This is a genomic window from Actinoallomurus iriomotensis, from assembly GCF_030269445.1.
In the GTDB taxonomy this organism is placed as follows: domain Bacteria; phylum Actinomycetota; class Actinomycetes; order Streptosporangiales; family Streptosporangiaceae; genus Actinoallomurus; species Actinoallomurus iriomotensis.
The window spans coordinates 1,391,194-1,848,803 of the sequence record NZ_BSTJ01000001.1 but is presented as its reverse complement, the minus strand read 5'-3'; the positions used below and the strand labels follow the sequence as shown (position 1 = coordinate 1,848,803).

436 protein-coding genes and 3 tRNA genes (1 of these 439 running past the window's edge) are annotated in these 457,610 nt (G+C 71.2%); 257 read left to right on the top strand and 182 right to left on the bottom strand.

The genetic code is table 11. The features are described 5' to 3' along the window. The 3 genes from QSK37_RS08790 to QSK37_RS08780 all read left to right on the top strand — a co-directional run. Positions 1-182, top strand: the final stretch of a protein-coding gene (locus QSK37_RS08790) for an ATP-grasp domain-containing protein (RefSeq protein WP_285618819.1). 1,078 nt of this gene lie to the left of the window's left edge; only the last 182 of its 1,260 coding nucleotides appear in the window; its start codon lies beyond the left edge, outside the window; the stop codon is at positions 180-182. A 26-nt stretch (positions 183-208) separates the two neighbouring features. After that, positions 209-1,498: an ATP-grasp domain-containing protein gene (locus QSK37_RS08785; RefSeq protein ID WP_285618818.1), complete on the top strand. Its 1,290-nt coding sequence runs from the start codon at positions 209-211 to the stop codon at positions 1,496-1,498. A 118-nt stretch (positions 1,499-1,616) separates the two neighbouring features. Beyond that, entirely contained in the window at positions 1,617-2,246 is a 630-nt protein-coding gene (locus tag QSK37_RS08780) for a nuclear transport factor 2 family protein (protein ID WP_285618816.1), read from the top strand. Positions 2,247-2,255: 9 nt separating this feature from the next. Here QSK37_RS08780 and QSK37_RS08775 read toward each other — a convergent pair whose 3' ends face one another. Further along, on the bottom strand, positions 2,256-4,976 hold the full coding sequence (locus tag QSK37_RS08775) for a DEAD/DEAH box helicase family protein (RefSeq protein WP_285618815.1): 2,721 nt from the start codon (positions 4,974-4,976) through the stop codon (positions 2,256-2,258). 233 nt (positions 4,977-5,209) lie between these two features. Here QSK37_RS08775 and QSK37_RS08770 point away from each other — a divergent pair, with 233 nt between their 5' ends. From QSK37_RS08770 to QSK37_RS08760, 3 genes are all read left to right on the top strand, one after another. Next, on the top strand, positions 5,210-6,757 hold the full coding sequence (locus QSK37_RS08770) for an LCP family glycopolymer transferase (protein ID WP_285618814.1): 1,548 nt from the start codon (positions 5,210-5,212) through the stop codon (positions 6,755-6,757). Positions 6,758-6,971: 214 nt separating this feature from the next. Next, positions 6,972-8,489, top strand: coding sequence for an LCP family protein (locus tag QSK37_RS08765; RefSeq protein WP_285618812.1), 1,518 nt, complete (start codon positions 6,972-6,974; stop codon positions 8,487-8,489). 81 nt (positions 8,490-8,570) lie between these two features. Beyond that, positions 8,571-9,869: a sensor histidine kinase gene (locus QSK37_RS08760; protein ID WP_285618811.1), complete on the top strand. Its 1,299-nt coding sequence runs from the start codon at positions 8,571-8,573 to the stop codon at positions 9,867-9,869. Positions 9,870-9,876: 7 nt separating this feature from the next. On the opposite strand, the gene QSK37_RS08755 is transcribed toward QSK37_RS08760, so the two are convergent. After that, positions 9,877-10,545: a response regulator transcription factor gene (locus tag QSK37_RS08755; protein WP_432705546.1), complete on the bottom strand. Its 669-nt coding sequence runs from the start codon at positions 10,543-10,545 to the stop codon at positions 9,877-9,879. Between the two features lie 119 nt (positions 10,546-10,664). On the opposite strand from QSK37_RS08755, the gene QSK37_RS08750 reads away from it, so the two are divergent. Next, the gene (locus tag QSK37_RS08750) at positions 10,665-13,487 is read left to right on the top strand and encodes a bifunctional glycosyltransferase/CDP-glycerol:glycerophosphate glycerophosphotransferase (RefSeq protein WP_285568865.1); all 2,823 of its coding nucleotides are present in this window, start codon (positions 10,665-10,667) and stop codon (positions 13,485-13,487) included. Further along, complete coding sequence (locus QSK37_RS08745) at positions 13,480-14,586, top strand: glycosyltransferase (RefSeq protein ID WP_285568868.1); 1,107 nt, start codon at positions 13,480-13,482, stop codon at positions 14,584-14,586. Before QSK37_RS08750 ends, QSK37_RS08745 begins: the two co-directional genes overlap by 8 nt. Here QSK37_RS08745 and QSK37_RS08740 read toward each other — a convergent pair whose 3' ends face one another. Beyond that, positions 14,587-14,988: a luciferase domain-containing protein gene (locus QSK37_RS08740; protein ID WP_285618809.1), complete on the bottom strand. Its 402-nt coding sequence runs from the start codon at positions 14,986-14,988 to the stop codon at positions 14,587-14,589. Positions 14,989-15,147: 159 nt separating this feature from the next. Here QSK37_RS08740 and QSK37_RS08735 point away from each other — a divergent pair, with 159 nt between their 5' ends. Both QSK37_RS08735 and QSK37_RS08730 read left to right on the top strand, forming a co-directional pair. Further along, positions 15,148-16,062: a threonine/serine dehydratase gene (locus tag QSK37_RS08735; protein ID WP_285618807.1), complete on the top strand. Its 915-nt coding sequence runs from the start codon at positions 15,148-15,150 to the stop codon at positions 16,060-16,062. A 100-nt stretch (positions 16,063-16,162) separates the two neighbouring features. After that, positions 16,163-16,768 carry a Uma2 family endonuclease gene (locus QSK37_RS08730; protein WP_285618806.1) on the top strand — a complete coding sequence of 202 codons (606 nt, stop codon included), beginning with the start codon at positions 16,163-16,165 and terminating at the stop codon, positions 16,766-16,768. Here QSK37_RS08730 and QSK37_RS08725 read toward each other — a convergent pair. Next, positions 16,765-17,745, bottom strand: coding sequence for a magnesium transporter CorA family protein (locus QSK37_RS08725; protein ID WP_285618805.1), 981 nt, complete (start codon positions 17,743-17,745; stop codon positions 16,765-16,767). The genes QSK37_RS08730 and QSK37_RS08725 overlap by 4 nt on opposite strands. Beyond that, positions 17,736-19,241: a dolichyl-phosphate-mannose--protein mannosyltransferase gene (locus tag QSK37_RS08720; protein ID WP_349497948.1), complete on the bottom strand. Its 1,506-nt coding sequence runs from the start codon at positions 19,239-19,241 to the stop codon at positions 17,736-17,738. The genes QSK37_RS08725 and QSK37_RS08720 overlap by 10 nt, the downstream gene beginning before the upstream one ends. Positions 19,242-19,420: 179 nt before the next feature. Here QSK37_RS08720 and rsmI point away from each other — a divergent pair, with 179 nt between their 5' ends. Next, on the top strand, positions 19,421-20,275 hold the full coding sequence (rsmI, locus tag QSK37_RS08715; RefSeq protein WP_432705537.1) for a 16S rRNA (cytidine(1402)-2'-O)-methyltransferase: 855 nt from the start codon (positions 19,421-19,423) through the stop codon (positions 20,273-20,275). Between the two features lie 112 nt (positions 20,276-20,387). After that, the gene (locus tag QSK37_RS08710) at positions 20,388-20,687 is read left to right on the top strand and encodes a hypothetical protein (RefSeq protein WP_285568882.1); all 300 of its coding nucleotides are present in this window, start codon (positions 20,388-20,390) and stop codon (positions 20,685-20,687) included. Positions 20,688-20,695: 8 nt separating this feature from the next. Here the strand turns inward: QSK37_RS08710 and QSK37_RS08705 are convergent, their stop codons facing one another. Then, positions 20,696-22,285: a glycosyltransferase family protein gene (locus QSK37_RS08705; protein ID WP_285618800.1), complete on the bottom strand. Its 1,590-nt coding sequence runs from the start codon at positions 22,283-22,285 to the stop codon at positions 20,696-20,698. A 373-nt stretch (positions 22,286-22,658) separates the two neighbouring features. Here QSK37_RS08705 and QSK37_RS08700 point away from each other — a divergent pair, with 373 nt between their 5' ends. The 6 genes from QSK37_RS08700 (at position 22,659) to QSK37_RS08675 (ending at position 29,593) form a co-directional block, all read left to right on the top strand. Continuing rightward, on the top strand, positions 22,659-23,930 hold the full coding sequence (locus tag QSK37_RS08700) for a glycosyltransferase family 2 protein (RefSeq protein WP_432705536.1): 1,272 nt from the start codon (positions 22,659-22,661) through the stop codon (positions 23,928-23,930). Between the two features lie 134 nt (positions 23,931-24,064). Then, positions 24,065-24,604 carry an RNA polymerase sigma factor gene (locus QSK37_RS08695; protein ID WP_285618798.1) on the top strand — a complete coding sequence of 180 codons (540 nt, stop codon included), beginning with the start codon at positions 24,065-24,067 and terminating at the stop codon, positions 24,602-24,604. Next, positions 24,601-25,815: a hypothetical protein gene (locus QSK37_RS08690; protein WP_285618797.1), complete on the top strand. Its 1,215-nt coding sequence runs from the start codon at positions 24,601-24,603 to the stop codon at positions 25,813-25,815. The genes QSK37_RS08695 and QSK37_RS08690 overlap by 4 nt, the downstream gene beginning before the upstream one ends. 223 nt (positions 25,816-26,038) lie before the next feature. Next, a complete protein-coding gene (locus QSK37_RS08685; RefSeq protein ID WP_432705535.1) occupies positions 26,039-26,926 on the top strand; it encodes a CDP-alcohol phosphatidyltransferase family protein in 888 nt (295 codons plus the stop codon). Positions 26,927-26,997: 71 nt separating this feature from the next. Beyond that, on the top strand, positions 26,998-28,791 hold the full coding sequence (gene metG / locus QSK37_RS08680; RefSeq protein ID WP_285618795.1) for a methionine--tRNA ligase: 1,794 nt from the start codon (positions 26,998-27,000) through the stop codon (positions 28,789-28,791). After that, the gene (locus QSK37_RS08675; protein ID WP_285618793.1) at positions 28,778-29,593 is read left to right on the top strand and encodes a TatD family hydrolase; all 816 of its coding nucleotides are present in this window, start codon (positions 28,778-28,780) and stop codon (positions 29,591-29,593) included. The genes metG and QSK37_RS08675 overlap by 14 nt, the downstream gene beginning before the upstream one ends. On the opposite strand, the gene QSK37_RS08670 is transcribed toward QSK37_RS08675, so the two are convergent. From QSK37_RS08670 to QSK37_RS08660, 3 genes are all read right to left on the bottom strand, one after another. Next, complete coding sequence (locus QSK37_RS08670; RefSeq protein ID WP_285618792.1) at positions 29,556-30,188, bottom strand: hypothetical protein; 633 nt, start codon at positions 30,186-30,188, stop codon at positions 29,556-29,558. The two genes, QSK37_RS08675 and QSK37_RS08670, sit on opposite strands and share 38 nt — an antisense overlap. 86 nt (positions 30,189-30,274) lie before the next feature. Beyond that, positions 30,275-31,318 carry a hypothetical protein gene (locus tag QSK37_RS08665; RefSeq protein WP_285618791.1) on the bottom strand — a complete coding sequence of 348 codons (1,044 nt, stop codon included), beginning with the start codon at positions 31,316-31,318 and terminating at the stop codon, positions 30,275-30,277. Continuing rightward, positions 31,282-31,710: a sigma factor gene (locus QSK37_RS08660; RefSeq protein ID WP_285618790.1), complete on the bottom strand. Its 429-nt coding sequence runs from the start codon at positions 31,708-31,710 to the stop codon at positions 31,282-31,284. The genes QSK37_RS08665 and QSK37_RS08660 overlap by 37 nt, the downstream gene beginning before the upstream one ends. Positions 31,711-31,776: 66 nt before the next feature. Here QSK37_RS08660 and rsmA point away from each other — a divergent pair, with 66 nt between their 5' ends. From rsmA to QSK37_RS08590, 14 genes are all read left to right on the top strand, one after another. Beyond that, complete coding sequence (gene rsmA, locus QSK37_RS08655) at positions 31,777-32,634, top strand: 16S rRNA (adenine(1518)-N(6)/adenine(1519)-N(6))-dimethyltransferase RsmA (protein WP_285618789.1); 858 nt, start codon at positions 31,777-31,779, stop codon at positions 32,632-32,634. Between the two features lie 2 nt (positions 32,635-32,636). Next, complete coding sequence (locus QSK37_RS08650; protein WP_432705534.1) at positions 32,637-33,521, top strand: 4-(cytidine 5'-diphospho)-2-C-methyl-D-erythritol kinase; 885 nt, start codon at positions 32,637-32,639, stop codon at positions 33,519-33,521. Positions 33,522-33,654: 133 nt separating this feature from the next. Beyond that, a complete protein-coding gene (locus QSK37_RS08645) occupies positions 33,655-34,209 on the top strand; it encodes a hypothetical protein (RefSeq protein ID WP_285618787.1) in 555 nt (184 codons plus the stop codon). A 322-nt stretch (positions 34,210-34,531) separates the two neighbouring features. Next, positions 34,532-35,005: a hypothetical protein gene (locus QSK37_RS08640; RefSeq protein ID WP_285618786.1), complete on the top strand. Its 474-nt coding sequence runs from the start codon at positions 34,532-34,534 to the stop codon at positions 35,003-35,005. A 1-nt stretch (position 35,006) separates the two neighbouring features. Next, on the top strand, positions 35,007-36,272 hold the full coding sequence (locus QSK37_RS08635; protein ID WP_285618785.1) for a hypothetical protein: 1,266 nt from the start codon (positions 35,007-35,009) through the stop codon (positions 36,270-36,272). Then, positions 36,269-37,471, top strand: coding sequence for a S8 family serine peptidase (locus tag QSK37_RS08630; RefSeq protein WP_285618783.1), 1,203 nt, complete (start codon positions 36,269-36,271; stop codon positions 37,469-37,471). The genes QSK37_RS08635 and QSK37_RS08630 overlap by 4 nt, the downstream gene beginning before the upstream one ends. 13 nt (positions 37,472-37,484) lie before the next feature. Then, positions 37,485-37,748 carry a YbaB/EbfC family nucleoid-associated protein gene (locus QSK37_RS08625; RefSeq protein WP_285618782.1) on the top strand — a complete coding sequence of 88 codons (264 nt, stop codon included), beginning with the start codon at positions 37,485-37,487 and terminating at the stop codon, positions 37,746-37,748. Positions 37,749-37,750: 2 nt separating this feature from the next. After that, positions 37,751-38,089, top strand: a complete 339-nt coding sequence (locus QSK37_RS08620; RefSeq protein WP_285618780.1) for a YbaB/EbfC family nucleoid-associated protein — start codon at positions 37,751-37,753, stop codon at positions 38,087-38,089. 23 nt (positions 38,090-38,112) lie between these two features. Next, entirely contained in the window at positions 38,113-38,445 is a 333-nt protein-coding gene (locus QSK37_RS08615) for a hypothetical protein (RefSeq protein WP_285618779.1), read from the top strand. A gap of 27 nt (positions 38,446-38,472) precedes the next feature. Continuing rightward, entirely contained in the window at positions 38,473-39,156 is a 684-nt protein-coding gene (locus tag QSK37_RS08610; RefSeq protein WP_285618778.1) for a hypothetical protein, read from the top strand. 22 nt (positions 39,157-39,178) lie between these two features. After that, entirely contained in the window at positions 39,179-39,742 is a 564-nt protein-coding gene (locus tag QSK37_RS08605; protein WP_285618777.1) for a hypothetical protein, read from the top strand. Between the two features lie 83 nt (positions 39,743-39,825). After that, the gene (locus QSK37_RS08600) at positions 39,826-41,568 is read left to right on the top strand and encodes an ABC-F family ATP-binding cassette domain-containing protein (RefSeq protein WP_285618776.1); all 1,743 of its coding nucleotides are present in this window, start codon (positions 39,826-39,828) and stop codon (positions 41,566-41,568) included. Positions 41,569-41,690: 122 nt separating this feature from the next. Continuing rightward, positions 41,691-42,806: an amidase gene (locus tag QSK37_RS08595; protein ID WP_285618774.1), complete on the top strand. Its 1,116-nt coding sequence runs from the start codon at positions 41,691-41,693 to the stop codon at positions 42,804-42,806. Between the two features lie 73 nt (positions 42,807-42,879). After that, positions 42,880-43,413 carry a DUF488 domain-containing protein gene (locus QSK37_RS08590; protein ID WP_285618772.1) on the top strand — a complete coding sequence of 178 codons (534 nt, stop codon included), beginning with the start codon at positions 42,880-42,882 and terminating at the stop codon, positions 43,411-43,413. Between the two features lie 115 nt (positions 43,414-43,528). Here the strand turns inward: QSK37_RS08590 and QSK37_RS08585 are convergent, their stop codons facing one another. After that, complete coding sequence (locus QSK37_RS08585; RefSeq protein WP_285618770.1) at positions 43,529-45,928, bottom strand: WD40 repeat domain-containing protein; 2,400 nt, start codon at positions 45,926-45,928, stop codon at positions 43,529-43,531. Between the two features lie 51 nt (positions 45,929-45,979). Beyond that, entirely contained in the window at positions 45,980-46,480 is a 501-nt protein-coding gene (locus tag QSK37_RS08580) for a MarR family winged helix-turn-helix transcriptional regulator (RefSeq protein WP_285571257.1), read from the bottom strand. A 57-nt stretch (positions 46,481-46,537) separates the two neighbouring features. Between QSK37_RS08580 and QSK37_RS08575 the strand changes: the two genes are divergently transcribed. Together QSK37_RS08575 and QSK37_RS08570 are read left to right on the top strand one after the other, a co-directional pair. Beyond that, positions 46,538-47,377: a trans-aconitate 2-methyltransferase gene (locus QSK37_RS08575; protein ID WP_285618769.1), complete on the top strand. Its 840-nt coding sequence runs from the start codon at positions 46,538-46,540 to the stop codon at positions 47,375-47,377. Positions 47,378-47,459: 82 nt separating this feature from the next. Then, positions 47,460-47,888, top strand: coding sequence for a VOC family protein (locus tag QSK37_RS08570; protein ID WP_285618767.1), 429 nt, complete (start codon positions 47,460-47,462; stop codon positions 47,886-47,888). On the opposite strand, the gene QSK37_RS08565 is transcribed toward QSK37_RS08570, so the two are convergent. The 3 genes from QSK37_RS08565 to QSK37_RS08555 form a co-directional block, all read right to left on the bottom strand. Then, on the bottom strand, positions 47,805-48,098 hold the full coding sequence (locus QSK37_RS08565; protein WP_285618765.1) for a hypothetical protein: 294 nt from the start codon (positions 48,096-48,098) through the stop codon (positions 47,805-47,807). The two genes, QSK37_RS08570 and QSK37_RS08565, sit on opposite strands and share 84 nt — an antisense overlap. Positions 48,099-48,168: 70 nt before the next feature. Then, positions 48,169-48,915, bottom strand: a complete 747-nt coding sequence (locus QSK37_RS08560; RefSeq protein ID WP_285618764.1) for a TetR/AcrR family transcriptional regulator — start codon at positions 48,913-48,915, stop codon at positions 48,169-48,171. Between the two features lie 181 nt (positions 48,916-49,096). Then, positions 49,097-50,050: an acyl-CoA desaturase gene (locus tag QSK37_RS08555; protein WP_285618762.1), complete on the bottom strand. Its 954-nt coding sequence runs from the start codon at positions 50,048-50,050 to the stop codon at positions 49,097-49,099. Between the two features lie 242 nt (positions 50,051-50,292). Here QSK37_RS08555 and QSK37_RS08550 point away from each other — a divergent pair. The 9 genes from QSK37_RS08550 (at position 50,293) to cysN (ending at position 59,149) form a co-directional block, all read left to right on the top strand. After that, a tRNA-Gln gene (locus QSK37_RS08550) sits at positions 50,293-50,364 on the top strand. 233 nt (positions 50,365-50,597) lie between these two features. Beyond that, positions 50,598-52,043 (top strand): bifunctional UDP-N-acetylglucosamine diphosphorylase/glucosamine-1-phosphate N-acetyltransferase GlmU, encoded by a 1,446-nt coding sequence (gene glmU, locus QSK37_RS08545; protein ID WP_285618761.1) that lies wholly within the window; start codon positions 50,598-50,600, stop codon positions 52,041-52,043. A 4-nt stretch (positions 52,044-52,047) separates the two neighbouring features. Then, a complete protein-coding gene (locus QSK37_RS08540) occupies positions 52,048-53,028 on the top strand; it encodes a ribose-phosphate diphosphokinase (protein WP_285571239.1) in 981 nt (326 codons plus the stop codon). A gap of 180 nt (positions 53,029-53,208) precedes the next feature. Next, entirely contained in the window at positions 53,209-53,850 is a 642-nt protein-coding gene (locus QSK37_RS08535) for a 50S ribosomal protein L25/general stress protein Ctc (protein ID WP_285618759.1), read from the top strand. Positions 53,851-53,918: 68 nt separating this feature from the next. Next, positions 53,919-54,500, top strand: coding sequence for an aminoacyl-tRNA hydrolase (gene pth, locus QSK37_RS08530; protein ID WP_285571233.1), 582 nt, complete (start codon positions 53,919-53,921; stop codon positions 54,498-54,500). Positions 54,501-54,660: 160 nt separating this feature from the next. Next, positions 54,661-56,139: a sugar transferase gene (locus QSK37_RS08525; protein ID WP_285618757.1), complete on the top strand. Its 1,479-nt coding sequence runs from the start codon at positions 54,661-54,663 to the stop codon at positions 56,137-56,139. A gap of 15 nt (positions 56,140-56,154) precedes the next feature. Then, positions 56,155-56,922, top strand: a complete 768-nt coding sequence (locus QSK37_RS08520; protein ID WP_285618755.1) for a 3'(2'),5'-bisphosphate nucleotidase CysQ — start codon at positions 56,155-56,157, stop codon at positions 56,920-56,922. Between the two features lie 26 nt (positions 56,923-56,948). Continuing rightward, complete coding sequence (gene cysD / locus QSK37_RS08515; RefSeq protein ID WP_285571225.1) at positions 56,949-57,878, top strand: sulfate adenylyltransferase subunit CysD; 930 nt, start codon at positions 56,949-56,951, stop codon at positions 57,876-57,878. Positions 57,879-57,880: 2 nt separating this feature from the next. Continuing rightward, on the top strand, positions 57,881-59,149 hold the full coding sequence (gene cysN / locus QSK37_RS08510; protein WP_285618753.1) for a sulfate adenylyltransferase subunit CysN: 1,269 nt from the start codon (positions 57,881-57,883) through the stop codon (positions 59,147-59,149). Here cysN and QSK37_RS08505 read toward each other — a convergent pair. The 4 genes from QSK37_RS08505 to QSK37_RS08490 all read right to left on the bottom strand — a co-directional run bounded on the left by QSK37_RS08505 (position 59,133) and on the right by QSK37_RS08490 (position 61,332). After that, on the bottom strand, positions 59,133-59,339 hold the full coding sequence (locus QSK37_RS08505) for a hypothetical protein (protein WP_285618751.1): 207 nt from the start codon (positions 59,337-59,339) through the stop codon (positions 59,133-59,135). The genes cysN and QSK37_RS08505 overlap by 17 nt on opposite strands. Positions 59,340-59,401: 62 nt before the next feature. Next, positions 59,402-59,863: a PPOX class F420-dependent oxidoreductase gene (locus QSK37_RS08500; protein ID WP_285618748.1), complete on the bottom strand. Its 462-nt coding sequence runs from the start codon at positions 59,861-59,863 to the stop codon at positions 59,402-59,404. A 6-nt stretch (positions 59,864-59,869) separates the two neighbouring features. Further along, positions 59,870-61,168, bottom strand: a complete 1,299-nt coding sequence (locus QSK37_RS08495) for an MFS transporter (protein WP_285618746.1) — start codon at positions 61,166-61,168, stop codon at positions 59,870-59,872. After that, positions 61,165-61,332, bottom strand: a complete 168-nt coding sequence (locus QSK37_RS08490; protein WP_285618744.1) for a hypothetical protein — start codon at positions 61,330-61,332, stop codon at positions 61,165-61,167. Before QSK37_RS08490 ends, QSK37_RS08495 begins: the two co-directional genes overlap by 4 nt. Positions 61,333-61,388: 56 nt before the next feature. Here QSK37_RS08490 and QSK37_RS08485 point away from each other — a divergent pair, with 56 nt between their 5' ends. After that, on the top strand, positions 61,389-62,366 hold the full coding sequence (locus QSK37_RS08485) for an ArsR/SmtB family transcription factor (protein WP_285618743.1): 978 nt from the start codon (positions 61,389-61,391) through the stop codon (positions 62,364-62,366). Between the two features lie 27 nt (positions 62,367-62,393). On the opposite strand, the gene QSK37_RS08480 is transcribed toward QSK37_RS08485, so the two are convergent. The 6 genes from QSK37_RS08480 to QSK37_RS08455 all read right to left on the bottom strand — a co-directional run bounded on the left by QSK37_RS08480 (position 62,394) and on the right by QSK37_RS08455 (position 70,179). After that, the gene (locus QSK37_RS08480) at positions 62,394-63,596 is read right to left on the bottom strand and encodes an epoxide hydrolase family protein (RefSeq protein ID WP_285618741.1); all 1,203 of its coding nucleotides are present in this window, start codon (positions 63,594-63,596) and stop codon (positions 62,394-62,396) included. 198 nt (positions 63,597-63,794) lie between these two features. Beyond that, positions 63,795-64,493, bottom strand: a complete 699-nt coding sequence (locus QSK37_RS08475) for a hypothetical protein (RefSeq protein WP_285571214.1) — start codon at positions 64,491-64,493, stop codon at positions 63,795-63,797. A gap of 68 nt (positions 64,494-64,561) precedes the next feature. Continuing rightward, entirely contained in the window at positions 64,562-65,680 is a 1,119-nt protein-coding gene (locus QSK37_RS08470) for a glycoside hydrolase family 26 protein (RefSeq protein WP_285618739.1), read from the bottom strand. Continuing rightward, a complete protein-coding gene (locus QSK37_RS08465; protein WP_285618737.1) occupies positions 65,677-66,984 on the bottom strand; it encodes a ParB N-terminal domain-containing protein in 1,308 nt (435 codons plus the stop codon). The genes QSK37_RS08470 and QSK37_RS08465 overlap by 4 nt, the downstream gene beginning before the upstream one ends. After that, entirely contained in the window at positions 66,977-68,485 is a 1,509-nt protein-coding gene (locus QSK37_RS08460) for an oligosaccharide flippase family protein (RefSeq protein WP_285618735.1), read from the bottom strand. The genes QSK37_RS08465 and QSK37_RS08460 overlap by 8 nt, the downstream gene beginning before the upstream one ends. After that, a complete protein-coding gene (locus tag QSK37_RS08455; RefSeq protein ID WP_285618734.1) occupies positions 68,482-70,179 on the bottom strand; it encodes a tyrosine-protein kinase domain-containing protein in 1,698 nt (565 codons plus the stop codon). Before QSK37_RS08455 ends, QSK37_RS08460 begins: the two co-directional genes overlap by 4 nt. Positions 70,180-70,330: 151 nt before the next feature. Here QSK37_RS08455 and pssD point away from each other — a divergent pair, with 151 nt between their 5' ends. Continuing rightward, positions 70,331-70,795 carry a PssD/Cps14F family polysaccharide biosynthesis glycosyltransferase gene (gene pssD / locus QSK37_RS08450; RefSeq protein WP_285618733.1) on the top strand — a complete coding sequence of 155 codons (465 nt, stop codon included), beginning with the start codon at positions 70,331-70,333 and terminating at the stop codon, positions 70,793-70,795. Then, entirely contained in the window at positions 70,792-71,295 is a 504-nt protein-coding gene (locus tag QSK37_RS08445; RefSeq protein WP_285571200.1) for a glycosyltransferase, read from the top strand. Before pssD ends, QSK37_RS08445 begins: the two co-directional genes overlap by 4 nt. Before the next feature lie 4 nt (positions 71,296-71,299). On the opposite strand, the gene QSK37_RS08440 is transcribed toward QSK37_RS08445, so the two are convergent. The 6 genes from QSK37_RS08440 to QSK37_RS08415 form a co-directional block, all read right to left on the bottom strand. Next, on the bottom strand, positions 71,300-72,217 hold the full coding sequence (locus QSK37_RS08440; RefSeq protein WP_285618731.1) for a glycosyltransferase family 2 protein: 918 nt from the start codon (positions 72,215-72,217) through the stop codon (positions 71,300-71,302). Then, a complete protein-coding gene (locus tag QSK37_RS08435; protein WP_285618730.1) occupies positions 72,214-73,635 on the bottom strand; it encodes a Wzz/FepE/Etk N-terminal domain-containing protein in 1,422 nt (473 codons plus the stop codon). Before QSK37_RS08435 ends, QSK37_RS08440 begins: the two co-directional genes overlap by 4 nt. After that, positions 73,623-74,465, bottom strand: a complete 843-nt coding sequence (locus tag QSK37_RS08430) for a sulfotransferase domain-containing protein (protein WP_285618728.1) — start codon at positions 74,463-74,465, stop codon at positions 73,623-73,625. The genes QSK37_RS08435 and QSK37_RS08430 overlap by 13 nt, the downstream gene beginning before the upstream one ends. Further along, positions 74,462-75,601 carry a protein kinase family protein gene (locus tag QSK37_RS08425; protein WP_285618726.1) on the bottom strand — a complete coding sequence of 380 codons (1,140 nt, stop codon included), beginning with the start codon at positions 75,599-75,601 and terminating at the stop codon, positions 74,462-74,464. The genes QSK37_RS08430 and QSK37_RS08425 overlap by 4 nt, the downstream gene beginning before the upstream one ends. Before the next feature lie 13 nt (positions 75,602-75,614). Beyond that, positions 75,615-76,973 (bottom strand): hypothetical protein, encoded by a 1,359-nt coding sequence (locus QSK37_RS08420; RefSeq protein WP_285618724.1) that lies wholly within the window; start codon positions 76,971-76,973, stop codon positions 75,615-75,617. Between the two features lie 63 nt (positions 76,974-77,036). Continuing rightward, positions 77,037-78,128 carry a glycosyl hydrolase gene (locus QSK37_RS08415; protein ID WP_285618722.1) on the bottom strand — a complete coding sequence of 364 codons (1,092 nt, stop codon included), beginning with the start codon at positions 78,126-78,128 and terminating at the stop codon, positions 77,037-77,039. Positions 78,129-78,301: 173 nt separating this feature from the next. Between QSK37_RS08415 and QSK37_RS08410 the strand changes: the two genes are divergently transcribed. The 3 genes from QSK37_RS08410 to QSK37_RS08400 all read left to right on the top strand — a co-directional run bounded on the left by QSK37_RS08410 (position 78,302) and on the right by QSK37_RS08400 (position 82,969). Continuing rightward, positions 78,302-81,106 (top strand): PKD domain-containing protein, encoded by a 2,805-nt coding sequence (locus QSK37_RS08410; RefSeq protein WP_285618720.1) that lies wholly within the window; start codon positions 78,302-78,304, stop codon positions 81,104-81,106. Positions 81,107-81,320: 214 nt separating this feature from the next. Next, the gene (locus QSK37_RS08405; protein ID WP_285618719.1) at positions 81,321-81,902 is read left to right on the top strand and encodes an RNA polymerase sigma factor; all 582 of its coding nucleotides are present in this window, start codon (positions 81,321-81,323) and stop codon (positions 81,900-81,902) included. Between the two features lie 11 nt (positions 81,903-81,913). Continuing rightward, positions 81,914-82,969, top strand: coding sequence for a CU044_5270 family protein (locus QSK37_RS08400; RefSeq protein ID WP_285618718.1), 1,056 nt, complete (start codon positions 81,914-81,916; stop codon positions 82,967-82,969). 77 nt (positions 82,970-83,046) lie between these two features. On the opposite strand, the gene QSK37_RS08395 is transcribed toward QSK37_RS08400, so the two are convergent. The 4 genes from QSK37_RS08395 to QSK37_RS08380 all read right to left on the bottom strand — a co-directional run bounded on the left by QSK37_RS08395 (position 83,047) and on the right by QSK37_RS08380 (position 87,820). Next, the gene (locus QSK37_RS08395; protein WP_285618716.1) at positions 83,047-84,207 is read right to left on the bottom strand and encodes a hypothetical protein; all 1,161 of its coding nucleotides are present in this window, start codon (positions 84,205-84,207) and stop codon (positions 83,047-83,049) included. Positions 84,208-84,486: 279 nt separating this feature from the next. Beyond that, positions 84,487-85,428 carry a sulfite exporter TauE/SafE family protein gene (locus QSK37_RS08390; RefSeq protein ID WP_285618715.1) on the bottom strand — a complete coding sequence of 314 codons (942 nt, stop codon included), beginning with the start codon at positions 85,426-85,428 and terminating at the stop codon, positions 84,487-84,489. Between the two features lie 105 nt (positions 85,429-85,533). Further along, complete coding sequence (gene cysC, locus QSK37_RS08385) at positions 85,534-87,054, bottom strand: adenylyl-sulfate kinase (protein WP_285618714.1); 1,521 nt, start codon at positions 87,052-87,054, stop codon at positions 85,534-85,536. 61 nt (positions 87,055-87,115) lie between these two features. Then, positions 87,116-87,820: a class I SAM-dependent methyltransferase gene (locus QSK37_RS08380; RefSeq protein WP_285618713.1), complete on the bottom strand. Its 705-nt coding sequence runs from the start codon at positions 87,818-87,820 to the stop codon at positions 87,116-87,118. Between the two features lie 183 nt (positions 87,821-88,003). On the opposite strand from QSK37_RS08380, the gene mfd reads away from it, so the two are divergent. From mfd to QSK37_RS08360, 4 genes are all read left to right on the top strand, one after another. Beyond that, positions 88,004-91,570: a transcription-repair coupling factor gene (mfd, locus tag QSK37_RS08375; RefSeq protein WP_285618711.1), complete on the top strand. Its 3,567-nt coding sequence runs from the start codon at positions 88,004-88,006 to the stop codon at positions 91,568-91,570. A 38-nt stretch (positions 91,571-91,608) separates the two neighbouring features. Continuing rightward, the gene (locus tag QSK37_RS08370) at positions 91,609-92,328 is read left to right on the top strand and encodes a SurA N-terminal domain-containing protein (protein ID WP_285618709.1); all 720 of its coding nucleotides are present in this window, start codon (positions 91,609-91,611) and stop codon (positions 92,326-92,328) included. Further along, positions 92,316-93,251: a nucleoside triphosphate pyrophosphohydrolase gene (locus tag QSK37_RS08365; protein ID WP_285618707.1), complete on the top strand. Its 936-nt coding sequence runs from the start codon at positions 92,316-92,318 to the stop codon at positions 93,249-93,251. The genes QSK37_RS08370 and QSK37_RS08365 overlap by 13 nt, the downstream gene beginning before the upstream one ends. A 64-nt stretch (positions 93,252-93,315) precedes the next feature. Continuing rightward, positions 93,316-93,522: a DUF4287 domain-containing protein gene (locus QSK37_RS08360; protein WP_285618706.1), complete on the top strand. Its 207-nt coding sequence runs from the start codon at positions 93,316-93,318 to the stop codon at positions 93,520-93,522. 3 nt (positions 93,523-93,525) lie between these two features. On the opposite strand, the gene QSK37_RS08355 is transcribed toward QSK37_RS08360, so the two are convergent. Next, a complete protein-coding gene (locus QSK37_RS08355) occupies positions 93,526-94,086 on the bottom strand; it encodes a GNAT family N-acetyltransferase (RefSeq protein ID WP_285618704.1) in 561 nt (186 codons plus the stop codon). A 109-nt stretch (positions 94,087-94,195) separates the two neighbouring features. Here QSK37_RS08355 and QSK37_RS08350 point away from each other — a divergent pair, with 109 nt between their 5' ends. From QSK37_RS08350 to QSK37_RS08295, 12 genes are all read left to right on the top strand, one after another. Continuing rightward, positions 94,196-96,406 carry a transglycosylase domain-containing protein gene (locus QSK37_RS08350; protein WP_285618702.1) on the top strand — a complete coding sequence of 737 codons (2,211 nt, stop codon included), beginning with the start codon at positions 94,196-94,198 and terminating at the stop codon, positions 96,404-96,406. A 126-nt stretch (positions 96,407-96,532) separates the two neighbouring features. Next, positions 96,533-98,974 carry a transglycosylase domain-containing protein gene (locus tag QSK37_RS08345; protein WP_285618699.1) on the top strand — a complete coding sequence of 814 codons (2,442 nt, stop codon included), beginning with the start codon at positions 96,533-96,535 and terminating at the stop codon, positions 98,972-98,974. Positions 98,975-99,171: 197 nt separating this feature from the next. Then, positions 99,172-100,185, top strand: coding sequence for a sulfate ABC transporter substrate-binding protein (locus QSK37_RS08340; protein ID WP_285618697.1), 1,014 nt, complete (start codon positions 99,172-99,174; stop codon positions 100,183-100,185). Positions 100,186-100,189: 4 nt separating this feature from the next. After that, a complete protein-coding gene (cysT, locus tag QSK37_RS08335; RefSeq protein WP_285618695.1) occupies positions 100,190-101,053 on the top strand; it encodes a sulfate ABC transporter permease subunit CysT in 864 nt (287 codons plus the stop codon). Next, positions 101,046-101,867: a sulfate ABC transporter permease subunit gene (locus QSK37_RS08330; protein ID WP_285618693.1), complete on the top strand. Its 822-nt coding sequence runs from the start codon at positions 101,046-101,048 to the stop codon at positions 101,865-101,867. The genes cysT and QSK37_RS08330 overlap by 8 nt, the downstream gene beginning before the upstream one ends. Continuing rightward, positions 101,867-102,826 carry a sulfate/molybdate ABC transporter ATP-binding protein gene (locus tag QSK37_RS08325; protein WP_285618691.1) on the top strand — a complete coding sequence of 320 codons (960 nt, stop codon included), beginning with the start codon at positions 101,867-101,869 and terminating at the stop codon, positions 102,824-102,826. The genes QSK37_RS08330 and QSK37_RS08325 overlap by 1 nt, the downstream gene beginning before the upstream one ends. Before the next feature lie 5 nt (positions 102,827-102,831). Next, a complete protein-coding gene (locus QSK37_RS08320) occupies positions 102,832-103,263 on the top strand; it encodes an RrF2 family transcriptional regulator (RefSeq protein ID WP_285618689.1) in 432 nt (143 codons plus the stop codon). A 112-nt stretch (positions 103,264-103,375) separates the two neighbouring features. Then, on the top strand, positions 103,376-104,656 hold the full coding sequence (gene eno / locus QSK37_RS08315) for a phosphopyruvate hydratase (protein WP_285618687.1): 1,281 nt from the start codon (positions 103,376-103,378) through the stop codon (positions 104,654-104,656). Between the two features lie 6 nt (positions 104,657-104,662). Further along, positions 104,663-105,094 (top strand): FtsB family cell division protein, encoded by a 432-nt coding sequence (locus QSK37_RS08310; RefSeq protein WP_285571135.1) that lies wholly within the window; start codon positions 104,663-104,665, stop codon positions 105,092-105,094. An 84-nt stretch (positions 105,095-105,178) separates the two neighbouring features. Beyond that, entirely contained in the window at positions 105,179-105,778 is a 600-nt protein-coding gene (locus QSK37_RS08305) for a DUF501 domain-containing protein (protein ID WP_285618686.1), read from the top strand. Continuing rightward, positions 105,775-106,806, top strand: coding sequence for a Ppx/GppA phosphatase family protein (locus QSK37_RS08300; protein ID WP_285618684.1), 1,032 nt, complete (start codon positions 105,775-105,777; stop codon positions 106,804-106,806). Before QSK37_RS08305 ends, QSK37_RS08300 begins: the two co-directional genes overlap by 4 nt. 84 nt (positions 106,807-106,890) lie before the next feature. After that, a complete protein-coding gene (locus tag QSK37_RS08295) occupies positions 106,891-107,649 on the top strand; it encodes a uracil-DNA glycosylase (protein WP_285618683.1) in 759 nt (252 codons plus the stop codon). Positions 107,650-107,673: 24 nt separating this feature from the next. On the opposite strand, the gene QSK37_RS08290 is transcribed toward QSK37_RS08295, so the two are convergent. Continuing rightward, positions 107,674-108,357: a cysteine hydrolase family protein gene (locus tag QSK37_RS08290; RefSeq protein WP_285618681.1), complete on the bottom strand. Its 684-nt coding sequence runs from the start codon at positions 108,355-108,357 to the stop codon at positions 107,674-107,676. A 269-nt stretch (positions 108,358-108,626) separates the two neighbouring features. Between QSK37_RS08290 and QSK37_RS08285 the strand changes: the two genes are divergently transcribed. From QSK37_RS08285 to QSK37_RS08275, 3 genes are all read left to right on the top strand, one after another. After that, positions 108,627-109,955 (top strand): NAD(P)/FAD-dependent oxidoreductase, encoded by a 1,329-nt coding sequence (locus QSK37_RS08285; protein ID WP_285618680.1) that lies wholly within the window; start codon positions 108,627-108,629, stop codon positions 109,953-109,955. Between the two features lie 97 nt (positions 109,956-110,052). Next, positions 110,053-110,127: transfer RNA gene (locus QSK37_RS08280), tRNA-Leu, on the top strand. Between the two features lie 164 nt (positions 110,128-110,291). Next, on the top strand, positions 110,292-111,068 hold the full coding sequence (locus tag QSK37_RS08275; protein ID WP_285618678.1) for a Bax inhibitor-1/YccA family protein: 777 nt from the start codon (positions 110,292-110,294) through the stop codon (positions 111,066-111,068). 28 nt (positions 111,069-111,096) lie between these two features. Here the strand turns inward: QSK37_RS08275 and QSK37_RS08270 are convergent, their stop codons facing one another. After that, positions 111,097-111,699, bottom strand: coding sequence for a TetR/AcrR family transcriptional regulator (locus QSK37_RS08270; RefSeq protein ID WP_285618677.1), 603 nt, complete (start codon positions 111,697-111,699; stop codon positions 111,097-111,099). Between the two features lie 74 nt (positions 111,700-111,773). Here QSK37_RS08270 and QSK37_RS08265 point away from each other — a divergent pair, with 74 nt between their 5' ends. Beyond that, the gene (locus QSK37_RS08265; RefSeq protein ID WP_285618675.1) at positions 111,774-112,631 is read left to right on the top strand and encodes a class I SAM-dependent methyltransferase; all 858 of its coding nucleotides are present in this window, start codon (positions 111,774-111,776) and stop codon (positions 112,629-112,631) included. Between the two features lie 182 nt (positions 112,632-112,813). Here QSK37_RS08265 and QSK37_RS08260 read toward each other — a convergent pair whose 3' ends face one another. From QSK37_RS08260 to QSK37_RS08245, 4 genes are all read right to left on the bottom strand, one after another. Further along, positions 112,814-113,224, bottom strand: coding sequence for a PPOX class F420-dependent oxidoreductase (locus QSK37_RS08260; RefSeq protein WP_285618674.1), 411 nt, complete (start codon positions 113,222-113,224; stop codon positions 112,814-112,816). Positions 113,225-113,232: 8 nt separating this feature from the next. After that, a complete protein-coding gene (locus QSK37_RS08255) occupies positions 113,233-113,460 on the bottom strand; it encodes a DUF4287 domain-containing protein (RefSeq protein WP_285571113.1) in 228 nt (75 codons plus the stop codon). A gap of 235 nt (positions 113,461-113,695) precedes the next feature. Beyond that, complete coding sequence (locus tag QSK37_RS08250) at positions 113,696-114,916, bottom strand: acetyl-CoA C-acetyltransferase (protein ID WP_285618673.1); 1,221 nt, start codon at positions 114,914-114,916, stop codon at positions 113,696-113,698. Between the two features lie 102 nt (positions 114,917-115,018). Beyond that, the gene (locus QSK37_RS08245) at positions 115,019-116,368 is read right to left on the bottom strand and encodes an outer membrane protein assembly factor BamB family protein (RefSeq protein WP_285618671.1); all 1,350 of its coding nucleotides are present in this window, start codon (positions 116,366-116,368) and stop codon (positions 115,019-115,021) included. Positions 116,369-116,501: 133 nt separating this feature from the next. Here QSK37_RS08245 and QSK37_RS08240 point away from each other — a divergent pair, with 133 nt between their 5' ends. Then, positions 116,502-117,872 (top strand): cystathionine beta-synthase, encoded by a 1,371-nt coding sequence (locus QSK37_RS08240; RefSeq protein WP_285618670.1) that lies wholly within the window; start codon positions 116,502-116,504, stop codon positions 117,870-117,872. A gap of 159 nt (positions 117,873-118,031) precedes the next feature. Here QSK37_RS08240 and QSK37_RS08235 read toward each other — a convergent pair whose 3' ends face one another. Next, on the bottom strand, positions 118,032-120,188 hold the full coding sequence (locus QSK37_RS08235; RefSeq protein WP_285618669.1) for an MMPL family transporter: 2,157 nt from the start codon (positions 120,186-120,188) through the stop codon (positions 118,032-118,034). Between the two features lie 176 nt (positions 120,189-120,364). On the opposite strand from QSK37_RS08235, the gene QSK37_RS08230 reads away from it, so the two are divergent. Beyond that, a complete protein-coding gene (locus QSK37_RS08230; protein WP_285618668.1) occupies positions 120,365-121,519 on the top strand; it encodes a cystathionine gamma-synthase in 1,155 nt (384 codons plus the stop codon). An 87-nt stretch (positions 121,520-121,606) separates the two neighbouring features. Here QSK37_RS08230 and QSK37_RS08225 read toward each other — a convergent pair whose 3' ends face one another. Then, positions 121,607-122,371 (bottom strand): SDR family oxidoreductase, encoded by a 765-nt coding sequence (locus QSK37_RS08225; RefSeq protein ID WP_285618667.1) that lies wholly within the window; start codon positions 122,369-122,371, stop codon positions 121,607-121,609. Positions 122,372-122,438: 67 nt separating this feature from the next. On the opposite strand from QSK37_RS08225, the gene QSK37_RS08220 reads away from it, so the two are divergent. Together QSK37_RS08220 and QSK37_RS08215 are read left to right on the top strand one after the other, a co-directional pair. Next, a complete protein-coding gene (locus QSK37_RS08220; RefSeq protein WP_285618666.1) occupies positions 122,439-123,098 on the top strand; it encodes a TetR/AcrR family transcriptional regulator in 660 nt (219 codons plus the stop codon). Positions 123,099-123,226: 128 nt separating this feature from the next. Next, positions 123,227-124,486, top strand: coding sequence for a hypothetical protein (locus QSK37_RS08215; protein ID WP_285618665.1), 1,260 nt, complete (start codon positions 123,227-123,229; stop codon positions 124,484-124,486). Here QSK37_RS08215 and QSK37_RS08210 read toward each other — a convergent pair. Continuing rightward, positions 124,483-125,310 (bottom strand): MFS transporter, encoded by an 828-nt coding sequence (locus tag QSK37_RS08210; RefSeq protein WP_349497947.1) that lies wholly within the window; start codon positions 125,308-125,310, stop codon positions 124,483-124,485. The two genes, QSK37_RS08215 and QSK37_RS08210, sit on opposite strands and share 4 nt — an antisense overlap. Then, positions 125,246-125,578, bottom strand: coding sequence for an MFS transporter (locus QSK37_RS51425; RefSeq protein WP_349497946.1), 333 nt, complete (start codon positions 125,576-125,578; stop codon positions 125,246-125,248). The genes QSK37_RS08210 and QSK37_RS51425 overlap by 65 nt, the downstream gene beginning before the upstream one ends. A 143-nt stretch (positions 125,579-125,721) precedes the next feature. Between QSK37_RS51425 and QSK37_RS08205 the strand changes: the two genes are divergently transcribed. Continuing rightward, positions 125,722-126,636: a LysR family transcriptional regulator gene (locus tag QSK37_RS08205; protein WP_285618661.1), complete on the top strand. Its 915-nt coding sequence runs from the start codon at positions 125,722-125,724 to the stop codon at positions 126,634-126,636. Here the strand turns inward: QSK37_RS08205 and QSK37_RS08200 are convergent. The 4 genes from QSK37_RS08200 to QSK37_RS08185 all read right to left on the bottom strand — a co-directional run bounded on the left by QSK37_RS08200 (position 126,620) and on the right by QSK37_RS08185 (position 129,589). Continuing rightward, the gene (locus tag QSK37_RS08200; protein WP_285618659.1) at positions 126,620-127,225 is read right to left on the bottom strand and encodes a hypothetical protein; all 606 of its coding nucleotides are present in this window, start codon (positions 127,223-127,225) and stop codon (positions 126,620-126,622) included. The genes QSK37_RS08205 and QSK37_RS08200 overlap by 17 nt on opposite strands. A 48-nt stretch (positions 127,226-127,273) precedes the next feature. Further along, positions 127,274-128,434: a methyltransferase domain-containing protein gene (locus QSK37_RS08195; RefSeq protein WP_285618658.1), complete on the bottom strand. Its 1,161-nt coding sequence runs from the start codon at positions 128,432-128,434 to the stop codon at positions 127,274-127,276. Positions 128,435-128,768: 334 nt separating this feature from the next. Next, the gene (locus QSK37_RS08190; protein ID WP_285618656.1) at positions 128,769-128,864 is read right to left on the bottom strand and encodes a DUF397 domain-containing protein; all 96 of its coding nucleotides are present in this window, start codon (positions 128,862-128,864) and stop codon (positions 128,769-128,771) included. Next, positions 128,855-129,589 (bottom strand): helix-turn-helix domain-containing protein, encoded by a 735-nt coding sequence (locus QSK37_RS08185; protein ID WP_285618654.1) that lies wholly within the window; start codon positions 129,587-129,589, stop codon positions 128,855-128,857. Before QSK37_RS08185 ends, QSK37_RS08190 begins: the two co-directional genes overlap by 10 nt. A gap of 304 nt (positions 129,590-129,893) precedes the next feature. Here QSK37_RS08185 and QSK37_RS08180 point away from each other — a divergent pair, with 304 nt between their 5' ends. From QSK37_RS08180 to QSK37_RS51420, 4 genes are read left to right on the top strand one after another with little or no spacing between them, the layout of a single operon-like run. Further along, entirely contained in the window at positions 129,894-130,115 is a 222-nt protein-coding gene (locus tag QSK37_RS08180) for a hypothetical protein (protein WP_285618652.1), read from the top strand. After that, positions 130,112-130,330: a hypothetical protein gene (locus tag QSK37_RS08175; RefSeq protein ID WP_285618651.1), complete on the top strand. Its 219-nt coding sequence runs from the start codon at positions 130,112-130,114 to the stop codon at positions 130,328-130,330. Before QSK37_RS08180 ends, QSK37_RS08175 begins: the two co-directional genes overlap by 4 nt. Then, positions 130,320-130,652, top strand: coding sequence for a hypothetical protein (locus QSK37_RS08170; protein WP_285618649.1), 333 nt, complete (start codon positions 130,320-130,322; stop codon positions 130,650-130,652). Before QSK37_RS08175 ends, QSK37_RS08170 begins: the two co-directional genes overlap by 11 nt. Next, the gene (locus QSK37_RS51420; RefSeq protein ID WP_349497945.1) at positions 130,649-131,032 is read left to right on the top strand and encodes a MerR family DNA-binding transcriptional regulator; all 384 of its coding nucleotides are present in this window, start codon (positions 130,649-130,651) and stop codon (positions 131,030-131,032) included. The genes QSK37_RS08170 and QSK37_RS51420 overlap by 4 nt, the downstream gene beginning before the upstream one ends. A 179-nt stretch (positions 131,033-131,211) precedes the next feature. On the opposite strand, the gene QSK37_RS08160 is transcribed toward QSK37_RS51420, so the two are convergent. Beyond that, complete coding sequence (locus QSK37_RS08160) at positions 131,212-131,340, bottom strand: hypothetical protein (protein WP_285618647.1); 129 nt, start codon at positions 131,338-131,340, stop codon at positions 131,212-131,214. Positions 131,341-131,863: 523 nt separating this feature from the next. Here QSK37_RS08160 and QSK37_RS08155 point away from each other — a divergent pair. Further along, positions 131,864-133,093 (top strand): hypothetical protein, encoded by a 1,230-nt coding sequence (locus tag QSK37_RS08155; RefSeq protein ID WP_285618646.1) that lies wholly within the window; start codon positions 131,864-131,866, stop codon positions 133,091-133,093. A gap of 12 nt (positions 133,094-133,105) precedes the next feature. Continuing rightward, a complete protein-coding gene (locus QSK37_RS08150) occupies positions 133,106-135,211 on the top strand; it encodes a tetratricopeptide repeat protein (protein WP_285618644.1) in 2,106 nt (701 codons plus the stop codon). Positions 135,212-135,275: 64 nt separating this feature from the next. On the opposite strand, the gene QSK37_RS08145 is transcribed toward QSK37_RS08150, so the two are convergent. The 3 genes from QSK37_RS08145 to QSK37_RS08135 all read right to left on the bottom strand — a co-directional run bounded on the left by QSK37_RS08145 (position 135,276) and on the right by QSK37_RS08135 (position 138,942). Continuing rightward, positions 135,276-135,551, bottom strand: a complete 276-nt coding sequence (locus tag QSK37_RS08145) for a hypothetical protein (protein ID WP_285618642.1) — start codon at positions 135,549-135,551, stop codon at positions 135,276-135,278. Between the two features lie 69 nt (positions 135,552-135,620). Continuing rightward, a complete protein-coding gene (locus QSK37_RS08140; RefSeq protein WP_285618640.1) occupies positions 135,621-137,588 on the bottom strand; it encodes a vWA domain-containing protein in 1,968 nt (655 codons plus the stop codon). A gap of 31 nt (positions 137,589-137,619) precedes the next feature. Then, positions 137,620-138,942, bottom strand: coding sequence for a sigma 54-interacting transcriptional regulator (locus QSK37_RS08135; protein WP_432705533.1), 1,323 nt, complete (start codon positions 138,940-138,942; stop codon positions 137,620-137,622). 374 nt (positions 138,943-139,316) lie between these two features. Here QSK37_RS08135 and QSK37_RS08130 point away from each other — a divergent pair, with 374 nt between their 5' ends. The 4 genes from QSK37_RS08130 (at position 139,317) to ilvA (ending at position 144,795) form a co-directional block, all read left to right on the top strand. Beyond that, positions 139,317-140,504, top strand: a complete 1,188-nt coding sequence (locus tag QSK37_RS08130) for an FIST signal transduction protein (RefSeq protein WP_285618638.1) — start codon at positions 139,317-139,319, stop codon at positions 140,502-140,504. Positions 140,505-140,591: 87 nt separating this feature from the next. Beyond that, positions 140,592-141,539 carry an ROK family protein gene (locus tag QSK37_RS08125; protein WP_285618636.1) on the top strand — a complete coding sequence of 316 codons (948 nt, stop codon included), beginning with the start codon at positions 140,592-140,594 and terminating at the stop codon, positions 141,537-141,539. A 156-nt stretch (positions 141,540-141,695) separates the two neighbouring features. Beyond that, positions 141,696-143,522 carry a stealth family protein gene (locus tag QSK37_RS08120; protein ID WP_285618635.1) on the top strand — a complete coding sequence of 609 codons (1,827 nt, stop codon included), beginning with the start codon at positions 141,696-141,698 and terminating at the stop codon, positions 143,520-143,522. A 61-nt stretch (positions 143,523-143,583) separates the two neighbouring features. After that, complete coding sequence (ilvA, locus tag QSK37_RS08115) at positions 143,584-144,795, top strand: threonine ammonia-lyase (RefSeq protein ID WP_285618633.1); 1,212 nt, start codon at positions 143,584-143,586, stop codon at positions 144,793-144,795. Between the two features lie 46 nt (positions 144,796-144,841). On the opposite strand, the gene QSK37_RS08110 is transcribed toward ilvA, so the two are convergent. Together QSK37_RS08110 and QSK37_RS08105 are read right to left on the bottom strand one after the other, a co-directional pair. Then, complete coding sequence (locus QSK37_RS08110; RefSeq protein WP_285618631.1) at positions 144,842-145,432, bottom strand: alpha/beta hydrolase; 591 nt, start codon at positions 145,430-145,432, stop codon at positions 144,842-144,844. Between the two features lie 276 nt (positions 145,433-145,708). Further along, positions 145,709-146,200 carry an Lrp/AsnC family transcriptional regulator gene (locus QSK37_RS08105; protein ID WP_285618630.1) on the bottom strand — a complete coding sequence of 164 codons (492 nt, stop codon included), beginning with the start codon at positions 146,198-146,200 and terminating at the stop codon, positions 145,709-145,711. Positions 146,201-146,304: 104 nt separating this feature from the next. On the opposite strand from QSK37_RS08105, the gene QSK37_RS08100 reads away from it, so the two are divergent. Then, positions 146,305-147,474: an MFS transporter gene (locus QSK37_RS08100; protein ID WP_285618628.1), complete on the top strand. Its 1,170-nt coding sequence runs from the start codon at positions 146,305-146,307 to the stop codon at positions 147,472-147,474. Between the two features lie 69 nt (positions 147,475-147,543). On the opposite strand, the gene QSK37_RS08095 is transcribed toward QSK37_RS08100, so the two are convergent. The 4 genes from QSK37_RS08095 to QSK37_RS08080 all read right to left on the bottom strand — a co-directional run bounded on the left by QSK37_RS08095 (position 147,544) and on the right by QSK37_RS08080 (position 151,889). Further along, complete coding sequence (locus tag QSK37_RS08095) at positions 147,544-147,777, bottom strand: hypothetical protein (RefSeq protein WP_285571025.1); 234 nt, start codon at positions 147,775-147,777, stop codon at positions 147,544-147,546. A gap of 130 nt (positions 147,778-147,907) precedes the next feature. Further along, positions 147,908-149,335 (bottom strand): M1 family metallopeptidase, encoded by a 1,428-nt coding sequence (locus QSK37_RS08090; RefSeq protein ID WP_285618627.1) that lies wholly within the window; start codon positions 149,333-149,335, stop codon positions 147,908-147,910. Positions 149,336-149,443: 108 nt separating this feature from the next. Next, positions 149,444-150,856: a M1 family metallopeptidase gene (locus QSK37_RS08085; protein ID WP_285618626.1), complete on the bottom strand. Its 1,413-nt coding sequence runs from the start codon at positions 150,854-150,856 to the stop codon at positions 149,444-149,446. Positions 150,857-151,073: 217 nt separating this feature from the next. After that, positions 151,074-151,889, bottom strand: coding sequence for an SDR family NAD(P)-dependent oxidoreductase (locus QSK37_RS08080; protein WP_285618625.1), 816 nt, complete (start codon positions 151,887-151,889; stop codon positions 151,074-151,076). Between the two features lie 112 nt (positions 151,890-152,001). On the opposite strand from QSK37_RS08080, the gene QSK37_RS08075 reads away from it, so the two are divergent. Then, positions 152,002-152,607 carry a TetR/AcrR family transcriptional regulator gene (locus QSK37_RS08075; protein WP_285618624.1) on the top strand — a complete coding sequence of 202 codons (606 nt, stop codon included), beginning with the start codon at positions 152,002-152,004 and terminating at the stop codon, positions 152,605-152,607. A gap of 42 nt (positions 152,608-152,649) precedes the next feature. Here QSK37_RS08075 and hppD read toward each other — a convergent pair whose 3' ends face one another. Further along, the gene (gene hppD, locus QSK37_RS08070; protein ID WP_285618623.1) at positions 152,650-153,792 is read right to left on the bottom strand and encodes a 4-hydroxyphenylpyruvate dioxygenase; all 1,143 of its coding nucleotides are present in this window, start codon (positions 153,790-153,792) and stop codon (positions 152,650-152,652) included. Between the two features lie 158 nt (positions 153,793-153,950). On the opposite strand from hppD, the gene QSK37_RS08065 reads away from it, so the two are divergent. Then, positions 153,951-154,418, top strand: a complete 468-nt coding sequence (locus QSK37_RS08065; RefSeq protein WP_285571013.1) for an Lrp/AsnC family transcriptional regulator — start codon at positions 153,951-153,953, stop codon at positions 154,416-154,418. Between the two features lie 15 nt (positions 154,419-154,433). Here QSK37_RS08065 and greA read toward each other — a convergent pair whose 3' ends face one another. Beyond that, positions 154,434-154,934, bottom strand: a complete 501-nt coding sequence (greA, locus tag QSK37_RS08060; protein ID WP_285571010.1) for a transcription elongation factor GreA — start codon at positions 154,932-154,934, stop codon at positions 154,434-154,436. Between the two features lie 133 nt (positions 154,935-155,067). Next, the gene (locus tag QSK37_RS08055; RefSeq protein ID WP_285618620.1) at positions 155,068-155,433 is read right to left on the bottom strand and encodes a DUF4307 domain-containing protein; all 366 of its coding nucleotides are present in this window, start codon (positions 155,431-155,433) and stop codon (positions 155,068-155,070) included. A 156-nt stretch (positions 155,434-155,589) separates the two neighbouring features. Between QSK37_RS08055 and mca the strand changes: the two genes are divergently transcribed. After that, entirely contained in the window at positions 155,590-156,456 is an 867-nt protein-coding gene (mca, locus tag QSK37_RS08050) for a mycothiol conjugate amidase Mca (protein ID WP_285618903.1), read from the top strand. Further along, positions 156,456-156,722, top strand: coding sequence for a hypothetical protein (locus tag QSK37_RS08045; protein WP_285618618.1), 267 nt, complete (start codon positions 156,456-156,458; stop codon positions 156,720-156,722). The genes mca and QSK37_RS08045 overlap by 1 nt, the downstream gene beginning before the upstream one ends. On the opposite strand, the gene QSK37_RS08040 is transcribed toward QSK37_RS08045, so the two are convergent. Then, positions 156,676-157,467 carry a phosphatase PAP2 family protein gene (locus QSK37_RS08040; RefSeq protein WP_285618616.1) on the bottom strand — a complete coding sequence of 264 codons (792 nt, stop codon included), beginning with the start codon at positions 157,465-157,467 and terminating at the stop codon, positions 156,676-156,678. The two genes, QSK37_RS08045 and QSK37_RS08040, sit on opposite strands and share 47 nt — an antisense overlap. A 268-nt stretch (positions 157,468-157,735) precedes the next feature. Here QSK37_RS08040 and QSK37_RS08035 point away from each other — a divergent pair, with 268 nt between their 5' ends. From QSK37_RS08035 to QSK37_RS08025, 3 genes are all read left to right on the top strand, one after another. After that, positions 157,736-158,431 (top strand): response regulator transcription factor, encoded by a 696-nt coding sequence (locus tag QSK37_RS08035; RefSeq protein WP_285570999.1) that lies wholly within the window; start codon positions 157,736-157,738, stop codon positions 158,429-158,431. Further along, entirely contained in the window at positions 158,431-159,912 is a 1,482-nt protein-coding gene (locus tag QSK37_RS08030; RefSeq protein ID WP_285618614.1) for a sensor histidine kinase, read from the top strand. The genes QSK37_RS08035 and QSK37_RS08030 overlap by 1 nt, the downstream gene beginning before the upstream one ends. A 120-nt stretch (positions 159,913-160,032) precedes the next feature. Continuing rightward, the gene (locus QSK37_RS08025; protein ID WP_285618613.1) at positions 160,033-161,565 is read left to right on the top strand and encodes a S1C family serine protease; all 1,533 of its coding nucleotides are present in this window, start codon (positions 160,033-160,035) and stop codon (positions 161,563-161,565) included. A gap of 414 nt (positions 161,566-161,979) precedes the next feature. Here the strand turns inward: QSK37_RS08025 and QSK37_RS08020 are convergent, their stop codons facing one another. Beyond that, on the bottom strand, positions 161,980-163,398 hold the full coding sequence (locus QSK37_RS08020; RefSeq protein WP_285618612.1) for an efflux RND transporter periplasmic adaptor subunit: 1,419 nt from the start codon (positions 163,396-163,398) through the stop codon (positions 161,980-161,982). Between the two features lie 237 nt (positions 163,399-163,635). On the opposite strand from QSK37_RS08020, the gene QSK37_RS08015 reads away from it, so the two are divergent. From QSK37_RS08015 to QSK37_RS08000, 4 genes are all read left to right on the top strand, one after another. Beyond that, positions 163,636-164,829, top strand: a complete 1,194-nt coding sequence (locus QSK37_RS08015) for an efflux RND transporter periplasmic adaptor subunit (protein WP_285618611.1) — start codon at positions 163,636-163,638, stop codon at positions 164,827-164,829. Further along, complete coding sequence (locus tag QSK37_RS08010; protein WP_285618610.1) at positions 164,826-165,548, top strand: ABC transporter ATP-binding protein; 723 nt, start codon at positions 164,826-164,828, stop codon at positions 165,546-165,548. Before QSK37_RS08015 ends, QSK37_RS08010 begins: the two co-directional genes overlap by 4 nt. A gap of 84 nt (positions 165,549-165,632) precedes the next feature. Next, positions 165,633-166,925: an ABC transporter permease gene (locus QSK37_RS08005; protein ID WP_285618609.1), complete on the top strand. Its 1,293-nt coding sequence runs from the start codon at positions 165,633-165,635 to the stop codon at positions 166,923-166,925. Between the two features lie 9 nt (positions 166,926-166,934). Next, complete coding sequence (locus QSK37_RS08000; RefSeq protein WP_285618608.1) at positions 166,935-167,555, top strand: hypothetical protein; 621 nt, start codon at positions 166,935-166,937, stop codon at positions 167,553-167,555. 373 nt (positions 167,556-167,928) lie between these two features. On the opposite strand, the gene QSK37_RS07995 is transcribed toward QSK37_RS08000, so the two are convergent. Both QSK37_RS07995 and QSK37_RS07990 read right to left on the bottom strand, forming a co-directional pair. Further along, a complete protein-coding gene (locus QSK37_RS07995; protein ID WP_285618606.1) occupies positions 167,929-168,624 on the bottom strand; it encodes a permease prefix domain 1-containing protein in 696 nt (231 codons plus the stop codon). Further along, a complete protein-coding gene (locus tag QSK37_RS07990; protein WP_285570971.1) occupies positions 168,621-168,959 on the bottom strand; it encodes a PadR family transcriptional regulator in 339 nt (112 codons plus the stop codon). Before QSK37_RS07990 ends, QSK37_RS07995 begins: the two co-directional genes overlap by 4 nt. A gap of 61 nt (positions 168,960-169,020) precedes the next feature. Between QSK37_RS07990 and QSK37_RS07985 the strand changes: the two genes are divergently transcribed. Continuing rightward, positions 169,021-169,431, top strand: a complete 411-nt coding sequence (locus QSK37_RS07985; protein ID WP_285618604.1) for a DoxX family protein — start codon at positions 169,021-169,023, stop codon at positions 169,429-169,431. Positions 169,432-169,652: 221 nt separating this feature from the next. Here QSK37_RS07985 and QSK37_RS07980 read toward each other — a convergent pair whose 3' ends face one another. Both QSK37_RS07980 and QSK37_RS07975 read right to left on the bottom strand, forming a co-directional pair. Next, positions 169,653-170,183 carry a hypothetical protein gene (locus QSK37_RS07980; RefSeq protein ID WP_285618602.1) on the bottom strand — a complete coding sequence of 177 codons (531 nt, stop codon included), beginning with the start codon at positions 170,181-170,183 and terminating at the stop codon, positions 169,653-169,655. An 80-nt stretch (positions 170,184-170,263) separates the two neighbouring features. After that, complete coding sequence (locus tag QSK37_RS07975; protein WP_285618601.1) at positions 170,264-170,617, bottom strand: hypothetical protein; 354 nt, start codon at positions 170,615-170,617, stop codon at positions 170,264-170,266. A gap of 179 nt (positions 170,618-170,796) precedes the next feature. On the opposite strand from QSK37_RS07975, the gene QSK37_RS07970 reads away from it, so the two are divergent. The 9 genes from QSK37_RS07970 (at position 170,797) to QSK37_RS07930 (ending at position 181,478) form a co-directional block, all read left to right on the top strand. Next, positions 170,797-172,779, top strand: a complete 1,983-nt coding sequence (locus QSK37_RS07970; RefSeq protein ID WP_285618599.1) for a thioredoxin domain-containing protein — start codon at positions 170,797-170,799, stop codon at positions 172,777-172,779. A 246-nt stretch (positions 172,780-173,025) separates the two neighbouring features. Continuing rightward, complete coding sequence (locus QSK37_RS07965) at positions 173,026-174,195, top strand: C40 family peptidase (protein WP_285618598.1); 1,170 nt, start codon at positions 173,026-173,028, stop codon at positions 174,193-174,195. A gap of 308 nt (positions 174,196-174,503) precedes the next feature. Further along, complete coding sequence (locus tag QSK37_RS07960; RefSeq protein ID WP_285618594.1) at positions 174,504-175,025, top strand: hypothetical protein; 522 nt, start codon at positions 174,504-174,506, stop codon at positions 175,023-175,025. Positions 175,026-175,247: 222 nt separating this feature from the next. After that, positions 175,248-176,783, top strand: a complete 1,536-nt coding sequence (locus tag QSK37_RS07955) for a phosphoenolpyruvate carboxykinase (protein WP_285618593.1) — start codon at positions 175,248-175,250, stop codon at positions 176,781-176,783. 218 nt (positions 176,784-177,001) lie between these two features. After that, positions 177,002-177,763, top strand: a complete 762-nt coding sequence (locus tag QSK37_RS07950; RefSeq protein ID WP_285618592.1) for an isoprenyl transferase — start codon at positions 177,002-177,004, stop codon at positions 177,761-177,763. 162 nt (positions 177,764-177,925) lie between these two features. Then, entirely contained in the window at positions 177,926-179,233 is a 1,308-nt protein-coding gene (gene phoH2, locus QSK37_RS07945) for an RNA 5'-3' helicase PhoH2 (protein ID WP_285570944.1), read from the top strand. Between the two features lie 420 nt (positions 179,234-179,653). Further along, entirely contained in the window at positions 179,654-180,706 is a 1,053-nt protein-coding gene (locus QSK37_RS07940; RefSeq protein WP_285618590.1) for an aggregation-promoting factor C-terminal-like domain-containing protein, read from the top strand. A gap of 14 nt (positions 180,707-180,720) precedes the next feature. Further along, a complete protein-coding gene (locus QSK37_RS07935) occupies positions 180,721-180,957 on the top strand; it encodes a hypothetical protein (RefSeq protein WP_285618589.1) in 237 nt (78 codons plus the stop codon). A 65-nt stretch (positions 180,958-181,022) separates the two neighbouring features. After that, positions 181,023-181,478, top strand: a complete 456-nt coding sequence (locus tag QSK37_RS07930; protein ID WP_285618588.1) for an aggregation-promoting factor C-terminal-like domain-containing protein — start codon at positions 181,023-181,025, stop codon at positions 181,476-181,478. A gap of 12 nt (positions 181,479-181,490) precedes the next feature. Here the strand turns inward: QSK37_RS07930 and QSK37_RS07925 are convergent, their stop codons facing one another. Next, on the bottom strand, positions 181,491-182,891 hold the full coding sequence (locus QSK37_RS07925) for a class II fumarate hydratase (RefSeq protein ID WP_285618587.1): 1,401 nt from the start codon (positions 182,889-182,891) through the stop codon (positions 181,491-181,493). Positions 182,892-182,929: 38 nt separating this feature from the next. Beyond that, positions 182,930-184,384 (bottom strand): MocR-like pyridoxine biosynthesis transcription factor PdxR, encoded by a 1,455-nt coding sequence (pdxR, locus tag QSK37_RS07920; RefSeq protein WP_285618586.1) that lies wholly within the window; start codon positions 184,382-184,384, stop codon positions 182,930-182,932. A 67-nt stretch (positions 184,385-184,451) separates the two neighbouring features. On the opposite strand from pdxR, the gene QSK37_RS07915 reads away from it, so the two are divergent. Both QSK37_RS07915 and QSK37_RS07910 read left to right on the top strand, forming a co-directional pair. Then, positions 184,452-185,462: a DMT family transporter gene (locus QSK37_RS07915; RefSeq protein ID WP_285618584.1), complete on the top strand. Its 1,011-nt coding sequence runs from the start codon at positions 184,452-184,454 to the stop codon at positions 185,460-185,462. A gap of 142 nt (positions 185,463-185,604) precedes the next feature. Then, a complete protein-coding gene (locus QSK37_RS07910) occupies positions 185,605-187,245 on the top strand; it encodes a fumarate hydratase (RefSeq protein ID WP_285618582.1) in 1,641 nt (546 codons plus the stop codon). 20 nt (positions 187,246-187,265) lie between these two features. Here the strand turns inward: QSK37_RS07910 and QSK37_RS07905 are convergent, their stop codons facing one another. Beyond that, positions 187,266-188,558, bottom strand: coding sequence for a serine/threonine-protein kinase (locus QSK37_RS07905; protein WP_285618579.1), 1,293 nt, complete (start codon positions 188,556-188,558; stop codon positions 187,266-187,268). Between the two features lie 119 nt (positions 188,559-188,677). Between QSK37_RS07905 and QSK37_RS07900 the strand changes: the two genes are divergently transcribed. Together QSK37_RS07900 and QSK37_RS07895 are read left to right on the top strand one after the other, a co-directional pair. After that, the gene (locus QSK37_RS07900; protein ID WP_285618578.1) at positions 188,678-190,096 is read left to right on the top strand and encodes a serine/threonine-protein kinase; all 1,419 of its coding nucleotides are present in this window, start codon (positions 188,678-188,680) and stop codon (positions 190,094-190,096) included. A gap of 144 nt (positions 190,097-190,240) precedes the next feature. Continuing rightward, the gene (locus QSK37_RS07895) at positions 190,241-190,486 is read left to right on the top strand and encodes a hypothetical protein (protein WP_285570917.1); all 246 of its coding nucleotides are present in this window, start codon (positions 190,241-190,243) and stop codon (positions 190,484-190,486) included. Between the two features lie 33 nt (positions 190,487-190,519). Here QSK37_RS07895 and QSK37_RS07890 read toward each other — a convergent pair whose 3' ends face one another. The 3 genes from QSK37_RS07890 to QSK37_RS07880 form a co-directional block, all read right to left on the bottom strand. Further along, positions 190,520-191,731 carry an MFS transporter gene (locus tag QSK37_RS07890; protein WP_285618575.1) on the bottom strand — a complete coding sequence of 404 codons (1,212 nt, stop codon included), beginning with the start codon at positions 191,729-191,731 and terminating at the stop codon, positions 190,520-190,522. An 82-nt stretch (positions 191,732-191,813) separates the two neighbouring features. Beyond that, on the bottom strand, positions 191,814-192,593 hold the full coding sequence (locus tag QSK37_RS07885; protein WP_285570911.1) for an ABC transporter permease: 780 nt from the start codon (positions 192,591-192,593) through the stop codon (positions 191,814-191,816). Beyond that, positions 192,586-193,509, bottom strand: a complete 924-nt coding sequence (locus QSK37_RS07880) for an ABC transporter ATP-binding protein (protein WP_285618573.1) — start codon at positions 193,507-193,509, stop codon at positions 192,586-192,588. The genes QSK37_RS07885 and QSK37_RS07880 overlap by 8 nt, the downstream gene beginning before the upstream one ends. 55 nt (positions 193,510-193,564) lie before the next feature. Here QSK37_RS07880 and QSK37_RS07875 point away from each other — a divergent pair, with 55 nt between their 5' ends. The 4 genes from QSK37_RS07875 (at position 193,565) to QSK37_RS07860 (ending at position 197,599) form a co-directional block, all read left to right on the top strand. After that, positions 193,565-194,170, top strand: coding sequence for a DUF1707 SHOCT-like domain-containing protein (locus QSK37_RS07875; protein WP_285618571.1), 606 nt, complete (start codon positions 193,565-193,567; stop codon positions 194,168-194,170). A 330-nt stretch (positions 194,171-194,500) separates the two neighbouring features. Beyond that, a complete protein-coding gene (locus QSK37_RS07870; RefSeq protein ID WP_285570903.1) occupies positions 194,501-195,757 on the top strand; it encodes an extracellular solute-binding protein in 1,257 nt (418 codons plus the stop codon). Between the two features lie 10 nt (positions 195,758-195,767). After that, complete coding sequence (locus tag QSK37_RS07865) at positions 195,768-196,724, top strand: carbohydrate ABC transporter permease (RefSeq protein ID WP_285618569.1); 957 nt, start codon at positions 195,768-195,770, stop codon at positions 196,722-196,724. After that, positions 196,721-197,599, top strand: a complete 879-nt coding sequence (locus tag QSK37_RS07860) for a carbohydrate ABC transporter permease (RefSeq protein ID WP_285618568.1) — start codon at positions 196,721-196,723, stop codon at positions 197,597-197,599. The genes QSK37_RS07865 and QSK37_RS07860 overlap by 4 nt, the downstream gene beginning before the upstream one ends. 66 nt (positions 197,600-197,665) lie before the next feature. Here QSK37_RS07860 and glpX read toward each other — a convergent pair whose 3' ends face one another. Further along, the gene (gene glpX / locus QSK37_RS07855) at positions 197,666-198,700 is read right to left on the bottom strand and encodes a class II fructose-bisphosphatase (protein ID WP_285570896.1); all 1,035 of its coding nucleotides are present in this window, start codon (positions 198,698-198,700) and stop codon (positions 197,666-197,668) included. Positions 198,701-199,094: 394 nt separating this feature from the next. Between glpX and QSK37_RS07850 the strand changes: the two genes are divergently transcribed. Then, complete coding sequence (locus tag QSK37_RS07850) at positions 199,095-199,706, top strand: TetR/AcrR family transcriptional regulator (protein WP_285570894.1); 612 nt, start codon at positions 199,095-199,097, stop codon at positions 199,704-199,706. Continuing rightward, complete coding sequence (locus QSK37_RS07845; protein ID WP_285618566.1) at positions 199,690-200,367, top strand: DUF4245 domain-containing protein; 678 nt, start codon at positions 199,690-199,692, stop codon at positions 200,365-200,367. The genes QSK37_RS07850 and QSK37_RS07845 overlap by 17 nt, the downstream gene beginning before the upstream one ends. Before the next feature lie 16 nt (positions 200,368-200,383). Here QSK37_RS07845 and QSK37_RS07840 read toward each other — a convergent pair whose 3' ends face one another. The 3 genes from QSK37_RS07840 to xseA all read right to left on the bottom strand — a co-directional run bounded on the left by QSK37_RS07840 (position 200,384) and on the right by xseA (position 202,682). Continuing rightward, positions 200,384-200,623, bottom strand: a complete 240-nt coding sequence (locus QSK37_RS07840; protein ID WP_285618564.1) for an exodeoxyribonuclease VII small subunit — start codon at positions 200,621-200,623, stop codon at positions 200,384-200,386. A 47-nt stretch (positions 200,624-200,670) separates the two neighbouring features. Continuing rightward, the gene (locus QSK37_RS07835) at positions 200,671-201,354 is read right to left on the bottom strand and encodes a hypothetical protein (protein ID WP_285618563.1); all 684 of its coding nucleotides are present in this window, start codon (positions 201,352-201,354) and stop codon (positions 200,671-200,673) included. 113 nt (positions 201,355-201,467) lie between these two features. Continuing rightward, positions 201,468-202,682, bottom strand: coding sequence for an exodeoxyribonuclease VII large subunit (gene xseA / locus QSK37_RS07830; RefSeq protein ID WP_285618562.1), 1,215 nt, complete (start codon positions 202,680-202,682; stop codon positions 201,468-201,470). 158 nt (positions 202,683-202,840) lie between these two features. On the opposite strand from xseA, the gene QSK37_RS07825 reads away from it, so the two are divergent. Beyond that, positions 202,841-203,263, top strand: coding sequence for a MarR family winged helix-turn-helix transcriptional regulator (locus tag QSK37_RS07825; RefSeq protein WP_285618560.1), 423 nt, complete (start codon positions 202,841-202,843; stop codon positions 203,261-203,263). 126 nt (positions 203,264-203,389) lie between these two features. On the opposite strand, the gene QSK37_RS07820 is transcribed toward QSK37_RS07825, so the two are convergent. Continuing rightward, positions 203,390-204,142: a DUF8129 domain-containing protein gene (locus QSK37_RS07820; protein ID WP_285618558.1), complete on the bottom strand. Its 753-nt coding sequence runs from the start codon at positions 204,140-204,142 to the stop codon at positions 203,390-203,392. Between the two features lie 159 nt (positions 204,143-204,301). Here QSK37_RS07820 and QSK37_RS07815 point away from each other — a divergent pair, with 159 nt between their 5' ends. Continuing rightward, complete coding sequence (locus QSK37_RS07815) at positions 204,302-205,249, top strand: 4-hydroxy-3-methylbut-2-enyl diphosphate reductase (protein ID WP_285618557.1); 948 nt, start codon at positions 204,302-204,304, stop codon at positions 205,247-205,249. A 5-nt stretch (positions 205,250-205,254) separates the two neighbouring features. On the opposite strand, the gene QSK37_RS07810 is transcribed toward QSK37_RS07815, so the two are convergent. Next, positions 205,255-205,803: a DUF6542 domain-containing protein gene (locus QSK37_RS07810; RefSeq protein ID WP_285618555.1), complete on the bottom strand. Its 549-nt coding sequence runs from the start codon at positions 205,801-205,803 to the stop codon at positions 205,255-205,257. A gap of 112 nt (positions 205,804-205,915) precedes the next feature. Beyond that, positions 205,916-207,130 carry a DNA recombination protein RmuC gene (locus tag QSK37_RS07805; protein ID WP_285618553.1) on the bottom strand — a complete coding sequence of 405 codons (1,215 nt, stop codon included), beginning with the start codon at positions 207,128-207,130 and terminating at the stop codon, positions 205,916-205,918. Between the two features lie 228 nt (positions 207,131-207,358). Between QSK37_RS07805 and QSK37_RS07800 the strand changes: the two genes are divergently transcribed. The 12 genes from QSK37_RS07800 (at position 207,359) to QSK37_RS07745 (ending at position 222,142) form a co-directional block, all read left to right on the top strand. Next, complete coding sequence (locus QSK37_RS07800) at positions 207,359-207,937, top strand: hypothetical protein (protein WP_285618551.1); 579 nt, start codon at positions 207,359-207,361, stop codon at positions 207,935-207,937. 316 nt (positions 207,938-208,253) lie between these two features. After that, positions 208,254-208,784 (top strand): hypothetical protein, encoded by a 531-nt coding sequence (locus tag QSK37_RS07795; protein WP_285618549.1) that lies wholly within the window; start codon positions 208,254-208,256, stop codon positions 208,782-208,784. A gap of 36 nt (positions 208,785-208,820) precedes the next feature. Beyond that, the gene (gene ychF, locus QSK37_RS07790) at positions 208,821-209,900 is read left to right on the top strand and encodes a redox-regulated ATPase YchF (protein WP_285618547.1); all 1,080 of its coding nucleotides are present in this window, start codon (positions 208,821-208,823) and stop codon (positions 209,898-209,900) included. 190 nt (positions 209,901-210,090) lie between these two features. Next, entirely contained in the window at positions 210,091-211,098 is a 1,008-nt protein-coding gene (locus QSK37_RS07785; RefSeq protein WP_285618546.1) for a conjugal transfer protein, read from the top strand. Positions 211,099-211,171: 73 nt separating this feature from the next. Then, on the top strand, positions 211,172-211,444 hold the full coding sequence (locus tag QSK37_RS07780) for a hypothetical protein (RefSeq protein WP_432705532.1): 273 nt from the start codon (positions 211,172-211,174) through the stop codon (positions 211,442-211,444). A gap of 61 nt (positions 211,445-211,505) precedes the next feature. After that, positions 211,506-214,691, top strand: coding sequence for a TcpE family conjugal transfer membrane protein (locus QSK37_RS07775; protein ID WP_285618544.1), 3,186 nt, complete (start codon positions 211,506-211,508; stop codon positions 214,689-214,691). Between the two features lie 82 nt (positions 214,692-214,773). Next, positions 214,774-217,302, top strand: coding sequence for an ATP-binding protein (locus QSK37_RS07770; RefSeq protein WP_285618542.1), 2,529 nt, complete (start codon positions 214,774-214,776; stop codon positions 217,300-217,302). 86 nt (positions 217,303-217,388) lie between these two features. Beyond that, positions 217,389-219,632, top strand: coding sequence for a type IV secretion system protein (locus QSK37_RS07765; RefSeq protein ID WP_285618541.1), 2,244 nt, complete (start codon positions 217,389-217,391; stop codon positions 219,630-219,632). A gap of 7 nt (positions 219,633-219,639) precedes the next feature. Continuing rightward, positions 219,640-220,266: a hypothetical protein gene (locus QSK37_RS07760; RefSeq protein WP_285618540.1), complete on the top strand. Its 627-nt coding sequence runs from the start codon at positions 219,640-219,642 to the stop codon at positions 220,264-220,266. 166 nt (positions 220,267-220,432) lie between these two features. After that, positions 220,433-221,419: a C40 family peptidase gene (locus QSK37_RS07755; protein ID WP_285618539.1), complete on the top strand. Its 987-nt coding sequence runs from the start codon at positions 220,433-220,435 to the stop codon at positions 221,417-221,419. 34 nt (positions 221,420-221,453) lie between these two features. Continuing rightward, on the top strand, positions 221,454-221,846 hold the full coding sequence (locus tag QSK37_RS07750; protein WP_285618538.1) for a (deoxy)nucleoside triphosphate pyrophosphohydrolase: 393 nt from the start codon (positions 221,454-221,456) through the stop codon (positions 221,844-221,846). Beyond that, on the top strand, positions 221,843-222,142 hold the full coding sequence (locus QSK37_RS07745; protein WP_285618537.1) for an MTH1187 family thiamine-binding protein: 300 nt from the start codon (positions 221,843-221,845) through the stop codon (positions 222,140-222,142). Before QSK37_RS07750 ends, QSK37_RS07745 begins: the two co-directional genes overlap by 4 nt. Here QSK37_RS07745 and QSK37_RS07740 read toward each other — a convergent pair. Beyond that, on the bottom strand, positions 222,137-224,059 hold the full coding sequence (locus QSK37_RS07740) for a serine/threonine-protein kinase (protein ID WP_285618536.1): 1,923 nt from the start codon (positions 224,057-224,059) through the stop codon (positions 222,137-222,139). The genes QSK37_RS07745 and QSK37_RS07740 overlap by 6 nt on opposite strands. A gap of 270 nt (positions 224,060-224,329) precedes the next feature. Between QSK37_RS07740 and typA the strand changes: the two genes are divergently transcribed. Further along, positions 224,330-226,186, top strand: coding sequence for a translational GTPase TypA (gene typA / locus QSK37_RS07735; protein WP_285618535.1), 1,857 nt, complete (start codon positions 224,330-224,332; stop codon positions 226,184-226,186). 16 nt (positions 226,187-226,202) lie between these two features. On the opposite strand, the gene QSK37_RS07730 is transcribed toward typA, so the two are convergent. The 3 genes from QSK37_RS07730 to QSK37_RS07720 form a co-directional block, all read right to left on the bottom strand. Continuing rightward, positions 226,203-227,429, bottom strand: a complete 1,227-nt coding sequence (locus QSK37_RS07730) for a response regulator receiver protein (protein WP_285618534.1) — start codon at positions 227,427-227,429, stop codon at positions 226,203-226,205. Beyond that, positions 227,426-229,780: a protein kinase domain-containing protein gene (locus QSK37_RS07725; RefSeq protein ID WP_285618533.1), complete on the bottom strand. Its 2,355-nt coding sequence runs from the start codon at positions 229,778-229,780 to the stop codon at positions 227,426-227,428. Before QSK37_RS07725 ends, QSK37_RS07730 begins: the two co-directional genes overlap by 4 nt. Before the next feature lie 70 nt (positions 229,781-229,850). Further along, positions 229,851-230,390 (bottom strand): DUF4282 domain-containing protein, encoded by a 540-nt coding sequence (locus tag QSK37_RS07720; protein ID WP_285618532.1) that lies wholly within the window; start codon positions 230,388-230,390, stop codon positions 229,851-229,853. A gap of 312 nt (positions 230,391-230,702) precedes the next feature. Here QSK37_RS07720 and QSK37_RS07715 point away from each other — a divergent pair, with 312 nt between their 5' ends. The 3 genes from QSK37_RS07715 (at position 230,703) to QSK37_RS07705 (ending at position 233,660) form a co-directional block, all read left to right on the top strand. Beyond that, complete coding sequence (locus tag QSK37_RS07715) at positions 230,703-230,909, top strand: hypothetical protein (protein ID WP_285618531.1); 207 nt, start codon at positions 230,703-230,705, stop codon at positions 230,907-230,909. Continuing rightward, the gene (locus QSK37_RS07710; protein ID WP_285618530.1) at positions 230,906-233,044 is read left to right on the top strand and encodes a hypothetical protein; all 2,139 of its coding nucleotides are present in this window, start codon (positions 230,906-230,908) and stop codon (positions 233,042-233,044) included. Before QSK37_RS07715 ends, QSK37_RS07710 begins: the two co-directional genes overlap by 4 nt. A 139-nt stretch (positions 233,045-233,183) precedes the next feature. Next, positions 233,184-233,660 (top strand): hypothetical protein, encoded by a 477-nt coding sequence (locus tag QSK37_RS07705; protein ID WP_285618529.1) that lies wholly within the window; start codon positions 233,184-233,186, stop codon positions 233,658-233,660. 165 nt (positions 233,661-233,825) lie between these two features. Here QSK37_RS07705 and QSK37_RS07700 read toward each other — a convergent pair whose 3' ends face one another. From QSK37_RS07700 to QSK37_RS07690, 3 genes are read right to left on the bottom strand one after another with little or no spacing between them, the layout of a single operon-like run. Beyond that, a complete protein-coding gene (locus QSK37_RS07700) occupies positions 233,826-234,602 on the bottom strand; it encodes a succinate dehydrogenase/fumarate reductase iron-sulfur subunit (RefSeq protein ID WP_285570798.1) in 777 nt (258 codons plus the stop codon). Position 234,603: 1 nt separating this feature from the next. After that, the gene (locus QSK37_RS07695; protein WP_285618528.1) at positions 234,604-236,481 is read right to left on the bottom strand and encodes a fumarate reductase/succinate dehydrogenase flavoprotein subunit; all 1,878 of its coding nucleotides are present in this window, start codon (positions 236,479-236,481) and stop codon (positions 234,604-234,606) included. Positions 236,482-236,494: 13 nt separating this feature from the next. Then, on the bottom strand, positions 236,495-237,325 hold the full coding sequence (locus QSK37_RS07690) for a hypothetical protein (protein ID WP_285570795.1): 831 nt from the start codon (positions 237,323-237,325) through the stop codon (positions 236,495-236,497). A gap of 333 nt (positions 237,326-237,658) precedes the next feature. On the opposite strand from QSK37_RS07690, the gene QSK37_RS07685 reads away from it, so the two are divergent. Next, complete coding sequence (locus tag QSK37_RS07685) at positions 237,659-238,210, top strand: hypothetical protein (RefSeq protein WP_285618527.1); 552 nt, start codon at positions 237,659-237,661, stop codon at positions 238,208-238,210. Here the strand turns inward: QSK37_RS07685 and QSK37_RS07680 are convergent. After that, the gene (locus QSK37_RS07680; RefSeq protein WP_285618526.1) at positions 238,197-239,138 is read right to left on the bottom strand and encodes a LysR family transcriptional regulator; all 942 of its coding nucleotides are present in this window, start codon (positions 239,136-239,138) and stop codon (positions 238,197-238,199) included. The genes QSK37_RS07685 and QSK37_RS07680 overlap by 14 nt on opposite strands. Positions 239,139-239,217: 79 nt before the next feature. Here QSK37_RS07680 and QSK37_RS07675 point away from each other — a divergent pair, with 79 nt between their 5' ends. The 10 genes from QSK37_RS07675 (at position 239,218) to QSK37_RS07630 (ending at position 252,139) form a co-directional block, all read left to right on the top strand. Beyond that, positions 239,218-239,955 carry a succinate dehydrogenase cytochrome b subunit gene (locus tag QSK37_RS07675; protein ID WP_285618525.1) on the top strand — a complete coding sequence of 246 codons (738 nt, stop codon included), beginning with the start codon at positions 239,218-239,220 and terminating at the stop codon, positions 239,953-239,955. Positions 239,956-240,018: 63 nt separating this feature from the next. Beyond that, positions 240,019-241,959: a fumarate reductase/succinate dehydrogenase flavoprotein subunit gene (locus QSK37_RS07670; protein ID WP_285618523.1), complete on the top strand. Its 1,941-nt coding sequence runs from the start codon at positions 240,019-240,021 to the stop codon at positions 241,957-241,959. Then, positions 241,956-242,702 (top strand): succinate dehydrogenase/fumarate reductase iron-sulfur subunit, encoded by a 747-nt coding sequence (locus tag QSK37_RS07665; RefSeq protein WP_285570786.1) that lies wholly within the window; start codon positions 241,956-241,958, stop codon positions 242,700-242,702. Before QSK37_RS07670 ends, QSK37_RS07665 begins: the two co-directional genes overlap by 4 nt. Positions 242,703-242,912: 210 nt before the next feature. Continuing rightward, a complete protein-coding gene (locus QSK37_RS07660; protein ID WP_285618521.1) occupies positions 242,913-244,493 on the top strand; it encodes a peptide ABC transporter substrate-binding protein in 1,581 nt (526 codons plus the stop codon). A 1-nt stretch (position 244,494) separates the two neighbouring features. Further along, on the top strand, positions 244,495-245,421 hold the full coding sequence (locus QSK37_RS07655) for an ABC transporter permease (protein WP_285618519.1): 927 nt from the start codon (positions 244,495-244,497) through the stop codon (positions 245,419-245,421). Next, complete coding sequence (locus QSK37_RS07650; RefSeq protein WP_285618517.1) at positions 245,414-246,334, top strand: ABC transporter permease; 921 nt, start codon at positions 245,414-245,416, stop codon at positions 246,332-246,334. The genes QSK37_RS07655 and QSK37_RS07650 overlap by 8 nt, the downstream gene beginning before the upstream one ends. Further along, on the top strand, positions 246,331-247,383 hold the full coding sequence (locus tag QSK37_RS07645) for an ABC transporter ATP-binding protein (protein ID WP_285618515.1): 1,053 nt from the start codon (positions 246,331-246,333) through the stop codon (positions 247,381-247,383). Before QSK37_RS07650 ends, QSK37_RS07645 begins: the two co-directional genes overlap by 4 nt. After that, positions 247,373-248,362: an ABC transporter ATP-binding protein gene (locus QSK37_RS07640; RefSeq protein ID WP_285618514.1), complete on the top strand. Its 990-nt coding sequence runs from the start codon at positions 247,373-247,375 to the stop codon at positions 248,360-248,362. Before QSK37_RS07645 ends, QSK37_RS07640 begins: the two co-directional genes overlap by 11 nt. A gap of 73 nt (positions 248,363-248,435) precedes the next feature. Further along, on the top strand, positions 248,436-250,124 hold the full coding sequence (locus QSK37_RS07635) for an ABC transporter ATP-binding protein (protein WP_285618513.1): 1,689 nt from the start codon (positions 248,436-248,438) through the stop codon (positions 250,122-250,124). A gap of 200 nt (positions 250,125-250,324) precedes the next feature. Next, positions 250,325-252,139, top strand: a complete 1,815-nt coding sequence (locus QSK37_RS07630; RefSeq protein ID WP_285618512.1) for an ABC transporter ATP-binding protein — start codon at positions 250,325-250,327, stop codon at positions 252,137-252,139. Positions 252,140-252,162: 23 nt separating this feature from the next. Here the strand turns inward: QSK37_RS07630 and QSK37_RS07625 are convergent, their stop codons facing one another. The 3 genes from QSK37_RS07625 to QSK37_RS07615 form a co-directional block, all read right to left on the bottom strand. Then, positions 252,163-252,741 carry a hypothetical protein gene (locus QSK37_RS07625; protein WP_285618511.1) on the bottom strand — a complete coding sequence of 193 codons (579 nt, stop codon included), beginning with the start codon at positions 252,739-252,741 and terminating at the stop codon, positions 252,163-252,165. Positions 252,742-252,803: 62 nt separating this feature from the next. Continuing rightward, positions 252,804-253,373, bottom strand: coding sequence for an arsenate reductase/protein-tyrosine-phosphatase family protein (locus QSK37_RS07620; RefSeq protein WP_285618510.1), 570 nt, complete (start codon positions 253,371-253,373; stop codon positions 252,804-252,806). A gap of 305 nt (positions 253,374-253,678) precedes the next feature. Continuing rightward, the gene (locus QSK37_RS07615; RefSeq protein WP_285618509.1) at positions 253,679-255,763 is read right to left on the bottom strand and encodes a S9 family peptidase; all 2,085 of its coding nucleotides are present in this window, start codon (positions 255,761-255,763) and stop codon (positions 253,679-253,681) included. Between the two features lie 102 nt (positions 255,764-255,865). On the opposite strand from QSK37_RS07615, the gene QSK37_RS07610 reads away from it, so the two are divergent. The 4 genes from QSK37_RS07610 to QSK37_RS07595 all read left to right on the top strand — a co-directional run bounded on the left by QSK37_RS07610 (position 255,866) and on the right by QSK37_RS07595 (position 259,147). After that, complete coding sequence (locus QSK37_RS07610) at positions 255,866-257,248, top strand: serine/threonine-protein kinase (protein ID WP_285618508.1); 1,383 nt, start codon at positions 255,866-255,868, stop codon at positions 257,246-257,248. A 28-nt stretch (positions 257,249-257,276) separates the two neighbouring features. Then, positions 257,277-258,125, top strand: a complete 849-nt coding sequence (gene mshB, locus QSK37_RS07605) for an N-acetyl-1-D-myo-inositol-2-amino-2-deoxy-alpha-D-glucopyranoside deacetylase (protein ID WP_285618506.1) — start codon at positions 257,277-257,279, stop codon at positions 258,123-258,125. Positions 258,126-258,131: 6 nt separating this feature from the next. Further along, positions 258,132-258,569, top strand: a complete 438-nt coding sequence (locus QSK37_RS07600) for a DUF6113 family protein (protein ID WP_285618505.1) — start codon at positions 258,132-258,134, stop codon at positions 258,567-258,569. 71 nt (positions 258,570-258,640) lie between these two features. After that, positions 258,641-259,147, top strand: coding sequence for a flavin reductase family protein (locus QSK37_RS07595; protein WP_285618504.1), 507 nt, complete (start codon positions 258,641-258,643; stop codon positions 259,145-259,147). Here QSK37_RS07595 and QSK37_RS07590 read toward each other — a convergent pair whose 3' ends face one another. The 4 genes from QSK37_RS07590 to ddaH all read right to left on the bottom strand — a co-directional run bounded on the left by QSK37_RS07590 (position 259,148) and on the right by ddaH (position 263,617). Continuing rightward, positions 259,148-260,758: an MFS transporter gene (locus QSK37_RS07590; protein ID WP_285618503.1), complete on the bottom strand. Its 1,611-nt coding sequence runs from the start codon at positions 260,756-260,758 to the stop codon at positions 259,148-259,150. Then, positions 260,755-261,345: a PadR family transcriptional regulator gene (locus QSK37_RS07585; RefSeq protein ID WP_285570754.1), complete on the bottom strand. Its 591-nt coding sequence runs from the start codon at positions 261,343-261,345 to the stop codon at positions 260,755-260,757. The genes QSK37_RS07590 and QSK37_RS07585 overlap by 4 nt, the downstream gene beginning before the upstream one ends. A 138-nt stretch (positions 261,346-261,483) precedes the next feature. After that, positions 261,484-262,677, bottom strand: a complete 1,194-nt coding sequence (gene rocD, locus QSK37_RS07580) for an ornithine--oxo-acid transaminase (protein WP_285570747.1) — start codon at positions 262,675-262,677, stop codon at positions 261,484-261,486. Between the two features lie 64 nt (positions 262,678-262,741). After that, positions 262,742-263,617 carry a dimethylargininase gene (ddaH, locus tag QSK37_RS07575; RefSeq protein WP_285618502.1) on the bottom strand — a complete coding sequence of 292 codons (876 nt, stop codon included), beginning with the start codon at positions 263,615-263,617 and terminating at the stop codon, positions 262,742-262,744. Between the two features lie 113 nt (positions 263,618-263,730). Here ddaH and QSK37_RS07570 point away from each other — a divergent pair, with 113 nt between their 5' ends. Next, positions 263,731-264,186: an Lrp/AsnC family transcriptional regulator gene (locus tag QSK37_RS07570; RefSeq protein WP_285570742.1), complete on the top strand. Its 456-nt coding sequence runs from the start codon at positions 263,731-263,733 to the stop codon at positions 264,184-264,186. 15 nt (positions 264,187-264,201) lie between these two features. Here QSK37_RS07570 and QSK37_RS07565 read toward each other — a convergent pair whose 3' ends face one another. The 5 genes from QSK37_RS07565 to QSK37_RS07545 all read right to left on the bottom strand — a co-directional run bounded on the left by QSK37_RS07565 (position 264,202) and on the right by QSK37_RS07545 (position 268,691). Continuing rightward, positions 264,202-265,878, bottom strand: coding sequence for a serine/threonine-protein kinase (locus tag QSK37_RS07565; RefSeq protein ID WP_285618501.1), 1,677 nt, complete (start codon positions 265,876-265,878; stop codon positions 264,202-264,204). After that, positions 265,875-266,609, bottom strand: a complete 735-nt coding sequence (locus QSK37_RS07560) for a hypothetical protein (RefSeq protein ID WP_285618500.1) — start codon at positions 266,607-266,609, stop codon at positions 265,875-265,877. Before QSK37_RS07560 ends, QSK37_RS07565 begins: the two co-directional genes overlap by 4 nt. After that, on the bottom strand, positions 266,603-267,193 hold the full coding sequence (locus tag QSK37_RS07555) for a hypothetical protein (protein WP_285618498.1): 591 nt from the start codon (positions 267,191-267,193) through the stop codon (positions 266,603-266,605). Before QSK37_RS07555 ends, QSK37_RS07560 begins: the two co-directional genes overlap by 7 nt. Positions 267,194-267,306: 113 nt before the next feature. After that, positions 267,307-267,927 (bottom strand): cysteine--tRNA ligase, encoded by a 621-nt coding sequence (locus QSK37_RS07550; protein WP_285618496.1) that lies wholly within the window; start codon positions 267,925-267,927, stop codon positions 267,307-267,309. A 14-nt stretch (positions 267,928-267,941) separates the two neighbouring features. Beyond that, positions 267,942-268,691 carry a class I SAM-dependent methyltransferase gene (locus QSK37_RS07545; protein WP_285570730.1) on the bottom strand — a complete coding sequence of 250 codons (750 nt, stop codon included), beginning with the start codon at positions 268,689-268,691 and terminating at the stop codon, positions 267,942-267,944. Positions 268,692-268,925: 234 nt separating this feature from the next. Here QSK37_RS07545 and QSK37_RS07540 point away from each other — a divergent pair, with 234 nt between their 5' ends. The 4 genes from QSK37_RS07540 to QSK37_RS07525 all read left to right on the top strand — a co-directional run bounded on the left by QSK37_RS07540 (position 268,926) and on the right by QSK37_RS07525 (position 273,273). Next, the gene (locus QSK37_RS07540) at positions 268,926-269,852 is read left to right on the top strand and encodes a hypothetical protein (protein WP_285618495.1); all 927 of its coding nucleotides are present in this window, start codon (positions 268,926-268,928) and stop codon (positions 269,850-269,852) included. A 50-nt stretch (positions 269,853-269,902) separates the two neighbouring features. Next, a complete protein-coding gene (locus tag QSK37_RS07535) occupies positions 269,903-270,859 on the top strand; it encodes a hypothetical protein (protein ID WP_285618493.1) in 957 nt (318 codons plus the stop codon). Between the two features lie 501 nt (positions 270,860-271,360). After that, entirely contained in the window at positions 271,361-271,675 is a 315-nt protein-coding gene (locus QSK37_RS07530) for a hypothetical protein (RefSeq protein WP_285618491.1), read from the top strand. A 701-nt stretch (positions 271,676-272,376) separates the two neighbouring features. Beyond that, complete coding sequence (locus QSK37_RS07525) at positions 272,377-273,273, top strand: enoyl-CoA hydratase-related protein (RefSeq protein WP_285618489.1); 897 nt, start codon at positions 272,377-272,379, stop codon at positions 273,271-273,273. Between the two features lie 77 nt (positions 273,274-273,350). Here the strand turns inward: QSK37_RS07525 and QSK37_RS51415 are convergent, their stop codons facing one another. Beyond that, on the bottom strand, positions 273,351-273,575 hold the full coding sequence (locus QSK37_RS51415; protein WP_432705531.1) for a putative acetyltransferase: 225 nt from the start codon (positions 273,573-273,575) through the stop codon (positions 273,351-273,353). A 136-nt stretch (positions 273,576-273,711) separates the two neighbouring features. Here QSK37_RS51415 and fdxA point away from each other — a divergent pair, with 136 nt between their 5' ends. The 4 genes from fdxA to QSK37_RS07500 all read left to right on the top strand — a co-directional run bounded on the left by fdxA (position 273,712) and on the right by QSK37_RS07500 (position 277,408). Beyond that, complete coding sequence (fdxA, locus tag QSK37_RS07515; protein ID WP_285618487.1) at positions 273,712-274,038, top strand: ferredoxin; 327 nt, start codon at positions 273,712-273,714, stop codon at positions 274,036-274,038. A gap of 104 nt (positions 274,039-274,142) precedes the next feature. Beyond that, positions 274,143-275,228: a succinyldiaminopimelate transaminase gene (gene dapC / locus QSK37_RS07510; RefSeq protein WP_432705530.1), complete on the top strand. Its 1,086-nt coding sequence runs from the start codon at positions 274,143-274,145 to the stop codon at positions 275,226-275,228. 131 nt (positions 275,229-275,359) lie between these two features. Beyond that, positions 275,360-276,502 (top strand): acyl-CoA dehydrogenase family protein, encoded by a 1,143-nt coding sequence (locus QSK37_RS07505; protein WP_285570718.1) that lies wholly within the window; start codon positions 275,360-275,362, stop codon positions 276,500-276,502. A 318-nt stretch (positions 276,503-276,820) separates the two neighbouring features. Further along, positions 276,821-277,408, top strand: a complete 588-nt coding sequence (locus tag QSK37_RS07500) for a hypothetical protein (RefSeq protein ID WP_285618486.1) — start codon at positions 276,821-276,823, stop codon at positions 277,406-277,408. A 99-nt stretch (positions 277,409-277,507) separates the two neighbouring features. Here the strand turns inward: QSK37_RS07500 and QSK37_RS07495 are convergent, their stop codons facing one another. Next, positions 277,508-278,332, bottom strand: a complete 825-nt coding sequence (locus QSK37_RS07495; RefSeq protein ID WP_285618484.1) for a hypothetical protein — start codon at positions 278,330-278,332, stop codon at positions 277,508-277,510. A gap of 69 nt (positions 278,333-278,401) precedes the next feature. Here QSK37_RS07495 and QSK37_RS07490 point away from each other — a divergent pair, with 69 nt between their 5' ends. Further along, positions 278,402-279,238: a 2,3,4,5-tetrahydropyridine-2,6-dicarboxylate N-succinyltransferase gene (locus tag QSK37_RS07490; protein WP_285570710.1), complete on the top strand. Its 837-nt coding sequence runs from the start codon at positions 278,402-278,404 to the stop codon at positions 279,236-279,238. Between the two features lie 59 nt (positions 279,239-279,297). On the opposite strand, the gene QSK37_RS07485 is transcribed toward QSK37_RS07490, so the two are convergent. The 3 genes from QSK37_RS07485 to QSK37_RS07475 form a co-directional block, all read right to left on the bottom strand. Continuing rightward, positions 279,298-280,023, bottom strand: a complete 726-nt coding sequence (locus tag QSK37_RS07485; RefSeq protein WP_285618481.1) for a GH25 family lysozyme — start codon at positions 280,021-280,023, stop codon at positions 279,298-279,300. Between the two features lie 81 nt (positions 280,024-280,104). Continuing rightward, the gene (locus QSK37_RS07480) at positions 280,105-280,926 is read right to left on the bottom strand and encodes a lysozyme (protein WP_285570704.1); all 822 of its coding nucleotides are present in this window, start codon (positions 280,924-280,926) and stop codon (positions 280,105-280,107) included. Positions 280,927-280,975: 49 nt separating this feature from the next. Further along, positions 280,976-281,749 carry a peptidoglycan recognition protein family protein gene (locus QSK37_RS07475; protein WP_285618479.1) on the bottom strand — a complete coding sequence of 258 codons (774 nt, stop codon included), beginning with the start codon at positions 281,747-281,749 and terminating at the stop codon, positions 280,976-280,978. 214 nt (positions 281,750-281,963) lie between these two features. On the opposite strand from QSK37_RS07475, the gene dapE reads away from it, so the two are divergent. The 7 genes from dapE (at position 281,964) to QSK37_RS07440 (ending at position 286,736) form a co-directional block, all read left to right on the top strand. Next, the gene (gene dapE, locus QSK37_RS07470) at positions 281,964-283,025 is read left to right on the top strand and encodes a succinyl-diaminopimelate desuccinylase (protein WP_285618478.1); all 1,062 of its coding nucleotides are present in this window, start codon (positions 281,964-281,966) and stop codon (positions 283,023-283,025) included. Positions 283,026-283,044: 19 nt separating this feature from the next. Then, positions 283,045-283,446: a MerR family transcriptional regulator gene (locus QSK37_RS07465; RefSeq protein WP_285618476.1), complete on the top strand. Its 402-nt coding sequence runs from the start codon at positions 283,045-283,047 to the stop codon at positions 283,444-283,446. Between the two features lie 124 nt (positions 283,447-283,570). Further along, a complete protein-coding gene (locus tag QSK37_RS07460) occupies positions 283,571-284,377 on the top strand; it encodes an LOG family protein (RefSeq protein WP_285618475.1) in 807 nt (268 codons plus the stop codon). Continuing rightward, positions 284,377-284,958, top strand: coding sequence for an LOG family protein (locus tag QSK37_RS07455; protein WP_285618473.1), 582 nt, complete (start codon positions 284,377-284,379; stop codon positions 284,956-284,958). The genes QSK37_RS07460 and QSK37_RS07455 overlap by 1 nt, the downstream gene beginning before the upstream one ends. 70 nt (positions 284,959-285,028) lie before the next feature. After that, positions 285,029-285,739 carry a hypothetical protein gene (locus QSK37_RS07450; protein ID WP_285618471.1) on the top strand — a complete coding sequence of 237 codons (711 nt, stop codon included), beginning with the start codon at positions 285,029-285,031 and terminating at the stop codon, positions 285,737-285,739. Continuing rightward, positions 285,736-286,164 carry an SRPBCC family protein gene (locus QSK37_RS07445; RefSeq protein ID WP_285618469.1) on the top strand — a complete coding sequence of 143 codons (429 nt, stop codon included), beginning with the start codon at positions 285,736-285,738 and terminating at the stop codon, positions 286,162-286,164. The genes QSK37_RS07450 and QSK37_RS07445 overlap by 4 nt, the downstream gene beginning before the upstream one ends. Next, positions 286,161-286,736 (top strand): DNA-3-methyladenine glycosylase I, encoded by a 576-nt coding sequence (locus QSK37_RS07440; protein WP_285618467.1) that lies wholly within the window; start codon positions 286,161-286,163, stop codon positions 286,734-286,736. The genes QSK37_RS07445 and QSK37_RS07440 overlap by 4 nt, the downstream gene beginning before the upstream one ends. Before the next feature lie 4 nt (positions 286,737-286,740). On the opposite strand, the gene QSK37_RS51640 is transcribed toward QSK37_RS07440, so the two are convergent. The 4 genes from QSK37_RS51640 to QSK37_RS07425 form a co-directional block, all read right to left on the bottom strand. Further along, entirely contained in the window at positions 286,741-286,923 is a 183-nt protein-coding gene (locus QSK37_RS51640) for a DUF397 domain-containing protein (RefSeq protein WP_432705529.1), read from the bottom strand. Between the two features lie 570 nt (positions 286,924-287,493). After that, positions 287,494-287,886, bottom strand: coding sequence for a hypothetical protein (locus QSK37_RS07435; protein WP_285618466.1), 393 nt, complete (start codon positions 287,884-287,886; stop codon positions 287,494-287,496). A gap of 107 nt (positions 287,887-287,993) precedes the next feature. Then, positions 287,994-288,779 (bottom strand): enoyl-CoA hydratase-related protein, encoded by a 786-nt coding sequence (locus tag QSK37_RS07430; RefSeq protein ID WP_285618464.1) that lies wholly within the window; start codon positions 288,777-288,779, stop codon positions 287,994-287,996. 30 nt (positions 288,780-288,809) lie between these two features. Further along, the gene (locus QSK37_RS07425; RefSeq protein ID WP_285618462.1) at positions 288,810-289,589 is read right to left on the bottom strand and encodes a PaaX family transcriptional regulator; all 780 of its coding nucleotides are present in this window, start codon (positions 289,587-289,589) and stop codon (positions 288,810-288,812) included. Between the two features lie 158 nt (positions 289,590-289,747). Between QSK37_RS07425 and QSK37_RS07420 the strand changes: the two genes are divergently transcribed. Further along, complete coding sequence (locus QSK37_RS07420) at positions 289,748-289,915, top strand: DUF3117 domain-containing protein (protein WP_141954058.1); 168 nt, start codon at positions 289,748-289,750, stop codon at positions 289,913-289,915. A gap of 111 nt (positions 289,916-290,026) precedes the next feature. Next, positions 290,027-291,499: a leucyl aminopeptidase gene (locus QSK37_RS07415; RefSeq protein WP_285618460.1), complete on the top strand. Its 1,473-nt coding sequence runs from the start codon at positions 290,027-290,029 to the stop codon at positions 291,497-291,499. A 7-nt stretch (positions 291,500-291,506) separates the two neighbouring features. Here the strand turns inward: QSK37_RS07415 and QSK37_RS07410 are convergent, their stop codons facing one another. Together QSK37_RS07410 and QSK37_RS07405 are read right to left on the bottom strand one after the other, a co-directional pair. After that, positions 291,507-292,076, bottom strand: coding sequence for a hypothetical protein (locus QSK37_RS07410; protein ID WP_285618458.1), 570 nt, complete (start codon positions 292,074-292,076; stop codon positions 291,507-291,509). After that, on the bottom strand, positions 292,073-292,696 hold the full coding sequence (locus tag QSK37_RS07405; RefSeq protein ID WP_285570661.1) for an O-methyltransferase: 624 nt from the start codon (positions 292,694-292,696) through the stop codon (positions 292,073-292,075). Before QSK37_RS07405 ends, QSK37_RS07410 begins: the two co-directional genes overlap by 4 nt. 139 nt (positions 292,697-292,835) lie before the next feature. Between QSK37_RS07405 and sigE the strand changes: the two genes are divergently transcribed. The 5 genes from sigE (at position 292,836) to QSK37_RS07380 (ending at position 297,476) form a co-directional block, all read left to right on the top strand. Then, complete coding sequence (gene sigE, locus QSK37_RS07400) at positions 292,836-293,429, top strand: RNA polymerase sigma factor SigE (protein ID WP_285618456.1); 594 nt, start codon at positions 292,836-292,838, stop codon at positions 293,427-293,429. Between the two features lie 271 nt (positions 293,430-293,700). Then, the gene (locus tag QSK37_RS07395; protein ID WP_285618454.1) at positions 293,701-294,252 is read left to right on the top strand and encodes an anti-sigma factor family protein; all 552 of its coding nucleotides are present in this window, start codon (positions 293,701-293,703) and stop codon (positions 294,250-294,252) included. Then, entirely contained in the window at positions 294,249-295,319 is a 1,071-nt protein-coding gene (locus tag QSK37_RS07390) for a sigma-E factor regulatory protein RseB domain-containing protein (protein WP_285618452.1), read from the top strand. Before QSK37_RS07395 ends, QSK37_RS07390 begins: the two co-directional genes overlap by 4 nt. A gap of 171 nt (positions 295,320-295,490) precedes the next feature. Further along, the gene (locus QSK37_RS07385) at positions 295,491-297,053 is read left to right on the top strand and encodes a S1C family serine protease (protein ID WP_285618451.1); all 1,563 of its coding nucleotides are present in this window, start codon (positions 295,491-295,493) and stop codon (positions 297,051-297,053) included. A gap of 93 nt (positions 297,054-297,146) precedes the next feature. Continuing rightward, positions 297,147-297,476 carry a sec-independent translocase gene (locus tag QSK37_RS07380; RefSeq protein ID WP_285570649.1) on the top strand — a complete coding sequence of 110 codons (330 nt, stop codon included), beginning with the start codon at positions 297,147-297,149 and terminating at the stop codon, positions 297,474-297,476. A 7-nt stretch (positions 297,477-297,483) separates the two neighbouring features. On the opposite strand, the gene QSK37_RS07375 is transcribed toward QSK37_RS07380, so the two are convergent. The 4 genes from QSK37_RS07375 to QSK37_RS07360 are packed head-to-tail and all read right to left on the bottom strand — an operon-like array spanning position 297,484 to position 301,411. Further along, entirely contained in the window at positions 297,484-298,287 is an 804-nt protein-coding gene (locus tag QSK37_RS07375) for a glycoside hydrolase family 16 protein (RefSeq protein ID WP_285618449.1), read from the bottom strand. Positions 298,288-298,344: 57 nt separating this feature from the next. Further along, positions 298,345-299,481 carry an Mrp/NBP35 family ATP-binding protein gene (locus QSK37_RS07370; protein ID WP_285618447.1) on the bottom strand — a complete coding sequence of 379 codons (1,137 nt, stop codon included), beginning with the start codon at positions 299,479-299,481 and terminating at the stop codon, positions 298,345-298,347. A gap of 56 nt (positions 299,482-299,537) precedes the next feature. Then, on the bottom strand, positions 299,538-300,056 hold the full coding sequence (locus QSK37_RS07365) for a DUF1003 domain-containing protein (protein WP_285618445.1): 519 nt from the start codon (positions 300,054-300,056) through the stop codon (positions 299,538-299,540). Between the two features lie 2 nt (positions 300,057-300,058). Then, positions 300,059-301,411 carry a magnesium transporter MgtE N-terminal domain-containing protein gene (locus QSK37_RS07360; RefSeq protein ID WP_285618444.1) on the bottom strand — a complete coding sequence of 451 codons (1,353 nt, stop codon included), beginning with the start codon at positions 301,409-301,411 and terminating at the stop codon, positions 300,059-300,061. Between the two features lie 74 nt (positions 301,412-301,485). Between QSK37_RS07360 and QSK37_RS07355 the strand changes: the two genes are divergently transcribed. After that, complete coding sequence (locus QSK37_RS07355) at positions 301,486-302,418, top strand: RNA polymerase sigma-70 factor (protein ID WP_432705528.1); 933 nt, start codon at positions 301,486-301,488, stop codon at positions 302,416-302,418. Here the strand turns inward: QSK37_RS07355 and QSK37_RS07350 are convergent. Then, positions 302,415-302,933 carry a hypothetical protein gene (locus QSK37_RS07350; protein ID WP_285618439.1) on the bottom strand — a complete coding sequence of 173 codons (519 nt, stop codon included), beginning with the start codon at positions 302,931-302,933 and terminating at the stop codon, positions 302,415-302,417. The two genes, QSK37_RS07355 and QSK37_RS07350, sit on opposite strands and share 4 nt — an antisense overlap. A 36-nt stretch (positions 302,934-302,969) precedes the next feature. Between QSK37_RS07350 and QSK37_RS07345 the strand changes: the two genes are divergently transcribed. From QSK37_RS07345 to QSK37_RS07335, 3 genes are all read left to right on the top strand, one after another. Further along, positions 302,970-303,908, top strand: a complete 939-nt coding sequence (locus tag QSK37_RS07345; protein ID WP_285618437.1) for an HpcH/HpaI aldolase/citrate lyase family protein — start codon at positions 302,970-302,972, stop codon at positions 303,906-303,908. A 62-nt stretch (positions 303,909-303,970) separates the two neighbouring features. After that, positions 303,971-304,588, top strand: a complete 618-nt coding sequence (locus tag QSK37_RS07340) for a DUF6758 family protein (protein ID WP_285618435.1) — start codon at positions 303,971-303,973, stop codon at positions 304,586-304,588. 4 nt (positions 304,589-304,592) lie between these two features. Beyond that, positions 304,593-305,438: a PHP domain-containing protein gene (locus tag QSK37_RS07335; protein WP_285618433.1), complete on the top strand. Its 846-nt coding sequence runs from the start codon at positions 304,593-304,595 to the stop codon at positions 305,436-305,438. Here the strand turns inward: QSK37_RS07335 and QSK37_RS07330 are convergent. Continuing rightward, positions 305,431-306,048, bottom strand: a complete 618-nt coding sequence (locus QSK37_RS07330) for a LysE family translocator (RefSeq protein WP_285618431.1) — start codon at positions 306,046-306,048, stop codon at positions 305,431-305,433. The genes QSK37_RS07335 and QSK37_RS07330 overlap by 8 nt on opposite strands. 147 nt (positions 306,049-306,195) lie before the next feature. Between QSK37_RS07330 and QSK37_RS07325 the strand changes: the two genes are divergently transcribed. The 4 genes from QSK37_RS07325 to QSK37_RS07310 all read left to right on the top strand — a co-directional run bounded on the left by QSK37_RS07325 (position 306,196) and on the right by QSK37_RS07310 (position 310,078). Beyond that, positions 306,196-306,867 carry an O-methyltransferase gene (locus QSK37_RS07325; protein WP_285618429.1) on the top strand — a complete coding sequence of 224 codons (672 nt, stop codon included), beginning with the start codon at positions 306,196-306,198 and terminating at the stop codon, positions 306,865-306,867. Between the two features lie 91 nt (positions 306,868-306,958). Next, positions 306,959-308,443: a protein kinase domain-containing protein gene (locus tag QSK37_RS07320; RefSeq protein ID WP_285618427.1), complete on the top strand. Its 1,485-nt coding sequence runs from the start codon at positions 306,959-306,961 to the stop codon at positions 308,441-308,443. A 50-nt stretch (positions 308,444-308,493) separates the two neighbouring features. After that, positions 308,494-309,189 carry an MBL fold metallo-hydrolase gene (locus tag QSK37_RS07315; RefSeq protein WP_285618426.1) on the top strand — a complete coding sequence of 232 codons (696 nt, stop codon included), beginning with the start codon at positions 308,494-308,496 and terminating at the stop codon, positions 309,187-309,189. Between the two features lie 13 nt (positions 309,190-309,202). Next, positions 309,203-310,078 (top strand): RecB family exonuclease, encoded by an 876-nt coding sequence (locus QSK37_RS07310; protein WP_285570613.1) that lies wholly within the window; start codon positions 309,203-309,205, stop codon positions 310,076-310,078. Positions 310,079-310,379: 301 nt separating this feature from the next. Here the strand turns inward: QSK37_RS07310 and QSK37_RS07305 are convergent, their stop codons facing one another. Further along, positions 310,380-311,279, bottom strand: a complete 900-nt coding sequence (locus tag QSK37_RS07305; RefSeq protein ID WP_285618425.1) for an oxygenase MpaB family protein — start codon at positions 311,277-311,279, stop codon at positions 310,380-310,382. Positions 311,280-311,348: 69 nt separating this feature from the next. Further along, complete coding sequence (locus QSK37_RS07300; protein WP_285570607.1) at positions 311,349-312,218, bottom strand: alpha/beta fold hydrolase; 870 nt, start codon at positions 312,216-312,218, stop codon at positions 311,349-311,351. Positions 312,219-312,308: 90 nt separating this feature from the next. Here QSK37_RS07300 and QSK37_RS07295 point away from each other — a divergent pair, with 90 nt between their 5' ends. Further along, positions 312,309-313,016: a glycerophosphodiester phosphodiesterase gene (locus QSK37_RS07295; protein ID WP_285618424.1), complete on the top strand. Its 708-nt coding sequence runs from the start codon at positions 312,309-312,311 to the stop codon at positions 313,014-313,016. A gap of 183 nt (positions 313,017-313,199) precedes the next feature. On the opposite strand, the gene QSK37_RS07290 is transcribed toward QSK37_RS07295, so the two are convergent. The 8 genes from QSK37_RS07290 to ligD (QSK37_RS07255) all read right to left on the bottom strand — a co-directional run bounded on the left by QSK37_RS07290 (position 313,200) and on the right by ligD (QSK37_RS07255) (position 320,770). After that, positions 313,200-314,855: a DEAD/DEAH box helicase gene (locus QSK37_RS07290; RefSeq protein WP_432705527.1), complete on the bottom strand. Its 1,656-nt coding sequence runs from the start codon at positions 314,853-314,855 to the stop codon at positions 313,200-313,202. Between the two features lie 803 nt (positions 314,856-315,658). Next, positions 315,659-315,916 carry a GlsB/YeaQ/YmgE family stress response membrane protein gene (locus QSK37_RS07285; protein ID WP_285618423.1) on the bottom strand — a complete coding sequence of 86 codons (258 nt, stop codon included), beginning with the start codon at positions 315,914-315,916 and terminating at the stop codon, positions 315,659-315,661. Between the two features lie 96 nt (positions 315,917-316,012). Continuing rightward, on the bottom strand, positions 316,013-316,237 hold the full coding sequence (locus QSK37_RS07280) for a DUF3107 domain-containing protein (RefSeq protein ID WP_285618422.1): 225 nt from the start codon (positions 316,235-316,237) through the stop codon (positions 316,013-316,015). Between the two features lie 126 nt (positions 316,238-316,363). Further along, entirely contained in the window at positions 316,364-316,984 is a 621-nt protein-coding gene (locus QSK37_RS07275) for a TetR/AcrR family transcriptional regulator (RefSeq protein WP_285570596.1), read from the bottom strand. A 96-nt stretch (positions 316,985-317,080) separates the two neighbouring features. Further along, positions 317,081-317,350 (bottom strand): hypothetical protein, encoded by a 270-nt coding sequence (locus QSK37_RS07270; protein WP_285618421.1) that lies wholly within the window; start codon positions 317,348-317,350, stop codon positions 317,081-317,083. A 17-nt stretch (positions 317,351-317,367) separates the two neighbouring features. Continuing rightward, the gene (locus tag QSK37_RS07265) at positions 317,368-318,708 is read right to left on the bottom strand and encodes a dihydrolipoyl dehydrogenase family protein (RefSeq protein WP_285618420.1); all 1,341 of its coding nucleotides are present in this window, start codon (positions 318,706-318,708) and stop codon (positions 317,368-317,370) included. A gap of 130 nt (positions 318,709-318,838) precedes the next feature. Beyond that, positions 318,839-319,732 carry a non-homologous end-joining DNA ligase gene (gene ligD / locus QSK37_RS07260; protein WP_285618419.1) on the bottom strand — a complete coding sequence of 298 codons (894 nt, stop codon included), beginning with the start codon at positions 319,730-319,732 and terminating at the stop codon, positions 318,839-318,841. Positions 319,733-319,801: 69 nt separating this feature from the next. Continuing rightward, a complete protein-coding gene (gene ligD / locus QSK37_RS07255) occupies positions 319,802-320,770 on the bottom strand; it encodes a non-homologous end-joining DNA ligase (protein ID WP_285618418.1) in 969 nt (322 codons plus the stop codon). A gap of 185 nt (positions 320,771-320,955) precedes the next feature. Between ligD (QSK37_RS07255) and ku the strand changes: the two genes are divergently transcribed. The 3 genes from ku (at position 320,956) to QSK37_RS07240 (ending at position 324,582) form a co-directional block, all read left to right on the top strand. Beyond that, positions 320,956-321,903 (top strand): non-homologous end joining protein Ku, encoded by a 948-nt coding sequence (gene ku / locus QSK37_RS07250; RefSeq protein WP_285618417.1) that lies wholly within the window; start codon positions 320,956-320,958, stop codon positions 321,901-321,903. A gap of 193 nt (positions 321,904-322,096) precedes the next feature. Then, complete coding sequence (locus QSK37_RS07245; RefSeq protein WP_285618415.1) at positions 322,097-323,542, top strand: DEAD/DEAH box helicase; 1,446 nt, start codon at positions 322,097-322,099, stop codon at positions 323,540-323,542. A 122-nt stretch (positions 323,543-323,664) separates the two neighbouring features. Beyond that, positions 323,665-324,582, top strand: a complete 918-nt coding sequence (locus QSK37_RS07240) for an alpha/beta fold hydrolase (protein WP_285618413.1) — start codon at positions 323,665-323,667, stop codon at positions 324,580-324,582. A gap of 82 nt (positions 324,583-324,664) precedes the next feature. Here the strand turns inward: QSK37_RS07240 and QSK37_RS07235 are convergent, their stop codons facing one another. Beyond that, positions 324,665-324,859 carry a CsbD family protein gene (locus tag QSK37_RS07235; protein WP_285618412.1) on the bottom strand — a complete coding sequence of 65 codons (195 nt, stop codon included), beginning with the start codon at positions 324,857-324,859 and terminating at the stop codon, positions 324,665-324,667. Between the two features lie 209 nt (positions 324,860-325,068). Between QSK37_RS07235 and moeZ the strand changes: the two genes are divergently transcribed. From moeZ to QSK37_RS07215, 4 genes are all read left to right on the top strand, one after another. Further along, a complete protein-coding gene (gene moeZ, locus QSK37_RS07230; protein ID WP_285618411.1) occupies positions 325,069-326,247 on the top strand; it encodes an adenylyltransferase/sulfurtransferase MoeZ in 1,179 nt (392 codons plus the stop codon). Positions 326,248-326,513: 266 nt separating this feature from the next. Then, on the top strand, positions 326,514-327,347 hold the full coding sequence (locus tag QSK37_RS07225; RefSeq protein WP_285618410.1) for a hypothetical protein: 834 nt from the start codon (positions 326,514-326,516) through the stop codon (positions 327,345-327,347). Further along, the gene (locus QSK37_RS07220; protein ID WP_285618409.1) at positions 327,335-328,606 is read left to right on the top strand and encodes a S8 family serine peptidase; all 1,272 of its coding nucleotides are present in this window, start codon (positions 327,335-327,337) and stop codon (positions 328,604-328,606) included. The genes QSK37_RS07225 and QSK37_RS07220 overlap by 13 nt, the downstream gene beginning before the upstream one ends. Before the next feature lie 4 nt (positions 328,607-328,610). Continuing rightward, a complete protein-coding gene (locus QSK37_RS07215) occupies positions 328,611-328,922 on the top strand; it encodes an MGMT family protein (protein ID WP_285618408.1) in 312 nt (103 codons plus the stop codon). Between the two features lie 4 nt (positions 328,923-328,926). Here the strand turns inward: QSK37_RS07215 and QSK37_RS07210 are convergent, their stop codons facing one another. Then, positions 328,927-329,412: a VOC family protein gene (locus tag QSK37_RS07210; RefSeq protein ID WP_285570562.1), complete on the bottom strand. Its 486-nt coding sequence runs from the start codon at positions 329,410-329,412 to the stop codon at positions 328,927-328,929. A gap of 191 nt (positions 329,413-329,603) precedes the next feature. Here QSK37_RS07210 and QSK37_RS07205 point away from each other — a divergent pair, with 191 nt between their 5' ends. From QSK37_RS07205 to QSK37_RS07195, 3 genes are read left to right on the top strand one after another with little or no spacing between them, the layout of a single operon-like run. Beyond that, complete coding sequence (locus QSK37_RS07205; RefSeq protein WP_285618407.1) at positions 329,604-332,753, top strand: ATP-dependent helicase; 3,150 nt, start codon at positions 329,604-329,606, stop codon at positions 332,751-332,753. Continuing rightward, positions 332,750-336,070 carry an ATP-dependent helicase gene (locus tag QSK37_RS07200; protein WP_285618406.1) on the top strand — a complete coding sequence of 1,107 codons (3,321 nt, stop codon included), beginning with the start codon at positions 332,750-332,752 and terminating at the stop codon, positions 336,068-336,070. The genes QSK37_RS07205 and QSK37_RS07200 overlap by 4 nt, the downstream gene beginning before the upstream one ends. Positions 336,071-336,097: 27 nt before the next feature. Then, positions 336,098-336,562 carry an HIT family protein gene (locus QSK37_RS07195; RefSeq protein ID WP_285618405.1) on the top strand — a complete coding sequence of 155 codons (465 nt, stop codon included), beginning with the start codon at positions 336,098-336,100 and terminating at the stop codon, positions 336,560-336,562. 18 nt (positions 336,563-336,580) lie between these two features. On the opposite strand, the gene QSK37_RS07190 is transcribed toward QSK37_RS07195, so the two are convergent. The 5 genes from QSK37_RS07190 to QSK37_RS07170 are packed head-to-tail and all read right to left on the bottom strand — an operon-like array spanning position 336,581 to position 342,876. Further along, complete coding sequence (locus tag QSK37_RS07190; RefSeq protein WP_285618404.1) at positions 336,581-337,444, bottom strand: endo alpha-1,4 polygalactosaminidase; 864 nt, start codon at positions 337,442-337,444, stop codon at positions 336,581-336,583. A 26-nt stretch (positions 337,445-337,470) separates the two neighbouring features. Further along, on the bottom strand, positions 337,471-338,583 hold the full coding sequence (locus QSK37_RS07185; protein WP_285618403.1) for an alanine racemase: 1,113 nt from the start codon (positions 338,581-338,583) through the stop codon (positions 337,471-337,473). Beyond that, a complete protein-coding gene (locus QSK37_RS07180) occupies positions 338,583-340,214 on the bottom strand; it encodes an IucA/IucC family protein (protein WP_285618402.1) in 1,632 nt (543 codons plus the stop codon). The genes QSK37_RS07185 and QSK37_RS07180 overlap by 1 nt, the downstream gene beginning before the upstream one ends. Beyond that, the gene (locus tag QSK37_RS07175) at positions 340,211-341,767 is read right to left on the bottom strand and encodes an IucA/IucC family protein (protein ID WP_285618401.1); all 1,557 of its coding nucleotides are present in this window, start codon (positions 341,765-341,767) and stop codon (positions 340,211-340,213) included. Before QSK37_RS07175 ends, QSK37_RS07180 begins: the two co-directional genes overlap by 4 nt. Beyond that, positions 341,764-342,876: an ATP-grasp domain-containing protein gene (locus QSK37_RS07170; protein WP_285618400.1), complete on the bottom strand. Its 1,113-nt coding sequence runs from the start codon at positions 342,874-342,876 to the stop codon at positions 341,764-341,766. The genes QSK37_RS07175 and QSK37_RS07170 overlap by 4 nt, the downstream gene beginning before the upstream one ends. Positions 342,877-343,002: 126 nt before the next feature. Between QSK37_RS07170 and QSK37_RS07165 the strand changes: the two genes are divergently transcribed. After that, positions 343,003-343,794 carry an ABC transporter ATP-binding protein gene (locus QSK37_RS07165; protein WP_285570536.1) on the top strand — a complete coding sequence of 264 codons (792 nt, stop codon included), beginning with the start codon at positions 343,003-343,005 and terminating at the stop codon, positions 343,792-343,794. Beyond that, positions 343,794-344,414, top strand: coding sequence for an HD domain-containing protein (locus tag QSK37_RS07160; RefSeq protein ID WP_285618398.1), 621 nt, complete (start codon positions 343,794-343,796; stop codon positions 344,412-344,414). The genes QSK37_RS07165 and QSK37_RS07160 overlap by 1 nt, the downstream gene beginning before the upstream one ends. Here the strand turns inward: QSK37_RS07160 and QSK37_RS07155 are convergent. Next, on the bottom strand, positions 344,368-344,637 hold the full coding sequence (locus QSK37_RS07155; RefSeq protein WP_285570531.1) for a DUF4031 domain-containing protein: 270 nt from the start codon (positions 344,635-344,637) through the stop codon (positions 344,368-344,370). The genes QSK37_RS07160 and QSK37_RS07155 overlap by 47 nt on opposite strands. Before the next feature lie 46 nt (positions 344,638-344,683). Between QSK37_RS07155 and QSK37_RS07150 the strand changes: the two genes are divergently transcribed. Both QSK37_RS07150 and nudC read left to right on the top strand, forming a co-directional pair. After that, the gene (locus tag QSK37_RS07150; RefSeq protein ID WP_285618397.1) at positions 344,684-346,087 is read left to right on the top strand and encodes a dipeptidase; all 1,404 of its coding nucleotides are present in this window, start codon (positions 344,684-344,686) and stop codon (positions 346,085-346,087) included. Then, positions 346,087-346,980 carry an NAD(+) diphosphatase gene (gene nudC / locus QSK37_RS07145; RefSeq protein ID WP_285618898.1) on the top strand — a complete coding sequence of 298 codons (894 nt, stop codon included), beginning with the start codon at positions 346,087-346,089 and terminating at the stop codon, positions 346,978-346,980. The genes QSK37_RS07150 and nudC overlap by 1 nt, the downstream gene beginning before the upstream one ends. 298 nt (positions 346,981-347,278) lie before the next feature. Here the strand turns inward: nudC and QSK37_RS07140 are convergent, their stop codons facing one another. Beyond that, positions 347,279-347,476 carry a DUF5999 family protein gene (locus QSK37_RS07140; protein WP_285618396.1) on the bottom strand — a complete coding sequence of 66 codons (198 nt, stop codon included), beginning with the start codon at positions 347,474-347,476 and terminating at the stop codon, positions 347,279-347,281. A gap of 270 nt (positions 347,477-347,746) precedes the next feature. Here QSK37_RS07140 and QSK37_RS07135 point away from each other — a divergent pair, with 270 nt between their 5' ends. After that, a complete protein-coding gene (locus QSK37_RS07135) occupies positions 347,747-348,130 on the top strand; it encodes a response regulator (RefSeq protein ID WP_285618395.1) in 384 nt (127 codons plus the stop codon). Positions 348,131-348,156: 26 nt separating this feature from the next. On the opposite strand, the gene QSK37_RS07130 is transcribed toward QSK37_RS07135, so the two are convergent. Next, entirely contained in the window at positions 348,157-348,816 is a 660-nt protein-coding gene (locus QSK37_RS07130; RefSeq protein ID WP_285570517.1) for a response regulator transcription factor, read from the bottom strand. 82 nt (positions 348,817-348,898) lie between these two features. On the opposite strand from QSK37_RS07130, the gene QSK37_RS07125 reads away from it, so the two are divergent. Then, entirely contained in the window at positions 348,899-350,875 is a 1,977-nt protein-coding gene (locus QSK37_RS07125; protein ID WP_285618394.1) for a CHASE3 domain-containing protein, read from the top strand. Between the two features lie 51 nt (positions 350,876-350,926). Further along, positions 350,927-352,669, top strand: coding sequence for a pyruvate dehydrogenase (locus tag QSK37_RS07120; protein WP_285618392.1), 1,743 nt, complete (start codon positions 350,927-350,929; stop codon positions 352,667-352,669). A gap of 175 nt (positions 352,670-352,844) precedes the next feature. On the opposite strand, the gene lanKC is transcribed toward QSK37_RS07120, so the two are convergent. Together lanKC and QSK37_RS07110 are read right to left on the bottom strand one after the other, a co-directional pair. Then, positions 352,845-355,412: a class III lanthionine synthetase LanKC gene (gene lanKC / locus QSK37_RS07115; RefSeq protein WP_285618391.1), complete on the bottom strand. Its 2,568-nt coding sequence runs from the start codon at positions 355,410-355,412 to the stop codon at positions 352,845-352,847. A gap of 15 nt (positions 355,413-355,427) precedes the next feature. Beyond that, on the bottom strand, positions 355,428-355,697 hold the full coding sequence (locus QSK37_RS07110; protein ID WP_285618390.1) for a hypothetical protein: 270 nt from the start codon (positions 355,695-355,697) through the stop codon (positions 355,428-355,430). Positions 355,698-356,240: 543 nt separating this feature from the next. On the opposite strand from QSK37_RS07110, the gene QSK37_RS07105 reads away from it, so the two are divergent. From QSK37_RS07105 to ptsP, 8 genes are all read left to right on the top strand, one after another. After that, positions 356,241-356,522 (top strand): FHA domain-containing protein, encoded by a 282-nt coding sequence (locus QSK37_RS07105; protein ID WP_285570498.1) that lies wholly within the window; start codon positions 356,241-356,243, stop codon positions 356,520-356,522. A 468-nt stretch (positions 356,523-356,990) separates the two neighbouring features. Then, positions 356,991-357,992: a 1-phosphofructokinase gene (pfkB, locus tag QSK37_RS07100; RefSeq protein WP_285618389.1), complete on the top strand. Its 1,002-nt coding sequence runs from the start codon at positions 356,991-356,993 to the stop codon at positions 357,990-357,992. A gap of 29 nt (positions 357,993-358,021) precedes the next feature. After that, complete coding sequence (gene mtlA, locus QSK37_RS07095) at positions 358,022-359,194, top strand: mannitol-specific PTS transporter subunit IIC (protein WP_285618387.1); 1,173 nt, start codon at positions 358,022-358,024, stop codon at positions 359,192-359,194. A 7-nt stretch (positions 359,195-359,201) separates the two neighbouring features. Continuing rightward, positions 359,202-359,501 (top strand): PTS sugar transporter subunit IIBC family protein, encoded by a 300-nt coding sequence (locus QSK37_RS07090; RefSeq protein ID WP_285618385.1) that lies wholly within the window; start codon positions 359,202-359,204, stop codon positions 359,499-359,501. Next, positions 359,494-359,940: a PTS mannitol transporter subunit IIA gene (locus tag QSK37_RS07085; protein ID WP_285570491.1), complete on the top strand. Its 447-nt coding sequence runs from the start codon at positions 359,494-359,496 to the stop codon at positions 359,938-359,940. Before QSK37_RS07090 ends, QSK37_RS07085 begins: the two co-directional genes overlap by 8 nt. After that, the gene (locus QSK37_RS07080) at positions 359,937-360,971 is read left to right on the top strand and encodes a zinc-dependent dehydrogenase (RefSeq protein WP_285570489.1); all 1,035 of its coding nucleotides are present in this window, start codon (positions 359,937-359,939) and stop codon (positions 360,969-360,971) included. The genes QSK37_RS07085 and QSK37_RS07080 overlap by 4 nt, the downstream gene beginning before the upstream one ends. A 13-nt stretch (positions 360,972-360,984) precedes the next feature. Then, positions 360,985-361,269 (top strand): HPr family phosphocarrier protein, encoded by a 285-nt coding sequence (locus QSK37_RS07075; RefSeq protein ID WP_285570487.1) that lies wholly within the window; start codon positions 360,985-360,987, stop codon positions 361,267-361,269. Beyond that, positions 361,262-362,911, top strand: coding sequence for a phosphoenolpyruvate--protein phosphotransferase (gene ptsP / locus QSK37_RS07070; RefSeq protein WP_285618384.1), 1,650 nt, complete (start codon positions 361,262-361,264; stop codon positions 362,909-362,911). The genes QSK37_RS07075 and ptsP overlap by 8 nt, the downstream gene beginning before the upstream one ends. 54 nt (positions 362,912-362,965) lie before the next feature. Here the strand turns inward: ptsP and QSK37_RS07065 are convergent, their stop codons facing one another. Further along, complete coding sequence (locus QSK37_RS07065) at positions 362,966-363,727, bottom strand: DeoR/GlpR family DNA-binding transcription regulator (protein WP_285570478.1); 762 nt, start codon at positions 363,725-363,727, stop codon at positions 362,966-362,968. A 505-nt stretch (positions 363,728-364,232) separates the two neighbouring features. On the opposite strand from QSK37_RS07065, the gene QSK37_RS07060 reads away from it, so the two are divergent. From QSK37_RS07060 to QSK37_RS07045, 4 genes are all read left to right on the top strand, one after another. Next, entirely contained in the window at positions 364,233-366,119 is a 1,887-nt protein-coding gene (locus tag QSK37_RS07060) for a ricin-type beta-trefoil lectin domain protein (RefSeq protein WP_285618383.1), read from the top strand. 32 nt (positions 366,120-366,151) lie between these two features. Next, positions 366,152-367,585: a ricin-type beta-trefoil lectin domain protein gene (locus QSK37_RS07055; protein WP_285618381.1), complete on the top strand. Its 1,434-nt coding sequence runs from the start codon at positions 366,152-366,154 to the stop codon at positions 367,583-367,585. Positions 367,586-367,616: 31 nt separating this feature from the next. Beyond that, on the top strand, positions 367,617-368,879 hold the full coding sequence (locus tag QSK37_RS07050; protein WP_285618380.1) for an RICIN domain-containing protein: 1,263 nt from the start codon (positions 367,617-367,619) through the stop codon (positions 368,877-368,879). A 138-nt stretch (positions 368,880-369,017) separates the two neighbouring features. Further along, entirely contained in the window at positions 369,018-369,992 is a 975-nt protein-coding gene (locus QSK37_RS07045) for a quinone oxidoreductase family protein (RefSeq protein WP_285618379.1), read from the top strand. Here QSK37_RS07045 and QSK37_RS07040 read toward each other — a convergent pair whose 3' ends face one another. From QSK37_RS07040 to QSK37_RS07030, 3 genes are all read right to left on the bottom strand, one after another. Beyond that, positions 369,993-371,831, bottom strand: a complete 1,839-nt coding sequence (locus QSK37_RS07040) for a DUF4118 domain-containing protein (protein WP_285618378.1) — start codon at positions 371,829-371,831, stop codon at positions 369,993-369,995. It abuts the gene before it with no gap. Between the two features lie 74 nt (positions 371,832-371,905). Continuing rightward, entirely contained in the window at positions 371,906-373,744 is a 1,839-nt protein-coding gene (locus tag QSK37_RS07035) for a DUF4118 domain-containing protein (protein WP_285618377.1), read from the bottom strand. A 108-nt stretch (positions 373,745-373,852) separates the two neighbouring features. Then, positions 373,853-374,116, bottom strand: coding sequence for a mycoredoxin (locus QSK37_RS07030; protein WP_285570459.1), 264 nt, complete (start codon positions 374,114-374,116; stop codon positions 373,853-373,855). A 152-nt stretch (positions 374,117-374,268) separates the two neighbouring features. On the opposite strand from QSK37_RS07030, the gene QSK37_RS07025 reads away from it, so the two are divergent. The 7 genes from QSK37_RS07025 to QSK37_RS06995 all read left to right on the top strand — a co-directional run bounded on the left by QSK37_RS07025 (position 374,269) and on the right by QSK37_RS06995 (position 379,591). Next, on the top strand, positions 374,269-376,353 hold the full coding sequence (locus tag QSK37_RS07025; protein ID WP_285618376.1) for an ATP-dependent DNA helicase UvrD2: 2,085 nt from the start codon (positions 374,269-374,271) through the stop codon (positions 376,351-376,353). Positions 376,354-376,381: 28 nt separating this feature from the next. Further along, positions 376,382-377,242, top strand: a complete 861-nt coding sequence (tesB, locus tag QSK37_RS07020; protein WP_285618375.1) for an acyl-CoA thioesterase II — start codon at positions 376,382-376,384, stop codon at positions 377,240-377,242. A gap of 122 nt (positions 377,243-377,364) precedes the next feature. Continuing rightward, on the top strand, positions 377,365-378,204 hold the full coding sequence (locus QSK37_RS07015; protein WP_285618374.1) for a TrmH family RNA methyltransferase: 840 nt from the start codon (positions 377,365-377,367) through the stop codon (positions 378,202-378,204). A 121-nt stretch (positions 378,205-378,325) separates the two neighbouring features. Continuing rightward, on the top strand, positions 378,326-378,583 hold the full coding sequence (locus QSK37_RS07010) for a hypothetical protein (protein WP_285618373.1): 258 nt from the start codon (positions 378,326-378,328) through the stop codon (positions 378,581-378,583). A gap of 110 nt (positions 378,584-378,693) precedes the next feature. Next, positions 378,694-378,963 (top strand): WhiB family transcriptional regulator, encoded by a 270-nt coding sequence (locus QSK37_RS07005; RefSeq protein WP_285571363.1) that lies wholly within the window; start codon positions 378,694-378,696, stop codon positions 378,961-378,963. Beyond that, positions 378,960-379,169 carry a hypothetical protein gene (locus QSK37_RS07000; RefSeq protein ID WP_285570442.1) on the top strand — a complete coding sequence of 70 codons (210 nt, stop codon included), beginning with the start codon at positions 378,960-378,962 and terminating at the stop codon, positions 379,167-379,169. The genes QSK37_RS07005 and QSK37_RS07000 overlap by 4 nt, the downstream gene beginning before the upstream one ends. Before the next feature lie 269 nt (positions 379,170-379,438). Beyond that, positions 379,439-379,591 (top strand): hypothetical protein, encoded by a 153-nt coding sequence (locus QSK37_RS06995; protein WP_285570439.1) that lies wholly within the window; start codon positions 379,439-379,441, stop codon positions 379,589-379,591. A gap of 3 nt (positions 379,592-379,594) precedes the next feature. Here QSK37_RS06995 and QSK37_RS06990 read toward each other — a convergent pair whose 3' ends face one another. Further along, a complete protein-coding gene (locus QSK37_RS06990; protein ID WP_285618372.1) occupies positions 379,595-380,944 on the bottom strand; it encodes an ABC1 kinase family protein in 1,350 nt (449 codons plus the stop codon). Positions 380,945-381,283: 339 nt separating this feature from the next. Between QSK37_RS06990 and QSK37_RS06985 the strand changes: the two genes are divergently transcribed. From QSK37_RS06985 to QSK37_RS06915, 15 genes are all read left to right on the top strand, one after another. Beyond that, positions 381,284-382,072 carry an enoyl-CoA hydratase/isomerase family protein gene (locus QSK37_RS06985; protein ID WP_285618371.1) on the top strand — a complete coding sequence of 263 codons (789 nt, stop codon included), beginning with the start codon at positions 381,284-381,286 and terminating at the stop codon, positions 382,070-382,072. Positions 382,073-382,387: 315 nt separating this feature from the next. After that, positions 382,388-382,918: a M48 metallopeptidase family protein gene (locus tag QSK37_RS06980; RefSeq protein WP_285570430.1), complete on the top strand. Its 531-nt coding sequence runs from the start codon at positions 382,388-382,390 to the stop codon at positions 382,916-382,918. Next, complete coding sequence (locus tag QSK37_RS06975) at positions 382,915-383,505, top strand: DUF2064 domain-containing protein (protein ID WP_285618370.1); 591 nt, start codon at positions 382,915-382,917, stop codon at positions 383,503-383,505. Before QSK37_RS06980 ends, QSK37_RS06975 begins: the two co-directional genes overlap by 4 nt. A 1,331-nt stretch (positions 383,506-384,836) precedes the next feature. Then, positions 384,837-385,835: a LacI family DNA-binding transcriptional regulator gene (locus tag QSK37_RS06970; protein WP_285618369.1), complete on the top strand. Its 999-nt coding sequence runs from the start codon at positions 384,837-384,839 to the stop codon at positions 385,833-385,835. A 7-nt stretch (positions 385,836-385,842) separates the two neighbouring features. After that, entirely contained in the window at positions 385,843-387,039 is a 1,197-nt protein-coding gene (locus QSK37_RS06965) for an extracellular solute-binding protein (RefSeq protein WP_285618368.1), read from the top strand. Positions 387,040-387,239: 200 nt separating this feature from the next. Beyond that, complete coding sequence (locus QSK37_RS06960; RefSeq protein WP_285618367.1) at positions 387,240-388,325, top strand: ABC transporter ATP-binding protein; 1,086 nt, start codon at positions 387,240-387,242, stop codon at positions 388,323-388,325. Beyond that, positions 388,326-389,258 (top strand): ABC transporter permease, encoded by a 933-nt coding sequence (locus QSK37_RS06955; protein WP_285570416.1) that lies wholly within the window; start codon positions 388,326-388,328, stop codon positions 389,256-389,258. It begins immediately after the preceding gene. Positions 389,259-389,286: 28 nt separating this feature from the next. After that, positions 389,287-390,138 carry an ABC transporter permease gene (locus tag QSK37_RS06950; protein WP_285618366.1) on the top strand — a complete coding sequence of 284 codons (852 nt, stop codon included), beginning with the start codon at positions 389,287-389,289 and terminating at the stop codon, positions 390,136-390,138. Next, entirely contained in the window at positions 390,135-390,875 is a 741-nt protein-coding gene (gene iolB / locus QSK37_RS06945; protein ID WP_285570410.1) for a 5-deoxy-glucuronate isomerase, read from the top strand. The genes QSK37_RS06950 and iolB overlap by 4 nt, the downstream gene beginning before the upstream one ends. 7 nt (positions 390,876-390,882) lie before the next feature. Next, positions 390,883-392,094, top strand: a complete 1,212-nt coding sequence (manD, locus tag QSK37_RS06940) for a D-mannonate dehydratase ManD (protein WP_285618365.1) — start codon at positions 390,883-390,885, stop codon at positions 392,092-392,094. Further along, positions 392,084-393,523: a UxaA family hydrolase gene (locus tag QSK37_RS06935; RefSeq protein WP_285618364.1), complete on the top strand. Its 1,440-nt coding sequence runs from the start codon at positions 392,084-392,086 to the stop codon at positions 393,521-393,523. The genes manD and QSK37_RS06935 overlap by 11 nt, the downstream gene beginning before the upstream one ends. 12 nt (positions 393,524-393,535) lie before the next feature. Beyond that, positions 393,536-394,852: a mannitol dehydrogenase family protein gene (locus tag QSK37_RS06930; RefSeq protein WP_285618363.1), complete on the top strand. Its 1,317-nt coding sequence runs from the start codon at positions 393,536-393,538 to the stop codon at positions 394,850-394,852. Positions 394,853-394,896: 44 nt separating this feature from the next. Continuing rightward, positions 394,897-395,688, top strand: coding sequence for an SDR family oxidoreductase (locus QSK37_RS06925; protein ID WP_285618362.1), 792 nt, complete (start codon positions 394,897-394,899; stop codon positions 395,686-395,688). A 10-nt stretch (positions 395,689-395,698) separates the two neighbouring features. Further along, positions 395,699-396,757, top strand: a complete 1,059-nt coding sequence (locus tag QSK37_RS06920) for an NAD(P)H-dependent amine dehydrogenase family protein (protein ID WP_285618360.1) — start codon at positions 395,699-395,701, stop codon at positions 396,755-396,757. A 97-nt stretch (positions 396,758-396,854) separates the two neighbouring features. Beyond that, positions 396,855-397,691 (top strand): SAM-dependent methyltransferase, encoded by an 837-nt coding sequence (locus QSK37_RS06915; RefSeq protein ID WP_285618358.1) that lies wholly within the window; start codon positions 396,855-396,857, stop codon positions 397,689-397,691. On the opposite strand, the gene QSK37_RS06910 is transcribed toward QSK37_RS06915, so the two are convergent. Both QSK37_RS06910 and QSK37_RS06905 read right to left on the bottom strand, forming a co-directional pair. Beyond that, a complete protein-coding gene (locus QSK37_RS06910; protein WP_285618356.1) occupies positions 397,692-398,246 on the bottom strand; it encodes an NUDIX hydrolase in 555 nt (184 codons plus the stop codon). After that, the gene (locus tag QSK37_RS06905) at positions 398,243-399,541 is read right to left on the bottom strand and encodes a zinc-dependent metalloprotease (RefSeq protein WP_285570387.1); all 1,299 of its coding nucleotides are present in this window, start codon (positions 399,539-399,541) and stop codon (positions 398,243-398,245) included. The genes QSK37_RS06910 and QSK37_RS06905 overlap by 4 nt, the downstream gene beginning before the upstream one ends. Before the next feature lie 138 nt (positions 399,542-399,679). Between QSK37_RS06905 and QSK37_RS06900 the strand changes: the two genes are divergently transcribed. From QSK37_RS06900 to QSK37_RS06885, 4 genes are all read left to right on the top strand, one after another. Next, positions 399,680-400,765, top strand: coding sequence for an NAD-dependent epimerase/dehydratase family protein (locus QSK37_RS06900; RefSeq protein WP_285570384.1), 1,086 nt, complete (start codon positions 399,680-399,682; stop codon positions 400,763-400,765). A 134-nt stretch (positions 400,766-400,899) separates the two neighbouring features. Then, entirely contained in the window at positions 400,900-401,322 is a 423-nt protein-coding gene (locus QSK37_RS06895) for a molybdenum cofactor biosynthesis protein MoaE (protein ID WP_285618355.1), read from the top strand. A 59-nt stretch (positions 401,323-401,381) separates the two neighbouring features. Continuing rightward, complete coding sequence (locus QSK37_RS06890) at positions 401,382-401,573, top strand: hypothetical protein (RefSeq protein WP_285570378.1); 192 nt, start codon at positions 401,382-401,384, stop codon at positions 401,571-401,573. 9 nt (positions 401,574-401,582) lie between these two features. Further along, the gene (locus tag QSK37_RS06885; protein WP_285570375.1) at positions 401,583-402,641 is read left to right on the top strand and encodes a YlbL family protein; all 1,059 of its coding nucleotides are present in this window, start codon (positions 401,583-401,585) and stop codon (positions 402,639-402,641) included. Here QSK37_RS06885 and QSK37_RS06880 read toward each other — a convergent pair whose 3' ends face one another. Next, the gene (locus tag QSK37_RS06880; RefSeq protein ID WP_285570372.1) at positions 402,642-403,142 is read right to left on the bottom strand and encodes a PPA1309 family protein; all 501 of its coding nucleotides are present in this window, start codon (positions 403,140-403,142) and stop codon (positions 402,642-402,644) included. A gap of 157 nt (positions 403,143-403,299) precedes the next feature. Here QSK37_RS06880 and QSK37_RS06875 point away from each other — a divergent pair, with 157 nt between their 5' ends. Next, positions 403,300-406,179, top strand: a complete 2,880-nt coding sequence (locus QSK37_RS06875) for a UPF0182 family membrane protein (RefSeq protein WP_285618352.1) — start codon at positions 403,300-403,302, stop codon at positions 406,177-406,179. A gap of 54 nt (positions 406,180-406,233) precedes the next feature. Further along, a tRNA-Met gene (locus QSK37_RS06870) sits at positions 406,234-406,307 on the top strand. A gap of 1,535 nt (positions 406,308-407,842) precedes the next feature. On the opposite strand, the gene QSK37_RS06865 is transcribed toward QSK37_RS06870, so the two are convergent. Next, a complete protein-coding gene (locus tag QSK37_RS06865; protein ID WP_285618350.1) occupies positions 407,843-408,751 on the bottom strand; it encodes a sulfotransferase family protein in 909 nt (302 codons plus the stop codon). Between the two features lie 183 nt (positions 408,752-408,934). Here QSK37_RS06865 and QSK37_RS06860 point away from each other — a divergent pair, with 183 nt between their 5' ends. Continuing rightward, entirely contained in the window at positions 408,935-410,146 is a 1,212-nt protein-coding gene (locus QSK37_RS06860; protein ID WP_285618348.1) for an MFS transporter, read from the top strand. A gap of 40 nt (positions 410,147-410,186) precedes the next feature. Here the strand turns inward: QSK37_RS06860 and QSK37_RS06855 are convergent, their stop codons facing one another. The 4 genes from QSK37_RS06855 to aroA form a co-directional block, all read right to left on the bottom strand. Continuing rightward, the gene (locus tag QSK37_RS06855; RefSeq protein WP_285570360.1) at positions 410,187-410,372 is read right to left on the bottom strand and encodes a hypothetical protein; all 186 of its coding nucleotides are present in this window, start codon (positions 410,370-410,372) and stop codon (positions 410,187-410,189) included. Positions 410,373-410,466: 94 nt separating this feature from the next. Continuing rightward, positions 410,467-411,270 carry a histidinol-phosphatase gene (gene hisN / locus QSK37_RS06850; protein WP_285618347.1) on the bottom strand — a complete coding sequence of 268 codons (804 nt, stop codon included), beginning with the start codon at positions 411,268-411,270 and terminating at the stop codon, positions 410,467-410,469. Positions 411,271-411,544: 274 nt separating this feature from the next. Then, on the bottom strand, positions 411,545-412,531 hold the full coding sequence (rsgA, locus tag QSK37_RS06845; protein WP_285618346.1) for a ribosome small subunit-dependent GTPase A: 987 nt from the start codon (positions 412,529-412,531) through the stop codon (positions 411,545-411,547). 2 nt (positions 412,532-412,533) lie between these two features. Next, positions 412,534-413,784, bottom strand: a complete 1,251-nt coding sequence (aroA, locus tag QSK37_RS06840) for a 3-phosphoshikimate 1-carboxyvinyltransferase (RefSeq protein WP_285618345.1) — start codon at positions 413,782-413,784, stop codon at positions 412,534-412,536. Positions 413,785-413,972: 188 nt separating this feature from the next. Here aroA and QSK37_RS06835 point away from each other — a divergent pair, with 188 nt between their 5' ends. Beyond that, entirely contained in the window at positions 413,973-414,647 is a 675-nt protein-coding gene (locus tag QSK37_RS06835) for an ATP-binding cassette domain-containing protein (protein WP_285618341.1), read from the top strand. Positions 414,648-415,232: 585 nt separating this feature from the next. On the opposite strand, the gene QSK37_RS06830 is transcribed toward QSK37_RS06835, so the two are convergent. Next, on the bottom strand, positions 415,233-415,790 hold the full coding sequence (locus tag QSK37_RS06830; protein WP_285618339.1) for a DoxX family protein: 558 nt from the start codon (positions 415,788-415,790) through the stop codon (positions 415,233-415,235). Positions 415,791-415,868: 78 nt separating this feature from the next. On the opposite strand from QSK37_RS06830, the gene QSK37_RS06825 reads away from it, so the two are divergent. Together QSK37_RS06825 and QSK37_RS06820 are read left to right on the top strand one after the other, a co-directional pair. After that, positions 415,869-416,927: an SOS response-associated peptidase gene (locus QSK37_RS06825; protein ID WP_285618337.1), complete on the top strand. Its 1,059-nt coding sequence runs from the start codon at positions 415,869-415,871 to the stop codon at positions 416,925-416,927. Positions 416,928-416,946: 19 nt separating this feature from the next. Continuing rightward, positions 416,947-417,279 carry a TraR/DksA family transcriptional regulator gene (locus QSK37_RS06820; RefSeq protein WP_285618336.1) on the top strand — a complete coding sequence of 111 codons (333 nt, stop codon included), beginning with the start codon at positions 416,947-416,949 and terminating at the stop codon, positions 417,277-417,279. On the opposite strand, the gene QSK37_RS06815 is transcribed toward QSK37_RS06820, so the two are convergent. Continuing rightward, positions 417,276-418,055, bottom strand: coding sequence for a methyltransferase domain-containing protein (locus QSK37_RS06815; RefSeq protein ID WP_285570338.1), 780 nt, complete (start codon positions 418,053-418,055; stop codon positions 417,276-417,278). The genes QSK37_RS06820 and QSK37_RS06815 overlap by 4 nt on opposite strands. Before the next feature lie 258 nt (positions 418,056-418,313). Between QSK37_RS06815 and QSK37_RS06810 the strand changes: the two genes are divergently transcribed. From QSK37_RS06810 to QSK37_RS06785, 6 genes are all read left to right on the top strand, one after another. Beyond that, positions 418,314-418,934, top strand: a complete 621-nt coding sequence (locus tag QSK37_RS06810; RefSeq protein WP_285570335.1) for a sigma-70 family RNA polymerase sigma factor — start codon at positions 418,314-418,316, stop codon at positions 418,932-418,934. A 37-nt stretch (positions 418,935-418,971) separates the two neighbouring features. Further along, positions 418,972-419,238 (top strand): mycothiol system anti-sigma-R factor, encoded by a 267-nt coding sequence (gene rsrA, locus QSK37_RS06805; RefSeq protein ID WP_285570332.1) that lies wholly within the window; start codon positions 418,972-418,974, stop codon positions 419,236-419,238. A 252-nt stretch (positions 419,239-419,490) separates the two neighbouring features. Next, on the top strand, positions 419,491-420,831 hold the full coding sequence (locus QSK37_RS06800) for an HD-GYP domain-containing protein (protein WP_285570329.1): 1,341 nt from the start codon (positions 419,491-419,493) through the stop codon (positions 420,829-420,831). Positions 420,832-421,184: 353 nt separating this feature from the next. Beyond that, positions 421,185-422,450, top strand: coding sequence for an HD-GYP domain-containing protein (locus tag QSK37_RS06795; protein WP_285618335.1), 1,266 nt, complete (start codon positions 421,185-421,187; stop codon positions 422,448-422,450). A 92-nt stretch (positions 422,451-422,542) separates the two neighbouring features. After that, positions 422,543-423,871 (top strand): acetyl-CoA carboxylase biotin carboxylase subunit, encoded by a 1,329-nt coding sequence (locus tag QSK37_RS06790; protein WP_285618333.1) that lies wholly within the window; start codon positions 422,543-422,545, stop codon positions 423,869-423,871. A gap of 72 nt (positions 423,872-423,943) precedes the next feature. Continuing rightward, positions 423,944-424,156, top strand: coding sequence for a biotin/lipoyl-binding carrier protein (locus tag QSK37_RS06785; RefSeq protein ID WP_285570319.1), 213 nt, complete (start codon positions 423,944-423,946; stop codon positions 424,154-424,156). A 63-nt stretch (positions 424,157-424,219) separates the two neighbouring features. Here the strand turns inward: QSK37_RS06785 and bsaP are convergent, their stop codons facing one another. The 9 genes from bsaP to QSK37_RS06740 form a co-directional block, all read right to left on the bottom strand. Then, positions 424,220-424,405 carry a biotin synthase auxiliary protein BsaP gene (bsaP, locus tag QSK37_RS06780; protein ID WP_285618331.1) on the bottom strand — a complete coding sequence of 62 codons (186 nt, stop codon included), beginning with the start codon at positions 424,403-424,405 and terminating at the stop codon, positions 424,220-424,222. A 47-nt stretch (positions 424,406-424,452) separates the two neighbouring features. Continuing rightward, on the bottom strand, positions 424,453-424,989 hold the full coding sequence (locus tag QSK37_RS06775; protein ID WP_285618329.1) for a GNAT family N-acetyltransferase: 537 nt from the start codon (positions 424,987-424,989) through the stop codon (positions 424,453-424,455). A gap of 74 nt (positions 424,990-425,063) precedes the next feature. After that, positions 425,064-426,683: a monocarboxylate uptake permease MctP gene (gene mctP, locus QSK37_RS06770; RefSeq protein ID WP_285618327.1), complete on the bottom strand. Its 1,620-nt coding sequence runs from the start codon at positions 426,681-426,683 to the stop codon at positions 425,064-425,066. After that, positions 426,684-426,929 carry a DUF3311 domain-containing protein gene (locus QSK37_RS06765; protein WP_285570307.1) on the bottom strand — a complete coding sequence of 82 codons (246 nt, stop codon included), beginning with the start codon at positions 426,927-426,929 and terminating at the stop codon, positions 426,684-426,686. Positions 426,930-427,010: 81 nt separating this feature from the next. After that, positions 427,011-427,766, bottom strand: a complete 756-nt coding sequence (locus QSK37_RS06760) for a hypothetical protein (protein ID WP_285618325.1) — start codon at positions 427,764-427,766, stop codon at positions 427,011-427,013. A 46-nt stretch (positions 427,767-427,812) separates the two neighbouring features. Beyond that, positions 427,813-428,817: a biotin synthase BioB gene (gene bioB / locus QSK37_RS06755; protein WP_285618323.1), complete on the bottom strand. Its 1,005-nt coding sequence runs from the start codon at positions 428,815-428,817 to the stop codon at positions 427,813-427,815. 64 nt (positions 428,818-428,881) lie between these two features. Next, positions 428,882-429,637 carry a dethiobiotin synthase gene (gene bioD / locus QSK37_RS06750; RefSeq protein WP_285618321.1) on the bottom strand — a complete coding sequence of 252 codons (756 nt, stop codon included), beginning with the start codon at positions 429,635-429,637 and terminating at the stop codon, positions 428,882-428,884. 83 nt (positions 429,638-429,720) lie between these two features. Next, positions 429,721-430,473 (bottom strand): GntR family transcriptional regulator, encoded by a 753-nt coding sequence (locus QSK37_RS06745; RefSeq protein ID WP_285618320.1) that lies wholly within the window; start codon positions 430,471-430,473, stop codon positions 429,721-429,723. A 15-nt stretch (positions 430,474-430,488) separates the two neighbouring features. Next, positions 430,489-431,655 (bottom strand): 8-amino-7-oxononanoate synthase, encoded by a 1,167-nt coding sequence (locus tag QSK37_RS06740; protein ID WP_349497944.1) that lies wholly within the window; start codon positions 431,653-431,655, stop codon positions 430,489-430,491. A 39-nt stretch (positions 431,656-431,694) separates the two neighbouring features. Between QSK37_RS06740 and QSK37_RS06735 the strand changes: the two genes are divergently transcribed. Further along, complete coding sequence (locus tag QSK37_RS06735) at positions 431,695-433,176, top strand: sensor histidine kinase (RefSeq protein WP_285618318.1); 1,482 nt, start codon at positions 431,695-431,697, stop codon at positions 433,174-433,176. Between the two features lie 232 nt (positions 433,177-433,408). Here the strand turns inward: QSK37_RS06735 and QSK37_RS06730 are convergent, their stop codons facing one another. Beyond that, positions 433,409-433,663 (bottom strand): WhiB family transcriptional regulator, encoded by a 255-nt coding sequence (locus QSK37_RS06730; protein WP_285570288.1) that lies wholly within the window; start codon positions 433,661-433,663, stop codon positions 433,409-433,411. A gap of 253 nt (positions 433,664-433,916) precedes the next feature. Further along, positions 433,917-434,843, bottom strand: a complete 927-nt coding sequence (locus QSK37_RS06725; protein WP_285570285.1) for a diacylglycerol/lipid kinase family protein — start codon at positions 434,841-434,843, stop codon at positions 433,917-433,919. Between the two features lie 87 nt (positions 434,844-434,930). Between QSK37_RS06725 and QSK37_RS06720 the strand changes: the two genes are divergently transcribed. Further along, positions 434,931-435,308, top strand: coding sequence for a hypothetical protein (locus tag QSK37_RS06720; protein WP_285618316.1), 378 nt, complete (start codon positions 434,931-434,933; stop codon positions 435,306-435,308). A 66-nt stretch (positions 435,309-435,374) separates the two neighbouring features. On the opposite strand, the gene QSK37_RS06715 is transcribed toward QSK37_RS06720, so the two are convergent. From QSK37_RS06715 to sodN, 3 genes are all read right to left on the bottom strand, one after another. Then, a complete protein-coding gene (locus tag QSK37_RS06715; RefSeq protein WP_285618315.1) occupies positions 435,375-436,175 on the bottom strand; it encodes an RNA polymerase sigma factor SigF in 801 nt (266 codons plus the stop codon). Positions 436,176-436,290: 115 nt separating this feature from the next. Continuing rightward, a complete protein-coding gene (locus tag QSK37_RS06710) occupies positions 436,291-436,710 on the bottom strand; it encodes an ATP-binding protein (protein ID WP_285618314.1) in 420 nt (139 codons plus the stop codon). Positions 436,711-437,002: 292 nt separating this feature from the next. Further along, positions 437,003-437,404, bottom strand: a complete 402-nt coding sequence (gene sodN, locus QSK37_RS06705) for a superoxide dismutase, Ni (RefSeq protein WP_285570274.1) — start codon at positions 437,402-437,404, stop codon at positions 437,003-437,005. Positions 437,405-437,497: 93 nt separating this feature from the next. On the opposite strand from sodN, the gene sodX reads away from it, so the two are divergent. After that, positions 437,498-437,809 (top strand): nickel-type superoxide dismutase maturation protease, encoded by a 312-nt coding sequence (sodX, locus tag QSK37_RS06700; RefSeq protein ID WP_285618313.1) that lies wholly within the window; start codon positions 437,498-437,500, stop codon positions 437,807-437,809. Here sodX and QSK37_RS06695 read toward each other — a convergent pair. The 5 genes from QSK37_RS06695 to QSK37_RS06675 all read right to left on the bottom strand — a co-directional run bounded on the left by QSK37_RS06695 (position 437,770) and on the right by QSK37_RS06675 (position 442,121). Further along, positions 437,770-438,327 (bottom strand): CGNR zinc finger domain-containing protein, encoded by a 558-nt coding sequence (locus tag QSK37_RS06695; RefSeq protein WP_285618311.1) that lies wholly within the window; start codon positions 438,325-438,327, stop codon positions 437,770-437,772. The two genes, sodX and QSK37_RS06695, sit on opposite strands and share 40 nt — an antisense overlap. A 195-nt stretch (positions 438,328-438,522) precedes the next feature. Continuing rightward, the gene (locus QSK37_RS06690) at positions 438,523-439,287 is read right to left on the bottom strand and encodes an amino acid ABC transporter ATP-binding protein (RefSeq protein WP_285618310.1); all 765 of its coding nucleotides are present in this window, start codon (positions 439,285-439,287) and stop codon (positions 438,523-438,525) included. Beyond that, positions 439,284-440,243 carry an amino acid ABC transporter permease gene (locus tag QSK37_RS06685; protein ID WP_285618309.1) on the bottom strand — a complete coding sequence of 320 codons (960 nt, stop codon included), beginning with the start codon at positions 440,241-440,243 and terminating at the stop codon, positions 439,284-439,286. Before QSK37_RS06685 ends, QSK37_RS06690 begins: the two co-directional genes overlap by 4 nt. A gap of 7 nt (positions 440,244-440,250) precedes the next feature. Next, a complete protein-coding gene (locus tag QSK37_RS06680; RefSeq protein WP_285570260.1) occupies positions 440,251-441,150 on the bottom strand; it encodes an ABC transporter substrate-binding protein in 900 nt (299 codons plus the stop codon). Between the two features lie 116 nt (positions 441,151-441,266). After that, the gene (locus tag QSK37_RS06675) at positions 441,267-442,121 is read right to left on the bottom strand and encodes an ABC transporter substrate-binding protein (RefSeq protein ID WP_285618308.1); all 855 of its coding nucleotides are present in this window, start codon (positions 442,119-442,121) and stop codon (positions 441,267-441,269) included. A gap of 448 nt (positions 442,122-442,569) precedes the next feature. On the opposite strand from QSK37_RS06675, the gene QSK37_RS06670 reads away from it, so the two are divergent. From QSK37_RS06670 to QSK37_RS06655, 4 genes are all read left to right on the top strand, one after another. Continuing rightward, positions 442,570-443,676 carry an NAD(P)-dependent malic enzyme gene (locus QSK37_RS06670; RefSeq protein ID WP_349497943.1) on the top strand — a complete coding sequence of 369 codons (1,107 nt, stop codon included), beginning with the start codon at positions 442,570-442,572 and terminating at the stop codon, positions 443,674-443,676. Between the two features lie 112 nt (positions 443,677-443,788). Next, positions 443,789-444,070: a hypothetical protein gene (locus QSK37_RS06665; RefSeq protein WP_285618307.1), complete on the top strand. Its 282-nt coding sequence runs from the start codon at positions 443,789-443,791 to the stop codon at positions 444,068-444,070. Further along, complete coding sequence (locus tag QSK37_RS06660) at positions 444,057-444,485, top strand: type II toxin-antitoxin system VapC family toxin (protein ID WP_285618306.1); 429 nt, start codon at positions 444,057-444,059, stop codon at positions 444,483-444,485. Before QSK37_RS06665 ends, QSK37_RS06660 begins: the two co-directional genes overlap by 14 nt. 45 nt (positions 444,486-444,530) lie before the next feature. After that, positions 444,531-445,499, top strand: a complete 969-nt coding sequence (locus tag QSK37_RS06655; RefSeq protein ID WP_285618302.1) for a zinc-binding dehydrogenase — start codon at positions 444,531-444,533, stop codon at positions 445,497-445,499. A 56-nt stretch (positions 445,500-445,555) separates the two neighbouring features. Here the strand turns inward: QSK37_RS06655 and QSK37_RS06650 are convergent, their stop codons facing one another. The 6 genes from QSK37_RS06650 to QSK37_RS06625 form a co-directional block, all read right to left on the bottom strand. Next, complete coding sequence (locus QSK37_RS06650) at positions 445,556-447,226, bottom strand: outer membrane protein assembly factor BamB family protein (protein ID WP_285618300.1); 1,671 nt, start codon at positions 447,224-447,226, stop codon at positions 445,556-445,558. Between the two features lie 264 nt (positions 447,227-447,490). Next, on the bottom strand, positions 447,491-448,210 hold the full coding sequence (locus QSK37_RS06645) for a PadR family transcriptional regulator (RefSeq protein ID WP_285570246.1): 720 nt from the start codon (positions 448,208-448,210) through the stop codon (positions 447,491-447,493). Then, entirely contained in the window at positions 448,207-449,034 is an 828-nt protein-coding gene (locus QSK37_RS06640; RefSeq protein ID WP_285618299.1) for a DUF4097 family beta strand repeat-containing protein, read from the bottom strand. Before QSK37_RS06640 ends, QSK37_RS06645 begins: the two co-directional genes overlap by 4 nt. A 155-nt stretch (positions 449,035-449,189) precedes the next feature. Beyond that, on the bottom strand, positions 449,190-449,369 hold the full coding sequence (locus QSK37_RS06635; RefSeq protein WP_285570241.1) for a DUF6104 family protein: 180 nt from the start codon (positions 449,367-449,369) through the stop codon (positions 449,190-449,192). Between the two features lie 375 nt (positions 449,370-449,744). Continuing rightward, entirely contained in the window at positions 449,745-453,443 is a 3,699-nt protein-coding gene (locus QSK37_RS06630; protein ID WP_285618298.1) for a multifunctional oxoglutarate decarboxylase/oxoglutarate dehydrogenase thiamine pyrophosphate-binding subunit/dihydrolipoyllysine-residue succinyltransferase subunit, read from the bottom strand. A 304-nt stretch (positions 453,444-453,747) separates the two neighbouring features. Next, positions 453,748-454,290, bottom strand: coding sequence for a hypothetical protein (locus tag QSK37_RS06625; protein WP_285618297.1), 543 nt, complete (start codon positions 454,288-454,290; stop codon positions 453,748-453,750). A 380-nt stretch (positions 454,291-454,670) separates the two neighbouring features. Between QSK37_RS06625 and QSK37_RS06620 the strand changes: the two genes are divergently transcribed. Beyond that, positions 454,671-455,609, top strand: a complete 939-nt coding sequence (locus QSK37_RS06620; protein ID WP_285618296.1) for a GlxA family transcriptional regulator — start codon at positions 454,671-454,673, stop codon at positions 455,607-455,609. A 6-nt stretch (positions 455,610-455,615) separates the two neighbouring features. On the opposite strand, the gene QSK37_RS06615 is transcribed toward QSK37_RS06620, so the two are convergent. Both QSK37_RS06615 and QSK37_RS06610 read right to left on the bottom strand, forming a co-directional pair. Next, complete coding sequence (locus QSK37_RS06615; RefSeq protein WP_285618295.1) at positions 455,616-456,641, bottom strand: serpin family protein; 1,026 nt, start codon at positions 456,639-456,641, stop codon at positions 455,616-455,618. Positions 456,642-456,672: 31 nt separating this feature from the next. Then, positions 456,673-457,572 (bottom strand): glutathione S-transferase family protein, encoded by a 900-nt coding sequence (locus QSK37_RS06610; RefSeq protein ID WP_285618294.1) that lies wholly within the window; start codon positions 457,570-457,572, stop codon positions 456,673-456,675. Positions 457,573-457,610 lie beyond the last annotated feature (38 nt).

Genomic DNA, 457,610 nt, shown 5'->3' with positions numbered 1-457,610 from the left:
GCTACCACTCGCCGGTGCACGTCGTGCGCACCGGTGACCACGTGGACGCGAGCACCGACCTGCTCGCCAGCATGACCATGGGCTACATCATCCTCGCGCACGAGAGCAGCGAACAGATCCACGCCGACCGCGAGGCCATCCGGAAGATCGAGAAGGACCTGATCGTCACCCCGGACGCCTGACCACCCCCGACGACGAGGAGCCACGGATGGTCACCGAGAAGTACCTGGACGCCTGCGCGGCGGACGCGGGCCTGCGCGAGGTCATGACGAAGGCCGAGTTCCCCGAGGCGTTGTACGCGGCCTGGGGCAAGTACTTCCTGCCGCGTCCGCTGTTCTGCGCGGAGGACCGGATCCGTCGCGCCGCCGCCGACGTCGCCGGACTGTTCGACCTGATGGTGTCGCTGCCGGACCGGCTCTTCGGCGGCGACGTGCGCGCGTACTGCGCCGCGATCGGCGCCGACGAGCGGCGCACCGGCCTGATGACGCGGTTCACCGGCGAGCAGCCTCTGTACGGCCGGGCCGACCTCTACGACGACGGCACGGACTTCCGGCTGCTGGAGTTCAACGTCGGCAGCGAGCTCGGCGGGGTCGACGTCAGCGAGATCAACCGGTCACTGCTCGCCATGGAGCCGTTCGCCGAGTTCGCGGCCGAACACGGCCTGACGCACGTCGACACCCCGGCGGCCATGGCCCGGCAGTTCGCCGAGGCCACGGGGAAGGAGTCGCCGGTCGTCGCCTCGGTGGAGGCCGTCGGCGGCATGTCGGCCTACTACGAGTCCCTCCACCGCTCCTTCCAGGAGACCATGCGGCGGTACGGCGTCGAGACGGTGTACGGAGAACTCGACGACGTGCGGGTCGAGGGCGGCCGGGTGTACCTCCGGGACCGGCCGGTCGACCTGCTGCTGCGCTACTTCTCGGTCAACCAGGTGGCGCGCGACCCGCGCAACGACGAGTACGTCGAACTGGTCACCCGCGCGCACGAGAAGGGCGAGGTCGTGCTCTGGCTGCCCCTGAACAGCGCGCTGCTGTCATTCAAGACCTGCCTGCCGCTCGTCTCCGACCCCGACTTCCGCGCGGACCTGTCGGTGGAGGAGAACGCGCTGATCGACCGCATCCTGCCCTGGACGCGGACCCTCACCCCGGAGCTGGCCGACCTCGTACGCGCCGAACGCGAGCAGATGATCCTCAAGCCGTTCGCGGGCCTGGCGGGCCAGGGCATCCGCGTCGGCTGGGAGCAGACCGACCGGGAGTGGGCCGAGACGGTCGCCGCCTGCCAGGGCGGAGACCACATCGTGCAGCGTCGCGTCGACCCGATCCCGGAACCGGTCCTGAACCCCGAGACCGGCGAGGTCGAGAACTGGCGGGCCGTCTGGGGGATCTTCGCCTTCCCCGCCGGGTACGGCGGCGTGCTCTGCCGCGCCGTGCCGCCCGGATCGGGCTCCGTCGTCAACCTGGGCAGCAAGGGAGCCAAGGTGGCCTCGGCGTTCCACTACTGACCACTCTGAGGCGGCGGCCCCGGGTCCGTCTCCGCAGATGCGGCACGGCCTGCAATTGACTCCATGACGGAACTATTTAGCGTGGAGGTAATTGCAAGCTGACGCGAGGGGCGTAGCCATGCGATCCGAATCCGTGTGGTCGGACATGGTGGCCATCCAGGACCTGGTCTGCCGCGAGCGGTACTGGCGCGACCGCGGCGAGTGGGACGCCATGCGGTCGGCGTTCACCGACGACGCCCGGCTCCGGGTGACCTGGTTCGAAGGGTCGATCGACGACTATGTCGAGAGCTCCCGGACCCGGGACTGGGACCCCTCCGCGTCGTCCACGCACCGGCTCTCGCCGAGTGTGGTCACCGTGCACGGGGACCGGGCGCTTGCGGAGACCCCGGCGCTGGTGGAGCTGCGGATCGAGGCCGCCGGCATGTGGGTCGACGCGGTCATCAGCGTGCGCCTGCTGTCCCGCGTCGTGCGGACGCGGCAGGGGTGGAAGCTGGCGAGCATGGACGCGATCTACGAGAAGGACGTGATCAGGCCGGTGTTCCCCGCCGACCGCCTGGCCATCTCCGCGGAGGACACCGCCGCGTATCGGCGCTCCTACCAGTTCCTCGCCTACGGCGGGAACGGGCGCCTGCCCGACGACGTCCCCGGCGACGACAGGCCCGAGCTCGTCGCCGCCCTCTACGCCGCCGCCCGCGCATGGCTGCGTCCGGACGAACGGCGGGCGGCGGGCGGTCCCGCCCACGGGTGACGCGCTCGCTCAGTCCCAGGCCACGCGCAGCACGGTCGTGGCCGACAGCGGGTCCTCACCCCGATGGGTGGCGAGGACGCCCTCTCCCTCCGGAGTGTTGGCGTAGACCGGCTCGCCGGCCGAGATCCAGGTGTTCCACGCCCGTGCGAAGGCGGTGGCGCGGCCCCGGTTCTGGCCCAGGACGGCCGGCACCGCGTGGTAGACGACGCCGTCCGCTCGCGCGGCGCCCGCCAGCCACTCCTGTACCGGAGCGGAGCGCAGGACGTACCTCGGCATGACGTAGCGCGGCGCGGCGATGGGGGAGAGCACCTCGTCCAGGGCGAGCGCGAAGCGTTCGGAGGTCACCGTGTCGACGTCGGCGAGCGACAGCCGGTAGGACCCGTCCGGCTCGACCCGCGCGACGACGCCCTCGGCCCCGCGGCGGGAGAGGCCCGTGGCGAGCAGTCCGTCCGCCACGGCGCAGGCGAACCGCAGCAGCGGAGGATCGCCCGCGGCCTCTTCCAGCAGGCGTTCCGCCCGGCGTAGCGCACGGGCACGGCGCACGCCCAGGAACGTTCCGGTCGCCAGCAGGGGGAGGCCGAGCAGCACGGCGACCCAGGTCAGTACGGTCAGCAGCAGGAGCGTCGCGCCGCCGCCCGCGAGGGCGAGCGCCGTCGCGGCACTCACCGGGCGGGCCGGGGCCGGGACCGCGCACGCCGCCGCGGGCACGACCGGCGGCGGCTCCGGACGTGCCGCCTCTTCCTCTCGTACCGGCGCGCCCGCCGTACGGGCCGCGCGCACCCGCAGGGTGTGCACGAGTTCGTCACGGAACCCGGTGCCGAGCCGCCAGGCCTCGCGGGTCGCCTCGCGCGCCGAGGCCCGCGCGAGCATGGCGGCGTTCACCGCGTCGAGCTCACCCGGCGCCGGCGGGGCGTACGGGGAGAACACCGCGTCGACGTGCGCCACCCCGGACACGATCTCCCCGTCCGGTGCGGCGGCCAGGTAGCCGCGGTGCTTGCGGACGAACCGCTGCCAGTCCGCCGCGCCCTTCGGGTGGCCGTCGGCGACGCAGACGACGGTCCAGACGTTGGCCACCTTCTCCGGCCAGGACGGATCGAGCCGCAGGGCGCGCCCGCGCGTCTGCACCACCGAGGTCGTGGTGGTGGCGGAGGTCAGGTCGATGAGCGCGTTGACCCCGCGGGCGTCCCAGCCCTCGCCGAGCAGAGCGCGCGTGCCGACGAGGATCCGGCAGTGCCCCTCCTCGAAGAACGCGGTGACCAGGCGCACCCAGGTGCGGGCCGACCAGGAGCCCCCGATGACGCACACGCCGCCGTCCTCGGTGAGCGACAGGTCCGGCCGGTCCGCCCAGGCGAGGAACGCCCGCGCCGTGGCCGGTCCGGCGGCGACCGTACGGCCGGTCACGAGCATCGGGCCGAGCGGGGCGGTGCGTTCGTCGGCCACCAGGTTGCCGAGCACGAGCCAGGCCGAGCCCGCCTCCGCCTCCAGCACCCCGCGCAGCCGGGCGGGCAGCCGCGCCCCGGCGCGCTCGTGGTCGCACAGGACGAGCGCGCGCAGGCGTTCGCCGAGCGCGGCGCCCTCGGCGGCGGCGATCTCCACGGTTGCGTACGTCTTGGCGGCGCTGCGCGCCAGCACCCGGTCCACCGGCGACCACGCGGCCCGTACGCCCCGTCGGGTCAGCGTGTACCCGACCGAGGGGAGCGCCCGCCGGATCGCCTCCACCGTGTCCGCGCCGGGCGCGGCGCGCGTCACGTAGTCGTCCAGCAGTGCCACCCAGTCGTCGGCGGACGGCACGTGCCGGTGCTCCTCGCGCATCCGTGCGCCGGGTGGCAGGCCGAGCAGCCCCGCATGGTGCATGCGCAGCGCGGCGGCCGCGAGCCGCGGCTCGTCCTTTTCGGTACGCGTCCAGGGCACCGCGTGCGTGTTCGCGGTGAACCGGGCGTCCAGCCAGGTCAGGAAGCCGGTCGAGGTGACCAGGTCGGTCGTCAGCTCGGCGAAGCGCTCGGCCTCGCCCGCGATGTGGTCCGCCTCGACCGCGGTGGGCGGGGTGAGCCAGGCCAGCTCGGCGAACGGCGCGAGGTGGCCCTCGCGGACGAGCGCCGGGATGGACGCGCCGAGGATCGGCGTGCCGAACAGCGTGTCGACCAGCGCGGCCTCGGCGGGGGACAGCGACTCCGGCGGGGTCCCGGTCAGGCCGAGGACCATCGCGTCGGGCAGGCGTTCGAGGACCTCGGCGACGAGACGGCCCCAGACGTCGAGCAGGTGGTGACACTCGTCGAGCACCAGGGTGAGCGGCCCGGCGCCGGCCAGCCGCTCGATGAGCTCACGGCCGTTGGCGTGCAGCCGCCGCATCGGGCCGCGGGCGCGGCCCTCGTCGTCGGTCTCGGCGTCCGGGTCGAAGATGGCCAGCGACTGGTAGGTGAGCACGGTGACATCCGCGCCGAGGGACCGGTCCGCGCCCGCCGTCGCGGTCGCGGGGGTGAACCGCCGCCAGTGCGCGAGCCACTGGTACTGGATCGCGGTGTTGGGGACCAGCACGACGACCTTGCGCGCCAGGCGCCGCGCGGCCTCCAGACCGATGAGCGTCTTGCCCGCTCCCGGCGGCAGCACGGCCCACGCGCGCCGGCGTCCGCCGGCCCAGGCCGCGTCGAGCCGGTCGAGCGCCGTCGCCTGGTAGGGCCGGAGGGTTCCGGGCCAGTGCGTACGGGAGAAGCCGGCGGTCACCCGCGTCATGATGGCAGTCCGCGGCGGACCGCGCCCTCGCCCGCAGGGATCCCAAAAAGTGACGAAAACAATTGCGGATCGTCGTAACACCTTGGCATTCGCCGAGGATGTGCGCATCGGCGTAGATCAGCCGCTAGGGTCACCGTTCGTGTTGCCTCGTTCACTTCGCAATCTGCACGGGGCTTTTACGCGTCTCGTACAGGTTGAGACCTATGGTCCCGGTCTGGGACAGAGGAGTGCATATGGGGCGAGTCGGTTCCCCCGCCGACGATGACGTGGACGGCGCGTCCGGGGACGAGCGGGAGGGCTCCGTCTGGCATGCCCTGGGGCTGACGATCGCCTCCGCCGTCGTCTGGGGCGTGGCCCACCTGGCGACGGGGCGACGCGTCGTGGGTTCGCTCCTCATGGCGCTCCTCGCGCTCGTCATCGGCGGCGCCGTCATCGTCGTGCTGGACTTCCGCGACGAACTCAAGCAGGTCGCGGTCCAGGGCGACTGGCTGGCCGGGATCATCGGGGGCATCCTCCTGCTCGCGCTCGTGTGGTCGGCCGTGGTCGTCCGCTCGTACCTGATCGTGCGGCCGCGCGGCCTGTCGGTGTTGCCGCGGGTGCTCGCGGGCGGCGTGGTGGTCGTCCTCGTCATCGGCGTCTGCACGCCGCTCGTCTGGGCGGCCCGCGACACCTACACCCTGCGCGACACCATCCACACGATCTTCCATGCCGACCAGGCGAAGCCGCCGGTCGTCAAGAACGTCGCCGATCCGTGGAAGGACAAGCCGCGCGTCAACATCCTGCTGATCGGCGGGGACGGCGCGGGCGACCGCGTCGGCGTGCGGACCGACAGCATGACCGTCGCGAGCATCGACACCCACACGGGTGACACCGTGCTGTTCAGCCTGCCCCGCAACCTGCAGTACTTCCCGGTGGTCCCCCGGCTGCGCAAGCGGTGGCCGAGCGGGTTCACCGGGGTGTCGGCCGGCGACGAGGGGCTGCTGAACGAGCTGTACCAGGACGCCGAGGACGACAAGTCGATGATGCCCGGCTACGCCAAGGGCCGCCGTGGCCCCGCGCTGGTCAGCGAGGAGATCTCCTACCTCATCGGGCAGCCGATCGACTACTACGTCCTGGTCAACCTGTTCGGGTTCGCCGACATCATCGACGCGATGGGCGGCGTCAAGGTGCACATCGGTCAGGACATCCCGTACGGCGGGCCGGAGGACGGCAGCGCGCCGACCGGTGTGCTGAAGGCCGGCGACCGGAGGCTCAACGGCAAGCAGGCCCTGTGGTTCGGACGGTCGCGCACCATGAGCAGCGACTTCGTCCGCATGGGCCGGCAGAAGTGCCTGATGAAGGACGTCGCCGAGCAGGCCGACCCGCAGCGGGTGCTGACCAAGTTCCAGAAGCTCGCCGAGGCGGCGAAGAAGACGATCTCCACGGACATACCGGCGGAGATGCTGCCCGCGCTCGTCCGCCTGTCCGGGACCATGAAGCAGGGCGCGCAGATCACCAGCCTGATGTACGTGCCGCCGCAGTTCCAGAACGTGCGGCCGGACGTGCGCGTGATGCGCCAGGCCGCGGCCAAGGCGATCGCCGAGAGCGAGGAGGCGCGGCGCACGTCTTCCGCCTCTCCTTCCGCCACCCCCGGCGCCACCGCCGACCCGAGCACGAGCGCCGACCCGAGCACGAGCGCCGACCCGAGCGTGAGCGCGGACCCGAGCACGAGCCCGAGCGCCTCGAAGAGCTCCGGACGGCACAAGAGCAAGGCCGTCTCGTTGACGACGGCGTGCGGCTGAGGCAGGCGTAACCGACCATGCGTACGGCGTCGAACGTGGTGAGCGGGCCTTACCGGGCAATCGCGGCAGGTGTGGTCATACGTACGGTACGATCCATCAAACCTCGCCAAGTGTTACTGAATGCTTCCATTCAATCACTTTGCCTTTCGCACGGTGTTGCATCGCGCGCTCATCACAATTGTGACCGGCCACGAGCAGAGGATCAGGAGACTTCATGGCACCGCGGCAGTACGGAGGACGGGCGGTGAACGGCCGTGAGCCGATCCCGGTCGCCGGCCTCTGGCGCGCCCTGGGACTCACTGTCGCCTCGGCCGTCGTCTGGGGCATCGCGCACATCTGGGCGGGCCGCCGCGCCACGGGCTTCACTCTCATGGGACTGCTCGCGGCCCTCATCTTCAGCGCGGCGACGGTCGGGCTTGCCTTCCAGGACAAGCTCAAGGAGATGGTGGTCCAGGACACCTGGCTGAACGTCATCATCGCGGGCATCATCGTGCTCGCGATCGCGTGGGCGGTGATCGTGATCCGCTCGTTCCAGGTGGTGCGGCCCCCGGGGCTGCCGACCGCGATGCGGATCACCTCCGGCGCCCTCGTCGTGATCATGGCGCTGATGGTCTGCACGCCGCTGGTGTACGCGGCGAACGCGACGTACGTGCTGCGCGACACCCTGTCGAGCATCTTCGCCGGCGACGGCAACACCGCCGTCAACGCGTCCGACCCCTGGAAGAACAAGCCGCGCATCAACGTGCTGCTGCTCGGCGGTGACGGCGGCGCCGACCGTACCGGCATCCGCACCGACAGCATGACGGTCGCGAGCATCGACACCAAGACCGGCAACACCGTGCTGCTCAGCCTGCCGCGCAGCCTGCAGAAGTTCCCCGTGCCGCCGAAGATGCGGAAGCTGTGGCCCTACGGCTACACCGGCGACGCCGCGAACCCCCAGCACCCCGGCGGCGAGGGCCTGCTGAACGAGCTGTACATCCAGGGCGAGCGGCATCCCGAGCTGGAGCCCGGATACAAGAGGGGTCAGCGCGGCCCGCACCTGGTCGGGGACGCCATCGGCTACCTCACCGGCCTGAAGATCGACTACTACGTGCTCGTCAACCTCAACGGGTTCAAGGACATCGTCGACGCCATGGGCGGCGTGACCGTGCACGTCGAGAAGCGCCTGCCGATCGGCGGTGAGATCGTGAACGGCGTCCAGACGAAGCCGCCGACGGGCTGGCTCTCAGCCGGTACGCACCACCTCAACGGCAACCTGGCCCTGTGGTACGGCCGCTCCCGCGACGCGGACGACGACTTCCACCGCATGGACCGGCAGAAGTGCCTGATGAAGGACATCGCGGACCAGGCCGACCCGCAGAAGGTCGTCGCCAACTTCCAGAAGCTGGCCAATGCCGCCAAGAACACCATCTCCACCAACATTCCCGCGGCGCTCCTGCCCGCACTGGTGAAGCTGTCCGGCACGGTCAAGAAGGGCGCCGACATCCAGAGCATGCCCTACAACCCGGGCAAGGTCGCCGGGTTCCACGTCTACGAGCCGAGCCTGACGGTCATGCGCCAGGCGGCCGCGAAGGCCATCGCCAACAGCACGAAACCCGCGACGGCGGCGCCGGCGAGCACTCCGAGCGCGAGCACGTCCACGAAGGCCAGGCGTGCCGGCGCGAACGCCTCGCCCTCGGCCAAGTCGTCCTCCTCCGGGGGCGCGACGTCGCTGAAGAACGTCTGCGGCTGACGCACCGGTCCCCGGCTCCTCTGAGACGGCCCCTGCCGCAGAGTGGCAGGGGCACCGCCGGACCGGGGGCAGAATGACCGGATGACCGGAAACCCCCCGGCGGAGGGCCGTCCCCTGCGGCGCCGTGTGCTGGTCGCGATCGTCGGCGTCGCCGCGGCGGCGGTCGTGCTGTTCGCGCTCCCGCTCGCGGTGGTGCTCCAGCGGCTGTACCGCGACGAGGCGGTCGTCTCGCTCGAACGCGACGCCACGCGCATCTCGGCCGAGGTTCCCGACTCCATCGCGCGCGACCCCCGGCCGGTGCCGATCGTGACCCGCATGTCCCGGCGCCTGACCGTCGGCGTCTACACCCTGGACGGACGGCGCGTCACCGGCCGCGGGCCCGACTACTCGCCCGTCGCCGGGAACGCGGACGACGGCCACGTCCACGAAGCGGTCGAGCACGGGCTGCTGACGGTGTCCGCGCCGGTGCCCTCCGACGAGTCCATCGTCGCGGTGATCCGGGTCGCGACGCCGTACGACCGCATCTCGGCGCGGGTGGAGCGGGCGTGGCTGCTGATGGCGGCGCTGGCGATCCTCGTGGTCGGGCTGGCGGCCGTGGTGGCGCGGCGGCAGGCGGTGCGCCTCGCCGCGCCGCTCGAACGCCTCACCAGAGACGCGCAGGCCCTGGGCAGCGGCGACTTCTCCATCCGGGCCAGGACGGTCGGCGTACGGGAGGCCGACGCCGCGAGTCGCGCCCTGGAGGCGACCGCCCGGCGGCTCGGCGACGTGCTGGACCGTGAGCGCGCCTTCAGCGCGCACGTCTCCCACCAGCTCCGCACCCCGCTGACCGGCCTGCTCCTCGGGCTGGAGGCGGGACTGGCCGAGGACGATCCGCACGCGGTGATCCGTACCGCCCTGGATCGCGGCGAGCACCTGCAGGAGATCATCGAGGACCTGGTGCGGCTGTCGCGCGGTAGCGCGGGCGACCACGGCGTGCTGGACGTGCGGGCCCTGCTCGATGAGGTCCGGACCCGTACGGACGTGACCGTGCGAGTGCCGGACGAGTTGCCGGAGGTGCGGGCCTCACTCGCGGCCGTACGGCAGATCCTGCGGGTCCTGCTGGACAACGCCGTCACGCACGGCCGGCCGCCGATCACGGTGTCCGCGACCGACCTGGGCTCCGGTCTGGCGATCGACGTCACCGACGACGGCCCGGGGGTGCCCGACGGCGTCGACGTCTTCCGCGCGCCGGCCGACGGGCACGGCATCGGGCTCGCGCTTGCCCGTTCCTTGGCCGAAGCGGAGGGCGGCCGCCTCATCCTGCGACGTTCTTCGCCCCCCACATTTAGCTTGCTTTTGCCTGCGGGTGGATACGGTAGCCGCCATCAGTCACCGTCCTGACCGCTCATCACTCCCCGTCCGCGTCGCGTTCGTACCGGTAGCCGCGCCCGCGGAGAGTCGTGATGGTCGCGTACGACCCGAGCTTCCGGCGGAGGGTGGAGACGTGCACGTCGAGGGTCTTGGTCGGGCCGAACCAGTTCTCGTCCCAGACCTCGTCCATGAGCTGTTCGCGGGTGACCACCTCGCCCGCGCGCGTCACCAGGGCCGCCAGCAGGTCGAACTCCTTCGGCCGCAGGAGCACCTCGGCTCCGGCGGCGTGCACCCGGCGTGCGGGCAGGTCCACGCGGACCTGACCCACCGAGACGACCGAGTCGCCCGGCACCGCGCTCTGCCGGCGCAGGTGGGCGCGGATCCGCGCGACCAGCTCGGTGAGCCGGAACGGCTTGGTGAGGTAGTCGTCGGCTCCGGCGTCGAGGGCGACCACGACCTCGAACTCCTCCGTACGGGCGGTGAGCACGACGATCACGGTCTGCGGCAGGTCGGCGCGCAGCCGGCGGCACAGCTCGACGCCTTCGATGTCCGGCAGCCCGAGATCGAGCAGGATGAGATCCGGCGGATGGGCGAGAGCGTCGGCGACGGAGGCCCGGCCGCTCGTGGCGAGCGCGGCGTCGTAGCCGCTCGCGGAAAGGGCCTTGAGCAACTCGGCCCCGATGACGGAGTCGTCCTCGACGATCAGGATGCGTTCACGCGGCACATCTCAGATCCTAAGGATCCCCCCAAGTCGATCATTCGTTAGCCGGTTACGACGTGTCCGCGGAATGTGTTCATTCTCTTGGAGTTCGAGGGGTTTCCTTCATGACAGACGTCAGCGTGATCGTCATCGTCTACAACGATGCCGATCGGCTGCCGGCCGCCGTGCGCTCCGCGCTCGGCCAGTCTCACCGTGACGTCGAGGTGGTGATAGTCAACGACGCCAGCACCGACGGGACCGCCGCGGTCGCCGACGAGCTGGCGATGGCCGAGGACCGGGTCCGCGTGATCCACCGGGCGGAGAACTCCGGTGGCTGCGGGCAGCCGCGCAACGACGGGATCGCCGCGGCGCGCGGCACGTACCTGATGTTCCTCGACAGCGACGACACGCTCGATCGGCACGCCTGCCGCAACCTGGTCGCCGCCGCCGAGGAGCACGAGGCCGAGCTCGTCTCCGGCTGCTGCTGGCGCGTCTATCCCGACAAGGACGAGGAACGCGTCTGGTACCGCGGCGTCTACCGCGAGCGCGGCGTGTACGCCTCGGTGCGGGAGTACCCCGAGCTGCTCTACGACACCCTGTCCACGAACAAGCTCTACCGGCGCGACTTCCTCGACCGCGAGGGCCTGCGGTTCGTCGAACGCCTGCACTATGAGGACCTGCTGTTCAGCACGCAGGCGTACCTGGCCGCGCGGAAGATCGCCATCATCCCGCACCGCGTCTACAACTGGATGATCTACGAGAAGGCCGAGACCCTCTCGATCACCAACCAGCGGGCCGAGCTGCGGAACTTCTCCGACCGGCTGGAGATCTTCCGGCGCATCGACGCGGTCTATGCGCGGTACGGCGCCGACGATCTCAAGCTGTCCAAGGACGTGAAGTTCCTCAACCACGACCTGCTGCTGTACGTCCGGGGTCTGCGCAGCCGCGACGACGACTACCGCGAGGCGTTCCTCGCCCTGGCCCGCGAGTACATGGCCACGATCGACCCGCGCGCGTACGACGAGGCCCACGAGCTCCAGGCGATCATCGGCTTCATGGTCGCCCAGGGCGACTACGAGGGCGCGGTGAGCGCCGCGGACTACGTCGGCAAGGGCAAGACCGGCAAGCCACGGCTGACCGCGCCGCTGGTCGAGCGCGACGGGCGGATCTACTGGTCCGGCGACCACCTCGACACCGAACAGGGCCGCCGGATCCTCGACGTCACCGAGCTCGGCATCCACTCGCTGCCCCTCAAGTCGCTGAACCCCGGCGGAAGCGTCACCGAGATGGTGCGCGACGGGCGCGTGCTCCGGCTCGCCGGAGACGTCGTCAACCCGCTGGACCGGATCGGCGCCGGCGTCCCGCTCAGCGCACGGCTGGAGTTCCGCGACCGCAGCCGGACCGGCCGGTTCTTCGCCGTGCCGGCCGAGGTGACGCACGCGGACGGGCGGCTGCGCTGGACGGCCGAGGTCCTGCCGGGCCGCGACGTGCGGCCGCTCGGCTTCCTCGACCAGAGCTGGGGCCTGCGCCTGCGGCTCGAGGCCGGCGACGAGGAGCTGTTCATCCGGCTGTTCGCGAACCAGCCGATGGAGATGTCGGTGCCGGTACGGCCGCGCCTGACCCGCCTCGCCGGCGACCACTTCGAGGCGTACATCCCGGAGAACGGGGAGATGGCCTTCCGTCTCGTCGCGTACGGGTGGGCCGGCCGCGTCACGCTCGCGACGCTGCGCAGGTTCGCCGCCACCGGGCGCGGGCGCCGGTGGTGGACCGCGCTGCTGCGCGCCGAACGACGGTGGCGTGACGTCTTCACCCGCCGGAAGACGAAGATCGCCGTCTACAACCGGCTGTTCGTCCGGCTGCCGATCCGGCGCGACACGATCGTGTTCGAGAGCCACCTCGGCAAGCAGTACTCCGACAACCCCAAGTACATCTACGAAGAGCTGCGCAGGTCCGGGGGGAAGCACACCGCGATCTGGTCGTACGCCAAGAGCCCGGCGGGCTTCCCCAAGGACGCGAGGCTCGTGCGCCGCGGGTCCTGGCAGTACTACCTGGCGCTCGCGCGGGCCGGCTACTGGGTGGACAACCAGGGCTTCCCGCAGGACGCCGCGAAACGGCCGCAGACGACCTACATCCAGACCTGGCACGGCTCGGCGTACAAGCGGATGGGGTTCGACGACCCGGAGCTCAAGCGCGGCAGCAAGGCCAGGCGGTCGCGCTTCCAGCGGACGATCGACCGTTACGACGCCTTCCTGATCCGCTCCGAGCACGACGCGCGGACCCTCGCCAAGGGCCTCGGCGTGCGCGCCGAGCTGATCCGCAGCGGCTACCCCCGCAACGACGCCCTGGTGAACGGCGGCGACACGGCCAAGCTGGCCGAACAGCTGAAGCTGACCGGCGACGAGCGCACGGTCGTGCTGTACGCGCCGACGTTCCGCGCCGGGGCGAACGGCAAGGCGCAGAAGAAGTTCGAGATGCCGTTCGACCTGGAGGAGTTCGCCGAGGAGCTCGGCGAGACCCACGTGCTCCTGGTCCGCCCGCACTACCTCAACACCGCGGTCGTGCCGCCGAGCCTGCGCGGCGTGGTCCGCGACGTCGGCGCGGTGCACGACGTCACGTCGCTGCTGCTGCTCTCCGACGCGCTCGTCACCGACTATTCGTCGCTGATGTTCGACTACGCCCTGCTCGATCGCCCCACAGTGTTCTTCGCCCCCGACCTCGAGGACTACGTCCGGTCCCGCGGCACCTACTTCGACCTGCGCAAAGAGGGTCCTGGACCGGTGCTGAGCGAGCCTGACGAGCTGTTCGCCGCGCTCGCCGACCTGCCCGGCCTCACCACCCGGTACGCCAAGAAAAGGCGTGAATTTCTCGAAAAGTACGGGGAATACGACCGGGGTACCGCCGCCAAGCAGGTCGTCGACCGCTTCTTCACGGGGGATTCCAATGCGTGACATCTTCATCGTCTGCAACAACCACGAAGAACTCGGCGGCCTGCAACGATGGGTCCACCACGTCGGCGGGCTGTTCGCCGCCCGCGGTCACCGGGTGCACGTGATCGGCGTGACGCACGCCGCCGAGCCGCACGACTACGGGCGCGACCTGCCGTACGAGCTGAGCGTCCTGCACGACACCCCGCCGCCGTCCCGCAGCGGGGGGCGGCTGCGCGCGATGCGCCGCCGCTCGGTGCAGCGGCGCGGCGCGGCCAGGCTGAGCCGCCTCTTCCGCGCCGCCCGGCCGGGCGGCGTCATCATCGCCGCGCAGGTGTGGGCGATGGAATGGGTCGCGCTCGCCGACACGGCCGGGATGCCGGTCATCGGCATGAGCCACGAGTCCTACCAGGCGACCAAGGCCTCCTCGCGGTACCAGCGGGTGAAACGCCACTTCGCCGACGTGAACCGGTTCCTCGTGCTCAGCACCGAGGACGCCGACTCCTGGGCCCGCGACCACATGTCCAACGCCGACTTCATGCCCAACCCGCTCCACGTCGTCCCGTCCACCCTGCCGGACCTGTCGCGGCCCGTGGTCGAACTGCTCGGCCGCCTGTCCTTCGAGAAGGGGCAGGACATGATGCTGGAGGCGTGGGCGGAGGTGACCCGGAGCTTCCCGAACTGGCGACTGCGCCTGTACGGCTCCGGTCCCGACGAGGAGGTTCTGCGCCACCAGGCGTCGGACCTCGGCGTCGATGAGACGGTGGAGTTCGCCGGGGCGACCGCCGACGTCGAGGGCGCCCTGAACGAAGCGTCGATCTTCGCGCTGTCCTCACGCATGGAGGGCTTCCCGATGTCGGTGATGGAGGCGATGGCCTACGGCCTGCCGACCGTGGCGTTCGACTGCGCGCCGGGCGTCCGCGAACTCATCACGCATGAGTCGGACGGGCTGCTCGTACGGCCGGGAAACACGACGGAGTTCGCCGAACAGCTCGCCCGCCTGATGAGCGACGAGGATCTGCGCGCCAAGCTCGGCCGTCAGGCCCGCACCTCGGTGCGGCGGTTCTCCGCCGACATGGTCACCGACCGCTGGGAGCGCATGTTCGAGCTGGTCGACCGCTGATCAGCCCCAGGGCGCGCGCAGCCGGGGCCGCGGGCGGGTGCGTTCCCACGTGCAGGGGCGGGCCGGCACCGGCTCCTCGGCCGCGCGGATCGCCAGACTCATCAGGCTGATCAGGATGGCGCCCGCCGTGTCGGTGTCGAGCAGCACGGTCACCCAGTCGTCGCCGGGCCGTACGACGACCTGACCGCTGTCGACCAGCACGGTGTCCAGGCGCTCGACGAAGCCGCGGGACAGGCGGAGATCGGCCTCCTCGCCCGTGTGCAGGTGGAGGATCTCGCCGCCGCGGAAGTTGAAGCTCCGCCCGGTGCCGCAGGAGGGGCGACCGGCCGACAGCCCGGGCCAGGTCGCCAGTTGAGCGGCCACTCTCTCGGCCGCGCTGCGGGTCTTCGCTGGGCCCCTCACGGCACCAGCATCCCGTGTCGCGCTGTTTCTTCATAAGAGCCCGCATCCCAATTGTTATGAGCGGACTTGGCCATTTTTCGTCTCCTGGTAACCGCGCCGACGACCGTACGTGGACGGTCGTCCGAAAAGCGGCCCTACGCGGACCGGTACGGTGGATGGGTGATCTCTCGTGGTGACGTGGAGGCGGCCCGGACCCGAATCGACTCGCGGGTGCTGCGGACCCCCGTACTCCGGCTCGACCGGCTGTGGCTGAAGCTCGAACAGCTCCAGCACACCGGTTCGTTCAAGGCGCGCGGCGCCTTCAACCGGGTTCTCGCGGCGGCCGAGACGGACGACCTCCCGGAGGCGGGAGTGATCGCCGCGTCCGGCGGCAACGCGGGCCTGGCCTTCGCGTACGCCGCCCGCGAGCTGGGCGCGCGTGCGGAGGTGTTCGTCCCGGAGACCGCGCCCCCGGTGAAGGTCGCCCGGCTGCGCGCGCTCGGCGCCTCCGTACGCCAGGTCGGCAGCGAGTACGCCGAGGCGTACGAGGCCGCGACGAAGCGCGCGGCCGACACGGGCGCCCTGTTCGGCCACCCGTACGACCAGCCGGAGGTCTGCGCGGGCCAGGGCACACTGGCGCTGGAGCTGGAGGAACAGACGGGCGGCGTCGACACGGTGCTGGTCTCGGTCGGCGGAGGCGGGCTGATGGCCGGCATCGCGGCGGCGCTGGAGGGCCGGTCACGCGTGGTCGCGGTGGAGCCGGAGGCCTGCCCGTCGTTCCACGCCGCACTGGCGGCGGGCCGCCCGGTCGACGCGCCGGTGTCGGGCGTGGCCGCCGACTCCCTGGGCGCCCGCCGCGTGGGCGACATCCCGTACGCGGTCGCCCGCCGCACGGCCGTGGAGTCGATCCTGGTGAGCGACGCCGATGTGATCGCCGCCCGCCGCGCCCTGTGGCAGGACCACCACATCGTGGTCGAGCACGGCACCGCCGCCGCCTACGCCGCCCTCCTGACCGGCGCCTACACCCCGTCCACCGACGAGACCGTCGCCGTCATCTGCTGCGGCGCCAACACCGACCCCGCCGATCTCACCTGACCGTGGTCACGATTGGTCGAAGGCCGTTCACTGTGGGTAGAACTTGATAGCGTGATGATTGCGTAAAGCAGACGAAGGTGGTCTCCGTGGAGGAGAGCTGATGGCGGCGGCGCCTATGCCCGAGATGCCCGCAACACCAAAGAAGCGTCCGTGGTTCGTGCCGCCGGTGGAAGCCTTCACGGCGGAGGATCTCGATCACATTCCGGAATTGCCCCGTCACACAGAGCTAATCGATGGCAGCCTTGTCTTTGGGAGCCCCCAGGCCAACTTCCACACGATGGCGATCTCTCTGCTGGAGACCACGCTTCGCCGGCTCGTCCCCGAGCATCTGCGAGTGCGTCGGGAGATGACCATCACGCTGGGGAAACGTCAACGCCCTGAGCCGGATCTGGTCGTGGTCAGGACCGAGGAGGCCCTCGACACGACGAAGACCAGTTTTCAACCCTCCGACGTCGTGCTCGCGGTCGAGGTGGTCTCGCCGGACTCGGAGGTCAGGGATCGGGAGCGGAAACCGCAGCTCTACGCGGCTGCCGCGATAGCCCACTTTTGGAGGGTGGAGAACACGGAGGGACGGCCGACCATCTACGTGTACGAGTTGGACCCCGCCACTCGGTCGTACTCACTCACCGGCATTCACCACGACCTGCTGAAGCTCACGGTCCCGTTCGACATTGATATCGATCTCACGCAGATGAACCGGATCTAGAGCCAGTCGCGCTTTTTAAAGATGGTGTACAGGGCTACGGCGGTGACGATGAGGATGGCGAGGCTGACCACGAAGCCCCACTGTTTGTCGTAGCCCGGGAACGGGACGTTCTGGCCGTAGAAGCCCGTCACGGCCGTGGGGACCGCGATGACGGCGGCCCAGCCCGTCAGCTTCTTCATCACCTGGTTCAGATGGTTGCCCTGCAGCGCGATGCGGGTCTCCTGCAGGCTCGTGACGACGTCGCGCAGGCTCTCGGTCCACTCCGTGGCGCGCAGCACGTGGTCGTACACGTCCTGGAAGTACGGCGTCATCGGCTCCGGCACCACGTGCAGGTCGCGGCGGAGCAGGGTGTTGACGACCTCGCGCATCGGCAGGACGACGCGCCGCAGCAGGGTCAGGCTCTTGCGCAGGCGGAAACCGCGGTGCTGGGTCTCCCTGGTGGGCACCTCGTCGCCGAACAGGCGCTCCTCCAGGTCGTCGATCGCGCCGTCCAGCGCCTGGACGGCCGCGAAGTGCCCGTCGACGATCAGGTCGATCAGCCCGTGCAGGAGGTACGCCACGCCGTGCTCGGCCAGGTCGGATGAGGAGTCCCACTGCCGGCGCAGCGCGTCGAGGTCGAACTCCTCATCGCCCCGTACGGTCACCAGCGCGCGGTCGGTGATGAACGCCGAGATCTCGTGGGTGGCCAGCTCACCGCTCTCCTCGCTGAGGTGCACGGCGTAGGCGTTGAAGAACAGGTGTCCGTCGTAGCGGTCGAGCTTGGGCCGCTCGTGGTGGCTGAGGGCGTCCTCGACCGCGAGCGGGTCCAGGCCGAACTCCTCGCTGATGAGGTCCAGGCCGCCGTCGTCCGGGTGGCACAGGTCCAGCCACACGACGGTGTCCGGCTCGGCCAGGTAGTCGCTGATCCGGGCGGCGGGGAAGTTCTCCTCCTCGAGCTTCCCGCGGCGCCAGACGCGGGTGCGGGCGTTCAGATCCACGAGTCGAACCACATCCGGCTGTGCCAGGCGTCATAGGGCAGGATCTGGCCGGTGAGGATGGGATACAGGAAGTAGAAGTTGGCCAGCACGAGCAGGACGTACGCTCCGCAGGCGGCCGCACCCATCACACGTCTGATCGGCACCGCGTCGGCCGGGCCGATGAGCATGCCCATGACCAGCACGATCGACAGCACCATGAACGGCAGCATCGGGGTGGCGTAGAACAGGAACATCGTCCGGTGGCCGAGGCCGAAGTAGAACCACGGCAGCCAGCCGGCCAGGAAGCCCGCGACCGCCGCGCCGGCCCGCCAGTCGCGCTGCACCAGCCACCAGCCGGCGATGACCAGCAGGGTGATGATCGAGATCCACCAGATCGCCGGGGTGCCGATGCCGAGGACCTCGCGCGAGCACTTGCTCGCGCCGCAGCCCGACGGCTCGGTGTAGTAGAACGCCACCGGCCGCTTGAGGAACATCCAGTTCCACGGCCAGGACTGGTAGTCGTGCTTGACGGTGAGCGTCGTGTGGAAGTGCCACATCTGCTGGTGGTAGTCCCACAGCCGCGGCATCGCCTGGACGAACGCGGTGATCGGGTTGCCGGACACCCGGCCGCGGCCCCAGCCGCCCGCGTTGAAGATCCAGCCGCTCCACCACGCGAGGTACGTGACGCCGCTCACCACCACGAGCGACACGAACGCCGGCACCGCGTCGAGCAGGAAGCCCCCGGCGTACGGCTGGCGGACCCCGGCGGCGCGCCGTGCGCCGATGTCCCAGATCAGCACCATGATGCCGAACGCCGCGATGTAGTAGATCCCGGTCCACTTGGTGGCCACGGCCGTGCCCAGGCAGAGCCCGGCGGCCAGGCGCCACCAGTGCATGACGAAGGGGCCGAACTCGCTCTCGTTGCCGGTCTCCATCACCTTGGCGGCGAGCGCCGCGCGGGTGCGGTCGCGGTCGATGACCAGGCACGCGAACCCGGCCAGGATCCAGAACATCACGAAGATGTCCAGGATCGCGGTGCGGCTGGTCACCAGCTCCATGCCGTCCAGCGCGAGCAGAAGGCCGGCGGCGGTGCCCAGCAGGGTCGAGCGCGTCATCCGGCGGGCGACCCGGGCCAGGATGAGCACCGACAGCGTGCCGATCAGGGCCGAGGCGAACCGCCAGCCGAAGGGGTTCATGCCGAACATCCACTCGCCGATGGCGATCAGCCACTTACCGGCGGGCGGGTGGGCGACGAAGCTGCCGCCGGTGCCCCAGATGTTGAGGTTCGGCGGATGCTGGAGGAGCAGGCTGTCGGCGTTCTTGACGGTGTTGTGCTCGTACCCGAACTTCAGCAGCGCGTACGCGTCTTTGGCGTAGTAGGTCTCGTCGAAGATCACCGCACGGGGCTTGCCGAGGTCGTAGAACCGCAGCACGCCGGCGAACAGCGTCACGAGCAGCGGGCCGAGCCAGCCCATCAGTCTGCTGCCCGGAATCGCCGGCGCCAGCCACTGGCGCAACGATGGCGGGCGTCCGTCGCTCTGGGACCGAGGAGCTGGTTCGAGTCCTGTCATCGCCACCACCCCGACATCGTACGGGGGGATACCGGGCCGATTGTGCACTTCGGACTGCCTGCCCTCACGAGATCGTGACGGCGCGGCGATCGCCGAGGTGCGGGACGGTGACGCCGGGGTCGAAGATGGGTGCTGTGGGAACATCTGGGACGCTGACGCTGGCCGCCGCGCCGATCGGCCGCGCGGAGGACGCATCCGAACGCCTTCGCGGCGCGCTGGGCGCGGCCGACATCATCGCCGCGGAGGACACTCGCCGCCTGCGGCGCCTCACCGCCGACCTGGGCGTCACCACCGACGCGCGGATCGTGTCGTACTACGACGCGAACGAACGCGCCCGCGCCGCCGAGCTGGTCGAGGAGCTGCGCGAGGGTCGCGACGTGCTGGTCATCACCGACGCCGGGCTGCCGGGCGTCTCCGACCCGGGCTACCGGCTCGTCACCGCCGCGATCGAGGCCGAGGTGCCGGTCACCGTTCTGCCCGGGCCGTCCGCGGTGACCACCGCGCTGGTCATCTCCGGGCTGCCCAGCGACCGCTTCTGCTTCGAGGGCTTCCTGCCGCGCAAGGCGGGGGAGCGCGCGTCGCGGCTGGCCGCGCTTGCCGGGGAGCCGCGCACGATGGTCTTCTTCGAGGCGCCGCACCGGCTGACCGCCGCGCTGGAGGCGATGGCGGGCGCGCTCGGCGCCGACCGGCCCGCCGCCGTGTGCCGCGAGCTGACCAAGACGTACGAGGAGGTGCGTCGCGGGCCGCTCGGCGAGCTGGCCGCGTGGTCCTCGGGCGGCGTGCGCGGTGAGATCACGATCGTCGTCGGAGGCGCGCCGGAGCGCTCCGGACCGGCTGACCTGGACGCGCTCGCCGACGAGGTCGAGCGGCGCGTCACCGATGGCGCGGCCAGAAAAGACGCGATTGGCGAGGTTGCACGAGAACATCGTGTACCGAAAAGGGAGCTTTATGACGCGGTTATTGCACGAAAAACCAGGTGATGACGATTATTTGACGTAAGCTTTAAGCAGCTCAGGGCCCCTCAAACGACGCTTAATGGGGAAAACTCGTGGCGGGACGCAATCCGATGGTTTCGCCCGGGGGTGACGGGAAATGCACGAATCCATGATCTCGCAGGAGACGTGGAAGTACGAGTGCCTCGGCTGCCTGCACGAGTGGCAGAAGGAGTTCGAGGTCGGACGCTCCTCGGACGGTCACGGTGGTGAGGTCGTCGTCTACCACCACCTGAGCCAGCGCTGCACCTGTCCATGGGCGGAGCCGGTGTGCCCGTCCTGCGGCGGCTACGACGTGAAGATCCTCCCCACCGGGTGGAGCGTCGTCGCGCCGATCCCCCGCCAGCGGCACACCGAGCTGGAGATGATCTTCCGGCTCCGCCGGCTCCACGCCTACTGACGGCCGGCTCAGGACGCGGTGACCGCGTCCTGGGCGGCCGGCTTCCCCGGCTCCTCCGGTTCGCCGGAGGAGCCGTCGGCGTTTCCGGACGTCTGCTCCGGCGCGCTCCCGCGCCACCACAGGAGCCGCCTCAGCTTCTCGCGCGGCTCGCGGGAGAAGGTGATCGCGGCGGCGAGGCAGGCGAACGGCACCGTCGGCAGTACGTAGCGGTAGTCGAACTCGGCGGTGGCCGGTGGCACGAGCAGCAGCCCGGTCGCGAGGATCCAGGGCAGGAACGCCTGGCCGCCCCACCGTCGCCACAGCGGGATCAGCCCGGCCAGGCCGACGATGAGGATGCCGCCGAGCAGCGTGCCGGGCAGGTGCGCCACGTCCTGGTAGGTGCGGATGCCCGTGGCGTACGGCGTGATGATCCGGGTACGCGCGTTGCCGTCCTCGTACTTGTGCGCCTCCGACGCGGCCGTCTGGTCGCGGCTCATCCGCCAGTTCGGCAGGGCCGCGGACTTCTTGCCGAACTCGTACATCTGGTAGGTGGCCTTGTCCGGGAAGACCGTCCGGTGCCACTTGAAGGTGTAGAGGAAGTCCTTCAGCACGACCACGGCGTAGTCGAACGGCTGGGCCATGATGGCGCGCTTGGCGAAGTCGCCGGCGAGCTGGTTCTGGTAGTTGGTGAACTTGGCGGCCGGCACCCGGTGGAACGGGGAGTTGCGGTCCCAGATGGCGTCCTGGGAGAAGGTCAGCGGCGTGTGGGAGGTCCGGCTGTCCTTGCAGAGCGGGTACTCCGAGACCGGCGGCTTGATCTTGTTGCAGTCGGCGAACTCCGTGACCCGCGCGTACAGGAAGACGCCGCTGCTGGTCGTCATGCCCGGCTTGCCGTACCAGGCCCAGAACCAGCCCGCGTACGCGCCGAGCGGCAGCGCGCACAGCGCGATCGTCGCGACGAAGACGCGCCAGTTGAAGCGGCGCATCAGGAGGTACACGACGATCGCGACCAGCACCGGCTCGCCGACCGTGCGCGTCAGCGTGGCGAGGCCGACCAGCAGGCCGACGACTCCCGCGGCCTTCCAGGTGAGCGACTTGCCGTACCAGAGCACGATCGTCACCGCGCAGACGAGCAGGAACTCGAACGTGATGTCGGACAGGATCAGGTGCTCGAGCTGGATCTGGTAGCCGTCGTACAGCAGTGGCACGGTCGCCAGGGACGCGCCCCAGCTCGGCAGGCCGAACCTCCGGCGCAGCAGCGCGTAGATCATGACCGCGCCGGCCAGCCCCATCAGGTGCTGGAGCCCGGCCACCGCGGCGAAGCTGTGGAACGGCTTCAGCGCCCACAGCAGGAACGAGTAGCCGTCCGGCCGGATCGGGTGCGGGTACGGGGACATCGCGACGTGCAGGTAGTCGAACGAGTCGTTGAACCACGACGCGGGCCGGTAGCCGAGCATGGCGAGCGCCCGCAGGAAGGCACCGCCCGCGAGCACGACGGTGAACGTCTTGTGACGCCGCACGAGCGAGAGGAGGAACGGGAGCACGCCCAATGAGATGAACCCGACACGGCGGACGCGCCCTTTCTCCGCCGGGCGCTCCTCGTCCGTGCCGACTTCCACCGCTTTGACCTGCGGCTTTACATCCGCGGACGCGTCAGATGACGTGTCAGGCGGCGCGCCCGTTACGGCGGATTCCCCGCTCTGTTCTCCCGCGGTAGTCAAGTCGGACCGACCTCTCTGGACAGCACAGCCCTTATCCTGTATCCCCAGCCTGCCGTCAGCCGGGTGCTTCTTGCGAAGTCAAAGGTTGCGGCTTTACGACACGCGGCCGCTCGCTGGCGGGCATCATGGGTAACACACGCCACTTGTCGGAACAATGACGAGGTTAGTCGAAACCCCCGAAGCATGGTCGCAGAGGGGTAATGGAGGACACGACGTGGAACTCTCCGTGGTGATGCCTTGCCTGAACGAGGCGGAGACCGTAGAGACATGCGTGCGGAAGGCCCTCGGATTCTTCGCTGAGCACGGCGTCGACGGTGAGGTCATCATCGCCGACAACGGCAGCACCGACGGGAGCCAGCAGCTCGCCCGCGACGCGGGCGCCCGCGTCGTGCCGGTGACCTCCAAGGGCTACGGCAACGCGCTGATGGGCGGTATCCGGGCGGCTCGGGGCACGTACGTGGTCATGGGCGACGCCGACGACTCCTACGACTTCACCTCGCTGATGCCGTTCCTCACCGAGCTGCGGGACGGCGCCGACCTGGTCATGGGCAACCGCTTCAAGGGCGGCATCGCGCCCGGCGCCATGCCGCCGCTGCACCGGTACCTGGGCAACCCGGTGCTCAGCTTCGTCGGCCGGCTGTTCTTCCGCAGCAAGATCGGCGACTTCCACTGCGGGCTGCGCGGGTTCCGCCGGGACTCGATCCTGCGGCTCGGCCTGCAGACCGGCGGCATGGAGTTCGCCAGCGAGATGGTGGTCCGCTGCACCCTCGCCAAGTACGACATCCGCGAGGTCCCCACCACACTCTCGCCCGACGGCCGCTCCCGCGCCCCGCACCTGAGCACCTGGCGCGACGGCTGGCGACACCTGCGCTTCCTCATGCTCTACAGCCCCCGCTGGCTGTTCCTCATCCCCGGCCTGCTGCTGATGACCCTCGGACTGATCGGCGGCATCGCCCTGTCCGTCGGCCCGATCCACGTCGGCGACATCGCCTTCGACGTCGACACCCTCGTCGGGGCGTCCGCGATGCTGGTGATCGGCTTCCAGGCGGTGCTGTTCGCGCTGCTGACCAAGGTCTATGCCATGGAGGAGGGTTTCCTTCCCCATGACCGGCGGGTGCAGCGCATCGTCCACTCCTGGAGCCTCGAACGCGGCCTCGTCGTCGGCGGCCTGCTCGCGCTCGCCGGTCTCGTCGGGCTGGTGGCCTCGCTCGTGCACTGGCAGGGCCACAGCTTCGGCCAGCTCGACCCGCGCGACTCGCTCCGCATCGTCGTGCCGGCCGCCACCGCGCTCATCATGAGCTTCCAGATGATCTTTGCGTCGCTGTTCGTCAGCATCCTGGGGATCCGCCGCCGCTCCCACCCGCCGGTCACCGACCCGGCGGAGGAGGCCGCGGACGTCGTGGACGCCGCGGTCGTCAAGGTCGCGGGCGAGGCGAAGACCCTCAAGCTCAAGGAGATCGACGTGCCCGCGGCCGAGGACACCTCCGACGAGGAGGGCGTGGCCGAGGAGAGCAAGGACAAGGACACGGCCGAGACCTCCTGACGACCGTTCACGAGAAGGGCCCCGGCACCACGCCGGGGCCCTTTTCTCATGCGCGCGTCGGTCCGGTGTAATCGCCGTTCCCGTCCGGGGGAGTACTTCCCGTCAGCCGCCGACCGACCCCGGAGGACGCAGGCGTGAAGGACCCCGCCGACCGATTCACGGCCCTGTACGACCGGCACTACCGGAACGTGCTCGGCTACGCCCTGCTGCGCGCCGGGCAGGACGCCGCGGAGGACGTGGCCAGTGAGACCTTCCTGGTCGCCTGGCGGCGGTTGGGCGACCTGCCCGACCCGCCTCTGCCGTGGCTGCTCGGCGTGGCGCGGAACCTGCTGCACAAGCAGTACGACTCCGGCCGCCGCCGGCAGGCGCTCGCCGACCGGATCGCCGCGGCCACCACGGCGGACGACCTGGCAGGCCCTGACGTGGCCCAGGGCGTCGTGGACCGCGCCGCCGTCCGGGCCGCGCTGACGGCGCTGGGGGAACGGGACATCGAGGTGATCGTCCTGGCCACCTGGTACGACCTGGCGCCGCGCGACGCCGCACGCGTCATCGGCTGCTCCGCCGCGGCCTTCGCCGTGCGGCTGCACCGCGCCCGCAAGCGCCTCGCCCGCGCCCTGCGCACCCCGCCGGCCGCTCCGGTCCGTACGGCACTGATCCAGGAGAGGGCCCGATGAACCCCGATGAGACCGGCCACGACGCAGGAGCCGAGATGACCTTCACCGACCCGATGACGACGCTCGCGGACCACGTCGGCACGCTGGCCGAGGACGGCTACCGGCGCCGCCGCGCCGCGGACCTGGCCCGCATCGCCGCCGCCGGGCGCGCACCGGCCCGGGCCGACCGCCCGATCCTTCCCGCGCGACACCGCCGCGTCCGGCCCATCCTGGCGGGCGTGGCCGTGGCCGCCGCCGCGGCCGTGGCCGCCGGTGTCCTCGCCGTGCCGGACGACACGCCCGGGCCCGGCAGGGCCACGCCGTCCGCCTCCACGCCGCGGACCCTGGACGCCCGATCGGTCCTGCTGGCCGGCGCCGAGTACGCCGCGAAGCAGCCGGCGACCGCGCACGGGGCCTACTGGTACTCCCAGATCCGCGAGGTGGAGCGGGCCCGGCAGCCCGGAAAGGGCGTCAAGACCCACGGCACGAGCGCCAACGGGGCGCCGAGGAGCGGACCCTACTTCCCCTTCCACGCGTACGTCAGCATCACCTGGGAGAACTGGGACCCGTACCAGCAGGGCCGGCCCTCGCGGATGGTGGACCGGGACATCCGTAGCGGTTTCGCCACCCCGGCGGACAAGGCCGCCTGGCAGCGGGCGGGGTCACCGTCGCTGACCGACATGAAGCCCTTCTCCGCCGACTCCCACACGGACGACGACCCCTACCTCGAGCTGGGGCCCAAGGGCACGACAATGGCCGGCCTGGCGAAACTGCCCACGACCGCCGCGGGACTGCGGCGCATGGTCCTGGCGGACCGGAACCGCAGGATCGCGCAACTGGCGAAGTACCACGCGCAGTACCAGGAACTCTCGATCATCGAGGACATACTGGACGCCGGCATCGCGATCATCAACGCGCCCGCGCCACCCAAGGTCCGCGCGGCGGCGTACCGCATGCTCGCCACCCAGAAGGGCATCCGCGACATCGGCTCGGCCCGCGACGGGCTCGGCCGGTCCGGCGCGGCGCTGGCCGTCCGCATCGAGGCACACACGATGCACGGCCTCCAGCGGAACGAGGAGCATCTGATCATCGAGCCCGGATCGGCGCGGATCCTGGCGCGCGAGTACTACCCGATCGGCGCGGACGGCGCGGTCGCGAGCGAGCCCGACCACTCCACGCTGATGATCACCGACGGCTGGACCGACCGCATCGGCGTGCCCGCCCACGGCTGATCCGCCGGCACCGGCATAGCGACGTTCCCTCGGAAGCGTCGAAAAGGGGGAACCGGACGAGGCGGACCGGCGGAGTACGGGTGTGGGCACAGCGAGCATGAACGGTGGTCTCGATGTTGAAGAATCTGTTGGAGCAGATCGCGATACTCCTCGGTCCCGACCCGGGCCTGCACTCGGGGGACGACAGCCACGCGTTCGCCGACGAGGACGGCGAGGAGGAATGGTGAACCCGTCGTTCACGATGGACGACGTGCGGACCCGCACGTACAAGGCCCGCGACGCGTGGTGGACCGTCTTCCTGGTCGATCCCCTGGCCGGGCGCCTCGTCCGGTTCACCGCGAACCGCACGTCGCTGACCCCCAACGGCCTGTCGTGCGGGGCTCTGGTGCTCGGGCTCGGCGCGGCCTGGTGCTTCTGGGCGGCCGGCTGGAAGTGGCTCGTCGCCGGCGCCGTCCTGTACCACCTGAGCTTCGTCCTCGACTGCATGGACGGCAAGATCGCGCGGCTGAAGGGGACCGGCTCGGTCTTCGGGAGCTGGCTCGACTACGTCTTCGACCGAGTGCGGGTGCTGATCTGTGCCCTGGCGCTGACGGCCGGCCAGTACGAGGCCACCGGCCGGCCGGTCTACCTGGCGCTCGGCGTGGCGATCGTCTTCCTCGACATGCTCCGCTACCTGGACGCGCTGAAGGTGGCCGCCGCGCGCCGGGAGATGCGCTCGCGCCTGCGGTCGGCGCGCGGTGCCGAGGGTGAGGACCGGTTCGTCGATCGGTTGCTGCCCGTCGATTCGGACGAGGCGACCGGCGAGGTGGGAACGCCGGCCCCGCAGGCCATCGACCTCCAGCAGGGCTTCCGCGCGCGGTTCTCCTGGTATCCGCGGGTCCGCGACTGGCTGGCCCGGCACCGGATCAGAGCACACCTGGTCAGCGGGATCGAGTTCCAGATGGCCGTCTTCATCGTCGGCCCGCTGTGCCAGGCGATCATTCCGGTGACGGTCGTGGCGGGCCTGCTGATGCTGGTCTTCGACGTGGCGATCGTCTACAAACTCTGGCTGTCGACGCGGGACTTCGCCCACGCGATGGCCCAGGCCGACGCGGACCGCGTCGCGGCGTGAACCGGCGTGCCGGGCGGGGCGGATCGGATATCGGCGTGAGGCATCGCGGGACGACCTCTAGTCTTAGGGGCATGTCCAGCCGTCACATCCTGACCGCGCCCGCCTGGCCGTACGCCAACGGGCCCCGCCACATCGGGCACGTCTCCGGCTTCGCGCTGCCCTGCGACATGTTCAGCCGCTTCCAGCGGATGGCGGGCAACAAGGTCCTGATGGTCAGCGGCACCGACGAGCACGGCACGCCGATCCAGGTCCAGGCCGACAAGGAGGGCGTGACCGCACGGGAGCTCGCCGACCGCTACAACAAGGTGATCGGCCAGGACCTCCACGGGCTGGGCATGTCCTATGACCTGTTCACCCGGACGACGACGCGTAACCACTACGCCGTCGCCCAGGAGATCTTCAAGGGCCTCCACGCCAACGGCTACGTCTTCGAGAAGACGACGATGGGCGCGATCTCCCCGTCCACCGGCCGTACCCTCCCGGACCGCTACATCGAGGGCACCTGCCCGATCTGCGGCTACGACGGGGCGCGCGGCGACCAGTGCGACAACTGCGGCAACCAGCTCGACCCGATCGACCTGATCAACCCCCGCAGCCGCATCAACGGCGAAAAGCCGGAGTTCGTGGAGACCGAGCACTTCTTCCTCGACCTGCCCGCGTTCTCCGAGACCCTCGGGTCGTGGCTGCAGAGCAAAGAGGGGCTCTGGCGGCCGAACGTCTACAAGTTCACCCGCAACCTCCTCGACGACATGCAGCCCCGCCCGATCAGCCGCGACCTCGACTGGGGCGTGCCGGTGCCGCTGCCGGGCTGGATCGACCGGCCCGACAAGCGGCTGTACGTCTGGTTCGACGCGGTGATCGGCTACCTTTCGGCCTCGGTCGAGTGGGCCCGGCGCTCCGGCGACGCGGACGCCTGGCGCGCGTGGTGGCAGAGCCCCGACGCCCGGTCGTACTACTTCATGGGCAAGGACAACATCGTCTTCCACTCCGAGATCTGGCCGGCGATGCTGCTGGGCTACAACGGCGAGGGCGACAAGGGCGGGCAGCCCGGCTCGCTCGGCCGGCTCAACCTGCCGTCCGAGGTGGTCTCCTCGGAGTTCCTGACGATGGAGGGGCGCAAGTTCTCCTCCTCGCGGCAGGTCGTGATCTACGTGCGTGACTTCCTCGAGCGCTACGACGTCGACGCCCTGCGCTACTACATCGCGGTGGCCGGCCCGGAGAACCAGGACACCGACTTCACCTGGTCGGAGTTCGTCCGGCGCAACAACGACGAGCTCGTCGCCGCGTGGGGCAACCTGGTCAACCGCTCGGTCTCGTTCGCGGCCAAGAACATCGGTGAGATCCCGGCGGCCGGCGAGCTGACCGAGGCCGACCGCGCCATCCTGCAGCGTTCGCGGGCGGCGTTCGACGCGGTGGGCGCGGAGCTGGCCCGGTCGCGGTTCAAGAACGCCGTCGGCGAGACCATGCGCACCGTGGCGGAGGCCAACAAGTACCTGTCCGAGCAGGCGCCCTGGAAGCTCCGCAGCGAGGACCCGGAGCGGATGAAGACCATCCTCCACGTCGCGCTGCAGCTCGTGGACGACGCCAAGTCGCTGCTGACGCCGTTCCTGCCGAAGTCCTCGGACAAGGTGTACAAGATGCTCGGCGGCGAGGGCGACTGGAGCGGCATGCCGGAGCTGCGCGACGTCGACGAGGACGGCGGGCCGGGCTACCAGGTGCTGACCGGCACGTACGAGACGGCCGCCGCGCGCTGGGAGTCCCGGCCGATCACGCCCGGCGTCCCGCTGGCGCCGCCGAAGCCGCTCTTCACCAAGCTGGACCCCTCGGTCGTCGACGAGGAGCTGGCCCGACTTGAGCAGTCGTGAGTCGCGGGAGGCGGCCCCGCCGCCTCCCGAGCCGCTGCCGGCCGACGTGTTCGACAGCCACTGCCATCTCGACATCCTCAAGACGCCCGTGCCGGAGGTGCTCGCCGCGGCCCGGTCGGTGGGCATCCGCCGGGCCGTGACCGTGGGGTACGACCTGGCGTCGTCGCGGTGGTGCGCCGAGGCCGCCGCCACCCGCGACGACGTCTACGCGGCCGTGGCGATCCACCCCAACGACGCGGGCGACGCGACCGACGAGGTGCTCGAGGAGATCGCCTCGCTCGCCGCGCTGCCGCACGTCCGCGCGGTCGGCGAGACCGGGCTCGACTACTACCGCGACTGGGCCGACCAGGGTGACCAGCACCGGTCCTTCCGCGCGCACATCGACATCGCCAAGCGCACCGGCACGGCGCTGGTCATCCACGACCGCGATGCCCACGACGACGTCCTGCGCATCCTCGCCGAGGAGGGCCCGCCGGAGCAGGTCGTCTTCCACTGCTTCTCCGGCGACCGGGAGATGGCCAAGGTCTGCGCCGACCGGGGCTACGTCATGAGCTTCGCCGGCAACGTCACCTTCAAGAACGCCGGTGACCTGCGCGAGGCCGCGGAGGTCGCGCCGCCGGACCTGCTGTTGGTGGAGACCGACGCGCCGTACCTCACGCCGGTGCCGTACCGGGGCCGCCCGAACGCCCCGTACCTCGTGCCGCTGACCGCCCGCTGCCTCGCCGAGGTCAAGGGCATGGACCTGGGCGAGCTGTGCGAGACGATCAGCCGCAACGGGGAGCGCGTCTTCGGCGCCTGGTGACGCCCGGGGCCTGTCGTCTCCGGCGTACGGAGGCGAGGGCGAGCACGCCGGCGAGGACGGCGGCCACTCCGAATCGGGTGGCCGCGCCGATGTCGGCGCCGGTGAAGGGCAGCAGGCCGTGGTGTGCGGCCGGACGCCGCCGTGGCCCGGCGCTCTCGGTCCTCGGCCGTACGCGAGACGGGCGGAGCCCGCCGTGCGACTCGTGGCGTCCGCCGTACGACCCGTTCTCCCCGTGCCGGGTGAGGTGGCCGCCGGACTCCTTCTCGCCGATATCGACGGAGGTGTCGTCGTCCGACGCGGCGGCGGCACCCGTGCCCGGCCCGCCCGGTATCGGGCCGCCGCCGACCGCGCCCGCGTCCGGGTCGGCCGGTGCCGGATCAGGCGGTGGCGGGTCCGGCGGCAGCACGCGGAAGGTCACCGAGGTGGATCCGGCCGAGGCCGGATCCGGGTCGCTCCGCCCCGGCCGTACCGACGTGATCGTCCGGTGGCCGTGCACGGGACCGGTCACCGCGTGCGCGACCGCCGCGTACGGGACCGGGCCCAGCGTCACCGCGGCGCCGACGCCGAGGAGCATCGTCAGCCGACGGTGCCGCATGGTTCCACCTCGCTGTCCTGTTCCGGGAGACCGCCCCGGCCCGCTGACCTGGTCTTACCCTGTCCTGACGCCGTCGTACAGCGGGTCTAGATCGCGCCGAGGTCGACGAGCACGTACCCGCCGTCCGTGATGGTGTAGTAGAGGCGGTTCGCCGGGTCGTCGGCCAGCCGGAAGACGAAGGAATTCTTGTCCTGCTGCTTGATTCCCAGATCACCGGCCTTGCCCGTTCGCAGGTCGTACACGGCGATGGAGTGCTTCGCGGGAAAGGTGATGACGAACCTGTCCAGCGACGGTGGATTGCGCGACGCGGATTCGAGGTCCGGGATCGCCTGGCGGCCGCTGCCGTCGCGGCGCTGCGCCTCGGAGACGAGGTGTGAGTCCCGGCCCACACACCAGGTGACGCCGCAGCTCCAGGCGGCGCCGTCGGTGAGCCGGGCCGTACGGGTCTCCCCGGTCACGACGTTCCGCACGTTCGCGAAGCCCGTGACGCCCGTGTTCGGGGGGAGGACGGCCGCAGGGGCGCCGACCCACGGCCACTGCAGGATGTAGGTCCCGCGCGTGCCCGGAACCTTCTCGGTGGCGCCTCCGGTGACGGGGGCGCGGAAGACGCCGCCGGTCTTTCCCACCGACCAGAGGACCTTTCCGCCGTCGATCGCCAGCGCGGTCGGCACGGGGGTGTCGGCCCGGCTGACGAGGCGAGCCGCGCCCCCGGCGAGCGGTGCCGCCCAGATCTCGGTGCCGTAGTCGCCGGCGAGGTACCACGCGACGTACCCGTCTCCGGTCGAGAACCCCGAGGCGAACAGCTTCGTCTTCGGCGGCGTGACGACCGTCGCGATCCGTCTCGTCGTGTGCTCACGCAGGTCGTAGGCGTACAGGGCGTCGGCCTTCTCGAAGCTGGAATCGGTGCTGACCAGCAGCGTGTGGGCGTCCAGGAAGGTCAGAGGCAGGAACTTGCGCCTGTTCGGCAGGGTGTCCGGCACCCGGTGGATCGCCTTGGGCCAGACCTTCTCCATCGGCGGCACGGCGGTCTCCTTCAGCCGGTGCAGTGCCGGGGACGCGGTGCCGTTGGCGGTGCCCGGCGCGTGCGTGCCGGTCAGCAGCGCACGGCCGGCGACCGTGGCGCCCCCCATGGCCACGACCACGGCCGCGGCGGCCAGCGCGACCCGTGGATACGCCCGGGGCCGGCGCACGGGGCGCGCGTCCAGGCCGATGCCCGGCGGGGCCTTCGGGGCGCGTTCGGCGGCCGTGGCGAGGGTCCGCCGCAGCGCCTGCTCCAGTTCGTCGGGCGTTCGCGGCGTCTGCCGCGCCAGACGCTGATGTGCAGCCGCGCCATCGTCGTGCGCACGTAGCCTTCCGGCTCGCGCTTGTTGTGCACCCCGTGCCAGGCGGCCCGTACGCGGACCAGCGTCCCCTGCAACAGGTCCGCGGCGTCGTGCGGGTCGCCGGTCAACACGTAGGCGTACCGCATGAGCGCGTCGGCACGCGCACCGACGAAGTCTTCGAAGCTCAGTGCTTCATTCAAGGCGCCCTCCTCGCTCCGGGGACGGGCGCGGTGCCGGAACTGTTGCACGTACGGGACACTGAACAGGTGGGTGAACGACTACTCGGGCCGGCGGACGTCCGCGCGCTCGCCGCTGACCTGGGCATCCGCCCGACCAAGACGCTCGGCCAGAACTTCGTGATCGACGCGAACACGGTGCGCCGCATCGTGCGCGACGCCGAGGTCGGCCTGGACGACGTGGTCCTGGAGGTGGGGCCCGGGCTCGGCTCGCTGACGCTGGCGCTGCTGCCCGCCGTTCGGCGGGTCGTCGCCGTCGAGGTGGACGAGACGCTGGCGGGGCGGCTGCCGCGGACGGTCGCCGAGTTCGCGCCGTCGCTCGCCGACCGGCTGACCGTGGTCCCGGGCGACGCGATGCGCGTGACCGAGCTGCCCGTCGCGCCGACCGCGCTGGTGGCGAACCTGCCGTACAACGTGGCCGTGCCCGTCGTGCTGCACCTGCTCGGGGCGTTCCCGACGCTGCGGCACGGGCTGGTCATGGTGCAGGCCGAGGTCGCCGACCGGCTCACCGCGTCGCCGGGCGGCAAGGTGTACGGGGTGCCGTCGGTCAAGATGGCCTGGTACGCCGGGACGCGCCGGGCGGGCAACGTCGGGCGGGCGGTGTTCTGGCCGGTACCGAACGTGGACTCGGGCCTGGTCGCCTTCACCCGGCGCGAGCCGCCGGCGGGTGTCCCGCGTGCGGACGTGTTCGCGGTGGTCGACGCGGCCTTCGCGCAGCGCCGCAAGACCCTGCGCGCGGCTCTGGCCGGGTGGGCGGGTTCGGCCGCCGAGGCGGAGCGGATCCTGCGCGCCGCGGACGTCGACCCGGGCGCGCGCGGCGAGTCGCTCGACGTCGCGGCCTTCACCCGGATCGCCGGGGAGCGCCGCGCATCGCCTAGCATTCGGTGATCGTGACCACTGTTCGCGTACCCGCCAAGGTCAACCTTCAGCTCGGTGTCGGTCCGGCCCGCGACGACGGCTACCACGATCTCGTCAACGTCTTCCACGCCGTGTCGCTGTTCGACGAGGTGACCGCCACGCCCGCCCCCACGTTGACGATCACGGTGGAGGGCCCGGCCGGCGTTCCCACGGGCCCGGACAACCTGGCCGCACGGGCCGCGCTGCTTCTCGCCTCGCACGCCGGCGTCGAACCCCGGGTCGCCCTGCACATCCGCAAGGACATCCCGGTGGCCGGCGGAATGGCCGGCGGCAGCGCCGACGCGGCGGCGGCCCTGGTGGCGTGCGACGCCCTGTGGGAGACGGGGCTGAGCCGGGAGACCCTCCTGGGGCTGGGCGCGCGGATCGGCAGCGATGTGCCGTTCGCCCTGCTCGGCGGCACGGCCGTGGGCCTGGGCCGGGGGGAGCGGCTGACCTCGCTCGAGGTGGCGGGGGAGTTCCACTGGGTGTTCGGGTACGCGGACGGCGGGCTGTCGACCCCGGCGGTGTACGCCGAGTGCGACCGGCTGCGGGAGGACGCTCCGGTCCCGTGGCCGGTGGTCTCCGACGATCTGATGGCCGCGCTGAAGACGGGCGACGCCGAGGCTCTCGGCCGGGCACTGAGCAACGACCTGCAGTCCGCGGCCCTGAGCCTGCGCCCGTCGCTGGCCGAGGCCCTGGCGGCGGGCTCCCGGCTGGGGGCGGTGGGAGCGCTGGTGTCGGGCTCCGGGCCGACGTGCGCGTTCCTGGCGTCCTCGGCCGCGCACGCGGAGGAACTGGCGACGTCCCTGTCCGGCACGGGCCACTTCGCCGCCGTCCGCCGGGCCCGTGGACCCGTACCGGGCGCCGCGCTCGTCTGACCCGCGACCTCTCACCGGCCGGATCCGGCCTTTCCGGCATGCGTGGGTTCATGCATGCGGGGGAGAAGACGCCGCGTACGACGCGAGGCGGGTCCGGAGGCCGCCTCGCCAGGGGAACGAGCGGGGACGGCGGATGGACGACAGCTGGCGGGACCGGGCGGTGACCTGGCCGATCAGGCGCCTCGCCTTAGTGATCGCGGTGGTCGCGGTGGTGCTCGGGGCACCGGCCTTCTGGCTGGTGGACCGGCACGTGCCGCCGAGCGCGCGGGTCGCCGAGATCCTGTTGTTCGCCGTGTTCTTCAGTGCCTGGATGAGCTTGATCGTCTTTCTGGCCCGGCGCCGCGAAAGGGCGGCCGTCGGCGAACTGCCGCCGGCGACCCGAGTCGAGGTCAACCGGGCTCTGCGGGTCGGCGACGCGCCCCGTGAGCCGGACCTCGATCAGGCGGCGATGGCCCTGATCGAGTGGCGGCGCGGCAAGCTCGCACGGTCGATGCGGACCGGTCCATGGATCTGGGGCCTGGTCCTGGTCCTCGTCGCGCTGTCCATGGTGATCGAACCCAACGTCTTTCACCTGGTCATGATCGTGTACTACGCCGTGCTGTCGATCGTGGTCATGGTGTCGGCACGCCGCCAGAGAACCCGCCTGGACCGTGCGGAGCGGGCGGTCCGCCTGCGCTCCGGCGCATGACCAGGGGCCGCCGTGTCGGCATCTGGTGGAGGCTGCGGCAGGCCCGAAGCGGTCTGGATCGGGACGAACCGTGCCGAACGGGCGACCCGGGCTCGCGGCCCCGCCTGCTGCACCCGGGGCCGTAACGGGCGCCGCGCTCATCTGATCCGGACAACCCGAAATCTCACTCTCCGTAGATGGAACATCACGTAGGAGTAAAGTTGCCTTGCCAGAGCCTGGACGCGGAAAGTCAAATTTTGTAAAGTCTCTAAGGCTTTTACGGGGATTTGAACGGGGGCTGCGGCGCCTGATGTGTTCCGCACATCAGGGGAGGGGGAGAACCATGCCGCCTGTGGATTCGGGACCGGTGCCGCTGGGGGTCTACCGTGACTGGCCGGGGCTCGACCCCTCGGAACGCGTCACGATGGACCGGCACCAGGTCAGGGTCATCGCGGATCGCTTAACGGCACATCTGGAAGACCTGCTGTCGGCGGACGAGCATCTCACCCCGGCGAGCCAGGCGGCGTACGGCGCCTGGGACGCCGCCCAGGCGTTCTACCCGAGCGCCAAGTCCGGCCACGACACGCTCGTCGACCAGCACAGCCGGTTTCTGCACGCCGTGCTGGACATGATCAAGAAGCTTCACGCCTCGGCCCACATCTACGACGCGACCGAGTCCGACCTGGAACGCCGAATCGCTGCCGTCGACAAGCGCCTGCACGCCGTGCCGACCACCGACCTGTTCCAGCACGACTCATCGGGTTCCCCGCCACCGACCGCGCCTCCGAACTCGCTGAACCCGGACGCGAGGGACTGAGATGGTCGACTCCTATGTCTCCCCGATGCGATCCACGGCGCCGGCGGGATCGCCGTCGCAGTACACCGACTTCAGGAGCATCGATGCCCTCCTGAAGTCCAGCGACCCGGAGGCGGTCGCTGCATCGGGCCGCGGGTACCAGAAGTTCGCCGAGGCATACGAGAAGATCGCCGGCGTCCTTCTGCATATGCGGACGGACCTGCACAACGCGTGGACCGGAAAGGACGCGGCGGCCGCCCAAGCACAGTTGCGTGAGGTATGGTCCGCGGCGGCAACGGTCCGCCAGACCGCCAAGACGTTCGGTGTGGCGATCGAACGCCACGGCTCGGAGCACCTGGCCTGGTACAAGTACAACAAGCCCGCGTCCAAGTCACTGCCGGAAGCCCAGAGCTGGATGACCGGCGCGAACGAACGTGTCACCCAGGCGTGGAACTCTCTGCCCCAGAACCTGTCCACCACCCTCCCGCCGGGCGCTGAGAAGTATCACTCCGACGGCTGGAACCCCGGGCACTCGGCGGCTGCGGGAACGTCCGTGGGATCACCCTCCTCTCACCCTGGTGCCGGCGATGGCTCATCCGCGTCACATGATCACCGGCCGGACGACGCTGCGGAGCCGAGTCAGATCGGAGACGGTGGTACCCAGCTCGCCGGCCTGGCTCCGACCGCTGTGCCTCCCACCGGAGCCGTTCCGGTCGACTTGGGCGGGCTGCCAATCGGAGGCGGTGCTGGAGTCGTGGGCCCCGGAGGCGTACCGGCGTCCCACTATGGACTGATCACCCCGAACGTCATCACCGGGGTGCCCGGTGATGTGGGTGGTGGACCCGGCCGGATGACGCCGGTCTTGTCCGATCAGGCTGCCGCCACGCAGGAGGCTCAGGCCGCCGAGACGAGCAATGTCTCGCGTGCGGGCATGACTGGGCTGCCGGCCGGCGCCGAGCGCCGAGACCGCGAACGTAAGCGACGGAGCTGGTTGTCCGAAGACGAGAAGATGTGGACCGGCAATGTGCATGTGGCACCTGAGCTGATCACCACTGACACGGAGGACGACCGCGAGCGTTTCGATGAACCTCTGCTGATCAACCTGTCGGACGACGATGACAAGGCGATCGATGATCTCTTCGAGGAGCTGAGCGGGGAGGTCTCGCTGGAGGACCCGCAAGAGGGGGTCACCGAACCTCGGGCGAAGCCGACAGGCCTCGAAGAGCAGGCCGCCGCAACGATCGATGATCCTGAGCCGCCGGGCCCGATCATCGGAGAAGCCGAGTGAGGCGACTGCTCGCAGGCGCCGCCGCGGTCATGCTCATGGTCATGGTGGGCCGCCCGGCGTCGGCGGCACTCCGCCCGCTCCCGGACGAATGGTGGTTCTCCGTCTGGGGCATCGAGAAATACGTCTGGCCACAGTCCAGGGGGGCGGGCGTTACCGTCGCGGTGCTCGACTCCGGGGTCAACGCGTCCCTGCCGGAGCTCGCCGGCGTTGTCCTCAAAGGAGCCGACACGACCGGAAGGAAAGGCGACGGGCGCCATGACTTCGATGACAAGGAGGGCGGGCACGGGACCGGTCTGTCAGCACTGATCGCCGGCCAAGGAGGCGGCAGCACCGGTTATGTCGGTGTTGCTCCTGACGCGAAGATCCTGCCGGTCCACGTCACAGCGGAATTCGGCGACTCGGCCGGCCTCTACGAGGCGATGGCGAGCGGGATACGCTTCGCCGTCGACCACAGGGCCGGAGTCATCAACATCTCGCAGGGCATCACGTCGGCCACGTTGCCCGAGCACTGCGACCCCGGTGTCCAGGATGCCATCGCCTACGCCGTCGCGCACGACGTGATCGTGGTGGCGAGCTCCGGCAATGAAGGGAACACGACCAACTGGCCCGAGCTCCCGGGCTCGTGTGCCGGTGTGGTCGCGGTCGGCGGAGTCGACAAGTCTCTGCGCCCCTGGCCTGGAACCCAGCGCCAGTCCTACCTCGCTGTCGCGGCGCCAGGTGTGGGTCCTGTCGTCGGAAAGACCGGCAGGTTCGCTCCGCACGTCACTGGAACGAGCCTCTCCGCGGCACTCGTGTCGGCGGCCATCGCCATCATCCGCTCTCGCAACCCGCGCATGCCGGCCCGCACCGTGGTGCAGCGGCTGATGGCGACTGCGTACCACCCGAAAGCGCCGGTCTGGAACGATAGGACAGGCTACGGGCCGATTCAGATCACCAGCGCGATGAACCCGCAGCGTTACCCGGTGCCGGCTGATGCTCCCAACCCGACGTACGCTCGTTTCGACGAATGGCAGGCCAACCGTTACGGCACGGTTCCTCGCAGAACTCCCGAGGCTGGGGTCCGGCGGAACGCCTCCAGCCGGAACACCGGCAGCGGCGCCGTGTCTCCGACCATGGCGGTGATCTCGATCGGTGGAGCGATAGCAGTTCTCACGGTCGTCTTTGTCATCGTGGTTCGCCGCCGGGCGCACGCCGGTTGAGACGGGATTTTTCATGAAGAAGATCGCTGAGATTCGCGAGCTGGAGCAGAAGCTCGCAACCAAGAGGATCACTGTCGAGTCCGACGACAAGTCGGTACGGGTCACCGTGGACGGCCACGGGACTCTGATCGACCTGCAGATACGTCACGACGCGATCTCGCGGCAGAACTCGGCGCGTCTGGAGAAGGACATCGTTCTGACCGTCGGGCGAGCCGACCTTCTCGGTGAGAAGCTGCGTCGGAGACTGGCGGAATCGTTTCTGGAGGCTGACGAGTAGCCATGTCGGAAGATCCGCTGAAGGACCAGATCATCACAGCGGTGAAGGCCGTCACCGGCCGCGTCGAGGCGATCGATGCCGTGATGAAGGAGATCGACGAGTTCGACGGGTCCCTGGGCGCCAGGGGGACGCGCTGTGAGATCGAGGCCGGGATGGGATTCGTGACCGTTGACGGAGACGGGCGGCTTGTCCGCGTTCGGCTCAATCCGGACAGCCTCGAAACCGGAGACGCGTTCAAGCTAGGTTCTCGCGTTCTGGAGGCCATCGCCGCCGCGCGCCGGCGTGCGCTCAGCGCCCGTGACGCGCATATCGACAAGCTGGCCCGGAAGATGTGGCAGTGATGTCAAGACATGAGGTGATGTGAATGGCGAAGGACGATGAGGTCTACTACGCCGCCGAGGAGATCCGCAACCAAGCCGTGCACCTGAACGTCGCTTCACAGAACTGGCAGAAGGCGTGGCAGAACATCAGGGCGGCCGAACTCCCGCCTGACGCGTTCGGGAACCTGGGGCGCGAGGCGGGCTACCCCACCCAGTTCAATTCTTACGCCGAACAGGTCGTCCAGAAGCTCTGGCGTGGATCGCAGTCACTGTCCTCGGGCGTCAACGGCCTCCACCTGGTGGCCAACTCGTATGAAGAGAACGACTACCGCGTCACGGAAACCGTCAAGTCGGTACGGCCCGATATCGGTATCTGACGAAGCACGGGTGAATGGGACTCTGGGATGCCAGATGTAAGGTTCAAGAATTATGGGCTGCCGGACGAGGTGGCCTATCCGCGCCAGGCCGAGTCGATCGTCATGCGCGGCATCGACGCCGTCGGGGGCCATCGCAGGGCCGAGGCGAGCGTGCAGAGAATACGGAACATGGCCGGCCGGCCCGATGCCGTTCTGCACACCTATGACGTTTGGTCCGACGCGGCGAACAACCTGGTCGGCGGATCGGCGAGCGTGCTCACGAAGACGCTGAGCAATCTCGGAGGCTGGTGGCAGGGGCCTGCCTACGACGCGTTCTCCGGATATCTGACGGGGGACAACGGTCCCGTCCAGGCGAGCAAGAGCAACGCCGACCACATGGTCGCCGTGTGCAAGCAATTGCTCCAGGCGTACGGCGAGATCATCGACGTGTACAACCAGTCCGTGCAGAAGATGGCCGACGTCGCTGTCACCATGAGCAAGTACGCACCCTGGAAGATCCAGAACATGCTCAGGACGACGGAGGCCGCATCAAATCTGCTCTCGGACTTCGCGTCGACGATCGCCAAATGGGAGATCGATCACCGCAACGCCCTGCGTGCCTACATTACAAACAGCAAGCAGACGATGACCGAGATCCAAGCGATCATTGAGCCGAACGACTTTCCCTCCAGCGCTCTGATCGCCAAGAAGTGGCACTACCGGAAGGACTAGCGCTCCTGTGCAGTGGCGAACGATGACGGCCGCGCGGGTCGTCCCCATGGCGGTGTGTGCTGTCCTGTCCGTTGCCGGTTGTTCGGCGGAGAAACATCATCCGGCCTTTTCGGATGCCGGCCGGTTCACCGAAACGCCAGACTCCTGTGCGTTGATGCCGCCGTCGCTGGTCAAGCGGCTCATCGGTGCGGCGGTGGCGGGCGAGCGCGTCGATGACAAAGCGGTCACGGAGGAGCAGGAGTGCTCGTGGATGAAGGTCGCCGACGCCGACCACCCTGATGCGCAATTCGGCCAGGTCACCGTTTTCGTCCAGCGCGGTACCGAGAACTCGGTGGACAACGCCGTCCAGGCCATCATCAAGGGCCACGACAAAGAACTGACCCAGACCGGCTGCACGCCCGCACGCGGTATCACGGTCGATCAGTCCTGCGTCTTTCCGGACACGGGGATTCCGCTGGTCGCCTTCCGCACGAGCAACCTGTTCGTCCGGGTGACGTGCAGCGTCCGCAATCCGAACATGTGCTCGGGCGGCCAACGCCAGGCCACGGCCGAACTGCTGGCCAAGACCGTGCTGCAGAAGCTTTGAGGCCATGGGGCTGAGCGACTTGTCCACAGGCGCGCATCGGCGTTGCCAGGGGGCTGCTGCGGGCGGATAGCCTTGCTGGCGTTGTGAATCTCATCAATGTCGAAGGTCTGGGCAAGGCGTACGGGCCGGTTCCGCTGCTCCACGAGGTGTCCCTCGGGGTGTCGGCGGGTGACCGGGTCGGCATCGTCGGCCGTAACGGTGGTGGCAAGTCCACGCTGATGTCCCTGCTGGCCGGGCGCACCGAGCCGGACGCCGGGCGCGTCACGCGAGCGCGGGACGCGCGGATCGGCTACCTCACGCAGCGGGACGCGTTTCCCGACGGCGCGACGGTGCGTTCCGTCGTGTTCGGCGATCGGGCGGAGCACGACTGGGCGGGTGACGCGCGGGCCCGTGACATCCTCGCCGGCCTGCTGGGCGACGTGCCGCTCGACGCTCCCGTGGCGGGCATGTCCGGCGGCGAACGGCGGCGGGTCGCGCTCGCCGCGCTGCTGGTCCCCGAGACCGACCTTCTCATGCTGGACGAGCCGACCAACCACCTCGACATCGAGGCGATCGCCTGGCTCGCCGGCCATCTGAAGGACCGCACGCTCATCGTCGTCACGCACGACCGCTGGTTCCTCGACGAGGTGACCGACCGCACGTGGGAGGTGGCCGACGGGCAGGTCCACCGCTACGAGGGCGGCTACTCCGCGTACGTGCTGGCCAAGGCCGAGCGGGCCCGGATCGCCGCCTCCGCCGAGGAGAAACGGCAGAACCTCCTGCGCAAGGAGCTGGCCTGGCTCCGGCGCGGCCCCCAGGCGCGTACGTCCAAGCCCAAGTTCCGGGTCGACGCCGCGAACGCCCTCATCGCCGACGAGCCGCCGGCGCGTGACAGCGTGGAGCTCGTACGGTTCGCCACGGCGCGGCTCGGCAAGACCGTGTACGACGTGGAGGACGCGACGGTCCAGATCGGCGACCGCACGCTCTTCGAGCACCTGACCTGGCAGCTCGGCCCCGGCGACCGCATCGGGCTCGTCGGCGTGAACGGCAGCGGCAAGACCACGCTGCTCCGCCTGCTCGACGGCTCCGTACGCCCGCGGGCGGGCCGGGTGGTGACCGGCAAGACCGTACGCCTGGCGCACCTGTCGCAGGAGCTGGGCGAGCTCGATCCCTCTCGCCGGGTGCTGGAGACGGTCGAGGAGATCAAGCGGCGCCTCACGGTCGGCAAGAAGGAGTTCTCCGCCGGTCAGATGCTCGAACGCTTCGGCTTCCGCGGCGACGCCCAGTGGACGCCGGTCGGCGATCTGTCGGGCGGCGAGCGCCGGCGCCTGCAACTGCTCCGCCTGCTCATGGGCGAGCCGAACGTCCTGCTGCTCGACGAGCCCACCAACGACCTCGACATCGAGACCCTGACCGAGCTGGAGGACCTGCTCGACGGATGGCCCGGTTCGCTGGTCCTCGTCAGCCATGACCGGTATTTCCTCGAGCGGGTCAGCGACCGTGTCGTCGCCCTCCTCGGCGACGGCGGGCTGAAGATGCTGCCCGGCGGCGTGGACGAGTACCTCGACCGGCGTCGTCGCGGCGCGGCGCCGCCGCAGGCCGCGCGCCCGGCCGAGCCGCCGAAGCCGACCGAGTCCAAGAACGCCTGGCAGACGAAGAAGGACCTCGACCGGCTCGAACGGCGCATCTCCCGGCTGGGCGAACGCGAGGCCGAACTGCACGACCTGATGGCCCAGCACGCCACCGACCACGAAAAACTCCTCGCCCTCGACGCGGAGCTGCGCACCGTGAGCACCGAACGCGAGGAGCTGGAGGAGCAGTGGCTCGAACTCGCGGAGAACGCCTGAGCCAGAGCCTGCGACCTGCCGCCCGGACCGCTCACTGACGGACGGGGACCTGGCGGCAGGAGGTCGTCCACAGGCGTGCGCTCGGTCTATCTCATCCGTCTTCCTCACGCCATGATGTCGTCGTGACCATCTGGCTGGAGAAGTTCACCGCGCAGGGCGACGGGCCACGGCTCGCCGTCAAGGACGCCATCGACGTCGCCGGATCGCCGACGACTTTGGCATGCCCGGTCATCAGCGAGCGAGCCGAGCCCGCGGAGCACGACGCCCCCGTCGTCGCGGCCGCTCGCCGGCAGGGGGCCCGGATCGTCGGCAAGACGAACCTCACCGAGCTCTGCCGCGCCGCCGACGGCGTCAACCCCTGGACCGGCACGCCGGAGAATCCCCTCGACGCCGACCGGGTGCCCGGCGGCTCGTCCAGCGGCTCCGCGGTCGCGGTGGCGCTGGGCGAGGCCGACGTCGCGCTCGGCACGGACACGGGCGGGTCGGTCCGGGTGCCGGCCGCCTGCTGCGGTGTCACCGGGCTCAAGACCACGCACGGCCGGGTCCCGGTCGACGGAGTCTTCCCGCTCGCCCAGACGCTGGACACGGTCGGCCCGCTCGGGCCCGACGTCGCCGCGCTCACGCTCGGCATGACGCTGATGGAGCCCGGTTTCGCTCCGGGTCCGTTCGACGCCGGCGCGATGATCGGGCGGCTGCGTCCGGTGGGCACACCGGTCGCGCCCGAGGTCGACGCCGCCGTCGACGCCGCGCTGCACGCCGCCGGGCTCATCTTCGCCGACGAGCCGGTCGACTGCTGGTCCGCCGCCCTCGACGCCGGAAACCGGCTGATCCTCGGCGAGGGCTTCCGCGCCCACCGGAGCCTCCTCGCCTACCCCGACCGGATGAGCGAGCGGATCCGACGCCGCATCGAACGCGGCGAGCGCATCACCGACGGCATGTTCGACGAGGCGTACGCCGCGCGGGAGACGCTGCGCGAGGTCCTCGGCAAGCTCTTCGAACGCTATCCGCTGCTCGCCCTGCCCACGATCACCCAGCCGCCCCCTCGCATCGGCGCCGAACGCGACGTCGACCTGACCGCCCTCACCCTGCCCTTCAACCTGTCCGGCGACCCGGCCCTGGCCCTGCCGATCCCGGTCGAGGGCAGTGCGCTGCCCGGCTCCCTGCAACTCGTGGCCCCGGCGAACGAAGAGGGACGCCTGCTGGCCGCCGGCGCCCTCATCGAGTCCGCCCTGCGATGATCCGCGCCGCGTAGGGAGACGCGAGCCGGGAACGTTAGGGAGACGCCGCACTGAGTGAGGTGGTGTCGCGCTGATGCGTACCGTCCGGACGTTCGGCCATGGAACAGCGTCGAAGGAGGAGATCACCGGGCTACTGCGGGGCGCCGGCGTGGAACTGGTGGTCGACGTCCGTACGGCGCCGGGCAGCCGCCGCAACCCGCACGTCGCCCGGACGTCACTGGAGTCCTGGCTGCCCGAGAGCGGCATCGGGTACCGCTGGGACAAGCGCCTCGGCGGATTCCGGCGGCCTCCGCCCGACTCGCCGGACGTCTTCTGGCGGGAGGAGATGTTCCGCGGTTACGCGGCGCACATGCGCACGCCGGAGTTCACCACCGCGATCGACGCGTTGCTCGCCTTCGCGGGCGAACAGACGGTGATGTGCAGCGAATCCGTCTGGTGGCGCTGCCACCGTCGGATGATCGCCGACTTCCTCGTCCTGACCCGCGGCGTCCGAGTCGAACACCTGATGCACGACGGCCGCCTCACTCACCACGAACCACCCCCCGGCGCCCGACTCCGCGACGACGGCCTGATCGTCTACGACGGAGGCCAGGAGACCCTGCTGTGACGCGCGGCGCGGACCGCTACCGTCCGAAGACGACGAGGCGCCCGCCGGAACGGAGCGGACGGCGACCCTCACCGGCCGATCTCAAGGCCCGCCACAAGAGCAGGGCGGGACTGCGCTACCGGGTGTCGCGCAGGAACGAGGAACGTGTCAGGCCGATGACGCGTAGCGGGCGGTCCAGGGCCGACTCCGGCGCGGCGAGTTCCCGGTCGATGGCCTCCGCGACCGTACGGCCGGCCACCTCACCGGCCGCCCCACACCGTAGGAGCGCCGCCGCGGCCGCCGCCCGTACCTCGCGATGCCCCGACTCGGCGAGCAGCCGGGAGAACACCGCCGGCGGTGAGCCGACACGCGCCTCGGCGACGCGTGCGGCGGCGACCACGAGGCCGGCCAGGGCCTCGACCTCGGTCTCCTCCTCGATCCGCGCCACCAGCTCCGACAGAGGGTCGGTGCCGTCATCGGGCCGCGCCTCCGGCACCTCCGACAGCAACAGCGCCGACGCCGCCCGGACGGCCGGGTCGTCGGCGTCCATCAGCACGTACAGCGCCGGCACGCAGTTCTCCAGGGCCGAACGGGTGTGCCCGGCCCAGCGACGGGCCTCCTCGTCCGCGGAGGCCGGTTCGGAGGCGGCCCGCACGATCTCTCCGGCCAGGTCCAGCAACGGCAGGCGGACGAGACTGTCCTCCTCACCGACCATCATGAGCAGGCACGGAAGGGCGACGACCGTCGCCGAGAAGACCCTGGCGCCCTCGTACAGCATCGCCCGCAGGTCGGCGAGCATGCCCTCGGCGGCCGCGGCGTCGTCCGAGTCCACGATCGTCAGGAGCAGGTCGGGAACGGCGCCGGCCGGGCCGGTCACGCATTCGAGCTGGTCCCAGTCGAACCGGTGGACGGCCGCGGTGAGGTCCCGCCGCGGCCACAGGCGATCGACGTCGAGGCGCACTATGGCGCTGCCGGTCGGACCGCCGACGGTGATGGTGCCCTCCGGGTCCAGACGCAGCGCCTCGATACCGGTCCCCAGCTCCAGGATCGTGTTGAGGCCCGAACCGATGTCCCACAGCCGTACGGTGCCGGTGCTCCAGGCCGCGGCGAGCGTCGGCCCGGTCTCCAGGCACTCGGTGCCGACGCCGACCACCTTTCCGTCGTGGCGGGCGATCTCGGTCGGGCCCCAGTCGCCGTCGAGTAGCCAGAGGTCGACCAGTCCGTCCGAGTCGCCGCTCACCACGGTGACGCCGAGGTGCTCGAACCGACGGCCGGCCACCGCGGTCACCGGCGCGTCGTGCGCCGAACGGTGAAGCGGCACCGGCTCCGGCACGGCGCCGTCGCTCGCGGCTTCCGCGTCCGCGGCGGCCTCCGGACGGGAGACCGGCCACAGGTGCACGCCGCCGGCCTGGTCGCCGGCGACCACCCCCGTACCGGGCTCCTCGGCCCAGACCGTGACGCCGTCCGGCCGGCCGGTGCCGAGGATCTCGGCGGGCGGCACGGTCTCCTCTCCCGGCGGGTACGGCGCGTCGGAGACGCTCTCGACGGTCCACCGCCCGTCGGCGTCGGCGTCGCCCGCCTTGAGCGAGAGCGGCGGCGGGCCGGGCTCGGGCCGGTCGGCCTCCGGCGACTCGATCTCCTCGCTCCAGTCCACGCCGAGGGTCCGGGCGACCTCCTCCAGGGCGGTACGGCTCCGGGCGTGCACGACGAGCCCGAAGTCGGCGTAGCCCCCTCCGTCCAGGTAGACGATCGCGTCGGGCGCGCCGTAGGCGATCGTCCGGCTGCCCAGCTCACGCCAGGGCGGCAGGCCCATGGCGGGAAAGTTCTCGCGGACCCGTTCTTCGACGTCGGGCCCCGCTTCGTAGAGGCGTACGGTCCAGCCGAAGTGTCCGGGCAGCCGCATCAGGGCCAGCTGCAGGAAGAACTCCGAGATCGACCCGGACTGCACCACCCAGCCGTCCTCGGTGCTGACGACGACCCTCGGGTCGGCCTGGGCGGCCTCGGCGGCGAGGTAGCCCCACTCGTTGCAGTACTGGTACTCCGCCTTGAACACGCAGACCCGGTGGTCGGCGGCCGGCCCGACGAACGGGTTGTCCGGCGGCAGCCCGTCCGAGGCGCCGTAGCCCGTCGGGTCGGGCCGTACGGTCGGCGGCCACTCCGGGTTGGTCCAGTACAGCCGCGGCCGGTAGGTGAAGGAGTTGAACGGCAGGTCCCACCACTCGTCCAGGGCCGCCGGGATCGGGAGGGCCAGGTCGACGCCGGCGAGCGCGTCCTCCTCCTCGCCGGTCGTCTCCTCCTTGAGGCGGCGGACGTACGCCCGGTGCTCGTCCTCCGACCAGCGCGGCCAGCGAGGCTCTCCGCCGGGTGGCTCGTACCCCCACTCCTCCTGGAAGGCGCGGAGCAGCTCCCAGCGCGGACCGGTGTCCGCCAGATGGGCGGCGAACTCCTCGGAGGACATGCGGTCGCGGTCCTCCCACCGGGGCATGACCTGCCGCAGGCGCTCGGCGAACCGTCCGTAATCGATCACCTCTGACACAGAGGTCAGCGTAGGACACCACAGGTCGCACCCGCTGTGTCCCGGAGACCCCTAGTTCGCGGGGTCGGCGTCGAAGGGGGCGAGGAGCGAACGCAGCAGGCCGGCGAGTGTGCGGCGTTCGTCGGCGGTGAGGGAGCCGAGCAGGTCGCGTTCGCGGTCGATGAGGTCGGCGAAGGCGGCGTCGACGCGGGTGCGGCCGGCGTCCGTCAGGCGTACGAGCACACCGCGTTTGTCCTGCGGGTCGGGATTGCGGCTGACCAGCCCGGCGCTCTCCAGCCGGTCGATCCGGTTGGTCATCGTGCCGGAGGTGACGAGCGTGGCGCGCAGGAGACGGCCGGGACTCAGCTCGTACGGTGGGCCGGCGCGGCGCAGCGCGGTCAGCACGTCGAACTCCCAGGACTCCATGTCATGCGCGGCGAACACGGCCCGGCGCGCACGGTCGAGGTGCCGAGCGAGCCGCGACACACGGCTGAGGACGTGCAGGGGCTCGGTGTCGAGGTCTGGCCGCTCCGTGCGCCAGGCCGCGACCAGGCGATCGACCTCGTCCTCCATGGTCGATCACCTTACCTGTCTTGACATCGAGATATCTAGCCAGCATGCTTTATCTCGATGTCAAGAGATATTTGGAACCCGCACCAGTATCGGGCGTACTCCTCTCACCGCGCCCGCCCCTTCTACGAGCTGCTCGCCCGGGTGGACGTCGAGGAGCCGGCGTACGTGGTGGACCTGGGCTGCGGCCCCGGCGAGCGCACGGCCGACCTGGCCGTCCGATGGCCGAACGCCGTCATCGAGGGCATCGACAGCTCCGAACAGATGATCGCCGAGGCCCGGCGCCTGCCACTCGATCACTCGCCTTCCGGCAGCGGATCGTTGGCGTTCTCGGTCGGGGACATCGACGCCTGGGCGCCGTCGCGGCCCGTGGACGTGATCTTCTCCAACGCGGCCTTTCAGTGGGTGCCCGGGCACCAGGACCTGCTGGCGCGGTGGGTCGGGGCGCTGGCTCCCGGTGGGCGGCTGGCGTTCAGCATGCCCGGGAACTTCGACCAGGACAGCCATCGCATCCTGCGGGAGCTGTGCGAGTCGCCTCGCTGGCGGGACCGGCTGGCCGGCGTCAACCGGCACGACGTCGTCAGTACGCCCGCGGAGTACTTCCGTCTGCTAAGCGACCTCGGTTGTGAGGTGGACGCGTGGGAGACGACCTACATCCAGGTGCTGCACGGGAACGATCCGGTGCTCGAGTGGATGAAGGGCACGGCGCTGCGACCGGCGTTCGACGTGTTGAAGCGGGAGGACGAACGCGAGGAGTTCGTCGCGGAGCTGTCGGCTCGCCTCCGTGAGGCGTACCCGCCCGGTCCGCACGGCACGATCTTCCCCTTCCGCCGGATCTTCGTTGTCGCGTCCGCGCCGCCGGCACACGAGGAGTCAGGCGGGCAGAGGAAGCCGGCGTGATGACCCCGGCCGGCTCTCAGTGCATGCGGCTTGCCGTGTCGCCCGTGCGTGAGGGGCCATGCGGAAAGGGAGGGTCGGTGCGATGACCTTGCTCGGGATCCACCACGTGCAGCTCGCCGCGCCGCCCGGCTGCGAGCCGGGCATGCGGGAGTTCTACGCCGGTGTGCTCGGGCTCACCGAACTGCCCAAGCCGCCCGTCCTGGCCGCCCGGGGCGGGGTGTGGTTCGGCGGGCCCGGCATCGAGATCCACATCGGCGTCGAGGAGGACTTCCGGCCGGCGCGCAAGGCGCATCCCGGCATCCTCGTGCGGGATCTCGACGACATGGCGGGCCGGCTCCGGGCGGCAGGCCATGAGGTGCGGCCCGACGACCTGCTGCCCGGCTTTCGGCGCTTCTACGTCGACGACCCGGCCGGCAACCGGCTGGAGCTACTCCAGCCGCTCACCGGGCCGCGCGGCGAGCATCTCCCAGTCGGCCAGCACGTCGAGGAGAAGGCCGAGCACGCGACGTAACTCCTCGACGTGGTCGGCCTTGTGGCCGGCGTGCTCGAAGCAGCCGCCCCCGAGGCCCGAAAGCGCGTCCTCGAGGCCCTCGGTGAACCGCCTCGCGCGGGAGTCCGCCGTGTTGTCGTGGGCCCGGCGGGCCCGCCGCGCGTCGACGGAACGGTCCGTCTCCGTCCGGCCGGCGCGCCGCCGCCCGAAGCCGGGATCGCCGTGCCACATGTGCCGTCCTCTCCCTGGAATTCATGCCTCGCACGATAGGGGGAGGGTGTGACAGTACGGCTACGCTGAGTCAGGCGGTGCCCGGCTCGGGGCTGGTCCGCCGGGCGGCGCGGGCCGACTCCTTGGCCTCCTTCGCCGCTTCTTTCGCCGCCTCCTTGGCCTTCGCCTTCAGATCCTTCTGGCGGGCCTTGTGGTCGGTGGTCAGGTACGGCTTGGGCTCCAGCCCGGACAGGCCGTTCCACGCCAGGTTGACCAGGTGGGCGGCGACCTCCTCGCGCTTGGGCTTGCGCACGTCCAGCCAGTACGTCCCGGTCATGGCGACCATGCCGATGAGGGCCTGGGCGTACAGGGGCGCGGCCTTCGGGTCGTAGCCCTTGTCCTTGAACTCGTCGCCGAGAATGTGCTCGACCTGGTTCGCGATGTCGCTCAGCAGGCTGGCGAACGTGCCCGTCGCCGATGCCGCGTGCGAGTCGCGGACGAGGATGCGGAAGCCCTGGCTGCTGTCCTCGATGTACTCCAGCAGGGCCAACGCCGCGCGCTCGATCTTCTGCCGGGGATGTCCTCCGACGAGGGACTTGGTGACCATGTCGAGGAGGTTCGCCATCTCGCGGTCCACCACGACCGCGTACAGGCCCTCCTTGCCGCCGAAGTGCTCGTACACGACGGGTTTGGAGACCCCGGCCACGGTGGCGATCTCTTCGATGGAGGTGCCGTCGAAGCCGCGTTCGGCGAAGAGGGTCCGGCCTATGTCGAGCAGTTGCTCCCGTCTCTCTTTGCCCGTCATGCGCTTGCGACGGGATTTGGGGGGTTCGCTCACATCATCAATTGTGACGGTCACGCTTTCTCCTGGCCGGGCGGCTCGGGAACGCGGAACCGCCGGCGGTGCCGTACGTGTGGGGGGATCGACCGGATGAGCCCTGCTCACGGGATGCCGGAGCACCTTGCGCGTGCGCCGGGCGGCCGCAACCGGCCGCCCGCCGCAGAGTCGGGCCGGTCAGCTACGATATCCGCTTCGCGGCGAGCCGCTCCGGGGTCGGCCACCGCACGTCCCAGGCCCAGCCGAGCTTCTCGAAGAGCCAGATCGTACGGGCGCTGCTGTCGAGCTGGCCGGGGAGCACCCCGTGCCGGGCGCAGGTCGGGTCGGCGTGGTGGAGGTTGTGCCACGACTCGCCGAACGACGGGATCGCCAGCCACCACACGTTGCGGGACTTGTCACGCGCCTCGAACTCCTCCTCGCCCATGGCGTGGCAGATGGAGTTGATGGACCAGGTGACGTGGTGCAGAAGGCTGACCCGTACGAGCGCGCCCCAGAAGAAGCCGGTCAGGGCGCCCCACCAGGACATGGTCAGCAGGCCGCCGAGCGCGGCGGGCAGCAACAGCGAGATGGCCACCAGGCCGGGGAAGAAGCGGCTGATCCGCCGCATGTCCTTGTCGGCCACCAGGTCGGGGCAGAACTTCTGCGGCGACGTACGGCGGCTGTCGAACAGCCAGCCCATGTGCGCCCAGACCAGACCCTTGGTGAGGGCGCGCCAGTCGTTACCGAAGCGCCAGGGCGAGTGCGGGTCGTTCTCCTGGTCGGAGTACTTGTGGTGGCGCCGGTGCACGGCCACCCAGTCGATCACGCTCATCTCGATGGACAGGCCACCGGCGATGGCCATGGCGATGCGCAGCGGACGCTTCGCCTTGAACGAGCCGTGCGTGAAGTGCCGGTGGTATCCGACGGTGACTCCGAGACCGGAGACGCCGTACATCACGAACATGATCGCCAGGTCGGTCCAGCCGAGCCCCCAGCCCCACGCGAACGGCACGGCCGCCACCACGGCGAGAAGCGGGACCGCGATGAAAACGCCCATCAGGACCTTCTCAAACGTGCCCTTGGGGTCGGGTTCGATTTCGGGTCTGGCCTGCGGCCTAGCGGTGGCGGACGGTGCTCCTGCCGGGGCTATGGTCATGCGGTTTCCTCCTGCCAGCTGAGAACTTACGGCTACGCAACCGTAACCTACGGCGGCGTAGGTTATGCAAGATGCCCCGTAGAATTCGACCAAACCTGTCGCGTTGGTCACACAGCGGTTACCGAGTGGCAAGACCGGCTTTATCGGACATGACGCCGTCTTTATCCGTCCTGCGTGGGGCGATGGACCGGTATCGTGGACGATCGACCGGGGGCCTCGGACGACTGGAGAGCCTCGTGCGGTCCGGCGTGGTGTAATCGGCAACACGGAGGGTTTTGGTCCCTTTGTTCCTGGTTCGAGTCCAGGCGCCGGAGCTGACGGTGACGTCCGTCGAATCCCCTATGGCACTTTGGGCCAGGTGGGAACGCCACCCCCGACCTGCATCCCGGTCATCACCCCAGCGGTATTCTTCGGGTGTCGGGCAGGGGACGGCCGGGCTGATCGCCGCTGCCGTCCGAAGGTCGCCTGACCCCGTAGAACGCCTCTGACGGGGACCGGCTCTCTGCCCCGACGCGTACCCGTCCGCGATGCCGAAGGGCCTCCATACGTGAGCGCGATCCGTCCGGCTGCTGTCATCGTCCTGGCCGCAGGCGAGGGCACGAGAATGAAGTCCCGCAAGGTGCCGAAGGTCTTGCACGAGCTCGGCGGGCGCACCATGGTGGGCCACGTCCTCGCGGCCTCGCGCGAACTCGAGCCCGAGCGGCTCCTGGTCGTCGTCGGCCACGGCCGGCAGAAGGTGATCGCGCATCTGGAGGCCGGCTGGCCCGGGGCGCGACCGGTGCTCCAGGCGGAGCAGAACGGCACCGGCCACGCCGTGCGCATGGCGCTGGAGGCCGTCGGCTCGATCGACGGCACCGTGCTCGTGCTCAACGGCGACGCCCCTCTCCTGCGGGGCGACGTGCTCCACGAACTCCTGGCGGTGCACGAGAGCGAGGGCAACGCCGCGACGATCCTGACCGCCGACCTGCCCGACCCGACCGGTTACGGGCGCATGATCCGTGCCGCCGACGGCTCGGTGAGCGCGATCGTCGAGGAGAAGGACGCCGACGCCGCCCAGCGCGCCATCACCGAGATCAACGTCGGCATGTACGCCTTCGACGGCGCCCTGCTCGGCGCCGCCCTCAAGCAGGTGACCACCGACAACGCGAAGGGCGAGGAGTACCTCACCGACGTCGTCACCATCCTGCGCGACTCGGGTCACCGTGTCGGCGGCGCGCTGGACCGCCACTGGCTCGGCCCCCTCGGCGTCAACGACCGGGTGCAGCTCGCCGAGGCCCGGCGGCTGCTCAACGACCGCGTCCTCGAGGCGCACATGCGCCAGGGTGTGACGATCGTCGACCCGATGTCCACCTGGGTCGACGTCCAGGTGACGATCGAGCCGGACGCGGTGATCGAGCCGGGCACCCAGCTGCGCGGCACCACGCACGTCGCGGCCGGGGCGCGGGTGGGCCCCGGCTGCACCCTCACGGACACCACGGTCGGCGAGGACGCCGTCGTCGTGAACGCCGTCTGCGAAGGCGCCGAGATCGGCCCGGAGGTCAGCGTCGGCCCGTTCGCGTACCTGCGGCCGGGCACGAAGCTGGCCCGCGGGGCCAAGGCGGGCACGTACGTCGAGATGAAGAACGCCGTGGTGGGCGAGGGCACCAAGGTGCCGCACCTGACGTACGTCGGCGACGCCGAGATCGGCGCGGGCTCCAACATCGGCGCTGCCTGCGTCTTCGTGAACTACGACGGTGTCGAGAAGCGCAAGAGCGTCGTCGGCGACCACGTGAAGGTGGGCAGCGACAACATGCTCGTCGCGCCGGTGAACATCGGCGACGGCGCCTACACCGCGGCCGGTTCGGTGATCACCGGTGATGTTCCCCCCGGGGCGATGGCCGTCGCCCGGGCCCGCCAGCGCAACGTCGAGGGATGGGTCGAGCGCAAGCGGCCGGGCACTCCGTCCGCGGAGGCCGCGCGGCGCGCGCAAGAACGAGCAGAGCAAGGAGACTGACCCCGTGACCGGCATCAAAACGACGGGTGAGAAGAAGCTGATGCTCTTCTCCGGCCGCGCCTACCCCGAACTGGCCGAGGAAGTGGCCGAGGCGCTCGGCGTCGAGCCGACCCCCACGTCGGCGTACGACTTCGCGAACGGTGAGACGTTCGTGCGCTTCAACGAGTCGGTCCGCGGATCCGACGCGTTCGTCCTGCAGAGCCACACCGCGCCGATCAACCAGTGGATCATGGAGCAGCTGATCATGGTGGACGCGCTGAAGCGCGCGTCGGCCAAGCGGATCACCGTGGTCGCCCCGTTCTTCGGGTACGCCCGCCAGGACAAGAAGCACCGCGGCCGCGAGCCGATCTCCGCGCGGCTGATGGCGGACCTGTTCAAGACCGCCGGCGCCGACCGGCTCATGGCGGTCGACCTGCACACGGCGCAGATCCAGGGCTTCTTCGACGGCCCCGTGGACCATCTGTTCGCGTTGCCGCTGCTCACCGACTACATCAAGGAGAAGCTCGACACCGACGGCGTGTCCGTCGTGGCGCCCGACGCCGGGCGGGTGCGCGTGGCCGAGCGGTGGAGTGACGAGCTCGGCGGCTGTCCGATGGCGATCATCCACAAACGCCGCGATCCCGACGTGGCCAACGAGGTCAAGGTCTTCGACGTCGTCGGCGAGGTCGAGGGCCGCACGTGCGTGGTCGTCGACGACATGATCGACACCGGCGGCACTATCGTGAAGGCGTCCGAGGCGCTGTTCGAGGAGGGTGCGGCCCGCGTGGTCGTCGCCGCCACGCACGGCGTGCTGTCCGGGCCGGCGGTGGACAAGCTGAAGAACTCCCGGATCTCCGAGGTGGTCCTCACCAACACGCTGCCGATCCCGGACAACAAGCGGTTCGACAAACTGACGGTCCTGTCGATCGCCCCGTTGATCGCCCGAGCGATCAACGAGGTGTTCAGCGACGGGTCCGTGACCAGCCTGTTCGGCGGCCACAGCTGACAACGAACGCCTCCCGGCACGAATGGGAAGGACGATCGGCTAGACTTGATTGACCGAGTGCGTCCGACGCTGTGTCGCGCGGCCGACCAGACCTGGTCCGCGTGCCGCTCGGAGCACCGACATTTCGACTGATCCCGTCGACGTAGCACTGACTAGCTTGATCCAACGAGGAGTTTTGCCGTGTCCGAGGTACGCATCGCCGCCGAGCCCCGCACCGAGTTCGGCAAGGGCCCCGCGCGGCGCACTCGCAGGGCCGGCAAGGTGCCCGCCGTCCTGTACGGCCACGGCACCGACCCCCGTCACATCGCGCTGCCGGGCCACGAGCTGATGCTCGCGCTGAAGACCCCGAACGCGCTGCTGCGCCTGCAGGGGCTCGACGGCGGCGACGAGCTGGCTCTGCCCAAGGACGTCCAGCGTGACCCTCTGAAGGGCTTCCTGGAGCACGTCGACCTCCTCGTCGTCAAGCGCGGCGAGAAGGTCACCGTCGAGGTGCCGGTCCAGGTGACCGGCGACGTCGTGCCGGACGGCATGCTCGACCAGCAGCTCGTCCAGGTGTCGCTCGAGGCCGAGGCCACCCACATCCCGCAGGCGATCGAGGTCAACGTCGAGGGCATGGCCATCGGCGACCAGCTGCTCGCCAAGGACCTCCCGCTCCCGAGCGGCGCGACGCTCGACGCCGAGGAGGACACGCTCGTCCTCCACGTCATCGCCGCGCCGACCGCCGCGCAGATGGAGGCCGGGCTCGAGGGTGAGGCCGCCGAGGGCGGCGCCGAGGGCGAGGGTGCCGAGTCCGAGGCCAAGCCCGAGGGTGGCGAGGAGTAAGCACTGCGAGTGCGACGGGCGCCCCTCCGGGGCGCCTTTCGCGTTTTCCCATGGGGGCGGGAGGAACGATGGCCTCGGACGAGCCGTGGCTTCTGGTCGGCCTGGGCAACCCCGGCCCCGGCTATGCCGGCAACCGGCACAACGCCGGCTTCATGGTGCTCGACGTCCTGGCCGGCACGGTCGGTGGCCGGTTCAAGTCCCACCGTGCGCGTGCCGACGTCGTCGAGGGGCGGCTCGCCGGCCACCGGGTGGTGCTCGCCAAGCCGCGGTCGTACATGAACGAGTCCGGCGGGCCGGTCAAGGCCCTCTGCGACTTCTACAAGATCCCGCTTGAGCGGCTCGTCGTCGTCCACGACGAGCTCGACATCCCGTACGGCACCCTGCGCCTGAAGCGGGGCGGCGGGGACAACGGCCACAACGGCCTGCGCTCGATCACCAAAAGTCTGGGCGGCCGTGACTACCTGCGGGTGCGGTTCGGCATCGGGCGGCCTCCGGGCCGGATGGACGCGGCGGCGTTCGTCCTGCGCGACTTCTCCGCCGCCGAGCGCAAGGAGCTGGACCTCAACACCGACCGTGCCGCGGACGCCGTCGAGGCGCTCGTCACGCAGGGCCTGGACCGGGCGCAGAACACCTTCCACGGCGAGCCCTGAGCTCTGGCGAGCCAAGGTGGCCGAAGGTGGCGATGTCCGCTCCTGCGGCTGAAGTGAACTCTAGGATATGTGCCACACCGAGAACGAACTCGTGAACCTCAGGTGGCTAACGAGCGTCATGCATCTGTACAGGTAAAAGTGACGTTCGACGAGGGGTGAAATGGCGGTCGTCGAAGAGGCGCGGCCAAGGGCTCGGCCCGTGGGCGGAAGCAGGGAACAGGTCACGGCCTGGGCATCGCGTTATGCCCGGCAGGCTTTCGGCCTCGACTTCGTCGCCGCGCTCCTCGGAGGCCTGATCGCCTTCGTGATCAGGTTCCGCTTCTCCTCCTTCGGCGACCCCTGGAGCACCCCCTACATCGGGCTCAGCTTCGCCCTCCCGTTCCTGTGGACCGGCGCGCTCGCCCTCGCCCGTGGGTACGAACAGCCGATGTTCGGCGTGGGGCCGGAGGAGTTCCGCCGGATCCTGCGGTCCGGCTTCGCCCTGACCGCGAGCGTCGCCATCCTGGCGTACGCGACGAAGACCGAGGTGGCGCGCGGCTATGTGATCGCGGCGCTGCCCCTGACCACCGGCTTCGGCCTGTACGGCCGCTACCAGCTGCGCAAGCGGCTGCACCGGCGGCGCAAGGCCGGTCAGTACATGCGGCGCGTCGTGGTCGTCGGCCACCGGGCCGCCGTCGCCGACCTGGTCCGCCAGCTCCGCCGCGAGCCCTATCACGGCATGGAGATCGCCGCCGCGTGCCTGCCGGCGATGCTCGCCACGGGCGACGACGCCGTCACCGAGGTCGAGGGGGTGCCGGTCGCCGGCGACTTCACCGAGGTCGCGGCCGTGGTCGAACGCATCCGCGCCTGTACGGTCGCCGTGCTGGCCTGCCCCGAGCTCGACGGCGTGGCGCTGCGGAGGCTCGCCTGGCAGCTCGAGAGGGACGACGTCGACCTCGTCGTCGCGCCCGCGCTGATGGAGGTCGCCGGTCCCCGCACCTCGATCCGCCCGGTGGCGGGCCTGCCGCTCCTGCACGTCGAGCACCCGGAGCTGTCCGGCGGCCGTCGCGTGGCCAAGAGCGCCTTCGACCGGGTCGGCGCGGGGCTCGCGCTCGTCTTCCTGTGGCCGGTGCTCGCCTGCATCGCGGTCGCGATCCGCCTCGACAGCAAGGGCCCGGCGCTGTTCCGGCAGGTGCGGGTCGGCCGTGACGGCCGTGAGTTCACGGTGCTGAAGTTCCGCACGATGGTTTCGGACGCCGAGCGGCGCAAGGCGGCCCTCGTTCAGTACAACGATCACGACGGCGTTCTTTTCAAGATCAGGAACGACCCGCGGATCACCCGCACGGGCGGGTGGCTGCGCCGGTACTCCCTCGACGAGCTGCCTCAGCTGATCAACGTGCTGCGCGGTGACATGTCCCTCGTGGGCCCCCGCCCTCCGCTGCCCGAAGAGGTCGCCCAGTATGGTGACGACGTACGCCGCCGGCTCGTCGTACGCCCGGGCATGACCGGTCTGTGGCAGGTGAGCGGGCGCTCTGATCTATCGTGGGAGGAATCGGTCCGCCTGGACCTGCGTTATGTCGAGAACTGGTCCCTCACCCTCGACCTGCAGATCCTGTGGAAGACCTGGTCCGCGGTGGCTCGAGGATCCGGTGCCTACTGACGTAGAGAGAAGTACGTGACGCACGACGATCATGCCCTCGCCCGTGATCTCGCGACCGAGGCGGGCGCGCTGCTGCTCCGGCTGCGCGCCGACCGCGGTTTCGGTGACCTCAAGGCTCTCCGTGACGCCGGTGACCGCGAGTCCCACGTCTACCTGACCGAGGCGCTCGCGCGGCAGCGCCCCGGCGACTCCGTGCTCAGCGAGGAGGGCAAGGACGAGCTCTCCCGCCTCGAGGCGGAGCGGGTGTGGATCGTCGACCCGCTCGACGGCACGCGCGAGTACGCCGAGGAGGGTCGCGGAGACTGGGCCGTCCACGTCGCGCTCTGGCAGCGCGACGAGGGCACGACCGGCGGGCTCGCGGCGGGCGCGGTCGCGCTCCCGTCGCAGGGCCGTACGCTCTCCACCGCCGAGCCGATCGAGCTTTCCCAGGTCGACACCGGCCATATCCGGGTCGCGGTGAGCCGCAGCCGTCCGCCGGAGTTCGCCACGCGCCTCGCCGAGCACCTCGACGCCGACGTCGAGCTGGTGCCGATCGGATCGGCCGGGGCGAAGGTCGCGGCGGTGCTGCTCGGCGACGTCGACGCCTACGTCCACGCCGGCGGGCAGTACGAATGGGACTCCGCCGCCCCGGTCGCCGTCGCCCACGCGGTCGGCGCCCACGCCTCGCGGATCGACGGGTCACCGCTGACCTACAACGAAGAGGACACTCTTCTGCCGGATATTCTGGTCTGCCACCCGGAACTGGCGCCGACGCTGCTCGCCGGCATCCGGGCGGTCCTGTAACGAACCGACCCGGGAGCCTTGACGCGATGCAGCGCAGCACAGCTGACGCCCGTGACTACCGGACGTCTCAGCTCGACGTACTCGAAGCGGAGTCGATCCACATCGTCCGCGAGGTCGCGGCCGAGTTCGAACGGCCCGTCCTGCTCTTCTCCGGCGGCAAGGACAGCATCGTCATGCTGCGCCTGGCCGAGAAGGCCTTCTGGCCGGCCCGGATCCCCTTCCCGGTGATGCACGTCGACACCGGCCACAACTTCTCCGAGGTCATCGAGTTCCGCGACCGCCGGGTGGCCGAGCTGGGCGTCCGTCTCGTCATCGCGTCCGTGCAGGAGTCGATCGACAAGGGCCGCGTCGTGGAGGAGACCGGGCGGCGGGCGAGCCGCAACCGGCTGCAGACGACGACGCTCCTGGACGCCATCGAGGAGCACCGCTTCGACGCCGCGTTCGGCGGTGCACGGCGCGACGAGGAGAAGGCGCGCGCCAAGGAGCGGGTCTTCTCCTTCCGCGACGACTTCGGCCAGTGGGACCCCAAGAACCAGCGGCCCGAGCTGTGGAGCCTGTACAACACCCGCATCCGCCAGGGTGAGCACATCCGGGTGTTCCCGCTGTCCAACTGGACCGAGCTGGACATCTGGGACTACATCAAGCGCGAGAAGCTGGAGATCCCCTCCATCTACTTCGCCCACAGCCGCACGGTGTTCGAGCGCGACGGCATGCTCCTCGCCGACAGCCCGTTCTCGAACCGCGGCGACGACGAGCCGGCCTTCGAGGCGATGGTCCGCTACCGCACGGTCGGCGACATGAGCTGCACCGGCGCCGTCGAGTCGACCGCGACCGGCCTCGACGAGGTGATCACCGAGATCGCCGCGACGCGGATCACCGAGCGCGGCCAGACCCGCGCCGACGACCGTACGAGCGAGGCCGCCATGGAGGACCGCAAGCGCGAGGGGTACTTCTAACCATGAGCATGGACATTCTCCGGCTCGCCACCGCTGGATCGGTCGACGACGGAAAGTCGACGCTCATCGGGCGGCTGCTGTACGACTCCAAGTCGATCTTCGAGGACCAGATCGAGGCGGTCGAGCGCACCAGCCGCGACCGGGGTGAGGAGTACACCAACCTCGCGCTGCTCACCGACGGCCTGCGCGCCGAGCGCGAGCAGGGCATCACCATCGACGTGGCGTACCGCTACTTCGCCACGCCGAGGCGGAAGTTCATCATCGCCGACACTCCGGGGCACATCCAGTACACCCGGAACATGGTGACCGGCGCGTCAACGGCCGACCTGGCGATCATCCTGATCGACGCGCGGAAGGGCCTGCTGGAGCAGTCGCGGCGTCACGCGTTCCTCGCCACTCTGCTGCGCGTCCCGCACCTCGTGCTCGCGGTCAACAAGATGGACCTGGTCGACTACGACCAGGAGACGTTCGAGCGGATCAAGGACGACTTCACCTCGTTCGCGGCCAAGCTGTCGGTCGGCGACCTGACGTTCATCCCGATGTCCGCGCTGCACGGCGACAACGTGGTCGAGCGGTCGGCGAACACGCCCTGGTACGACGGGCCGTCGCTGCTCCACCACCTGGAGAACCTCCACATCGCCTCCGACCGCAACCTCATCGACGTGCGGTTCCCGGTGCAGTACGTCATCCGCCCCCAGGCCTCGACCGACCCGGAGCTGCACGACTACCGCGGGTACGCCGGACAGGTCGCGGGCGGCGTGCTCAAGCCGGGCGACGAGGTCATGCACCTGCCGTCGGGGCTGACCACGCGGATCAAGCGGATCGACACCGCCGACGGCCCGGTCGATGAGGCCTACCCGCCGATGGCGGTGACGCTGCTGCTCGAGGACGACATCGACATCTCCCGCGGCGACATGATCTGCCGGCCGCACAACAAGCCGCAGGTCACGCAGGACGTCGAGGCGATGATCTGCTGGATGTCCGACGAGCGGACCCTGACACCGCGGACCAAGCTCGTCATCAAGCACACGACCCGTACGGCCCGTGCGATGGTCCGCGACCTGCACTACCGGCTCGACGTGAACACCCTGCACCGGCACGAGGACGCCGAACGCCTGGAGCTCAACGAGATCGGCCGGGTGACGCTGCGGGTCACCCAGCCGCTGTTCGCCGACGCGTACGGCCGCAACCGCGCCACCGGCGGTTTCATCCTGATCGACGAGGCGACGAACGCGACCGTCGCGGCCGGCATGATCATGGAGAGCCGCTGACCCCGGCCTGAGCGGTCATTCGGGCCCGGACCTGCTGTGACCGGGCGGCACGCGCGAACGCGGCCGCCTCGGTTCCGCCCCCGGCCAGGTCCGGGCTCTCGCCGTACCAGCAGCCCGTGCCCGCCGCGCCGGACTCGACGACGAGAGCATCGAGGCGCTGTTCGTCACCACGTTTCGGACCGCCGCTCATGGCGGCGCCGGCTCGTGGTCTCCGGCGCGGAGCACGCCTCCCACCAACGACGGCCGGACGCCCTAAACGCGGCCGGGCGGGAAGCCACCGGTGGCGATCGGGCCCCACGTGTCGATCGTGATGCGGATCAGCGACTTGTTCTGGCGGTGCATCGCCTGGCGGTATTCGTCCCAGTCGGGATGTTCCCCGGCGATGCTCCGGTAGTACTCGACGAACGCATCCTCCGCCTCCGGCATGTCGAGCACCTCGGCGCTGCCGTCCACCTGGACGTACGGACCGTTCCAGTCGTCGGACAGCACGCAGATCGAGACCCGCTCGTCGCGGCGCGCGTTGCGGGCCTTGGCGCGTTCGGGGTAGGTGGAGACCACGATGCGGCCCTCACCGTCGACACCACAGGACACGGGCGACAGCTGCGGCCGCCCGCTGGAGCGGGTCGTGGCGAGCAGCCCGTGGTGGCGCGGACGGAGGAAGTCGATCAGCGCGTCGCGGTCGACCTTGTCCGCGGTCGCGATCTTCGGGGACATCAAGCCTCACCTTCCGCCGGGTGACCGGCCGGTCGACGTCGTGGCACGCTCCGATCCTGCCACGCCGCCTTCGAGCCCGGACCCGCGGGCGCGCAGCGCCACCAGGTGACGGACCAGGGCGAGTACGGCGAGCAGCGCGACGAGCGCGCACACGCCCCACCACCCTGCCCGGCCGTAGGCGCGGGCGCCGAGCCAGGAGCCCGCACTGCCGCCGAGGTAGGCGCAGGTCATGTAGGCGGTGTTGACCCTGCTTCTGGCCTCGGCGCGCAGGGCGTAGTTCCGTACCTGGTTGGCGACCATCCCGGACTGCATGGCGACGTCGAGCAACAGCGAACCCAGCACGAGTGCCGTGAGGCCCACCGTCCCGCCCCGGCCGCCGCCCGCGAGGACGAGTGCCGCGACGATGACGCCGAGCACGCACACGAGGTTGACCGCGTCGGGCCCGTGGCGGTCGGCCAGGCGTCCCGCGACCGGCGTGCAGACCATGGTCCCCGCGTTGACCAGGGCGAGCGCCCCGACCGCCCGGATGCTCAGGCCGTACGCCGGGCCGGTCAGCAGGAGCGCGACGCCGGTCCAGACGGCCGAGAACCCGGCGAAGATCGTGGCCTGGTAGAAGCAGGAGCGGCGCAGCTCCGGCTCGGCGCGCAGGAGGCGCAGCGACTCGGCCAGCAGCGCCGGGTACCGCTGTCCCGACGGCGGGGACGTCGGCGGCAGCGCCCGGCCGAGGACCGCCGCGAGGACCAGGGTGAGCGCGGCGGCCAGCAGGTATGGGGCCCGCCAGCCCAGCCACTCGCCCAGCACCCCGCCCAGGGTGCGGGACAGCAGCATGCCGCCGATGGAGCCGCTCAGGAGCGTGCCGCTGACCACTCCACGGCGGTCCTCCGGCACCAGGCCGGCCGCCATCGGACCGATGATCGGCGCCACCACCGTCGCCAGGCCGATGAGCGCGCTCGCCCCGGCGAGAGCGGGAAGGGCGGGCGCCGCGCTCGCACCCAGCAGCCCCAGCCCGGTGACGCCGAGGAGGGCGACGACCAGCCTCCGGTGCGGCAGCCGGTCGCCGAGCGGGACGAGCAGGAAGATCCCGGCAGCGTAGCCGAACTGCGTCGCGGTCACGACCAGGGCGGCCGAGCCGGCGCCGATGTGCAGGCCGGCGGCGACCGACGGGCTGATCGCCTGGGGGAAGTAGATGTTGCCGACGGCCACTCCGCAGGTGAGGGCCAGGAGCAGGATCGTCCGGCGGCTCAGCCGGACTCGCGCGAGGTCGTCGTCCGGCACGGCCGCTGGACGTCGATCGGGAACGGTCATGGTTCGAAGTCCACGGCACCGGCGTCCCGCCGCCAGGGGAGGTGGGTGTTGCCGACGGCCATTCCGCAGGTGGGGGGCAGGAGCAGGATCGTCCGGCGGCTCAGCCGGACTCGCGCGAGTTTCTCGTCCGGCACGGCCGCCGGACGTCGATCGGTAACGGTCATGGACCGAAGTCCACGGCACCGGCGTCCCGCCGCCAATCGATGTAGCGTATGGCTTAATGATCAGCTTTGTCCTGGGTGTCGAGGACCTCGCCGACACCCGGTTCGCCCTCTCGCCCCTGCACGAGACCGTGCTCAGCCTCCGGGTGCTCCGGGATCCGAGCCTGTCCGCGCTGCACCTGCCGTGGCGCCGGTTCGTCCTCGCCGCGATCGGCGTGCTCGACACGGAGCTGCTGATGTCGCTGGTCGGCCCGCGCCGTACCCTGCCCGACTTCCTCACCCCGCGGCCGGTCACCTTCGCGGCCGCGTTCGAGGACGAGCTGGCCGTCGTACGCCGGACCGACCCGGACCTGGTCCGCCGGGACCTGCTGGCCGCGCACGCCCCGGACCCGGTGCCCGCGGCCCTGCGCGAGGCCGCTGACGGCGACGACGCGAGTGTCGCCGCGCTCCGCGACGCCATCTGCGCGCTCCTGCGGCGGTACTGGGAGCTCGCCATCGAGCCCGGCTGGCCGCGGATGCGGCTCGTGCTGGAAGCGGACATGACCTACCGTGCGCGGCGGCTCGCCGTCGGAGGCGCGCGGCTGCTGTTCGCCGACATGCACCCGAATTTGCGCTGGCACGACGGAGTGCTGCACATCGACAAGATGATCAGCCGGCACCGGGTCACGGCGGCGGGGCGGGGGCTGCTGCTGGTGCCGTCCGTCTTCTCTCATCAGCCGGCACCGCCGGTGAGCCCGGAGGAACCGCCGATGCTGGCCTACCCCAGCCGCGGGGTGGCGACGCTGTGGGCCGCGCCTCCTCCCGCCGACGCGACCGCTCTCGCCTCGCTCATCGGCTCGTCGAGAGCACGGCTGCTCGGAGTGCTCGAAGAACCGTTGCCCACGGTGGAGATCGCCCGCCGCCTCCGCGTCACCCCGAGCGCCGTGTCCCAGCACCTGCGCGTGCTGTACGCCACGGGCCTGGTCACCCGGGCCCGTGACGGACGGCAGGTCCTGTACCGCCGCAGCGAACTCGGCGACCGGCTGGCCGCCCGGTAGCGGGTCGCCACCGGGCGGCCGCGGCGATCAGCGCAGCGGGCGGAAGAGGGTGCGCAGGTCCCCGGCGAGGAGCGCGGGCTCCTCCATCGGCAGGAAGTGGCCGCCCACCGTCGGGCCGCGCCACTGCCGCAGGTCGGTGAAGCCGCGTTCGGCGAGGGAGCGTGGCATGTCACGCAGCACCGGCTCGGCGCTCAGCGTGACCCCCGCGGGCACCGGGACGACGGGGCGGGGCGGACTCAGCGGCCAGTCGTAGTACTGGCGGAACGACGAACCGATCGTGCCGGTCGCCCAGTAGAGCGTGAGGACCGTCAGCATGTCGTCGCGGTCGAACCGGCTCTCCAGGTCACCGCCACAGTCGCTCCAGGCGCGGTACTTGTCCACGATCCAGGCGGCCAGCCCGGCGGGGGAGTCCTGCAGCGCGGCGGCGATGGTGTCCGGGCGGGTGAGCATGATCTCGCTGTAGCCCCCGTCCTTCTCGTCGAAGGCCTCGACCGCCGCCAGCCACGCGCGTTCGGCGTCGGTGAGGTCGCCCGGCTCCGCCGGCATGCCCGGATGGATGAGGTGGATGCCGGCCACGCTCTCGGGGTACAGGGCGCCGAGCCAGGTCGTCACCCCCGCGCCGATGTCGCCGCCGAAGGCACCGTACCGGGCGTACCCGAGCTCCTCGGTCATCAGCGCGTGCCACGTCTCCGCCGTGCTCTGCCGTGTCATGGGCCCTCCTACGTCGGAAGGGGTGACCACAGCGGCAGTGCCTTTGATTCCCTCGCTTCGCTCGGTCATGGGCCGGCCCGGAGGCAGGTCGGAGAACAGGAATCCGGGCAGCGACGGGATGACTACGTCGAACGCGTCGGCGGGGTCGCCGCCGAAGCGTGCCGGATCGGTCAGCAGCGGCACGAGCGGCAGCATCTCCACGAAGCTGCTCGGCCAGCCGTGCGTCAGGATCAGGGGCAGCGCGGGCCGCCCACCCGCCGCGCGTACGTGCACGAAGTGGATGCGCTGCCCGCCGATGTCGGCCAGGTGGTGGGGCAGGCGGTTGAGCTCGTCCTCGGCCGTACGCCAGTCGAAGCCGTCGGCCCAGTAGGTCAGCAGCGACCGCAGGTAGGCCGGGTCGGTGCCCGCGGCCCACGGCTCGGGGCTGGAGGCGGGGGTGAAGCGCGTGCGGCGGATGCGGTCGCGCAGGTCCGCGAGCACGTCCTCGGAGACGTCGACGCGGAAATGAGTGACGGACATGAGTCCTCCAGATCGGAGGGCGTCTCCCCGGCGGTCGTCAGCGGATGGAGGCGACGAGGAGGAACACCCGGATGTCACGAACGGCGAGCATCGGGGCCACCTCCTCTCCTCAGCGAGTGCTGACCTGTCGCATCATGCCATGACACGCGACGGGCCGCGAGCCGATAATCGGCCCGCGGCCCGGAGTGGCCGGAATGGTCAGATCGCGGCAGGTGCGTCCGGACCCGGACCGCCGGAGGAACCCTGCTTGCGGCGCCAGAGGAAGAAGCCGCCGATGGCCAGGACGAGCACGACGACGACGCCGACGATGCCGTACAGCACGCCGTTGCCGCCGGAATCCTTCTTGGACGCGGCGACCGGCGTGGTGCTGGGCTGGTCGGTCGCGCCGCCGGCCGACGCGGCCGCGCTGGGCTGCTCGGCGGCCTTCTTCCGCGGGGTGACGGCCGGGTGCTTGCCGCTCATCAGGTCGAGGAAGGTCAGCACCTCGGACTTGGGGTTGCCCGCCTTCCTGGCCCGGGAGAGCAGTCCGTTGACCTTGGCGCTCGGCAGGCTGTTGGAGAAGGCCTGCAGGCGGGTGCCGGTGAGAATGACGTAGGTGCGGTTCGGCTCCTGCCTCAGCCGGCTGACCACCGCCGCCGTGGAGGCGCCGGCCGGCAGCACGACGACCCCCGCGCGGCCCGCGCCCTCGATGGCGGCGCGCAGCTTGTCGAGGTCGGCGTCGGACTTGAGGTAGGACGCGCTGGAGTCGACGTAGTAGCCGTCCTCGGAGACGGACTCGGCGACGAGCTCGGGGTCGATGGTGTCCGCCCGCGCGGGTACGGCGTGCCAGCCGAGCATCATCAGCAACGCGGCCGCAAGGAGGGCCGGCAACAGGGCGCGGCGTGCGCGCAGGTCCATGGGGGGTCAGCTCCTCGTCATTCTCTTGAATAGGCGAGCCTACCGACTTACGTCGCGGGCCCGCCGGGTTATACGCCGGTCGGCCGCCGGGCTACGGCGCGTCGCCTCCGATGGATCCCGAGAGCGACCAGACCGGCCACGATCAGGGCCACCGGCGCCCCGCCGGCGATGATCAGCGGGCGGGACGGGTGCCGCCGCTTCTTCTTCGCCGCCGCGCAGTCGCCGAGCTCGCACGACGACCGGGCGGCCAGCGCCGGGACCGCCGCCAGCGCCCGCCAGGCGTTCAGGGAGTCCGGCGAGGTGCGGTAGTCGAAGTCGCACGCCGCGTTCACCCGCTGGCCGGTGTGCTGGTCGTCCCAGTACAGGGCGGCGCGGAACTGCCGGTACGCCGGACTGGTCAGCAGCTGCCCCATGTCGCGCAGCCACTGGGCCTTGCGGCCGGGGCGCGCCGGGTCCTCCACCGAGCCGAACTCCAGCAGCATCAGGCCCTTGGCCGGGTGCCGCAGGCCGAACCGGCGCTCGGGGTCCACCAGCTCGGCCGGGCTCTCCCAGCGGCCGGAGCCGGAGTGGCAGGTGTTCCAGTTGTAGCTGTCGCCGGCGATGTCGTCGACGTACGCGTCACCGGGGTAGTACAGGTCGGCGTCCGTCAGCCCGTGGCCGGCGTTGTGGGAGAACGCCCAGCCGGTCATCGTCCAGACGTAGCGCGCGTTGCGCACACCGGCCGCCCGGTAGGTGGTGACGAGGTTGCGCCACGCGGCGACGAAGTCGGCCGGCCCGCCCATCGGCGCCGACGTACGGGCGTCGGGCTCGTGGTTGAACACCACGTAGACGAGCGCGCGGAACCTCTTGATCTCCTTCGCCTGCCGCTGCATGTCGGCCCACAGCGGGCTGCCGGGCCGCGCCGCCGCGATGTCGCGCCAGGAGAGCTTCGCGCCGTTCTTGCGCCGCGCTTTGATCGACACGAACACGGTGTGACCGGTGCGCCTGGCCCACTCCTGGTGTGCGTCGAAGAGCGGTTCGTCCCAGCGGCGGAAGACCCGGACGCCCTCCAGCCGGTGGCCGGTCTCGCTCTCGCGCTGCTGGACCTCCTGCCGGGTCTGCCCGACGGCGCCGAGCATGACCCGGTGGCCCGGCGCCGGTGTGCCCGTGACGATGCTGCCGGCCAGCATCAGGGCGACCGCTCTCATGTACGGACGCAGGCGAAGAGATGCCGTCCGTAGTTGTCGGCGTACGGCGGGTGGGCGTCATCGTCCGGACCGAGGTCGATGATCTCGTCGAACGTCGTGTGCCGCCGCAGGAAGTCCGCGATCGACTCGGCGTTCCAGCCTTCGAGGGAGGTGCGGAACCACGCCTCGTTCTCCTGGCCGGTGTCGAGGAACAGCACCTTGCCGGTGGCCCGGTCGAGCAGCTTCACGAGCGCCTCCGGGCCCACCGAGCCGCGACCCAGGACGAAGTGGTGCAGCAGGCTGAAGCAGGACACCACGTCGTACACGCGGTCGCTGTAGGCGAGCAGCTCGACGGCGTCGCCGGTGCCGATCTGCCCCTCGCGCAGGCCGTACACCGCCTTGCCCAGCGGCACGGCCAGCGGGTCGCGCTCGACGCCCTGCGCGTCGAAGCCCGCCTTGCCCATCTCCGCCACGAACCAGCCGTAGCAGCTCGCGACGTCGATGTAGGAGCCGGTGACGCCGCGTTCGGCGAGCAGCTTGACCATCTTCTCCAGCCGGTCGGTGCAGCGGCGCACGGTGGTCCAGCTCTTGGCCAGCTCCGGTGCGTCGATCGGCTGGTACAGCTCCTTGGTGCCGTCGAGCCAGCTCATGCGCAGCAGCAGGTCCTGCAGCGGCGTGGTGACCGGCAGCCACTTGGTCACGACGCGCGCGGTCGTCTCGCCCCGTGCCGCGGCGCGGGCGAGGCGGTGGTGGCCGTCGAGCACCTGGTAGTAGTCGCTGCCGCGGACCGGCGCGACGAGGACGGGGTCGAGCCGCCCGCTCTGCTCAGGGCGGCGCTCGCCCTCCTCGCCGGACAGGAAGCTCCGCGCGCCGGCGACGATGCCGGCGTCGTCCGTGGCGCCGAAGTAGCGGCCGCCCGCGTCGATGCAACGGCGCGCCAGGCGGCCGTACGGGGAGGCCAGGATCTCCTCGTCGGTCGGGTCGGTGAGCCGCAGCAGGTCGACGTGCGGCCCGTCGACGAGACGGGTCGAGGGCCACAGCAGGTCGTCGGTGCGTTCGGCGAACTCGCGCGCGGTCCAGCCGGCCTGCGCGCCGACCAGCAGCCGGTCGATCGGCACGGTGACGTGGCCGGGACGGCGGAGCACGAGCGTGGACACCACGACACGGGCCTTCGGAGGGATCGGCACCGAGCGGCCGGCGTCGGCCAGCCGCCCGTACACCGGACCGGCGGAGGCCATTCCCGCCTTGCGCAGCGCCTGCTTCGCCCGCCGGCCACCGCTCCGCAACTTCTGCGGGTTCAGATTGCGGCGTACCTCATCAAGCATTGTTGACCATTCCTCCGGTGGCTCTGCGTCCGGGCAACAGGGCGGCGAACGCGGTAAGTGCGAGGCGGGCGCGACCAGCCCACATTAGCCCGGCGTAGCAGCCCGCGCCGAGCACCAGACCGGCCAGCGTGGCGGTCGTGCCGAACGCCAGCCGGGCCACCAGCGGAAGCAGGCCGAAACAGGCCAGCGCCGACGCCGCCGCCAGGCCAAGACCGGCGCCGGCCGGCGTCATGCCGAAGATCCGCCGAACCTGCGCGAGCGGAAGGACGTTGCGGGTGGCCAGCGCGGCCGCCCAGGCGAGCGCGGCGCCGGTGATGCCCAGCCAGGGGATGAGCACGGCGTTCAGCGCGAGGTCGACCACGAGCGCGGCGGTGTTGTTGGCCAGGCTCAGCCCGCTGCGGCCGCCCATCAGCAGCATCACGTCGACCGGACCGGTGCCGGTGGCCAGCAGCATCGCCAGGGCGAGGATGACGGTGGCGTACTGGCCGGTGCCGTACCCGTGCCCGAACGCGGACAGGTAGACGGGGGCGGCGACCGCGACGGACAGGTGCACCGGCCAGGTGAGCGCGACCGTCCACGTGGTGCAGCCCGCGAACACCCGCGCGGTGCCCTCGCGGTCCTCCAGCGCGATGAGCCGGCTGACCGCGGGCTGCATGGCCTGCTGGACCGCCTGCGTGCCGAGCTGGCCGATGACCATGAAGCGGGTGGCCGCGGTGTAGATCGCGGCGTCGCGGGGCGAGGCCAGCGCGGCGATGAGCACGATGTCGGCGCGCTGCAGCGCGGTCTGGCAGATCTGCGCGACCGAGCGCGGCGCGGTGTAGCGCCAGAACTCCCCGGCGAGGGCCCGCGTGTCGGCCGGCCCGTCGTCCAGGCGCGCCACGATGCGCCGGTACCACGCGACGGCGACGACCAGGCCCACGAGGTACGGCAGGGCCCAGGCGAACGCGAGGGCGACCGGGTTCGCGGTGAAGACGGCGACGAGGAGGACCCCGGCGACCTGCGTCACCTGCCGGAAGATCTTCTCGATCGCCACCGTGGGCCGCATGGTGGAGTGCCCTCGCGTCGCGGCGAGCACGGCGTCGTGCGCGGCGGCGACCGGCAGGAACACCGCGAGCACCCGCAGCATGGGCGCGACCTGCCCGCCGCCGAGGCTGTCCGACAGCGCGGGAGCGGCCGCGAACAGCACGAGCGCGGCGACGCAGGCCACCGCGACCACGGGCACGAGCGCCACCGGGACCGTACGGCGGGCCGCGCCGTGGTCGCCGAGCGCGAGGTGACGCGGCAGCCAGCGCAGCAGGCCCGCGTCGCTGCCGAGGCCGGCGACGGCGTTCAGGATGACGAACAGCGACGTGGCCGCGAAGAACGCGCCCGCGACGCCCTGCGGGTACGCGTGGGCGACTGCGAACACCAGTGCGAAGCCCATGAGCCCGGCCGTGGCCGCACCGGCCAGGTTGAGCGCGCCGCCCCGGGCCAGCCGGGACAGATGAGGTTCGGAACTCACGCTTCGATCGCCTTGTGGACGGCGGTCTCCGTCGAGTCGGAGGCGTCGCCCGGCTGCTGGCGCTGGACGTCGTCCTGGCCGGCGAAGCGCGACCAGTCCGGTGAGGTCGCGGTCGTGCTGGGGCGGCCGGGAGCGGCAGGAGGCGTCGGCGCGCCCTGGGGCGGGTGCGGGGGCCGCGCCATCCCCGTGCCGGGGGCGTAGTCAGGCTGGCCGCCGGGCTGGCCGCCGGGGCCGGCGTCGCCGCGATGGGAGCCGCCGCGGGGCCCGGCGTCGCGCGAGGCGACGCGGCGCCCGCGGCTGTCCTCGACCACGGTGCCGATCACGATGGCGCCCGCGCGCTCGGCCTCGAGGTAGGCCTGCTCGATGTCGGCGCGCGTCGTCTGGCCGAGCGTGACGACGATGAGCACGGCGTCGGCCAGCGTGCACAGCGCCTGGGCGTTGGCGTCGTGCACGCTCGGGGCGTTGATCAGGATGTACTCGGCCTTGTCGCGCAGGAGGCGCACGGTCTCGCGCATGCGCGGGCCGCTGAACCGTTCGGCGGCGGCGCCCGCGCCCGGCCCGCGCGGCAGCAGCCGCAGCTGCGAGTCGGCGTGCACGAGGAGCTGCGTCGGGTCGGTGCCGCGCATCAGCACGTCGGACAGGCCCTTGGACTGGCCGAGACCGAACAGCGCCGAGGGGCTCGTCTCGGAGAAGCTGGCGTCCACCATGATCGTCGCCGAGCCGGCGTGGGCGAGCGCGACGGCGAGGTTCGAACTGGCCAGCGTCGCCGACGCGGCCGGGGTGGCGTTGGTCACCAGCAGGGTGACCGGGCGCTCCTGCACGGACGCGACGACCGCGGCGCGCAGGCGGCGGTACGCCTCGCCGGCCCGGCTCTTCGGCGCGGTCACCAGGACCAGGCCGCCGGCCGAGGACACCGTGCTGAGCACCGGGACACCGAGCCGCTCGACGGTGCGGACGTCGCGCAGCCGGCGGTCGGAGCGTTCGAGGGCGAGCGCGATGAGCAGGCCCGCGAACAGGCCGACCAGCAGGCCCACGCCGCCGAACGTCGCGGCGCGCGCGGTGAGCGACCCGCTCGGCGGCTGCGCCGGGGTGATGACCGATCCCGCGTTGACGGGCGTCGCGGCGATGTCGTTGTTCTGCTCGTCGATCACGCCGATCTGGTTGTTGTACGCCGTGATCCGCTGCCGCAGGAAGCTCTTCTGGGAGGCGGGCGCCGTGGCCAGCCGCTTGGTGGTGTTGGTCAGCTCCTGCTGGACCTTCTTCTCCTGCTCGCGCAGCTTGTTGGAGCGGTCGGTCAGCACGCTCTGGGCCCGCTGCGAGCGGTAGGTCAGGTAGCCGTTCGCGAACGCCTGCGCGCCGTCACGGGCGGCGGTGGCGCTCGAACCGGTGTAGGTGATGAGCAGGACCTGGGTGTTGGGCGGCACGGTGACGCTGACCCGCGACCGGTCGGCGCTGCGCAGCTTCTGGCGCACCACCTGCTGGACCGCGTCGGCGCGGACGAGCTCGGCCTCCGACTCGAGGTTGGTCAGGTCGTCGCCCCGGCCGTTGGGGGAGTAGGGGTTGCCGTCGAGCGGGCTGATGAGCACCGTCGCCGTCGCCTTGGCGCTCGAGGGAAGCAGCAGCCCCGCCGCCAGGCCGAGCACGGTGGCGACCGCGGCGAGCGCGCCGATGAGTTTGAGATGGCGTCGTGCCACCCCCGTCAATCGCCCTTGTGCGTCCTGATCAGCCGCCATGCGCTGGTCTCCCTCGATCTACACCCCGGCCAGGGTCATGCGCTCGGCATGACACTATCTTCCGTTCCCAAATTGGTCGTCTGTCCTTGGAGTTCCGTTTACATTGATCCGCATGTCGGGAGATCGGGAACACGCTCTCTTGGTGGCCTCCAGTGGTGGTCACCTCGCTCAGTTGCTGGCGCTGAGGCCATGGTGGCACGAGCGGGAGCGCACTTGGGTCACGTTCGGCACCGAGGACGCGCGTTCCCAGCTCGACGGCGAGCGTGCCGTGTGGGCGTTCCATCCGACGACCCGCAACGTCCGCAACCTGGTGCGCAACTTCGCCCTCGCCGTCCGCGTCATGCGCCGTGAGCGCCCGCAGGTCGTGGTCTCCACCGGGGCGGCCGTCGCGTTCCCGTTCTTCCTGGTGGCCAGGGCGATGCGCGTGCCGACGGTCTACATCGAGGTGTACGACCGGCTCGACTCGCCGACGCTCACGGGTAGGCTCTGCCGTCCCATCACCGACCTGTTCTGCGTGCAATGGGAGGAACAGACCCGGTTCTACCCCCGTGCGCAGGTCATCGGGAGCCTGCTGTGAGTTCACTGGTCTTCGTCTCCGTCGGCACCGACCACCACCCCTTCGACCGGCTCATCCGCTGGGTCGACGCATGGCTGCCCGAGGGAGTGCCGTGCGTGGTGCAGCACGGCACCTCGGCCCCTCCGCTGCGCGCCGAGGGCGTCGCCTACCTCGACCACGCCGCGCTCACCTCCCTGCTGGACGAGGCGGCCGTGGTCGTCTGCCACGGCGGGCCGACCACCATCACCGAGAGCCGCCGGCACGGCCGCCGCCCGGTCGTCGTCCCCCGCGACCCGTCCCTGGGCGAGCACGTCGACGACCACCAGCAGCGCTTCTGCGCGCGGATGGCGGCCAAGGGCCTCATCAGCACGGCCGCCGACGAGGACGCCTTCCGCGGGCTCGTGGACCACGCTCTCGCCGCGCCGGACGACTTCTCGGTGGCCGCCGACAGCGGTGACGTCGCCGAGTCGGTCGCGCGCTTCGGCGGCCTCGTCGCCGACCTGCTCGCCCGCCGCCGTTGACCCCTCAGATGCCGCGTCCGGTGGCGTGCGCGAGCCGCAGCACGCGGTCGGCGCTGAGCACGCGCAGCGAGACCAGCAGGGCCAGGTAGGCCCGGCGCTCGCGCCAGGAGCCCCGCAGCGCGCGCAGCGCCCACGATCGGGCCTCGCCGCGCTCGCCGAGCGCGGCGTGCGCGAACGCGATCTGGCCCTGGACGCGGGCGAGGCCGCGCGGGTCGTCGGCGAAGCCCGGGTGCTTGCGCAGCAGGTACTGGAGGGCGTCGCTGATCGTGCGCCACTTGCGGTTGAAGTGCGACGTGCGCCCCCACAGCACGGTGACGAGCGGCTCGGCCACGACCGCGATCGGGCCGGCCGCCGCGGCCCGCAGCATCCAGTCGTAGTCCTCGCCGTAGCTGCCGGGGATCTCCTCGTCCACCGGGCCGATCTTGCCGAGGAACGCCGTACGCCGGACCACGACCGTGGACGGGTGCGCCTCCATCACGCGGCGGCGCAGCAGCTCGGCGTGCGTGACGTCCTCCAGGCGCGGCACCCGCGTGATCACCTTGTCGCCGTAGCTGACGTGGATGCCCGACACCACCACGTCGGCGCCGGTCGCGGCCAGGCGTTCGGCCTGGAGCCGCAGCTTCTCCGGCAGCCACGCGTCATCGTCGTCGCAGAAGGCCAGCAGGTCGCCCGAGGCCGTCGCGGCGCCGGCGTTGCGGGCGCCCGCCAGACCGGGGGTGCGGTCGTTGGCGATGACGGTGACCGGGCGCCGCGGGTCGTCATCGGCCAGCGCGGAGTCCGGTTCGGCCTGGTCGAAGACGATGACGCACTGCACCGTGCCCGGATAGTCCTGGTCGCGTACCGCCGCGACGGCGCGGGCGAGCAGCTCCGGGCGGTCGTGCGTGGCGATGATGACGGAGACGGGCGGGAACTCGGGTGTCAAGGAGCGTCCTTCGGATGAGTGATCACGATCCCGCGCGGTGAGGCGCCGGCCTTGTCGAGATGGGAGAGGGCCGCGGTGAGCGGCCGGTCGGTGATCCGCTTGAGCGCGACGGTCACCAGCGTGATGTCGGAGACGGCGGCCAGCGTGACCGCCTCGGCGGTGTCGACGCCCGGGCCGGAGATGACGACGACCCCCGCGTCGCGGTGGGCGCGGTCGACCGCCGCGGCCAGGCCGCGGTCGCCGTCGTTGATCGCCAGCGTCACCACGCGGAAGGACCCGAGGCCGTCGTCGCGGGCGGCCGGATCGCGCGCGCCGTCCTGGTAGACCGACGGCTGGTCGTCCATGACGCGCAGGAGGCTGGTGGGCGCGCCGCTGTGCGCGAACGCCGCGGCCACGCTGACCGCCACCGGGTCCGCGGTCTCGCCCGGCATCCCGGTGACCAGGACGGTGCGCGCGTCCTCGGCGAACGCCAGGTTGCGCAGCCGCCGTCCGGAGTCGGCCAGGTCCTCCCGGCCCGTGTCAGTGAGGATCGGCACCGGGATCCGCCGCCGTACGTCGCGTGCGTAGCGCAGCCGCCGCGGCCGGCGGTCGCGCACCAGGCCGACGGCGAACCCGGCGAGCAGTCCCACGCCCACCCCGGACGTGCGGTTGACGTCGGAGCCGGGGTCGTCGGAGGTCGTGGGCTTGGTCGCGGCGCTCACCGTCTCGGCGAACTGGTCGCCGTACCGCAGCTGTTTCTTCGCGTTCATGATCTGGAGCTGGACCGCCTGGCGGCGGGTGCGGGCCGTGAGCCGGGTCGTGTCCGCGGCGTCTCCGGGCAGCGCCTTCAGCTGGGCCTCCAGGACGGCGATCCGCCGGTTGATCGTCTGGCGGTCGTGCGTCTGGTACTGCCCGATGACGCGGTCGCGCAGCTTGATGAAGGCGCGCGCGACCGCGCGGGCGCCCTGCCGGGCGTTGCCGGGCCGGTTCGCCCGCACGCTGATGACCAGGACGCGGGAGTACGCCGACGCGGTCACCGTCACCCGCTCGCCGATCCGGTCGGCGGGGATGTGGAAGCCCGGGACGCGCTTCAGCTGCTCCAGCACCGAGCCGGACCGCACCAGCTGCGCGTTGGTGTCCATGGTGTCCAGGACCGGCTTCTGGTCGATCGTGGCGTACGGACCCTGTGACAGCGGCGGAAGGCCGGACTCGATGGCCACGGGCGGCACCAGCACGCTCACCGTCGAGGTGTAGGTGTGCTGGGCGGTCGCCGAGCCCACCATGCCGCACAGCGCACCGAGCACGACGGCCAGCAGCAGCACCGGCCACTGGCGGCGGACGAAACCGAAGTAGCGGCCCAGGCGTACGGCGTCGATCTGCACCGGCTCGTCGGCCGGGGTGACGAGCGGTGTCTCGGACAGGGGCGTCAGCGACGCCACGGCGGCACCTCTCCGAGAAGGGTCGCGAGACGCTCGTCGTACGGCGCGAAGTGCTCGGCCAAACGTGTCTGCAGGCCGGGGGACAGCGGCAGGCTCGGGCGCGCGTTGTGGCGTTCGAAGTCGGCCGGCCGCCACCGCTCCAGGCCCAGGAAGTCCACGATCGCGTCGTAGCAGGGCTCCGGCGTGGCGAAGAAGTCCTCGGCGAACGCCACGTGCACCCGCTCGCGGCCGAACAGCTTGAACAGCACCTCGATCTGGTCGGCGTAGTGGCCCCGGTCGAGATAGGAGTGGTGCCGGTGGCTGTGGCTGAGGTAGCCGGGCTCGTTCCTGATCCGGTCGGCCTCGCCGGCGAGGCGCGCCGGCTCCAGTTCGAGGGCGCGCTCGAACGAGGTCTCGGTCTCGAAACCGCGGGCCAGCTCGTGCTTGTGCGCGGAGTAGGCGCGCTCGACCGGGTCGCGGAGCAGGACGAGCAGCTTCACGCCGGGCAGGTCGGCGGCGATGCGCTCGGGAGCCAGCGGGTGGTGCATGTAGTAGCCGGCCGACTCGAACGCGAGCCGGGATTCGCGGCGCAGCGGGAAGTGCCCGCGGTACCAGTCGATCCCGCGCTGGTAGTTCACGTCGAAGTAGTGCACGCCCTTGTGGAAGTTGGGCGGGGTGACGCCCGGGTGCGGCGCGAGGGCGCGGAACAGCGACGTCGTGCCGCCGCGCTGCGTGCCGACCAGCAGGAAGTCCGGCAGCGCGCGCAGCCCGGCGCTGAGCCGCCCGGCCGTACGGCTGACCGCGCGGCCGCTCTCCTTCATCCACTGCGGGGCGTCGCGTCGCGAGATCATGCCGTCCTCCCGGCGTTGGCGTACAGCAGGTCGAGCAGGGCCGTGGCCTGGGCACGCAGCGGCGTGCCGAGGTCGCCCTGCGCGGCGACCAGGTAGCGGCGGGTCAGCTCCAGAACGTACAGCTCGGTGGTGATCGCGGCGGTCCGGCCCGCCTGCCCGAGCGGGGCGAGGATCGCCGGTTCCGGCCACGTGTCGTAGCCCCCGCCGGTCTGCAGGCGGTAGTGCAGCAGGTCGAGGCCGGCCGGCACCTCCGGGTCGTACCGCTCCCAGTCCCACAGCTGGACGGCGCCGCGGTGCCAGGCCATGTTCCAGGGCGTCCAGTCGCCGTGCCAGGCGCCGAACTCCACCTCGTCGCCGCCGTACGTCTCGCCGATGCGTCCCACGGCGTCCGCCAGCCGCTTGCCCTGGTCGGGATCCTCGAGCGTCACGTCGCCGAAGCGGGACCAGAAGCCGCTCTCGGCCAGCGGGACGCGCCGCGTCTCGCCGATCAGCTCCCGCATCGCCGCGACCGGGACGTCGCGGCGCGAGCGGAACGACAGCGGGCCCGTCGGCAGGGGCGAGAGCACGAGCAGGTCGAGACCGCGCCACTCGCCGTGGTGGAGCACCTGGGGCACGCGCAGCCCGTGGAAGGAGCGCTCGGCGAGCCGGCCGAGCGCCGCCGCCTCGCCGGCGATCAGCTCACGTGCCATGGGGGAGTCGCCGACCTTCACGAACGCCAACGGCTCACCGCGCGGGGTGAGGGCGTGCAGGATCGGCTTGCGGTTGGCCCGCTCGGAGCCCAGGCCGACGCTGACCACGACCGGCCGGCCGAGGAGCGCGCCGAGGCGGTCCTCGACGGACTCGCCGGCGCCGGTGACGAGCAGCCGGTCGCGCAGCGCCCGGTCGGCGAGCCCGGCGCGTACGGCGGCGGTGGTGAGCACGCGGGTGACACGCTGCCGCGCGCCCAGGTCGTGGCTGTAGCGGCGCAGCGCGCCGGCGGCGGCCGCGGGGACGCCGGCGGGCAGCAGCAGCCGCGGCCGCTCGGCGTTCGGCAGGAAGGCGAACTCGCGGACCGCGCCCGTGCCGGAGCCGGTGCCGACCTCGGCGTCCGGCCAAAGCCGCGCCACCGCGTCGGCCCACGCCGCGCCCGAACTCATGCGCCCTCCCTGCTCACGCGCCACCCGCCAGGGCGTCGGCCTCGCGCCGGGCGCGCCACATCAGCGCCACCGCGATCATCACCGTGTACAGGGGAACCTCCACCAGGTCGTAGATGAAGAGGAACAGTCCGAACGCCAGCAGCACGCAGCAGCCGGCCACGCCGTACGCCGAGCGCTCCCGCCAGTGCCGGGCGAACCGGATGAGGAAGAAGGCGAGGAACGCGATCGTGCCGATGAGGCCGTTGGCGAACAGCAGCAGCCAGATGTGGCCCTGCGTGCCGAGCGGCGGCGCGCCGCACGCCTTGCAGCCCGGCCGGTCGCCGCCGGTGAGGGAGCTGAGGTTGCCCTGGACCTGACGTGTCGTGCCGAAGCCGACGATCGGCGAGCCGGTGAGCGCGCTGCGCACGCTCTGCTCGGCCAGGAGGGTACGGCGGTTGTTGCTGTGCGGGTTCTGGATCCGCGCCTGGATCATGTCCGGCAGCGGTGAGACCGCGAAGACGAGGCCGCCGACGACCATGCCCGCGACCGCGAGTCGCAGCGCGCGCCGCCCGCCGCGGGCCACTCCCTTGAGACCGGCGAAGCAGACGATCACGCCGAGCGCGATCCACAGGCCGCGGTCGAGGGAGTAGACGACGGGCCACAGGGACGCCAGCAGGATGACGACGCCGGTGACGCGCCGCCACCGGCCGGCCCGCCAGATCCAGGTGATGACGAAGAACGGCAGGAAGAAGGCGTACGCGGCGCCCCAGGTGTTGGCGTAGGCGAACGGCGCCATCGGCCGCGCCTGTTCGTACCCGAGGATCGTCGCCACGTCGGCGGTCTTGGGATGGATGGCGTCGAGCAGGAAGGTGTTGTGGGTGTGCAGCACCATCTCGAGCGGCGAGGTCAGCTGCAGGTGCGGGGCGAACGTGCCGAGCAGGCCGCCTCCGGTCGTCACGATGAACATCCACCCGAGCAGCCGCCCGACCCGGTCGGCGGGCAGTTCCTCGTCGCTCAGGTTGGCGATGTAGAGGCACACGACCGTCGAGGCGGCGTACCAGGCGATGCGCCAGGCGAACGCCAGCAGCCGGCCCATGCTCCCGCCGGGCACCGCGCCGGGCGCGTTCGCCCACAGCACGCCGACGCCGAGGACCACCCAGCACAGGAACAGCGCCCAGGCGCCGAAGCCGCGGGGGACGAGCAGCCGCGACCGCCGTTTGTAGAGGTACACGGCCATCGGCACGCTCATGATCAGGAAGATCAGCATGCCCAGGCCGAGCAGCCACCAGACCGGGAAACCCAGGAAGATCACGGCGAGCGGCCAGCCGGCGGACGGACGCCACGTGGCCGGCCGCGCCATCACTCGTGCCGGGACGACCCTCGTTGTGCCCACCCTGAACGCCCTGTTCTCGTATCCCCTGCGGAAAGTCCGAGACTAACCCGGAGAGCGTGGTGCTCAGCGCTCAACGTTGAACTCGGGCCGTTTGCCGAGCGCGCGGAACGCCTTCAGGGCCTGCGAGGTCGCGTCGATGCTGGTGTTCCCGCCGTCCGGCATGTTCACCGCGTGGGTCGTGTTGAAGTACGACAGCGCCTTGATGCGCGGGTACTTGGCGAACTGCTTCCCGACGCCCTTGAAGAACGCCGGCTTGCGGCCCGGGTCGCCCGGCACCTCCAGCACGGCCCATTCCGACAGCATGAGCGGCTTGTCGGGGAAGTGCTTGGCGGAGTAGTCGTAGAAGCCGGGGAAGCCGAGGTCCTGTTGCGCGGGAGCGACCTTGTTGACGAGGTTCGCGTAGTCCTTGATGTTGGACTTGGCGAACGGGTCGTAGCCGATCCAGTCGACGTACTTGTCGCCCGGGTACAGGTCGCCGAACCACGGCTTGGCCATGTAGCCGGTGTAGCCCATGTAGACCATCGTGAAGAGGATGTTCTTCGCACCGGCGGCGCGGAACCGCGTGACGACGTGCCGGAACATCGCCCGGTAGTCGGCGGCGGTGTAGCCGGAGTTCGGCGCGGTCTTGACCTCTTCCTCCGGCTCGTGGTGGATGACGAGCCAGAACTTCTTGGTGAAGTGCGCCTTGAGATACGCCGCCTCGCGGGCGATCTGGGCGTCCGCGGCCCCGGCGGCCACCTGCTTCCACGTCTTCCCGCTGTCGGGCTTCCAGTTGAGGACCAGCATGCGGTGTTTGCCCGACTGGCGGGTCAGCGCGATCTCGCGGGCGGACGGGAACAGGTCGGCGTAGGAGTGGTAGCCGTGGTAGATGTCCACGGACCGGCCGATCTGGCGTTCGTAGGAGGTCACCGCGGTGACCGGGTCCTGACGCGACCCGATGACCGGGGTGACGCCCCACCACGCGCCGCAGGAGGGGACGAGCTTGGCCGAGACCGTGCACTTCGCGGGAGAGGTGGACGGGTCGCCGCTCCGCGGCGCGAGCTCGGGTTCGTCGCCGCCGCCGTTGCCTCCGATGACGCCGCAGGCCGCCAGTGACACCGCGGTCGTGAGGGCCAGAAAGGCGCGCCCGGCGACGCCGGGCATACGTCTATCCATGGCTGCGCACTATAACCAGCCCCCCTCAACGCGTGGAGCAGAAGGTATGAAACGGATATCTGACACCAGACGGTGTCCCTGGTGACGGTTACATTGCTCGCACACGTGAATCAGCTCCCTCAGGCGGCCGTCCCCCGCTGGGCCGGGTGAGGGCGCGCGGAAGGGGAGAACGCGTGCGCCTTCGCACCTTCATCGCAAGTGGGGCCGCTCTGTTGCTGGCGGCCGGTCTCGTCACGACGACGGCCGGCCCGCCCGCACGGGCGGACACGCCGCAGACCGGCCCGCAGACCGGCATCGTCAGCGCCGACCCGGCGAACTTCACACCCAACCTCGTCGACGGCGACGTCCAGTCCGTCGTGCAGATCGGCAGCCGGATCTTCATCGGCGGCAACTTCACCCAGGTCAAGGAGGCCGGCTCGGACACGGTGATCACCCGCGACCGGGTGCTCGCCTTCGACGCGACGACCGGCAAGATCGACGACAGCTTCAAACCGTCCGCGGACGGCGAGGTGACCGTCCTGCTGCCCGCCGCCGACGGCAAGTCCATCTACCTCGGCGGGATGTTCACCCACATCGACGGCGTCGCGCAGAAGGTCCTGGCGCGGCTCGACGTCGACACCGGCCAGCCCGTGCCCGGCTTCACGCCCAACCTGGACGCCCGGGTCAAGGACCTGCGGCTGGCCGGCGGACGGCTGTGGGTCGGCGGCAACTTCGACCTGGTCGACGGGGCCGCCCAGAACGCCCTGGCCGCGCTCAACCCGGACACGGGGCGCCGGGACGCCTTCCAGAGCCTGTCGTTCAGCGGCACCCAGAACGGCGGCACCACGCTCGTCTACAAGATGGACGTCACACCGGACGGCTCGAAGCTCATCGCGGTCGGTAACTTCACCTCCGTCGGCGGCCAGTCCCGGCCACAGATCGTCATGCTCGACCTGAGCGGGACCTCCGCGACGCTCGCCGACTGGCAGACCAGCCGATACGCCGCCGCCTGCTCCGCCTCGTTCGACTCGTACATGCGCGACGTCGACATCTCACCGGACGGCAGGTTCTTCGTCGTCTCCACCACCGGCGCCGCCGGCGGCACGACCAAGATGTGCGACAGCCAGGCGCGCTGGGAGACCTCGGCCACCGGCTCGAACCTCCAGCCGACCTGGGTGACCTACACCGGCGGCGACACGACGTACGCCGTGGAGATCACCGGCTCGGCGGTCTACGTGGGCGGGCACTTCCGCTGGTCGAACAACCCGTACGGCTCGGACGCGGCGGGCCGGGGCGCCGTCGAGCGGTCCGGCATCGCCGCGCTCGACCCGGCGAACGGCATGCCGTTCCAGTGGAACCCCGGGCGTACCCGCGGCGTGGGCGTCTTCGACCTGCTGGCCACGCAGCAGGGCCTGTGGATGGCCAGCGACACCGACGAGACCGGCGGCGAGACCCACCAGAAGCTCGCCCTGTTCCCCACGGCGGGCGGAAAGACGCTGCCCACGCAGAACACCGGCACGCTGCCGGGCGACGTCTACACCGGCGGCACGGCCACGGTGAACAGCCTGTCGCATCGCTCCTTCGACGGCACCACCGCCGGGTCGGTCACCAGCGATGACACCGGCGGGATCGACTGGCGGACGGTGCGCGGCGCGTTCATGATCAACGACGATCTCTACACCGGAGCCTCGGACGGGAGCCTGTCGCGGCGGAGCTTCGACGGGAAGACGTTCGGCTCGGCGAGCACCGTCGACGGCGCGGACGCGCTGGTCAGCGAGAGCGACTGGCACACCGAGGTTCAGTCGATCAAGGGCATGTTCTACGCGAACGGCCGGATCTACTACACCAAGGGCACCTCGGCGCTGTACTACCGCGGCTTCAACCCCGAGAGCGGCGTCGTCGCGGCGCTGGAGTCCACCGCCACCGGCAACCTGACCGGCGTCGACTGGAGCACGGTCGGCGGCATGTTCACCGCGGGCGGCAGGCTCTACTACGTCAGCACCACGGACGGGAAGCTGCGGAGCCTGGACTTCACCGGCGGCGTGCCCTCCGGCACTCCCACGGTCGTGGACGGCGGCGACTGGCGCGGACAGGGCGTGTTCCTGTACGCGGGCAAGCCCAACAGCCTGCCGTCCGCGACGTTCACCTCCAACTGCGACCACCTCGCCTGCTCCTTCGACGGTTCGGGATCGTCCGACCCGGACGGTTCCATCGCGTCGTACTCCTGGGACTTCGGTGACGGCTCCACCGGCACGGGCGCGACGCCGCAGCACACGTACGCCGCGGCCGGCGACTACACGGTCAAGCTGACCGTCACCGACGACCGCGGCGGCACGGACGCGGCGTCGCAGCAGGTGCAGACGAACGCGGCGAACATCGACTACGTCGGCACCGACGTCTACAACGCCAACACGACGAACGCGACGGTGACGATCCCGTCGTCGGTGCGGGCCGGAGACGGGCTGCTGCTCGCCTTCACCGACAACGACACGACCAAGACCGTCACGCCGCCGTCCGGCTGGCAGCAGGTCGGATCCCAGACCGTCGGCACGGCCGTCTCGACGGTCTGGCAGAAGGTCGCCACGGCGAGCGACGCCGGGCAGACGGTGTCGGTCGGCCTGAGCGACTACGCGAAGGCCAACCTGCGCGTCCTCGCCTACCGGGGCACGAACCCGACGGCGCCGGTCGCGGCCGCCACCAACACCGCCGACCCGGCGAGCACGACGTCGCACACCTCGCCGAACGCGACCGTGTCGGCGGCGGGAAGCTGGGCGGTGACGCTGTGGTCGGACAAGTCGTCGACGACGACGGCCTGGACGGCCCCGAGCGGTGTGACGAGCCGGGGCACCTCGCTCGGCAGCGGCAGCGGCCGGGTCACGTCCCTGGCCGCCGACAGCGGCGGGACGGTGCCGACCGGCACGTACGGCGGCCTGACCGCGACGACGGACGCGGCCAGCCGGGCGGTCACCTGGACGATCGTCCTGGCCGCCGACCAGTAGCCGGAGGATTCGACCGGCGGGGCCGGGCGGCGGAGCACCTCCACCGCCCGGCCCCGCCGCGTGTCCGGGCGACGGCCGCGGAAACAGTCCACCGGATCCGGGAACCGTCCGTGGGAGATCGGCCGAGTAGGAGTGACCGCGCCCCGCGCCGAGAGGAACCCCATGGACGTTCGTCCCCCCGCCCGCCACGCCTAGCCTGCCGCCGGGTGATGCCGTGACCGAGCCACTCTCCGACCGCGTGCTCATCGAACGGTCGCTTGGCGAACCCGAGTGCTTCGCCGCGCTGTTCGACCGGCACTCCGCGGAGATCTTCCGCTATCTGGCGCGCCGGGTGGGCCCGGACGTCGCCGAGGACGCGACGGCGGAGACGTTCCTCACGGCGTTCCGCAAACGCGACCGGTTCTCCGGGGAACGCGACGACGCGCGGCCGTGGCTGTACGGCATCGCGACGAGGACCATCGGCGAGCATCGCCGCGCCGAGGCACGGCGCCGGCGGGCGCTCGGCCGTCTCGACACCACGACCGCGGCCGAGCCGTTCGAGGAACTGGCGGCCGGGCGGGTGAGCGCCCAGCGGCTCGGCGGGCGGCTGGCCGGGATGCTCGGCCGGCTGTCCGCCGGCGAACGCGACCTGCTGTTGCTGATCGCCTGGGCGGACCTGACGTACGAGGAGGCGGCCGAGGCGCTGGACGTGCCGGTCGGCACGGTGCGCTCACGGTTGCACCGTGCCCGGCGGAAGGCGCGCAAGGCACTGGGCGGCGCCGATCCGCTGACCATCGGCGAGAGGTCACCGGCATGAAGGGGCGGGACATGGACGAACTCGAACTGCTGCGTACGGCACGCCCCGACGTGCCCTCGTATCCGGAACCGGCACGGGAGAAGGCCCGCGCCGCGCTGATCGCCGCCGCCGATCCGGGCTCCCGGCGCCGGGCGGTGCCCGCCATCCGGCGGCCGTGGGGCCTGGCGGGCGTCGCGGCCGGTCTGGTCGTCGCGGTCGTCGCGGCCGCCGTCGTCCGGCAGGCCGTCACGCACGACGGGGCCGGTGCCGTGCCACGGCCGGGATCGGCCACGGCCGGGACACCCGTCAACGCCGCCCAGGTGCTGTCTCTCGCCGCGGACGCCGTCGAGACACGGGCCGCGGTACGTCCGCGTCCCGACCAGTGGGCCTACGTGAAGAAGATGAGCTACTCCAGTGTGGACCGCGGCGCGGAGGGCAGCGTGCGGGTCGCGGGTGGCGGCAGGGCGATGGTCACGGAGGTCTGGACTCGGTTCGACGGCGCCCGCGAGGCGTACCGGGGCGACAACATGGTCGACGATGACCGCCACCGGCTGCACGTCGCGAACCTCGATCACGACGCGGACGAGACGACACCGATCGAGGACTACGCCCGCCTCGCCGTCCTGCCCACCGATCCCGGCAAGCTCGTGAAGAAGCTCTGCCCGCACACTCCGTCCACGGCGGACCCCACCGGGTGCGTCTTCTCGATGGCCGACAAGCTGCTGCGCGACGTGGCGCTTCCGCCGAGGTTGCAGGCGGCGTTCTACCGGGTGCTGGCGACGCTTCCGCACGTCGTCGTCCGGCGCGACGTGGCCGACCTGGCGGGTCGGCGCGTCCTCGCGGTGGCCGAGGCCTATCCACGGGACTTCCAGAGCGAGCAGATTCTCCTGGACCCGCGCACGTACGAGTACCGGGGCGAGCGGCTCGTCTGGACGGCGGATCCGAACGAGGCGCCGCCCGGTGCCGGGCGGACGCCTCCGCGGGTGCTCGTGTCGCCCACGAGCGCCCAGGCCCGGCAGGAGTACACCGAGACCGTCCAGCTGGCGGCGGGGATCGTGGACCACGCCGGCGAGCGCCCGAAGTCCTGAACCGCCCGGGAACACGACGACGCCGCCGGACCTTGTCGTCAGGTCCGGCGGCGTCGCCGGTGTCGCGCAAAGAGCGGTTACGACAGCGGGAACTCCCCGATGCGACCGTGGTACTCGTGGCCCAGCTCGTCGGTGTCGCTGCCGACGTACAGGCCGCTGGAGGTGGCGACGAGGGCCTCGACGCCGTGGCCGCGGGTGCGGGTCGGGTTCCAGGACAGGGCCTTGCCGCCGCTCGGGTTCAGCGCCGCGATGCCCGGGCGGGACACGGCGCCGGGGCCGGCGCTGTCGTGACCCTGCGGGTTGTCCATCCAGCGCTGGTGGCCGCCGACGTAGATCGCCTTGCCGGTCACCGAGACGGACAGGAGCGTGTCGCCGCCGGTCCAGTTCACCCAGGTCGGGTTCTGGCCCGCGCCGGTCTTGCTCGTCTCCCAGCGGGCCGCCGAGTCGCACAGCTGGCTGGTGCCGTGGGGCGCGCCGGTCGTGACGACCACGAAGTAGGAGCCGTCGGGGGCGAAGTCGATGCCGCGCATGTAGGTGTCGAACGACGAGCTGCACGGCGTGGCGTACCGCTCGGTCGCCCAGGAGGACAGCGCCGGCGTGCCCGAGGTGTCGATCATCGCGATCTGGTAGCGGCGCTTGCCAGCGACCTGGGTGAAGGTGCCGTCGATGACGAGGTGCTTGTCGGCCGGGTCGACCGCCATCCGGTAGACCTTCAGCGCGCCCGAGCGCGGCGTCGTGACGGACAGGTTGAGACCGGCGTCCTTGCCGGTCGTGGCGTCCACCCGGGCCAGGGGCGCGTGGGTCTTGCCGGCGATGGTGGTGAACTCACCGCCGATGTAGACGTGGCTGCCGCGCCGGATCATCGTGAAGATGAGCCCGTGGCCGACGCGCGGGTTGAAGCCGGAGACGGCCTTGCCGGTGGTGACGCTGAGCTTGGTCAGCGAGCCGAGCCCGACGCCGTTGGTGTTGGTGAACGAGCCGCCGACGTACACGGTGTTCGACGTGCCCGCCTGCAGGGCGTACACGGTGCCGTCGACCTTCGGCACGAACTTCGTGTCGACCTTTCCGGTCTTGGCGTCGAAGGCGAAGATGTTGTGCCGCGAGATGCTCGTGCTCGACCCGGCGTTCTTGACGTGGTCGAAGTTACCGGCGACGACGACCTTCGAACCCACGACGGCGATGGCGCGAACCGTGCCGTCGGTGACGTTCGGCGTCGTGTTGACCGGGTTCTGCGACACAACCGCGCTTTGCGCGATATCGGCCTGGGCCGCGGGAACGGCGGCCCCTGCGGTGGCGGCTGCGGTGGCTATCGCCACACTGAGCACGCGTCGGCGCATGGTTTTGCTCCCAATTTTCTTCACCCGTGAACCGAGCTTGTCTATCACAGGCCTCTGGCGGGGATCCGTGGCTCGGTGTTGATCGAGACATCATTGTTGCCGTTGATCGCCGCGCTTGCCCGGAAGTACGGGAAATAGGCGGCGCCGGGCCGCATTCCCTTCCGAATCAGCCGCCTGAAATCAGCCGCGCTGGCGGTCGAAGATCGCGATCGGGCGCAGGCCGTGGGCGGCCCGCAGCAGCATCCACAGGGCCGCCGCGCCGACCAGCACGGCGAGGAGGATCCACAACATCGCGGCGTTGCCGATGCCGAACATCTTCAGTGCCGACGCCAGCAGCACGAACGCCAGGACGCGCCGGATCAGCCCGCCCGGCGCGCGTGCGGAGATCAGCGAGCCGATGATCACACCGGGGATCGACCCGGCCAGCAACGCGACGGTGACCGCGAGGTGGAAGTCCCCGAAGAAGATGTGCCCGAGCGCGGCGGCCCACACCAGCGGCACCGCCTGCAGCAGGTCCGTGCCGACGAGGTGGTTGGCCTTCAGGGTGGGATAGAGCGCGAGCAGCGTCACGATGATGAGCGATCCGGAGCCGACCGAGGTCATGCCCACGCTCAGGCCGCCGACGATCCCGACGATCACTGTGGGGACCGGCCGTACGGCGATGACGGGCGGGGGCTCGGAGGCCGGTGAGCCGGGAGCGGCCGTACGGCGGTCGGGGCGGCGGGAGGCCCGGTCCTTCATCGCGAGGTACCCGCGGATGGCCAGGCCGGCGGCGGCCATGAGGAGGGCCACGCCCATCGCCTTGCCGATCACGTCCTGCACCCCGCTGCCGTCCCCGAGGGCGCGGGCGATGAGCACGCCGCAGAAGGCGGAGGGCACCGAGCCCGCGCAGAGCCAGCCGACGAGGCGGAGGTTGACGGTGCCGTGACGCAGGTGCACGAGGCTGCCCACCGGCTTCATGATCGCCGCGGCGACGAGGTCGCTGGAGACGGCGGTGAGCGGTGGAACGCCGAAGAGCACGGTGAGCATCGGCGTCATCAGGGCGCCGCCGCCCATGCCGGTCAGGCCGACGATGACCGACACGAGGAGCGCCCCCGCCGCCATCGTGAAGTCGAAGTGCATCTGTATGTCCTACCGGCAAACTAGGCAACTCGCCCCAGCGTACCTTCCGGCGGACAATGACCACCAGAGTGGTGGTAAACGGACCTGTCGGCCCGGCTTTTCGGCTCAGCCGGTGCGGACCCAGTCTCCGGCGACGAGGTGGTCGAAGACCCGCGTCACGGCGTCGTGCGGGGACAGGCCGGACGTGTCGATCGTCAGGTCCGCGTCCTCCGGCGCTTCGTACGGGTCGGAGATGCCGGTGAACTCCGGGATGACGCCGGCCCGCGCCTTGGCGTACAGGCCCTTGCGGTCACGGCGCTCGCACTCGGCCAGCGGCGTGGACACGTGGACGAGGACGAAGTCGCCGGCCGCCTCCACCATGCGGCGCACCTCCGCGCGGGTGGCGGCGTACGGGGCGATCGGGGCGCAGACGGCCACCCCGCCATGGCGGGTGATCTCGGCCGCGACGTACCCGATGCGGCGGATGTTGAGGTCGCGGTCCTCGCGGGAGAACGTCAGGCCGGCCGACAGCAGCCGGCGGACGACGTCGCCGTCCAGCAGCGTCACCGTACGGCCGCCGCGCTCGACCAGCATGTCGGACAGGCCGCGCGCGAGCGTCGACTTGCCCGAGCCGGACAGGCCCGTGAAGAACACCGTCACGCCCCGCCGGTGCCGCGGCGGGTGGGCGCGCCGCAGCTCCTCGGCCACCGCGGGCGTGGTGAACCACTCGGGGATCTCCTCGCCGCGGTCGAGCAGGTCGGCCAACTCCTCGTCGGTCGGCTCGTCGCGCACGTCATCAGGCTCGATCTTGGCGGTCGGCCGCCACACGTCGAGGCTCTCGTCGAACGCCCACGGCTCCGGAGCGGCGAGCGTCAGCGGCGCCGCCTCCTCGTCGGCCGCGGTGAACGACGGCGCGAACAGATGCGTCGCGCCGTACGCGGCGGCGACGTGCGCGGTGAGCAGCAGCTCGCGTCCGTGGCGTTCGGCCAGCGGCACGGGCACGACCAGCGCGTCGCCCGGCAGGTCGCGGCGCACGCTCAGCACCGCGCGCACGAGCGCGTCGTGGCCGCCCTCGCCCAGGAGCGGCAGGACGAGGACCCGCGCGCCGAGCTTCTCGGCGAGCTGGCGCAACTGTCCGAGCTGACGCCGGTGCAGCGGCGTGCGCGTCGCGACGGCGAGGGCCGGGGCGCCCGCCAGCTCCAGGCGCACCTCGTCCGGCGGTACGCGGAGCCCGCGGAACGGGCCGTGCTCGGGTGTGCGCAGCGGCGTGACCGGTCCGGCCATCCGCCATCCCGAGGGGGCCGGCTCGCGCAGCGGGTCGGCGTCGGCCAGGGCGTCCGGCGCGGGCGCGGGTTCCTTCCACGCCTCGGCCGCGGTCAGCACCGCGAGCGGCACGCCTTCGGGATCGGTCAGGATCAGGCGTTCTTCCTTCACCAGGTCCTCGGGGACGGCGAGCGTCACCGGCACCGGCCAGGGCGTGCCGTCGGACAGCCGCCCGGCCGCCGCGACGGTCGCGGCGTCGACCGCGCCCAGGAATCCGGTGAGCGGCTGGAACGCGCCGTTCAGCAGGAGCTCGAGGTCGGCCAGCTCGGCCGGGCCCGGCGTGAGAGTCGGCAGATCGCGCAGCTCGCCGGTTTCGGTGGTCAACGCGGACTCCGATCGTGTCTAGACCCCTGACCATTGCACTGTACGCGCTGCACAGGACACCTCAGATGATGCGGGCGAAGCGGTTTTCCGGCTTGCGGATCACCATGGTGACCTCACTGTAGGCCGAGGTCACCCGGCCGCGGCCGAGCAGCGCCACGACACGGAACGCGATGCCCATCACGCGTCCGAAGCCGGTCACGGTGTCGCGCGAGGTGATCTCCTCGGCGATGACCAGCCCGCGCATCATGCAGTACCAGCGCATGCCCTCCAGCGAGGCGACCCGGTCGTACACGGCCGGCGGCGGCTGCTCGTGGTGCCACAGCAGCTGCCGCAGCCAGTGCGGCAGTCGACGGTCGAGGTAGCCGAAGGCGCCGGCGCGGTCGCGGAACCGCACGACCATCATCCCGCCCGGTTTCAGCGCGGCGACGAAGCGGTCGAGCACGAGTTCCGCGTGCGCGATCCGCTCGATCAGGTGCGAGGCGCGGACCACGTCGTACACGCGCGGCGGCATCGGGACGGTGCGCAGGTCGCCCAGCTGCCAGCTGTCGAGGTCACGCCGCGACTCCGTGTGCGCGCGCAGCGGCGGCTGGTCGTCGTCCACGCCGGTGATGACGCACTCATGGGCGGCCAGCTCGATCTCGCGCGCCCACCCGCAGCCGGCGTCGAGGATCGCGAGCCGCTGCATGGGCCTCTCGAGGGCGTACTCCCGGACGCGTGCTGGGAACAGGCCACCGTCGTGAATCGGCGGTGTTCGCAGGTCGGTCACAACTCCGGAGAGTAGTCGCCCGCATCCGCATCGTGCTCGCAATCGACTTTGTCCGTGTGGTGCGTTTCGTCTTACCGCTCCTCATGGGGAGGCGCCCCTGTGGTAACCGGGTGCGCGTAGGCTGGGAACCCCTGGGGGCGCCACTGCCTTCGGGTGTTTCCCGCTGCCCGCCTCTGTGAGCTCATGACCCTTTCCGGACTGCTCGACGTCGCCTCGGCCGACCCCGCCCTCGTGGCGGCGGTCTCCGGTGGCGACCCGCGGCTCGACCTCGTCGCGCCGCCCGCGCTAAGGCCGCTTCTCGGTGCCGCGTTCGCCCGCGAACCCGGTCGTACCGTCCTGATGGTCACCGCCACCGAACGCGAGGCCGAGGACCTCACCGCCGCGCTGACGAGCCTGCTCGATCCCGCCGACGTCGCGGCGTTCCCGGCCTGGGAGACGCTGCCGCACGAGCGGCTGTCGCCGCGCTCGGACACGGTCGGCCAGCGTCTCGCCGTGCTGCGGCGCCTGGCGCACGGCGACCCGGACGACCCCGCGGCGGGTCCGCTGCGCGTCGTGGTCGCCCCGGTCCGCGCCGTGCTGCAGCCCATCGTGTCCGGCCTCGGCGACCTGGAGCCCGTACGCCTGCGCGCCCAGGACGAGGTGGAGCTCGACGACGTCGTCCGGCGGCTGGCCGACGGCGGCTACAACCGGGTCGACCTGGTGGAGAAGCGCGGTGAGATCGCCGTGCGCGGTGGCATCCTCGACGTCTTCCCGCCCACCGAGGAGCACCCGCTGCGCGTGGAGTTCTGGGGCGACCAGGTCGAGGAGATCCGCTACTTCAAGGCGGCCGACCAGCGCTCGCTGGAGGTGGCGCAGGACGGCCTGTGGGCGCCGCCCTGCCGCGAACTGCCGCTGACGGAGTCCGTGCGCGAGCGCGCCAAGGACCTGGCGAGCGAGCACCCGGCGCTGGCCGAGGTCCTCGACCAGATCGCCGACGGCTCGGCGGTCGAGGGCATGGAGGCGTTCGCGCCCGTGCTCGCCGACCACATGGAGCTGCTGCTCGACGTGCTGCCCGACGGCTCCTGGGTGGTCGTCTGCGACCCCGAGCGCATCCGGACGCGGGCCGCGGAGCTGGTCAGCACCGGCCAGGAGTTCCTCGAGGCGTCCTGGGTCAACGCCGCCGCGGGCGGCGAGGCGCCGATCGACCTCGGCGAGGCGGCCTACCGCACGCTCGAAGAGGTGCGCGACCACGCCTCCGGGCTCGGCCTGCCGTGGCGCACCATCACCCCGTTCGCGAGCGCCGAAACGACGACGCGGCGGGAGTACTCCGACGCCACCGGGGAGCTGACCGAGGTCACCGAGGTGAGCGGCGAGCCCGACGGCGACGCGCTGCGCGTCGGCGCGCGCGCCGCCGACTTCTACCGCGGCGACACCCAGCGCGTCATGGCCGACGTGAAGGGCTGGATCCACGACGGCTGGCGCGTCGTGCTCGTCACCGAGGGGCACGGCCCGGCCGAGCGCCTCGCCGAGGTGGTCCGCGAGGAGGGCCTCGGCGCCAAGGTCGCCGACCTGGACGGCCCGCCGGAGCCCGCGCTCGTGAACGTCGCCTGCGGGCGCCTCGACCACGGCTTCGTCTGGGACGCGGTGCGCCTCGCGGTCCTCACCGAGACCGACCTGTCCGGGCAGAAGTCCTCCACCAAGGACATGCGGCGCATGCCGTCGCGCCGCCGCGGCGGCATCGACCCGCTGCGGCTCACTCCCGGCGACTACATCGTGCACGAGCAGCACGGCGTCGGCCGCTACGTCGAGATGGCGAGCCGTACGGTCCAGGGCGCCACCCGCGAGTACCTCATCATCGAGTACGCCAAGGGCGACCGGCTGTTCGTGCCGACCGACCAGCTGGAGGAGGTCACCCGCTACGTCGGCGGCGAGGCGCCCAGCCTGCACCGGCTCGGCGGCGCGGAGTGGCAGAAGCAGAAGGGCCGCGCCCGCAAGGCGGTGCGCCAGATCGCGGGCGAGCTGATCCGGCTCTACTCCGCCCGGCAGGCCTCGCCGGGGCACGCGTTCGCGCCCGACACGCCGTGGCAGCGGGAGCTGGAGGACGCCTTCCCGTACGTCGAGACGCCCGACCAGCTCGGTGCGATCGACGAGGTCAAGTCCGACATGGAGAAGCCGGTGCCGATGGACCGGCTGATCTGCGGCGACGTCGGCTACGGCAAGACCGAGATCGCGGTGCGCGCGGCGTTCAAGGCGGTCCAGGACGGCCGGCAGGTCGCGGTCCTGGTGCCCACGACGCTGCTGGTGCAGCAGCACCTGTCGACGTTCGCCGAGCGGTTCGCGGCGTTCCCGGTCACCATCAAGCCGATCAGCCGGTTCCAGACCGCCGGCGAGGTCGCCGAGACACTGCGCGGTCTCGCCGACGGCAGCGTCGACCTGGTCATCGGCACGCACCGGCTGCTGTCGCCCGAGATCCGGTTCAAGGAGCTGGGCCTGGTCATCATCGACGAGGAGCAGCGGTTCGGCGTCGAGCACAAAGAACGCCTCAAGGAGATGCGCACCCAGGTCGACGTCCTGGCCATGTCGGCCACGCCGATCCCGCGCAGCCTGGAGATGGGCCTGTCCGGTATCCGCGAGATGTCGACGATCCTCACCCCGCCCGAGGAGCGGCATCCGGTGCTGACGTTCGTCGGCCCGTACGACGACAAGCAGATCGCCGCCGCGATCCGCCGTGAGCTGCTCCGCGAGGGCCAGGTCTTCTTCGTCCACAACCGCGTGCGCTCGATCGACAAGGTGGCCAAGCACCTGGCCGAACTGGTGCCCGAGGCCCGGGTCGGCGTCGCGCACGGCCAGATGAACGAGCACCAGCTCGAGAAGATCATGGTCGACTTCTGGGAGAAGGAGTACGACGTCCTGGTCGCCACGACGATCGTGGAGAGCGGGCTGGACATCCCGAACGCCAACACGCTGATCGTCGACCGGGCCGACATGTACGGCCTGTCGCAGCTCCACCAGCTGCGCGGCCGGGTCGGGCGCGGGCGCGAGCGCGCGTACGCCTACTTCCTGTACCCGCCCGAGGCGCCGCTCACCGAGACCGCGCACGAGCGGCTGGCCACGATCGCCCAGCACACCGAGATGGGCGCGGGCATGTTCGTGGCCATGAAGGACCTGGAGATCCGAGGCTCCGGCAACGTCCTCGGCGCCGAGCAGTCCGGCCACATCGCCGGCGTCGGTTTCGACCTGTACGTCCGGATGGTCGGCGAGGCCGTGCGCGAGCTGCGCGAGGACGGTCCGGCCGAGACACCCGAGGTCAAGGTCGAGCTGCCGGTCGACGCGCACATCCCGCACGAGTACGTCCCGGGGGAGCGGCTGCGGCTGGAGGCGTACCGCCGCATCGCGGGCGTCCAGGACGGTTCGGAGCTCGAACCCGTGCGCGAGGAGCTCGCCGACCGTTTCGGCCCGCTGCCGGTGCCGGTGCTGAACCTCCTGGAGGTCGCGCGGTTCCGTGCCCTCGCGCGCCGGGCCGGGCTGACGGACGTCACCCTGCAGGGCAACCACATCCGGTTCTCACCCGTGCAGCTGCCGGACTCGCGCCGGGTCCGGCTGCAACGCCTGTACCCCAAGAGCATCCTCAAGGCCGCGACCAATACGCTGCTGGTGCCGACGCCCAAGACGGCTCCGCTGGGCGGCCGCCCGCTGCGCGACCAGGAGCTGCTGAAATGGGCCACCGACCTCGTCGAGGCGCTGTTCCTCCCCGAGCCGGTGGCGCAGTGAGATGGTTCCCCGAGAGCCACGAAACGAGAAGGACACGCGTGTTCCGTAAGTCGCTGAAGACCGCCGTCTGCGCACTGGCCGCCGGTACCGCCCTGGCCGCGTGCGGCCCCGTGCAGCCGGGCGCCGCCGCCATCGTCGGCCATGACCGCATCTCCGTCTCCAAGGTCGACTCCGCCGCGAACCAGTGGGCCAAGGAGCTGCCGCACTACCCCCAGGCGGGCCAGATCGTCGCCGCGGCGAAGGAGGCCCAGCGGCAGCAGGCGGGTCAGCAGGCAGGGCAGCAGCAGGGCCCGTACGACCCGTCCTCGCCGCAGCGCAGCGTGCTGTACAAGGTGATCCAGATCCGCCTGTGGGACGAGGTCGCCCGCGAACAGCACGTGTCCACCGCGCCGGGCCAGGTGGACGCCTTCATCGCGTCCCAGGGCGGCCAGCAGAGCCTCGACGCGTACGTCGTGGCGCAGGGCCTGCCGACCTCCTACGACGAGGACTACGCGCGGAGCGTGCTGATCCAGCGGACGATGCTCCAGCGGTACGGGGTCAACCCCGACCAGCCCGTCGACCAGCAGCAGGGGCAGCAGGTGCTGCAGCGGCTCGCGGGCGACTACGCGAACGCCAAGCGGCACGTCGGCATCACGGTGAACCCGCGCTTCGGCGAGTTCGACGACCAGACGATCTCGCTCGGCCCGGTCTGCCCCCATCTGTCCACCCCCGACTCCGGCACTCCCGATGCCGCCGGTGAGATCAAGTGCCAACTCTGACCTTCCTCGCGTCCTCGCCCCGCGTCGCGCCGGGGCAGCTGACCTGGCCGGCCTGGCAGGCGCTGCGCACGGCCGGCCGGGTCCTGACCGGCTCGGCCGAGCACCCACAGCTGCCGTACATCGCCGCCGCCGGGATCGAGGTCGAGGTGACCGACCCGGACGCGGCGGCCCTCGTGCGCGCCGCGGCGGACGGCACGGTCGTGTGGCTGGCCGCCGAAGACGGCGACGAGGCCCTGATGCGCGCGGTCGGCACGGCCCTCATCGGCATGGACGACCCGCCCGAGGTGGAGGTCGTGCACGGCGCGTACGACCTGCCGGGCGCACGCTTCCTCGACCTGGTCACGGTGATGGAGACGCTGCGCCGCGAGTGCCCGTGGGACCGCGAGCAGACGCACGCCTCCCTCGCGCCGTACCTGCTCGAAGAGGCGTACGAGGTCGTCGACACGATCGAGAGCGGCGACCTGGAGGCCCTCCGCGAGGAGCTCGGCGACGTGCTCATGCAGGTCGCCTTCCACGCGGAGGTGTCCGACGACTTCACCGTCGACGATGTGTCCGAGGGCATCGTGGCCAAGCTGGTCCGCCGCCATCCGCACGTGTTCGGCGAGGTCACGGTCGCCGACGCCGACGAGGTCAACGCCAACTGGGACAAGATCAAGTCGGCCGAGCGCGGAGAGGACGCGTCGATCTTCCACGGCGTGCCGATGGGCCAGCCCGCGCTGTCGCTCGCGGCCAAGCTGCAGCGACGCGCCGCCAAGGCGGGTGTCCCGGCGGAGCTGTTCTCCGACGAGGGGACCGGCGCGGAGTTGTTCGCCCTGGTCAACCGGTTGCGCGAGGAGGGCCGCGACCCGGAGGCCGAGCTTCGCGCCGCCGCGAGGCGCTTCCACGACCGCGTCCGCGACTGGGAGGACTCCGGCGAGTCCTGAGCCGCAGGGGCGTCATCCGGAGGTGCGCTCGGGTCTGTCGGTGGCGGCTGGCATGATGGCCCCCATGACTGATCCTGTGAAGGGTCCTGCCAGCTATTTTCCGTCGATCGAGAAGAAGTACGGCCGTCCCGTCACCGAATGGCTGGCGCTGATCGAGGGTTCGCCGCTGACCAGGCACATGGAGCTCGTCAACTGGCTCAAGACCGAGCACGGCCTCGGGCACGGGCACGCCAACGCCCTGGTCGCGCACAGCTTGGCCGGACGCGAGTAGGCGTCAGCGCTCGGGCAGCGTCGGGTGCGGCTCGGCGGGGACGATGCCGGCCATCGCGTTGGTGATGGCCCAGCGTTCGTGGTCCCGCCAGGCCCCGTCGATGAACAGCAGGTCCGGTGAGCAGCCCTCGTTGCGGAATCCGGCCCGGCGGACCAGCCGGATGGAGGCGTGGTTCTCCGACTGGATCTGGGCCTCCAGCCGGTGCAGCCGCAGCTGCTCGAAGGCGTGCCGAACCACCAGGTCGAGCCCTTCGGACATGTATCCCCGGCCGGCCGACGAGGCGAACGCCGCGTAGCCGAGGGAGGCGGACTGGAAACGCCCGCGGATGATGCTGTTGATGTTGATCAGGCCCACGATGGCCCCGGTGTCACGCCGGCAGACGAGGTGCGACTCCTCGTCCGGCCCCTCGTAGCGCGTGACGTAGGCGCGGAACTTCGGGGGAGTGTCGGGCAGCGACATCCACGGCCGGTGCAGCTCCGCGCTCGCGGCCACCAGGGCGAGGAACTCGTGCTCGTCGCCGGCGGTGAGCGGGCGCAGGGTCACCCGGTGATCCTTGTGGGCCATCCGGGCACCATATCGGCGCGGAACGCCAGGAGGCTCTCAGAGCGCCGGTAACCGACGAAACGCCGCCCAAGGTTTCCGGTTACCGCGCGTGTGGGGATGACCGCGGATTGTGGGGGCGAAAACGGGAGATACGCTCGCCAGGCTCCGCGATCTGGCGACCGTCGGCTTCATCGCGGGCATGCTGACCGCGGCGCTGCTGCTCCCGTACGCGCTGATGGGCGGGCTGAGCGTGCGCGCGGCCGACCGTGGGTTCCAGAAGCTGCCCGCCGACCTGGTGACTCCGGCGCTGCCGCAGAGCTCGGTGATCCTCGCGGCCGACGGCAGCAAACTCGCCACCTTCTACTACGAGAACCGCGTCGAGGTGCCGTTCGCCCAGGTCGCCCCGATCATGCGCAAGGCGATCGTGGCGATCGAGGACAGCCGCTTCTACGAGCACGGCGCGCTCGACGTCAAGGGCACCGTGCGCGCGGTGATCACCAACCTGCAGGCCGGTGAGGTCATCCAGGGCGGGTCGACGCTCAGCCAGCAGTACATCAAGAACGCCCTCGCGGAGATGGCCGACAACGCGCAGGAACGCCGGAGCGCGCTGGAGCCGACCGCCGGCCGCAAGCTGCGCGAACTCCGCTACGCGGTGGGGCTGGAGAAGAGGTTCACCAAGGACCAGATCCTGGAGAAGTACCTCAACATCGCCTACTTCGGCGACGGCGCGTACGGGGTCGAGGCGGCGGCCCGGCACTACTTCGGCGTGCACGCCGCGGACCTCACGCTCGCCCAGGCCGCGATGCTCGCCGGGATCGTGCGCTCCCCGACGACCTACAACCCCCACCTGCACCCCAAACGCGGCCGGCAACGACGCGACCTCGTGCTGAACCGCATGCTCCAGCTCAAGGTGATCACGCCGGCGGACGCCGCGGCCGCCCGCGTCCAGCCGGTCAAACTCAAAATCACCAAAACGCCGAACGGCTGCGTGACCAGTTCGGCGCCGTTCTTCTGCGACTACGTGCAGAGGGAGATCCTGGGCAACCCGGTCTTCGGCAAGAGTCTGCGGCAGCGGCGGGCGCTGCTGCAACGCGGCGGGCTGGAGATTCACACCACGCTCGAACCCAAGATGCAGAAGGCCGCCCAGCACGCGGTGAACCGGCACGTGCCGCCGAAGAACTCCTCCGGCAAGGCCGCCGCCGAGGTCCTCGTCCGGCCGGGCACGGGGGAGATCACCGCGATGGCGATCGACCGCAAGCTCGGTGACAGCAGCAAGCGCGGCATGATGTGGGTGAACCTCGCGGCCGACTCCGACCACGGCTCCAGCCTCGGCATGCAGGCGGGTTCGACGTTCAAGGTGTTCACGTTGGCCGAGGCGCTTCGCCAGGACATGGCGTTCGGCGACAAGCTGTTCGCGCCCAAGGAGTTCGTGCCGACCGGCTTCCACGACTGCGCCGGTAACCGTGTCGGCGACTCGACCGCGCTCGGCAACGCCGGCGACGGCGAGGGCGGCCATGACTTCACGCTGGTCACCGGCACCTGGCACTCGGTGAACACGTTCTTCCTCGAACTCGAACGCAAGGTCGGCCTGTGCGAGACGTACAAGATGGCCACCCGGCTCGGCATGCGCAAGGCCACCGGCGGCAAGCTCGAGCAGTACCCGTCCTTCACGCTCGGCTTCAACACCGTCTCGCCGGTACGGCTGGCGGCGGCGTACGCGGCGTTCGGCGCGCGCGGCCGGTACTGCTCGCCGATCGCCATCACGAGCATCAGTTCGCCGAAGGGGCCGGTGAGGGTTCCGAGCGCCGGCTGCCACCAGGCGGTCGACAGTGACGTCGCCGACGCGGTCAACCATGTGCTCGGCGGAGTGCTGACCAAGGGCACGGCCAAGGGCAACGAGATCGGCCGTCCGGCGGCGGGCAAGACCGGTACGGTGGACAACTTCTCCTCCGCCTGGTTCGCCGGGTACACGCCCGACATGGCGAGCGCCGTCTGGGTGGGGGACCCGCGCGGCGGCTACAAGCACCCGCTGCGTGACGTCTGCCTCGGCGAGGGCTGCTTCGCGCAGGTGTACGGCGCGGACGTCCCGGCGCCCATCTGGCGCGACACGATGACCGAGGCGTTGCAGGGTGTGCCCGAGCACGCGTTCAGCGCGCCCAGCGGCGGCTTCTTCCGCAAGGGGAGCGGCGAGGAAGAGGAGGACAAGGACAAGAAGGACAAGGAGAAGGGAGATGCCAAGGCCGGCGACAAGCCGGGACACGGCGACGAACCGGGACACGGCGACGAACCGGCCGATGGGTCGCCGTTCCTCGACTGGCTCCTCCAGGCCTGGCGACCGTAATTCCATTAAGGGACAGTGCGACAAAAGCGCAGTTAAGCGTGCTTTGAGGTGGCGGACCGCCTTTAGCGGGAATTTTTGTTAGGTCCGCGAGATCCACGAAGACTACTTTCGACGTACTCTGTCCGGGTGTCGTCAGGGGTGGCCCCGCAACATCGAACCCTCCGCATCGTCTGCCGCCTCGCAGGCACGGGGGTGGTCGCCGGTGTGCTGGCGGCCCTGATCGCGTTCTCCACCCTCGGCATGCTCGGAGTGAGCGCCCGCGACGGCGCGAACTGGTTCCAGTCGGTGCCCGCCGACCTCAGCACGCCGCCGGTGCCGCAGCGATCCGTCATCCTCGCCTCCGACGGTTCCAAGATCGCCACCTTCTACTACGAGAACCGGGTCGACGTACCGCTGAACAAGGTCGCCCCCGTCATGCGCAAGGCGATCGTCGCGATCGAGGACAACCGCTTCTACGAGCACGGCGGCCTTGACATCAAGGGCACCATCCGCGCCCTGGCGAGCAACATCGCGGCCGGTCAGGTCACCCAGGGCGGCTCGGGCATCACCCAGCAGTACGTCAAGAACCTGCTGCTGGAGACGGCGTCCAACAGTGAGGAGCGCGACTCGGCCGTCGCCACCACTCCGGCCCGCAAGGTGCGCGAGCTGCGCATGGCGGTCGCGATGGAGAAGCGCTACACCAAGGACCAGATCCTGGAGCGGTACCTCAACATCGCCTACTTCGGCGACGGCGCGTACGGCGTCGAAGCCGCCGCGCGGCACTACTTCGGCCGGTCCGCCGCGACGCTCACGCTGCCGCAGGCGGCTCTGCTGGCCGGCGTGGTGCGCTATCCCTTTGCCTACGACCCGACGGTGTACCCCAAGACGGCCGTCGAGCGCCGCGACACGGTGCTGGCGCGGATGGCCCAGCTCCACTGGGTGAGCAAGGCGGACGCCTCGGACGCCGAGAGCGCGCCGCTGGACCTCCACGTCACCTCCACGCCGAACGGCTGCGTGGAGAGCTCGGCGCCCTTCTTCTGCGATTACGTCCAGCGGGAGATCCTCACCAATCCGATCTTCGGGTCGACCGCCGACGCGCGGAAGCTGCTCCTGCAGCGCGGCGGCCTGACCATCCGCACCACTCTGGACTCGAAGATGCAGCGGGCCGCCCAGCGCGCGGTGGACCACTACGTGCCGCAGAAGAACTCCAGCCACAAGGCGTCCGCGGAGGTCCTGGTCCAGCCCGGCACCGGCGCGGTCAAGGCGATGGCCGTCGACCGTGCGCTCGGCCCGTCGGAGAAGGTCGGCAAGACCTGGGTCAACTTCGCCGCCGACGGCGACCACGGCACGAGCCTGGGCATGCAGGCGGGTTCGACGTTCAAGGTGTTCACGCTCGCCGCCGCCCTCGACCAGGGCATGGCCTTCGGCCACCGCCTGTACGCGCCCGAGCACTACGCGCCCACCGGCCTGCGCGCCTGCGACGGCAAGTACGCCGGGTCGAGCACGTCGCTGAGCAACGCCGCCGACGGCGAGGGCGGCCGGTCGTTCAGCCTGGTCACCGGCACGTGGAACTCGGTCAACACCTTCTTCCTCAACCTGGAGAAGCAGGTCGGGCTCTGCGACACGGTGAAGATGGCCGAACGCCTCGGCATGCGCCGCGCCGACGGCAAGCCGCTCGAACAGGTCGCCTCCTTCACCCTCGGCGCCAACACGGTCTCGCCGCTACGGCTCGCGGCGGCGTACGCGGCGTTCGCCGCCCGCGGCCGCTACTGCGAGCCGATCGTGCTGTCCAAGATCACCAATGCGAACGGCCGCGAGCTCAAGGTCCCCAGCGCCAAGTGCCGCCAGGCCATCCGCAAGGGCGTCGCCGACGGCGTCAACCACGTGCTGCGCGGCGTGCTCACGCAGGGCACCGCGGCTGGCATGGGCATCGGCCGCCCGGCGGCCGGCAAGACCGGCACGGTCGACGACTACTCCTCGGCCTGGTTCGCCGGCTACACGCCGGACCTGGCGAGCGCCGTCTGGGTCGGCGACCCGCGCGGAGGCTACGCCCACCCGCTGCGCAACGTGTGCCTGGCCGGGCGCTGCTACGGCGAGGTGTTCGGCTCGGACATCCCGGCGCCGATCTGGCGGGAGACGATGCTGGGCGCGCTGAGGGGCGTGCCGGCGCACGACTTCCACAGCCCGCCGAGCGAGTACTACCGGGAGGGTTCGGGCGAGGACCTCGTCTCGGTGCCGAGCGTGGTCGGCCTGAGCGCCTCGGCGGCGCGGTCGAGGCTGGCGGCGGCCGGCTTCGGCGTGGTGACGGGGTCCAGCGTGTCCTCGGGGTACTCGCGGGGCACCGTGGCGAGCCAGAGCCCGGGCGGCGGCGCCCGCGTCGAACCGGGCACGACGGTCGTCATTCACCTCAGCCGGGGGGCGCCGAGCGTTCCGCGCCCGCCCGGCAATCCCCCCGGTGGCCCGCCCACGGGCGGCCCGCCGACCATCCCGCCCCCGACGTTCCCGCCGATCGGCGACACCGCCGGCAACACGCCCTTCGCCCGCCTCGCCGGCGAGTCCGGTCAGGCCGTCCGTACGGGCAACGGCTGACGATCGGCCGGTAAGAGAGGCTCAGGCGCTCTCGGAGTTCCACAGAGCGGCGGTCACGGTAGCCGTCGGCGGAGTGCCGCACGACCTGTGGCGTTATCCAATCGTTCCCGGTATGGCCTATCGGATCAGTTGACTACGACAACGCCCGCTGGTCTACTTTTCTTACCAAATTGATCGGAAATATGGAGCAAAGGACGATGGGTCACAGCAGAAGAACCATCGCCGCGGTGGCGGCACTGGGCGTCAGCATGTCCCTCGCGGCCTGCGGAAGCGACTCATCCGGGAGCGGCGGCGGTAAGAAGGTGCAGCTGGCCCTGGTGGCCTACTCCACTCCGCAGGCAGCGTTCCAGCAGCTCATCAAGGCTTTCCAGAAGACACCCGCCGGCAAGAACATCACCTTCACCCAGTCCTACGGCGCCTCCGGCGACCAGAGCCGGGCGGTCGCGTCCGGGCTCAAGGCCGACGTCGTCGACTTCTCACTGGAGCCGGACGTCACCCGGCTGGTGAAGGCCGGGCTGGTCGCCTCCGACTGGAACAGCAACCCGCAGCACGGGTTCATCACCGACTCGGTGGTCACCATCACCACCCGCAAGGGCAACCCGAAGAACCTCAAGGACTGGCCGGACCTCATCAAGCCCGGCATCCAGGTGATCACCCCCAACCCGTCCACCTCGGGCGGGGCGCGCTGGAACATCCTGGCCGGTTACGGCGCCGCGTCGAACAAGGGCGCCAACAAGCCCGCCGGAGTGGCCTACCTCCAGAGTCTGCTGAAGAACGTCCCGGTGCAGGACGACAGCGGCCGCAAGGCGCTGCAGACCTTCGTCGGCGGCAAGGGCGACGCGGTCATCACCTACGAGAACGAGGCGATCTTCGCGCAGCAGAAGGGCCAGCCGGTCGACTACACGGTCCCGGCCTCCACGATCCTCATCGAGAACCCGATCGCGGTGACCAAGAACAGCGCCCACCCGGCCGAGGCCAAGGCGTTCGTGGACTATCTCTACAGCCCGGCGGGCCAGGCGATCTGGGTCAAGAACGGCTACCGGCCGACGGTCTCGGGAGTGGCGGGAGCCGACAAGTTCCCGAAGCCGACCGGCCTGTTCACCATCAACGATCTGGGCGGCTGGGACAAGGTCACCACGGAGTTCTTCGACCCGCAGAAGGGCATCGTGACCGGCATCGAGAAGAGCCTCGGCGTCTCGACCGGGAAGTGACCTCTTGACCTCCAAGATCCTGGAAACGGACTCCACCGGGCTCGGCACTCCGCCGGGCCCGGTGCGGCCCGTCGCGCGGCGCAGGCCGCCCGGCGCGCCGACGGCCCTGGGCCTGGGCTCGGCGATGATCTTTCTCAGCCTGATCGTGCTGATCCCGCTGGCCGCCGTCCTCTGGAAGTCGGCGGAGCACGGGCCGGGCTTCTTCTGGAAGTCGGTCACCACCCCGGACGCCTGGGCGGCGTTGAAGCTGACCGTCGTCGCCTCGATCATCGTGGCCCTGATCAACCTGGTGATGGGCACGCTGATCGCCTGGGTGCTCGTACGCGACTCCTTCCCCGGCAAGGCCGTGCTGGACACCCTCATCGACCTGCCGTTCGCGCTGCCGACGATCGTCGCCGGGCTGGTGCTGCTGGAGCTGTACGGAGCGGACAGCCCGCTCGGCATCAACCTGGCGTACACGAGGGTCGGCGTGGCGGTGGCGCTGCTGTTCGTCACGCTGCCGTTCGTCGTGCGCACCGTCCAGCCGGTCCTCCTCGAACTCGACCGGGACATGGAACAGGCGGCGGCGTCCCTGGGCGCCGGCAACTGGACCATCTTCCGGCGGATCATCCTGCCCAACCTGCTGCCCGCGATGGTCTCCGGGACCGCGCTGGCCTTCACCCGGTCGATCGCCGAGTTCGGCTCCACCGTGCTGATCTCCGGCAACCTGCCCTTCAAGACGCAGGTGGCCGCGGTGCAGATCTTCGGGCAGATCGAGAACGACAACACCGCCTCGGCGGCCGCCGTCTCGACCGCCCTGCTGGTCGTCGCCTTCGTGGTCCTGGTGACCCTGGACCTGGTGCAGAGGTGGGGGTCGCGTCGTGGCTGAGCGCTCAGGCGTCACGGGGCCGTCGGTTGTGAGCAAGTACGTGCTGCGGGTCGTCGTGCTGGCCTACCTGCTGTTCCTGCTGGTCCTGCCAGTGGTGCTGATCGGCTGGAAGACCTTCCAGCACGGGCTCGGCCCGTTCTTCGACGCGCTCACCACCCACGAGGCACTGCACGCCTTCCAGGTGACGTTCATCGTCGCGTTGTGGGCGGTCGCGCTGAACACCGTCTTCGGAGTCGGCACCGCGATCCTGCTGGTCCGCCACCGCTTCCCCGGCAAGCGGATCCTCAACGCGGTGATCGACCTGCCGCTGGCGGTCTCCCCGGTCGTGGTCGGCCTGGCGCTGATCCTGGTGTACGGGAGGTTCTCCTCGTTCGGCGGCTGGCTGGAAGACCACGGCATTAAGATCATTTTCTCCACGCCCGGCATGGTCCTGGCCACCGTGTTCGTGGCGCTGCCGCTGGTCGTGCGCGCCGTCGTCCCGGTCCTGGAGGAGATGGGCGACGAGCAGGAACAGGCCGCCCAGACGCTGGGCGCGGGCCGGTGGCAGACCTTCCGGCGCATCACCGTCCCCGGCATCCGCTCGGCCCTGGCCTACGGCATCGTGCTCTGCCTGGCACGGGCCCTCGGCGAGTACGGCGCGGTCGCGGTCGTGTCGGGCCGCCTGGTCGGCCAGACCCAGACCCTCACGCTGTACGTCGAGGAACGCTTCCAGAACTTCGAGCAGCCCGCCGCGTTCGCCGCCGCCACCGCGCTCGCGCTGATCGCCATCGTCAGCCTGCTCGTCATCAAACTGCTCCAGCGAAAGGCTGACTGATGGCCATCGAGGCCCGTCACATCAACAAGGCGTTCGGCGCCACCTCGGTCCTGCAGGACGTGTCGGTGGAGGTCCCCTCCGGCTCACTCACCGCGCTGCTCGGTCCCTCCGGCGGTGGCAAGTCGACGCTGCTGCGGGTGATCGCCGGGCTCGAGCAGCCGGACTCGGGGACCGTGCTGATCGCCGGCGCCGACGTCACCCGGCTGGCTCCGCAGCGGCGCAACGTCGGCTTCGTGTTCCAGCACTACGCGGCGTTCAAGCACATGACCGTCTTCGACAACATCGCGTTCGGCCTGCAGATCCGCAAACGCCCCAAGAACGAGATCCACAAGCGGGTGCACGAGCTGCTGGAGCTCGTCCATCTCGACCAGTTCGCCAAGCGGTATCCGGCGCAGCTGTCCGGCGGTCAGCGGCAGCGGATGGCGCTGGCGAGGGCGCTGGCGGTCGAGCCCGAGGTGCTGTTGCTGGACGAGCCGTTCGGGGCGCTGGACGCCCAGGTCCGCAAGGAGCTGCGGGCCTGGCTGCGCCGGCTCCACGACGACGTGCACGTCACGACCGTGTTCGTCACCCACGACCAGGAGGAGGCGATCGAGGTCGCCGACACCATCGTGGTGCTGGCCGGCGGCCGGGTGGAGCAGTCCGGCAGCCCGCATGAGGTGTACGACAACCCGGCCAACGAGTTCGTGATGCGCTTCCTCGGCCCGGTGACCGAGCTGGACGGCCGCCTGGTCCGCCCGCACGACATCGAGCTGACCGCCGAACCCGAGCCGGGCAGCGCCGAGGCGACGGTCGAACGCGTGGTCCGCCTGGGCTTCGAGGTCCGGGTGGAGATGAGACTCGGGGATCAGGACGCGTGGGCCCAGGTCACCCGGGGACTGGCCGAACGGCTTCGGCTGGCGCCGGGTGAGACCGTCCACGTCCGGCCCGGCCCCGACGCTCGGACCCTCGCCGTCGTCTGACGCCTGTGCACATCACCGCACGTACCGACTACGCGCTCCGGGCCGTACTCGCCCTGGCCGCCGCCGATCCCGCGACCGTCACCGCCAGTGCGCTGGCGGCGGGAGAGGGGATGCCGCTGTCCTTCCTGAAGACCATTCTGGGCGAACTGCGCGGTGCCGACCTCATCGTCACCCAGCGCGGCCCGGAGCGCGGCTACCGGCTGACCCGGCCGGCCACCGACATCTCCGTCGGCGAGGTCATCCGAACGGTCGACGGCTCGCTCACCGACATCCGCGGCGAGCCGGCCGCCAACGCCTCCTACGAAGGCACGGCGACCCATCTGCGACAGGTGTGGATGGCCGCCGACACCGCGGTGCAGAACATCGTCGATCAGGTGACCCTCGCCGACGTCGTCACGGGTAACCTGCCGCCCCATGTCCGTGACCTCACCGGCTGAGGGCTCAGGACCGGCCCGGACACGGAAACGGGGGTGGCGTTGCAACGCCCCCCTCCCCAAGGCGGCTAGGCTCGGGGACCGAAACGTCTCGTAGTGATCACAAGGAGATCAAGTGTCGTCGATCGACGTCGTCCAGGCTCGGGAGATCCTCGACTCCCGTGGTAACCCCACCGTCGAGGTCGAGGTTCTGCTCGACGACGGCAGCGATGCTCGCGCCGCGGTGCCGAGCGGAGCCTCGACCGGCCAGTTCGAGGCCGTCGAGCTGCGCGACGGCGGTGAGCGCTACAACGGCAAGGGCGTGGAGAGGGCCGTTCTCGGCGTGAAGGACGAGATCGCGCCGGAGCTCCTGGGGTACGACGCCGACGACCAGCGCATCATCGACCAGAAGCTGATCGACCTCGACGGCACGCCCGACAAGTCCCGGCTGGGGGCCAACGCCATTCTCGGTGTGAGCCTGGCGGTCGCCAAGGCGGCGGCCAGGACGGCCGACCTGCCGCTGTTCCGCTACGTCGGCGGTCCGAACGCGCACCTGCTGCCGGTGCCGATGATGAACATCCTCAACGGCGGCGCGCACGCGGACACCAACGTCGACATCCAGGAGTTCATGATCGCTCCGATCGGCGCGCCGACCTTCCGCGACGCCGTCCGCTGGGGCGCGGAGACCTACCACGCGCTCAAGTCGGTGCTCAAGGGGCGCGGCCTGGCCACCGGCCTCGGCGACGAGGGCGGCTTCGCCCCTGAGCTGCCGAGCAACCGCGACGCCCTCGACCTCATCCTGGAGGCGATCAAGAGCGCCGGCTTCCGTCCGGGCACCGACATCGCGCTCGCGCTCGACGTGGCCGCGACCGAGTTCCACACCGACGGCGTCTACGACTTCGAGGGCGCCAAGCGCTCGGCCGAGGAGATGGCCGCCTACTACGGCGAGCTGCTCGACGCGTACCCGCTGGTCTCCATCGAGGACCCGCTGTCGGAGGAGGACTGGGCGGGCTGGAAGGCCCTCACCGACGCCGTGGGCGACAGGGTGCAGGTCGTGGGCGACGACCTGTTCGTCACCAACCCCGAGCGGCTCCAGCGCGGCATCGACGCCGGCTCGGCCAACGCGCTGCTGGTCAAGGTGAACCAGATCGGCACGCTCACCGAGACGCTCGACGCCGTGGCGCTCGCCCACAACAACGGTTTCCGCTGCATGATGAGCCACCGTTCCGGCGAGACCGAGGACACCACGATCGCCGACCTGGCCGTCGCGACCAACTGCGGCCAGATCAAGACCGGCGCGCCCGCGCGCAGCGACCGGGTGGCCAAGTACAACCAGCTGCTCCGCATCGAGGAGCTGCTCGACGACGCCGCCCGTTACGCCGGCGCCGCCGCCTTCCCGCGGTTCCGCTGGTCGTAGGCGACCGTGGCCGAGGCGAAGCGCAGGTCGCCGGACTCCGACGCGGCCGACGCCAAGGAGCTGCGGCGCGCCCACCTCACGGGGCGCGCCGCGATCCTGGCCGTGGTGGCCTGCGCGATCGCACTGAGCCTGGCCTACCCGGTCCGGGAGTACATCGCGCAGCGTCGCGAGATCGCCCAGCTCCGCGTCCAGCAGCGGCAGGCGCAGCAACAGGTCGAACAGCTCGAGGCGCAGAAGAAGCGGCTCGGCGACGAGTCCTACGTACGGCGTGAGGCCCGGACCCGCCTGCACATGTGCGATCCCGGCGCCAAGTGCTACGTCGTCGTCGGCGGTGACGACGGCGGTGGCAAGAGCGCCGCGCGCAAGACGCCGGCGCCGACGCCGCCGTGGTACGTCACCCTGTGGCGTTCGGTCGACGCGGCGGATCAGCACCGCTGAGCGCATAACCTTGCAAGCGACGCTCGGCTCGTCCGGCGGACGCTCGGCTCGCCCGGCAGGTACGCAAGGCTCGAAGGGAAACCGGTGATCGACCAACGCGACGCGGCGGCCGTCGCGGCTCAGCTCGGCCGCGAGCCGCGCGGGCTGCGGGCGGTGGCCCATCGTTGCCCCTGCGGGTTGCCCGACGTGGTGGAGACCGCGCCGCGGCTGGCCGACGGCACGCCGTTTCCCACGCTGTACTACCTCACGTGTCCGAAAGCGGCCTCGGCCATCGGCACCCTCGAGGCGAGCGGGATGATGAGGGAGATGACGGACCGGCTGGCCTCCGACCCGGAGCTGGCCGCCTCGTACGCCGCCGCCCACGACGACTACCTGACGCGCCGCGACGCCGCCGCGCGCGCCGAAGGGACCCCGCCGCTACCAGCGGGAACGCAGAGCGCCGGCGGTATGCCGACCCGGGTCAAATGCCTGCACGCGCTGGTCGCGCACGAGCTCGCGGTGCCGGGGGCGAACCCCTTCGGCGCCGAAGCCCTCCGCGAGCTCCCGGACTGGTGGCGAGCCGGGAGTTGTGTCAATGTCGAACAGACTTCACAGACCACCTGTCAACCAAGTCAGGAAAGTGTCATGATCGCTGGTGCGATGAGCACCGAAGACAGCGCGCCCCACCGGGAGCCGAGCGAATGAGCGCCGCGACCCGCGTCGCCGCCGTCGACTGCGGCACCAACTCCGTCCGCCTCCTCATCGCCGACATCTCCGGCGACGAGCTGGTGGAGATCGAACGCCGGATGGAGATCGTCCGGCTCGGCCAGGGCGTCGACCGGACCGGACGGCTCGCGCCGGAGGCGCTCGAACGCACCTTCACCGCGATGCGCGGTTACGCCAAGCTCATCGCCGGGCACGGCGCCGAGCGCGTACGGGTCGTGGCCACCAGCGCCACCCGTGACGCCGCCAACCGTGACGACTTCGTCCGGGGCGTCGTCGAGATCTTCGGCGTCGAGCCGGAGGTGATCAGCGGCGAGCAGGAGGCGCAGCTCTCCTTCACGGGCGCGACCAAGGACCTGGCCGCTCTGCGTCCCATGCGCCCGTACCTCGTCGTGGACATCGGCGGCGGCTCGACCGAGTTCGTCCTCGGCACCACCGAGGTCGAGGCGTCGCGTTCGGTCGACATCGGCTGCGTCCGCATGACCGAACGCCACCTGCGCTCCGATCCGCCGTCGCCCGAACAGCTCGCGGCGGCCGTCGCCGACATCGACGCGGCCCTCGCCGCCGTACGCACGGGGGAGAGCACCCGCGACGAGGCCGCCGCCCTGGCCGGCGAGGCGGCCCTGGCGGAGACGGGTGGCGGCGCGCCGCTGCCTCCGCCGGCACCGCCGCTCGTCCCGCCGGTGCCGGTCGACCGCGCCCGCACGCTCGTCGGGCTCGCGGGTTCGGTGACGACCGTCGCCGGCATCGCCCTGGACCTTCCGGAGTACGACTCCGAGCGCATCCACCTGTCGCGGCTGAAGGTCCGTCAGGTCCACGACGTGACCCGCATGCTGCTGCACTCGACCCACGACGAGCGCGCCGCGATCGGCGTCATGCACCCGGGCCGGGTCGACGTCATCGGCGCCGGCGCGCTGATCCTCGACCGGATCATGCGGGAGTACGGCTTCAACGACGTGGTCGTGAGCGAGCACGACATCCTGGACGGCATCGCCTGGTCCCTGGTCTGAGCCGACGTGGGCAGTAGCGTGAACGCGCCGTTCGTACCGCCTGGGACGGGGTGGCCGGGCGACCCGGCGCGGGCGGACACTCCCGTGGCCACCGACGCCGCGTCCGTCCGCTCGCTCGCCGCCGAGGCGTCGTCTCTGGACGAGTTGGTGGCCCGGCAGTCGGTCTGCCGGGCCTGCCCCCGCCTGGTCGCGTGGCGCGAACAGGTCGCCGTCGAACGCCGCCGCGCGTACGCGGACGAGGAGTACTGGGGCCGACCCGTCCCGGGCTGGGGTGACCCGTCCCCGCGCGTCCTGATCGTCGGCCTGGCCCCGGCCGCCCACGGCGGAAACCGTACGGGCCGGATCTTCACCGGCGACCGGAGCGGCGACTGGCTGTTCGCGTCCCTGTACAGGGTCGGCCTGGCGGCCCAGGCGACCAGCACGCACGCGGATGACGGCCAGCGGCTGCTCGGCGCCCGCGTCGTCGCGCCGGTGCGCTGCGCGCCCCCGGCCAACAAGCCGACGCCGGACGAACGCGCCACGTGCGCTCCGTGGCTGGTCAAGGAGCTCGGTTTCGTCGCGGGCGACGTCCGGGCGATCGTCGTCCTGGGCGGGTACGGCTGGCAGGCGCTGTGGCCGGCCCTCAAGGAGGCGGGCTACGCCACGCCGGCCCGGCGTCCGGCGTTCGGCCACGGGGCGGAGGTCGAACTCACGTCCCCGGCCGGCGGAACGACCCTGCTGATCGGCTGCTACCACCCGAGCCAGCAGAACACCTTCACGGGCCGCGTCACCGAGACGATGCTGGACACGGTCCTGACCCGCGCCCGCACGTACGCCGGCCTGCCGGGACCCGAAGGGCGCTGAGCCCGCGGACGGCAGGCAGCGCGGCTACGGGGTGTGCGGCCGGACCAGGTCGAGGAGGTCGGAGGTCGGGCGCACGTCTCCGAAGGATCGGTAGACGGTGTACAACGTGGCGTTGTGGTCCTGGTCGCGTCGTGCCGCGTTCGCGTCCGCGACCATGATGACCCGGAGCCCGAGGGCGGCGGCGTCGCGGGCCGAGGACTCGCAGCACACATTGGTGACGGTGCCGCTGATCAGTACGGTGTCGACCGCGCGTTCCACCAGCAGTTCTGGAAGCGGGCAGTGGCCGGGGAAGAAGGCGCTGGCCGTGGTCTTCTCGACCAGTACGTCGCCGGGACCGGGCGTCAGCTCGGGCCACAGCCGCCGGGGGAGAGGGCCCGTTCCGCCGGAGGTGCGATAGGTCTCGGCCACCTCCGGACCGAAGAACTCATCGCGCACCTGCGTCCGTTCCCCGGCCGCGGGCAGCACCCAGGCGACCGTCCCGCCCGCCGTCCGGAGGGCGTCGGCGAGGCGGCCGATGTTGGGCACGATGCCACGGCAGTAGGGGTTCTCGGACACGAAGAACGGCACCATGTCGATCACCACCAGCGCGGTGCGCGCCGGAACGAGGTGCGTGAACGCGAACCTGCGGCCCCGGCGAGCCTCGTGCCGGGCGTACTCGCGGGGATCGATCCACCACTGGTGCTGTCGTACCTCGGTGTCCGGCGGCAAGACTTCCCCCGATTCCCCCCGTACGCGAAGGGCAGGGCGGTGGCCAGGAAAGCCCCCGCTTCCCCTGGACGCGCGCCCTGCCCGTCGCTCACTGATCGCTTCCTCCCTCTATGACGCCCGCGCGGGTCCTGCGGTTCGAGGGTGACTCGTTTCACAGGACCCCCTCTGCCCAGGCGCCCTCGCGCGGAGTACCGTGAAGGCAGAGCTCGTGAAAGTTTTCACAAGCTCACGGTCGAATTTCGGGAAGGGCCATGGGTACCGGATCGAATATGTCCAAACACGTGCTCATCGTTGGTGGCGGCTACGTCGGCATGTACACCGCGCTGCGGCTGCGGAAGAAGATGCGCCGGCAGCTCAAGAGTGGCGAACTCAAGATCACCATGGTCGCCCCGCAGTCCTACATGACCTACCAGCCGTTCCTGCCCGAGGCGGCGGCCGGCAACCTCGAACCCCGGCACGTGGTGGTGTCCCTGCGACGGGTGCTGCCCGGCGTGACGATCCTCAACGGCCGCGTGACCGAGATCGACCACGCCGGCCGCAAGGCGACCGTGGAGGTCGTGGAACGCGCCGACGCCGAGCCGTACGAGGTCCGGACGATCGACTACGACACGCTGGTGTTCTGCCCGGGGTCGATCTCGCGGACCCTGCCCATCCCCGGCCTGGCCGAGCACGGCATCGGCTTCAAGACCGTGGCCGAGGCGATCTACCTGCGCAACCACGTGCTGCGGCAGCTCGACATCGCCGCCTCCTCGACCTGCCCCGAGTCGCGCCGGCAGGCCCTCACCTTCGTGTTCGTCGGCGGCGGGTACGCCGGCGTGGAGGCGCTCGCCGAGCTGGAGGACATGGCGCGGGACGCATGCCGGTACTACCCGGACCTCAAGGGCGACTCCATGCGCTGGGTGCTGGTCGAGGCCAGCGACAAGATCCTGCCCGAGGTCGGCGAGGACATGGGGAAATGGACGGTCGAGGCCCTGCGTGGCCGGGGAATCGAAGTCAGGCTCAAGACGCTGCTCAAGTCCGCCGAGAATCGCGAGATCGTGCTCAGTGACGGCGAGAAGTTCGGCGCGGGCACTCTGGTGTGGACCGCGGGCGTCAAGCCGAACCCACTTGTCAAGAAGACGGATCTGCCGCTGGATGACAAGGATCGAGTCAAGGCCACCGCCGAACTGACCGTCGACGGCGTCGAAGACGCCTTCACCGCGGGAGATATCGCGGCGGTGCCCGATCTCACTGAACCCGGGCAGTTCTGCGCCCCGAACGCCCAGCACGCGGTGCGTCAGGCAAAGGTCCTGGGCGACAACGTCGCCGCCGCGCTGCGCGGCCGGGAACTAAAGGCATACAAACACGCCTATGCCGGATCGGTGGCCAGTCTCGGACTGCACAAGGGGGTTGCGCAGATCTACGGTGTCAAGCTACGGGGCCTGCCCGCGTGGTTCATGCACCGTACGTATCACTTGTCCCGTCTGCCGACTGTGAACCGCAAGGCCCGGGTCACCGCGGACTGGACGCTTGCCCTGTTCTTCAGCCGTGAGGTCGTTTCGCTGGGTACGCTCCAGCGCCCGCGCGAGGAGTTCGAGCTGGCCACGAAGAAATACTGAGTGGTATTCGGTTCGAATTTCGGCGGCAATAATAGGAATTCTTGACTGCATTTAGCCTGTGGACCACTATTGGCGCTCCCCCGGTATGATTGCGGGCGCCCCCGTAGCCCAACAGGCAGAGGCAGACTCCCTAAAAGAGTTGTTCGTGTCGGTTCGACTCCGACCGGGGGCACCGGTCATTGACAGGAGTTGAGCGCTGCTTCGACCCTTTTCGTCCAGGTCGTCCTGACAGGGCCTCCATGCGCCGTACGTCGGGGACGGCGGTACGTAACAACGGGAACACCGCACGTGTAGTGACGCGTTAGCCTGAGCGCAGCAGATGTCTGGAGGCTTTCCATGGAGAGCGGCAACCCGGTCTTCTCCCGGCGCGGGGCCTTCGCCCAGCGTGCCGGATATGCGCCCCACGCGCGGTACGACGTGTACAACGCCCCGGCGTACGCCCCGCCGCGCTCCATGACCCTCGACGACGTCGTCGTGCGCTCGTTCCTCACGCTCGGCACACTCGTCGTGGCCGGCGCGCTGGCGTGGGTGCTCGTGCCGGAGCGCTTGGCGGGGCCGGTCTCGCTCGTGGCGGTCCTGGCCGGCGTGGTGTTCTGGGCGATCCTGACGTTCGGCCGCCGGGCCAACCCGGTGCTCGTGCTCGGCTTCGCGGCGTCGTACGGCGTCGCGGTCGGGCTGATCAGCCACCTCTACAACGACGTCTACAACGGCGTCGTGCTCCAGGCGGTGGTCGGCACGGCCCTCGCGTTCGGCGCGATGCTCACCGTGTACTCCCTGCGCATCGTCCGGGTGACGCCGAGGTTCACCCGGTTCGTGATCGCGGCCGGGCTCGCGCTGGTCGGCCTCATGGTCCTCAACCTGCTCGTGTCGTTCTTCCACGTGGGCGGCATCGGCATCCGGGGCCACGGCCTGCTCGGCGTCGTCTTCAGCGTCGCGGCGATCCTCGTCGGCTGCCTCTACCTGCTGCTGGACTTCAACGCGATCGAGGACGGGGTGCGCAGCGGCGCGCCGCGTGAGACCGCCTGGCTCGCCGCGTTCGGGCTCACCCTGACCCTGGTGTGGATCTACCTGGAGCTGCTCCGCTTCCTGTCCCGCTTCTACAGCCGCGACTGACCCGAGGGGTCGCCCGCCGCCGAGCGGTTCACAGCAGCCGGCGTTGCACGACGTCGGCGATGACCGTGGCTACGACCTTGCCGACGGCCGCGCGATCCGGCGGGGTGCCCTTCCGGTCGGCGTAGAGCAGGTGTGCCCCCCCGACCAGCGAGAGCGCGAGCGAGCCGACGTCCGCGTCGGCCGCGATGCGGCCGAGCTCGCACTCGTCGGTGAGGTAGGCGGCGATCATGGCCATGGCTTCGGTCGCGACCGGGAAGGTGTGGGCCGGCCTGTTCTGGCGCAGCCGGGCGCGCAGCTCGTCCCGGAAGATGACGAGACCGACGATCCCCACCGCGACCGGGTCGAACAGGTCGATCAGCGCCTCGGTGAGGTTGCCGGCGACGGTGCCGGTCCCGGCGGACGCCCTCAGGGCGGCGGCCTGGTGCTCGATTCGGACGACGCGATCTCGGATGAGCTCGACGAGGAAGGCGTCGAAGTCGGCGAAGTGCCGGTGCAGGACGCCCTTGGCGACACCCGCCTCGGTGGTGACCGCCCGGCTGGTCAGCGCGCTCGGCCCGTCCCGCAGCAGGACGCGCTCGGCGGCCTCGAACAGCTGCTGGCGGGCGTCACGAATGTGCACTCCGGTCGGCACTGCCCGCCCCCTCTCCGTGACTGGCCCGATCCTACCGGTGGACCAAGTGGGCAGTTGCCCACTAGAGTGGGCGCATGCCCACTAAGTCTCAAGAACAACCGCCTCCGCCCGAGCGTGAGGCGCACCAGGCCCGCGAGATGGCGGAGTCGTTCGGCGTGGACCCCGAACGCTACGACCGCGCCCGGCCCCGCTACCCCGAGGCGCTGGTGGAACGGATCGTGGCCGCCAGTCCCGGCCGCGACCTCCTCGACGTCGGCTGCGGCACAGGCATCGAGGCCAGGCAGTTCCAGGCGGCCGGCTGCACGGTGCTCGGCGTCGACCCCGACGCGCGGATGGCCGAGTTCGCCCGGCGGACCGGCGTCGAGGTCGAGGTGGCGACCTTCGAGGAGTGGGACTCCGCCGGCCGGGTGTTCGAGGCGGTCGTCGCCGGACAGGCCTGGCACTGGGTGGACCCGGTCGCGGGCCCGGCCAAGGCGGCGCGGGTCCTGCGGCCCGGCGGCCGGCTGGCGGTGTTCGGGCACGTGTTCGACGCCCCGGCCGAGGTGTCGGAGGCCTTCGCCGAGGTCTTCCGGCGGGTGGCGCCCGATGCGCCGTTCAACCGCGGCACCCGGCCGGCCGGGACCGCTCTGGAGATCTACCAGACGATGTTCGCCACCGCCGCCGAGGGGATCCGGCGGGACGGCGGATTCGACGAGCCGGAGCAGTGGAGGTTCGACTGGGAGCAGTCCTACACCCGCGACCAGTGGCTGGACCATCTGCCCACCACCGGCGCCCTCACGCGGCTCCCGCCGGACAGGCTGGCGGAGGTGCTGGACCACGTCGGGGCCGCCATCGACCGGATCGGCGGCGGCTTCACCATGCCGTACGTCACCCTGGCGGCCACCGCCACCAGAACCGACGAAACGCCCCCGCGATCTCTGCGGGGGCGTTAGGGCCTGTCTCGAAGCCCCGCTGTCCTACTGCGCGGCGCCCAGGCGACGCCTCGCCGCGTTGTCGTCGGTCGCCAGCCAACACCAGGCTGACTCCCTCCTCCGCCTTGCGACGCGCCGCCTGGACACCGCTCGCTACGGACGGGGACTCCGAGACAGGCCCTTAGAACCTGGGGTACAGGTCGTCAGCCGTGGACGTCGGGGCCGGCGTGCGTGATCTTCACCCGGATCAGCACGCGGCGCTCGCGCTCCATGGCCGCGCGGTAGTCGTCCCAGTCTGGATGCTCACCGGAGATCATCCGGTAGTAGTCGATGAGCGGCTCCATGGCCTCGGGTAGGCGCACGACCTCCGCCTCGCCGTCGATCTGCACCCACTCACCGAAGAAGGCATCGCTGATCAGGCAGAACGTGACGTGGGGATCGCGGAGCACGTTACGGGTCTTGGCCGCGGTCTCGCGGGTGCTGACGGTCAGGTGTCCGGCGTCGTCGACCGCGCACAGCACGGGTGACGTCTGCGGGCGCCCGTCCGCGTGACGCGTGACCATGATCGCCCGATGGTGTTCGCGGGCGAAGTCGCGCGCCCGGCTCGGATCCACGAGTGGTGCTAGTAGCGGACGGCCCGCCGGTGCAGCTCGTGCTCGTGCACGAGGGCGACGGCGTAGCCATGGGAGAGGCCGTGCTCGTCCGCGAGCCAGTTGACCCTCTCCTCGCATCGGATGAAGGAGGGGCCGTCATCTATGGCTTGGAACCACTCGGGGAGGTCACGACCTGTGACTTTCGGGATGCGTGCGATGAGATTCTTGTGCGTCTCCGGTGAGTGGTTCAAAGACATAGGCACCTCCTGGCTGGGCGTGCATCTTGTTGACGACTTTGCAACAGCGATGCCCATCGCACAACCCCCCTGGGGGGACCTTTCTGTCACGGGACGTAGATCTCTGGTCACGTATCGTGCGTGGTTCATTACGAACCGCTAACGCCTGGGTTGCAAGACGCTTAACGGCGCGGATCCGCGGCCCTGAGAGGGGGCGCGGACCCGCGCGCGACCGTACGAAGGCCTCCGGCCGGACTCAGCTGAGGCGCTCGAAAACCATGGCCATGCCCTGGCCGCCGCCGACGCACATGGTCTCCAGCCCGAGCGTGCCGTCGCGGCTTTGCAGTCCGTTGAGCAGGGTGCCGGTGATGCGGGCGCCGGTCATGCCGAAGGGGTGGCCGACCGCGATCGCGCCGCCGTGGACGTTGAGCTTGTCGATGTCGACGCCGAGCTGGCGGTACGAGGGGATCACCTGGGCGGCGAACGCCTCGTTGATCTCCACGAGGTCGATGTCGTCGATCGTGAGCCCGGCGAGCTTCAGGGCCCGGCGCGACGCCTCGACCGGGCCGAGGCCCATGATCTCGGGGGACAGTGCGGAGACGCCGGAGGAGACGATGCGGGCGATCGGGGTCAGGCCCAGCTCGGCGGCCTTGGTGTCGCTCATCACGACCACCGCGGCGGCGCCGTCGTTCAGCGGGCAGCAGTTGCCGGCGGTGACCGTGCCGTCCGGGCGGAACGACGGGGCCAGCGCGGCGACCTTCTCCAGCGTCGTGCCGGGCCGCGGGCCGTCATCCTTGGCGACCACGGTGCCGTCGGGCAGCTCGACCGGGGTGATCTCGCGGGCGAAGAAGCCCGCGTCGATCGCCTTCTCGGCGTTGTTCTGCGAGCGGACGCCGAACTCGTCCTGCTCGGCCCGGCTGATGCCGTGCAGCTCGGCGACGTTCTCGGCGGTCTGGCCCATCGCGATGTAGACGTCGGGGACCTGGCCGTCCTCGCGGGGGTCGTGCCAGGCGTCCGCGCCGCCCTCCCCGCGCTTGGCCGTACGGGCCTGTGCCTCGCCGAACACCGGGTTCTGGGTGTCGGGCAGGCCGTCGCTGCTGCCCTTGGCGAACCGGCTCACCATCTCGACGCCGGCCGAGATGATCACATCGGCCTCGCCCGACTTGATCGCGTGGAAGGCCATCCGCGTGGTCTGGAGCGAAGAGGAGCAGTAACGGGTGACCGTCGCGCCCGGGACATGGTCGTAGCCGAGCAGCACGGACACCACGCGCGCCATGTTGTAGCCCTGTTCGCCGCCCGGCAGGCCGCACCCCAGCAACAGGTCGTCGATGTCGGCCGGGTCCAGCTCGGGCACCTTGTCCAGCGCCGCGCGCACGATGCGGGCGGTGAGGTCGTCGGGGCGCAGGTCCTTCAGCGATCCCTTGAACGCCCGCCCGATCGGGGAACGGGCGGTCGCGACGATGACAGCCTCAGGCATTACGGGTCTCCCTCATCTGGGCGTCAGTGGGCGTGTGTGGGCGGACGCCCGACTCGCAGGTTACTGCGTGGAGGACCCGATTCCTACTGGAGGGTAGCAAAGCTATTGGTACATCCCCGGGCTCGTTCCGTCGCCGTCGTGCACGCCGTGCAGACCGCCGCGCTCGTCGCGCCAGACGCGCCAGCCGTCGACCGCCCCGGTGTACCAGCTCGGGGGTACGGCCTGCGCCGCGTCGAGCCGGTGGCCGCTCTTCAGGTCGTACGGGCAGAGCGCGGCGATGGGGTAGAAGCCCTGCTGGCCGGTGATCTTCAGCGGGGCCGGGGTCGTGGTGCAGAACGACCAGGCGCGCGCGTGCCCGCCGACCGCCTTGCCGGTGCGCAGGTCGTACATGAGGCTGGGCTGGTCGTGCGCCAGGAAGCCGACCGCCGAGAGGTTGTCGGGGAAGGCGAGCCACCAGGTGGCCTTCGGCGTGCCCGACGTGGTGAGGCGGGTCACCGACCGGCCGGTGCGGGGGTCGAGCTCGGTGAAGCCGCCGTAGCGGTCGTGGTCGTCGACCTCGCGGGTGATCAGCGAGACCGCCGGGTTGGCGCTGGGGTAGACCCGCAGCAGCCGCTTGCGCACCCACTGCTGCTTTCCGTCGTCGAGCCGCAGCGAGAAGAACCCGAACGCGGACAGCGGGCCGTTCGCCCGCGTCTGGTACGGGGCAAGGTAGCCGATGAGCGTGTCGCCCACGGAGCCGAACGCCCAGCCGCCGGAGAGGTCCGCCCCGCGGCCCAGGGCGTTTTCGACCGGGAACGCCCACACCTCCTTGCCGGTGGCGAGATCGTGCGCCTCCACCGTCGGGTGCGCCGACATGCGGAACACCACCACGCGGCCCGGCCCCGCCCACTCGACCTCGGCCACGCCCGGCATGTGCCAGGCCGGCTTGCCGGTCTCGGGGTTCAGCACGGTGAAGGCGGCGGACTTGCGCGCGGTCTGTGCGGACACGCAGAGCAGCGTGCCGCACCGGGCCGGGCCGAAGGTCGTGCCGACGGCCCGCGTCCAGCGCTGGGCCCCGGTGCGTGCGTCGCGGCCCACCAGGGCCGTGCCGTGACCCTGGGTCTCGACGCTCGCCACGACGGTGTGCCCGGCGGTGCCGGCGATGGCCGGTGGCGCGACGCCCATCGCGGCCGGCCGGCCGGAGATCACGGCAGGCCGGGCCCACAGCCGCTTGCCGCTGCGGACGTCGCTGACGACCGTCTGCAGGTGCCCGTCCCGCCCCAGTGCGGTGGACGCGGTGAATCCGGAGCCGATCACGGGCCGGCTGACCGCGTCGACCGCGGTGTCGTTCCACGCCGGGCGGTCGGCCGCGGCCGGGGTGTCGGACGAGCCGCCACAGGCGGCCGCGCCGAGCATGAGCGCGGCGGTCTGTGCCGGGATGAGCGCGGAGAGTAGTCGTCGATGTGGCGCCACGGCCGGGGCCTCCTTTGGTTGGACGCCGGTCGAGGCTAGCAGCGCTGGGTGACGGTTCGCAGACGGAACGTGATGATGGAGGGGTGGGGTACCTTCTGAGCAGAACCGTTGTGGAACGACAAGGACGTCGCCCGTGGATGTGCACAACTCCCTGACCGAGCTCATGGGAAACACCCCTCTGGTCCGGCTCGGCAAGGTCACGGCCGGGGCGCGGGCCCAGGTGCTCGCGAAGGTCGAATACTTCAATCCGGGCGGTTCGGTGAAGGACCGCATCGCCGTCCGCATGATCGAGGCGGCGGAGGCCTCCGGGGCGCTGCGCCCGGGCGGCACGATCGTCGAGCCGACCTCGGGCAACACCGGTGTGGGCCTGGCCATCGTCGCCCAGGAGAAGGGCTACCGCTGCGTGTTCGTCTGCCCCGACAAGGTGGCCGGCGACAAGATCGCGGTCCTGCGGGCGTACGGCGCGGAGGTCGTCGTGTGCCCCTCGGCGGTATCGCCCGAGCACCCGGAGTCGTACTACTCCGTCTCCGACCGCCTCGCCACGGAGATCCCGGGCGGGTGGAAGCCGGACCAGTACGCCAACCCGAACAACCCGCGGTCCCACTACGAGACGACCGGGCCGGAGATCTGGACGCAGACCGAGGGCCGGATCACGCACTTCGTCGCGGGCATCGGCACCGGCGGCACGATCAGCGGCACGGGCCGCTACCTCAAGGAGATCTCGGACGGTCGCGTCAAGATCATCGGCGCCGACCCGGAGGGTTCGGTCTACTCCGGCGGCAGCGGGCGGCCGTACCTCGTCGAGGGCGTCGGCGAGGACATCTGGCCCGAGACGTACGACCGGGACATCTGCGACCAGGTCATCGCGGTGAGCGACAAGGACTCCTTCACGATGACGCGGCGGCTCGCGCGCGAGGAGGGGCTGCTGGTCGGCGGATCGTGCGGCCTCGCGGTGGTGGCGGCGCTGCGTGTCGCCGCCGAGGCCGGCCCGGACGACGTCGTCGTCGTGCTGCTGCCCGACGGCGGCCGTGGCTACCTGTCCAAGATCTTCAATGACGACTGGATGGCCGACTACGGCTTCCTCAGCTCCGACACCGAGGAGCCGCGCATCGCGGACGTGCTGTCCCGCAAGGGCACCGGCCTGCCGGAGTTCGTGCACGTCCATCCGCACGAGTCGGTCGGCACCGCGGTCGCGATCCTGCGCGAGTACGACGTGTCCCAGCTCCCGGTCATGAAGGAGGAGCCGCCGGTGATGGCGGCCGAGGTGGTCGGCTCGGTGGGCGAGCGCGACCTGCTGGCCGCCCTGGTCACCGGCCGGGCCTCCGCCGACGACCCGCTCGGCGACCACATGGCGCCGCCCCTGCCGATGGTGGGCTCCGGCGAGCCGGTGAGCGAGGCGGTGGGCGTCCTGGAGAAGGCCGGCGCCGCCGTCGTCCTCGTGGACGGCAAACCCGCCGGAATGATCACCCGCCAGGACCTCCTCGGCTTCCTCGCGGGCAGCTAGTGTCCTGCGTTCCTTCTGAACCGGACGTGTCGGCCATCCGGCCACCATCCCGCACCCCACGTGACCGGACATGAGAAACGCCCGGCGGCGCTTGTCGCGCCGCCGGGCGTTTCCCTATCGGGACGCCGGCCCGGCCGGGCCGGTCGGTTGACCCCTAGATCAGTGGGGCCGTCCTGCCAGTTCGTACGGCTCCGCCGCCGGGGGACCGGGCTTCTTGGCCCGGTCGGCGTGGCCGGGCCACCAGGCGGCGTGCCCGATCAGCGCGGTGACCGCGGGGACGAAGAACGTCGAGACCACGAAGGCCGACAGCAGGATGCCGATCGCCACGCCGAACCCGATCTGGGCCAGGAACGACATCGGCGACAACACCAGTACGGCGAACGAGCCCGCGAGGATCACGCCGGCCGCCGCCACGGTCGGGCCCGCGTGCTGGATGCCGACTGCCGCGGCACGCCGCGGGTCGTGGCCCTCGCGCGCTTCCTCACGCAGTCGCGCGATCATCAGGATGTTGTAGTCCGTCCCGATGGCCAGCACGAACAGGTACAAGATGATGGGCATCTGGAACATCAGCCCCTCCTTGCCCTCCGCGCCCTGGAACAGGGCCACGCTCGCGCCGAGGGTCGCGGTGAAGCCGAGCAGCACCGCCACCACCAGGTAGACGGGGGCGACCAGCGCACGCAGCAACAGGGCCAGGATGATCGCGATCAGCACGATCGCCACCGGCAGGATCACCGACAGGTCACGGCTGCTGACCGCGTTGATGTCGGCGAAGACGGCCGTGGTGCCGCCGACCAGCACCTTCGTGCCGGGCGGAGCGTTCCGGTGGACGGTGTCCCGCAGCGGCCCCTTCACCAGGTCGATGGCCTCGTTGGAGTTGGGGTTGAGCTTGAGGATGACAGGGATCTTGGCGACTGTCTTGTCCGGGTTGAGCTCGGCCTGCCCGGCCTGGCCATAGCCACTGGCATTGATCTTCTGCCGGAACTGTTCCAGCGCCTGCTTGTCGAGTTGCCCGTTGCCCTGGACGTACACCTGGGTCGGGTCGGTCAGGCCCGGCGGGAGGCTGCTGCGCAGATCCTTCAACGCCATGGCCGACTCGGTGTTCTGCGGCTGCCCGGCGCTGAAGTCGTAGTCGGCCTTGAAACCGAGCGCCACCGAGGCCAGGGCGAGCAGGACGACGCCGGAGGCGACCGCGGTCACCAGCGGCCGGCGGCCGACGGCGTTGCCCAGCCGCGTGAACACGCTGGCCTTGGGCTCCTTCTTCCACGACTTCGACGGCCAGAAGACCGCCCGGCCGAGCAGCGAGACGACCGCCGGCACCAGTGTGAGCGCGGTGATGAGCATGACGCCGACCGCGATCGCGAGCTGCGGGCCGAGGGCGCCGAAGGACTTGAACTTGGCGAGCAGGAGCACGAGGAACGCGATGATGACCGCGCCGGCGGCCGAGGCGATGGCCTCGCCGACCCGCTCGACCGTGACGATCATCGCTGTCTTCTTGTCCTCCCCGAGGCGTAGGCGCTCTCGGTAGCGGAACAGCAAGAACAGGATGTAGTCCGTGCCGATGCCGTACAGGACGATGAGGATCAGCGGCTCCATGCTGGAGTCGAACTTCAGGTCGAACGCGTTGCCGATGATCGCGGAGACCGCGTTGGAGGCCTCGAGCACGAGGCCGACCACGAAGATCGGCAGGAGTGCGGCGATCGGGGCACGGAAGATGATCAGGATCAGCGCGATGATCAGGACGACCGTCGCGATGCCGATCAGCGCGAAGGTCTTGTTGCCGGACTCGGCGTTGTCGATCTGGCTGGAGACGTTGCCGCTGATCCCGTAGTGCAGGCCGGTGCCCTGGAACTCCTGGGTCGCGGCGACGCGAAGCTTCTTGATCGCGTCTTCGTTCTTCTTCTCCAGCTTCTGGTCGCTGAAGTTGGCCGGCAGGGGCACCATGACGATCTGGATGCGGTGGTTCTGCGAGAGCGTCTGCGCGCTGGTCGCCACCGCGGTGATGCCCGGGATGTGCTTGGCCTGGAGCGCCTGCGCGATCTGGCCGACCTTCTTCTGGTCGGTGGAGCTCAGGGCCTGCCCGTCGCTCCGCTTCACGACCATGAGTTCGTTGCTGACCTTCTGGCTGCCGCTCGGGAAGGCGCGGTCGGCCAGCTTTCCAGCCTGGACCGACTCGTACTTCGTGGGCAGGAAGTCCTGCTGGTCAGAGTGGGTGTCGAGCTTCGGTGCGAGCACGACTGCGACGGCCGCGGCGACCAGCCAAGCCACGATCGTCCACCATGGGTGCCGTACGACGGTACGCCCCAGCCATCCGAACACGGGTGGCTCCCCTTCGTCTGGTATCGATTGTCCCTAAGAAGGTAAGGGCGGGAAGAGGCGCTTACCTCCCCTCATGAGGCGATATCGACCCTCGTCCCTGTGGGGGAGAAGTCTCATCCCTGGGTATGGCTCACCTTTGGTACGGCTGTGTCGGTGGTGGCACTAGCCTCACTTGCATGGACGGTTTCAACGACGTGACCGGCTTCGAGACACTCGCCATTCACGCTGGCCAGGAGCCCGATCCCGCCACGGGAGCGGTCGTTCCGCCGATATATCAGGTATCCACCTACAAGCAGGACGGAATCGGAGGTCTGCGCGGCGGCTACGAGTACAGCCGTACCGCCAACCCGACCCGCGCCGCGCTCGAGGAGTGCCTCGCCGCGCTGGAGGGCGGGGTGCGGGGCCTGGCGTTCGCCTCCGGGATGGCCGCCGAGGACACGCTCCTGCGTACGGTCTGCAAGCCCGGCGACCACGTCGTCATCCCCGATGACGCCTACGGGGGCACGTACCGGCTGATCTCCAAGGTCTTCAAGCCGTGGGGCCTGGAGTACGACCCGGTGCCGGTGGCGAGCGTCGACGCCGTACGCGCCGCGCTGCGGCCCGACACCAAGGTCGTCTGGGTGGAGACGCCCACGAACCCGCTGCTCGGCATCGCCGACATCGCGGCGCTCGCGCAGGTCGCCCACGACGCGGGCGCGCTCCTGGTGGTGGACAACACGTTCGCGTCGCCGTACCTCCAGCGGCCGCTGACGCTCGGCGCCGACGTCGTCGTGCACTCGACCACCAAGTACCTCGGCGGTCACTCCGACGTGGTCGGCGGCGCGCTGGTCGTGGCCGACATCGAACTGGGCTCGCGACTGGCCTTCCACCAGAACTCCATGGGATCCGTCGGCGGCCCGTTCGACGCCTGGCTGACGCTGCGCGGCATCAAGACGCTCGGCGTGCGCATGGATCGGCACTGCGCCAACGCCACCCGCGTCGCCGAGTTCCTCCGGCGGCATCCGAAGGTCTCGTCGGTGCGCTATCCGGGTCTGCCCGACGATCCGGGCCACGAGGTGGCGGCCAAGCAGATGCGGGCGTTCGGCGGCATGGTGTCGTTCCAGCTCGCCGAGGGCGAGGAGGCCGCCGTACGGGTCTGCGAGAACACTCGGCTGTTCATCCTGGGGGAGTCGCTCGGTGGCGTCGAGTCGCTGATCGAGCACCCCGCCCGCATGACGCACGCCTCGGCGGCCGGATCGCCGCTGGAGGTGCCGGCCGACCTCGTACGCCTGTCGGTGGGCATCGAGGACGCCGACGACCTGCTCGCCGATTTGGAACGTGCCCTCGGCTAGCTTCCTGGGAAGAGGCCCGCATGGTGCGCCCGTCTCTGGTCGAGGCGGGCGCCGCCCGGTCGCACGCATGCGGACCCGCACGAGCGCTCAGGCGCGCGGTCCGAGGAACAGGCCACCGCTTGCGTCGATGACCTGACCGGTGACCCAGCGCGCCGCGTCGGAGGCGAGGAACGCGACCACGTCGGCGACGTCGTCGGGCCCGCCCAGGCGATTGAGCGCCGTCGTTCCAGCGATGAATTCGGTCAGGCCCGGCGCTTCGAAGACCGATCCGTTGGTCGCCGTCCGAGTGGCGCCGGGAGCGACCGCGTTCACGGTGATGCCTCGGGCTCCGAGCTCGTTGGCCAAGGTCATGCTCATCGTCTGAACCGCGCCCTTCGTCATGGCGAAGGACGTCTGGGCGGGGTTGGCCATCCGGGTCGCCACGGACGAGATCGTGACGATGCGGCCACCGTCGCGGAGCAGTGGCAATGCTCGCTGGATGATGAAGTACGGCGCTCGCACGTTCACCGCGAAGAGGTGGTCGAACTCCGCCCGCGTCGTCACTCCGAGCGGGCCGGCCGGCGCAGCCGCCGCGTTGTTGACGAGGATGTCCAGCGGACGCCCGGCCAGGCCGGCCTCGACTCCCGCGAAAAGCGTCTCGACGTCGTCATCCACGCCCAGCTCCGCCCCGACGGCGAGCGCGGTTCCACCGGTACGTTCGATCTGGCCGACCGTCGCCGTCGCGCCGGCCTCGTCCGTGCCGAAGTGCACGATGACCATTGCCCCCTTCGCCGCCAGCCGGGCCGCGATCGCCTGCCCGATGCCGCGCGATGCTCCGGTCACGAGAGCCGTCCTGCCGGTCAGATCACTCATGGCAACCCTCCGAGGTGTTAGCCGCTATCAATCTGGTAGTCACTACCATCGTGGTAGTGTCTATCACATGCCGGACCAGCACCCGACGTTGCGAGCGAAACGGCGGGCCGAGACGCAGCGCACGATTCAGGCGCACGCGCTACGGCTGTTCACCGAGCGCGGATACGACGCCACGACCGTGACCGACGTCGCCGAAGCCGCGGGTGTGTCGCCCATGACCGTGTACCGGCACTTCCCCACGAAGGAAGACCTGGTCCTCATCGACCAGCACGGCAGGCTCGTCGCCGAGCGGATCGCCGCGTCGTCCGCCGAGCAGCCCATGGTCCGCCGCATCGGTGGCGCGCTCATCGCCTCGGCCGCGACGTTGACCGGTGGCGGCCGTGGAGACGACCTGACGGCGGACGCGCGGTTCCTGCTCGCCCGCCTCCGGCTCATGATCTCGACGCCGGCCTTGCGGGCCAAGCACCTGGACAACCACTACGCCCTTCAGCAGGCGATCGTCGACGCCCTCGAAGACGATGTCACCGGTCCCGACGCGGGGTTCCACGCACAGGCGGCGGCCAGCGCCTGCCTGGCCGCCATGCACACGGCGTTGGTGCGCTGGGCCGAGGACGACGGACGGACCGAGCTGTCCGATGTGATCGCGGAGGCGCTCGCCGCCGCCTTCGGCGATGACTTCGTCGATGGGAACGGCAGGAGGCCGCGCGGCTCCCAGAAATACCAATAACGCTTAATAGGCGACAAATTACCCTTCGCCCCGGCCAATACGCCGAGTCGCGGCGTGGTCACACGCTACGATCATGCGGAAATCGCCAGAAAAGGGTTGTCGCCATTATGAAGGCTATTCGCGTTTCCGTGGTTCTTGCCGCATTGCTGTCGATGTCCGCCTGCGGCGGTGAGAGCGACCAGGGAAAGCACGACGGTGGCGCCAAAGGGTCCGCGGCGCCGCCCGCCGTGTCGTACTCCGGGCCGGCGATTCCCGGGCTCGAGGCGAAGCCGATCTGGAGCGTGCCGAACGCCGCGGCCGTTTCGACTGTCGGTCTGGGAAAGGCGTTCGCCGCCGTGCTCGGGAGGCAGGGCCAAAGTGTTGTTCTCCTCGACGCCGCGACGGGAAAGAACATCGGAGCGAACCGGCCGCTCGCCGAACCGACCTCGGACACGGACGGGTCTCCGGGACTGATCCGGGACGTTCACCGCGGCGCGCCCGTCGCCGTCGTGCGCTTTCGCGAACACGTGCCGGCCAGCGGAATGCAGGGCGAGCACGACCAGACCTCCGACCTCGTGCTCGACGAGACCGGGCGTGAGGTCTGGCGTTCGCCGACCAACGTCGCCGGCGAACGCCATTTCGTAGGCGGGTACTTCGTGGACGGAAGTCTCGCCATGTCGGGTGGATTCGTGCAGAGCACGGGCCCGTACGACGGTCTGCCGACCGGCGTCTCGACCATCACCGCCGTCGACGGGGGGCAGAGCGTCAAGAGCGGCCAGGGCGACGGGAGCTACGAATTCGTTTACGCGGTCCGCGGCACGACGGCGGTCGAAACCCATCAGGGCGATCTGTCCGCGGACGGGATCGAGGGGCTGAACCTCACCACCGGAAAGCCCGGATGGACGATGAAGGGCGTCGACTACTTCGGCGTGTTCGGCGACGCGGTGCTCACCGGCAAAGGCGACTGGAAGACCGAGACCCAGCGGCTCACCCTCCTCGACGCGGCGTCCGGGCGGAAGATCGGGAGTGCCCGCACCGCCACCTTCGACTGTCACGTCTCGGCGTTCGACAAGGATTCCGGCTCGATCCTGTGCGGAAGCCAGCGGCTCGGCCGGTCACCGCTCACCGCCCTGGACAACACCACCGCGAGGGTGCGCTGGCAGCAGTCCGGCGCCAACGCCCGTAACGTGCTTCCGGCCGTCGCGGGCGGCGGCGTCGCCTACCTGACGGCCACCGACACCTCCACCAGCGGCGACCAGTCGCACACCTACGTCGCGGTGAACGACCGCACCGGTCAGGTTCTCGCCGACAACCTCCAGATCGACGACATCACGCTGGCCGACTCCGGCGTCGCGCTGATCTCCTACCAGGGCACCCTGTACGGATTCCGGATGAAGAAGGTTGCCTAATCCCGGGACGCGAACAGGGCGCACAGGCAGGCGGTGACCGCGACGGCCAGGAAGGCGTCGACGGCGGGTTCGAGGCCGACATGGTTCGCGAGCAGGCCGACGACGATCACGGGCAGCGCCTCCGCGACGTACGTGACGAGGTAGAACGCCGAGAGCACGCCCGCCCGTGAGCCGTCGGGCGCGATCTCGTTGACCTGCCGTACCGCCCCCATGAACGCCAGGCCCTGCCCGCTGCCGGCGACCACCACGCCGGCCAGCGGCAGCGGGAGCCAGGGGATCCAGCGCAGGCAGATCACGATCGTCGAGCCCAGGGCCAGGAGGACCAGGCCCGCGCGGCGCGCCCGCCTCTGGCCGAGGCGGGCGCCGGCCGGCTGTACGCAGGCGGCGGTGAGCAGCAGGAGGCCGCTCGACAGGCCCGCGACCAGCAGGTCGTGCGTACGCAGCAGCGACGTGGTGTACGCCGGGGTGAGCGTGAGGAAGAGGGCGGCGACGGCCCAGGCCAGCGCGCTCATCGAGGCGGCGGCCAGGAACGGCCGCCGGATGGCCGCGGGCACGCGGGGCCGCGCCGGCCGCCACCGGACCCGGGCGGTACGGCCCGGCAGCGTCGGCGCACCGGAGAGCGCCAGCGCGAGCAGCCCCGTCTCGACGACGTAGCAGAGCACGCGTGGCGCTGGAGCGTACTGGGCGAGGGCACCGGCCAGCATCGGGCCCAGCCCGGCGCCGCCACACAGCGCGATCGAGGCGACCGCGGATGCCCTCTCACGGTCGCCGTCCGGCTCCGCGCGGACCAGGCCGGCGGTGAGCGCGCCGGACGCGGCCCCCACCGCCAGGCCCTGGAACGCCCGCCCGGCGTAGAGCCCTCCCACGCGCGTCGGCGAGAGCCAGCAGCGTCGCGCCGCCCACGGCCAGGACCAGGCCGAACACGGCGACGCGCCGGGGCCCGACCGCGTCGGCCAGCGGGCCGAACAGCGGCAGCGCGAGGACCAGCGTCCCGCAGTAGACGGCGAAGACGAGCGTGACGACCAGGTCGGAGAACCCGAAACGCGCCTGGTAGACCGCGTACAGGGGAGTGGGCAGGCCCGTGCCGAGCACAGGACGGCCAGCGCGTACGCCGTGGCGGCGAACCGGACACGGCCGCCGGGCCGCGCCGGGACCGCGCACCTGGCCACCGGCTCTTCGATCATGCCGATCATGGTGGAGCCGCAGGTCCGTACGGGTCCAGCTAAACTTTGTGGATGGAACCGGTAAGCAAACTCTTCACGATCGACCGCTACCGGCTCCGCGTACTCCGGGAGCTCGCCGACCGCGGCACCGTGGCCGCGACCGCCGCCGCCCTGCACGTGACGCCGTCCGCCGTCTCCCAGCAACTGGCGACCCTCGCCCGCGAGGTCGGCGCGCCGCTGCTGTCGCGCGACGGCCGGGGCGTACGTCTCACGGCGCAGGCGCGGATCCTGCTGGACCACGCGAGCATCGTGCACGCGCAGCTCGAACGCGCCCGCGCGGACCTGGACGCCCACACCGACGGCGAGGTCGGAGAGGTGGTGATCGGGGCGTTCGCCAGCGCCGTCACCGGGGTCGTCGTTCCCGCGCTGGCCCGCCTACGCCGCGAACGGCCACGGCTGCGCGTTCGCGTCGTCGAGGCGGAGGCCCCCGGCTGCTTCAGCCGCCTCGGCGTCGGCGAGCTCGACGTGGTCATCACCGTCGACTGGCGCGACGCACCCCATCGCGCCGACCCCCGATACGCGCGCCGCGACCTGCTCACCGACCCGATGAACGTGGTCCTGCCCGCCGACCATCCGCTGGCCGGGCGCGAACGGCTTGAACTGGCCGACCTAGCGGACGAACCCTGGGTCGCCGGGCGGTCCGGACCCTGCCTGGAGGTCGCGCTCGCCGCGTGCGCCGAGGCCGGTTTCAACCCCGAGATCCGTCACCGTACGGACGACTGGACCGCGCTGGGCGCGCTCGTCGGCGTCGGCGCGGGCGTCGCGTTGGCGCCGAGCCTCGCGCTCCCTGCCGCGCCGCCCGGCACGGTGCTGCGCGCTGCGGCGCCGCGTCCGCCGGCGCGCCGGATCTTCCTCGCCGTACGGGCCGGCGCCGAGGACTCTCCGCTGCTCCGGCCGGTGATCGACGCCCTCAGTGCCAGACCATGAGCACCAGGATGACGATCCAGATCAGCGCGACGACGCCGGAGAGGGTGGCGATACGGCCGGTCTCGACCTTGGCGGCCTCAGCGGCGGGTCGCGGCTCGGGCCGCGGTTCGGGCTTCGGCTCCGGAGCCGGCGTCTCGGCCTGCTCCGCGCCGGTCGGGACGTCGGCTCCGGCCACGGGCTTGTCGGTCGGGGCCGTGGTCGGGGCGGTGGTCGCGGTCGTGTCGGCGGGCCGCGCGGCCTCCGCCTTCTCCGCGCGCCGCTCGGCCGCGGCGACCTCGATCTTGTGGATGGCCTTGCGCTGGTCGCGTTCGACGATGAACAGCAGCACGAACGCCACGATGAACAGCGTCATCGACGCCGACAGCCACATCTGGTCGAACTTGCCGTGCGCCACCAGCGCCCCGAACAGGAAGATGCCGAGCGTCAGCAGCCCGTAGATGCGGGTCATGCGGTTGAGGTTGCGTACGACCGACGCCTCACCACGCCGGATGTGGCGCGGCGTGGCCATGGTCGCCGCGGTCACCGGCCCGAGTGCGAAGATCGCGAAGCCGATGTGCAGGATCATGAGCAAGCGATCGCCACTGGACATGGCACGACCCTAGCGCCCGCCCGCGATCGCGGCCAGTGCACCCCGGCGTCACGCTGCGTGAATACCCGGATGGTCGATCCACACGTGCTGGGCGTCCGGCGTGACCGTCAGCCCGAACCGGTCATGCGTCGGCCGTCCCATCCCCAGCCACCGCAGGTACGCCCGCTCGGCCTCGTCCCACAGCCGCCGCGCCCCCTGCTGCTGAACGAGGAACTCGCGCCGCCCGGGAGCGTAGTCGACCGACGCCCACGCGCCTCTGTCACCGGCCTCGACCAGCCACAACGTGCACTCGTCCGCCTCGGCGCCCTCACCGTGGAAGAGATACGTCCGTACGCCGGGGACGGCGGCGGCGAGGAACAGGTCGGCCGCCGAGTCGGCGCGCAGCCGCCGGGGGTCCAGCCGGGTCGCCGATTCGGCCAGACCGTCCTGAGGCAGGCCGGACAGCGAACGCCAGGGGACGCGCTGACCCCGCAGGGGCATGTAGCCGGCGAATCCGGGGAAGGCCCCGACCGCCGTACCGTCGCCGACGACGTGCAGCCGGGCGAGCCACCCGAACCCCCATCCCGGCGCGAACGGCAGGACGATGACGCCGCCGGGCCTCGTCTGCTCGACCCAGGCGTACGGGATGCCGGTGACGCCGGCGGCGACGTGCACGCGATCGAACGGCGCGGACTCCGGCAGGCCGAGCGTGCCGTCGCCCACGAACAGGCGCGGCGCGTGGGCCGTGCCGGAGAGGTTCTTGGCCGCGCTCTCGGACACCGCCGGGTCGATGTCGACGGAGGTGACGTTGCCCGCGCCGACCCGGTACGACAGCAGGGCCGCCGTCCAGCCCGTACCGGTGCCGACCTCCAGGATCCGGTTGTGGTCCTCGGGGGCGAGGTGGCTGAGGAACTCGGCGACCGTGCCCGGCGCCGAGCAGGAACTCGACGGTTCCCCCGGGTCCGCGACATCGGCCGTGCCGTCGGATCGCTGCGTGATGATCGCGGCGTCGGAGTAGACGGCGTCCCACCACGTGCCGGGATCGGCGGTCCGGTCGATGACGAATCCCGGACCGGGACCGTTCGGCGCGGCCCACGCCCGCTCGGGCACGAACAGATGGCGAGGCACCGCGTGGAACGCCGCCCGCCAACCCGGATCGAGCAGATCTCCGTCGGCGGCCAGCCGATCACAGAGCCGGTCGATCCGGGCGGTGAGATCGTCGGGGATCATCGGCCCGGCTTGTTCCCGTCACCGGAGTTGCCACCCGACCCGGAACCTCCGGAGTGTGAACCACCCTGCGGCCGGTTGCTGTCGCCGCCCTTGCCGTCCTTCGGCTCGCCGCTGTGCTGTCCCATCGGGACCTCCCAGGGGTAGGAGGAGCAGTGGACAGCAGGCTATGGCAAGGGACTGGGCGTTGCTGTAGCCATTCGGTTACGCCCTGGTGGCTTTGTGCGATGTAAAACGCATGATTCGTCACCAGGCGGCAAACGTCGGAAATCCGGCGGTCATGCCGAAGTGAGGCCCCCACCGCTCGGACCGGCGGTGGGGGCCTCGCCATAAGCGCTTACTCGCCGCCGTCCTCGACGATGGTGATCTCCACGCAGTTGCCCTGGTCGGCACTACGCGTGGACTTACGCCAGTCGAGATCTGCTACGTCCATTTCTCCTCAATCACTTTCCTGATCAGGTCGAGGGATTCCTGTTGTGAGAGGGCGAACGTCCTGATGGCCTCCCAGGAGGCCGCCAAATCGGCGAGCTCCTCACGACTGCTGGTGACGATGCCTCGGATGGCGGTATCCACATACGCCACGTCGGCGCCGTCCACCGTTGCGATGGTGAACGCCCCTCGGGGACGGGGGTTCATCTCGGATCGTACGACTTGCAGGGACAGCCGCGGCCCTACCGCCGCGATGAGCTGCTCCAGCTGGGCGCGCATCACCTCTTTGCCGCCACGTCCGTGGTGAAGGACCGCCTCATCCAGCACGACGTGGAACATCGGGGGACTGTCCGTCTCCAGGACCTGCTGACGTTTCATCCGCTGGGCGACTCCTGCCTCATCTCCCGGCAGGAGCGCGCGTGCGTAATCCTCGATCTGCAGCAGACCGGGAATCACGAAAAGCTCGAACGCTCGCAGGACTTCGGCTCGGGTCTCCTCGTCCACCCACTCGCGGAACCAGCCGGGTAGGACCTCGCCGTCGAGTTGTTCGTAGACGTTCATTAACGCGCCCGGTGGGATGCGGAGCGCCCTTTCGAGTGCCGTGATCTGTTCGGCTCGGGGGCGTAGCTGGGCGGTCTCGACGTTGCTGACCCAGCCGTTGGTGTAGCCGAGCGCCTTGGCGAGTTCTTTCTGCGTGAGGCCGGCGGCGTCACGGAAGGTGCGCACCATGCGCCCGAGAGTGACGAGCGTTGGGCTGCGGAGCCTACCCATATTGCCTCCTTTGTCGGATTCAACGCTGCTCTACGCGGTTCGATCGACGCTCCTGATCCGCACACGGACACTTCCGCTTCGCGTGGTGAATTGGCGGGAGAGTCGCGAACCGTTCCGATCGTAGTTCGAAACCGCCAATCTGTTGGCACGATTACCGACAACGGGAGTTTTTCGAATGGATGTCATTGCCTCGGGGCCTGAGGAAAGCGCGGACCGGCTCACCGAATGTCTCGCCAAGGCGTGCGAGGAGGCGGGTCTGAAAGTGACCGTGATCGAGCCGTCCACCCGGCTCAAGGTCCACGTGCCGTACGGCAGCGAACATCTCAATGAGGTCATCACGTTGCGGCCGGATCCCGGCGAGGTGCTGACGTGGTACTGGTCCTGGGACGAACCCGCGCACCCCGCCCCGATCTGCCCGGCCCACGACGTCGCGACGGCCGTACGGCTCATCCGCCACGTCGTCGCCGCGGGAGCGACCCGATGAGCCCTCGAACGAGTCCGCCGCAGGCGGAAGGGGACCCGCTGACGCGGTCGATCCGGTCGTTCGAGGCGGCGCGGGCGGCGCTCGGCATGCCCGGCGTCTCGTGGGCCGCGGACCTGACGCGACTCGACGCGCTCGTCCGCCGGTACCCGATGCAGGCGCGGTCCATCCTGCGTCAGATCGAGACCAGCCCGTACGAGGCCGACGGTGCCTGCTGACCGGAAGGGAGACATCGACGTGTACGCGGGCGGCCGGACTTCGGACCTCAGGCTGATCACCGAGCTGTGCCGGGAGTCGGCGAAACGGGGGCTGAACGTGAGTATGAGCGACGCCCGGCCGGCCGCGGTGATCCGTACCGGCACCGCGCCGTCGTGGTGGATCACCGTGGACGCATCGGGTGAGTTCTTCGAGTGGCGTGGCGCCGGATTCCGCCATCCGGTCACCGACCCGGCGGGCGCGGCGGCATCCATAGCCCGCCGAGTCGGTACACCGGGCGCGGCGGAACCACGGCGTACGAACCCGGTCGGGGAGGACCAATGAGCGGCCGGGACGGCGACGCCCGGCCGATGATCGGGGCCGGTGAGGAACTGCTCACCCCGCGAGAGGTGGCCGAGATCTTCGGTGTCACCGCGGCGACCGTCGCCGCATGGGCACGCGTTGGAATGATCGTCTCCTTCGTGCGCACACCGGGCGGCCATCGCCGTTACCGCCGCGACGATGTACTCGCCCTTCGCGACGCCCGTCATACCGCCGAGCCGAACTCGGAGCAGGGGATGGAGCAGGACGCCGTCCGTCTGTACGAGCAGGGCTGGCCGATCCGCCGGGTCGCTGCTGAGTTCGGGTGCAGCTATGGCAAGATGCGCCGGATCCTGGTGAAACACGCCGTCCTGAACGGTCGCAGAGCCGTACGCCCGAATTGATCCCACCCGCCTATCGGGCGTTTCTCGACGCCGGCCAACGGTGGCGGTCTGCCGTACAGCGTCCGTGTGCCGCCCGGTCCGGGAGGAGAGCCGATCAGCTACTCCGACCTGTTCCGGCTGGGGCGTGACCGGCGCGGCGAGTACGGCTGGGGGACGCTGCTCGGCGAGTACCGGCGGCTTCAAAAGAGCCGGCTGGCCGACCACCTGCCGGTGCCGACCTGCTCCCGATCGCGCGTACCGGTGGTGATGACCTGGTCTTCCTCGACCTGGCGCCCGACCGGTACGGGCAGGTTCTCGGCCTCGTCCATGGCCTGCCGGAATGGGCGGGATCGTGGGCCGGTGACATGTCCGGTGGCCTGGCCGACTGGCGAAGCCGGCCCTGGGCCAACGGGTGACCACACAGCTCCCAAGCATGCTGCTGTTGACGTCCCATTTACGGCACTACGTTGCGGACCGCCTAGCAATTTTAAGGCATAGGTTCTAGGTTTCTTGAAATATGAGGTCAATCCGTTGTTCTCACAATAAAATGTGCCTCTCTGGGGAGAGGGGGTGGCATGATGAAGAAGATTGTTGTTCGTAAGGCGGGTTCGGTCCGTCTGACCAGTGCGGCGCAGCCGCTGTACGTTTGCTATCAGTAATTACAACTCTTTTTCAGCCCTCCCTGAGGAGAGGGGGTGGCAAGGTGAAGAAGATTGTTGTTCGTAAGGCGGGTTCGGTCCGTCTGACCAGCGCGGCGCAGCCGCTGTACTTCTGCTATGAGTGATTAAGTCTTTTCTGGGGCGGAGGTCGAGTGTAGAGCTGGGTTCGGCCTCCGCCGCCTATCATTTTTCAATGCGCGGGAGGCGGGTGGTGGCCGAAAATGCTGGTGTCGATCTCGAGCGGGTCGTGTGCCTGTATCCATTGGAGTATCTGGACGACGGGGACGAGGTAACCGTAGGTCGATTGGACGTCGACTCCTATGCCGTCCTGCCCAAGGACGGTGCCGAGCTCGTTCGCCGGTTGGCCGAGGGGATGACTCCGCGCGAGGCGGCTGACTGGTACTCGGGTGCCTACGGGGAAAGCGTCGACGTCGGGGACCTGCTCGACACCCTCGACGAGTTGGGATTCATCCGCTCCGACGCGCGATCCGCGACGGAATCTCTGTCCGGCGAGACGCGATCGGTACGCTGGCAACGCCTCGGCCGGGCATTGTTCTCATTTCCCGCATGGGTCTGCTATGGCGCTCTCACGGTCGGCGCCGTCGTTGCCATGGCGCGGTCACCGCAGCTGGTGCCGCATTATCGGAACATATTCTTCACGAAGTCATTCACGATAGTCGAAGTAGTGCTGTTCTTCGGCCAGTTCCCGTTGCTGCTGATTCACGAGGCCTTTCATGCGTTGGCCGGTCGCCGACGCGGGATTCGGTCACGACTGAGCATCGGCCGCCGGCTGATATATATCGTGTTCGAAACCTCACTCGATGGCTTGGTCATGATCCCGCGCCGACGGCGGGTCCTGCCAATTATGGCGGGAATGCTGGCGGATGTGGTCGTGCTGGCCGTGTTGACGTTGTCGGCTTCGGTCGCCATCGATGACACCGGCACCCCGGCGCTTTTCGGTAGAGTGTGCCTCGCTCTTGCCTATACGACGTTGCTTCGCCTTTCATGGCAGTTTTATTTTTATCTGCGCACCGATCTGTACGTCCTGTTCGCCACTGCGCTGGGATGCGTCGACCTGCACGACGTGGCCAAAGGTGTGCTGCGCAACGCTTTTCGCCGTTCGCTGGGAAGGCCGGCGTTGGATGAATCATCCTGGCATCCGACCGATCGGCGGGTGGCCCGCTGGTATGCCTGGCTGATGCTCGCCGGGTACCTGGGCACCATCGTAGTCTTCCTGGTTGCCGTTCTGCCGACGGCATACCATTTGTTCAGCGGTGTGCTCAGCCGATTCTTCGGCGGTGCCGCGACATCCGGCGAGCTGCTCGACTCGGCCGTGTTCGTCGGCCTCAACCTCACGCAAATCCTGCTGGTCGTCCTACTGGCCGGACGAGACCGGCGCCGAAAAACCACGACCCATAAATAAAAGGATAGAAAAATGGCCGAACATCGTTGGATTCGTGCGCCGCGTCAACGCGATCGTGTGGCCGCGCGGTCGGAGCTTGCCCTGCCGCCCGCGCTCGCCGTGGTCAACGCCCATCGTCGGCTTCGCGGCCCCTACACCGCCGTCGGCACGCTGTTGCGTGCGATCGTGCCCGATGCGCTGGACCGGTGCCCCGATCTGATGCAGCGGCACGATACTGAAATCATCGATACCGCGCCGGAACTGCGCGGCACCGTTTCCGCCACCCGGGAGACGTTGACCTCGCGCACGCCGGTGCCCGAACGTACCCGGTTCTATGCTCGGCTGCGGACCCTGCGGATGTCCCACGGTCTGGTCGATTTCGTCGCCGATTATCTGCGTTGCCTCGGCGGCAAGCACACTCTGATCGTTGACGACGCGCACGAGGCCGATCCCACCGACCAGGAATTCCTCGCCGTGTTGCTCCGGCGCATCGATCCGGAGCTGTTGACGGTCGTGGTGACCACGGGAACCAATCCGCTCGTCCAGCCACCAGGCCCCGTCACGGAGCCGCTCGGACTCGCCCTCGAAGCCCACTGTATTCGGCTGGACGGGCCGAATCAGGTCATCGATGCCGCCGCCGAGGCTACCGACGTTTCCGACCTTGCGCGGGACTACGTGTTCGGCGGTTGCATCGACGACGATCCGGCGGCGATCGTCGCCTATGAACGCCTCGACGCCGAGGAACGAAAGCGTCTGCACGACGCCTGCGCCACCGAGCTCGGCGCACGCGAGGAGTTTTCACTCCTCCTCGGCGCCATTCCCTATCACCTCGAACGGGGCAGTGATCCGGTCGGCGCCGCCGTGCCGGCGCTGCGCCATGCGCTGGAGCACTGCCAGAACGTGGGATGTTATCACGCGATGGCCGAATTGAGTGCACGCGGGCTGGCGTTGGTCAACCGCGAAACCGACGAAGAACAGTGGAAGCATTTCGTTGCCAAATTGGCTGCGGCGTTTTCCGCGTCCGGCCGAATCGACGAGGCGCATCTGGCCTACGAGGAAGCCCGCCGGGGAAGTACCTCGCCATTGGTGCACATACAGGCGGCCTACGGCCTGGCGATGCTCTATACCCGCCATTACGATCCCGAGCAACGCGACCACCAGGCGGCGCTTGGCTGGATCAATCTGGCCATTGCCTTGGCGGGCGCGATGACCGAACGCAAAGTACGCGAGTTCAACACGGTGTGGTACCGCAACGGGCTGGCCTTGGTCGAACTCCACCTTGGCAATCTCGAAGAGGCGTTGGGTCTGCTCGACGACGGAATCGCTCGGTTGGAGGAAGAGTTCCCCTCGGGTGAGTGGCTCCACTTCCGCACGATTCTGCGTTACAACCGATGCCAGGTCCTCGCCTCCCTCGGACGACTCGAAGAGAGCGTGGACAGTTACGCCGAGCTCATCGACATCGACCCGAACTGGGCTGAGTATCATTTCGACCAGGCGGGGATACTGCGACGGCTCGGGCGCCTCGAGGAGTCGCTCGCCGAATACACCGAAGCGATTCGGCTGTCTTCGCCGTTCCCGGAGGTCTTTTACAACCGGGGTGATCTTCGCGCGGAGATGGGTGACGTCGAGGGCGCGATCGCCGATTTCTCGTACGTGCTGGAGCTGCAGCCGGACTTCGTGGACGCCTGGGTCAACCGGGCCGGGCTGTATCTCGAACTCGGTGATCTGGACGCCGCCGAGCGGGACGCCGCAACCGGCTTGGGGCACGACCCGGACACCCCGCACCTGCACGCGGTGCTCGGCCAGATTCACGCCGAGCGGGGCGACTATCCGGCGGCGCGGTCGGCGTTCGACCGCGCCCTCGCCGCCGACCCGGATCTGATCTCCGCCCTGTCCGGCCGCGCCGCCGTGGCTCACGAGCTCGGAGACGTGGAGATCGCGCTGGCCGACCTGAGTCACGCCGTCGAGGTGCAGCCCGACAATCCGCTGCTGCGCTTCAACCGAGCGTTCGTCTATCAGCACAGCGGCCAGTGGGAGCGCGCCCTCGCCGACTTGGACGTCGCCCGCGACCTGGATCCCGACGACCCGGACGTGGCGGACGCCCTCGCCGCCGTGAAGGGCGCCATGACCCCGTCGTGAGATCGTGAGCGGCCTCGTTCACGACCGGCCGGAATGGGTGATCCATCGCTGAGCGGATCAGCGGCTAGGGCGGTCGGCGATCCGTGGGTGAAACGCCGGATGATCGCCGCTCGAGCCTGTCACGGCGTCGGCGGGTCGGGCCCCGCCGCCACAGTCCGTCCCGGCCGGTGACCAGCCGCCAGGTCACATATCCCAGCGCGGCCACCCCCGCGGCGAAGAAGACGAGAATCGTCACGGGGACGCCGCCCGGCCTGAAGCCGCCGGAGGCGGCGACGCCGACGGCGATCAGCGCACCGGTGAGGTAGCCGCCGACCCGACGGAAGCGGTTCCTGTCCTTCACGACTCCCTAACGACGATCCCTCGAGGCAGGTGCCGCCTCCGTACGCGTGCGCCCGGAGGACGGCTGCCGTCAGTGGCCGCCCCGGCGTGCGCGGAGGTAGTCGCGGACGACGTACTCGCCCAGTCGTTCCGGGGTCGGGGCGAAGACCCGGCCGCCGTTGCGGCGGGCGACCTCCTCGACGAACGAGACCAGCCGTTCGTCGTCGGCCAGCATGAAGATGTTGAGCGTCGCCCGGCGCCGGGTCATCTTGTCGACCTCGGCCAGGGTGAGCTCCAGCGTCTCCGGTGACGGCGGCCAGTCGAACGCGGAGCGGCCGTCGCGGAGCAGGTGCGCGGTCGGCTCGCCGTCGGTGATGACCAGGATGATCGGGTCGTGTTCGGGGTGCTTGTCGATGTGGCGGCCGGCGATCATCAGGGCGTGGTGGAGGTTCGTGCCCTGCACCATGTCCCAGTCGAGGCCGGCCAGCTCCGTCGGGTGCAGTTCGCGGGCGTAGTTGGAGAAGCCGATGATCTGCACGGCGTCCTGCGGGTACTTGCTGGCCACCAGCGTGTGCAGGGCGAGGGCGGTCTGCTTGGCCGATCCCCAGGTGCCGCGCAGGGCCATGGAGTAGGACAGGTCGACCAGCAGGCACACCGCCGCCGCCGTACGGCGCTCGGTCTCCAGCACCTCGAAGTCGTCGACCTCCAGCCGTACGCGCGGGCGCGGGGCCTCGGCGACCGCCCCGCCCCGGCGGAGGGCGTTCGACAGCGTGCGGATGACGTCGATGGGCTGCTCGTCGCCGGACCGCCACGGGCGGCTGGCGCCGGTCAGCTCGCCCGCCTGGCCCGCGTCGACCTGGTCGTGGTCGCCCTTGCGCGAGGCTTCGAGCTGGGCGAACACTCGCCGCAGCGCCGTCTCGCCCAGCCGGCGCACCGCCTTGGGCGTCAGGTCCAGCGACCCGCCACGGCGCTTGAGGTACCCCTGGCGTTCGAGCTCGGTCTCGATGCGCCGCAGCTCGGCCAGGTCGTCCACGGCCTGGCGGCCCAGCGCCCGGCGTACCGCCTCCTCGTCGATGTCGTCCATCCGCGCGCCCGGATAGTCCTGCCGCAGCGCGCCCTCCAGCTCGGCGAGGTCGGCCAGCTCCTCCAGCGCGGTGGTGGCGTCGCCCATCGACATCGGGTCGTCGCCGTTCATCCGCTCCGAACCGGTCCAGTCGAGGTCGGGTCGCCGCTGCCGCAGCGCCGAGCCGAGCCGGGCCATCTCGTCGGCCAGCCCGGCGTCCTCCATCGTCTGGGCCATGAGGGAGGCGAGCTCCTCGCGCTGCTCGGGTGTGAGCGAGGCGAGCAGCCGCTCGGTCGCGGCGGCGCGCCGGGCGAGGGAGTCGACGAGCTCCTCCAGGTTCTGCGGGTCGTCGGGGAAGAACTCCCCGTACTCCCGCATGAAGGCGTCGAAGTCCTCCTGCGTGTGCTGGCCGCGCGCGTCCTTCTCGAGCATGTCGTTGAGCGCGGACATCATGTCCTTGACCCGTTGCATGGCGGCCGGGTCGGGGTTGGTCATCGCCTGCTTCATGCCGCGGAACTGCGCGTCCAGCACGTCACGCCGCAGCAGGTCCTTCAGCTCCTCGAAGGTCTGCCGCGCCTCCGGCGAACGCCACTGGTAGGGCGACAGGCGGCGTACGGCCTGCGCGGTGTCCTGCGGCAGCGTGTCGAGCTCGGCCTCGCGCAGCCGCGCGTCGTCGCTCGGGTCGGGGAAGAGCGCGGCGCGCTCCTGCCCGATCGCCCGGTCGAGCAGGGCGCGCGCCTCTTCGAGCGTGCCGTCGAGCCGCCCGCTGCCGCGCAGCTGCTGCCGCCGGGAGCGCACCTGGCGCAGCAGGTCGTCCAGGCCGCGCCGCCGGCGGTCGCCGGGCAGCCCGCGGCGCAGCAGCTCGCGCAGCGCCTCGGCCGGCCCGGTGCCCTCCAGCATGGAGTCGCCCATGGCGTCGATGGCCTCGCGGATGTCGTACGGAGGCGCGAGCGGATCAGGCCCGTCGTGGTAGGACCCGTACCGGTATCCGGACACGGTGACCTTCTTTCCCCAGATGAAACGTGACTCAGGTGCGGTACGTCGACGTGCCGTCCGCGACGTCCTTGGACAGCCGCCGCATGAGGTAGAGCCCTTCGAGCGCGAACTCCAGCGCCGCCGCCGCGTGGCCGGGCGACTCGCCCTCCATGCCGAGGCCCTCCAGGATCCGCGACAGGCCGTTGACCGGGCCGATGCGGTGCAGCAGCTCCGCGGCCGGTACGAGCTCGCCGGCGTCGACGGTGGCGCCGCGGTCGAACCGGTCGAGCAGGCCCGTCAGGTCGGCCGAGCCGAGCATGCGCCGCCAGGCCTCGGCGGTGGCGCGGCGCAGCAGGTGCGCCAGCACCTCCTCCTCACGGCCCTCCTCGCTGACCTCGAACTCCACCTTGCCGAGCAGGGTCGGCACGATCGACGGCAGGTCGCAGACCCGCGCCACCGGCTGGTCCTCGTTCGCGACGGCGCCGCGCCGCAGCGCCGAGGCGGCGACGGTCTCGGTGGCCGCGATGGAGAACCGCGCCGACACGCCGGAGCGGGTGTCGACGGCCGGCGACTCGCGTACGAGCCGGGTGAACCGGGCGATGACCTCCATCAGGTGGATCGGCACGGCGGCGGTGACCTGGGCCTCCTGGCCGATCAGCACCAGCTCGTCGTCCAGGTCGAGCGGGTAGTGGGTGCGGATCTCGGCGCCGAAGCGGTCCTTCAGCGGCGTGATGATGCGGCCGCGGTTGGTGTAGTCCTCGGGGTTCGCGCTGGCCACGAGCAGGACGTCGAGCGGCAGCCGCAGGGCGTACCCGCGGATCTGCACGTCGCGCTCCTCCAGCACGTTGAGCAGCGACACCTGGATCCGCTCGGCCAGGTCGGGCAGCTCGTTGACGCAGAAGATCCCGCGGTTGGTGCGCGGCACGAGGCCGTAGTGGACGGTCTCCGGGTCGCCGAGCGTACGGCCCTCGGCCACCTTGATCGGGTCGATGTCGCCGACGAGGTCGCCGACGCTGGTGTCGGGCGTGGCGAGCTTCTCGCCGTATCGGTCGTCGCGGTGCTTCCAGTCGATCGCCAGGTCGTCGCCGTGCTCGTCGAGCAGCCGGCGGCAGCGCACGCACACCGGGGCGTACGGGTGATCGTTGATCTCGCAGCCCGCGACGATCGGCGTCCACTCGTCCAGAAGGCCGCCGAGCGTGCGGATCAGCCGGGACTTGCCCTGGCCGCGCTCGCCCAGGAGGACGAGGTCGTGCCCGGCGATCAGGGCACGTTCGAGGTGCGGCAGGACCGTTTCGTCGAACCCGACGATGCCCGGGAAGCGTGGCTCACCGGTACGGAGGCGGGCAAGGAGGTTGTCGCGGATCTCGGTCTTCACCGGCCGGTGGACATGACCACTGGCGCGGAGCTCACGAAGTGTCGTCGGTCGCGTGTTCACTGTCCTCTATCGCTATCTCACTGGTGGCCGGCCGAAGGGCGCGCTCACGTCGCCACCCCCGCCTCTTGGCTCGCCGCGCCGGACTCCCGCGCGGGCTGGTGCTCCGTTCGACACTATGCCCCGATTTTCGGATGCGCATCCGGAGGGCTCTCGTCGACACGGCGGTTGAGAGCCGTCAACGCCGGGTAGGTGAACTCGCTGTCCTTGGAGGGAGGGGCCGGAAGGGGCCTGGGAGACGACCGTGGCGAGGCCGGGAATCCTCCCCACATTGTGGTAGACCGTAAGAAATCGGACGTGTTGAAGGGGGAGACGCAGTGGCGCGGTTCGGCGACGGCCTGGCCGTCGGGCCCGACCTTGTCGCGGCCGCGGACTCCGCGGTGGCGCAGGCCCGCCTGCCTCTCGACGGCCCGCCCGACCTCGTCTTCGTGTTCGTGTGCGCGCAGGCCCCGGACGCCGTCGAGCGGGCCGCGCGGCGGGCGATGGAGGTCGCCGGCACCCCCAACGTGATCGGCTGCGGCGCTCCCGGCGTGATCGGCGGCAACCACGGCGTCGAGGACTCCAGCGCGGTCAGCGCGTGGGCGGCGCGGCTGCCGGAGGCGCGCATCGAGCCGTTCCGGCTGGAGACGCTGAAGTTTCCCGGCGAGGAGCCGGACGGAGCCCAGCGCCTCGCCGTGGTCGGCATGCCCCAGACCAGGGACGACGACGTCGTCGCCGTCCTGCTCGCCGACCCCTACACCTTTCCCGTGGACGCCTTCGTCGAGCGGTCCGGCGAGGTCCTGCCGGGCTTGCCGCTCGTCGGCGGCCTGGCCACCGGCCAGGGCGGCCGCGGCACCGCGCGGCTCTTCGCCGACGGCGAGATCGTCGACTCGGGCGCGGTCGGCGTGCTGCTCGGCGGTTCGGTCATGACCGCGACACTGGTCAGCCAGGGCGCCCGGCCGGTCGGCCCGCCGATGGCCGTCACCCGAGCCGAGGACAACGTCCTGTACGAACTGGCCGGCACGCCCGCGCTGACCAAACTCGAAGAGGTCGTGTCCGAACTGCCGGAGAAAGAACGCTCCATGATCGAGGGCGGGCTGCTGATCGGCATCGCGATGGACGAGTACGCCGAACAGCACGAGCGCGGCGACTTCCTGGTCCGCGGCGTGATCGGCGCCGACCCCGACGCCGGGGCCCTCGCCACCGGCGATGTCATCGATATCGGCCGTACGGTGCGCTTCCAGGTGCGCGACGCGGGCGCGGCCGACGAGGACCTCACCCTCATGCTCGGCGATCTCGGCCTCGCGCCGGTCGAGGGGGCGCTGCTGTTCTCCTGCACGGGCCGGGGCCGCGCGATGTTCCCCAACTCCGACCACGACGTGCGGCTGCTGCGCAGCATGCTCGGCACGTCGGGGATCGGCGGGTTCTTCGCCGCCGGCGAGATCGGGCCGGTCTCGGGCCACAACCACGTGCACGGGTTCAGCGCCTCGATCCTGGCCTTCGGCCCCGAGGCGGGGACCCCATGATGCGTTTGATCCGCAGATCGACGGGACCGCCGGCCGGGTCGTGACCTCGAAGGAGCGGTACGGGCTCGGCTAGGGGAGCGGCGGAAAATGGAAGACGGCGGCGGCGCACCGGTGGACGCCTCGGTTCTCGCGATCGACATCGGTGGCACCAAGATGGCCGCCGCGCTCGTCGAACCCGGAGGACGGGTGGGCGCGTACGAGCGCATCGTCACGCCCCGGCCGCCCCACGTCGATGCCGAGGGCCTGTGGCGCACGCTCCTGGCCCTGATCGAGAAGCTGCCGGCCAAGCGGCTCGCTGGCGTCGGGGTGGGCTGCGGCGGGCCGATGGGGTGGCCGTCGGGAAAGGTCTCCCCGCTCAACATGCCCGCGTGGCGCGGCTTCCCGCTGCGCGAGCGGCTCGTCGACCGCTTCCCCGGCCTGCCGGTCCGGGTGCACAACGACGCCGTCGCGTTCACCGTCGGTGAGCACTGGCGCGGCGCCGGACGCGGCCGGCGCAACGTCCTCGGCATGGTCGTGTCCACCGGGGTGGGCGGCGGTCTCATCCTGGGCGACCGGCTCGTCGACGGCGCGAGCGGCAACGCCGGGCACATCGGGCACGTGATCGTCGACCCGGACGGCCCGCCCTGCGAGTGCGGCGGGCGAGGCTGCCTGGAGGCGATCGCCCGCGGCCCCGCGCTGTCGGCCTGGGCGCGCGAACAGGGCTGGACCGGCGAGACCGGCAAGGAACTCGCCCACGACGCCGCGCGCGGCCATCCGATCGCCGTCCGTGCGATGAACCGCGCGGGCTGGGCGCTGGGCGTGGCGATCGCCTCGGCCACCCACCTGTGCGACCTGGACGTCGTCGCGGTCGGGGGAGGCCTGTCGCAGGCGGGGCCGCTGCTGTTCCGTCCCCTGGAGGACACCTTCCGCGCCCACGCCCGCATGGACTTCGCCCGTGAGGTGCGGGTCGTCCCGGCGGCGCTGGGGCAGATGGCGGGTCTGGTCGGCGCGGCGGCGTTCGTCTTCGGCGGCGAGCGCTACTGGACCCGCGGCTGACCCATCGCTGACGGCCGGCATGAATTTTCCACGGACTTTGCCGGCGAGTAAACCGGTGACGTGAGGTAACGGTCCCACCAATAAGCGGAAAACCTATGGCGAACTCTGGCTAACCCCCGCAAGCCAGTCGCGCCAGTTCACATTTGGGACTGACACATGCAGGATGCCGTACGGACGCCGTACGACAGTGAACCGGTGGGGGAACGGCCGGACGTCGACCGGCACACCGTCACACCGAACCGGATCGTGCTCGCGCCGACCAGCACGGAGTCGTTCTGGCTGCTGCGCCTCTACCGGAAACTCATGCCGCGGGCGCTGCGGTCGCGCGTCGCCCGGTGGGTGTCGCCGGAGGTGCGCAACCGGTTCCTCCTGAAGGCCTCCGCGGGCGGCCCGCTGCGCCGGCTCGCGGACCGCCGCATGATGCTGTGGTACCACCTGCGCCACCGGCGGCTGGTGGCCCCGGCCGGGCGAGGACTCGCCCGCGCCCGCGGCCGGGTGCGGCTCGCCGAGATCCGCGCCGGCCTCACGCCGACGTTCGCCCGCCGGGAGACGCTCGACCTGGTGTGCGCCGGCCTGACCGCGGCCGGCGTGCCGTACTTCTGCCTGCGCCCGCTCGACGACCGCCAGTCGGCCGTCGGCGTGGCGGACGCCGACCGCGGGCGCGCGATCCGTGCGCTGGCCGCCGCCTGCGCGGAGGCCGGAGCGTACGTCGGCGACGGCGACCGCCACCGGTTCGGCGGCCGGGCGTGGCGAAGCGTCGCCGGTGCGCCGGTCCTGCGGATCGTCCGCTACTACAGCACCCCGGACGGACGGCTCGTGCTCGGCGAGGAGCACGGCTGCACGGTGGAGTTCTGGACCCGCGAGGAGGACGACCTGGTCGCGCCGCGGCCCAACCGCGTCGCCGAACGCGTCCCGGCGGACGGGCGCACGGTGGGCGTACCCGAGGCGTGCCTGACCACCCTGTCGCCGTACGGCGAGCCGTACGGGGACTATCCGACGCGACCGGAGTTCACCGCCCGGCTGGTGGACGACGTGGCCTTCCCCATCGACGTCGTCTACACCTGGGTCGACGGCGCGGACGAGGCGTGGCGGGCCCGGCGCGACGCGGCGCTCGAGGCGGTCGGCGTCGCCCGGCTCAACCGGCAGGCGGCCAACGACGCCCGCTACATCAGCCGCGACGAACTGCGGTACTCCCTGCGCGGCGTCGCGGCCTACGCGCCGTGGGTCCGCCACATCTGGATCGTGACGGACGGTCAGGTGCCGCCCTGGCTGGACGCCGACCACCCGAAGGTGACGGTGGTCGACCACCGCGACATCTTCGACGACCGGGGCGTCCTGCCGACGTTCAACTCGCACGCGATCGAGTCGCAGCTCCACCACATCGAGGGGCTGGCCGAGCACTTCCTGTACTTCAACGACGACTTCTTCCTCGGCCGCCCGGTGCGGCCCGCGCAGTTCTTCCAGGCCAACGGCGTCAGCCGGTTCTTCACCTCCAAGGCGCAGGTGGCACTCGGCGACCGGTCCGTGGCGGACCTGCCGGTGCTGGCCGCAGGCAAGAACAACCGGCGGCTGATCGAGGAGGCCTTCGGGCCGGTGGTCACCCAGAAGATGAAGCACGTCCCGTACGCGCTGCGGCGCAGCGTGCTCGCCGAGATCGAGGCGCGGTTCGCCAAGGAGGCCGCCGAGACGGCACGGCACCAGTTCCGCCACCCCGACGACATCGCGATCCCGTCATCGCTGCACCACTACTACGCGTTCCTGACCGGGCGCGCCGCGCCGGGGCACATCAACTACTCCTACACCGACCTGGCCGCCCGCGAGACCCCGTACCGGCTGCGCCGGATGCTGTCGCTGCGGCGGTTCGACGTGTTCTGCCTGAACGACACCGACTCCGACGCCGTGACGCAGGCGCGGCAGCTCCAGCTCATGAGCTGGTTCCTCGACGCCTACTTCCCGGTGCCCAGTCCCTACGAGAGGCGGTGAGATCCGACGCGGGCGCGTCCTGCCGCGCGGTGAGCGGTGCCGGTCGTGGTTAACTCTGCTCATGAGTGCCGCCGTCGGCATCGATGACATCCGCGCGGCCCGCGAACTGCTGCGGGACGTCGCCGTCACCACGCCGATCCTCGAGTCCCGGTCACTGTCCGCGAAGATCGGCGGCCCCGTCCACCTCAAGTGTGAGAACCTCCAGCGCGCCGGGTCCTTCAAGACCCGCGGCGCGTACGTGCGCATCGCGCGTCTCACCGACGAGGAACGGTCGCGGGGCGTCGTCGCGGCGAGCGCCGGCAACCACGCCCAGGGTGTCGCGCTCGCCGCCAAACTGCTCGGCAGCAAGGCGGTCGTCTTCATGCCGGCCGGTGCCCCGCTGCCCAAGGTCGTGGCCACCCGCGCGTACGGTGCCGAGGTCGTGTTCGAGCGCGGCGGCGTGGACGCGTGCCTCGCCGCCGCGAACGCCTACGCCGAGGAGACCGGTGCGGTCTTCATCCACCCGTTCGACCACCCCGACGTCGTCGCGGGCCAGGGCACGCTCGGCCTGGAGATCCTCGAACAGTGCCCCGACGTCCGCACCATCCTCGTGGGCGTCGGGGGCGGCGGGCTGATCTCCGGGATCGCCGCCGCCGTCAAGACGGTACGCCCGGACGTCCACGTGGTCGGCGTGCAGGCCGAGCGCGCCGCGGCCTTCCCGCCCTCGCTCGCCGCCGGGCGCCCCGTCATGGTCGAACCGGCCTCGACGATGGCCGACGGGATCTCCGTCGGCCGTCCCGGCGACCTCACCTTCGAGCTGGTCTCCAAGCTCGTCGACTCGGTGGTGACGGTCTCGGAGGAGTCGCTGTCCGCGGCGATGGTCAACTGCCTCGAACGGTCCAAGCAGGTCGTCGAGCCGGCCGGCGCGGTGGGCGTCGCCGCGCTGCTGGACCGGCCGCAGGAGTTCGAGGCCCCGGTCGTCACGGTCCTGTCCGGCGGCAACATCGACCCGCTGCTGCTGTCGAAGGTGCTCCGCCACGGGCTGGCGTCGGCCGGACGCTACCTGGTGTTCCGCGCCCGGCTGCGCGACCACCCGGGCGCGCTGGTGGACCTGCTGTCCGAACTGGCCGAGATGGAGGTCAACGTCCTCGACGTCGTGCACGAGCGGGTGGCCGCCCGGCTCAACGTCGACGAGGCCGAGGTGCTGCTGCACCTGGAGACCCGGGGTCCGGAACACTGCGACGAGGTGCTCGGCCGCCTCCGCAAAGAGGGCTACACCCTGAGCTTCCACTGAAGCGGGCTGTCAGGCCGTCGGGGAGTCGTCCGGACGGTGGGTCCGCTCAGACGAGGTGCCGGCCCAGGAAGGCGATCTGCGCTGGAAGCACGCGGCGGCGGAACACCGCGTCGTGGCACCCGGCGTAGATGCCGCCGGTGACCTCGGCGGTCTTGGCGAGGCGGAGCCGGTCCAGCAGGGTCTTGGCCGGGATTGAGAGCGCGTCGTCCCGGCCGCAGGTCACCGAGACCGGAATACGCGCGACCGACCTGGAGAACGCGACGGCGTCATCATGCGAGATCGCGGGTGAGGTCGCCGCCACCACGGCGACGCGATCAGGCCCCAGCACCGACGCGAGGCTCAGCACGCCGCGGCCGCCGATCGACCAGCCGAGCAGCCCGATACGTCCGGTGGAGAGTCCCTGGTCGTGCAGGAAGGGCACCAGGGACTCGGTGATCACGGGCGACGGATCGCCGGTGACGTCGGCCCAGTCGTCGATGGCGGCCATGGCGAACGGAGGGACGCCGCTCTGGACGGCGGCGGCGAGGTGGTACTGGACGCCATAGAGGTCGAAGGGCGTCCGGGCGTCCCCGTTCGAGCCGTGCAGCATCACCACCACCGGCAGGTGTTTCGCCCCGCCGGGCGGAAAACCGACCATGGCCGACGTCGTCCGCCCATTCGCGGAGAAAGGCAACTCGCGAACGGGCCCGGGCGTCACTTTGGGAAGCTTCGGCATCGACCCGCATTTTCCGAGATAGGGCGCCAGCCGATAACGCCCCGGAAGAATGTCCGCCTGCACCAGTGGATAGGCACCTCCCACGGCGGCCACGGCCGCCGTTCCCCCGATGAGAAAGTGACGACGAGACAGGATGGACATTCGACGAACGTAGCGTGATCGTCCCGCCTGAACCGGTCCGTTCAGGAACTCACGCGGTCATACGGCCCAGCCGCTCTGCTCGGTGACCGGGCGTGCCTGGGCCGGGGGCGGCTCGACGGGGCGGCCCTCGTACTGGGTCGACAGGACGATGTGGGAGTTCATCTCGCCGTGTGAGCCGAGGCGTTCGAGCAGTCCCTCCAGGTGCTGCATGGACGCGACCCGGACGCGGAGCATCGAACAGGCGGTGCCGCTCAGCTTGTGTATCTCGGTGACCTCCGGGAACTCCTCGGCCGTCGTGGTCTTGAGCAGGCAACTGCCGAGTGCGCAGCGCAGCTGGACGAATGCCGTCAGCGGCAGTCCGGCCTTGGCCGCGTCGACGCGCGCGCCGTACCCGGTGATGACTCCGGCCTCCTCCAGCCGCCGGACGCGCTCGGCGACCGCGGGGGCGGAGAGGTTCACCAGGCGGGCGAGCCGGTTGTACGACAGGCGGCCGTCACGTTGCAGCTCGCCGAGGATGCGCCAGTCGGTCTGATCGAGCGGTCTGTCCATCCGGAAACTCTCGCGCCGAATCTCCTTTCGGACAAGAGGCCGTCCGTCCCGATCTCCGTTGATCACCCATTCATCGGGCGGCTCGGCTTTTCTACCGTCAACGCATGATCCGTACACGTATGGTGGCGGCCCTCTTCTCCGGGGCCGCGCTGATGAACGCCGCGATGGCCATCGCCAGTGCCGTCGCCACGATCGTCGCCGGCGACCGCCTCGGCGCGCGGTGGGGCGCGGTGCCGAACACCGCGGGCATCATCGGCACCGGCGTCGGCGCGCTGGCTCTGACCTGGATGATGGGCCGTCACGGCCGGAGGGCCGGTCTGACCTGCGGCTACCTGGCGGCGGCGCTCGGGGGTGTGGTGTCGGCCGGCGCGGTGGCGGCCGGGAACGTCCTCGCGCTGAGCGCCGGGCTGCTCCTGCTCGGTCTGGGCAACGCGGGCGCGCAGCTGTCGCGGTACGCGGCCGCCGAGCTCTATCCGCCGGAACGCCGTGGCTTCGCGATCGGCTCGGTGGTGTGGGCCGGCGCGATCGGCGCGGTGATCGGGCCACTGCTGATCGGCCCGGCGAGCGATGTCACGTCCTCGCTCGGCCACACCGCTCTGACCGGCCCCTACGCCGTCGCCGCCGCGGCGACCCTGATCGCCGCCGGCGTCGCCCGCCTGGCCCTGGCGGGCCGGGCAGGTCGCGCGGGGTACGACGTGACGTCCGTGCGACTCCGGGAGGTGGCCCGGGGCGCCGGGGCGCGCACCGCACTGGCGGTGATGGTCACCGCGCAGGTCGTCATGGTCGCGGTGATGACGGCGACCCCTCTGGAGATGCACATGCACGGTGAGGGGCTCGACGCCGTGGGGCTGGCGCTGTCCGCGCACACGCTGGGCATGTTCGCGTTCTCGCCCGTCACCGGATGGCTGATCGACCGGACCGGCCCCCGGCCCGCGATGGGTGGCGGGCTGGGTGTCCTGGTCCTCGCGTCGGTGCTGGCCGCGATCACGTCCACCGGCGGCACGTCCGTACGGGCCGGAGCGCTGTTCCTGCTCGGCTACGGCTGGAACCTCTGCTTCGTCGGTGGCAGCAGCCGCCTCGCCCGGGATTTGCCCGAACCGGCGCGAGCCGGAGTCGAGGGCGCGGTGGACGCGACGGTGTGGGGCGTCGCGGCGGTGGCGAGCCTCGTGTCCACACCGGTCCTGTCGGCGGGCGGCTACGCGGCGCTCGCCTGGGCGGCCGCCGCGTGCGCGCTGGCGCCGGCGGCGTTCCTGCTCACCGCCGAGGCGCGGTGACCCGGCCGGAGCGGACGAAGATCGCCGCCGAACAGCGTTCCGCCCCAACCGAGGCGGGCGTCGCCGTCCCTAGGCGTGGTCGACCAGTTCGCGGACGCCCGACTCGCGGGCGCAGTGGGCGCAGCAGAAGAAGCGGTCGCCCGCCTCGACGCCGTGGCCCACGATGCGGCACTGGCAGTGCTCGCAGATCGGGGCCATGCGCTGGATCGCGCACTCGAACGAGTCGAAGACGTGCACCGCGCCCTGCGCGTGCACCTCGAACGACATGCCGTAGTCGTTCCCGCAGACTTCGCATGTGGCCATGAGTCCCCCCAAACCCATCCCCAGTGGTGGTCACCCTCAGTCTTCCCCCGACCACGCCCGCTGATGTCGCGGCCGGAAAAGACGAACGTCCCCGGGCCCGCGCGGGCCCGGGGACGTTCGGCCGGAACGCCTACAGCGCGGGCTTGCCCGCGGTGTACAGCCACGCCTGGAACAGCGGGCGCAGGTCCTTGTGGGTGTACCGCTGGGCGAAGGCGGTGAACTCCGCGGTCGTGTCGTTGCCGTACCGGTGCTGGGCCGGCCACGCCTTGACCAGGGCGAAGAACGCCGTGTCACCGATCGCCAGGCGCAGCTGGTGCAGGGTCATCGCCGCCCGGGTGTACACCAGGTCGTCGAAGATGTGGTCGCGGCCCGGGTCGGCCACCTTCCCGTTCCAGTCGGTGGAGGCGGACTTGTAGGCGTCGTCGAAGTGCTGCTGCGCCGTCTCGCCGCCGTGCTGCTCGTCGTAGAGCCACTCGGTGTAGGTCGCGAAGCCCTCGTTCAGCCAGATGTGCTGCCAGACGTACGGGGTCACCGAGTCGCCGAACCACTGGTGGCCGAGCTCGTGCGAGAGAAGGGTGGCCGACGGCAGGGCGCCGGCGGTGCGCCGGGCGTACACCGGCCGGGTCTGGGTCTCCAGGGAGTAGCCGACGTTCGGCGCGAGCACGCTGATGCCGCCGGTCGTGGAGAACGGGAAGCGCCCGTAGATCTTCTGTTCCCAGTCGATGACGTCGGCGGTCGCCTTGTTGAAGTCGTCGGCCGCCGTCTTGTTACCGGCCGGCACCGAGGCCGGGTCGACGGCCGTGATGTTCCGCAGGCCGGTCGCGGTGCGCGTGTCACGGACGTCGAAGTGGCCGATCGCCATCAGCACGAGCTCGCTCGCGGTGGGCTGGCGGTCGATCCAGCGGAAGGTGGTGTTCGCGCCCTGCGTGTGCTCGCCCGCGGGGTCGCCGTTGGCCAGCACCTTCAGGCCCTTCGGCACCGTGACGGTGAAGTCGTACGTCGCCTTGTCGTGGGTCGTGTCGTTGACCGGGTACCAGGTCGCCGACCCGAACGGCTGTGACAGCGCGACCGCGCCGTCGTGGGTGGCGATCCAGCCGGACAGGCCGAGCGCCGGGTCGTTGATCGACTGCGGCACGCCGGAGTACGCGACGTCGACGGTGAAGACCTTGTCCTGCGGCACGCCGCGCGCCGGCGTGATCACCAGCTCCTGGGCGCCGGAGCGGGCGTAGGAGGCGGTCCGCCCGTCGACGGTGAGCTTGCTGATCTTCAACGGGCCGGAGAAGTCGAAGTCGAACCGCGACAGGTTCTGGGTGGCCCGGGCGGTGATCCTCGCGGTGGCGTCGATGGCCTTGGTGCCCGGGTCGTACTTCAGGCCGAGAGAGTAGTGCTGGGCGTCGTAGCCGCCGTTCCCCATGTCGGGGAAGTAACGGTCGCCGGCGCCGGGCAGGCCCGGCGTGAAGGCACGGTGACCGGCGTACGCGGTCGCCGTGGGAGCGAGCAGACCGATCGTCGCCAGTGCGGCGGCGATCGACAGCGCTCGCGAGGTGGTCCTCGCCATGCGAACTCTCCCGTCATCAAGGCGCATGCGCGCCTGAACATGCAAGGGGAAGCATGCTCGGCCGAATGCTTCGCTGCAAGATCCGCGTCGGTGCGGCGTTCCGTCCGGCTACCAGTTCACGGGGCGCCCTCTGTCGTACAGCCACACCTGGAACAGATGGCGCAGGTCCATGCCGGAGACCCGCTGGGCGAGCGCCGTGAACTGCGCGGTCGTGGCGTTGCCGTGCCGGTGCTCGGCGGTCCAGGCACGCAGGATCGCGAAGAACCGCTGGTCACCGACCTTCTTGCGCAACGCGTGCAGCGCCATCGCACCGCGGTCGTAGACCGAACGGCCGAACAGCGCGGTGCGGCCGGGCGCGGCCGGCGGGATGTTCCACAGGTCGGAGCCGCGCGTCTGGGAGTACCGGCTGTCGAACTGGCTCTGGACCGTGTCGGCGGGGTTCTCCCGCTCACCCCACATCCACTCGGCGTACGTCGCGAACCCCTCGTTGAGCCACATGTCGCCCCACCGCGTCACCGAGACGCTGTCGCCGAACCACTGGTGGGACAGCTCGTGCGCGACCACGGTGGGCAGCGCGGCCATGCCCGCGATGTACTCCGGCCTGGTCTGGGTCTCCAGGGCGAACTGCACCGGCGCGTCGTCGACCACCCCACCCGTCGAGGTGAAGGGGTACGGGCCGAAGAGCTTGGCCCAGGCGTCGGTGACCTTCACCGTGTTGTCGTACAGGGAGTCCAGGCCGGCCTGGTCGATGGAGGAGTCGACGGCGACGTAGACCGGAACCCCGCCCGGCGTGCGTCCTTGGCGGACCTTGAACCGGCCGACGTCGACCATCGCGAGGTAGGTCGCCATCGGATCGCGTTCGCGCCAGGTGTAGGTGACCGCGTCACCGGACTCGGTGGTGCCGGCGAGCTCGCCGTTGGCCACCGCGGTCAGCCCGCGCGGCACGGTGACGCGGAACCCGAACGTCGCCTTGTCCCTCGGGTGGTCGTTGCTCGGGAACCAGCTGTGCGCCCCGTCGGGCTCGTCGCCGGTGAACACGCCATCGCCGGTACGGATCCAGCCGTACTTGCCGAGCAGGTGGTCGTCGACCGCCTTCGGGTTGCCGGAGTAGGTGACGGCCACCGTGAACGAGCCGCCCCGGGCGATCGGCTTCGGGGGAGTGACGACCAGCTTGCCGGGCGCCCGGCTGTGCGTCGCGGACACCCCGCCGACCGTGACCTTGGTGACGTCGAGCCCGGTGAGGTCGAGATCGAACCGGCTCAGCGCCTGAGTGGCGGTCGCGGTGATCGTCGTGGTGCCGGCCACCGCCGGGTGCGCCTGCGGGGTGATCTTCAGGTCGAGGTCGTAGTGCTGGACGTCGTAGCCGCCGTTGCCGCTGCCGGGCACCACGGAGTCGCCGGCGCTCGCGGCGCCGGGCGCCGCGTGCGCGGCCTGCTGCGCGGGGACACGGGCGCTGCCTGCCGTACAGGCCGTCAGGGCCAGGGGCAGGAGGACGCTCGCGGCGGTCCGGCGGGCTTTCATCGATACAGAGTGGCTGGTCAGCGGCCCAAACGCCAAATCGGGAGGGTGCAGCCGGGGCTTCGGACGTACGGAACGGGCATTGCGGGCGTCATCCCACCCAGCTCAAAACGGGCGTCTTTCCCGGCCAGCGGCGAAGTCACGGTCCTGGCCGGGAATGCGACGTCCTCAGGGCCACGGCGGTGATCCTCGCCGCCACGACGCTCGTCCTGCGGTCACGTCAGCCGGGCGCCATGCGGCTGAGGTGCTCCCACTCGCGGTACTGCGCCGTGCGGGCCTGAAGGCTTTGCTGCACCATGTCGAAGGACGCGCCGCCGACGATGAGCCGCCGGGGCGGCGCCGGCAGGTCGACCAGCTCCATGATCACGGGGGCGGCCGTGCTCGGGGAGGGACCGGCGTCCTCGCCCCACATCTCGATCATCTTGTCGCGCAGTTCCTGGTAGTGCGGGTCGGGCGTCGTCGCCGTGGTGCCCGTGGTGAACAGGCCGGTGTCGTAGTCGCCCATCTGGACGATGGTGAGCTTGACGCCGAACTGCTCGGCCTCCATCGCCACGGCCTCGGAGACCGAGTCGAGGGCCGACTTGCCGGCCGCGTACAGGCCGACCATCGGAAAACCGCCGCCGGTGCCCATCGTCGTGACCTGCAGGATGCGCCCGCCGCCCTGGGCGCGCAGATGCGGGAGCACAGCCTGGGTGACCCAGACCGCGCCGAAGAGGTTGACGTCGAAGTGGGCCCGGATCTGTTCTTCCGTCGCCTCCTCCACCATGCCCAGCAGCATGCCGCCGGCATTGTTGACCACGATGTCGAGCCTGCCGAAGGCCGCCGCCGCCCGGTCCACGGTCGCGAACACGGCCGCGCGGTCGCTGACATCCAGGGGCAGCCGTACCAGCCGGTCGGGGTATTTCCCGGCGAGGTCGGCGAGCGGCTCGACGTTCCGCGCGGCCCCGACGACCCGGTCGCCCGCCTCCAGCGCCGCCTCCGCGAACGCCCGGCCCAGACCGCGCGACGCGCCCGTGATGAACCACACACGGTTCATGGACTTCACCCCCTCCTGTCCGGTTCTCCGTAACGAGGCAAGACGATACGTCTCGCCTCGGCAAGGTGTCAAGACGGAACGTCTCGTCTCATAGAGTGGTACGATCCGGGTCATGGTCAAGCCGCCCAACCCCGCCCGCCGCAGCGAGCACTCCCGGCAGGCCATCCTCACCGCCGCCCGCGAGCTGATCGCCGAGATGGGGTACGCCAAGCTGACCATCGAGGGCATCGCGGCCCGGGCCGGCGTGGGAAAGCAGACCATCTACCGCTGGTGGCCCTCCAAGGGCGCTGTGATCTTCGACGCCTTCCTGGCGCTGAGCGAGTCCGGACCGGAACAGGGCGTGGCTCTGCCCGACACCGGCGACCTGGAGGCCGATCTCAAGGTGGTGATGCGGGCGACGGTGGCGGAGTTCGCCGACCCCGCGTTCGAGGGGCCGATCCGCGCGCTCAACGCCGAGATCGTCAACGACCCCGCGCTGGCCGCCCAGTATCGCGAGAAGCTGGGCGGTCCGGTGGACGAGGCCAAGAAGGCCCGGCTGCGCAACGCGCAACGGGCCGGCCAACTCGCCGCGGACGCCGACCTCGACCTGGCACTGGAGCTGCTGTACGCACCTCTCTACCAGCGCTGGCTGCTCCGCTCCGGCCCGCTCACCCCCGAATACGCCGACGCCCTCGTCGAGGTCTTTCTCAAGGCCATGCGGCCGGACGTCGTCCGCTGACGACGCCCGGACCGGGCGGGACACGATCCGCCGCAGAAGCGGTCAGAGGTTGCCGCGGCGTTCCTGTTCCCGTTCGATCGCCTCGAACAGGGCCTTGAAGTTGCCCTTGCCGAAGCCGAGCGACCCGTGCCGCTCGATCAGTTCGAAGAAGACCGTCGGGCGGTCCTGCACCGGCTTGGTGAAGATCTGCAGCAGGTAGCCGTCCTCGTCGCGGTCGACCAGGATGCCGCGCTTCTGCAGCTCCTCGATCGGCACGCGCACCTCGCCGATGCGGCTCCGCAGCTCCTCGTCCTCGTAGTAGGAGTCGGGCGTGGTGAGGAACTCCAGGCCGGCGGCGCGCATCGCGTCGACGGAGTAGAGGATGTCGTTCGTCGCCAGGGCGATGTGCTGCATGCCCGGACCGCCGTAGAACTCCAGGTACTCGTCGATCTGCGACTTCTTCTTGGCGATCGCCGGCTCGTTGAGCGGGAACTTGACCTTGCCGCGGCCGTCCGCGACGACCTTGGACATCAGCGCGGAGTACTCCGTGGCGATGTCGTCGCCGATGAACTCCTTCATGTTCGTGAAGCCCATGACGCGCTTGTAGAAGCCCACCCACTCGTCCATCCGGCCGAGCTCGACGTTGCCCACGCAGTGGTCGATCGCCTGGAAGAAGTGCCGGTCGCCGGGGGCCACGATCGGGTCGGCGGCGACGTACCCGGGCAGGTACGGGCCGGAGTAGTCGCCCCGCTCGACGAGGGAGTGGCGGGTCTCGCCGTACGTGGCGATGGCGGCGATCACGACCCGGCCGTGCTCGTCCTCCAGCACGTGCGGCTTGTCCAGCCCGGTCGCGCCCTGGGCGACGGCGTGCTCGTACGCCGCGGTCGCGTCCGGCACCTCGATGGCCAGGTCGATCGCTCCGTCACCGTGCTCGGCGACGTGGCGGCCCAGGTCGGTGCCGGCGCGTACGGCGCCCTTGAGGACGAACCGCGCGCCGCCCGACTCCAGGACGTACGCGGCCTCGTCCCGGCTGCCCGTCTCCGGCCCCTTGTACGCCACGCAGCGCATGCCGAACGCGGTGGAGTAGTAGTGCGCCGCCTGCTTGGCGTTGCCCACGGCGAACACGACGGCGTCCATGCCCCTGACCGGGAAGGCGTCCGCCTCGCGCGCGTCGGCCGGAACGTGTTCGTTGGCTGCGGTCGTCATGGTGCTCCTCACGCGACGGGTGAACGACAGCTCGACCCCCTCAATGTCGATCCCGTCCACAGGTTGCGCAAGAGCACTTGAAATAGCTGAGCAACCTGTACACCCTGATCCCGAGGACACTCGAAAATCTGTACAGGCTGCCTACAGCGAGGAACGCCATGATCGACGAACTCGACGCGCGGCTGATCGCGCTGCTGGCCGACGAGCCGCGCATCGGCGTGCTGGAGTGCTCGCGCCGGCTCAGCGTCGCGCGCGGCACCGTGCAGGCACGCCTGGACCGGCTACAGCAGCGCGGCGTGATCCGGGGCTTCGGCCCCGAGGTCGACCCGGCCGCCCTCGGCTACCAGGTCACCGCGTTCGTGACGCTGGAGATCCGGCAGGCGGGCGGGCACGACTCCGTCGCGGCACGGCTGGCCGCCATCCCGGAGGTGATCGAGGTGCACACGATCACCGGTGGGGGCGACATGCTGTGCCGCATCGTCGGACGCGGGAACCAGGACCTGCAACGGGTCATCGACCTGATCGTCGATGTGGAAGGCGTGCACCGGACGTCGACCGTGATCGCGTTGGCGACCCCCGTGCACCAGCGGACCCTGCCGCTGGTGCACGCGGCCGTACGTCAGTGAGGCAGGCCCTAAGGCTCAGGAGCCGCCGTAGGGCGTGGCGTCGAGGATCTCGACGGACATGCTCTTGCCGTTGGGCAGCGTGTACTTGGCCTTCTCGCCGACCTTCTTGCCGTTGATGGCGGCGCCGAGGGGCGACTTGGGGGAGTAGACGTCGATCGGGGCGCCGCTCTCCTCACGCGAGGCCAGCAGGAACGTGACCTCCTCGTCGTCGCCCACGAACTGGATGGTCACCGTCATTCCGGGACCGACCACGCCCTCCGCACGCGGCGCCTCGCCGACGCGCGCGTTCTGCAGGATCTGCTGAAGCTGGAGGACGCGGCCCTCCTGCTTGCCCTGCTCTTCCTTTGCCGCGTGGTAACCGCCGTTCTCGCGGAGGTCACCTTCCTCGCGGGCGGCCTCGATCTTTGCGGCGATCTCGATCCGGCCTTCGCCCGTGAGGTAGTCCAGCTCGTGCTTGAGCCGGTCGTACGCCTCCTGGGTAAGCCAGGTGACGTTGGCATCGCGGGTCTCGGTCACGGGTACTCCTCATCCACGTGAAGTGCGGCCGTAGAACTCTCAAGGCTACCGGCATTCAAACGTGAAGTAGCCAGCGCAAGAGAGCTTTGTGTCGTTATGACGCTCTTGTTTGTTCCCCAGGGGAGAGCCGGTATTAACCTGTACGGCACCCCTGGACGTCAACCGCGGTCGCACGGGACCTCGTCGGAAGCTGCTGGCGGCGATCGACGTCACCCGTGCCGGTCGGCACGGTCACCTCCATTCGCCCCACTTCCGCGTGAGCCGTGTCGTACGCGATGAGCGCACAGCGCACATTGTCGCCCTTGGACTTGGAGATCTGGTAATGCACGCGGACCGACCGGTCGGCCGCCTGCCAGGAGACGATCTGCGGCGTGATCCCCGGAGTCCCCTCCGTGTGCGCCATGATGATGGCCCAGCCGGCGGCGCAGATCGCGACGAACACCCCGATGACCGCATAGGCCACCCCGTTACGCCTGGTGGTGGTGCCGGTCGAGCTCATGGGAATCTCCGTGCGGGGCGGTGTTGTTCTCAGGGAGAATCATGCTTCGCGGTGCGGTCGCCGGACGCCCGGTCCCGCATCGGATGAATACGACCTTACGCTCACGGGGAGCCTGAGTTGTCCGAGACCTCGACGTGTCGCGAACCGCTGCGCCTGATGGCCGTGCACGCCCATCCGGACGACGAGTCCAGCAAGGGCGCGGCGACCATGGCGCGCTATGCCGCCGAAGGCGTTCAGGTCCTCGTGGTGACCTGCACCGGAGGCGAGCGCGGCGACATCCTCAACCCGGCGATGGACCGCCCGGAGATCAAGGCCGACCTCGCCGCCGTGCGCATGCAGGAGATGGCCAGGGCCCGCGAGATCCTCGGCGTCGACCAGCGGTGGCTCGGCTTCGTCGACTCGGGCCTGCCGGAGGGCGACCCGCTGCCGCCGCTGCCGGAGGGCTGCTTCGGCCTGCAGCCGATCGAGGTCGCCAGCGAGCCGCTCGTGCGCGCCGTACGGGAGTTCCGCCCGCACGTGATCCTGACCTACGACGAGAACGGCGGTTACCCCCACCCCGACCACATCATGACCCACAAGGTCTCGGTGGAGGCGTTCGACGCGGCGGGCGACCCCGACCGCTACCCCGGCGCCGGGGCGCCGTGGCAGCCGCTCAAGCTCTACTACCACATGACCTTCCACCAGGATCGCTACCTCGCCGAGCACAAGGCGATGCTCGACGCCGGCCTCGAGTCGCCGTACGAGGAGATGCTCCAGCGCTGGCAGGACCGGCCGCTGAAGTGGGAGATCACCACCAAGGTGCCGTGCGCGGACTACTTCGACCTGCGCGACCAGGCGCTGATCGCCCACGCCACGCAGATCGACCCGAACGGCCCCTTCTTCGCCTGCCCGACCGACCTCCGGCGCAAGGCATGGCCGACCGAGGACTACCATTTGGCACGTTCACTGGTGGACACCGAGCTGCCGGAGGACGATCTGTTCGCCGGCGTTCACGAGGTCCAGGAAAAGGTGTGCCTGCCATGATGGTTCTCGCGGTCAACGAAGACCAGGTGACGCCTGGGGTCGGCGCGTTCCTCATCGTCGCGGCGCTGGGCGTGACGCTCTTCTTCCTGATCCGCTCGATGAACAAACGAATCGCGCGCATCCAGGCCCCGAGCGAGGACGACCTGCGCCAGGCCGAGTGGGAGCGTCGCCAGACCGGCCGGGACTCCGGTGACCAGGCCGGCAAGGCTGCCACCGGCGTCAAGAAGGCTGAGTCGCCCTCCGGAGGCGATCGGCCGGACGCCTGACGCGGCGTCGCTCGCGCAGCCGGGCGAGCAGCGCCCCGGCGGCGATCACCGCCAGGCCGGCGATGGCGTCCGCGATGTAGTGGTTGGCGGTGCCGACCACGACGACGAGCATGAACACCGGATAGAGGGCGCCGAGCACTCGCAGCCAGCGCCAGGTCGTGTTGCGCGCGATCTGCCAGCCGCACCAGGCGGCCCAGCCGACGTGCAGGGACGGCATCGCCGCGAACTCGTTGGTCAGGCCGGCCAGACCGCGGGGCGCGCTGGCCGCGTCGCCCCACCAGCCCCAGTCGTGATACCTGGCGAGCGTGTCGACGAAGCCGGGCAGCATGCGCGGCGGGGCGGTGGGGAACAACCAGAACCCGAGCAGCCCGATGAGCGTCGCGATCACCAGCGCCGTACGCGCGCCGCGGTAGACGCCGGGCCGGCGGCGCCACAGCCACACCAGCACCAGCGGCGTCACCACGTAGTGCAGCATGGCGTACGCGTAGGACAGCGGCACGCCGAACTCCGGGATCGACGAGACGGCGTGGTTGATGCTCGTCTCATCCGCGATGCGCAGCGTGCGCTCCAGGTCCAGCACGCGATGGGCGTTGGCGAACGCCTCGCCGTGGCCGGCGGAGACGAGCAGGCGCACTCCGTCGTACAGCAGGTACATCGCGCCGAGCAGGGCGACCTCGCGCCACCATCGGGGACGGATCCTCGTGTCGGGAGCCGAGATCGGTGGAGCCGGTGCGAGCCGGCTCATCCCGTGCACGCCGTGATCAGCATGAGGCCCCCTCCGCCGGCGATCCCCCGGAGCGAGGGAGCCCTTGTCCCCGCGCAAAAGTATATATGTGCAAAGTACATCTATAGCGGCCGGAACAGGTCGGTGTGGCCCGGAGGCTCCCGGCGTGTCGCCTTGGTGGCTGTGCGCCCGGCATGCCGGTCAACGCCCAGGAGCCGAAACGTGTTCCTCCAGTCCTTCGTCAGGGCACGTTCAGGTAGTACTCAACTCCGCAGGCCAGGATGGGACTGTGAGTGAAGCGCGACTGCTCGTGGTCGAGGACGAGCCCAACATCCTGGAACTCCTGTCCGGCAGCCTCCGCTACGCCGGGTTCGAGGTCGTCACCGCGACCGGTGGCAGTGACGCGGTGCAGGTGGCCCTGCAGCGCCGCCCCGATCTCATCGTGCTCGACGTCATGCTGCCCGACATGGACGGTTTCGACGTCATCCGCAGGCTGCGCGGCGGCGGGGCGCACATCCCGGTGCTGTTCCTCACCGCGAGAGACGCCACCCAGGACAAGATCCGCGGCCTGACCCTCGGCGGCGACGACTACGTGACCAAGCCGTTCAGCCTCGAAGAGGTCATCGCCCGCATCCGCGCCGTGCTCCGGCGCGCCCAGGGCGGCCCGGCCGAGGCGCCGCCTCGGCTGAGCTTCGCCGACCTCGAACTGGACGAGGAGAGTCACGAGGTGTGGCGGGCCGGCAAGCCCATCCAGCTCTCGCCGACCGAGTTCAAGCTGCTGCGCTACTTCATGACCAACGCCAACCGCGTGCTGTCCAAGGCGCAGATCCTCGACCACGTGTGGGACTACGACTTCCGCGGCGACACCGGGATCGTCGAGTCCTACGTCTCGGTGCTGCGCCGCAAGCTCGACAAACTCGGACCCCGCCTGATCCACACCCTGCGCGGAGTCGGCTACGTGCTGCGCCTGCCGCCGGAGCAGTAATGCCGCCCTGGCTGACCCGCCTGTCGGCGCGGACCCCGCTGCGGGTCAAGCTCATCGCCGCCTCGCTGGCGCTCGTCGCCCTGGCGCTGGTCGCGGTGAGCGTGGCGAGCGTCTCGGCGATGCGCGGCTACCTGCTGGACAAGACCGACCGGCAGCTCACCGGGTTCGCCCGCGTGACGGCCCGGGTGATCAGCCAGCCCGGACCGACCCAGACGAAGGTGCCGGTGACCGGGCAGTTCGTCGTCCAGGTACGCGACGCGACCGGCAGGGTCCTGGCCGACTCGGGCAAATCGATCTGGCGTGACTCCGTGCCCGATCCCGCCGTGCCGCAGGACGCCGTGTGGCTGGCGACGCACGCCGAGCAGGCCGTCACCGTCGGCGCGGTGTCCGGCGACGGCCACTGGCGCGTCCACATCGAGCCCATCGCCGGCGGCTACGTGGTCGTGGCCGCGGACCTGCGCGACGTCGCGCGCACGACCGGCCGTCTCATCGGCGTGGAGATCGTCGTCGGCAGCATCGTGCTGGTGCTCGTCATGGGCCTCGGCATCGCGATCGTCCGCGCCAGCCTGCGCCCGCTGGTGCACATCGAGCACACCGCCGAGGGCATCGCGGCGGGCGACCTGTCGCGCCGCGTGCCCGACGCCGACCCGCGTACGGAGGTCGGCCGGCTCGGCAACGCGCTCAACGGCATGCTGACCCAGATCGAGACGGCGTTCCGCGCCCAGGCGAAGTCGGAGGCGACCGCCCGCGAGTCGGAGGAGCGGATGCGCCGCTTCATCGCCGACGCCAGCCACGAGCTGCGGACGCCGCTGGCGGTGATCCGGGGCTTCGCGGAGTACTACCGGCAGCGTTCCGACGTCCCGCCCGACGAGCTGGACCGGCTGATCGGCCGGGTCGAGGACGAGGCCGCGCGCATGGGCGTCCTGGTCGACGACCTGCTGCTGCTGGCCCGGCTCGACCAGCAGCGCCCGCTGGCGCGCAAGCCGGTCGACCTTCTCGCGCTGGCCGCCGACGCCGTCCACGACGCGCGCGTCGTGGACGGCTCACGGGAGATCACGCTGTCGGTGCGCAGCGGTTCGGCCTTCATCGTGACCGGCGACGAGGTGCGTCTCCGGCAGGTGATCGGCAACCTGGTGAGCAACGCGCTGCGGCACACGCCGTCCGGCACGCCCGTCGAGGTGGTCGTACGGTCCGGGCTGCTCGGCGGCTCTCCGGCGGCCGTACTCGAGGTCGTCGACAGCGGTCCGGGCATGCCGCCCGAACAGGCCGATCGGGTGTTCGAGCGGTTCTACCGCGCCGACCCGGCCCGGAGCCGCGGCGGCACCGGCCTCGGCCTGGCGATCGTCGCCGGGCTGGTCGAGGCCCACGGGGGCACCGTCTCGGTGGAGACCGCGCCCGGTGAGGGCGCGACGTTCCGCGTCATCCTGCCGCTCGATCCGGACGCGGTCGAGACCGACGCGGTGGAGTCGGCGCCTCTTTAGGAGCCGCGCGGTCTTAACACAGCCCTTATTGCGGCAACATTCAGGCGCGTCTCAGCGGAAGTCCAGTCCCGTTGGCGATTCTCTGAGTATCACCAGATGAGGGATCTTGGGGAGTGAGCGATGGAGACCCACGAGCAGCCGGCGGGCGGCCACGAGGAAGAGCCGCGCGGCGAGGCGCCACTGGAGTCGGAACGGGAGACCGGCACCTCCCCGGCCGCGTCGGATCAGTCGACGTACGTGCAGGCCTGGCCACCGCCTCCGGCCCCGCGGACGCCGGCCGACGATGAGACCGGACCGGTGCCCGCGGCGCAAGCGCAGCCCGGCGGTTCCGGTCAGCAGCAGGCGTACGGCCAGCAGGAGGGCCCGCAGGCGTACGGGCAGCCGGGCTACGGCGGACAGGCCTACGGACAGCCGGCGCCCGGGCAGCAGGTGCCCGGTCCGCACGACCGGCCCTACGGCCAGGCGGCGTTCGGCGAGCAGGGGTACGGTCCCGGCCCGGCGTACGGCCAGGCTCCCGGCGGACACCCGTGGTGGACGGCGAAGCGGAAGGTCGCGGCGGGCGGTCTCGCCCTGGCGCTGATCCTCGGCGGCGGTCTCGCCGGAGGCGCCGTGGCGGCGGTGGTCGGCGGCAGCGGCACCACGTACGCCAGCCCGACCGCCGTGAAGCCCGCGTCCAGCAAGTCGGCCACCGGCGTCGCGGCGATCGCCCAGGCGGTGCAGCCGAGCACCGTGTCGATCACCGTGACGACCCAGCAGGGTCAGGACGAGGGCACCGGCGTCATCATCCGGTCCGACGGCATGATCCTCACCAACAACCACGTGGTCGCGGACGCCTCGGGCGGCGGCCAGATCACGGTGAAGTTCAACGACGGCAAGAAGGCCTCGGCGCAGATCGTCGGCACCGACCCGGCGACCGACCTCGCGGTGATCAAGGCGGCGGGGGTGTCCGGGCTCAAGCCGGTGACGTTCGGCAACAGCGACCAGCTGCAGGTCGGCGACCCGGTGGTGGCGATCGGCAGCCCGCTCGGCCTGGAGGGCTCCGTGACGTCCGGCATCGTCAGCGCCCTGCACCGTACGCTCACCGAGAGCGGCGAACAACAGCAGCAGCCGGGCCTCCCGTTCGGCGGCGGCGGCCAGAACCAGGGCCAGCAGAACAACTCGGGCGGTACCGCGATCGGCGACGCCATCCAGACGGACGCCGCGATCAACCCGGGCAACTCCGGCGGCCCGCTGGTGAACGCCTCCGGCCAGGTCATCGGCATCAACACCGCGATCGCCACGTCCGGCAACGGCAACGGCAACATCGGCGTCGGCTTCGCCATCCCGATCGACACGGCCAAGCAGGTCGCCGACCAGCTCATCAAGACCGGCAAGGCCACGCACGCCTACCTGGGAGTGACGCTGTCCGACGCGGAGGGCGACCAGCAGGGCGCCCTGGTGGCGTCCGTGCAGAGCGGCACCCCGGCCGCCTCGTCCGGTCTGAAGGAAGGCGACATCGTCACCCAGGTGGACGGCAAGGCGATCGACGGCGCCGACGACCTGTCCGCGGCGATCCGCGGGCACAACCCGGGCGACAAGATCTCCCTGACGTACCTGCGCAACGGCCAGAAGCACACGGCGAACGTGACGCTGACGTCCAACGGCGGCACCTGACCGGGAGACCCGCGGTGCCCGCACGCCCGTGGGGCACCGCGCGGTCCCTCCCCCGACGGCCCGAGCCGGCCCGACCGGCCCGGGCCGTTCGCATGACCGGGGTCCGCCGTACGGGGGATGCTCCCTTACACCGGGCGACTGTTCCGGCGCGGTGCGAGCTCGTCGCCGCTTCCCGGCCGGCGCCGCCGCCCGGGGGCCGACCGGCACCGTGCGGTCGCTCCCAGGACGGCGGTCGGCCATCGGAGGGATGCTCCTTCACGTCGGGCGACCGGGGGCGGCGCGAGATCGACGCCGCCCGCCACCGCTTCCCGGCCGGTTCGGCCGCTCAGGGTCCGGGCGAGGTCGCCGACATCGCGTCCGTGCGGTCGTCGGCCGTACACGGTGCTCACGGCTCGGGCCGTTCGCGGGATGGGGTCAGGCGCCCGGGAAGGTGGGGGTGGGGAAGCCGTCCGTGTCCGTTCCGGACGGGACGACGACGTGGTCGCCGGCGCTCAGGCCCGACGTGACCGCGACGTAGCGGTCACTGTGGATGCCCGTGCGCACGGTGCGGACCGTCGTGCGGCCGTCCTTGCGGACCAGGACCGTGGCCTGGCCGTTCGACGTCGGGTGGACCGCGCCGGCCGGCACGTACAGCGTGCTCTCCGCCTGGGCGGTCACCACCTCGACGGTGGCGCTCATGCCCGTACGCAGGCCCGCGGGCGGTGTGTCGTCCAACGAGACCATCACGCCGAACAGCGCCCGGCTGCCGTCGCTCGTCGCGGCGGGGTCGATGCCCGCGACCGTGCCGCGGTAGGTGCGGCCGGCGCTCATCGCGAGGCTGATCTCGGCCGACTGGCCGAGCTTCAGCTGGTTCACCTCACCGAGCGGGAACATCGCGCGGACCTGCAGGTCGTCCAGGTCGCCGAGGGTGATGAAGCCGGTGCGGCCCTGGCCGGTGACCTGACCGCCGACCGTGCCGCCGACCGACAGGACGGTGCCGTCCATCGGTGCGGTGAGCTCGGTGGCGGCGAGCGTGCGTTCCGCCTCGCGTTCCTTGACCTCGGCCTGGGTGACGCTCGCCGCGGCGAGCTGCACCGAGTTGACCTGGCAGCCGCCGCCGTTCCCGCCGCCGCGGGCGCCTCCGCCGGATCCCGCGCCGGCGCCGGCGCGCCCGCCGCCGTTCCCGCGGCTCTGGCTCGGCCGTGCGGTCGGCTTCGAGCTGTGGGTGGGGGACTGAGTGGGACGCGACTTCGTCGGCGTCGGCGTCGGAGACGTACGGGTGGGCGTGGGCTTCGGCGTCGGGGTCGGCGTTCTGCGCGTCGGTGTGGGCGTCGGGGTCGGCGTCTTCGACCGGGTGGGCCGGGAGGACGGCCGCGACGTCGTGCCGCGGGACGATCCCGAGCCCTGGCGTCCGTTCCCGGAGGAGTAGTCGGCCTGCTGCGTCTGCCCTCCGCCGCCCGCGCCGCCTCCGGAGCCGCCGCAGATGCCCTGCTGTGCCTTGCCGTAGGTGTCATCGGCCGCGGCGACGGCCGCCTTCGCGGCCTCGAGCTGCGCGCGTGCGTCGGTGTCGTCGAGGCGCGCGAGGACCTTTCCGGCCCGTACCTTGTCGCCGGGGGAGACCTCGATCTTCGTCACCGTTCCCGACGTGCCGAACACCAGGTCACGCGTGTCGGCGCTCTGGATGTTCCCGGCCGCGCCGGCCGTCGCCGTGACGTCGCCGCGCAGAACCGTCGCCTGCGTGACGGCACGCGCGGGCGAGTCGCCCACCGCCACCAGCCCGCTGGCGAGGACGACGACCGCGCCGGCGGCGAGCCAGGGGGGTTTGCGTAGATCGCGGAGGGTCGACCGGTTCACGGATCGAGATCCTCGTGGTCCAAGGTGACGGTGACCCGAGTCTGGCCTGAGAGTTTCCTGAACGAACCCTGCCCGGGTTCACCCGGCCGCGGCGACGTGCCTCGGGCGGTGTGCCACCGGCCAGGACATCTACCGTAAAAGGTCCATATGCGGCCGTCGTACGACATCTCCCCGCACGCAGAAACCTTTCAGGGAGGTATCAGGTTCACCCCAGCCGGGTCCGTGACGCTGTAGCGAGTGAAAGCCCTCCTTCGTCGCCGGCGCCTGCTGCTCAACGGCGCTCTGGCTCTTCTTCTCGTCGTCGGGGTCGGCGTCGCCTACCTGTCGCTGCACGACGACGCGGGCGCCTCGTCGCCCGGCCGCATCGTCCGCGTGAGCCGCGGCACCATCGTGTCCTCGGTCTCGGCCTCCGGCTCGGTGGCCAGCGCGAAGTCCCGTGACCTCTCCTTCGGGACGAGCGGCACGGTCGACTCGATCAAAGTCCAGGTCGGCGACAAGGTGAAGAAGGGGCAACTCCTCGCGACGCTCGACGACACGAGCGCGCAGGACGACCTGAAGTCCGCGAAGGCCGCGCTCAGCGCCGCCGAGGCGGGCGACACCTCGACCCCCTCGGGCTACTCCAGCTACGTGCAGGCCAAGGCCTCCTACGACAGCGCCGTGCGGGCGCTCGACGGCACCGAGCTCACCGCGCCCTTCAGCGGGACGGTCATCGCGGTCAACGGGTCGGTCGGCGGCTCTTCCAGCGGGTCGAGCAGTTCGAGCAGCAGTTCCAGCAGCAGCAGCTCCGGGAGCAGCGGAGGCGGCGGCGGTGGCGGCGGAGGCGGCGGGGGCGCGTCCTCGTCGACCTCGTCGAGCAGTACCTCCAGCTCCGGCAGCGGGTTCATCACCATCGCCGACACCTCGAAGCTGGACGTCAAGGGCGAGTTCACCGAGTCCGACGTCTCGAAGATCAAGAAGAGCCAGCAGGCGTCGGTGACCTTCGACGCCATGCAGGGCACGCGGGCGACCGGCAAGGTCACCGCGATCGACCAGACCTCGACGACGTCCAACAACGTCGTGCAGTACGGCGTGACCGTCAGCCTCACCGACCCGCCGAGCGGCCTGCGCATCGGCGCCACGGCGACGGTCCAGATCACCACGGCCAGCGCGCAGAACGTCCTGTACGTGCCCACCGCCGCGGTACGGACCGCGGGCGGGCGGGGCACCGTCACGGTCATGTCCGGCGGCAAGCAGGTCACCAAGGTCGTGGAGACCGGGATCCAGGGTGACCAGGGCACCGAGATCAAGTCCGGGCTGAACGAGGGCGACCAGGTCCTGGTCGCCAGCAGCGGCGGTACGACGGGCGGCAACGGCTTCCCGACCGGCCGGTTCCCCGGCACGGGCGGCATCGGCGGCGCCGGCGGCGGAGTCCGGGGCGGAGCCCGCGGATGACCGTCCTCGATGTCCGTGACGTCACCAAGGTGTACGGCGAGGGCGGCACGGCCGTGCAGGCGCTGCGCGGCGTGTCGCTGGCCGTCGAGCAGGGCGACTATGTCGCGATCATGGGCGCGTCCGGCTCGGGCAAGTCGACGCTGATGAACATCCTCGGCTGCCTCGACGTGCCCAGCTCCGGCCGCTACCTGCTGGACGGCACGGACGTGGGCACCCTGGACGACCGCCGGCTCGCGATCGTGCGCAACCGCAAGATCGGGTTCGTCTTCCAGTCGTTCAACCTCATTCCGCGGATGAGCGCGCTCGCCAACGTCGAGCTGCCGCTCGCGTACGGCGGGGTGAAGGCGGCCGACCGCAGGCGGCGGGCGCTCGCCGCCCTCGACCGCGTCGGGCTCAGCGAGCGGGTCGACCACGAGCCGAACGAGCTGTCCGGCGGCCAGCAGCAGCGGGTGGCGGTCGCGCGGGCCCTCGTCACGGCGCCCGCGCTGCTGCTCGCCGACGAGCCGACCGGCAACCTGGACACCCGGTCGACCGCCGACGTGCTGGAGGTCCTCGACGGGCTCAACGCCGCCGGCCGTACGATCGTGCTGATCACGCACGAGGACGACGTGGCACGCCACGCCAAGCGGGTGATCCGCCTCGTCGACGGCCTGATCGTCGACGACCGGCGCAGAACGCACGTGGACGAGCCGCCGCCCGGGTTGGTGGGGCTGCGATGAGCGGGAGCGAATCCGACGCAGCGAGCGAAGTGGCGGGCGAGGTACGAGCCCTCCGCGCAGCGAGTGAGGAGCGGTGAGCGACCAATGACACGCGAAGTACTCACGTTCGCGTTCCGCGGCCTGGCGGCGAACAAGCTTCGCAGCGGCCTGACGACGCTCGGCATCCTGATCGGCGTCGGCGCGGTGATCCTGCTCGTGGCGGTCGGCAACGGCTCGTCCAAGCAGGTGCAGCAGAACATCGAACGGCTCGGCACGAACACGCTGACCGTCACACCCTCGACGTCACGTGGCGGCGCCGGCGCGCGCGGGGGCGGCGGTGGGTTCGCCCGCGCGTTCGGCGGCGGCGGTGCCCCCGGTGCCGGGGCGCAGCAGCAGACCGGGCCGCGTACCCAGGCGCACGACCTGACCGTCGACGACGCGCGGGCGATGGCCGACGCGTCGGCGGCCCCGTCGGTCAAGAGCGTCTCGCCGGTGGTCAACGCCTCCTCGGCGAACGCCGCGTACGCGGGGACCAGCCACGCGATCCAGCAGTTCGTCGGCACCTACCCGACGTACTTCGAGGCGTCCAACGACCCGATCGACCGCGGCACCTACTTCACCAACGACGACGTGCTGAACGACCGCAAGGTCGTCGTGATCGGGCAGACCGTGAACGAGGACCTGTTCGGCACGGTCGACGCGGTCGGCAAGCAGATCACCGTCAACGGCGTGAACTTCACCGTCGTGGGGGTGCTGAAGACCAAGGGTTCGTCGGGCTTCCAGGACGCCGACGACGTGGCGATCGCGCCGCTCCCGGCGGTCCAGGAGAGCCTGACCGGGTACGGCGCGCTGAACCAGATCGTCGTGCAGGCCAAGACGCCCAAGACCGTCGACGCCGCGCAGTCGGAGATCACCGACATCCTGAACCAGCGGCACGGCATCACCGGCAGCAACACGGCGGACTTCCAGATCATGAACCAGGCGACACTGCAGTCGGCGATCAGCAGTAGCAGCAAGACGTTCACCGTGCTGCTCGGAGCGGTGGCGGCGATCAGCCTGCTCGTCGGCGGGATCGGCATCACCAACATCATGCTGGTCACGGTGACCGAGCGAACCCGTGAGATCGGCATCCGCAAGGCGATCGGCGCGCCGCGCGGCGCCATCCTCGGCCAGTTCCTCGTCGAGGCGACCGTGCTCAGCCTCCTGGGCGGGCTGCTCGGCGTCGCCGCCGGTGTGATCGGCAGCGAGTTCAAGGTGGTGGGGGTCAAGCCGGTCATCGTCCCCAGCTCGATCGTGCTGGCCCTCGGGGTCTCCGTCGCGATCGGCCTGTTCTTCGGCAGCTATCCCGCCAACCGCGCGGCCAAGCTCCGGCCCATCGAAGCCCTCCGCCACGAATAGGGAGCAACCGTGACTGGAACCCGGCGCAAGACGAACGACGCGCCACCTGAGGACCTCGATGTGCCACCCGAGGATCTGCTGAACACCCCGCCGTTCGAGGGCGACCTGGCAGAGGAGCTCAAGGCCGACGAACGGCCGAGACGCCGGCCGCCGTCGGCCACCGTCCTGCTCGTCGCGGGCGTCCTGCTGGTGGGCGGCTTCGTCGGCGGCGTACAGGCCGACCGCCACTGGGGCGCCAAGAACTCATCCGACCCGGCGGCCGTGCTCGGCCAGCTCCGGCGAGGCACCGGGCAGGGCGGTACCCGGGGCCAGCCGGGCGGTGGTTTCGGCGGCTTCGGAGGCTTCGGCGGTCAGAACGGCGGCCAGAACGGCGGCCAGCCGGGCGGTCAGAACGGCGGTACGCCGACGGCGGGCAGCGGCACGTCGGGCACGGTGAAACTCGTCGACGGCGACACCATCTACGTCCAGACCCCGAACGGAATCGTCCGCGTGAAGACGACCGGCTCCACGAAGATCACCGTCGCCAAGAAGGCGACGGCCAAGGCCCTCAGGGCCGGCTCCAAGATCACCGTCCAGGGCTCCGCGGGCCAGGACGGTACGGTCACGGCCACGAGCGTCCAGGGCGGCTGACCGCCGACGCCGCGAGGCAGGCCCGGACCGCGGTGGGCGTGGGCGGCGGTCCAGGTGTCCGAGGTCGGCGTGTAGGTCGTCGTTCAGTGTTCGGTGGGCCGGGATGGTGGGGTGACGGCCGGCAGCGTCCAGGGCGGGTTGACCGTCGGCGTGGCGAGGCAGGTGCAGGCGACGGTCAAGGTTCTTAGGGTCGGCGTGCAGGTCCGTCATCGTTCAGTGTTCGGCGGGCCGGGATGGTGGGGTGACGGCCGGGAGCGTCCAGGGCAGGTTGACCGTCGGTGCGGCGAGGCGGGTGTGGTGGCGGTCAAGACGCTTGAGGGCGGCGTGTAGGTCGTCGTCCGGTGCTCGGCGGGCCGGGATGGTGCGGTGACGGCTACGAGTGTCCAGGGCGGCTGAGGGTCCGCGTCGCGAGGCAGGTTCGGACCGCGCGGCCCGCGTAGGCGAGGCGGATGAGGCTGGCGGCCGCGGCCGTCGCCGCCGGGAACACGGCGAAACGGCTCGGCGTGGCGGCGACCTGCACGGCGAACAGGGCGAGCAGGGTGAGGTCGATCGGGGCCGTACCGGCGGCGGCGATCGCCGCGGTGACCAGGGGACGGCCGGGCAACCGGCCGACGAGCCGGCCGGTGGTGGCCATCGTGAAAAGGGCGCCGGCGATGGCGGCCGCGAGGGCGAGCACGGCGAGGACGATGACCGGCCGGGCTTCGGCGGGCGTGCCGGCCCACTGCCAGGGCGGAACGGTCCTGCCGCCCATGGCGGTGACCGTCCACAGGCCGCCGATCAACGGGCCGGCCGTCACCAGGGGAAGCACGACCCGGCGAGCCTGGGCGGCGGCCAGTTCGGCGTGGAATCCCTCGGCGACCCGCTCGGGCCCGCCGAACTCCGCGACGGCGGCGCGGGCGGCCTGGACGGCACTCAGCCCGGCGGCTCGGTGGGCGTCGGACGCGTCGGCGAGACCGGCCTCCAGCTCGGCGAGGATGTCGCGGCGCGCCCTGGCGGGGCCGGTCAGCCGGGTGGCGATCTCGGCCAGGTAGGCCCCGATGACCTCGTCGACGGCGCCGGGACCGGTCACGACGTCACCGGCCGCCGATGCGGCCCGAGCAGGGCGGTGACGGCGGAGGAGAACTCCTGCCAGGCATGACGTTCGTCGTCGAGCGTCCGGCGGCCGCTGGGCGTGAGCTCGTACACCCGCCGGCGTCGCCCGCCTTCCTCGGACCACTGTGCGCGGACGTGCCCGGCGCGTTCGAGACGGCGCAGGGCCGGATAGATCGTGCCGGTGGGCAGGTCGAACCGGCCGTCGCTGCCCGCGCGCAGGATCTCCATGACCGCGTATCCGTGGCGGGGACCGTCCTCCAGCGCGGCGAGCAGCATGCCGTCCAGATGGCCCTTCAACGCTTGCGCACTCATACGTAGCAAAGCTACCGTCGGCGGTATGAGTAGTAAAGCTACATGTAGTGATACTGCTGTAGTGCGAAGGCTCGGCCGGTCCGGGCTCACGCGCCCGCGGGCGCTCGCGTACTGGTCGGCCACCGCCCTGGTCACGGCCGAACTGGGAGTCGGCGGCCTGTGGGACGTCGCCCGCATCCCGTACGTCCGCGACCTCGTGACGCACCTGGGCTATCCGCCCTATTTCCTGGTGCTGCTGGGCTGCTGGAAGATGCTGGGAGCCGCGGCCCTGCTCGCGCCGGGGTACGCGTTGCTGAAGGAGTGGGCCTACGCGGGCGTCCTGTTCACCTACAGCGGGGCCATCGTGTCCCACCTGGCCACCGGGTACGCGCTCGGGGAGCTGGCACCGCTCACCGCCATGACGGCCCTGACCGTCGTGTCCTGGTCACTACGCCCACCGAGCCGCCGAACCCACCGCGCGGCGGCCCCTTGACGCCGGCTCCGCCCCCCGGCCGTCGGGTGGGCCCCGTAGCGGACCCCTCCCTCCCGGGGGGCCATCCCAATTTCATCGTCCCAAGCTCGGGAAAGCAGCGGAAGAGCGATCCACGGCTTGTGGACAACCAGGGTCCGTACAGCGGGGAGCCGCGCGGGGGAGGGAACCCGCGCGGCCGGAGAGACCCGCGCGGGGGAGGAGAGCCCGCGCGGGGATCTGGGTCAGCTCGGTGACGGACGCGGGGAGAACGTCGGGAGCAGCGGCTTGCAGGTCTTGACCGCCTTGGCGACCTTCGGGTCCGCTGTGTTGAGGCCGCCGAGGAAGCCCGCGCCCGGGGAGCGGCGGGCGCCGGGGGTGCGCTGGGCTCCGGGTGTGCGCCGGGCGCCCGGTGTCGGGGTGGGCAGCTTCACTCCGTGGTCGGACAGGCAGCTGCGGTACGCCTGCAGTTCCTGCATGCCCTGTCCCCCGAAGCGGCCGCCCTGCGGGGCCAGTGACCGGCAGGCCTGGACCGCCTGCTGGTCGCCGCCGCCGAAGAAACCACCGCCGCCTCCGGACGGACGGCCCGACGGGCGTGCGGTCGGGATGTTCACGCCGTGCTGTTTCAGGCAGGCGGCGTACGCGGCGAAGCCGCCCGAGGACGCCGATCCGGAAGGCGAGGCCGCCGCCTTGTCGCCCGAGGAGGATCCGCAGGCCGCGGTGAGGAGCAGTGCGGCGCCCGTCGCCAGCAGCACTCCACCCTGGAGGATTCGCATGCTGCCGGATGGTGGCCCACCATCCTGGAGCCTGCCTCCGACGAACCTGAAAGGTTCCGCAACGCCAGGGTGGCGGACGCTCAGAAGGCGACGTTGCCGCTTACCTCGCCGCTCACCGCGCCGTCCGCGGCGATGGTCCGTTCGGCGGCGAGCACCCAGTGGCGCAGCTGGGCGGCGGCCTGCGGATCGCGGCCGGCGTCGTCGACGAGCGCCTTCGCGAGGGCGCGGATCGCGTCCGGGTCACCCGGCCGCTCGCCCAGGCGCTTCACCGCCTCGACGGATGTGGTGTTGCGGCCGAAGAGTCGCCGCACGACCGAGGTCAGCGACTGCCACAACTGCTCGCCGCCCTTTTCCGTGGTGCTGTTGAAGATCTTCGACAAGAGCGAGACCAGCGCCGAGACCGAAATCAGATCCACTATGCACACTCCGCCCATGATGACTCCTCTGCATAGGTTAGTTCGCTTGGCCGGGCCATACGCTGAAATCGCGCTGCGCAATTGCCGAAGATGTCCCGCCGGACCGGCTTTCGCGGCCCACTACGGTGGAACCGTGGGCCGCCGCGACGAGGGCCCGAGCACGGCACCAGCGCACCCGGCCAGATTCCGGAGACCCGATGAACCGGCTGAAGGACGCCACCAGCCCGTACCTGCTGCAGCACGCCGACAACCCCGTGCACTGGTTCCCCTGGGGCGATGACGCCTTCGAGGAGGCCCGGCGCAGGGACGTCCCGATCCTGCTCTCGGTCGGCTACAGCGCCTGTCACTGGTGCCACGTCATGGCCCACGAGTCGTTCGAGGACCCGGCGACGGCGCGGATGATGAACGACCTGTTCGTCAGCGTCAAGGTGGACCGCGAGGAGCGCCCCGACGTCGACGCCGTCTACATGGAGGCCACCCAGGCGATGACGGGCCAGGGCGGCTGGCCGATGACCGTGTTCATGACGCCGTCGGGCGAGCCGTTCTACTGCGGCACCTACTTCCCCCGCGCGCACTTCCAGCAGCTCCTCCAGGCGGTCTCCCAGACGTGGCGCGACCGGCGCGACGAGGTCCTCGCGCAGGGGCAGAAGGTCGTCGGCGCGCTGACCGGCGCGACCGGGCTCGGGGGCGGCGCCGCCCCGTCGGAGGAGGTGCCGGCCGCCGCCGTGCGCGGGCTCGCGGAGGGGTACGACCGGGTACGCGGCGGGTTCGGCACGTCGCCGAAGTTCCCGCCGTCGATGGTGCTGGAGTTCCTGCTGCGCCGCGCCGCGCGGGGCGGCGAGGGGCTGGAGACGGCCCTGGAGATGGCGGACGCCACGCTCACGGCGATGGCGCGCGGCGGCATCTACGACCAGCTCGGCGGCGGCTTCGCGCGCTACTCCGTGGACGCCGCCTGGGTCGTGCCGCACTTCGAGAAGATGCTCTACGACAACGCGTTGCTCGCCCGCGTCTACGCGCACTGGTGGCGGCTCACCGGCGCCGAGGAGGGCCGGCGGATCGCCCTGGAGACCTGCGACTGGATGCTGGCCGACCTGCGGACCGCGCAGGGCGGGCTCGCCAGCGCCCTCGACGCCGACAGCGAGACACCGGAGGGCCGGCACGAGGAGGGCGCCTACTACGTCTGGACGCCCGAGCAGCTCACCGAGGTCCTCGGCGCCGACGACGGCGCGTACGCCGTGGAGCTGTTCGAGGTCACCGGCACCTTCGAGCACGGCACCTCGGTCCTGCAGCTTCCGCGCCCGCCCGAAGACCGCGAGCGGTACGCGCGGGTGCGCGCGGCGCTGCTGGCGGCCCGTGCGCGGCGCGTCCCGCCGGGACGGGACGACAAGGTCGTGGCCGCCTGGAACGGCCTGGCGATCGCGGCGCTCGCCGAGTGCGGGGCGTACTTCGACCGGCCCGACCTGGTCGAGGCCGCGATCGAGGCCGCGCGGCTGCTGCGCGACGTCCACTGGCGCGACGGGCGGCTGCGGCGCACCTCACGCGAAGGCCGGGCCGGTGACAACGTCGGCGTGCTGGAGGACTACGCCGACCTGGCCGAGGGACTCATCGCGCTGTACGGCGTGACCGGCGACGCGGCGCACGCGGCGTTCGCGGGCGAGCTGCTCGACGTCGTGCTCGACCGGTTCGCCGACGGCCAGGGCGGGTTCTTCGACACCGCCGACGACGCCGAGCGCCTCTGGAAGCGCCCGCAGGACCCGACCGACAACGCGACGCCGTCCGGGCAGTTCGCCGCCGCCGGGGCGCTGCTGTCGTACGCGGCGCTCACCGGCTCGGCGCGGCACCGCGACGCGGCCGCCGCCGCGCTCGCCCCGGTGGTGCCGCTCGCCGAGCGGCACGCGCGGTTCGCCGGCTGGGGCCTGGCCGTCGTGGAGGCGCTGCTCGCCGGCCCGCTGGAGGTGGCCATCGCCGGTCCGGCCGACGACCCGCGCACCCGCGAGCTGCACCGTACGGCGCTGCTGAGTCCGGTGCCCGCCGTCGTGGCGACCGGCGACGGCGTCCCGCTCATGGAGGGCCGCACGCCCGTCGACGGACGCCCCGCGGCGTACGTGTGCCGGGAGTTCACCTGCCGTATGCCGGTCACCGAGACCGCCGCGCTTCAGAAAGAACTGACGACAGGCTGATTCGGTCACTGCGGACATTCGCTTACTGACCGTGCGTACGCGCCGAAAGGCCGCTCATTGGAATTTCTGTCAACATCGGCGCCGAACGGTCTTGATCTTTCAGTTATCGCAGTGTTACCTCAATGGCGGGCGCCTGTACGCATGATGCGGCCAGGCGAAGACGAGTGGTCCACACGGTGCACGGGTAGACGACCGTTGCCCGGTGGGCCATAGTCGTACGACACAGCGGGGATGAGGAGGGGTGCTGTGCGCTGGCCGAGCCGCCGCCGCATGCTGCCGACGGTCATTGGCGTCACTCTCGTCACCACGGTCGCCGCGGACATCGCGGTCGTCGTCGCGCGTGACCAGAGCGGTACCCCGGTGGGAACGAGCGGTGAGCGTCTCGTCGCCGCGACCGACCCCGCGGGCTACACGCCCGGCGCCGTCTCCGCGCTGCGGAAGGAGATCATCCCGCACGTCCTCGTCGCCTCCGACCAGACCATCCCCGCGGCGAACGTCGAGGCGGTCCGGCATGTGAAGGGCGTCAAGGCCGTCGAGGTGGTCGACGCGGCCCGCGCGTTCGTCGCCGGCAAGCGCGTCGGCGTGATGGGCGTCGAACCCTCGACCTTCCGCGCGTACACGCCCGAGGCCAGCGCCAAGTCCGACGCGCTGTGGCGCAACATCTCCGGCGGCGACGTCGCCGTCTCCTTCACGATGGGCAAGGACGGCGGCGTCCCGCTCGCCTCCTGGACCCAGATCGGCGGCACCGACCACAAGACCGCGGTACGCGTCGGCGCGTACGCCACAATGGGCATCGGCCAGGTCGACGCGGTCGTCTCGCACGCCACCGCCCGCTCCATCGGCATGCCGTCCGGCAACGCGCTGCTCGTCAGCGCGCCGCACACCGACGTCGCGAAGCTGCGCAAGGCGCTCGCCAAGGTGCTGCCGCACGGGGTGAAGACCGCGGCGCTGGAGTCGCGGTACGACGGCACGAGCGCGCCGGGCAGCTCGCCGAACGGCAAGGTCCTGACCGCGCCCGAGGTCAACACGGTGATCCGCGCGGCCGAGTCGAAGATCGGCATGCCGTACGTCTGGGGCGGCGAGTCCGACGCGGAGGGCGGCTACGACTGCTCCGGGCTCGTGCAGTACGCCTTCGCCAAGGCCGGCATCCGGATGCCGCGCACCGCCGACATCCAGGCGTTCACCGGCTGGCGGCTGCCCTACAGCCAGGCGCAGCCGGGCGACCTGCTCACCTGGAAGAACGACCCGACCTTCAACGGCGTTTCGCACATCGCCATCTACCTCGGCAACAACAAGATGGTCGTCGCGCCGCACACCGGCACGGACGTGCAGATCCAGACGGTCTACATGACCAACTTCTGGGGCGCCATCCGGGTCAACCCGCAACTCGCCGCCCGCAAGGCCGGCGGCGCCTGAGCGACCGCCACCACCGCAAGCGCCGAGGCGGCCACCTTGAGGCCGCCGCCGACGTCGTCTGGCGCGTCCGCCGGTAGGCCCGTCTCGTCCACGCGGCGGTGGTGCCCCGCCGACGGGAGGCGGAGCCCACACCAGGTCGTAGCCCCGCGCCGACGCGTCGGTGCCGAGGACGTTCCCGAAGTGCTGCGGGGCCATGAACAGCACACCGACGGCCCGAAGGCCGGCGGCGTCGTGCGCGGCCTACGTTCGGCGAGTGGCAATGAAGGCTTTGCTTGGCCGGTACGGCGTTAGTGTGTAATCATGATTACATGACTACGAATGACGGGCTGGAGAAGCTGCGCGGGTGGTTCACGGGGCGGCTTCCGGACGGCTGGTTCGAGGGCGCTCCCGAGGTCGTGCTGGACCGCGAGGAGATCAGCGTGATCGGCCGGCTGGCCGAGCCGAAGGCGGCCGAGGGCGCGTCCGAGGCGGAGCGCTCCGGCGTCATCGCCGGGCATGTGCAGCGCTTCCGCGAGGACACGCGTGAGCGCCGGGTCGACATCGCCCGCGAGGCCGAGCACCGGTTCGGTCGCAAGGTCTCCTGGGGCGTCCAGTGCGGGGACGAGACGACGATGTTCACCCAGCTGTCCGTTCCGGTGATGACGCGGCTGCGCCAGTCGGAGCGCAGAGTGCTGGACACCCTCGTGGACGCGGGCGTGGCACGCAGCCGCAGCGACGCCCTGGCGTGGTGCGTGCGCCTGGTCGGCAAGAACGCCGACGACTGGCTGGCCGAGCTCCGCGACGCCCTGCAGCACGTCGAGCGGGCGCGCGCCGCCGGTCCGCAGGTGTGAAGGCGGTAAAACGCACCGGCAACACATCAGAAACAAAGAGAATCGCGAAAGAGGTCTACTCCATAGGTCTAATCCAAAGGTCTATGCCAAAGGTCTAAACCAATGGCTCGAAAGCGTTCTCGCTAAACCAGCCCCACTCATGTTATAAATCGTTCCTCCGGGTACACTCGGAAAAACCCCTGGTCATTCAGCCGAGGGGCGTACCGGCTTGAAGGAGCGATCGTGGCGTACGAAGTCAAGGCCAGTTCCGTCGAGTGGAACCCCGGCCCGGAGCGACTACGTGAACTCACCGAGAAGATGCCCAACTCGTCGGTCACGGAGTTCGCCAACGTCGTGGTGAAGGCGAGGGTCGACAGCCGGAGCGCGAAGTCGACCTTCATCGCCGAGGACTCGACCAACACCACCAAGCAGACCATCACGCGGGCCGAGTACGAGCGCGTCGCGGCCGTGCAGGAGGACTACCTCGCCCGGCAGGACGTGGTCGTCGTCGACGGCTACATCGGCAGCGACCCGGAGTTCCGCACCCGGGCGCGCCTCGTCATCGAGGCCTCGAACGCCAACATCGCGGGAATGCAGAAGCAGCTCTACTACCCGGTCGGGGAGGACTACGACCCGGCGACGTGGGACCCGCACACGACGGTCGTCTACACGCCGAACCTGCCGATGGAGGGCTACCCGAACGACCGCCTCATCGCCGTCGACCTGAATTCCAACATCACGCGCGTCTTCAATTCGGACTACTTCGGTGAGTCCAAAAAAGGCGGCCTGCGAATGTGGAACAACATCGTCTACAAGCGTGGCGGCCTTTCTTTGCACGCGGGCTGCAAGGTCATTCCGGTGGGCGGCGAGAACAAGACGGTGTTGATCGTCGGTCTCTCCGGCACCGGCAAGACCACGACGACTTTCACCACCCAGCTCGGCAGTAAACCGGTCCAGGACGACTTCATCGCGCTGATGCCCCAGGGACGGGTTTACACCACCGAGAACGGCTGCTTCGCCAAGACCTTCGGCCTCGACCCGGAGTTCGAGCCGACGATCTACCACGCGACCACCAAGCCGGACGCCTACCTGGAGAACGTCTCCGTCGACGAGAACGGGAAGGTCGACTTCTTCGACACGTCGTACACCAAGAACGGGCGTACGACCTGGCCGTTCAAGTACGTCGACCCGTGGCCGGCCGACCAGGTGGAGCCCGCCGAGTTCCTGCTGATCCTCAACCGCAACGAGAACATCGTCCCGGGCGTCGCGCGCCTCGACCGCGCGCAGGCCGCGGCGTACTTCATGCTCGGCGAGACCACGGGCACCAGCGCCGGCGGCAAGGACGAGGAGGGCAAGTTCCTCCGCGTGCCCGGCACCAACCCGTTCTTCCCGCGCGACATGGCCGACATGGGCAACCGCATGCTCGAACTGCTCGACGGCCACGAGATGAAGGTGTTCGTCCTCAACACCGGCCGCGTCGGCGGCGGTGAGGGCGACGACCGGAGCAAGAAGGTCAAGATCCCGCACTCGTCGGCGATCGTGCAGGCCATCGTCGAGGACACCATCGAGTGGGAGCAGGACCCCGACTTCGGCTACGAGGTCGCCTCCTCCCTGCCGGGCATCGACGACATGGAGATCCTCCAGCCCCGGCGGCTGTACGAGCGGCAGGACCGGCTCGACGAGTACCACGCGATGGTGGAGCGGATGAAGGCCGAACGGCGGGAGTACCTGGCGTCGTTCCGCGGCCTCGATGAGGCGATCCTGAAGTCCATCCGCTGAGGCCTCAGCGGGCCTGAGAGGCCCTGCGGGCACGGCAGCGCCGAAGAGGCATCCTCACCTGTTGAGGGTGCCTCTCAGCGCGTCTGGTGGGGCTCAGGCGCCCCTGGTGGACACCTGGGGGTTTTCCGGCAGTTCATCCGTACGGGCCCCGCATGCGGAGCTGAGCGCGATAATTGACTGCTCACACCATGGCGCGGAACTGGGAGTAGGTGCGGCTCATGAGCCTGCGGGACCTTGTCTACAAGCTGTACGAACGACGGCTTGAGGCGAGGCTGAACCCCCACGCGAACCCGCGCCACATCGGTGTCATCCTCGACGGCAACCGCCGGTGGGCCCGCTCGATGGGCATCGCCGACATCAACACCGGCCACCAGCGCGGCGCCGACAAGATCTCCGAGCTGCTCCAGTGGTCGCAGGAGACGGGCGTGGAGGTGGTCACGCTGTGGCTGCTGTCCACCGACAACCTCGGCCGGCCCGCCGCCGAGCTGGAGCCCCTTCTGCAGATCATCGAGAACACCGTCGAGGACCTCGCCGCGCAGGGGTGGCGCGTCAAGCCGGTCGGAGCGCTCGACCTGCTCCCCGACAAGACGGCCCGTGTCCTGAAACATGCTGAAGAAAGCACATCCGATGCCCCCGGCCTGATTGTGAACGTCGCAGTTGGGTATGGAGGTAGGCGTGAGATCGCTGATGCGGTGCGCTCACTCCTGCACGAACAAGCGAGCAGGGGCACCAGCATCGAGGAACTGGCCGAGGTCCTCGACGTCGAGCACATTGCCGAGCATCTTTACACCCGTGGCCAGCCCGACCCGGATCTCGTCATCCGTACGTCGGGAGAGCAGCGCCTTTCCGGCTTCATGCTCTGGCAGAGCGCCCACTCGGAGTTCTACTTCTGCGAGGCCTTCTGGCCTGACTTCCGCAAGGTCGACTTCCTGCGGGCGATCCGCGCCTACGCCGCGAGACATCGCCGCTACGGCTCCTGAACCATCTGGGAGGCCAGGCCGAATCCCCGGTTACGTCCGGGTTACTTATCGGCTTGCCTCTGTTCTCGGGTGGGGTGGCGGCTCTAGCGTCGAAACAGGTCCCCCCGAGGAAAGGACGCCTCCTCAGGCGGTCCGCCTGGGCAGGCGCCCGAAGGAGAACGAGTGGCCAGATCAGCCGCCACCCGGCGCACGTACGTCCTCGACACCAGTGTCCTGCTGGCCGACCCGGGAGCGCTGACCCGGTTCGCCGAGCACGAGGTCGTACTCCCGATCGTCGTGATCACCGAGCTCGAGGCCAAGCGTCACCACCCGGAGCTGGGCTACTTCGCCCGTGCCGCGCTGCGGACGCTCGACGACCTCCGGCTCGCGCACGGCCGGCTCGACGAACCTCTGCCCATCGGCGACGAGGGTGGAACGGTCCGGGTCGAGCTCAACCACAGTGACCCCTCCGTGCTGCCGGCCGGATTCCGGCTCGGCGACAACGACACGCGCATCCTCTCGGTGTCGCTGTCGCTGTCCCAGGAGGGGCACGACGTCGTTCTCGTGTCCAAGGACCTTCCGCTGCGGGTCAAGGCGGCCTCCGTCGGTCTGACGGCGGAGGAGTACCGCGCCGAGAAGGTGATCGAGACCGGGCACACCGGCATGGCCGAACTCGAGGTGACCGCCGACCGGCTCGAGCGCCTGTACGACGAGGGCCAGGTGGACCTGGACGAGGCGCGTGACCTGCTCTGCCACACCGGCCTGCGGCTGCTCTCCGGCGGAGGCTCCGCCCTCGGCCGGGTCATGCCCGACAAGTCCGTACGCCTGGTCCGCGGCGACCGTGAGGTCTTCGGCCTCCACGGGCGGTCGGCGGAGCAGCGCGTCGCGCTCGACCTGCTGACCGACGAGGACATCGGCATCGTCTCGCTCGGCGGCCGGGCCGGCACGGGCAAGTCCGCGCTGGCCCTGTGCGCCGGCCTGGACGCCGTGCTCGAACGCCGGCAGCACCGCAAGGTCGTGGTCTTCCGCCCGTTGTACGCCGTCGGCGGCCAGGAACTCGGTTACCTGCCCGGCACCGAGAACGAGAAGATGTCGCCGTGGGGCCAGGCGGTGTACGACACGCTCTCGGCCATCACCACCCCGGAGGTCATCGAGGAGGTCCTCGACCGCGGCATGCTCGAGGTGCTCCCGCTGACCCACATCCGCGGCCGCTCGCTGCACGACTCGTTCGTGATCGTCGACGAGGCGCAGTCCCTCGAACGCGGGGTGCTGCTCACCGTGCTGTCGCGGATCGGCGCCGGCTCGCGCGTCGTGCTCACCCACGACATCGCACAGCGTGACAACCTGCGGGTCGGACGACATGACGGCGTCGTGGCGGTGGTCGAGAAGCTCAAGGGCCACCCGCTGTTCGCACACGTCACCCTGACCAGGTCCGAACGCTCGCCGATCGCCGCCCTGGTGACCGACACGCTCGGCGACGTCGGCGTCTGAGCCTCTTCTCCTGGGGACCCCCGGCACCTTCGGGAGCCGGGGGTTCTCGTCACGCTGCGCGGTCGCGGAGCGTTCTTCGGTAGCAATGTGACCAAAGTCACAGTGTAGCCGAGAAAGCTTGGAAACCGCTGATAGCCGGGTGAATTGAGCGCTCTGTTCCTGATGTGACACGGTTCGCCGTGAGATCAGTCACGTCATTCCGGTTGCGGGGTACCCCCCGTCTTCGTGCAGTCTTGGGCGCCGTAAGCACTCCAGTGGGACAGCCCCCCAGTCCCGGCGTTCACCCCCGCCGTACGCCGCCATGGAGGGCGTGCCCTGCCCAGGGAACCGAACGGCCGCGCCGAGCGCGGCCTCGCCGGTTCCTGGAGTGAGGACATTCGTACGTGTGCCCATGCGCGTGCGACCTTCGGAAGGACCGCCTTGTACGGAGACCAATTCAGGTCACCCGGACGAGACGATCGACAGGACGGCGCCGACCCCCAGCAGGTGCCGTGGGAGACCGGCAGCGGCCCGGTCCCGACGCCGCACGACGACCTCAAGGTCGCCGGCGCACCTCTCAGCGCGCCCTCCGCCCACGACGACGGCGGGTACGACGAGACGCCCTCGTACGACACCGGCGACTTCGACCCGAGCGGCTACGCGCACGGTGCGCCCGACGGCAACGCCACCGCCGCGTACGACATGGGCGAGACGCCCGCCGACAACACGGCGCACGACATCCCCGTGTACCAGCCGGAGTACGAGCCGGAGCCCATGGACACCTCGGCCATGCCGCCGTACGGCGGGCCCGGGCCGGACCCCGCGCTCACCCCTGACTTCGAGGGCGCGCGCCACAGCCCCAGCGCGGGCAACAAGCGGCTGATCCGCTTCGCCGCGGTCGCAGCCGCCGTCGCCGTGGTCGGCGGCGGAGGCGTCGCCTGGGCGGTGACCGGTGGCTCCTCCTCCTCGGACCGGCACAACAGCACCCAGCAGGTGCAGGCTCAGGCCCCGCCCCCCGCGCCGCTGACCGACGCGCAGCGCGCGGACGCCGAGAAGCGGCGCCAGAAGGAGCTGAAGAAGCGCGCCTCCCGCGCCGCCCGTAACACGGTGGTCCGGCCGAGGCTGCTGGCCAAGGGCACGCCTCCGCCGAAGCCGAAGCCCAGCACCCCCAGCGCGGGCAACCCGGTGCCGGCGGGCGAGGCGCAGCGCATCGCGCGCTCGCTGCTGCCGGGCTACGGCTGGAGCCCGAGCTCGCAGTTCGGTTGCCTGGTCAACCTGTGGAACCGCGAGAGCGGCTGGAACGTGCACGCCGCCAACCCGTCCGGGGCGTACGGCATCCCGCAGGCGAAGCCGGGCTCGAAGATGGCCAGCGCCGGGCCCGACTGGCAGAACAACGCCACCACCCAGATCAAGTGGGGCCTCGGCTACATCAAGGACCGGTACAGCACCCCGTGCGGGGCCTGGTCGCACTCCCAGTCCACCGGCTGGTACTAAGGGTCGGGCACACAGTGGTTCACAACTCCATACGTGGTTCCGTTGCGCCGAAGGCCGTCGCCACGCTGGCCGGCCTCGGCGTCGCGGCGGGGCTCGCCCTGGCGGCGCCCGCGCGCGCGGCGTCGCCGAGCACGGCCGCCGCGCGGATCGTCGCGGCGCGGCACCACAAGAAGCCCGACACCGGCGACCGGCGTCACCACGCCACGCGCCAGGAGCAACGAAACGGCGCGGCGGCGGCAAAGAACCGGTAACGGCCCGGCACGGATGCCGCCCGCGCGGGTGTCGCCCCGCCGGGGCCGCGGAGAGTGTCCTGGCTGTGCATCGATACATCATCCGGATCACCGCGGCCATCGGCTGTGCCGTCACGGTGGGCCCGTGGGCGCCCGGCCGTACGGCGACGGCGCAGGTCCGCGCCGACCATGACTCCGCACACGACTCCGGCCGCGTCGACGCGCTGGAGATCTCCGCGCCGTTGCGCAACCGGCTGCTGGCCGTGGCGCTCATGACCCCGCGCGGCTGGTCGGACCGGCAGTGGCGGTGCCTGGACCGGCTGTGGACGCGCGAGAGCAACTGGAACCACCTGGCGCGCAACCGCTCGTCCGGGGCGTACGGGATCCCTCAGGCGCTGCCCGCCACCAAGATGCGCAGCGCCGGCGACGACTGGCGCGGCAGCGCGGCGACGCAGATCAAGTGGGGGCTCGGCTACATCGCCCGGCGGTACGGCACCCCGTGCGCGGCCTGGGGCCACGCCGAGGCCGCGGGCTGGTACTGAGGCGCGCCGCCCTCAGGACCCGCTCGGACGGGTCATCGCGAGGGTGTCCAGTGCGGCGTCGAGCTGTTCGAGCGTCAGGTCGCCGCGATCGACGTATCCGGCGTCGAGCACGACCTCCCGGATCGTCCGGCGTTCGGCGAGCGCTCGCTTGGCCACCTTGGCGGCCTCCTCGTAGCCGATGTAGCGGGTGAGCGGCGTGACGATGGCCGTGGAGGAGGCGGCGTACTCCCGGCCGCGTTCGGCGTCGGCCTCGATTCCGTCGACGCACTTGTCGGCGAGGACGCGGGAGACGGAGGTCAGCAGGCGCAGCGACTCCAGCAGGTTGCGGGCCATCATCGGCATCATGACGTTGAGCTCGAAGGTGCCCGCCGTGCCGCCGTAGGCGATGGCGGCGTCGTTGCCGATGACCTGTGCTCCGACCTGGCACACCGCCTCGGGGATGACCGGGTTCACCTTGCCCGGCATGATCGAGGAGCCCGGCTGGAGCTCGGGCAGGCGGACCTCGGCCAGGCCGGCGCGCGGACCGGAGTTCATCAGGCGCAGGTCATTGGCGATCTTGATGAGGCCCGCCGCGATGGTCCGTAGCACCCCGCTGGTCTCCACGAGGGCGTCGCGCGCGCCCTGCGCCTCGAAGTGGTTCCGGGCCTCGGTGAGCGGCAGATTTGTGTCGTGCGCCAGCTCGGCGATGACCCGCTGGGCGAAGCCGGCGGGCGTGTTGACGCCCGTCCCGACCGCGGTGCCGCCCAGCGGCAGCTCGGCCAGGCGCGGCAGGGCGGCCTCGAGACGCTCCACGCCGTACGCGACCTGGGCGGCGTACCCGCCGAACTCCTGGCCGAGCGTGACCGGTGTGGCGTCCATCAGATGGGTGCGGCCCGCCTTGACGACGGAGGCGAACTCCTCGGCCTTGCGCCCCAGCGCGTCCGTGAGATGCCGGAGCGCGGGGACCAGCTCGTGCACCACGAGACCGGCGGCCGCGATGTGGATCGAGGTGGGGAAGACGTCGTTGGAGGACTGGGAGGCGTTGACGTGGTCGTTGGGGTGGACGGGACGGCCGAGCCGTTCCTGGGCGACCGTAGCGATGACCTCGTTGGCGTTCATGTTCGACGACGTGCCGGAGCCGGTCTGGAACACGTCGATCGGGAAGTGCTCGTCGTACTCGCCCTCGGCGACGGCGAGCGCGGCCTTCTCGACGGCGTCGGCCATCTCCGGTTCGAGCACGCCGAGCTCGGCGTTGACCCGTGCCGCCGCGGCCTTGACGCGGGCGAGCGCCGCGATCTGCGCGCGCTCCAGCCGCTGGCCCGAGATGGGGAAGTTCTCCACCGCCCGCTGCGTCTGGGCCCGCCACTTGGCCCAGGACGGGAGCCGGACGTCTCCCATGGAGTCGTGCTCGACCCGGTGTTCCTGCTCGGACATCTGATGCCTCCCGGAACGTTGTGCCGACAGCATCGACCCTATGCGCGGCGGAGATCGTCCCGCCGGCCGGGCCGGGCGGCGGCCACCGCTCTCGCGAGGAGGCCGACCGCTTCGGCGAGGCGGTGCTCGGCCAGGCGGGCGTAGCCGACCACGATCGCGGGCGGGCCGGGCCGCCCCACGTGCATCGGCGCGACGCCCTCCACCGCCACGCCCAGCGCGGCCGCCCCGGCGACCACGGCGGCCTCGTCGCAGTCTCCGGGGAGCTCGGCGTACGCGTGCAGGCCGGCGGAGACGCCGTGCACCCGCACCTCCGGCAGGCGTTCGGCCAGCGCCGCCACGAAGGCGTCCCGCCGGTCCCGGTACGTCCGGCGCATCAGCCGCAGGTGCCGGGAGTACTCCCCGCCGGCGATCAGGCGTGCGAGGACGTGCTGGTCGAGCACTGGCGAACCGAGGTCGTACAGGGCGCGTGCCGCCCGCAGGCGTACCGCCAGCCACGGGGGCGCCACCGCCCAGCCGATGCGGAGAGCGGGCGACAGCGCCTTGCTCACCGAACCGGCCAGCAGCACCCGCTCCGGCGCGAGCCCCTGCAGGCAGCCGACGGGGTCGCGGTCGTAGCGGAACTCCCCGTCGTAGTCGTCCTCGATGACCAGCGCGTCGACGTCGCGCGCCCAGTCGATCAGCGCGGCGCGGCGCCGGGGGGAGAGCACGACCCCGGTGGGGAACTGGTGGGCCGGCGTGACCAGCACCGCCCGCGCCCCCGTACGGGCCAGCGCGTCGACGTCGATGCCCTCCTCGTCCACGGGTACCCCGGCCAGCTCGACGCCGGTGGCGCGGATCATCGGGATCTGGTGGTGGCCCAGCGGGTCCTCCACCGCGAGCAGCCGGTGTCCCTCCTCGATCAGCACGCGCGGGACGATCGCCAGCATCTGGGCCACGCCCGCGGTCACGACGAGCGCCGCCGGGTCGGCCACGGCGGCGCGCACCCGTGCCAGGTGCGCGGCCAGCTCGGCCCGCAGCTCCGGCACGCCCGCCGGATCGGGGTAGTTCAGCGCGGCGTGCGGCAGTTCGCGCAGGACGTCCCGCAGCGTCGCCGCCCAGCGGTCGCGGGGGAACGCGGCCAGGTCCGGCTTGCCCGGCCGCAGGTCGTAGGCGATGCCGGGCGGGTCGGCCGGGCCCGCCTCGGTGCCGGCGGCGAGCCGTAGCGCGCGCCGGTGCGCCTCGCTGCGCGCCTCCGGCGCCGGGCGTACGGCCGGCGCCGGCGCGACCCGGGTGCCGTCGCCCTGCCGGGACACCACGAAGCCCTCCGCGACGAGCTGTTCGTACGCGGTCACCACGACGCCGCGCGAGACGTCCAGGTCGGCGGCCAGGTCGCGGGTCGAGGGCAGGCGCGCGCCGGGGCGCAGGCGTTCGTCGCGCACCGCCGCGCGCAGGCCGTCGGCGAGCTGGGCCGCGAGCCGTCCCGCCGACCGGTCCAGAGTGAGATGCAGGTCCAATGGTCCTCGAAACGTGGCGCGGATTGGTCCTCGTGAGGGAACCATTAGACCCCTAGCGTCTCAGCGCATGGGGCAGAACACCAACATCCGGGGCATCGTCCAGGCCGCCGTCGCCATGACCACCGTCGGCACGCTCACCGCCGTCTCCGCCACCGTCTCCCGCTATCCGGTCTACGGCGGGCAGGCCGTGCGCTACGCGGTGGCGGCCGTCATCCTGCTGGGCGTGGCGCGGCTGCGCGGCCCGCGGCCGGGCCCGTCCGCCCGCTGGGAGTGGCCGCTGCTCGCGGCGCTGGCCGCCACGGGCCTCGCCGGGTTCAACGTCTGCATCGTCGAGGGCACCCACTACACGAGCCCCGCGACGATCGGGACGGTGGTCGGCTCGGTCCCGGTCGTGCTCGCCGTGGCGGCGCCGCTGATGGAGGGGCGGCGGCCGGCCGCGCGCATCGTCGCCGCGGCGGCGGTGGTGACCGCCGGGGCGGCCCTGGCCAACGGCCTGGGCGGCGGCAGCCTGCCGGGGCTCCTGCTGGCGCTGGGGGCGCTGGCCGGGGAGGTGTGCTTCTCGCTGCTGGCCCTGCCGCTGCTGCCCCGGCTCGGCGCGGTACGGGTCTCGGCCTACTCGGCGGCCGCCGCGGTGCCGATGCTGCTGGCCGCCGGGCTGGCCGTGGACGGCACGTCGGTGCTGCGGGTGCCGACCCGGGGCGAGGTCGCCGGCCTCGGGTACCTCTCGCTCGTCGTCACGGCCGGCGCGTTCATCGTCTGGTACGACGCGCTGGGCCGGATCGGCGCCGACCGGGCGGGGCTGTTCGCCGGCCTGATCCCGGTCAGCGCGGTGGCGACCACGGTGGTGCTCGGGCTCCGGTCTCCGGGCATGGCCGAACTCGGCGGCGCCCTCCTCGTCGGCCTCGGCGTGATCGTGGGTCTCAGGAGATCAGCGGAACGGCCACTCGCGGTTGCCGCCCCGGCGGACGATCACGATCCAGCCCACGACGAAGAGGGTCACCAGGATCAGGCCCACGACGATCAGCACCCCGAAGATCGCCGCTTCGTTGCGGAAAAGGCCGCTGATCACGGCGTGTGACATCAGAACCATGATTCCCCCAAAGCCGGACATACCCCTGTTTGACGGAACCAAGACGGTTGTCGAGCTGGTGTCCACCCCGTCGACGGGCCGCTCTACCCTGGTAAGCCTCACCAACACCGTGCCGCCTGTGAGGACACCGATGCCCGAGTTCGCCTTCACCGAACTGCTTCCGCAGGGTCCCGACGAGACCGAGTACCGCCTGCTGACCACCGACGGGATCAGCGAGTTCGGGGCCGGAGACCGTACGTTCCTCCAGGTGGAGCCCGAGGTGCTGCGACTGCTCACCGAGACGGCGATCCACGACATCTCCCACCTCCTGCGGCCGGCCCACCTCGCGCAGCTCCGCCGGATCCTCGACGACCCCGAGTCCTCCCCGAACGACCGGTTCGTCGCCCTCGACCTGCTGAAGAACGCCAACATCGCCGCCGCCGGTGTCCTGCCGATGTGCCAGGACACCGGCACCGCGATCGTCATGGGCAAGCGCGGGCAGCACGTCCTCACCGACGGCGACGACGAACGCCACATCGCGCGCGGCGTCTACGACGCCTACACGCGCCTGAACCTCCGCTACTCCCAGCTCGCACCGCTGACCATGTGGGAGGAGAAGAACACCGGCAGCAACCTGCCGGCCCAGATCGAGCTGTACGCCACGCCGGGCGACGCGTACAAGTTCCTCTACATGGCCAAGGGCGGGGGCAGCGCCAACAAGTCGTTCCTCTACCAGGAGACCAAGGCCGTCCTGAACCCCAAGCGGATGCTGACCTTCCTGGAGGAGAAGATCCGCTCGCTGGGCACCGCGGCCTGCCCGCCGTACCACCTGGCCATCGTCGTGGGCGGCACGAGCGCCGAGTACGCCCTCAAGACCGCCAAGTACGCCTCCGCGCACTACCTGGACACGATGCCGACCTCGGGCGGCCCGGCCGGGCACGGCTTCCGCGACCTCGACCTGGAGCAGCAGGTGTTCGAGCTCACCCAGCAGCTCGGCATCGGCGCGCAGTTCGGCGGCAAGTACTTCTGCCACGACGTCCGCGTGATCCGGCTGCCCCGGCACGGCGCGTCCTGCCCGGTGGCGATCGCGGTGTCGTGCAGCGCCGACCGGCAGGCCCTCGCGAAGATCACCCGCGACGGCGTCTTCCTCGAGCAGTTGGAGCCCGACCCGGCGCGTTTCCTGCCCGACACCACCGAGGACGACCTTGAGGGCGACGTCGTGCGCATCGACCTCAACCGGCCGATGTCGGAGATCCGCGCCGAGCTCGGCCGGTACCCGGTCAAGACGCGGCTGTCGCTGAGCGGCCCGCTCGTGGTCGCCCGCGACATCGCCCACGCCAAGATCAAAGAACGCCTCGACGCCGGCGAGCCGATGCCGTCGTACCTGCGCGACCACGCCGTCTACTACGCCGGCCCGGCCAAGACGCCGGAGGGCTACGCCAGCGGTTCCTTCGGCCCGACGACGGCGGGCCGGATGGACTCCTACGTCGAGCAGTTCCAGGCGGCGGGCGGATCGTTCGTCATGCTGGCCAAGGGCAACCGGAGCAAGCAGGTCACCGACGCCTGCAAGGCGCACGGCGGCTTCTACCTCGGCTCCATCGGCGGACCCGCCGCGCGGCTCGCGCAGGACTGCATCAAGAAGGTCGACGTGCTGGAGTACCCCGAACTCGGCATGGAGGCCGTCTGGAAGATCGAGGTGGAGGACTTCCCGGCCTTCATCGTCGTGGACGACAAGGGCAACGACTTCTTCGCCGACACGACGGGCCCGCTGCTGACCATCGGCCGCCGCTGACGCGGTGCCCCGGCGGCCGCTCAGCCGCCGGGGCCCCTGCCCTTCCCCTTGGCCCTGCCCTTCCCCTTGCCCGGTTTGACGCTCTGCGCCGGGCCGTCCGCCGGGGATGGCCGGGCGGAGGAGCTCCGCGCCGCCGGGCGGTGCGTTCGCCGGTGCGGAACGACCACGCGGTGGGTGACGGCGGCGTTCGACGGCACCGCCGTGGGCGTGCCGCCGTGCGGCGTCTCCGGCAGGTGCCCGCCGTGGTCGGCGGCGGTCGTCACGAGCGCGGCGACGAGTGCCGCCGCCGTCGCCGTGGCGGCCACCGCGACCGGCGCGGACGCCGAGGGGCGCCTCGGCCGGGGCAGGTCCCTGGTGCCGGACCGGCCGCCGGCCGGGAAGGGTTCTCGATCACCGGTGTGCGGCAGGTCCGGCTCGGGGGCCGTCCTGCGGGCGGGCACCTCGCGTACCGGCTCGCGCGTCGCGCCGGCCCAGTCGAGCCACACCTGCAGCTCGGCGGCGGCGGGACGCCCGGCCGGGGACTTGCTGAGGGCCTGGCTCACCGGTCCGCGCAGCGAGTCGTCCAGCCCGTCGAGGTCCGGCGCGTCGAACATGGTCCGCTCCGCGAGGGCATCCGGGTCACCCCGGCCGAACGGGTTGCGGCCGGTGGCGGCGAACCCGATGACGCATCCCCAGCCGAAGACGTCGGAGGCGGGTGTGGCCGGGAGGCATTCAAGACGCTCGGGCGGGATCCATCCCGGGCTGCCCACCACCATGCCCGGCCCGGTCGGGCCGCCCGCGTCGCCGACCGGCCGCGCGATGCCGAAGTCGATCAGACGCGGCCCGGTGGCGCTCAAGATGATGTTGGCCGGTTTCACGTCACGGTGGATCAGCCCGGCATGGTGGACGGCGGCGAGCGCGCGCGCCACGCCGACCGCCAGCGCCCGCAGCGCCGCGCCGGCCAGCGGCCCGTCGGCCTTGACGGCCTGCGCCAGCGACGGTCCCTCGACGTACTCGGTGACGACGTAGGGAGGCCGGTGGCCGCTGCCGTCGGCCACGAGACGCGCGACGTACACGGCGGGCGCCCGGCGCAGGCACGCGGCCTCCGCCTCGTAGCGGCGTGTTAAGTCCTCGTCGCCGGCCGTCTCACCGTGGGCGGTCTTGACCGCGACGAGAGCGCCGTCGGGGCCGCGACCCAGGTAGACGACGCCCATCCCGCCGTGACCCAGGCGTCCGAGCAGCGGGTATCCGCCGATCTGAGCCGGGTCCTCAGACGTCAGCTGCCGTACACCCGCAGGCAGGCTCTCGTCCGCCGAGGCCGTAGGTGTCCGCATGCGCCAAGCCCTCCGTGGGAACCGGGTGATCTCGATCCTGCATTTCGGCCGGGTTCCGTGCAAGTGAACGGCAAAGATCTGGATACCGGAGTTAACGTCTCCCAGGTATCTTGCGCTTCGTGGCCGAGTCGCGGGATCGCTTGCTCTCCGGCCGCTACCGGCTCATCGACCAGATCGGCCGGGGCGGCATGGGAACGGTCTGGTGGGCCCACGACGAGGTGGAGGATCGCGAGGTCGCGGTCAAGGAGGTGCACCTGCCGCCCAGCCTCGGCCACCGCGAGCGGGTGAACCTCCTGCGGCGCACCGACCGTGAGGCGCTCGCCGCCGGCCGCCTGCGCCATCCCGGGCTGATCGCCATCTACGACATGGTGGTCGAGGACTCCCGCCCCTGGCTGGTCATGGAGTACGTCGCGGCGCGTTCGCTGGAGGACGTCTTCGTCGACGACGGTCCCATCTCCCCGCGCCGCGTCGCGGAGATCGGCGTGCAACTGCTGTCCGCACTTCGCGCCGCGCACGACGCCGGCATCGTCCACCGCGACGTGAAGCCGAGCAACGTCCTGCTGGAGACCTCCGGGCGGGTCGTGCTCACCGACTTCGGCATCGCGACCTACGACGGCGCCACCACGCTGACCCAGACCGGCACGTTCATGGGCTCCCCGGCGTACGTCGCGCCCGAGGTGGCGCGCGGCGAGCCCGCGACTCCGGCGTCGGACCTGTGGTCGCTCGGCGCGACGCTCTACGCCGCGGTGGAGGGCCGCCCGCCGTACGACTACGAGACCGCGATGGCGACGCTGAGCGCCCTCGTCACCAGCGAGCCCGACCCCCCGATGCGCGCGGGGCCGCTCCGGTCCGTCCTCGGAGGCCTGCTGACCAAGGACCCGGCCCGGCGCCTGACCGCCGCGCGGGCGGGCGAACTGCTCGCGGCCGCCGCCACGCCGCCCGCACCGGCTCCCCGGCCGCAGCGACGCCGGCGACGGCTCACCGAGCGCGGCGGGGTCGTGCCCGTGGTGACCGTCGGCGTGCTGGCCCTGGCGATCGGCGCGGGCGTCCTCGCGGGGGTGAAGGGCACACCCGCTCGATACTCCGGGCGGCCGACGTCGCAGCCCCCCTCGGCCACGGCCGGCTCGGCCACCCCACGGTCGCGGGACCCGGAGGTCGGCCCGCTTCCGGCGACGATCGGTGGCGAGACGGGCGGGCCGCCGGCGGTACGCCTCGCCCGGGGCGGTGCGACCTGGCCGGACACCTCCGGGCTGACGCTGCGGCTCGGCGCCGGCCACAGCGCCGCGCGGGTGTCGGTCGTCGTGACCTGCCCGTCGGGTCCGCGCCTGCTGACCTTCACCGCGTACGTGCTCGGGGACGCCGGGTCGCTCGTGCACGGCACGTGCGCCGCCGTGGGCGGCAGCCCGCCGGCCTCCCGGCCCCTGCGGCTGCCGCCGGGCACCGATCCGGCCCGGATCCGCGTCCGCGTACGCCCCGGCGCCGACGCCGGTGACGGCCCGATCGCCTGGTTCGCGGGCCTGTACGGCGCGGCCTCCTAGTGTCTTTCGCGCCCTTCGCTCTGGCGGAGAGTAGTGCGTCGACTACGCTCGCCGTATCGCTGAGGGTGGGTGACCCGCGATACCGGGAGACGTGTGTGGGGCCGGTGATGGTGGGTAATACCGCGACGACGATGGAGGAATGTGATGAGCCTGGACGAAGCAGCCCGCCAACTGGAACTGGCGGCCCACGATACGCAGGTCGCCTTCGACTGCATCGGTCTCGGTGAGATCGAGCGCGCCCACACTCACACGATCACCGCGAGAGCGGCGGCGGACGCGGCCGAGGTCGCCCTGCGCATCGCCCTCGCCGACATGTCGCCGGAAGAGGCCGAACGCGCCGGCGAGACGGCCATGAAACGGATCGAGCAGGAAGAGGGCTCGCGGCGCTGAGCCCGCCCAGCTACGTCGCGGGTCCCGTCTCCGTCAGGCGACGGGACGCTCGGCGACCGGGGTTCGCGGGTCGGCGCCGGGCAGCGGCGCCGGCTCGAAGCCCTTGGCGGTCCCGAGGATCACGAGGGTGAGCGCGGCGCCGACCACGTAGGCGATCCACAGGTTCGACGCGACCGCGCCCGCGATGACCGCGCCCAGCACGAAGCCGGCGTAGTTGAAGACGTTCACCCGTGCGACGGCGATGCCCAGGCCGGTGGGGTCGAGCCGTCCGGCCGCCGAGAACGACGTCGGCACCACGACGGCCAGGCCCAGCCCGGCGACCGCGAACCCGGCGATCGCCACCGCCGGATCCGGCGCGAGCGCCGCCGCCAGCAGCCCGAGCCCGCCCACCAGTGCCCCCACCGCGACGACCCGCGCCGCCCCGTACGCCCGTACGACGAAGTCGGCGCCGGCCCGGCTCAGCATCATGCAGACCTGGTACGCGACGTACGCCAGCGGAGCGACCGCGCCCGCGGCGTGCAGGTCGTCCTTCAGATACTTGGCGCTGTAGCTCGACGTGGCCGAGTCGGCGATGTACATGCAGGTCACGGCTATCCCGATGACGACGATCGGTCGCCACGGGACCCGCTTGGCGGCGGCCCGCAGCTGGTCGCCGCTGGGCCCGGTGGACTCCATCGCCCGCGGATAGAGCCGATGGCCGCTGCCGAGGGCGACCGCGAGCCCGAGCGCCGCCGGGATGGCGAACCCGGTGCCGAGCCCCAGGCCGACTCGGTTGGCGAGCGCGATCCACAGCCCCGCGACGATGCCGGCCGCGCTCCAGATCGCGTGGAACCCGGTCAGCAGGCTCTTGCCGTACCGCGTCTCGGCGGTGACCGCCTGGGCGTTCATGGACGCGTCCACGGCGCCGACGAACAGGCCGAACAGCGCGGTGGCCGCGTACAGGGCCGGATCGCCGGGGGCCACGCCGATCGCGAGGATCGACAGCAGGACGAGCGGCTGGGAGATCCGCAGCACCGGGCCGCTGCCGTACCTCGGCATCAGCGCGCCGGCCAGGACACTGCCGACGCCGGCGACGACGGGCACGGCCAGCAGGACCAGGGCGAGCGTGGCGTCACTGAGGCGGTGGGCCTTCTGGATCTCCGGGATCCGGGTCACCAGCGCGGCGAACGACAGGCCCTGCACTCCGAAGGCGGCGTACGCCGCGCGACGGCCTCGCCGGGTCCGTTGGTCGATCTCTGCCGCCACCGCGCCCTCCGAAACATGAAAGAGGTTCGCGTCAGCGTAGAGACCGGGCGCGCCACGGTCAATACGGCCGGACCTGGTGGAATCAGTCGATGAGGCGGCGGCGCATGCCGCGCACGGCGAGGAACCACATCAGCGCGGCGAACACCAGCAGAGCGCCCACGTGCCCCAGGTCGGCGAGCGGGTGGAAGCCGAACACGGCGTGGCGCACCAGCTCCACGCAGTGGTACAGCGGGTTGACGTGGGCGATCGGGTGGGCCCAGTGGGGGAGGCCGCTGATCGGGAAGAACGTGCCCGCGACCAGGAACAGCGGGGCCAGCACACCGCTGATGATGTAGTCGAAGCTGTTGATCGACGGGACCACGGTGGACGCCCAGATGCCGAACAGCGCGAAGCCCGACGCGGTCAGCACGGTGAAGATCGGCACGGCGACCACGCCGGCGTGCGGCCGCAGGCCGAAGGCCAGCGACACGAGGATGGGGGCACAGGAGTACACCCCGCTCTTGACCGCGATCCACGACGCCTCGCCGGCCACCACCTCGTGCACGTCCACCGGCGCGGCCAGGACCGCGTCATAGGAGTGCTGGTAGGTGCGGCGGATGTAGGTGTTGAACATCCCGGGGAACACCGAGGTGAACAGCGTCGCCGTGGCGACCACGCCCGTGCCGACGAAGTCGACGTAGCGGTAGCCCGCGACATGGCCCACGAGCGAGCCGAAGCCGAAGCCGAACGCCAGCAGGTAGATCGTCGGCTCGATGATCGACGCGAACGACGACGAGGCCCAGTAGCGGCGGAACAGCGCCAGCTCACGCCGCCACACCCCGCGCACCGGCGCCCACTCGAAGACCTTTAGGTGATCAGTCAACGGTCTCTCCGGTCAGCATGACGAAGACGTCCTCGAGGTTGGCGGCCCGGCGTACGACGCGGTCGCCGTTGGCCAGGTTGTCGGCGAGCGATGGCGGGATCCGCTCGGCGCGCAGCACCGACACGGTCGGGCCGGTGCGGCGGGTCGGCAGGCCCGCGCGGTGGGCCAGGCCCTCGACCTCGGCCAGCCGCTCCGGCGGGCCCTCGTGCTCCTCGACGCGGTCGCCCGCGTGATCGGCGATCAGCTCGGCCGGGCTGCCGGTCGCGATCACCCTGCCACGTGACATCAGGGCGCACGTGTCGGCGAGGCGCTCGGCCTCCTCGATGTAGTGCGTGGACATCAGCACCGTCACCCCGGACGCGCGCAGCGCGGCGATCAGCCCCCACAGGTCGGCGCGCACCTGCGGGTCGAGGCCGACGGTCGGCTCGTCCAGCAGCACCAGGCGCGGCGAGTGCACCAGCCCCCGCGCGACCAGCAGCCGCCGCCGCATGCCGCCGGACAGCTTGTCGGCGCGCGCGTCGGCCCGGCCGGTCAGGTGGGCGATCTCCAGCGCGCGGTCCACCGCCGCGCGTACGCCCGCGCGCGGCACGCGGTAGAGCCGCGCGAAGACCTCGAGGTTCTGCCGGGCGGTCAGCTCCTCGTCGAGGTTGTCGGTCTGCGGCACCACGCCCATCAGCGCCCGTGCCTGCTTGGCCTCACGCGGGATGTCGTGGCCGAGCACGTTGATCGTGCCCTCGTCGGCCCTTGACTGGGCGGTCAGCAGGCGCATCGTCGTGGACTTGCCGGCGCCGTTGGGGCCGAGCAGCCCGAGACAGACGCCGTCGGGCACCTCCAGCGTCAGCCCGTCGACCGCCGCGATCGACGTGCCGTCACGATCGGTGTACCGCTTGACGACGTCACGCAACACGATGGCCATGCTGTTCACGGTATGCAGGGCCTCTGACAGACCGCCAACGAATATCGTCGGGGGCGTGGACCTTCCGTGGAAACCCGGCGGCGACGATCTCTCGCCGCGTGAGCTGCGCGCCTCCGACACCGACCGGGAGAACGTCGTGCGGCTCCTGAGGGAGGCCCACGGCGACGGCCGGATCACGCTCGACGAGCACGGCGAACGGGTCGAGCGGGCGTACGCCGCCCGCACGCTCGGCGAGCTCGCCGTGCTGACCCGTGACCTGCTCCCGGAGGAGCAGCAGCCCATCCGGCTGGACCCGGGCCCGCTGCACGCCCTGTTCGGCACCGTACGACGCGACGGGCGGTGGGTCGTGCCCGGCCGGTTCGCGGCCGCGGCGGTCTTCGGCACGCTGGAGATCGACCTGCGGGAGGCCCTGCTGCAGCGCCGCCACGTCGTCGTACGCGCGAGCGTGCTCGGCGGGCGGCTCCGGCTGGTCGTCCCCGAGGGCGTGCGCGTGGAGTTCACCGGGCGGTCCATCGTGGGCTCGCAGGCGCTGCGCGTACGGCAGCCGCAGGGCCCGGACGTGCCCGTCATCGAAGTGAGCGGCACGGTGGTGTTCGGTTCGGTCGGCGCGCGCACGCCGAGACGCCGCCGGTTGCCCCGCCTGCGCCGCCCGGCCCGCTGATCACAGAACCGGAGCAGCAGGTCACGCAGGAGGTTCAATAACGGTTGAGACTCCTCGGCGCGCATCCCCTTGAACTGGTACGGACCAGCTCCTATCGTTCAGTGCCATGCGCGATTCTGCTCAGTGAGCAGTCGAATCGTGCACAACCTTTCATGCCTGTGAAAGGAGGTGGCGGCGCGAGCCGCACACCAGCTGTGCCACGCCAAGCGGCCGCTCGGAGGTGATGAGCCGGGGGCCCGGCCGGGGGTTGGCGACCCTTTTTCCACACATGACCGGGGACGTCGCGCGCACCCGCGCGCCCCGAAGCCTCACGCAAGAAGGCGGGGACAGGTGAAACGGCACCTCACCGGCGTTATCGCCGCGGGTCTCACGGTGACCCTCGGTTTGACCGGATGCAGCAAGGGGAGTTCCTCGGGCGACAGCGGCGACAGCAAGACGATCAGGTTCGTCGCCGCGATCTACGACGACAAGACCAAGTCCCTCTGGGACAGCCTCATCAAGACGTTCGAGGCGCAGAACAAGGGCTACAAGGTCAACCTGGAAATGGTCGACTGGACCCAGATGGACGCCAAGGTCAAGACCTACGTCCAGACCAAGCAGACGCCCGACATCCTGAACTACAACGCGTTCGCCGACTTCGCGCGGGACGGCCTGCTCTTCCCGACTTCGGACGTGCTGTCCCCGCAGGTGTCGAGCGACATCCTCCCGTCCTTCGTCGAGGGCGACAAGTACAAGGGCACGCAGTACGGCATGCCGCTGCTGTCCAGCGTCCGGCTGTTCTTCTACAACAAGGACGTCTTCAAGAAGGCCGGCATCTCCGCGCCGCCCAAGACCTGGGACGAGGTCAAGACCGACGCCCAGAAGATCAAGGACAAGGGCGGGAAGGGCGTCTTCCCGCTCGGCCTGCCGCTCGGCGCCGAGGAGTCCCAGGCCGAGTTCTTCATGTGGGCGATGAACAACGGCGGCGGCTACGTCGACCAGTCCGGCAACTGGACGATCGACAGCCAGGCCAACGTCGACACGCTGAACTACCTCAAGGACCTCAGCAAGTCCGGCCTCACGCAGCCGAACCCTGAGACGACCGACCGCAAGGACGTCTTCAACGAGTTCGCGCAGGGCAAGATCGGCATGCTGAACGGCGCCGTCTTCATGCCGGCGGGCTTCATCAACAAGGTCAACGCCAAGCTGCCGTACGCCGTGGCGCCGCTGCCGACCAAGGCCGGGGGCACGCCCAGCACCCTCGGTGTGCAGGACTTCCTGGTGGCGTTCAAGAACGGCGGCGGCAAGAAGAAGGACGCCGTCTCCAAGTTCCTGAACTTCTTCTACCAGACGAACAACGTCGCCAACTTCCAGAAGGAAGAGGGCTTCCTGCCCGTCACCAAGTCGGCGGGCGACGTGATCAGCAGTGCCGTGCCGTACGACAAGCCGTTCATCGACGCCTTGCCGAACGCCAAGTTCTACCCCACCGGCAACGCCGCCTGGGGCCCGCTGGCCAACACGGTCAAGGAGAAGCTCGGCACCGCCATCACCGGTGACCCGAAGAGCGTGCTGAGCGAGCTCCAGCAGACCGCGCAGAAGAACGGCTGACGGACGGCTCGTGCACGACACCATCGAGGCGCGCGGCGCCGGGGCCAGGTCCCCGGCGCCGGCGTCGGCGAGAAGAAGAAACAGCCGGATCCTCCGTGCGCTGGCACCGTTGCCCTGGATCGGCCCCGCGATCATCCTGATCGTGGCCGTGGTCCTGTGGCCGGTCGTCGAGATGGTCTGGACGTCGCTGATGAGGATCAGCTCGTCCGGGGCGACGCTGGGCTTTCGCGGCACCGGTAACTACCACGACCTGTTCGGCGAGACCGACCTCGTCAGCGTGCTGCTGCGCACGGTGGTGTGGGTGGTCGGCGTCGTCGTGGTCACGATCGTCGTGTCGCTGGCCATCGGCCAGCTGCTCAACGCCAACTTCCCGGGGCGCCGCGTGGTGCGCTGGGCGGTGATCGTGCCCTGGGCCGCGTCGGTGCTGATGACGGCGCTGACCTGGAAGTGGATGCTCAACTACTACTACGGCGTGGTCAACAAGGTCCTCAAGGGCGTCGGGCTGATCGACCACTCGGTGAACTGGCTGTCCAACCCCACCCAGGCGCTGATCTGGATGATGTGGGTGGCCGTCTTCGTCTCCTTGCCGTTCACCTCGTTCGTCATCCTGGCCGGGCTGCAGACCGTCCCGCAGGAGGTCTACGAGGCGGCCCGCGTCGACGGCGCCGGGCGCGCGCGGACCTACTTCCGCATCACGCTGCCGCTGCTGCGGCCGGCCCTGCTGGTCGCGGCGATCATCAACGTGATCAACGTCTTCAACTCGTTCCCGATCATCTACGCGATGACCGGGGGCGGACCGGGCAGCAAGACCGACACCAGCACGACCTTCATGTACAAGCTCGCCTTCAGCGGAACGGGTGACGTCGGAGAGTCGGCCGCGATGGCGGTCGTGAACTTCGCGCTGATCCTGATCCTGGTCCTGCTGTACCTGCGGGCCGTCGGCTGGCGCGGGGAGGCACAACCATGAGCAGCCTGAGCAACCGCCGTCCGGCCACGGTCGGCCGCGGTGTGCCGGGGTCGGCCGGTAGGGGACGAATCGTCCTCCTCACCGCGGTGGGCTACCTGGTGGCGTTCGTGTTCGTCGCGCCGTACCTGGAGATGCTGCTCACGGCGCTCAAGCCCGACCGTGAGCTGACCGCGTCGCCGACGACGTTCCTGCCGAAGCACTGGAGCTTCGGCAACTTCGTCGACGTGTGGAAAGCGGCGCCGATCTGGACGAACATGCAGGTCTCGCTCATCGTCGCGGCCGTGTCCACGCTGATCGCGCTGCTGGTCGCGCTGCCGGCGGCGTACTACACGGCGCGCAACCGGTTCTGGCTGCGCGGGCCGTTCCTGCTGCTGGTGCTCATCACGCAGATGTTCGCCCCCACCGCGCTGGTGATCGGCATCTACCGCGAGATGGTCTACCTCAACCTGACCGACACGCTGCTCGCGCTGATCCTGGTCAACGCCGCCTTCAACCTGCCGTTCTGCGTGTGGATCCTGCACGGGTACTTCTCCAGCATCCCGAAGGCGCTGGAGGAGGCCGCCTACATCGACGGCGCGGGCCGGTTCACGGCGCTCACCCGGGTGACGCTGCCGCTGTCGCTGCCCGGCCTGGTGACCGCGGTGGTCTACACGTTCATCGGGGCGTGGAACGAGTACGTCGTCGCCCTGACGATCACGTCCTCGCCCAACCGTCAGCCGCTGACCGTGGCCGTGCCCGGCTTCGTCACGTCGTACCAGCAGCACTGGCAGTACCTGTTCGCCACCTCGCTGATCGCGATCGTGCCGGTCGTCATCCTGTTCATCGTGATCGAGCGTTACCTCATCGGCGGCCTGACCGCCGGCAGCGTCAAGTAGCCGTCGCCCGTACGGGGCACGTGGCCCTTCCGGCCCTCGCGGCCGGAAGGGTGTGCGACGGACCGGCTAACTCGCGGTGTCGAAGTTGATGGCGGAGTAGGCGCGGAGCTTGGCGAGCCGGTGCTCGCTGTCGATCCGGCGGATCGTCCCGCTGCGCGAACGCATCACGAGCGAGTTCGTGTACGCCAGGCCCTTGCTGTAGCGGACCCCGCCGACCAGCTCGCCGTCGGTGATGCCGGTCGCGGCGAAGAACACGTCGTCGGAGGTGACCAGGTCGTCGGTGGTCAGCACCCGCGACAGGTCGTGTCCGGCGTCGACCGCCTTCTGCCGTTCGGCGTCGTCCTTGGGCCACAGCCGTCCCTGCAGCACGCCGCCGAGCGACTTGATCGCGCAGGCCGCGATGATGCCCTCCGGCGTGCCGCCGATGCCGAGCATCAGGTCGATGCCGGTGTTCTCCCGCGCGGCCATGATCGCGCCGGCCACGTCGCCGTCGGTGATGAACTTGATCCGGGCGCCCGCCTCGCGTACCTCCTTGACGATCCGCTCGTGCCGGGGCCGGTCGAGGATGACCACCGTGACATCCGACGACGAGCAGCCCTTGGCCCGCGCCACCGCCCGGATGTTGTCCGCCACGGGCGCGTCGATGTTGACGACGTCGGCCGCCTCGGGGCCGGTCGCCAGCTTCTCCATGTAGAACACGGCCGACGGGTCGTACATGGTGCCCCGCGGGCTCACCGCGATCACCGCGATCGCGTTGCTCTGCCCGAGCGCGGTCAGCCGCGTGCCGTCGATCGGGTCCACGGCGACGTCGCAGTCCGCGCCGTTGCCGTCGCCGACGCGCTCGCCGTTGAAGAGCATCGGGGCCTGGTCCTTCTCGCCCTCGCCGATCACCACCACGCCGTTCATCGACACCGTGTTGATCAGCTGGCGCATGGCGTTCACCGCCGCGCCGTCGGCCCCGTTCTTGTCACCGCGTCCCACCCAGCGGGCGGCGGCCATCGCCGCGGCCTCGGTCACGCGCACGAGCTCCAGCGCGAGGTTGCGGTCCGGGGCGTGGGCCTCGGTCACCAGCGGGGACGACGGAGTGCTTGCTTCGGTCATCGGATCACGCGGCGTGGCGGCCCGGCCGGCCGGCCGAGGGCGAACGCCGCTCCCTCCTCGAGTGTCAGGTCGATCGCATGTTCGCACGTCTGGCTGCGGCGAGGTGGATGCGCAGGCACTGCAAACATGCCCGTTTTGTAGGGAAGGTTGCGTGCGAGAAACACCACTTTGACGATTCGCCTCCCGAGGGGCCGGACCGGCCCATGGGACGGCAGGAAGCCGCCGGATCACCGGCGGCCGATGCCGGAGGACGTAAATTCAGCGCAGACAGGGCGTAATCTAGGGCCGTAATGAGCAGCGAAATCAAGCGGCGGCCCGGCGGGCGAGCGACGTGCCCGGCCGGCCGTCGGTGGCGAGTGCCGTGCGCCTCTTCGGCACGGCGAGGAGCGCGCAGTTGAGCATCGAACACCTCCAGCGCACCTCCGATCGAGGTGCGGCCACGCGTGGCGCCCTGCTGGCGGCGGCGCGTGAAGTCTTCTCGGTGTCCGGGTTCGCGCAGGCGGCGGTGACCGACATCGTGGCCAAGGCCGGAGCGAGCGTCGGCAGCCTCTACCACCACTTCAGCGGCAAGGCCGACCTTTACCTCACGCTCTTCGAGGAGTTCCAGAACCGCCAGCAGGAGCGCACCCGCGAGGCCGTCCACCTGGCCCGCGACCAGGGCGAGGCCGACCCGATGCGGCTGTTCATCGCCGGAGCGCGTGCCTACCTCGACGGTTGCCTCGCCGAGCCCGACCTCGCCCGGCTGTTCCTGTCCGGCGACGGGCCGCCCGGCTTCGACCGGGCCCTGCGCGACCGCCTCCGCACCTGGGCGCGGCGCAACGCGGCGCTCTTCCACACCGGCGACGGCGAGGTGGACGAGGCGCTCGTCGTCGTGCTGACGGGCGCGATGTCCGGCGCGGTCGCGGAGCTGTCGCTGTCGGAGGACGAGACGGCGTCACGGCGCCTCGCCGACGACGTCCTGGCGATCATTTCCCGCATGGAGAGCCCCCGTGAGCGACGGTCCTGAGCCGGCGGACAGCACCACCACACCGGGCGACACGCCGCCCGGCACCACCGCCACCGCGACCCGTCCGCCCGAGGGTCCGTACGTCGTGTCGCCGTCGGTGTACAAGCGGCTCATGTCGGGCCTGCCGGGCTTCTGCATGGCGATGCTCGCGTCGCTCGCCCTCGTCGGTCTGGTCATCCTGATCACCCCGCGGCACAACGAATCCGCCATGCCGCACGCCGACTACAGCAGCGACCTGGCCGGACTCACCGCCGTCGCCCCGTACCAGGTGCTGGCGCCCCAGGGCCTGCCGCCGCAGTGGTTCGCCACCAGCACCCGGCTCAGCGGCCACGGACAGGGGCCGATCTCCTGGCACCTCGGCTTCTCCACGGCGCGCAAGGAGTACGCCGCGCTGGAGGAGAGCAACGAGACGCCGGACGGCGCCGGTCACTTCATCGATCGCATGACGAGCCAGGGCCACCCGGACGGCACCGCCCAGATCGCCGGTGCGACCTGGGACCGCGAGTTCCGGCCGGACAAGAAGCAGCGCTCGCTCGTCCGCCGCCTCCCCGGCGTCACGATCGTCCTCACCGGCACGGCCTCGTACGAGGAGCTCGGGGTGCTGGCGGCCGCGCTGAAGCCCCAGCCGAAGCCGTCCTCGGCGGCCACGCCGGTCGGCTGACCCGCCGGGGCACGGCTCAGAAGGGCGCGCCCTCGGCGGGTTCGGCGCTCGGTTCGGCGCGCTCGGACATGGCCGCGGCGAGCCGAGCGCGGGCGCCCTCCAGCCACTCCTCGCAGATGCCCGCCAGCTTCTCGCCGCGCTGCCAGAGAGTGAGCGACTCCTCGAGAGTGAGGCCGCCGGCCTCCAGCCGGCGCACGACGTCCGTCAGCTCGTCACGGGCCTGCTCGTAGGACAGCTCTGGTTTCTCCTCCGTCACCCGAACCACCCTACGGGCACCGCGCCCCGCCCGCGCCGAGCCGCCGGTCAGCCGCTGAGGTTTCCGACGATGATCAGGAGCAGCAGGAGGAACACCAGGCCCGGGTAGAGGTACGCGCCCGGGCGGTGGAACACCGGCGGGCCCGGGTCGAGCGGCGCGCGTCCGTCGCCCTGCGGCTGCGGCGCGGGCAGGTTCGCGACGTTGCTGCGGGAACTGACGTTCATCAGCAGGAAGATCGGAGTCATCACGATGCTCTGGACGCTGCACCAGCCGCCCGTCAGCGTCTTGGCGGTCAGCCGCCGGAACGTGTGCAGGCCGCAGTCGCGGCAGTACGGGCCGGGCGCCGTCCAGATCGTGTGCATGACCACCGCGCCGACCACGGCGCGGAACGTCGCGTTGGCGGCGGGTCCGCTCCCGCACAGCCGGCAGGACTGCCCTCCGTAGGCCTGCTGACCGGCATCCTGCTGCGGTGCCTGGTACTGCTGGTATTGCTGCTGCTGGTACTGACCCTGCTGGTACTGCTGCTGTTGGTATTGCTGCTGAGGCTGCTGGTAGCCCTGCTGAGCGCCCTGGTACTGCGGCTGCCCCCACTGCTGTCCGTACGGCTGCTGTTGCTGCTGGGGCTGCGGGTACGGCGCCTGGTAGTGCCCCTGGGCGGGCTGCTGGTAGGCCTGCTGCTGGTAGGGGCCGGGCCCCTGGTACGGCGGCTGCTGGTACGGGGGCTGAGTCACGGAGGAGTCCTTCGACAGATGTGGTGCACGTGACGGATGAGGTGAGCGACCATTATCGGCATGATCTGGGGGTGCTCGGGTAAGTTACGAAGTTTCTCCTGGTGAGGCGGTGCTCACACCGTTCCGCCGTCCTCCGCGCGCACGGTGATCCGGTCGTCGTGGAAGCGGATCAGCAACTCGTCGCCCTTGCTCACGTCGGCGGCGGCACCGATGACCGACTCGTCGGGGCGCTGGACGACGGCGTAGCCGCGCTGAAGCGTGGCGGCGGGGGAGAGGGCCACGAGGCGGCCCCGAGTGTGGGACAGGTCATCCGCGGCGCGGTCGAGGGCCGACGCCAGGCAACGCCGTGCCCGGTCGCGCAGGGTGGTGACCCCCTCCTCCTGCCGCTCGACCTCCCGTACCGGATCGGCCAGCGCCGGCCGCGAGCGCACCCCCGCCAGCCACTGCACCTCCCGCTCGACCCGGCCGGACAGGCAGCGCCGGCCGCGGTCGCGCAGCTGCCGCACCAGCGTGAGCTGCTCGCGCACGTCGGGCACGGTCTTCTTGGCGGCGTCGGTCGGCGTCGAGGCGCGCACGTCGGCGACGTAGTCGAGGAGCGGCGTGTCCTGCTCGTGCCCGATCGCGGAGACCACGGGTGTGCGGGCGGCGGCCACCGCGCGTACGAGGGCCTCGTCGGAGAAGGCGAGCAGGTCCTCCAGGGAACCGCCGCCACGAGCGATGATGATCACTTCGACGTCCTTGTCGGCGTCGAGCCGGCCCAGCGCGTCGATCACCTCGCCCGCCGCGTACGTGCCCTGGACGGCGGTGTTCTCCACCTTGAACCGGACGGCGGGCCAGCGGCGGCGGGCGTTCTCCAGCACGTCGCGTTCGGCGGCGGAGTCGCGGCCGCAGATCAGCCCGACCGTGCCGGGCAGGAAGGGCAGCGGACGCTTGCGCTCGGCGCTGAACACGCCCTCGGCGGCGAGGAGCTGCTTGAGCCGCTCCAGCCGGGCCAGGAGCTCGCCCACGCCCACCGGGCGGATCTCGAACGCCGAGAGCGCGAACGAGCCGCGGTTGATGTAGAAGTCGGGCTTGGCGTGCACCACCACACGGGCGCCGTCGACGACGGCCGGGCCGCCGGCGTCGCAGACCGCGCGCGGGCACACCACGCGCACGGAGACGTTGGCGACCGGGTCGCGCAGGGTGAAGTAGACCGTGCCCGCGCGGCGGTTCAGCTCGGTGATCTGCCCTTCGACCCAGATCCGCCCGAGCTTGGAGATCCAGCCGCCGACGAGCTGCAGAACGGTACGGACCGGGGTCGGCGACTCCGGCGAGGTCTCCAGCGCCATGCGCGCAGCCTAACGGCCGGCGGGGACGGCGCGGGCCGGAGAGCGATGAGCCTGGCCGTTCTGGCGAGCCGAGCTGGACGGATCGTGTGGTAAGCCCCACACTCCGTAGTTAGCCCAGCTAAACGCGGTGCTCTGCTAGCTTGGAAGGAGGAAAGGTCATGTCCGATCCCCGTGCGCTCGCCGAACGCTTCAACCGGCAGATCCGCGACATCGTGCTCATGCTCCGTCGCGCGAACGCCGGTCAGGCCATCACGACACAGCAGATGTTCGTGATGGGCTCGCTCGAAGGCGGCTCGCGCCGGATGTCCGATCTCGCCGCGGAGCACGGTGTGCGGCTGCCGACCATGACACGGCAGATCGGCCGCCTCGCCCGCGACGGACTGGTCATCCGGGGACGCGAGGCCGATGACGCACGGGTGGTCACCGCCGAGCTCACCCCGGTGGGACGCCAACGCCTCCAGCACGCGAGGGAACAGCGGATCACCTTCCTCGCGGGGCGCATGACACTGCTGAACGACGCCGAGCGCGCCTCCATCGAGGCCGCCCTGCCGGCCCTGGAGAAGCTTTTCGCCGGCTCGTGACGGCTCGGGCCAGGAAGAACCCGCGCGCGGCATGACCGGCCGTACCCGGGCAAGGCGACGGTCCGCGCCGTGGCATGCCAAAGAGCCGCCGGGTCCGTACGGGATCGGCGGCGTCGCGACGACCGCTCAGCCTTCGCGCAGCTTGGCGATGCGGTTCTCGTACATGCGCAGGAAGTCGGCGCGTGCGGCGTGCGAACGCTCGTAGTCGCGCAGCTCACCGACCTGCTTGGCGTCCAGGCCCCGCAGCCGGGCGCGTACGGAGGCGAGCGTCGCCTCGTCGTAGCCCGAGATCGGCAGGTTCGCGGCCGCCTTGGCGCGTGGCTTCGGCTGCGTGGTCTTCGTCTCGGCCTGCTTGGCCTTCGCCGCCGCGGCGGGCTTGGCCTTGGCCGCCGGCTTCGGCGACGGCTTGGGCGAGGGCTTCGGCGCCGGCTTCGGACTGGGCTTGGCCGCCGTCGACCTGGCCGCCGCGGGCTTTCCCGCCGCCTTGGGACGGGAGGTGGCCGAGGGCCGGGTCGGCGGGGCCGTGGCCGGCTTCGGGCGCTCGGCGGGCCGCTGCGGGCGTGTGGTCGCGGACGGCTTCGGCTTGCCGACGGAGATCTCCGAGTCACCGGCCGCCGGGCCCTTCGACGGCTCGGCGGTCCGGCCGTTGCCGGCGACCTTGCCGACGACCATGCCGGTGAGGTTCTCGGCGTCGTTCTTCAGCCGGCCCAGCACGGGGCTCAGCCCGGACTCGCGCGCCTCGCGGTAGTCCTTGCGCAGGCGGTCGGTGAGCAGCAGGGCCCGCCCGACCCCCATGACCGCCAACCGGGCGGCCTGGATCGGCAGCTCGCTGACGGTGTCCTTGACCTGTTCCCTGAGCTGGCGTGGTGATCGTGTCATCGTTTGTTTCTGCTCTCTCCAGCCCGGTACAAACGGACCGGCCGGTACCCGACGTTGTGTCTACGAACACTCTGCCCTACGGTGTCGCGACGTTCACGCGCCGTGGCCGGTTTCCCCGCGGTCGGATCGCGCATCGCGATCCCGCCTACCATGGTGCCTATGACTCGTCGCGTTCTCCTGGCCAAGCCGCGTGGTTACTGTGCGGGCGTCGACCGTGCCGTCCAGACGGTGGAGCTGGCGCTCGAGCGCTACGGCGCCCCGATCTACGTGCGCAAGCAGATCGTGCACAACGTCCACGTCGTCAAGACCCTCGAGGAGCGAGGTGCGATCTTCGTGGACGAGACCGAGGAGGTCCCCGAGGGCGCCATCGTGGTGTTCTCCGCCCACGGCGTCGCCCCGGTCGTCCACGACGAGGCCGCCGGCCTGAGCCTCCGTACGATCGACGCGACCTGCCCGCTGGTCACCAAGGTGCACAAGGAGGCCCGGCGGTTCGCGAGCGACGACTACGACATCCTCCTCATCGGCCACGAGGGCCACGAGGAGGTCATCGGCACCAGCGGCGAGGCCCCCGAGCACGTCCAGCTGGTCGACGGGCCGGACGACGTGGCCAACATCACGGTCCGCGACCCGGAGAAGGTCGTGTGGCTCTCCCAGACCACGTTGTCCGTGGACGAGACCACCGCGACCGTCGAGGCCCTGCGCGCCCGGTTCCCCAAGCTGATCGACCCGCCGTCGGACGACATCTGCTACGCCACACAGAACCGCCAGGTCGCGGTCAAGGAGATCGCCGCCCAGTCGCAGCTGGTCATCGTGGTCGGCTCCGAGAACTCCTCCAACTCCAAGCGCCTCGTCGAGGTCGCCAAGGACCACGGCGCCGACGCGTCGTACCTGGTCGACTACGCCGACCAGATCGACCCGGCGTGGCTGGAGGGCGTGACCACGGTCGGCGTGACGAGCGGCGCCTCGGTGCCGGAGGAGCTCGTGGACGGCGTCCTCGAACGTCTCGCGGCCCACGGCTTCGACATGGTGGAAGAGGTCGAGTCCGTCCGCGAACGCATGGTCTTCGCCCTGCCCCACGAACTCCGCCGCGACCTTCGGTCCGCCTGAGTTTCCTAGTCGGCGGACGCGCCCGGGGCCGGGGGGTCGTCCCAGCGGACCGGGTCGTCGTCCTCGTTCTTGCGGCCGAGCAGTGACGTGCGGCCGCGGAACGGGTTGTCCTCGGCGACGCTCGCGCGCAGCTCCCGCAGGTTGGCCGGCAGGCCGCGCGGAACGGCGATCAGCACCACGAGCAGCGCGCCGACGAACAGCCACGGCACGTTCGACGTCAGCGTCGTGACCAGGGTGAGCAGCATGCTGACCAGGAACGAGCGCGCTCCGAACGAGCCGATGGCCGCGCCGGCCAGGGAGACGAAGAAGAAGATCAGCGGCGGGCTGACCACGAGGACCAGCAGGTCCGTACGGCGGGTCGTCACCACCGCCAGCAGGCAGCCGAGTACGAACAGGAACCCCTGCGCCCCGTGCAGGCCGAACAGCCCGCCGAAGACCGCGCCGAGGAGGGTCGAGGCGAGCACGACGACGATGCCGCCCCGGCCGGTCAGCGTGACGGCCGGGCCGGAGGGCGGGCGCCGCCGGCGTTTCCCTCCCGGGGGAGGAGATGCCACCTTCGGGCCTCCGCGCGTGTCCGTTGCCACCAGCCGTCCCAGAGTCGAGCGCCTCTGACCGTACGGTAACCCGCTTCGGCGGGTCACGTCCCGCGACACGACGTTACCGGCATCAGGGAAGCAGCCGAATCTGGCGGTTCTCGTCCGCGTCATCGGCGAGTTCCGCGGCGGACAGGGAACGGGCCGGCTCGCCGACCTGGCCGGGCGGGTCGAGCTCGTCGTCGGTCACGCCGAGCTCGTTCAGCCGCCGCGCGGTGACCAGGACCCGGCTCTCCAGCGACCCCACCGTGCGGTTGTAGGCGACGACCGCGTTCGTCAGCGACTTGCCGAGCTGGTCGACGTGGCGGCCCAGCGTGCCGAGCCGCTCGTACAGCTCCCGGCCGAGCTCGAACACCGCGCGGGCGTTCTCCGACAGGGCCTCCTGCTGCCACGCGTAGTGCGCCGTCCGCAGCATCGTGACCAGCGTCGTCGGGGTGGCGATGTGCACCCGGCGGCGCATCGCGTACTCCAGCAGCCCGGGGTCGCGGTCCAGCGCCGGCGCCAGGAACGCCTCACCCGGCACGAACAGCACCACGAACTCCGGCGCGGGGCTGAAGGAGCGCCAGTACGACTTGGCCGCCAGCCGGTCGACGTGGTCGCGGAGGTGCCGGGCGTGCGCGTCGAGCCGCGCCTTCCAGACGACGGACTCATCGGCGTCCGCCGCCTCCAGGTACGCCGCGAGGGACACCTTGGAGTCGACGACGATGTTCTTGCCGCCCGCGAGGCGTACGACCATGTCGGGGCGGACCCCGCTGTCGGCCGTGGCCTGCTCGTCGAAGTCGCAGTGGCGCGTCATGCCGGAGATCTCCACCACGCGGCGCAGCTGGAGCTCGCCCCACCGGCCGCGCGCCTCGGGCCGCTGCAGCGCCCGTACGAGGGTCTGGGTCTCCCGGCGGAGCTGGTCGGAGCTCTGCCGGACGAACTCCACCTGCTTGGCCAGCATCGCGTGCGACTCGCGGCGGCCGGTCTCCACCTCGCGCAGCTGCGCCTCGACCCGGCCGAGCGTGTCCTTCAGCGGCGCGATGCGCTTGTCGAGCTCGCCGGCGGCCTCGGCGTTCGCGGTGGCCAGGCGGGTGCCGGCCAGCTCCAGGAATCGCTGGTTGCTGGCGTCCAGGGCCTGCGCCGACAGCGCCTGGAAGCGTTCGGTGAGGCGCTCCTCGACGTAGGCGACCTTCTCCTCGGCGGCCTTGGCCCGTGCGCTGATCGCCGCCGTACGGCTCCGGGCCCACGCCACCCCCGCGACGGCACCGACGATGAGACCGACGACCAGACCGAGGAGAACGTCCATCTCCGCATCGTGACAAAGCGGCCGGGCAAAGTCGGCCCGACGCGCGGGTGAGGCGCCACTGCGGGCGGAACTCTCACTCACGGACCAAGAGCTCGTCCGCTACGCTCCGGGCGTCTGATGAGCAAGGGGACATTCGTGCAACCACCGTACGGTCCGGGGCCCTACCAGGGGCCGCCGCATCCGGGCCCTCCGTACCCCGGTCCGGCGGGGCGCCCTCCCGGCCCGCCCATGCCCGGTGCTCCGCCGCGGAAATCGCGAGGGGCCGCGCCGGCGATCCTCCTGATCGCCGGGTTCCTGGTCGTGGTGGTGCTCGGCGTCGTGCTGATCGTCGTGAACCACAGCAGGTCGCAGGGCCGGTTCAAGCACGCCCCGGAAGGGTGCTGGCTGCTCGGCCAGGCGCAGATCCAGGTGTACGTGCCGGGCGCCGGCCCGAAACCGAGCCTGGAGGGGGCCTCGTGCACGTGGGAGGCGAGCGGCACCAACACCACCGGGCGGGTGCACGTGTACGTGGAGACCTTCGACCGGTCCACCGTCAAGGACGCCGAGGACCAGTACGGCGTCAGACGGCGACAGGCCGACGCGCCCGGTGTCACGATCGTTCCGCTGTCGAACGGCGATGAGAGCTTCATGGCATGCAACGCTTCCAAGGGTTCGGCAGGAAGCTGTGAGTCCTATACGCGCCTGAGCAACCAGGTGTTCAGGGTGGAGTTCGAGAGCTTCGAGGAGCGGAACGTGCGGGACCCGGCACTGGTGGTGCGGACGCTCACCGCGCAAGCCACCCGGCACCTTGACCAGGCGGGCGGGTAGCGCTCCGCCGGATGACGGTCCGGGCGCGACAGGGCCGTAGACTCGCCGTCCGTGAGCCTGTCCATCGGAGCGGACAACGCACCGACGACGAGACCGACGACCAGAACATCCATGAACGCGTCGTGACAAAGCCGGCCCGGCTTGTCGGCACGACGCGCGGGCCGCATGTGGACGCGATCATCGTCCCCGGCGACAGGGGCTTCCGTTACGCTCCCGTGCACCGATGACATTGGGGGTGTTCGTGGGAACTCCGGCCTCTCTGCCCGGACTCCGTCCGCCGCCCCCGCCTCCCGCCGGGCGGCGAGACCGGGCGCCCGTGGTGATCCTGGCCGTCCTCATCCCGGCGCTCGTGGCAGGGCTCGTCTGGGCGATGTACACGGGCGCGTCCCCGGAGGGCGGCCTCGCGACGCCATCGGCGTGCTCGCTGCTCGACCAGGACCAGGTCGGCGCGTACCTGCCCGGCGCGGTGGCCGACGGCGGCGGATACCAGTGCTCCTGGACCGAACCGGGCCGTGCCGGGGAGCGGCTCACCGCCGGCGTCGAGGCCCTGCCCGGCGACCCGCCGAGCGTCGAGGACGCCGAGGACGAGTACGACCTCCGGCGGCGGCAGGCGGACGCACCCGGCACCGCGATCACCCCGCTGAAGATCGGCGACGAGACGTTCATGGCGTGTGCCGCGCCTCCGGACGGCGGGCCCGGGAGCTGCACGGCGTACACGCGGGTGCGGAACGTGGTGTTCAGCCTGACGTTCGAGAGCCTCGCGGTGACCGGCGCGCGCGATCCGGCCTCCTCGGTACGCGCCCTCGACGCGGAGGCGGCCTTGCGGCTGGGCGGCTCCGGCGGGTGACCGGCGCGTGCGCCGGGGGCCGTAGACTCGCCGTCCGTGAGCTTGTCCATCGGAATCGTCGGGCTGCCCAACGTCGGCAAGTCGACGCTCTTCAACGCCCTGACCAAGAACACCGCTCTCGCGGCGAACTACCCCTTCGCCACGATCGAGCCGAACGTCGGTGTGGTCGGGTTGCCCGACCCGCGTCTCGACGAGCTGTCGCGGCTGTACGACTCCGCGAAGATCGTGCACGCGACCGTGCAGTTCGTCGACATCGCGGGCATCGTGAAGGGTGCCTCGGAGGGCCAGGGGCTGGGCAACCAGTTCCTCGCCAACATCCGGGAAACCGACGCGATCTGCCAGGTCATCCGCGTCTTCGACGACCCGGACGTCACGCACGTCGACGGTGACGTCGCGCCGCTGCGCGACATCGAGACGATCAACACCGAGCTGATCCTCGCCGACCTCCAGACTCTGGAGAAGGCCCTGCCGCGCCTGGAGAAGGAGGCGCGGACCACCAAGGACAAGGAGAAGCTCGCGGTCGTGGACGCGGCCCAGACGGCGCAGAAGGTGCTGAACGAGGGCACCACGCTGTACGCCTCGGGGCTCGACCTGGCCGTCCTGCGCGAGCTGCACCTCCTCACCGCCAAGCCGTTCCTGTACGTGTTCAACGTCGACGAGGACGAGCTGGGCGACGAGGACCTGCGCGCGCGGCTGCAGGGGCTCGTCGCCCCGGCCGAGGCGATCTTCCTCGACGCCAAGATCGAGTCGGAGTTGATCGAGCTGCCGGACGACGAGGCGCTGGAGCTCCTGCAGTCGACCGGCCAGCAGGAACCGGGGCTGGCGCAGCTCGTACGGGTCGGGTTCGACACGCTCGGGCTGCAGACGTTCCTGACCGCGGGCCCGAAGGAGGCGCGGGCCTGGACGATCCGCAAGGGCGCCACCGCGCCGGAGGCCGCCGGCGTCATCCACACCGACTTCCGCACCGGGTTCATCAAGGCCGAGATCGTGTCCTACGACGATCTCATCGCGGAACGCTCCGTGGCGGCCGCCCGCGCCGCCGGGAAGGCCCGGATGGAGGGCAAAGAGTACGTCATGCAGGATGGCGACGTCGTGGAGTTCCGCTTCAACGTGTAGGAAGCGAGACAAACCTCGCCTTCCGGTAATACTGCCCGTCACAAGGAGTTATCCACAACCGCGTGCCGGGGCTGTGCATCTCCGCTCGACACTGGAACAATTGACCGCCGTGGTTAAGGTGGTAAATCGAACACCAGTAGATGGATAAGACGCGCGCCGATCCGGCTGGGGCGGCGCGAGCGGAGGGACGATGGCTCGCAGGTCGTCCGGCGTTGTAGACGCCGGCACGCCCGGTTACCCGCCGGGCGGATTCCCGCCCGCCGACCCCTGGGATCAGTCAGACGACAAGGGGCGGCGGGGCAAGGCCCGTCGTGGGTCCGGCGGCGGTGGTGGTGACCGCGGCGGCTGGGGAGGCTCCGGCGGACGGTGGTGGATCTACGCCGGCCGTGTCATCCTCTGGGCCTTTATCATCGTGGTGCTGGTCAACGGCATCAGGGCACCGTTCGAGCGCTTCACGGCTCAGCCGTCGACGCCGTCCGCGCCCTCGTCGAATAAACCGGCGTTCCCGCAGGAGGCGGCCTCTTCCTATGCGCTGTCCTTCGCCGACGTCTACCTGAATTACGACCCGGCGACGGCGGCGGACCGGCAACGGCAGCTCGCACAATTCATCGCCCCCGGCGTGGACCCGCAGCTGGGCTGGAACAACACCGGAAAGTCGGTGCTGCGGTCGGCGCATGTGTCCTCGGTCGAGGCGCAGGACGTCAACCGGGCGATCGTGACGCTGCTCGTGCAGGCCAACGGAAAAATCTTCCAGCTCGCCGTCCCGGTGTACGCGAAGGACGGCGCGTTGGCGATATCCGGGCGGCCCGCGACGCTTCCGGCGCCGCCGAGGGCGGCGTTGCCGCCGACCAATCAAGATCGCGATACCGCGCTCGAATCCGAGTTGCAGGAGCCCCTCACGGGCTTCTTCAAGGCGTACGCGAGCGGTGACACCGCTTCGCTGCAGCGTTACTCCGACCCGCCGGTGACGGGACTCGGCAACGTGTTCACGTTCAGCGCACTGCAGGAGATCGACGCGCCGCGAGGCGACGCCAACGCGCGGACGGTCAACGCGACCGTGATCTGGCAGGTCGCTCCTGGTCAGCCCAAGACCACGGGTGGGTCGCTCGAGCAGACCTATCAGCTCACGATGGTGAAAAAAGACGGCAATTGGTACGTAACGGACATTCGAGGTTCTACCCTTCCGGCCGCGTCATGACGGACCGGCCGGTCCCATCCGGAAGCTACGATTCACTCCCCGACCGAGGAAGGCTAGGTCGATGATTCAGCATATGTTGGCGATGCTCCCGCATCATGAGATCGCGGAGAACGCCAATGGCCTGAACACCGATGATCTCGCGAAATGGCTTCGCGCGGTCTTCGGCCCGCTGTTCCTGGTCATCGTCTCGATCGTCGCGATCTTCTTTCTTTTCACGCGAGAGATCACGCGGTTCGTTCAGTTCATCATTCTGGCCATCGGCATTGGAGTGATCTTCTACGTACCGAATATCATCGAGACGACGGCCAAAGCGATCGCCAAGGCACTTGGAGTAACCATTACCTGATAACCGCAGGTGCCGTGTAGGTCTGAATATGGTCGGTTCCAGTTAGGGGAGTGGGGCCCGCGTGGATCTGCCCACGTACACCAATATCTGGCGCATCGAAAAGCGGCTCTACAAGCTTTATGATCTCAGGCTGCCGATGCCGCTGCCGTTGGTGCAGATCGGTGTCTTCTTCGGCATCTTCGTGCCGTGGATCGTCCTGCTCCAACTGCTTCAGGTGCCGTTCCACACGCCCTGGCACGTGGTGTACATCGTGCCGCCCGGTGTCCTGACGTACCTGGCGACGCGGCCGGTCATCGAGGGCAAGCGGCTGACCGAGTTGATGATCTCCCAGATCCGCTACCTCACCGAGGCCAAGACCTGGGCACGGATGACACCGATCCGCGAGCCGGACGAGGTCGCCATCGTCGGACGGGTCTGGCTGCGGCACCGTGGAGTGTCCGGCCGGGTCCACGCCGGCCGGCAGGGCGGCCCGGCCGCTCAGCCGGCCGCGGACGCCTCGGCCTCGGCCGAGCGGAGCGCGCCGCCGCTGCACGACGCCGTTCCGGGCGTTCCCGCGGCCGCCGCGACGCGCGCCGACGCGCCGTCCGGGCGTGCCGCGGCTCCGGCGCGGACCCAGCGCCCGACCCTGCGGCCGACACCGCGAGAGGGCACCGCCACGGTCTCGCCGGCCGCGCCGGGGCGTAAACCCCGTCGTTCCGGCGAGCCGTGGAGCCGGCCCGGGGCCGGCGATCCCTGGGCGACGCGCGTGGACGATCCGAACGCGACGCGCACCGACATTCCCCGCATGCCGGCGGGCGGCGATCCGAACGCCACGCGGGTCGACTCCGACGATCCGCGGGTGACCCGCCCGGAGAAGGTCCGGCGCGATCCGGCGGCGCCGCAGCGTGTACCCGGCTATCCCGCGCCTGCGGGCCGTCCGGCCGACGACGCGTCCCCGGAGTCCGGCGAGCGCGACGACCACCGTGAGCGGCCCGCGGCGAATGCCGAGGGCGCGCCGCACGGCACGGGGCGGAGGCGTAGCGCCTCCCACGAGCCGGAGCGCCCCGCCGCGGCCACCGGCCCTCGGCCCACGGCTCCCGCGCCTTCTCCCTCCTCTCCGTCTTCTCCGGCCGCCCCGTCGCGGCCCGCCCCGTTCGGCACGCGCGGCGTGCCTCCGGCCCTGGGCCGTCCCGGCACGCCTCCGGCCACCGGCCGGCCCGGCGAGTCCGCGGAGCCGGGACGCACGCCCGCGGCGCGGCCCGGCGCTCCGGCGCGACCGGGCGTGCCTTCGGCACCGGAGCGGACCGGCACACCCGCCGGGCAGAAGGAGCCCGGCTCCTCCGCGGCGCGCCCGGACGAGGCGGCGACCCCGCCGCGCTCCGGCGAGCCGACACCGTCTTCTTCCGGCGAGCAGGCTCCGCCGCGCCCCGGCGAGCCGGGCGCCTCTTCCAGGGAGCAGGCTCCGCCGCGTTCGGGTGAGCCGGGCGCGTCGCCGCGTGCGCTTCCTCCGTCGTCGGATGAGCCGGCCGCGAAGAGCGGACGGCACGCCGGTCCCGAGCGGCCCGAGTCCGGCTCCGATGAGGAGCCGCGTTCCGGTGAGGGCACCGCGGACACCGGCGACGCCGAGCGCGCCGACGACAACAGGCCGCCCGCACAGGTGATCCGGCTCGTGCCGGGTGGCCGGCACGCCCGGTCCGGCCGTGACCAGGCCGGAAACGAGCACCCGGCGGCGTCGCGCGCGCCGGAGAAGGACCGCGACGAACCGGCGGACACCTCCGAGGCCGGCACCGCCACGCCGACGGCCTCCGACGATGAGATCGCCGAGGCCCGCACCGACGAGATGGTCTGGCCCGCGCGCGGTCCGCGCGGGCGCGCGGACGCCGAAGACCCGCACGAGTCCACCGGACCGCGGACACCCGCCCAGGGTCCTCCGCCGGGGCCGTTCGCCCGGCCCGGCGGCCAGACCCGTGGCCGGTCGCACGGCGAGGAGCCGGCGCCGCAGCGCGAAGGACGGCCCGCGGCGAGCGCGAGCGCGTCTCCTCAGCCGCCCACGCCCACGCGCGAGCCGGCGCCGAGGCCGGCCGACAAGCCGGCCCAGCCGCCACGGGGTCCGGCGACGCCGGCCCAGCGGCCGGTGCCACCACGGCCCGCCGTTCCGCCGAAGGCGCCAGCGGCCGGTCTGAAGCCGCCGGCGCAGGTCCCGCTGCCGCCGTCGGCCGCCCCGCCGCAGCGCGGTGGTCCGGCACGCCCCGGCGCCCCGGCACGCCCGAAGGCGCCGTCGGCACGCGCCCCGCAGGCCTGGACGGAGCAGACCGCGCCGCCCGAGTCGCCGGCGCGCGGCGTCCGCTCCGGCCCGGCCTCACCCGTGCGCCCCGGGCCGATGCCGTCACCCGCGCCCGAACACGAGGGCCGCGACGACGAGGGCCGTGGGATCCGCCGGATCTTCTCCGGCGGCGGCCAGGGCGACGGCGACTACGAGCAGCGGGTGCGCACCGCGTTCGAGGGCGCGCGCCGGGTCGTCGTCCTGGGCTGCACCGGCGGCGCCGGGCAGACGGTGACCGGGCTGATGCTCGGCCACACCTTCGCCCAGCACCGCGGCGACCGCATCGTGGCGGTCGACGTCAACCCCGGCCCCGGGGCCATGGCACGGCGCACCCGCAGCGAGACCCGCGAGACGCTCACGTCACTGATCACACACGCCGAGCAGGTCACCGGCTACCAGATGATGCGCCGCTACACCTCCGTGGCCAAGTCCGGGCTGGAGGTGGTCGCGGCGGGCAAGAATCCGGTCCAGGCCCTCGACGACCGCGACTACGCGCTCGCGATGCGCACGCTCGACCGCTTCTACTCGATCACGCTGCTCGACGCCGCGGCCGCGGTCGTGGCCCGGGTGCTGCCGTACGCCGACCAGATCGTGCTGGTCGCCCCGGCCAGCTCCGACGCGCCGCGGGCGGTGGCGATGACGTTCGAGTGGCTCGACGGGCACGGCTATGAGGACCTGCGTTCGAAGGCCGTCACGGTGATCAACGGAGTGAGCCGCCGCAGCATGGACGACGTCGAACAGGCCGAGTCGGTCGCGCGGGGTCGCTGCCGGGCGCTCGTGCGCATCCCCTGGGACGACCATCTCAGCCTCGACCGGGCACCGCGCAACGAACTGCGCGCACTGCGCGCGTCCACCCGGAAGGCCTACATCGCGCTCGGCGGCGTCGTCGCCGGCGGCCTCGTCCAGACGCCCGACCGCTACCCACGGCAGGAGGTCTCGCGATGAGCCCGTCCGCAGGCGGCGCGCGCAGAGCGCGGCCGGAGCACGAGAACGTCCGCGGAGTGAGTGAGGAGCGGGGAGCCACCGAATGAGTAGGACGTCCAAGGTCCGCAGCAGGCTGGCCGTGCGGTATTTCGACGACCGGATCCTGCTCACCGACAACGCGGCGTGGGCGTACTTCCGGCTGCCGACGGTGTCGTACGAGTTCACCACGGCGGAGGAGCGCGAGGCGCTCGCCACCAACATCACCATCGCGATGGCCGGCATCCGTATGCAGGACGCCGAGATCCACCTGCGGATCGCCCACCGCACCTACCCCGCGGCCGAGTGGGCGCTGGCGCTCGACCAGACCTCCGACAGCGGTCCGGGCTGGCGCGACTACCTCGAGGAGATGTACGCGCACGTCTGGTCGAAGGACTTCTGGACCAAGGAGGTCTACCTCGGCGTGCGGCTCGGCCCCCGCGGGGTCGGCGCGCAGCTGTCCGGGGGAGCCTTCCGCCAGCTGTTCGGCTTCTACAAGCGCAGCGAAGAGGCGCTCGGCCTGCAGGACGACGCGATCTCGGCCAAGGAGATCGGGCGCTGGACCGAGCAGGCCGAGCGGATCGGCCGGGCGCTCAGCGGCAGCGCGCTGTACGCGCGGCACGCGTCCTCGACCGAGGTCGCGTGGCTGTTCCAGCATGCCGCCAGCGGATCGCTCACGGACCCGCCGCCGTCGGCCACGCCACGCCGCACCTGGGGCGCCGGCGAGATCGAGACCCTGGTCGAGGGGGCGATCATCAACGGCCGGTCGAACCTGCGGATGGAGCAGCCGGTCGGCTCGTCGTACGCCGCCTACCTGTCCTTCGCCCGGTTCCCGGACCTGATGCCGTTCCCGGACGGCGAGCCGTGGCTGCACTTCGCCGACGCCCTGCCGTTCCCGGTCGAGGTGTCGGCGCGGATGAAGCTCGTCCCGCCGGCGAAGGCCTCCAAGGACGTGTCGCGCAAGCTGGCGCACGCCCGCGACATGGACCAGCACATCCGTGAGGCCGGCGCCGAGGCGCCCATCGCCCTGGCCGAGCAGATCGACGCCGCCCGCATGCTCGAACACGGCATCACCAAGGAGCGGCTGCCGTTCGTGTACGGCTGGCACCGGCTGATCGTTTCGGCGCCGACCGAAGAGCTGCTCCAGCAGCGTGTCGACGCCGTGGTCGAGCACTACCGCGACCTGGGCATCGACATCGTGTGCTCGACCGGCGACCAGTTCTCCCTGTTCTGCGAGTCGTTGCCGGGCGACCGGATCCGGGTCAACGCCTACGCACAGCGGCAGCCGCTGCGCACGATCGCCGGTGGCATGCCCACCGCGACGGTCGACCTGGGCGACCGGCTCGACGAGAACGCCGGCGGATGGGTCGGCCCGTACATCGGCGAGACCCTCGGCCGCGCGCGCTCGGTGGTGCACTTCGACCCGCTCGTGGCCGCCGCCCGCAACCGGCCCACCGCGGTCGCGATCACCGGCGAGCCCGGCGGCGGAAAGACGACGCTGGCGCTGCTGCTGATCTACCAGATGGCGCTGCGCGGGGTCACGGTCGCCGCGATCGACCCCAAGGGCGACGCCGAGTCCCTGGTCGAGCTGTTGCGCCGGCGCGGCCGCCGCGCCCGTGTGCTGCCGCTCGGCTCGGCCGCGCCGGGTCTGCTCGATCCGTTCAGCTTCGGCGACGACCTCGCCGCCAAGAAGACCATGGCGACCGAGACGCTCCGGCTGCTGCTGCCGCGGATGTCGGAGGAACGCGAGTCGGCGATGATCCAGGCCGTGGGCGCGGTGGCCAACCAGCCGCAGCCCTCGCTCGGCAAGGTCGTCGACTATCTCGACGCCTCCGACGACCCGGCGTCGAAGAACCTCGGCGCCGTGCTGCGTTCGATGTCGGAGATGCGGCTCGCCCGGCTGTGCTTCGACCCGTCCGGCGGCGAGCGCATCGACACGGCCGGATGGACCACGGTGTTCACCCTCGGCGGCCTTACCCTGCCCGACGTCGCCATCAACCGCGACGACTACTCCTACGAACAGCGGCTGTCGGTCGCGCTGATGTATCTCGTGTCGCAGTTCGCGCGGCGGCTGATGCACGGCCTCGACCGGCACCTGCCGAAGGCCATCTTCCTCGACGAGGCATGGGCGATCACCCAGACGCCGGAGGGCGCCAAGCTGATCCCCGAAGTGTCACGTATGGGGCGATCCCGGAACACCGCCTTGATTCTGGTCTCACAGAACGCCGGGGACCTCTTGAATGAACAGGTGACGAACTGCCTGTCGTCCGTCTATTCGTTCCGTTCCACGGAGCGCAACGAGGTCGGCAACGTGATGGCCCTGCTCGGCGTGGAGAACTCCGACGAACACCGGGCGGTCCTTCGCAACCTCGGCAACGGCGAGTGCATCTTCCGCGACCTGGACGGCCGCGCGGGCCGCATCGGGGTCGACCTCGTCTCCGAAGAACTGCTCCGCTGGCTCGACACCAACCCCACGCGCGCCAAGCCCGGCGAGGCCGCGGCCCCGAACGGCCGCGGCGACGACGGACCGCCCCCCGGCCCGCACACCGCTCCGCACGACCCGGCGACCGAAGCCACCCAGGAGGTCCCGCGATGAGGGTGCCCCCCACCCGCCGCCGGCGAAAGGCGGCGGGGCCCGCAAAACCCCGACGGAAGCGCAGGTCGCTTCTCATCCTGTGTCTGATGGCCGTGTTCGTGCTCAGCCCGGTCGGCATCGCGAGCGCGGATCCTCCCATCAACACCAATCCGAACGACGCTTGCTCGCCGGCCGACCACCCGTCTCCGGAGGAGTACGGGTCCGGCATCGACGGCATGGTCAGGCCTCCCGACTACCCGAGTCAGCAGCTGCAGAAGTCGCCGCCCGAGCGGCTGACCTACTACGACCGCTACGGCACCCAGGGCCAGTTCTGGCACCCCGTCGACATGGGCTGCTCGGACGCCATGGCGATGGTGGGCAACTCCGTCTCCAATGTGGTCTTCACGCTGGCGAAGGCCTTCGACCGGACGACCATCACCATCTACGAGGCGGCGGCCTCGGAGTCGCTGCTCGGCTGGTTGAAGAAGACCGTCGACGGCGTCATCAAGGGCATGGGCAACACCTTCGGCGCCAAGTACTGGTCGTGGGTGGTCATCCTCGGCGCGTTGTGGCTGGCCTGGTGGGGACTGATCCGGCGACGAGCGAGCCGGGTCGCGGAGGGCACCATCTGGATGGTCATGGCGATGGTCGCCCTCGTCTGGCTGATCGGCAGACCCAGTGACTTCACGACGCTCGGCACGAAAGTGTCCAACGGCGCGACGGCGGCCTTCAACGCCGCGCTGCCGCAGAGCAACGCCGACGCCTCGGCCTGTGTCCCCGGCGGTCCCACGGCACAGCAGGCGGTGCAGAACGACGCGGTCACGCGAAACGCCAACGGGCTGTGGACCACGCTGGTCTGCAAGCCGTGGCTGATGGGCGAGTTCGGCACCGACGACGCGAAGAGCAAGATCGTGCAGGACAACGCCGCGAGACTGCTGTCGGCGCAGGCGGTCGACGTGACCGAGGTCTACTCGGGCAAGAAACCGGACGTCGACCAAAAGGCGGACGACTACAAGGCCGTCACCAAGAACATCAAGGACAACTATCCCGGCGTCTATCCACTCTTCCAAGGGAAGAACTGGACGTCGCGCCTGGCAGTCTCCTTCGGCGCGTTGCTCGCCGCGCTCGTCGCCGGCCTGCTCGTCCTGATCATCGCGGTCATGCTGATGGTCCTGAAGATATCGTTCCTGCTCCTACTGGTGGCGGGGCCGATCTTCCTCGGGATCGGCATCCATCCGGGGATCGGGCGGGTCATCGCCACCCGGTGGTTCGAGCTGCTGCTGTCGACGCTGCTGAAACAGGCGGCGCTGATCGGCGTGCTCGCCCTCCTGCTGTGGTGTTACGGCCTCGTCATGGCGGAGAGCCTGCCCTGGGGCCTGCAGATCCTGCTCATCTCCCTGGTGACGCTCGCGGCGTTCATCTACCGCAAACCGTTCCAGCATCTCTTCGCCGCCGTCGGTTACTCCGCCGTCGGCTCCCGCAAGAGCGAAGAGCATCTCGAGCAGGCGGTGCGGGAGACGCGCAAGCGGACCACCGCGGTCGCCACCGCGGCGGTGCCGGGGACCGCCGGCTACCGGTTCGGGCGCTGGGCGGCGAAGCGGGAGACCGGAGCCACGACGACGGCGCCGAGCCTCGTCATGATCGACGACGCCCGCGACGGCGATCGCGAGCAGGCCGGCGGCGGGGCCCCGGCCGGATCCGAGCGGCGTGGCCGTGCGTCCCAGCTCGCGGCCAAGGCCGCCGGCGCGCCGCGCGGAAGCGCGCCGCCGCTCAACCTGTCGCCGCGGGCGCAGCCCTCCGGCGGGAGGGCGAACGGCGGAGCGGTCCGCGCGCCCCGGTCCGGCGCGTCCGGAGGCTCGACGCGGCCGCCGGCCGCTGGCTCGCCTCCGCGCGAAGACCGGCCGTCCGCGCCCAGCGGTGGCGGCAGCCGGCCGCCCGCGTCGGCCATCGGGCCCAGCTGGGGTGCCAGTGGCCGCGGCGCCGGTGGTGGCCAGGGATCCGGCGGCGCGTCGCCCCGGCGCCAGGACGGCGGCAACGGAGGTCGCGGCTGGTTCGGCGGCGGCAGCGAGAAGGAAGGCGCGGGCGCGGGCTCGGGCGGCGGTCGCGGCTGGTTCGGCGGCTCCGGCGGTCGCAATGCGGCACGGCCCGGTTCCGACCGGCCGAGTGGGCCGGCCAAGGGCGGATCAGACGGCAAACGGGAGCCGGCGTCCGGCGCCGGCAGGCGGGACACCGACGGCGCGGAGGGCGGTGCCCGGCAGGCACCACCGCTGTGGTCCGGCAAGTCCCGCGAGGAGGCGCCGGCCATGCCGTTCTGGCTGCGCCCGGTGAAACGCGACGACGGCGAAGAGTGAGTTACGGATGGATCTGACGGACCGTCAGCGCAAATGGCTGTTCGGTGGACTCGTCGTCGTGCTGGCGGCGGTCGGGGTGTTCCTCACGATCGGCAGTGGCGGAGGGCACCACGGCGCACGTGCGGAGCACGTGAGCACGCCCACGCCGAGTACGCCGCCGTCCACGGACAGTGCCCCGCCGGTGAGCGGGCCGACGCCCTCGCCTGGCACGTACGACATCTTCTCGATGCTGCCGTTCTCCCAGAAGGACTTCACCACGGCGGCGGACGTGGCACGCCGCTTCACCGCCGCGTACGGCACCTACCGGTTCGACGAGGACCCGCAGGCGTACATCAACCGGATGCGCAACCTGGTCACCTCCGACGTGCTGAACCAGCTGCAGCAGGGGGCCGCGGCGCCCGGGGTCATCGCCCAGCGGAAGCAGGACCAGGAGAGCTCCACATGTGACGCCTCGCTGGACTCGATCCGGGACATGTCCAAGGACCAGCTCATCTTTCTCGCGACCGGAAAACAGCACATCACCAAGGGAGGAAAGACAAGCGACTCCAGCCAGCAGTACGCCGTCACGATGACGCGTTCGGGCGGCGGCTGGGTGGTCTACGCGTTCGCACCGGCAGACGTAGGTGATAAGTGAGAGGCAGGAAATGAAGCTTCGCCGGCGCCTGGGGAGGATCGGCAGCGGCTTCGGGGGACGCAGGAACAGCCGTCGCTTTGTCTCGCTTCATCGTTTCGCCCGTTCGGACCGTGGTGCGGTCCGGCTACCGATCATCATCATCGCGGGCACGGCCGCGATGTTCCTGATGAGCCTCGTGGCGATCCCGCTCTTCTTCGGCGCCAACCAGCTGTACCAGGGGGCCGCCGGCGGAGGGGACTGTACCGACACCTCCGGAGCCGCCGCGCAGCCCCAGCAGTCCGGAGACGCCAACAGCATCCCGTCGAACTACCTCGCGCTGTACAAGAAGGCCGGCCAGCAGTACGGGATCCCGTGGAACGTCCTCGCCGGCGTCGGATGGGTGGAGACCCACCACGGGACTCTCAAGGCCCCTGGCGTGCTCAGCGGAGAGAACTTCGCACACGCGGGCGGACCGATGCAGTTCATCCCCGGCACCTGGAAGATCTTCGGCGTCGACGGCAACAACGACGGGAAGAAGGACCGCTACGATCCCGCGGACGCCATCCCCGCCGCCGCGCGCCTCCTCAAGCACAGCGGCGCGCCCACCCACATGCGCTCGGCGATCTTCGCGTACAACCATTTGGTGTCGTACGTGAACAACGTGCTGTCCGCGGCGCACCGGTACGCGGGCGGGACCTTCGACGTGGTGCAGGCGAACGGCCCGACCTGCGCCGACATGAACGGCGCGCCGGTCGCTCCCAACGCCGTCAGCGCGCAGGTGATCAACTTCGCCAAGGCGCAGCTCGGCAAGCCCTACGTCTACGGCGCCGTCGGCCCGAACTCCTTCGACTGCTCCGGCCTGACGAGCGCGGCGTACCACAGCGCCGGCGTCACCATCCCCCGGCTGTCGGACGCCCAGTACTGGTGGGGCGCCGAGGTGCCCAAGGGACAGGAGCAGCCGGGCGACCTGGTCTACTTCGAGTATCTGCACGGCCACAGCGGACCCGGCCACGTCGGGATCGTCTACAACCCGAAGAAGGGCATCATGATCGTCGCCCCGCACACGGGCGACGTGGTGAAGTTCCAGAACTACAAGACCTATCCCGGCGGCCCGGTCGGGTTCACCCGGCCGACCGCGCACAACGGGCACAACGGACCGACGAAGCGTCTGTGACGGCGGAGCCGCGGATGAGAACGGGGGGCGCGGCATGCGCGGGCTTGTCGTAGGAGCGGCGATCATCGCCGGCGAGCGGCTTCTGGCGGCGCAGCGCGCGGCGCCTCCGGAACTCGCGGGCGGCTGGGAGTTCCCCGGAGGGAAGGTCGAACCCGGGGAGACGGACGAACAGGCTCTCGTCCGTGAGTGCCGGGAAGAACTCGGCGTCGAAGTGAGCATCGGACGGCGGGTCGGTGACGTCTGGCCGCTCCAGAATGGTTACGTCATGCACGTCTGGACCGCCACGATCACCGAAGGTGAGCCGAAGGCGCTCGAGCACTCCGACCTGCGCTGGCTGCACGAGGCCGAGCTGTTCGACGTGCCGTGGCTGCCGGCCGATCTGCCAGTGGTCGAGGCGGTGCGCGCTCACCTCAAGGAGTACTCATGATCGTTGCCTTCTCCGTGACCCCGCTTGGCGTCGGCGAGTCGGTGGGGGAGTACGTCGCCGACGCCGTGCGCGTCGTACGGGAGAGCGGGCTGCCCAACCGGACCGACGCGATGTTCACCAGCATCGAGGGCGAGTGGGACGAGGTGATGGATGTGGTCCGCCGGGCGGTCGATGTGGTCGCCGCCCGGGCGCCGCGGGTCAGCCTCGTGCTCAAGGCCGACGTGCGTGAGGGAGTGTCGGAGGGCCTGACCTCCAAGGTTGAGACGCTCGAGCGGCATCTCGGCACCGGTTCATGAAGGAGAGGGCGACGGGTCGGCCGCCGAAGCCTTGATCAGCGCGAGCACCTCCGGTCGCACGAGATCGGAGATCCGGTCGTACGGAACGGTGATCACGGTCTCAGCGCATGCCCAGAAATAACCCAGCAGCGGAGGCATGACGTCGAACTGAAGACCCGTCCCTGTCGGCATCAGATCGAGTACACGGGTCTCCTTGTCGTCATTGTCGAGGGTGCGGGGGCTCAGCGTGTCCTGGCCGGACCTCTCGCTGCCCGCACAGAGTCCCCGGCCAGGAGCGGCGTAGGCGATGCGCCGTTCGAGGTCGGCCAGGCCGGATCGGGTGACGGCCTCGGGCCGGAGGATGTCCGATGCCCTGAGCCGCCGGCCGGTGGTGAGGTCGACCGTGACGGCGCGCGTGGTGGCCAGATCCAACGGAGTGAGCGGTGCGTTGTGGGCCTTGAAGACGTAGCGTGCCGCCACCAGCCGTGGGCCGCGCAACCCGAGCTCGATGCCTGTCGCGATCGCCGGGTTCTTCGCCCCGATGCCCCCGGCATCCGCGACACGGGCCACGCGGTAGCGTCGCAGTTGTTCGTCGAGTGGCGCTCGCAGCTGCCGGTTCACGCGTTGTGCTACAGCCGGGTCGCGCAGGCCGTCGATACGCACGTACCTCCCCGCGACCGTGAGGGCCGGGTGCGTGTACCGCTCGGTCAACGAGGCGAACGCGATGGTGGGGCCCTTCGGCGCAGCCGACCGGGGCGGTCTGTCGTCTTCGCGGCCGCCGCCGTGGTTCGCGATGACGAAGACGGCCACCGCTCCGACGACGATCGCTCCGACGGCGGCCGCGCCGGCCTTGGCTCCCGCGTGGCCGAGCACGGTCTTCCCGGCCCCGTTGCCGGTCGCGCCCGGGCCGCCATTCGTACCACCGGTGGCACCTCCGCCCGTGCCGCCTGTTCCTCCACCGCCTGTTCCTCCACCGCCTGTTCCTCCACCACCTGTTCCTCCACCACCTGGTCCGCCCACGCCGCCACCTGCAGCCTCGCCTCCACCGCCCGATCCGGTGCCCAGCGCGATCGCCAGAGGAGAGAGCGCGGCCAGCGCGGCGGTGATCTCGGCCAGGCGGCGCCGGCCAGTCCGCTCCCAGCCGCGTCCATAGGCCTCGGCCGCGATCCGCTCCAGCTCGCTGACGAAGTCGAGTGCCGACGCCGGCCGGGCGGACGGGTTCTTCGCCATGCCGCGCAGGATGAGTGGGCGTATCGGCTCGGGGACGTCCTCAAACGGGATCGGCGCGGTCAGATGGAGGTGTCTGAGGGCGTCCTGGTCGGCGCTTTCGTACGGCGGGCGGCCGCTGATGCACTCGAAGAAGACGCACGTCGCGGCGTACACGTCGGTGGAAGGTGCGGCATGGCCACCGGCCCACTGCTCGGGGGCCATGTACTTCGGTGTTCCGGCCGATACGTCGGCCTGGCCGGAGCGGACCGCGATCCCGAAGTCGGCGATCTTGCTCTGTCCGTCGTTCTGAACCAGCACGTTCCCGGGCTTGTAGTCGCGGTGCACGATCCCTGCGGAGTGGGCGGCGCCGAGGCCGACCAGCGAGCCCTTCAGCACGGCGAGGGCGGCCTCGGGGTCGGCCGGGCCGTGTGCGTCCAATACCGCGCGAAGGGACGCGCCGGAGACCGCCTCCATCACAATCGCCGCGGAACCCTCTGCCTCGGCGTACTCGTACAGCCGGGTGACATGCGGGCTGTGCAGAGTGGCCAGAATCCGCGCCTCCTGGCGGAACCGGGCCAGGAACCGGTCGCCGCCGAGACGTTCTACGGAAAGATATTTGATCGCCACGAGGGCGCCGGACCCGTCGTGGCGCGCCAGTACCACCCGGCCGAAGGAACCCGTGCCCAACTCGCGCAGTTCCGTGTAGCCCGGAACTCTCCAGTCGGTCACACCTGCTCCTCGATGCTTTGGCGGCGCCGGACATAGGTGCGCGGGACGCCCCGGTGAATGCTCCGGCCAGGATCGGGGCGCCCCGCACAATCGTTCGACGCGGAGGGCATCGGATCGGTTGCCGTCGAATGCCGATACTTCCGGCGTGTCCGCCCCGCTCCGCCGTCCGGAGGCGCACGGCGGCCAAGGCGCGCGGTCGGCCAAGTAGACTTGTTGGTGCCGCGTGGATCCCGCGGCGCCTCCCACACCCACGAAGCGAGACCCGCACGCATGCCCACCGCCACCCGGGACGATCTGCGCAACGTCGCCATCGTCGCTCACGTCGACCACGGCAAGACCACTCTCGTCGACGCCATGCTCTGGCAGTCCGGCGCGTTCCGCGAGAACCAGGACGTCAATGAGCGGGTCATGGACTCCAACGACCTGGAGCGCGAGAAGGGCATCACGATTCTCGCCAAGAACACCGCGGTCCGGCACGCCGGCATGACGATCAACATCATCGACACGCCGGGACACGCCGACTTCGGCGGCGAGGTCGAGCGCGGCCTGTCGATGGTGGACGGCGTCGTCCTCCTCGTGGACGCCTCGGAGGGCCCGCTGCCGCAGACCCGGTTCGTGCTCCGCAAGGCGCTCAGCGCGAAGATGCCGGTCATCCTCGTCGTCAACAAGGTCGACCGGCCCGACGCGCGCATCGCCGAGGTCGTCGACGAGACGTACGAGCTCTTCCTCGACCTCGACGCGTCCGAGGAGCAGATCGACTTCCCGATCGTGTACGCCTCGGCCAAGGCCGGCCGGGCGAGCCTCACCAAGCCCGACAACGGTGGGCTGCCGGACAGCGAGGACCTCGAGCCGCTGTTCCAGGTGATCCGGGACACCATTCCCGCCCCGGCGTACGACCCGGACACGCCGCTGCAGGCGCACGTGACCAACCTGGACGCCAGCTCCTACCTCGGCCGGATCGCGCTGTGCCGGGTCCACGCGGGCGTCATCAAGAAGGGGCAGCAGGTCGCGTGGTGCAAGCACGACGGCACCATCGAGCGGGTCAAGATCACTGAGCTGATGATGACCGAGGCGCTCGAGCGCAAGGCCGCCGAGGAGGCCGGGCCGGGCGACATCATCGCCATCGCCGGCATCCCGGACATCATGATCGGTGACACCCTCGCCGACGCGGAGGACCCGCGTCCGCTGCCGCTGATCACCGTCGACGAGCCGGCCATCTCGATGATGGTCGGCACCAACACCGGTCCGCTCTCGGGCCGCGAGAAGGGCACCAAGGTCACCGCGCGGCTGGTCAAGGACCGGCTGGACCGCGAGCTCATCGGCAACGTCTCGATCCGCGTGCTGCCGACCGAGCGGCCCGACGCGTGGGAGGTCCAGGGGCGCGGCGAGCTGGCGCTCGCGATTCTCGTGGAGACGATGCGCCGCGAGGGGTACGAGCTCACCATCGGCAAGCCCCGAGTCGTCACCAAGGAGATCGACGGCAAGGTGCACGAGCCGGTGGAGCGGCTGACCGTCGACGCGCCCGAGGAGTACCTCGGCGCGATCACCCAGCTCCTGGCCGTGCGCAAGGGCCGCATGGAGCACATGACGAACCACGGCACGGGCTGGATCCGGATGGAGTTCCTCGTCCCGGCGCGTGGTCTGATCGGCTTCCGCACCGAGTTCCTCACCGAGACCCGCGGCACCGGCATCGCGCACCAGGTGTTCGAGGGCTACGAGCCGTGGTTCGGCGACCTGCGCACCCGGCCGACCGGCTCCCTGGTCTCCGACCGGGCCGGCGCCGCCACGGCGTACGCGATGTTCAACCTCCAGGAGCGCGGCACGCTGTTCGTCGCCCCCACCACCGAGGTGTACGAGGGCATGATCGTCGGCGAGAACTCCCGCGCCGACGACATGGACGTCAACATCACCAAGGAGAAGCAGAAGACCAACGTGCGGTCCTCGACCGCGGAGGTCTTCGAGCGCCTCACCCCGCCGCGCGTGCTGAGCCTCGAGGCGGCGCTGGAGTTCATCGCCGACGACGAGTGCGTGGAGCTGACCCCGGCGGCGATCCGGCTGCGCAAGGTGGTGCTGGACTCCAAGGAGCGCGAGCGCATCCGCGCTCGCGGCAAGCGCGGCCAGGCCTGACCCGCTCGTCGCGAGGTCAGCGGTCGCGTTCGCGCTGCCGGGCCTGGGGCTGCCGGCGGTCGCGGCGCCGCTGCGCGACCGGAAGGCGCTGCTCGCCCGGCTCGATCCGCCAGCGCACGTCGGCGTGGATGCCGGCCTCTTCGAGGCGCTCGCGGGCGGCCTCGAACGACGCGCACCACTGTTCCTCGCGTTCGACGTCGAGGCGGCGCTGGTCGTCGCTCTCGGCGGGTTCGGTGCGCAGTAGCGCCATGCGTATCTGGCGCGCGTCGTCGACGCGGACCTTGACCGCGTGCTGTGACCAGTCGCCCCGGGTGAGGACCGCCTCGCCGGAGTCGGCGGTCAGGGTCTCGAAGCCCTCGTCCACCTCGTAACCGAGTCCCGCGAAGGCCTCCCGGAGCGCGGTGGTCACGTACCGGCGTTCGGCCTGGCGCTGGAGGTCGCCGACGAGGCGTACGGCCTCCGCGCGAAGCTCCTCATCGAACGCCGCCGCGCCCTCGGCGACCTCGGCCAGCCGCGCACGTACGTCGCCGGCGGCGGGATGGGTCGCCAGCTCGCGGACGAACCGCGCGGCGGCGGCCCGGTCGTCGCGCCGCCGGCGGGCGCGCTCGTTGGCCTCCTGGATGCGGATGCGCACCTCGGTGAGGCGGCTCTCGGCCTCTCCCTGCGTGGTGGCGGCCGCGGCCTGCTCGGCGGCCTCGGTGACGCGGCGCCGGTCGTCCTCGGTGGTGTCGGGCAGGAGCCGGGCGAGGACGCGGGTCAGGGTCGTGGCGAGCGTCGTGGCGGCGGGCGGCGGCGACGCGGCCGGTGCCGCGGCCTTCAGCGACTCGGTGGCCGGAGCGAAGATGCGGCCGGTCGCGGCGGTGGCGATGGCGGTGGCGAGCTCCTCTTCGGCCGTGGCCAGGACGGTGTCGGCCTCGGCGCACCAGGTGACCAGTTCGCCGGCGGTCTTCTCGGCGGGCTCGAGGGGGAGCGGCAACGCGAGCCGGGTGTCGTTCTCCCTGGCCGACGAGGCGAGCGCGGCGATCCGGGCGTTGCGGTCGAGGACCTCGGCGACCGCCTGCTCGTGGTGCCGGATCTCCTCGAGCCGGCGGGCTCGGATCTCGGCCCGCTCCTCGGCCAGCCCGGCGAGCAGGCCCGTGCCGACGGCGGCCAGGCCGGCCGCGCCGCCGAGCACGCGGATCAGACCGAGGCTGGCGATGACCGCCGCGTCCAGTGCGATGTCGGCTTCGACGCCGCTGCTCACAGTCGCCCTCCCACGGCCTGCTCCTTCATGTGCTCGCGCTCCTGTCGCCACCGCTGTGCCCGGATTCCGGTCATCACCACGTGCGCGATCGCCGCCATCACCATGACCGCCAGCCACAGCAGCCAGGCCATCGAGGCCAGCAGCGCCACCATGACCAGGAGGACGACCAGTGCCGCCAACGCGACGATCAGCAGCACGCCGCAGCCGGCCGGGCCTCGGCGCCGTGTGGTGTCCGACAGTGTGCGGGAGACGCCCGACATGCCGCGCTTGGTGGCGTTGAGTCCCTTGGCGAGCCAGGACCACGCCCCGAGCGGCAGATAGTCCGCCCCCTGGCGTGACGCGAGGAGGAGCTCGCAGGCGACGCCGACGAGCCAGGTGCCGACGGCGGCGACCGCGAGCAGCGTGGTGGGAGCGCCGACCGCGCCGGTACTGCCGTAGCTGCCGCTGCTCGCGACGTGGCGGAGCTGCGCGATGAGCCAGCCGCCGCCGGCCCAAACGACCAGCAGGGGCAGTGTCCACAAGACGGCGCGGGTCATCGCGGCCGGGCGGCCGGCGAGGCGTCGGCGCTCGCGTTCGTTCCAGTGGCGGAGACCTTCGGCGGTCCGGCGTTCGGCCTCCTGCCGGTGGCGGGCCGCGCCCTCGATCTCCAGTACGGCGTCGGGCACGGCGCGTACGAGGACGAAGAGCCGCAGCGGGTCGTCACCGGCCTGCTCGGACAGCCAGCCGAACCACGGAACCGGCTCGCGGACCTCCTCGCGGGCCCGTACGGCGGCCGAGCGCAGCGCGTCCTCGGTCTCGGCGGGCCGACCGGCGAGCGCGAGCAGCGTCGCGAGCACCACGGGCGGCTCGTCCAGCCCGCGGGCGCCGGCGTCGGGCAGGCGGCTCGCCGTACGCGGCAGCTGGGGCCGCAGCCAGGCGGCGAGGCGGTTCCACTCGGCGGCGAGGCCGTGCCAGCGGTCGTTGACCGCGGGGAGTTCGTCGCCGCCGGCGCACGCGGCGAACTCCGGCAGCAGGTGCAGCTCCCACAGCTCCCGTACGGCGCGGGCCGCGGTGGCCCGGTCGGGGTGGCGCGGATCGTCGACCACGCCCGCGAGCGCGGGCAGGTCCTCGGGCAGGAGGCGGAGGCCGAGATAGTACGGCTCCAGCGTCGGGTCGAGCCAGCGCACCAGGTGCAGGAGCTTGACGTTGGGAGGCCGGTCGCCGGTCAGCGACTGGTCGATCAGGCGGATCCGGCCCTCGGCGTCGTCATCGAAGCCGTTCAGCCACTCGCGCAGCGCCTGCCAGGCCTCGCTCGGCCCGACCGGGGTGAACATGGTGCCGAAGAAGTAGCGGGCGGCGTTCTCCCAGTCGGCGACGAGGGCCCGGGCGAGCTGCGCGCGGTCGGTGTAGGTCTGCCCGCCGAACGCCAGCGCGCCCCGTGTGGCGCCGGCCGCGAGCGGGGAGACGCGCGGCGGCTCCGGCTCGGCGACGGCGGGGCTCTCCCCGGCGAGCCAGCGTTCGACCTCCTGGCCGGTCCACCGCCGGCGGGGATCACGGGTGAGCAGGCCGCGGCAGAGGAGCCGCATGCGCGGATCGGCGATGTCGTCGCAGTCGACGGTGCGCGTCGCGAGGTGGTCGACGACGGCGGTCTCGCTCATGCCGGCGAACGGGGTGCGCCCGGTGAGCAGCTCGCGCACGATGACGCCGAGCGACCACCAGTCGCGAGCGGGGGAGACCTGTCCGGACAGCGACTCCGGCGCGGCGTACGCCAGCGTCCGCGACGACGACGCGAACACCACGCTCTGCTCGATCACCCGGCTCAGCCCGAAGTCGGTGATGGCGAGGCGCATCGGCGTGGTGCCGCGGACCAGGACGTTCTCCGGCTTGAGATCGCGGTGCACGATGCCGGCCCGGTGCAGCCGGTCGAGCCCGGCGGCGAGCTGCGCGACCACCTCGGCGACCAGCGCCGGCGGCAGCCGCGCCCCGACGGCCCGCAGGTTGCCGGCGGCGATGTACTCGATGACCTCGTAGTCACGGCCCTCCGCGTGCCCGGTCTCCAGGATCCGTACGACGTGCGGAGAGTCGAGGGTGGGCAGCTTCTGCCAGACCTCCCGGTCGGCGGTGAAACCGCGGCGGAACAGCTTGACGACGAGCTCGGTGCCCGCGGCGTCGCGTACGTGCAGGAGGTCGGACTCGGCGCCCTGCGTGGGCAGCTCGCCGATCAGGGTGAGCCGGCCGGACAGCTCGGCCGGGAGACGTACGAGCGAGGGCGGCGCGGACGGCTCACCGTCACGGCGGGTGGTGTCCGGCCGATCGGTGTCGCGGCGCGTCCCGTCACGCCGCGTCCCGGACGGCCGCTCGATGTCCGCCACTACCCGTCCCTCGCCACGTCCGCCGTTGCCTGTGCGAGCCTAACGCGCCCGCGCGCGCCCAGGACAGGGATCAGCGAAGCCCTTCCCGGTCCCGCATCGCCTTGAGATGCTCCGTAATCTTGAACTGGTTGATCACGAACTCCAGCACCATGCGAGTCGTGAGCAGGCCGGCGACCCAGACGATCGGGGTCGCCACCAGCGTCGCGAGGGCCAGGGGCTTGTTCCACACGGAGAAGCTCCAGGCGAACAACAGCATCACGAGGGCGATCAGCGAGTAGACCACGATCGCCAGTGCGTAAGAAAACTTGATCAAGCTGGCCGTGACCATGTGGTCGAAGTTGAGATCGAAGAGCGCCTTGAAGAAGCCATTGCCCGCACGCTCGCGTGGTGCGTGCGCCTGCGGCTGGGGAGGCATGCCATGTCCGGGCGGCGGGCCCTGCCAAGGGCCGCCGGGCTGCTGCGGCGGACCCGGGTAGGCGTGCGGGTCGGTCTGGTACGGCGGGGGCGGTCCGCCCGGGTACGACGGTTGGGGCTCGCCCTGTCGCGGTGGCGGGGGACGGTGCCCGGGATCGTCGTGGGGGTTTGACATCTCGGTCTCCTCGGCTTCCACCGTCAAAGGCTAGACCGCCGAGCGCCTCAGTTCACATGACCATGCCGTTCCGGTCGGGTATCGGCGTCCGGACCGCCGCCGCCGGTGCGGGGCGCTCGGATCGAGGTACCACTTGCGTAATTGGTCTTTTATGTCGCCACTCATGTCCGATAGGGATGAACACGAATCACCTCGTTGATAAGTCCGGATATCCGGTAGGGCTGACAGCATCTCGACACCGTGCCACCATCGCTGTCGTTCTCGTCGTTGTCCGGGGGAAGCGACATGGCAGACGGTGACCTTGAGGAATTGACGCGGCAGTTACGAGTCGCGGTGGCGCGCATTCAGCGCCTTTCGGACGACCATTGGCACGCTCTGGATCCCACCTGCGGCGCCATGGACGCGGACGCGTGGATGGGCCCGGCCGGGCGCCGGTTCGGCTCGTCCGTCCGCTCCGACCGTGTGGAGTTGCGGGGACAGCTGTCCCAGGCGGTGCGGAACGCCCAGGCGAAACTCGCGGCGGTGCCGAAGATCTCATGAGCGACCGTTCCACGTCATTCGTCGGCGTCCGGCAGCCCGCCTTCGACGCCATGGTGAGCGGCCACGTACGGGCGGCCGCCCAGATCGACCGGCTCGCCCAGGCGCTGTGGGCCGAGCTGAACAGGGCACAGCTCGACACTTCGCCGGCCATTCGGATCCGTGCGGTGGCAGGCCGCCTGCGGGAGCAGGCGGCCGACCTTCAGCGTCGGCAGCGCCTGGTGCGTGAGATGGAGCGCCAGAAGATCGGCTTTGGATTCTCCACGTCCCAGGGGACGTTGTGGGACCTTCCCGACGCGCTGGACGCCCTTCAGGCCAGGATCGACGGTGCGGAGGCGGCCGACCTCGCGAAGGAGGCGGCGGGCGGCGACCGGAAGGCCCTCGGCGGACTCACCAGGCTCGCCGCCGAAGCGAACAACCCCGCCTTCGCCAGGTCTCTGCTCGAACGCCTGGGCGCCGACGGCGTGATCACCCTGCCCGCCGCCCTCGCCCAACGACTGCGGATGACCATGGACGCTCGTGCTTCCAGCTTGGGGGCCGACGAAGCGGGCGTTCAGAGCGCGCTGAAGATGCTCAGCAGAGCGCTCGCGGTAGGGACGAATCCGGCGAGCGGCGGCTACGTCGGCGATTCGTACTTGAACCGGCTAGCGGCCCAGGGACGCGCCGATCACCGCTTTCCGAAAGGCGGACCCAACGACACGTACAACGGCTATCAGCCACTCGCGACCCTTCTCGGCATGAGCGATGGACGCCCGCCCTTTTCGGCCCGGTTCATGCAGATCGTCGGCAGAGACATGATCGCCTACGATCGAGAACACCGCCCGAAGCACTCTCTCCCGAGAACGCCACCTCCGGTCGCTTTCCCGTACGTGCCCGGGACGCCCCATCGCCGGCCGGAAGACGCATCGGCGCCCACGCCCGATCTGACCGGTCTGCTGCAACTGGGATGGGCGCTCACGCCGGAGGCAGACAGGCCCACGGTGGATCCCCCGTCCCACGGACGTACGGACTTTCTGAACGGGCTGCTGCACGCCGCGGCCTTCAGCCGGGACGGGTCGCAGGCGCTCCTGGACCACACGCCGTCTGGCCAGAAGAACTCCGACCTGGAGTATCTCCTGCACGAACGTCGCCCTCTGTGGGCCTACACCGACCACGGCACCAGCCTCGGCCAGGCCATGAGCGCCGCCATGTCCGCCCACGATCCGATCTCGCAGAAGCTCTTCAAGGAGACGAGCGAACTGCTCGGCCGCGATACGCGGAAATACTTCACGTATGGCAAGGACCACAAACTAAGGTTCAGTAATGTAGATGGCCACGCCGATGATCTGTCCGGACTCCGCCCCAGTCTGGGGGCCATTATGTGCTCTCACCTTAAGGACCTGGAAGACAGCCTTTTCGCGGACATCAGTGGCAGCGAGCTGCCGAAGATCCTGCCCTCCCCGCGAGACGTCGACGCGCTCTTGGCCGAGGCTGGTCAGTCCGACGATGGATTCATGTCCCTGGTGGAGAACGCGATCGGCCGCTCGCGCGTCTTGCTCGATCAGCGTCACGCCGAGGGCGTCGACAACGTACTGATCGCACAGGGCGGTTTCCTCGGTCACCTCCTCGCGCTGCGTCACGAGGCGCTCGTCGCCCGTGGCGTGACGGTCGATACGACGAATGCTCAGATCAAGGAGTTGATCGACAAAGGGGTTGGGCTTGTTCCCGTCCCGTACGCGAAACTCTTCAGCGGCGTGCCCGCGAGCGTCTACGGCGAGCTCGCCGGCCGGCAGTACGGCAAGGTTGGGGCGTGGCTGTTTCAGCACATGCAGCAGGACGGAGGGTCCGCGGCAGAGGACACGAAGGTCGCCACCGACGAGCAGGCGGTACGCAAACTGCTGCGCCACATGTCGCTGTCCGTCGCGATCGACCGTTTCAACGCTTCTGGAGGCAGGGCATCGGGCGAGCCGTTCGCCGACGAGAAGGGAAAGATCCTCCCGCCGAGCCGGTGGGACGATAAGGCGCGGTCGCGCTTCATCGACTGGTCCCAGGACAAAAACTTCGCGGCTCCGCAGATGAGCCAGCGGGTCGAGACGGTTATCAAAAACAGCCATGACGACGCGATCAGCAGTTTCAACGGTACCGATGAGACACCGTAAGGCAGGGCGGGTGATGGTCCTCGTGTCGGCCGTCACGCTGATCAGTGCCTGCTCTTCCGGTCATCACGAAAGACGGCCTGCCACGCCGCGGACGACGACGGCGACGTCGCCGCCCGGACGTGTCGCTACCGTCGGATCCGTGCCCGATACGGCGCCGTACTGGTGCGACCTGGTCTCCCGACGCGCCCTCAGCCGGGTCGCCGGCGTCTCAGGGGGCCTGTATGAACTACGTAACGCTGGGACCGGCGAAGACCTCTCGATATGTACCGTGAAGGACGAGCAGAGGTACGGTCCGTTGGGCGTGCAGTGGGATGTGACGGGCGGTCGGAACGAGATCGGGCAATCGGCGAAGGACGTGGCATCAGATCATCCGGTCCGGTTGCCCGCCACGCTCGGATCCGGCTTCGCGGTCTATTCCCCGAGCACCTCTCGGCTTCCGTACTTCGCCGCTGCGACGTTCGCGTGCGGGTCGGGTGACGCGTGGATCGAAATCTTCATTCGCGGCGTGTCTCCCGGCCGGGACGCGACTGCGGATCTGGCCGGGCTCATGCGGGTCGCGGAGCGGCGGTTCGGGGTTCTGCATCACTGCGCACCGACGGCGGACCCGAGTAAATGATCACAGGACGAGCGCCGGGATCGAAGTGACGCGTGCCGGGGACAGGCCCTGGTGAAACGAATCAGCCTCCGCGTCCCCGTACGGCCGAAGGAACCGAGATCGCCGTGACCACTTCCTGGAGACGCGAACGCCCGGCCACGAGGGCCGGGCGTTGGCGATGAAGGGCTAGGCCTTCGGGGTTTCCTTCGTCTTGTCGCGCTTGACGATGCCGATCTTGGAACCGAGCCAGACCAGCGGGTCGTAGCGGCGGCCGACCACGCGCTCCTTCATCGGGATCAGGGCGTTGTCGGTGATTTTGATGTGCTCCGGGCAGACCTCGGTGCAGCACTTGGTGATGTTGCAGAAGCCCAGGCCGAACTCCTCCTGGGCGATCTGCCGCCGGTCGGCCACGTCCGCCGGGTGCATCTCCAGTTCGGCGACGCGCATCAGGAAGCGCGGGCCGGCGAAGTGCTCCTTGTTCTCCTCGTGGTCACGGATGACGTGGCAGGTGTTGTTGCACAGGAAGCACTCGATGCACTTGCGGAACTCCTGCGAGCGCTCCACGTCGACCTGCTGCATGCGGAACTCGCCCGGCTTGACGTCGCCGCCGTCGAACGAGGGGACCTCGCGCGCCTTCTGGTAGTTGTACGACACGTCGGTCACCAGGTCGCGGATGACCGGGAAGGTGCGCATCGGCGTCACGGTGACCGTCTCGTTCTCCTCGAACGTCGACATCCGCGTCATGCACATCAGCCGCGGGCGGCCGTTGACCTCCGCCGAACACGAGCCGCACTTGCCGGCCTTGCAGTTCCAGCGGACCGCCAGGTCGGGGGCCTCGGTGGCCTGCAGGCGGTGGATGACGTCGAGGACGACCTCGCCCTCGTTGACCTCGACCGTGTAGTCCTTGAGCTCACCCTTGCCGGCGTCGCCGCGCCAGACCCGGAACTTCGCCTTGTAGCCCATCTCACTTCTCCTCAGAGGGGAGCTCACCCTCGGTCAGGTACTTCTTCAGCTCGTCGAGTTCGAAGAGGCCGATGAGGTCGTCCCGCATCGGCTCCATGTCCTGGCGCTTGAGCTCGACGGTGCCGTCGCTCAGCCTGCACACGAGGTTCAGCTTGCGCCACTCGGCCGACATCTCCGGGTAGTCGTCGCGGGTGTGGCCGCCGCGGCTCTCCTGGCGCTCCAGCGCCGCCTTCGCGACGCACTCGGAGACGAGCACCATGTTGCGCAGGTCGAGGGCCAGGTGCCAGCCCGGGTGGTAACCGCGGCCGCCCTCGACGGAGACGGAATTGACGCGCTCGCGCAGCTTGCCGAGGGCCTCGATCGCCTGCTCCAGCTCCTCCTCGCGGCGGATGATGCCGACGAGGTCGTTCATCGTCTGCTGCAGCTCCTGGTGCACCGCGTAGGGGTTCTCACCGCCCTCGCGCTCGTACGGTTCGAGCGCCTCGGCCATCGCCGCCTCGATCTCGGACTCGGGCACCGTGGCGGTGACCTCCGAGGCGTACTCCGCGGCGCCGAGGCCGGCGCGCCGTCCGAAGACGAGCAGGTCGGACAGGGAGTTGCCGCCGAGGCGGTTGGAGCCGTGCATGCCGCCGGAGACCTCGCCGGCCGCGAACAGCCCGGGGATCAGCGCCGCGCCGGTGTCCGGGTCGACCTCCACGCCGCCCATGACGTAGTGGCAGGTCGGGCCGACCTCCATCGGCTCGGCGGTGATGTCGACGTCGGCCAGCTCCTTGAACTGGTGGTGCATCGACGGCAGCCGTTTGATGATCTGTTCGGCCTTGAGCCGGGACGCGATGTCGAGGAACACGCCGCCGTGGGGTGAGCCGCGGCCGGCCTTGACCTCGGAGTTGATCGCGCGGGCGACCTCGTCACGCGGAAGCAGCTCCGGCGGGCGCCGGTTGTTGTCCGGGTCCTCGTACCAGCGGTCGGCCTCTTCCTCGGTCGTCGCGTACTTGTCCTTGAAGACGTCCGGGATGTACTCGAACATGAACCGCTTGCCGTCGGAGTTGCGCAGCACGCCGCCGTCGCCGCGGACGGACTCGGTGACGAGGATGCCCTTGACCGACGGCGGCCAGACCATGCCGGTCGGGTGGAACTGCACGAACTCCATGTTGATCAGCGACGCGCCGGCGAGCAGCGCGAGCGCGTGCCCGTCGCCGGTGTACTCCCAGGAGTTGGAGGTCACCTTGAACGACTTGCCGATGCCGCCCGTGGCCAGCACGACGGCGGGCGCCTCGAAGACCACGAACTTGCCGGTCTCGCGGATGTAGCCGAAGGCGCCGCAGATCTTGCCCTCGTCGTCCTTCAGCAGCCGGGTGATCGTCGTCTCGGCGAACACCTGGATCTTGGCGTCGTAGTCGCCGAGCTCCTTGTGGTCGTCCTGCTGGAGCGAGACGATCTTCTGCTGGCAGGTGCGGATCAGCTCCAGGCCGGTGCGGTCGCCGACGTGCGCCAGGCGCGGGTACTCGTGGCCGCCGAAGTTGCGCTGGCTGATCTTGCCCTCTTTGGTGCGGTCGAACAGCGCGCCCCAGGCCTCCAGCTCCCAGACGCGGTCCGGCGCCTCCTTGGCGTGCAGCTCGGCCATCCGCCAGTTGTTGAGGAACTTGCCGCCGCGCATCGTGTCGCGGAAGTGGACCTGCCAGTTGTCGTTCGGGTTGGCGTTGCCCATGGCCGCCGCGGCGCCGCCCTCGGCCATGACCGTGTGCGCCTTGCCGAACAGCGACTTGGAGATGATCGCGGTCTTCTTGCCCTGCAGCCGGGCCTCGATCGCGGCGCGCAGGCCTGCCCCGCCGGCGCCGATGACCACGACGTCGAACTGCAGCCTTTCGATTTCACTCACTTGTGGTCGGTCCTTAGTTGAAGATCCGCAGGTCGGAGAAGGCCCCGTGCGCGACGAGCGCGACGTACGCGTCGGTCACCGCGAGAGAGACCAGCGTGATGAGCGCGAACTGCCCGTGGCGGGTGTTGATCTTGCTGATCTGGGTCCAGAACCAGTAGCGGATCGGAGCCTTGGAGAAGCTCTTCAGCCGCCCGCCCATGACGTGGCGGCACGAGTGGCAGGAGAGCGTGTAACCCCACAGCAGGATGACGTTGGCCCACAGGATGATCGTGCCGAGCCCGATGCCGAAGCCGCCGTCCGCGCCGTGGAACGCCCTGATCGCGTCCCAGGTGTTGACGATGGAGATGAGGCCGGCGACCACCCAGAAGTAGCGGTGCGCGTTCTGCAGGATGAGGGGGAAGCGCCGCTCGCCGGTGTAGCCGCCGGGCGTCTTGCGCACCGGAGCCTTGTCCGGGACGGCACAGGCCTGCGGCGACAGCCAGAACGCCCGGTAGTAGGACTTCCGGTAGTAGTAGCAGGTCAGCCGGAACCCCAGCAGGAACGGCAGCGAGATCAGCGCGTACGGGATGAAGAACGGCAGGTGGTCGGGTACGAACCTGCCGAAGTCCGCCGCCTCGGGTGGGCACGCCTTGCTGACGCACGGGGAGTAGAACGGCGTCAGGTAGTGATACTTGGCCACCCAGAAGCTGCTGCCCATCATCGAGCGCACGGTCGCGTAGACGACCCAGGCCAGGAAGAAGATGAACGTCGCCAGCGGAGTGAGCCAGTAACGATCCTTGCGTAGGGTGCGCGCCGGGATCTGGGCCCGATCCTTGGACGGCGCTTCCACCGTTGTCTGCGTCATGCGGGATTCTCCATCGAAGGCACACCACCTGGGAGGGCTGCCTGTGCTCGAGCCTCTCCTCTGTTCAGGGGCGCTCATACGTTATTAGGGAGTTGTCACGAGCACGATACGAGGCGCGGTCGGCGCATGTGAAACTCCCCACTTACTCGCGAGTAGGATGCGCCCGATTTACGGCCTATTGACTCTAGATCTACTTATGAGAATTATTGCACCGCTTGTGATGGTTTCATGTTGAGTGTCCGTTTGAGAAGACGTCAGTGCCGGATTTTCCCACCGGTCTCACCAACCTCACTAGCATGCGAAAGCACGAGACCTCTGTGACGGGAGTTGTGCATGCGGGGCCGGAGCCATTTCGGGCCGGGAGCGTACGTCGTCCGCTACGCCTGGTGGGGACCGCTCGTGCCGGCCGTCCTCGGCGCGGCCATCATCGCCGGGTTCGTGCTCGGCGCGACCTCACATCCCCCGCGGCTGCACTGGCGTCCCGGCTCCCACCTCGGCCCCTGGGGCTGGACCATGTACGGCGCCCAGTGGCTGATGCCGCTCGTCGGCGCCGGCCTGCTGGTGTTCGCCGCGGTCGGCCTGCGCCGGGTGGCGCGCGGGGCGGTGGCGTTCGCGGTCGCGGAGAAGGGCGTCTACTGGTGCCCGTCGGGCCGGGCCTCGCAGGGTGAGTGGTTCGCGTGGGACGAGGTCACCGCGATCGAGTTCCACTCCGCCGACGGCGGGTCCGTCGGCCGTGGCGCGGTCGCGCTGCGCGGCTACGCGCCCGAGCGCGACGACCGCCCGCGCCTGGTCTCCACCCGTCTCGGCGGCTGGCGCATCGCGCCTCGGCGGCTGGGCCGCGCGCTGCGGGAGTTCGCCCCCGACGTGGAGGTCATCTCCCACTGACGTCCGCGATGCGTGAGACGCCCGCCGGCAGCTCACCGCGGCTCTCGATGTCGGCGAGGAAGTGCAGCAGGGTCTCGTGGAACGCCCGCGCCGCGTGGGTCGGGTGCACGTCCTTGCGGTGCGCGAGCGCGATCGTGCGCTCCAGGCCCGGCGGCGCCAGCGGCGTGCCGACCAGCCCCGCCCGGCCCGACAGGACCATCGACGGCACGAGCGCCCGGCCGAGCCCGGCCTCGACGAAGCGCAGCACCCCGTCCATCTCGCCGCCCTCGACGGCGAACGTCGGCTCGAACCCGGCCTGCCGGCACGCCGTCTGGGTCGCCTCCCGCAGGTCATAGCCGCTGCGGAACATGACGAGCGGCTGGCCGCGCAGGTCCTCGATGCGCACGTACGGCCGCTTGGGCGGGTCCGAGCGCGGCGACACCACGACCAGGTCCTCCTGCAGGATGGGCGCGGTCTCCAGCGAGGGGTCGGTGCTCTGCAGCGGCAGGATGATCAGTGCCAGGTCGAGCTGCCCGCGCGCCAGGTCCCGTACGAGGTCGCGGGAGCCGCCCTCCTCCACGCGCAGCTCGATGCCCGGATAGCGGCCGCGGAAGCGCGCCAGGGCGTCGGCGAGCAGCCCCGCGAACAGCGAGGGGGTCGCGCCCAGCCGCACCCGGCCCCGGCGCAGGCCGGTCAGGTCCTGGATCTCCCGCCGGGCCGTGTCGACGTCGGCGAGGATGCGCCGGGCGAGCGGCAGGAGCGCCTCACCGGCGGCCGTCAGCGTGATGTTGCCGCGCGCCCGGCTGAACAGCGGCGCGCCCAGCTCCGCCTCCAGCGTCTTGATCTGCTTGGACAGGGACGGCTGCGCGACCCGGAGAGTTTCCGCCGCCCGTGTGAAATGCCTCACCTCCGCGACGGCCACGAAGTACGAGAGTTGCTGTAGCTGCACAGTCCATAGCCTACGGCTATCGAAACAAGCGTCATCATGTCTTGGACGCCTCTTTGGAATCGGACATACGGTCCGCAATGTGTCATCCAGAGCGAGCACGGTGACCGCACCTCCGCAGACGGCGACCTCACAGGCGCTTCCGCGAAGGCTGTACGGGTCCTCCGTCGGCAAGAAGGCCGTCATGGCGGTGACGGGGGCGATCCTCGTCCTGTACCTGATCGCCCACATGATCGGCAATCTCAAGGTCTTCCTGGGCCGCGACGACTTCAACCACTACGCGCACTGGCTGCGCACGATGGGTGAGCCGGCGGTCCCGTACCGGACCGTCCTGACCATCATCGAGATCGTGCTCACCGTGGCGGTGATCCTCCACATGTGGTCGGCGGTCTCGCTCGCCCGGCGCGCGCGGCGGGCCCGGCCCGTGCGATACGCCGCCCGGCCCACCACGCAGGAGCACCGGTACGCCACGCACGTCATGCGGTACGGCGGGGTCGTCATCCTGCTGTTCGTCATCTGGCACCTGCTGGACCTGACGTTCGGCGCGGTCAACCCCAAGGGCGGCGACGCCCAGCCGTACGACAAGATCGTCGCCGACTTCGCCCCCTCGCACTGGTACATCACGCTCTTCTACATCGTCGCCGTGGTCCTGGTCGGGTTCCACCTCAGGCACGGGCTGTGGAGCGCCTTCCAGACGCTCGGCTGGGGCCGTCAGAACCGCTACCGCGGCCTGCGCCTGCTCGCCGACACGGTCGCGGCCGTGATCGTCCTCGGCTTCGTGTCCGTGCCGGTCCTCGTCACCATCGGGGTGGTCTCATGAGCGAACGCAGTGAGCGAATCGACAACACAGTGTCCGTGGTCACTCCCCGACGAAGGAGGGCTCATGAGCACCGTTAATTTGTTCACCGACGGTGAGCCGATCCGGGACACCAAGGCACCGGAGGGCCCGGTCGAGCAACGCTGGGACAAGCGTCGCTTCGGGGGCAAGCTGGTCAACCCGGCGAACCGGCGGAAGCTGTCGGTCATCGTGGTCGGCACCGGCCTGGCCGGCGGCTCGGCCGCCGCGACGCTCGGCGAGCTCGGCTACCACGTCAAGTCGTTCTGCTACCAGGACAGCCCGCGCCGCGCGCACAGCATCGCCGCGCAGGGCGGCATCAACGCCGCGAAGAACTACCGCAACGACGGCGACAGCATCCAGCGGCTCTTCTACGACACCGTCAAGGGCGGCGACTACCGGTCGCGCGAGTCCAACGTCTACCGGCTCGCCCAGGTGAGCGTGGAGATCATCGACCAGTGCGTCGCGCAGGGCGTGCCGTTCGCCCGTGAGTACGGCGGCCTGCTCGACACGCGCTCCTTCGGCGGCGTCCAGGTCTCCCGTACGTTCTACGCGCGCGGCCAGACCGGCCAGCAGCTGCTGCTGGGCGCGTACCAGGCGCTCGAGCGCCAGGTCGCGGCCGGCACCGTGGAGATGTTCACCCGGCACGAGATGCTGGAGCTGATCATCGTGGACGGCGCCGCGCGCGGCATCGTCGCCCGCGACATGGTCACGGGCGAGATCGAGACGCACACCGCCGACGCCGTCGTGCTGGCCTCCGGCGGGTACGGCAATGTGTTCTTCCTGTCGACGAACGCCAAGGGCTGCAACGTCACGGCCACCTGGCGGGCGCATCGCAAGGGCGCGCTGTTCGCCAACCCGTGCTACACCCAGATCCACCCGACGTGCATCCCGCAGAGCGGCGACCACCAGTCGAAGCTGACGCTGATGTCGGAGTCGCTGCGCAACGACGGCCGCGTCTGGGTGCCGGTGGCGAAGGGGGACAAGCGCGACCCGCGCGAGATCCCCGAGGACGAGCGCGACTACTACCTGGAGCGGATCTACCCCTCGTTCGGCAACCTCGTGCCGCGCGACATCGCCTCCCGCGCCGCCAAGAACGTCTGCGACGAGGGCCGTGGCGTCGGTCCGGGCGGGCTCGGCGTCTACCTCGACTTCGCCGACGCGATCCAGCGGCTCGGCCGCAAGGCGGTCGCGGACAAGTACGGCAACCTGTTCGAGATGTACGAGCGCATCACCGGTGAGGACCCGTTCGAGGTGCCGATGCGCATCTACCCGGCGGTGCACTACACGATGGGCGGCCTGTGGGTCGACTACGACCTGCAGTCCACCATCCCCGGCCTGTTCGTGATCGGCGAGGCGAACTTCTCCGACCACGGCGCCAACCGGCTCGGCGCGTCCGCGCTGATGCAGGGCCTGGCCGACGGTTACTTCGTGCTGCCGAACACCATCAGCGACTACCTGGCCAAGGGCCCCTTCCCGAAGGTCGGCGACGACCACGAGGCCGTCGTCGAGGCGCGCGAGTCCGTCACCGGCCGCATCGAGCGGCTGCTGTCCATCGACGGCGACCGTACGCCGGACTCCTTCCACCGCGAGCTCGGCGCGCTCATGTGGGAGTACTGCGGCATGGAGCGCACCGACGAGGGCCTGCGCAAGGCCATCGACCGGATCCGCGAGCTGCGCGAGGAGTTCTGGACCCGCGTCAAGGTGCCGGGGGAGAACGAGGAGCTCAACCAGGCGCTGGAGAAGGCCGGGCGGATCGCGGACTTCTTCGAGCTGGCCGAGCTGATGTGCATCGACGCCCTGCACCGTACGGAGTCCTGCGGCGGTCACTTCCGCGCCGAGTCCCAGACGCCCGACGGCGAGGCCCTGCGCGACGACGAGCACTTCGCCTACGTCGCCGCCTGGGAGTACACCGGCGACGCCCCGGTCCTCCACAAGGAGAACCTGGAATACGAGAACGTGAAGATGGTCCAGAGGTCGTATAAGTGAAGCTCACACTGAAGATCTGGCGGCAGAAGAACGCCGATGACCCGGGGCGGATGGTCCCGTACGAGCTGGACGACGTCTCGCCGGACATGTCGTTCCTCGAGATGCTCGACGTGCTCAACGAGCGGTTGATCGTCGAGGGCGAGGACCCGGTCGCGTTCGACCACGACTGCCGTGAGGGCATCTGCGGCATGTGCTCGCTCGTCATCGACGGCACCCCGCACGGCCCGCAGCAGGCCACCACGACCTGCCAGCTCCACATGCGGCACTTCAAGGACGGCGACGTCATCACGATCGAGCCGTGGCGCGCGGCGGCGTTCCCGGTCATCAAGGACCTGGTCGTGGACCGGTCGGCGTTCGACCGCATCATCCAGGCCGGCGGGTACGTCAGCGCCCCGACCGGGTCGGCGCCGGAGGCGGCGTCCATCCCGGTGCCGCAGGCCGACGCGCACGCCGCCTTCGACGCCGCGACCTGCATCGGCTGTGGCGCCTGCGTCGCCGCCTGCCCGAACGCGTCGGCGATGCTGTTCACCGCCGCGAAGATCACCCACCTCGGCCTGATGCCCCAGGGCCAGCCCGAGCGGTACGGCCGGGTCACCGCGATGGTCGCCCAGATGGACGCCGAGGGCTTCGGCGGCTGCACGAACACCGGAGAGTGCACCGCGGTCTGCCCCAAGGGCATCCCGTTCGAGACCATCTCCCGCCTCAACGCCGACCTGCTCAAGGCCACGCGTAAGGCCTCCTGAGACTTCACGGCCCGGGAGGAGGGAACGTCCCCCCTTCCTCTCGGGCCGTGGACCACTTCCGGGCTCCGGGGCACAATGGCCCTCACTCCATGACGCGCCGCAGGCGTCGGTAGGAATATTTCGATCTCGACACGGTTTCGGCAAAGATCTACCGCCTCCTGGCCGTACTCGGCCAAGGTAGCTCCCACCTGTGTGGCTTATGGAGGCTTGATGAAGGTCAAGGGGATGCTCGTCGGCATCGTCGCCGTCGCGATGGCGGCGTCGGCGTGCGGCGGCGGTGGCGGTTCCGGGAACAAGTCGAAGGTCTTCACCTACGCGATCACCGAGCCGGAGCATCTCATCCCCGGCAACACCAATGACGCGCAGGGCCTCACCGTCGACAGCGCCCTCTTCGACACGCTGATGACGCTCGACCCCAGCGGCAAGCCGGTGATGGAGGACGCCGCGTCGGTCGACACGACCGACCAGAAGGTCTGGACGATCAAGATCAAGCCGGGCCTGACCTTCCACAACGGTGAGCCGGTCACCGCCCAGAGCTACGCCGACGCCTGGAACGCCACGGCGAACTCCGCGAACGCCTGGGGCAACGGCTACTACCTCGGCAGCATCGAGGGCTACGCCGACCTGAACCCCGACAAGGGCAAGCCGAAGGTCGACAAGATGAAGGGCCTCAAGGTCGTCGACCCGCAGACCCTGCAGGTGACGCTCTCCCAGCCCTTCAGTCAGTTCCCGTACGTGCTGTCGTTCATCGGCACCGCGCCGATGCCCAAGGCCGCCTTCACCGATCTCAAGGCGTACGAGCAGAAGCCGATCGGCAACGGGCCGTTCATGATCGACGGCTCCTGGGAGCACAACAAGCAGATCAAGCTGAAGAAGTTCGCCGGCTACAAGGGCACGCGTCCGGCCAAGTCCGACGGCGTGACCTTCAAGGAGTACGCCGGCCGCGACGCCGCCTACACCGACCTGCGGGCCGGCAAGGTCGACTTCGACAACCAGATCCCCGCGGCGAAGGCGCCCGAGGCCAAGCGGCTGCTCGGCGACCGGCTCATCACCGTGCCCAGCGGCACCATGGACTTCCTCGAGTTCCCGCTGTACGACCCGGCGTTCAAGAACCCCGACCTGCGCAAGGCGATCTCGATGGCGATCGACCGGCAGGCGATCGTCAACGCGGTCTACAACGGGACGTTCAAGCCGATGGCGTCGCTGCTGGCGCCGATCGTGCCGGGCTACCGCGCGAACGCCTGCGGCGAGGCCTGCACCTACAACCCGCAGCAGGCCAAGCAGCTGTTCGACAAGGCGGGCGGCTACAAGGGCACGCTGCACCTGGTGTTCTCCAACGCCGACGCGACGTACGAGCAGTGGATGACCGACGTCGCCAACCAGCTCAAGCAGAACCTCGGCATCACCGACATCAAGTTCGACAAGGTCCAGGTGTCGGACTACCTGACGAAGCTGAGCGACCACAAGGCGGCCGGTCCGTACCGCAGCAACTGGACCATGGACTACCCGAGCCCCGAGGACTACCTCACGCCGCGGTGCGCCAAGCCCACCCGCAGCGGCTACGACGGCGCCGCGTGCGAGGCCCTCATCATGAAGGGCAACGCGGCCAAGACGCCGCAGGAGGGCCAGCAGTACTACCAGCAGGCCGAGGACATGGTGCTGAAGGACATGCCGATCACGCCGCTGTGGAACTGGCAGGACCAGCTCGGCTCCTCCAGTCACGTCGGCGACATCCACGCCGACCCCTACGTCTACCCGCTCGTCCACCTCGACCAGGTGACGGTCAAATAGCGTGTGGCGTTACGTCGTACGGCGCCTTCTGCAGATGGTGCCGGTCCTGATCGGGACGACGCTCCTGATCTACCTGGCGGTGTTCGCGCTGCCCGGTGACCCGATCCGGGTCCTGGGCGGCGACAAGCCGATGTCGCCGGCGGTGTACCAGGCCCTGCGGCACCACTACCACCTGGACGATCCGCTGATCGTCCAGTACGGCAAGTACCTGTGGGGCCTGGTCCGCGGTGACTTCGGCGAGACGCTCAACGGCCAGCCCGTCGGCGACGTCCTGACGGGGGGCTGGACGGTGACGGTGCAGCTCGCCGTCACCGCGTGGGTCTTCGAGCTGGTCGTCGGGATCGCGCTGGGCGTCTGGGCGGGCCTGCGCAAGGGCGGTGTGATCGACACGCTCGTGCTGAGCGGCACCACTCTGGTCATCGCCATCCCCGGCTTCGTGCTCGCCTACTCAGCGCAGCTGCTGTTCGGCCTCAAGCTGGGCTGGTTCCCGACCGCGGGGACCGACGACGGCTGGCCGTACAGCTATCTGCTGCCCGGGATCCTGCTCGGCTCGCTCAGCCTCGCCTACATCGCCCGGCTGACCCGGACGAGCCTGGTGGAGAACGGCCGTTCGGACTACGTGCGCACCGCGGTCGCCAAGGGCCTCAGCCGCCGGCGGGTGCTCGTGCGGCACACGCTCCGCAACTCCCTGATCCCGGTGGTCACCTACCTGGGCGTCGACCTCGGCAACCTGATGGCCGGCGCGATCATCATCGAGGGCATCTTCAACCTGCCGGGCATCGGCCAGCAGATCTGGCTGGCCATCCAGGTCAAGGACGGCCCGACCGTCGTGGGCATCAGCACGTTCCTGGTCCTCATCTATCTGCTGGCCAACCTCGTCGTCGACTTCCTCTACGGCGTGCTCGACCCCAGGATTCGCCATGACTGAAGTTGCTGAGGCCACGGCGCAGACCGGGGCGGCGATCGAGGGCGGAGCCGCGTCGCTGTGGAGCGACGCGTGGCGCGACCTGTGCCGCCGCGTGACGTTCTGGGTCTCCGCGGTGATCCTGCTGTTCATGGGCGTGATGGCGGCCTTCCCCTCACTCTTCACCGGCCTCGGGGCGAACGACGGCTGTGACGTGCGGCAAGCGAAACAGCGGCCGGCGTCGTGGAACCCGTTCGCGGGCGGAGACCATCCGTTCGGCACCGACAGCCACGGCTGCGACTACTGGGCCCAGGTCGTGCACGGCACCCGCGCGCCGATCGTGGTCGGGTTCCTGGTGACCGCGATCGCGCTCACCCTGGCGATCGTGCTCGGCTCGGTCTCCGGCTACTACGGACGGCTGCTCGACGCGTTCCTGTCGCGTATCACCGACATCTTCTTCGGCCTGCCGCTGATCCTCGGCGCGCTCGTCATCCTGACCGCGTTCCCGTCGCACGGGATGATGACCGAGTCGCTGGTGCTCGGCCTGCTGTGGTGGCCGACCATGACGCGGCTGATGCGCGGCCAGGTGCTGTCGGTGCGCGACGCCGACTACGTCCAGGCCGCGCGCATGATCGGCGCCAGTGACGGGCGGATCATGCTGCGCCACATCCTGCCGAACGCCGTCGCGCCCGTGTTCGTCTACGCGATGCTCAACGTCGGCGTGGTCATCGGCTACGAGGCCACGCTCGACTACCTGGGCGTCGGCCTGCAGTACCCCACGGTCTCGTGGGGCCTGCAGCTCAGCCAGGCACAGGAGATCTTCACCGACTACCCCTACCTGCTGATCTACCCGGCCGTATTCCTGACCGCGACGGTGCTGAGCTTCCTGCTGCTCGGCGACGCGGTACGCGACGCACTGGACCCGAAGCTGCGATGAGCGACGAAGAACAGAGCACCGGCCCGCTGCTGGCGGTCGAGGATCTGCACGTGGAGTTCCGCTCCCGCGGGCGATCGGTGCAGGCGGTCAACGGGCTGTCCTACACGCTGGACGAGGGCGAGACGCTCGCCATCCTGGGGGAGTCCGGGTCGGGCAAGAGCGTGGGCGCGCAGGCCGTGATGGGCATCCTCGACACGCCGCCCGCGCACGTCACGAAGGGGTCGGTACGGTTCCGCGGCACCGAGCTGCTCGGCCTGCCGGAGAAGAAACGGCGCGACTACCGCGGCGCGAAGATCTCGATGATCTTCCAGGACGCGCTGTCGGCGCTGAACCCGGTGCACCGGGTGGGCGACCAGATCGCCGAGATGCTCATCGTGCACCGCAAGTCCTCGCGCGGCGAGGCGCGCAAGCGGGCGATCGACCTGATGGACCGCGTGCGGATCCCGTCCGCGGCCTCGCGGGTGAACGACTTCCCGCACCAGTTCTCCGGCGGCATGCGGCAGCGCGTGATGATCGCCATGGCGCTGGCCCTCGAACCGGACGTGCTGATCGCCGACGAGCCGACCACGGCGCTCGACGTCACCGTCCAGGCGCAGATCATGAAGCTGCTGGCGGAGTTGCAGGAAGAGATGCGGATGGGGCTCATCCTCATCACCCACGACCTCGGCGTGGTGGCCGACGTGGCGGACCGCATCGCGCTGATGTACGCCGGCCGCGTCGTGGAGGAGGCCTGGGTCGAGGACCTGTACGCCCGGCCCGCGCACCCGTACGCCGAGGGACTGCTCGCGTCGGTCCCGCGCATCGACGTGCGCGACCGCTCGCTGACCCCGATCAAGGGCTCACCGCCGAACCTCGCCGCCATCCCCTCGGGCTGCCCGTTCCATCCGCGCTGCCCCCGCGCGCGGGACCGCTGTTCGACCGAGGTTCCCGAACTGCGTCTTCTCCAGACCGGTGAGGGCGCTCCGGACCGGTCCGGAGCCCGGTCCGGGGCACCCTCGCCTCACCGGAGCGCCTGCCATTACGCCGAGGAGGTCTCCGGTGGCCGATGAGATCCTCTCCGTACGGGACGTCGTCAAGCACTACCCGCTGACCAAGGGAGTGCTGTTCCAGCACGAGGTCGGGCGGGTGAAGGCGGTCGACGGCGTCTCGTTCGAACTCCGCAAGGGCGAGACGCTCGGCCTGGTCGGCGAGTCCGGCTGCGGCAAGAGCACGCTGGCCAAGCTGCTCATGGGCGTCGAGCGGCCGACCTCCGGCAGCGTGCACTTCGAGGACCGCGACGTCTTCTCGCTGTCCAGGGCGGAGCTGCGCCGGTCGCGGCGCCGGATGCAGCTCGTCATGCAGGACCCCTACACCTCGCTCAACCCGCGGATGACCGTGGGCGACATCGTCGGCGAGCCCTTCGCCGTCCACGGCGACCCCGAGGGCGGACGCGGCCGCCGGGTGCGCGAGCTGCTGGAGATCGTCGGTCTCGACCCGGACCACGTGAACCGGTACCCGCACCAGTTCTCCGGCGGACAGCGGCAGCGGATCGGCATCGCCCGCGCCCTCGCGCTGCGGCCCGACGTCATCATCTGCGACGAGCCGGTGTCCGCGCTCGACGTGTCGGTGCAGGCCCAGGTCATGAACCTCCTCGCCGACCTGCAGCGGGAGTTCGGCCTCTCCTACGTCTTCATCGCCCACGACCTCGCCGTCGTCCGGCACATCTCCGACCGCGTCGCGGTGATGTACCTGGGCAAGATCGTCGAGATCGGCGACGAGGAGCAGATCTACGACCACCCCACGCACCCGTACACGCAGGCGCTGCTGTCGGCGGTGCCGGTGCCGGACCCGACGAAGCGGACGGGCCGGATCGTGCTGGAGGGCGACGTGCCGAGCCCCACGGACCCGCCGTCCGGCTGCCGGTTCCGCACCCGCTGCTGGAAGGCCGAGGAGATCTGCGCGTCCGAGGAACCGGCGCTGGAGGTCCGCGCGGGCCGCTCGGACCATCCGAGCGCGTGCCACTTCGCCGCCGACTCGGGCCGCCCCTGAAAATGGTTCGCGGCTGATCAAAGCGCATGGGTAACGTCGGGAGGTCCACTGCCTCCCGGTTCGGGGATTTCGTATGCGCTCTTTTCCCGTGTCCGATCCCGGCACGCCCGATCGCCGCTCGCCGGCGCGTTACCTGCTGTGGATCGCGCGCGTGCAGGCCGCCACGATGGCCGGCGGGGCCGCATGGGGCGTCGTGTGGATGGGCACCCAGGCGCTCATGCCGGCCACCATCGGCCGCGCCATCGACACGGGCGTGACGGCGAAGAACACCGACGCGCTGCTGCTGTGGTCGGGCGTGCTGCTCGGGCTCGGCGCGGTGCAGGCGGTGGCCGGGATCATGCGCCACCGGTTCGCGGTCACCAACTGGTTGGGCGCGGCGTTCCGCACCGTGCAGGTGACGACCCGCCACGCCACGCGGCTCGGGGCGACCCTGCCCAAACGCGTGGCGACCGGTGAGGTCGTCAGCGTCGGCATCGCCGACGTCTCCCACATCGGCAACTCCATGGACATCACGGCGCGCGGCGCCGGTGCGATCGTCTCGATCGTCCTGGTCGGCGTGATCCTGCTGGTCACCTCGCTGCCGCTGGGGCTGGTCGTGCTGATCGGCGTGCCGCTGATGGCCGCCGTCGTCGCGCCGATCCTGCGGCCGCTGCACCGCAGCCAGCGGCACCAGCGCGACCTGCAGGGCGAGCTGGCCACCCGGTCGAGCGACATCGTCTCCGGCCTGCGCGTGCTGCGCGGCATCGGCGGCGAGCAGGTGTTCGCCGGACGCTACCGCGAGGAGTCGCAGGCGGTTCGCGCCGCCGGAGTGCGGGTCGCGCGCAGCGACTCCCTCCTGGAGGGCGCCCAGGTGCTGCTGCCCGGGCTGCTGGTCGCGCTGGTCACCTGGATCGGCGCCCGGTTCGCGTTGGCCGGCCAGATCACCATCGGCCAGCTCGTGTCCTTCTACGGCTACTCGGTGTTCCTGGTCGAGCCGATGCGGACCCTGACCGAGGCGGCCGACAAGATCACCAAGGCGCACGTCGCGGCACGCCGGGTGGTCCGGATCCTGAACACCGAACCGGAGCTGCCGGACGAGGGCACCCGCACCGAGGCGGCCGGCGCGATGGTCGATCGGCCCTCCGGGCTCACCGTACGGCCGGGGCGGCTCACCGCGATCGCCGCGACCTCGCCAGAGGACGCGCAGGCCATCGCCGACCGGCTCGGCCGGTTCACCGACGACGAGGTGACCTGGGGCGGCACGCCCGTACGCGAGCTGACGCTGCCCGCGATGCGCGAGGCCGTGCTGGTCGCCGACCCCGGCGCCCGGCTGTTCTCCGGGCCGCTGCGGGAGGAGATCGGCGGCCGCTCCGAGCGGGAGCTGCGCGACGCCCTGTACACGGCCTGCGCGACCGACATCGTCGAGGAGCTGCCGTCGGGCCTCGACGACGAGATCGCCGAGGGCGGACGGGAGTTCTCCGGCGGGCAGCAGCAACGCCTCCGGCTCGCCCGCGCGCTCGCCGCCGACCCGGAGGTGCTGATCCTGGTCGAGCCGACCTCGGCGGTGGACGCGCACACCGAGGCGCGCATCGCGGGCCGGCTCGCGGAGCACCGCGCCGGCCGTACCACGGTCGTGTGCACCACCAGCCCGCTCGTCCTCGACCGGGCCGACGAGGTGGCGTTCGTGGACGCGGGCCGGGTCACCGCGACGGGTCCGCACCGCGAACTGCTCGCCACCGTCCCGCGCTACGCCGCCACCGTCACGAGAGAAGAGGAGCCATGACCGAGCGAAGCGAGGGAGTCGAAGGCACGCCCCGGTGGTCACTTCCTCCGACGAAGGAGGTCTCATGACCGAGCGAAGCGAGGGAGTCGAAGGCTCGGTCCGGTGGTCACACCCTCCGACGAAGGAGGTCTCATGACCGAGCGAAGCGAGGAAGTCGAAGGCACGGTCCGGTGGTCACTTCCTCCGACGAAGGAGGGCTCATGACCGAAGACGCGGTCGCCGACGGGCCACCGAGGATCCCGGCGCACGACCGGATCCTGCCCGTCGCGACACCGGCGCAGGTACGCGCGTACGCCCGGCGGCTGACCGTCGCCTACCCGGGGCAGCTCGCGCTCGCGCTGGGCCTGCACGGGCTCGCCGCCGTCTCCGGCCTGGTCGCACCCCGGTTGCTCGGCGAGCTGGTCGAGGACGTGCGCCACGGCACCTCCCACTGGACGGTCGACCGGATCGCGCTCACCATCGCGGTGTTCATCGTCGCCCAGGGCGTGCTGATGAGGTACGCCGTGTACGTCTCGGCGCGGCTGGGCGAGAAGGTCCTCGCCCGGCTGCGCGAGGAGTTCGTCGACCGGGTCCTCGAACTCCCGCTGTCGACCGTCGAGCGGGCCGGCACCGGCGACCTGATCACCCGGACGTCCCGCGACGTCGACGTGCTGTCGCGCAGCGTGCGGCACGCGGTCCCGGAGACGCTGATCGCCCTCGTGACCGGCGCGTTCGCGGTCGGCGCGCTCCTGCTCGTCGGGCCGCTGACCGCGCTGCCGTGCCTGGTCGGCGTGCCGCTGCTGTGGGGCGGCACGAAGTGGTACCTCGCGCGGGCGCGGGCGGGTTACCTCTGGGAGAACGCCGCGTGGGGCTCGGTGACCGCCGGGCTGACCGAGACGGTGGAGGGCGCGCGCACGGTCGAGGCGCTGCGCCTGGAGGACCGCCGGGTCGCGCGGACGAACACCGACATCGCCGGCGCGTGGGCGGCCGAACGCTACACGCTGGGCCTGCGCACGGTGTGGTTCCCGATGGTCGAGGTCGGCTACGTCCTGCCGGTGGTGGCGACGCTGCTGGTCGGCGGCCTGCTCTACATCTGGGGGCTCGCCTCGCTCGCGCAGGTGACCGCGGCGACGTTGTACGTCCAGCAGCTCATCGACCCGCTCGACCGGCTGCTGTCGTGGATCGACGAGCTCCAGGTGGGCGGGGCGTCGCTGGCGCGGCTGCTGGGCGTCTCCGAGGCGCGCGCCGACCGCACGCCCACCACGGCGCGCCCGGCCGGTGAGCGCATCGTGCTGGACGACGTCCGGTACGCCTACCGCGCGGGCCATGACGTGCTGCACGGCGTGGACCTGCGGTTGCGGCCGGGGGAGCGGCTCGCGATGGTCGGCCCCAGCGGCGCGGGCAAGTCCACGCTGGGCCGGCTGATCGCCGGCATCCTGCGGCCGCGTACCGGCTCGCTCAAGGTCGGCGGGGTGCCGCTGGCGGACCTGCCGCTGGAGGACCTGCGCGGGCACGTCGCGCTCGTCACCCAGGAGCATCACGTGTTCAAGGGGACGGTGCGCGACAACCTGCTGATGGCCCGGCCGGAGGCGACGGAGGAGGAGGCGGCCACAGCCCTGGCCGCGGTCGAGGCCGACTGGGTCGCCGAGCTGCCGGACGGCCTGGACACCCAGGTGGGCACGGGCGGCCTGGCGTTGTCACCCGCGCAGGCCCAGCAGCTCGCGCTCGCCCGGCTCGTCCTCGCCGACCCGCACACGCTGGTGCTGGACGAGGCGACGTCGCTGCTCGACCCACGGGCGGCGCGCCACCTCGAACGCACGCTGTCGGCGGTGCTGGCGGGCCGTACGGTCGTGGCGATCGCACACCGGCTGCACACCGCCCACGACGCCGACCGGGTGGCCGTCGTCGAGGACGGCCGGATCACCGAACTGGGCCGCCACGAGGAGCTGATCGCGGCACGCGGCTCGTACGCCGCGCTGTGGGACTCCTGGCACGGCGGCCCGGTGGAGCGGGACGCGGTCCCCCGCGAGGCGTGAGGCCCGCGGGCCGGTCACGGGGATCAGCGGCGGCCGACCTCGATCCAGACGTCGGCGGTCGCGATACCTCGGGCGGCGTGGAGGTCCCAGCAGCCGGGCCGGTCGAACCGGTAGCCGGCGCCCCACTCGTCGCCGGGGCGCCGGTAACTGCTGCCGCCGTGCGCCTCGGGGCCCCAGTCGAGCCGCCTGGTCCGGCCGTCGGGATCCACCGCCGACAGGCGCAGCTCACCCGTGCCGGTCATCCTCCAGACGATTTTCACGCGGTCGCCCGAACGGATCAGTGGGGACCGGAACGGCACCATGATGAGGCCCCACAAGCCGACGCCGTGGCCGGTGCCCCGGACCTCGGGGCCGCCTGGTCCGGCGCTCTGCGGCGGCGCCGCGCTGCCGATCGGAGAGGGCGGAGCGCACCCGGCCCGCCCGTCCGGGCCGAGGGCCTCGGGGGAGGCCGGGGACGGTGCGGCGCGACCGGCCGGCGGCGTGGCGCCCGGTGCGGGTGCGGAGCCGCCCGCACACCCGGCCAGGCACAGCCACAGGACGGCGGGCGACGCCGCGGCGAGCCATCGGCGAGGACGTCTCATCGGGCATGCGATCGCGGCCATGACGGCATCCTCGCCGCGGAAGCCCGCCGAGGAAAGTGGACGGTGGCTCGCGCCGTGGCGCGTCAGATGCCGAGGAGCGGCCGAAGCAGCGTGCCGACCTCACCCAGGATGAGGGCCGCGCACGCGTGGTATCCCTCGCTCGGCCCGCCGTAGGGGTCCGGCACGTCGTCCACGCCGGCCCAGGGTAGCCGCGTGCGCCGCGGGCCGGCGGCGGCCACCAGCGCGCGGGCCCGGCCGGCCGCTCCGCCCTCGGCGGGCGGCGCCTGGCCGCCGACCAGCCGGGCGAACTCCCGCAGGGTGAAGGTCCGGTCGCGCGCCTCGGGACTGCCGGCGAGGATCGCCTCACGGTGCCGTTCCTCCATGGTGAGCACGAGGTCGGCGGCACCGACGATGGCGGGCGTCAGCAGCCGGCCGCGGTGACCGTCGTCCTCGATGCCCAGCGCCCGGAGCGCCGACGCGGACCCGGGCGCGATCGGGCTGCCCTCGTGCCCGTACACCCCGGCGCTCTCGACGACGACACCGGCGGCGCCCGGCCCACCCTCACGCAAAGCACGCCGGATCATCGCCTCGGCCATCGGCGACCGGCAGATGTTCGCCGTGCAGACCACGACGATCCGGAACTCCTCCACCATGCCGGGCATCTTAGAACCATTCGTCGGCCGACCACCCCTGTCCGGGCGCGGGGGCGTCGACGTAGCGCGCCCCGCACCCTGGGCAGCCCCACCGGTGAACCCCGACGACGCATCCCGCGAGGAGGATCTCCCCGGCGTCGAGGGCCCGCCGAACCTCCGCGGACCGCCGCACACGGCCGTACACCAGCCGCGCGACCCGACGCCCGCAACGCGAACACGGCGGCAGCCCACTGTCGTCCGGCACGTCGTCCCACTCCCGCCCGCATCCGCGCGAGACGGCCGGCCCGCCCCGCCCGCTTCCCGGTCTACAGCGCGTTCTTGAGGAACTCCACCTGCAACAGCATGAGGTTCTCCGCCACGACCTCCTGCGGCGTCATGTGGGTGACGCCCGACAGCGGCAGCACGCTGTGCGGCAGGCCCGCGGCGAGCAGGGCCGAGGAGAAGCGCAGCGTGTGCGCCACGACCACGTTGTCGTCGGCCAGGCCGTGGATGACCAGTAGCGGACGCATGGTGCGCGAGCCCTGCTCGCCCGAGAACGCCGAGATCAGGCTTGCCCGCTCGTACGGTTCCGGGTCCTCGTTCGGGTCGCCGAGGTAGCGCTCGGTGTAGTGGGTGTCGTACAGGGTCCAGTCGGTGACCGGGGCGCCCGCCACCGCCGCGTGGAAGACGTCGGGGCGGTGGAGCACCGCGAGCGCGGCGAGGTACCCGCCGAACGACCAGCCGCGGATCCCCACGCGTGACAGGTCGAGCGGGAAGTGCTCGGCGGCCGCGTGCAGGGCCGTGACCTGGTCCTCCAGCACCGGCCCGACCACGTCGCGGTGGATCGCCCGCTCCCACTGCGGCCCGCGGGCGGGGCTGCCGCGGCCGTCGGCGACCACCACGGCGAAGCCCTGGTCGGCGAGCCACTGCGACTCGGCGAAGGCGCGCCGCGTGGCGAGCACCCGCTGGGCGTGCGGGCCGCCGTACGGGTCCATGAGCACCGGCAGCGGCTCGTCGCCGGAGTAGCCGGTGGGCAGCAGCACGGCGGTGCGCAGCTCGCGCTCGCCGGCGCGGATCAGGTTGACGTTCACCTCGATCTCGGGCTTGTCGGCGTGGGAGGCGATGTGGCCGAGCGCCCGGCCGGCCCGCTGGACGGCCGTCTCGACGCCGAACCGGTCGAGCCGGCCTCCGGAGATCACGGTGGTGCCGCCCCTGCGCCGGCCGCCGAACACGCCGCTCCCGCTGCTCAGCCGGGTGAGCCCGCTGCCGTCGTAGACCCACACGTGGATCTCGGTGGGCTCGTCGGAGGCGGTGAACAGCACGGTGTCGCCGTCCACGCTCAGCACGGACCGTACCTGCAGGCCGCCCGGCGTGACCGGATCACCGCCCACGAGCAGCCGGCGGGCCGTGTCGTCCTCGGCGACCCAGACCAGGTCGCCGCTCGCGGTACGGGCGGGCACGCCGGGCACGATGTCGATCCAGACCGGGTCGGTGTCCTCGCGCACGAGCGTGGTCCCGCCGGTGGCCGGGTCGGCGGACAGGATCCGCATGACCTTCTGGTCGCGGGTCTGCACGACGAGCAGGATGCCGTCGGAGTCCCAGCTCGCCTCGGCGAGGTAGGGGTAGGTCTCGCGGTCCCACTCGACCGGCTGCCGGCGGCCGTCGAGGCCCAGCACGACCAGCGAGACGTCCGCGTTGGGCGTGCCCGCGGCGGGATAGGCGACCTCCACCGCCGGCCGGCCGGGGTTGGCCGGGTCGGCGATGTGCCACCGCTGCACGGGGGACTCGTCGACGCGCGCGGCGAGCACGGCCTCACCGTCCGGCGACCACCAGAAGCCGCGCATGCGCTGCATCTCCTCGGCCGCGACGAACTCCGCCAGCCCGTAGGAGACCTGGTCGTCCTCGGGCTCGGCGAGCGCGCGGTCCGCGCCGGAGGACACATCGATCACCCGCAGGGCGCGCCCGGACACGTACGCGACGCGGCGTCCGGTCGGGTCCGGACGCGGGTCGAAGACCGGGGCCGCGGCGTCGAGCGGCCGCACGTCCTTGTCGAGGTCGGTGACGAAGAGGCGTCCGGACAGGGCGAAGGCGGCCATGGTCAGCTCGGAGTCGGCCGCGTACGAGGTGACGCCGCCGGCCTGCTCGCGGGCGCGTTCCCGGCGGGCACGTTCCTCGGCCGGCAGGTCCTCCTCGCCGGGCAGGTCGAGGGCGCGCGGGTCCACGATGAGACGCTCCTCGCCGATCGCGTCGTCGCCGACGTCGACCGTCCACAGGCACGTGACCGGATCCGTGCCGTGCCGGGAACGCAGAAAGACGACGCGGGCGCCGTCGGACGACACGAGGAAGCCGCGCGGGGCACCAAGAGTGAATCGTCGGGTTCGAGCGCTCTGTCGTGGGAAGCTGATGGTCATGCCTTCGATCCTGCCAGCCGGACACGAGCGTCGCGAAGACGGCCGTGACCCCGGGCGAACGGCTACGGTAGTCACCCGCGAACTTCCCCTACAGGAGCGTTGATGCCGGACGGCCGTCCACTCAAGCCGGGTGACCCGGAGCGGCTCGGCTCGTACACCATCACGGCGCGTCTGGGCGAGGGCGGCCAGGGCGTCGTCTACCTCGGCCGGTCCGCCTCGGGCGAGCAGGTGGCCGTCAAGCTGCTCCGCGCCGACCTCGCCCAGGACGACGTGGCGCGCTCGCGGTTCCTGCGCGAGCTCGAGGCGGTCAAGCGCGTAGCGCGGTTCTGCACCGCGCAGGTGCTCGACGCCGACGTCGACGGCGACCGGCCCTACATCGTCAGCGAGTACGTCCCCGGCCCGTCGCTGTACCAGCTCGTCTCCACCGACTCCCCGCGTTCCGGCGCGGATCTGGAGCGGCTGGCGATCGGCACGGTGACCGCGCTGGTCGCCATCCACCAGGCGGGCATCGTCCACCGCGACTTCAAGCCGCAGAACGTCCTGATCGCCGCCGACGGGCCGCGAGTGATCGACTTCGGCATCGCGCGGGCGCTCGACGCGGCGGCCACCATGACCAACTCCGCCATCGGCACGCCCGCCTACATGGCGCCCGAGCAACTGTCCGGCCAGGAGATCACCCCGGCGGCGGACCTGTTCTCCTGGGCCTCGACGATGGTTTACGCCGCGACCGGGCAGGCGCCGTTCGGCCAGGACACCGTCATGGCGGTGATCCACCGGATCGTCAACGAGCCGCCGGACCTCGGCTCGATGGAGGAGCCGCTGCGCGGCATCGTCGCCGGCTGCCTCGCCAAGGACCCGGCGCAGCGCCCGCAGACCCAGACGCTGCTGATGCGGCTGCTCGGCGAGGAGGGCCTCACCCCCTCGCCGGCCGGTTCCGGAGATCCGGAGACCGCGATCCTGGGGCAGGGCGCGGCGTTCGCCGGCACGGCGGTGGCGGACGCGATCCCGCCGACGAGGCCGACGCCGGCGTCCACCGCGACCGCGCCGGCCGGCGTACGGAGGCCGCTCTCCCCGCGTGCGGCCGTGGCGGCGCTCGCGGGTCTGCTGATCGCGGTCTGCGTGATCGCCGTGGTCGTCTGGGCGGCCTCCCGCGGCGGCGGTCACCCGTCCGGCGGCGGTGGGGCGACGCCCGCTCCCTCCAGTGCTCCGGCGACCTCCTCGGAGCCCGACGCGCCGACCGGCCCGACGTCGCGTCCGACCCACGGCGGCCCGCCCCCGACCGACAGCGGGCAGCCCGAGCCCTCGACGTCGCGTCCGACCACCTCCGGCGGCCCGACGAAGCCCGGCGGCGGCGACACGACGGAGCCCGGCGACGGCGACACCGGGGAGCCGACCGACGGTGGCGGTGGTAACAACACCTCCGATCCGGGCGCCGGCAACGGCGGAGGCGGCAAGGTGACCCAACCGGCCGCCCAGACGACCTGAGGTGGCGCCGCCGGATACCGTTTCGTCCATGGCCGAACCCCGCATCCTGCTGGTGCACGCACACCCGGACGACGAGTCGATCGAGACCGGCGCCACGATGGCCAAGTACGCCGCCGAGGGCGCCCACGTCTGTCTCGTGACGTGTACGCGCGGCGAGGAGGGCGAGGTGATCCCCGAGGACCTGCGCCACCTGTCCGGCGACGCGCTGGGGGAGTACCGCGTGGGCGAGCTGGCCAGGGCGTGCGCCGCCCTCGGCGTCACCGACCACAGGTTCCTCGGCGGCGCCGGCCGCTGGCGCGACTCCGGGATGATGGGCGACCCGGCCAACGACGACCCGCGCTGCTTCTGGCGCGCCGACCTGGACGAGGCCACCGCCGCGCTGGTCCGCATCGTCCGCGAGGTGCGCCCGCAAGTGATCGTCACCTACGACGCCAACGGCTTCTACGGGCATCCCGACCACATCCAGGCCCACCGGGTGGCCTGGCGGGCCTTCGAACGGTCCGCCGACCCCTCCTACGGCGAGGGCGAGGCGTGGGCGCCGTCGCGGTTCTACGTCACCGCCATCCCGCTCTCGGAGCTGGAGGCCGAGGTGGGCCGCGGCCCGTTCGACCGGGTCGGGTCGGTGAAGGAGTTCGGCTTCGGGGTGCCCGACGACCAGGTCACGACCCGGATCGAGGCCGGTCCGCACCTGCACGCCAAGGTGGCCGCGATGCGCTGGCACGCCACTCAGATCACGGTGGCCCCGCCCTACTACGCGCTCTCCAACAACGTCGGCGTTCCGCTGCTCGACGCCGAGTACTACACGCTCCTCGCCGGCGAACCCGGCATTCCAGGAGAGGACGGGCGTGAGACCGGTCTCGTACACCCGGTAGCCTGACCGGTCGTGGAACAGACGACGGGTCCCTACCCCCCACCCGAGCACACGTCGGAGCCGGCCTTCCTGACCGGGCTGACCTACGGGGTGCTCTTCGTGCTGGGCGTCGTCCTGGGACTGATCGGTTCCTTCCAGTTCTCCTGGGAGGTCGGGAGCGTACCGGTCGCCGCGATCGCGCTGACGCTGGTGAACCTCGCCGTCTTCCGCGCCGCCGGCTGGGCGATGGAGAGCCGGCTCGGCGCCGTCGTGCCGGCGGTGCCGTGGCTGGTCATCCTGGTCGTGCTGTCCAGCCGCCGGCCCGAGGGCGACCTCGTCGTCACCGGTACGGCCGCCGGGTACGTCTACATGCTCGGGGGAGCGGTCGCCGCCCTGATCGCGATCGTCTGGACCCGCTCGGCCCGCCCGTGGATGCTCACCGGAGCCCCGCGCCCGCCCGACCCGCGATAGCGACCGATCGGTAACATCCGATGGAGGCCCGCCGAGGGCCGCTCCGAAACCGTTCGAGGGGACGCGCGTCCATGCCGAGGTCCGCGGGAGTCGATCCCGAGGAGTATCGCCGCGTGGCCGGGCGTTTCGCCACCGGCGTCACGGTGGTGACCACCGTCACGGACGGCGTCGCCCATGCGATGACGGTGAACGCCTTCACGTCCGTGTCACTCGATCCGGTCCTCGTGCTGTTCTGCCCGGAGAAGGCGGCCCGCTTCCACGACGCGGTCATCGCCGCCGGCGTCTGGGCGGTCTCGGTGCTCGGCGAGGAGGCCGAGGAAGCCTCGCGGTGGTTCGCCACGCGAGGGCGCGAGCTCAACGGGCAGCTCGACGGCTGGACGTCCCACCGGGGCCGGCACACCGGCGCCCCGATCCTCCGGGGCGCCATCGCCGCGATCGAGTGCCGTACCCACGCGGTGCACGACGGCGGCGACCACAGCATCGTGGTCGGCGAGGTGCTGGGCGTCGGCCGGCCGGATCCCAATGGCAGCCCCCTGCTGTACTACGACGGGGGCTACCACCGGGTGCGTCCGCGCTGATCAGGCGGCGGCCTCGACCGGCTCGGCGGGCTGCGGCTGACCGGCGCGAACGTGGCGCCGGAGCACAAGGCACGAGACCGCGGAGACCACCACGACCACGATGGGCAGCGCCATGGTGGGCTTCATCGCCGTGACGAAGCCATGGTCGAACACCGCCTTGGCCACCTTGCCGATCTGCGCGGCGACCTCCTTGGACACCCCCTGCGGCACGCTCTGCGACGCGCCGGTCTGCCCGGCCCCGACCTCGATGCCGCTCGACGCGGCGTGCTTGAACCCCTCGACGAACGGGCCGCGAGCCTGCGCCGGCAGCCCGCCGGCCCGTACGGCCGCCTCGTGCTGGAGCGAGCTCGCCAGCTGGTTCTGCAGGACGGCGCCCATCGCCGCGCTGCCGACCACCGAGCCGATCTGGCGGATCGTGTTGTAGACGCCGGAGGCGGCCCCGGCCATGCGCGGCTCGATGCCCCGCATCGCCTCGGTGGCCATCGGCGCGAACACGCAGCCGACGCCGATGCCGGACACGACGAGGCAGGGCAGGAACGCGGGCCAGCTCGTGGTCGGTTCGGCGAGCAGCACGATCCACGCCATGCCGATGGCGTACAGGGCCAGCCCGAACATGAGGATCCACTTGCCGCCGAACCGGTCCGAGAGCCGGCCCGCCACCGGCGCGATGAACATGGAGATCACCGACATCGGGGCCATGACCACGCCGGACTTCAGGGCGCTGTAGCCGAGCACCGACTGCAGGTAGATCGTCAGCGGCAGGAACATGCCGACCATGCCGACCGAGACAGCGGCGGCGACGAAGTTGAGAATCGTGTAGTTGCGGTCGCGGAACAGCCGGAACGGCACGAGAGGCTCGTTGTCCTGCTGGGTCCGCTGCTGCAACAGGAAGATCACCAGCAGCACGATCGACGCCGCGCCGAGGGCCCAGACCCAGCCGTTCCAGTGGTAGCGCTGGCCCTCCGTCAGCGCGAACGCCAGGCAGAACAGCGCGACCGTGGCGATGAGGACGCCGCCGAGGTCCATGCGGTGCCGGCGCTCCTGCCGGACCGAGGGCATCAGCACGAACGCCGCGATCAGCACGATGACGCCGATGGGCAGGTTGACGAAGAAGATCCACCGCCAGTCGAACGTGGTCACCAGGAAGCCGCCGAGGGTCGGCCCGGCGATCGTGGCCACGCCCGCGACCGCGCCCCAGATGCCGAGCGCGGCGCCGCGCCGCTCCGGCGGGAAGGTCGCGATGATGATCGCCATCGTCTGCGGCATCAGCATGGCCGCGCCCAGGCCCTGGAGGCAGCGGGCGGCGATCAGCTCGGCGGGGTTCTGGGAGATCCCGCAGAGCAGGCTCGCGACCGTGAAGACCGCGACGCCGAAGATGAACATGTTGCGCTGCCCCCGCACGTCACCGAGCCGCCCGGCGGTGATCAGCAGCACGGCGAGGATGAGCACGTAGGCGTTGACCACCCACAGGATCTCGTCCAGCGACGCGTTCAGTTGGTCGATCATGCTGGGCATCGCGATGTTGACGATGGTCAGGTCCAGCAAGGTCATGAAGAAGCCGAGGCTGAGCGTGAGCAGGATCGCCCACGGGTTGCCGTGCCACTTTCTCATTCGTTCTCCCCGTCTTCGCCGTTCGGCGGCCGCCAGTCGAGCCGGCGGGATTTGATGTCCTCACTCAGCGCGCGCACGAAGTCCAGCTCCGCGCGGAGGCGGGAGTTCAGGTACTCCACCTCGATGACCGATACGCGGCTGTGCCCCTGTTTGATCAGGCTGTCCACGACGGAGTCGTGGGCGGCCAGCTTCGCCTCCAGGTCGACGGTGCGCCGGTCGAGCAGCGTCGCGGCCTCCGCGGGGGGCAGCATCGAGACGAAGGCCAGGGCCATGCCGAAGCACGGGTACTCCTGGGCCGGGCGCATGACGAACTCGCGCAGCCGCGCCCGCGCCTCGTCGCGGCCGGCCTCCGTGATCGCGTAGACCGTGCGCTCGGGGCGCCGGCCCTCCCGGCTGGTCTCCACCGGCTCGATCAGTCCGTGCTCGGCGAGCCGGGCGACCGTGTGGTAGAGCGATCCGTGGGCGACCTTGACGACGTGGTCGATGGCGTGCTCGCGAATGCGCTGCTGCATCTCGTACGGGTGCATCTGCTCGTCGGCGAGCAGGCGGAGCACCGCGAGGCCGAGAGGCGTGAGTGGTCGGGACATGGTGTTTTCTAGTCGACTCTCAATAATCCACGTGGACTATATGCCTCCGGGCATTCCCCCGCAATCGACTTATAAGACGAAGTATCCACGCACGACGAAGGCCTGGACCGGCCGTGGTCCAGGCCTTGCGGACGAGCCTCAGATCTCGGCGAGCACCGCCGTGAGCTGGTCGAGCGCCCAGTCGAGATCACCCTTGTCCACCACGAGGGGCGGCGCGAGCCGGAGCGTCGTCTCGTGGGTCTCCTTGGCGAGCACGCCGCGCTCCATGAGCCGTTCGCTGACCGGGCGGGCCTTGCCGTTGAGCTCGACGCCGGCCCACAGCCCGCGTCCCCGTACCTCGCGGACCTGTTCGGCCGGCAGCGCCCCGAGCCGCTCGTGCATATGGGCGCCGAGCGTGCGGGACCGCTCCTGGAACTCCCCGCTCCTGAGCATCGCGATGACCTCGCGGGCGATCGCGCAGGCGAGCGGGTTGCCGCCGAACGTCGAGCCGTGCTGGCCGGGCTTGAACACCCCGAGGACCTCCCGGTCGGCCACCACCGCCGAGATCGGCACGATGCCGCCGCCGAGCGCCTTGCCCAGGATGTAGACGTCCGGGACGACGTTCTCGTGCTCGACCGCGAACGTCGTGCCGGTACGGCCCAGGCCCGACTGGATCTCGTCGGCGAGCATGAGCGCGCCGGCCTCGGTGCAGATCTCGCGCACCGCGGTGAGGAACCCGCTCGGCGGCACGTTGACGCCCGCCTCGCCCTGGATCGGCTCGATCAGCACCCCGACGGTGTTCTCGTCCACGGCCGCGCGCAGGGCGGCCACGTCGCCGTACGGCACGGTGCGGAAGCCCGGAGTGAAGGGACCGTAGGAGTTACGCGCGTCCGGGTCGGTGGAGAAGCTGACGATCGTGGTCGTCCGGCCGTGGAAGTTGCCCTCGAAGGTGACGATGTTCGCCTCATCGGCCGGCACCCCCTTGACCTCGTACCCCCACTTGCGGGCGGTCTTGAGCGCGGTCTCGACGGCCTCGGCGCCGCTGTTCATGGGCAGGACCATGTCCTTGCCCGCGAGTTCGGCCAGCTCGGTGACGAACGGCCCGAACTGCTCGTGGTCGAACGCCCGGCTGACCAGCGTGACCCGGTCGAGCTGGCGCCGGGCCGCCGCAACCAGACGCGGGTGGCGGTGCCCGAAGTTGACCGCGGAGTAGGCGGCGAGCAGGTCGAGGTACCGCCGGCCCTCGACATCGGTGACCCAGGCGCCCTCGGCCTCGGCGATGACGACCGGCAACGGATGGTAGTTGTGGGCACTGTGCAGCTCCGACAGCGCACGGAGATCGTTCGTGTTCAACGGCGGCTCCTTCGTCGCCTCGCGGGATCTCCGCGAGTGTCTGTTTCTCCAGGTTAGAGGCTGTTCAGGGGCGGAGTTCAAGCGTGCAGCACTTGGGGCCGCCGCCCGCCTTGCGAAGCTCGGTCATCTCCACCGGGATCACGTCGTAGTCACGCTGCGTGAGTTCGGCCCGGAGGTGTACGGCGTCGTGGGGGACGACCACGTGACGCCCGTCGCTGACCGCGTTGAGGCCGAAGGCGAGCGCGTCCTCCTCGGTCGCCTCGATCAGCTCGGGGAACAGCGTCCTGATCTTGAGCAGGCCGTCATCGTCGAAGGCGCCCGGGTAGTACGCCGCGGTGAACGAGTCGATCACGCACAGCGCCGTGTCGAGGTGGTAGAAGCGCGGATCGACCAGCGCGACGCTGACCACGGGGAGCCCGAACGCGTCGTGAAGTTCGTTGTGCGCCCGCGGATCGGTACGGAAACCGTGCCCGGCCACGATCGCGCGGTAGGCGTAGACGTAGTCGCCCTCGCCCTCGTTGACGTGCACCGCGGGGGTGTAGCGCGGGTAGCCGTGGCTCTCGAACCACCGCCGGTGCGCCTCGGCCTCCCCGCCGCGCTCGGGGTGGCGGAACCGCGCGCCCATCACCATGCCGCCCACCACGGTGGCGCCGTTCGCGGCGAAGACCATGTCGGGCAGGTGCTCGACGGGTTCGAGCAGGTGGACGGTGTGGCCGAGCGAGACGTACGTCGCGCGCAGCCGTTCCCATTCGGCCATGGCGCGGTCGCGGTCGATCGGCGTCGACGGGTCCATCCACGGGTTGATGGCGTACTCGACGGCGAAGTGGGCCGGCGGGCACATGAGGTAGGTCCGGGCCGGACGGCCGGAGAGCGCCGGAGGCCGTCCCGTCGTCTCCGGCGCGATGCCCGCTGGGTCACGGGCGAAGACCTGCATCGTCATTGGTTCTCCTGGCAATGCTGGATGCCCTTGGTGTGGATGAGGCATCACGTGAAGCGTAAAGTCGCGCTGGACCGCTCACCAATAACAAAAATCGACGCGAGAGAGGCGGATCATTGCGTCTTGACGACCTAGATCGGCGAATCGTTGCGTGTCTCCTGGAGGACGCTCGCCTGTCATTCGCCCAGATCGGCGCCCAGGTCGGCCTGTCCGCCCCGGCGGTCAAGCGGCGTGTGGACCGGATGCGCCACGACGGTGTGATCACGGGCTACGCGGCGGTCGTGGACCCGGCGGCGCTGGGCTGGACGACGGAGGCGTTCGTGGAGCTGTTCTGCGCGGGCCGTACGTCACCGGCGGAGATCTACGCGAGCATCCGGCGGCATCCGGAGGTCGTCGCGGCGTACACGGTGACGGGCGAGGCCAACGCCCTGGTCCACCTGCGGGCGCACGACATCCAGGGGCTGGAGCAGGCCCTCGAACGGCTGCGCAACGAACCGAACATCGTGCAGACGAAGACGGCGATCGTCCTCTCCCGTCTGCTGGGGCGCCCGACGGGCGGCCCGGACGCGTAGGGCCGGTCCGTCGCCTTAGAAGATCGTGACCTTCGGCAGCGTTCCCCGGGCCTGAGCGCCGGCCGTGTCCGGGGCGACCTGCCGGTCCTCGCCGTTCAGGCTCGAGTCGATCCCGGTGATCCGCGGTGGCCCCATCGGGGAGAACGAGTAGTCGCCCGGGCGCAGGCGGCCGTCCTTCGGCACGGTGAAGCCGAACGTCACCGTGAGGTGCCCGACGAGCGCGCAGCGGTTCGCGTCGTAGTGCTCGTCGTGAGGGAGGTCCTTGCCGATCTTGACGTGCACGTCGACGCTCCGTCCGGTCGGCAGCCGCCCGTCCGCGGAGGCCGGATAGAAGGAGACGTAGTCGTTGTCCTCGCGCTGGTTCCCCGGGATCACGAGATAGCTGAAGCTGCGGACGTGAGCGCGTCGCGCCCGCGCGATCAGCCGGTCGTAGCAGCGCGGTGCCGTCGCCCGCTTGTCCGGCGGGCCGGGGCTCACGGTGGTGGTCCGCTCGGTCACGTGGACCGGCAGGCCCGGCCGGACGCGCGCCGGTGAGACCGTGAAGCCGTAGTCGAGGACGGGGCTGTCGGCCGCCGTGGCGTCCCCGTAGGGCATGAACGCGGCGGGCCGGGTCAGGGACATGTGGACCGAGCCGGACGCCGTGCCGCCGACCTGGGGCGTGGGCCAGACCAGGTAGATCGTGGTCGCGGCGACCGCCGTCGCCACCACCCCGCCGCCGACCTTGATGCCGGTGGCCTTCCCGAACAGCCCCTTCGCCCCGGCCTTCCCGGCGAGCTCGGCGGCCCCGTGCGCGAGGCCGCTGAAGCCCGACGTCATGCCGAGCAGGGCGGCCGGGAAGGCGGCGGCGAGGACGGCCGCGGCCGCGCCGAGCGCGATCCATCCGCGACGCTCCCAGTCCGGGCCGTACGCGTCCGTGGCGAGCCGCTCGAGCAGGTCGACGAACTGCCGCGCGCCCGGTGGACGGTGCGCCGGGTTCTTGGCCATGCCGTGGGCGACGAGCGGACGCAGGGGCTCGGGCACCGCCTGCGCCGGGATCGGCGCGGCCTCGTGCATGTGCCGGAGCGTGGTGGTGTCTCCTGGGGCGTACGGCGGGGTGCCGGTGACGCATTCGAAGAAGACGCAGGTGGCGGCGTAGACATCCGCCGCGGGAGTGGCCGGGGCGCGGTTCCACTGCTCGGGGGCCATGTACGAGGGGGTCCCCGCGAACGTGCGCTCTCCCGCCAGGACGGCGATGCCGAAGTCGATGAGTTTGCTGTTCCCGTCGGCCGTCACCAGGACGTTCGCGGGCTTGTAGTCGCGGTGGACCACGTTGACGGCGTGCGCGGCCGCCAGCCCCAGCAGCGAACCCTTGAGCACGGCGAGGGCGGCTTCGGGAGTGAGTGGACCGGGGTTGTGGCTCAGCACGTCCCGGAGGGCGACGCCGTCGACCGCCTCCAGGACGATCGCCGCGCCCTGCGGCGTCTCGACGTACTCGCGCAGCCCGGCCACGTGCGGGTCCGCCACCCGGGCGAGCATGTTGACCTCGTCGCGGAACATCGCCCGGTGCCGCGTGTCGTGCAGCAGCTCGGGCGCCAGATACTTGATCGCCACCAGCTCGCCCGTGGCGACACGACGGGCCAGGACGACCCGCCCCTGGGCGCCGGCGCCCAGCTCACGCAGTTCTTCGAAGCCGTCAGCCTGCCAGCGGCTCATCCGGGCCGGGACTCGGTCTGCACCTCACCGACCGCCAGGGTGTCGTCGGTCCTCATCGAGGTGGTGCGGTCCGGGAAGTAGCCGCGGTCGGCGTCGCAGTCGCCCTCGCAGGTCCAGTAGATTTTCCAGGTCACGGTGACGGAGATGGCGTACTTCCCGTTCGGCTGGTCGGCGGAGGAACGCTGGTAGGTGTACCCGCACGCGGTGCCGGTGCGGCTGCCCGCGGTCATGCAGGTGGTGCTGCTCTCGCCCATGTTCCAGGTGATGTCCTGCGGGTCCGCGACCGCCGTCACCGTCGTCCCGAAAAGGGTGGCCGACGCCTCCTCGTGGGCGAAGTCATCGGGATCGACCCACAGGCCGGTCTTGAGCTGGACGTAAGTCTTGCCCGCCGGTGACGTGTGGACATGCGGCGCGGGCAGGAAGAGCCGGGCGCGCGCGTCGTAGGCCACGTCGATCGTGGGAACCCGCTGAACGGCCGCCGGCGCGTTGCCCGCGCCGAGCGCGTTGCAGTTCACCGCTCCCGGGCAGGGGAGCGGCGCGGCCTTGCCGCCGCCACCGTTGCCGTTGCCACCGCCACGCCTGGCGGGCTGACCGGAGTAGTGCTGCGTCTTGCCCACGTGTACGCACAAGTCGCCGCACGTGGAGGCGCCTGCCGGCGTGGGTGTCATGCCGAACGTGACCGTCGCGCCGGCGATGAGGATCGCGATGGCCGAGAATCGCCTGATCAGCATTTTCCGCCCTCCGTCGCTTCGGAGATCTTCCACACGTCGTCGGAGTAACGCATGACCGCCTGATACTGGACCGTGCCGCCGCGCCACGAGGTCAGGCGCCTGCCGGTCTTCGCCGAGTACTTGTACGAACCGAGAGTGCGTACGCAGTCGAGGATCACCACGGTCGACAGATCGCTCGAACTGCCCTGGACCCGTGGATTCAGAATGTTGTGGAAACGCCAGATCAGCCCCTGGGACCGGACGGCGCCGATGTCCTGGGTGACATTGGACAGGAGCGGGTCCATGGCGACCGTGGAGAGCCCACCGGCGTCATTGGTCTCATACGCCCGTTCGTAGGCGAGTTGGTAGGCGCGGTACGCGGCCAGCGCGGACTGGGGCGTCTTGGGCATCGGGCCGCCCGCGCCCGGTGTGGTGGTGCCGGCGGAGGAGCCGGCGGAGCCGGAGGCGCCGGCCGTGGGCGCGGTGGACGAGCCGTCGGCGGCGTTCTGGCCGCTCGGATGGAATCCGCCACCGTCCGTACGGCCACCGCAGGCCGCCAGCAGGCCCATCAGGACGAGGGGGCCGACGCACTTACGGAATCGCATGGTCAAATTCCTGCGGGCATCGAGGCAAAATTACCTGTTGAGCTTACTGAGACCGTAGGGGTAAGAAAAGACCTTTGGCGGATCCGGGTAAACGGTCTTGACCTATTCCGGGGTTAGAGTCGTCCGACGAGTGCGACCAGGTCAAGCCCGAGGATCATGTCGAGCTTGATCACTGTTTCGAACTTCGCGCCCGGAGGCACGGAATCGTCCTCCGCCAGCCGGGAAAGCATCGGAAAGATCGCCGGAGTGTCGAGATCGTCGTCCAGAGCCGCGACCGCCTCGCGGACCCACTCCCGATTCAGCGGCCGCCCCGGGGACTCCGCCCACCCGGCGACCTCGCGCCGCCACGAGACGAGCGAACCGTCCGCCTCCTCCAGATCCTGCCTGCTCAGATCCACGTCGGACCGGTAGTGCCGCTGCAGGAGCGCCAGCCGTACGGCCAGCGGGTCCAGGCCGTCCGCCGAGGCGAGCGAGCAGTGCCCGACGGCCGCTCCCACGTGCACGTCGGCGTCGCCGGCGGTCAGCTCGGCGGGGCGTACGCCCAGGTCCGCGGCGCCGGGGACGTCGTCCCAGACGCCGATCGCACGGAGCCGGTGATGGTCGGCGAGGCGGCGGATCAGGTCACCGACCAGCAGCGCGCGCAGGCCGCCGGCGCACGCGACCCGTACGACGCCGGGACGCGCCGTCGTGATCTCCTCGACGTTCCCCGTCTCTTCGTCGTACAGGCGCAGCACACCACGACCCTAGTTCAACGCACGGCGGCGAAGCGGAGCCGTACGTAGTCGGCCATCCAGCCCGACTCGCGGCGAAGTGCCGGCGCGGCGAGTTCGTTCACGCGGTCCAGCACCGGCCCGGCGACCTCGGGAGGCAGCTCCGCGATCAGCTCGGGGGCGTAGAGCCGGACCCAGTCGGCGGCGCCGTCCGGGCATTCGGCGAGGCGCGTCGGGCGGTCGAAGTACTCCATGAGCCGTACGGTGAAGCCGGCGTCCTCCAGACGGGCGGCGTACTGGCCGGGAGTGGGGAAGTACCAGGGCAACTCGGGCTCGGCGAGGCCGAAGACGCGCCAGGCGGTCTGGACGGCGGTGATCAGCGCCGCGCAGTTGCCCGCGCCGCCCATCTCCGCGACGAACCGCCCACCGGGCCGCAGAGCCGCCCTGACCCGCGAGATCACCGCGGAGGGGTCGCGCGTCATCCAGTGCAGGGCGGAGTTGGACACGACGGCGTCGTACTGCTCGCCGGTGGTGAAGTCGTGCGCGTCGCCGACCGCGAACGACAGGTTCGGGTGCTCCGAGCGCGCCGTGTTGACCATCTCGACCGACCCGTCGATGCCCAGGACGTCCGCGCCGCGCGCGGCGATCTCGACGGTCATCGCGCCGGTGCCGCAGCCGAGATCGATGACCCGCTCGTCGGGCTTGGGGTCGAGCAGGTCGATCAGCGGCGCGCCGTGGGCGGACACGTAGCCGAACGCTGTGTCGTACGTCGCCACCGCCCATCGCATGGGCGAAACATATCGGACATAGAGGTCAGGTGCCCTAACGTCTCGCATCGTGGATCGTCGAGGGTGACTCGGGTCATGTGAGCCGGAGGTACGGCGCCGCGCGCCGGCGGCCGGTCGTTCATCGCCATCCGGGCATCGCGGGATCGAAGTTATCCACAACCCGCGCACCCGTCTTCCGGCCCGGTCACGGCAACGCCAGGCTGTCTCCCAGACCGACTCCACCGGGAGGCCCCAGTGATCGACCTCGACATCCCCGAGACGGTCGCGACGCCGTTCGTCGTGGCCACCGACCAGCCGCCGCACGACCCCGTGGCGGTCGCACGCGCCCGGGTGCGCCATCCGTTGGCCGCCGACCTGCTCGGCACGTCACTGGTGCGGATCTCCACACTGCCGGCCGGCGGCTCCGGTTATGCCGAGCTCATGGGCGGCGCCGCGTGGGCGAGACCGGCCGACCGCCCGTTGCTGCACAAGTACACGCACCACGTGGTGGTCATGGGCCACATCCCGCCGGTCTCCCAGCCCGGCCACGGTCAGGCGACTCGCGCCATCGCGCGGGCCGTGGCCGACGCGTGCGAGGGCGTCATCTACGACGCCTGGTCCCATCAGGTGCTGCCGCACGACTTCCGCTACGGCGTGGAGCACCCGGAGTTCTGCCTCGCCGACGACTGGCTGGCGACGTTCATCACCGGAGGTGAGCGCCACGACGGCCCCGGCGCCCGCATCGCTTCCGCCGGCGGCCTGGACCTGGCGACCGCGGGCCTGCACCGCTTCGCCCTGCCGGAGCTGGAGGCGCGGGCGGTCCCGCTGAGCAACCTCTTCGCCGCGGTGACGCTGCTGCGATGCCTGTCCGTCGTGCTCCTGAGCGAGCACTGGGACTGGCTGGCCTGCAACCCGGGCGCCCGCATCCGCCGCCTGGCGCGCAGAGCCCACGTCGAGAGCCGTGACGTCTGGCGCTACTGGGCCGCCGCCCCCAGGCCGACCGCCGACGGCCGGGTCCAGGTCCAGCTCGACCGGAGCGGCGACGTCGGCCCGATGGCGCTCCCGTATCTCTTGGTGGGCCCACCGGACGACTTCGCCTCTCCGGCCTCCGCGTGGTGGAACGACGTGGTCGACCTGGCCATGCCCTACGTCCCGCAGGCTCCCCGCCGGACCGCCGCCTGACCACCGGCCGTGTGCCTCGGCCTCGATTGAGAAGACGAAGGAGACCAACAGTGTCCCAGCTCGTGCTTTCCGTTCCGGAGACGGTGACGTCGCATTACGTGATCGCGACGAGCCGGCCGCTCGACGACCCGAGCACGGTCGTGCCGTGGCGGGTGCCCGAGCCGTTCCGCGCCGCTGCCGCCGAGGCGCTGAGATCACCCCGGCTCGGCGTCTTCACCCTCGGCGCGGACGAGGCGACGTGGCGCCTCGATGACCTCCTGGCCTCGGACGACGACCGCCGGAGGGTCCGTGAGTCGACGCATCAGGTCCTGGTCGTCCACCGGGCCCCGACCGTCGACCAGCCGCACGGCGAGCAGACCGCACGCGCGGTGGCCCGGGCGATCGCCGACGCCACCGACGGCGTCCTCATCGATCCCCAGGCCCGCCAGGTCGTGCTCCGTGACGGCCTCGCCCGGACGGAGCGCGGCTGGTTCCGGATGGGCGACCAGTGGTTCGGCACCCGGTACGGCGTCGACGACACGGCGGCCCGCTCCGCGCACCGGGACGACTTCGGAGGCACGGAGTCCTGCGCCTGCCTGCGGATCACGCTGCTCGGCCTGCGCCGGTTCGGCCTCCCCGACCTGGTGATCGACAACGTCGCCTGCGCACACGATCTGCCGGCGCTCAGCCTGCTGCGCTCCCTGGCATGCCGGCTGCTGATCGACCAGTGGCGGTGGGCCCGCCTGCATCCTGGCAAGCCCACCCGCCCGCTCGACGACCATCCGAAGATCGACCCGGAGGACTTCTGGACCTTCTGGGGCGCCACCCCGTTCGTCGACGGCCACCCGATCACCGCCCGCCTGGTCCCCGTCTCCCGCGACACCCTCAAGGTCACACCCCCGAAGGACTATCCGGGCACCCGCGCGACCTGGAGCCGCGAAGTCCTCGCCCCGGCCATGCCTCCCTTGGTGGGCTGCCCCGCCGACGAGGACGCCCCCTGGCCCCACTCCGCACAGAGCAAGGCATGACCCCACCGACCCCGACAACACCGCCCGACCCGCAACTGAGGTGCCTTGCGACAGCTCACCCCCCGACCAGCCACGCCGAACGACCACAGCGAGCACCCCCGCCGCTCCGCCCCGCCGCTCCGCCCCGCCGGTCGGTCACGCCGGTCGGTCACGCCGGTCGGCCATGCCGGTCGGTCACGCCGGTGGCCACACCGTGCAGCCATGCGGGGTGGTCACGGCGGTCGGCTACGGCGGGTGGTCGCGCCGGGGGCGCGCCGGGCATGCCGGTCCGCTATGGCGGGTGGTCGCGTCGGGTGGTCGTGCCGCGCGGTTAATGCCGGGCGGTCGCGTCGGTCGGTCATGCCGGGTGGTCGCGCCGGGCGGTCGCGTCCGGGGGGCGCGCCGGTCGGTCATGCCGGGCGGTCGCGTCCGGGGTGATGCCGGGTGGTCGCGCTGGGCGGCCATGGCGGGCGGTCGCGTCGGGTGGTCGTGTCGGGCGGCCACGGTGGGCGGCCACGGTGGGTGACCACGAGGGGCGGCCGCGACGGCGCGGCGGTGGCGGCGGCGTGGCCACCGCCGGACCGGCATGCCGAGGTTCTCGCCGCGGCGCGTCCCCGTCGGCGAGCAGCCCGGTGCATCGACGCGACGGTGCGGCGGCCGCCGCCGCGTACGGCAGGCAGTGGCGTTGTCGACGTGCACCACGGCGACTCGCGCTGCCACACCAAGCCCGAGTCCGCGGACGGGATCGACCACCTTCTCTCCGCGGTCGCCGACCTCGCCGTCATCGAGGCAGTGGTCCGCCCGTCCTCGCGGGTGTGCCTGGTGAGCAGGCCTTAACGGGAATCGACGTGCGCCAAGGCGACTGGCGGTGACTCACCGAGGCCGAGTCCGCGGAGGGGGCCGACCAGTTTCTCTCCGCGGTCGCGGACCTCGATGTCATCGAGGCGGCGGTCTGCCGGCCGTTGTGGAGGCGTCCGGTGCCAGGGAGGGCTCGGCATCAGTGCCCAGTGGCGGTGGTCTGCCGGTCGTTGTGCGTGCGTCCGGTAGGCCTCGCGTGAGCGGGCTCCGCACCCGCGTGCCCATCGGTGGTTTTCCGGGATCGCCGGATGTGGCTGATCGGTCAGGGCGTGCCTCAAAGCTCCGCTGTGCGGCGCCCAGGCGACGGCTCGCCGCGTTGTCGTCGGGCGCCGGCCAACACGAGGCCGACGCCCTCCTCCGCCTTGCGACGCGATGCCTGGGGACAGGAGCTGCCGGCCTCGAAAGCACGGCGGGCGTTCTCCACGCCGCTCGCTACGGACGGGGCCTTGAGACAGGTCCTGAGGGGCGCGGGAAGGGCGGCGCGGTGGTCCTTCGGGTTCGCCGGCACACGTGGCGGGCGGACTTCGGGCGGTAACGGCCTTTCGTGACGGCCGGTGTCCAAGGCCGGGTGTCCGCCCATGTCGCGCTTGGGGATCGGCTTCTAGAATCCGGTTCGCTATCGTCGCCGGTGCCGGCCGGTGCGCGGTGGGCGCGATCATGCTCACGAACAGGGAGAAGCAGTGTCGTACACCGAGATCGAGTACTCCGTCGCCGACCGGGTCGCCACGATCACCCTCGACCGGCCGGACCGCCTCAACGCGTTCACCTACGTCATGCGGGGTGAGCTGATCGACGCGTTCGACCGGGCCGACGCCGATGACGACGTTCGGGCCGTCGTGGTCACCGGGCGTGGGCGGGCGTTCTGCGCCGGGGCCGACCTCGAACGCGGCGCGGGTACGTTCGACCACGAGGCGGCCAAGAGCGTTCCCGGTGAGCGGGAGGTTTTCGCGGACGGTGTGCTGCGGGACGGGGGCGGCACGGTCGCGCTGCGGATCGCGCGGTCGCTCAAACCGGTCATCGCGGCGATCAACGGGCCGGCCGTCGGTGTCGGCGTCACGATGACCCTGCCGATGGACGTCCGGCTCGCCGCGGACGGCGCCCGGTTCGGCTTCGTCTTCGCCCGGCGGGGCATCGTCACCGAGGCGGCGTCGAGCTGGTTCCTGCCCCGGCTCGTCGGCATCGCCCAGGCCATGGAGTGGTCGGTGACCGGCCGGGTCTTCGACGCCGACGAGGCGCTGCGCGGCCGTCTCGTCTCCCGGTTGTACCCCGCCGAAGACCTGCTCGACGCCGCGTACGAACTGGCCGGAGAGATCGCCGCCAACACGTCGGCCGTCGCGGTCGCCGCCGTGCGCCGTCTGATGTGGTCCGGGCTCAGCGCCTCCTCGCCCTGGGACGCCCACCGCGCCGACTCCCTGCTGATGCGCGCGTTCGGCGCGGCACCGGACGCCGCCGAAGGGGTCACGGCGTTCCTGGAGAAGCGTCCGGCCGAGTTTCCCATGAAGATCAGCCGGGACCTCCCCGCGGACGTCCCCGTGTGGCCGGGGCCGGACCCCACCGGTTCGATCCAGGGGCTGTGAGACAGCCGCTAGGGATCCTCCAGCCGTGCCTGGTATCCACGGGCGAGGGCACGAGGGGAGGCGAAGATGGCGGGTGTTCAGCCGGTGGGGTTCCGTGACGGCCTGCGGCGCGGAGGAGGAGGCGGGACGACCTTTCCCGCCACCAGATCCGCCTCGGCCACCGTCACGACGGAGCCGTCCCGGCGGCGCACCTGGAGCTCGCCCTGGGACCACGCCTGCAGGTCCCCGAGCACGTCGCTGTACGCTCCGTCAGGAAGCCGTCGACGGAGCGACACACGTCTTCCGACGTCCGATGGGGACACGGAAACGACGTACCGGGCTGAGAAACGCGGTCCGATGTGGTGCCCCCCATGTCGAAACGGTTGACTGATAACGGCAATACTAGGCAAGGAACCGCTGCGAGCCGTGGCGACGGCCACAGACGTTGAGGAGTAGGACGTGACCTACGTCATCGCGCAGCCTTGCGTGGACGTGCTCGACAAGGCATGCATCGAAGAGTGCCCCGTCGACTGCATCTACGAGGGCAAGCGCATGCTCTACATTCACCCGGACGAGTGCGTCGACTGCGGCGCATGTGAGCCGGTCTGCCCGGTCGAGGCGATCTTCTACGAAGACGACACGCCCGACCAGTGGAAGGACTTCTACAAGGCCAACGTGGAGTTCTTCGACGATCTCGGTTCGCCGGGCGGTGCTTCCAAGGTCGGAAAGATCGACAAGGATCACCCGATCGTCGCGGTGCTGCCGCCGCAGGGCGACGAAGGCTGAGAGACCGCCCGGTACGACGTGCCGGGCGGCCTCTGAGTTCGGATGAGAATGTTCGCGCGCCGTCCGTCCCCCGCGGACGGACGGCGCGTACGGCTGGGAGACGCATGATCAAGACGCTGCCGGACTTCCCGTGGGACCTGCTGGCCCCGTACAAGCACCAGGCGCAGCAACACCCGGACGGCATCGTCGATCTGTCGATCGGCACGCCGGTCGACCCGACCCCGGAGCTCGTACGCCGGGCGCTGGCCGAGGCCGCCGACGCGCCCGGGTACCCCGCGACGTACGGCACTCCCGCGCTGCGTGAGGCCGCCGCGGGCTGGCTCGGCCGCCGGCTCGGGGTGACTGCGGACCCCGCCGCGATCCTGCCGGTCATCGGCACCAAGGAACTCGTCGCGTGGCTGCCGACGCTGCTCGGCGCCGGAGCCGGCGACACCGTCGCGATCCCGACCCTCGCCTACCCGACGTACGACGTCGGCGCGCGTCTCGCCGGGGCGACGTCGCTGGCCGTCGACGGGCTGCTCGGCCTCGGGCCGGCGACACCGAAGATCCTCTGGATCAACTCGCCGTCCAACCCGACCGGCCAGGTGCTCCCCGCCGAGCACCTCCGCAAGGTCGTGACGTGGGCCCGTGAGCGCGGCGTGATCCTCATCAGCGACGAGTGCTACGCCGAGCTCGGCTGGGAGGCCGAGCCGGTCTCCGTCCTGCGCTCGGACGTCTGCGGCGACGACCACACCGGCCTGCTCGCCGTGCACTCGCTGTCCAAGCGCTCGAACCTGGCGGGGTACCGCGCGGGCTTCGTCGCCGGCGACCCGGTGCTCGTGAAAGAGCTCCTCGAGGTCCGCAAGCACGCCGGGATGATCATGCCGGCGCCGGTGCAGGCCGCGATGACGGTGGCGCTCGAGGACGACGAGCACGTCGAGGAGCAGCGGGCGCGCTACGCGCGGCGCCGCGAGTCCCTGCGCGCCGCCTTCGAGGCGTACGGCTTCCGCGTCGACCACTCCGAGGGCGGCCTGTACCTCTGGCTGACCCGCGACGAGCCGTGCTGGGACACCGTGAAGACGCTCTCCGAACTCGGCATCCTCGTCGCGCCGGGCGAGTTCTACGGCGCCCGGGGAGCGCAACACGTCCGCGTGGCCTTCACCGCGACGGACGAGCGCGTCGCCGCGGCCGTCACCCGCCTCACCGGCTGATCGGCGGAGAGACGTATCTCATGTCGTGACCTTGGGTAGATCGGCGATGCCGGGCTGTGCGTGCCTGGCGTGATGGTGTTTCATAGAACCGAATAAGGTTCTACTTACACCGCCGTCGAGGAGCGCAAGGTATGCAGCGCGAGATCTTCACCGAAGAACACGAGGCCTTCCGCGACACCGTGCGGTCCTTCATCGCGAAGGAGGTCGCGCCGTTCCACGAGCAGTGGGAGAAGGACGGCGTCGTCTCCCGTGACGTGTGGCTCGCCGCCGGCCGCCAGGGGCTGCTCGGCATCGACATCGATGAGCGGTACGGCGGTGGCGGCGATTCCGACTACCGCTACTACGTGGTCATGGGCGAGGAGCTGGCCCGCGCCGGGGTCCACGGACCGGGCTTCGCGGTGCACAACGACATCAACGGCGGTTACCTGAGCCGCCTCGCCACCGACGAGCAGAAGCAGCGCTGGCTGCCCGGCTACTGCTCCGGTGAGATCATCACCGCCATCGCCATGACCGAGCCCGCCGCCGGCTCGGACCTGCAGGGCATCCGGACGACCGCGGTCAAGGACGGCGACGACTACATCCTCAACGGGCAGAAGACGTTCATCACCAACGGCATCCTGTCCGACCTGGTCATCGTCGTCGCCCGTACGGACCCCGAGGCCGGCCACAAGGGCATCAGCCTGCTCGTGGTCGAGCGCGGCATGATCGGCTTCGAGCGGGGCCGCAACCTGGAGAAGATCGGGCTGCACGCCCAGGACACGGCCGAGCTGTACTTCGACAACGTCCGGGTCCCGAAGGAGAACCTCCTCGGCGAGGAGGGCGAGGGCTTCATCTACCTGATGCAGAACCTCCCGCGCGAGCGGGTCGCCATCGGCGTCACCGCGCTCGCGGGCGCGGAGAAGGCGTTCGAGGAGACGGTGGAGTACTGCCGCGGCCGCGAGGCGTTCGGCCGCCCCATCGGGCGGTTCCAGCACAACCGGTTCACGCTGGCGGAGATCAAGACCGAGCTGTCCGTGGCCCGGGCGTTCACCGACCGCTGCGTGACCGAGCACGTCGCGGGCCGGCTGAACACCGAAGAAGCCTCGATGCTGAAGTGGTGGAACACCGAGCTGTGCAACCGGGTCGTGGACCGCTGCCTGCAGCTGCACGGCGGCTACGGCTACATGTCGGAGTACCCCATCGCCAAGGCCTACCTCGACTCCCGCATCCAGACGATCTTCGGCGGCACGACCGAGATCATGAAGGAGATCATCGGCCGGAGCCTCGGCCTGTAGCGCTCTCGCGCGAGGCACGCCGCCCGCCGGTCGTTGAGCCTCGCGATCTCGCGGGACAAGTCCCGGTCGCGCAAGCGGTCCAGCGCCGTCCCGGCGCCGGTGATCAGTGGGTCGGCGTCGGTCGGCGGGCCGGTCCGCGCCAGGTTACGCGTTTAGGCGCGGTGCGCTGGGTATCGGGGGTCCAACGCGAAAAGACGGAGCCGACATGACCGAGGGCCGGACGTCCGGCGAACGCCGGGGAACGACCAGGGGCGCGCGTGCGGAGACGCCGGTTCGGCCAGCGGGCCATGTCGTGACCTTCTGGATGAGGAGCAGGCGATGACGGCCAACGGAAACAGCAGCCCACGGAACCCGGCCGAGGAGGCGGCGCGAGCCCGCGAGGAGATCGGCGGGGCGGCGGAGGCGTCGGCCGCGACGGCCGGTGACGCGAAGGGACGCGCCCAGGACAAGGACACGGCCACCGAGCAGAGCGGCGAGGCGAAGGGGAAGGCCGCGCAGGCCAAGGACGCGGTCACCGACCGCGCCGGCGACGCCGTGCGGAGCACGCAGGAGAAGGCCGGGCAGGTCAAGGACACGGTCTCCGGTCTGGCGGCCAAGGCGCGCGAGAACGCGACGCCTCCGGCGATCACCAGCCCGCCCGCCGTACGCGGTGCGGGTGCCGGGGCCGCGGCCATCGGGGTGGCCACCGCACTGGTCGTGTGGCTGGTGCGCCGCCGCCGGCGGAACGCCAATCCCTGGCACCGGGCCGCCGAGACGGCCAAGTCCCAGATCAAGACGGTGCGCCGAGAGGCGAAGTCGGGCCTGAAGACGGCGCGCAAGCGCTCACGCGCCGAGGCCGCGGCGCAGGTGGCCTCGGCCAGGAAGAAGGCGCGCCAGGCCAAGGCCCGCGCGAAGTCCTGGAAGTGAGCATGTCACCGGCGACGCCGGCGTCCGCCGAGCCGAGCGGTACGGCGGTGCCGGCGTCCGCCGGAGAGCGTGGCGGATCCGCGCCGGTCGTCCTTCGCGTCAGCGGATCGTGATGTGGTCCTCGGCGGCCTTCTTGTCCTTGGTCCAGCCGCTGTGGCCGTCGTCGGCGCGCCAGTGGCGGCCGGAGTAGCGGACCTCGCGCAGGCCGTACATCTGGGCGTGCGTCACCAGCCAGGTCGCCATCGTCCACCCGGCGCGACCGGTGGGGGCGGCCAGGTCGTCGCCGTCGCCGGTGAGCTTCAGCGTCGAGCGGAGCTCGGCCAGCGCCGCTCGCGTGTCGGAGGCCTTCTTGCGCTTGTTCGGCGGGTACCAGCAGCGCACGGACGCCGGCACGTGGCCCGTGAAGGCCGTCGCGAGGGTCTTGGCGTCCTCCTCGTGCTGGGCGTAGGCGCTCCCGTCGGCGCTGCGCTGCACCTTCTGCGCGGCCTCGTGCACCGGCAGGCCCGTGTAGTCCTTCACCTTGACCAGCGCGGTGAAGAAACGGCCTGTGGCGTACACCGGGTCCTTGAGCTTCGTGGCCGAGCCCCAGCCCTGCGACGGGCGCTGCTGGAAGAGGCCGACGGAGTCGCGGTCGCCGCTCTCCAGGTTGTGCAGGTGCGACTCCTGCAGCGCGGTCGCGTACGCGATGACCGTGGCGCGCTCGGGCAGTTTCCGGCGCAACGCGACCGCGGCGATCGTGGAGGCGTTGGCGGCCTGTTCGAGGTCGAGCGGCATCACTCCCGCGTCGGCGCGCGCCTCGCAGCTCGTGCCGTGCAGGTATGGGCGGAAATGCAGGTAGAGCGCCACACCGCCCCCCGCGATGACCAGCATCGTGGCCAACGCGACCGCGGCGAGCCGTAGCCGTCTTCTGTCCGCCTTCCCCACGCGACGACCGTACCGGCTCGGCGACCCTGATGCGCATCGGTCGACTGCCGCGCCGCTATCCTCGCGGCCATGACCGACACGTTCACCAGCCCGATCTCCAGCGCCATCGACGAGCTGTGGGAACGCCGGGCGGAACTCAGTCCCGAGGACACGGACGCGCGCTCGGCCATCCTGGCCGCCATCGACCAGATCGACGCGGGCACCGCGCGCGTCGCCCAGGTCGACGAGACCACCGACGAGGTCGTGGTCGACGAGCGCGCCAAGCGGGCGATCCTGCTCGGCTTCAAGGTCCTCGAGATGACGACCTCGCAGGCCGGCGACTTCCAGTACCACGACCGCATCCCGCTGAAGACCCGGTTCGACGGCGTGCGCGTCGTTCCCGGTGCGATCGCGCGGTGGGGCTCCTACCTCGCGCCCGGTGTGGTGCTGATGCCCTCGTTCACGAACGTCGGCGCGTACGTCGACTCCGGCACGATGGTCGACACGTGGGCGACCGTGGGCTCGTGCGCGCAGATCGGCAAGAACGTCCACCTGTCCGGCGGCGTCGGCATCGGCGGGGTGCTGGAGCCGCCGAACGCCCGGCCCGTCGTCATCGAGGACGAGGCCATGATCGGCAGCCGTTCGATGATCGTGGAGGGTGCGCGCGTCGGCAAGGGCGCGGTCGTCGGCTCGGGCACGAACCTGTCGGCGTCCATGCCGGTCATCGACGTGCAGACGGGTGAGGAACTCGGCCGCGGCCGGATCCCCGACTGGTGCGTCGCGGTCGGCGGCACGCGGCTCAAGGAGTTCCCCGGCGGGACGTTCGGCATGCCCGCGGTGCTGGTCATCAAGCGCCTGGAGCCCGGCATGCGCCACGACAAGTCCCAGCTCAACGACATCCTGCGCGACCACGGCCTCAGCGCGTAGGCCCCCCTCGCGTTGAACGCGCGCCGGGGCCCGCGTACGGGCCCCGGCGGCCGGCGGGGTCAGGAGGTGCCGTCGGCGAGCGCGAGCAGGCGGTCGGCCGTGCCGTTGAAGACGTCCTGGCCGCCCGGGAACGTGCCCTCGGCGGCGTACTGCCAGAACGTGTAGGCGGTCCAGCCGGCCGGGAGCGGCGGCGCGGCGCCGTACGCGGACACCCACAACGGGTCCCGCGCGCCGAGGTCCGTGCTCGTCCCGACGCACTGGTTCCACCAGCTCGGCGTCGTGTAGATGATCGCCCAGCGGCCGGTCCGCGCGTGGTATTCGTTCACGAAGCCGGCGATCCAGCCGGCCATGGCGCTCTGACCGAGGCCGTAACACGCCGCGCCGTACGGGTCGAACTCCAGGTCGAGGGTGCCGGGCAGCGTCCGGTGGTCGGCCGACCAGGCGCCGCCGTGCGTGGCGAAGAAGTCGGCCTGCGCCGGGCCCGCCGAGGCGTTCGGGACGGCGACGTGGGCCGCGCCCCGGATGAGACCGGCGGCGTACGCGCCGGAGGACAGGCGGGCGAAGTTCGGATCCTGGTACGCGGTGCCCTCGGTCGCCGTGATGAAGACGAATCTCGCTCCGGCCGCCACGGCCCCCGCCCAGTCGACGTTGGTGGTCGCGCCGGAGATGTCGAAGCCGGGCACCGATGCCGCCGTACGGGCGGAGGCCGGAGCGGACGTCGCGAAGGTGGAGCCGGCGGCCAGCACGGCCGCCGCGAGCGCCGTCATGAGGCTGCGGATGGACATCGTCGTTCCTTATGCGCCAGATGTGCGGGTCCCCGGCGGTGGCGGGGCGGCCGCCGGGGACCCCTCACACCTGGCGGGGGGTCAGGTGTTGTCGGCCAGGGCGAGCAGCCGGTCGGCCGTGCCGTTGAAGACGTCCTGGTCGCCGGGGAACGTACCGCTGTCGGCGTACTGCCAGAACGTGTAGAAGCCCCAGCCCGCCGGCAGCGTGCCCGCCGAGCTGGAGTAACGCGCGATCCACAGCGGGTCGTTCTGCGCGAAGGTCGAGTCGCTGTTGCCGGTGCAGGAGCTCCACCAGTCGAGCGTGGTGTAGATGACCGCCCAGCGGCCGGTCTTGGCGTGGTACTCGTTGACGAACGCGTGGATCCAGCTGCGCATCGACGCCTGGCTGAGTCCGTAGCAGGTCGCGCCGTAGGGGTTGTACTCGATGTCGAGCGCGCCCGGCAGCGTGTGGTGATCGGCGGACCAGGCGCCGCCGTGCGCGGCGAAGTAGTCGGCCTGCGCCGCGCCGCCGGAGGTGTTCGGGGTCGCGAAGTGGTACGCGCCGCGGATGAGGCCCACGTTGTACGAGCCGACGTACTGCTGGCTGAAGTACGGGTTCGTGTACGACGTGCCCTCGGTCGCCTTGACGTAGGCGAACTTCGCGCCGTTGTTCTTGACCGTGGTCCAGTTGACGTTGCCCTGGTGGCTGGACACGTCCAGGCCGGGCAGCCCGGAGACGGCCGGGGTGACGGTTCCCGGGGTGGCGCCCGAGCGGGCGGCGAGGCTCCAGCCCATGTGGTCCTGGTCGGGGTGGGTGATCGGGTTGGGGGACGCGCCGGCGGCGGGGCCGAGGGCGAGGGCGGTGCCGGCGAGGGCGAGCGCCGTGACGGCGGTGCTCATCCGGCGGATCAGGCGGCGGGCCACGGATCCTCCTGGGGATGCGGGGGGCGGGGGAGAGGGAGGCGGCGGTGCCTCAGGAGCCTTCGCGGGGACCGACGGCGGGACCGTGGTCGCCACGACGGCGGGGTCCGGGCAGGTTCGACCGGACGTACGGGGTCGCGCGCTCGGCGCGGAGGGGAGAGGCACCGAGGGCGGTGGCGACGTCGTTGCGCAGCTGGGGCAGCTTGGCGTACAGCGCGTCGCCCGGGCACTCGGTGCTGTTGTAGTCGCGGTGACCGACGATCGCGGCGTGCGGGTCGAGGCCGTAGTCGTCGCAGAGCCACGCGAGCGTCTGGACGAGGGCGTTCCACAGCGCGGTCGGGGGCAGCACGCTGGTGTAGGTGCCCTCGTTCTCGATGCCGAGGGTGTGCCCGTTCTCGTTGGCGGTCTGGGCGCCCATCACGTTGGCGCCCTTGCCGATGGCCTCCAGGGAGCGGTTGCGGCCCTCCATCACGTAACCGCCGCGGCTGATGGTCAGCTGCTGTCCCGTGTCGGCCCAGCCGTTGGTGTCCATGTGCAGGTCCTGGCAGTCGCGAGACAGCTGGAACGCGTGCGAGAGCGAGTAGTCGGTGGAGTTGGGAAAGGCCATGTGGTGGACCACGAGGTGGTCGGGCGCGGCGATGATCTGCGCCGGTGACGTCGGGGGCCGTGCGCCCCATTCCGCCCGGGTGTAGATACGCGGCTTGGTGTAGGCGTGGGCCGGGGCCGATCGGGTGAGGTCGGCCGCCCCGAGCAGTGCGGCACCACCCGCGACGGCGGCCGCGCGCGCCATGAAGTGGCGGCGGCCGAAGGATGATGTGTCGGGCATGGCGGGGGACTCCCTGCGGTCGAAAGCTGATTCCGCTCCCGCCATATGTAAATATCCTACCCAGTAACCTCCGGGAAGGTGGAAAATTCCCCCAACAGACTCCCTTTCCGTTGGCAGATCGATAAGTCAGTACAGGTCAGAAGTGTCGTCAAGAACCCCTCCGCCGCGCGGGGGTTGGCCGGATCCGGGCACGCCGGAAGTAGGCTGAGGGCTCATGCGGCTCGATCTGAACCAGGACGTGGCGGCACTGACCGCGGCGATCGTCGACATCGAATCCGTCAGCGGCGACGAGAAGGCTCTCGCCGACGCCATCGAGGAGGCACTGCGGGCACTTCCGCACCTGGCCGTCGAGCGCGACGGCGACACGGTGATCGCGCGCACGTCCCAGGGGCGGAGTGAGCGTGTCGTCGTCGCCGGCCACATCGACACCGTCCCGGTCAACCACAACCTGCCCTCCCGGGTCGTAGGCGACCGGCTCTACGGCTGCGGCACCGGCGACATGAAGGCCGGCGTCGCCGTCCAGCTCAAGCTCGCCACCCTGGCCGAGACCAACCGCGACGTGACGTACTTCTTCTACGAGTGCGAAGAGATCGAGGAGGCGCGCAACGGTCTCAAGCGCATCGGCGACACCCGTCCCGAGCTGCTCCAGGCCGACTTCGCCGTGCTCATGGAGCCCACCGCCGGCGTCATCGAGGGCGGCTGCCAGGGCACCATGCGGATCGACGTGAGGGTGCCGGGCGAGCGCGCGCACAGCGCCCGATCCTGGATGGGCTCGAACGCCATCCACAACGCCGGCGCGGTGCTGGACGTCCTGCGCGCGTACGAGCCGCGCCGTCCCGTGGTCGACGGGCTGGAGTTCCACGAGGGGCTCAACGCGGTGTTCATCAACGGCGGCGTGGCCGGGAACGTCATCCCCGACGAGTGCGTGGTGACCGTCAACTACCGCTTCGCTCCCGACAAGTCGCTCGAAGACGCCGAGAAGCACCTGCGTGAGGTCTTCACCGGGTACGACGTGACCGTCGTCGACGGCGCCGCGGGCGCCCGGCCCGGCCTCACGCAGCCGGCCGCCGCGGCGTTCGTCGAGGCGATCGGCGGCGCGTCGGCCGCACGGGCCAAACTGGGCTGGACGGACGTCGCGCGGTTCTCCGCGCTCGGCATCCCGGCGGTCAACTTCGGGCCCGGCGAGCCGAGCCTGTCGCACACGAAGGACGAGTACGTCGAGATCCCGCGCATCTTCGCGGGGGAGGAGCGCATGCGCGCCTGGCTGACGGCGTGACCTACTCGAAGGCGGTCTCATGACGCAGACGGTGACCGAGGCACTCACCATCGCGGAGGCGGCGGAGCGCGCCGGCGTCTCCACCCACACTCTTCGCTACTACGAACGCATCGGCGCGCTCCGCGAGCGGCCCGAGCGCGACCCGAGCGGGCACCGCCGCTACACCGAGCGCGATCTGGACTGGATCGTCCTGCTGACCCGCCTGCGCGCCACGGGCATGCCGATCGCCACGATCCTCCGCTACGCCGAGCTGGCGCGCGCGGGCACGGCCACGGCGGCGGAGCGCAAGGCGCTTCTGCTGGAGCACCGCGACGAGGTCGTGGCCCGCCTCGAGCAGCTCCGGCACGACCTCACGATGATCAACCACAAGATCGAGATCTACGACGACATCGAACGCCGTCGGATCGTCCCGGACCCCTGACCGGGGACGATCGGCGGCCGCGGCACGCTCGCAGGGCGACGACGGGGCGTACGGCGGGTGGCTTCCTCATAACGCGACCGCCGGGCGAGTTAAACCGGTTGCTTCCCTGGCTACGGTAATGGGCATGCGATCTGACCAGGCGCCGCGTAGGAGGCGGCAGGGCCCTGTCACACTCCGTGGCAAGGCCATCCCGTCGACGACCACCGACCAGAGACTCCTCGACGCCCGTGGCCCCTCGGACTGGGTGCACACCGACCCCTGGCGAGTGCTGCGCATCCAGGCGGAGTTCGTCGAGGGCTTCGGCCTGCTGGCCGACCTGCCGCACGCCGTGAGCGTCTTCGGCTCCGCGCGCACCAAGCCGGACAGCGAGGAGTACGTCCTGGCGCAGCGGATCGGCGCCGCGCTGGCCGAGGCCGGGTACGCGGTCATCACGGGCGGCGGGCCCGGGATCATGGAGGCCGCCAATGGCGGCGCCGTCTCCGCGGGCGGCAAATCGGTCGGGCTCGGCATCGAGCTGCCCTTCGAGCAGAGCCTCAACGACTACGTCGACATCGGCATCGAGTTCCGTTACTTCTTCGTCCGCAAGACGATGTTCGTGAAGTACTCCCAGGCGTTCATCGTGCTGCCGGGCGGCTTCGGCACCCTCGACGAGCTGTTCGAGGCGATCACCCTCGTCCAGACCAAGAAGATCACCCGGTTCCCGATCGTGCTGGTCGGCACCGCCTTCTGGGGTGGCCTCATCGACTGGATCAAGAACCAGATGCTGCCGGCCGGCAAGATCGCCGACGAGGACATGGATCTGATCCACGTCACCGACGACCCGGCCGAGGTCGTCCAGATCGTCAGGCGCGCCCACGAGACGCAGGAGCGCCTGCTGGAGGAGCGCGCCGCGCAGGACGAGCTCGCGGCCGAGGGAGGCAACGGTTCCTGATGCGGATCTGCGTCTTCTGCTCCTCCAGCGGCCGGATCGACCGCCGCTACCTCGACCTCGCCGAGGAGACCGGCAAGGAGCTGGCCCGCCGGGGACACACCCTCGTCAGCGGCGGCGCGACCGTGTCGTGCATGGGCGCCGTCGCGCGCGCCGCCCGTGACGGCGGCGCCCACACCGTCGGCGTCATCCCCCGGGCGCTCGTTGACGTCGAGATCGCCGACGACGACGCGGAACTGATCGTGACCGAGGACATGCGGTCGCGCAAGGGCGAGATGGACCGCCGCTCGGACGCGTTCCTGGTGCTGCCGGGCGGGCTGGGCACGCTCGAGGAGCTCTTCGAGATCTGGACCTCGCGCGTGCTGGGCATGCACGAGAAGCCGATCGCCATCCTCGACCCGTACGGCCTGTACGAACCGCTGCGCGATCTGATGAAGCACCTGCTGGACGAGGGCTTCGCCCGGCCGCGCATCTTCGACGCGATCGGCTGGGCGAGCACGGTGACGGAGGCCTTCGACCACCTCGAACGCACTCCGGTACGCCTGGAGGCGACGGCCGAGGACTACGTCGAATCCGAGCCCTGAGCCGGGAGCGGTGCCAGGTGTGGCACGATCGGGTGATCGAGGCACAGAGGGGAGCTCGATCTTGCTCGTCATGACCATCACCGTCGCGCTGGCCGCCGTGGCCGTGCTGGGCGCGATCGTCGTCGTGGCCGTGGGCGGAGGCGGGCAGCTCTCCACGGAGCACCCGGACCACCCGCCGCTGGCCCTGCCGGGACGCCGCACTGTCGGCGGCACCGACGCGGCGCTCCTGCGCCTGCCGCTCGGGCTCTGGGGCTACCACAAGCAGATCACCGACGAGGCGCTGCAGCGTTTCGCGTACGAGCTGACCGAGCGCGACACGCGCATCGCCGTCCTGGAGCAGGAACTCGCCGAGGCGCGTCAGGGCCGCGACGGCGACACGCGGCCCGACCTGCGCCCGGAGCGGCGCGGCGACCGGCATGCGGCCCTTCCCGCGGCGCGCGACGACGAGCCCGACCCGATGGTCACCCGCACCGACATCCCGCTCGGCCTGTCGCGTCTGGACCCTCTCCCCACCCGCGTGGACGCTCCCTCCGAGGGGTCCACGCGGATCGGCGACCCTTGGCAGACGATCGTCGACCGGCCCGGCGACGCCGAGGAGGCCGACGCGGCCGAGGAGCGCCCGGCCGAGCCTGCGGGGGAAGAGCCGGCTGAGGCGTCGCGAGAGCGGCCCGCCGAGCCCGCCGAGCATGCAGAGTCCCCGGAGCCGGCCGAACCGGCCGAGGCCGCCGAACCGGCCGAGGCGGCCGAGCGGCCGGTGGAGCGTAAGGACGACGGCGAGTGAGCCGCGTGGCCGTGCACGCCACGGTGGACATGCCGGCGCCCGCCGAACACGTGTGGGAACTGCTCGTCGACTGGCAGATGCACGGTGAGTGGGTGCCCTTCACCCGTGCGGAGGGCGGCGCCGCCGAGGGAGAGGGCGTCGAGGCCTGGACCGGCGTGGGGCCGATCGGCTTCCTCGACACCATGGTGATCTCCGAGTGGACGCCGCCGACACGTGTCGCGGTCCGTCACACGGGGCGGCTGGTGCGGGGCGAGGGCCGCTTCGACCTGCTGGACATCCCCGGAGGACGGTGCCGGGTGACCTGGGCCGAGCTGATCGACCTGCCGCTGGGCCCGATCGGCCGCGCGGGCTGGATCGCGGTCGGCCCGCTCGCCCGTCTCATGCTCCACACCTCGCTCCGCCGTCTCGCTAAACTGTTCGAATGACGATGATCGGCCCCGACGGGCTGGCGCGCTGCCCGTGGGGCGTTTCGGCGCCCGACTACATCGCCTACCACGACGACGAATGGGGCCGGCCGGTCCGCGACGACCGCGGGCTGTACGAGCGCCTCTGTCTGGAGGCGTTCCAGTCAGGGCTGTCCTGGCTGACGATCCTGCGCAAGCGACCGGGCTTCCGCCGCGCCTTCGACGACTTCGCGCCGGAGAAGGTCGCGGCGTACGGCCCGGCCGACGTCGAGCGGCTGCTCGCCGACGCGTCCATCGTGCGCAACCGCCGCAAGATCGAGGCGGCGATCGCGAACGCCCGCGCCTCGCTCGACCTGCCGGACGGGCTGGCCGCTCTCGTGTGGAAGTACGCCGACCCGGGCGCGCCGGCCCCCAAGACGGTCGCGGAGGTGCCGGCCATCACCCCCGGCTCCAAGGCGCTGGCCAAGGAGCTCAAGGGGCATGGCTTCCGGCACCTGGGTCCCACGACCGTCTACGCCCTGATGCAGGCGTGCGGGCTGGTCGATGACCACCTGGTGGAGTGTCACCGGCGTGGCGCCTACATCGCGGACTGATCGTTCAGAGCCGGTCCCAGGGGTGGGCCCGGTGGCTGCGGATGAGGTCGTCTTTTCTTGGACCTTTTCCATTCTGCGGCGGGTTCAGCATAATGGACTTGGCGTTCAGGCGCGTACTCATTGCTATTTCCACGCAGTTGTCGCCGGCGTGGCCACTGCGGCTGCTGCGGCGCCAGCGGGCGGTCATTTCAGTCCCTCTTTCGCGGTAGTGGAACGGCTGCCGAATGCTTCTCGACGCCAACAGTGGGCGGAGTCGGTCGTGCTCACGGTTCCTCTCCCTAATCGGCCGGACGGGTTTCACCGGCCTGGTGACATGGGTTGCAGGCAGCCCAAAGCGCGAGTCGGTGGTCGCGTCTACCCCCGCTGCCCGGTCAACGTGTTCGCCGTCCCTGCATTCACCGAGGCCTGTCCTACCCCGGCGAGGCACTGGCCGGAGAATCCCCCTCCATGCAGCGTACGCACAATTCGCAGGTAGTACGAGTAAATCTTTGGCCCGCCCAATTTACGTCGCACCCAAAAGGTGCACGAGCCGTCCGCATCAAGCGATCAACGGCTCGCTCATCGATCACCGCCTCGATCGCGAGTGGACGCGGAATGCCGTTCCGCGCGGTGCTGTTCCGGTGTCCGCCGCGTCACGGTGCGGATCCGGGCCGGGCGCGCGACGCCGTACGGTGCGTTCCCCACGGCGGGCGGGCCGGCCGGTGGCTCTGAATAACGGTCGCCGCCGGCGCCGTGGCCGCAAGCGGCCGCGCCGCGACTAGAGCCGGCGCAGAGTGCCGGGCGTGACCGCGTGAACCTGCCCGGGTATGTCGTTGAAGCGGACATGTGCCTTCCCACGGCCGACCTTCACCACCACGCCCCGGCCGAAGCCCAGTTCCATCGGGCCGTCGAAGCCGTCTCCGGCTCGTACGGTGTCGCCGATGCCGAGGCTCTGTCCGGCGCAGTCGACGATGCCCTCCGCGGGCGTGCGCTTTCGCCAGACGGTGTCCGCCATCGGCCGGCGGGTGACCGTGACCGCGGCGGGTACGGCGGATGCCGTCACGACGGCGGCCGCGATCCAGCCCACGGGATCGGGCACCACCGAGACCACCAGCAAGGTGGCGGTGACGGCTCCGATCGCCCCCGCCGTGAGCGCGGTTCGCGTCGCCATGGGTCGGAGAGTAACCGTCCGGCTCACTCGCGCAACGCGTTATGTCCGGTTGAGGCCGCCGTGACAACCTCTCGCCGTCTCGCGCATCCAGCGCCCGCGGACGGTCGTCAGCGGCCGTGGAAGACGGGCTGCTCCTTGCGCAGGAACGCCCTGGTGGCGGCGGCGTGGTCGGCGGTCCGGGCGCAGGACTCCTGGAGCTCCGCCTCTTTGGCGAGCGCGCCGGCGAGGTCGGTCACCGCCGCGTGGTCCACCGCCGCCTTCACCGCGGCGTACGCCACCGTGGGGCCCGCCGCGAGCCGGGCGGCCAGGTCGCGGGCCGCGGTCGCCAGCGACTCGGGCGGCACGACGGCGTTCACCAGACCGAGCTCCAGGGCCTCGGCCGCGCGTACCGGCTCGGCGAGCAGCAGCAGCTCCAGCGCCTTGGCGCGGCCGACCACGCGTGGCAGTGTCCAGGACAGGCCACTGTCCGGCGTCAGACCGATGCGGGTGAAGGCGGTGGCGAACGAGGCCTTCTCCGACGCGATCCGCACGTCGCAGGCCAGCGCGAAGGACAGCCCGGCGCCCGCCGCGGCGCCGTTGACGGCGGCGACGACCGGCTTCGGCATGCCGCTGAGCGCCAGGACGATCGGCGCGTAGTGGTCCTCGAGCGTGCCGTCGAGGCCGCGGCCCGCCTCCAGGTTGTCCGCGTGCTCGCCCAGATCCTGGCCCACGCAGAACGCGCGGCCGGAGCCGGTCAGCAGCACCGCGCGCGCGGCGGAGTCGTCCCGCGCCCGCTCCACCGCCTCACGCAGCTCCGTCTTGGCCGTCACTGTGAGTGAGTTCATCGCGTCCGGGCGGGCGAGCGTGATCGTCGCCACACCGTCCGCCAGGTCGTACTGCACGCTCTCCGGCACGTTCGGGCTCCTTCGACCGACTACAGGTCTCTACCGGCCATCGAGGCAACGATCGACGAACCGCGAGGCCGCGGGCAAGAGCCGCGCCGCCTCCTCGTCGAAGAATCGCGCGGCCCTGGTGCCGGGCCAGTCGTCGGGCAGCAGCGTCGCCGGCAGCCCCGGGTCACGGAACAGGAACTTACGCCACTCGTGCACCAGCCGGCTGCGCACGGCGAACGCCTCCTCGTCGCCCTCCCCGGGACACGTCGCCAGGAGCTCGGCGGCCTCGTCGATCCAGCGTTCGTACGCGCGGGCCAGCCCGTCGAGGTCCCACGCGCGCGCCACCAGGCCGCGGGCGTCGCCGTCATAGCCGGCGGCGAACCGCTCCGCCCGCACGCCCTCGGTCGCGAACAGGGGCTCCAGCTCGGCCGAGGCGCGAGGGCTGATCCACGTCGTGTCGTCGAGCGCGGCGTAGCCGAGGTAGCCCAGCCCGGCCCGTAGCCGGTCGCGCCGCGCTCGGTCGGGAATATGCTGGATAACAAGCAGATGCCAGCGTCCGTCCCACGTGTCGGGCGCGTCACGGTAGATGCGCCGTCCCGCCTCGTCGAGGCGCCGTACGGCCTTGGTCGTCAGCGCGTACCCGCGGCCCTGAGGCAGCCGTACCGGTGACAGCCACCCCTGCCGGACCATGCGCGAGACCGCGGTGCGCGCGGCCGGGGCGGCGATGTCCAGGGCCGCCAGCAGCCGTACGAGCGAGGCGATCGGTGCGCTTCTGCCTCGGGTCCGAAGGTGGTCACCGTAGAGGTCGAAGAGGGCAGAACGGGCATTCATAGAACTCCAGTCTGACGATCTCCGAGCTGATCGTTACCACTTAGCGTCCCGAAAACGGGATAATGGTCCACCACAGTTGACGTTGATGCGGCAGGCGGGTCAGCGGCCAAGGAAGCCCGGCGGCCCCACGCGGCCCTAGGCAGGAAGGGGATGCACGCATGGCGGCGATGAAGCCGCGGACAGGCGATGGTCCGCTCGAAGTTACCAAGGAGGGGCGCGGAATCGTCATGCGTGTCCCGCTCGAAGGTGGCGGGCGGCTCGTTGTCGAACTGTCGGCAGATGAGGCAGGCGAGCTCGGGGACGCTTTGAAGGGTGTTGTCGGCTAGGACGCCTCGCCCGTACCGGGCGGATCGTTCCGGTCGAGTCGATTCATCGAGTGAGGCCCCGGCTGACGCCGGGGCCTCACTGCTCATCAGGAGAGGGCCAGGAGAGAGTACGTGCCACTACAGACGCAGCTCCGCGCGCTCGACGGGACGATCCGCGACGCCGCCACCACGGCCGAGGCGGTCGCCGTCCCCGTACGCTCCGGGCCGGAGATCGACCCCGCGTACGCCGACGGGCTGGCGGGCATCTTCGCGCTGGGCGCGGCGGACCTGCTCGCCCACGAGGACGCGAAAGGCGAGCCGGGAGAGATCGTCAGGGCCCCGTTCCGCATGGGCGACGGCATCACCGAGCTGCTCCTCTTCGGCGTGGGCGACGGGTCGGTCTCCGCGCTGCGGCGCGCGGGCGCGGCCGTCGCCCGGCAGGTCAGAGGCTGCGGCAAGGTGATCGTCGGGGGTCCGTCGGAAGCGGAGGACGACGCCCTCGCGGCCTTCGCGGAGGGGCTGTTGCTGGCGTCGTACGACTTTCGCGTCGGCGGCACCGCCAAGCGGCCCGGCGCCGAGTCGATCAGCGTGGTCACCTCCTCATCGGCCGTCCTGGAGCGCGGCGCGGCGGTCGCCCGCGCGGTGGCGCTCGCCCGCGACCTCACCAACACCACCTCGCTGGACAAGTGCCCGCAGTGGCTCGCCGAACGCGCGGAGGAGCTCGCCGCGGACGGCTCGCTGACGGTACGCGTACGCGACGAGGTGGCGCTCGCCGCCCAGGGCTTCGGCGGGCTCATCGCGGTCGGCGCGGGCTCGGCCCGGCCGCCGCGTCTGATCGAGCTGACCTACGAGCCCGAGGGCGTCGCCGACGCACGTCCCATCGTGCTCGTCGGCAAGGGCATCACCTTCGACTCGGGCGGCCTGTCCCTCAAGCCGAACGCGGGCATGAAGACCATGAAGACCGACATGGCGGGCGGCGCGGTCGTCATCGCCGTGATGAGCGCGCTGCGCGAGTTGGGCGTGCCGGTCAGGGTCACCGGGCTGGTCGCGGCCGCCGAGAACATGCCGTCCGGCTCGGCGATGCGCCCCGGCGACGTCATCAGCCACTACGGCGGCACCACCTCCGAGGTCCTCAACACCGACGCCGAGGGCCGCCTGGTCCTGGCCGACGCGCTCGCGTACGCCGACGCTGAGCTCGCCCCCGCGGCCGTCGTCGACATCGCCACCCTGACCGGCGCCGCCAAGGTCGCGCTCGGCCTGCGGTACGCCGCGATGTACTCCACCGACGAGACGCTGGCCGGCGACCTGCTGGGCGCGAGCGAGGACAGCGGAGAGTCCCTGTGGCGGATGCCGCTGGTCGAGGAGTACCGCCCGGCGATCGACTCCGACGTCGCCGACGTGGCGAACATCGGCCGCGGCGGCTACGGCGCGGGCTCCGTCATCGCCGCCCTGTTCCTGCGGGAGTTCGCCGGCGACCGGCCGTGGGCCCACCTGGACGTGGCCGGCCCGGCCCGCGCCACCTCCGACGACGCCGAGATCACCAAGGGCGCCACCGGCTACGGCGTCCGCCTGCTCCTGCGCTGGCTCGGGAACAAGGAGAACTGACGCCGCGTCAGCGGGTTCGGGCGTCGACGGCCGGGAGGCCGCGACGGCGTACCTCGGTCAGGATCCGCTCGGCGTCCGTGTCCCAGCCGGGCTGGATCCGGGTCGCCCAGCGCGCGGACGCCACGCCGGGCACGTCGTCCAGGCCCAGCGCCAGGATCTCGGCGCTCGGGGGCGGCAGGGTGCGTTCGGCGGCGGCCGCCGTCGGCAGGAACGCCAGACCGGTCACCGTACGCCGGCCGCGCGGCGACGGGGTGCTCCACACGATCGCCGCGGCCAGGTCCGTCCAGTCGAGGACACGGTCGCGGGTCCGCGGCCACGGCCAGGGCGCCGGCAGGCGTACACCGCGTTCGTCCAGTTCGAGGACCGGCCGCCGGGCCAGGAACCGGCCGGCGGCCGTCGCCAGGCCGGCCCCGAACAGCAGGACTCCGGCCACGCCGACCAGCAGGTAGAGCACCGCGCCGAACCCCGGTAGGGACGGCACGGCGGCCGCCGCGAAGACGGCCGAGAACACCAGCAGGACGAGGGAGCACCCCACCGGCCGCGCGTCATCCGGGACCGGTCGCCGGAGTACCCTCATTCACCCTTCACCGCGGCGAGGAGCCCGTCCCCGACCGGCAGCAGCATCGGCGTCAGCCGGTCGTCGTCGCGGACGAGCCGGCCGAGCTCGCGGACCGCCACGGTGTCCGGCGAGCGGTTGGCGGGATCGGCCACCGTGTCGCCCCGCAGGGCGTTGTCGAAGGCCACCACGCCGCCCGGCCGCAACAGCCGCAGCGCCTCCGGCAGGTAGTCGGGGTACTCCTGCTTGATCGCGTCACAGAAGACCAGGTCGTACGCTCCGTCGGTGAGACGGGGCAGCACGTCCAGTGCGCGGCCCGTGATGAGGCGGGCGCGCGAGGTCGGGAAGCCGGCCTCGGCGTACGCCTCGCGGGCCAGCCGCTGGTTCTCCGGCTCGACGTCGACGCTCGTCAGCACGCCGTTCGGCCGCATGCCGCGCAGCAGCCAGATGCCGGAGACGCCACAGCCCGAGCCGATCTCGACGACCGTGCGCGCGCTGATGGCGGTCGCGAGGAACCTGAGGGCGGCGCCGCCGGCCGGACCGATGGGCGTCGCGCCGACGTCCTCGCCGCGACGGCGCGCGTTGCGCAGCGGCTCGTCCTCGGGGAGGTATTGCTCCACGTAGGCCAGTGTGGCCTTCACCGCGTCGATGACTTCCTCCTCATGGAGCCTTAGCCTGCGAGGTCAAAGACTACTGCGGGTGGGGAACTCCGCCGCCTATCGTCACGTTCTTCAGGAGGGCCACGGCAGCCGGTAGGCGGAAAGGAAGAAACGGGGCAGTATGGCGGTGGCAGTACTTCTGCGTGAGAGGGGAGCGACGGTGCGCGACGCCGGCATCGCCTGGACACCCCCTTCGTGGGACGAGATCGTGCGCGAGCACTCCGGCCGCGTCTACCGCCTCGCGTTCCGGCTCACCGGCAACCCGCACGACGCCGAGGACCTCACGCAGGAGGTCTTCGTCCGCGTCTTCCGGTCGCTGGCCAACTACCAGCCCGGCACCTTCGAGGGCTGGCTGCACCGCATCACGACCAACCTGTTCCTCGACCAGGCGCGGCGGCGGCAGCGCATCCGCTTCGAAGGGCTCGCCGAGGACGCCGCCGAGCGCCTGCACGGCAACGAGCCCACTCCCGCCCAGGCGTACGACGACAAGAAGCTCGACGCCGACATCCAGGCGGCACTCGACGGCCTGGCCCCCGACTACCGCGCGGTCGTCGTGCTCTGCGACATCGAGGGCCTGTCGTACGAGGAGATCGCCGCGACCGTGGGCGTGAAGCTCGGCACCGTACGCAGCCGGATCCACCGCGGGCGCGCGCAGCTGCGCGCCGCCCTCGAACACCGCGGTCCCCGGCGCCGCCGTCCCGAGGAGGCGGTATGACCGAGCGAAGCGAGGGAATCGAGAGACGCGGTCCTGTGGTCACTCCCTCCGACGTGGGAGGGCTCATGACCGAGCGAAGCGAGGGAATCAAGAGACGCGGTCCTGTGGTCACTCCCTCCGACGTAGGAGGGCTCATGACCGAGCGAAGCGAGGGAATCAAGAGACGCGGTCCTGTGGTCACTCCCTCCGACGTAGGAGGGCTCATGACCGAGCGAAGCGAGGGAATCGAAAGACGCGGCCCTGTGGTCACTCCTCCGAAGAAGGAGGGCCCATGAGTCATCTGGGGGAGCGCCTCACCGCGCTGGTCGACGGCGAGCTCGGGCACGACGAACGCGACCGTGCCCTGGCGCACCTCGCGGCATGCGACCTGTGCCGGGCCGAGGCCGACGAGCTGCGAGCCCTCAAGCGCCGGCTCCGCGCGATGGGCGACGCGGCCCCGGGCGAGCGTCTGCTCGCCCGGCTCCAGGCCATGGGCGAGCCCGGCGACCCGCTGCCGCCGGCGGCCCGTCGCCTCCCCGGGGAGAGCCGCGGCCCGTCCGCCGAGCGTCCCGCCACCCGTCCCCGCGACACCCGTCCCGCCGGCCGTACGCGCCGTGCCGCCGCGCGCCGCCGGCTGCCGCGCGGCCGCTACCTCGTCGCCGGCGCCGCGACCCTGGCCGTGCTCGGCATCGGCTCCGCGGCGTTCGCCGCCGGCTCGGACCCACGCTCGCTGCCGCGCGTGGCTCCATCGGTCGAGCAGTTCGCGGTCGAACACGCCCTGACGTCGGGCGACGTTCCCCTGACCGACCCCAAGCCGGCAGAGAAGACCAGCGATAGCCCGTGACTCACCGGATCTCACGCAACTCGTGGATGGCGGGAGGCATCGCCGCCGCGCTTCTCATGCTGTGGTTCGTCACGACCGGTGACACGGCGAGCGGCGCCCGGCTCCAGTCCGACCCCGAGGCGCTGCGGCTGCTGCGGGGCGCCGAGGGCGCGGCGCGCACGACGCCGTACGAGGGCACGCAGTTCATCACCGCCTGGAGCCGCAGCGGGATGGCGACCACCTCGCTGGTCAAGGTCACCCACGTGCCCGGCGACGGCACTCACATGCGCGTGCAGAGCACCACCGCCGACCAGGGCGGCCAGATGTTCGAGGCCGACGACTCCGACCGCACCGGCGGGCTCACCGGCTACACGTCGAAGATGCTCGACCTGCTGGCGCGCAACTACGCGGTCGTACGCGCCGGCCAGGGCGAGGTGTCCGGCCGCGCCACGTCCGTGATCGAGGCGCGGCGCGCCGACGGCAGCGCGGCGGGCCGCTTCCACATCGACCGCCAGACCGGGCTCATGCTCCGGCGTGAGCTGCTCGACCAGCAGGGCCGCGAGGTCAACCTCACGTTCTTCACCGAGATCCGGCCGACCGCGCCCAAGACGCAGTACGTCCTGACGTCCGCGCCGCGCACGGTCGAGGCGCCCTGGGCGCACCAGCTCGCCGGCGCCGACCTGGGCTCGCTGCGCTACCGCGGCTGGCCGGTCCGCGACACCCTGCCCGACCGCCTCAGCCTGTACGACGCGCGGCAGCTCGACGGCCAGGGCCCGGTCGTGCACCTCAGCTACTCCGACGGGCTCTCGGTGGTCTCGGTCTTCCTCCAGCGCGGCACGCTCGACGCCGGCAGCGTCGCCGACTGGCACAAGGCGACCCGCGGCGGCCGCACCGTCTACCTGAGCGACACGATGCAGCAGCGCGCCATGTGGGCGAGCCGGGGCTACGTCTTCACCGTCCTCGCCGACGCGCCGCCCCCCGTCGTCGACAGCGTGGTGGCCGCGCTGCCCCACGGCGAAACGGGTTTCTGGGGACGTCTCCACCGCGGGCTCGACCGGCTTACCTCATGGGCCAACCCATTTGACTGATCTGTGGAGATCCCCTTTGCTATGGGGATTCGACGTCGTTTCGTCACCGGGGGATGAAGCCGTGAACCGGCGGGTTTCACCGTCAAGGTCGCTTATGCTCGCCACATACCTCGCGCGCCATAGTGGGGGAGACGACGACAGGTCCATGCGCGGTCGGCAAGGAGTCAGGTGATGACGGAAGACAACCGCGCGCCCGGGGGTCCGCCGCAGGACGACCGGCGCACGGCAGAGTTCGAGCCGCGGAACTCCGTGGGTCCCCAGGGCCCGACGGACCAGATCGTCGCCGGTGGGCCGCCGAGTGGACCTCCCACCGGGCCGCAGAGCGGGCTTCCCATCGGGCCGCCGAGCGGACCGCCGAGCGGACCGCAGGGCATGGCGCCGCCCGACCCCGGACCGCGCTCGCCGTACGGAGCACCGCAGCACACCGACGCGCCCGGCCGGCCACGCCCCTCCTTCTCGCCGCACCACTACGAGCAGCCGTACGACCAGCAGCGCCACGCGGCGCCCTCGTACAACGGCTGGAACACCCAGCAGCAGCCCCACCCCCCGCAGCCGCCGGGCGGTGGCTACCCCGCTCAGCCCGGCCCCAACTGGGCGCCCGTCCCCGCGCCGGAGCCGCGTGGGCGCCGTGGCCCGTCCACGAGCCTCTTCCTGGTCGTCTCCGTCGTCATCGCCCTGCTGGCCGGGGCGCTCGGCGCCGGCGTCGGCGTGCTGGCGACCGGTGACCACAGCGGCACCGTCGACCTCGGCAGCGGCAAGACCTCCACGACCGGCGCCAAGAACCGCGACCCCGGATCGGTCGCCGGCATCGCCCAGCGGCTGGTGCCGAGCGTGGTGATGATCAAGGTGACGAACGGCACCGAGGGCGGGGCGGGCACCGGCTTCGTCGTGAACGGCGGCTACATCGTGACCAACAACCACGTGGTCGCGCCCGCCGTCAGCGGCGGAAACATGCAGGTGGTCTTCAGCGACGGCAAGACCACGACCGCGACCATCGTCGGTCACGACCCGACCTCCGACATCGCCGTGATCAAGCCGGGCACCCTCGCGGGTCGCAAGGCCCTCACCCTCGGCGACTCCGACAACCTGGCGGTCGGCGACCCCGTCATCGCCATCGGCTCTCCGCTCGGCCTGGCCGGCACGGTCACGACGGGCATCGTCAGCGCCCTCAACCGTCCCGTGAGCACCAGCGGCGAGGGCGGCGAGTCCGCCTTCATCAACGCGGTCCAGACGGACGCGGCGATCAACCCGGGCAACTCCGGCGGCCCGCTCGTCGACTCCAAGGGCCAGGTCATCGGGGTCAACTCCGCGATCGCCACGCTCGGCAGCCAGTCGCTCGGCGACAAGCAGCAGAGCGGCAGCATCGGGCTGGGGTTCGCCATCCCCAGCAACCAGGTCAAGAAGGTCGCCGAGCAGCTGATCAACAACGGCAAGGCCACCCACGCGGTGATCGGCGCCTGCATCGACATGTCCTACCAGGGCGGCGGTGCCCGCATCGCCACCGACGGCGCCCAGTCCTGCAAGGGCGGCACGATCACGCCCGGCGGACCGGCGGAGAAGGCCGGGCTGAAGGCCGGTGACATCATCACCGCGTTCGACGGCAAGCCGATCTCCGGCTCGGACGAACTGATCATGGCGATCCGCGCCAAGGCGCCGGGCGACCGGGTCCAGGTCGCCTACACCCGCGGTTCGCAGCGGTCGACGACCGTACTCACGCTGGGCGCGGGTAACTGACGGGTCCCGCGCGGCAGACGCGGGGGGAGGTCGCGGTTAAGCTGGGATTCGCGGCCTCGGCAGGAAGGCCGCGGGGCATCAGGTGGAGGACGCGTGTTCGACGTAGGACTCGGTGAGGCGCTTCTCCTCGTCGTGCTCGCTCTGATCATCTTCGGCCCCGACCAGCTGCCGAAGGTCGCCTCGCAGGCGGGCCGCGCGCTGCGCCAGCTGCGCGCCATGGCCAACAGCGCCAGGGACGACCTGCGCGAGGGCCTCGGCCCGGAGTTCGCCGACTTCGACGTGGCCGACCTCAACCCGCGCCGGTTCGTCCGCAAGCACCTCCTGGAGGACCTGGACGACCTCGATCAGCCGGGGCCGATGCCGGCCGAGGAGCCGCTGCTGCCCTTCGGCGAGCGGCCCCCGTACGACCCGGAGGCGACCTGACCGCGCGTCACCGCGCGCTGCTGGGAGCGCGGTAGACCCGGATCCAGTCGACCTGCATGGTGATCCGCTTGGGCGTGCTCGGCGCGCGGTGGAACCCCTCGCGCATCTCGTTGCGCAGGTAGAGCTGCATCCCGGCCTGCCGCGGGACGAACGACCCGATGTAGCTCCAGGTCTTCTTGCCGTCCATCCAGAAGGTCACGTGGCCGGGCAGCCAGTCGACGCCCACGGTGTGCCACTTGGTGAAGTCGGCGCGCGTGGTGCGCTGCACCTGCTGGTCATCGGGCCCGTGGTGGATGAACAGGCCGCCGCTCCTGCGGTTGCCCGACAGGATCTCGGCGAAGTCGATCTCGGCGTACTCCGGGTCGCCCATGTGCACCGGCCACAGGAACGCGGTCGCGGAGTAGCCGTTGCCCCGGTCGGCCCGGATGCGGGCCTCCCAGCGGCCGTAGGTCTGGGCGAGGCGGGAGATCACGCCGGCGCCCTGGTCACGGCCGCCGTAGACCCCGCCCACGAGGTCGAGGACCCCGCCCGAGACGTGGGTGCCGGCGGCGATGCCACGATGGCTGGAGGCGTCGGGCGCCTGGTACACCTGCCACTTGCGCGTGTCGAGCGCGGTGCCGCCGAAGTCGTCCCACAGGACCGGCGCACCCCAGGACTTCGGGGTGCCGCCCGGCGCGTCGGCCTGAGTGGCGTCTCCGCCTCGCGGCGTCGTTAAGCGTTTTGAGTGCCCGCTACAGCCGACCGACGCGCAGGCCGCGACCACCAGAGCCGCGGCCAGCACCGTCCCCCGCATGACCCCGTCGAATGCCATACATCCACGAAATCACGTGGGCACCGCGCGTCAAGCGCGAACACACCCTCGGGTTGGTCAACCGCGGTTCGGAGTGAGACCAAGCTGCCGGCCGCGCAGGCTCTTGGCCCGCCCGGAGATCTTGTCGGCGATGCCGCGCAGCTCCTTGGAGGCGGGCGCGTCCGGGTCGTCCAGCACGATCGGACGCCCCTGGTCGCCGCCCTCGCGCAGCCGCACGTCGATCGGCACCTGGCCGAGCAGCGGCACGGACGTGCCGAGCGTACGGGTGAGCGCGTCGGCCACGGTCTGGCCGCCGCCGGAGCCGAACACGTCGACCGGCTCGCCGCAGTGCGGGCAGGGCAGGTAGGACATGTTCTCGATGACGCCGGCGACCGTCTGGTGGGTCTGCGCGGAGATCGCGCCCGCGCGCTCGGCCACCTCGGCGGCGGCCTGCTGCGGCGTGGTCACCACGAGGATCTCCGCGGACGGCAGCAGCTGCGCCACCGAGATCGCGATGTCGCCGGTGCCCGGCGGCAGGTCCATGAGGAGGACGTCGAGGTCACCCCAGTAGACGTCGGCCAGGAACTGCTGCAGCGCCCGGTGGAGCATCGGCCCGCGCCACACGACGGGCGCGTTGCCCTCGGTGAACATGCCGATCGAGATGACCTTCACGCCGTGGGAGTTGGGCGGCATGATCATCTGCTCGACCTGGGTGGGCCGGCCGGTGACGCCGAGCATGCGGGGCACCGAGTGGCCGTAGATGTCGGCGTCGACCACGCCGACCTTGCGGCCCTGGGCCGCCAGCGCCGCGGCGAGGTTGACCGTCACCGAGGACTTGCCGACGCCGCCCTTGCCGCTCGCCACCGCGTACACGCGGGTCAGGGAGTTCGGCTTGGCGAACGGGATCTCCTTGGCCGCCTGGCCGCCGCGGAGCTTCTGCTGGAGGGCCTGGCGTTGTTCCTCGCTCATCACGTCGAGGTCGACCTGCACTCCGGCGACACCGGGGACCTTGGAGACGGCGGCGGTGACGTCGCGCGTGATCGTGTCGCGCAGGGGACAGCCGGCGACGGTGAGGAACACGGCGACCTTCACCCCGCCCTCGGGCGTGATGTCGACGCCCTTGATCATGTCCAACTCGGTGATCGGACGCCGGATCTCCGGGTCGTTCACCGTGGCGAGCGCGGCATTCACCTGCTCGATCGTGGGGGAGGCCATACCCCCATGGTATTGAGCGGGCGGGCGGCGGGCGAACCAACGCGGCGGGATCTACGTCACCTCGGCTCGTCGCGGCGGCTCTCCAGTTCCTTGAGCAGGTGCTGGAGCTCGTCGCGGATCCAGTCGCGGGTGGCGACCTCGTTCATCGCCATGCGCAGGCTGGCCACCTCGCGCGTGAGGTACTCGGTGTCGGACACGTTGCGCTCGTGCCGGGCCCGGTCGCCCTCGTACTGCACGCGGTCGCGGTAGTCCTGGCGGTTCTGGGCCAGCAGGATCAGCGGCGCGGCGTACGAGGCCTGGAGCGACAGCATGAGGGTCAGGAAGATGAAGGGGTACGGATCGAATCGCACGCCGTGCGGGACGAGCATGTTCCAGCCGAACCACACGACGACGAACACGGTCATGTACACGAGGAACCGGGCGGTGCCGAGGAACCGCGCGATGTTCTCGGAGAACTGCCCGAACGCCTCGGGGTCGTAGTAGAGCCGCGGCACCAGCTGCCGGCGGATGTCCCGGGGCTGGTCGAGGCGGCCGATGCGGCGCTGATCGCGCGCCCGGTCCAGGCCGATGCTCATCGTCACTCCTTTCCGCGCAGGGCCTCTTCTTCGGCGTCCACGCCAATGCCGGGGTCGGTGTCCATCCCGCTCTCGCGCCAGTCGTCCGGCAGGAGATGGTCGAGCACGTCGTCGACGGTCACGGCGCCGAGCAGCCGGCCGTTCTCGTCCACGATCGGCACGGACACGAGGTTGTAGGTCGCCAGGTAGCTGGAGACCGTCTCCAGGGGCAGTTCGGGCCGCAGCGGGTCCAGCTCGGTGTCGCAGATCGCGCTGACGAGCGTGGGCGGTGGCTCGCGCAGCAGCCTCTGGAAGTGCACTGTGCCGAGGTAGCGGCCGGTGGGGGTCTCGTTCGGCGGCCGGCAGACGTACACCTGGGCGGCCAGCGCCGGGTTCAGGTCGGGGTTGCGGATCTGCGCGAGCGCCTCGGCGACCGTGGCGTCCGGGGAGACGATCACCGGTTCGGTGGTCATCATGCCGCCCGCGCTGTCGTCGGCGTAGGTCAGCAGCCGGCGCAGCGGCGCGGCGTCCTCCGGCTGCATCAGCGCCAGCAGCTGCTCGCGCTGTTCGGAGGGCAGCTCGCCCAGCAGGTCGGCCGCGTCGTCGGGGCCCATCTCCTCCAGGACGTCCGCGGCGCGGTCGATGTCGAGCTTACCGAGGATCTCGACCTGGTCGTCCTCGGGGAGTTCTTCGAGGACGTCGGCCAGCCGCCGGTCGTCGAGCGCGGCGGCCACCTCGGCGCGGCGTTTCGCGGACAGCTCGTGGACGACGTTCGCCAGGTCGGGGGCGCGCATCCGCTCGAACGCCGCGACCAGGCTGGCCGCGCCCTGCCCCTCCTCGAGCACGCGCAGGCCGCTGATCGCGCCCCAGTCGACCACGAGTGTCTCGCCGTGCCGCCGGCGCAGGCCGAGCCGCGCGGCGCCGCGTCCTCCGCCGGCCCAGCGGTGCCCGTGCCCGGTGCCGCCCGTACGGCGCACCGCGACCTTGGTGATCAGCCAGTCGCGCGTACGGCTCTGCTCCATGCCCAGGTCGAAGACGACGACCTGTTCGCCTCCGCTGTCGGCCAGCTCGGCCTTGCGGTCGAGCATCTCGCCGAGCGCGAGCGTCTCGGAGCCGCGTTTCTGGAACCGGCGCATGTTGATCCGGCCATCGAAGATCACCGCGCCGGCGTCGATGTTGGTGACCCGGGTGATCGGCAGGAAGACGGGGCGGTGCGGGGGGACCTCGACCACGAGCCCCAGCACGCGGGGCGCGCGCGGAGCGGGGCGCATCATGACGACGACGTCGCGCACCCGGCCGATCTGGTCTCCGGCGGGATCGAACACGGCGATCCCGGCCAGGCGCGCGACGAACACCCGCGATGGCGTTGCGGTCATGCTCGAAGGCTACCGAGACGCGTCTTCTCCAGCGGTAAAGCGTGATCTATCCCGCCCCATCCGAGGATGACACGATGGGACGCGTGACGGGGGATACCACCGGCCTCACGGAGGCCTTCGAGACGTACCGCGGGCTGCTCTTCTCCGTGGCGTACCGCATGCTGGGCTCGGTCGCCGACGCCGAGGACATCGTGCAGGACGCCTGGCTGCGCTGGTCCGGCGCCGACCGTACGGGGGTGGAGGACCCCCGGGCCTATCTGGTCCGCACGGTCACCAACACCGCGATCGACCGGCTCCGCACCGTGCGCTCGCGGCGCGAGTCCTACGTCGGCCCGTGGCTGCCCGAGCCGGTGCTCACCTCGCCCGACGTCGCCGACGACGTCGAACTGGCCGACTCCGTCTCGCTGGCCATGCTGGTCGTGCTGGAGACGCTGTCACCGCTGGAACGGGCGGTGTTCGTCCTACGGGAGGTCTTCGGGTTCTCCCACGCGGAGATCGCGGACGCGCTCGACCGGTCCGAGGCGAGTGTCCGGCAGGTGGCGGTCCGGGCCCGCCGGCACGTCACGGAGCGGCGGACGCGCTTCACCGCCGACCGCGTCGAACAGCGCCGCGTCACCGAGGAGTTCCTGTCCGCGGCGCTCGGCGGCGACATCGAACGCCTCCTCACCGTGCTGGCGCCCGACGTCGTGCTCGTGCCCGACGGCGGCGGCAAGCGCCTCGCGCCACGCCGCCCGCTCACCGGCGCCGAGGTGGCGCGCTTCCTCATCGGCATCGGGCAGCGCCCGTACGACGGCGTGGCCCCCGAGGACATGACCGTGGAGATCACCGACGTCAACGGTGCGCCGGGGGTGGTCATCCGCGGCGGAGACACGGTGCTGAGCGCGATGACCGCCGAGATCGCGGACGGCAGGGTTCACACGCTGCACCTGGTGGCCAACCCGGACAAGCTGGAGTCGATCGTCGAGCACCGCGTCCTGTCGTTCGGCCACCGCGCAGCGCGGGGCTAGCGGTCGGAGCGGCGTCTCCGGGCGCCGACCATGAACGGGTTGCGGCCGGTGGTGGTGGCCGGGCTGGGCGCCGGGCGTACGGCGGCGTAGTCGTCGGGCAGGCTGCCGGGCGCCTCGGCGACCTCGCCGGTCGGGGTGAGGCGGATGACGAACGCCTCCTTGGCCCAGCGTTCGGTCTGGTGCTCGCCGTCGGGGGCGTTGAGGCGGGTCTTGGCGAGCAGGGGCACCACGGCCGCCCACTCTTCGGAGTCCGGCTCCACCTGCTCGACGGCGGCGATCCAGGAGACCAGCCGGCCGCCCTTGTCCTTGCTGCGGACCGTCACCGTGATCCGCTCGGCCTCCGGCAGGCCGGGCAGCGGCTGTTCGATGCCGCCGGTGACGACGTACGCGGCGCTCTGCTCGCCGTACGCGTGCCAGACGTGCCAGGCGGCGCGCGGATAGGGCAGGTCGGGCAGCGCCAGCCACAGCATGCCCGACTTCTTGGTGGCCTCCTCGACCAGCGCGGCGATGTCCACGATCGCAGTCTCCCACGGGTGGATACCATCCGGTGCATGCGCTCTCGCCGGACGACGCTCGCGGTGCCCGCCAGCAACCCGCGCTTCATCGAGAAGGCGCGGGAGCTGCCCGCCGACGAGTTCTTCCTCGATCTGGAGGACGCGGTCGCGCCGCAGGCCAAGGAGGAGGCGCGGGCGCACGTCGTCGCGGCGCTGAACGCCGGCGGCTGGGGCGACCGGGTCCGCGTCGTACGGATCAACGACGTGACCACCCCGTACGCCTACCGGGACGTCATCGAGGTCGTCGAGGGCGCGGGGGCGAACCTCGACTGCCTCATGCTGCCCAAGGCGAGCTCACCGGACCACGTGGTCTGGCTGGACCTGCTGCTCACCCAGATCGAGCAGGCGTCGGGTCTGCCGGTCGGCCGGATCGGCATCGAGGCCCAGATCGAGGACGCGCGCGGGCTGACCCGGGTCGAGGAGATCGCGGGCTCCTCGCGGCGCCTGGAGACGCTGGTGTTCGGGCCCGGCGACCTGATGGCGTCGCTCAACATGAAGACCCTGGTGGTCGGGGAGCAGCCGCCCGGGTACACCGAGGGCGACGCCTACCACTTCATCCTCATGCGCATCCTGCTCGCGGCCCGTGCGCACGACCTCCAGGCGATCGACGGGCCGTACTTCGGCGTCCGCGACGTCGAGGCCTTCACCCGGGCGGCACGGCGGAGCGCCGCGCTGGGCTTCGACGGCAAGTGGGTGCTGCACCCGGCGCAGATCGAGGCCGGCAACGCGGTCTACTCCCCGTCGCAGGAGGACTACGACCACGCCGAGCTGATCCTCGACGCCTACGACCACGCGACGCGTGTCCAGGGGCGGGGCGCGGCGATGCTCGGCGACGAGATGATCGACGAGGCGTCGCGCAAGATGGCCCTGGTGATCGCCGCCAAGGGCCGCGCGGCGGGCATGGAGCGTACCCGGAGTGACGAATCGTCCGCCTGATCGGGCGATCGCGCAGGTGAAGAGCTTGACGTTCCCTCGCGTAGGGGCGACTGTGAGTAACCATGAGGACCGCGCCCACGTGCCCGCGGTGCCGCGGGCGTCTCGTACCGCCCAGCGCGTGGTCGAGCGCGTGGACCTGCCTCGTACACGGCGAGGTCCCGCCGCTGCAACCGCCGATGAGGCCCTGCGCGGAGGCGCTGGAGGCCGTGCGCTCGCGGGCCCGCGTGCCGGTGTGGGTGCCCTGGCCGCCGCCCACGGGCTGGCTCGTGAGCGGGTTCGCCGAGGTCGGTGACGAGCGCAGCGGGGCGATCGCGGTGGCCGTGGCGCTGTCCGGCCCCTCGCCGATCGGCGGTCCGGCCGACCTCGTGCTGGTCGCCGAGGAGCCCGGCGTCGGGCTGGGCGCCTCGTACGCGGGGCTGAAGGGCCCCGACCCCGGCCACGACTTCGGGGTCACGGCGCCGAACGCCAAGGTCGAGATCGACGGTCATCCGGTGTCGATGTGGGCGCTGGGCACGGAGAAGACGGCGGCGTACGCGGGCGAGGCGCTCGCGAACTGGATCTGGGCGGTGCTGTGGCCCGAGTCCGCCGGCGTCCTCATGGTCGAGCAACTCGCCCTGCGCGACCTGCGCGAGGCGCCACTCGATCTGCCGTACGGCGCCGCGTGCCCCCGACTAACGTGATCGGGTGCTCATCGACCTCCACTGCCACAGCTCCGTCTCCGACGGCACCCAGCCGCCCGCCGACGTCGTACGCCGAGCCCACGCCGCGGGCGTCGGCGTGCTCGCGCTGACCGACCACGACACCGTCGCGGGCCACGCCGAGGCCGCGGGTGCGCTGCCGCCCGGTATGACGCTGGTCCGCGGCATGGAGCTGTCGTGCCGGCTGCGCGACCACAGCGTCCACCTCCTGGCCTACCTGTTCGACCCGGAGGAGCCGCTGCTCGCGGCCGAGCGCGAGCGCATCCGCGACGACCGCGCGCACCGGGCGCGCGGCATGGTCCAGCGGCTGGGCGAGCTGGGTGCGCCGGTCACCTGGGAACTGGTGGCGCGGATCACCGGCGACTCCGTACCCGGCCGTCCGCACATCGCCCGCGCCATGGTCGAGGCGGGCGTCGTGGCGACCGTGGAGGACGCCTTCACCGCGGAGTGGATCGGCGCGGGCGGGCGGGCGTACGTCGACCGGTACGCCCTGGACCCGGTCCGCGCGGTGCGGCTCGTACGCGAGGCGGGCGGCGTCCCGGTGCTGGCCCATCCGCGGGCGTCGCGGCGGGGCTACGGCGTGCCCGACGACGCGATCGCGAGCCTGGCCGAGGCCGGGCTGGCGGGGCTCGAGGCCGACCATCCGGACCACGCCCCGGAGGACCGCGCGGCCCTGCGGGCGCTGGCGGGCGAGCTGGGCCTCTTCGTCACCGGCGCGAGCGACGACCACGGCGAGCTGACGGGCCACCGGCTGGGCTGCGAGACCACCGCCCCGGAGGCGTACGAGGCCCTGCGCGCCCTGGCCACGGGGGCGGTTCCGGACGTCAGGTGAGCAGGGATCGGGCCAGCATCATGGCGGCGAGGGCCGCGAAGAGCAGGGCGGACAGGCCGGTGAAGGCGCCCTGCCCCTTCGGGCCGACGCGGCGGCCCGAGAGCGCCACGGCGAAGGCGATGACCGCCTCCAGGCCCGACGCCACGCCGAACCAGGTCACGGTGAACACCGCCATCCCCGCGTCGCCCGCGAGGTGCCGGGCGCGCAGCATCGTCGGCGTGCCGGTGGCCAGCCAGAACGTCCACGTGAGCGGGTTGGCGAGGTTCGCGGTCACGCCCTTCCAGAAGGCCCGGATCCGGGCCGCCGGCACGGTGCCGTGGTGCCACAGCCGCCACGCCTCGCGTACCGCCTGGAACGCGAGGAAGGCGAAGACGCACGCGCCCGCCAGACCGACCCAGAACTCCGCCCGCGCCACGGCCGCGATCAGCCACGCGAACGCCAGCGCGGGCAGCAGCAGGAGCGCGTCGGCGGTCGCGGAGCCGAGGATGACGCGGAACGCCGGGGCGAAGCCGCGTGTCGCGGCCTCGTTGAGGATCGTGACGAAGATCGGGCCGACGGAGACCGCCGCGCCGGTGCCGAGGAGCACGCCGAGCCAGAGGACCTCGAGCATCACCTGACCTCGCCGGGCGGTCGCGCCGTCACCATTCGGTGATGTTAGGACACCGAAAACCATCCTCCGGACCCGGTCGTGCCGCGCGTCCGGGGGCAGGCCGCGAGGCGGGGACGCTCCTGCGAGGGGCGGGACGAAAGGCGGGGGATGAACAGGGAGATCTGGACCGCGGTCGACGACTACTTCGACGGGGCGCTCGTGCCGCCCGACGCCGCGCTGGACGCGGCGCTGGCGGCCTCGGAGGAGGCGGGGCTGCCGCGGATCGCCGTCCCGCCGAACCAGGGCAAGGTGTTGTGGTTCCTGGCGCGGCTCCAGGGGGCGCGCCGCATCCTGGAGGTCGGCACGCTCGGCGGCTACAGCACGATCTGGCTGGCCCGCGCGCTGCCCGAGGACGGCCGCCTGATCACGCTGGAGGCCGACCCGGGACACGCCGCGGTCGCCCGCGGCAACATCGAGCACGCCGGGCTCGCCAAGGTCGTCGAGGTACGCCTCGGGCCCGCGCTGGAGACGCTGCCCGAGATCGCCGCCGAGGGGCTCGGGCCGTTCGACATGGTCTTCGTCGACGCCGACAAGTCCGCCGGCGCGGACTACTTCGCCTGGGCGGTCGAGCTGTCCCGTCCCGGCACGCTGATCGTGGTGGACAACGTCGTACGGCGCGGCGAGGTCGTCGCTCCCGGGAACGACGACCCGGACGTCCTGGGCGTCCGCCGGCTGGCCGACGCGGTGGCGGCCGACCCGAGGGTCACCGGCGTGGCACTGCAGACGGTGGGGCGGAAGGGACATGACGGGTTCCTGATGGCTCTGGTCGAGGACGCCTGAGGCGAGCCGGCGCACAGGGGCAAACCCGGGCACTCGCGGCGGCGTCCAACGGGTGTGAGCGGTCGCCATCCGCTCGTCACCGGAGGACCCGATGCCCGACCCCATGCCCGACATCGCGCCCCTGCGGCCGGACGATCCGGCGCGCCTGGGTCCCTACACGCTGGTCGGCCGGCTGGGGCACGGCGGGTACGGCGTGGTCTACCTGGCCGAGGCGGCCGGCGCCGGACGGGTGGCGGTCAAGCTGCTGCGGACCGCCATGGCCGAGGCGGGCGGCGAGCGGGAGCGGTTCGCCCGTGAGGCGGCGGCGGTCGAACAGGTCGCGCGGTTCTGCACCGCCCAGGTCCTGGACGCCGACATCGACGGCGACCGGCCCTACATCGTCAGCGAGTACGTCCCCGGGCCGTCCCTGTACGCCCTCGTGGCCGAGCGCGGGCCGCTCGCGGGCGGTGCGCTCGACCGCCTGGCCATCGGGACCGCCACCGCGCTGGTCGCCATCCACCAGGCCGGCGTCATCCACCGCGACTTCAAGCCGCCGAACGTTATCATGGGCCCCGACGGCCCCCGTGTGATCGATTTCGGCGTCGCGCGGATCGTGGACCGCGCCGCCACGCTCACCGGGCACACGCCCGGCACGCCGGCGTACATGGCGCCCGAGCAGGTCTCCGGGGGAGAGGTGACGCCGGCCGTCGACGTGTTCGCCTGGGGCGCGACGATGGTCTACGCCGCGAGCGGCACCCCGCCGTTCGGCCGCGACTCGCTCGCCGTGCTCGCCCACCGGATCGTGCACGAGCCGCCTGAGCTGGGTGCGCTCACCGGAGGCCTGCGCGAACTCGTCGCCGAGTGTCTCGCCAAGGACCCGGCCGGACGGCCGTCCGCGAGCGCGCTCCTGATGCGCCTGCTCGGCCACACGACGGTGCCCGGCGGCCGGCCGGGCGAGACCGCGATCATGACCGAGGGCATGAGCGCGGCGGCCGTGCCGCCGCCGGGCGACGTCGCGCGGGCGGTCGCGTCACCGCCGGAGACGCAGGCGGTGGCCGCGGACCCGGGGGGACGGAGGCGCGGCTGGCCGCCGGCGGTCGCCGCCGCGATCGCCGCCGTCGCGGTGGCCGGGGCGGCGGTGGCCGCGGTCATCGCCTTCCACGCCGGCGACCGGCCGCCGCGACCGGGACCGACGACGACCGTCTACACGAGCGGTCCGGGCCACCGGGTGCCGCCCGCGTCCGGCGGTTCCTCCCCGCGCTCATCCTCCCCGCCCGGCCGGCCCGTCGCCCGGCCGACGCTGTACGTGCGGGCGGGCGACTGCGACCTCGGCGCGGCCGATCTGACCTGCACCGTCACGCTGCGCGGCGAAGGCGCGCCGGTCCACTGGAGCGCGACGACCGGTGACCCGCTGACGGTGGCCCCCGCGAGCGGCTCGCTGAACCCCGGCGAGACGGCCACCGTCACGATCACCCTGCGTCCGGCGACCCCGCGAGCGGCCGGCGCGGCCACCGTGACGATCGCCGGCGCGGGCCGTACGCAGACGGTGCAGGTCACGTGGGAGGGCGAGCCGTCCACCGATCCGTCGTCCGGCTGAGTACCACGTGCCGCACGCACCGAAGGCCCGGAGTCGGTAGGGTTTCTCACGTGGACGCGCGTATCGACAAAGTGGTGACGTCGGGCAAGGTCACGGTCGACGACACCGAGTACGACATCGAGGCCAACACCTACATCGTCGGCGACGACGAGGCGGTGATCGTCATCGATCCCGCCTTCGACGCCGAGCCCGTCATCGAGGCGGTCGACGAGCGGGAGATCATGGCCGTCATCTGCACCGACGGCAGGGAGACCCACCTGGGCTCCGTCCTGGAGGTCGCCGAGGCCGACGAGGAGGACCCCGCCCCGGTCGCGCTGCACACGCGTGACCGCCTGCTGTGGCGTCAGTACTTCCGTGCGCTCGCCGACAAGGACGAGGACGCCGACTTCCTGAAGGATCTCCAGCCCGACCTCGACATCGAGGACAGCGGCGTCTTCGAGATCGCGGGCGCGCAGCTCGAGGTCATGCACACGCCCGGCCACTCGCCGGGGAGCATCTGCCTCTACAGCGAGCAACTCGGGGTGCTGTTCACCGGCGACACGCTGCACAAGGGACGGCCGGGCCGCGTGGGGCCGGACTACCCCGAGCTGCAGGAGCAGCTCAACTCCATCGGGGCGATCCTCAGCCCGCTGCCGCGCGAGACCCGCATCCTGCCGGGCCAGGGCGACGAGAGCACGGTCGGCGACGAGGACTCCCAGTGGGAGAGCTGGTTCGCCCTCGCCCAGGAGCCCGAGTCCGAGGCCTGAGCGGGTCCCGGCGATGGCGGCCGAGCAGCTCGGTTTCGAGGGGATGCCCAAGCGGCTCTACCCCTGCACGCCCTCACGGCTGAACACCTGGCTGGACTGTCCGCGCCGCTACCGCATGACCTACCTCGACCGGCCCAAGCCGGAAAAGGGCCCGCCGTGGGCGCACAACAGCGTCGGGGCGAGCGTTCACAACGCGCTCGCGGGCTGGTGGCGGCTGCCCGTCGCGGACCGCACGCCCGAGGCGGCGGGGCGGCTGCTGGAGCGGGGCTGGCTGACCGACGGGTTCCGTGACGCGGACCAGTCCGCCGACTGGCGGCGACGGTCCCGCGCCATGGTCGAGCATTACGTCTCCGGCCTCGACCCGGCCGACGAGCCGGTCGGCGTCGAACGCACCGTGTCGATGAAGACCCACCTGATCACCGTCCAGGGGCGCATCGACCGGCTCGACCGCCGCGACGGCGAGCTCGTCGTGGTCGACTACAAGACCGGCCGTCGGCCGCTCACCTCGGACGACGCCCGGTCGTCGCTGGCGCTCGCGCTGTACGCCGCGGCCTCCTGGCGGATGATGCGGGCTCCGTGCCGCCTCGTCGAGCTGCACCACCTGCCCACCGGGGAGGTCGCGGTCTGGGAGCACACCGAGGAGTCACTCGGCCGCCATCTGCGGCGCGCCGAGGACATCGCCGGAGAGTGCGCCGAGGCCGACGAGTGGTACCGCGAGAACGTCCCGGCGGGCCCGCGCACCGGCCCGCCGCACGCCGGCTTCGACGAGACGTTCCCACCCCGCCCGGGCGCACTGTGCGCGTGGTGCGACTACGTGCGCCACTGCCCGGAGGGCCGGCAGGCGGCTCCGGCGCGCGATCCCTGGTCCGCATTGCCCGAAGAGGTCTGACCCCGGCCCAGGCCGGGGGTCTCCGGTGGTGCGGGGAGGTGTGCAGGCCGTTTAGGGCCGGTGGGCGGCTTCGGCGCGCGATCCCTGGCCTGCGCTGCCGGAGGAGGTCTGAGCCCGGTTCAGGCCGGGGTGTCTCCCAGCGTGCCGAGGGTCGTGTAGGCCGGTGGGCGGCTCGGTGCGGGTTCCCTGCCCGGGTGCGCTGTGCGCGTGGTGCGACTACGTGCGGCTCTGTCCGGAGGGTCGGCAGGCGGCTCCGGCGCGCGATCCCTGTTCCGCGCTGCCCGAGGAAATCCGGTCCGGCTCACACCCGTGCGGTCTCCGGCCAGCGGCGGGGGTCGCGTAGGCCGGCGAGGCCGCGGCCGAGGTCGTAGCCCTCGGCGGCGAGGCGCTCGCGCGCACCGGCCAGCATCCGCCGGGTCGTCGGTTGGAACGACTTGTCGTGCAGGGGCTCGGGCATGGAGTTCATGGCCAGCCGGAACGACCGCAGCCCCGCGCTCACGAGCGGCTGCGGGATCTCCGGCAGCATCCCGTACATCCGCCGGGCCCAGAGGGGCAGCGAGTAGTAGCAGAGCGCGCCGAAGGGCATGTACAGCGGCTTGCCCGGCCGCAGGAACCGCATCTCGTGCGGCAGCTTCGGCCACAGCAGGAAGCGTACGGCCCCCTGTGCCTCCGGCGTGACCTTCAGCTGCGGGCGCATGTCGGCGAAGTAGGCCTCCATCTCCGCGACGCTGCCGGGCACGTCCTCCTCGTGCAGGCCGACGTAGGTGGCGCTGCGGCGCTGCTCGGCCAGGTAGCGGTCGGCCTGCGCGTCGCTGAGCCGCAGCCCGGAGCGCCGGGCCACCTCGAGGTAGGAGTAGACCTCGGCGCAGTGCACCCAGAGCAGCAGCTCGGGTTCGTCGACCCGGTGGAGCCGCCCCGTGTCGGGGTCCTTGACGCGCAGGGCCCGGTGGATGCCGCGCACCCTGCGGCCGAGCTCATCGGCCTCATCGGGAGTACCCCAGGTCACGACGCCCACGAAGTCGGCGGTGCGCTGCAGCCGGCCGATCGGGTCGGTCTGGAAGGTGGAGTTCTGCCAGACGCCTCGCATCGCGATCGGGTGCAGGGCCTGGAGCATGAGGCTGCGCACGCCTCCGACCCACATCGACCGGTCGATGTGCACCTGCCAGGTGACGCTCTGGGGGGACTGGACGGTCGCTTCCATGGCGACCATCGTAAGTGACTTATTACATGAGACGAAAGGTGTCTCTCGTCTCATGTACGCCGGATGCGGTCAGGTGCGCTCGGCGTCGTTCCAGAACGCGGTGAGCGCGCTCGCCGTCGTCTCGGGCGCCTCGACGGCGGGAGAGTGCGCGGCGCCGGGGATGACCACCTTCCGGGCACCCAGGCGCTCGGCCATGAGGGCCTGGGTCTGGGGCTCCCAGGCGTCGTCGTTCTCTCCGTACAGGACGAGGACGGGCACGCCGGCGCCGTCGGTCGCCTTGGCGAGCTCGTCGACCCGGTCGGCGCAGGACAGCAGCTCGTTCGCCATGCCCAGCAGCCCGGAGCGGGAGCTCATGAACATCCGCCGCCGCAGGAAGGCGACGATCTCGGGCGCCACCCCCTTGGAGAGGACCTCCGGCTCCATCCGCGTCGACCACAGGTGTTCGAGCCCCACCTTCGGCAGCGCGGAGAGCAGGACCCGCCCCTCCACCTCGCGGCCGCCGGTGATCGCCGCCGGGCCCGAGCTCATGAGGGTGAAGGACTCGACCAGGGCCGGATCGCCGATCACCGTCTCGCGTGTCACCAGGCCGCCGAAGGAGTGCCCGACCAGGTGGACCGGGTCGCCGATCGACTCGATCACCGCGGCGATGTCGGCGCCCAGCTCGGCGCAGCCGTACGCGGAGGCGTCATCCGGCCCCGGCGTCTCGAACTGGCCGCGCATGTCGAGCGTGATCACGCGTCGTCCCGCGCCGGCCAGCGTCTGCAGGACCGAGATGAAGTCTTCCTTGCTCCCCGTGAAGCCGGGTATCAGCAGAGCCGGGCCGCGTTCGGAGATCCCTGACCCGGGAAACGCCTCAAGCGCGGCGAAAGCACCGCGTGAAGTCTCGATGTCCGTCCGGCGAACACCGGGGGGCAGAGTAAGAAACCGGGGCGTACTCACTGGCAGGAGCTTACTTGCCGATGTCGAAGCGACACCAGCTTAGCGCTTTCGCTGGTTAACGCCCCTCGCGGGGCACCGTACGCTTCAGTCATGACGGTCGCCGTCTCAGCACACAAGGGCGGGTCGGAAGACGCGCCACCGGCCACATGGCAGGCGTACGAGACCGCCCTCACGACGGGCGCGGAGTACGTCGAGTTCGACATCCGGCGCACGCGTGACGGTGATCTCGTGGTCTTCCACGACTCCCACATCGCCGGCCGTCCCATCGCGGGGCTCGCCTACGAGGAGCTCTGCGTCGCGGTCGGTCACCGGGTGCCGCTGGTCCGTGAAGTGATGAGGTTGATCGCCGGAAAGGCGGTCGGCCATCTGGACCTCAAGGAGACCGGGTACGAGCACGAGGTCGTGAAGATGGCCCTCGACCTGCTCGGGCCCGGCAACTTCGTCGCCACGACACTCGTGGACTCCTCGATCGCGGAGATCAAGAAGCGTCATCCGGAGGTCACGACGGCGCTGTCCCTGGGCCGCGACCTGCGGGAGGTCGGCCGGTGGCTGCGGCTGCCGGTGCGCGCCCGCGAGCTGTACCCGCTCGGGCGGATGCGGGCCTGCGGCGCCGACTGGCTGGCGGTGCACCGCCGCCTGGCCCGGGCGAACGTCCTGCGGCTCTGCGGCCGGTTCGGCATCCCCGCGATGGTCTGGACGGTCAACGGGGAGCCGCAGATGCGGCGGTTCCTGGCTGATTCGCGTGTGGCGGTGTTGATCACCGATCGTCCGCGCCATGCCTTGAGTCTGCGGGCCTGAGTAAGGGGTGCGGTTCTGCGGTCGGTTCGGCATCTCCGCGATGATGTGGCGGTTCCTGGCCGATTCGCGCGTGGCGGTGTTGATCACCGACCGTCCGCGCCATGCCCTGAGCCTGCGCGGGTCCTGCGGGAGGGCATGAGAAAGGGGCGCGGTCCGTAGCCACGCCCCTTGGTCACGTCCGCGTCAGACCGGCCTGCGCGCCCCTCCGGTGCGGGAGCGGCGCCGCCGCCTCGGCTGGGACTGCGCCGGTTCGGGCAGGTGGGCCGCCTCGGCCTCGGGGTCGACAGGCGGTGCCATGAACTGCACGACGGGAACACCGGCGGGCGTCGAGGCGACCGGGGCCTGTCGCGGAGCCGGTGCCGCGGGTGTCTCCGCGGGAGCGGTGTCGGTGGTGTCGGTGGTTTCGATGGTGTCGGTGGTTTCGGTGACTTCGGTGGTGGCGTCGGTGCTCGTCTCGGTGCTCGTCTCGGCACCGCGGCGGGTGCGCCGCCGGGACCGGGACGGGCGGGTGCCTTCGGCGGCGACGGTCTCGGCCTGCGGCTCCGGGACGGCGGGAGCGGTCTGCTCCTCGGTGACCGTCTCGGTGACCGCCGGCGCCGCGTCGGCGTCGATCGGCTGTCCGCCGCGGGTCCGCGTGCGACTGCGCTTGCGCGGCTTGCTGCGCGGCTCCGAGCGCCTCGGTGAGCGGGACCGCCCGGTCTCGCCGATGTCCTCGACCTCCTCGGCCTCGAGTCCGGCGCGCTCGCGCTGGGCCTTCGGCAGGGTGCCGGTGATGTCGGTCGGGACGTCGAGCGCCTCGTAGAGGTGGTCGGACGTGGAGTAGGTCTCGGCCGGCTCAGGGATTCCCAGGTCGAGCGCCGCGTTGATCAGCTTCCAGCGCTGGAGGTCGGACCAGTCGACGAGCGTGACCGCGATGCCCTCCTTGCCCGCCCGGCCCGTACGGCCGATGCGGTGCACGTAGGTGTCGGCGGCGTCGGGGCACTCGTAGTTGACGACGTGGGTCACGTCGTCGACGTCGATGCCGCGGGCCGCCACATCGGTGGCCACGAGGACGTCGATCTTGCCGGCCCGGAACGCCCGCAGCGCCCGCTCACGCTGGCCTTGGCCCAGGTCGCCGTGCACGGCCGCGGCCGCGAATCCGCGTTTGGCCAGATCCTCGGCGACACGGTCGCAGGCACGCTTGGTCTGGCAGAACACCATGGTCAGGCCACGGCCACGCGCCTGCAGGACGCGGGCGAGCAGCTCGGGCTTGTCCATCTGGTGTGCCTGGAAGACGTGCTGGGCGACCTGCGGGGTCGCCTCGGACTCCTCGTGCGACTCGGCCCGTACGTTGGTGGGCCGGGTGAGGTACCTGCGGGACAGCGCGACGATCTCGCCCGGCATGGTCGCCGAGAACAACATCGTCTGCCGGCGCGCGGGCACCCGCTCGACGAGACGCTCGATGTCGGGCAGGAAGCCCAGGTCGAGCATGCGGTCGGCCTCGTCCAGGACGAGGACCGAGACCTGCGACAGGTCGAGGTACTTCTGCTTGACCAGGTCCAGCAGGCGGCCCGGCGTGCCGACGACCGCCTCGACGCCCTCGCGGAGGGCCTCGATCTGCGGTTCGTACGCGCGGCCGCCGTACACCGACAGCACGCGGGTGCCGAGCTTGCCGCCGGCGACGTTCAGGTCGCCGGTGACCTGGACGGCCAGCTCACGGGTCGGCACGATGACGAGCGCGAGCGGCTTCTTTCCGCCGTGCTCGATGCGCTGGAGCAGCGGGATGCCGAACGCGAGCGTCTTGCCCGTGCCGGTGCGCGCCTGGCCGATGATGTCGTGCCCGCTGAGCCCGATGGGCACCGCGAGTGACTGAATCGGGAACGGTTCGATGATGCCCTCGGCCTCGAGGGCAGCGGCGATTTCGGGAATGACTCCCAGATCATGAAATGTCGTCAGAGCCTTCAGCCTCCAGAGTGCGGGGTCCGCTCGGCGCCGCATGTGCACCAGGTCGGTGACGCGGCAGACCATCTCGCGGTCGCAGACTCATGCGCCGCCCGCGGCAGGGCTCGATTTCGCACCTGCCGGTCGTCGCATACGGTCGCGCGCTTGCGCGGGAGGGACCAGCCGTCAAATTCTTCCTAAGGGTGCGACCGGGGGTCGCGCTGCGCAGCGCGCGGTCACATTTCGCCACGCAGTGTAGCGGGAGAGATCGGAAACATAAAGTCCCCGACGTAAAGCTCTAACATACGTCCGTCCGCTTTCATTCCCCGCGTCCCCCTGGGGCTCGGAGGCCCGTTCGGCCTTCTGGCCTGGTGCGCCGCACCTGCGGCCGGGTGACGACGGGCCGGAGAGAGGCCGGACGGCGGCGGAGGCCGTGCTCGGCGCGTAACCCCTGGTGAGAGGCCTGGAGTGCCTCTGCGGTCCCGCGTATGGGGCCGTGGCGGGCTCCTGACCGCTTCCGGCCAGCGAGTCCGGCCAGGATGTCGCGGGGGCGAATGTTTTCGGGGCGGCGGCCGAACGGGCCGTTACCGTCCGTAGACGGGATGATGGCCGGGCGGCGACGTCACGGCGAGCCGCCGGTAAAAAAGTCGCCGCCGCGCCCCGGCGCCTGGTGGCGGCCGGGACGCGGCGTTGGTCTCATGCGCCGGTGACGACGAGCCGGGTCAGAAGACCCGGTGACGCCGTCGACCGATGCCGCCGCTGAGCAGGGCGACCAGGATCGCGGCGATCACGACCGCGAAGACGAACGCCAGGACACTGCCCGCTCCCACCGCGCCGGCGACCATCCCGCCGAGGACGGCGCCGACGATCCCGACCAGGATGGTCAGCAGCACGCCCATCGGGTTGCGTCCCGGAACGACCAGACGGGCCAGCAGCCCGACTACGGCACCTATGAGGATGAACCAGATCACTGTCAGCATCGCTTGTGACACCTCCTACCGGCCGCCCTTGGGTCAGCGGCTCGATTCAGCGACCGGTATGCCCCCTAAATCCGGTGTCATTCCGGTAGAAGCACGTTAAAACGACCCAAATCCGACGGACGGGGCGTCCGCCTCCGCGATCTCCACGTAGGCCAGCTTCGCCACGGGCACCACCACACGGCCGTTCTTGCTCTTCAGGGCGAACACGCCGTCGTCCTCGGCGAGCGCGTCGGCCACCGCCTGCTCGACCTCGTCGGGGGAGAGGGACGTCTCCACGACGAGCTCCTTGGGTACGGACTGCACACCGATCCTGACCTGCACGTCTGTCCTCCGTGATCCATCCGTCGTCTCGGGGCCGCCCGCCACCGGCGAACCGGGCGTATCGGCGGTCAGCGGCTGCCCAACTATCGCACGGTCGCCCGCGTGAACCCCGCCGGCCGGGGGCGATCAGGTCGTGCGGGGGAAACCGCCGATGCCGCGCCAGGACAGCCGGGCGATGAGCCGTTCGGCCTGGTCCTTGGGGATGGTGCCGCGCTGCGACAGCCAGTAGCGCGCGCTGACCTCGGCCATGCCGACCAGACCCATGCCGAGCAGGTGCGCCTCGTCGCTGGACACGCCGGTGTCCTCCTGGATCACCTGGGCGATCATCTCCGCGCACTGCTGGTTGGTGCGCTCGACCCGCGCGCGTACCGGGGCGACGTTGCGCAGATCGGACTCGAAGACCAGGCGGTACGCCTCGCCCTCGCCGGCCACGAAGTCGTAGAAGGCCTCGATGGTCCGCTCGACCCGCAGCTTGTTGTCCGGCGTCGACTCCAGCGCGTCGCGCACGCACTGGACCAGGCCCTCGGCGTGCTCGTCGAGCAGCGCCAGGTAGAGCTCGAGCTTGCCCGGGAAGTGCTGGTAGAGCACGGGCTTGCTGACTCCGGCGCGTTCGGCGATCTCGTCCATCGCGGCGGCGTGATAGCCCTGCGCGACGAAGACCTCCTGAGCCGCGCCGAGCAGCTGACGACGGCGTGCCAGCCTCGGCAACCTCGTGCCTCGCGGGCGCGCGTCCGGGGTTGCGGTCACGTGGGTTCTCCGATCAGCTGCCGAGCGGCGCCGGAACGCGGTGACGCCTCGATCCACCATCCTACGGCCGGGTAACACCGCGTCGCGAGCACCGCCTCAGCGATAGTCGTCGTCATCGAGTTGGTCGTCGCGGACCGCCAGGTGCTGATCGGCGGCGTCCGCCTCGTCGGCCTCGGCGGGCATCGTCTCGGGCCAGCGCTCGGCGTAGTCGCGCACACGGACGTGTTGTTCGGCGGCGTCGGCGTCGTTCGCCTCGATGGGCACGGCGGGCGCCTCGGGACGCTCGCCACCCCCCGCCGGGGTGTACTGCTCGGCCGCGTCGGCCTCCGGAGTCTCCAGGCTCAGCTCGATGTCTTCCTCGGACATGCCTTCCCCCAGCCTTCTCAGAGTTGTTCGGCCAGTTCGCGTAGAACGGGCTCGATGGCCTCGCCGTAAGTCGGGAACGCGTGGACCACGTCGGTCAGGATGCTGAGCGGCGTCTCGGCGCGGATGGCCAGCGTGATCTCGCTCATCCATTCCTCAGCGTAGAGGCCGATCGCCGCGGCCCCGACGAGGACGCCTCGCGCCCGGTCGGCGTACAGCTCCACGCGGCCGCGGTCGTCGTTCTCGACCGCCGCCCGCGGCGTGTCGGACAGGTCGTACCCGGCCGCGACGAGTTCGAGGCCGGTCGCCGAGACCGGTGAGACGCCGACGGCGTACACCGTGGGCGTGGTGTAGACGGCCCGCGGCACGGCGCGGTAGTCGGCCTCGCGGCGCTTGCCGAGCACGTTGGAGACGACGACGCGCGACTGGTAGTTGGCCGCGTGGGTGTAGGGGGCCACGCCCGTGACGTCGCCCGCCGCCCAGACCGTCGTGCCGTCCGTGCCCGCCTCGGCGTCGACCACGGCCTTGCAGGTGACGTCGACCGCGATGCCCTGCTTCGGGTCGGGCCGGATGCCGAGCGTCTCCAGGCCGAGGTCGGCGACGCGCGGCCGGCGGCCGGTCGCGATGAGGATGCGGTCGGCGTCGATGTGCCCGCCGTCGGACAGGGACAGCCGCAGGCCACTCTCCGTACGTTCGGCGCGCGTGGCGCCCACGCCGAGCCGCAGGTCGGCGCCCATGCGCCGGAGCACGTCGGCGAGCTGGTCGCCGACGAACGGCGCCTCGGCGGCCAGCAGCCGGTCGGCGGCCTCAACGAGCGTCACCTGGGAGCCGAACGCGGCGTAGACCTGGCTGAGCTCGCAGCCGACCGGACCGCCGCCGAGCACGATCAGCCGGCGCGGCAGGTCGGGGCGGGTCAGCGCCTCGTCACTGGTCCAGGTCGGCACGTCGCCGATGCCCTCGACGTCCGGGGTGACCGGCTCGCTGCCGGTCGCGACCACGAGGTCGGTGTAGCCGTACTCGGCGCCGTCGACCTCGACCACGCCGGGCCGCGCGACCCGGCCCCGGCCGCGGATCACGGTCACGCCCGCCTCGGCCATCTCCGCGGCGGTGGGCGCGTCGTCGAGATGGCGGGTGACCTCGTCGCGGCGCGCGACCGCGTGCTCCCAGGTCTCCCCGCGGCGGGCGGAGCGCAGCAGCGACTTCGACGGCATGCACGCGAAGTACGGGCATTCCCCGCCGACCAGGCGGCTCTCCACCAGCGCGGCCGAGCGGCCCGCCCGCGCAAGGTCGGCGGCGATGTTCTTCCCGGCGCCGCCGCCGAGCACCAGGACGTCGTAGCGCTTGTCCTGTGCGTCCGTCACCTGATCATCCTCTCCAACGTCCACCTCGTGGTGCGTCTGTTAACGCAGACACGATTGTTACCCGAGTAACCGATCGCGCGGACCGATGTGTGACACACCGGACGTGGTCGAGCGCGCGGTCCGCAGGGGTTCAGGGCAGTTTCTGCCGCAGCTCCAGCAGGGGCTCCAGCAGGTCACCGTCCCGTTCGACGCGGTCACGGACGTCGTCCGGCCCGAACCGAAGCTCGGCGTCACCCTCGATCTCGTCCCAGGTCACCGGCGTGGAGACGTACGGCTCCTCCGCCGCTCGGAGAGAATAAGGCGCGACCGTGGTCTTGTGCCGGTTGTTCTGACTCCAGTCCACGAAGACCTTGCCGCGGCGGACCTTCTTGTCCATGCGGCTGACGACCAGGTCCCTGTGGTCCTTCTCCAGCCGTTGCGCGGCCTCCTTGGCGTACGCGGAGGTGCGCTCGTCGGAGGTCTCGGTGATCGGAACGTACAGGTGCAGGCCCTTGCGGCCGCTCGTCTTGGGGAAGGACCGCAGCCCGTCGTCGTCCAGCAGCTCCCGGAGCATGACGGAGACCTCGCGCGCGGCCTCCAGGCCGGCCGGCGGTCCGGGATCGAGGTCGAAGACCAGCAGGTCGGGCTCGTGCGCCCCGCCGCGCGGCCCGACGCGCCACTGGGGCACGTGCAGCTCCAGCGCGGCGAGGTTGGCCGACCACACCAGCGTGCGCAGTTCGTCGATGATGACGAAGTCGATGGAGTCACGGCTGCCGCCCGGAGTCGGCAGGTGGGCGGTGCGCACCCAGTCGGGCGTGTGCGGGGGAGCGTTCTTCTCGAAGAACGACTGCCCGTCGACGCCCTCGGGGTACCGCAGCCGGGTCGAGGGGCGTCCGGTGATGTGCGGGAGCATCACCGGGGCGATCCGCGCGTAGTAGTCGATGACCTCGCCCTTGGTGAAGCCGTGCTCGGGGTAGAGGACCTTGTCGAGGTTGGAGAGAGCGAGCCTGGTGCCCTCGACCTCGACCCTCGTCTTGGCGCTCACCCAGCCCCCCCTCCCCGGCGAGGCGGCTTTCAATCCTCCAGGGACAGGCACTGCGTGGACCGGCCGGTCCTACGGCTCCCGGCGGACCTCCTCCGGGGGGATCTCGGGGCGCAGGCCGCGCCAGGAGGCGTGCAGCAGCATTCCGTCCTTCGTCCAGCGGGAGAAGGTCACCTCGCCGGTGAGCGAGGGGTCGACCCAGTAGGCGAAGCGCGCGTGCTCGCGCGGGACCTCGCCCGCGTACGGGCTGTCCGGGCGTTCCAGCGAGACCAGACGTTTGTGCAGGTCGTCCAGGTCGAGTTCGGAGAAGCCGGTGCCGACGTGGCCGACGAAGCGCAGCTCGCCGCCGTCGTCGTACACGCCGAGCAGCAGTGAGCCGACCCCGCCCTCGCGGCGTCCCTTGCCGGCCTTCCAGCCGCCGATGACGACGTCCTGGGTGCGGAAGTTCTTCACCTTGCGCCAGAAGTCGACCCGGCGGCCCGGCCGGTACGGGGAGTCCAGCCGTTTGGCGATGAGCCCTTCCAGGCCCTGCTCGGCGGTCCATTCCTGCAGCTCGCGGACCTGTTCGACCTCGGCGCCCGCCAGGTACGGCGGTGCCTCGACGGGCCCGGCGGCGAGTTCGAGGTCGTCGAGCAGCGCGCGCCGGTCGCGGTACGGAAGGTCGTACAGCGTGTGGCCGCTCAGGTAGGGCAGGTCGAAGGCGACGAAGTGCACCGGCACCCGGCGGATGAGCCGGGAGTCCGGATGGTCCGCGTGCATGCGGTGCTGGAGGCGTTCGAAGCTGGGGCGTCCTTCGGAGTCGAAGGCGACGACCTCGCCGTCGATGACGGCGGACTGGTCGGGCAGGAGGTCGGCGAGGGCCTGGAGTTCGGGGTAGCGGCTGGTCGCGTCGATCCCGCGGCGGCCGACCGCGCGTACGCGTCCGCCGGCGACGTACACGATCGCGCGCACGCCGTCCCACTTGACCTCGAGGGCCCAGCGGGCGACGTCGTCCGGCAGGTCGCCGGTCGTGGCGAGCATCGGCTGGATGTTCTCGGGCATCGGGTCACCCATACGGCGTTTCTGCCCATCCCACTCGTGCCTGACGCCAGTCCGGCCGGACTGCGCCGTTCGGTGATTCCCCGTCCGCCGGATGGGTACTGGCCGTGACGGAGCGGCAACCGTATATTCGAACAAACTTCGCAATTCGGAAACTAGATCGACGGCGCGACGGGTAGGGGAACCTCATGCGCAGCATCTGGAAGGGCGCGATCTCCTTCGGGCTCGTCACGATTCCGGTGAAGCTGTACTCGGCCACCGAACAGCGCGACGTGGCCTTCCACCAGGTCCACCGCGAGGACGGCGGCCGGATCCGGTACAAGCGCGTCTGCACCAAGGACGGCGAGGAGGTCCCGTACTCCGACATCGCCAAGGGGTACGAGCTCCCGGATGGAGAGATCGTCGTCCTCACCGACGAGGACTTCGAGAACCTGCCGCTGTCCACCAGCCGCCGCATCGACGTGCTGCTGTTCGCGACCGAGGAGCAGGTCGACCCCATCTACTTCAGCAAGTCCTACTACCTGGAGCCCGAGGCGCAGGGGACCAAGCCGTACGTCCTGCTGCGCGACGCCCTGGAGAGCTCGGGCAAGGTGGCGGTCGTCAAGGTGGCGCTGCGCCAGCGCGAGTCGCTCGGCACTCTCCGCGTCCGCGACGGGGTGTTCGTCCTGGAGACGATGCTGTGGCCGGACGAGGTGCGCGCGCCCGAGTTCAAGTTCCTCGAGGAGGACGTCGATCTGCGTCCGCAGGAGTTGCAGATGGCGAGCTCGCTGATCGACTCGATGGAGGGCGAGTTCGACCCGAGCGAGTACAAGGACGCGTACCGCGAGGCCCTGCAGGAGGTCATCGAGGCCAAGGTCGAGGGCAAGGAGGTCGTCCCGCAGGAGGCCGAGGAGGAGGCGCCGGCCGCCTCCGACCTGCTCAGCGCGCTGCGGGCCAGCGTCGAGGCGGCGAAGAAGGGCCGTTCCGGGGCGCGGCAGGCCAAGGGCGACGGCAAGGCGGACGCGGACGGCAAGGCGAAGCGGAGCACCTCCGGCAAGACCGGGACGGGCGGCAAGTCCGGCAAGTCGAGCACAGGGAAGTCGAACGCGAGCAAGTCGAAGGCCAAGAGCGGCAGCGGCAGCCGCAAGTCGGCCTGACACCCGCCTGACCGGGAACGAGAGACAAGATCCTCGTCCGGGGGAATAGATCGCCACACGGGCCGGTTGTGACGCCCTGTAAGCTTTGTGTTTCGTGTTCAGGCGCGTTCCCGCGCCGTGGCCGGCTACGAGTCCGCGATCCCCCGATTATTGCGGAACGTCTCGAGGCGGGCCCTTTCTGAGAGGTTCGTTCTTGACATCAGCTTCATCGACCCTGCCCTCCTTCGCCGAACTCGGCCTCCCGGAGCGGCTGGTCTCCGCACTGGAGCGCCGCGGCATCACGACGCCGTTCCCGATCCAGGCGGCCTGCCTGCCCGACGCTCTCGCCGGGCGCGATGTGCTCGGCCGGGGCCAGACGGGTTCCGGCAAGACTCTCGCCTTCGGGCTTCCCCTTCTCACCCGGATCGCCGGTGGCGACACCGCGCCCAAGCGGCCCACCGCGCTGATCCTCGTCCCCACTCGTGAACTGGCCATGCAGGTCCAGGACTCCCTGGCCCCGCTCGGCCGCAGCCTCGGGCTGCACGCCAAGACCGTCGTCGGCGGCATGTCGATGACGCGCCAGATCCAGGCGCTCCGCCGCGGCGTCGACCTGCTCGTCGCCACGCCGGGCCGGCTCACCGACCTCATCGAGCGCGGCGCCTGCTCGCTCCAGGACGTCCGGATCACCGTCCTCGACGAGGCCGACCACATGTGCGACCTCGGCTTCATGCCGGCGGTGTCCGCGCTGCTCGACCAGATCCCGTCCGACGGCCAGCGGCTGCTGTTCTCGGCCACGCTCGACGGCGACGTCGACAAGCTGGTCCGCAAGTACCTCCACGACCCGGTGACCCACTCGGTCGCGCCGGCCGCCGCGCCGGTGGAGACCATGGACCACCACCTGTTCATCGTCGACCGCGCGCAGAAGCACGACGTCATCGCCGAGGTGGCCGGGCGCGAGGGCCGTACGATCATGTTCGTCCGGACCAAGCACGGCGTGGACGCGCTGACCAAGCGGCTGGCGCGGGTCGGCGTCCGGGCCGGCGCCCTGCACGGCGGCAAGACCCAGGCGGCCCGCACCCGCACCCTGGCGGAGTTCCGCGAGGGCAAGGTCGACGTGCTGATCGCCACCGACGTGGCCGCACGCGGCATCCACGTGGACGACGTCAGCCTGGTCGTGCACGTCGATCCGGCCGCCGACCACAAGGACTACCTGCACCGGGCGGGCCGCACCGCGCGGGCCGGCGAGCGCGGCACGGTCGCCACGCTGGTCGCCCACAACGAGGTCCGCAACACCGAGCGCATGATGCGGCGGGCGGGCGTCCGAGCCCAGCGGTCGAAGGTGACCACCGGGGACGCCACGCTGATCCGCGTCACCGGTGCGCAGGCGCCGAGCGGCATCCCGGTCGAGGTCGAGCCCGAGCAGCCGCGTCCGCAGCGCCGGGGCCACCGGCCGGGCGGCGGCCGCGACCGCCGTCCGGGCAGCCGGTACGGCGAGCGCCGTGAGGGCCGGTCCGGCGGTGGCCGGTACGGCGAGCGCCGCGACGGCGAGCGTCAGGGCGAGCGGCACGACGGCGCGCCCCGCGTGCGTCACGAGGGCCGCTCGGGCGGCCCGCGCCGCCCGCGCCGTGAGGCGACGCCGTCGGCGAGTCAGGGTCAGTAAGAATTGTCGTCGCAGGTCATAGCCTGGGCCGCCCACTTCCTGGTGGGCGGCCCTGACTATGCCCAAGATCGGGTCAAGGCGGGCGAGGGCACAGAATCGGCGCGCGTATTGTTTTCTTTCATATGAGCGCTCCGATTCCGGCCTGGCCTGGCGAACTCGTCTCGCTCGGTGACCTCGAGGTCTTCACCCGGACGGCGCCCGCGCACGACGCCGACGCCGAGCCGGCGGTCTTCGTGCACGGACTCGCGGGTTCGGCCTCCAACTGGACCGACCTGATGGGCCTGCTCTCCGACGAGCTGGCCTGCGAGGCGATCGATCTGCCCGGCTTCGGCTACTCACCCCCTCCGCGGGGCCGCGACTACTCCATCGACGCGCACACGCACGCCGTCGTGCGCCTGATCGAGAAGCGCGCCCGCGGCCCCGTGCACCTGTTCGGGAACTCCCTCGGCGGCGCGATCTCCACGCGTCTCGCCGGCACCCGTCCCGACCTGGTGAAGACCCTCACGCTGATCTCACCGGCGCTGCCCGACCTGCGGCCGCGCTACGGCCCGGCGCGGATCCTGGCCGCCACGATGCCGGGCTTCGGCCCGTGGGCGGTGCGCCGGTTCACCCTGCTGTCGGCCGAGCAGCGGGTGCAGGGCACGCTCGACATGTGCTTCGCCGACCCGACGGGCGTGCATCCCGACCGGCTGATGGAGCTCGTGGAGGACGTCCGGCGCCGCGACGGGCTCACGCACAACGCCGAGGCGCTCATCGCGTCCTCGCGAGGCATCGTCAACGCCTACGTGCGCCGCTCGCTGTGGCGGTACGCCGCGCGGGTGACCGCGCCGACGCTGCTCATCTACGGCCGCCACGACCGTCTCGTGGACCCGCGGATGGCGGCGCGCGCGGGCCGGGTCTTCAAGCGCGCCCGCGTCATCGTGCTGCCCGAGGTCGGGCACGTCGCGCAGATGGAACGCCCGGAGATCGTGGCCCGGGAGTTCCGCGCGATGCTCGACGACACCACGCGGTCCGAGGACACCACCTCCGCCGCGGGTTAGGCCCGGCCCCGTCTCAAAGCCGGACGGCGCCCGTCGCGCGGGCGCCGTCCGGTGTCGGAGCTCGGTCGTGGAGTCCGGCGCATCACTTCCGGAAGGTCTTCCGGATGTCCTTGCCCATGTCCTTGAGGTGCTCGCCGACCTGCTTGGCCCCGCCCTGGGCACGGTCGCCGCGCCCGCGCGCCTCCATGTCCCGGTCGCGGGTCATCCGGCCGGTCTCCTGCTTGGTGTGGCCCTTGGCCATCTGCAGCTTGTTCTTGACCTTGTCTATGAGACTCATCTCTGGCATCTCCTCGCTGAAGGCCGTACGGCTGCGATGTGCCCGCTATTTAGCGAACTATGCCGATCAAGGCCGTCGGCGGTGGTGAGACCTGCCGAGGCCGCGCATCGGGAATGACAGGCCGTATGGGAGAGTTGTCGCCTGGATAGGACACTGATGGTGCACACCAGTGTCCGTTCGGACAATCCCGAGCACGCACAGGAGACACCGTGTCGTTGCCACCCCTGGTCGAGCCCGCGGACGAGCTCACCGTCGATGAGGTCCGGCGCTACTCGCGCCACCTGATCATCCCGGACGTCGGGATGGCCGGGCAGAAGCGCCTGAAGAACGCCAAGGTGCTGTGCGTCGGTGCCGGAGGCCTCGGCTCGCCCGCGCTGTTGTACCTCGCCGCCGCCGGCGTGGGCACCCTCGGCGTCATCGACTTCGACGTCGTCGACGAGTCGAACCTGCAGCGCCAGGTCATCCACGGGCAGTCCGACGTGGGCCGTCCCAAGGCCGAGTCGGCCGCGGCGTCCATCAAGGAGATCAACCCGCTCGTCAAGGTGATCGTCCACAACGAGCCGCTGTCCAACGACAACGTCAAGGACATCTTCTCCGGCTACGACCTGATCGTGGACGGCACCGACAACTTCGCCACGCGTTACATGGTCAACGACGCCGCGGTGCTGCTCGGCAAGCCGTACGTCTGGGGCTCGATCTACCGCTTCGACGGCCAGGCGTCGGTCTTCTGGGCCGAGCACGGCCCGTGCTACCGCTGCCTGTACCCCGAGCCGCCGCCGCCGGGCATGGTGCCCTCCTGCGCCGAGGGCGGCGTGCTGGGCGTGCTGTGCGCCTCGATCGGCTCCATTCAGGTCAACGAGGCGATCAAGGTCCTCACCGGCATCGGCGAGCCGCTCGTCGGCCGCCTGATGATCTACGACGCCCTGGAGATGACCTACCGCAGCGTCAAGGTCCGCAAGGACCCCGAGTGCCCGCTCTGCGGCAAGAACCCCACGATCACCGAGCTGCTCGATGACTACGAGGCGTTCTGCGGCGCGATCTCCGACGAGGCGGCCGACGCCGCCAAGGACTCCACGATCACGGCCCCCGAGCTCAAGGCCATGCTCGAGAAGGACGACATCTTCCTCGTCGACGTGCGCGAGCCGAACGAGTACGAGATCGTCAGCATCCCGGGCGCGACGCTGATCCCCAAGGGCGAGTTCCTGTCCGGCGCGGCGCTGGAGCGCCTCCCGCACGACAAGAAGGTCGTCCTGCACTGCAAGTCGGGCGCGCGCAGCGCCGAGGCCCTGGCGATCGTCAAGAACGCCGGGTTCTCCGACGCGGTCCACCTCGGCGGCGGCGTGCTGGCCTGGGTGAACCAGATCGACCCATCCCTGCCGTCCTACTGACGCACGTCCCGGCCGCGCCGGCACGTGGAGCGCATCCACGTCCCGGCGCGGCCGTTCCGTGCTCGGACGGCGGTACGCGTCTCGGCACGGGATGGCAAACACTCCGTCATGAGACGGCGCGCGGCCTTTCGCTCCCGTTCCGCGTGGTGACCCGGATCAGGCCGGGGCGGCGGGGGCTCGGGGCGCACGAAAGGTGACGTGACCGGCCGAACCGGGGCGGCTCCGGCGACCGGGGACGCCAGGGTGGCCAAGTAACCTAAGCGAATATGGCGCAAAGCTCCGGGCCCGGCTGGCCCGTCCCCGGCTCGGGTTCGTCCGGGCCGTGGCACGGGCCTCACGCGGAGTTCCCGGAGCCGCCTCCCGAACCCACGCCGTGGCACGCGCGGCGCACGCTGTGGCTCGTCGTGGCGATCGTCACCGCGGTCGGCTACCTGGCCGTGGGCGCCCTCGCCACCGGGCGCGTGTACTGGGAGTTCCACCGCAAACCGACCGCCGGCGAGATGTACCAGGCGGCCACCGAAGAGGTGCGCGACCGCTGGCGCACCTGGCCGGCCGAGCGCATCTTCCCCGACACCGTCCCGTACACCTCCGAACAGGGCGGCGTGGAGCAGGCCCGGCGCGTCGGCATCGCGTCCGGCATCGGGTGTGACGACGGCGTCGACGCCCGGCCCGCCGCGGTCCTGAACCGCTACGGCTGCCGCGCGCTGCTGCGAGCGACGTACGTCGACCAGCTCCAGGGCATCGTCCTCACCGTCGGCGTCGCGGCCCTGACCGACGAGCGCGCGGCGCTGGCAGCCAAGGACGCCCTGACGCCGCCCGACCCCACCGACCCCGGCGACACCCTCCACGCGCTGCCCTTCCCCAGGACCATCGCCTCCCGGTTCGACGACGCGGCCCGGCAGTACGCCGCGGCGGGCCAGGCCGGGCCGTACGTCGTGCTCACCGTCGCCGGGCAGACCGACGGGCGGCCGGGCGCGGCCGTGCGCAAGAAGCACACCACCGCCTTCCTGCTCGTCCCCGAGGTCGGCGGCAACATCGTCGACGCCCTCGCGCAGCGCGCCCAGCCCGACTGCTCGCAGAAACGCGAGTGGAAGTGCTGAGGGGCCGCCCGCGGACCCGCGCGGCAGGGCGGCGGGTTCCCGGGAAGGCTCCGCGGCGGCTGACCGCGCTCGTCCTGGCTCTGGCGGCAGCGGCCGGTCCGGCGCTCTGCGGCCCCGCCACGGCGCATGCGGACGACATCCGCGGCCGTGAACAGTGGGTGCTCGACGCCGTCTCCGCCGGGAAGGCCTGGAAGGTCACCAGGGGCAAGGGCGTGACCGTCGCCGTGCTCGACAGCGGCGTGGACGGATCGCATCCCGACCTGGCCGGGTCGGTCACCACCGGTCCCGACCTGATCCACTCCGTCGCGCCGAAGCCCGGCCGGCTGCACGGCACCTGGATGTCCTCGCTGATCGCCGCGCACGGGCACGGCTCCGGCGACGGGATCATCGGGATCGCGCCCGAGTCCCGCGTCCTGTCCGTGCGCACGATCGCCGACCCCGACGAGCCCGGCTACAAGACCTTCCGCGACCGGCCCGAATACCGAAGTTCGCTGGCCAAGGCGATCCGCTATGCGGCCGACCACGGAGCCGACGTGATCAACATGTCGCTCGGCGGCCCGGACGCGTCGGAGCCGGAGCGGTCCGCGGTGGCGTACGCGATCGCGAAGGGCGTCGTCGTGGTCGCCTCGGCGGGCAACGACGGCGACTCCAAGAGCCCCAAGAAAGTGGACCGCAACGGGATCGTCCGGCTGTCCTACCCGGCGGCGTTCCCCGGCGTCATCGGCGTCGCCGCGGTCAACCGTCACGGCACGCCGGCCAAGTTCTCCGACCGCAACGCGAGCGTGCTCGTCGCGGCGCCCGGCGAGGAAGTGGTCGGCGCGGGACCGGACGACGGCTACTGGGTCGGCGAGGGCACCAGCCAGGCCGGCGCCATCGTCTCCGGCGTGGCGGCCTTGGTCCGGGCGAAGTACCCCGACATGGCGCCCGCCCTCGTGGCCCAGGCGATCAGCACGAGCGCGCGCCACCGCCCGGCGGGCGGCTGGGACGAGCTGGTCGGCTTCGGCGAGGTGGACGCGGCCGCGGCCCTGACCGCGGCGTCGAAGCTGAGGGGCTACCAGGACGTCACGGCCGGCCGCCCCGGACGGTTCGACGACGGCCCGGTGAACCCGGTGCAGGTCGAGCGCCACCCGCCCGGGCTGATCTTCCTGGGCGGCTGGATCGGGGTCGCGGCCCTGTTCGGCCTCGCCGGCGCGCTGATCACGACGACACTGCTGATCCTGCGGATCCGGGGCCGCGGGAACACCGACGCGGAGGCCTGACAGGGTGAGTCAGCGAACGTCCCATGAGCCGACGGAGTTCGCCGAGCGGGTGCTCGACCTGGTCGAGCGGATCCCGCCCGGCCGCGTCATGGCCTACGGCGACATCGCCGAGTATCTGGGCGAGGGCGGCCCCCGCCAGGTCGGCCGCGTGATGGCACTGTGGGGCGGCGCGGTGCCGTGGTGGCGGGTGATCCGCAGCGACGGCTCACTGCCTCCGAGCCACGCCCGCGAGGCCCGCCCCCGCTACGTGGCCGAGGGCACCCCGCTGCGCGGCGACCGCGTCGACATCCGCCGCGCCCGCTGGGACGGCGTCTGAGGCCCTACACGACCGTGTTGCCGTACATCTCGCCGAGTGGGTCGGCGAGCAGCTCCAGCCGTGCTCCGTCGGGGTCGCGCAGGTAGATCGAGGTTCCGCTCTCCGTTTGGTACGGCACGCCGGCGGCGTCGAGCTTGCCCCGCAGGCGTTCCCAGGTCCGTGGGTCGACCGAGATGGCGACGTGGTGCAGGCCGCCGAGGACCTCCGCGTACGGGCCGAGGTCCAGGCCGGGGAAGTCGAAGAAGGCCAGCAGGTTGCCGTTGCCGATGTCGAAGAAGAAGTGGTTCGAGCCCTGGTAGTCGCGGTTCTCGACGATCTCGGTGAGCGGGAACTCCAGGAGGTCCTGGTAGAAGCGGATGGTCCGCTCGACGTCGGAGGACAGCAGCGCCGCGTGGTGCAGGCCGCGCGCCGAGCTGGCCGGCCGTTCGGCGCGCAGGTGCTCCTGCCGCAGCCGGGCCCGCTCCGCCTCGATGGCGTCCTGATCGATCATGCTGTTCCTCACCTTCGAGCAGATAGTTGAAAACTAAATCATCACCCCCGTCCAGGGCAAGTACCTGGGCGATCATCGCGCGGAACGATGAAGAATCAATCGCAACATTCGTGACATGCGTGCGTCTTGGCCAGCGCAGTCCCGATGATCTGCTGGAATCGAATGTTGTGTCAGCAGCCTCCTACCGACTCGTGCGACGCGCCGGACCGGCGCAGGCGCCCCCGCCCGTGCTCGACGAGCACCAGCGGCGGGTGGTCGGGCATGCCGGCGGGCCGCTGCTCGTGCTGGCCGGGCCCGGCACCGGCAAGACCACCACGATCGTGGAGACCGTGGTCGACCGCATCGAGAATCGCGGCGTGGACCCCGAACGGATCCTGGTCCTGACCTTCGGCCGCAAGGCCGCCGGCGAGGTGCGCGAGCGCATCACGGCCCGGCTGCGCCGCACCACGCGCACGCCGCTGGCGCTGACCTTCCACTCCTACGCGTACGCCCTGCTGAACCGCGAGGCCGTCCTCGCCGACGAGGCGCCGCCGCGGCTGCTGTCCGGGCCCGAGCACCTGCTGGAGGTCCGCCGCCTGCTCCAGGGCGAGGTCGCCGACGGCGCCCGCGCCTGGCCGCGGCGGCTGCACGAGACGCTGAAGACCCGCGGGTTCGCCGAGGAGCTGCGCGACTTCATCCTGCGCGCCGGCGAGCGCGGCCTCGGCCCCGAGGAGCTGGTCAGGCTCGGGCGCGCCAGGGGCCGCGACGACTGGTACGCCGCGGGCCGGTTCCTGCACCGCTACGACGAGCGTTTCGACGTCGACCCGGTCATGGCCTACGACTACGCCGAGCTGGTGCGCGCCGCCGCCGGGCTGCTGACCCTGGAGGACGTGCGCCGGCGCGAGCGTGAGGCGTACGACGTCGTCCTCGTCGACGAATACCAGGACACCGACCCGGCCCAGGAGCACCTCCTGCGGCAGCTCGCCGGGGGCGGCGCCGAGCTCATCGTCGTCGGCGACCCCGACCAGTCCATCTACGGATTCCGCGGCGCCGACGTGACCGGCATCCTGGAGTTCCCGCAGCGGTTCCGCACCCTCACCGGCGAGGAGGCGCCCGTCGTCTCGCTGCGCGCCTGCCGCCGGATGAGCCCGCCGATCCTCGAGGCGTCCCGCCGGATCGCCGGGCGGCTGCCGATCGGCGCCCTGACCAGCGAGCACCGCGACCTGCGCCCCGCCGGAGAGCAGCACGAGGACGACCCGCAGGCGGTACGCGTGGTGGTCGCCGACAGCGCCAGCCAGGAGGCCGCGCTCGTGGCCGACGAGCTCCGCCGCGCGCATCTCCTGGAGAACGTGCCGTGGTCGCGGATGGCCGTGCTGGTCCGCTCGGCCGTACGCCAGGTGCCGCCGCTGCGCCGCGCGCTGGCCGCCGCGGGCGTCCCGGTGATCGTCGCCGGTGACGAGGTGCCGCTGGTCAACGAGCCGGGGGCCCGCCCGTTCATCGTGCTGCTGCGCGGCGCGCTCCGGCCCGAGACGCTCGACGAGGAGGCGGCCGAGGAGCTGGTCCTGGGGCCGCTCGGCGGCGCCGACGCCCTCGGCCTGCGGCGGCTCCGGCGCGCCCTGCGCGACCTCGCCTCGCTGCGCGAGGGCGAGCCCGGCGACCGGCTGCTCGTACGCGCGCTGAACGACCCGCGCGAGCTGGTCCTCATCCATCCGAAGGTGCGCGCGCCCGCCGAACGCGTCGCACGGCTGATCCGGCTCGCCCGTGAGGTCGCCGGCCACGGCGGTGACGCCGAGTCGGTGCTGTGGACGGTCTGGCAGGAGAGCGGCCTCGCCGACCGGCTCATGGAGCAGAGCGTGGGCGGCGGGTCGCGCGGCGCCGCGGCCGACCGCGATCTCGACGCCGTGGTCGCGATGTTCGACATGGCCGCGCGGTTCACCGACCGGCTGCCGCACGCCGGGCCCGAACTGTTCCTCGACGACCTGGCCTCGCAGGAGATCCCCGGCGACAGCCTGGCCGAGCGGTCGCCCGACGGCGAGGCGGTGCGCATCCTCACCGCGCACCGCTCCAAGGGCCTCGAATGGGACGTCGTCATCGTCTCGGGCGTGCAGGAGGGCGTCTGGCCGGACCTGCGGCTGCGCGGGTCACTGCTGGGCAGCGAGGAGCTGATCGAGTCCGCGACCGCGGCGCCGACGGACGACGAGGTACGCGCGGCGTCCCTGGCGGCCAAGCTCATGGAGGAGGAACGCCGGCTCTTCTACGTCGCGGTGACCCGCGCCCGGCACCGGCTCATCGTCACCGCGGTCGGCGGCGAGGACACCGAAGAACGTCCCTCGCGCTTCCTGCGCGAACTCCTGCCGGACGCCGCCGAGCACGCCCAGCTCGACGAGCGCACCCGGTGGCTGTCGCTGCGCGCGCTGGTCGCCGACCTGCGCTCGGCGGTGACCGACCCCGGCACCGACCCCCAGCTGCGGCGCTCCGCCGCCGGGCACCTGGCCCGGCTGGCCCGCGCCGGCGTCCAGGGCGCCGATCCGCGCAGCTGGTACGCCCTGACCGGCCTGTCGCACGACGGGCCCGCCTTCGCCGATGACGAGCAACTCGTCCTGTCGCCCTCGCAGGTGGAGACGTTCGAGAAGTGCGGGCTGCGCTGGCTGCTGGCGGCCTGCGTCGGCGCGGAGGACGGCGGCGCGGGGGAGTACGCCACGATGGGCAAGGTGATCCACGCCGTCGCCGAGCTGGTCGGCACCGACGAGGGCGCGACGGACACCGACATCGCCAAGCGTCTCGACGAGATCTGGGACGATCTGGACTTCCGCAGCGTCTGGTACTCCGACAAGCAGCGCGACCAGGCCGAGAAGATGGTGAACAAGTTCCTGGCCTGGCACAACCGCCCCGAGGCCCGCGACGTCGTCTCCGTGGAGGAGTCGTTCGCCCTCGACCTGGGCCGGGTCGTGGTCCGCGGGCGCGTCGACCGGGCCGAGCGTGACGACCAGGGCCGCGCCTGGATCGTCGACATCAAGACCTCCAGCTCCCACGTACGCGACGAGGACCTCGCCCGGCACCCGCAGCTCGGGGTCTACCAGCTCGCCGTGATGCTCGGCGCGTTCGCCGACAAGGGGCTCGTCGAGCCCGGGGGCGCCGAGCTGATCCAGGTCGGCAAGGGCGCCTACACCGCGCGGGTCCGCGTCCAGACGCAGGGCCCGCCGTCGGCGGACGAGGACCCCCAGTGGCCGCGCAAGCTGGTCGACCGGGTCGCCGAGGGCATGGCCAACCCGGTGTTCGAGGCCAAGCGCGACGACCACTGCCGTACGTGCCCCGTCCAGAGCTCCTGCCCCGCCCACGAGAACGGCGGACACGTCACGTGATCTCTCCACAGGAGCTGGCGCAGCGGCTGGGCGTGCCCGAACCGACGCCCGACCAGGCGGCGGTGATCCAGGCGCCGCTCGCGCCGATGGCGGTGATCGCCGGGGCCGGGTCGGGCAAGAGCGAGACGATGGCCGCGCGCGTCGTCTGGCTCGTGGCCAACGGGCTGGTCCGGCCCGAACGCGTCCTCGGCCTCACCTTCACCCGCAAGGCCGCCGCCGAGCTGTCCGACCGCGTACGCCGCCGGCTCGGCCAGCTGCGCGAGCACGACGACCTCATCGACCCTGCGATCCTCGACGGCGAGCCGACCGTCTCGACGTACCACGCGTACGCCGGGCGGCTGTTCGGCGACCACGCGCTGCGGGCGGCGCTCGAGCCCACCATGCGGCTCATCACGCCCGCGGTGGCCTGGCAGATCGCCGCCCGGGTCGTCGACGCCTACGACGGACCCATGGACCGCGTCGAGTGGGCGCCCGACACCGTCACCAAGGCGGTCATCGCGCTGGCCGGCGAGATGTCGGAGCACCTGCGCACGCCCGGCGAGGTCCGTGAGGTCGGCGCGTGGCTGCGCGAGCGTCTCGCCGAGGTCAAGAAGCCGACCAAGACGCACCAGGGCAGGATCATGGACACCCAGGCGCTGCGCGAGCAGCTCCTGCCGCTCGTCGAGGCGTACCAGCGGGCCAAGGCCAAGCGCGAGGTGCTCGACCACGGCGACCAGCTCGCCCTCGCCGCGCGGATCGCCCACGACCACCGCGAGGTCGGGGTGATCGAACGCTCCCGCTACGGCGTGGTGCTGCTCGACGAGTACCAGGACACCAGCCACGCGCAGCTCGTCCTGCTGAAGTCGATCTTCGGCGGCGGTCACCCGGTGACGGCCGTCGGCGATCCCTGCCAGTCGATCTACGGCTGGCGCGGCGCCAGCGCGGGCAACCTCCTCGGCTTCGTCCGTGACTTCCCCGAGGGCGACCGCCCCGCCCCGATGCGGCAACTGTCCACCAGCTTCCGCAACGGCGAGCGCATCCTCGACGCCGCCGCCCGCATCCAGACGGAGCTGCGCGAGGAGGCCAAGGACGTGCCGCGCCTGTGGCCGGGCGCGGCCCAGCAGGCGCGCGGCCGCATCGAGTGCGCGCTGCTCGACACCGTCGAGGACGAGGCCGAACGGCTGGCCGAGCGCCTGGCCGCGCTGCTGCGGCAGCCGTACGAGATCGCCCCGGACGGCGCGGTCTGGGACCACGTCACGCGACACGGCGCCGGCCTGCAGCCGTCCGACATCGCGGTCCTGGCCCGCAAGCGCTCGCAGTTCCCCCTGATCAGGACGGCGCTGGAGGGACGCGGAATACCGGTCGAGGTGGTCGGCCTCGGCGGTCTGCTCACCGTGCCCGAGGTGCAGGACGTCGTCGCCACGCTCAAGGTCGTGCACGACCCGTCCGCCGGCGCGTCATTGGCGCGGCTGCTCACCGGGCCGCGCTGGCGCCTCGGCCCGCGCGACCTCGTCGCGCTCGGCCGCCGTGCCCGCGAGCTGGCGCGCGAGGCCGCCCGCGACGTCGACCCCGAGGCCGGCGCCCTGCCGGAGCGGGAGACCGCCGACCCGCTGCGGCAGGTGGTCGAGGAGCTGAACGACGAGCACGGCAGCCTCGTCGACGCCCTCGACGACCTCGGTCCGGCCGAGGCGTACAGCGGCGAGGGCCACGCGCGGCTGGAGCGGCTGCGCGACGAGCTGCGGGTGCTGCGCCGCCACGTCGGCCTGGCACTGCCCGACCTGGTCACCGAGGTCGAGCGCACCCTCGGGCTCGACATCGAGGTCGCCGCGCGTACGGGACTGGACCCGGTGACCGCCCGCGCCGACCTCGACGCGTTCGTCGACGCCGCGGCGTCCTTCGCGGGCGACGCGGAGGATCCCACCCTGGGAGCGTTCCTCGCCTATCTCAGCGCCGCGGAGTCGGAGGAGTTCGGGCTGGAGGCCGGGCGGGTCGGCGAGACCAACAGCGTGAAGCTCCTGACCGTGCACGCCGCCAAGGGCCTCGAATGGGAGGTCGTCGCCATCCCCGGCCTGGCGGTCAACCCGACCAAGGACGGCGCCCCCGGCAAGGGCTCGATCTTCCCCTCCACGCCGCAGAGCTCCTCGCGCTGGACCACGAACGCCCGCGCGCTGCCGTACCCCCTGCGCGGCGACCGGATCGACCTGCCCGCGCTGCCCGGCCTGAACAAGGGCGACATCGAGGCATTCAACGCCGCCACCGCCGAACGCGACGTACGTGAGGAACGACGCCTGGCCTACGTCGCGGTCACCCGCGCCAAGCACCTGCTGATCGCGACGGGTTACCGCTGGGGCACCGGGAGCCGGTCGCTCCAGCCCTCGCCGTTCCTGGAGGAGATCCGCGAGGCGTGCGAGGCCGGCGCGGGCCAGGTCGGCTACTGGGCCGACGAGCCGATCGGCGAGGAGAACCCCCTCCTCGCCGAGCAGGAGACCGCCACCTGGCCGGTCGCCCCGGCGAACCCCTGGCAGGACGAGCCGCAGGGGCCGCCCGCCGACGAGCGTCACGCCGCGATCGCCGAGGGCGCCCGCATGGTCGAGGACGCCATGCGCGGCCGCACCCGCCCCTCCGCCTACGCGCCCCTCCGCGACCCCGACCGGCGGCGGGTCTCGGCGTGGGCGCGCGACGTCGAGCTGCTCCTCGCCGAGCGCGACCGCGCCCGCGGCAGCGACGGCCTGGCCGTCGACCTGCCCGCGCACCTGTCGGTCTCGTCACTGGTCACGCTGGCCCGCGACCCGGCCGCGCTGGCCCGCCAGATCCGCCGTCCGCTGCCACGTCCGCCCGCCCCGTACGCCCGGCGCGGCACCGCCTTCCACCGCTGGCTCGAGTCGCGCTGGGGCCAGCAGCGGCTGCTCGACCTCGACGACCTGCCCGGTGCCTCCGACGAGGGCGCCGCGGCCGACGGGCAGCTGGAGGCGCTTCAGCGGGCGTTCGAGGCGAGCGCCTGGGCCGACCGCGAGCCGTACGACATCGAAGTGCCGTTCGAGACGCTGATCGGCGACCGGCTGATCCGCGGCCGGATGGACGCGGTGTTCCGGGTGGAGGGCGGCGGTTACGAGGTGGTCGACTGGAAGACCGGCCGCCCACCGTCCGGCGAGGAGGCGCGCGTCGCCGGCGTCCAGCTCGCGGCGTACCGCCTGGCCTGGGCACGGCTCGCCGGGGTCGACGTCGAGCGGGTGAGCGCCGCGTTCCACTACGTCGCCGCGAACGCGACCGTCCGCCCCGCCGACCTGCTGGACGAGCAGGGCCTCACCGAGCTGCTGGGCCGCATCCCCTCGGCCTGACACCCCAGGCTCTCTAACATCGGCGTCATGCCGATATCCGCAGGATGTCTGACATGCGATGACAATGCGCGCCTGGGATCGCTGCCGTCCCGAGACCACATCGCGGCCGATCGGTACTGGCGGGCGGCGCACGCGTTCGGCACGGGCATGCCCGGCTGGCTGGTCGTGGTACCCCTGCGGCACGTGACCGCCATCGCCGAGCTGACCGACGCCGAGGCGGCCGTGCTGGGCCAGTGGCAGGTGCGGTTGTCCCGCGCCCTGCACGCCGTGACCGGCTGCGCCAAGACCTACGTCGCCCAGTTCGCCGAGTCCGAAGGCTTCAGCCACGTCCACTTCCACGTCATCCCGCGCATGAGCGACCTTCCGCCGGAACGGCGCGGGCCCGGCGTGTTCGGCATGCTCGGAAGGTCTGAGGACGAGGGCCTCGGCCATGCCCGTCGCGACGATATGGCCGACCGGATCCGGGAGCACCTGGAGCCGCCCCCATGGTGATCCCCGGCCCGGGAGTGGTCAGCAGGTCGCGAAGCGGTGGGCGGGGTCGCCCGGCGGGGTGACGTCGCGGTCGCGGAGGACGACCGACAGCCGGCCGGCATGGTCGCGGCAGGCCGCGGGCAGGTCGCGTGGGCGGTACTCGATGTCGAAGACGCGGCCCGGGTACGCCGACGCGTAGCGGTCGCACTCGTCGTAACGGCCGCACTCCTCGGTGACGGCGAAGTCGAAGCCGATGCCGGCGTGCCAGGGCAGCAGTTCGGCGGTGTTCTTCTGCCCGATGGCCAGGCCGTCGGCGTGGGCGCGGCGGGCGAGGAGGGCGGCGAACGCGGCGTTGTCCTCCGAGGTCAGCCGGCCGCCGGACCGCTCGTAGGAGTCGAGGTTGTCCGGCTCCACCGCCTGGAAGCCCCGGTGCGCGCAGCCGTCGATCCAGGAGCCCACGACCGTGGCGAGCGCGGCTCGCCGGGCGGGCGTCGAGACGTCCAGGAGCGCCTCGTTCCAGTCCTGGTCGATGACCGGCGCGCCGCCGGGCTCGCGCAGCAGGAGGTCCGGGTGGGCCCGCCGCCACCAGGCCAGCTCGTCCGGCTGGGCCTGGAAGGCGTTCACGTAGCAGATGGTGTACCGGCCGGCGAGCGGCGCCGCGGACCGGTCGCGGGAGACGACCCGCACCCCGGACGCGGGCGGGTACGGACCTCCGATCTGGTAGTCGAACCCCGCGGCGGCGGGTGGCGGCGTGAACCGCGGAGACGGCCGTGCGCCGCCGCTCCCCGGCGAGGAACCCCGGCCGAGGACGACGGCGAACACGACGGCGAGCACGACGGCGACGACCACCGCCGCGCCGGTCATCAGTGCGACCCGGCGCGGGCGACTCTGGAAGACGGCCACCCGCGGAAGCTACCGGAAGCCGCGACCTAACCGGGCCCGACGTAGTGGACCGAGGGCTTCGGGTGCATCAGGAAGTCGTGGTGGGAGATGTTCCAGGCGTACGCCCCGGCCATCGCGAAGGCCACCACGTCGCCGACCGCGATGCGCTCCACGGTCACGTCGCGGGCCAGGACGTCCTTGGGCGTGCACAGCTGGCCCACGAGGGTCACGGGGCCGCCCACGCCGTCGCCGCTGCCTGCCGGCAGCACGGTGAACGGCTGGTCGTGCCCCTTGGCCGCCGGCGTGCGCAGGTGATGGGTGCCGCCGCGCAGCACGGCGTACGCCGTGCCGTGGGTGCGCTTGACGTCCAGCACGTCCGTGACGTACCAGCCGCAGTAGGCCGTGACCGCCCGGCCCGGTTCGACGCGCAGGACCTCGCCGGGCCGCCGCAGCGCGGCCAGCCCCGCCCCGTACGCCGCCCAGTCGAACCGGCGGGCGGGGTCCCGGTAGTCGACGGCCATGCCCCCGCCGAGATTGATCTCGGCGGGACCCTCCAGCCACGACCTTGCCCAGCCGAGCACGTGGGCCGCCACCTCCAGCAGCGGCTCGGCCTCCAGGCCGGACGCCAGATGGGCGTGCATGCCGCGCAGCCGCAGCCAGGGCGCCTCGGCCAGCAGGTCCAGGCAGCGCCCGAGCGCCTCGGCGTCCATGCCGAACGGCCCGCTCATCCGCAGCGACGCCCCGGCCGCCGCGATGGGCAGGTTGACCCGCAGCAGCACGTCCGCCTCGCGGCGCAGCGCGGCGAGGCGCCGCAGCTCCAGCGGCGACTCGACGTGGATCCGGTGCACGGGCGCGGGTCCGGCGAACGCCGCGGCCAGCTCCTCTTCGGTCTTGCCCGGCCCGCCGAACGCCAGGCGGGTCCCTGGCAGCGCCGCGCGCACGTGGGCCAGTTCGCCGCCCGAGGAGACCTCGACCCCGTCGACGTGCGGCGCGAGCGCCGCGAGGATCCGCGCGTCGGGGTTGGCCTTGGCCGCGTAGTACAGCTCCGCGGGGACCGCCTCGCGGATCGCCGCGGCGTGCGCGCCCAGGCCGGCGAGGTCGTAGACGTAGGCGGGCGGCGCGGCCGACAGCGCCCGTTCCCGTACGGCGCCGGAGAGCATCACGGGCTCACGGCGAGGTCGGCGAGCGGGTTGGGCACGGCGACATAGGGCGCGGCGCGGTCGGGGTCACGGGCCCAGCGCGTGCGCAGGTTGGCCTTGGCGGGCAGCGGCACGCCCGCGAGCAGGGCGCGCAGCCGCGCCGCGCCGCCGGGCACGGCCGGCGCCTCCTCGGCGCACCGGGCGACGTGGTGGCGGGCCAGCCGCCACAGCTCGCGCTCCAGCGCCGGGCACAGGTCCGCGACGGCCGCGGCGACCTCGGCGAGGTGGTTGACGAACAGGCAGTACACCACGCGGTCCCAGCCGCGCTCGGGGTCGTAGGTCATGGCGCGCGCCACCGGGCCGGGCAGCTCGTCGAGGAAGGACGCCCACGGCTCGCGCAGCAGCTTGGTGCCCTCCAGGTCGCGAAAGATCGCCTGGGCGGGCATGCCGTCGCCGTCCACGGCGACCAGGACGTTCTGCAGGTGGGGTTCGAGGACGACGCCGTGGTCGAGGTAGGCGCGCAGCACCGGCGGGGCGACGTGGCGGACGTAGGCGTCCCACCAGGCCAGCAGGTGCTCGGGGGAGGAGCCGGTGAGCAGCCGGGCGACGGCCGCGCCGCTGCGGGCGTACGGGTCGGCGATGGCGGCGGCGAGCAGCGGCGTGCCCGCGAAGCCGCGGACGCCCTCGCGGACGATGACGCCGAGCCCCTCGTGCAGCCGCGGGTCGCCGACCGAGACCGTGCGGTATCCGGGCTCGCCGAGCAGCCCGGCCGGCAGCCCGTCGAAGACCGGCCGCAGCGCGCGGGTCAGCGCGACCGCGCCGGGCAGCTCGTACCAGGCGTTCTTGCGCACGCAGTTGGTGATGCGCACGTCGAGGCTGAACTTCAGGAACGCGTCGGGCACGTAGACCGTCCGCACCGAGGAGGTCGGCGTGGCCTCCGGACCGTACGGGCCCAGGTCGATGATCGCGTCCGCGGCGGGCGCGAGCAGCGCGAGCTGCCAGGGATGCGCGGGCAGCGCGCGGTAGCCGGCGCGCACCGGCGGGCCGAGCCGGTCCAGCAGGGTGACGTCGCCCTCCTCGGCGATCGCGTCCTCGCGCACCGCGAGCCAGTGCAGCGGGAAGCGGCGGCCGGTCTCGGGGGCGTAGGACGGCCAGTCCGCGCCCTGCCGGGCCTTGGGCGAGGGGTGGAACCGGTGCCCGGCGATCAGGGCCTGCTCCGAGTCGAGGTACGGGTCGGGCTCCGGCGGCCGCCCTTCGCCGATCATGGTCTGGACGGCGTCGTGGCTCGCCGTGACCTGCTCGGTGAACTCCGGATTGGCCTCTCCGGTCGTCAGTTCCAGCTCGCCGGCGACCAGTTCGGCGAGCCGCTGCCAGCCGATCGGCACCCAGCCGTCGCGCAGTTCCTCGACCGGCGCGGCGAGGCGCGGGGTCATCACCTGTGGCCGCAGCAGCCGTGCCCGCAGCATCGCGCCGACGCGGGGGAGCCGCACGACGAGGTACGGGTGGGCCGGCCAGATCTGGCGCTCTGGCGCGCACAGCTCGCGTACCGCGCAGTTGAGCAGGGCGAGCGCGGTGATCTCACCGGCGTCGGCGCGCGGGGACGGCGGGGCGGGCACCGGCCGGAGGGGGACGGCGTGGGCGAGCGACGTCAAGACGCGGACCTCTTCGGATAGTTCGTCAGGTAATTCGGCCCGGACGGGCCGTAGTGCTTGTTGATGTCCTCGGCGCCGGTACGGTCCTTGCCGACGAGCGTGCCGGCGGTGACCATGGCCTTGCCGGGCAGCCGGTCGGCGTCGAGAGTCCGGGCGCGCAGGAAACCGGTGGGGTCGTGCGCGGTGAGCGCCGCGTCGAGACGGTCGCGGATCAGCTCCAGGCCCGTGGCGAGGGGCAGCAGGCCGCGTTCGGCGAGGCCGAACGCGAGCGCGCCCGCGCACAGGTGCACGGTGATCGTGACGAAGACCTTGGCCAGGGCCTCCGGATCGGTGGTCGGCAGCCGGGGGTCGGCGAACTCCCCGGGCTCCGGCGCCCGGCCGAGCGCGTCGCCGAGCCGCCGCAGGTCGATGAGCGCCCCGTCGTTGTCCTTGATCATCAGCCGCATCGGCGGGCCGGGGACGATGGAGACGTTCTGCTGGTGCGCCTCCAGCGCGATGCCGTACCGCGTCAGCAGCGGGACGTTCCAGCGGAACAGCGCGTGGAGGTAGTCGCCGAAGAAGGCGGCCACGTCCCCGGCCAGCTCCTCGATGACGTAGGGGCCCTCCGGCGTGCGGGCGAGCAGGGCCGCGACCGGCACGCCGTCGGCCGGCATGCGCCGCAGCAGGTAACCGCGGAGCGGGTCGTCGGCGTGCCCGTAGGTCTGTTCGTCGGCCAGGAGGACGGGCGCGTTCTCGCGCTCGGCGACGGCGCGGAGCACGCGTTCGACCAGGGCGCCGTCGGAGAGCGTGCCCGGCATGATCACCCGGCGGTTGCGCAGGCCGAGCGTGCTCGTCGGCAGCGGCAGCTTGAGCTGCTCGCGCGGCCCGACGGCCACCGTCCGCATGGACAGTGTGGGCCGTACGGTCACCGCGGGGCCGGGCACGGTCGGCAGCAGCCGGGCCGTGAGCGGGTGCACGGGGAACACGTCGGTGCCGTCCGGCAGGCCGAGGTCGGCGGCCGCGGGCCACCAGTCCGGGCGCACGCCACGGCAGGTGGACCCCGGCACGGCGGTCCAGCAGAGCCGGAACGACGGGCCGAACTCCGGCGCGTAGGCGAGCAGGTCGCGCTCCTCCAGGCCGAGGCGGCACCGCGCGGTCGGGTAGACCGGGTGGTCGAGGGCGGCCGCGAGCGCCTCGTAGCGGGTCACGCCGCCGGGGCGCGGCCGTACCGCGTCGTACAGGCGGAGCGCGCGCAGCGCCTCACGGCACTCGCGTTCGAAGGCGGCGACGTCGTCGCGGGGGTCGGCGAGCGCGCGGGTGGCCGCGATCACCTCGTCGAGGGTGAGCGCGTCGTCGTCGACCACGCGCTCGGCCAGGAAGCCGGGGTGGCGGCCCGTGCCGGCCCGCTCGCGCGTCAGCGCGACGGCGCGCCCGCCCGGCAGCGTCAGCCGCCCGTCCGCGACGTGCCGCGACAGCCGGCCGTAGTCCTCGCGCAGGAGCGCGTCGAGCACGCGGGCGGCGAGGTAGACCTCACGTTCGCGGGAGCGTACGGGCGTGGCGGTCTCGCCGGTCAAGGGACGATCTCCCAGGCGTGCCGCTCGCGGAACGCGCGGATCGCCGCGTCGACCGCGGCGGCGTCCGGGCCGAGCGCGCGGATCATGCCGAGGTAGTCGCGGTTGGTGCGGGTCGGCTCGATCAGGTCCCCGAGGGCGCGGACCGGCCAGTAGGCGAGCCGCACGCCGCCGTCCTCGTGTTCCTGGCGCTCCGGCGCGGAGACCAGCGTGCCGGGCCGGTCCGCGATCACGGAGTCGACCGCGGCGTGCCCGCCGGCGGCCGGTACGGGCGGCACCGGCTCGCCCAGGTGGGCGCGCAGCACCCATTCGAAGATCGGCACGCCGAGCAGGTCGCCGAGCAGGAAGTCGCAGTGGTCGCCGATGATCCGGTAGTTCACCTCGACGACGCGGGCGCGGCCCTCGTGCACGACGTACTCGGTGTGGCAGGCGCCGAGGCCGACGCCCAGCGTGCGCAGCGCGGCCAGCACCTCGCCGGCGTAGGGCGGCGTCGTCCAGTCGAGGCGCTCCTCGACGAAGTGCGGCGGGGGCGAGACCGTCGTGCGGAACCCGCCGAGGACCCGGCCGTTCAGCGTCTCCAGGGTGTGCAGCGTGCCGGGGAGGTACTCCTCGGCGAGGAGCGCCTCGGGCCGCCGGGCCCAGATCTCCGCGCACCGGGCCTTCAGCTCGTCCGCGTCGCCCACGAGGAAGACGTCCTCGCTGGCCACGCCCTCGCGAGGCTTGACCACGAGCGGGTAGGGCGCGTCGCCGGGCGGCCCCTCCCCGGGCCACAGCTCGACGGCGTACACCCCGCCGAGGGCGCGCCGCGTGAGCGCCTTGTTCTTGGCGCGCAGCGTGGCGCGCCAGTCCTTGGCCGGCAGGCCGAAGAACTCCGCGGCCAGCGCCGCCGGCGTCTGCAGGTGGTCGCTGTTGGAGAAGATCGCCGCGGGCTCGCCGCCGCGGGCGACGGCGGCGACGATCGAACGGAAGTCGGTGACGTCGCAGCGCAGGGTCTCCACCGGCCACTCGCGGTCGGTCAGCAGGGTGACGTCCAGGCCCAGCGCGGCGGCGGCCGGGAGGAACCCGTGGGTCACCGAGTCGGTCTGCTTGCCGGCCACGATGTAGAGCCGCACGGGTCCCCCGGTTCGTGAAATGGAGTGAGGTAAGGCTTACCTAAGCTCAGGGTGACCATAGTGGCGCGCGCCCACGGCGGTACGCAACAACGGAGGCCGCGCGTGTCTCGGATAACCTGCCAGGCGATGAGCGCTGACAAACCGACCGTGCTGCAGACCGACGACGTCCGGTTCGTACGGGACCGCCGGGCCCTGCTCGACGAGGTCTCCCTGACCGTGCGAGAGGGGGAGCACTGGGCCCTCCTCGGCGCCAACGGCGCCGGCAAGTCCACGCTGCTCAGCCTGCTCGGCGCGTACCAGCATCCGACGAGCGGGTCGGTCGACGTGCTCGGTCGGCGGCTCGGCCGGGTGGACGTACGCGAGTTGCGCGCCCACATCGGGCACGTCAACCCGCACCACCCGCTGCGGTCCGCCCGCACGGTGCACGAGATCGTGCTCACCGGGATGACCGGCAGCATCGAGCTGGTCCCGCACTGGAAGCCCGAGCCGGAGGACCTCGACCGCGCCGAGGAGCTGATCGAGCTGCTCGGGCTCGACTCCCACCGCGACGCCCGCTGGCCGACGCTGTCGCACGGCGAGCGCGGCCGGGCGCTGATCGCCCGCGCGCTCATGCCGCGCCCCCGGCTGCTCCTGCTCGACGAGCCGGCCACCGGGCTCGACGTCGCGGCCCGCGAACGGCTGCTCAGCTCGATCGACCAGCTCCGCCGCGCCCAGCCGTCGCTGACCACCGTGCTGGTCACCCACCACCTGGAGGAGCTGCCGGCCAGCACCACCCACGCGATCCTGCTCCGGCAGGGCCGGGTGCTCGCCTCCGGCGCCGCCGACGACGTGCTGACCACCGGGCTGATCAGCGCCTGCTTCGACCATCCGATCACCATCGAGCGGACCGGCGGGCGCTGGACCGCCCGCGCCTCCTGATGGACCTGCTGCGGCGCTGGCCGGGCCCGGAGGCGCTCGGCGCCGAGCTGCTGCGGCGCTACGCGGAGCCACACCGCCGCTACCACACCACCGAGCACCTCGCCGAGGTGCTCGACCACGTCGACGAACTGGCCGGCGAGGCCGCCGACGCCGACACGGTGCGCCTGGCGGCCTGGTTCCACGACGCGGTGTACGACCCGATGCGCGGCGACAACGAGGAGCGCAGCGCCGTGCTGGCCGAGCGGATGCTCGCCGACACCGACCTGCCCGCCGCGACGGTCGCCGAGGTCGCCCGTCTCGTCCGGCTGACCGCGACCCACGACCCGGCGGAGGGCGACCGCGACGGCGCGGTGCTGTGCGACGCCGACCTGGCCGTCCTCGCCGCGCCGCCGGACCGCTACGCGGCGTACGCCGCCGCCGTCCGCGAGGAGTACGCCGCGGTGCCGGACGAGGCGTTCCGCGCCGGCCGCGCGGAGATCCTGCGCGCCCTGCTCGCCCTGCCCGCGCTGTACCGCACCGCGCCCGCGCGCGAGCGCTGGGACGCCGCCGCACGGCACAACGTCGAGACTGAGCTCATGCTCCTGGGGAGTACTTCCGGCGGCGCAGGCCCGCCCGGATGAGCCGGGCCACCAGCTCCTGCGACCCGATCGGCTCCGCGCCCAGCCGCAGCGCCGGTTCGTACAGGTCGGCGGGCACGTCGTAGTGGTCGCGCTCGAAGGCGCGGGGTGGCATCCCGAGCCGCGCGGCGAACTCGTGCAGTTCGGCGAACGACGTGTCGCTGACCATGTGGGACCACAACCGCCCGCGGGCGGGCCACAGGGGGCGGTCGATGAAGACGGTCACGGCATTAGAGTGCCAGAAGACGTCGCACCTGCAAGGAAGCGGTTAAATGGACGTACGCGAGTACATCGAGGCCAACGCGAGCGGTTTCTTCACGGCGCTGAAGGACTGGCTCGCCATCCCGTCGATCTCCGGTGACCCCGCGCGCCGCGGTGACGTACGCCGCTCCGCGGAATGGCTCCAGGCGCACCTGCGCGAGACCGGGTTCCCTCTCGTGGAGATCTGGGAGACCGGCACCCAGGACGCCCCCGGCCTGCCGGCCGTGTTCGCCGAGTGGCCCGCCGCCGACCCGGACGCGCCCACCGTCGTCGTGTACGGCCACCACGACGTGCAGCCGGTCGAGCCGCTGGACGAGTGGGAGACCGCGCCGTTCGACCCGATCGAGCGGGGCGATCGGATCATCGGCCGCGGCGCGTCCGACGACAAGGGGCAGGTGTTCTTCCACACGCTCGGGCTGAAGGCGAACCTGGCCGCGAGCGGCGCCACCGCGCCCCCGGTCACGATCAAGATGCTGGTCGAGGGCGAGGAGGAGTCCGGCTCGCCGCACTTCCCCCAGCTCCTGCGCGACCGCCGCGACCGGCTCGCCTGCGACGCCATCGTGATCAGCGACACGACCATGTGGGCCGCCGACGTGCCGTCCCTGTGCACCGGCATGCGGGGCCTCACCGAGGCGGAGGTCTCGCTGCACGGGCCGTCCATCGACCTGCACTCCGGTTCGTTCGGCGGGGCGGTGCCCAACCCGCTGCACGCGATGGCGTCGCTGCTCGCGGGCCTGCACGACGAGCAGAACCGCGTCACGCTCAAGGGCTTCTACGACGGCGTCGTCGAGCTCACGGACGAAGAACGGGAGCTGTTCGCGCGGCTGCCGTTCGACGAGGCCGCGTGGCTGGAGACGGCCGGCGGCAGCCGGGCGGCCTTCGGCGAGGAGGGCTTCACCACGCTGGAGCGCGTCTGGGCGCGGCCCACCGCCGAGGTCAACGGCATGTGGGGCGGCCACACCGGGCCGGGCGGCAAGACGATCGTGCCGCGTGAGGCGCACGCCAAGGTGTCGTTCCGGCTGGTCGCGGGGCAGGACCCGCGGGCGGTGCAGGAGGCGTTCGCGGCCTATGTCGACGAGCACACCCCGCCCGGCGTCGAGGCGCGCGTGAGGTTCCCCAGCAGCGGCGTGCGCCCGTGCTTCTCGCCGATCGACTCCGTGGGCGTGCGGGCGGCCCGGCGGGCGATGGAGCGCGCGTTCGGCACGGAGGTCCTGTTCACCCGGGAGGGCGGCAGCGGCCCCGAGGCCGACCTCGCCGACATCCTGGAGGCGCCGCTGGTGTTCATCGCGGTCGGCCTGGACGAGGACCAGATCCACGCGCCCAACGAGAAGGTGGAAAAGCCCTTGCTGCTCAAGGGCGCGGAGGCCGCCGCCTACCTCTGGGACGAGTTCGCGCGCGGCCAGGAGGGCTCGTGATCGAGGGGACGCTGGGGTGGCTGGCGCTCGCCCGCGGCGCGCTCGACCGCGTCGCCGAGCGCCGTCGTGACGACGCCTGGCTCGCCAGGACGTGGGCGGATCCCCGCAGCCGGGTGATGGTGGTCGAGCGAGGCAAGACGCTCGTACGGCCCGAGCCCGCGCTGGTGTTCCTCCCGCCGGAGCAGGCGCCCGAGGGCGAGCGCTACCTGCTGGGCGTCGACGGCGACGAGACGGCCTACTTCGCGGTGTCGGCCCCGCTGCCCGCGATCGAGGGCACCGAGCCGGCCGGCCTGCGCGCGGTCGGCGCGCGGCTCAGCGACCGCGACGCCGGCCTGCTCACCCAGGCCGTCGCCCTGCAGAACTGGCACGAGACCCACACGCACTGCCCGCGCTGCGGCGCGCTCACGGAGCCGGCGTCCGCGGGGCACACCCGGGTCTGCACGGTGGACGGCTCGGAGCACTTCCCCCGTACGGACCCGGCCGTGATCATGCTGGTCCACGACGACGAGCGGATGCTGCTGGCGAGCAGCCACAAGTGGCCGGCGCAACGGATGTCGGTCCTGGCCGGGTTCGTCGAGCCGGGAGAGTCGCTGGAGCAGGCCGTGGCACGTGAGGTCCGCGAGGAGGTGGGGATCGCGGTGCACGACTGCCGCTACCTCGGGAGCCAGCCGTGGCCCCTGCCTCGCAGCCTCATGCTGGGGTTCTTCGCCCGCGCGTACGACGGTCAGGACCTGCGCGTGGACGGCGAGGAGATCAAGAGCGCCCGCTGGTTCACCCGGCCAGAGCTGCGAGCCGCCACCGAGTCGGGGCGGCTGGGGCTGCCGGGCCGGATCTCGATCGCCCGGCAGCTCATCGAGCGCTGGTACGGCGGCGAGTTGCCCGATGACTCCTGACGGGCGACCCGCCGCCGCGCGGGGTGGGGGAGGGAGAGCCGGCCGTACGGCCTGGTCGACAGGGGCCGGCGTCGCCAGACCGTACGGCGGTCCGTTCGGCCTTGGGGACGGCCGTCGGGCGGGGGTGCAGGGGCTCGGTCGGGGGCCGGCCGCTCAGTAGGGGAGCGGGCGACCGGACGGGGCGCGAAGGTCGAGCTCGGGGAGCGTGGTGCCGCGCGGCCGTCTGACCTGGGTGCGGATGCGGCGCATGGGTCGGTCCTTTGCTCGTTCTGTGGGCTCGTTCTGTGGCTGTTGGGTCTCAGGCGGCGAGCGTCAGCGGACGCGCCCGGTGGGGCGACACGGTGTGCCCGTCCGGGGACAGCTCGCCGGTGTCGTCGAAGACCACGACACCGTTGCAGAGCAGACTCCAGCCCTGCTCCGGATGCGCGGAGATGACGCGTGCGGCGGTGTGGTCCTCGGCAGTCGCTTCGGGGCACTGCGGCCAGTGCTGGCACATGACGTCCTCTCCTCTCACGGCTCGGTTGGGGTTATGCCTCCACAATCGCGCCTACGGCGCGTCGTGTCTGCGCGGCCAGCCACCATTCGCCTGTCCTGCCAGCGCCAGTGCCCACCCCCCTGCTAGCCGGTATACGGCCGTCCCGGCGCGGCTGGACACCCGTCCGACCTGGGCTTTCACGGGCCGGACAGTGGCGTCCGGGCAGCGGGAGGACCTATATTCCGGTTAGCGGCAATGCGTATTCGACCAGTGATTCGCCAGACTGGGGCCATGGACATGCGCTGTCTGATCGTTGACGACAACGACCGTTTCCTCGAGACCGCCCGCGGCGTTCTCGAGCGTGACGGCATCGACGTCGTCGGCGTCGCGTCAGACGGCCAGGAGGCGCTCGAGAAGATCGGCGAACTCCGTCCCAGCGTGGCCCTCGTCGACGTCTGCCTCGGTGAGGAGTGCGGCGTCGAGCTCGCCGGCCTGCTCATCGACGAATCGCCCGCCAAGCCGATCGTGATCCTGATCTCCACCTATCCGGCGGACGACTTCGCCGACATCGTCGCCGGCAGTGCGGCCCTCGGCTTCCTGCCCAAGTCGGAGCTGTCCGGCCCGGCGATCCGCAAGCTGATCGGCGAGATCGACCGGGCCCCCACCGATTCCTAGCCGAAACGCGTCACGGAGCGTGTCGATCAGCGGTTGTCCAGGAAGGTGATCACGGCGAGCACCCGTCTGTGATCGTCTTCGGTCTCCGGCAGCTGCATCCGCGCCAGGATGCTGCGCACGTGCTTCTCCACCGTGCCCTCGGTGATCCACAGGCGGTTGGCGATGCCGGCGTTCGAACGGCCCTCGGCCATCAGCGCGAGCACTTCCCGCTCGCGTTCGGTCAGGCCCTCCAAAGGGTCGTCCTTGTGGCGGGCGGTGAGGAGCTCCTGGACCAGCCCCGGGTCCACCACGGAGCCGCCCTGGGCGATCCGCTCGACCGTCTCGATGAACTCACGGACCTCCGTGACCCGGCTTTTCAGCAGGTAGCCGACCCGCTGCCCGGCGGCGAGCAGCTCCGTCGCCTGGTCGACCTCGACATGCGCCGACAGCAGGAGGATCCCGATCGCGGGGAACTCCCGGCGGATCACCTGGGCGGCGTCCAGCCCCTCGGTCTCATACGCCGGAGGCATGCGAATGTCGACGATGGCGACGTCGGGCCGGTGTTCGCGCACGGCGGCGATGAGCTCCTCGCCGTCGCCCGCCTGCGCGACGATCTCGAACCCCGACCGTTCGAGGAGACTCGCGAGTCCCGCGCGGAGCAGTACGTCGTCCTCGGCCAGGGCGATCCGCGCCTTACGTTCGACCATCACTCTCCTCCGCACGTAGAGTGATTCCACACCAACCCTAATCTCATTATCGGCCAGTATTCGCTGGTCGAGAGGATGAGCAGTGACCGGATGGGCGTTCCCGCCGTCGAGGGTCGTCACTCCACGGGGCCTGAGCCGGCGGATGATCATCGCGACCACGCTGTTCGCGTTGCTGATGGCCGTGACGTTCGTGATCCTCGCCGGGGCGATCGTCGGGCTACGCCACGCGGCGACGCTGTCGGGCCGGTCCGAGGAGGTGCTCGCCGCCTCGGACCGCCTCGACCGGCTCGTCGTGGAGCTGCAGTCCGGCGCGCGTGGCTATCAGATCACCCGCGACGAGGTCTTCCTGAAGCCCTGGACGGCCGCCCGCGCCGCCCTTCCCGCCCAGGCGGCGGAGTTCCGGCGCCTGGCCGCCACGGTCGACGCCGGCCAGGCCGGACGCGCCGACGCGATCGTGCGCGCCGCGACGTCCTACCTCGAGGACTTCTCGGTCCCGCTCGTGACCGCGATCCAGGAGGGGCGGCAGCCGGGCCTGCGCCCCGCCCCGGCGGTCGCGGAGGGGCAACGGCGGGTCGCCGCCCTGCGCTCCGACTTCGACCGATTCGTGACCGTCCAGCGCTCGCTCGCCACCCGTTACGAACAGCGTTCGATGAAGGCGTCGCGACGTGCCATGGCCATGGCGGGCGCGGCGGCGGTGAGCTCGATCGCGCTGGTCCTCCTCTTCACCGCCTACCTGACGCGCGCCCTCGTACGGCCGGTGCGCCGCGCGTCGATCATGGCGGCCGACCTGGCCCGCGGAGAGCTGGGCGTCCGCATGCCCGAGACCTCGCTGGGCGAGATCGGCCTGCTCGAGCGCGCGTTCAACACGATGGCGCGCTCATTGGAGACGAGCCACCGCAGGCTCCGCCGGATCGCCGAGGAGCAGGCGGCGCTGCGCCGCGTGGCCACACTCGTGGCGCGGGCGGCCTCCCCGTACGAGGTGTTCGAGACGGTCGCCGCCGAGCTGGGCCGCATCCTGGGCGCGGACTTCGTCGTGATCAGCCGCTTCGAGCCCGACCGGATGGCGACGGTGGTCGGTTCCTGGAAGTCGGAGGAGCGTGCCGAGGCCGCACCGCAGGTCGGTTCGAGCTGGTCGCTGGAGGGCCGGAGCCTGGAGTCATCGGTGCGGCGGACCGGCCGCCCGGCCCGCCTGACCGACTACCAGCGTGCCACCAGCGGCATCGGCGTCTGGGCGCGGACGCGTGGGGTCAGGTCCGGGGCCGGCTGCCCCGTCGTGGTCGAGGGCCGCCTGTGGGGCGTGATGATCGCCTTCACCACGGCGGAGGAACCTCAGCCCGAGGGCGTCGAGGCGCGCATGATCGAGTACACCGAGCTGGTCGGCACCGCGATCGTCAACGCCGAGAGCCGCGCCAAGCTCACCGCCGCCCGTGCCCGGCTGGTGGCCGCCTCCGACGAGACCCGCCGCCGGATCGAGCGCGACCTGCACGACGGCGCCCAGCAGCGGCTGGTGTCCCTGGGGCTGGAACTGCGCACGGCGGAGACGGCCGTACCCGACGGTGAGAACGTGCTGCGCGAGCGGCTCTCCACGACCGTCGAGGGGTTGTCCGGCGTGCTGGAGGATCTGCAGGAGATCTCCCGCGGCCTGCACCCGGCGATCTTGTCCAAGGGCGGCCTGCACCCCGCCATCAAGGCGCTCGCCCGCCGGGCCGGGGTGCCGGTGGAGCTGGAGCTGAACCTCGACCGCCGCCTCGACGATCAGGTCGAGGTGGCCGTCTACTACATCGTCGCGGAGGCGGTGACGAACGCGACCGAGCACGCGTCCGTGTCCCTCGTACGGGTCCGGCTCGACGTCGTCGACGACGGGATCAGCCTGGGCGTGGAGGACGACGGGATCGGCGGAGCCACCCCCGGTCTCGGCGGTTCGGGCCTCATCGGGCTGAAGGACCGCGTCGAGGCGCTCGGCGGCACGATCGAGAGCGAGAGGCCGGGCGGCACGGGCACCACGCTCAACATCCGGATCCCCCTCTGGCCGGCCCGTTCGTCCCGATACGGACCGTGACCGCCCGGGTATGAGGTCGGTGCGGCCGCCGCCGAGCAGGGGGACTCACGAATGGCCAGGCAGAGCATTGGCGATCAGGTCGCCGTCATCCTCGTGCGCGCCGGGGTCGAGCGCGTGTACGGCATCGTCGGCGACAGCCTCAACCCGGTCACCGACGCCATCCGCCGTACGCCCGGCATCGACTGGGTCCAGGTACGGCACGAGGAGGCCGGCGCCTTCGCCGCGGGCGCGGAGGCCCAGATCACCGGCCGTCTCGCGGCGTGCGCCGGCAGCGCCGGGCCCGGCAACCTGCACCTGATCAACGGCCTGTACGACGCGCACCGCAGCATGGCGCCGGTGGTGGCGATCGCCGCCCACATCCCGGGCAGCGAGATCGGCACCGGATACTTCCAGGAGACCCACCCCGACCGGCTGTTCGCCGAGTGCAGCCACTACTCCGAGCTGATCTCCAGTCCCGGGCAGATGCCGCGCGTCCTGCAGACCGCGATCCAGCACGCGGTGGGGCGGTCGGGCGTCTCGGTGGTGTGCCTGCCCGGTGACGTCGCGGGGATGGACGCCCCGGCGGGAGCCGCCCAGCTCTCCCTCGTCACCCACCGCCCGGCGATCCGCCCGGCCGACGAGAAGATCGCCGAACTCACCCGGATGATCGACGACGCCGGACGGGTCACGCTGTTCTGCGGCAGCGGTACGGCGGGGGCGCACGACGAGGTGATGGCACTGGCCGAACGCCTCAAGGCACCGGTCGCCCACGCGCTGCGCGGCAAGGAGTGGATCCAGTACGAAAATCCGTTCGACGTGGGCATGTCCGGCCTGCTCGGCTACGGCGCGGCGTACGAGGCGATGCACGAGGCCGACGTGCTGCTCATGCTCGGCACGGACTTCCCGTACAACAAGTTCCTGCCCGACGACGTGCGGATCGCCCAGGTCGACGTGCGGCCCGAGCACCTCGGCCGCCGGTGCCGGCTGGACCTGGCGGTGTGGGGCGACGCCCGCGAGACGCTGCGGGCCGTGCTTCCCCTCGTGCGCGAGAAACCCGACCGCCGTTTCCTCGACCGCATGCTGAAGCGGCACGCGGAGGCCCTGGAGGGCGCCGTCGCCGCCTACACGCGGGGTGTCGAACGGCACGTTCCGATCCATCCGGAGTACGTCGCGTCGGTGCTGGACGAGGAGGCGGCCGACGACGCGGTGTTCACCGTGGACACGGGCATGTGCAACGTGTGGGCCGCGCGCTACCTGTCCCCGAACGGCCGGCGGCGCGTGATCGGCTCGTTCAGCCACGGTTCGATGGCCAACGCCCTGCCGCAGGCGATCGGCGCGCAACGCGCCGCGCCGGGACGGCAGGTCGTCGCGATGTCGGGGGACGGTGGCCTGTCGATGCTCATGGGCGAACTGCTGACGGTGGTCGGCCAGAGCCTGCCCGTCAAGATCGTGCTGTTCGACAACTCCTCGCTGGCAATGGTCGACCTGGAGATGATGGTCGCGGGCGTGCCGCCGTACGGGACGAGCTACCCGGCCACCGACTACGCGGCGATCGCCCGCGCGGCCGGAGCGCACGGGCTTCGCGTGGAGGACCCGCGCGACGTGCGCGAGGCCCTGCGGGAGGCGTTCCGGCACGACGGTCCGGCGCTCGTGGACGTCGTCACCGACCCGGCCGCGCTGTCCATCCCACCGCACATCACGGGGGAGCAGCTGACGGGGTTCGCGCTGTCGGCGAGCAAGATGGTGATCAACGGCGGCGTCGGCCGCATGCTGCAGCTCGCCCGCTCCAACCTCCGCAACATCCCCCGCCCCTGACACCGCGGCCGTACGGCGCGGGGTTGTTCCCCGCCGGGGCGGCGGGGAACAACCCGGGTCGGGCTATGCCCAGGACGACACGATCGTCCAAACGCACACGCAGAAGTCCGCTGGGGCCTTCTCGCTGGTCATGCCCTGCATCTTGAGGATCTTAGACATCTCCTTCACCTCCTTTTCATGACGTGTGGGCGATGGCCGGCTGCGGATCGAGGTAGGGCAGAACCGTTGAGGTCCCCTCGAGCGCAGCGTTGAGGGCGAGCAGGATGCCCGCGGAACCGGTGGCCAGGTCCATCGAGAGGCGCAGCAGCTTGTCGCCGGGAAAGGCCAGGTGACCCTCGTAGGGCTCCGCGTGCCAGGCCAGCCGCCGGATGTGCGCGTCGACGGCCGGCCGGTCCTCCGGCGCGCCGAGCTGGGCGAGCACCGCCAGAAGTCCCGCCCGGCCGTCGAACAGGCCAGGTTGGACCACGAAGGGCGCCCAGCATCCCCGGCGCACCCGGGTGATGACGGCCGCCATCTCGGGATCGTCGCGGCGCTTGAGGTACTCCTGGAGCACCAGCGCGAGTCCTCCGCTGCCACTGCCGAGGTAGAGGCGATAGCGGCCTCCGCCTTCGCCCAGCTGGAAGGTGCCGTCGTCCAGGTGCTCGCCACGGCTCATCTCCTGGAGCAGGACGGACCGGGCCAGATCCAGGTAGGCGGGATCGGCGGTGTCTTCGTGCAGATGCAGGAAGAGCAGCGCGGCACCCGTCATCCCGGTCAGCAGCCCGGCCTTCCCCGGCCGTCGAGTCCGGCCGCCGTTCGCGTCGGCGGCCACCGGCCCGGCCAGCTCGTCGGCGATCCGCACCGCGGCGGCGCGCAACTCCGAGTCGCCGGTGACCCGGGCGAAGTGCAGCAGGTTCAGGCCGATACCGGCCCAGCCGCCGAGCAAGCCCGGTGCGGGCATGCCACGGCTCAGCTCCCGGGCGCGGTCGAGGACGTCGAGTGCCGCCTCCCGGCGACCGAGCAGGTGGAGGGTCGCGGCGACACCGTGCAGCCCGTCGAACAGGCCGGGCTGCGGTGTCCGGGCCCGCCGGGTCGCCTGGATCAGCCAGTCCACGTACTCGTCGGGAACCTCGGCGCCCACTCGGTCCAGGGCGTAGAGGACCCCCGCCGCGCCGTACGCGAAGGCGTAGCCCCCGTGTTCGAACTGCACCGGGCTGCCGGGGAACAGCCGGTCCTCCCGGTGCGGGGTGGCGCTGGCGTGGATGCCCGCCACCAGCGAGTCACGGAGGGCCGGCCAGTCCGGCTCTTCGGCCGTGAGCAGGGAGACGACCGGATCGGCCTGGATCGTGGTCGGCTGGAGTGTGCGGAGCAGGTGCCCGCCGAAGTCCGGCGGTACGGGGAAGTGCCGCTGTACGGCGTCGACGAGAACGGCCGGCCTGCCGGGCGCCCGCTCCCCACGCAGGTACACGGGCAGGAACAGGAACAGCCGGATGCACTCGACGAGGTACCGGTCCGCGGCGGCGCCCGACAGGTGGGCGGGCGCCGTGAACCCGGGCGCGGCGAGCGCAGGCGCCCGATCGTCCTCGAGCTCCGTGGCGAGCTCGAAGTCGATCAACGCGACGCGCCCGTCCGGACGCACCATCACGTTGCCCGGATGCAGGTCGCCGATGCGGATTCCGCGTCCGTGCACGGCCTCCACCGCGCGCTCGAGCCGGTCGGCGACGTCCAGCGCCCAATCCGTGTAGCCGGCCAGAGCCTGGGCGGTCGGCTCTCGGTTCGTCAAGGGGTAGCGGACGAGGATGGCGTCGAGGAGCGTCGTGCCCTCGATGTACTCCTCCACCAGGAAGTGGTGCTCCCAGGCGACCCGGTGCTCCAGGAGGCGCGGCACGCAGTCCAGCCCGGCCAGCCGCTCCAGAGCCCCGCGTTCCGCGGCGAGCCGGGTCACCGCGTCCACCCTGTCCCGGTCGAGGCCGGCGTGCGGTCGGGCTTCGCGCAGCACCACCTGCTCACCGCTGCGCGTGTCGCGCGCCAGATACACCCCGCCGCCGTTGGAGTGGTGTAGCGCGGCTTCGACGTGGAAGGGGAAGTCCTCGTCACCGTCCGACTGCCAGGCCGCCACATGGGGTCGTAGCACCTCGGGGACCGCTACCCAGTCAGGCACGGTGAAGACCGACGCGCGCTCATCCGGAACCAGCCGGCCGTCAGGTCCTTCCAGGGCGGGCACCGGCTCGCCGTCGTCTCCGGGGCATGTCCGTTCGATGAAGCCGCCGTAGCGGACGTAGAGCGGCCCGTTCCCGTACCGCAGGTCACTCAGGATGTAGGGGCCCGGGAAGCCCGCCAGCAGCTCGGAGAGTTCGGTGAGCACCGCGGCCAGTTCGGTGTCGTCGGCCGGGTACAGCGTGACCGCCTTCCCACTGCTGCTCCGGTCCGCGTACTTGTCGTTCACGGCCAGGACGGCCTTTTCGCTGCGCAGGAACTTGACGGCGATCCGCCGGCCGACGCAGTAGTCCCAGACGATCTCGCACACCTTCGCCGCGTCGGACGGCACGGCCGAGACGTGAATCTTCCAACCCTGCGCGGGAAGTGTCGAGTCGCCGGGGCGGAGGAACACCCACGCTCCACGCTCGTGCCGGTGCCAGCCCGGCGGGGCGGCTCGCCGCGCGGCCGGAAAACGCTCCGCCTCGTCCGGTATCCGCTCCGGGCTGTCGAAAAATATGGGATCGGCGATGCAGAACGGCTGCAGCAATTGCTTGTTGGCGGGCACTCGGGTTCTCCTTGACTAACAGGGCTCTCCGAGTGACAGGCTTCGGGCATCGCCTGGTACGGGATAATCGGTGTTGGCCGGGATGCATACCTTCGTGGCGTCGCCGTTGGCATAGTAAATGTACAGCCAGCTGTTATAGGAGAAGCAGTTGTGGATCGCGGGCGCGCCGGGCACGTATCCGCACGGGTCGGCCGTCGAAGCCGCCGCGCTCCAGGCGGACGCGGACCCGAGGCCGACGGCGGCGGGAAGGGAAATCGCGGCCGCGACGACGATCTTACCGAACAATGACGCCTCCGAGTCAAAAGATGTAACGCTGGCAATTGATGGAAGACTCTAACGACGACCGATGAAATCGCGATAAAAGAGCGATCAAATCACGGTCTTTCAGCAGGGTTGAGTCTGTGGCGTGGCGTTTCTACAGCGTGGCGGCGGCCCCACCGGTGAGGTGGGCGGCCTGGGCCTGCGGTGGGTGCTGTTGTCCGGGTGGGGCTGGGCCTCGGTGATGACCCGGCTATGGATTCGGGCGAAAGGTGCTCTTCACCTTCGGCTGGACGGTTTCGTCGTCTGGCGTGGTGAGAACGGTCCGGTGCGTCGCCCGGTGACGTGCTGTGTGGCCTGCTCCGCCGCTGATCTGCGCAGCCGTAGCCGGGTCGGAGGGGTCTCTTGGTTCGGACGGGTTCGTCTCCTGGCGTCAGGGGGCCGTGCGGTTCGGTGACGTGCTGCTCTGCCGCTGATCTCCGTCCGGTGGCCCTGCGCTCCGGAGGCGTGGTCGGCACGAGACGGTCGTTCGGTGTTGACGGTGTCCGGCGGGGTCCGCAAGATGAGCCGATGCCCGCGATTGCCGTACAGCTGGCCGGGGTGACGTCGGTCTTCCACGACCGCTTCGTCATCGGCACCCGCCGTGACTGCGACCTGGTGCTGCACGACCCGGATGCCAGCCCGCTGCACGCCCTGCTCATCCCGGAGGGGGACGGCTGGCAGGTCGAGGACATGGGCTCCCTGCGCGGGGTGCGCGTCAACGGCCGGCTGTGCACGGCCGCCCCGCTGGCGAAGGGAGACAGGCTTCGTTTGGGCGGCACCACTCTCGTCGTGGTCCCGATCCTCCCCTGAACGCCCTCGCCACGCCCGGCGACCGGCCGCCCCGATCCCGGCGAGCCGCCCCCGATCCCGGCCGGGGCCGATTCGCCCACCTCGCCCGGTGGGCTGGTGCGTCTCGGTGGGCTCGTCCACCTCGTCTGGTCGGTTCGCCTACCTGGTTTGGTGGGCTGGTGTGTCTCGGTGGGCTCGTCCACCTGGCCTGGTCGGTTCGCCTACCTCGTCCGGTGGGCTCGTCCCGGCCGGCCATCCGCCTGGCCTGGTCGGGGCGTCCATCTGGCCTGGTCCCCTCCCCGTCGTCCGGTGGGCTCGCCCACCATTGGCCGCTGGGCACGCCCGCCCCGGGGCCGTCGGGGCGTGTGGTCGGCTTCCGCTTCGCCCCGGAAGCCCGAGAGTCATGTCCGATTGTGTGGTCGCGGGCGTTTCCTATTGACGTACGGGCTCATATGGGCGTAAACAAAGGGAAACCAAAAAGAAACGGCGGTGAAGCAACACGATGTGCGCCCCGGCAAGACATCGGGCGACGCGGCGCGGCGTGAGCGCCGCATGATCGTCACGTTGACGCTCAACCCCAGCCTGGACCGGACCATCGAGGTGGAGCGGCTCGTTCGCGGCACGATGACGCGGGCGACCTCGGCCCGGCTCGACCCCGGCGGCAAGGGGGTGAACGTCTCGCGTGCGCTGCTCGCCAACCAGGTGCCCTCCGTCGCGGTACTGCCCGTGGGCGGCGCCGACGGCGAGCAGCTCGTACGGCTCCTGGAGGCCGACGGGATCCCGCTGCGGGCGGTCCCCGTCGCGGGGCGCACCCGGTCCAACGTGACGATCGCCGAGCCCGATGGCATGGTCACCAAGCTGAACGAGCCCGGAGAGCCGTTGTCCGGTTCCGAGCTCGGGGCGGTCGCCGACGCGGTGCTCGCCGCCACCGAGTCGGCGAGCTGGGTCGTGACGTGCGGCAGTCTGCCCCCGGGTGTGCCCGCGGGGATCTACGCCCAGATGTGTGAGTTCTTCACGCAGGCGGGCGTGCAGGTCGCCGTCGACGCGAGCGGCCCGGCGCTGCTGGCCGCGGTCGAGGCCTCCCCGGTGCTGATCAAGCCCAACCGGGAGGAGCTCGCCGAGGCCGTCGGCCATCCGGTCGACAGCGTCGGCGATGCGGTCGAGGCGGCCCAGGCCCTGCGCGAACGCGGGGCGGGCAGCGTGCTCGCCAGCCTCGGTGCGGACGGCGCCGTACTGGTCGAGGACGACGGAGTCACCATCGGCGAGGCGCCGGTCGCCGCGGCGAGGAGCACGGTCGGGGCCGGAGACGCCCTGCTCGCCGGGTTCCTGGCCGCGGGCGCTCGGGGGAGCGCGGCACTCGCCGAAGGGCTGGCGTGGGGGGCCGCCGCGGTGCGCCTGCCCGCCAGCCGCATGCCGCGGCCGGAGGACATCCGGCGCGACATCGTTCGTATCCATGCGCGGCCGGACCTCGGCCGATCACTCATCGCCTAGATTCCCCCACCCCCTAAGGGAGGCCCTTCATGGCCACTCCGTACACACCACAGATCACCGGGCAAGGGCCCAAGGCCCAGATCCAGAGACTCGGCGGGCATCTCGCCGGCATGGTGATGCCGAACATCGGGGCCTTCATCGCCTGGGGTCTGATCACCGCGTTGTTCATCCCGACGGGCTGGCTGCCCAACAAGGAGTTCGGCGCCCTGGTCGACCCGACCATCAACGTGCTGTTGCCCGTGCTGATCGGCTACACCGGCGGCCGGATGGTGCACGGCCAGCGCGGTGCCGTGGTCGGCGCGGTCGCCACCATCGGGGTCGTGGTGGGCGCGGGCATTCCGATGTTCCTCGGCGCGATGGTCATGGGGCCGCTCACCGCGTACGTGCTCAAGCTCGTCGACGGCTACATCCAGGATCGCACCAAGCCCGGGTTCGAGATGCTGGTGGACAACTTCACCGCCGGCATCATCGGCGGTGCGGCGGCGGTGTTCGGCAACTGGGGGATCAAGCCGATCGTCACGCACGTGACCGACGTCGCGGGCAACGGCGTCGAATGGCTGATCCACCACCACCTGCTGCCGCTCGCCTCGGTGCTGGTCGAGCCGGCCAAGGTGCTGTTCCTCAACAACGCCGTCAACCACGGCGTCCTCGGCCCGCTGGGTGTCGCCGAGGCGGCCAAGCACGGCAAGTCGATCATGTTCATGATCGAGTCCAACCCCGGCCCCGGCCTGGGTGTGCTGGCCGCCTACCTGCTGTTCGGCCCCCGCAACCTGCGCCCGAGCGTGCCGGCCGCGATGGTCATCCAGTTCCTGGGCGGCATCCACGAGATCTACTTCCCGTACATCCTGATGAAGCCGCGCCTGATCCTCGCCTCCATGGCCGGCGGCGCGGCGGGCATCGGTACATTCATGATCACTAACGCCGGTCTGGTCGCCACCCCGTCCCCGGGCAGCATCTTCGCCTACGCCGCCGAGACCCCTCGAGGCGGTTACTTCGGGGTCTTCCTCGGCGTCCTGATCGCCGCGGCGGTCTCCTTCGCGGTCGGCTCGGTCCTGCTCGGCTTCGGCCACCTCAACGGGGACGATGAGTCCGAGCCGGAGCCCGACGCCGCGGCGGGCGAGACGCCCGCGGCGGAGACGACGACCGACGAGACGAAGACCGACGAGGCCCCGGCCCCCGAGACCGCACCCCACGGAGCGTGATCCAACGATGAACGGCAAAGACGTCCACAAGATCATTGTCGCCTGCGACGCCGGTATGGGCAGCAGCGTCATGCTCGCCAGCCAGCTGCGCAAGGAGCTGAGGAAGTACTCGGTCACGGTCGAGCACACGCCGGTCAACTCGATCCCCGACGACGCCGACGTCGTCGTCTGCCACCAGGGTCTCGCCGACCGCGCGGCGGCGGGCGCCGGCGACAAGCCGATCGTGAAGTTCCAGGTCTTCCTCGGCGACCCCGCGGTGACCAAGCTCGTGAGCGCGATCAAGAACGGCGGAGAGATCAGTGCCTGAACTGCTCGACCGCCGTGCCGTGCGGCTTGACGCGGCGGCGACCGGTCGTGACGACGCCATCCGCCAGTGCGGAGAGGCGCTCGTCGTGGCCGGCGCCGTCGAGCCGTCGTACGTCGACACGATGCTCGAGCGCGAGCGGTCCGTGTCGACGTACGTCGGCGAGGGCGTCGCGATCCCGCACGGCACCCTGAACGGCAAGGACTCCGTACGGCACGACGCGGTCTCCTTCGTCCGCTTCCCCGACGGCGTCGCCTGGGGCGACGAGCGGGTGGTGCTGTGCATCGGCATCGCCGCGCGCGGCGACGGCCACGTACGCCTGCTGTCCGAGCTGGCCCAGATCCTGCTCGACCCGGACCGGGCGCGCGCCCTCCGCGAGACCGACGACATCGACGAAGTGGTCCGGCTGCTGCAGCCGGCCGGAGAAGAGGAACCAGCGTGAAGGTCGCCCGCTTCTACTCACCCGGAGACATCCGCGTCGAGGACGCGCCGGAGCCGTCACCCGGACCCGGAGACGTCAAGATCCGGGTGCGCAACTGCTCGACCTGTGGCACCGACGTGAAGATCTCCAAGTTCGGCCACCACCACATCCGGCCGCCGCGGGTCATGGGCCACGAGATCGCCGGCGAGGTGGTCGAGCTGGGCGAGGGCGTGACCGGCTGGCAGCCCGGCGACCGGGTGCAGGTCATCGCGGCGATCCCGGACGGCACCTGTGAGGAGTGCCGCCGCGGCCGGATGACCGTGTGCCCGAACCAGGAGTCGATGGGGTACCACTACGACGGCGGGTTCGCCGAGTACACCATCGTGCCGGCCAAGGTGCTCGCCGTCGACGGGCTCAACCGGCTGCCCGAGGGCATCGGGTTCGACGAGGCGTCGGTGGCCGAGCCGCTCGCCTGCGTGCTCAACGGCCAGGAGCTCGCGCGCATCGGCGAGGGCGACGACGTCGTGATCATGGGCGCCGGGCCGATCGGCTGCCTGCACGTACGCCTGGCGCGCGCCCGTGGCGCCGCCCGCGTGTTCCTCGCCGACATCAACCCCGACCGGCTCGCCATGTCCGCCGACCGGGTGAAGCCGGACGCCGCGCTCCACGGCACCGACCTGGTCGACCAGGTCATGAAGCTGACGGACGGGCGGGGCGCCGACGCCATCATCACGGCCGCCGCCTCCGGCGCCGCGCAGGAGCAGGCGCTGCAGATGGCCGCACGGCAGGGCCGGATCAGCTTCTTCGGCGGGCTGCCCAAGGACAACCCGGTCATCGCCTGCGACTCCAACCTCGTCCACTACCGGGAGCTGACCATCGTCGGCGCGAACGGTTCCAGCCCGGCGCACAACGCCCGCGCCCTGGAGCTGATCGCCTCCGGCGCGGTCCCCGTGGCCGATCTCATCACCCACCGCCTGCCGCTCGCGGACGTGCTCGAGGGCATCGACATCGTGGCCCGCGGTACCGCCATCAAGGTCACCATCGAACCCTGACGGGAGCTGACACATGTCGATGCGAACCGTGGTCATCGCGTCCCGTACGGGCCTGCACGCCCGGCCCGCGGCGCTGTTCGTCAAGGCCGCCTCCGAGCAGGGCGTCCCGGTGCGGATCCGGGTCGGGGAGGGCAAGGCCGTACCGGCCGCCAGCATGCTCGCCGTCCTGTCACTGGGCGCCGGGCACGGCACGGAGGTCACCCTGGAGGCCGACGGGCCGGGCGCCGACGACGCGCTCGACGCCCTGGCGGCCCTGCTCGCCCGCGACCTGGACGCGGAGGAAACGAGCGATGCCTGACACGCTGCGGGGCATCGGCGTCAGTCCGGGCCTCGCGGCCGGGCCGGTCGCCCGGATGAGCCCGCCGCCGTCGCTGCCGGAGCGGCGCGCCGTCGCCGATCCCGAGCGGGAGGTCGCCGTCGCGGCCGGCGCGCTGCGAGCCGCCGAGAGCCGGCTGCGCGAGCGGGCCGCGGCGGCGACCGGCGCGGCCCGCGACGTCCTCGACGCCCAGGCGATGATCGCCGCCGATCCCACGCTCCTGGACGGCGTGACCGCCCGGGTCAAGGACGGCGCGGACGCGCCGCACGCCCTGCGCGAGACCTTCGACGAGCACCGCCGCACCCTCGAAGGGCTCGGCGGCTACCTCGCCGAGCGCGCCGCCGACCTGGACGACATCGCCCACCGCGCGATCGCCGCGGCGCTGGGTGTGCCCATGCCCGGCGTGCCGTCGCCCGGCCACCCGTTCGTGCTGGTCGCCGACGATCTCGCGCCCGCCGACACGGCGACGCTCGACCCCCGGAGCGTGCTCGCGCTGGTGACCGAGCGCGGCGGCCCGACCAGCCACACCGCGATCCTGGCGCGCTCGCTCGGCCTGCCCGCCGTGGTCGGCTGCGCCGGCGCGCTCGACGTCGCCGACGGAGAGACGGTGACGGTGGACGGCACCACCGGCCAGGTGTGCGCCGGCGTCACCGAGGACGAGGCGGCCCGCGTACGCGAGCGAGCCGAGGCGGAGCTCGCCCGGCTCGCGGGCGGCAAGGGCCCGGGACGGACCGCGGACGGGCATCCGGTCGACCTGATGCTCAACATCGGCTCGGCCGCCGACCTCGCGGGCGTGGACCTGACCGACGTCGCGGGCGTCGGGCTGTTCCGCACCGAGTTCCTGTTCCTGGACCGCCACGACGCGCCCGACCTCGAAGAACAGGTGGCCGCCTACACCGAGGCGTTCGCCCTCTTCGAGCGCGGCACGATCGTCGTACGGACCCTGGACGCGGGTGCGGACAAGCCGCTGCCGTTCCTCGGCCTGCCCGATGAGCCCAACCCCGCGCTCGGCGTACGCGGCCTGCGCGTGGCGCGGGACCGCCCGGAGATCCTCGCCACCCAGCTGGAGGCGATCGCGATCGCCGCGGAGCGGACCGCGGCCGACGTCTGGGTGATGGCGCCGATGGTCTCGACCCGGGCGGAGGCCGGGGAGTTCGCCGCGCGGGCCCGCGACCACGGCCTGGCCACGGCGGGCGTGATGATCGAGGTACCGGCGGCGGCCCTGCGCGCGGCGCGGTTCCTCGACGTCGTGGACTTCCTCAGCATCGGCACGAACGACCTGAGCCAGTACACGCTCGCGGCGGACCGGCAGGCCGGCGGGCTGGCGGACCTGCTCGACCCGTGGCAGCCCGCGCTGCTCGACCTGATCGGACGGTGCGCGGCGGCCGGGAAGGCGTCGGGCCGGTCCGTCGGGGTGTGCGGGGAGGCGGCCGCCGACCCGCTGCTCGCGCCGGTGCTGGCCGGGCTCGGCATCACCAAGCTGTCCATGAGCCCGCGTGCCCTGCCGGCCGTACGCGCGAGCCTGGCCGAGCACACCCTCGCCGACTGCGAGCGCCTCGCCGCCCGCGCGCTGGAGACCGACGACGCCGCCGAGGCCCGCGCCGCCGTCCTCACGACGACCTGACGGCTCCGGCCGTGAGTGGCCTCCCGCGCGCGGCGGGGGCCACTCACCCGGCGTTCAGACGCGGACGACCTCGGGACCGGCGGCGGCCAGCTCGGCGGCCAGGCCGCTGTCCAGACCGGTGTCGGTGATCAAAACGCTGATGTCGGACAGCGACGCGAACTTGGCGAGATAGTCGTTGCCGACCTTGGTGTGGTCGACGAGCAGGACGGTGCGCTGCGCGGCCTCGATCATCGACTGCTTGATGGCGGCCTCGGCCGGGTCGGGGGTGGTCAGCCCGACCTCGGCGGAGATCCCGTTGGTGGCCATGAACGCGACGTCGACCCGCAGGCGCGACAGCGGCCGCATGGCCCAGTCGTCGACGGTCGCGAGAGTACGCCCGCGCACCCGCCCGCCCAGCATGATCACGCTGAGGTTGGAGCGGGTGGCCAGGATGGTGGCGAGCGGCGGCGAGTTGACGATCACCGTCAGCTCCCGGTCGCTCGGCAGGACCTGCACCAGCCGGCCGGTCGTCGACCCGGCGTCGATGATGATCGACCCGTCGGCGGGCAGCTCGGCCAGCGCCGCCTTGGCGATGCGCTCCTTCTCCGAGGTCATCACGGCGTCGCGCGCCGCGAGGGCCGGCTCGAAGCCGAGCCGCTCCACCGGGATGGCGCCGCCGTGGACGCGGCGCAGCGTACCCGCGCGCTCCAGCACCGTCAGGTCACGCCGGATCGTCTCCATCGTGACGCCGAAGTCCTCGGCGAGGGTGACGACGTCGACCCGCCCGGCGTCACGCGTGCGCTGCAGGATCTCCTGCTGCCTCTCCTCGGCGTACATGGTGCCCGATCCCCGTTTCGGAGTTGGTTTCGTCTGTGTTTATCTCTCTGCTCTGTGGTGGTCAAGGGCGGCCGTGATCCCGCAGGCCGCGCCATGCCGCGGCCGGTTCTCCTGACGAAGTGTTGACACGGTTTGACCGCGCCGTTACCGTCAGATCCACTGAAAAGAAGGTTTCTTAATTAATACGGCTTCGGGGGACGCCGCGTCGATCCTGTCCGCCGAAGGGACGCTGCCATGTCGCACCGAAGGCCGCCCGGTCGCGCCGCCGCGACCGCCCGGCACGCGCGCGGCCCGCCGCGAGCGTCCCCGTCCGACGCCTTCCACGACGGCCCCGCGCCTGCCGCCACAGGCACCGTGCCGCCTCCTGCGAGAGCGCCTGCCCGCCGCCACGGGCACAGCGCCACCTCCGCCATCACCACCGGGAAGCCGAGCCCCGCCGTGCCCCAGCGAAGCGAGGCATCAAAGGCCCAGCCCGGTGGTCGTTCCCTCCCACGTAGGAGGATTCATGACCAGAGACCTCCGCCACGCCGGCCGCCGGCCCGTACGGCTGCTCGCGTCCTCCGCTCTCCTCGCCCTCGTGGCCGCGCTCCTCACCGGCGGTCTGTCCCCCGCGCACGCCGCGGGCGAGGCCGTCAACATCTGGCTGACCACCACCGACGACTCCGCCGGCCGCCACGTCACGCGCGGTCTGCAGCAGCAGACGCCGATCGCGTTCGGGACCGGTGGCAGCGGCGCGCAGAACATCACCGTCAACGAGAACACCCGCTACCAGCAGTTCACCGGCGCCGGCGCGTCGTTCACCGACACGGCCGCCTGGCTCATGAACAGCAGTGGGGCACTGAGCTCGACCACGCGCACCCAGGTGATGCAGAAGCTGTTCGACCCGAACAGCGGCATCGGCCTGGACTTCCTCCGCAACCCCATGGGGGCGTCCGACCTGGCGCGCGGGAACTACTCCTACGACGACATGCCGGCCGGCCAGACCGACCCGAGCCTGAGCCACTTCTCGATCTCCCACGACCTGGCCGACGTCCTGCCGCTCACCAAGCAGGCGAAACAGCTCAACCCGTCGCTCAAGGTCATGGGGACGCCGTGGAGCGCCCCGGCCTGGATGAAGGACAACGACACCTTCAACCAGCCCGGCTGGCTGGAGAGCCAGTACTACGGCGCGTACGCCCAGTACTTCGTCAAGTACATCCAGGCCTACCAGGCGCAGGGCGTGCCGATCGACTTCGTCTCCGCGCAGAACGAGCCGACGTGCTGCGCCGGCTACCCGTCGATGAGCTGGAACGGCTCCGGCCTGGACTACTTCACCAAGACGAACCTGCTGCCGGCCTTCCACGCCGCCGGCCTGTCCACCAAGGTCCTCGCCCTGGACTGGAACTGGGACACCTACGCGAACTACGGCGCGCCGCAGGTCGACGACTCCGCGATCCGGAACGACCCGAACTTCGGCGGCATCGCCTGGCACGGCTACGGCGGCGACGTCGGCGAGCAGACCACGGTGCACGACCAGTACCCGAACGTGGACGCCTACGACACCGAGCACTCCGGCGGCACCTGGATCTCCAACCAGCAGCAGGAGGACATGCACAACATCGTCGACTACACCCGCGACTGGGGGAAGAGCGTCGTGAAGTGGTCGCTCGCGGTGGATCAGAACATGGGCCCGCACAACGGCGGCTGCGGCACGTGCACCGGGTTGATCACCGTGCACAACGGCGACAGCCGCAGCGGCCAGGTCGACTACACGATCGAGTACTACGACATGGGCCACCTGACGAAGTTCGTCAAGCCCGGCGCGTACCGCATCGACTCCACCGCCAACTCCACCGTGCCGAACGTCGCGTGGCGCAACCCGGACGGCTCGAAGGCCCTGATCGCCTACAACGACGGCGGCTCCGCGCAGTCGCTCAAGGTCAACTGGGGTGGCGAGTCGTTCACCTACTCCCTGCCGGCCAAGACCACCGCGACGTTCACCTGGAGCGGCACGCAGAGCGGTGGCAGCGGCGGCACCGGTCAGATCACCGGCTACGGCGGCAAGTGCGTCGACGTCGCCTCGGGCAGCAGCGCCAACGGCACGGCGGTGCAGCTGTATGACTGCAACGGCACGACCGCGCAGCAGTGGACGGTCGGTTCGGACGGCACGATCCGGGCGCTGGGCAAGTGCATGGACGTGACCTCGGCCGGCACCGCGAACGGCACGCAGATCCAGCTGTACGACTGCAACGGCACCGGCGCCCAGCGGTGGACCAAGGGATCGAACGGCTCGCTCGTCAACTCCGCGTCGGGCCGGTGCCTGGACGCCACCGGGCCGAGCTCGGCCAACGGCACGCGCCTGCAGATCTGGGACTGCACCGGCGCCGCCAACCAGCAGTGGACCACTCCGTAACCCCCGCCCGTACGACCCCGCCAGGAGAAGTCATGCCACGACCTCGGTTCAGCCTGCTCCGGCGACGCCTTACGGCACTCGCCACGGTCCCGCTCGCCGCCGCGAGCGTCCTGTTCGGCACCGGCCAGGCGGCGCACGCCGCCGTCAACCCCGGGCCGGGCTTCCCCGCCCACTACGCCGCCCCGTACGTCGAGACGTGGGGCTCGACCTCGGCGATGGCCAACGCGCAGGCCGCCACCGGCCTGAAGTACTACACGCTCGCCTTCGTCATCGGCGGAGGCGGCTGCACCGCCACCTGGAACGGTGACACCTCCATCGACAGCAGCGGCTGGCAGACCGCGATCAACAACCTGCGGGCCTCCGGCGGCGACGTCATCGTCTCCTTCGGCGGCGCGTCCGGCACCGAGCTGGGCCAGGCCTGCACCTCGGTGTCGACGCTCCAGGCCCAGTACAAGCGGGTGATCGACACTCTCAACCTGACCCGCATCGACCTGGACATCGAGGGGTCGGCGCTGAACGACACCACCGCCAACGACCGGCGGAACCAGGCGCTCGCCGCGCTCCAGCAGCAGTACGCCTCGGCCGGCCGCCACCTGGCCGTGGACTACACGCTGCCGGTCGACCCGAGCGGCCTGGAGTCCAACGCCATCAGCCTGCTGAACAACGCCAAGAGCCGCGGCGTCGACGTCAGCGTCGTGAACATCATGACGATGGACTACGGCTCGGCCATGGACATGGGCCAGGCCGCGGTCAACGCCGCCACCGGCCTGCACACCCAACTCGGGCAGATCTGGACCGGCAAGTCCTCCGACCAGCTCTGGGCGATGGAGGGCAACACCCCGATGATCGGGGTGAACGACACGACCAGCGAGGTCTTCACCACCGGCAACGCCTCGACGCTGGAGAGCTTCGCGGCGAGCCACGGCATCCAGCTGCTGGCGTACTGGGCCCTCGGCCGCGACAAGGCGTGCGCGACCAACGGCCAGCTGTCCGACTCGTGCAGCGGCACACCGCAGAGCGCGTACCAGTTCGCCCGTACGTTCAACGCCCTCACCGGCGGCTCCAGCGGCGGCGGCTCCGGCGCGACCGGCCAGATCACCGGCTACGGCGGCAAGTGCGTGGACGTCGCGTCGGCGAGCAGCGCGAACGGTACGGCGGTGCAGCTGTATGACTGCAACGGCACGACCGCGCAGCAGTGGACGGTCGGTTCGGACGGCACGGTCCGGGCGCTGGGCAAGTGCATGGACGTGACCGCGGCCGGCACGGCGAACGGCACGCAGATCCAGCTGTACGACTGCAACGGCACCGGCGCCCAGCAGTGGAGCAAGGGCGCGAACGGCTCCCTCGTCAACTCCGCGTCCGGCAAGTGCCTGGACGCCACCGGCCCCAGCTCGGCCAACGGCACCCGGCTGCAGATCTGGACCTGCACCGGCGCCGCCAACCAGCAGTGGACCCTGCCGTCCTGACGGCCTCCGGACCGACGAGAAGGGAACGAACATGCGCACCGCAACCCGTCGGCGTGCCGGCCTGGTCGCTCTCGCCGCCGCGCTGATCGCCGGGTCCGGTGGCGCCGCGACGGCGGCGACGACCCCCGGGGCCGCCCGTGCCCCGCGGGCCGTCGCGCCGGCCGCGGCGACGTTCACCGACGACTTCAACGGCGCCGCCGGCTCCGGCGTCGACCAGGGCAAGTGGCGCCTGGAGACCGGCGACAACGTCAACAACCACGAGCGCGAGTACTACACGAGCGGCACGAACAACGCCGCCCTCGACGGCCAGGGTCACCTGGTCATCACCGCCAAGAAGGAGAACCCGGCCGGCTACCAGTGCTGGTACGGCACGTGCCAGTACACCTCGGCCAGGATGAACACGGCCTCGACGTTCACCCAGGCGTACGGCCACTTCGAGACCCGGATGAAGATCCCGCGCGGTCAGGGCATGTGGCCCGCGTTCTGGCTGCTCGGCACCGGGAACCAGGGCTGGCCGGGCAACGGCGAGATCGACGTCATGGAGAACGTCGGGTTCGAGCCGGGAACCGTCCACGGCACGATCCACGGCCCGGGGTACTCCGGCAGCGGCGGCATCGGCGCCGGGTACACCCTTCCCGGCGGGCAGGCCTTCGCCGACGGCTTCCACACCTTCGCCATCGACTGGTCGCCGAACACCATCACCTGGTCGGTGGACGGCACCCCGTACGAGACCCGTACGCCGGCGGACCTGGGCGGTGACAAGTGGGTGTTCGACCACCCGTTCTACATCATCATGAACCTCGCGGTCGGCGGCTACTGGCCCGGCGACCCCGACGGCTCGACACCCTTCCCGGCGCAGCTCGTCGTGGACTACGTGCACGTCACCACGTCCTCGACCGGAGGCGGCGGCGCGACCGGCCCGATCAAGGGATACGGCGGCAAGTGCGTGGACGTCGCGTCGGCGAGCAGTGCGAACGGTACGGCGGTGCAGCTGTATGACTGCAACGGGACGAACGCGCAGAGCTGGACGGTCGGTTCGGACGGCACGGTCCGGGCGCTGGGGAAGTGCATGGACGTGACCGCGGCCGGCACGGCGAACGGCACGCAGATCCAGCTGTACGACTGCAACGGCACCGGCGCCCAGCAGTGGACCAAGGGATCGAACGGCTCGCTGGTGAACCCGGCGTCCGGACGCTGCCTGGACGCCACCGGGCCGAGCTCGGCCAACGGCACCCGGCTGCAGATCTGGGACTGCGCCGGGAGCGCCAACCAGCAGTGGACGCTCCCGTCCTGACCGTCCACATCAGGGCCGGTACCCGTCATACCGGTGGGTACCGGTCCTGACCAGGCGTGCGGCATCCACGCAAGGGGTATGTCGAGTGACGGATAGGGACGAAAGCGGCATGGGGGGCGAGACCGACCGGGGGCGACAGTGAGGGCGGCGCGGGCGTATCCGATCACCGAGCACACGACGGACCTGCGGGTGGAGTGGATCGAGGATCCGACACCCGGTGCCGGTGAGGTACTCGTCCAGGTCACCGCCGCGGGCGTCACGCGATGGGACCACACCGCCGCGACCGGCGTCGGCACGGGCCCGCTCACCCTCGGCGCGGAAGGCGCCGGCATCGTCGTCGCCGACCCCGGCGGCCACTGGACACCCGGCACCCGGGTGATGTTCTTCGCCGGACCGGCCGGCACGATGGCCGAGCTCACCGTGGTGCCCGAACAGAACCTCGCCGAGGTCCCGGTCAACGTCGCCGACGAGGTCGCGGCCACGGTCCCCGTCGCGTACCTGACGGCGGTGCTCGCACTGCGGCTGGGCCGGTTCGGTCCGGGCAAGCGCGTCTTCGCTCCCGCCGTCGGAGGCGGGGTGGGCAACGCGACCGTGCAGCTCGCGCGGGCGCTCGGCGCGTCCGCCGTGGCCGGCGGCACCGGCAGCACGGCGAAGGCCGAGGCCGTACGAGCGGCGCCGTGGGCGCACGGGATCGACGTGGTCGACCTCGAACGCGACCGGCTTCCCGACGGGCTGGGCGACGGGTTCGCCGCCGGCATCGACGTGGCGGTGGACGGCGTCGGCGGGGGCGTGACCGGGCAGATCGCGGCGGCGCTGGCGACCGGCGGGCGGATCGTCCTGGTCGGTGAGGCGGGCGGTGCGGCCGCGCACGTGCCCGTCGGCGACGTCGTACGGCGCCACGCGAGCCTGCACGGGTTCTCGCTGCCGGACGCCACCGCGGCACAGTCGCGCCGCGCCTGGGCGACCATCACCGGCCTGCTGGCGGCGGGCCGGATCCACCCCGTCATCGACTCGATCTACCCGGTGGAAGCGGCGGCCGAGGCCCTGCGCCACCTGATCGAGGACCGCCCGATCGGCAAGGTCGTGATCATCGGCATGTCCCGTACCCGGTAGTCACCCCAGGGGGATCTCGACCACGACGGTGGTGCCGGCGCCTCTGGGGCTGACGATGGAGATGGTGCCGCCGATCGCCTCGACGCGGTCGGTGAGGCCGATGAGGCCGGAGCCGCGTGAGGGGTCGGCTCCGCCGACGCCGTCGTCGCGGACGGTCAGATGGATCGTGTTGTTCCTGCCGGCGAGGCTGACGCAGACCGCCGAGGCGAACGCGTGTTTGGCCGTGTTGGTGAGTGCTTCGGAGACGACGTAGTAGACGGTCATCTCGCACTGCCGGGGGAGCCGTTCGTCGAGGGAGACGTCGAGTTCGACGGCCACGGGGGAGCGGCGGGCGAGGACCATGAGTGCCGGTTCGAGGCCGCCCTTGGCGAGGATGGCGGGGTGCAGGCCGCGGGACATCTCCTGGAGCTCGACGACGGCCTCGTCCAGGTCCTTGGCGGCGTGGGCGATCCGGAGCCTGGCGTCGTGCAGTTCGGGTGGGATGGCGGCTTCGACTCCGCGCATCTCGAGGCCCAGGGCGACCAGGCGCTGTTGTGTGCCGTCGTGCAGGTCGCGTTCGATGCGGCGGCGCGCCTCGTCGGCGGCGGCGACGACGCGGGCGCGAGAGGCCTTGAGGTCGGCGCTGCTCTGGGCGTTGGCGATGGCGGCGGCGGCGAGCTCGCTGAACTCCATCATGCGCACCTCGGTGTCCTCCGGCAGCGGCTCCGGCGTGCTGGAGGCGACCGCGAGCATGCCCCACAGGGACCGGCCGACGACGATGGGGCAGCCGACGGCGGACCTGACGCCCCGCGCCCCTACCTGGCGGATGAGGGCGCCCTCGCCGTCGTAGTCATTGAGCCGGGCCGGCGCGCCGGTACGCGCGACCATCTCGGTCACGCTCCCCTCTTCCAGCGTCCAGCGTGAACCGGTCGGGAAGGTGGGGCGAATGTCCTCGCGGGCGTGCCAGTCGCCGACGGTGGTCGCCGTGCCGTCCGGCTCGTAACGGACCACCAGCGTGTGGCGCACGCCGAGGAGCCGGCCCAGTTCGCCGGCGACGGAGTCGAACACCTCCGTCGCCGGGGGGTGATGCGCCACCAGCGTGGCCAGGCGCCGCAGCGCGGCCTGCTCCTCGACGCTGCGGGCGAGTTCGTCGCGGCTGGCGCGCAGGGCGCCGGCGGCGTGTTCGCGTTCGCAGGCGGCTTCGAGAAGTATCCCCAGGGAGGGGACGATCCGATCGCGCAGCCGCCGGGTGACGGGGCGGGGCAGGCCGCCGGGGACGCGGAGTGCGGCGTGGATGCCGTCACCGCGCAGCGGGAAGGACAGCCCTCCGTCTTCGGCGGGGAGGTCGCCTGGGTCGATCGAGGCCGAGGGCAGCTTCAGGCCGCTCGCCAGGCGCCGAGCGGTGGCCGGGAGGGCCACGCTCAGGTCGGGTGCCCGCAGCAGCAGCCGGGCCAGCTCGGCGGACAGGTCGGCCTCCTGGCGGGCCTCCATCTCGCCCGGGAGAAGCCGGGCCGCACGGGCGAGCGCGCAGACCGACAGGGCGAGAACCAGGAAGATCCCGAGGACCACCAGGTCCTCGCCCTTGGCGAGCGTCAGCTCCCATGTCGGAGGGAGGAGGAAGTAGTCGAAGACGAGGGCGCTGGCCACGGCCATCACGAGCCCCATGGCCAGGCCCCACAGAGACGTGATCAACAACAGGCCGATGAGGTAGAGCAGACTGAGCGAGTCCACGGGCGCCACTCTCGCCAGCCCGACACCGGCGAGAGTCTCCACGGTGAGGCACAGCGCCATCACCAGGAGACCCAGCCACAGTCGCGGCCGCGGCCGGCGCTCCAGCGCCGCCAGCAATGATGCCCGCATAACACCATTTAACGCCGCCGGCCAAACGCCGACGGTGTGCGTTCGCGCTGGTGAGGATGGTGCTCGTCTGGCGGTTATTCGCAGGGGATCTCCACCAGCAGGGTGGTGCCGGCGCCTTTGGGGCTGAGGATGGAGATGGTGCCACCGACGGCCTCGACGCGGTCGGTGAGGCCGATGAGGCCGGAGCCGCGTGAGGGGTCGGCTCCGCCGACGCCGTCGTCGCGGATGGTCAGGTGGACCGTCTCGTTCCCGACGCTGACGGCGACGCGGACCACTGAGGCGAACGCGTGCTTCGTGGCGTTGGTGAGCGCCTCGGAGACCACGTAGTAGACGGTCATCTCGCACGGCTCGGGGAGCCGCTCGTCGAGGGAGACGTCCAGTTCCACGGCCACGGGGGAGCGGCGGGCGAGGACCATGAGTGCCGGTTCGAGGCCGCCCTTGGCGAGGATGGCGGGGTGCAGGCCGCGGGAGAGTTCCTGGAGTTCGACGACGGCCTCTTCCAGAGCCTTGGCGGTGTGCGCCACCTGGAGCCGGACGTCGGCGAACTCCGGCGGGACCGCGGCCTCGATCCCGCGCAGCTCAAGCCCGAGCGCGACCAGCCGCTGCTGCGTGCCGTCGTGCAGGTCGCGTTCGATGCGGCGGCGCGCCTCGTCGGCGGCGGCGACGACGCGGGCGCGGGAGGCCTTGAGGTCGGCGTTGCTCTGGGCGTTGGCGATGGCGGCGGCGGCGAGCTCGGTGAACTCCATCATGCGCACCTCGGTGTCCTCCGGCAGCGCGTCCGCCGAACGGGTGGACACGACGACCACGCCCCACAGCGACCGGCCGACGATGATCGGGCAGCCGACGGCGGAGACGACGCCGCGCGCACGCAGCTGGGTGGAGAGCGGGCCCCGGCCGGTGTACCCGTTGATCCGGCCCGGCGCGCCGGTACGCGCCACCAGCTCGGTGACGGTTCCCTCTTCCAGCGTCCACCGCGAACCCAGCGGCGGATTGACGTCGTCGCCGGGGGAGGGGGACCAGGCGCCGACGTTGAGTGCGGCGCAGGCCGGCTCGTAGCGGACCACCAGCGTGTGACGCGCACCGAGGATCTGCCCCATCTCACGTGCCACGGCGGAGAAGACCTCGTTCTCCGGAGCCACGTGCGCCACCAGTGTGGCCAGGCGCCGCAGCGCGGCCTGCTCCTCGGCGATCCGGGCGAGTTCGTCGCGGCTGGCCCGCAGGGCGCCGGCGACCTGCTCGCGTTCGCACGCGGCTTCGAGCAGCACCTCCAAGGAAGGGACGACCCGGTCCTGCAGCCGCCGGGTGACGGGGCGGGGCAGGCCGCCGGGGACGCGGAGCGTGGCACGGATGCCCTCACCGCGCAGCGGGAAGGCCAGTCCCCCGTTCTCGGCGGGGACGTCGCCGAGGTCGATCGAGGCCGAGGGCAGCGTCAGGGCGTCCGCCAGGCGCCGCGCGGTGGCCGGGAGCGCCGCGTTCAGGTCGGGTGCCCGCAGCAGCAGCCGGGCCAGTTCGGCGGACAGGTCGGCCTCCTGGCGGGCCTCCATCTCGCCCGACAGGAGCCGGGCCGCACGGGCGAGCGCGCACGCCAGCAGGGACAGGGAGATGAAGATCCCGAGGATCGCCAGATCCTCGCTCTTGGTGAGCCACAGGGTCCACGCGGGCGGGATGAGGAAGTAGTCGAAGACGACGGTGCTGGCCACCGCCATCACCAGCCCCATGGCCAGGCCCCACAGAGACGTGACCAGCAGCAGGCCGACGAGGTAGAGCACGCCGAGGGACTCGACCGGCACGACCTTCGCCAGCGCCACGCCCAGGAGGGTCTCCACGGTGAGGCACATCGCCATCACCAGGAAACCCAGCCACAGTCGCGGCCGCGGCCGGCGCTCCAGCGTCGCCAGCAGGGAGGGACGCATAACCCACATTAACCCGAACCGGCGATGTCGACGGCTCGGGTTAGTGCAGGTCAGGCCGCCTTACTGGCGATCGATCCGTTTTTGACCGCTCCCCTGACGCCGGGCCTCTCAGCCGGGAAGGGCGGCCAGGCGGGCCTTCACGTCCTTGGCGGTCGGGTTGGTCACCGCGGTGCCGTCGGGGAACACCACGACCGGCACGGTCTGGTTGCCGCCGTTGACGTTCTCCACGAACGCGGCGGCCGCCGGGTCACGCTCGATGTCGATCTCGACCATCGCGATCCCGTCACGGGCCAGCTGCGCCTTCAGCCGTTTGCAGAAGCCACACCACGAAGTGGTGTACATCGTGAGCTCACCCGTTGTGGGCGTGGTCATGACTCTCCCCGCGGTCCGTCGGTTGCGAACACCTGTCCAACGCCGGGTCAGGCCACCGCATTCCCACCCCGAGCGCCCGGAACCGACACGAGGGATGGGACACGAGCGTCGGATGGGCCTGAGAGGATGAACGCGCGGTGAAAGGAGGGGCGATGGAGGCGGATGAGGTCCTCGCCGGGCTCGACCCGGAACAGCGCGAGGTGGCCGAGGCCACCCGCGGTCCGGTATGCGTGCTGGCCGGCGCCGGCACGGGCAAGACCCGCGCCATCACCCACCGCATCGCGTACGCGGTGCACACCGGCGTCGTCGCCCCGCAGCGGGTGCTCGCCGTGACGTTCACCACGCGCGCCGCCGGCGAGCTGCGCGGGCGGCTACGGCAGCTGGGCGCCCCGGGCGTGCAGGCGCGCACCTTCCACGCCGCCGCCTACAAGCAGCTGCATTACTTCTGGCCCAAGGTCGTCGGGGGAGAGCCGCCCCGGCTGGTCGAGTCCAAGCTCGCGCTGGTGGCGGAGGCGGCGCGCCTGTGCCGCCTGTCGTTCGGCCGTACCGAGCTGCGTGACGCGGCCGCCGAGATCGAGTGGGCCAAGGTCACCCAGACCCGCCCCGGCGACTACGCCGCCGCCGCGGCCAAGGCCGGGCGCACCCCGCCCATCGAGGCCGTCGACATGGCGCGCGTCCATGACGCCTACGAGCGGCTCCGCCGCGACCGCAACCTCATCGACTTCGAGGGCATGTTGGAGCTCACCGCCGCGATCTTCACCGAGCACCAGGAGGTCGCGAACCAGTTCCGCGACCAATACCGCCACTTCGTGGTCGACGAGTACCAGGACGTCAACCCGCTGCAGAAGCTCCTGCTCGACACGTGGCTCGGCGAGCGCGAGGACCTGTGCGTGGTCGGCGACCCCAACCAGACGATCTACTCCTTCACCGGCGCCAGCCCCTCCTACCTCCTGGGCTTCACGGTCGAGCATCCGGACGCCAAGGTCATCAAGCTCGTCCGCGACTACCGCTCGACGCCGCAGGTCGTACGCCTCGCCAACGGCGTGCTCGCGCAGGCGCGGGGCGAGGCGCGCGCGCACCGCCTGGAGCTGGTCGCGCAGCGGTCCGACGGCCCCACGCCGGTCTTCACCGAGCACGACGACGAGGTGGCCGAGGCGGAAGCGGTGGCCAAGCGCATCCGCGAGCTGCTCGACGAGGGCGTCCCGGCCCGGGAGATCGCGGTGCTGTTCCGCATCAACGCCCAGTCCGAGCCCTACGAACAGGCCTTCACCGACCACGGCGTGCCGTACGTCGTGAAGGGCGCCGAGCGGTTCTTCGAGCGTGCCGAGGTCCGCCAGGCCGTGGTCCTGCTGCGGGGAGCGGCGCGGTCGGACACCGGCGAGCCGCTCGTACGCGCGGTGCGCGACGTCCTGGCCGCCGCCGGGCTGACCGACCAGCCGCCCGAGGGCCGCGGCGCGGCACGCGAGCGCTGGGAGTCGCTGGCCGCGCTGGCCCAGCTCGCCGAGGACGTCGCCATCGACCGCCCGTCCGCGGGCCTGCGGGAGTTCGTGACGGAGCTGGAAGAGCGGGCCGGCTCCCAGCACGCGCCCACGCTCGAAGGCGTGACGCTCGCCACGCTCCACACCGCCAAGGGCTTGGAATGGGACGCGGTCTTCCTCACCGGCCTGGTCGAGGGCACACTGCCGATCATCTACGCGGAGAAGAGCCCCGACCAGATCGAGGAGGAGCGCAGGCTGCTCTACGTCGGGGTGACGCGGGCGCGCGAGTTCCTGACGCTGTCGTGGGCGCTGGCGCGGTCGCCGGGCGGACGCAAGGGACGGCGCCGTTCCCGCTTCCTCGACGGCCTGGCGCCGCAGAGCGCCGGGCCGCCGCGGGTCGACCGCTCGGCGCGTCGTCCGGTGTCCTCCGGCCCTCAGCCGTGCCGGGTCTGCGGGCGCCCGCTGACCGCCGCGATCGAGCGCAAGCTCGGCCGCTGCGAGAGCTGCCCCATCGACTATGACGAAGACCTCCTCGAACGCATGAAGCACTGGCGCGTCGGGGTCTCCAAACGCCAGAAGGTCCCCGCGTACGTCGTGTTCACCGACGCCACCCTGCAGGCGATCGCCGAGCGTGCCCCGCTGTCGGAGGCGGACCTGGCCGCCATCCCCGGTGTCGGCGCGGTCAAGCTCGAACGCTACGGCTCCGACGTCCTGGCACTGTGCCGAGGTGAGGAGCCCGCCGCCGACCTGGTTGACTGATGATCCGGTCAACTGAGTAGGGATCACCATGAACGCCGCACTGAAGGAGCTGCTCGATCTGCTCGACCTGGAGCAGATCGAGATGAACATCTTCCGTGGCCGCAGCCCCGAAGAGCGCCAGCAGCGGGTCTTCGGCGGCCAGGTGGCCGGTCAGGCGCTGGTCGCCGCCGGCCGTACGGTGCCCGCCGACCGGCATGTCCACTCGCTGCACGCCTACTTCATCCGGCCGGGTGACCCGAGCGTGCCGCTCGTCTACACGGTCGACCGCGTCCGCGACGGCCGTTCGTTCACCACCCGCCGGGTCTCCGCCGTCCAGCACGGCAAGGTGATCTTCACTCTGTCGGCGTCGTTCCAGGTGCTGGAGGAGGGGCTGTCCCACCAGGCGCCGATGCCCGAGGTGCCCGCCCCGGAGACGCTGCCGACGTTCCGCGAGCGGATGGAGGTCATCTTCGGCCCGCAGGAGAACGACTTCTTCCGCCGCCGCCCCGTCGACCTGCGGCACATCACGCCGCTCACCTGGGAGGCCGCTCGCGACCCGTCGCTGACCGGCCCGGAGTCGAAGGTCTGGCTGCGCTTCGACGGCGAACTCCCCGAGGACCCGCTGCTGCACGTCTGCCTCATGACGTACGCCTCGGACATGACGCTGCTCGACACGGTGCTGCTCAACCACGGGCGTGCCTGGGGCGACAAGAAGACCATGGGCGCGAGCCTGGATCACGCGATGTGGTTCCACCGCCCGTTCCGCGCCGACCGCTGGCTGCTGTACGCCCAGGACACCCCGAACGCCGCCGGCGGCCGCGGCCTGGCCCGGGGCCAGGTGTTCACCCAGGACGGTGAGCTGGTCGTCTCGGTCGTCCAGGAGGGCCTGGTCCGGACGACGGAGTCCTGACCGGCCGCGGCCGCCGCCTCGTTGTTCCGCTGGGCGTCGGCGGCCGGGCAATCGACTTCGCGACGGATCGCGAGGTACGCCGGCTCGCACCGCGCCGCTCGTGTGCGTAGGGTGTGCAGATCATGGGGTCAGCGCGCGCACGCCCGGCGCACCGGCAGGTCAAAGGACAGACGAGCGTCACTCGGGTCGGTACCCGCAACGCGCGGTTCCAGCAGTGGCAGGCGCTGCTCACCAACCGGACCAAGCGGAATCGGGCGGGAGAGTTCATCGTGCAGGGGGTCCGGCCGATCACCATCGCCGCCGAGCGCGGCTGGCCGATCCGCTGCCTCATCCACGCCGGCGGCCGGCGGCTGTCCTCCTGGGCCGAGGGCGTGCTGCGCGGCACCGGGGCCGAACGCGTCGAGATGGAGCCCGCCCTGCTGGCCGAGCTGGCCGGCAAGGACGACGCCGAACTCGTCGCGGTCGTCGCCCTGCCGCCCGACGACCTGAACCGGATCACTCCCGGCGGCCCGGTCGTCGTCTTCGACCGGCCCAGCGACCCGGGCAACATCGGCACCGTCGTACGCTCCGCCGACGCGTTCGGCGCCTCCGGGGTGATCGTGACCGGGCACGCCGCCGATGTCTACGACCCCAAGGCGGTGCGCGCCAGCACGGGGTCGCTGTTCGCCGTGCCCGTCGTACGCGTGCCCTCGCCGGCCGCGGTCGCCGAGTGGGCCCACGCCGCGGACGTCCGCATCATCGGCACCGACGAGACCGGAACCCACGACGTCGCGCGCCATGATCTCGGCGGGCCGGTCATCATCGTGATCGGAAACGAGACCCGCGGGATGAGCGCCGCATGGCTCGCGGCCTGCGACGAGGTCGTGCGGATCCCGATCGGCGGAGCGGCCAGCTCGCTGAACGCCGCGTCCGCCGCGACCGTGGTCCTGTACGAGGCCGCGAGGCAACGAAAAGAAAAATAAGAAATCGCAGGTGGAAAATACGTTGCCCCCATCGGGGCGGCGATCGTACGCTTCTCGCGAGCACATGACGGGCTCCCTCCCACCGGAGGGCCCGCGGACGTAGAAGGGCGGTGGCAGTCGCGTGAGTAACAACATCGGCACTCAAGCTTGGGCCGCCGCATGCCCGCGTCCGTCCGTGCTGTTCTCGCGCGGTAGCGCCTCGCTTCCGGCCGTCTACGTGTCCCCCGAAGCCGGGCACGCGCGGCCTGAGGGCGTGGCGAAGAAGCGAGTGGAGAAGCACGTCTTCACGACGCTCGGCGCCGGCCAGCTGACCGCCCAGGCCAAGGATGCGGCCATCCGTATGCCGCTGGGTCCGCCCCCCTGGAGACCGCCAGAGTGAAAGCTCTGAGCAGGCCTCCAGGCCGCGGATCCCGACCCCGGGAACCGCGGCCTTTTTGTTTCGGCCACACCGAACCAACGAGAGATCAGATCAAGAAAGGGGTGGAGACCTTGGGCCTCGCGCTCACCGCGATCAGCGAGAACCTCGATCTTCCCTGCCGGCAGGAGCCCGAGCTCTTCTTCGCCGAGTCGCCCCAGGACGTCGAACTGGCCAAGGCGCTGTGCGCCGAGTGCCCGATCCGGCGTGCCTGCCTCGCCGGCGCCCTCGAGCGCCGGGAGCCCTGGGGTGTCTGGGGTGGAGAGCTGTTCATCCGCGGCGTCGTCGTCCCCCGGAAGCGTCCGCGCGGACGTCCCCGCAAGAACGCCGAGGTGGCGGCATGACCCGCCGACCGACCGAGACCGCACGTACCGAGAAAGAGCAGAAGATGAGCTTGCTCAGCATTGAACTGTCCCAGGAGCGAATACGTGACGCCGAGCGCGAGGTAGCGCGTCGGCGCGGCATCGCCCAGGCCCGGGCCGCACGCCGGGCCCGCCGCGACGCCGAGCTGACCGCCGCCCGCGTCCGGCGCCTGCTGACCGCGCGCTGACGGGTTCGCCCGAGAGCGCCTCCTGAAGGAAGACGGGACCCCCGGCACCACGGCCGGGGGTCCCGCGGCGTTTCGAGGAGTCCTTTCGGCGGCTCAGAGCGCGGCCAGGGGACGGCACGGACTGCGGAATCGTGCGCTCGCCGCCTCCGAGGACCCGAAACTCCTGGTGGAGGCAACGCGTTGGCCAACGTCACCGCGTTTCGCTTCCGCCGAAGCGGTCGATCGGTGATGCTTGGAACAAGGCCGACGAACAAGGGGGAGCGACCGGCATGGTCAGCTGCACGTCCTGTGGAACCACCGCCGAGTCACCGCTCGGCTGGACCACCGATGTCACCGAGCGGGGCCTGCGGCACCTGTGCGACCGGTGCAGCCGCGACAACATCCGTTCGATCGAGGGCCGGCTCGACCAGGTCTACTGGTAACGCTCAGCTGGCGATCTCTTCGGAGCCCTCTTCCGACCCGTCCGGGTCGTCGTCGGCGAAGCCCGGCACCCAGTGCAGTGCCTCGCCGCGGAACGGGCCCTCGGCCTCGAGCTGGCACAGCACGCCCGTGCCGGCCGCGACCACGCGGTGGATCAGCACGTACGAGGGCGGCAGGTTCAGCTGACGCACGACGTTCGTCGGCCGCAGGTCCGTCACCCGCGCGAACTCCTGCCGTAGCCACTCGCGGCTGAACTTGAACGTGTCCTCGATCAGCGGCTCGGCGATCGGGACGATGAACGCCTGCAGCGACTCCGGGTCGACCTCGACGCCCTCGCGGATGAAGTCCTCTTCGCGCAGCGCCTTCATGATCTGGTCGATGTCGAGGAGCGTGCCGATCCGCATGAGCACGCCGATGCGCCGGTGGAACCCGCCCGGCAGCCGGTCGACGGCGCCGAAGTCGATCACGCCCAGGCGCCCGTCGTCGAGCAGCCGGAAGTTGCCCGGGTGCGGGTCGGCGTGCAGCAGACCGCAGCGCGCCGGGCCCGAGAACAGGAAACGGCAGTACAACAGGCCCGCGTGGTCGCGCTGCTCCTGAGTGCCGTCCGCGATGATCGCCGACAGCGGAGTGCCGTCCATCCACTCGGTGACGAGCACGTGGCCCGACTGGGCGACGACCTCGGGAACGTAGATGTCGGGGTCGTCCGCGTACGCCTCGGCGAAGATCTGCTGGGACTCGGCCTCGACCGTGTAGTCGAGCTCCTCGCTGACGCGCTCCTTGACCTCGGCGAGCATCGCCTTCATGTCCAGCCCCGGCATCAGCACCGCGAACAGCCGGCCCAGCCGGGCGAGCTGGTTGAAGTCGCTCAGCAGCGCCTTGCCCGCGCCGGGGTACTGCACCTTGACCGCGACCGTACGGCCGTCGTGCCAGACCGCCTTGTGGACCTGGCCGATGGAGGCCGCCGCGGCCGGCCGGTCGTCGAACTCGGCGAACAGCGACTGCCAGTCCTCGCCGAGGCCTTCGGTCAGGACCCGGTGCACCGTACGGGCGGGCAGCGGGGGAGCCGCCTCCTGCAGCCGGGTGAGCGTCGCGCGGTACGGCCCCGCGAGCTCCGGTGGAAGGGCCGCCTCGAAGATCGACAGCATCTGGCCGAGCTTCATCGCTCCGCCCTTGAGCTCGCCGAGCACCTTGAACAGCTGATCGGCCGTACGCTGCTGGATCTCCAGCGCGACCAGCTCGGCGGACTTGCCGAAGGTGCGCTTGCCGACGCCGAGGGCCGTACGCCCAGCGAAGCCGATCGGGAGAGACGCCAGTTTGGCGGTCCGCGTCACGGCGCGACGGGGAAGATCGCTCATTCGCCTACCTGCTTGTTCGCGCATCCGTGTGGGGGTGGCACGTCTTTCATTCTGCGTGAGAGACGTCACGCGTCCATACCGATATCCGCCAGATGTTCGGCGCGTGCACCCGTGAGCATAGGTGACCTGCCAAATCGCGTAAGTGTGTGCTTTCTCACTAGGGCGCTCGCCGGGACGGCCCGAGCCCAATACCCTCCGGCCATGAGCGAACGGAGCGAGCGAATCGACGAGCACGGTGCGCCTGGTCTCTCCTCCGACGAAGGAGGACGCATGAGCGAACGGAGTGAGCGAATCGACAAGCACAGTGCGCCTGGTCTCTCCTCCGACGAAGGAGGACGCATGAGCGAACGGCTGCGGGTGGATCGGCGTTCCGACGGGATCGTCGTGCTCACCCTCGATGACCCCGCCCGGCGCAACGCGATGTCCGAGACGATGACCTCCGCCTGGCGCGAGGCCATCGCCGGTCTCCGGGAGGACGCCGGGGTGCGCTGCGTCGTCGTCACCGGCGCCGGCAGTGCCTTCTCCTCCGGCGGCGACCTGGGCTGGATCGCCGATCGCGGCCAGGTCGACGTGCCCCCGCTCCGCGATCACATGCTCGGCTTCTACCGCACCTGGCTGTCGGTGCGCGACCTGGAGGTGCCCACGGTCGCCGCGGTCAACGGCGCCGCCGTCGGCGCCGGCCTGTGCCTCGCCCTGGCCTGTGACCTGCGGTACGCCGCCTCCGACGCCAAGCTGGTCGCGCCGTTCACCCGGCTGGGCATCCACCCGGGCATGGCCGCGACGTACCTGCTGCCCGAGACGGGCGGCCTGCCGCTGGCCCGGGAGATGCTCTTCACCGGCCGCGTGGTGACCGGAGAGGAGGCGGCGGCGCACGGGATGGTCAACCGCGCGGTGCCGCGCGAGAAGGTGCTCGACGTGGCGCTCGAGGTCGCCGCGCGGATCGCCGAGCAGGCGCCGGTCGCCACCCGCCTGACCAAGGCCGCCCTGGCCGACGGCGGGCAGCCGAGCCTGGAGGCGGCCCTGCGGTGGGAGTCGCTGGCCCAGCCGGTGACCATGGCCTCGGCGGATCTCGCCGAGGGCATCGCCGCGCAGCGCGAGAGGCGCGCACCGAGGTTCACGGGCCGCTGAGGCCCCGCCCATGGGTGGGGCCGGCCCGGAAAGCCCCCGTGCGCCGGTTCGGCCACCCCCTTCCCAGTCGGCGGCCGTCCCGTGCGCCGCGGGGACCCCCGGTGCGCGTGACGCTAGGAGGAGGGTCGGACGGGAGTCAACGAGAGCCTGTGGACGGCCCTGGGGACCCGGTGGGGACAGGCCGGAGCGTCCCTGTGGACAACCTGCGCACATGGGTGTGGATAGCCCTGGGGATGATTCAATTACCCCTGATCTACCTGCATCGATGCGATCCACCCCCTGTGGAGAAAACAAAGTTTTCGGTACGGTGCTACGGTGCCCCCCACAGGCGAGATAGAGGTTCGTCGCAGTTCCCGGCGCCGTCGCACGGTCACCGCGCGCCGCGACGGCGACAAGACGGTCGTGATGATGCCGGCCGGGCTGAGCGACGCCGAAGAGCAGGAATGGATCGCGACCGTGCTCGAACGGCTGGCGCGGCGCGAGGCGCGCCGGCGGCCGAGCGACGCGGCGCTGTTCGACCGTGCCCGCGAACTCGCGTCACGCTACCTCGACGGCCGAGCCGCGCCGGCGAGCGTACGCTGGGTCGGCAACCAGCGCAGCCGCTGGGGTTCCTGCACGCCCGAAGACGGCACCATCCGGCTCTCCGCCCAGCTGCGCGGCATGCCCGGCTGGGTGGTCGACTACGTCCTCCTGCACGAGCTGACCCACCTCATCGAGCCCGGCCACGGCCCGGCGTTCTGGAAACTGGTCAACCGCTACCCCCGCACCGAGCGTGCGCGCGGTTACCTCGAAGGCGTCGCCGCCACCGCGAGCCTGCCGCTGGCGGACGGAGAGCCCGTCACGTGACCTCACGCTTCGTCGCCGTCCTGGCCGGAGACGAGGTCGCGACCCCGCCCGGCGCCGACCCGGCGGAGTTCCGGCTCGCCGTGCTGGAGGACACCTACGAGGTCGTCGCCGGACTGGAGTTCGTCACACCGGTCCTGGCCCTGACCGGCCCCGACCCCGAGGCCGAGGCGATCACCTGGCCGGGCACCGAGATCGTCCGGACCACCGGCCTGCGCCCGCTGCTCGACGCGCTGGCGGACCTCGGCGCCGACCAGGCGGCCGTGGTCGCCCACGACGCCCCCGACCTGCCGTCGCTGCTGCTCGGCAAGCTGTTCCGCTCCCTGGGCGGGGGAGAGGTCGCCCTCTGCCCGGCGAAGGGCGGCGGCCTGGTCGCCCTGGCCGCCCGCCTGCCCGCGCCGCCGTGGCTGGAGGACGTCGACCTGAACACGGACGACGCCCCGAGCCGCCTGCGCGCCGCGGCCGCCCGCCCGGGAGCCGTACGCTCCGGCCCCGGCTGGCACCGCCTCCGCACCCCCGCCGACTTGGCTCGCCTGGACCCGGGCCTGGAAGGCTGGGACAACACCCGGATCCTCCTCGGCGGAGCCTGAGGGACCCGGCGGCCTCAGCACCGGCGCGTCGGACGGCTGGCCGGTATGCGGCTCGCGCGTCGGCTGCGTAGGGGTCGGGATGCTCTTGGACGCGAGCTCGGTATCTTTGCTGGTTTCCTCGCGTTCTCCTCGGATCGGGCTTCGGCGGCCCGAGTACCGGCGCGTCGGACGGCCGGCCGGGACGCGGCTCCGCCGATCGCGGGCTGGGATATTCCTGGGCGGTGACCGTCCTCAGGCCGCCGATCTGCGGGCCGGCCGTCACCAGGGGAAGCACGACCCGGCGGGCCTGGGCGGCGGCCAGTTCGGCGCGGAATCCCTCGGCGACCCGCTCGGGCCCGCCGAACTCCGCGACGGCGGCGCGCGTGGCCTGGCAGGTGATCTCCTGGTTCCCGCTGAGCCGGGCTGCCTGGTTCCGGGTCTGGAGGCCTGGGCGACATCCGTCCGCCCCTCGGGCGGCGTGTGACCCCGGCCACGGCGGCCTGAGCATCGGCGCGCCGGACGGCCGGGACGCGGCTCGTCGTCGATCGGCGGCAGGCCGGATGCTCCGACGCCGACATCCGGGTCTGTCCGTGCGAGGAGCCCCGGTGGTGGCCGATGGCCTGGCCTCGACGCTTCGCTGCGCGAGCCGCCACAGCGCCGCCCGACCGAACCACTGGCCACGGCGGCGTCCTTCAAGGTCTCCATCGGGCCGTCAGACCCCGCGTTCGGCGAGGTGGTCCAGCTGCGTCTGCGCTCCACCGCCTCCCGAGCCGTACGGGCGGCGACGAGCGTGCTGGGAAGGCGCGACCGGACGGCGAGCGGGGGAGCACCGTCCTGCCGGATCTGTCCGGTGACGTGGGTGAGCGCCCGCGGGATCGTCCGTCCGCGGGTGTGGCGACGGGTCGTTCTCGGCGGGGAGGGCGAGTGCGCCGGACGGCTTTCACCGGCCGGCATCGGCAGAGGCCCGGGGGAATGCCGTGTGGGATCGCCGACCCGCGAGCGCCGGAACGAGGCCAGTGGACGGTCGCTCTCGGAGGGAAGAGGAACCGCGGCGACGCCTTGACCGCCTGGCTTGAGCGGGTGCCGGAGGGAGTGCCGCCCGCACTGGCCATAGGCACGTGCTGAGACGCTGGGCCGCGGTCACGGTGATCGGCGAAACGGGCCCGCAGGCCGTCCGTCCTGCGGCCGTCGGCCTCGGCCCGCGAGCTGCCGCTGCCCGCCGGCGGCGGGTGCCGCCCGAACGCTTTAGCCCGGGTAGCGAAGGTAAGGGTCTTATAGCCAAAAGGTCACATTGACGCGCTCTGCAAAGGATTGCAGAGTTTCACTCATCCGAAACACAGGAGGAGAATCCGGTGCCGGTGACCATCCAGGACGTGGCCCGTGAGGCGGGGGTTTCGGTCTCCACCGTCTCCCGGGCGTTCACCGTGCCGGAGATGGTGCGAGACGAGACCCGGCACCACGTCCTGGCGACCGCGGAGCGGCTGGGTTACCGGCCGAACCGCGCCGCCCGAGGCCTGATCACCGGCAAGACCGGCAATCTGGGCGTGATCGTTCCCGACCTGTCCAACCCCTTCTTTCCCAACGTTCTGAAGGGGGTGCAGGCGCGGGCCCGTGAGGCGGACTATGCCGTCTTCCTCGCGGACTGCGACGAGAACGCCACCGAGGAGATCGCCCTCGTCCAGGCGATGGCCAAACAGGTCGACGGCGTCATCCTCTGCTCCTCACGCATGTCGGAGGCGCAGCTCGAACGCGTCGTCGGCACGACGTCCCTGGTGCTCATCAACCGGCAGGTGCGAAACCAGCCCGCCGTCCTCATGGACACGGCGGGCGGCATGCGCCAGGCGGCCGAGCATCTCGCCGCTCTCGGGCACCGCAGGGTCGCCTACCTGAGCGGGCCACGCGCCTCGTGGTCGAACCGGGAGCGCCGGCGCGGGCTGCGCCGCGCCGCCCGGCAGGACATCGAGGTGGTGGAGCTGGGGCCGTTCGCGCCGCGGTTCGAGGGTGGGTCGCACGCCGCCGACCTGGCGCTCGCCGAGGGCGTGACGGCGATCATCGCCTACAACGACCTGATGGCCCTCGGGGTGATGTCCCGGCTGGCCGATCGGGGCGTGTCCGTACCCAAGGAGATGAGCGTCGTCGGGTTCGACGACATTCCGATGGCGGGCATGGCCACCCCGCCGCTGACCACCGTGTCCATGCAGAACGAACGGGCAGGCCGCGCGGCCGTCGACCTGCTCGTGAGCCTCCTGAACGTCACCGGCGCCGAGGCGGGGGATCTCCGCCGGGGACTCGAATGCCAGCTGATCGTGCGGGCGTCGACCGCCGTGCCGCGCGATCCGACGGGAAGGTAATCCCCTGATGCGTGTGAAGACGTTGTGTCTCGCGGCGGTGCTGGTCCTGGCGGGCGCGTGCGGCTCGCCGAATGCGGGGGGCGGGGCCAAGGACCTCACCCCGGGCAATGTGCCGGACAACCCGAAGAACCCGGTGACCCTCAACATCATCGATGTGGCGGGCAACCTCCAGCTCACCAAGGGAATGATCGACGAGTTCGTCAAGACCCACCCCAAGGTGATCAAGAAGGTCACCTACACCAACGCCACGGCGCCCGAGCTGCCCGGCAAGATCAAGGCTCAGCAGAGCGCCGGCCAGGTGCAGATCGGCCTGGTCCTGACCGGCACCGACGCCCTGTCCGCCGGCATCGACCAGAACCTGTGGGTCAAGACCGACGACTACGCGAGCCGCCTGGGCAACGCGAACTACCAGGCTCCCGCGCAGAAGATGCAGGAACTCGCCCAGGGCCACGGCGTCGAGGTCGTCTACTACCCCTCAGGGCCGCTGATCGAGTACAACCCCAAGACGGTGAGCAAGCCGCCGGCGACCGCGGACGAGCTCCTCGCCTGGGCCAAGGCGCACCCGAAGAAGTTCCAGTACGCCCGCCCCGCCAACTCCGGCCCCGGCCGTACGTTCCTCATGGGCCTGCCCTACATCCTCGGCGACTCCAACCCGAAGGACCCCAAGGCCGGCTGGTCCAAGACCTGGTCGTACCTGCAGGAACTCACCAAGTACGTCGACTACTACCCCTCCAAGACGTCGGAGACGATGTCCAACCTGGCCAACGGCTCGGCCGACATCATCGCCACCACGACGGGCTGGGACATCAACCCGCGGGCGCTCGGCCAGGTCCCGGCCGGTGACAAGGTCGCGTACCTCAAGGGCATGCACTGGGTGACCGACGCGCAGTACGCCGTCGTGCCGCGCGGGGTCTCCGCCGACGTGCTGTCCGCGGACCTCCAGCTGATCAAGTGGATGCTCACCCCGCAGCAGCAGGCGAAGGCCTACGACGACGGCTACTTCTACCCGGGCCCGGCGGTGAACGGTGTCACCGTGCAGATGGCGCCGCAGAAGTCGCAGCAGGTCATCCAGCAGTTCGGCCGGCCGGAGTACGACCAGTGGATCCCGAAGTTCCCCACGGAGACCTCACTGCCGGCCCAGCAGCAGGTCGCCGCGTTCGACCAGTGGGACCGGACCGTCGGCAGCGGCAAGGTCAAGAAGTGAACGAGCGGAGCGAACGCACCAGAGAACACGCGCGCCTGGTCATCCCCCCGACGAAGGAGGGCCAGTGAACGAGCGGAGCGAGCGAACCAAAGAGCACGCGCGCCTGGTCATCCCCCCGACGAAGGAGGGCCAGTGAACGAGCGGAGCGAGCGAACCAAAGAGCACGCGCGCCTGGTCATCCCCCCGACGAAGGAGGGCCCGTGAGCGGATCGAAGATCTCGGAGCTGCGGCTCGATCACGTGAGCCGCGGCTTCGGGGAGGTGCTCGCGCTCGACGGGCTCGACCTCACCATCGAGGGCGGGGAGTTCGTCGCGCTGCTCGGACCGAGCGGGTGCGGCAAGTCGACCGCGCTGAACTGCCTGGCCGGCCTCCTGCCGCTGACCGGCGGCTCCATCACGCTCGACGGGCGGCGGATCGACACCCTGCCGCCGGAGCAGCGTGGCTTCGGCATGGTCTTCCAGAACTACGCGCTGTTCCCGCACATGTCGGTGCGCGCCAACATCGGCTTCGGCCTGAAGATGGCCAAGGTCGGCAAGGCCGAGGCGCAGCGGCGGGTCGACGAGGCGGTGAGACTGGTCCAGCTCGGTGACCACGCCGCCAAGTTTCCCGGCCAGCTGTCGGGCGGGCAGCAGCAGCGCGTCGCGATCGCCCGCGCGATCGTCCTGGAGCCCGCGCTGGTGCTGATGGACGAGCCGCTGTCCAACCTCGACGCGAAGCTGCGCCTGGAGATGCGCACCGAGATCCGGCGCATCCACCAGACGCTCGGCCTGACGACCGTCTACGTCACGCACGACCAGGAGGAGGCGCTGTCGCTCGCCGACCGGCTCGTCCTGCTGCGTGAGGGGAAGGTCCAGCAGGTCGGCCCGCCGGAAACGGTCTACACCGAGCCCGCGAACCGGTTCGTGGCCGGGTTCATGGGATACCGGAACGAACTGGAGCTGCCGGTCTCCCCTGGATCGGGAACCGCCGTGGGTGACAAGACGGTGGTGCTCGGCGACCTGACCGGCACCCGCCGTGAGGACCTCGGGGAGACGGCGGTCGCCGCCATCCGGCCCGAGGACTTCACCGTCGGCGACGGCCCGAACGCCATGGAGGTCGACGTCGAGGTCGTGGAGTTCCAGGGCCGCGAGCAGGCGGTCCAGGCGCGTACGGCCGGCGGCGACGAGCTCCACCTGCGCGTCCAGGCCCGTCTCGCTCCCGGCGACCGGGTGACGGTGTCGGTGCCGCCGGAGCGGGTGCTGGTGTTCGCGGCCGACAGCCCGGCCGCGCCCGAGGAGGTGGCCTAGGTGGCGGCCCCGGCGGCCCCGGCGACCGCGGGGCGCATCGCGCTGCGGCACCGCCTCGCCGACCGGGGCATGGACCGCACGCTGCTGCTGCTGGTGCCGGCGGTCGTGTTCATCGTGGCGCTGTTCATCTACCCGTTCGTGTACGGGCTGCAGCTGTCGTTCCAGCCGCAGCCCGGTTCGGAGACGGTGCAGCGGTACGGCTCGGGGCCGTTCGCGGACTACCACGCGTTCTTCGCCGACTCGTATCTGCGGAACACCATCTGGACCACGCTGAAGCTCAGCCTGCCCGCGGGACTGTTCAACGTCATCGCGTCGGTGCCGATCGCGTACCGGATGCGCGGGAAGTTCCGCGGCAAACGGACGATCACCACGATCCTCGTCGTGCCGATCACCCTGGGCACCGTGCTGACCGCGGAGGGCCTGCTGGCCTTCATGGGCCCCACCGGCTGGCTCAACCGGCTGCTGATCGACGTGGGGATCGTGGACCACCCGGTGCGGTTCACGCACAACTACTGGGGTGTGCTGTTCTCGCTGATCATCTCGGGGTTCCCGTTCGCGTTCCTGCTGACGCTGTCCTACCTCAGCGGCATCGACCCGACGCTGGAGCGGGCCGCGGCGACGCTGGGCGCGGGGTGGTGGCAGCGGTTCCGGTTCATCACCCTGCCGCTGCTGGCGCCGGGGCTGGCCATCACGTTCTGCCTGACGTTCGTGCTGGCCTTCTCGGTGTTCCCGTCGGCGGTCATGGTCGGTGATCCGTCGGGAACGACCCGGGTGATCTCTATCGCGGCGTTCCACGCGGCCTTCGAGCAGTACGACTACTCGATGGCCTCGGCGATCGCGATGATCATGGGCGCGGTCGAGCTGATCGTCGTCGGACTGGTCCTCGGCTGGCGGGCCAGCCTGTACCGCGGTGCGAGTGGAGGCAAGGGATGACGGAGCGAGTGAGGAGGGGAGCGCGACCATGAGCGCAGCCATCGCGACCGAACGCAAGGGGCTCGCTCTGCGGCCCGGGGCCTGGCTGGTCTGGGGCGCGGTCGTCTTCTTCCTGCTGATCCTCGCCGGTGTCGTCGGCGCGGTCGTCGTGGACTCCTTCGGCACGAGGTGGTTCTCCGGCTGGTTGCCGTCCGGGTGGACCTCACGCTGGTACGGCAAGACGTGGCACGAGTTCGATCTCGGGAACGTGCTGGTCGTGACCCTGGAGGTCGCGGTGGCCGTGGTGGTGGTCTCGCTGGTCGTCGGCGTGCCCGCCGCGTACGCGCTGGCCCGGCGCACCTTCCCCGGCAAGCGGGTGCTGATGGTGGCCTTCATGCTGCCCATCCTCATTCCGCCGATCACGTACGGCGTGCCGCTCGCGACGGTGCTCTACAAGTTCCACCTGGCCGGCAAGCTCAGCGGCGTCATCCTGGCCAACCTGGTGCCGGCCGTGCCGTTCGTGATCCTCGTCATGACGCCGTTCATCGAGCAGATCGACCCGAAGATCGAGTCGGCCGCGCGGATGTGCGGCGCCCGCACCCGGGTGATCTTCACCCGCATCCTCGGGCCGCTGCTGATCCCCGGAATGCTGGCCGCCGCGGTCCTCATCCTCGTCCGCACGGTGGGCATGTTCGAGCTGACGTTCCTCACCGCCGGATCCGACAGCCAGACCCTGGTCGTCGCCCTGTACTACTCGGTCTCCGCGGCGGGCATCCGCGCGCAGCAGGAGATCGACGCGATGGCGGTGATCTACACCCTGTTCATGCTGGTGCTGCTCGTCGTGGCACTGCGCTTCGTCAACCCAACCCAGCTGGTCACCCAGATCAAGGAGAGAGATTGAAGACCCTGCTGACCCCGGGCAAGGAGACCGAGCTGATCGGGCTCGAACTGGCCGACCTGGCCGATGGCGAGACCCTTGAGCTCACCCGCGACACCGAGCTCGCGGCCGTCGTCCTCTCCGGCGTCGTCGACGTCGAGGGGCTCGGCACCGCGGGCGGTCGCGGCGGCGTCTTCGAGGGGGCGGGCCACACCGTGTACGCCCCGCCCGGAACGCCGCTGCGGTTCCAGGCGACCGGCGGCCCCGCGCAGATCGTGGTCTGCACGGCGCCGCTCGGCGACGGACGGCCCGGCACGGCGCGGATCATCGGACCGGACGACCAGGACGTGGCCGAGCGGGGCGAGGGCAACTGGGCCCGTACGGTCCGCACGGTCCTCGGCCCGGACGACGACGCGGGACGGCTGCTGCTCGGTGAGACGATCAACCCGCCCGGCAACTGGTCCAGCTACCCGCCGCACAAGCACGACACCCACGAGCCGCCGCGCGAGGTGAAGCTGGAGGAGGTCTACCTGTTCAAGCTGGACCCGGAGAACGGCTTCGGCATCCAGCTGCGCTACGACGGCAAGGGCGAGGAGGTCTTCACCGTGCGCGACGGCGACGTCGCCGCGATCCCGGACGGCTACCACCCGGTCGTCGCCGCGCCCGGCTACAAGCTCTACTACCTGTGGGTGATGGCGGGCGAGGGCCGGAAGATGATCCCCTACCTCGACCCCGAGCACGCCTGGGTCCAGACCGGCTGACCGCGACATGAACATCGTCGAGGCCAAGGTCATCGTCACCTGCCCGGACCGCAACTTCGTGACCCTGAAGCTGACCACCGACGACGGGCTGACCGGGGTGGGCGACGCCACCCTGAACGGCCGGGAGCTGGCGGTCGCGTCGTACCTGAAGGATCACGTGTGCCCGCTGCTGATCGGCCGCGACGCGAGCCGCATCGAGGACACCTGGCAGTACCTCCACAAGGGGGCGTACTGGCGGCGTGGGCCGGTGACGATGACCGCGGTCGCGGCGGTGGACACCGCGCTGTGGGACATCAAGGGCAAGGCCGCCGGGATGCCGGTCTACCAGCTGATCGGCGGCCGCTCCCGTGACGCCGTCACGGTGTACGGGCACGCGAACGGCGCGACCGTGCCCGAGGCCCTGGAGCAGGTCGGGAGCCTGCTCGACCAGGGCTACCGCGCGGTGCGGGTCCAGGCCGGCGTGCCGGGCCTGGAGAAGGTGTACGGCGTGCCCACGGACCGCGCGCCGTACGAGCCGGCGGTCGCCGGGGACCGTCCGGAGGAGGCGACCTGGTCGACGGCGAAGTACCTGAACTTCGTCCCCGGCCTGTTCGCCGCCGTGCGCGAACGGTTCGGCCACGACTTCCACCTGCTGCACGACGCGCACCACCGGCTCACGCCGATCGAGGCCGCGCGGCTCGGCAAGGCGGTCGAGCCGTACGGGCTGTTCTGGCTGGAGGACCCGATCTCCGAGGAGCTGCAGGAGGGGTTCCGGCTGATCCGGCGGCACACGACGACGCCGATCGCGGTCGGCGAGGTCTACAACTCGATCTGGGACTGCCACCAGCTCATCACCGAGCAGCTCATCGACTACATCCGGATGGACGTGGTGCACGGCGGTGGCATCACGCACCTGCGGCGGGTCTTCGACCTGGCCGACCTGTACCACGTGCGCACCGGGTCGCACGGCGCGACCGACCTGTCGCCGGTGTGCCTGGCCGCCGCGCTGCACGTCGACATCGCGGTGCCCAACTTCGGCATCCAGGAGTACATGCCGCACACGGAGACGACGAACGCGGTCTTCCCGCATTCGTACCGGTTCGCGGACGGCCTGTTGTACCCCTCGGAGGAGCCCGGCCTCGGCGTCGACATCGACGAGGAAGCCGCCGCGGAGTATCCGTACCGGCAGGCATACCTGCCGGTCAACCGCCTGGAGGACGGAAGCTTGCATGACTGGTGAGACGCTGCTGCTGCACCCCGAGGACGACGTGGCGGTGGCGCTGCGCGAGCTGCCAGGCGTGCCGCGCGGGCACAAGGTCGCCGTGCACGACCTCGCCGTCGGCGCGCCGGTCCGCAAGTACGGCCAGGCGATCGGCGTCGTGACCGCGCCGATCGCGGCGGGCGACCACGTGCACACGCACAACCTCGGCATGGGACCGCACGACCGCGCGTACGACTTCGGCACCGAGGTGCGCCCGGTCGAGCCACCGCCCGCGCCCGCGTCCTTCCGGGGCATCGTACGGCCGGACGGGCGGGTCGCCACGCGCAACTACATCGGCATTCTGACCTCGGTGAACTGCTCGGCCACGGTGGCCAAACGGATCGCGAGCCGCGCGTCGGCGCTGTGCGAGGAGTTCCCGAACGTCGACGGCGTCGTCGCCCTGACCCACGGCACCGGCTGCGGCATGGCCGCCGACGGCGACGGCATCCGGCTGCTGCGCCGCACCCTCACCGGCTACGCCCGGCACCCCAACTTCGCCGCGATCCTCGTCGTCGGCCTCGGCTGCGAGGTCAACCAGCTCACCGGCTTCGACCTGCCGGAGGGCACGCCGACGATGACGATCCAGGAGCTCGGCGGCACCTCGGCCACCGTGCGCCGCGGGCTCGAGGTGATCCGCGAGCTGCTGCCCGCCGCGAACGCCGTCACCCGCGAGCCGGTGCCCGCCTCCAACCTGGTGCTCGGCCTGCAGTGCGGCGGGTCGGACGGCTACTCCGGCATCACCGCCAACCCGGCCCTGGGCGCCGCCGCCGACCTGCTCGTACGGCACGGCGGCACGGCGATCCTGTCCGAGACGCCCGAGGTGTACGGCGCCGAGCACCTGCTGACGCGGCGCGCGGTCTCCCGCGCGGTCGGCGAGCGGCTGATCGAGCGGATCCACTGGTGGGAGTCCTACGCCGAGTCGATGGACAACAACCCCTCGCCCGGCAACAAGGCGGGCGGCCTGACGACGATCCTGGAGAAGTCGCTCGGCGCGGTCGCCAAGGGCGGCACGACCCCGCTGACCGCGGTCTACGAGTACGCCGAGCCGGTCACCGGGCGCGGCTTCGTGTTCATGGACACCCCCGGGTACGACCCGGTGTCGGCGACCGGCCAGGTCGCGGGCGGCGCCAACCTGATCTGCTTCACGACGGGTCGCGGTTCGGTGTACGGCTGCCGGCCGGCGCCGAGCCTGAAGCTCGCCAGCAACCGCGAGACGTACCGGGCGATGGAGGAGGACATGGACGTCGACTGCGGCGCCATCCTCGACGGCGAGGTCACCGTCGCCGAACTGGGCGAGCGGATCTTCCGGCTCGTCCTGGACGTCGCGTCGGGGCGACAGACGGCGAGCGAGGAACTCGGCTTCGGCGACGAGGAGTTCGCGCCCTGGCAACTCGGCGCGGTGATGTGAGTGGGGGAGAACATGCGGCTCTCGCTGAGGACCCGGCCCCGTGAGGTGCCGTCCTCGGTCGGCATCGTCCACCTGGGGATCGGCGCCTTTCACCGGGCCCACCAGGCGGTCTACACCGAGGACGCCGGCGACGGCTGGGGCATCTGCGGCATCACCCAGCGCAGCGCGACCGTGGCCGAGCAGCTGGGGCCGCAGGACGGCCTCTACAGCGTGCTCGAACGCGGGCCCGGCGAGCCGTCGGCGCGGATCATCGGCGCCGTCCGCGAGGTCCTCACGGGCGACGCGACGGTCGAGCGCATCGCCGACCCGGCCGTGAAGGTGATCTCGCTGACCGTGACCGAGAAGGGGTACCGGCACGACCCGGCGACCGGGCGGCTGCGCCGCGAGGACCCGGAGATCAGCCTGGACCTGACCGGCCGCTCGCCGCGCACGGTGATCGGCCGCCTGGTCCGCGGCCTGGCCCGGCGCGACGCGCCGGTGACCGTGCTGTGCTGCGACAACCTCACCGCCAACGGCGAGGCCCTGCGCGCGCTGGTGGAGGAGTTCTGCGAGCGGAGCGGCACGCGCATCGGCTGCGAGGTGGCCTTCCCCTCGACGATGGTCGACCGGATCGTGCCCTCGACCACGCCCGAGGACCTCGACGAGGCCGAACGCCTGCTGGGCGTGCGCGACGAGGGCGTCGTGGTGACCGAGCCGTTCACCCAGTGGGTGATCGAGGACACCTTCGCCGCCGGACGCCCCGCGTGGGACGCCGCCGGCGCGATCTTCACCGGTGACGTCGCGCCGTACGAGAAGATGAAGCTGCGGCTGCTCAACGGCTCGCACTCCATGCTGGCCTACCTCGGCTCGCACCACACCTACGTCGCCGACGCGGTCGCCGAGCTCGGCGACGCCGTACGCCGCTACATGGACGAGGACGCGGGCCCGACGCTCGACGTGCCGCCCGGCTTTGACCTGGCGGCCTACAAGTCCTCTCTCCTCGAACGCTTCGCCAACCCGGCGCTGCGGCACCGCACCGCGCAGATCGCCATGGACGGTTCGCAGAAGCTGCCGCAGCGGCTGCTCGGGGTCGTACGGGACCGGCTCGCGGCGGGAGCCGAGCCGCGTTGGGCGGCGCTCGCGGTGGCCGCGTGGATGCGGCACGTCAAGACGGCACGCGAGCTGGACGACCCGATGGCCGACCTGCTGCGGATGACCGTCGCGCGAGCGGACACGCCGGGACAGGTGGTGGACGGGCTGCTGTCGATCAACGATGTGTTCGGCCCGGACCTGCGCGAGTCGAAGGTCTTCCGCGACCTGCTGGTCGAGCACCTGGGCGGCCTGCTCTGAACGGCCCCATTGAACCGGCCGCTTGATCGACTTACGCTGCGCAGGTGATCCTGGACCGCTTCCGGCTCGACGGCCGGGCCGCGATCGTGACCGGCGCCGGGCGAGGGATCGGGGCCGCCACGGCGGTCGCCCTCGCCGAGGCCGGCGCGGACGTGGTCGTGGCCGCCCGCAGCGAGGACCAGCTCAGGCGGGTCGCCGCCGAAGTGGAGGCCGCCGGGCGGCGGGCCGTCGTCGTCCCGGCCGACCTGACCGACCTGGACGCCGCCGCCGCACTGCCGCAGGCGGCGGTGGACGCGTTCGGGCGGCTCGACATCGTGGTGAACAACGTGGGCGGCACGATCCCGCAGGCCTACCTCGACACGACGGTGGAGTACCTGGACGAGGCGTTCCGGTTCAACGTCGGCATCGCGCACGCGGTGACCCGGGCGGCCGTCCCGCCGATGCTCGCGGACGGGGGTGAGGGCGCGGTCGTCAACATCTCCTCGGTGATGGGCCGCGTCGCCGGCCGCGGCTACCTGGCGTACGGCACGACCAAGGCGGCGTTCGCGCACTACACGCGGCTGGCCGCCAGCGACCTCGCCCCGCGCGTCCGCGTCAACGCCGTCGCCGCCGGGGCGGTGGCGACCTCCGCGCTGGAGATCGTCACCGGTGACGAGGGCCTGCGCCGGCAGATCGAGGACGAGACCCCGCTGGGCCGCATCGGCGACCCCGCGGAGATCGCGGCGGCGGTGCTGTTCCTGGCCTCCCCGGCCGGCTCGTTCGTCACCGGGCGGGTCCTCGAGGTGGACGGCGGCACCGACCGGCCCGCGCTGGACCTGGGCCTGCCCGACCTGTGAGGGGCTTCGCATGACGTATCGCGTGGTGCTGTGGGGGACCGGGAACGTGGGGCGGAACGCCCTCATCGGCATCGACGCCCGGCCCGACCTGGAGCTGGCCGGCGTCTGGGTGTCCAACCCGGACAAGGTGGGCCGCGACGCGGGCGAGCTCGCCGGCCTCGGGCGCCTCGGCGTGACCGCGACCGGTGACGCCGACGCGGTGCTGGCGACGCGCCCCGACTGTGTCGTGCACACCTCGATGGCCGACGTACGGCTGGACGAGGCGATGGAGGACCTGACCCGGATCCTGCGCGCCGGGGTGAACGTCGTCTCCAGCAGCCCGGTCTTCCTGCAGTTCCCCGACGAGGCGATGGGCGCGCCGATCCACCGCGCGGCGCTGGACGGCGGCGCCTCCATCTGGGTGAACGGCATCGACCCCGGCTTCGCCAACGACTGGCTGCCGCTGGCGATCACCGGCATCAGCGAGCGGATCACCCAGGTCCGCTGCATGGAGATCCTGAACTACTCCACGTACGCCCAGCCGACGGTGCTGTTCGACGTCATGGGGTTCGGCCGCCCGATGGACGAGACGCCGCTGCTGCTGTCCCCGGGCGTGCTGTCCCTGGCGTGGGGCAGCGTGGTCCGCCAGCTCGCCGCCGGGCTGGACGTCGAGCTGGACGATGTCGAGGAGTGGCACACGCGCCTGCCCGCGCCAGAGACGTTCCGGATCGACGCGGGGACGGTGGAGAAGGGCACGGCGGCGGCGCTGCGCTTCGAACTGCGCGGCATGCGCGCCGGCCGGCCGGTGATCGTGCTGGAACACGTGACGCGGCTCCGGGACGACCTGGCTCCGGACTGGCCACAGCCCGCCGGACACGGCTGCTACCGGGTGGAGGTCACCGGTGAGCCGAACTACACCGTCGACCTGCGCCTGCTGGGCACGAACGGCGACCACAACACGGCGGGCCTGAAGGCGACCGCGATGCGCCTGGTCAACGCCGTACCGGCCGTCGTCGCCGCCCCTCCGGGCCTGCTCACCGCCCTGGACCTTCCCCTGGTCACCGGGCGCGGCCTGGTCGACGGCGCGTAATATCCGGCCTTATGTCGCAAATTGCAAATATCGCCACATAAGCGGTTGTTCGAATGGTCTACTTGGGCGCATTCGCCAAAGCGCCGAGAGGGACGACGTGACGGACGACCCATGGTTCCGAACCACCGGGGCCGAACGCCCCAGCGCACCGCCCGCGTTCGACACGGAGGTGGCGCACATCGCCCGGGTCCAGGACTACTGGCTGGGCGGGAAGGACCATTTCCGGGCCGATCGCGAGGCCGGTGACGAGGCCGTCAAGGCATTCCCCGGCCTGGTCGCCTCCGTGCGCAACACCCGCGCCTTCCTCGCCCGTGCGGTGAGTCACCTGGCCGGTGAGGCGGGCATCCGCCAGTTCCTCGACATCGGCACCGGCATCCCGGCGGCCGACAACACGCACGAGGTCGCCCAGTCGATCGCGCCCGAGAGCCGCATCGTCTACACCGACCACGATCCGGCCGTGCTCGCCCACGCCCGGGCCCTGCTGACCAGCCGGCCCGAGGGCGCCACCGCCTACCTGGACGCCGACCTGCGCGACCCGGAGAAGATCTTGGCGGAGGCGGCCGAGACGCTCGACTTCTCCCGCCCGGTGGCCCTCATGCTGGTCGCCGTCCTCCACTGCATCCCGGACCAGGACGACCCGTACGGCATCGTGGCCCGCCTGGTGGAGGCCATGCCGCCGGGCAGCCACCTGGTCGTCTCCCACCCGGCCAGCGACCTGCGGGCGGACCAGATGGGCGCCATGGCCAAGAGCCTCAACCGCGTGATGGCCCAGAAGGTCACGCCGCGTTCGTTCGAGGACGTCTCCCGCTTCTTCGCCGGCCTGGAACTGATCGAGCCGGGCATCGTACGGGCCTCGGAGTGGCGTCCGGACCCGCGCTTCGACGTCGGCACGATGACCTCCACGATGTGGAGCGGCATCGCCCGCGTCCCCTGATCAGGCCGACTGCGCGGCGAACAGCCTCCCCGACGCGGCGACCAGGCGGCGCAGCACGTCGTCGGCGGGGTCCGGGACGGACTCCAGCGGGAACCAGCGCAGGTCGTCGGACTCCTCGCTGATCCGCGCGCGGGCGCCCGGCGGGGCGACCGCGGTGTACTGCACGTCCAGGTGGTACGACCCGCCGTGGCACCAGACGCGGTGACGGTCGACGCGGACCGGGCCCGTCAGCAGGCGCAGGCCCTCGATGCCGGACTCCTCCGCGGCCTCCCGCAGCGCGGCCTCCGCCAGCGACGTGTCCGCCCGCTCGCAGTGACCGCCCAGCTGCAGCCACCGCTTCGCCTTGGGATGAAGGGTCAGCAGCACGCGCTCACCGGTCGCGTCGAGCACCGCCGTGCTCGCGGTCAGGTGGCCGGCCACGCACTCACGCCACATCCCGTCCGGGTACTCGGCCAGGTGCGCGAGGAACTCGCGCCGCAGCGCGTCCTGTCCGGCGTCGGACGGGCGCCAGTTCGACAGCACCCGCACCGCGTCACCGTGCAGTCCGGCGGTCACGCCTCCTCGCCTGAGCCGCCGGGCTCGTCGGTCTCGCCTTTGGGGTCGGTGAAGTCCGTGATGTCGATGTCGGCGCTCTTGCCCTCGACGAACGCCGTCGGGTCGTCGAGGTCCTCGGCGGTCGGCATCAGGTCCGGGTGCGCCCACACGGCGTCGCGGCCGTCGTTGCCCCGGGCCTCGCCGAGGGCGGCCCACAGCGCCGCGGCCTCGCGCAGCCGCCGCGGCCGCAGCTCCAGGCCGACCAGCGTCGCGAACGTGCGCTCCGCCGGCCCGCCCGTGGCACGCCGCCGGCGCACCGCCTCGGCCAGGCGTACGGAGGACGGCAGCCGGTCCTTGGCCGCGGCGTTCACCACGGTGTCCACCCAGCCCTCGACCAGCGCGAGCATCGTCTCCAGCCGGGCCAGCGCCGCCTTCTGCTGCGGCGTCTCCTCCGGGGTGAGGGACAGCTCGCCGCCGAGCGCCTGCTGGAGCGCCTCCGGGTTGGTCAGATCCACCCCCGACACGGCGTCCTCGATCTTGGACAGGTCGACGGTGATGCCGCTCGCGTAGTCCTCGACGGCACGCAGCAGGTGCGGGCGCAGCCACGGCACGTGCTCGAACAGCCGCTGGTGCGCGGCCTCGCGCAGCGCCAGGTAGACGCGCACCTCGTCCTCTTCGATTTCCAGGCCCTCACCGAACGCGCGGATGCCCGAGGGCAGCAGCGCGCCGACGCCGGGAGGCGCCAGCGGCAGGCCGATGTCGGTGGAGCCGACGACCTCCAGGGCCAGGCCCCCGAGGGCCTGCCCCGCCTGGCCGCCGACCATCGCGCCCGCCATCTGCTTCACCATGCCGACGAGCGGGCCGGCCACGGCCTGCATCTCCTCGGGCATCGCCGAGCCCATCGAGTCGACCATGCGGGCGGCCATCGGATCGCAGATCTTCGACCACACCGGCAGGGTGTGCTCGATCCACTCGGACCGGCTCCACGCCTGCGGGGTACGGATGCCGGCGGGGTGCGTCGTCGCCTCGTCCAGCCACAGGTCGGCCAGGCGCAACGCCTCCACGACCGCGCGGCGCTGGGCGTCCAGCACGGACGGGTCGCCCTTCTCGGCCACCTGGTGACGGGCGATGTCCTTGGCCAGATCCCAGTTCAGCGGCCCGCCCCCGGAGGACTGGTTGGACAGCATGTCGGCGAACTGGTGCAACATGGCGGCGAAGTCCTGCATGTTGCCCGCGCCGAACGGATCCTGCTTTCCGGGCTCGTTCTCGTCTCCGGGCTCGCTCGGGCGGTTGAACCCGAAGGGGATGTCACTCACGAGAACTCCTTCACCGACCCCACACTCCTCTAGCCAGTGACTCGCTCACGGGCTCTACCTCGTGCAGGATGAATAGGTCACAACCTTCACGTTATCCGGTCGCAGCCCGGGGGCGTGCGATAGGAGGACTCGCTCGAGTTGAGTACACGACAGGTTCGCCCACGGCGTAGCGCGGGCCCCGTCGTCGCCGTCACGGGGGCGGCGGACGGCATCGGGCGCGCGCTGGTCGCCCGGCTCGCCGCTTCCGCTGAAGTAAGGAAGGTCGTCGCCCTGGACGACCACCGGGGAGACGTGCCGGGGGTCACGTGGCGGGTCGTCGACATCCGCGATCCACAGCTCACCAGCCGCATCTCCGACGTCGACGTGATCGTCCATCTCGACGTCGACCAGTCGCCGGAGACCGATCACCGCGAGCGCCGGGCGTACAACGTCCGCGGCGCGCAGACCGTGATCACCGCGGCCGCGGCGGTACGGGTCCGGCGGGTGATCCTGGTGACGAGTGCCATGGTCTACGGGGCCCAGGAGGGCAACCCCGTGCCCCTGCCGGAGGACTCACCGACGGCGGCCGAGTTCGACGACGGCATCGTGGGCGACTTCCTGGAGATCGAGGAGCTCGCGGGCATGGCGCCCGTGGCGCATCCCGGCATGACCGTCACGGTCCTGCGTCCGGCGGCCCTCGTCGGGCCGGGCGTCGACACGGTCGTGACCCGCCACTTCGAGGCCCCGCGCCTGCTCACCGTCAAGGGCACCGCGCAGCGCTGGCAGTTCTGCCACGTCGACGACCTGGTCACCGCCCTCGAACTCGCCGTCTCCGGTGAGGTCTCCGGCCGGTTCGCGGTCGGCTGCGAGGGCTGGCTGGAGCCGGAGGAGGTCGAGGAGATCACCGGGCGGAGGCGGTTCGAACTGCCCGCGGCGATCACGTTCGGCACCGCGCAGCGCCTGCACCGCATCGGGGTCACTCCGGCGCCCGCCACCGACCTGCACTACGTCGTCTACCCGTGGGTGGCCGACTGCGCCACCCTGCGCACCGCCGGCTGGAAACCCTCGCGCGACAACGCCGAGGCGCTGAACGCGCTGCTCGAGGAGGTCGCGGGACGCCACGCGGTGGTCGGGCGCCGGCTGGCGCGCAAGGAGGCGACCATGGCCACCGCGGCGGGCGCGACCGTCGCCGTCATCGGCACGGCCGCGATCGTCCGCCGGGCGCGCCGGAAACGTCGCGGATAGTTCCGCGTCCTCGCCGTTGCGGTCTCGGTCGCCGCACGGCCGTCGCAGCTGCGGGCCGTGCGGCAGGTAGTGGCTCGCAGCGGCCATGCCGGGCGCGGTCCGAGCGCCGGGAGCGGCGGGGTAGCGTTCCTCAGGTGAACGTGATCCGGCTCGCGGAACTCCGTGACACGCCGCTGTCCGCCGACGAGGTGCTCGCCGCCGTCGCCGACTCGGGCGCGGGCGGCACGGCGATCTTCGTCGGCACCGTGCGCGACGAGGACCATCGTCGCGCGGTGTCCGGACTGGGCTACACGGCGCACCCCCAGGCCGCCGACCGGCTGCGCGTCGTGATGGAGAAGGTCGCCGCCGACTACGACGTGCGCGCCATCGCCGCCGTACACCGGGTGGGCGACCTCGACGTCGGCGATCTGGCGGTGGTCGTGGCGGCCGCCTGCCCGCACCGCGCCGAGGCGTTCGAGGCCTGCCGTACTCTCATCGACGATCTCAAGGCCGAGGTCCCGATCTGGAAACACCAAGTCTTTGCCGATGGCGGGGACGAATGGGTGGGCGTTGGGTGATTTGTCGCCCGTGATACCGGTTACGTAAGTGGTGACCGGTTTTCGGGAGGTGGCACCCCTTGTCCGTTCTGGCGTGGTGGGTCGTCCCGGTGACCGTCGCGCTGGTCGTCGGCGCGATCATCCGCATGTGGGGTCGCCGGCCCCGTTTCCGGCGCAGTTTCGAAGAGGTCGAATACTTCAAACGCTTCCTCGACGCGTTGAAGCGGAACAGCACCGACAGTGCGCGACGGGGCGGTCGATCGACCGCGTAGGCTTCCGCCATGTCCCGTCGTGCTGCCACCCTCATCTTCGCGAGCGTGCTCATTCTCGTACTGGGCATGGTGGGGGCGTTCATTCCCGTGCCGTACGTCGCGCTGCGACCCGGGCCCACCACCAACACGCTCGGGCAACTCGGCAAGACGCCGCTCATCCAGATCAGCGGCGCCCGGACCTATCCCAAGAGCGGGCACCTCAACTTCGTGACCGTCGCGTACCAGGGCGGGCCGGGCAACCGCATCGACCTGTTCACCGCCCTGCGCGGCTGGCTCGACCCCGACGTGGCGATCGTGCCGGAAGAGGCCATCTTCCCCAAGAACGTCTCGACCAAGAAGGTCGAGCAGGAGAACACCGAGGAGATGGCCACCTCCCAGGAGGCCGCCACCGCCGCGGCCCTGCACGAGCTGCACCTGCCGACGACCACCACGGTCGTCGTCGACTCGGTCCAGCAGGGCCTGCCCGCGGCGGGCAAGCTGCGGCCCGGCGACCAGATCGTCGCCGTCGACGGCACGCAGATCAAGCAGACCCCCGAGGTCAGCGCGGTGATCGGCAAGCACAAGCCGGGACAGACGGTGAAGTTCACCGTCCGGCGCGCGGGCAAGGACTCCTCCGTCGACGTGACCACGGTCGCCTCCCCGGACAAGAGCACTCCCGGCAAGCCCGTCGTGGGCGTGGTGCTGCGCGAGAAGTTCCAGTTCCCCGTCCAGGTGAAGATCAGCGTCGGCGACGTCGGCGGGCCGAGCGCCGGCCTGATGTTCTCGCTGGGGATCTACGACAAGCTGACCCCGCAGGAGCTCACGGGCGGCAAGTTCATCGCCGGCACCGGCACGATCACCCCGGAGGGTCAGGTCGGGCCGATCGGCGGCATCCAGCAGAAGATGGTCGCCGCGCGCCACGCCGGCGCCACGGTCTTCCTCACGCCCACGCAGAACTGCTCCGACGCCGTCGCCTCCGCGCCCAAGGGGCTCCGGCTCGTACGGGTCGACACCATGCACGGGGCGCTGCAGGCCCTGGGCGCGCTGCGCACCGGGCAGGGAGCCGTGCCCGCCTGCCCGTCGAAGTGATCAGCTGAGCGTGGCGGCCAGCGCCTCGGCGAGGGCGGGGACGAGCTCGGGGCCCGACATCACCTGATCGTCGCTGTCATGGCCGCGCAGCCGCATCGCCGAGTGCCGAGAGCCGTCGCGCAGCACGCCCACGACGAGGCGTACGTCCTCCCGGCCCGGATGCCGGGCCGCCCAGCCGGTCGGGTCCTCGTCGGGCATGTCGTCCTCCGCGCCCTCGGGCAGCAGGATCCGCTCGACCGCGAGGGCGCAGCCGGCGACGCCGCCCGGCCACTCGATGCCCGCGAGGACGTCGTCGACCGGCTTGTCGACGGGCAGAGCGGGCTGCTCCAGCGCGGCCAGCCGGCCGGGGACATCGGGAACGCCGAGCCGCCGGGCGAGATCCGGCTCGTTCGCGTGCAGTTCGGGGGCTTCGACCAGAGCGTAGAGACGCGGCGCGGCATCCCAGCCGGCTCCGGCGACATGGCGTTCGAGTTCGACTACGAGCTCTTCCAATGGGCGCACCGGTCTATTTTTTCACCGTCCGCACGGGTGTTTTCGCCGGAGGTGGCCGGTCGTGTACGGGAACCCGGGGATGCCTCGGTAAGTTGCCTTCACAGACACCCGGCGAAGGGGGACGGTCGTGAGCTTCCGGAGCCCGAACTTCAGCGGCCGAGTCAGCATGAGCCGATCACGGCTCATGCTGCCCGTGATCCTGACCCTCGTGATCCTCGTCGCGGCCTTCCTCGCGTTCACCGCGATCTGGACGGACGTGCTCTGGTATCGCTCCGTCGGCTTCTCCTCGGTCTACACCAAGCAGATCACCACCCGGGTCCTCCTGTTCTTCTCCGGCGGCCTGATCATGGTCGTGCTGCTCGGCGCCAACATCGTGACGGCCTACCGGCTCCGGCCCGCGTACCGGCCCTCGTCCGTCGAACAGCAGGGCCTCGACCGCTACCGCGGCGTCGTGGACCCCCACCGGCGGATCATCCTCATCGCGATCCTCGGCCTGATCGGCCTGCTCACCGCGTCGGCCGCCGCCGGCCAGTGGCGCATCTGGCTGGCGTTCCTCAACCGCCAGCCGTTCGGTATCAAGGATCCGCAGTTCCACAAGGACATCTCGTTCTTCGTGTTCACGTATCCGCTGCTGCGGATCGTCCTCGACTACCTGTTCACCGCGGTGATCCTGACCTTCATCGCCTCGCTGATCGTGCACTACCTGTACGGCGGCGTGCGCGTGCAGGGGGAGGGGGAGCGGGTCAGCACGGCCGCCCGCGTGCACCTGTCGGTGCTGTTCGGCGTGTTCGTGCTACTCAAGGCCGTGGCGTACTGGTTCGACCGGTGGGGCCTGGCCCACTCCGAACGCGGTGTGGTCACCGGCCCGTCCTACACCGACGTCAACGTGGTGCTGCCCGCCAAGACCATCCTCGCCGTGATCGCCCTGATCTGCGCGCTGATGTTCTTCGCCACCTTCGTCCGCCGGGGCGCCATGCTGCCGGGCATGGCCTTCGGCCTGCTGGTGCTCTCGGCCATCCTCATCGGCGGAGTGTTCCCGCTGCTGATCCAGACCTTCCACGTCAAACCGAGCGAGGCTGACAAAGAGGCCAAGTACATCGGGCGCAACATCACCGCCACCCGCGCGGCGTACGACGTCGACGACACCACGGTCACCGACTACACCCCGAACGCCAAGCTCTCCGCGGACCAGGCCAAGCAGGAGACCTCGACCCTGCCCAACGTGCGCCTGCTCGACCCGGCCGTGGTCTCACCGACGTACCAGCAGCTCCAGCAGATCAAGGGCTTCTACAAGTTCCCCGACCCGCTCGACATCGACCGGTACCCCGACCCCACCGACGGCAACGCGCTGCGCGACACCGTCGTCGCCGTCCGCGAGGTGGACGGGCCGCCCGCCGGCCAGGCCAACTGGATCAACAGCCACCTCGTCTACACGCACGGCTACGGCTTCGTGGCGGCCCCCGGCAACCAGGTCGACGCCCAGGGCGCCCCCGCCTTCACCGAGAAGGACATCCCGCCGTCGGGCGCGCTCGGCATCACCCAGCCGCGCGTGTACTTCGGCGAGCGCTCCCCCTCGTACTCCATCGTCGGCGGAACCGGCGACCGCGAACTCGACTACCCCGACGACAAGAGCGCCAGCGGCCAGCACAACAACTCCTACGCCGGCAAGGGCGGCGTGCCCATCGGCTCCCTGTTCGACCGGACGCTCTACGCCATCCGCTTCAAGGAGAAGAACCTCCTGCTGTCCGGGGCGATCAACTCCCACTCACGGATCCTGTACGACCGCTCCCCGCGCGAGCGGGTGCAGAAGGCCGCGCCGTGGCTCAAGGTCGACGGCAACCCGTACCCCGCCGTCGTCGACGGCCGGATCAAGTGGATCGTCGACGGCTACACCACGGCGAGCGACTATCCCTACTCCGAGCGAACCAGCCTCGCCGACGCCACGAGAGACACCAACACCGAAACGCGCGTGTCCGTCGCCGCACAGGCCGGCGACCGCATCAACTACATCCGCAACTCCGTGAAGGCGACGGTCGACGCGTACGACGGCACCGTCACCCTGTACGCCTGGGACGACTCCGACCCGATCCTCAAGACGTGGATGAAGGCGTTCCCGGGCACCGTCAAGCCGCGCACGGCCATCCCCGCCGACCTGATGGCGCACCTGCGCTACCCCGAGGACCTGTTCAAGGTGCAGCGGCAGATCCTCGCCACCTACCACGTCGAGAACCCGCAGGCGTACTACAGCGGACAGGACTTCTGGGCGGTCCCGAACGACCCCTCCGGCGAGGGCGTCCTCGCACCTCCGTACTACCTGAGCGTCAAGATGCCCGACCAGACCACCCCGGGCTTCGCCCTGACCTCGACGTTCGTGCCCCGCGGCAAGGCCACCAATCTCACCGCCTTCATGGCCGTCGACAGCGTGCCGACGAGCCGCACGTACGGTCAGATCCGTATCCTCCAGGTGCCGCGCAGCCAGGTGACCCCTGGACCCGAACAGGTCAAGAACACCTTCGAGAACAATCCGACCGTGTCCCAGCAGCTCACGCTGCTGCGCGGACCCGGATCGAGGACGGTGAGCGGCAACCTTCTGACACTGCCGTTCGGTGGAGGCTTCTTGTACGTCGAACCCGTCTATCTCCAGGCCAACAAGGGAGCCGGCTCCTACCCGCTACTGAAACGGGTGATCGTCTCGTACGGGAACGACATCGGCTTCGGCGCGACCCTGGAGGACGCCCTGAACCAGGTCCTCAAGGGCGGAGGCGTCACGACCCCGACCGGCCCGCCGCTGCAGTCGTCGGAGGACGTACGCGCCGCCATCGAAGCCGCGAACAAGGCGTACAGCGACGCGCAGAACGCCTTGGCGAAGGGAGACTGGGCGGCGTACGGGGAGGCGCAGAAGCAGCTCAAGGCCGCCCTGGACCAGCTCGCCAAGCTACGCGACCAGAGCAAGCCGACCCCGTCGGCCAGCGCGTCGCCGTCGGTGTCGAGCGGCTCATCGACCCCACCGGCCACACCCGCCCCGACGCCGAAGCCCAGCAGGTAGCGGTATCGATTTGCATAGGGGGCGGAGTACCCATAGAGTAAAGACACAACGCGACGCGGGGTGGAGCAGTTCGGTAGCTCGCTGGGCTCATAACCCAGAGGTCGTAGGTTCAAATCCTACCCCCGCTACGAGCTGGGGCCCGGCCTGGTCGCAACTCCCTTCGGGGGGTTGCTTCCCGGTCGGGCTCTTCGCATTTCTTCCGGGGGGCGACCCCCGGAGCCCCCGGTGTGGGGGGATGCCCCCCACGCCCCCCGGCATTGGCCCTTCGGGCCTCGCCTTCTCTCGGCCTTCCGGCTTCCCGGCCTTCCGGCCTTCCGGCATTGGCCCTTCGGGCCTCCCGGCTTCCCGGTCTCCGGGTCTCCCGGTCTTCCGGTCTCCGGGTCTCCCGGTCTTCCGGTCTCCCGGTCTTCCGGTCTCCTGGTCTCCTGGTCTCCTGGTCTCCTGGTCTCCTGGTCTTCCGGTCTTCCGGTCTCCCGGTCTCCCGGCTTCCCGGCTTCCCGGCTTCCCGGCTTCCCGGCTTCCCGGCTTCCCGGCTTCCCGGCTTCCCGGCTTCCCGGCTTCCCGGCTTCCCGGCTTCCCGGCTTCCCGGCTTCCCGGCATTGGCCCTTCGGGCCTCGCCTTCTCTCGGCCTTGCGGCACTTCGGGTCTCGTCTTGTCGTTGGTTCGGGTCCTTTGGGCTCTGCGTTTTCCTGGCTTCGGTTCTCCGGGCTCCGCTTCCACTCCGCCTTCGGCTCCGGGTTCCGCTTTCCCCGAACTCCGGTTCTCCGGGCTCTGCTTCCAGTCGGCCTTCGGCTCTTCGGGCTCTGCTTCCTCACGTTTTTCGGTTCTCAGGGTTCCGCTTCCTCCCGGCTTTTGGCCCTTTGGGCCTCGCCTTCTCTTCTGGCTGGGGCTCTTCGGGTCTTGCCTTCTCCCGGTCTTGGCTCTTCGGCTCCGCTTCCCCGGGACTTTGACCCTTCAGGCATTGCCTTCCTGGCTCCCGCTCTTCGGGCTCCGCTTCCCCTGAGCCTTCGGCCCCTTGGGCCTTGCCTCCTTGCGGGCCGGCTCACTCTGGGGGCGACATGACCTCGTGACGGCCGACAGCACACCTGCCAGCCTCCCCGCCCGCATCCGGCTCGCCGAGCTTGGACTCACCCTCGACCTCGACCGCCGGGCGCCTGTACCCCGCAGGACGCATCCACGCTCCTCAGTCAGACTGCTGTCCCGGACCGACCACCCCATCGAAACGAGCGGCTTGTCCCGTCCCCGGCCGGGCCCTGTCCCCGTCCGAGCGTTGCCCTTTCCGGGTCCTGCTCTCGTCGGGTCTCGTCCTCTGCGGGTATCGCTCTCTTCGGGCCTTGCCCTCTCCCGGTCTGGGACTGCCTCGTTTCGTCCCTTCCAGAGCCTCCCCTTGGGGCTGGGGGACCAGGTGCGGCGAGGTCGATGGGTGGCGGCGGTTTCATCGATGAACGGCATCGCCGCTGTGGCCTACGCGGCGGTCACCTCCCGCCGCCTGGCCGCCCAGTACTTGACCACCTATGCGGCGATCATCGCCCACCGGTGCCTGGCCGTACGCGGACGCTCCGTCCTCGTTCAGCGACCGCGGTTCGTCGGCTTTAACCAGTGCCGGGTGGTCGGGCACACATCCCATGAGTGGCCGTTCGGGCCGGTGTCCGCGGCGGGGGCGTCAGCTCAGGCAGGAGGCCACAGGCTGGGGCTCGGCGGCGCGGAGGTGGGCGTCCAGGACGGCGCGTTTCCGGGCGGCCAGGCGGCGGTGGGCGGTGATGGTCGCGTACCGGGCCAGGTGTCGGGTGGCCGGGCGTGCGGCCTCAGCCGGCTCGTACCCGTACGCACGCAGTCGTTCGTTCATCACGGTCTCGCACAGTTCGCGTTCCCACGGCTCCAGTCGAGCCTCTGCCGGCGGCTCCGGGCGCTGTGTCGCCATTTCCGGTGCGTAGTCCTCCGTTAGGAACGTGCACAGCCTTCGCAGTTCGCTCTCCGGATCCGTGACCAGGCGCTCGTACTGCACCTCCGTGTAGGCCGAGGACGGCAGGCGTTGGGCGGCGGACGTGCCGGCGTCGATCGCCTGGGTCCAGGTCGCGATCGCGTGGTAGACGCCCATGCGCCACCACGAGGTGCCCTTGAGGTCCGCGACGCAGGCGCGCCCGTCGCGGATGACGTGCACGAGCTGCGCGTCCGGGAACAGGCGTAGCAGCGCGTCGATGTGCTGGACGTATCCCGGTCGCTTGTCGCCCCAGCGCGGCTTGCCCAGCCTCCGGGCGTACGCGCGCCAGGCGATCTCCAGTGCCGATCCCAGGGTCGGGGGGCCGGCCACGATCTCCTCGGCCACCGCGCGGGCGTCCAGGCCCAGGCCGTCGAAGCGGGTGCCGGCGCCGGCGACGATCCATTCCGCCAGCGCCTGCCGGTTCGCGCGCCGGCTTAGGTCGCCGTACGCGTCCCGGTGCTCGTACGCGTCGAGCAGGAGGCGTGTCTCCGGTGGGATCGCGATGCGCGGGTGGGCGCGCAGCATGCGCCGCAACAGCGTCCCGCCCGAACGCGGGCAGCCCAGAATGAAGATCGGCCGGTCCGAGGCCACGAGAAATCACCCCCGGCGGGTAATCCTCCAGGTCAGACCGCATCCCGTACGGCTGTGGCGCTCCCTTGGGTGAGTCCGGTCCAAACCGGCCGTACACGACAGCGCCGGAAACGGCCGCGGCGCCGAGACCCCCGAGCACCTCGAGCCGTACGAGGCCGGACATGAGGCTAGGGTCGTCAGGTTGTGAGGTCCGCTTTCAGGCCGCTCGCCGCCCGGCGTTTTCGCATGTTGTTCTTTGGCCGGCTGGTGTCCTTTCTTGGCAACGCGATGGCTCCGGTGGCACTCGCGTTCGCGGTGCTCGACCTGACGGGTTCGGCGAGCGACCTGGGCATCGTGCTGGCCGCGCGTAGCCTGCCCACCGTCGGGTTGCTCCTGCTGGGCGGCGTGTGGGCGGACCGGCTGCCCCGGCACGTCATTCTCGTGGCGTTCTCCCTGGCCGCGGCCGGTACCCAGACCGTCGCGGCCGTCCTGCTGATCGGCGGGGGAGCGCGCGTGTGGCAGCTGGCGCTCCTGGAGGCCGCGAACGGGATGGCCGCGGCGTTCCTCGGGCCCGCCTCGCTCGGGGTGGTGCCGCAGACCGTCGCCTCGCCCCTCATCCAGCCCGCGAACGCCCTGCTGCGCCTCGCCATGAACGCCGCCAAGGTGGTGGGCGCGGGGCTGGCCGGTGTGGTCGTGGCCGCGTGCGGGCCCGGCTGGGCCATCGGGGTGGACGCGGCGACCTTCGCGGCGGCGGCGGTGTTCTTCGGCCGGCTCGCCCTTCCTCGCGTCGCCCTGCCGCGTACGGGCGTGCTGGGCGAGCTCAGGAGCGGCTGGCGGGAGTTCCGGTCGCGTACGTGGCTGTGGACGATCGTGGTGCAGTTCGCGTTCGTGAACGCGGCGTTCGCCGGCGGATTCAACGTGCTCGGGCCGCTGGTCGCCAAGCGTGAGCTGGGCGGCGCGACGGCCTGGGGGCTCGTCGTCGCGTCCGAGGCGGCCGGGTTCATGGCGGGCGGGCTGTCGGCGCTGTGGCACCGTCCGCGCCGGCCGCTGCTGCTCGCGACGTACGGCGTGCTGGCCGGCGTGCCGGTGCTCTTCGCGCTGGCCGTGGCGGCGCCGGTGCCGGTCGTGCTGGCGGCGGCGTTCACCGCCGGCGTGGGGTTCGAGGTCTTCGGCGTGCAGTGGGACACCGTGGTCCAGCACAATGTGCCGCCCGAGGCGCTGTCGCGGGTCTACGCGTACGACTCGCTCGGCTCGTTCGTCGTCAACCCGCTCGGCCAGACCCTGGCCGGACCGGCGATGGCCGGCCTGGGGCTCGGCGGGGCCGTCGCGCTGAACGGCGCGGTCATCCTCGCCGCGACGCTCGCCGTGCTGGCCGTCCCCGACGTACGGACCCTGCCGAACCACGCGACGACCTGAGGACCGCCCCGAGGGTCGACGGGGCGGTCGGGAGGTGCGGTCAGCCGATCCGCTTGCGGGCCTGCCCGCGGAGGCGGCGGCGCTGTGACGGGTCGAGCATGAGGTATCCCGCCGCCGGCACGCCGACGAGCAGCAGCACGCCGAGCAGCTTGACCCACCCGGGCAGCAGGATGAAGGCGATCAGTGCAACGATGACCCCGACGACGACGTATCCGGTGCGTCCCACGATCTTCTCCGTTCCGTGGACTTCGCTAGGAGAACGAGCGGGCAGGTCGCCGCTGTTCCTCCAACCACAAGATATATCGTGTCGACGGAAAGCGTCAGACTCTGCGCATGACCGGGCCGCCGCCGAGCTTCTCCAGCACCGCCGCGTGCAGGAGACCGTTGGTGCACACGACGCTGCCGCCGTCGGGGGTCGGCACGCCGGCCAGGTCCGTGAAGACGCCGCCGGCCTCTTCCACGATGACCTGGAGGGCCGCCACGTCCCACAGCGACACCTCGGGTTCGGCGGACGCGTCCACGACCCCCTCGGCGACCATCACGTGCGACCAGAAGTCGCCGAAGGCCCGGGCGCGCCAGACGGTGCGGGTGAGGTCCAAGAACCCGTCCAGGCGCCGCTGCTCCTCCCACCCCGTGAGGCTGGAGAAGGAGAACGACGCGTCCGGCAGGTCGGTCACTCCGGAGACCCGGCAGCGGGTGGCCTTGGCGAGGCTGCGCCCCGTCCACGCGCCGCCGCCGCGAGCGGCCCACCAGCGGCGGTTGAGCGCCGGGGCGGACACGAGCCCGACCACCGGGTCGTCGCCCTCCATCAGCGCGATCAGCGTCGCCCAGACCGGTACGCCGCGTACGTAGTTCTTCGTGGCGTCGATCGGGTCGATCACCCAGCAGCGCGGGCCGTAGCCGGTGCGGCCGTACTCCTCGCCGTGCACCGCGTCACGGGGCCGCGCGCGCTTCAGCGTGTTGCGCAGGCTCTCTTCGACCATGCGATCGGCGTCGGTCACGGGGGTGAGGTCGGGTTTCGTCTCGACGCGCAGGTCGAGGGCACGAAACCGGCGCGTGGCGACATCGTCGGCCGCGTCCGCCATGACATGTGCAAGGCGTAGGTCATCCGAATAGTCCGCCACGGCGTGCAACGCTATCGCGACAGAGGCGTGCACAGACAGACCGGCCCGGCGAACGCGCCAAGATCTTCGGCGGCCGGGCCGGTGAGCGGCGTTCCGCGGAGCCCGTACGGCCCACTGGGCGATCTGACCAGACATTAATCGCGATATAGATCAAAGATCAGCAAATCGTCCAGATCGCGTGTGCACTGTTGCGAGTCGCGGCCGACTTCTGCTGTCCTCTCGGTTGTGACCCGTCGTCAACGGCGCCGACGGGTCACTGCGGCGCGCCGGGCCCTCAGGCCTCGTCGGTGTCGCGGCTCAGCAGCAGCCGGCGCAGCGAGTCCAGGCGCGAGGGGTCGGCGTTGCCCGCCGCCACCCAGGCGTCCAGGGCACAGTCGTCCTGCACGTGGGTGCAGTGCGGCGGGCACTCCGCGTCGCCCTCGATCAGGTCCGGGAACGCCGCCAGCACGTCGTCCGGCTTGACGTGTGCGAGGCCGAAGCTGCGCACCCCCGGCGTGTCGATGATCCAGCCGTCGCCGTCCGGCAGGGCGAGCGCGATCGCCGACGAGGACGTGTGCCGGCCCCGCCCGGTCACCGGATTGACCGCGCTCACCGCCCGCTCGGCGTCCGGAACCAGGGCGTTGACCAGCGTCGACTTGCCGACACCCGAATGGCCGACCAGCACGCTCATCCGGCCGGCCAGGTGGGCGCGCAGGTCGTCGACCGGCCGGTCCTTGCGGGTGACGACGTAGGTGACGCCGAGCGGCGCGTACATCTCCTCCAGCGCGTCCGGCGCGGCCAGGTCGGCCTTGGTGAGGCAGAGCACCGGCGCCAGGCCCGCGTCGAACGCGGCGACCAGGCAACGGTCGATCATCCGGGGGCGGGGCGGCGGGTCGGCCAGGGCGGTGACGATGACCAGGTTGTCGGCGTTGGCGACGATGACCCGCTCCACGGGGTCGCTGTCGTCGGCGGTACGGCGCAGGGTCGAGGTCCGCGGCTCGATGGCGACGACGCGTGCCAGCGTGTCCGGACGGCCCGACACGTCGCCGACGAGGCGGACCCGGTCACCGACGACGACGCTCTTGCGCCCCAGCTCCCGCGCCCGCATCGCCGTCACGGGGCGTTCGTCCACGAGACAGGTGTAACGGCCGCGGTCCACCGCCAGCACGAAGCCGCCGACCGCGTCATCGTGCGCGGGACGGCGACGGGTACGTGGCCGGGAGCCGCGGCCCGGACGCACCCGTACGTCATCCTCGTCGAGCCTCGCCCAATCGCGCGCCATGCCTAACGCAGCATCTCCGCCCACAGCTCGCCGAATTCAGGCAGCGTCTTGCCCACCGTCGCGAGGTTCTCCACCTCGACGCCCGGCACGCCCAGGCCGAGCACGGCGCCCGCCATCACCATCCGGTGGTCGTCGTAGGTGTGGAAGACGCCGCCGTGCAGCGGCCGGGGCCGGATCTCCAGGCCGTCGGGGTGCTCGCGCACGTCGCCGCCGAGGCCGTTGATCTCCGCCGTGAGCGCGGCCAGCCGGTCCGTCTCGTGCCCGCGCATGTGCGCGATGCCGCGCAGCCGTGAGGGACCGTCGGCGAACGCCGCGAGGGCGGCGATCACGCAGCTCAGCTCGTTGACGTCACCGAGGTCGGCGTCGATGCCGTGGACGGCGCCGCCGCGTACGGTCAGGTCGCCGTCCTCGTACGACACCGAGGCGCCCATCGCGGCCAGCAGGTGCCGTAGCTCGTCACCGGGCTGCGTCGTCTCGGCCGGCCAGTCGCGTACGGTGACCCGGCCCCCGGAGACCAGGGCCGCGGCGAGGAACGGCGCGGCGTTGGACAGGTCGGGTTCGATGTCGATCTCACCGGCGTGCAGCGTGCTCGGCTGGACCCGCCACACGTCGGGCTCGGTCTCCACGGTGGCGCCGGCGTCGCGCAGCATCCGCACGGTCATCGTCAGATGCGCGCCCGAGGGTACGGGCGGGCCCTCGTGGCGTACCTCCGCGCCCTTGCCGTAACGAGGCGCGGCCAGCAGCAGACCGGAGACCATCTGCGACGAACCGGACGCGTCGATCGTCACCGAGCCGCCCGGCACCGCCCCCGTGCCGCGCACGGTGAACGGCAGGGCGTCGCCGTCGACGTCCGCGCCGAGGGTCCGCAGCGCGGCCAGGATCGTGCCCATCGGCCGCTTGCGGGCGTACGGGTCGCCGTCGAAGTGGATCTCGCCGGTGGCCAGGGCCGCGACGGGCGGCACGAACCGCATGACCGTGCCGGCCAGGCCGACGTCGACGGTCGCGGGCCCGCGCAGCTCACCCGGCACGATCCGCCAGTCCGCGCCCGCGTCGTCCACGGACACGCCGAGCGCGCGCAGCGCTCCGGCCATGAGCACCGTGTCGCGGCTGCGCAGCGGCCGGCGTACGAGTGACTCACCGTCGGAGAGCGCGGCGAGGATCAGCGCGCGGTTGGTCATCGACTTGGAGCCCGGCAGCGAGACCAGCGCGTCGACCGGACCGTCCGCCGCGGGTGCGGACCACATCTGAGGCATGAATGAAGGGTACCGGCCGGAGAAGGGGTGAGATCTTGCGGAACGCCGAGGTGCCGTGACGGTCGTGACCACGGAATGAGGTGGTAGATCGCCGGGTGAACTGTCGGACCCTCGCTCTAGCGTGACCGCAGAGACCTCCGGTGCGGCGTGGGCGCCGGGTGGCCTCTCAGCGGAGACGGGAGGCGACAGTGGTCACACAGGTTCCAGTAGCACACGACGTCGAGGCGCGGGAGACGCTGCCGCTGCCGCCGGGGCCGTACGACCTGCGCGTCGCGGACCTGCGCGTCCAGTGGCCGGACGGGGAGATCGTGGGGCTCGGCGACACCGAGCTGGTCCTGCCGGCCGGGCGGCGGCTGGCACTGGTCGGCGCCGGGCGGGTCGGCACCTCGGCCCTGGCAGCGGTCCTGCTCCGGTTCATCGACTACGAGGGCACGGTGACGCTGGGTGGAGTGGAGCTGCGCGACCTGGCCGGGGAGGACGTCCGGCGGGTCATCGGCCTGTGCGCCCGCGACACGCGGGTGTCGCCGGCCACGGTCGCGGCGAACGTACGGGCGGCCCGGCCGGACGCGGACGAGGAGGAGGTCGCCGACGCGCTGCGGCGCGCGGGGCTGACGCTCCCGCCGGACACTGCTGTGAACGAGGAGACCATCGCCGGCGCGGACCGGCAACGTCTCGCGCTGGCACGGGCCCTGCTCGCCGACGTCCCGATCCTGATCCTGGAGGACCCGGTCACCGAGCGGGACGTGCTGACGGCGGCGAAGGACCGGACCCTGCTCCTGATCACCCACCAGGCGGCCATCCCCGGCGCCGAGCCGATCCTCCGGCATATGGATGAGGTCGTCATGCTCGGCGACCTCCCGTGAGCCCCCGTCGCGGGGTGTGCGGTGGCGCAGGGGGGCATGGACGCCTATGAGACGGGGGAGGTCGTCATGCTCGGGGACCTCTCGTGAGCCCACGTCGCAGGGCATGCGGTGCATGAGATAGGGGTGAGGTTTTCGTGCTCCGGTACCGCTCGTGAGCCGCGCCGTTGGACGGGGCTCGCCGGATGGCGCCGATCGCGCGTGACCTCCGTGAGGTCGTCATGCCCGAATCGCCCGTGATCCCGTCGTGGGGTGTGGGTGGGCGGCGCTGATCGTCCGTCAGAGGAGGTCCTCATGCTCGCGGTCGGCCCGTGAGCCTGCGTGGTGCCCGGGGAAGGACTGATCGTGCGTGACGTCGGTGAGTGTCACGCACGGCCCGTGAGGCCGGCGGTGGTCGTGGAGCCCGGGACGGCGGTGATCGTCCGTCGCATGGATCAGGCCCCCCTGTTCGGCGTTCGTGCGTGAGTCCGCGTCGCTGGGGCGTGAGTCACTGCGCCGCGCTGATACTCCGTCACGGGATGGAGGTGGTCGCGGCCGGAGGCCGCCCCGGGAGCCCGCGCCGTGGGCGTGGGGCTCGCGGGCGGTCTCTCAGCGGCCGATCTTCACCGCACGGCGCTGGGCGTGGGCGGCGCGCTTGGCCGCCTTGCGGCGGACGCGTTCGGCCCTACGGCCGGCCTCGGCCTTGGCGACGGCCGCCTGCAGGCGGGCCTCGCGAAGGTTCGTCTTGGCCGCCTTGACCGGGCGGTGCCGGCTCGGTGCCGCGGCGGCGTACAGCAGCACGCCGAACAGCCCCGCGTTCTTCAGCATGAGGGCGCGTTCGACGCCGCGACGCTCGGGGTCGTCCTCCTTCCAGAACTGGTGCTCGGTGAGCAGCGCGGGCACCACCTCCGCCGCGAGCAGGAGCGTCGTGAGGCGCTCGAACTTGCCGAGGGCGAACAGCGCACCGGCGCCGAGCCCGATCGCGCCCTGGATCCGTACGAGCGTCTCCGGATCCTTGGACGGCAGCCAGGCCACCCGGTCGGCGAGCGGCTTGAGAACAGGGGCCACCTTCTCCGCGCGGGGAGCCGGATTGCGCAATGTCTCGAGTCCGGTGACCATGAATGGCGCCGCGACGAGCGGGCGCGCGATGGTCCTGATGATCTGCATAACACCGGTCATGCCCATCGAAGGCGCGGTCAAGCGCGGTTCCTGAGATGGAGCGGGGAGAGAGGAGAGCACCGGGCGATGTGCGGTCGGTACGCGTCCACGCGGGGGCGCCAGGAGCTCGTCGACTTCTTCGGCGTCGACGGTGACGAGGCGGACGATCTCGAACCGGACTACAACGTCGCCCCGACCAAGCCGGTGCCGGTGATCCTGACCCGCCGAAGCGGCAGCGACGCGGCGAGTGGAGTGGGCGGTGAGGCACGAGCCGTCCGCGGAGCGGGTGAGGAGCGGACGCGACCAGCGAATGCGGGCCCGAGCGACGCGGCGAGCGGAATGAGCGACGAGTGGACGCGACCACCGAACGCGGGCGGCACCGCCGCGGCGAGCGGAGTGAGTGGGGAGCGGACGCGACCGGCCGGCGCGAGTGGGGGCTACGCGGGGAGCGGAGTACGGGACGACGAGCGATCCGCGCGCCGGGCGAGTGAGGGGCGGACGAGTCCCGAGTACGCCGGCGGTGGCCGGGCGGTCGGTGCGACCGAAGGTGAGGAACCGGCCGGGCGTGACCTGCGTGAGTTGCACATCGCGCGCTGGGGGCTGGTGCCGTTCTGGGCCAAGGACGTCTCGATCGGTGCCCGGATGATCAACGCCCGGGTCGAGACCGCGCACGAGAAGCCCGCGTTCCGGCGGTCGTTCGCGCTGCACCGCTGCGTCGTCCCGGCCGACGGCTACTACGAGTGGCAGGTGACCGGTGACGGCGTCAAGCAGCCGCACTTCATCCGCCCCGCCGACGGGGGCATCCTGGTGATGGCCGGGCTGTACGCGGTGTGGCGGTCACCGGACGCCCCCGGCGGGCGGCTGCTCAGCTGCACGATCCTGACCACCGAGGCGACCGACGACCTGGGCCGCATCCACGACCGGATGCCGATGCTGGTGGAGCCGGACCGGTTCGACGCGTGGCTGGACCCGGCGCTGACCGACCCCGACGAGGTCCGGTCGCTGCTCGTCCCGGCCGCGGAGGGGCGACTCGAGTCGTACCCGGTGTCCACCGCCGTGAACAAGGTGGCAAATAACGGCCCGGAACTGGTCAGACCGCTGCCCCGAATGGGTACTTCTTCAGTATCTCCCCTCACTCTCTTCTGACCACGTGTCGGAGGTGCGCATGGCTCTGGACACCGCGCGCAAGCGCCTCGATGAGATGCTCGCCGACCTCGAACGGTCGATCACGGCCGTGCAGGGGGAGCACCCGGAGGCCGAACACCACACGGCCGACGCGGGCGCCAGCCTGTCGGACACCGACCGGGTCGACGCCGCCCTCGCGGCGTTGCGCCGCCAGCGTGCCGAGGTGCTCGCGGCGCTCGCCCGCGCCCACGAGGGCACGTACGGCAAATGCGTGGACTGCGGCCTGCAGATCTCCGAAGGCCGTCTGGAGGCCCGTCCCGAGGCGTCCCGCTGCGTCGCCTGCCAGGGAAAGCACGCCCGGCTCCGCCGCTAGGGAGACGGACGCCGGCCGGCCTTCTTGATCGCGCTGGCGACGAGGTGGATGCCGACCGGTTCGTCGGCCTGGGGCGCGGTCAGCTCCGCCCGTACGAGACGGGGGAGCGACTCGGGGCTGGTCTTCAGCACGTGCTCCACGGTCGACGGCGACAGGGCCGTGCGCGGCCGGATCCACTCGACCTCCAGGTCGCACTCGGTGAGCAGGTCGCGTAGCTGCTCGACGCCGAAGCACCGGGTGATCGTGCCGTCCGGCCAGGGCACCAGCATGACCTCCGAGCGCGGCACGTCCGACAGGTGGGCCCAGTAGTTCTGCTCCGCCAGGATGGCCATGCCCAGGACGAGGGAGTCCACGCTCAGCAGCACCCGGCCGCCGGGGCGCAGCACGCGGGCGATCTCCGCGACGACGTTCTCGGTGACCAGGTGGCGCGACAGCATGCGTCCCTCGGCCACGACGGCGTCGAACGAACCGGGGGAGAGGAACCCGAGCGAGGACGCCTCTCCGACGATCGTGCGGGTGAGCCGGGGCTGTGGCGTGCCGCGAGGAGCGTCGCGGACCTCGACCACGGTGTGACCCGCGTGCGCCACCTGGTCGGCGTAGCGGGTCTGGGGCCCGGACAGGTCGAGCACCCGTGACGGCCGGCGGGGCAGCCACCGGGACAGCTGCGCGGCCGCCACGGCCCAGTAGAACGTCCAGTAGCTCGCGAGCGACTCGGACTCGCCGACCGCGGGATGCTTCGCCGGAATGGACAGCACGGCGGCTCCTCGGGGATGCATTTCTCCCAATCCTTCCCTGTTGGCGGTACGAGCTCACACTTCATGCCGGTGTGCCGGAGCATTCCCCCGCTCCTGGGAATCCCGTGGGCGCGTGGCGCGTTGCACAGCGTCATAACGGACACTGGCCTGCGAAAGTTCGAGGTGATGATGGCCGTCTTGCTGGCGGACCGACGCGATGCGTCGGTGGTGCACCCGCTATCGTCTGGAGCGTATGGTTTCGGTGCTGGTCCAGAGGCCGGCACCCGCGCGACGGAGGGGGTGGGTCAGGTACCCGAGGCAGTGGAGACTCTGGAGCAACGCAGTCGGCGCTTCGAGCGCGACGTGCTTCCGTTTCTCGACCAGCTGTATTCCGCCGCGCTGCGCATGACGCGCAACCCCGCGGACGCGGAGGACCTGGTGCAGGAGACGTTCGCCAAGGCGTTCGGGTCCTTCCACCAGTTCCAGGAGGGCACCAACCTCAAGGCCTGGCTTTACCGGATCCTCACCAACACCTTTATCAACTCCTACCGCAAGAAGCAGCGGGAGCCGAAGCAGTCGGCGTCGGAGGAGATCGAGGACTGGCAGTTGGCGCGCGCCGAGTCGCACAGCTCGACCGGCCTGAAGTCCGCCGAGTCGGAGGCCCTGGAGCATCTTCCCGACTCCGACGTGAAGCGGGCACTGCAGGCGCTGCCCGAGGACTTTCGGATGGCGGTCTACTTCGCGGACGTCGAAGGCTTCGCGTACAAGGAGATCGCCGACATCATGGGCACTCCTATCGGTACCGTGATGTCCCGGCTGCACCGTGGACGGCGGCAGCTGAGGTCGATGCTCGAAGACTACGCGCGTGAGCGCGGGCTGGCCCGCGCGAACGGGTCCGGGCGCAAGGAGGACTCCGTATGAGCGGCCGGACCCTCGCGCACCCCGGTGAGGTGGCGAAATGAGCTGCGGAAAGCCTCACGAGACCCCCTGCACGGAGGTCCTCGCCCGTATCTACTCCTACCTCGACGGCGAGCTGGACGAGCACGGATGCTCCGACATCCGGCAGCACCTCGACGAGTGCGGTCCCTGCCTGCGGGAGTACGGCCTGGAAGAGTCGGTCAAGAAGCTCGTGCACAAGAGCTGTGGCTGCGACCCGGTGCCGCAGGACCTACGGGCGAAGGTGCTTGGGCGAATTGAAGAGGTTCGCGCCAACCTCGTCGAATGACCGACTTTGCAGTTCGCGGGCGCGCCGCCGACCGTAGGTGACGATTCATTCACGCTTTGCTCACCTTTCCCCCGCGCGTCTGCGTCAGCCGGGGCAGTCGGGTTAGGCTTACCACCGATTCTTCCGGCGTCGATCCGAGGGCGGGCGGTGAGTCAGGGATGAAGGGCTCCCAGAGCCGGAGCCCGACGGGGAGGCGGAGGAAAGTGCGTCAAGGCGTGTCCTGGAATTAGCCCGTAACCTGTGGGGGCGGCATTGCGTGGACTACCCCTCGCCGCATGGGCGTACGTCTGCACGGTCGTCGTGCTCGCGGCCTCGTCCATCGGCCTCTCGTCCCTCGACGGCATCGACTGGACCACACTCGCCGTCCTCGCACTCCTGTCGGTGATCTGCGAGTCGGCGCCGGCGCTGCTCAACAGCGAGAACGCCCGGGTGTCGCTGAGCTACTCGGCGGGCCTGGCCTCGGTCGTGCTGCTCGGGCCGGCGGGCGCCGCGATCGTCGGCGCGTCGGCGATCGTCGCCTGGCGGCGCGACATGGGCATCGTGAAGCGGTTGTTCAACGGGGCCCAGTTCGCCCTGTCGGGCTACCTCGCCGGCGTCGTGTACAGCGCGGCCGGCGGCACGACCGGCAAGCCCACCAACGGCTCGTTCCCGGACATCATCGCGCCCTACCTCGCCGCCGTCGTCACCTACGTCGCGGTCAACCTCGCGCTGATCGGCGTCGTCCTCGTGCTGACAAAGACGGCGCCCCTGTGGGGGTTCCGCTGGCGGCCCATCGGCAACCTCGCCGCCGGCCAGCTGTCGTACGGCATGTTCGGGCTGCTCATCGCGGCGCCGTGGGGGCTCATCGGGCCGTTCTCCGCCGTGCTGGTCCTGATGCCGATGCTGCTGGCCCGGTGGGCGTTCCAGCAGACCAGCGACCAGCAGCAGGCCCACGCCGCGACGATCGCGGCGCTCTGCCAGGCGGTGGAGACCAAGGACTACTACACGCGCGGTCACAGCGAGCGGGTCTCCCGCGGCTCGGGCATGATCGCCCAGGCGATCGGGATGCGGCCCGAGCGGGTCGGCGCGATCCGCTACGCCGGGATGCTCCACGACGTCGGCAAGCTCGGCGTGCCGACCAAGGTGCTGCAGAAGGCCGGCGACCTGACCGAGGAGGAGTTCGCCGCGATCCAGCTGCACCCGATGCGCGGCCTGGAGATCGTGCGGGAGATCGGCTTCCTCGACGAGGCGCTCGCCGGCATCATGCACCACCACGAGCGGATGGACGGCAAGGGCTACCCCATGGGCCTGGCCGGCGCGGAGATCCCCGAGTTCGCCCGGGTCATCTCGGTGGCCGACGCGTTCGACTCGATGACCTCCACTCGCTCCTACCGCCCCGCCCGCTCCATCGAGGAGGGCATCGCCGAGCTGCGGCGCTCGGCCGGCAGCCACTTCGACCCCGAACTGGTCGAGGCGTTCATCGCCGCCATCGAACGCCACGGATGGACCCAGCCCGACCCGGTCCCGCCGCCGGAGGAGGGCGACGAGACCACCCAGCAGGACCACGACGACCCCAGCGCGCCCCTGCGCGTAGCCGGCGAGGGCGTCCGGTGACCGGAGGACGTCCGTGACCGAGCGAAGCGAGGGAAGTAAAGACGCGGTCCTGTGGTCGCTCCTTCCGGCGGAGGAGGGCTCGTGACCGAGCGGAGCGTGGGAATCGGAGACGCGGTCCTGTGGTCGCTCCTTCCGGCGGAGGAGGGCTCGTGACCGAGCGGAGCGTGGGAATCGGAGACGCGGTCCTGTGGTCGCTCCTTCCGGCGGAGGAGGGCTCGTGACCGAGCGGAGCGTGGGAATCGGAGACACGGCCCTGTGGTCACTCCTTCCGGCGGAGGAGGGCTCATGACCGAGCGGAGCGAGGGAATCGGAGACACGGCCCTGTGGTCACACCCCCCGACGAAGGAGGGCTCATGACCGCGCAGGCCGGACGTCCGCGTCCGGCGTGGCAGTCGCTGGACTCCGCCCAGCTGCTCCTGATCGCGGTGGCCGGGATGCTGATCATCGCCTCCGTCACCCAGGTCGGTGCGGTGGGCCTGGAGGACTCCCGTACGGCGATCCTGTTCGGCGCGCTCATCGCGGTCGGCGAGCTGCTTCGCATGATCATGCCGGGCAGCCGCGAGGTCGCCCCGATCGCGAGCGCGGGCTCCCTCGGCTACGCCCTGCTGCTGCGCGTGGGCAGCGAACCGGCCACGCACTCGGCGTTCCAGGCGGTCACGGTGACGGCCTGCGGCACGCTCATCGGCGCGCTGCCGCACATCGCGGTCGGCCGGATCCCGGCGCTCGACGCGATGGCCCGGCGCGTCCTGAGCCCGGCCCTGGTGGCCTTCGTCTTCCGCCCGATCGGGAGTTCGTCGCTGCAGCATCACTGGCCGTTGCTCATCACGGTGATGGTGCTCACGGTCATGCTCTCCTGCGCCGCCGAGTGGGTGGCCGCGGCGACCATCCGCGCCGAGGTGGTGCGCACGCGGTTCGCCATCGCGCTCGGCGACGAGGTGCGGGCCAAGGTGCCGCTCTGCGCCGCCTCGGGCGCCACGGGCATCCTGATCGCGGTGAGCACGTTCGTCATGGGCCCGGTGGCGCTGCTGGTGTTCAGCGCCCCGATCCTGGTGACCCAGATCGCGTTCCGGCGCTTCGCCGGCATCCGGGCCACCTACCTGCAGACCGTCCGCGCCCTGTCCCAGGTGACCGAGGTCGGCGGGTACGTCGAGGCCGGGCACTCCCGCCGGGTGAGCGAGCTCGCCGTGCAGATGGGACGTGAGCTGGGTATGAACGAGGAGGCGCTGCTCGAGTTGGAGTACGCCGCGCTCATGCACGACATCGGCCAGCTGTCGCTGCGCGATCCGATCCCGGGCGGCGCGACCGTCCTGGCCTCGCCCAGTGAGCAGCGGCGCATCGCCGGGCTGGGCGCCAACGTGATCACCGAGACCGGCGTCCTGAACGAGGTCGCGGAGATCGTCCGACGCCAGTCCGAGCCGTACCGCGCGGTGGAGGGATCCGCCCCACCACTGGCGAGCCGCGTCATCAAGGTCGCGAACGCCTACGATGATCTTGTCGGGGCGTCGTCCGACCGTGACCGGTCGGCGGCCGTGCTCGAACGCCTGCGGGGTGATTCGGCCGCGGAGTACGACCCGACCGTGGTCGAGGCGCTCGGACACGTTGTCGACCGTATGCGCTGACAAGGCGGCACTCGGGTTTTTGTCGGCGAGCATCGCGCTCCGCCGACGCGTGCGTGGTTATTCTTCCTGGGCTGACGAATTGAGGAGGACCGGTGTTCGAGTCGGTGTTGGTGGCCAATCGCGGAGAGATCGCCCGTCGGGTGATCAGAACCGTGCGTGCGCTCGGGGTGAAGGCGATCGCCGTGTACTCCGAGGCCGATGCCGACCTGCCGTACGTCGCGGAGGCCGACGAAGCGGTGTTGATCGGCCCGGCGCAGCCCGCCAAGAGCTATCTCGACGTCGACGCGGTGATGGAGGCCGCGCGGCGCACCAACGCCCGCGCCGTCCACCCCGGCTACGGCTTCCTCGCCGAGAACGCCGCGTTCGCCCGCCGTGTCGCGGACGACGGCCTGACCTGGATCGGCCCGCCCGTAGAGGCGATCGCGGCCATGGGCGACAAGATCAGCGCCCGTAACCTCATGGAGAAGGCGGGCGTGCCGGTCGCGGCCGGCACCCGCGAGCCCGTGCCCGACGCCGACGCGGCCGTCGCCGCGGGCATCGGCTACCCCGTCATGGTGAAGGCGGCGGGCGGCGGCGGTGGCATCGGCATGAGCGTCGCCTACGACGAGGCCGAGCTGCGCAAGGCCTTCGAGACGGCGCGCACCCGCGCCGAACGGTTCTTCGGCAACCCCGACATCCTGCTCGAACGCTTCATCGAGCGCGCCCGGCACGTGGAGATCCAGATCCTCGGCCTCGCCGACGGCACGGTCGTGGCCCTCGGCGAACGCGACTGCTCCGTGCAGCGGCGGCACCAGAAGGTCGTGGAGGAGACCCCGTCCACGGGCGTCGGACCCGAGCTGCGCTCCCGCATGCTCGCCGCGGCCGTACGCGCCGGTGAGGCCGTCGGCTACCGCGGCGCCGGCACGGTCGAGTGCCTGGTCGACCCGGCGGCACAGGAGTTCGTCTTCCTCGAGATGAACACCCGGCTCCAGGTCGAGCACCCGGTCACCGAGCTGGTCACCGGCATCGACCTGGTCGAGCAGCAGCTCCTCGTCGCGGCGGGTGAGCCGGTCACGTTCACCGAGGTCGAGCCGCGCGGGCACGCGATCGAGTTCCGCGTCTACGCCGAGGACCCCAAGCGGTTCCTGCCCAGCCCCGGCGACATCACGGTGTGGGAGGAGCCGTCCGGCGACGTCGTCCGGGTCGACTCGGGCTACCAGGCGGGCAACAAGGTCACCCCGTTCTACGACCCGCTCCTCGCCAAGCTGTGCGTCTACGGCGCCGACCGGTCCCAGGCCCTCGCGACGGCACGGGAGGCGGTCGCGGCGTTCCGCGTCGAGGGCCCCAAGACCAACCTGCCGTTCTTCACCGAGCTGCTGGACAACCCGGAGTTCGTCTCGGGCGACTACGACACCGGTCTGGTGGACCGGATGCGCGCGTGACCAGGGACTCGTCGCACAATTGGATCGGCAAGAGCGTCCGGCAGGCGCCGGCGTCTGAGGGAAGGAGCCGCGTTGGCTGAAGTGCGCGCGGAAATGGTGGCGAACGTCTGGAAGGTCGTCGTCAACGAGGGCGACACCGTGGAGGACGGAGACACACTCGTCATCCTGGAGTCCATGAAGATGGAGATCCCGGTCATCGCCGAGGACTCCGGCACGGTCGCCAGCCTCAAGGTCGCCGAGGGCGATGTCATCCAAGAGGGCGACCTGATCGCCGTCATCGAGTAGCCGGACGGACCGCCGGACCCCCGACTCGGAGACTGCCCGGAGGCATGAATGCCGGGCAGTCTCTCAGCCCGTACGCCTGCCGTGCCGGCTGCAGTCGGCGGTCCAGCCGCCGGGCGTCACCTGGACGACCATGCGGCGGCGGCATTCGGGGCAGTAACGCGGAGGCTCCATCGCCCGCGCCACCCGGCATCCTCCATGGTCACCGCCGGTGAGCGGGTCTCCGCAGTGGTCACAGTAGGTCGCCGTCACGGTGCAGCAGCGTACTCCAGAAGCGAGTCAGGGCGCCGGTGACGGGTTCAGAGTGGCAACGCGTAGGTCAGAAGCTCCACGCCGGGATGGGGCTGCCAGTCGCGCTCTGGCGTTCGCGTGAAGCCCAGCCGCCGGTAGATCCGGTGCGCGGCGTGCATCACCGGCTCGGTGGACAGCCGCAGGGCGCGGCAGCCGTCCTCGCGCGCGCGGCTGATGCAACGGCGGACGAGCGCCTCGCCGAGACCCAGTCCGCGTGCGGCCGGCACCACCGCGAGCATCCGGAACTCCGCCTCGCCCGGCGCGGTCAGCTGCGCCCACGGGCTGCCGTGCCGGCAGTAGGTCACCGTGCCCGTCGGCTCGCCGTTGTGCGTGGCGACGAGCAGTTCGGCCTCGCGGGCGCGGGCGACCGCGTCGCGCAGCCGCAGGATGTAGCTGTTGTCCGGGTTGATGTAGCCCCCCGCCACGTAGATCGCGGCGGTCAGCTCGCCGATCGTGGCGAGCTCGTCCGGCCGCGCCACTCTGATCTCCACCCCGGGCGGGTACGGGTGCGCGGACTGGTCCGGTGGCCGAGTCTCCTCGCTCACCCTCAGAGCCTAGACCACCACAAAGCAGGATCCGTCCCCCAGCCCCGGTCACGGAACACCGATCCCCTGCCGGATCAGTCGGTGACGAGTTCGGGAAGGTCCGTCACACCGGGCTCGTCGGCGTCGGCGGTGTAGTCGCCGGGCCGGGTCTCGTCCGTCCCGTCCGGTACGCCGGCCGCCCGGAAGATCACCGTGAGCACCATCACGACGATCATGTTGATGACGAAGGCGGTCAAGGCGATGTAGCCGGGGTGGCCGAGGAACGGGATGTCCGCGGTGGACTGGGCGAAGTGCTTCTGCGTCGGCGAGTGCTGTTCGTAGGCGGTCACCGTGCCGTACACCATCGCGACCGCCCAGCCGGCGAGCAGCGCCCACCGGTGGAACCACCGGGTGTAGAGCCCCAGGCCCAGCGAGGGGAACGTCTGCACGATCCAGATGCCGCCTAGCAGCTGCAGGTTGATCGACAGCGTCTTGTCGAAGGCCAGCACGAAGACGAGCGCGCCGATCTTGACCAGGAGCGACACGAACTGGGAGACGCGGGTCTCCTCGGCGGCCGTCGCGCCCGGCCGGAAGAACGCCGTGTAGACGTTGCGGGTGAACAGGTTCGACGCCGCGATCGACATGATCGCCGCCGGTACGAGCGCGCCCACGCCGATCGCGGCGAAGGCCACTCCGGCGAACCAGCCCGGGAACACGTGGTCGAACAGCGTCGGCACGGCGAGCTGCGGGTTCTTCGCGGCCCGGACCGCGGCGGCGACGTCGGGCCGGGCCAGCGCCATGTAGCCGAGCAGGGCCAGGAGCCCGAGCAGCAGCGAGTACGCCGGCAGGAGCGCCGCGTTCCGCTTGATCACGTCACGGCGCCCGGACGCCAGCGCCCCGGTGACCGTGTGCGGATAGATGAACAGTGCCAGCGCCGACCCCAGCGCGAGCGTGCCGTACGCCCAGTGGGTCATGTCGCCGGTCACGAGCGCACCACTCGGTCTGCCGGTCGCCGGGTTGGGCTTGGCCAGGCTGCTCTGGGCGCTGTCGAAGATGTGCCCCCAGCCGCCCAGCTTCGTGGGGATGTAGATGACCGCCACGATGATCACGAGGTAGATCAGCGTGTCCTTCACGAACGCGATCAGCGCCGGCGCGCGCAGGCCCGAGGTGAAGGTGTAGGCCGCCAGGAGCGCGAACGCGATGAGCAGCGGCAGGTCCCTGGCGAGCCCGGAGCCCTTCACGCCCATGACGGTGAGCACGGCCTGGATGCCGACGAGCTGCAGCGCGATGTACGGCATCATCGCCAGGATCCCGGTGACCGCGACGGCCAGCCCGAGCGTCCGGGAGCCGAACCGCCCGCGGACGAAGTCGGCGGTCGTGACGTAGCCGTGGACATGGGAGACGGACCACAGGCGCGGGCCGATGAGGAAGACGATCGGATAGGCGATCGCGGCGTACGGCAGGGCCCAGAACCCCATCGCGCCGCTCGCGAAGACGGCCGCGGGAACCGCGATGAACGTGTAGGCGGTGTACAGGTCGCCGCCGAGCAGGAACCAGGTGGTGAACGTGCCGAAGCGGCGGCCGCCGAGCCCCCACTCGTCCAGGTGCATGATCGTCTGCCCGCGCCGCCAGCGCGCGGCGAGGAAGCCCATCACGGTGACCGCCGCGAAGAAGATCAGGAAGACGGTCAGCTCCACGCCATTGACGTCGTCCATCTAGTCGTCCTCCTCGTCGGCGGGGCGTGCGGGCCGGGCCCGGCGGCTGAGCCGGTACGCGACGCCGATGAACACCGCGGTGAGGATCACCCAGAGGAGCTGCCACCAGTAGAAGAACGGGAATCCGGCGAGTCGCGGCTCGACCCTGGCGTAGCTGGGGACGGCGAGGTAGACGACGAACGGCGCGATCAGCAGGACCGCGACCACGACTCGTACGGCGGGGCTGGTCGAACGCGGATCAGACATGCGGAGGCCCTTTCGAAACCACGTTTCGCTGTGGGCCACTGTGAACGCGGCCGGTCACGATGCGGTAACGGCCGCGGCCGATCACCGGACGAGCGCGGCGCAGTCCGGCTCGTCGGGGAGCAGCGGGCGGACGGTCACCCGGTACGTCTGACCGCGGTCGCGCCACTGGGGCCGGCCGGCCAGCCGCTGGGCCGACGCGGCGTCGCGCCCGGTGAGGACCGTGCAGGTGCGGCCGCCGACCTGGCCGCCCGTGCTCAGCGGCTTCAACGGCCACTTCGGCGCGTCGCTCCCGCCCGCGGGCGCGGTGGCCGCCAGCACGGCGACGCGCGACGGCCGGTACGGCCGCGGATCGGTGCTCTGGTCACCGCGCGGCCAGGAGGACGGGACGAGCCGGGGCAGGAACCGCGCGGCCGGGTCGTCGGCGTGCCGGCCCTCCTGGATGACCTTCGTGGTGTGCGGCCGGCCGCCGGTCACGAAGGTGATCACCTTGTAGGTCGCGTCGGCCATGTTCCGGTCGTCGACCGTACGGGACCTGGCGAGCCCGGCCGCGGAGGCGTCCGCGACCAGGCGGCGCAGCGCCTGCGGCGTGAGGTGGTATTCGGTCGGGTGCGCGCCGCCGGTGATCGCACGCCCGTCGCCGTACAGGGAGAAGTCCGGCATGGTGCCGGGCCCGCCCAGGCCGGCGAAGCCTCCCGTGGTCTTCGTGCGCAGCACGAGCGCGTCCGCCGAGCCGAGGCTCGGGGACGACGAGTCATCGGTCTGGGCCTGAGAGTCTCCGGCGCAGCCCGAAGCGAGCAACGCGACGCCGGCGAGCACCGTGACGACCGCCGTCTTCATCGCGACCACCTCCCCGAACTCCGACGGTAGTGGGCGCCCGCTGGTTCTAGAGCGTTTGTGACAGTGCCTTGATCGGCATTTTCAACTCGTCCAGCATCTCCAGGTCGCTGCCGGTCGGACGACCGAGCGTGGTGAGGTAGTTGCCGACGATGATCGCGTTGATGCCGCCGAGCATGCCCGACCTGGTGCCCAGGTCGCCGAGCGTCAGCTCACGCCCGCCCGCGTACCGCAGGATCGTGCGCGGCAGCGCCAGCCGGAAGGCCGCGATGGTCTTCAGCGCCTCGGCGCCCTCGACCAGCGGGTAGTCGGCGAACGGCGTGCCGGGACGCGGGTTGAGGAAGTTGAGCGGCACCTCGTCGGGCTCCAGCGCGCCGAGCTGCGCGGCGAACTCGGCCCGCTGCTCGACCGTCTCACCCATCCCGACAATGCCGCCGCAGCACAGCTCCATGCCGGCGGCGCGCACCATCTCGCAGGTCCGCCAGCGCTCCTCCCACGTGTGGGTGGTCACGACCTTGGAGAAGTGCGACTTCGGGGCCTCGAGGTTGTGGTTGTAGCGGTGGACGCCCATCGCGGCCAGCTCGTCGACCTGCTCCTGGGTCAGCATGCCGAGCGAGCACGCGATGTTGATGTCCACCTCCTTGTTGATCGCCTCGACGCCCTCGCGCACCTGGCTCATCAGCCGCTCGTCCGGCCCGCGGACGGCGGCGACGATGCAGAACTCGGTGGCGCCCGTGGCGGCGGTCTCCTCGGCGGCCCGTACGAGCGAGGGGATGTCCAGCCACGCCGCGCGTACGGGAGAGGTGAACTGGCCCGACTGGGAGCAGAAGTGGCAGTCCTCCGGGCAGCCGCCGGTCTTGACCGAGACGATGCCCTCGACCTCCACCTCCGGGCCGCACCACTTCATGCGCACCTCGTGGGCGAGCGCGAGCAGCTCCTCCAAACGGTCGTCCGGGAGCGTGAGGCACTCGTGGACCTGCTCCTCCTTGAGCCCCTCACCCCGCTCGAGCACCTGTGTGCGCGCAACGGCAAGAATGTCGGCCGACTCGCTCACGAGCCCTCCTTCGTCGGGGGAGTGACCAGGCGCGCGTGTTCTTTGGTTCGCTCGCTCCGCTCGCTCACGGTTGGTCCTCTCGTGGGATCAGTTCCCCGTACGTCTGCGCACGGGTACGGCAGTCCTCCCGGAACGCCGCCGGGTCGAACACGCCGCCGAGGTGCGGGGCGAGGCCGGCCCGGGCGGCGAGCAGGAACTCCGCGCCGTCGAGCCGCCCGGACCGCTCCGGCAGCACGCCGGACAGCGGGCGCGCCGCGATGGTCTCCAGGTCACGCACGTTGCACAGGTCGTCCAGAAGGGGGCGGCGCGGCCACGCCCCGATCACGATGCCGGCCAGGTCGATCCCGCGCCCGGCCATGGCCTCCAGCGTCAGCGCCGTGTGGTTGAGCGTGCCCAGCCCCGGCCGTACGGTGACGAGCACGGCGGCCTTGAGGGAGTGCGCCAGGTCGGCGAGCGTGGCGCCGTCGTCGTCGTACCGCACGAGCAGTCCGCCCGCCCCTTCGACGATCACCAGGTCACGGTCGAGCGCCCTGATCCGCTCCGCGCAGGCCACCAGATCCGGCGGCGGCAGCCCGGCGAGCCGCGCCGCGGCGGCCGGGGCGAGAGCGGCGGCGTACCGCGCGTACTCGTGCACGTCGGTGATGCCGGCCAGGCGGCGAATCTCGTCCAGGTCACCGGCCATGCCGGGCCGCGCACCGGTCTGCGCCGGCTTGACCACCGCGACGGACGCCCCGCGCGCCCGGGCGAGCGCCGCGACCGCGGCCGTGGTCACGGTCTTTCCCACCCCGGTGTCGGTCCCGGTGACGACGAGCACACTCACCCGCGCGACTCTAGTGCGTCATCCCCCCGGGCCGTGCCCAACGACCCGTCAGCCGTGATGTGTGGAGCTCGCCAGGCGTGCCTTCAGGGGGTCTCGTGTTGGCGGCGGAGGCGGGTGATGAACTTGTAGCGGTCGCCGCGGTACAGGGACTGGGCCCATTCGACCGGTTCGCCGGCCGTGTCGAAGGCGTGGCGGGAGAGCAGGAGCAGGGGCAGCCCGACGTCGACGCCCAGCAGGCCCGCGTCGTCCGGGGTCGCCAGGACGGTCTCGATGGTCTCCTCCGCCTCGGCCAGGTGCACGTCGTACGCCGTGGCCAGCGTCTCGTACAGGGAGTTGTGCCGGGGCAGTTCTTTGCGCAGGCCGGGGAAGCGGCGGGCCGGAAGCAGTGACGTGTCGATCGACATCGGCTCGCCGTCGGCCAGGCGGAGGCGGTGGATGCGCAGGGCGCGGCCGCCGGGGCGGATGCCGAGGAGGCGAGCGAAGCGTTCGTCGGCGGTCACGTAGCCGATGTCGAGTATGCGCGTCTCCGGGCTCAGACCGTGGTGGCGCATGTCCTCGGTGTAGCTGACGAGCTGCAGCTCCTGGGCGACCTTGGGCTTGGCCACGAACGTGCCCTTGCCCTGGATGCGCTGCAGGCGTCCCTCGATCACCAGCTCTGCCAGGGCCTGCCGCACCGTCGTACGGGACGTGCCGTACTTTTCGGCCAGGCTCCGCTCAGGCGGCAGCGGACTGCCGGGTGCGAGCGCCTCGGTCAGCTCGACCAGGTGCTTCTTCAACCGGTAGTACTTGGGAACGCGAGGTTCCACCCCCAGCTCCGGTGCCCGCTCAGCCGTCACATGCTCTCCTCATGTTCACCGCCGCGTCGGGTCGGCGTTACGAGCAGAGTACGGGCCGATCAGCTCTCTGACACCAGTCAGAGCTCCGGTGACCTCTGTGAGTTCTGCCTCCTCCAGGGTCGCACGGCCGGTCAGCCGCAGGCACGCGCGCCCCTGGGGCACCGACGGTGGCCGGAAACAGCCGACCCGTACGCCGTGCTCGGCGCAGATCTCCGCGGCGCGTACGGCTCGTCCCGGGTCGCCGAGGACGACCGGTACGACCGCCGCGGCGGGAGTGGTCGTCTCCAGGCCGAGCGCGTCCGCCGCGGCGGCGAGGCGGCGGGCGCGGTCGCGGGCACGGGTGGCCAGTTCCGGCTCGGCGGCGAGAACGTCGAGGGCCGCCGCGGCGGCGCCCGCCGACGCCGGGGCCAGCCCGGTGTCGAACACGAACGAGCGCGCCGTGTCGACGAGCGTCTCGATCACCTCCGGGGCGCCGAGCACCGCGCCGCCCTGCGAGCCCAGCGACTTCGACAGGGTGACGGTGATGATCACGTCCGGCTCGCCGGCGATGCCCGCCGCGTACGCCGCGCCGCGCCCGCCCGGGCCGACCACTCCGAGTGCGTGCGCCTCGTCGATCAGCAGCAGCGCGCCGTGGTCGCGTACGACCGCGTGCAGCTCGCGGAGCGGGGCCAGGTCGCCGTCCACGGAGAAGACCGCGTCGGTCACCACGACGGCGTCGCGCGCGTCGTCGAGAGCGGCGTCCACGGCGGCGACGTCGCAGTGCGTTGTGACCACGACCGGGCAGCGGGCGAGGCGGCAGCCGTCGATCAGCGATGCGTGGTTGCCCCGGTCGGAGACGATCAGGCCCGGCCGCAGCGCGGTGACCGCGGCGAGGTTGGCGAGGTAGCCGGAGGAGAACACCAGCGCGGACGGCGTGCCGACGAAACCGGCCAGCCGCTCCTCGAGCGCCGTGTGCAGCTCCGTGGTGCCGGTGACCAGCCGTGAACCGGTCGAGCCGGTGCCCCAGGTGCGAACCGCCTTGATCGCGCCCTCCGCCAGCCGCGGGTCGCGGGACAGCCCGAGATAGTCGTTGGAAGCCAGGTCGAGCAGGGGCTGAGCGGGCGTGCGGGGCCGCAGCGTACGGCGCAGCCCGGCGGCCGTGCGCTCCCGCGTCGCGGCCGTCAGCCGCTCGAGAGGATCCACCCGCCGAATCATGCCAGGACCACCTGCGATGATGCAGACGTGCCCACGTTGAGCGACCTGATCAAAAAGCACACCGACCTCGGCGCCGATGACATGGACTGGATCCATTCGCTGGTGTCGGACTGGCAGCTGCTCGCCGACCTGTCCTTCGCCGACCTCGTCCTCTGGGTGCCGCTGACGGCCGAGCGCGGCGAGGACGGCAGCTGGGTGGCGGTGGCCCAGATCCGCCCGACGACCGGTCCGACGGCCTACCCCGAGGACCTCGTCGGCATGGTCGCCGGCCGGGGCGAGCGCGCGCTGGTCGACATCGCGTACCGCGAGGGCCGCATCTGCCGTGAGGGCGACCCCGAGTGGGGGAGCGGCATCCCCGTGCGCGAGGAGTCCATCCCCGTACGCCGGGGCGAGCGGATCCTCGGCGTCATCCAGCGCAGCACGAACCTCAGCTCCGCCCGTACGCCGAGCCGCCTGGAGCTGACCTACCTCCAGAGCGCCAGCGACCTGGCCAAGATGATCAACGACGGGCGGTTCCCGTTCCCGGAGCAGGAGCCCAACCTCGCCCGCTCGCCGCGCGTCGGTGACGGGCTGCTGCGCATCGACCGGGAGGGGCGGGTCCTGTACGCCAGCCCGAACGCCCAGTCGGCGTACCGGCGGCTGGGGCTGGCCACCGACCTGGCGAGCACGCACCTGGCGGACACCACCGCGCGCCTGGGCACCGCGCCGGTCGACGACTCCCTGGCCCTGGTGGCCGGCGGCCGCGCGGCACGGGAGACCGAGGTCGAGGCGAACGGCGCGATCGTCCAGCTCCGGGCCATCCCCCTGATCGTCGACGGTCACCGTACGGGGGCGCTCGTGCTGCTGCGCGACGTCACCGAGCTGCGGTGGCGCGACCGGGAGCTGATGACCAAGGACGCGACGATCCGGGAGATCCACCACCGGGTGAAGAACAACCTGCAGACGGTCGCGGCGCTGCTGCGCCTGCAGGCCCGGCGGCTCCAGGTGCCGGAGGGCCGGGACGCCCTGGAGGAGGCGGTACGCCGCGTCGGCTCGATCGCGATCGTGCACGAGACGCTCTCGCACACGCCCGAGGAGCTGATCGACTTCGACGACATCGCCGACCGGGTGATGGCGATGGCGGGTGAGGTGTCCTCACCGGAGACCCGCGTGCGGCCGAAGCGCGTCGGCGGGTTCGGCGTCCTGCCGGCGGCGATCGCGACGCCGCTCGCCATGGTCCTGACCGAACTCCTGCAGAACGCGCTCGAACACGGGCTGACCGACAACTCGGGCCTGCTGGAGGTCGTGGTGACCCGCAGCGGCGAGCGCCTGGGCGTGGTGGTGGCCGACAACGGCAAGGGACTGCCGGACGGCTTCGACGTGGAGTCGGCGGCGAGCCTGGGGCTGCAGATCGTCCGGACGCTGATCGTGGGCGAACTGGGCGGGGTCCTGGAGCTGCACCGCCGTGAGGGAGGCGGCACGGAGGTGACCCTCGACATCCCCCTCGCGCAGACGCCCCGGACGGGCTGATGGGAGACTGCCGCGCGAGCGGTCACCGGTGGTCGTGAGGCGTGAGAAGACCCCGGCGGGGGAAGTTACATACGAGAAGACGGGTTTGGGAGCTCATGCCCGTACGAGGGCGGAAAAGCGCAGCGCCCGTGGTCGGGCCACGGGCGCTTGGGACGGCAGGCCGCGGGTCCATCGTCGGAGGCGCGGTGCCGGAGGGGATCGACGGCAGGTGGGGCGTGCCTTCTGGTGAGGCTCAGGCGTGGGCGCGCGCACGGGCACGGGCGCGGCGGCGCTTCAGCGCACGGCGCTCGTCCTCGCTCATCGCTCCCCACACGCCGGCGTCCTGGCCGGAGTTGAGGGCCCACTGCAGACACGACTCGGTGACGGGGCAGCGACGGCACACCTGCTTGGCTTCTTCGATCTGCACGAGTGCGGGGCCGGTGTTGCCGATCGGGAAGAACAGCTCGGGGTCCTCGTCACGGCAGGCAGCGCGGTGGCGCCAGTCCATGCGGTCCACTCCTTCAATCGAGCGTGAAGCCATGACTCCACTTGTGAACGGTTTCACGATGTAACGAACAACCGGGTGCGGTGGCATGGCCCGGGGAAGTTGTCGTGGCGCGCTCGAGGTGTTATCCCATGTCTTCGCGCCTCTTTAGAGATTCTCAGGGCGTCCGGAGGGGCGCAAGGCCTTTGAGAAAGTTTTCTCAAAGTATGGCTGTCGGATGTGTCACACAATCGAAACACGCTTCCGGCAGGTCACCTCAGATCACAACACGCACAGCCTTCGGGACAGAGCGGAACGTGACGAACTCCCGCTGCCCCAGATAGTCGCCGTCGACCTGGAACGCGATGGGCCGCCGGGAACGCAGCGTGAACTCGGGAAGATCATGCAACCCGAGGATGTGACCGCCCCGGGGGAGCCGGTTGAACGGCGGCACGATCTGCGCCAGGACCCCCAGCGTCGACAGGACGTCGAACCTGCGCAGCGCGAACAGGTCCAGCCCGGTGGCGAAGCTCGCCCGCGGGTTCGGGTCGATCGGCCACCGCCCGGCGTACGTCCAGGGCGCGGTGTTGGAGACGATCCCGATGAAGATGTGGCCGAGCGGAGGCTTGGACGGCGCCTCCAGCGTGAGCGCCGGCCGGCGGCGGTCCGTCAGCACGAAGAACTGCCGCAGCGCGGTGCGCGCGTAGAGCGTGGAGTAGGCGCGGGACCCGGAGTCGCGCAGCTTCTCGACCGCGTGCACCACCTCGGCGTCCAGCCCGAGGCCCGCGCAGAAGGTGAAGTAGCGGCTGCCGGCCTGGCCCAGCCCGACCGTACGGCTGCGGCCGGCGCGCAGCGCCTCCAGCACCTGGCCGGCGGCGTCGAGCGGGTTGTTCTGCATGCCGAGCGCGCGGGCGAACACGTTGGCGCTGCCGGTCGGCACGATCGCGAGCGCGGGCACGTCGGGGGAGGGGCCGTCGGCGAGCAGGCCGTTGACCGCCTCGTTCACGGTGCCGTCGCCGCCCAGCGCGATCACCACGTCGTACCCCTCGCCGGCGGCCTGCGCGGCGAGCTCGGTGGCGTGACCGCGCCGCTGGGTCTCGGCGAGCTCAAGGCGTACCTCGCCGGCGAACGCGCGCATCAGCACGTCACGGGCTCGCCGGGACGTGGTCGTCGCCTTGGGGTTGGCGATGAGAAGTGCACGCACGTGCAAAAGGGTAGCTTCCACGCACCATTGCCTCGATCACGCACCCTCGGTGACCGGGTGCCGGTGATCCGGATAGTGTTCGGGGCTGTGTCCACACGTCCCATGACCCTGAGCACGGCGGCGGCCATCGAGGCCGTCGAGGGGGCCGCCGTGGTCGCGGTCGGCCTGTACGTCGGCGTCGAGGCGATCGTCGGCAGCCCGAACGACCTCGCCAGCGCGGTCGTCCTCGCCGTCATGGCCATCGCCGCCGGCGTCGGCATCGTCGCGGTCGGCCGCGGGCTGTGGCAGGTACGACGCTGGGGGCGTGCGCCTGCCCTGCTCACCCAGATCTTCGCGGTGATCGCCGCGATCTCGATGATCCAGAGCAGCCGGCAGATCCTCGGCGGCGTCCTGATCGTGGTGGCCGTCGCCGCCGCGGCGGCGCTGCTGAGCCCCCCGACCACGCGGGCCCTCGACCAGGACTGAGCCCAAGACCGACGAAGAGGCTGCCCGGGATCCTTCCCGGGCAGCCTCTTCGTACGTCGTCTTCTCTCAGTCGTCGGCGGTGAGGCCGTCGCGCAGCTGGGCGAGCGTGCGGGCCAGGAGCCGGGACACGTGCATCTGGGAGATGCCCAGCTCGGCCGCGATCTGCGACTGCGTCATGTTGCCGAAGAACCGGAGCAACAGGATGCGCTTCTCGCGCGCGGGCAGCTTTTCCAGCAGCGGCTTGAGCGACTCGCGGTATTCGACGCCCTCCAAGGCGTCGTCGACGATGCCGAGCGAGTCGGCGACCGCCGGCGCGTCCTCATCGCCCGAGTCGGGGGCGTCCAGGGAGACCGTGGAGTAGGCGTTCGCCGACTCCAGTCCCTCCAGCACCTCTTCCTCGCTCATCTGCAGGTGCTCGGCCAGCTCGCTGACGGTGGGCGCGCGGCCCTCGCGCTGGGCGAGGTCGCTGATCGCCTTGGTCAGCGACAGCTTGAGCTCCTGGAGCCGCCGGGGGACGCGGACCGCCCACCCCTTGTCGCGGAAGTGACGCTTGATCTCACCGACGATCGTCGGCGTCGCGTACGTGGAGAACTCCACTCCGCGTTCGAGGTCGAAGCGGTCGATCGACTTGATCAGGCCGATCGTCGCCACCTGGATCAGGTCGTCGAGCCACTCGCCGCGGTTGCGGAACCGGCGGGCGAGGTACTCCACGAGCGGGAGGTGCAGCTCGACCAGCTCGTCGCGGATGCGCTGACGCTCCGGGTCGCCCTCGGGAAGCGTGGAGAGGCGTTCGAACAGCATGCGCGCCCGCGCGCGGTCCGGCACGCTGTGCTCGTTGCTGCCCGCCACCGTCGTCTTCTCGGTCATGGGACCTCCTTCGTCGGCCCCATGACCAAGGTGCCGCGCCGGTCGGTTCCCTCGCTTCGCGGCTGGGACTCGTGCGACGGGCGGGCCGGGCGGTGCGGTGCCACTTGGACTCTGATCACGTCGTCTGCCCGCGCCGTTTCTGCAGGACGATCGTCACCCGGTCGTCGGCGCCGACCTCGGCGTCGACGTCGCCGGCGAGCGAGCTCAGGACGGTCCACGCGAAGGTGTCACGGCTCGGCTGCCGGCCGTCGACGGTGAGGACCGACACGCCGATGCTCATCGCATCGTCGGTCAGCTCGAACTCACACGTCAGGTCGGTGCCGGGAACCGCCTGGGCGAGGAGCATCGCGCACGCCTCGTCGATCGCGATGCGCAGATCCTCGATCTCGTCAAGGTTGAAGTCGAGACGCGCCGCCAGCCCGGCCGTCGCCGTGCGCAGCACGGACAGGTAGGCGCTGTCAGCCGGCAGCCGCACGGTCACCACATCGCGGACGTCAGAAAGACTGGCCGGCATGGCTGCGGTTTCCTCGGTCACGTCACTCCCTAGTTGGGGCTTCCCGCTCCCTTGAAACTACCGCTTGCGCGTACCTACTCGCGCGTCCGGCGCGCCTGCATATCACCAAGGGATCTTTCCACTGCGCGAGGCGGATCCACCGGCGGGTCGCTGGAGTCCTGCCCTTTTGCTCGTAATCGTACGATGACCAGCTGAATCTTCCGGTTACCAAGCTTGAAAAGGACACGGCGAGGACCGTGCTCGCGGATGACCCGCGGGCGGTCCTCGCCGTGGGTGGACTCACGCTCGGGAACTCATGCCCGGCCGGGAGTCCTCAGGCGTTCTTGGTCTCCCAGAAGATCTTGCTGATCTCGTCGATCTTCGCGAGGAGCTCGTCGGCCTTCGCCTTGTCGACGCCGCCCTTGGTGCCGGAGGCACCGGCGAGCTTGGTGGCCTCGTTGAACAGCTGGTGGAGCTGAGGGTACTTTTCGAAGTGCGGCGGCTTGAAGTAGTCCGTCCACAGGACCCAGAGGTGGTGCTTGACCAGCTCGGAGCGCTGCTCCTTGATGATCAGCGCGCGAGCGCGGAAGACCGGGTCCTCGTTGGCCTCGTACTTCTCGACGATCGCCTTGACCGACTCGGCCTCGATCCGGGCCTGAGCCGGGTCGTAGATGCCGCAGGGCAGGTCACAGTGTGCGGACACCGTGGCCTTGGGGCGCAGAAATCGTGCAAGCACCTGCGTGTCCTTCCGTTGTCTTTCGTAGAGCGTGCTGCAGTTACAAGACACTACTCCTGGGCCCCTTACCCCTGAGCGGAGAGGTTCATCACCATGCGCGCGGTCGAAGTGACGGGCGAGTCGATGCTGCCCGCGCTGCGTCCCGGAGACTGGCTGCTCGTACGCTCCGGCGCGCGGATCGTCCCCGGCAGCGTCGTGGTCGCCCGCCATCCCCACCGGGATCTGCTGATCGTCAAGCGGGCCGTACGGCACGAGGCGGACGGCTGGTGGCTGGAGAGCGACAACCAGCGCGCCGCGGGCCGCCAGGACAGCTGGGACTTCGGCGCGGTGCCCGACGCCCTGATCGTCGGGCGGGTCGTGCTCCGCTACTGGCCGAAGCCGTCACTGCGGCTGGGCCCGCCCTGAGAGACGGCGCGAACCCCGGCCTCGGCGCGTCCGGCGCACTGGTCGGAGCAGTAGCGGCGGGACCGGTTCGAGGAGGTGTCGATGAAGACGTTGCGGCACGGCTTCGCGTGGCAGATCGCGAGCCGGTCGAGCCCCTCGGCGGAGACGTAGACCGCCAGGCCCATGGCCGCCCCGGCGGCGTACCGGTCGGGGATCGAGCCGCTCTCGGTGATGTGCAGGTGCCAGCGCTGCCCGTCGTGGGCGGAGATCTGGGGATGCACCGGGTGCTGGAGCAGCAGGGAGTTGATGCCCTCGGCGGCGCCGTCCTCATCGCCCGCGGTCACCGACTCGAAGATCGAACGAAGGTCCGCCCGCAGCTGCACCATCGCCTCGAGGTCGGGCTTGGCGACCCGGCCGGACAGGTGCGGCCCGGCCGTGAGAAGGTCCCGGAGCGCGTCGAGATCCCCCAGACGGTCGCCCTCGGCCGTCTGGGTGTTCACCAGCCGGACCGCCAGATCGGCGTACGACGCGAGGTCCACGGGCCGCTCCTACGCGAGGCAGAGGCTGTGGTGCTGATCCGGCTATTACACTCCACGACGCTGCGGAGAGGAAGCCCGGCTTGCCGGATATGACAGATTTGCCGTAATCGCGGCGCGAGGCCGTACGGCCGCCGTGACACGCCCGGTCGGAGGTGGTGGCGGCGGACTGTGTGAGAACTCCGCCGCCACCCCTTCTCAGAGGACCTTGGACAGGAAGTCGCGCGTGCGCTGGTGCTGGGGATCGCTCAGCACCTCGCGTGGGCGGCCCTGTTCGACGATCGCGCCCTCGTCCATGAACACGAGGGAGTCGCCGACCTCCCGGGCGAACCCCATCTCGTGCGTCACCACGACCATCGTCATGCCGTCCACCGCCAGCTGCCGCATCACGTCGAGCACGTCCCCGACCAGTTCGGGGTCGAGCGCGCTCGTCGGCTCGTCGAACAGCATCAGCTTCGGCTCCATCGCCAGTGCCCGCGCGATCGCGACCCGCTGCTGCTGGCCGCCGGACAGCTGCGACGGGTAGCTGCCGACCTTGTCCGACAGGCCGACGCGGTCGAGCAGTTCCCGTGCCCGCTCGCGTACGGCGGCCTTCGGCTCGCCTCTGACCTGGACCGGCGCCTCCATGATGTTCTCCAGCGCGGTCATGTGCGGGAACAGGTTGAAGCGCTGGAACACCATCCCGATGTCCCGTCGTTGCGCCGCGACGTCCCTCTCGCGCATCTCGTGCAGTTTCTCGCCGCGCTGGCGGTAGCCCACGAGGTCGCCGTCCACCCAGAGCCGGCCGGAGTCGATCTTCTCCAGGTGGTTCATGCAGCGCAGGAAGGTCGACTTGCCCGAACCCGAGGGGCCGATGACGCACATGACCTCCCCGGACTCGACCTCCAGGTCGATGCCGCGCAGCACGTGCAGCCGCCCGAAGAACTTGTGAATGCCCTCCGCCTTGACCATCGGCTCGCTCATCTGTCCCCCTCCGGGTTCCGCATCGGCATCGGCGGCCGGACGTGGAAGCTCGTGAGGTTACGCCGCAGCAGCCGCTGCAGCGGGGTCGGGGGCAGCTCGCGGGAGGAGCCCCGGCCGTAGTACCGCTCCAGGTAGTACTGCCCGACCGACAGCACCGAGGTCACGATGATGTACCAGACGCTCACCACGATCAGCAGGGGGATGGTCCGGTAGTTCGCGTTGAAGATGTCCTCGCCGGCCTTCAGCAGCTCGGTGAAGGCCACCGTCGACGCCAGCGAGGTGGTCTTCAGCATCGAGATGGTCTCGTTGCCGGTCGGCGGGATGATCACGCGCATCGCCTGGGGCAGCACGATCCGCCGCATGACCTTCAGCCGTCGCATGCCCAGGGCCTGCGCGGCCTCGGTCTGGCCCTCGTCGACGGACAGGATCCCGGCCCGTACGACCTCCGACATGTACGCCGCCTCGTTCAGGCCGAGGCCGAGGATCGCCGCGACGAACGTGGTGACCAGGCTGTTGACGTCCCAGGTGATGAACGTCGGCCCGAACGGGATGCCGATCGAGATGTCGCCGAACAGCGCCTTGATGTTGAACCAGAAGATCAGCTGCACCAGCACCGGCGTACCGCGGAAGAACCAGATGTACAGCCACGCCGCCGAGGACAGCATCGGGTTGGACGACAGCCGCATCAGCGCCAGGACCACGCCGCCGACGATGCCGATGGCCATCGCGATCACGGTCAGCTCGAGCGTCGCCACCAGGCCCTTGAGGATGCCGCCGTCGAAGAAGTACTTCCCGAACGTCGACCAGTCCAGATTCGGGTTGGTGAACAGCATGTGGACGAGCATCGCGGCGAGCACCAGCACGATCGCCGCGCTGACCCACCTGCCCGGATGCCGGACCGGTACGGCCTTGATCGTCTCAGGCCGTACCGGTTCCGTCGTGTCGATGTCGGTCACGGCGTCCTCAGCCGGTGGCGCCGTTGACCTTGGGGTCGGTGATACCACCGTCGGAGATGCCCCACTTGTCGGTCAGCTGCTTGTACGTGCCGTCGCCGATCAGGTCCTTGACCGCCTTCTGGATCGCGTCCCGCAGCTCGTTCTCGTTCTTGGGGATCGCGATGCCGTACGGCGCGGTGTCGTAGGCCTTGCCCGCGATGACGAACTTGCCGTTCGACTCCTTGGCCGCGTACGCGGCGACGGGGGAGTCGGCCAGTACGGCGTCGGCGCGGCCGTTGCCGAGCGCCAGGTTGGCGGCGTTCTGGTCGTCGAGGGAGACCTTCACCGGAGCCGGCTTGCCGCCCTGCTTGCACTTGTCCACGCGGGCGCCGGCGTCGGGCTTGGCGCTCGACTTGGGCGTCAGCTCGTCCTCCTGCGTGGTGCCCTTCTCCACCGCGACCTTCTTGCCGCACAGCGACAGGTCGTCCGGCGAGAGCTTCAGCGGGTTGCCCGCCTTCACCATCAGGCCGGTGCCGGCGGAGAAGTAGGTCACGAAGTCGAAGCTCTGCTCGCGCTGCTTGTTGTCGGTGAAGGACGACAGGCTGATGTCGTACTTCTTGCTCTGCAGCGCCGGCAGGATGTTGTCGAACTTGACGTCCTGGAACTCCGCCTTGACCCCGAGCTTCTGGGCGATCGCGCCGCCCAGGTCGACGTCGAAGCCGACGACCTGCCCGTTCTGCTTGAACTCGTTGGGCGCGTACGACGCGTCCGTGGCGATCACGATCTTGCCGTTCTTCTTGATCGTGTCCAGGGCGCTCTTCTTGCCCGGGGTCGTGGTCTTGGCGTTACACGCGGACAGCGCGAGGGCGCCTGCCATGACGGTGATGCCCAACGCGATGCCGCGGCGGCGCAGAGGACCGATGTGCACGGCGTCCTCCTTCAGTGGGTCGGGGGATGCCCCCGATGGTGGCCAGATCAATGGGGGACATCTTGGCGCAACCCTGCCTCAAGTGGGATTACTGCCTTGAAACAATCACGCAACGGCTACTCGGCAGCATTGATCCGCGTATCGGGCACCGCGCCCGTCGCGAGGCCCCACTGCGTGGTGAGCCGCCGGTAGGTGCCGTCGGACATCAGCGCCTTCATCGCCTTGAAGATCTCGTCGCGCAGGTCGCTCGCGCGCTTGGGGATCGCGATGCCGTACAGGGCGGTCGCGTACGGGGAGCCGGCGCACTCGATGCGGCCGGCCGACTCCTTCGCTCCGTAGATCGCCGAGGGCGAGTCGGTGAGCGAGGCGTCGGCCTGACCTTTCGCGAGGGCGTCGGTGGCGGCCGCCTGGTCGTCGTAGGCCAGCCGGATCGGGGCCGGCCGGCCGGCGCTGCGGCAGGCGTCGATGCGCGTACCGGCGCCGGGCCGGGTCGCGTCCTTGCGGGAGAGCTCCTCTTCCTGTGTGGTGCCCTTCTCCACCGCGATCTTCTTGCCGCACAGCGACAGGCCGTCGGGTCGCAGACGCCGGGGATTGCCCTTCGGGACCATCAGCATCGTGCCCGCCGAGAGATAGGTGACGAAGTCGAACCGGCCCTCGCGTTCGCGGGTGTCGGTGAAGGAGGAGAGGCTGATGTCGTACTTGCCCTCGTCGAGGGCCTGCAGGATCGTGTCGAACCGCACGTCCTGGAACTCCGCCTTGACGCCGAGTTTGCGGGCGAGGGCATTGCCGAGATCAACGTCGAATCCGACGATCTGGTCACCCTGCTTGAACTCGTTCGGGGGGTACAGGGCGTCCGTGGCGATGAGGATTCTTCCTGCTCGCTTGACTTTGCCGAGGGGGCCGGTCGAGGCGTCCCGGCAGGCGGCGATCGAGGGGATTCCGAGCAGGGTGACGAAGGCCGCCGCGGCCACGCGGCGGACGATGGGCCGGGGGAACAGAGCGTCCTCCTGGGGACGGACGTTATGCGCGTACAGGGAAGTGGCTTAGGCGGCAGCTGGGACGGGCACGCTCTAAGCGGGACCAACAATGGCATAAACCCTTTACGGCTGGGTCCGAATGGCGCGGCGCGCCGCCGTGTTCGCGGGTGGTACGGTCCCCCGCCTGGGGTCTGCCGGATGGTGTGGTTCAATCGGTGAACGGGTGACCCCCGTACACCGAGAGACGTCCGCGCCGCCCGTTGACCCAGGGATGACGAGGATGTCTGCCCGTATTTGTCACGAAATAGCAGGGGTCGCTGTGGCTGCCAAGCCCGATCAACCTAAGCCTGACCAACCCAAGCCTGACCGGTCTGAGCCCGGTCAACCGTCCGAACGCGACGCCGATCCGGCCTTCGCGCTGCACCGAGGCGGCAAGCTCGAGGTGCGCTCGACCGTTCCGGTCCGCGACCGGGACGATCTCTCACTCGCCTACACGCCCGGCGTCGCCCGCGTCTGCACGGCGATCGCCGAAGAGCCCGACCTCGTGCACGACTACACCTGGGTCTCCAAGGTGGTGGCCGTGGTCACCGACGGCACCGCCGTACTCGGGCTGGGCGACATCGGCCCCGCCGCGGCGATGCCCGTGATGGAGGGCAAGTCGCTGCTCTTCAAGGAGTTCGCCGATGTGGACTCCGTGCCGATCTGCCTCGACTGCACCGACGCCGACGACCTCGTCGAGACGGTGATCCGGCTCGCGCCGAGCTTCGGCGGCATCAACCTCGAGGACATCAGCGCGCCGCGCTGCTTCGAGATCGAGGACCGACTCCGGGCCGCGCTCGACATCCCGGTCTTCCACGACGACCAGCACGGCACCGCGATCGTGGCGCTCGCCGCGCTGCGCAACGCCTCCCGGCTCACCGGCAAGCCGCTGTCGTCGATGCGCGCCGTCGTCGCCGGCGCGGGCGCCTCGGGGGTCGCCGTCACCCGGATCCTCCTGGAGGCCGGCATCGGCGACATCGCCGTCTCCGACAGCAAGGGGCTCATCTACGACGGCCGCGACGGCCTCAACCCGATCAAGCAGAAGCTCGCCGGGGACACCAACCGGGCGCAGCTCAAGGGCTCCACCGAAGACGCCCTGGTCGGCGCCGACGTCTTCATCGGACTCTCCGGCGGCACCATCCGCGAGGACTGCGTGGAGGCGATGGCCGACGACGCCATCGTGTTCGCCCTGTCCAACCCCGACCCGGAGATCCACCCGGAGGCCGCCCGCCGCCACGCGCGTGTCGTCGCCACCGGGCGGAGCGACTTCCCGAACCAGATCAACAACGTGCTGGCCTTCCCGGGCGTGTTCCGCGGCGCCCTCGACGTGCGGGCCCACTCGATCACCGAGGGCATGAAGCTCGCGGCGGCCACCGCCCTGGCCGACGTGGTCGGCGACGAGCTGGCGGAGGACTTCATCATCCCGAGCCCGTTCGACGAGCGCGTGGCCCCCGCGGTGACCAAGGCGGTCGCCGACAGGGCCCGCGAGGAGGGCGTCGCCCGCATCTAGCCGTCTGACCCCGGACACGGCCCGTACTCCAGTTCGAGAGTACGGGCCGTGTTCTTTTGGAAACGCGTTGTGATCATTGACATTTTTATGTCACCCTGCCGACACTGAAGGCATGCGGAGGACCACAGTGCGCATCGACGACGAGCTCCTCGCGGACGCCAAGGCGTTCGCGGCCAAGCACGGCCGCAGCCTCAACTCGGTAGTGGAGGATGCCTTGTACCAGTTGCTCAGACGCACCCACGCGTCCGGTGAACGCCGGCACGTCGACCTTCCGGTGTCCGGGGGCGGCGGGCTGCAGCCCCGCTGGAGCCCGGACGCCGACATCAAGCAGGTCGCCGACGAGGTGGCCACAGAGGACTACGTGACGGGGCAGGTTCGGGATGCTGCTTCTTGACGTCAACGTACTCATCTACGCCAACCGGATCGACGCCGAACGGCACGAGGACTACCGCCGGTGGGTCCTGGGAGTGATCGAGGGAGACGAGCCCTATGCGGTGTCGGACTTCGTCGTCAACGGCTTCATCCGGATCGTGACCGATCGCAGGATCTACCGGGTCCCGACCAAGTTGGAGGAGGCGCTGCTGTTCGCGGACGCGATCCGCAACCAGGAGCACGCCGTGGTCGTCAATCCGGGGAGTCGCCACTGGCCGATATTCACCGAGCTGTGCCGGCAGGCCGACGCCAGGGGAAAGCTGGTGCCGGACGCCTACCTGGCGGCGCTGGCCATCGAACACGGCTGCGAGTTCGTCAGCACCGACGGCGACTTCGCGCGGTTCCCCGGCCTGCGCTGGCGGCGTCCGTTCGATTAGCCCGGCGTCACGGCGGCCGAGGGCTCGTGAACTACAGTGCGGATCATGTTCGCCGTCACCGCAGCACGCATCGATGCCGACAACCCGCTGAACGGTCTGGAGGTCGGAGAGCGTCCTGAGCCCACGGTGCCCGAGGGCTGGACGACCGTGACCGTCAGGGCCACCGCGCTCAACCACCACGATGTCTGGACGCTCCGTGGCGTCGGGATACGGGAGGACCGGCTGCCGATCATTCTCGGCTGTGACGCGGCCGGGGTCGACGAGGACGGCAACGAAGTGATCGTCCACTCGGTGATCGGCGATCCGGAGCGCGGCGGCGGCGACGAGACGCTCGACCCGAAGCGGTCCCTGCTGTCGGAGTCCTACGACGGGACCTTCGCCGAGAAGGTCGCCGTGCCCCGGCGCAACCTCGTGCCCAAGCCGGCCTCACTGTCGTTCGAAGAGGCGGCCTGCCTGCCCACCGCGTGGCTGACCGCCTACCGCATGCTGTTCGGCAAGGCGGGGCTGGAGCCCGGGTCGACCGTCCTCGTGCAGGGTGCGGGCGGCGGCGTCGCCACGGCCGCGATCGCGCTGGGCTCGGCGGCCGGATACCGCGTGTGGGCCACGAGCCGCAGCGGCGACAAGCGCGAGCGGGCGGTCCAGCTCGGCGCGGACCAGGCGTTCGAATCCGGCGCTCGGCTGCCCGAGCGCGTGGACGCGGTCATCGAGACGGTCGGCGAGGCCACGTGGAGCCACTCGCTGAAGTCCCTGCGCCCCGGCGGCCGCATCGTCGTCTCCGGCGCCACCAGCGGCCAGGTGCCGCCGGCCGAGCTCAACCGCGTGTTCTTCCTGCAGCTCTCGGTGGTGGGCTCCACCATGGGCACCCGCGATCAGCTCGTACGGCTCGCGCGTTTCCTCGACGTCACCGGCGTGCGCCCGAAGATCGACCGCGTGCTGCCGCTGTCCGAGGCCCGCGACGGCTTCGCCGCGATGGCCGAGGGCGACCTCTTCGGAAAGATCGTCTTCACACCCTGACGGGGCGGACGCACGTCGCCCCGGCCACGTGCGGCACGTGGCCGGGGCGAGGACGCTCAGCCCAGCGCGTACACGCTCGGGGTGTGCTGGCTCGGCACGATCGTCAGCGAGATGCCGAACAGGTGCGAGCCGTCCCAGTACAGGCGGCTCACCCGGGGCCTCGCGATGAGGTCCCGGGAGTACGCCGGTCCCATCGCGGTCGCCTTGCCGTCGGCGCCGCCGAGCCTGAACACCTGCGGCGGATTCTCGTACGTGCCGTCGCTCATCGCGATGACCGCGCCGCCCGCGAACGCCACCGGGACACCCGTCACCTTCGGGCCGAGTGAGGTCGCCCAGCGCTGCCGGCCGGTCGCGAGGTCGAAGGCCACGAGCTTGTTCGTGTCGCGCAGGCTGTTGACGGCCGTCTGCTCGGTGCCGACCACGAGCGTGTCGGCGGAGACGGCCGCGTGGATGAGCATGTGGCTCGCGAGCCCGGAGTAGGAGTTCATGTTCAGCGAGCCCCAGGCGCCCTTCTGCGGGATCGTCGCCTTCACACGGAACGCGTCGTCGAGGGAGATGAACGCGCCGTTGTCGCTGGAACCGCCGTTCAGTACGACCGGCTGGGTGGACAGCAGCCGGAAGGTGGCGTTCTCGATGCCCGAGGGGACGGTGACCGGGGCCTTCTTGGTGACCGTTCCGTTGTCGGGCGACACCTGCGCCACCGTCACGGTGTCGCGGGAGCCGAGGCAGTCGAAGAGCACCATCGCGGTGTTCGCGCCGGGCAGCAGGTCGTTGACGAAACAGTCGTCGCTGCCGGCCGCCTTCGGGTCGAGCCGCCAGCGCTGGTGCCCGGACAGGTCGAAGCCGGTGAGGCCCCCGCCGTACTCGATGACGGCGGTGCTGCCGATGATCTCGGCGCTCAGGGTGTTGTTCCCGCTGGTCGTGCCGGACTGGAGCGTGCCCTGCGCACGTGCCCGGCCGGTGGCCAGGTCGATCAGCGCGAACGCCTCGCACCTGGTGACCGTGCCGCCGCTGCCGGCGCCGAATCCGATCACGCCGACGTTGCCGCCGGTCGCGGTGCTCAGGCCGCAGATCAACGACTGACCTCCACCGCCGGGGAGCGGCGGTGACGCGAGCTGCCAGCGTCGTTGTCCGGTACGGGCGTCGTACGCGACGAGCCCCTCGGGTGCGACGGTGACGGACAGGTCGGTGGTGTGCCAGGCGCCGACGAAGCTGGAGCCGAGGGTGTTCTGCGGGGCGTCGAAGCTCTGCCAGAGCACCTTGCCCTTCAGCGGCCCGCCCGACGCGGTCGTTCCGCCGCCGTCATCGGAGGACCGGTTGAAGACCGCGTAACCGGCGACCGCGATGACCACCAGGACGACGACGGCGAGGACGATGCCGATGGGCCGCCCGGCCCCGCGCTTCTTCGCGGGGGGTCCGCCGGGACCCTGCGCCCCGGGGCCGTACGGCGCCTGGGGACCGGGCCCGTACGGTGCCTGCGGAGGGCCGCCCCACGGACCCTGGGGCGGCCCCCACGGGTTCTGGGGCCCGCCCGGACCGTACCCGCCGGGCTGTTGCGGCGCGCCGGGACCGTGGCCCTGCGGCGGAGGGCCGCCGGGCGGCCGGCCCGTCGCCCCCTCACCGGGGCTCCAGGCCTGCGTCGCCTCATATCCCGGCGAGGGTTGCGACGAAGGGGACTGCCGGCGGCCGTCAGAACCGCCTTCCGAACGCTGCTGCTCGGGTGACATCACGAACGAAGGCCTCTCAACACAGCGGGTGGGTGGCGAGTGCGCGCCTGGCGCGGAGACACCGCAAGATCACTCGCATCGTCGCAGTTGCTGACAGTTCGCGTACGTGACATTACGATTTGTGGCCGATTGTGCAATTCGGCCTCTCCGTCCGGGGCGGCAACGCTGACTCCGACGTCCGAAACCCGCCGGGCGGTTCCGGCGCGATGACACGCCGTCCTACGCCCAGCGCGGTGCGCTCACCCCGCCCGCCGTACCAGGGCCTTACTGCTGCGGAGGGAAGATCTCGGTGCGGAGGCGCTCGGAGGTCTCGGCGAGCAGCTCGCGGGCACGGGCGAGCTGGTCATCGCTCACGCCCTCGCGTGCGGCGGCGCGGACGTCCTCGACGAACCGGCGAAGCGTGCGGTCCAGTTTCACGCGGGCCGCGTCGTCCGGGGTGCCGGTGGCGGTGGTCCAGGCGTCCTCCCAGGTGTGCCGCCACTCCTCCTTCAGGGCGCGCTTGTGGTCCTTCCACTGCTCCTTCTGGCGCTTCCACTCGTCCTTCTGGCGCTGCGTGGTGGCCTTGATGTTCTGCGTCGTGCCCACCGGGCCCTGCTTGCGCATCTCGCGTGCGGCCTGCGTCAGCTCCTCGCGCAGCGAGCGTACGGTGTCGCGGACGTCCTCCTGCACCTCGCGGGCGATGTCGCGGACCGACTCGGTCAGCTCCTCCTCCAGCTCCGCGAGCTCATCCATGCGCCGCTCGAGTTCGGCGCGGCCCGCGTCGGTCAGCCGGTAGACCTTCTTGCCCTTGACGACCTCGTGGGTGACGAGCCCTTCCTCCTCCAGCCGGGCGAGCCGCGGGTAGATGGTGCCGGGCGAGGGGGAGTACACACCGAGGAAACGATCCTGGAGCAGCCGGATGACCTCGTAGCCGTGCCGTGGGCTCTCTTCGAGCAGCTTCAGCAGGTACAGCCTCAGCCGGCCGTGACCGAACACGGGACTCATCGGTCGTACGCTCCTTCTCGCTTCAGTGCGTCGGGCTCGGGGCGGCTCAACAGCGTGATCGCACCGGAGACCGAGTTGACGTTGAGGGAGGCCGCTCCGCCGCCGAGCGTACCGGTGATGCTCTTGCCGACAGGGGGATCCTGCCGGGCGAGGCCGTCGAACGCCGCGTCGATCCGGCCGCTCATGGACAGCAGCGAGACCTTGGCCGAGGACGACGTCGGCAGCCGCATGGTCACCTCGCCGGAGACGGTCCTGATCTGCGCGGCGGCGCCGTCGCGAAGGTCGACGTCGGTGGTGATCCGCCCGCTCACGGAGTGGGCGCTCAGCCGGTCGAGCGCGCCGCGGGCGAGGGCCAGGTCGCCGGCCACGGAGTTGAACATCAGCGAGCCGCCGACACCGTGCGCCTCCACCGCGCCGGTCGCGGTGTTGGCGTCGATGGAGCCGGTCACACCGTCGAGGGTCACGTCGCCCGAGGCGGTCTTGACCGACACGCGGCCCGACATGCCGTTGACGACGGCGTTCGCGGTGACCAGGTTGAGGGTGACCGGGCAGTCCGCGGGCACCGTGATGGTGATCGCGGCACGCCCACGGGTGTTCTGCAGCCAGCGGAAGACGCCCTCGATGCCGCTCTGCTTGTGGGTGATGGTCAGCATGCCCGCCTCGTGCACGACCTCGAGCGGGTGGCCGGAGACCTCGCTCACGTGCAGGGCGGGGCGATCGCTGGTCGGCAGCACGGAGACGGTGCCCGCCACGATGTTCGCCTTGAGAGCGACCACTCCGTCGAAGTCGATCTTCGTCGGCTCGTCGACCGTCCAGCGCGCCATGATGCGACTTCCCTTCCGTCGGAACGCTTCGTCAACAAGATATGTCGCGTTTCTGGAAAGTTCAAGATGTATCGCGTCTGGGGAGGTGAAGCGGTGGACTCTCAGGCGGCGGCCCGGCCCGCGTCGGGCGAGGCATGTGCGCCGCCGGACGCCGGTCAGTCGTCGTCTTCGTCGGAGAGTCTCGCCAGCCAGGTCGCGAGGCGCTCGACCGGTGTCTCGAACTCGGGGTTCAGGTCGACGAACTCCCGGAGACGGTCGGCCATCCACGCGAGCGAGACCTCTTCCTCGCCGCGGCGTTCGGCGAGTTCCTCGATCCCTCGGTCGGTGAAGTACATGCGTCCAAGTTCGCAATCGTCAGTCAGGTGGGTGGTCCGGACGGCGCCCAAGGTAGCAGCCGGTACGCGCCGCGGCCGGGCACGGTACCGCGGCGAGGACCGTACGGCACCCTCGCAAGGGTCCGGGAGACCGATGCCCCACTGCACGGGGTGAGTGAACGCCTCGGACCGAAGCCGGAGAGCAGGGAACGCGTCGCGGCGGTGGCCTCGGTCGCGGCCCGGAACCAGGACGGTCATCGGCGCGGCCGACGGCGAAGCATCTCTGACCTGTCGGCCGCGGCGGGCCGGGTGGTCTCCTGGAGACCGCCCGTACCCCGTGCTCTGCCGGCTCGCGTGCGATCCTGGCCCGCCGCGAGCGGCGGGCCAGGGTTGCTCTCAGCGTTCGCCGAACAGGGCGGCGAGCAGGCCCTGCTGCTCGGCCGCGTGCATCTTGGCCGATCCGACGGCGGGCGACGAGCTGGCCCGGCGGGACACCCGCTTGAGCTCGCGGCCCTCCAGATGCGCGGGCAGCTTCAGCGACATGAACGGCCAGGCGCCCATGTTGGCGGGCTCGTCCTGGACCCAGATCAGCTCCGCGTCGGCCGGGTACTTCGCCAGCTCCGCCTTGATCTCGTCGACCGGCAGCGGGTAGAGCCGCTCGACCCGGACGATCGCGGTCGAGGTGTCGTCGGCCTTGTCCCGTGCGCCGACCAGGTCGTAGTAGAGACGGCCGGTGGTGAGCACGACGCGGCGTACCTGGCCGAGCTCCGCCGTCTCGCCGATCACCGGCCGGAACGACCCGGAGGTGAACTCCGACGTCGCCGACGTCGCCGCCTTGAGCCGCAGCAGCTGCTTCGGCGTGAACACGATCAGCGGCTTCTCCCGCGGCGACAGCGCCTGCCAGCGCAGCAGGTGGAAGTAGTTGGCGGGCGTGCTCGGCTGCGCCACCGTCATGTTGTCCTGCGCGCACAGCTGGAGGTAGCGCTCGATGCGGGCCGAGGAGTGGTCCGGGCCCTGGCCCTCGTAGCCGTGCGGCAGCAGCAGCACGACCGAGGAATGCTGGCCCCACTTCTGCTCGCCGGAGGAGATGTACTCGTCCAAGATCGACTGGGCGCCGTTGGCGAAGTCGCCGAACTGGGCCTCCCAGCAGACCAGAGCGTCGGGCCGGGTCATCGAGTAGCCGTACTCGAAGCCCATCGCGGCGTACTCGCTCAGCAGCGAGTCGTGCACGTAGAACTTCGAGGTGCCCTGCCCGAACTGCTTCAGCGGGGTGTACTCCTCGCCGGTCTTGCGGTCGAACAGCACCGCGTGACGCTGGCCGAAGGTGCCGCGGCGGGTGTCCTGGCCGACGACGCGCACCGGGCGGCCGTCGATCAGCAGCGAGCCGAACGCGAACATCTCACCGGTCGCCCAGTCGATCGCGTTGTCCTCGATCATCTGCGCGCGCTTTTGCACCAGCGGCTGCACCCGCGGGTGCGGCGTGAAGCCCTCCGGCAGGTTGAGCTGCGTGTCGACGATCCGCTTGACCGTCTCGTCCGAGATGGCCGTGGGCACGCCCTTGTGGTCGACCGGGATGCGCTCGGTGTCGGGCTTGGTGAAGCTGTCCTGCGGCGGCTGGTTGATGGCCTCGCGCGTCTCGGCGAAGGCCCGCTCCAGCTGCTCCTGGTAGTCGCGGAGCGCCTGCTCGGCCTCTTCGACGGTGATGTCGCCGCGGCCGATCAGCGCCTCGGTGTAGAGCTTGCGCACCGAACGCTTGGCGTCGATGAGGTCGTACATGAGCGGCTGCGTGAACGACGGGTTGTCGGACTCGTTGTGGCCGCGCCGCCGGTAGCAGATCAGGTCGATCACGACGTCCTTGTTGAACGCCTGGCGGTATTCGAACGCCAGCCGGGCGACCCGCGCGCACTGCTCGGGGTCGTCGCCGTTCACGTGGAAGATCGGCGCCTGGATCATGCGCGCCACGTCCGTGGCGTACACGCTGGACCGGGAGTACTCCGGGGCGGTGGTGAAGCCGACCTGGTTGTTCACGACGATGTGCACGGTGCCGCCGGTGCGGTAGCCGCGGAGCTGGGAGAGGTTCAGCGTCTCGGCCACGACGCCCTGGCCGGCGAAGGCCGCGTCGCCGTGGATGAGGATCGGCATCACCGTGAACTTGCCCTCGCCGAGGTCGAGGACGTCCTGCTTGGCGCGGACGACGCCCTCGGCGACCGGGTCGACGGTCTCCAGGTGGCTCGGGTTGGCCACGAGCGAGGTGCGGATCTTCGAGCCGTCGTGGGCCACGAAGTCGCCGTCGGCGCCGAGGTGGTACTTCACGTCGCCGGAGCCCTGCGCGCTGCGCGGGTCGAGGTTGCCCTCGAACTCACCGAAGATCTGGCCGTAGGACTTGCCCACGATGTTGGCCAGGACGTTGAGCCGGCCGCGGTGGGCCATGCCGATGACGACCTCGTCGAGGTGCTCCTGCGCGGCCGCGGTGATCACCGAGTCGAGCAGCGGGATGAGCGACTCGCCGCCCTCGAGGGAGAAGCGCTTCTGGCCGACGAACTTGGTCTGCAGGAACGTCTCGAACGCCTCGGCGGTGTTGAGCCGGCCGAGGATGTGCTTCTGCTCCTCGCGGTCGGGCTTCTCCGGCGGGACCTCGACGCGCGCCTGGATCCAGGCCCGCTCGTCGGGCTCCTGGATGTGCATGTACTCGATGCCGACCGTACGGCAGTAGGAGTTGCGCAGCACGCCGAGGATGTCGCGCAGCTTCATTGTCGGCTTGCCGCCGAACCCGCCGGTGGCGAACTCGCGCTCCAGGTCCCACAGGGTGAGGCCGTGCTTGAGGACGTCGAGGTCGGGGTGGCGGCGCTGGGTGTACTCCAGCGGGTCGGTGTCGGCCATGAGGTGGCCGCGCACGCGGTAGGCGTGGATCAGCTCGTGCACCCGGGCGACCTTGGCGACGTCGTCCTCGTGGGTGGCGCTGATGTCCTGGACCCAGCGGACCGGCTCGTACGGGATGCGCAGGGCCTCGAAGATCTCGTCGTAGAACTCGCCCTCGCCGAGCAGGAGCTGGTGGACGACGCGCAGGAAGTCGCCCGACTGGGCGCCCTGGATGATGCGGTGGTCGTACGTCGAGGTCAGCGTCATGACCTTGCTGATGCCGAGGCGGGCCAGCGACTCCTCGGACGTGCCGGCGTACTCGGCGGGGTACTCCATCGCGCCCACGCCGATGATCGTGCCCTGGCCGGGCATCAGGCGGGGCACCGAGTGCACCGTGCCGATCGTGCCCGGGTTGGTGAGGCTGATCGTGGTGCCGGCGTAGTCGTCGATCGTCAGCTTGTTGTTGCGCGCCTTGCGCACGACCTCTTCGTACGCCGCCCAGAACTGGCGGAAGTCGAGGGTCTCGGCGTTCTTGATGTTGGGCACGACGAGCTGCCGCTGGCCGTCGTCCTTCTTCAGGTCGATCGCCAGGCCGAAGTTGACGTGCTCGGGCTGGATCAGCGTCGGCTTGCCGTCCACCTCGGCGTACGAGGCGTTCATCGCCGGCATGGTCTGCAACGCCTTGACCAGGGCGTACCCGATCAGGTGCGTGAAGGAGACCTTGCCGCCCCGCCCGCGCTTGAGGTGGTTGTTGATGACGATGCGGTTGTCGATCAGCAGCTTGGCGGGGACCGCGCGCACGCTCGTCGCGGTCGGCACGGCCAGGCTGGCCTCCATGTTGGCGACCGTGCGGGCGGCGACGCCGCGCAGCCGCACCTCCTCGGCTCCACCGGGGATCTGGGGAGCGGGGGCGGCCTTCTTGGCCGGCTTCTCAGGCGCCTTCGCGGCCGGCTTCGGCTCGGCCTTGGCGGCGGGAGCGGCGGCGGGCTTCTGCTTGGGTACGGGCGTCGCGGCGGAGGGCGTCGCGGGAGCGGGTGTCGGAGGGGAGGCGGCCGCGCCGTCGGTGGCCTTGGCCGGCCGGTCCGGCTGGTAGTCGGCGAAGAAGTTCCACCAGGCTCGGTCAACCGAGTTGGGGTCTTCGAGGTACTTCTGATAAAGCTCGTCGACCAGCCACTCGTTGGGACCGAAGTCTGGAGTGGTCTGGTCGGCGGAGGATCGCGACGACTGAGTCGACACGGCGGAGATCGCCCTCTTCCGCGCTCGCAGGTGGTTCTGTAATCGAGACAAGGCTACTCGTCCGTGACCGTCCGCGATGCAAGGCTCGAGGTTCTCACGATGTGGACAGGCCACGTCCATGCACAGCGCTCCTGCGGATAGGGATATTCCGCGCTAATTCGGGCGGCGATAAAGGTGTTCGCTGAGGGGCTCGATGGCCCTGTTCTTTTGGGCGAACGCCGTTCAGCGGCCCGGATCGTCCGCCCGCGGCTCCGCGGGCCCTCCGCCGGAGGGCGCCCGCGTGGCCGTACGGTGGTGACACAGATCACGTGCCGGTGCTGGACCCGGGCCTGACGATCATCAGGATGGTGACCGCCGCCCACAGGAGATTGAACACGCCGGTGTACATGGCGAGCCGCGCCGGGCCGTTCCCGGTGATCGTGCCGCCGAGGAGCGCCCGCTGGCGGGGCAGGACGAGCAGTGCGAGCACGGCGGCGGCGAGCGCCGTGAGGACGATGGAGACGATCACCCAGGCGTCGCCCGTGACGTGCATGGCGCCGGCGGTGGCGAACCCGAACACCGGCACGGCCACCCCCGCGACCGCGTACACGCGGCAGATCCGGTGCAGGAGCCGCGCGCCGGCCATCGCCGACCCGTCGTAGCCGGCGGACCGCGCGTCCCCTTGGGCGGACTCGGCGCGGGTGCCCGGGACGGCGGCGGACCGGAGGGCGGGTTCGGTGGCGGCCTCAAGAGAGGAGCCGGCGGCCGCGCGGCGGATCGCGGCGGGGAACATGCTGGCGGCCACGGCCACCGGGCCGACCGCGAGAACGGCGGCCAGGACATGGACGATGAGAAGGATCTTGCTCACGGATCAGGTGCCCTCACGTGGAGAAACGGTGACGATCGCCCCCGGCGTACGGCGGCGCGGGGACGACGCTACGGACCGGCCTCGGATATCGACAGTGGCGTAATTGCCAGCCTCCACCAGATTCTCGCCACACGGACGCCGATGCGCGGTGGTGCGGGCGCCACGCCTGGTCGGCGTGGGCGCTGTCAGGCGGGGCCGCCGCGGCATGACCCCGAGCGGGCGGGTGTGGGTATCGCCACGGTGCCATGTGGGCGCGGCCGCCGTGCGGCGCGAGCCCCCTCGTGACCAGGCGCGGGTAACGCACGGCCCGTGGATACGGCGCCGATACCCGCCGGTGACTCGTGGTTGGCGGGAAACCGGTGGTGGCGTACGTTGTCGCCATGCACACGATCGCGGTGCTCGCGCTCGACGGGGTGATCGGGTTCGATCTCACCACGCCGCTGGAGGCCTTCGGGCGTACGCGGTTGCCCGATGGGCGGTCGCCCTACCGTCTGCGGGTGTGCGCGCTCTCCGAGGAGGTCGACGCCGGGGCGTTCACGATCCGCGCGCCGTACGGTCTGGAGACGCTGGACGAAGCGGACACGATCATCGTGCCGGGGGTCGCCGCGCCGGGTACGCCGCCGCCTCCCGAGGTGATCGCCGGGCTTCGCCGCGCGGCCGAGGCGGGTACGCGGATCGCGTCGATCTGTGCCGGTGCCTTCGTTCTCGCCGCGGCCGGGCTGCTGGACGGGCGGCGCGCCACCACGCACTGGGTCGCCGCCGAGTTCCTCGCCGCGCGGTACCCGGCCGTGGAGGTCGATCCGGACGTGCTGTACGTGCACGACGGGCAGATCCTGACCTCCGCGGGCGCCGCGGCAGGTCTCGACCTGTGCCTGTACATGATCCGGTGTGACCACGGCTCGGCCGTCGCGGCCGACGCGGCGCGGCTGTCGGTGATGGCGCTGGAGCGGGAGGGCGGGCAGGCGCAGTTCATCGTGCACGAGCAGCCGCCCACGCCGCGTGGCTCGCTGATGGAGCCGGTGCTGCGCTGGATGGAGGACAACTCCGCCCGCGACCTGACCCTCGACGAGATCGCCGCCCACGCCGGGATGAGCACCCGTACGCTCAACCGGCGCTTCCGCGAGCAGACCGGCACGACGCCGCTGCAGTGGCTGCACCGGGCCCGGATCCGGCGGGCGCAGCACCTCCTGGAGACCACGACGCACCCGGTGGACCGCATCGCCGCGCAGGTCGGGTTCGGCTCGCCGACCGCCTTCCGCGACCGGTTCAAGCGGGTGGCGGGGCTCAGCCCGAACGCCTACCGCCGGGCGTTCCGGTGAGGCCGGTCAGGGTTCGGTGACGCGGGCGAGGAAGTAGACGGCTCCGGTGGCCGGGTGGCGTACGACCACGAGGAACGGCCGGTCGACGCGGAACTCCACGGGACGGCTGATGTCCATGCCCGCCGGCACCATCACGGCCGCGGTGGCCGCCGCGCCCTCCAGCCCCTGCTCGTCCACCTCCAGCACGGCCTTGTGCTCGATCCGGTCGATCCGTACGGGTGCGGGTGTCATGCCGGAGAAGTCGGCGTCGTCGGTGAAGGCGGTCCGTACGCCCAGGGCGCCGAGCGGCTCGCTCAGGCTCGCCCGGCTCTCGACCCGGAACCTCGGCAGGGCCAGCTCGACCTTGACCGACCGCGCCGCGTCGTACAGCGAGCGGAGCGACTCCCGCGCCGGCGGGCCGTCCTCGGGCCCGAGCAGCACGTCCGCGACCACGCCGCCCCCGGCCGTGAGCGTGACCATCCGCCAGCCGCCGGCCTCGGCGTACGGCATGCGGCCGGTGCGGCGCATCGTCGGCACCCGCCGCCGTCCGCCGGGACCGTGGAAGGGCGCCGGGACCGTGTCCCTGCGCGAGAACGGGATCCGCCAGACGGCCTTGAGGTACAGCGCGTTGACGATCACCGCGCTCGTGCCTGGGTCGACGGCACCGGCCGGCAGCAGGTCCTGGATGAGCTCGCGTGTCGTCTTGGCGACCTCCGCGTTGATGGCCCGGCGGGCGGCCTCGGGGTCGCCGGCGAAGTCGGCGCTGTGCAGTGCCGCGCCGGTCGCGCGCTCGTACTCCTCCTCGACGGGCAGCCCCTCGCGCAGCCACAGCGTGTCGGCCACCGCGATCTCGGCGTCGTCGCCGAGCGCCGCGGCCTCCGCGAGGCCCAGGCCGTCCGGGGGCCCGCCCAGGGCGCCGGCCAGCTCGTCGTAGGTCCGGCCGCGCGCGCCGGTGGCGGCGAGCGCCAGCGCCGACGCGACGGAGTAGGGAGACCAGACCAGGCCGCCCGCGGAGTCGAGCCGCCGGTTCAGGCGGAGTGCGAACTCGTCCATTCCTCGACCGTACTCCGGCGAGGTCCAACGATCAGGTCCATGAGATCGCCGGGCCCTTGGGCACGATGCCGTACGGGTTCAGGTGCCGGTGGGTCTCGTAGTAGTGCCGCTTGATGTGGTCGAAGTCGGTGGTCTCGCCGAACGCGGGAATGGCGTGGAGCCGGCGGGCGTACGCCCACAGGCGCGGATAGTCGACGATCCGCCGCAGGTTGCACTTGAAGTGCGTGTGGTAGACCGCGTCGAAGCGGGCCAGCGTCGGGTACAGGCGCACGTCGGCCTCGGTCAGCCGGTCGCCGACCAGGTGGTCGTGGCCGTCGAGGCGGGCCTCCAGGCGGTCGAGGGCGGCGAACAGCGCGTCGAACGCCTCTTCGTACGCCTCCTGGGTCTGCGCCATGCCGGCCTTGTAGACGCCGTTGTTGACGTTGTGGAAGACGTCGTCGTTCACCTCGTCGATCTCGGCGCGCAGCTCCTCCGGGTACAGCTCGGGCGCGCCGGGCCGGTGGAACGGCGCGAACGCCGACTCGAGCGTCAGCGTGATCTGGGGATAGTCGTTGGTGACGAGCCGCCCGCTCACGGTGTCCCACACGCACGGCACGGTGTGCCGCCCGTCGTACGACGGGTCGGTGGCGGTGTAGAGCTCGGCCAGGAACCGCGCGCCGGTCACGGGGTCGCGGCCGTCCGGCGACAGCGTGAAACGCCAGCCGCGCTCGTCGCGGATCGGGTCGACGATGGTGACTCCGATCACGTCCTCCAGCCCGAGCAGCCTGCGGACGATGAGGGCGCGGTGCGCCCAGGGGCAGGCCAGCGAGGCGTAGAGTTGGTAGCGGCCGGTCTCGGCGGGAAACTCATCGCTGCCGATGCGGTCGGTGAACCGGTTGGACTGCCGCACGAACCGGCCGTTCTTCAGCTCAGGGCTCATGATGTTCGCCATGTAATCCCTCCGGTTGACGGGGATCTGCGACCTTAGAG

What these genes read in the sequence shown, in the direction of transcription:
- tesB (WP_285618375.1), top strand. Translation starts at nt 376,382, where the DNA reads ATGAACGCCGCACTGAAGGAGCTGCTCGATCTGCTCGACCTGGAGCAG.
- QSK37_RS07435 (WP_285618466.1), bottom strand. Translation starts at nt 287,886, where the DNA reads ATGGCGACGCGAACCGCGCTCACGGCGGGGGCGATCGGAGCCGTCACC.
- glpX (WP_285570896.1), bottom strand. Translation starts at nt 198,700, where the DNA reads ATGACCGAAGCAAGCACTCCGTCGTCCCCGCTGGTGACCGAGGCCCAC.
- QSK37_RS08580 (WP_285571257.1), bottom strand. Translation starts at nt 46,480, where the DNA reads ATGGAGGACGAGGTCGATCGCCTGGTCGCGGCCTGGCGCACGGAGCGG.
- QSK37_RS07355 (WP_432705528.1), top strand. Translation starts at nt 301,486, where the DNA reads ATGGGACGCGTGACGGGGGATACCACCGGCCTCACGGAGGCCTTCGAG.
- QSK37_RS08470 (WP_285618739.1), bottom strand. Translation starts at nt 65,680, where the DNA reads ATGAGAGCGGTCGCCCTGATGCTGGCCGGCAGCATCGTCACGGGCACA.
- QSK37_RS07760 (WP_285618540.1), top strand. Translation starts at nt 219,640, where the DNA reads ATGGATCTGACGGACCGTCAGCGCAAATGGCTGTTCGGTGGACTCGTC.
- QSK37_RS08400 (WP_285618718.1), top strand. Translation starts at nt 81,914, where the DNA reads ATGGACGAACTCGAACTGCTGCGTACGGCACGCCCCGACGTGCCCTCG.
- QSK37_RS07050 (WP_285618380.1), top strand. Translation starts at nt 367,617, where the DNA reads ATGCGCACCGCAACCCGTCGGCGTGCCGGCCTGGTCGCTCTCGCCGCC.
- QSK37_RS07880 (WP_285618573.1), bottom strand. Translation starts at nt 193,509, where the DNA reads ATGGCCATCGTGTTGCGTGACGTCGTCAAGCGGTACACCGATCGTGAC.
- QSK37_RS07960 (WP_285618594.1), top strand. Translation starts at nt 174,504, where the DNA reads ATGACTACGAATGACGGGCTGGAGAAGCTGCGCGGGTGGTTCACGGGG.
- QSK37_RS07800 (WP_285618551.1), top strand. Translation starts at nt 207,359, where the DNA reads ATGCCCGGTGCTCCGCCGCGGAAATCGCGAGGGGCCGCGCCGGCGATC.
- ddaH (WP_285618502.1), bottom strand. Translation starts at nt 263,617, where the DNA reads ATGACGATGCAGGTCTTCGCCCGTGACCCAGCGGGCATCGCGCCGGAG.
- QSK37_RS08785 (WP_285618818.1), top strand. Translation starts at nt 209, where the DNA reads ATGGTCACCGAGAAGTACCTGGACGCCTGCGCGGCGGACGCGGGCCTG.
- QSK37_RS08200 (WP_285618659.1), bottom strand. Translation starts at nt 127,225, where the DNA reads ATGTCCAGTGGCGATCGCTTGCTCATGATCCTGCACATCGGCTTCGCG.
- QSK37_RS08085 (WP_285618626.1), bottom strand. Translation starts at nt 150,856, where the DNA reads ATGAAAGCCCGCCGGACCGCCGCGAGCGTCCTCCTGCCCCTGGCCCTG.
- QSK37_RS07620 (WP_285618510.1), bottom strand. Translation starts at nt 253,373, where the DNA reads ATGGTGGAGGAGTTCCGGATCGTCGTGGTCTGCACGGCGAACATCTGC.
- QSK37_RS08250 (WP_285618673.1), bottom strand. Translation starts at nt 114,916, where the DNA reads ATGCCTGAGGCTGTCATCGTCGCGACCGCCCGTTCCCCGATCGGGCGG.
- mfd (WP_285618711.1), top strand. Translation starts at nt 88,004, where the DNA reads ATGACCCTTTCCGGACTGCTCGACGTCGCCTCGGCCGACCCCGCCCTC.
- QSK37_RS07340 (WP_285618435.1), top strand. Translation starts at nt 303,971, where the DNA reads ATGAGGACCGCGCCCACGTGCCCGCGGTGCCGCGGGCGTCTCGTACCG.
- QSK37_RS08150 (WP_285618644.1), top strand. Translation starts at nt 133,106, where the DNA reads ATGGCCGAACATCGTTGGATTCGTGCGCCGCGTCAACGCGATCGTGTG.
- QSK37_RS08770 (WP_285618814.1), top strand. Translation starts at nt 5,210, where the DNA reads ATGGGGCGAGTCGGTTCCCCCGCCGACGATGACGTGGACGGCGCGTCC.
- QSK37_RS08505 (WP_285618751.1), bottom strand. Translation starts at nt 59,339, where the DNA reads ATGAGCGGCGGTCCGAAACGTGGTGACGAACAGCGCCTCGATGCTCTC.
- QSK37_RS06935 (WP_285618364.1), top strand. Translation starts at nt 392,084, where the DNA reads ATGACTGGTGAGACGCTGCTGCTGCACCCCGAGGACGACGTGGCGGTG.
- mtlA (WP_285618387.1), top strand. Translation starts at nt 358,022, where the DNA reads ATGGCCACTCCGTACACACCACAGATCACCGGGCAAGGGCCCAAGGCC.
- QSK37_RS07505 (WP_285570718.1), top strand. Translation starts at nt 275,360, where the DNA reads ATGCAGCGCGAGATCTTCACCGAAGAACACGAGGCCTTCCGCGACACC.
- QSK37_RS07075 (WP_285570487.1), top strand. Translation starts at nt 360,985, where the DNA reads ATGTCGATGCGAACCGTGGTCATCGCGTCCCGTACGGGCCTGCACGCC.
- QSK37_RS07490 (WP_285570710.1), top strand. Translation starts at nt 278,402, where the DNA reads ATGACCGACACGTTCACCAGCCCGATCTCCAGCGCCATCGACGAGCTG.
- QSK37_RS08065 (WP_285571013.1), top strand. Translation starts at nt 153,951, where the DNA reads ATGATCGACGAACTCGACGCGCGGCTGATCGCGCTGCTGGCCGACGAG.
- QSK37_RS07770 (WP_285618542.1), top strand. Translation starts at nt 214,774, where the DNA reads ATGAGTAGGACGTCCAAGGTCCGCAGCAGGCTGGCCGTGCGGTATTTC.
- QSK37_RS07765 (WP_285618541.1), top strand. Translation starts at nt 217,389, where the DNA reads ATGGCCGTGTTCGTGCTCAGCCCGGTCGGCATCGCGAGCGCGGATCCT.
- QSK37_RS08745 (WP_285568868.1), top strand. Translation starts at nt 13,480, where the DNA reads ATGCGTGACATCTTCATCGTCTGCAACAACCACGAAGAACTCGGCGGC.
- QSK37_RS07860 (WP_285618568.1), top strand. Translation starts at nt 196,721, where the DNA reads ATGAGCAGCCTGAGCAACCGCCGTCCGGCCACGGTCGGCCGCGGTGTG.
- QSK37_RS08190 (WP_285618656.1), bottom strand. Translation starts at nt 128,864, where the DNA reads ATGGACGTAGCAGATCTCGACTGGCGTAAGTCCACGCGTAGTGCCGAC.
- typA (WP_285618535.1), top strand. Translation starts at nt 224,330, where the DNA reads ATGCCCACCGCCACCCGGGACGATCTGCGCAACGTCGCCATCGTCGCT.
- aroA (WP_285618345.1), bottom strand. Translation starts at nt 413,784, where the DNA reads ATGCCTCAGATGTGGTCCGCACCCGCGGCGGACGGTCCGGTCGACGCG.
- QSK37_RS06645 (WP_285570246.1), bottom strand. Translation starts at nt 448,210, where the DNA reads ATGAGTCCCGTGTTCGGTCACGGCCGGCTGAGGCTGTACCTGCTGAAG.
- QSK37_RS08425 (WP_285618726.1), bottom strand. Translation starts at nt 75,601, where the DNA reads ATGAGTTCGGGCGCGGCGTGGGCCGACGCGGTGGCGCGGCTTTGGCCG.
- QSK37_RS08300 (WP_285618684.1), top strand. Translation starts at nt 105,775, where the DNA reads ATGAGCGCCGCGACCCGCGTCGCCGCCGTCGACTGCGGCACCAACTCC.
- QSK37_RS07625 (WP_285618511.1), bottom strand. Translation starts at nt 252,741, where the DNA reads ATGGCCGCGATCGCATGCCCGATGAGACGTCCTCGCCGATGGCTCGCC.
- QSK37_RS07610 (WP_285618508.1), top strand. Translation starts at nt 255,866, where the DNA reads ATGCCGGACGGCCGTCCACTCAAGCCGGGTGACCCGGAGCGGCTCGGC.
- QSK37_RS07310 (WP_285570613.1), top strand. Translation starts at nt 309,203, where the DNA reads ATGGCGGCCGAGCAGCTCGGTTTCGAGGGGATGCCCAAGCGGCTCTAC.
- QSK37_RS07325 (WP_285618429.1), top strand. Translation starts at nt 306,196, where the DNA reads ATGAACAGGGAGATCTGGACCGCGGTCGACGACTACTTCGACGGGGCG.
- QSK37_RS07565 (WP_285618501.1), bottom strand. Translation starts at nt 265,878, where the DNA reads ATGAGCCGCTGGCAGGCTGACGGCTTCGAAGAACTGCGTGAGCTGGGC.
- cysD (WP_285571225.1), top strand. Translation starts at nt 56,949, where the DNA reads ATGCAGCGCAGCACAGCTGACGCCCGTGACTACCGGACGTCTCAGCTC.
- QSK37_RS08105 (WP_285618630.1), bottom strand. Translation starts at nt 146,200, where the DNA reads ATGGACAGACCGCTCGATCAGACCGACTGGCGCATCCTCGGCGAGCTG.
- QSK37_RS08005 (WP_285618609.1), top strand. Translation starts at nt 165,633, where the DNA reads ATGACACGCGAAGTACTCACGTTCGCGTTCCGCGGCCTGGCGGCGAAC.
- QSK37_RS08570 (WP_285618767.1), top strand. Translation starts at nt 47,460, where the DNA reads ATGACCTTGCTCGGGATCCACCACGTGCAGCTCGCCGCGCCGCCCGGC.
- QSK37_RS08100 (WP_285618628.1), top strand. Translation starts at nt 146,305, where the DNA reads ATGATCCGTACACGTATGGTGGCGGCCCTCTTCTCCGGGGCCGCGCTG.
- QSK37_RS06635 (WP_285570241.1), bottom strand. Translation starts at nt 449,369, where the DNA reads ATGTACTTCACCGACCGAGGGATCGAGGAACTCGCCGAACGCCGCGGC.
- QSK37_RS08205 (WP_285618661.1), top strand. Translation starts at nt 125,722, where the DNA reads ATGGAACCGGTAAGCAAACTCTTCACGATCGACCGCTACCGGCTCCGC.
- QSK37_RS08605 (WP_285618777.1), top strand. Translation starts at nt 39,179, where the DNA reads ATGACGGCCGCGCGGGTCGTCCCCATGGCGGTGTGTGCTGTCCTGTCC.
- QSK37_RS07060 (WP_285618383.1), top strand. Translation starts at nt 364,233, where the DNA reads ATGACCAGAGACCTCCGCCACGCCGGCCGCCGGCCCGTACGGCTGCTC.
- QSK37_RS07585 (WP_285570754.1), bottom strand. Translation starts at nt 261,345, where the DNA reads ATGTCCCGACCACTCACGCCTCTCGGCCTCGCGGTGCTCCGCCTGCTC.
- QSK37_RS07660 (WP_285618521.1), top strand. Translation starts at nt 242,913, where the DNA reads ATGAAGGTCAAGGGGATGCTCGTCGGCATCGTCGCCGTCGCGATGGCG.
- metG (WP_285618795.1), top strand. Translation starts at nt 26,998, where the DNA reads ATGTCCAGCCGTCACATCCTGACCGCGCCCGCCTGGCCGTACGCCAAC.
- QSK37_RS07910 (WP_285618582.1), top strand. Translation starts at nt 185,605, where the DNA reads ATGCCCGAGTTCGCCTTCACCGAACTGCTTCCGCAGGGTCCCGACGAG.
- QSK37_RS07615 (WP_285618509.1), bottom strand. Translation starts at nt 255,763, where the DNA reads ATGACCATCAGCTTCCCACGACAGAGCGCTCGAACCCGACGATTCACT.
- QSK37_RS07015 (WP_285618374.1), top strand. Translation starts at nt 377,365, where the DNA reads ATGGGGTCAGCGCGCGCACGCCCGGCGCACCGGCAGGTCAAAGGACAG.
- QSK37_RS07330 (WP_285618431.1), bottom strand. Translation starts at nt 306,048, where the DNA reads ATGCTCGAGGTCCTCTGGCTCGGCGTGCTCCTCGGCACCGGCGCGGCG.
- dapE (WP_285618478.1), top strand. Translation starts at nt 281,964, where the DNA reads ATGCGGCTCGATCTGAACCAGGACGTGGCGGCACTGACCGCGGCGATC.
- QSK37_RS06650 (WP_285618300.1), bottom strand. Translation starts at nt 447,226, where the DNA reads ATGTCACCCGAGCAGCAGCGTTCGGAAGGCGGTTCTGACGGCCGCCGG.
- QSK37_RS06885 (WP_285570375.1), top strand. Translation starts at nt 401,583, where the DNA reads ATGTCCCGTCGTGCTGCCACCCTCATCTTCGCGAGCGTGCTCATTCTC.
- QSK37_RS07970 (WP_285618599.1), top strand. Translation starts at nt 170,797, where the DNA reads ATGAACCGGCTGAAGGACGCCACCAGCCCGTACCTGCTGCAGCACGCC.
- QSK37_RS08730 (WP_285618806.1), top strand. Translation starts at nt 16,163, where the DNA reads ATGGCGGCGGCGCCTATGCCCGAGATGCCCGCAACACCAAAGAAGCGT.
- rsgA (WP_285618346.1), bottom strand. Translation starts at nt 412,531, where the DNA reads ATGGCGCGCGATTGGGCGAGGCTCGACGAGGATGACGTACGGGTGCGT.
- QSK37_RS08430 (WP_285618728.1), bottom strand. Translation starts at nt 74,465, where the DNA reads ATGATCTCGCGACGCGACGCCCCGCAGTGGATGAAGGAGAGCGGCCGC.
- QSK37_RS08175 (WP_285618651.1), top strand. Translation starts at nt 130,112, where the DNA reads ATGAGCCCTCGAACGAGTCCGCCGCAGGCGGAAGGGGACCCGCTGACG.
- QSK37_RS07635 (WP_285618513.1), top strand. Translation starts at nt 248,436, where the DNA reads ATGCGCTCTTTTCCCGTGTCCGATCCCGGCACGCCCGATCGCCGCTCG.
- QSK37_RS07485 (WP_285618481.1), bottom strand. Translation starts at nt 280,023, where the DNA reads ATGTCCATCCGCAGCCTCATGACGGCGCTCGCGGCGGCCGTGCTGGCC.
- QSK37_RS06620 (WP_285618296.1), top strand. Translation starts at nt 454,671, where the DNA reads ATGCACACGATCGCGGTGCTCGCGCTCGACGGGGTGATCGGGTTCGAT.
- QSK37_RS07895 (WP_285570917.1), top strand. Translation starts at nt 190,241, where the DNA reads ATGAGCCTGGACGAAGCAGCCCGCCAACTGGAACTGGCGGCCCACGAT.
- mctP (WP_285618327.1), bottom strand. Translation starts at nt 426,683, where the DNA reads ATGGACGACGTCAATGGCGTGGAGCTGACCGTCTTCCTGATCTTCTTC.
- QSK37_RS08090 (WP_285618627.1), bottom strand. Translation starts at nt 149,335, where the DNA reads ATGGCGAGGACCACCTCGCGAGCGCTGTCGATCGCCGCCGCACTGGCG.
- QSK37_RS07240 (WP_285618413.1), top strand. Translation starts at nt 323,665, where the DNA reads ATGAGCGCTCCGATTCCGGCCTGGCCTGGCGAACTCGTCTCGCTCGGT.
- QSK37_RS07465 (WP_285618476.1), top strand. Translation starts at nt 283,045, where the DNA reads ATGACGCAGACGGTGACCGAGGCACTCACCATCGCGGAGGCGGCGGAG.
- ptsP (WP_285618384.1), top strand. Translation starts at nt 361,262, where the DNA reads ATGCCTGACACGCTGCGGGGCATCGGCGTCAGTCCGGGCCTCGCGGCC.
- QSK37_RS06875 (WP_285618352.1), top strand. Translation starts at nt 403,300, where the DNA reads ATGAGCCGATCACGGCTCATGCTGCCCGTGATCCTGACCCTCGTGATC.
- QSK37_RS07135 (WP_285618395.1), top strand. Translation starts at nt 347,747, where the DNA reads ATGGACATGCGCTGTCTGATCGTTGACGACAACGACCGTTTCCTCGAG.
- QSK37_RS08575 (WP_285618769.1), top strand. Translation starts at nt 46,538, where the DNA reads ATGTCAAGAGATATTTGGAACCCGCACCAGTATCGGGCGTACTCCTCT.
- QSK37_RS06610 (WP_285618294.1), bottom strand. Translation starts at nt 457,572, where the DNA reads ATGGCGAACATCATGAGCCCTGAGCTGAAGAACGGCCGGTTCGTGCGG.
- QSK37_RS08480 (WP_285618741.1), bottom strand. Translation starts at nt 63,596, where the DNA reads ATGTCCGTCACTCATTTCCGCGTCGACGTCTCCGAGGACGTGCTCGCG.
- QSK37_RS07670 (WP_285618523.1), top strand. Translation starts at nt 240,019, where the DNA reads ATGAGCACCGTTAATTTGTTCACCGACGGTGAGCCGATCCGGGACACC.
- QSK37_RS07305 (WP_285618425.1), bottom strand. Translation starts at nt 311,279, where the DNA reads ATGGAAGCGACCGTCCAGTCCCCCCAGAGCGTCACCTGGCAGGTGCAC.
- QSK37_RS08760 (WP_285618811.1), top strand. Translation starts at nt 8,571, where the DNA reads ATGACCGGAAACCCCCCGGCGGAGGGCCGTCCCCTGCGGCGCCGTGTG.
- QSK37_RS08360 (WP_285618706.1), top strand. Translation starts at nt 93,316, where the DNA reads ATGACTGATCCTGTGAAGGGTCCTGCCAGCTATTTTCCGTCGATCGAG.
- QSK37_RS07755 (WP_285618539.1), top strand. Translation starts at nt 220,433, where the DNA reads ATGAGCCTCGTGGCGATCCCGCTCTTCTTCGGCGCCAACCAGCTGTAC.
- QSK37_RS08225 (WP_285618667.1), bottom strand. Translation starts at nt 122,371, where the DNA reads ATGAGTGATCTGACCGGCAGGACGGCTCTCGTGACCGGAGCATCGCGC.
- QSK37_RS06715 (WP_285618315.1), bottom strand. Translation starts at nt 436,175, where the DNA reads ATGACCGAGAAGACGACGGTGGCGGGCAGCAACGAGCACAGCGTGCCG.
- QSK37_RS08690 (WP_285618797.1), top strand. Translation starts at nt 24,601, where the DNA reads ATGAACCCCGATGAGACCGGCCACGACGCAGGAGCCGAGATGACCTTC.
- QSK37_RS07410 (WP_285618458.1), bottom strand. Translation starts at nt 292,076, where the DNA reads ATGAGGGTACTCCGGCGACCGGTCCCGGATGACGCGCGGCCGGTGGGG.
- QSK37_RS07295 (WP_285618424.1), top strand. Translation starts at nt 312,309, where the DNA reads ATGACGGTCGCCGTCTCAGCACACAAGGGCGGGTCGGAAGACGCGCCA.
- dapC (WP_432705530.1), top strand. Translation starts at nt 274,143, where the DNA reads ATGATCAAGACGCTGCCGGACTTCCCGTGGGACCTGCTGGCCCCGTAC.
- QSK37_RS08565 (WP_285618765.1), bottom strand. Translation starts at nt 48,098, where the DNA reads ATGTGGCACGGCGATCCCGGCTTCGGGCGGCGGCGCGCCGGCCGGACG.
- cysN (WP_285618753.1), top strand. Translation starts at nt 57,881, where the DNA reads ATGAGCATGGACATTCTCCGGCTCGCCACCGCTGGATCGGTCGACGAC.
- QSK37_RS08485 (WP_285618743.1), top strand. Translation starts at nt 61,389, where the DNA reads ATGATCAGCTTTGTCCTGGGTGTCGAGGACCTCGCCGACACCCGGTTC.
- QSK37_RS07805 (WP_285618553.1), bottom strand. Translation starts at nt 207,130, where the DNA reads ATGGACGTTCTCCTCGGTCTGGTCGTCGGTCTCATCGTCGGTGCCGTC.
- QSK37_RS07065 (WP_285570478.1), bottom strand. Translation starts at nt 363,727, where the DNA reads ATGTACGCCGAGGAGAGGCAGCAGGAGATCCTGCAGCGCACGCGTGAC.
- QSK37_RS07320 (WP_285618427.1), top strand. Translation starts at nt 306,959, where the DNA reads ATGCCCGACCCCATGCCCGACATCGCGCCCCTGCGGCCGGACGATCCG.
- QSK37_RS08615 (WP_285618779.1), top strand. Translation starts at nt 38,113, where the DNA reads ATGGCGAAGGACGATGAGGTCTACTACGCCGCCGAGGAGATCCGCAAC.
- QSK37_RS08555 (WP_285618762.1), bottom strand. Translation starts at nt 50,050, where the DNA reads ATGACCATAGCCCCGGCAGGAGCACCGTCCGCCACCGCTAGGCCGCAG.
- QSK37_RS07210 (WP_285570562.1), bottom strand. Translation starts at nt 329,412, where the DNA reads ATGATCGATCAGGACGCCATCGAGGCGGAGCGGGCCCGGCTGCGGCAG.
- QSK37_RS07440 (WP_285618467.1), top strand. Translation starts at nt 286,161, where the DNA reads ATGACGATGATCGGCCCCGACGGGCTGGCGCGCTGCCCGTGGGGCGTT.
- QSK37_RS07105 (WP_285570498.1), top strand. Translation starts at nt 356,241, where the DNA reads ATGCCCGCGATTGCCGTACAGCTGGCCGGGGTGACGTCGGTCTTCCAC.
- QSK37_RS07000 (WP_285570442.1), top strand. Translation starts at nt 378,960, where the DNA reads ATGACCCGCCGACCGACCGAGACCGCACGTACCGAGAAAGAGCAGAAG.
- QSK37_RS07130 (WP_285570517.1), bottom strand. Translation starts at nt 348,816, where the DNA reads ATGGTCGAACGTAAGGCGCGGATCGCCCTGGCCGAGGACGACGTACTG.
- QSK37_RS07780 (WP_432705532.1), top strand. Translation starts at nt 211,172, where the DNA reads ATGTTGGCGATGCTCCCGCATCATGAGATCGCGGAGAACGCCAATGGC.
- QSK37_RS07185 (WP_285618403.1), bottom strand. Translation starts at nt 338,583, where the DNA reads ATGCTCTCCGGCGCCGTACGGGAACGGGCGCTGTCGGCCGCGCCGCCC.
- QSK37_RS07370 (WP_285618447.1), bottom strand. Translation starts at nt 299,481, where the DNA reads ATGGCCTCCCCCACGATCGAGCAGGTGAATGCCGCGCTCGCCACGGTG.
- QSK37_RS06930 (WP_285618363.1), top strand. Translation starts at nt 393,536, where the DNA reads ATGCGGCTCTCGCTGAGGACCCGGCCCCGTGAGGTGCCGTCCTCGGTC.
- mca (WP_285618903.1), top strand. Translation starts at nt 155,590, where the DNA reads ATGGCCGTGCACGCCCATCCGGACGACGAGTCCAGCAAGGGCGCGGCG.
- QSK37_RS08710 (WP_285568882.1), top strand. Translation starts at nt 20,388, where the DNA reads ATGCACGAATCCATGATCTCGCAGGAGACGTGGAAGTACGAGTGCCTC.
- QSK37_RS06820 (WP_285618336.1), top strand. Translation starts at nt 416,947, where the DNA reads ATGGCTCTGGACACCGCGCGCAAGCGCCTCGATGAGATGCTCGCCGAC.
- QSK37_RS07975 (WP_285618601.1), bottom strand. Translation starts at nt 170,617, where the DNA reads ATGGGCGGAGTGTGCATAGTGGATCTGATTTCGGTCTCGGCGCTGGTC.
- rsrA (WP_285570332.1), top strand. Translation starts at nt 418,972, where the DNA reads ATGAGCTGCGGAAAGCCTCACGAGACCCCCTGCACGGAGGTCCTCGCC.
- QSK37_RS07785 (WP_285618546.1), top strand. Translation starts at nt 210,091, where the DNA reads ATGGCTCGCAGGTCGTCCGGCGTTGTAGACGCCGGCACGCCCGGTTAC.
- QSK37_RS07595 (WP_285618504.1), top strand. Translation starts at nt 258,641, where the DNA reads ATGCCGAGGTCCGCGGGAGTCGATCCCGAGGAGTATCGCCGCGTGGCC.
- QSK37_RS08045 (WP_285618618.1), top strand. Translation starts at nt 156,456, where the DNA reads ATGGTTCTCGCGGTCAACGAAGACCAGGTGACGCCTGGGGTCGGCGCG.
- QSK37_RS07365 (WP_285618445.1), bottom strand. Translation starts at nt 300,056, where the DNA reads ATGAGCATCGGCCTGGACCGGGCGCGCGATCAGCGCCGCATCGGCCGC.
- QSK37_RS07160 (WP_285618398.1), top strand. Translation starts at nt 343,794, where the DNA reads ATGGACCTGCTGCGGCGCTGGCCGGGCCCGGAGGCGCTCGGCGCCGAG.
- QSK37_RS07375 (WP_285618449.1), bottom strand. Translation starts at nt 298,287, where the DNA reads ATGGCATTCGACGGGGTCATGCGGGGGACGGTGCTGGCCGCGGCTCTG.
- QSK37_RS06920 (WP_285618360.1), top strand. Translation starts at nt 395,699, where the DNA reads ATGACGTATCGCGTGGTGCTGTGGGGGACCGGGAACGTGGGGCGGAAC.
- QSK37_RS08640 (WP_285618786.1), top strand. Translation starts at nt 34,532, where the DNA reads ATGCCGCCTGTGGATTCGGGACCGGTGCCGCTGGGGGTCTACCGTGAC.
- QSK37_RS08765 (WP_285618812.1), top strand. Translation starts at nt 6,972, where the DNA reads ATGGCACCGCGGCAGTACGGAGGACGGGCGGTGAACGGCCGTGAGCCG.
- QSK37_RS07700 (WP_285570798.1), bottom strand. Translation starts at nt 234,602, where the DNA reads ATGGGCTACAAGGCGAAGTTCCGGGTCTGGCGCGGCGACGCCGGCAAG.
- QSK37_RS07645 (WP_285618515.1), top strand. Translation starts at nt 246,331, where the DNA reads ATGAGCGACGAAGAACAGAGCACCGGCCCGCTGCTGGCGGTCGAGGAT.
- QSK37_RS07195 (WP_285618405.1), top strand. Translation starts at nt 336,098, where the DNA reads ATGCCGATATCCGCAGGATGTCTGACATGCGATGACAATGCGCGCCTG.
- QSK37_RS07360 (WP_285618444.1), bottom strand. Translation starts at nt 301,411, where the DNA reads ATGACCGCAACGCCATCGCGGGTGTTCGTCGCGCGCCTGGCCGGGATC.
- QSK37_RS08055 (WP_285618620.1), bottom strand. Translation starts at nt 155,433, where the DNA reads ATGAGCTCGACCGGCACCACCACCAGGCGTAACGGGGTGGCCTATGCG.
- QSK37_RS08390 (WP_285618715.1), bottom strand. Translation starts at nt 85,428, where the DNA reads ATGCACTTCGACTTCACGATGGCGGCGGGGGCGCTCCTCGTGTCGGTC.
- QSK37_RS07745 (WP_285618537.1), top strand. Translation starts at nt 221,843, where the DNA reads ATGATCGTTGCCTTCTCCGTGACCCCGCTTGGCGTCGGCGAGTCGGTG.
- QSK37_RS08670 (WP_285618792.1), bottom strand. Translation starts at nt 30,188, where the DNA reads ATGCGGCACCGTCGGCTGACGATGCTCCTCGGCGTCGGCGCCGCGGTG.
- QSK37_RS07455 (WP_285618473.1), top strand. Translation starts at nt 284,377, where the DNA reads ATGCGGATCTGCGTCTTCTGCTCCTCCAGCGGCCGGATCGACCGCCGC.
- QSK37_RS06965 (WP_285618368.1), top strand. Translation starts at nt 385,843, where the DNA reads ATGCGTGTGAAGACGTTGTGTCTCGCGGCGGTGCTGGTCCTGGCGGGC.
- QSK37_RS08025 (WP_285618613.1), top strand. Translation starts at nt 160,033, where the DNA reads ATGGAGACCCACGAGCAGCCGGCGGGCGGCCACGAGGAAGAGCCGCGC.
- hppD (WP_285618623.1), bottom strand. Translation starts at nt 153,792, where the DNA reads ATGACGACCGCAGCCAACGAACACGTTCCGGCCGACGCGCGCGAGGCG.
- rsmI (WP_432705537.1), top strand. Translation starts at nt 19,421, where the DNA reads ATGGGTGCTGTGGGAACATCTGGGACGCTGACGCTGGCCGCCGCGCCG.
- QSK37_RS07545 (WP_285570730.1), bottom strand. Translation starts at nt 268,691, where the DNA reads ATGCGATGGGCGGTGGCGACGTACGACACAGCGTTCGGCTACGTGTCC.
- QSK37_RS07385 (WP_285618451.1), top strand. Translation starts at nt 295,491, where the DNA reads ATGACGGAAGACAACCGCGCGCCCGGGGGTCCGCCGCAGGACGACCGG.
- ilvA (WP_285618633.1), top strand. Translation starts at nt 143,584, where the DNA reads ATGAGTGCCGCCGTCGGCATCGATGACATCCGCGCGGCCCGCGAACTG.
- QSK37_RS06985 (WP_285618371.1), top strand. Translation starts at nt 381,284, where the DNA reads ATGAGCGAACGGCTGCGGGTGGATCGGCGTTCCGACGGGATCGTCGTG.
- mshB (WP_285618506.1), top strand. Translation starts at nt 257,277, where the DNA reads ATGGCCGAACCCCGCATCCTGCTGGTGCACGCACACCCGGACGACGAG.
- xseA (WP_285618562.1), bottom strand. Translation starts at nt 202,682, where the DNA reads ATGGCGCTGGAGACCTCGCCGGAGTCGCCGACCCCGGTCCGTACCGTT.
- QSK37_RS08255 (WP_285571113.1), bottom strand. Translation starts at nt 113,460, where the DNA reads ATGTCTTTGAACCACTCACCGGAGACGCACAAGAATCTCATCGCACGC.
- QSK37_RS08495 (WP_285618746.1), bottom strand. Translation starts at nt 61,168, where the DNA reads ATGACCGTTCCCGATCGACGTCCAGCGGCCGTGCCGGACGACGACCTC.
- QSK37_RS07035 (WP_285618377.1), bottom strand. Translation starts at nt 373,744, where the DNA reads ATGCGTCCCTCCCTGCTGGCGACGCTGGAGCGCCGGCCGCGGCCGCGA.
- QSK37_RS07450 (WP_285618471.1), top strand. Translation starts at nt 285,029, where the DNA reads ATGACCATCACCGTCGCGCTGGCCGCCGTGGCCGTGCTGGGCGCGATC.
- QSK37_RS06825 (WP_285618337.1), top strand. Translation starts at nt 415,869, where the DNA reads ATGTGCGGTCGGTACGCGTCCACGCGGGGGCGCCAGGAGCTCGTCGAC.
- QSK37_RS08195 (WP_285618658.1), bottom strand. Translation starts at nt 128,434, where the DNA reads ATGATCCCCGACGATCTCACCGCCCGGATCGACCGGCTCTGTGATCGG.
- QSK37_RS08525 (WP_285618757.1), top strand. Translation starts at nt 54,661, where the DNA reads ATGGCGGTCGTCGAAGAGGCGCGGCCAAGGGCTCGGCCCGTGGGCGGA.
- QSK37_RS08775 (WP_285618815.1), bottom strand. Translation starts at nt 4,976, where the DNA reads ATGACGCGGGTGACCGCCGGCTTCTCCCGTACGCACTGGCCCGGAACC.
- QSK37_RS06760 (WP_285618325.1), bottom strand. Translation starts at nt 427,766, where the DNA reads ATGAAGACGGCGGTCGTCACGGTGCTCGCCGGCGTCGCGTTGCTCGCT.
- QSK37_RS07055 (WP_285618381.1), top strand. Translation starts at nt 366,152, where the DNA reads ATGCCACGACCTCGGTTCAGCCTGCTCCGGCGACGCCTTACGGCACTC.
- QSK37_RS08415 (WP_285618722.1), bottom strand. Translation starts at nt 78,128, where the DNA reads ATGGATAGACGTATGCCCGGCGTCGCCGGGCGCGCCTTTCTGGCCCTC.
- pth (WP_285571233.1), top strand. Translation starts at nt 53,919, where the DNA reads ATGGCCTCGGACGAGCCGTGGCTTCTGGTCGGCCTGGGCAACCCCGGC.
- QSK37_RS08265 (WP_285618675.1), top strand. Translation starts at nt 111,774, where the DNA reads ATGCCCACTAAGTCTCAAGAACAACCGCCTCCGCCCGAGCGTGAGGCG.
- QSK37_RS07685 (WP_285618527.1), top strand. Translation starts at nt 237,659, where the DNA reads ATGCGGGGCCGGAGCCATTTCGGGCCGGGAGCGTACGTCGTCCGCTAC.
- QSK37_RS07915 (WP_285618584.1), top strand. Translation starts at nt 184,452, where the DNA reads ATGGGGCAGAACACCAACATCCGGGGCATCGTCCAGGCCGCCGTCGCC.
- QSK37_RS08500 (WP_285618748.1), bottom strand. Translation starts at nt 59,863, where the DNA reads ATGTCCCCGAAGATCGCGACCGCGGACAAGGTCGACCGCGACGCGCTG.
- QSK37_RS07650 (WP_285618517.1), top strand. Translation starts at nt 245,414, where the DNA reads ATGACTGAAGTTGCTGAGGCCACGGCGCAGACCGGGGCGGCGATCGAG.
- QSK37_RS07235 (WP_285618412.1), bottom strand. Translation starts at nt 324,859, where the DNA reads ATGAGTCTCATAGACAAGGTCAAGAACAAGCTGCAGATGGCCAAGGGC.
- QSK37_RS07560 (WP_285618500.1), bottom strand. Translation starts at nt 266,609, where the DNA reads ATGCTGATCAGGCGATTCTCGGCCATCGCGATCCTCATCGCCGGCGCG.
- QSK37_RS08490 (WP_285618744.1), bottom strand. Translation starts at nt 61,332, where the DNA reads ATGACCGTTACCGATCGACGTCCGGCGGCCGTGCCGGACGAGAAACTC.
- QSK37_RS08635 (WP_285618785.1), top strand. Translation starts at nt 35,007, where the DNA reads ATGGTCGACTCCTATGTCTCCCCGATGCGATCCACGGCGCCGGCGGGA.
- sodX (WP_285618313.1), top strand. Translation starts at nt 437,498, where the DNA reads ATGCGCGCGGTCGAAGTGACGGGCGAGTCGATGCTGCCCGCGCTGCGT.
- QSK37_RS07690 (WP_285570795.1), bottom strand. Translation starts at nt 237,325, where the DNA reads ATGACGCAGACAACGGTGGAAGCGCCGTCCAAGGATCGGGCCCAGATC.
- QSK37_RS07630 (WP_285618512.1), top strand. Translation starts at nt 250,325, where the DNA reads ATGACCGAAGACGCGGTCGCCGACGGGCCACCGAGGATCCCGGCGCAC.
- QSK37_RS08220 (WP_285618666.1), top strand. Translation starts at nt 122,439, where the DNA reads ATGCCGGACCAGCACCCGACGTTGCGAGCGAAACGGCGGGCCGAGACG.
- QSK37_RS08155 (WP_285618646.1), top strand. Translation starts at nt 131,864, where the DNA reads ATGCGCGGGAGGCGGGTGGTGGCCGAAAATGCTGGTGTCGATCTCGAG.
- QSK37_RS08080 (WP_285618625.1), bottom strand. Translation starts at nt 151,889, where the DNA reads ATGAACCGTGTGTGGTTCATCACGGGCGCGTCGCGCGGTCTGGGCCGG.
- QSK37_RS07980 (WP_285618602.1), bottom strand. Translation starts at nt 170,183, where the DNA reads ATGCGAATCCTCCAGGGTGGAGTGCTGCTGGCGACGGGCGCCGCACTG.
- QSK37_RS07225 (WP_285618410.1), top strand. Translation starts at nt 326,514, where the DNA reads ATGGCGCAAAGCTCCGGGCCCGGCTGGCCCGTCCCCGGCTCGGGTTCG.
- QSK37_RS07165 (WP_285570536.1), top strand. Translation starts at nt 343,003, where the DNA reads ATGAGCGCTGACAAACCGACCGTGCTGCAGACCGACGACGTCCGGTTC.
- QSK37_RS08465 (WP_285618737.1), bottom strand. Translation starts at nt 66,984, where the DNA reads ATGCTTGATGAGGTACGCCGCAATCTGAACCCGCAGAAGTTGCGGAGC.
- QSK37_RS06660 (WP_285618306.1), top strand. Translation starts at nt 444,057, where the DNA reads ATGCTGCTTCTTGACGTCAACGTACTCATCTACGCCAACCGGATCGAC.
- QSK37_RS08750 (WP_285568865.1), top strand. Translation starts at nt 10,665, where the DNA reads ATGACAGACGTCAGCGTGATCGTCATCGTCTACAACGATGCCGATCGG.
- pssD (WP_285618733.1), top strand. Translation starts at nt 70,331, where the DNA reads ATGTCGGGAGATCGGGAACACGCTCTCTTGGTGGCCTCCAGTGGTGGT.
- QSK37_RS08665 (WP_285618791.1), bottom strand. Translation starts at nt 31,318, where the DNA reads ATGGGGGGCGCCACGGTCGCCGGCCGTGCGCTGCTGACCGGCACGCAC.
- QSK37_RS08095 (WP_285571025.1), bottom strand. Translation starts at nt 147,777, where the DNA reads ATGGCCACATGCGAAGTCTGCGGGAACGACTACGGCATGTCGTTCGAG.
- QSK37_RS08230 (WP_285618668.1), top strand. Translation starts at nt 120,365, where the DNA reads ATGGACGGTTTCAACGACGTGACCGGCTTCGAGACACTCGCCATTCAC.
- QSK37_RS06830 (WP_285618339.1), bottom strand. Translation starts at nt 415,790, where the DNA reads ATGCAGATCATCAGGACCATCGCGCGCCCGCTCGTCGCGGCGCCATTC.
- QSK37_RS08325 (WP_285618691.1), top strand. Translation starts at nt 101,867, where the DNA reads ATGGCCATCGAGGCCCGTCACATCAACAAGGCGTTCGGCGCCACCTCG.
- QSK37_RS08590 (WP_285618772.1), top strand. Translation starts at nt 42,880, where the DNA reads ATGCGTACCGTCCGGACGTTCGGCCATGGAACAGCGTCGAAGGAGGAG.
- QSK37_RS51640 (WP_432705529.1), bottom strand. Translation starts at nt 286,923, where the DNA reads ATGACCGCCCGCTGGCGCCGCAGCAGCCGCAGTGGCCACGCCGGCGAC.
- QSK37_RS06990 (WP_285618372.1), bottom strand. Translation starts at nt 380,944, where the DNA reads ATGAGCGATCTTCCCCGTCGCGCCGTGACGCGGACCGCCAAACTGGCG.
- QSK37_RS06640 (WP_285618299.1), bottom strand. Translation starts at nt 449,034, where the DNA reads ATGGCGCGCTGGACGGTCGACGAGCCGACGAAGATCGACTTCGACGGA.
- QSK37_RS08780 (WP_285618816.1), top strand. Translation starts at nt 1,617, where the DNA reads ATGCGATCCGAATCCGTGTGGTCGGACATGGTGGCCATCCAGGACCTG.
- ligD (WP_285618418.1), bottom strand. Translation starts at nt 320,770, where the DNA reads ATGCCCGAGAACATCCAGCCGATGCTCGCCACGACCGGCGACCTGCCG.
- QSK37_RS06795 (WP_285618335.1), top strand. Translation starts at nt 421,185, where the DNA reads ATGACCGCGCAGGCCGGACGTCCGCGTCCGGCGTGGCAGTCGCTGGAC.
- QSK37_RS08610 (WP_285618778.1), top strand. Translation starts at nt 38,473, where the DNA reads ATGCCAGATGTAAGGTTCAAGAATTATGGGCTGCCGGACGAGGTGGCC.
- QSK37_RS07750 (WP_285618538.1), top strand. Translation starts at nt 221,454, where the DNA reads ATGCGCGGGCTTGTCGTAGGAGCGGCGATCATCGCCGGCGAGCGGCTT.
- QSK37_RS07710 (WP_285618530.1), top strand. Translation starts at nt 230,906, where the DNA reads ATGAGCGACCGTTCCACGTCATTCGTCGGCGTCCGGCAGCCCGCCTTC.
- QSK37_RS07395 (WP_285618454.1), top strand. Translation starts at nt 293,701, where the DNA reads ATGAGTCATCTGGGGGAGCGCCTCACCGCGCTGGTCGACGGCGAGCTC.
- QSK37_RS51420 (WP_349497945.1), top strand. Translation starts at nt 130,649, where the DNA reads ATGAGCGGCCGGGACGGCGACGCCCGGCCGATGATCGGGGCCGGTGAG.
- QSK37_RS07425 (WP_285618462.1), bottom strand. Translation starts at nt 289,589, where the DNA reads ATGAATGCCCGTTCTGCCCTCTTCGACCTCTACGGTGACCACCTTCGG.
- QSK37_RS06615 (WP_285618295.1), bottom strand. Translation starts at nt 456,641, where the DNA reads ATGGACGAGTTCGCACTCCGCCTGAACCGGCGGCTCGACTCCGCGGGC.
- QSK37_RS06765 (WP_285570307.1), bottom strand. Translation starts at nt 426,929, where the DNA reads ATGTCTGATCCGCGTTCGACCAGCCCCGCCGTACGAGTCGTGGTCGCG.
- QSK37_RS08285 (WP_285618680.1), top strand. Translation starts at nt 108,627, where the DNA reads ATGTCCAAACACGTGCTCATCGTTGGTGGCGGCTACGTCGGCATGTAC.
- QSK37_RS08475 (WP_285571214.1), bottom strand. Translation starts at nt 64,493, where the DNA reads ATGGACCTGCGCGCACGCCGCGCCCTGTTGCCGGCCCTCCTTGCGGCC.
- QSK37_RS07140 (WP_285618396.1), bottom strand. Translation starts at nt 347,476, where the DNA reads ATGTGCCAGCACTGGCCGCAGTGCCCCGAAGCGACTGCCGAGGACCAC.
- QSK37_RS07150 (WP_285618397.1), top strand. Translation starts at nt 344,684, where the DNA reads ATGGACGTACGCGAGTACATCGAGGCCAACGCGAGCGGTTTCTTCACG.
- QSK37_RS07120 (WP_285618392.1), top strand. Translation starts at nt 350,927, where the DNA reads ATGGCCAGGCAGAGCATTGGCGATCAGGTCGCCGTCATCCTCGTGCGC.
- QSK37_RS08010 (WP_285618610.1), top strand. Translation starts at nt 164,826, where the DNA reads ATGACCGTCCTCGATGTCCGTGACGTCACCAAGGTGTACGGCGAGGGC.
- QSK37_RS07555 (WP_285618498.1), bottom strand. Translation starts at nt 267,193, where the DNA reads ATGCGATTCCGTAAGTGCGTCGGCCCCCTCGTCCTGATGGGCCTGCTG.
- QSK37_RS06995 (WP_285570439.1), top strand. Translation starts at nt 379,439, where the DNA reads ATGGTCAGCTGCACGTCCTGTGGAACCACCGCCGAGTCACCGCTCGGC.
- QSK37_RS07815 (WP_285618557.1), top strand. Translation starts at nt 204,302, where the DNA reads ATGACTCGTCGCGTTCTCCTGGCCAAGCCGCGTGGTTACTGTGCGGGC.
- QSK37_RS07905 (WP_285618579.1), bottom strand. Translation starts at nt 188,558, where the DNA reads ATGCGGACACCTACGGCCTCGGCGGACGAGAGCCTGCCTGCGGGTGTA.
- QSK37_RS07475 (WP_285618479.1), bottom strand. Translation starts at nt 281,749, where the DNA reads ATGCCCGACACATCATCCTTCGGCCGCCGCCACTTCATGGCGCGCGCG.
- QSK37_RS07285 (WP_285618423.1), bottom strand. Translation starts at nt 315,916, where the DNA reads ATGCTGACAGTGATCTGGTTCATCCTCATAGGTGCCGTAGTCGGGCTG.
- QSK37_RS08110 (WP_285618631.1), bottom strand. Translation starts at nt 145,432, where the DNA reads ATGGTCGGTTTTCCGCCCGGCGGGGCGAAACACCTGCCGGTGGTGGTG.
- QSK37_RS08120 (WP_285618635.1), top strand. Translation starts at nt 141,696, where the DNA reads ATGCAGGATGCCGTACGGACGCCGTACGACAGTGAACCGGTGGGGGAA.
- QSK37_RS07590 (WP_285618503.1), bottom strand. Translation starts at nt 260,758, where the DNA reads ATGAGAAAGTGGCACGGCAACCCGTGGGCGATCCTGCTCACGCTCAGC.
- QSK37_RS06665 (WP_285618307.1), top strand. Translation starts at nt 443,789, where the DNA reads ATGCGGAGGACCACAGTGCGCATCGACGACGAGCTCCTCGCGGACGCC.
- QSK37_RS08620 (WP_285618780.1), top strand. Translation starts at nt 37,751, where the DNA reads ATGTCGGAAGATCCGCTGAAGGACCAGATCATCACAGCGGTGAAGGCC.
- QSK37_RS07825 (WP_285618560.1), top strand. Translation starts at nt 202,841, where the DNA reads ATGTCCGATCCCCGTGCGCTCGCCGAACGCTTCAACCGGCAGATCCGC.
- QSK37_RS08075 (WP_285618624.1), top strand. Translation starts at nt 152,002, where the DNA reads ATGGTCAAGCCGCCCAACCCCGCCCGCCGCAGCGAGCACTCCCGGCAG.
- QSK37_RS06815 (WP_285570338.1), bottom strand. Translation starts at nt 418,055, where the DNA reads ATGCATCCCCGAGGAGCCGCCGTGCTGTCCATTCCGGCGAAGCATCCC.
- QSK37_RS07090 (WP_285618385.1), top strand. Translation starts at nt 359,202, where the DNA reads ATGAACGGCAAAGACGTCCACAAGATCATTGTCGCCTGCGACGCCGGT.
- QSK37_RS06950 (WP_285618366.1), top strand. Translation starts at nt 389,287, where the DNA reads ATGAGCGCAGCCATCGCGACCGAACGCAAGGGGCTCGCTCTGCGGCCC.
- QSK37_RS06655 (WP_285618302.1), top strand. Translation starts at nt 444,531, where the DNA reads ATGTTCGCCGTCACCGCAGCACGCATCGATGCCGACAACCCGCTGAAC.
- QSK37_RS07950 (WP_285618592.1), top strand. Translation starts at nt 177,002, where the DNA reads ATGAGCCTGCGGGACCTTGTCTACAAGCTGTACGAACGACGGCTTGAG.
- manD (WP_285618365.1), top strand. Translation starts at nt 390,883, where the DNA reads ATGAACATCGTCGAGGCCAAGGTCATCGTCACCTGCCCGGACCGCAAC.
- QSK37_RS08340 (WP_285618697.1), top strand. Translation starts at nt 99,172, where the DNA reads ATGGGTCACAGCAGAAGAACCATCGCCGCGGTGGCGGCACTGGGCGTC.
- QSK37_RS07500 (WP_285618486.1), top strand. Translation starts at nt 276,821, where the DNA reads ATGACGGCCAACGGAAACAGCAGCCCACGGAACCCGGCCGAGGAGGCG.
- QSK37_RS08275 (WP_285618678.1), top strand. Translation starts at nt 110,292, where the DNA reads ATGGAGAGCGGCAACCCGGTCTTCTCCCGGCGCGGGGCCTTCGCCCAG.
- QSK37_RS06690 (WP_285618310.1), bottom strand. Translation starts at nt 439,287, where the DNA reads ATGAGCGAGCCGATGGTCAAGGCGGAGGGCATTCACAAGTTCTTCGGG.
- QSK37_RS08645 (WP_285618787.1), top strand. Translation starts at nt 33,655, where the DNA reads ATGGACGACAGCTGGCGGGACCGGGCGGTGACCTGGCCGATCAGGCGC.
- QSK37_RS08030 (WP_285618614.1), top strand. Translation starts at nt 158,431, where the DNA reads ATGCCGCCCTGGCTGACCCGCCTGTCGGCGCGGACCCCGCTGCGGGTC.
- QSK37_RS07460 (WP_285618475.1), top strand. Translation starts at nt 283,571, where the DNA reads ATGCGATCTGACCAGGCGCCGCGTAGGAGGCGGCAGGGCCCTGTCACA.
- QSK37_RS08125 (WP_285618636.1), top strand. Translation starts at nt 140,592, where the DNA reads ATGGAAGACGGCGGCGGCGCACCGGTGGACGCCTCGGTTCTCGCGATC.
- QSK37_RS08625 (WP_285618782.1), top strand. Translation starts at nt 37,485, where the DNA reads ATGAAGAAGATCGCTGAGATTCGCGAGCTGGAGCAGAAGCTCGCAACC.
- sigE (WP_285618456.1), top strand. Translation starts at nt 292,836, where the DNA reads ATGGCGGTGGCAGTACTTCTGCGTGAGAGGGGAGCGACGGTGCGCGAC.
- QSK37_RS07820 (WP_285618558.1), bottom strand. Translation starts at nt 204,142, where the DNA reads ATGACACGATCACCACGCCAGCTCAGGGAACAGGTCAAGGACACCGTC.
- ku (WP_285618417.1), top strand. Translation starts at nt 320,956, where the DNA reads ATGCGCAGCATCTGGAAGGGCGCGATCTCCTTCGGGCTCGTCACGATT.
- QSK37_RS08185 (WP_285618654.1), bottom strand. Translation starts at nt 129,589, where the DNA reads ATGGTGCGCACCTTCCGTGACGCCGCCGGCCTCACGCAGAAAGAACTC.
- QSK37_RS07040 (WP_285618378.1), bottom strand. Translation starts at nt 371,831, where the DNA reads ATGCGGGCATCATTGCTGGCGGCGCTGGAGCGCCGGCCGCGGCCGCGA.
- QSK37_RS07345 (WP_285618437.1), top strand. Translation starts at nt 302,970, where the DNA reads ATGCGCTCTCGCCGGACGACGCTCGCGGTGCCCGCCAGCAACCCGCGC.
- QSK37_RS07990 (WP_285570971.1), bottom strand. Translation starts at nt 168,959, where the DNA reads ATGAGTGCGCAAGCGTTGAAGGGCCATCTGGACGGCATGCTGCTCGCC.
- QSK37_RS07270 (WP_285618421.1), bottom strand. Translation starts at nt 317,350, where the DNA reads ATGTCCGAGGAAGACATCGAGCTGAGCCTGGAGACTCCGGAGGCCGAC.
- QSK37_RS07420 (WP_141954058.1), top strand. Translation starts at nt 289,748, where the DNA reads ATGGCGGCGATGAAGCCGCGGACAGGCGATGGTCCGCTCGAAGTTACC.
- QSK37_RS08040 (WP_285618616.1), bottom strand. Translation starts at nt 157,467, where the DNA reads ATGAGCCGGCTCGCACCGGCTCCACCGATCTCGGCTCCCGACACGAGG.
- QSK37_RS07030 (WP_285570459.1), bottom strand. Translation starts at nt 374,116, where the DNA reads ATGACCACGCCCACAACGGGTGAGCTCACGATGTACACCACTTCGTGG.
- QSK37_RS06730 (WP_285570288.1), bottom strand. Translation starts at nt 433,663, where the DNA reads ATGGACTGGCGCCACCGCGCTGCCTGCCGTGACGAGGACCCCGAGCTG.
- QSK37_RS07025 (WP_285618376.1), top strand. Translation starts at nt 374,269, where the DNA reads ATGGAGGCGGATGAGGTCCTCGCCGGGCTCGACCCGGAACAGCGCGAG.
- QSK37_RS08160 (WP_285618647.1), bottom strand. Translation starts at nt 131,340, where the DNA reads ATGGACGAGGCCGAGAACCTGCCCGTACCGGTCGGGCGCCAGGTCGAG.
- QSK37_RS08355 (WP_285618704.1), bottom strand. Translation starts at nt 94,086, where the DNA reads ATGGCCCACAAGGATCACCGGGTGACCCTGCGCCCGCTCACCGCCGGC.
- QSK37_RS07925 (WP_285618587.1), bottom strand. Translation starts at nt 182,891, where the DNA reads ATGTCCGAGCAGGAACACCGGGTCGAGCACGACTCCATGGGAGACGTC.